Source organism: Haloarcula montana (assembly GCF_035666295.1).
In the GTDB taxonomy this organism is placed as follows: Archaea; Halobacteriota; Halobacteria; order Halobacteriales; family Haloarculaceae; genus Haloarcula; species Haloarcula montana.
Window position 1 is genome coordinate 941,512 of sequence record NZ_CP142027.1, and the last position, 448,769, is coordinate 1,390,280.

General features: G+C 63.0%; 440 protein-coding genes, 3 tRNA genes, 3 rRNA genes, 1 other RNA gene and 8 pseudogenes (1 of these 455 running past the window's edge). 232 read left to right on the plus strand and 223 right to left on the minus strand.

Annotated elements, in window-relative coordinates:
* Nucleotides 1–1,320: 1,320 nt before the first annotated feature.
* The gene (locus VJ109_RS04915; RefSeq protein ID WP_276179794.1) at nt 1,321–1,572 is read right to left on the minus strand and encodes a type II toxin-antitoxin system VapC family toxin; all 252 of its coding nucleotides are present in this window, start codon (nt 1,570–1,572) and stop codon (nt 1,321–1,323) included.
* Nucleotides 1,573–1,770: 198 nt separating this feature from the next.
* On the opposite strand from VJ109_RS04915, the gene VJ109_RS04920 reads away from it, so the two are divergent.
* Entirely contained in the window at nt 1,771–2,847 is a 1,077-nt protein-coding gene (locus VJ109_RS04920) for a hypothetical protein (RefSeq protein WP_324759485.1), read from the plus strand.
* A 23-nt stretch (nt 2,848–2,870) separates the two neighbouring features.
* On the opposite strand, the gene VJ109_RS04925 is transcribed toward VJ109_RS04920, so the two are convergent.
* Both VJ109_RS04925 and VJ109_RS04930 read right to left on the minus strand, forming a co-directional pair.
* Complete coding sequence (locus VJ109_RS04925; RefSeq protein ID WP_324759487.1) at nt 2,871–3,431, minus strand: hypothetical protein; 561 nt, start codon at nt 3,429–3,431, stop codon at nt 2,871–2,873.
* On the minus strand, nt 3,431–3,823 hold the full coding sequence (locus tag VJ109_RS04930; RefSeq protein ID WP_324759489.1) for a hypothetical protein: 393 nt from the start codon (nt 3,821–3,823) through the stop codon (nt 3,431–3,433). The genes VJ109_RS04925 and VJ109_RS04930 overlap by 1 nt, the downstream gene beginning before the upstream one ends.
* A gap of 45 nt (nt 3,824–3,868) precedes the next feature.
* Between VJ109_RS04930 and VJ109_RS04935 the strand changes: the two are divergent.
* A pseudogene (locus tag VJ109_RS04935) lies at nt 3,869–4,030 on the plus strand (IS200/IS605 family accessory protein TnpB-related protein); the annotation flags it as partial.
* A gap of 73 nt (nt 4,031–4,103) precedes the next feature.
* On the opposite strand, the gene VJ109_RS04940 reads toward VJ109_RS04935, so the two are convergent.
* Nucleotides 4,104–4,457 carry a type II toxin-antitoxin system PemK/MazF family toxin gene (locus VJ109_RS04940; protein WP_324759491.1) on the minus strand — a complete coding sequence of 118 codons (354 nt, stop codon included), beginning with the start codon at nt 4,455–4,457 and terminating at the stop codon, nt 4,104–4,106.
* Nucleotides 4,454–4,690: a hypothetical protein gene (locus tag VJ109_RS04945; protein WP_324759493.1), complete on the minus strand. Its 237-nt coding sequence runs from the start codon at nt 4,688–4,690 to the stop codon at nt 4,454–4,456. Before VJ109_RS04945 ends, VJ109_RS04940 begins: the two co-directional genes overlap by 4 nt.
* Before the next feature lie 81 nt (nt 4,691–4,771).
* Between VJ109_RS04945 and VJ109_RS04950 the strand changes: the two genes are divergently transcribed.
* A complete protein-coding gene (locus tag VJ109_RS04950; RefSeq protein ID WP_324759495.1) occupies nt 4,772–5,065 on the plus strand; it encodes a hypothetical protein in 294 nt (97 codons plus the stop codon).
* Between the two features lie 635 nt (nt 5,066–5,700).
* Here VJ109_RS04950 and VJ109_RS04955 read toward each other — a convergent pair.
* A complete protein-coding gene (locus VJ109_RS04955; RefSeq protein ID WP_324759497.1) occupies nt 5,701–9,372 on the minus strand; it encodes an ATP-binding protein in 3,672 nt (1,223 codons plus the stop codon).
* 594 nt (nt 9,373–9,966) lie between these two features.
* Between VJ109_RS04955 and VJ109_RS04960 the strand changes: the two genes are divergently transcribed.
* Nucleotides 9,967–10,818, plus strand: a complete 852-nt coding sequence (locus VJ109_RS04960; protein WP_324759499.1) for a DNA-binding protein — start codon at nt 9,967–9,969, stop codon at nt 10,816–10,818.
* A 234-nt stretch (nt 10,819–11,052) separates the two neighbouring features.
* Here VJ109_RS04960 and VJ109_RS04965 read toward each other — a convergent pair whose 3' ends face one another.
* The 4 genes from VJ109_RS04965 to VJ109_RS04980 all read right to left on the minus strand — a co-directional run bounded on the left by VJ109_RS04965 (nt 11,053) and on the right by VJ109_RS04980 (nt 13,843).
* Nucleotides 11,053–11,196: a hypothetical protein gene (locus VJ109_RS04965; RefSeq protein WP_324759501.1), complete on the minus strand. Its 144-nt coding sequence runs from the start codon at nt 11,194–11,196 to the stop codon at nt 11,053–11,055.
* Between the two features lie 299 nt (nt 11,197–11,495).
* Nucleotides 11,496–12,755 (minus strand): RNA-guided endonuclease InsQ/TnpB family protein, encoded by a 1,260-nt coding sequence (locus tag VJ109_RS04970; protein WP_324759503.1) that lies wholly within the window; start codon nt 12,753–12,755, stop codon nt 11,496–11,498.
* The gene (gene tnpA / locus VJ109_RS04975) at nt 12,752–13,141 is read right to left on the minus strand and encodes an IS200/IS605 family transposase (protein ID WP_324759505.1); all 390 of its coding nucleotides are present in this window, start codon (nt 13,139–13,141) and stop codon (nt 12,752–12,754) included. Before tnpA ends, VJ109_RS04970 begins: the two co-directional genes overlap by 4 nt.
* A gap of 297 nt (nt 13,142–13,438) precedes the next feature.
* A complete protein-coding gene (locus VJ109_RS04980) occupies nt 13,439–13,843 on the minus strand; it encodes a MarR family transcriptional regulator (protein ID WP_324759507.1) in 405 nt (134 codons plus the stop codon).
* A gap of 176 nt (nt 13,844–14,019) precedes the next feature.
* Here VJ109_RS04980 and VJ109_RS04985 point away from each other — a divergent pair, with 176 nt between their 5' ends.
* The 4 genes from VJ109_RS04985 (at nt 14,020) to VJ109_RS05000 (ending at nt 16,453) form a co-directional block, all read left to right on the plus strand.
* Nucleotides 14,020–14,958, plus strand: coding sequence for a transcription initiation factor IIB (locus VJ109_RS04985; RefSeq protein WP_324759510.1), 939 nt, complete (start codon nt 14,020–14,022; stop codon nt 14,956–14,958).
* 274 nt (nt 14,959–15,232) lie between these two features.
* A complete protein-coding gene (locus tag VJ109_RS04990; protein WP_324759513.1) occupies nt 15,233–15,499 on the plus strand; it encodes an AbrB/MazE/SpoVT family DNA-binding domain-containing protein in 267 nt (88 codons plus the stop codon).
* Between the two features lie 3 nt (nt 15,500–15,502).
* Nucleotides 15,503–15,862 (plus strand): type II toxin-antitoxin system PemK/MazF family toxin, encoded by a 360-nt coding sequence (locus VJ109_RS04995; RefSeq protein WP_276179742.1) that lies wholly within the window; start codon nt 15,503–15,505, stop codon nt 15,860–15,862.
* Between the two features lie 159 nt (nt 15,863–16,021).
* A complete protein-coding gene (locus tag VJ109_RS05000) occupies nt 16,022–16,453 on the plus strand; it encodes a nucleotidyltransferase family protein (RefSeq protein ID WP_276179740.1) in 432 nt (143 codons plus the stop codon).
* Nucleotides 16,454–16,532: 79 nt separating this feature from the next.
* On the opposite strand, the gene VJ109_RS05005 is transcribed toward VJ109_RS05000, so the two are convergent.
* Nucleotides 16,533–16,814: a type II toxin-antitoxin system HicB family antitoxin gene (locus tag VJ109_RS05005; protein WP_324759516.1), complete on the minus strand. Its 282-nt coding sequence runs from the start codon at nt 16,812–16,814 to the stop codon at nt 16,533–16,535.
* Nucleotides 16,815–16,936: 122 nt separating this feature from the next.
* Between VJ109_RS05005 and VJ109_RS05010 the strand changes: the two genes are divergently transcribed.
* The 9 genes and pseudogenes from VJ109_RS05010 to VJ109_RS19515 all read left to right on the plus strand — a co-directional run.
* On the plus strand, nt 16,937–17,332 hold the full coding sequence (locus tag VJ109_RS05010; RefSeq protein WP_324759518.1) for an SWIM zinc finger family protein: 396 nt from the start codon (nt 16,937–16,939) through the stop codon (nt 17,330–17,332).
* 70 nt (nt 17,333–17,402) lie between these two features.
* Nucleotides 17,403–17,678, plus strand: coding sequence for a DUF433 domain-containing protein (locus VJ109_RS05015; protein WP_276179736.1), 276 nt, complete (start codon nt 17,403–17,405; stop codon nt 17,676–17,678).
* Nucleotides 17,678–18,043, plus strand: a complete 366-nt coding sequence (locus VJ109_RS05020; RefSeq protein WP_276179734.1) for a DUF5615 family PIN-like protein — start codon at nt 17,678–17,680, stop codon at nt 18,041–18,043. The genes VJ109_RS05015 and VJ109_RS05020 overlap by 1 nt, the downstream gene beginning before the upstream one ends.
* A gap of 541 nt (nt 18,044–18,584) precedes the next feature.
* Nucleotides 18,585–18,938: an SWIM zinc finger family protein gene (locus VJ109_RS05025; protein WP_324759521.1), complete on the plus strand. Its 354-nt coding sequence runs from the start codon at nt 18,585–18,587 to the stop codon at nt 18,936–18,938.
* Between the two features lie 189 nt (nt 18,939–19,127).
* Nucleotides 19,128–20,378 (plus strand): RNA-guided endonuclease InsQ/TnpB family protein, encoded by a 1,251-nt coding sequence (locus tag VJ109_RS05030; RefSeq protein WP_324759523.1) that lies wholly within the window; start codon nt 19,128–19,130, stop codon nt 20,376–20,378.
* Between the two features lie 88 nt (nt 20,379–20,466).
* Nucleotides 20,467–20,829, plus strand: coding sequence for a winged helix-turn-helix domain-containing protein (locus tag VJ109_RS05035; RefSeq protein WP_324759525.1), 363 nt, complete (start codon nt 20,467–20,469; stop codon nt 20,827–20,829).
* Between the two features lie 359 nt (nt 20,830–21,188).
* Complete coding sequence (locus VJ109_RS05040) at nt 21,189–21,494, plus strand: DUF433 domain-containing protein (RefSeq protein ID WP_324759527.1); 306 nt, start codon at nt 21,189–21,191, stop codon at nt 21,492–21,494.
* Nucleotides 21,495–21,496: 2 nt separating this feature from the next.
* Complete coding sequence (locus VJ109_RS05045; RefSeq protein ID WP_324759529.1) at nt 21,497–21,733, plus strand: DUF5615 family PIN-like protein; 237 nt, start codon at nt 21,497–21,499, stop codon at nt 21,731–21,733.
* 106 nt (nt 21,734–21,839) lie between these two features.
* Nucleotides 21,840–22,019, plus strand: a pseudogene (locus VJ109_RS19515) (toxin-antitoxin system TumE family protein); the annotation flags it as partial.
* A gap of 292 nt (nt 22,020–22,311) precedes the next feature.
* On the opposite strand, the gene VJ109_RS05050 reads toward VJ109_RS19515, so the two are convergent.
* A complete protein-coding gene (locus VJ109_RS05050; protein WP_324759531.1) occupies nt 22,312–22,500 on the minus strand; it encodes a ribbon-helix-helix domain-containing protein in 189 nt (62 codons plus the stop codon).
* A gap of 180 nt (nt 22,501–22,680) precedes the next feature.
* Nucleotides 22,681–23,853 (minus strand): Fic family protein, encoded by a 1,173-nt coding sequence (locus VJ109_RS05055; protein WP_324759533.1) that lies wholly within the window; start codon nt 23,851–23,853, stop codon nt 22,681–22,683.
* A 250-nt stretch (nt 23,854–24,103) separates the two neighbouring features.
* Between VJ109_RS05055 and VJ109_RS05060 the strand changes: the two genes are divergently transcribed.
* The 7 genes from VJ109_RS05060 (at nt 24,104) to VJ109_RS05090 (ending at nt 32,737) form a co-directional block, all read left to right on the plus strand.
* Complete coding sequence (locus tag VJ109_RS05060) at nt 24,104–25,273, plus strand: hypothetical protein (RefSeq protein WP_324759534.1); 1,170 nt, start codon at nt 24,104–24,106, stop codon at nt 25,271–25,273.
* A 266-nt stretch (nt 25,274–25,539) separates the two neighbouring features.
* Complete coding sequence (locus VJ109_RS05065) at nt 25,540–25,965, plus strand: hypothetical protein (RefSeq protein WP_324759535.1); 426 nt, start codon at nt 25,540–25,542, stop codon at nt 25,963–25,965.
* A 26-nt stretch (nt 25,966–25,991) separates the two neighbouring features.
* The gene (locus VJ109_RS05070; RefSeq protein WP_324759537.1) at nt 25,992–27,659 is read left to right on the plus strand and encodes a DUF8186 domain-containing protein; all 1,668 of its coding nucleotides are present in this window, start codon (nt 25,992–25,994) and stop codon (nt 27,657–27,659) included.
* Nucleotides 27,659–28,546: a hypothetical protein gene (locus VJ109_RS05075; RefSeq protein WP_324759539.1), complete on the plus strand. Its 888-nt coding sequence runs from the start codon at nt 27,659–27,661 to the stop codon at nt 28,544–28,546. The genes VJ109_RS05070 and VJ109_RS05075 overlap by 1 nt, the downstream gene beginning before the upstream one ends.
* 2 nt (nt 28,547–28,548) lie before the next feature.
* Entirely contained in the window at nt 28,549–29,799 is a 1,251-nt protein-coding gene (locus VJ109_RS05080; protein WP_324759541.1) for a TrbL/VirB6 family protein, read from the plus strand.
* A gap of 2 nt (nt 29,800–29,801) precedes the next feature.
* Nucleotides 29,802–30,815, plus strand: a complete 1,014-nt coding sequence (locus VJ109_RS05085; RefSeq protein WP_324759543.1) for a TraC-like domain-containing protein — start codon at nt 29,802–29,804, stop codon at nt 30,813–30,815.
* Complete coding sequence (locus VJ109_RS05090) at nt 30,812–32,737, plus strand: VirB4 family type IV secretion system protein (protein WP_324759547.1); 1,926 nt, start codon at nt 30,812–30,814, stop codon at nt 32,735–32,737. The genes VJ109_RS05085 and VJ109_RS05090 overlap by 4 nt, the downstream gene beginning before the upstream one ends.
* Nucleotides 32,738–32,767: 30 nt before the next feature.
* On the opposite strand, the gene VJ109_RS05095 is transcribed toward VJ109_RS05090, so the two are convergent.
* From VJ109_RS05095 to VJ109_RS05105, 3 genes are all read right to left on the minus strand, one after another.
* The gene (locus VJ109_RS05095; RefSeq protein ID WP_324759549.1) at nt 32,768–33,049 is read right to left on the minus strand and encodes a type II toxin-antitoxin system RelE family toxin; all 282 of its coding nucleotides are present in this window, start codon (nt 33,047–33,049) and stop codon (nt 32,768–32,770) included.
* Nucleotides 33,042–33,329 (minus strand): ribbon-helix-helix domain-containing protein, encoded by a 288-nt coding sequence (locus VJ109_RS05100; RefSeq protein ID WP_324759550.1) that lies wholly within the window; start codon nt 33,327–33,329, stop codon nt 33,042–33,044. The genes VJ109_RS05095 and VJ109_RS05100 overlap by 8 nt, the downstream gene beginning before the upstream one ends.
* A gap of 156 nt (nt 33,330–33,485) precedes the next feature.
* A complete protein-coding gene (locus tag VJ109_RS05105; RefSeq protein WP_324759552.1) occupies nt 33,486–34,307 on the minus strand; it encodes an IS5 family transposase in 822 nt (273 codons plus the stop codon).
* 164 nt (nt 34,308–34,471) lie between these two features.
* Between VJ109_RS05105 and VJ109_RS05110 the strand changes: the two genes are divergently transcribed.
* From VJ109_RS05110 to VJ109_RS05125, 5 genes and pseudogenes are all read left to right on the plus strand, one after another.
* Nucleotides 34,472–34,933, plus strand: a complete 462-nt coding sequence (locus VJ109_RS05110; RefSeq protein WP_324759554.1) for a dTDP-4-dehydrorhamnose 3,5-epimerase family protein — start codon at nt 34,472–34,474, stop codon at nt 34,931–34,933.
* A 2-nt stretch (nt 34,934–34,935) separates the two neighbouring features.
* Nucleotides 34,936–36,009 carry a glucose-1-phosphate thymidylyltransferase gene (locus tag VJ109_RS05115; protein WP_324759556.1) on the plus strand — a complete coding sequence of 358 codons (1,074 nt, stop codon included), beginning with the start codon at nt 34,936–34,938 and terminating at the stop codon, nt 36,007–36,009.
* Nucleotides 36,010–36,011: 2 nt separating this feature from the next.
* A complete protein-coding gene (locus VJ109_RS19520; RefSeq protein ID WP_434737275.1) occupies nt 36,012–36,191 on the plus strand; it encodes a hypothetical protein in 180 nt (59 codons plus the stop codon).
* A 162-nt stretch (nt 36,192–36,353) separates the two neighbouring features.
* The gene (gene rfbB / locus VJ109_RS05120) at nt 36,354–37,277 is read left to right on the plus strand and encodes a dTDP-glucose 4,6-dehydratase (protein WP_324759558.1); all 924 of its coding nucleotides are present in this window, start codon (nt 36,354–36,356) and stop codon (nt 37,275–37,277) included.
* A 126-nt stretch (nt 37,278–37,403) separates the two neighbouring features.
* A pseudogene (locus VJ109_RS05125) lies at nt 37,404–38,396 on the plus strand (transposase).
* 8 nt (nt 38,397–38,404) lie between these two features.
* Here VJ109_RS05125 and VJ109_RS05130 read toward each other — a convergent pair.
* From VJ109_RS05130 to VJ109_RS05140, 3 pseudogenes are all read right to left on the minus strand, one after another.
* A pseudogene (locus VJ109_RS05130) lies at nt 38,405–38,995 on the minus strand (IS5 family transposase); the annotation flags it as partial.
* 3 nt (nt 38,996–38,998) lie between these two features.
* Nucleotides 38,999–40,089 (minus strand): annotated as a pseudogene (locus VJ109_RS05135) (IS630 family transposase).
* A 46-nt stretch (nt 40,090–40,135) separates the two neighbouring features.
* A pseudogene (locus tag VJ109_RS05140) lies at nt 40,136–40,351 on the minus strand (IS5/IS1182 family transposase); the annotation flags it as partial.
* 554 nt (nt 40,352–40,905) lie between these two features.
* On the opposite strand from VJ109_RS05140, the gene VJ109_RS05145 reads away from it, so the two are divergent.
* A complete protein-coding gene (locus VJ109_RS05145) occupies nt 40,906–42,156 on the plus strand; it encodes a glycosyltransferase family 2 protein (RefSeq protein ID WP_324759559.1) in 1,251 nt (416 codons plus the stop codon).
* A gap of 68 nt (nt 42,157–42,224) precedes the next feature.
* A complete protein-coding gene (locus VJ109_RS05150) occupies nt 42,225–45,146 on the plus strand; it encodes a LamG-like jellyroll fold domain-containing protein (protein ID WP_324759561.1) in 2,922 nt (973 codons plus the stop codon).
* Nucleotides 45,147–45,155: 9 nt separating this feature from the next.
* Here VJ109_RS05150 and VJ109_RS05155 read toward each other — a convergent pair whose 3' ends face one another.
* From VJ109_RS05155 to VJ109_RS05175, 5 genes are read right to left on the minus strand one after another with little or no spacing between them, the layout of a single operon-like run.
* Complete coding sequence (locus VJ109_RS05155) at nt 45,156–45,803, minus strand: DHH family phosphoesterase (RefSeq protein ID WP_324759562.1); 648 nt, start codon at nt 45,801–45,803, stop codon at nt 45,156–45,158.
* Complete coding sequence (locus VJ109_RS05160; protein ID WP_324759563.1) at nt 45,796–46,830, minus strand: GNAT family N-acetyltransferase; 1,035 nt, start codon at nt 46,828–46,830, stop codon at nt 45,796–45,798. The genes VJ109_RS05155 and VJ109_RS05160 overlap by 8 nt, the downstream gene beginning before the upstream one ends.
* 35 nt (nt 46,831–46,865) lie before the next feature.
* Nucleotides 46,866–48,011, minus strand: coding sequence for a DegT/DnrJ/EryC1/StrS family aminotransferase (locus VJ109_RS05165; RefSeq protein WP_324759565.1), 1,146 nt, complete (start codon nt 48,009–48,011; stop codon nt 46,866–46,868).
* A gap of 32 nt (nt 48,012–48,043) precedes the next feature.
* On the minus strand, nt 48,044–48,895 hold the full coding sequence (locus VJ109_RS05170; RefSeq protein WP_324759567.1) for a polysaccharide deacetylase family protein: 852 nt from the start codon (nt 48,893–48,895) through the stop codon (nt 48,044–48,046).
* On the minus strand, nt 48,892–50,031 hold the full coding sequence (locus VJ109_RS05175; RefSeq protein WP_324759570.1) for a glycosyltransferase family 4 protein: 1,140 nt from the start codon (nt 50,029–50,031) through the stop codon (nt 48,892–48,894). The genes VJ109_RS05170 and VJ109_RS05175 overlap by 4 nt, the downstream gene beginning before the upstream one ends.
* Nucleotides 50,032–50,322: 291 nt before the next feature.
* On the opposite strand from VJ109_RS05175, the gene VJ109_RS05180 reads away from it, so the two are divergent.
* The 5 genes from VJ109_RS05180 (at nt 50,323) to pseG (ending at nt 57,765) form a co-directional block, all read left to right on the plus strand.
* Nucleotides 50,323–51,342: a sulfatase-like hydrolase/transferase gene (locus VJ109_RS05180; protein ID WP_324759572.1), complete on the plus strand. Its 1,020-nt coding sequence runs from the start codon at nt 50,323–50,325 to the stop codon at nt 51,340–51,342.
* 100 nt (nt 51,343–51,442) lie between these two features.
* Nucleotides 51,443–53,254: an ABC transporter ATP-binding protein gene (locus VJ109_RS05185; protein ID WP_324759574.1), complete on the plus strand. Its 1,812-nt coding sequence runs from the start codon at nt 51,443–51,445 to the stop codon at nt 53,252–53,254.
* A gap of 106 nt (nt 53,255–53,360) precedes the next feature.
* Nucleotides 53,361–54,716: a sulfatase gene (locus tag VJ109_RS05190; RefSeq protein ID WP_324759576.1), complete on the plus strand. Its 1,356-nt coding sequence runs from the start codon at nt 53,361–53,363 to the stop codon at nt 54,714–54,716.
* A complete protein-coding gene (locus VJ109_RS05195; RefSeq protein ID WP_324759578.1) occupies nt 54,713–56,491 on the plus strand; it encodes a glycosyltransferase family protein in 1,779 nt (592 codons plus the stop codon). Before VJ109_RS05190 ends, VJ109_RS05195 begins: the two co-directional genes overlap by 4 nt.
* A 272-nt stretch (nt 56,492–56,763) precedes the next feature.
* A complete protein-coding gene (pseG, locus tag VJ109_RS05200; protein WP_324759580.1) occupies nt 56,764–57,765 on the plus strand; it encodes a UDP-2,4-diacetamido-2,4,6-trideoxy-beta-L-altropyranose hydrolase in 1,002 nt (333 codons plus the stop codon).
* Between the two features lie 90 nt (nt 57,766–57,855).
* On the opposite strand, the gene VJ109_RS05205 is transcribed toward pseG, so the two are convergent.
* From VJ109_RS05205 to VJ109_RS05235, 7 genes are all read right to left on the minus strand, one after another.
* Nucleotides 57,856–59,106, minus strand: coding sequence for a methionyl-tRNA formyltransferase (locus tag VJ109_RS05205; RefSeq protein WP_324759582.1), 1,251 nt, complete (start codon nt 59,104–59,106; stop codon nt 57,856–57,858).
* A gap of 287 nt (nt 59,107–59,393) precedes the next feature.
* Nucleotides 59,394–60,077, minus strand: a complete 684-nt coding sequence (locus tag VJ109_RS05210) for a PIG-L deacetylase family protein (protein WP_324759584.1) — start codon at nt 60,075–60,077, stop codon at nt 59,394–59,396.
* Between the two features lie 78 nt (nt 60,078–60,155).
* Nucleotides 60,156–60,608 carry a GNAT family N-acetyltransferase gene (locus VJ109_RS05215; protein WP_324759586.1) on the minus strand — a complete coding sequence of 151 codons (453 nt, stop codon included), beginning with the start codon at nt 60,606–60,608 and terminating at the stop codon, nt 60,156–60,158.
* A 40-nt stretch (nt 60,609–60,648) separates the two neighbouring features.
* Entirely contained in the window at nt 60,649–61,701 is a 1,053-nt protein-coding gene (locus VJ109_RS05220) for an N-acetylneuraminate synthase family protein (RefSeq protein WP_324759588.1), read from the minus strand.
* 53 nt (nt 61,702–61,754) lie between these two features.
* Nucleotides 61,755–62,945, minus strand: a complete 1,191-nt coding sequence (locus VJ109_RS05225) for a DegT/DnrJ/EryC1/StrS family aminotransferase (RefSeq protein WP_324759590.1) — start codon at nt 62,943–62,945, stop codon at nt 61,755–61,757.
* The gene (locus VJ109_RS05230; protein WP_324759591.1) at nt 62,938–63,885 is read right to left on the minus strand and encodes a dTDP-glucose 4,6-dehydratase; all 948 of its coding nucleotides are present in this window, start codon (nt 63,883–63,885) and stop codon (nt 62,938–62,940) included. The genes VJ109_RS05225 and VJ109_RS05230 overlap by 8 nt, the downstream gene beginning before the upstream one ends.
* Complete coding sequence (locus VJ109_RS05235; RefSeq protein ID WP_324759593.1) at nt 63,882–64,907, minus strand: SDR family NAD(P)-dependent oxidoreductase; 1,026 nt, start codon at nt 64,905–64,907, stop codon at nt 63,882–63,884. The genes VJ109_RS05230 and VJ109_RS05235 overlap by 4 nt, the downstream gene beginning before the upstream one ends.
* 510 nt (nt 64,908–65,417) lie before the next feature.
* Here VJ109_RS05235 and VJ109_RS05240 point away from each other — a divergent pair.
* On the plus strand, nt 65,418–67,214 hold the full coding sequence (locus tag VJ109_RS05240) for an N-acetylneuraminate synthase family protein (protein WP_324759594.1): 1,797 nt from the start codon (nt 65,418–65,420) through the stop codon (nt 67,212–67,214).
* A gap of 68 nt (nt 67,215–67,282) precedes the next feature.
* Nucleotides 67,283–69,088: a hypothetical protein gene (locus VJ109_RS05245; protein ID WP_324759596.1), complete on the plus strand. Its 1,806-nt coding sequence runs from the start codon at nt 67,283–67,285 to the stop codon at nt 69,086–69,088.
* A gap of 6 nt (nt 69,089–69,094) precedes the next feature.
* On the opposite strand, the gene VJ109_RS05250 is transcribed toward VJ109_RS05245, so the two are convergent.
* The gene (locus VJ109_RS05250; RefSeq protein WP_324759597.1) at nt 69,095–70,207 is read right to left on the minus strand and encodes a DegT/DnrJ/EryC1/StrS family aminotransferase; all 1,113 of its coding nucleotides are present in this window, start codon (nt 70,205–70,207) and stop codon (nt 69,095–69,097) included.
* Nucleotides 70,208–70,338: 131 nt separating this feature from the next.
* Between VJ109_RS05250 and VJ109_RS05255 the strand changes: the two genes are divergently transcribed.
* Nucleotides 70,339–71,433 (plus strand): CgeB family protein, encoded by a 1,095-nt coding sequence (locus VJ109_RS05255; protein ID WP_324759598.1) that lies wholly within the window; start codon nt 70,339–70,341, stop codon nt 71,431–71,433.
* Between the two features lie 33 nt (nt 71,434–71,466).
* On the opposite strand, the gene VJ109_RS05260 is transcribed toward VJ109_RS05255, so the two are convergent.
* A complete protein-coding gene (locus tag VJ109_RS05260; protein WP_324759600.1) occupies nt 71,467–72,396 on the minus strand; it encodes a glycosyltransferase family 2 protein in 930 nt (309 codons plus the stop codon).
* Between the two features lie 215 nt (nt 72,397–72,611).
* On the opposite strand from VJ109_RS05260, the gene VJ109_RS05265 reads away from it, so the two are divergent.
* Nucleotides 72,612–73,769, plus strand: a complete 1,158-nt coding sequence (locus VJ109_RS05265; RefSeq protein WP_324759601.1) for a glycosyltransferase family 4 protein — start codon at nt 72,612–72,614, stop codon at nt 73,767–73,769.
* 16 nt (nt 73,770–73,785) lie between these two features.
* On the opposite strand, the gene VJ109_RS05270 is transcribed toward VJ109_RS05265, so the two are convergent.
* Nucleotides 73,786–74,817, minus strand: coding sequence for a DUF1616 domain-containing protein (locus VJ109_RS05270; RefSeq protein WP_324759603.1), 1,032 nt, complete (start codon nt 74,815–74,817; stop codon nt 73,786–73,788).
* A 59-nt stretch (nt 74,818–74,876) separates the two neighbouring features.
* A pseudogene (locus VJ109_RS05275) lies at nt 74,877–75,509 on the minus strand (transposase domain-containing protein).
* Nucleotides 75,510–75,652: 143 nt separating this feature from the next.
* Between VJ109_RS05275 and VJ109_RS05280 the strand changes: the two are divergent.
* The 3 genes from VJ109_RS05280 to VJ109_RS05290 all read left to right on the plus strand — a co-directional run bounded on the left by VJ109_RS05280 (nt 75,653) and on the right by VJ109_RS05290 (nt 78,482).
* The gene (locus VJ109_RS05280; protein WP_324759605.1) at nt 75,653–77,065 is read left to right on the plus strand and encodes a DUF58 domain-containing protein; all 1,413 of its coding nucleotides are present in this window, start codon (nt 75,653–75,655) and stop codon (nt 77,063–77,065) included.
* Between the two features lie 123 nt (nt 77,066–77,188).
* Nucleotides 77,189–77,569, plus strand: a complete 381-nt coding sequence (locus VJ109_RS05285; RefSeq protein ID WP_324759606.1) for a DUF8163 family membrane protein — start codon at nt 77,189–77,191, stop codon at nt 77,567–77,569.
* Entirely contained in the window at nt 77,562–78,482 is a 921-nt protein-coding gene (locus VJ109_RS05290) for a DUF7982 domain-containing protein (RefSeq protein ID WP_324759608.1), read from the plus strand. Before VJ109_RS05285 ends, VJ109_RS05290 begins: the two co-directional genes overlap by 8 nt.
* Here the strand turns inward: VJ109_RS05290 and VJ109_RS05295 are convergent, their stop codons facing one another.
* Genes VJ109_RS05295 through VJ109_RS05305 form a run of 3 tightly spaced genes read right to left on the minus strand, consistent with a single transcriptional unit; the run spans nt 78,483 to nt 80,870 of the window.
* Entirely contained in the window at nt 78,483–79,502 is a 1,020-nt protein-coding gene (locus tag VJ109_RS05295; RefSeq protein ID WP_324759610.1) for an AAA family ATPase, read from the minus strand.
* Nucleotides 79,503–80,594, minus strand: coding sequence for a DUF4350 domain-containing protein (locus VJ109_RS05300; protein WP_324759611.1), 1,092 nt, complete (start codon nt 80,592–80,594; stop codon nt 79,503–79,505).
* Nucleotides 80,595–80,870 carry a DUF8044 family membrane protein gene (locus VJ109_RS05305; RefSeq protein ID WP_324759613.1) on the minus strand — a complete coding sequence of 92 codons (276 nt, stop codon included), beginning with the start codon at nt 80,868–80,870 and terminating at the stop codon, nt 80,595–80,597.
* A gap of 87 nt (nt 80,871–80,957) precedes the next feature.
* Between VJ109_RS05305 and VJ109_RS05310 the strand changes: the two genes are divergently transcribed.
* Entirely contained in the window at nt 80,958–81,515 is a 558-nt protein-coding gene (locus VJ109_RS05310) for a metal-dependent hydrolase (RefSeq protein ID WP_324759614.1), read from the plus strand.
* Nucleotides 81,516–81,519: 4 nt separating this feature from the next.
* Here the strand turns inward: VJ109_RS05310 and VJ109_RS05315 are convergent, their stop codons facing one another.
* The 3 genes from VJ109_RS05315 to VJ109_RS05325 all read right to left on the minus strand — a co-directional run bounded on the left by VJ109_RS05315 (nt 81,520) and on the right by VJ109_RS05325 (nt 84,470).
* Nucleotides 81,520–83,628, minus strand: a complete 2,109-nt coding sequence (locus VJ109_RS05315; RefSeq protein WP_324759616.1) for a hypothetical protein — start codon at nt 83,626–83,628, stop codon at nt 81,520–81,522.
* A gap of 312 nt (nt 83,629–83,940) precedes the next feature.
* A complete protein-coding gene (locus tag VJ109_RS05320; RefSeq protein WP_324759617.1) occupies nt 83,941–84,183 on the minus strand; it encodes a hypothetical protein in 243 nt (80 codons plus the stop codon).
* Complete coding sequence (locus VJ109_RS05325) at nt 84,180–84,470, minus strand: AbrB/MazE/SpoVT family DNA-binding domain-containing protein (RefSeq protein ID WP_324759618.1); 291 nt, start codon at nt 84,468–84,470, stop codon at nt 84,180–84,182. The genes VJ109_RS05320 and VJ109_RS05325 overlap by 4 nt, the downstream gene beginning before the upstream one ends.
* Before the next feature lie 149 nt (nt 84,471–84,619).
* On the opposite strand from VJ109_RS05325, the gene aglF reads away from it, so the two are divergent.
* Together aglF and VJ109_RS05335 are read left to right on the plus strand one after the other, a co-directional pair.
* The gene (gene aglF / locus VJ109_RS05330) at nt 84,620–85,375 is read left to right on the plus strand and encodes a UTP--glucose-1-phosphate uridylyltransferase AglF (protein ID WP_324759620.1); all 756 of its coding nucleotides are present in this window, start codon (nt 84,620–84,622) and stop codon (nt 85,373–85,375) included.
* A gap of 25 nt (nt 85,376–85,400) precedes the next feature.
* Nucleotides 85,401–86,198, plus strand: coding sequence for an SWIM zinc finger family protein (locus VJ109_RS05335; protein WP_324759622.1), 798 nt, complete (start codon nt 85,401–85,403; stop codon nt 86,196–86,198).
* Nucleotides 86,199–86,200: 2 nt separating this feature from the next.
* Here VJ109_RS05335 and VJ109_RS05340 read toward each other — a convergent pair whose 3' ends face one another.
* Both VJ109_RS05340 and VJ109_RS05345 read right to left on the minus strand, forming a co-directional pair.
* A complete protein-coding gene (locus VJ109_RS05340; RefSeq protein ID WP_324759624.1) occupies nt 86,201–87,466 on the minus strand; it encodes a Fic family protein in 1,266 nt (421 codons plus the stop codon).
* 345 nt (nt 87,467–87,811) lie between these two features.
* Nucleotides 87,812–88,153, minus strand: coding sequence for an HVO_A0114 family putative DNA-binding protein (locus tag VJ109_RS05345; protein ID WP_324759625.1), 342 nt, complete (start codon nt 88,151–88,153; stop codon nt 87,812–87,814).
* Between the two features lie 183 nt (nt 88,154–88,336).
* Here VJ109_RS05345 and VJ109_RS05350 point away from each other — a divergent pair, with 183 nt between their 5' ends.
* The gene (locus VJ109_RS05350) at nt 88,337–89,587 is read left to right on the plus strand and encodes an RNA-guided endonuclease InsQ/TnpB family protein (RefSeq protein ID WP_324759523.1); all 1,251 of its coding nucleotides are present in this window, start codon (nt 88,337–88,339) and stop codon (nt 89,585–89,587) included.
* Nucleotides 89,588–89,645: 58 nt separating this feature from the next.
* On the opposite strand, the gene VJ109_RS05355 is transcribed toward VJ109_RS05350, so the two are convergent.
* Nucleotides 89,646–89,990: a DUF8612 domain-containing protein gene (locus VJ109_RS05355; RefSeq protein ID WP_324759626.1), complete on the minus strand. Its 345-nt coding sequence runs from the start codon at nt 89,988–89,990 to the stop codon at nt 89,646–89,648.
* A gap of 94 nt (nt 89,991–90,084) precedes the next feature.
* Between VJ109_RS05355 and VJ109_RS05360 the strand changes: the two genes are divergently transcribed.
* Nucleotides 90,085–90,402 carry a hypothetical protein gene (locus VJ109_RS05360; protein WP_324759627.1) on the plus strand — a complete coding sequence of 106 codons (318 nt, stop codon included), beginning with the start codon at nt 90,085–90,087 and terminating at the stop codon, nt 90,400–90,402.
* A gap of 140 nt (nt 90,403–90,542) precedes the next feature.
* On the opposite strand, the gene VJ109_RS05365 is transcribed toward VJ109_RS05360, so the two are convergent.
* Nucleotides 90,543–90,953: an ArsR/SmtB family transcription factor gene (locus VJ109_RS05365; RefSeq protein WP_324759629.1), complete on the minus strand. Its 411-nt coding sequence runs from the start codon at nt 90,951–90,953 to the stop codon at nt 90,543–90,545.
* Nucleotides 90,954–91,049: 96 nt separating this feature from the next.
* On the opposite strand from VJ109_RS05365, the gene VJ109_RS05370 reads away from it, so the two are divergent.
* From VJ109_RS05370 to VJ109_RS05390, 5 genes are all read left to right on the plus strand, one after another.
* Entirely contained in the window at nt 91,050–91,670 is a 621-nt protein-coding gene (locus VJ109_RS05370; protein ID WP_324759630.1) for a DUF7509 family protein, read from the plus strand.
* Between the two features lie 188 nt (nt 91,671–91,858).
* On the plus strand, nt 91,859–93,118 hold the full coding sequence (locus VJ109_RS05375; RefSeq protein WP_324759631.1) for an RNA-guided endonuclease InsQ/TnpB family protein: 1,260 nt from the start codon (nt 91,859–91,861) through the stop codon (nt 93,116–93,118).
* 212 nt (nt 93,119–93,330) lie between these two features.
* On the plus strand, nt 93,331–94,317 hold the full coding sequence (locus VJ109_RS05380) for an NAD-dependent epimerase/dehydratase family protein (RefSeq protein WP_324759633.1): 987 nt from the start codon (nt 93,331–93,333) through the stop codon (nt 94,315–94,317).
* Between the two features lie 189 nt (nt 94,318–94,506).
* Nucleotides 94,507–95,553, plus strand: coding sequence for an NAD-dependent epimerase/dehydratase family protein (locus tag VJ109_RS05385; RefSeq protein WP_324759634.1), 1,047 nt, complete (start codon nt 94,507–94,509; stop codon nt 95,551–95,553).
* Nucleotides 95,543–96,559, plus strand: a complete 1,017-nt coding sequence (locus VJ109_RS05390) for an NAD-dependent epimerase/dehydratase family protein (RefSeq protein WP_324759636.1) — start codon at nt 95,543–95,545, stop codon at nt 96,557–96,559. The genes VJ109_RS05385 and VJ109_RS05390 overlap by 11 nt, the downstream gene beginning before the upstream one ends.
* Before the next feature lie 192 nt (nt 96,560–96,751).
* Here the strand turns inward: VJ109_RS05390 and cysC are convergent, their stop codons facing one another.
* Both cysC and sat read right to left on the minus strand, forming a co-directional pair.
* Entirely contained in the window at nt 96,752–97,372 is a 621-nt protein-coding gene (cysC, locus tag VJ109_RS05395) for an adenylyl-sulfate kinase (protein ID WP_324759638.1), read from the minus strand.
* The gene (gene sat, locus VJ109_RS05400) at nt 97,369–98,532 is read right to left on the minus strand and encodes a sulfate adenylyltransferase (protein WP_324759640.1); all 1,164 of its coding nucleotides are present in this window, start codon (nt 98,530–98,532) and stop codon (nt 97,369–97,371) included. Before sat ends, cysC begins: the two co-directional genes overlap by 4 nt.
* Nucleotides 98,533–99,092: 560 nt before the next feature.
* Between sat and VJ109_RS05405 the strand changes: the two genes are divergently transcribed.
* Complete coding sequence (locus VJ109_RS05405; protein WP_324759642.1) at nt 99,093–100,877, plus strand: ABC transporter ATP-binding protein; 1,785 nt, start codon at nt 99,093–99,095, stop codon at nt 100,875–100,877.
* 777 nt (nt 100,878–101,654) lie between these two features.
* Here the strand turns inward: VJ109_RS05405 and VJ109_RS05410 are convergent.
* The 4 genes from VJ109_RS05410 to VJ109_RS05425 all read right to left on the minus strand — a co-directional run bounded on the left by VJ109_RS05410 (nt 101,655) and on the right by VJ109_RS05425 (nt 107,503).
* Entirely contained in the window at nt 101,655–103,382 is a 1,728-nt protein-coding gene (locus VJ109_RS05410) for a carbamoyltransferase family protein (protein WP_324759644.1), read from the minus strand.
* A 254-nt stretch (nt 103,383–103,636) separates the two neighbouring features.
* On the minus strand, nt 103,637–104,377 hold the full coding sequence (locus tag VJ109_RS05415) for a class I SAM-dependent methyltransferase (RefSeq protein WP_324759645.1): 741 nt from the start codon (nt 104,375–104,377) through the stop codon (nt 103,637–103,639).
* A gap of 483 nt (nt 104,378–104,860) precedes the next feature.
* Nucleotides 104,861–106,042 (minus strand): ISH3 family transposase, encoded by a 1,182-nt coding sequence (locus tag VJ109_RS05420; protein WP_324759647.1) that lies wholly within the window; start codon nt 106,040–106,042, stop codon nt 104,861–104,863.
* A gap of 537 nt (nt 106,043–106,579) precedes the next feature.
* Nucleotides 106,580–107,503, minus strand: coding sequence for an alpha-1,2-fucosyltransferase (locus VJ109_RS05425; RefSeq protein ID WP_324759649.1), 924 nt, complete (start codon nt 107,501–107,503; stop codon nt 106,580–106,582).
* Between the two features lie 278 nt (nt 107,504–107,781).
* On the opposite strand from VJ109_RS05425, the gene VJ109_RS05430 reads away from it, so the two are divergent.
* Both VJ109_RS05430 and VJ109_RS05435 read left to right on the plus strand, forming a co-directional pair.
* The gene (locus VJ109_RS05430) at nt 107,782–108,642 is read left to right on the plus strand and encodes a sulfatase-like hydrolase/transferase (RefSeq protein WP_324759651.1); all 861 of its coding nucleotides are present in this window, start codon (nt 107,782–107,784) and stop codon (nt 108,640–108,642) included.
* Between the two features lie 54 nt (nt 108,643–108,696).
* Nucleotides 108,697–109,575, plus strand: coding sequence for an FkbM family methyltransferase (locus VJ109_RS05435; protein ID WP_324759653.1), 879 nt, complete (start codon nt 108,697–108,699; stop codon nt 109,573–109,575).
* A 91-nt stretch (nt 109,576–109,666) separates the two neighbouring features.
* Here VJ109_RS05435 and VJ109_RS05440 read toward each other — a convergent pair whose 3' ends face one another.
* Nucleotides 109,667–111,346 carry a sulfatase-like hydrolase/transferase gene (locus VJ109_RS05440; RefSeq protein WP_324759655.1) on the minus strand — a complete coding sequence of 560 codons (1,680 nt, stop codon included), beginning with the start codon at nt 111,344–111,346 and terminating at the stop codon, nt 109,667–109,669.
* Between the two features lie 96 nt (nt 111,347–111,442).
* Between VJ109_RS05440 and VJ109_RS05445 the strand changes: the two genes are divergently transcribed.
* Nucleotides 111,443–112,078 carry an IS6 family transposase gene (locus VJ109_RS05445; protein ID WP_324759657.1) on the plus strand — a complete coding sequence of 212 codons (636 nt, stop codon included), beginning with the start codon at nt 111,443–111,445 and terminating at the stop codon, nt 112,076–112,078.
* A 98-nt stretch (nt 112,079–112,176) separates the two neighbouring features.
* Here the strand turns inward: VJ109_RS05445 and VJ109_RS05450 are convergent, their stop codons facing one another.
* Entirely contained in the window at nt 112,177–113,022 is an 846-nt protein-coding gene (locus tag VJ109_RS05450; RefSeq protein ID WP_324759659.1) for a sulfotransferase domain-containing protein, read from the minus strand.
* A 215-nt stretch (nt 113,023–113,237) separates the two neighbouring features.
* Between VJ109_RS05450 and VJ109_RS05455 the strand changes: the two genes are divergently transcribed.
* From VJ109_RS05455 to VJ109_RS05465, 3 genes and pseudogenes are all read left to right on the plus strand, one after another.
* The gene (locus VJ109_RS05455; RefSeq protein WP_324759661.1) at nt 113,238–114,629 is read left to right on the plus strand and encodes a nucleotide sugar dehydrogenase; all 1,392 of its coding nucleotides are present in this window, start codon (nt 113,238–113,240) and stop codon (nt 114,627–114,629) included.
* A 12-nt stretch (nt 114,630–114,641) separates the two neighbouring features.
* Nucleotides 114,642–115,781, plus strand: a complete 1,140-nt coding sequence (locus VJ109_RS05460; protein WP_324759663.1) for a glycosyltransferase family 61 protein — start codon at nt 114,642–114,644, stop codon at nt 115,779–115,781.
* Between the two features lie 81 nt (nt 115,782–115,862).
* Nucleotides 115,863–116,541, plus strand: a pseudogene (locus VJ109_RS05465) (IS6 family transposase).
* 251 nt (nt 116,542–116,792) lie between these two features.
* On the opposite strand, the gene VJ109_RS05470 reads toward VJ109_RS05465, so the two are convergent.
* Complete coding sequence (locus tag VJ109_RS05470; RefSeq protein ID WP_324759665.1) at nt 116,793–117,731, minus strand: glycosyltransferase family 2 protein; 939 nt, start codon at nt 117,729–117,731, stop codon at nt 116,793–116,795.
* 413 nt (nt 117,732–118,144) lie between these two features.
* Here VJ109_RS05470 and VJ109_RS05475 point away from each other — a divergent pair, with 413 nt between their 5' ends.
* The 3 genes from VJ109_RS05475 to VJ109_RS05485 are packed head-to-tail and all read left to right on the plus strand — an operon-like array spanning nt 118,145 to nt 120,990.
* Nucleotides 118,145–118,885, plus strand: coding sequence for an FkbM family methyltransferase (locus VJ109_RS05475; protein ID WP_324759666.1), 741 nt, complete (start codon nt 118,145–118,147; stop codon nt 118,883–118,885).
* A complete protein-coding gene (locus tag VJ109_RS05480; RefSeq protein WP_324759667.1) occupies nt 118,882–119,775 on the plus strand; it encodes a glycosyltransferase family 2 protein in 894 nt (297 codons plus the stop codon). Before VJ109_RS05475 ends, VJ109_RS05480 begins: the two co-directional genes overlap by 4 nt.
* A gap of 48 nt (nt 119,776–119,823) precedes the next feature.
* Complete coding sequence (locus tag VJ109_RS05485) at nt 119,824–120,990, plus strand: glycosyltransferase family protein (protein ID WP_324759669.1); 1,167 nt, start codon at nt 119,824–119,826, stop codon at nt 120,988–120,990.
* Here the strand turns inward: VJ109_RS05485 and VJ109_RS05490 are convergent.
* Entirely contained in the window at nt 120,981–122,477 is a 1,497-nt protein-coding gene (locus tag VJ109_RS05490; protein ID WP_324759670.1) for a sulfatase-like hydrolase/transferase, read from the minus strand. The genes VJ109_RS05485 and VJ109_RS05490 overlap by 10 nt on opposite strands.
* Before the next feature lie 316 nt (nt 122,478–122,793).
* Between VJ109_RS05490 and VJ109_RS05495 the strand changes: the two genes are divergently transcribed.
* A complete protein-coding gene (locus VJ109_RS05495) occupies nt 122,794–123,672 on the plus strand; it encodes a glycosyltransferase family 2 protein (protein ID WP_324759671.1) in 879 nt (292 codons plus the stop codon).
* 59 nt (nt 123,673–123,731) lie between these two features.
* Nucleotides 123,732–125,192 carry a sulfatase gene (locus VJ109_RS05500; protein WP_324759672.1) on the plus strand — a complete coding sequence of 487 codons (1,461 nt, stop codon included), beginning with the start codon at nt 123,732–123,734 and terminating at the stop codon, nt 125,190–125,192.
* Here VJ109_RS05500 and VJ109_RS05505 read toward each other — a convergent pair.
* Nucleotides 125,180–126,316, minus strand: a complete 1,137-nt coding sequence (locus VJ109_RS05505) for a hypothetical protein (RefSeq protein ID WP_324759673.1) — start codon at nt 126,314–126,316, stop codon at nt 125,180–125,182. The genes VJ109_RS05500 and VJ109_RS05505 overlap by 13 nt on opposite strands.
* A gap of 106 nt (nt 126,317–126,422) precedes the next feature.
* On the minus strand, nt 126,423–127,514 hold the full coding sequence (locus tag VJ109_RS05510) for a glycosyltransferase family 4 protein (protein ID WP_324759674.1): 1,092 nt from the start codon (nt 127,512–127,514) through the stop codon (nt 126,423–126,425).
* 139 nt (nt 127,515–127,653) lie between these two features.
* Here VJ109_RS05510 and VJ109_RS05515 point away from each other — a divergent pair, with 139 nt between their 5' ends.
* Nucleotides 127,654–128,109, plus strand: coding sequence for an OB-like fold-containing membrane protein (locus VJ109_RS05515; protein WP_324759675.1), 456 nt, complete (start codon nt 127,654–127,656; stop codon nt 128,107–128,109).
* A 16-nt stretch (nt 128,110–128,125) separates the two neighbouring features.
* Here the strand turns inward: VJ109_RS05515 and VJ109_RS05520 are convergent, their stop codons facing one another.
* Nucleotides 128,126–129,010 carry an IS1595 family transposase gene (locus tag VJ109_RS05520; protein ID WP_324759676.1) on the minus strand — a complete coding sequence of 295 codons (885 nt, stop codon included), beginning with the start codon at nt 129,008–129,010 and terminating at the stop codon, nt 128,126–128,128.
* Between the two features lie 275 nt (nt 129,011–129,285).
* Nucleotides 129,286–130,278 (minus strand): IS110 family RNA-guided transposase, encoded by a 993-nt coding sequence (locus VJ109_RS05525; RefSeq protein WP_324759677.1) that lies wholly within the window; start codon nt 130,276–130,278, stop codon nt 129,286–129,288.
* Between the two features lie 245 nt (nt 130,279–130,523).
* Between VJ109_RS05525 and VJ109_RS05530 the strand changes: the two genes are divergently transcribed.
* Nucleotides 130,524–131,015 (plus strand): hypothetical protein, encoded by a 492-nt coding sequence (locus VJ109_RS05530; RefSeq protein ID WP_324759679.1) that lies wholly within the window; start codon nt 130,524–130,526, stop codon nt 131,013–131,015.
* Between the two features lie 12 nt (nt 131,016–131,027).
* Here the strand turns inward: VJ109_RS05530 and VJ109_RS05535 are convergent, their stop codons facing one another.
* Nucleotides 131,028–131,978, minus strand: coding sequence for a UDP-glucuronic acid decarboxylase family protein (locus tag VJ109_RS05535; protein ID WP_324759681.1), 951 nt, complete (start codon nt 131,976–131,978; stop codon nt 131,028–131,030).
* 182 nt (nt 131,979–132,160) lie between these two features.
* On the opposite strand from VJ109_RS05535, the gene VJ109_RS05540 reads away from it, so the two are divergent.
* Entirely contained in the window at nt 132,161–133,591 is a 1,431-nt protein-coding gene (locus VJ109_RS05540) for a sugar transferase (RefSeq protein WP_324759683.1), read from the plus strand.
* Nucleotides 133,592–133,714: 123 nt separating this feature from the next.
* Complete coding sequence (locus VJ109_RS05545; protein WP_324759685.1) at nt 133,715–134,503, plus strand: DUF4330 family protein; 789 nt, start codon at nt 133,715–133,717, stop codon at nt 134,501–134,503.
* Between the two features lie 477 nt (nt 134,504–134,980).
* Here the strand turns inward: VJ109_RS05545 and glmS are convergent, their stop codons facing one another.
* Nucleotides 134,981–136,777, minus strand: coding sequence for a glutamine--fructose-6-phosphate transaminase (isomerizing) (gene glmS / locus VJ109_RS05550; RefSeq protein ID WP_324759687.1), 1,797 nt, complete (start codon nt 136,775–136,777; stop codon nt 134,981–134,983).
* Nucleotides 136,777–137,967 (minus strand): bifunctional sugar-1-phosphate nucleotidylyltransferase/acetyltransferase, encoded by a 1,191-nt coding sequence (glmU, locus tag VJ109_RS05555; protein ID WP_324759689.1) that lies wholly within the window; start codon nt 137,965–137,967, stop codon nt 136,777–136,779. The genes glmS and glmU overlap by 1 nt, the downstream gene beginning before the upstream one ends.
* Before the next feature lie 251 nt (nt 137,968–138,218).
* Between glmU and VJ109_RS05560 the strand changes: the two genes are divergently transcribed.
* Together VJ109_RS05560 and VJ109_RS05565 are read left to right on the plus strand one after the other, a co-directional pair.
* Nucleotides 138,219–138,821, plus strand: a complete 603-nt coding sequence (locus tag VJ109_RS05560) for a hypothetical protein (RefSeq protein WP_324759691.1) — start codon at nt 138,219–138,221, stop codon at nt 138,819–138,821.
* Nucleotides 138,799–139,080 (plus strand): DUF8150 family protein, encoded by a 282-nt coding sequence (locus tag VJ109_RS05565; protein WP_324759692.1) that lies wholly within the window; start codon nt 138,799–138,801, stop codon nt 139,078–139,080. The genes VJ109_RS05560 and VJ109_RS05565 overlap by 23 nt, the downstream gene beginning before the upstream one ends.
* A 38-nt stretch (nt 139,081–139,118) precedes the next feature.
* Here VJ109_RS05565 and VJ109_RS05570 read toward each other — a convergent pair whose 3' ends face one another.
* The 4 genes from VJ109_RS05570 to VJ109_RS05585 all read right to left on the minus strand — a co-directional run bounded on the left by VJ109_RS05570 (nt 139,119) and on the right by VJ109_RS05585 (nt 144,201).
* Complete coding sequence (locus VJ109_RS05570) at nt 139,119–141,023, minus strand: ABC transporter ATP-binding protein (RefSeq protein ID WP_324759694.1); 1,905 nt, start codon at nt 141,021–141,023, stop codon at nt 139,119–139,121.
* A gap of 90 nt (nt 141,024–141,113) precedes the next feature.
* Nucleotides 141,114–141,974, minus strand: coding sequence for a CheF family chemotaxis protein (locus VJ109_RS05575; protein ID WP_324759696.1), 861 nt, complete (start codon nt 141,972–141,974; stop codon nt 141,114–141,116).
* Between the two features lie 121 nt (nt 141,975–142,095).
* The gene (locus VJ109_RS05580; RefSeq protein WP_324759697.1) at nt 142,096–142,944 is read right to left on the minus strand and encodes a type II CAAX endopeptidase family protein; all 849 of its coding nucleotides are present in this window, start codon (nt 142,942–142,944) and stop codon (nt 142,096–142,098) included.
* 93 nt (nt 142,945–143,037) lie between these two features.
* The gene (locus tag VJ109_RS05585; RefSeq protein WP_324759698.1) at nt 143,038–144,201 is read right to left on the minus strand and encodes a Fic family protein; all 1,164 of its coding nucleotides are present in this window, start codon (nt 144,199–144,201) and stop codon (nt 143,038–143,040) included.
* A gap of 172 nt (nt 144,202–144,373) precedes the next feature.
* Between VJ109_RS05585 and acs (VJ109_RS05590) the strand changes: the two genes are divergently transcribed.
* From acs (VJ109_RS05590) to VJ109_RS05625, 8 genes are all read left to right on the plus strand, one after another.
* Nucleotides 144,374–146,317 carry an acetate--CoA ligase gene (acs, locus tag VJ109_RS05590; protein ID WP_324759700.1) on the plus strand — a complete coding sequence of 648 codons (1,944 nt, stop codon included), beginning with the start codon at nt 144,374–144,376 and terminating at the stop codon, nt 146,315–146,317.
* 141 nt (nt 146,318–146,458) lie between these two features.
* Complete coding sequence (locus VJ109_RS05595; RefSeq protein ID WP_324759702.1) at nt 146,459–148,129, plus strand: bacterio-opsin activator domain-containing protein; 1,671 nt, start codon at nt 146,459–146,461, stop codon at nt 148,127–148,129.
* Between the two features lie 69 nt (nt 148,130–148,198).
* Nucleotides 148,199–150,193: an acetate--CoA ligase gene (gene acs, locus VJ109_RS05600; RefSeq protein WP_324759703.1), complete on the plus strand. Its 1,995-nt coding sequence runs from the start codon at nt 148,199–148,201 to the stop codon at nt 150,191–150,193.
* A 73-nt stretch (nt 150,194–150,266) separates the two neighbouring features.
* A complete protein-coding gene (locus tag VJ109_RS05605; protein WP_324759705.1) occupies nt 150,267–150,710 on the plus strand; it encodes a DUF4212 domain-containing protein in 444 nt (147 codons plus the stop codon).
* 65 nt (nt 150,711–150,775) lie between these two features.
* On the plus strand, nt 150,776–152,383 hold the full coding sequence (locus VJ109_RS05610; protein WP_434737288.1) for a VC_2705 family sodium/solute symporter: 1,608 nt from the start codon (nt 150,776–150,778) through the stop codon (nt 152,381–152,383).
* Between the two features lie 2 nt (nt 152,384–152,385).
* A complete protein-coding gene (locus VJ109_RS05615; RefSeq protein ID WP_324759708.1) occupies nt 152,386–152,847 on the plus strand; it encodes a universal stress protein in 462 nt (153 codons plus the stop codon).
* Between the two features lie 8 nt (nt 152,848–152,855).
* Nucleotides 152,856–153,089 carry a DUF8119 family protein gene (locus tag VJ109_RS05620; protein ID WP_324759710.1) on the plus strand — a complete coding sequence of 78 codons (234 nt, stop codon included), beginning with the start codon at nt 152,856–152,858 and terminating at the stop codon, nt 153,087–153,089.
* A gap of 504 nt (nt 153,090–153,593) precedes the next feature.
* Nucleotides 153,594–154,277 carry a helix-turn-helix domain-containing protein gene (locus VJ109_RS05625; RefSeq protein ID WP_324759712.1) on the plus strand — a complete coding sequence of 228 codons (684 nt, stop codon included), beginning with the start codon at nt 153,594–153,596 and terminating at the stop codon, nt 154,275–154,277.
* Between the two features lie 203 nt (nt 154,278–154,480).
* Here the strand turns inward: VJ109_RS05625 and VJ109_RS05630 are convergent, their stop codons facing one another.
* From VJ109_RS05630 to VJ109_RS05640, 3 genes are all read right to left on the minus strand, one after another.
* Nucleotides 154,481–155,341, minus strand: a complete 861-nt coding sequence (locus tag VJ109_RS05630) for a CheF family chemotaxis protein (protein ID WP_324759713.1) — start codon at nt 155,339–155,341, stop codon at nt 154,481–154,483.
* 72 nt (nt 155,342–155,413) lie between these two features.
* Nucleotides 155,414–155,683, minus strand: coding sequence for a hypothetical protein (locus VJ109_RS05635; protein ID WP_324759714.1), 270 nt, complete (start codon nt 155,681–155,683; stop codon nt 155,414–155,416).
* Nucleotides 155,684–155,723: 40 nt separating this feature from the next.
* Complete coding sequence (locus tag VJ109_RS05640; RefSeq protein WP_324759715.1) at nt 155,724–156,536, minus strand: undecaprenyl-diphosphate phosphatase; 813 nt, start codon at nt 156,534–156,536, stop codon at nt 155,724–155,726.
* Nucleotides 156,537–156,626: 90 nt separating this feature from the next.
* Between VJ109_RS05640 and VJ109_RS05645 the strand changes: the two genes are divergently transcribed.
* The 5 genes from VJ109_RS05645 (at nt 156,627) to rnhB (ending at nt 160,411) form a co-directional block, all read left to right on the plus strand.
* Entirely contained in the window at nt 156,627–157,736 is a 1,110-nt protein-coding gene (locus tag VJ109_RS05645) for a mechanosensitive ion channel family protein (RefSeq protein ID WP_324759716.1), read from the plus strand.
* 72 nt (nt 157,737–157,808) lie between these two features.
* Nucleotides 157,809–159,086 carry a tRNA pseudouridine(54/55) synthase Pus10 gene (locus tag VJ109_RS05650; protein WP_324759718.1) on the plus strand — a complete coding sequence of 426 codons (1,278 nt, stop codon included), beginning with the start codon at nt 157,809–157,811 and terminating at the stop codon, nt 159,084–159,086.
* Between the two features lie 88 nt (nt 159,087–159,174).
* On the plus strand, nt 159,175–159,342 hold the full coding sequence (locus VJ109_RS05655; RefSeq protein ID WP_324759720.1) for a hypothetical protein: 168 nt from the start codon (nt 159,175–159,177) through the stop codon (nt 159,340–159,342).
* A gap of 2 nt (nt 159,343–159,344) precedes the next feature.
* The gene (locus VJ109_RS05660; RefSeq protein ID WP_324759722.1) at nt 159,345–159,677 is read left to right on the plus strand and encodes a type II toxin-antitoxin system RelE family toxin; all 333 of its coding nucleotides are present in this window, start codon (nt 159,345–159,347) and stop codon (nt 159,675–159,677) included.
* Nucleotides 159,678–159,775: 98 nt separating this feature from the next.
* Nucleotides 159,776–160,411, plus strand: coding sequence for a ribonuclease HII (gene rnhB, locus VJ109_RS05665; RefSeq protein ID WP_324759723.1), 636 nt, complete (start codon nt 159,776–159,778; stop codon nt 160,409–160,411).
* A 67-nt stretch (nt 160,412–160,478) separates the two neighbouring features.
* Here rnhB and VJ109_RS05670 read toward each other — a convergent pair whose 3' ends face one another.
* The 4 genes from VJ109_RS05670 to VJ109_RS05685 form a co-directional block, all read right to left on the minus strand.
* Nucleotides 160,479–162,029: a preprotein translocase subunit SecD gene (locus VJ109_RS05670; protein ID WP_324759724.1), complete on the minus strand. Its 1,551-nt coding sequence runs from the start codon at nt 162,027–162,029 to the stop codon at nt 160,479–160,481.
* Complete coding sequence (gene secF, locus VJ109_RS05675) at nt 162,026–162,895, minus strand: protein translocase subunit SecF (protein WP_324759725.1); 870 nt, start codon at nt 162,893–162,895, stop codon at nt 162,026–162,028. The genes VJ109_RS05670 and secF overlap by 4 nt, the downstream gene beginning before the upstream one ends.
* A 61-nt stretch (nt 162,896–162,956) precedes the next feature.
* Nucleotides 162,957–163,424, minus strand: a complete 468-nt coding sequence (locus VJ109_RS05680; protein ID WP_324759727.1) for a DUF5812 family protein — start codon at nt 163,422–163,424, stop codon at nt 162,957–162,959.
* A gap of 173 nt (nt 163,425–163,597) precedes the next feature.
* Entirely contained in the window at nt 163,598–165,475 is a 1,878-nt protein-coding gene (locus VJ109_RS05685) for a hypothetical protein (protein ID WP_324759729.1), read from the minus strand.
* 469 nt (nt 165,476–165,944) lie between these two features.
* Between VJ109_RS05685 and VJ109_RS05690 the strand changes: the two genes are divergently transcribed.
* Nucleotides 165,945–166,373 carry a hypothetical protein gene (locus tag VJ109_RS05690; protein ID WP_324759731.1) on the plus strand — a complete coding sequence of 143 codons (429 nt, stop codon included), beginning with the start codon at nt 165,945–165,947 and terminating at the stop codon, nt 166,371–166,373.
* A 131-nt stretch (nt 166,374–166,504) separates the two neighbouring features.
* On the opposite strand, the gene VJ109_RS05695 is transcribed toward VJ109_RS05690, so the two are convergent.
* A complete protein-coding gene (locus VJ109_RS05695) occupies nt 166,505–167,020 on the minus strand; it encodes a DUF8056 family protein (protein WP_324759733.1) in 516 nt (171 codons plus the stop codon).
* Nucleotides 167,021–167,116: 96 nt separating this feature from the next.
* On the opposite strand from VJ109_RS05695, the gene VJ109_RS05700 reads away from it, so the two are divergent.
* From VJ109_RS05700 to VJ109_RS05710, 3 genes are read left to right on the plus strand one after another with little or no spacing between them, the layout of a single operon-like run.
* Entirely contained in the window at nt 167,117–168,412 is a 1,296-nt protein-coding gene (locus VJ109_RS05700) for a phosphoglucose isomerase-related protein (RefSeq protein WP_324759734.1), read from the plus strand.
* A 51-nt stretch (nt 168,413–168,463) separates the two neighbouring features.
* The gene (locus VJ109_RS05705) at nt 168,464–169,255 is read left to right on the plus strand and encodes a CPBP family intramembrane glutamic endopeptidase (protein WP_324759736.1); all 792 of its coding nucleotides are present in this window, start codon (nt 168,464–168,466) and stop codon (nt 169,253–169,255) included.
* A 47-nt stretch (nt 169,256–169,302) separates the two neighbouring features.
* A complete protein-coding gene (locus VJ109_RS05710; RefSeq protein ID WP_324759737.1) occupies nt 169,303–169,449 on the plus strand; it encodes a CopG family transcriptional regulator in 147 nt (48 codons plus the stop codon).
* Nucleotides 169,450–169,458: 9 nt separating this feature from the next.
* On the opposite strand, the gene VJ109_RS05715 is transcribed toward VJ109_RS05710, so the two are convergent.
* Both VJ109_RS05715 and VJ109_RS05720 read right to left on the minus strand, forming a co-directional pair.
* Nucleotides 169,459–169,917, minus strand: a complete 459-nt coding sequence (locus VJ109_RS05715) for an NOB1 family endonuclease (protein WP_276179520.1) — start codon at nt 169,915–169,917, stop codon at nt 169,459–169,461.
* Nucleotides 169,918–170,157: a PRC-barrel domain-containing protein gene (locus tag VJ109_RS05720; protein ID WP_324759739.1), complete on the minus strand. Its 240-nt coding sequence runs from the start codon at nt 170,155–170,157 to the stop codon at nt 169,918–169,920.
* Between the two features lie 89 nt (nt 170,158–170,246).
* Between VJ109_RS05720 and VJ109_RS05725 the strand changes: the two genes are divergently transcribed.
* The 5 genes from VJ109_RS05725 (at nt 170,247) to VJ109_RS05745 (ending at nt 174,132) form a co-directional block, all read left to right on the plus strand.
* Nucleotides 170,247–170,780, plus strand: a complete 534-nt coding sequence (locus VJ109_RS05725; protein ID WP_324759741.1) for a plastocyanin/azurin family copper-binding protein — start codon at nt 170,247–170,249, stop codon at nt 170,778–170,780.
* 79 nt (nt 170,781–170,859) lie between these two features.
* Nucleotides 170,860–172,668, plus strand: coding sequence for a translation initiation factor IF-2 (infB, locus tag VJ109_RS05730; protein ID WP_324759743.1), 1,809 nt, complete (start codon nt 170,860–170,862; stop codon nt 172,666–172,668).
* Nucleotides 172,669–172,709: 41 nt separating this feature from the next.
* Nucleotides 172,710–172,889: a DUF7987 family protein gene (locus tag VJ109_RS05735; protein WP_324759745.1), complete on the plus strand. Its 180-nt coding sequence runs from the start codon at nt 172,710–172,712 to the stop codon at nt 172,887–172,889.
* A gap of 98 nt (nt 172,890–172,987) precedes the next feature.
* Nucleotides 172,988–173,896: a response regulator gene (locus VJ109_RS05740; protein ID WP_324759747.1), complete on the plus strand. Its 909-nt coding sequence runs from the start codon at nt 172,988–172,990 to the stop codon at nt 173,894–173,896.
* 38 nt (nt 173,897–173,934) lie between these two features.
* Nucleotides 173,935–174,132 (plus strand): DUF8015 family protein, encoded by a 198-nt coding sequence (locus VJ109_RS05745; protein ID WP_324759748.1) that lies wholly within the window; start codon nt 173,935–173,937, stop codon nt 174,130–174,132.
* A gap of 1 nt (nt 174,133) precedes the next feature.
* On the opposite strand, the gene VJ109_RS05750 is transcribed toward VJ109_RS05745, so the two are convergent.
* The 4 genes from VJ109_RS05750 to pan2 all read right to left on the minus strand — a co-directional run bounded on the left by VJ109_RS05750 (nt 174,134) and on the right by pan2 (nt 177,810).
* Entirely contained in the window at nt 174,134–174,487 is a 354-nt protein-coding gene (locus VJ109_RS05750) for a DUF5811 family protein (protein ID WP_276179506.1), read from the minus strand.
* 49 nt (nt 174,488–174,536) lie between these two features.
* A complete protein-coding gene (locus tag VJ109_RS05755) occupies nt 174,537–175,007 on the minus strand; it encodes a pyruvoyl-dependent arginine decarboxylase (protein WP_324759751.1) in 471 nt (156 codons plus the stop codon).
* A 39-nt stretch (nt 175,008–175,046) separates the two neighbouring features.
* Nucleotides 175,047–176,264 carry a PQQ-binding-like beta-propeller repeat protein gene (locus VJ109_RS05760; RefSeq protein WP_324759752.1) on the minus strand — a complete coding sequence of 406 codons (1,218 nt, stop codon included), beginning with the start codon at nt 176,262–176,264 and terminating at the stop codon, nt 175,047–175,049.
* A 325-nt stretch (nt 176,265–176,589) separates the two neighbouring features.
* The gene (gene pan2 / locus VJ109_RS05765; protein ID WP_324759754.1) at nt 176,590–177,810 is read right to left on the minus strand and encodes a proteasome-activating nucleotidase Pan2; all 1,221 of its coding nucleotides are present in this window, start codon (nt 177,808–177,810) and stop codon (nt 176,590–176,592) included.
* Between the two features lie 276 nt (nt 177,811–178,086).
* Here pan2 and VJ109_RS05770 point away from each other — a divergent pair, with 276 nt between their 5' ends.
* From VJ109_RS05770 to VJ109_RS05785, 4 genes are all read left to right on the plus strand, one after another.
* A complete protein-coding gene (locus VJ109_RS05770; protein ID WP_324759755.1) occupies nt 178,087–178,659 on the plus strand; it encodes a hypothetical protein in 573 nt (190 codons plus the stop codon).
* A 130-nt stretch (nt 178,660–178,789) separates the two neighbouring features.
* Entirely contained in the window at nt 178,790–179,362 is a 573-nt protein-coding gene (locus VJ109_RS05775) for a helix-turn-helix domain-containing protein (RefSeq protein ID WP_324759757.1), read from the plus strand.
* A gap of 3 nt (nt 179,363–179,365) precedes the next feature.
* Nucleotides 179,366–181,093: an Nramp family divalent metal transporter gene (locus VJ109_RS05780; protein ID WP_324759759.1), complete on the plus strand. Its 1,728-nt coding sequence runs from the start codon at nt 179,366–179,368 to the stop codon at nt 181,091–181,093.
* Nucleotides 181,090–181,545 carry a hypothetical protein gene (locus VJ109_RS05785; RefSeq protein WP_324759761.1) on the plus strand — a complete coding sequence of 152 codons (456 nt, stop codon included), beginning with the start codon at nt 181,090–181,092 and terminating at the stop codon, nt 181,543–181,545. Before VJ109_RS05780 ends, VJ109_RS05785 begins: the two co-directional genes overlap by 4 nt.
* Here VJ109_RS05785 and VJ109_RS05790 read toward each other — a convergent pair whose 3' ends face one another.
* From VJ109_RS05790 to truA, 6 genes are all read right to left on the minus strand, one after another.
* Entirely contained in the window at nt 181,546–184,587 is a 3,042-nt protein-coding gene (locus VJ109_RS05790) for an FAD-binding and (Fe-S)-binding domain-containing protein (protein ID WP_324759762.1), read from the minus strand.
* Between the two features lie 20 nt (nt 184,588–184,607).
* Complete coding sequence (locus tag VJ109_RS05795; protein ID WP_434737289.1) at nt 184,608–186,326, minus strand: L-lactate permease; 1,719 nt, start codon at nt 186,324–186,326, stop codon at nt 184,608–184,610.
* Nucleotides 186,327–186,387: 61 nt separating this feature from the next.
* Nucleotides 186,388–186,540, minus strand: coding sequence for a hypothetical protein (locus VJ109_RS05800; protein ID WP_324759765.1), 153 nt, complete (start codon nt 186,538–186,540; stop codon nt 186,388–186,390).
* 573 nt (nt 186,541–187,113) lie between these two features.
* Nucleotides 187,114–187,458 carry a HalOD1 output domain-containing protein gene (locus VJ109_RS05805; RefSeq protein WP_324759767.1) on the minus strand — a complete coding sequence of 115 codons (345 nt, stop codon included), beginning with the start codon at nt 187,456–187,458 and terminating at the stop codon, nt 187,114–187,116.
* A 147-nt stretch (nt 187,459–187,605) separates the two neighbouring features.
* The gene (pepF, locus tag VJ109_RS05810; RefSeq protein ID WP_324759768.1) at nt 187,606–189,396 is read right to left on the minus strand and encodes an oligoendopeptidase F; all 1,791 of its coding nucleotides are present in this window, start codon (nt 189,394–189,396) and stop codon (nt 187,606–187,608) included.
* A gap of 40 nt (nt 189,397–189,436) precedes the next feature.
* Nucleotides 189,437–190,234, minus strand: coding sequence for a tRNA pseudouridine(38-40) synthase TruA (truA, locus tag VJ109_RS05815; RefSeq protein WP_324759770.1), 798 nt, complete (start codon nt 190,232–190,234; stop codon nt 189,437–189,439).
* A 158-nt stretch (nt 190,235–190,392) separates the two neighbouring features.
* Here truA and VJ109_RS05820 point away from each other — a divergent pair, with 158 nt between their 5' ends.
* A complete protein-coding gene (locus tag VJ109_RS05820) occupies nt 190,393–190,896 on the plus strand; it encodes a GNAT family N-acetyltransferase (protein WP_324759772.1) in 504 nt (167 codons plus the stop codon).
* On the opposite strand, the gene VJ109_RS05825 is transcribed toward VJ109_RS05820, so the two are convergent.
* From VJ109_RS05825 to VJ109_RS05855, 7 genes are all read right to left on the minus strand, one after another.
* A complete protein-coding gene (locus VJ109_RS05825; RefSeq protein ID WP_324759774.1) occupies nt 190,897–191,301 on the minus strand; it encodes an SHOCT domain-containing protein in 405 nt (134 codons plus the stop codon).
* A gap of 45 nt (nt 191,302–191,346) precedes the next feature.
* On the minus strand, nt 191,347–192,648 hold the full coding sequence (gene hisS, locus VJ109_RS05830; RefSeq protein ID WP_324759775.1) for a histidine--tRNA ligase: 1,302 nt from the start codon (nt 192,646–192,648) through the stop codon (nt 191,347–191,349).
* 39 nt (nt 192,649–192,687) lie between these two features.
* The gene (locus tag VJ109_RS05835; protein WP_324759776.1) at nt 192,688–193,155 is read right to left on the minus strand and encodes a universal stress protein; all 468 of its coding nucleotides are present in this window, start codon (nt 193,153–193,155) and stop codon (nt 192,688–192,690) included.
* Between the two features lie 82 nt (nt 193,156–193,237).
* Nucleotides 193,238–193,840 carry a DUF7411 family protein gene (locus tag VJ109_RS05840; RefSeq protein ID WP_324759778.1) on the minus strand — a complete coding sequence of 201 codons (603 nt, stop codon included), beginning with the start codon at nt 193,838–193,840 and terminating at the stop codon, nt 193,238–193,240.
* Nucleotides 193,841–194,188, minus strand: a complete 348-nt coding sequence (locus VJ109_RS05845) for a DNA-binding protein (RefSeq protein ID WP_324759780.1) — start codon at nt 194,186–194,188, stop codon at nt 193,841–193,843.
* A gap of 93 nt (nt 194,189–194,281) precedes the next feature.
* Nucleotides 194,282–194,743, minus strand: coding sequence for a 30S ribosomal protein S19e (locus tag VJ109_RS05850; RefSeq protein WP_276179468.1), 462 nt, complete (start codon nt 194,741–194,743; stop codon nt 194,282–194,284).
* Nucleotides 194,744–194,808: 65 nt separating this feature from the next.
* Nucleotides 194,809–195,840, minus strand: coding sequence for a lysylphosphatidylglycerol synthase transmembrane domain-containing protein (locus tag VJ109_RS05855; protein WP_324760395.1), 1,032 nt, complete (start codon nt 195,838–195,840; stop codon nt 194,809–194,811).
* Nucleotides 195,841–195,921: 81 nt separating this feature from the next.
* Between VJ109_RS05855 and thiL the strand changes: the two genes are divergently transcribed.
* Nucleotides 195,922–196,788 carry a thiamine-phosphate kinase gene (gene thiL / locus VJ109_RS05860; RefSeq protein WP_324759782.1) on the plus strand — a complete coding sequence of 289 codons (867 nt, stop codon included), beginning with the start codon at nt 195,922–195,924 and terminating at the stop codon, nt 196,786–196,788.
* On the opposite strand, the gene VJ109_RS05865 is transcribed toward thiL, so the two are convergent.
* The 3 genes from VJ109_RS05865 to VJ109_RS05875 form a co-directional block, all read right to left on the minus strand.
* Nucleotides 196,785–196,916: a hypothetical protein gene (locus VJ109_RS05865; protein ID WP_324759784.1), complete on the minus strand. Its 132-nt coding sequence runs from the start codon at nt 196,914–196,916 to the stop codon at nt 196,785–196,787. The two genes, thiL and VJ109_RS05865, sit on opposite strands and share 4 nt — an antisense overlap.
* A gap of 176 nt (nt 196,917–197,092) precedes the next feature.
* Nucleotides 197,093–198,283 (minus strand): site-2 protease family protein, encoded by a 1,191-nt coding sequence (locus VJ109_RS05870; protein WP_324759785.1) that lies wholly within the window; start codon nt 198,281–198,283, stop codon nt 197,093–197,095.
* A gap of 139 nt (nt 198,284–198,422) precedes the next feature.
* Entirely contained in the window at nt 198,423–198,671 is a 249-nt protein-coding gene (locus VJ109_RS05875) for a DUF7123 family protein (RefSeq protein WP_324759786.1), read from the minus strand.
* 346 nt (nt 198,672–199,017) lie between these two features.
* On the opposite strand from VJ109_RS05875, the gene pyrH reads away from it, so the two are divergent.
* The 5 genes from pyrH (at nt 199,018) to VJ109_RS05900 (ending at nt 206,116) form a co-directional block, all read left to right on the plus strand.
* Complete coding sequence (pyrH, locus tag VJ109_RS05880; protein WP_324759788.1) at nt 199,018–199,704, plus strand: UMP kinase; 687 nt, start codon at nt 199,018–199,020, stop codon at nt 199,702–199,704.
* A gap of 1 nt (nt 199,705) precedes the next feature.
* Nucleotides 199,706–201,346, plus strand: a complete 1,641-nt coding sequence (lysS, locus tag VJ109_RS05885) for a lysine--tRNA ligase (RefSeq protein WP_324759789.1) — start codon at nt 199,706–199,708, stop codon at nt 201,344–201,346.
* A gap of 301 nt (nt 201,347–201,647) precedes the next feature.
* Nucleotides 201,648–203,405 carry a site-2 protease family protein gene (locus tag VJ109_RS05890; protein ID WP_324759790.1) on the plus strand — a complete coding sequence of 586 codons (1,758 nt, stop codon included), beginning with the start codon at nt 201,648–201,650 and terminating at the stop codon, nt 203,403–203,405.
* Between the two features lie 47 nt (nt 203,406–203,452).
* The gene (gene argS / locus VJ109_RS05895) at nt 203,453–205,189 is read left to right on the plus strand and encodes an arginine--tRNA ligase (protein WP_324759792.1); all 1,737 of its coding nucleotides are present in this window, start codon (nt 203,453–203,455) and stop codon (nt 205,187–205,189) included.
* A gap of 180 nt (nt 205,190–205,369) precedes the next feature.
* Nucleotides 205,370–206,116, plus strand: coding sequence for a hypothetical protein (locus VJ109_RS05900; RefSeq protein WP_324759793.1), 747 nt, complete (start codon nt 205,370–205,372; stop codon nt 206,114–206,116).
* A gap of 36 nt (nt 206,117–206,152) precedes the next feature.
* Here VJ109_RS05900 and VJ109_RS05905 read toward each other — a convergent pair whose 3' ends face one another.
* Nucleotides 206,153–206,971 carry a MinD/ParA family ATP-binding protein gene (locus VJ109_RS05905; RefSeq protein WP_324759794.1) on the minus strand — a complete coding sequence of 273 codons (819 nt, stop codon included), beginning with the start codon at nt 206,969–206,971 and terminating at the stop codon, nt 206,153–206,155.
* A gap of 338 nt (nt 206,972–207,309) precedes the next feature.
* Between VJ109_RS05905 and prf1 the strand changes: the two genes are divergently transcribed.
* Nucleotides 207,310–208,560 carry a peptide chain release factor aRF-1 gene (gene prf1 / locus VJ109_RS05910; RefSeq protein ID WP_324759795.1) on the plus strand — a complete coding sequence of 417 codons (1,251 nt, stop codon included), beginning with the start codon at nt 207,310–207,312 and terminating at the stop codon, nt 208,558–208,560.
* A 12-nt stretch (nt 208,561–208,572) separates the two neighbouring features.
* On the opposite strand, the gene VJ109_RS05915 is transcribed toward prf1, so the two are convergent.
* The 11 genes from VJ109_RS05915 to ahaH all read right to left on the minus strand — a co-directional run bounded on the left by VJ109_RS05915 (nt 208,573) and on the right by ahaH (nt 219,057).
* Nucleotides 208,573–208,965 carry a DUF6276 family protein gene (locus tag VJ109_RS05915; RefSeq protein WP_324759797.1) on the minus strand — a complete coding sequence of 131 codons (393 nt, stop codon included), beginning with the start codon at nt 208,963–208,965 and terminating at the stop codon, nt 208,573–208,575.
* A gap of 76 nt (nt 208,966–209,041) precedes the next feature.
* Nucleotides 209,042–209,734: a V-type ATP synthase subunit D gene (locus tag VJ109_RS05920; RefSeq protein ID WP_324759799.1), complete on the minus strand. Its 693-nt coding sequence runs from the start codon at nt 209,732–209,734 to the stop codon at nt 209,042–209,044.
* 115 nt (nt 209,735–209,849) lie between these two features.
* Nucleotides 209,850–210,602: a bacteriorhodopsin gene (locus VJ109_RS05925; protein WP_324759800.1), complete on the minus strand. Its 753-nt coding sequence runs from the start codon at nt 210,600–210,602 to the stop codon at nt 209,850–209,852.
* Between the two features lie 116 nt (nt 210,603–210,718).
* Nucleotides 210,719–212,137 (minus strand): ATP synthase subunit B, encoded by a 1,419-nt coding sequence (locus tag VJ109_RS05930; protein ID WP_324759801.1) that lies wholly within the window; start codon nt 212,135–212,137, stop codon nt 210,719–210,721.
* A 2-nt stretch (nt 212,138–212,139) separates the two neighbouring features.
* Entirely contained in the window at nt 212,140–213,900 is a 1,761-nt protein-coding gene (locus VJ109_RS05935; RefSeq protein WP_324759802.1) for an ATP synthase subunit A, read from the minus strand.
* A 2-nt stretch (nt 213,901–213,902) separates the two neighbouring features.
* Complete coding sequence (locus tag VJ109_RS05940) at nt 213,903–214,226, minus strand: V-type ATP synthase subunit F (protein ID WP_276179430.1); 324 nt, start codon at nt 214,224–214,226, stop codon at nt 213,903–213,905.
* On the minus strand, nt 214,223–215,299 hold the full coding sequence (locus tag VJ109_RS05945) for a V-type ATP synthase subunit C (protein ID WP_324759803.1): 1,077 nt from the start codon (nt 215,297–215,299) through the stop codon (nt 214,223–214,225). Before VJ109_RS05945 ends, VJ109_RS05940 begins: the two co-directional genes overlap by 4 nt.
* Nucleotides 215,296–215,880 (minus strand): V-type ATP synthase subunit E, encoded by a 585-nt coding sequence (locus VJ109_RS05950; RefSeq protein WP_324759804.1) that lies wholly within the window; start codon nt 215,878–215,880, stop codon nt 215,296–215,298. Before VJ109_RS05950 ends, VJ109_RS05945 begins: the two co-directional genes overlap by 4 nt.
* 24 nt (nt 215,881–215,904) lie before the next feature.
* Nucleotides 215,905–216,165 (minus strand): F0F1 ATP synthase subunit C, encoded by a 261-nt coding sequence (locus VJ109_RS05955; protein WP_276179424.1) that lies wholly within the window; start codon nt 216,163–216,165, stop codon nt 215,905–215,907.
* A 266-nt stretch (nt 216,166–216,431) separates the two neighbouring features.
* Entirely contained in the window at nt 216,432–218,738 is a 2,307-nt protein-coding gene (locus VJ109_RS05960; RefSeq protein ID WP_324759805.1) for a V-type ATP synthase subunit I, read from the minus strand.
* Nucleotides 218,725–219,057, minus strand: coding sequence for an ATP synthase archaeal subunit H (gene ahaH / locus VJ109_RS05965; protein WP_324759806.1), 333 nt, complete (start codon nt 219,055–219,057; stop codon nt 218,725–218,727). The genes VJ109_RS05960 and ahaH overlap by 14 nt, the downstream gene beginning before the upstream one ends.
* Before the next feature lie 113 nt (nt 219,058–219,170).
* On the opposite strand from ahaH, the gene VJ109_RS05970 reads away from it, so the two are divergent.
* Nucleotides 219,171–219,791 carry a methyltransferase domain-containing protein gene (locus VJ109_RS05970; protein WP_324759807.1) on the plus strand — a complete coding sequence of 207 codons (621 nt, stop codon included), beginning with the start codon at nt 219,171–219,173 and terminating at the stop codon, nt 219,789–219,791.
* 302 nt (nt 219,792–220,093) lie between these two features.
* On the opposite strand, the gene VJ109_RS05975 is transcribed toward VJ109_RS05970, so the two are convergent.
* The 3 genes from VJ109_RS05975 to VJ109_RS05985 are packed head-to-tail and all read right to left on the minus strand — an operon-like array spanning nt 220,094 to nt 221,189.
* On the minus strand, nt 220,094–220,756 hold the full coding sequence (locus VJ109_RS05975; protein ID WP_276179416.1) for a translation initiation factor IF-6: 663 nt from the start codon (nt 220,754–220,756) through the stop codon (nt 220,094–220,096).
* Nucleotides 220,757–220,758: 2 nt separating this feature from the next.
* Complete coding sequence (locus VJ109_RS05980; RefSeq protein ID WP_324759809.1) at nt 220,759–221,037, minus strand: 50S ribosomal protein L31e; 279 nt, start codon at nt 221,035–221,037, stop codon at nt 220,759–220,761.
* A complete protein-coding gene (locus tag VJ109_RS05985) occupies nt 221,037–221,189 on the minus strand; it encodes a 50S ribosomal protein L39e (RefSeq protein ID WP_135303897.1) in 153 nt (50 codons plus the stop codon). The genes VJ109_RS05980 and VJ109_RS05985 overlap by 1 nt, the downstream gene beginning before the upstream one ends.
* A 124-nt stretch (nt 221,190–221,313) precedes the next feature.
* On the opposite strand from VJ109_RS05985, the gene VJ109_RS05990 reads away from it, so the two are divergent.
* Entirely contained in the window at nt 221,314–221,823 is a 510-nt protein-coding gene (locus tag VJ109_RS05990; RefSeq protein WP_324759811.1) for a hypothetical protein, read from the plus strand.
* Here VJ109_RS05990 and VJ109_RS05995 read toward each other — a convergent pair.
* Together VJ109_RS05995 and thpR are read right to left on the minus strand one after the other, a co-directional pair.
* Nucleotides 221,820–222,632 carry a ZIP family metal transporter gene (locus tag VJ109_RS05995; protein WP_324759813.1) on the minus strand — a complete coding sequence of 271 codons (813 nt, stop codon included), beginning with the start codon at nt 222,630–222,632 and terminating at the stop codon, nt 221,820–221,822. The two genes, VJ109_RS05990 and VJ109_RS05995, sit on opposite strands and share 4 nt — an antisense overlap.
* Before the next feature lie 79 nt (nt 222,633–222,711).
* Nucleotides 222,712–223,275: an RNA 2',3'-cyclic phosphodiesterase gene (thpR, locus tag VJ109_RS06000; protein ID WP_324759814.1), complete on the minus strand. Its 564-nt coding sequence runs from the start codon at nt 223,273–223,275 to the stop codon at nt 222,712–222,714.
* Between the two features lie 76 nt (nt 223,276–223,351).
* Between thpR and VJ109_RS06005 the strand changes: the two genes are divergently transcribed.
* The 8 genes from VJ109_RS06005 (at nt 223,352) to VJ109_RS06040 (ending at nt 229,995) form a co-directional block, all read left to right on the plus strand.
* Nucleotides 223,352–223,567, plus strand: a complete 216-nt coding sequence (locus VJ109_RS06005; RefSeq protein ID WP_324759816.1) for a hypothetical protein — start codon at nt 223,352–223,354, stop codon at nt 223,565–223,567.
* A gap of 45 nt (nt 223,568–223,612) precedes the next feature.
* The gene (locus tag VJ109_RS06010; protein WP_324759818.1) at nt 223,613–224,392 is read left to right on the plus strand and encodes a tetratricopeptide repeat protein; all 780 of its coding nucleotides are present in this window, start codon (nt 223,613–223,615) and stop codon (nt 224,390–224,392) included.
* On the plus strand, nt 224,393–224,683 hold the full coding sequence (locus VJ109_RS06015) for a DUF424 domain-containing protein (RefSeq protein WP_324759820.1): 291 nt from the start codon (nt 224,393–224,395) through the stop codon (nt 224,681–224,683).
* Nucleotides 224,684–224,767: 84 nt separating this feature from the next.
* A complete protein-coding gene (locus tag VJ109_RS06020; protein WP_324759821.1) occupies nt 224,768–226,015 on the plus strand; it encodes an aminotransferase class V-fold PLP-dependent enzyme in 1,248 nt (415 codons plus the stop codon).
* A 512-nt stretch (nt 226,016–226,527) separates the two neighbouring features.
* Nucleotides 226,528–227,481, plus strand: coding sequence for a winged helix-turn-helix domain-containing protein (locus VJ109_RS06025; protein WP_324759823.1), 954 nt, complete (start codon nt 226,528–226,530; stop codon nt 227,479–227,481).
* 61 nt (nt 227,482–227,542) lie between these two features.
* Entirely contained in the window at nt 227,543–228,532 is a 990-nt protein-coding gene (locus VJ109_RS06030; protein ID WP_324759825.1) for an aldo/keto reductase, read from the plus strand.
* A gap of 109 nt (nt 228,533–228,641) precedes the next feature.
* A complete protein-coding gene (sufU, locus tag VJ109_RS06035; RefSeq protein ID WP_324759826.1) occupies nt 228,642–229,073 on the plus strand; it encodes a Fe-S cluster assembly sulfur transfer protein SufU in 432 nt (143 codons plus the stop codon).
* A 130-nt stretch (nt 229,074–229,203) separates the two neighbouring features.
* A complete protein-coding gene (locus VJ109_RS06040) occupies nt 229,204–229,995 on the plus strand; it encodes a class I SAM-dependent methyltransferase (RefSeq protein WP_324759828.1) in 792 nt (263 codons plus the stop codon).
* Between the two features lie 57 nt (nt 229,996–230,052).
* On the opposite strand, the gene VJ109_RS06045 is transcribed toward VJ109_RS06040, so the two are convergent.
* Nucleotides 230,053–231,747, minus strand: coding sequence for a sensor histidine kinase (locus VJ109_RS06045; protein ID WP_324759829.1), 1,695 nt, complete (start codon nt 231,745–231,747; stop codon nt 230,053–230,055).
* A gap of 235 nt (nt 231,748–231,982) precedes the next feature.
* Complete coding sequence (locus VJ109_RS06050) at nt 231,983–233,950, minus strand: heme-binding protein (RefSeq protein ID WP_324760396.1); 1,968 nt, start codon at nt 233,948–233,950, stop codon at nt 231,983–231,985.
* A 126-nt stretch (nt 233,951–234,076) separates the two neighbouring features.
* Here VJ109_RS06050 and VJ109_RS06055 point away from each other — a divergent pair, with 126 nt between their 5' ends.
* Nucleotides 234,077–234,970: a hypothetical protein gene (locus VJ109_RS06055; protein ID WP_324759830.1), complete on the plus strand. Its 894-nt coding sequence runs from the start codon at nt 234,077–234,079 to the stop codon at nt 234,968–234,970.
* 1 nt (nt 234,971) lies between these two features.
* Here VJ109_RS06055 and VJ109_RS06060 read toward each other — a convergent pair whose 3' ends face one another.
* Complete coding sequence (locus tag VJ109_RS06060) at nt 234,972–235,517, minus strand: CDP-2,3-bis-(O-geranylgeranyl)-sn-glycerol synthase (RefSeq protein ID WP_324759831.1); 546 nt, start codon at nt 235,515–235,517, stop codon at nt 234,972–234,974.
* Between the two features lie 114 nt (nt 235,518–235,631).
* Here VJ109_RS06060 and VJ109_RS06065 point away from each other — a divergent pair, with 114 nt between their 5' ends.
* Together VJ109_RS06065 and VJ109_RS06070 are read left to right on the plus strand one after the other, a co-directional pair.
* A complete protein-coding gene (locus tag VJ109_RS06065; RefSeq protein WP_324759832.1) occupies nt 235,632–236,468 on the plus strand; it encodes a proline dehydrogenase family protein in 837 nt (278 codons plus the stop codon).
* An 86-nt stretch (nt 236,469–236,554) separates the two neighbouring features.
* Nucleotides 236,555–237,214, plus strand: coding sequence for a DUF502 domain-containing protein (locus VJ109_RS06070; protein ID WP_324759833.1), 660 nt, complete (start codon nt 236,555–236,557; stop codon nt 237,212–237,214).
* A gap of 32 nt (nt 237,215–237,246) precedes the next feature.
* Here VJ109_RS06070 and VJ109_RS06075 read toward each other — a convergent pair whose 3' ends face one another.
* The 6 genes from VJ109_RS06075 to VJ109_RS06100 form a co-directional block, all read right to left on the minus strand.
* A complete protein-coding gene (locus tag VJ109_RS06075) occupies nt 237,247–238,179 on the minus strand; it encodes a branched-chain amino acid transaminase (protein ID WP_324759834.1) in 933 nt (310 codons plus the stop codon).
* A 158-nt stretch (nt 238,180–238,337) separates the two neighbouring features.
* The gene (gene ribB, locus VJ109_RS06080; protein WP_324759836.1) at nt 238,338–239,012 is read right to left on the minus strand and encodes a 3,4-dihydroxy-2-butanone-4-phosphate synthase; all 675 of its coding nucleotides are present in this window, start codon (nt 239,010–239,012) and stop codon (nt 238,338–238,340) included.
* The gene (locus tag VJ109_RS06085; RefSeq protein WP_324759837.1) at nt 238,999–239,697 is read right to left on the minus strand and encodes a DUF120 domain-containing protein; all 699 of its coding nucleotides are present in this window, start codon (nt 239,695–239,697) and stop codon (nt 238,999–239,001) included. The genes ribB and VJ109_RS06085 overlap by 14 nt, the downstream gene beginning before the upstream one ends.
* Before the next feature lie 176 nt (nt 239,698–239,873).
* The gene (gene twy1, locus VJ109_RS06090) at nt 239,874–240,851 is read right to left on the minus strand and encodes a 4-demethylwyosine synthase TYW1 (protein WP_324759838.1); all 978 of its coding nucleotides are present in this window, start codon (nt 240,849–240,851) and stop codon (nt 239,874–239,876) included.
* Between the two features lie 71 nt (nt 240,852–240,922).
* Nucleotides 240,923–241,105 carry a DUF8106 domain-containing protein gene (locus tag VJ109_RS06095; RefSeq protein ID WP_324759839.1) on the minus strand — a complete coding sequence of 61 codons (183 nt, stop codon included), beginning with the start codon at nt 241,103–241,105 and terminating at the stop codon, nt 240,923–240,925.
* Nucleotides 241,102–241,383 (minus strand): DUF8028 family protein, encoded by a 282-nt coding sequence (locus VJ109_RS06100; protein ID WP_324759841.1) that lies wholly within the window; start codon nt 241,381–241,383, stop codon nt 241,102–241,104. Before VJ109_RS06100 ends, VJ109_RS06095 begins: the two co-directional genes overlap by 4 nt.
* A 289-nt stretch (nt 241,384–241,672) precedes the next feature.
* On the opposite strand from VJ109_RS06100, the gene VJ109_RS06105 reads away from it, so the two are divergent.
* The 10 genes from VJ109_RS06105 to VJ109_RS06150 all read left to right on the plus strand — a co-directional run bounded on the left by VJ109_RS06105 (nt 241,673) and on the right by VJ109_RS06150 (nt 251,208).
* Nucleotides 241,673–242,044: a cyclophilin-like family protein gene (locus VJ109_RS06105; protein WP_324759842.1), complete on the plus strand. Its 372-nt coding sequence runs from the start codon at nt 241,673–241,675 to the stop codon at nt 242,042–242,044.
* Nucleotides 242,045–242,106: 62 nt separating this feature from the next.
* Entirely contained in the window at nt 242,107–243,249 is a 1,143-nt protein-coding gene (hemC, locus tag VJ109_RS06110; RefSeq protein ID WP_324759843.1) for a hydroxymethylbilane synthase, read from the plus strand.
* Nucleotides 243,246–244,055, plus strand: coding sequence for a uroporphyrinogen-III C-methyltransferase (gene cobA / locus VJ109_RS06115; RefSeq protein WP_324759845.1), 810 nt, complete (start codon nt 243,246–243,248; stop codon nt 244,053–244,055). The genes hemC and cobA overlap by 4 nt, the downstream gene beginning before the upstream one ends.
* Nucleotides 244,055–244,807 (plus strand): uroporphyrinogen-III synthase, encoded by a 753-nt coding sequence (locus tag VJ109_RS06120; RefSeq protein WP_324759846.1) that lies wholly within the window; start codon nt 244,055–244,057, stop codon nt 244,805–244,807. The genes cobA and VJ109_RS06120 overlap by 1 nt, the downstream gene beginning before the upstream one ends.
* Before the next feature lie 129 nt (nt 244,808–244,936).
* On the plus strand, nt 244,937–246,124 hold the full coding sequence (locus tag VJ109_RS06125) for an extracellular solute-binding protein (RefSeq protein WP_324759847.1): 1,188 nt from the start codon (nt 244,937–244,939) through the stop codon (nt 246,122–246,124).
* Nucleotide 246,125: 1 nt separating this feature from the next.
* Nucleotides 246,126–247,100, plus strand: a complete 975-nt coding sequence (locus VJ109_RS06130) for an ABC transporter permease (protein ID WP_324759848.1) — start codon at nt 246,126–246,128, stop codon at nt 247,098–247,100.
* A complete protein-coding gene (locus tag VJ109_RS06135) occupies nt 247,097–248,035 on the plus strand; it encodes an ABC transporter permease (RefSeq protein WP_324759849.1) in 939 nt (312 codons plus the stop codon). The genes VJ109_RS06130 and VJ109_RS06135 overlap by 4 nt, the downstream gene beginning before the upstream one ends.
* Nucleotides 248,035–249,063, plus strand: coding sequence for an ABC transporter ATP-binding protein (locus tag VJ109_RS06140; protein WP_324759850.1), 1,029 nt, complete (start codon nt 248,035–248,037; stop codon nt 249,061–249,063). The genes VJ109_RS06135 and VJ109_RS06140 overlap by 1 nt, the downstream gene beginning before the upstream one ends.
* A complete protein-coding gene (locus tag VJ109_RS06145; RefSeq protein ID WP_324759852.1) occupies nt 249,060–249,962 on the plus strand; it encodes a metallophosphoesterase family protein in 903 nt (300 codons plus the stop codon). Before VJ109_RS06140 ends, VJ109_RS06145 begins: the two co-directional genes overlap by 4 nt.
* Nucleotides 249,963–250,026: 64 nt before the next feature.
* Nucleotides 250,027–251,208: an MFS transporter gene (locus VJ109_RS06150; RefSeq protein ID WP_324759854.1), complete on the plus strand. Its 1,182-nt coding sequence runs from the start codon at nt 250,027–250,029 to the stop codon at nt 251,206–251,208.
* Here the strand turns inward: VJ109_RS06150 and VJ109_RS06155 are convergent, their stop codons facing one another.
* Entirely contained in the window at nt 251,209–251,931 is a 723-nt protein-coding gene (locus VJ109_RS06155; protein WP_324759856.1) for a PspA/IM30 family protein, read from the minus strand.
* A 134-nt stretch (nt 251,932–252,065) separates the two neighbouring features.
* On the opposite strand from VJ109_RS06155, the gene recJ reads away from it, so the two are divergent.
* The 4 genes from recJ (at nt 252,066) to VJ109_RS06175 (ending at nt 254,801) form a co-directional block, all read left to right on the plus strand.
* Nucleotides 252,066–253,523, plus strand: coding sequence for a RecJ family nuclease (gene recJ, locus VJ109_RS06160; RefSeq protein WP_324759858.1), 1,458 nt, complete (start codon nt 252,066–252,068; stop codon nt 253,521–253,523).
* Between the two features lie 43 nt (nt 253,524–253,566).
* The gene (locus tag VJ109_RS06165) at nt 253,567–253,842 is read left to right on the plus strand and encodes a hypothetical protein (protein ID WP_324759860.1); all 276 of its coding nucleotides are present in this window, start codon (nt 253,567–253,569) and stop codon (nt 253,840–253,842) included.
* Nucleotides 253,843–253,889: 47 nt separating this feature from the next.
* On the plus strand, nt 253,890–254,213 hold the full coding sequence (locus tag VJ109_RS06170) for a DUF5783 family protein (RefSeq protein ID WP_324759862.1): 324 nt from the start codon (nt 253,890–253,892) through the stop codon (nt 254,211–254,213).
* A gap of 216 nt (nt 254,214–254,429) precedes the next feature.
* On the plus strand, nt 254,430–254,801 hold the full coding sequence (locus VJ109_RS06175) for a NifU family protein (protein ID WP_324759863.1): 372 nt from the start codon (nt 254,430–254,432) through the stop codon (nt 254,799–254,801).
* Between the two features lie 253 nt (nt 254,802–255,054).
* On the opposite strand, the gene VJ109_RS06180 is transcribed toward VJ109_RS06175, so the two are convergent.
* The 7 genes from VJ109_RS06180 to VJ109_RS06210 are packed head-to-tail and all read right to left on the minus strand — an operon-like array spanning nt 255,055 to nt 263,486.
* The gene (locus VJ109_RS06180; RefSeq protein WP_324759865.1) at nt 255,055–257,055 is read right to left on the minus strand and encodes a beta-galactosidase; all 2,001 of its coding nucleotides are present in this window, start codon (nt 257,053–257,055) and stop codon (nt 255,055–255,057) included.
* Nucleotides 257,052–257,828 (minus strand): SDR family NAD(P)-dependent oxidoreductase, encoded by a 777-nt coding sequence (locus tag VJ109_RS06185; RefSeq protein WP_324759866.1) that lies wholly within the window; start codon nt 257,826–257,828, stop codon nt 257,052–257,054. Before VJ109_RS06185 ends, VJ109_RS06180 begins: the two co-directional genes overlap by 4 nt.
* A gap of 1 nt (nt 257,829) precedes the next feature.
* Nucleotides 257,830–258,978, minus strand: coding sequence for a galactonate dehydratase (gene dgoD / locus VJ109_RS06190; RefSeq protein ID WP_324759867.1), 1,149 nt, complete (start codon nt 258,976–258,978; stop codon nt 257,830–257,832).
* A 1-nt stretch (nt 258,979) separates the two neighbouring features.
* A complete protein-coding gene (locus VJ109_RS06195) occupies nt 258,980–260,104 on the minus strand; it encodes an ABC transporter ATP-binding protein (RefSeq protein WP_324759868.1) in 1,125 nt (374 codons plus the stop codon).
* A gap of 3 nt (nt 260,105–260,107) precedes the next feature.
* Nucleotides 260,108–260,953 (minus strand): carbohydrate ABC transporter permease, encoded by an 846-nt coding sequence (locus VJ109_RS06200; RefSeq protein ID WP_324759869.1) that lies wholly within the window; start codon nt 260,951–260,953, stop codon nt 260,108–260,110.
* Nucleotides 260,946–262,070, minus strand: a complete 1,125-nt coding sequence (locus tag VJ109_RS06205; RefSeq protein ID WP_324759870.1) for a carbohydrate ABC transporter permease — start codon at nt 262,068–262,070, stop codon at nt 260,946–260,948. Before VJ109_RS06205 ends, VJ109_RS06200 begins: the two co-directional genes overlap by 8 nt.
* A 21-nt stretch (nt 262,071–262,091) precedes the next feature.
* Nucleotides 262,092–263,486 (minus strand): extracellular solute-binding protein, encoded by a 1,395-nt coding sequence (locus VJ109_RS06210; protein ID WP_324759871.1) that lies wholly within the window; start codon nt 263,484–263,486, stop codon nt 262,092–262,094.
* 322 nt (nt 263,487–263,808) lie between these two features.
* On the opposite strand from VJ109_RS06210, the gene VJ109_RS06215 reads away from it, so the two are divergent.
* The 4 genes from VJ109_RS06215 (at nt 263,809) to VJ109_RS06230 (ending at nt 269,576) form a co-directional block, all read left to right on the plus strand.
* The gene (locus VJ109_RS06215; RefSeq protein ID WP_324759873.1) at nt 263,809–264,558 is read left to right on the plus strand and encodes an IclR family transcriptional regulator; all 750 of its coding nucleotides are present in this window, start codon (nt 263,809–263,811) and stop codon (nt 264,556–264,558) included.
* A gap of 270 nt (nt 264,559–264,828) precedes the next feature.
* The gene (locus tag VJ109_RS06220; RefSeq protein ID WP_324759875.1) at nt 264,829–266,970 is read left to right on the plus strand and encodes a glycoside hydrolase family 36 protein; all 2,142 of its coding nucleotides are present in this window, start codon (nt 264,829–264,831) and stop codon (nt 266,968–266,970) included.
* Between the two features lie 64 nt (nt 266,971–267,034).
* Nucleotides 267,035–268,540, plus strand: a complete 1,506-nt coding sequence (locus VJ109_RS06225; protein ID WP_324759877.1) for a sulfatase family protein — start codon at nt 267,035–267,037, stop codon at nt 268,538–268,540.
* A gap of 7 nt (nt 268,541–268,547) precedes the next feature.
* Nucleotides 268,548–269,576 carry a lysylphosphatidylglycerol synthase transmembrane domain-containing protein gene (locus tag VJ109_RS06230; RefSeq protein ID WP_324759879.1) on the plus strand — a complete coding sequence of 343 codons (1,029 nt, stop codon included), beginning with the start codon at nt 268,548–268,550 and terminating at the stop codon, nt 269,574–269,576.
* Here the strand turns inward: VJ109_RS06230 and VJ109_RS06235 are convergent.
* On the minus strand, nt 269,573–270,460 hold the full coding sequence (locus VJ109_RS06235; RefSeq protein WP_324759881.1) for a ketopantoate reductase family protein: 888 nt from the start codon (nt 270,458–270,460) through the stop codon (nt 269,573–269,575). The two genes, VJ109_RS06230 and VJ109_RS06235, sit on opposite strands and share 4 nt — an antisense overlap.
* An 87-nt stretch (nt 270,461–270,547) precedes the next feature.
* On the opposite strand from VJ109_RS06235, the gene VJ109_RS06240 reads away from it, so the two are divergent.
* The gene (locus VJ109_RS06240; RefSeq protein ID WP_324759882.1) at nt 270,548–271,102 is read left to right on the plus strand and encodes a hypothetical protein; all 555 of its coding nucleotides are present in this window, start codon (nt 270,548–270,550) and stop codon (nt 271,100–271,102) included.
* 36 nt (nt 271,103–271,138) lie between these two features.
* Here the strand turns inward: VJ109_RS06240 and VJ109_RS06245 are convergent, their stop codons facing one another.
* The 4 genes from VJ109_RS06245 to VJ109_RS06260 form a co-directional block, all read right to left on the minus strand.
* On the minus strand, nt 271,139–271,441 hold the full coding sequence (locus VJ109_RS06245) for a DUF7130 family rubredoxin-like protein (RefSeq protein ID WP_324759884.1): 303 nt from the start codon (nt 271,439–271,441) through the stop codon (nt 271,139–271,141).
* Between the two features lie 77 nt (nt 271,442–271,518).
* Entirely contained in the window at nt 271,519–272,409 is an 891-nt protein-coding gene (locus tag VJ109_RS06250) for an EamA family transporter (protein WP_324759885.1), read from the minus strand.
* Nucleotides 272,410–272,458: 49 nt separating this feature from the next.
* Complete coding sequence (gene metX, locus VJ109_RS06255) at nt 272,459–273,709, minus strand: homoserine O-acetyltransferase MetX (RefSeq protein WP_324759887.1); 1,251 nt, start codon at nt 273,707–273,709, stop codon at nt 272,459–272,461.
* A 1-nt stretch (nt 273,710) separates the two neighbouring features.
* Complete coding sequence (locus VJ109_RS06260; RefSeq protein ID WP_324759888.1) at nt 273,711–274,997, minus strand: O-acetylhomoserine aminocarboxypropyltransferase/cysteine synthase family protein; 1,287 nt, start codon at nt 274,995–274,997, stop codon at nt 273,711–273,713.
* A gap of 143 nt (nt 274,998–275,140) precedes the next feature.
* Here VJ109_RS06260 and VJ109_RS06265 point away from each other — a divergent pair, with 143 nt between their 5' ends.
* Genes VJ109_RS06265 through VJ109_RS06275 form a run of 3 tightly spaced genes read left to right on the plus strand, consistent with a single transcriptional unit; the run spans nt 275,141 to nt 277,377 of the window.
* Nucleotides 275,141–275,413 carry a DUF7967 family protein gene (locus tag VJ109_RS06265; RefSeq protein WP_324759889.1) on the plus strand — a complete coding sequence of 91 codons (273 nt, stop codon included), beginning with the start codon at nt 275,141–275,143 and terminating at the stop codon, nt 275,411–275,413.
* A 51-nt stretch (nt 275,414–275,464) separates the two neighbouring features.
* Entirely contained in the window at nt 275,465–276,388 is a 924-nt protein-coding gene (locus VJ109_RS06270; protein ID WP_324759890.1) for an ABC transporter ATP-binding protein, read from the plus strand.
* On the plus strand, nt 276,385–277,377 hold the full coding sequence (locus VJ109_RS06275) for an ABC transporter permease subunit (protein ID WP_324759891.1): 993 nt from the start codon (nt 276,385–276,387) through the stop codon (nt 277,375–277,377). The genes VJ109_RS06270 and VJ109_RS06275 overlap by 4 nt, the downstream gene beginning before the upstream one ends.
* On the opposite strand, the gene ligA is transcribed toward VJ109_RS06275, so the two are convergent.
* The 5 genes from ligA to VJ109_RS06300 all read right to left on the minus strand — a co-directional run bounded on the left by ligA (nt 277,372) and on the right by VJ109_RS06300 (nt 283,703).
* Nucleotides 277,372–279,468, minus strand: a complete 2,097-nt coding sequence (ligA, locus tag VJ109_RS06280) for an NAD-dependent DNA ligase LigA (protein WP_324759893.1) — start codon at nt 279,466–279,468, stop codon at nt 277,372–277,374. The two genes, VJ109_RS06275 and ligA, sit on opposite strands and share 6 nt — an antisense overlap.
* 86 nt (nt 279,469–279,554) lie before the next feature.
* Nucleotides 279,555–280,262 (minus strand): G protein-coupled receptor family protein, encoded by a 708-nt coding sequence (locus VJ109_RS06285; protein ID WP_324759895.1) that lies wholly within the window; start codon nt 280,260–280,262, stop codon nt 279,555–279,557.
* A gap of 7 nt (nt 280,263–280,269) precedes the next feature.
* Nucleotides 280,270–281,862 (minus strand): methyl-accepting chemotaxis protein, encoded by a 1,593-nt coding sequence (locus tag VJ109_RS06290; protein WP_324759896.1) that lies wholly within the window; start codon nt 281,860–281,862, stop codon nt 280,270–280,272.
* A gap of 177 nt (nt 281,863–282,039) precedes the next feature.
* The gene (locus VJ109_RS06295; protein ID WP_324759897.1) at nt 282,040–283,158 is read right to left on the minus strand and encodes a pyridoxal-phosphate-dependent aminotransferase family protein; all 1,119 of its coding nucleotides are present in this window, start codon (nt 283,156–283,158) and stop codon (nt 282,040–282,042) included.
* Nucleotides 283,159–283,211: 53 nt separating this feature from the next.
* Nucleotides 283,212–283,703: a zinc ribbon domain-containing protein gene (locus VJ109_RS06300; RefSeq protein ID WP_324759898.1), complete on the minus strand. Its 492-nt coding sequence runs from the start codon at nt 283,701–283,703 to the stop codon at nt 283,212–283,214.
* An 85-nt stretch (nt 283,704–283,788) separates the two neighbouring features.
* Between VJ109_RS06300 and VJ109_RS06305 the strand changes: the two genes are divergently transcribed.
* The 3 genes from VJ109_RS06305 to VJ109_RS06315 all read left to right on the plus strand — a co-directional run bounded on the left by VJ109_RS06305 (nt 283,789) and on the right by VJ109_RS06315 (nt 287,137).
* Nucleotides 283,789–284,409: a hypothetical protein gene (locus tag VJ109_RS06305; protein WP_324759901.1), complete on the plus strand. Its 621-nt coding sequence runs from the start codon at nt 283,789–283,791 to the stop codon at nt 284,407–284,409.
* 33 nt (nt 284,410–284,442) lie between these two features.
* Nucleotides 284,443–286,179: an excinuclease ABC subunit C gene (locus VJ109_RS06310; protein ID WP_324759902.1), complete on the plus strand. Its 1,737-nt coding sequence runs from the start codon at nt 284,443–284,445 to the stop codon at nt 286,177–286,179.
* A 577-nt stretch (nt 286,180–286,756) separates the two neighbouring features.
* Nucleotides 286,757–287,137, plus strand: coding sequence for a metal-dependent transcriptional regulator (locus tag VJ109_RS06315; RefSeq protein WP_324759903.1), 381 nt, complete (start codon nt 286,757–286,759; stop codon nt 287,135–287,137).
* A gap of 68 nt (nt 287,138–287,205) precedes the next feature.
* Here VJ109_RS06315 and VJ109_RS06320 read toward each other — a convergent pair whose 3' ends face one another.
* A complete protein-coding gene (locus VJ109_RS06320) occupies nt 287,206–287,532 on the minus strand; it encodes a NifU family protein (RefSeq protein WP_276179261.1) in 327 nt (108 codons plus the stop codon).
* 263 nt (nt 287,533–287,795) lie between these two features.
* On the opposite strand from VJ109_RS06320, the gene VJ109_RS06325 reads away from it, so the two are divergent.
* Nucleotides 287,796–288,728 (plus strand): M48 family metallopeptidase, encoded by a 933-nt coding sequence (locus tag VJ109_RS06325; protein WP_324759904.1) that lies wholly within the window; start codon nt 287,796–287,798, stop codon nt 288,726–288,728.
* Nucleotides 288,729–288,759: 31 nt separating this feature from the next.
* Here the strand turns inward: VJ109_RS06325 and VJ109_RS06330 are convergent, their stop codons facing one another.
* Together VJ109_RS06330 and VJ109_RS06335 are read right to left on the minus strand one after the other, a co-directional pair.
* Entirely contained in the window at nt 288,760–289,683 is a 924-nt protein-coding gene (locus VJ109_RS06330; protein ID WP_324759905.1) for a hypothetical protein, read from the minus strand.
* A 44-nt stretch (nt 289,684–289,727) separates the two neighbouring features.
* Nucleotides 289,728–290,786: a GNAT family N-acetyltransferase gene (locus tag VJ109_RS06335; protein ID WP_324759906.1), complete on the minus strand. Its 1,059-nt coding sequence runs from the start codon at nt 290,784–290,786 to the stop codon at nt 289,728–289,730.
* Between the two features lie 103 nt (nt 290,787–290,889).
* On the opposite strand from VJ109_RS06335, the gene VJ109_RS06340 reads away from it, so the two are divergent.
* Both VJ109_RS06340 and VJ109_RS06345 read left to right on the plus strand, forming a co-directional pair.
* Nucleotides 290,890–291,888, plus strand: coding sequence for a Gfo/Idh/MocA family protein (locus VJ109_RS06340; protein ID WP_324759907.1), 999 nt, complete (start codon nt 290,890–290,892; stop codon nt 291,886–291,888).
* Nucleotides 291,885–292,808: an NAD-dependent epimerase/dehydratase family protein gene (locus VJ109_RS06345; protein ID WP_324759908.1), complete on the plus strand. Its 924-nt coding sequence runs from the start codon at nt 291,885–291,887 to the stop codon at nt 292,806–292,808. Before VJ109_RS06340 ends, VJ109_RS06345 begins: the two co-directional genes overlap by 4 nt.
* On the opposite strand, the gene VJ109_RS06350 is transcribed toward VJ109_RS06345, so the two are convergent.
* Nucleotides 292,809–294,236, minus strand: a complete 1,428-nt coding sequence (locus tag VJ109_RS06350) for a PQQ-dependent sugar dehydrogenase (protein WP_324759910.1) — start codon at nt 294,234–294,236, stop codon at nt 292,809–292,811.
* Nucleotides 294,237–294,514: 278 nt separating this feature from the next.
* On the opposite strand from VJ109_RS06350, the gene VJ109_RS06355 reads away from it, so the two are divergent.
* The 7 genes from VJ109_RS06355 to VJ109_RS06385 all read left to right on the plus strand — a co-directional run bounded on the left by VJ109_RS06355 (nt 294,515) and on the right by VJ109_RS06385 (nt 303,410).
* Nucleotides 294,515–296,470 carry a LamG domain-containing protein gene (locus VJ109_RS06355; RefSeq protein WP_324759911.1) on the plus strand — a complete coding sequence of 652 codons (1,956 nt, stop codon included), beginning with the start codon at nt 294,515–294,517 and terminating at the stop codon, nt 296,468–296,470.
* Nucleotides 296,467–297,789, plus strand: coding sequence for a hypothetical protein (locus tag VJ109_RS06360; RefSeq protein WP_324759913.1), 1,323 nt, complete (start codon nt 296,467–296,469; stop codon nt 297,787–297,789). Before VJ109_RS06355 ends, VJ109_RS06360 begins: the two co-directional genes overlap by 4 nt.
* Before the next feature lie 116 nt (nt 297,790–297,905).
* A complete protein-coding gene (locus VJ109_RS06365; RefSeq protein WP_324759914.1) occupies nt 297,906–299,105 on the plus strand; it encodes a hypothetical protein in 1,200 nt (399 codons plus the stop codon).
* 54 nt (nt 299,106–299,159) lie between these two features.
* Nucleotides 299,160–300,434 (plus strand): glycosyltransferase family 4 protein, encoded by a 1,275-nt coding sequence (locus tag VJ109_RS06370; protein ID WP_324759915.1) that lies wholly within the window; start codon nt 299,160–299,162, stop codon nt 300,432–300,434.
* Nucleotides 300,431–301,660, plus strand: coding sequence for a glycosyltransferase family 4 protein (locus VJ109_RS06375; protein WP_324759916.1), 1,230 nt, complete (start codon nt 300,431–300,433; stop codon nt 301,658–301,660). The genes VJ109_RS06370 and VJ109_RS06375 overlap by 4 nt, the downstream gene beginning before the upstream one ends.
* A gap of 16 nt (nt 301,661–301,676) precedes the next feature.
* The gene (locus VJ109_RS06380) at nt 301,677–302,627 is read left to right on the plus strand and encodes a glycosyltransferase family 2 protein (protein ID WP_324759917.1); all 951 of its coding nucleotides are present in this window, start codon (nt 301,677–301,679) and stop codon (nt 302,625–302,627) included.
* Between the two features lie 3 nt (nt 302,628–302,630).
* Nucleotides 302,631–303,410 carry a glycosyltransferase gene (locus tag VJ109_RS06385; protein ID WP_324759918.1) on the plus strand — a complete coding sequence of 260 codons (780 nt, stop codon included), beginning with the start codon at nt 302,631–302,633 and terminating at the stop codon, nt 303,408–303,410.
* Between the two features lie 129 nt (nt 303,411–303,539).
* Here the strand turns inward: VJ109_RS06385 and VJ109_RS06390 are convergent, their stop codons facing one another.
* Entirely contained in the window at nt 303,540–303,746 is a 207-nt protein-coding gene (locus VJ109_RS06390; protein ID WP_276179232.1) for a cold-shock protein, read from the minus strand.
* A gap of 180 nt (nt 303,747–303,926) precedes the next feature.
* Between VJ109_RS06390 and VJ109_RS06395 the strand changes: the two genes are divergently transcribed.
* Nucleotides 303,927–304,196, plus strand: a complete 270-nt coding sequence (locus VJ109_RS06395; protein WP_324759919.1) for a DUF7571 family protein — start codon at nt 303,927–303,929, stop codon at nt 304,194–304,196.
* A 109-nt stretch (nt 304,197–304,305) separates the two neighbouring features.
* Here the strand turns inward: VJ109_RS06395 and VJ109_RS06400 are convergent, their stop codons facing one another.
* On the minus strand, nt 304,306–306,054 hold the full coding sequence (locus VJ109_RS06400) for a glucosamine inositolphosphorylceramide transferase family protein (RefSeq protein WP_324759920.1): 1,749 nt from the start codon (nt 306,052–306,054) through the stop codon (nt 304,306–304,308).
* Entirely contained in the window at nt 306,051–308,096 is a 2,046-nt protein-coding gene (locus VJ109_RS06405; protein WP_324759921.1) for a hypothetical protein, read from the minus strand. Before VJ109_RS06405 ends, VJ109_RS06400 begins: the two co-directional genes overlap by 4 nt.
* A gap of 101 nt (nt 308,097–308,197) precedes the next feature.
* Here VJ109_RS06405 and VJ109_RS06410 point away from each other — a divergent pair, with 101 nt between their 5' ends.
* Nucleotides 308,198–308,482: a DUF8044 family membrane protein gene (locus VJ109_RS06410; protein WP_324759923.1), complete on the plus strand. Its 285-nt coding sequence runs from the start codon at nt 308,198–308,200 to the stop codon at nt 308,480–308,482.
* Nucleotides 308,483–308,499: 17 nt separating this feature from the next.
* On the opposite strand, the gene VJ109_RS06415 is transcribed toward VJ109_RS06410, so the two are convergent.
* Nucleotides 308,500–309,276: a DUF7982 domain-containing protein gene (locus VJ109_RS06415; protein ID WP_324759924.1), complete on the minus strand. Its 777-nt coding sequence runs from the start codon at nt 309,274–309,276 to the stop codon at nt 308,500–308,502.
* 138 nt (nt 309,277–309,414) lie between these two features.
* Between VJ109_RS06415 and VJ109_RS06420 the strand changes: the two genes are divergently transcribed.
* The 3 genes from VJ109_RS06420 to VJ109_RS06430 all read left to right on the plus strand — a co-directional run bounded on the left by VJ109_RS06420 (nt 309,415) and on the right by VJ109_RS06430 (nt 312,391).
* Nucleotides 309,415–310,311 (plus strand): DUF8471 domain-containing protein, encoded by an 897-nt coding sequence (locus VJ109_RS06420; RefSeq protein WP_324759925.1) that lies wholly within the window; start codon nt 309,415–309,417, stop codon nt 310,309–310,311.
* Nucleotides 310,312–310,411: 100 nt separating this feature from the next.
* Nucleotides 310,412–311,896 (plus strand): lipopolysaccharide biosynthesis protein, encoded by a 1,485-nt coding sequence (locus tag VJ109_RS06425; protein WP_324759927.1) that lies wholly within the window; start codon nt 310,412–310,414, stop codon nt 311,894–311,896.
* Nucleotides 311,897–311,953: 57 nt separating this feature from the next.
* Nucleotides 311,954–312,391, plus strand: a complete 438-nt coding sequence (locus VJ109_RS06430) for a cupredoxin domain-containing protein (protein ID WP_324759929.1) — start codon at nt 311,954–311,956, stop codon at nt 312,389–312,391.
* A 7-nt stretch (nt 312,392–312,398) separates the two neighbouring features.
* On the opposite strand, the gene VJ109_RS06435 is transcribed toward VJ109_RS06430, so the two are convergent.
* On the minus strand, nt 312,399–312,938 hold the full coding sequence (locus VJ109_RS06435) for a metal-dependent hydrolase (protein WP_324759930.1): 540 nt from the start codon (nt 312,936–312,938) through the stop codon (nt 312,399–312,401).
* Nucleotides 312,939–312,962: 24 nt separating this feature from the next.
* Nucleotides 312,963–314,738: a glycosyltransferase family 2 protein gene (locus VJ109_RS06440; RefSeq protein ID WP_324759932.1), complete on the minus strand. Its 1,776-nt coding sequence runs from the start codon at nt 314,736–314,738 to the stop codon at nt 312,963–312,965.
* Between the two features lie 183 nt (nt 314,739–314,921).
* On the opposite strand from VJ109_RS06440, the gene VJ109_RS06445 reads away from it, so the two are divergent.
* The 3 genes from VJ109_RS06445 to VJ109_RS06455 all read left to right on the plus strand — a co-directional run bounded on the left by VJ109_RS06445 (nt 314,922) and on the right by VJ109_RS06455 (nt 319,636).
* Complete coding sequence (locus VJ109_RS06445; RefSeq protein ID WP_324759933.1) at nt 314,922–315,386, plus strand: Lrp/AsnC family transcriptional regulator; 465 nt, start codon at nt 314,922–314,924, stop codon at nt 315,384–315,386.
* Between the two features lie 379 nt (nt 315,387–315,765).
* Nucleotides 315,766–317,253 (plus strand): proton-conducting transporter transmembrane domain-containing protein, encoded by a 1,488-nt coding sequence (locus VJ109_RS06450; protein ID WP_324759934.1) that lies wholly within the window; start codon nt 315,766–315,768, stop codon nt 317,251–317,253.
* The gene (locus tag VJ109_RS06455; protein WP_324759936.1) at nt 317,243–319,636 is read left to right on the plus strand and encodes a DUF2309 domain-containing protein; all 2,394 of its coding nucleotides are present in this window, start codon (nt 317,243–317,245) and stop codon (nt 319,634–319,636) included. The genes VJ109_RS06450 and VJ109_RS06455 overlap by 11 nt, the downstream gene beginning before the upstream one ends.
* 113 nt (nt 319,637–319,749) lie before the next feature.
* Here VJ109_RS06455 and VJ109_RS06460 read toward each other — a convergent pair whose 3' ends face one another.
* Nucleotides 319,750–320,598 (minus strand): alpha/beta fold hydrolase, encoded by an 849-nt coding sequence (locus VJ109_RS06460; RefSeq protein ID WP_324759937.1) that lies wholly within the window; start codon nt 320,596–320,598, stop codon nt 319,750–319,752.
* A gap of 276 nt (nt 320,599–320,874) precedes the next feature.
* Between VJ109_RS06460 and VJ109_RS06465 the strand changes: the two genes are divergently transcribed.
* Entirely contained in the window at nt 320,875–321,963 is a 1,089-nt protein-coding gene (locus VJ109_RS06465; protein ID WP_324759939.1) for a DUF4238 domain-containing protein, read from the plus strand.
* 41 nt (nt 321,964–322,004) lie between these two features.
* On the opposite strand, the gene VJ109_RS06470 is transcribed toward VJ109_RS06465, so the two are convergent.
* The 4 genes from VJ109_RS06470 to VJ109_RS06485 form a co-directional block, all read right to left on the minus strand.
* Entirely contained in the window at nt 322,005–323,123 is a 1,119-nt protein-coding gene (locus VJ109_RS06470) for a phospholipase D-like domain-containing protein (RefSeq protein WP_324759941.1), read from the minus strand.
* Nucleotides 323,124–323,208: 85 nt separating this feature from the next.
* Nucleotides 323,209–324,213, minus strand: coding sequence for a Cdc6/Cdc18 family protein (locus VJ109_RS06475; protein WP_324759944.1), 1,005 nt, complete (start codon nt 324,211–324,213; stop codon nt 323,209–323,211).
* Nucleotides 324,214–324,335: 122 nt separating this feature from the next.
* Entirely contained in the window at nt 324,336–324,785 is a 450-nt protein-coding gene (locus VJ109_RS06480; protein WP_324759946.1) for a hypothetical protein, read from the minus strand.
* A 26-nt stretch (nt 324,786–324,811) separates the two neighbouring features.
* Nucleotides 324,812–324,955 (minus strand): hypothetical protein, encoded by a 144-nt coding sequence (locus VJ109_RS06485; protein ID WP_324759948.1) that lies wholly within the window; start codon nt 324,953–324,955, stop codon nt 324,812–324,814.
* Nucleotides 324,956–325,073: 118 nt separating this feature from the next.
* Between VJ109_RS06485 and VJ109_RS06490 the strand changes: the two genes are divergently transcribed.
* Nucleotides 325,074–325,355, plus strand: a complete 282-nt coding sequence (locus VJ109_RS06490) for a hypothetical protein (RefSeq protein ID WP_324759950.1) — start codon at nt 325,074–325,076, stop codon at nt 325,353–325,355.
* 110 nt (nt 325,356–325,465) lie between these two features.
* A complete protein-coding gene (locus tag VJ109_RS06495; protein ID WP_324759952.1) occupies nt 325,466–325,720 on the plus strand; it encodes a hypothetical protein in 255 nt (84 codons plus the stop codon).
* Between the two features lie 10 nt (nt 325,721–325,730).
* Here the strand turns inward: VJ109_RS06495 and VJ109_RS06500 are convergent, their stop codons facing one another.
* Nucleotides 325,731–326,231, minus strand: coding sequence for a hypothetical protein (locus tag VJ109_RS06500; RefSeq protein WP_324759954.1), 501 nt, complete (start codon nt 326,229–326,231; stop codon nt 325,731–325,733).
* 518 nt (nt 326,232–326,749) lie between these two features.
* Between VJ109_RS06500 and VJ109_RS06505 the strand changes: the two genes are divergently transcribed.
* Nucleotides 326,750–327,931 (plus strand): ISH3 family transposase, encoded by a 1,182-nt coding sequence (locus VJ109_RS06505; protein WP_324759955.1) that lies wholly within the window; start codon nt 326,750–326,752, stop codon nt 327,929–327,931.
* Nucleotides 327,932–328,365: 434 nt separating this feature from the next.
* Nucleotides 328,366–329,601 (plus strand): transposase, encoded by a 1,236-nt coding sequence (locus VJ109_RS06510; protein ID WP_324759957.1) that lies wholly within the window; start codon nt 328,366–328,368, stop codon nt 329,599–329,601.
* A 273-nt stretch (nt 329,602–329,874) separates the two neighbouring features.
* Here VJ109_RS06510 and VJ109_RS06515 read toward each other — a convergent pair whose 3' ends face one another.
* From VJ109_RS06515 to VJ109_RS06550, 8 genes are all read right to left on the minus strand, one after another.
* On the minus strand, nt 329,875–331,404 hold the full coding sequence (locus tag VJ109_RS06515) for an ATP-binding protein (RefSeq protein ID WP_324759959.1): 1,530 nt from the start codon (nt 331,402–331,404) through the stop codon (nt 329,875–329,877).
* A gap of 91 nt (nt 331,405–331,495) precedes the next feature.
* Complete coding sequence (gene uvrB, locus VJ109_RS06520) at nt 331,496–333,559, minus strand: excinuclease ABC subunit UvrB (protein WP_324759960.1); 2,064 nt, start codon at nt 333,557–333,559, stop codon at nt 331,496–331,498.
* A 96-nt stretch (nt 333,560–333,655) separates the two neighbouring features.
* The gene (locus VJ109_RS06525) at nt 333,656–335,566 is read right to left on the minus strand and encodes a methyl-accepting chemotaxis protein (protein ID WP_324759962.1); all 1,911 of its coding nucleotides are present in this window, start codon (nt 335,564–335,566) and stop codon (nt 333,656–333,658) included.
* A 69-nt stretch (nt 335,567–335,635) separates the two neighbouring features.
* Entirely contained in the window at nt 335,636–336,247 is a 612-nt protein-coding gene (locus VJ109_RS06530; protein ID WP_324759964.1) for a rubrerythrin family protein, read from the minus strand.
* Between the two features lie 58 nt (nt 336,248–336,305).
* A complete protein-coding gene (locus VJ109_RS06535; protein ID WP_324759965.1) occupies nt 336,306–337,301 on the minus strand; it encodes a matrixin family metalloprotease in 996 nt (331 codons plus the stop codon).
* Nucleotides 337,302–337,345: 44 nt separating this feature from the next.
* Nucleotides 337,346–337,729: RNase P RNA component (gene rnpB, locus VJ109_RS06540), an RNA gene on the minus strand.
* Nucleotides 337,730–338,063: 334 nt separating this feature from the next.
* Nucleotides 338,064–339,827, minus strand: coding sequence for a nitrite/sulfite reductase (locus tag VJ109_RS06545; RefSeq protein ID WP_324759966.1), 1,764 nt, complete (start codon nt 339,825–339,827; stop codon nt 338,064–338,066).
* Between the two features lie 93 nt (nt 339,828–339,920).
* Nucleotides 339,921–340,262 (minus strand): DUF8134 family protein, encoded by a 342-nt coding sequence (locus VJ109_RS06550; protein WP_276179190.1) that lies wholly within the window; start codon nt 340,260–340,262, stop codon nt 339,921–339,923.
* A 272-nt stretch (nt 340,263–340,534) separates the two neighbouring features.
* Here VJ109_RS06550 and VJ109_RS06555 point away from each other — a divergent pair, with 272 nt between their 5' ends.
* The 4 genes from VJ109_RS06555 (at nt 340,535) to VJ109_RS06570 (ending at nt 341,922) form a co-directional block, all read left to right on the plus strand.
* A complete protein-coding gene (locus VJ109_RS06555) occupies nt 340,535–340,693 on the plus strand; it encodes a DUF8595 family protein (RefSeq protein WP_324759968.1) in 159 nt (52 codons plus the stop codon).
* A gap of 46 nt (nt 340,694–340,739) precedes the next feature.
* Nucleotides 340,740–341,411 carry a DUF7119 family protein gene (locus VJ109_RS06560; RefSeq protein ID WP_324759969.1) on the plus strand — a complete coding sequence of 224 codons (672 nt, stop codon included), beginning with the start codon at nt 340,740–340,742 and terminating at the stop codon, nt 341,409–341,411.
* A gap of 34 nt (nt 341,412–341,445) precedes the next feature.
* A tRNA-Lys gene (locus VJ109_RS06565) sits at nt 341,446–341,519 on the plus strand.
* A 187-nt stretch (nt 341,520–341,706) separates the two neighbouring features.
* Complete coding sequence (locus tag VJ109_RS06570; protein ID WP_324759971.1) at nt 341,707–341,922, plus strand: DUF8123 family protein; 216 nt, start codon at nt 341,707–341,709, stop codon at nt 341,920–341,922.
* Between the two features lie 52 nt (nt 341,923–341,974).
* On the opposite strand, the gene VJ109_RS06575 is transcribed toward VJ109_RS06570, so the two are convergent.
* Nucleotides 341,975–342,817 carry a DUF8231 family protein gene (locus tag VJ109_RS06575; RefSeq protein ID WP_324759972.1) on the minus strand — a complete coding sequence of 281 codons (843 nt, stop codon included), beginning with the start codon at nt 342,815–342,817 and terminating at the stop codon, nt 341,975–341,977.
* A 209-nt stretch (nt 342,818–343,026) separates the two neighbouring features.
* On the opposite strand from VJ109_RS06575, the gene VJ109_RS06580 reads away from it, so the two are divergent.
* Both VJ109_RS06580 and VJ109_RS06585 read left to right on the plus strand, forming a co-directional pair.
* Nucleotides 343,027–343,233 (plus strand): DUF8149 family protein, encoded by a 207-nt coding sequence (locus VJ109_RS06580; protein WP_324759973.1) that lies wholly within the window; start codon nt 343,027–343,029, stop codon nt 343,231–343,233.
* 70 nt (nt 343,234–343,303) lie between these two features.
* Nucleotides 343,304–343,585, plus strand: coding sequence for an amphi-Trp domain-containing protein (locus VJ109_RS06585; protein ID WP_276179178.1), 282 nt, complete (start codon nt 343,304–343,306; stop codon nt 343,583–343,585).
* Between the two features lie 388 nt (nt 343,586–343,973).
* On the opposite strand, the gene VJ109_RS06590 is transcribed toward VJ109_RS06585, so the two are convergent.
* From VJ109_RS06590 to VJ109_RS06615, 6 genes are all read right to left on the minus strand, one after another.
* Nucleotides 343,974–344,049, minus strand: a tRNA-Cys gene (locus VJ109_RS06590).
* 182 nt (nt 344,050–344,231) lie between these two features.
* Nucleotides 344,232–344,354: ribosomal RNA gene (gene rrf / locus VJ109_RS06595) — 5S ribosomal RNA — on the minus strand.
* Between the two features lie 135 nt (nt 344,355–344,489).
* Nucleotides 344,490–347,410, minus strand: a 23S ribosomal RNA gene (locus VJ109_RS06600).
* Between the two features lie 207 nt (nt 347,411–347,617).
* Nucleotides 347,618–347,689: transfer RNA gene (locus VJ109_RS06605), tRNA-Ala, on the minus strand.
* Between the two features lie 107 nt (nt 347,690–347,796).
* Nucleotides 347,797–349,270: ribosomal RNA gene (locus tag VJ109_RS06610) — 16S ribosomal RNA — on the minus strand.
* Together the 16S, 23S and 5S rRNA genes with 2 tRNA genes alongside form the textbook arrangement of a ribosomal RNA operon.
* 536 nt (nt 349,271–349,806) lie before the next feature.
* The gene (locus VJ109_RS06615) at nt 349,807–350,115 is read right to left on the minus strand and encodes a non-histone chromosomal MC1 family protein (RefSeq protein ID WP_324759975.1); all 309 of its coding nucleotides are present in this window, start codon (nt 350,113–350,115) and stop codon (nt 349,807–349,809) included.
* Nucleotides 350,116–350,328: 213 nt separating this feature from the next.
* Between VJ109_RS06615 and VJ109_RS06620 the strand changes: the two genes are divergently transcribed.
* The 3 genes from VJ109_RS06620 to VJ109_RS06630 are packed head-to-tail and all read left to right on the plus strand — an operon-like array spanning nt 350,329 to nt 352,137.
* Nucleotides 350,329–350,526: a hypothetical protein gene (locus VJ109_RS06620; RefSeq protein ID WP_276179174.1), complete on the plus strand. Its 198-nt coding sequence runs from the start codon at nt 350,329–350,331 to the stop codon at nt 350,524–350,526.
* A 48-nt stretch (nt 350,527–350,574) separates the two neighbouring features.
* Nucleotides 350,575–351,627 carry a quinone-dependent dihydroorotate dehydrogenase gene (locus tag VJ109_RS06625; RefSeq protein WP_324759977.1) on the plus strand — a complete coding sequence of 351 codons (1,053 nt, stop codon included), beginning with the start codon at nt 350,575–350,577 and terminating at the stop codon, nt 351,625–351,627.
* A 39-nt stretch (nt 351,628–351,666) separates the two neighbouring features.
* Nucleotides 351,667–352,137 carry an RDD family protein gene (locus tag VJ109_RS06630; RefSeq protein ID WP_324759978.1) on the plus strand — a complete coding sequence of 157 codons (471 nt, stop codon included), beginning with the start codon at nt 351,667–351,669 and terminating at the stop codon, nt 352,135–352,137.
* Nucleotides 352,138–352,314: 177 nt separating this feature from the next.
* On the opposite strand, the gene pheT is transcribed toward VJ109_RS06630, so the two are convergent.
* Nucleotides 352,315–354,090 carry a phenylalanine--tRNA ligase subunit beta gene (gene pheT / locus VJ109_RS06635; RefSeq protein ID WP_324759979.1) on the minus strand — a complete coding sequence of 592 codons (1,776 nt, stop codon included), beginning with the start codon at nt 354,088–354,090 and terminating at the stop codon, nt 352,315–352,317.
* Nucleotides 354,090–355,601 (minus strand): phenylalanine--tRNA ligase subunit alpha, encoded by a 1,512-nt coding sequence (gene pheS / locus VJ109_RS06640; RefSeq protein WP_324759981.1) that lies wholly within the window; start codon nt 355,599–355,601, stop codon nt 354,090–354,092. Before pheS ends, pheT begins: the two co-directional genes overlap by 1 nt.
* A gap of 313 nt (nt 355,602–355,914) precedes the next feature.
* Between pheS and VJ109_RS06645 the strand changes: the two genes are divergently transcribed.
* Complete coding sequence (locus tag VJ109_RS06645) at nt 355,915–356,166, plus strand: hypothetical protein (protein WP_324759982.1); 252 nt, start codon at nt 355,915–355,917, stop codon at nt 356,164–356,166.
* Between the two features lie 2 nt (nt 356,167–356,168).
* Here VJ109_RS06645 and VJ109_RS06650 read toward each other — a convergent pair whose 3' ends face one another.
* The 3 genes from VJ109_RS06650 to VJ109_RS06660 form a co-directional block, all read right to left on the minus strand.
* Nucleotides 356,169–357,848: a tryptophan--tRNA ligase gene (locus tag VJ109_RS06650; RefSeq protein WP_324759983.1), complete on the minus strand. Its 1,680-nt coding sequence runs from the start codon at nt 357,846–357,848 to the stop codon at nt 356,169–356,171.
* A 203-nt stretch (nt 357,849–358,051) separates the two neighbouring features.
* Nucleotides 358,052–359,053, minus strand: coding sequence for a tRNA-intron lyase (gene endA, locus VJ109_RS06655; protein WP_324759984.1), 1,002 nt, complete (start codon nt 359,051–359,053; stop codon nt 358,052–358,054).
* A gap of 57 nt (nt 359,054–359,110) precedes the next feature.
* A complete protein-coding gene (locus VJ109_RS06660; protein ID WP_324759985.1) occupies nt 359,111–359,836 on the minus strand; it encodes a PDDEXK family nuclease in 726 nt (241 codons plus the stop codon).
* Nucleotides 359,837–360,079: 243 nt separating this feature from the next.
* Here VJ109_RS06660 and VJ109_RS06665 point away from each other — a divergent pair, with 243 nt between their 5' ends.
* Both VJ109_RS06665 and VJ109_RS06670 read left to right on the plus strand, forming a co-directional pair.
* Complete coding sequence (locus tag VJ109_RS06665; RefSeq protein ID WP_324759987.1) at nt 360,080–363,268, plus strand: methyl-accepting chemotaxis protein; 3,189 nt, start codon at nt 360,080–360,082, stop codon at nt 363,266–363,268.
* Between the two features lie 171 nt (nt 363,269–363,439).
* Nucleotides 363,440–364,093, plus strand: coding sequence for an HAD family hydrolase (locus VJ109_RS06670; protein WP_324759989.1), 654 nt, complete (start codon nt 363,440–363,442; stop codon nt 364,091–364,093).
* A gap of 168 nt (nt 364,094–364,261) precedes the next feature.
* Here VJ109_RS06670 and VJ109_RS06675 read toward each other — a convergent pair whose 3' ends face one another.
* Nucleotides 364,262–366,649 (minus strand): DEAD/DEAH box helicase, encoded by a 2,388-nt coding sequence (locus tag VJ109_RS06675; protein WP_324759991.1) that lies wholly within the window; start codon nt 366,647–366,649, stop codon nt 364,262–364,264.
* Between the two features lie 128 nt (nt 366,650–366,777).
* On the opposite strand from VJ109_RS06675, the gene VJ109_RS06680 reads away from it, so the two are divergent.
* Both VJ109_RS06680 and VJ109_RS06685 read left to right on the plus strand, forming a co-directional pair.
* On the plus strand, nt 366,778–367,131 hold the full coding sequence (locus VJ109_RS06680; protein WP_324759993.1) for an ArsR/SmtB family transcription factor: 354 nt from the start codon (nt 366,778–366,780) through the stop codon (nt 367,129–367,131).
* Between the two features lie 239 nt (nt 367,132–367,370).
* On the plus strand, nt 367,371–367,538 hold the full coding sequence (locus VJ109_RS06685) for an FmdB family zinc ribbon protein (RefSeq protein ID WP_324759994.1): 168 nt from the start codon (nt 367,371–367,373) through the stop codon (nt 367,536–367,538).
* A 54-nt stretch (nt 367,539–367,592) separates the two neighbouring features.
* Here VJ109_RS06685 and VJ109_RS06690 read toward each other — a convergent pair whose 3' ends face one another.
* The 3 genes from VJ109_RS06690 to VJ109_RS06700 form a co-directional block, all read right to left on the minus strand.
* Nucleotides 367,593–368,471 carry a CheF family chemotaxis protein gene (locus VJ109_RS06690; protein ID WP_324759996.1) on the minus strand — a complete coding sequence of 293 codons (879 nt, stop codon included), beginning with the start codon at nt 368,469–368,471 and terminating at the stop codon, nt 367,593–367,595.
* Nucleotides 368,472–368,557: 86 nt separating this feature from the next.
* The gene (locus tag VJ109_RS06695) at nt 368,558–368,986 is read right to left on the minus strand and encodes a DUF7112 family protein (protein WP_324759997.1); all 429 of its coding nucleotides are present in this window, start codon (nt 368,984–368,986) and stop codon (nt 368,558–368,560) included.
* A 3-nt stretch (nt 368,987–368,989) separates the two neighbouring features.
* Nucleotides 368,990–369,376, minus strand: a complete 387-nt coding sequence (locus VJ109_RS06700) for a 30S ribosomal protein S6e (RefSeq protein WP_324759998.1) — start codon at nt 369,374–369,376, stop codon at nt 368,990–368,992.
* Between the two features lie 142 nt (nt 369,377–369,518).
* Between VJ109_RS06700 and VJ109_RS06705 the strand changes: the two genes are divergently transcribed.
* From VJ109_RS06705 to VJ109_RS06715, 3 genes are all read left to right on the plus strand, one after another.
* The gene (locus tag VJ109_RS06705; RefSeq protein ID WP_324760000.1) at nt 369,519–369,791 is read left to right on the plus strand and encodes a hypothetical protein; all 273 of its coding nucleotides are present in this window, start codon (nt 369,519–369,521) and stop codon (nt 369,789–369,791) included.
* A 258-nt stretch (nt 369,792–370,049) separates the two neighbouring features.
* On the plus strand, nt 370,050–371,615 hold the full coding sequence (locus VJ109_RS06710; protein ID WP_324760002.1) for a BCCT family transporter: 1,566 nt from the start codon (nt 370,050–370,052) through the stop codon (nt 371,613–371,615).
* Nucleotides 371,615–371,827, plus strand: a complete 213-nt coding sequence (locus VJ109_RS06715) for a hypothetical protein (protein ID WP_324760004.1) — start codon at nt 371,615–371,617, stop codon at nt 371,825–371,827. The genes VJ109_RS06710 and VJ109_RS06715 overlap by 1 nt, the downstream gene beginning before the upstream one ends.
* 5 nt (nt 371,828–371,832) lie before the next feature.
* Here VJ109_RS06715 and VJ109_RS06720 read toward each other — a convergent pair whose 3' ends face one another.
* Nucleotides 371,833–372,249: a dCTP deaminase/dUTPase family protein gene (locus VJ109_RS06720; protein ID WP_324760005.1), complete on the minus strand. Its 417-nt coding sequence runs from the start codon at nt 372,247–372,249 to the stop codon at nt 371,833–371,835.
* A gap of 113 nt (nt 372,250–372,362) precedes the next feature.
* Between VJ109_RS06720 and VJ109_RS06725 the strand changes: the two genes are divergently transcribed.
* Both VJ109_RS06725 and VJ109_RS06730 read left to right on the plus strand, forming a co-directional pair.
* A complete protein-coding gene (locus VJ109_RS06725; protein WP_324760007.1) occupies nt 372,363–372,794 on the plus strand; it encodes a DUF5807 family protein in 432 nt (143 codons plus the stop codon).
* A gap of 184 nt (nt 372,795–372,978) precedes the next feature.
* Complete coding sequence (locus VJ109_RS06730) at nt 372,979–373,692, plus strand: DUF7847 domain-containing protein (RefSeq protein WP_324760008.1); 714 nt, start codon at nt 372,979–372,981, stop codon at nt 373,690–373,692.
* Nucleotides 373,693–373,736: 44 nt separating this feature from the next.
* On the opposite strand, the gene VJ109_RS06735 is transcribed toward VJ109_RS06730, so the two are convergent.
* The gene (locus VJ109_RS06735; protein ID WP_324760009.1) at nt 373,737–375,695 is read right to left on the minus strand and encodes a hypothetical protein; all 1,959 of its coding nucleotides are present in this window, start codon (nt 375,693–375,695) and stop codon (nt 373,737–373,739) included.
* Nucleotides 375,696–375,995: 300 nt separating this feature from the next.
* Between VJ109_RS06735 and VJ109_RS06740 the strand changes: the two genes are divergently transcribed.
* On the plus strand, nt 375,996–376,352 hold the full coding sequence (locus VJ109_RS06740) for a TM2 domain-containing protein (protein WP_324760011.1): 357 nt from the start codon (nt 375,996–375,998) through the stop codon (nt 376,350–376,352).
* A 205-nt stretch (nt 376,353–376,557) separates the two neighbouring features.
* Here VJ109_RS06740 and VJ109_RS06745 read toward each other — a convergent pair whose 3' ends face one another.
* Together VJ109_RS06745 and VJ109_RS06750 are read right to left on the minus strand one after the other, a co-directional pair.
* A complete protein-coding gene (locus VJ109_RS06745) occupies nt 376,558–377,649 on the minus strand; it encodes a DHH family phosphoesterase (protein WP_324760013.1) in 1,092 nt (363 codons plus the stop codon).
* 48 nt (nt 377,650–377,697) lie between these two features.
* Nucleotides 377,698–378,162, minus strand: a complete 465-nt coding sequence (locus VJ109_RS06750) for a universal stress protein (RefSeq protein WP_324760014.1) — start codon at nt 378,160–378,162, stop codon at nt 377,698–377,700.
* A gap of 82 nt (nt 378,163–378,244) precedes the next feature.
* On the opposite strand from VJ109_RS06750, the gene VJ109_RS06755 reads away from it, so the two are divergent.
* Nucleotides 378,245–378,682: a universal stress protein gene (locus tag VJ109_RS06755; protein ID WP_324760015.1), complete on the plus strand. Its 438-nt coding sequence runs from the start codon at nt 378,245–378,247 to the stop codon at nt 378,680–378,682.
* Here VJ109_RS06755 and VJ109_RS06760 read toward each other — a convergent pair.
* Both VJ109_RS06760 and VJ109_RS06765 read right to left on the minus strand, forming a co-directional pair.
* Entirely contained in the window at nt 378,679–379,203 is a 525-nt protein-coding gene (locus tag VJ109_RS06760) for a GNAT family N-acetyltransferase (RefSeq protein ID WP_324760016.1), read from the minus strand. The genes VJ109_RS06755 and VJ109_RS06760 overlap by 4 nt on opposite strands.
* A complete protein-coding gene (locus VJ109_RS06765; protein ID WP_324760018.1) occupies nt 379,200–379,571 on the minus strand; it encodes a universal stress protein in 372 nt (123 codons plus the stop codon). The genes VJ109_RS06760 and VJ109_RS06765 overlap by 4 nt, the downstream gene beginning before the upstream one ends.
* An 81-nt stretch (nt 379,572–379,652) precedes the next feature.
* Here VJ109_RS06765 and VJ109_RS06770 point away from each other — a divergent pair, with 81 nt between their 5' ends.
* The gene (locus VJ109_RS06770) at nt 379,653–380,282 is read left to right on the plus strand and encodes a DUF5806 family protein (RefSeq protein ID WP_324760019.1); all 630 of its coding nucleotides are present in this window, start codon (nt 379,653–379,655) and stop codon (nt 380,280–380,282) included.
* An 88-nt stretch (nt 380,283–380,370) separates the two neighbouring features.
* On the opposite strand, the gene VJ109_RS06775 is transcribed toward VJ109_RS06770, so the two are convergent.
* Entirely contained in the window at nt 380,371–381,669 is a 1,299-nt protein-coding gene (locus VJ109_RS06775; RefSeq protein WP_324760021.1) for a dihydroorotase, read from the minus strand.
* An 85-nt stretch (nt 381,670–381,754) separates the two neighbouring features.
* Here VJ109_RS06775 and VJ109_RS06780 point away from each other — a divergent pair, with 85 nt between their 5' ends.
* Entirely contained in the window at nt 381,755–382,936 is a 1,182-nt protein-coding gene (locus tag VJ109_RS06780) for an MFS transporter (protein ID WP_324760023.1), read from the plus strand.
* Here VJ109_RS06780 and VJ109_RS06785 read toward each other — a convergent pair whose 3' ends face one another.
* Nucleotides 382,937–383,509 carry a cysteine hydrolase family protein gene (locus VJ109_RS06785; RefSeq protein WP_324760025.1) on the minus strand — a complete coding sequence of 191 codons (573 nt, stop codon included), beginning with the start codon at nt 383,507–383,509 and terminating at the stop codon, nt 382,937–382,939.
* 86 nt (nt 383,510–383,595) lie between these two features.
* Between VJ109_RS06785 and VJ109_RS06790 the strand changes: the two genes are divergently transcribed.
* The 7 genes from VJ109_RS06790 to VJ109_RS06820 all read left to right on the plus strand — a co-directional run bounded on the left by VJ109_RS06790 (nt 383,596) and on the right by VJ109_RS06820 (nt 390,178).
* Nucleotides 383,596–385,050: an Hvo_1808 family surface protein gene (locus VJ109_RS06790; RefSeq protein ID WP_324760026.1), complete on the plus strand. Its 1,455-nt coding sequence runs from the start codon at nt 383,596–383,598 to the stop codon at nt 385,048–385,050.
* Nucleotides 385,043–386,389, plus strand: a complete 1,347-nt coding sequence (locus VJ109_RS06795; RefSeq protein WP_324760027.1) for an Hvo_1808 family surface protein — start codon at nt 385,043–385,045, stop codon at nt 386,387–386,389. The genes VJ109_RS06790 and VJ109_RS06795 overlap by 8 nt, the downstream gene beginning before the upstream one ends.
* Before the next feature lie 100 nt (nt 386,390–386,489).
* Nucleotides 386,490–388,001 (plus strand): PAS domain-containing sensor histidine kinase, encoded by a 1,512-nt coding sequence (locus VJ109_RS06800; RefSeq protein ID WP_324760029.1) that lies wholly within the window; start codon nt 386,490–386,492, stop codon nt 387,999–388,001.
* A gap of 67 nt (nt 388,002–388,068) precedes the next feature.
* Nucleotides 388,069–388,257 (plus strand): hypothetical protein, encoded by a 189-nt coding sequence (locus VJ109_RS06805; protein WP_324760031.1) that lies wholly within the window; start codon nt 388,069–388,071, stop codon nt 388,255–388,257.
* Between the two features lie 62 nt (nt 388,258–388,319).
* On the plus strand, nt 388,320–389,477 hold the full coding sequence (locus tag VJ109_RS06810; protein WP_324760032.1) for a nicotinate phosphoribosyltransferase: 1,158 nt from the start codon (nt 388,320–388,322) through the stop codon (nt 389,475–389,477).
* Nucleotides 389,478–389,533: 56 nt separating this feature from the next.
* On the plus strand, nt 389,534–389,818 hold the full coding sequence (locus VJ109_RS06815) for a DUF6360 family protein (protein ID WP_324760034.1): 285 nt from the start codon (nt 389,534–389,536) through the stop codon (nt 389,816–389,818).
* A 42-nt stretch (nt 389,819–389,860) separates the two neighbouring features.
* A complete protein-coding gene (locus VJ109_RS06820) occupies nt 389,861–390,178 on the plus strand; it encodes a CPCC family cysteine-rich protein (protein ID WP_324760036.1) in 318 nt (105 codons plus the stop codon).
* Here the strand turns inward: VJ109_RS06820 and VJ109_RS06825 are convergent.
* Nucleotides 390,164–391,018 carry a ZIP family metal transporter gene (locus tag VJ109_RS06825; RefSeq protein ID WP_324760038.1) on the minus strand — a complete coding sequence of 285 codons (855 nt, stop codon included), beginning with the start codon at nt 391,016–391,018 and terminating at the stop codon, nt 390,164–390,166. The genes VJ109_RS06820 and VJ109_RS06825 overlap by 15 nt on opposite strands.
* A gap of 88 nt (nt 391,019–391,106) precedes the next feature.
* On the opposite strand from VJ109_RS06825, the gene VJ109_RS06830 reads away from it, so the two are divergent.
* Entirely contained in the window at nt 391,107–392,423 is a 1,317-nt protein-coding gene (locus VJ109_RS06830) for an aryl-sulfate sulfotransferase (protein WP_324760039.1), read from the plus strand.
* A 33-nt stretch (nt 392,424–392,456) separates the two neighbouring features.
* Here VJ109_RS06830 and VJ109_RS06835 read toward each other — a convergent pair whose 3' ends face one another.
* Nucleotides 392,457–392,732, minus strand: a complete 276-nt coding sequence (locus VJ109_RS06835; protein ID WP_324760040.1) for a hypothetical protein — start codon at nt 392,730–392,732, stop codon at nt 392,457–392,459.
* A 105-nt stretch (nt 392,733–392,837) separates the two neighbouring features.
* Here VJ109_RS06835 and VJ109_RS06840 point away from each other — a divergent pair, with 105 nt between their 5' ends.
* Nucleotides 392,838–393,704 carry a mechanosensitive ion channel family protein gene (locus tag VJ109_RS06840; protein ID WP_324760041.1) on the plus strand — a complete coding sequence of 289 codons (867 nt, stop codon included), beginning with the start codon at nt 392,838–392,840 and terminating at the stop codon, nt 393,702–393,704.
* On the opposite strand, the gene VJ109_RS06845 is transcribed toward VJ109_RS06840, so the two are convergent.
* Complete coding sequence (locus VJ109_RS06845; RefSeq protein WP_324760043.1) at nt 393,705–394,841, minus strand: site-2 protease family protein; 1,137 nt, start codon at nt 394,839–394,841, stop codon at nt 393,705–393,707.
* Between the two features lie 38 nt (nt 394,842–394,879).
* Nucleotides 394,880–395,233, minus strand: a complete 354-nt coding sequence (locus VJ109_RS06850) for a hypothetical protein (RefSeq protein WP_324760044.1) — start codon at nt 395,231–395,233, stop codon at nt 394,880–394,882.
* A gap of 83 nt (nt 395,234–395,316) precedes the next feature.
* Between VJ109_RS06850 and VJ109_RS06855 the strand changes: the two genes are divergently transcribed.
* The 4 genes from VJ109_RS06855 to VJ109_RS06870 all read left to right on the plus strand — a co-directional run bounded on the left by VJ109_RS06855 (nt 395,317) and on the right by VJ109_RS06870 (nt 397,741).
* On the plus strand, nt 395,317–395,823 hold the full coding sequence (locus VJ109_RS06855; RefSeq protein ID WP_324760046.1) for a hypothetical protein: 507 nt from the start codon (nt 395,317–395,319) through the stop codon (nt 395,821–395,823).
* A gap of 130 nt (nt 395,824–395,953) precedes the next feature.
* Complete coding sequence (locus VJ109_RS06860) at nt 395,954–396,343, plus strand: STAS/SEC14 domain-containing protein (protein ID WP_324760047.1); 390 nt, start codon at nt 395,954–395,956, stop codon at nt 396,341–396,343.
* A gap of 196 nt (nt 396,344–396,539) precedes the next feature.
* The gene (thiE, locus tag VJ109_RS06865; RefSeq protein WP_324760048.1) at nt 396,540–397,184 is read left to right on the plus strand and encodes a thiamine phosphate synthase; all 645 of its coding nucleotides are present in this window, start codon (nt 396,540–396,542) and stop codon (nt 397,182–397,184) included.
* 56 nt (nt 397,185–397,240) lie between these two features.
* Entirely contained in the window at nt 397,241–397,741 is a 501-nt protein-coding gene (locus VJ109_RS06870) for a hypothetical protein (protein ID WP_324760050.1), read from the plus strand.
* A gap of 13 nt (nt 397,742–397,754) precedes the next feature.
* On the opposite strand, the gene VJ109_RS06875 is transcribed toward VJ109_RS06870, so the two are convergent.
* Complete coding sequence (locus VJ109_RS06875) at nt 397,755–398,000, minus strand: glutaredoxin family protein (RefSeq protein WP_324760051.1); 246 nt, start codon at nt 397,998–398,000, stop codon at nt 397,755–397,757.
* A 73-nt stretch (nt 398,001–398,073) separates the two neighbouring features.
* On the opposite strand from VJ109_RS06875, the gene VJ109_RS06880 reads away from it, so the two are divergent.
* Nucleotides 398,074–399,006 carry an oxidoreductase gene (locus tag VJ109_RS06880; protein ID WP_324760052.1) on the plus strand — a complete coding sequence of 311 codons (933 nt, stop codon included), beginning with the start codon at nt 398,074–398,076 and terminating at the stop codon, nt 399,004–399,006.
* 69 nt (nt 399,007–399,075) lie between these two features.
* A complete protein-coding gene (locus VJ109_RS06885) occupies nt 399,076–400,161 on the plus strand; it encodes a hemolysin family protein (protein WP_324760313.1) in 1,086 nt (361 codons plus the stop codon).
* A 35-nt stretch (nt 400,162–400,196) separates the two neighbouring features.
* On the opposite strand, the gene VJ109_RS06890 is transcribed toward VJ109_RS06885, so the two are convergent.
* A complete protein-coding gene (locus VJ109_RS06890) occupies nt 400,197–401,444 on the minus strand; it encodes a DUF2238 domain-containing protein (RefSeq protein WP_324760053.1) in 1,248 nt (415 codons plus the stop codon).
* Nucleotides 401,445–401,562: 118 nt separating this feature from the next.
* Here VJ109_RS06890 and VJ109_RS06895 point away from each other — a divergent pair, with 118 nt between their 5' ends.
* Nucleotides 401,563–402,093, plus strand: a complete 531-nt coding sequence (locus tag VJ109_RS06895; RefSeq protein ID WP_324760054.1) for a hypothetical protein — start codon at nt 401,563–401,565, stop codon at nt 402,091–402,093.
* Between the two features lie 69 nt (nt 402,094–402,162).
* Entirely contained in the window at nt 402,163–402,318 is a 156-nt protein-coding gene (locus VJ109_RS06900; RefSeq protein ID WP_324760055.1) for a ribbon-helix-helix protein, CopG family, read from the plus strand.
* Here VJ109_RS06900 and VJ109_RS06905 read toward each other — a convergent pair.
* The 4 genes from VJ109_RS06905 to VJ109_RS06920 form a co-directional block, all read right to left on the minus strand.
* Nucleotides 402,315–403,589 (minus strand): MBL fold metallo-hydrolase, encoded by a 1,275-nt coding sequence (locus VJ109_RS06905; RefSeq protein ID WP_324760056.1) that lies wholly within the window; start codon nt 403,587–403,589, stop codon nt 402,315–402,317. The two genes, VJ109_RS06900 and VJ109_RS06905, sit on opposite strands and share 4 nt — an antisense overlap.
* Before the next feature lie 43 nt (nt 403,590–403,632).
* The gene (locus tag VJ109_RS06910) at nt 403,633–405,597 is read right to left on the minus strand and encodes a PAS domain S-box protein (protein WP_324760314.1); all 1,965 of its coding nucleotides are present in this window, start codon (nt 405,595–405,597) and stop codon (nt 403,633–403,635) included.
* A 384-nt stretch (nt 405,598–405,981) separates the two neighbouring features.
* A complete protein-coding gene (locus tag VJ109_RS06915; protein ID WP_491745816.1) occupies nt 405,982–406,266 on the minus strand; it encodes a WNWW family protein in 285 nt (94 codons plus the stop codon).
* 526 nt (nt 406,267–406,792) lie between these two features.
* Nucleotides 406,793–407,656, minus strand: coding sequence for a sulfurtransferase (locus tag VJ109_RS06920; protein WP_276179072.1), 864 nt, complete (start codon nt 407,654–407,656; stop codon nt 406,793–406,795).
* 283 nt (nt 407,657–407,939) lie between these two features.
* Here VJ109_RS06920 and VJ109_RS06925 point away from each other — a divergent pair, with 283 nt between their 5' ends.
* Entirely contained in the window at nt 407,940–408,725 is a 786-nt protein-coding gene (locus tag VJ109_RS06925; protein WP_324760058.1) for a sulfurtransferase, read from the plus strand.
* Between the two features lies 1 nt (nt 408,726).
* On the opposite strand, the gene VJ109_RS06930 is transcribed toward VJ109_RS06925, so the two are convergent.
* Nucleotides 408,727–409,731 (minus strand): AI-2E family transporter, encoded by a 1,005-nt coding sequence (locus VJ109_RS06930; protein WP_324760059.1) that lies wholly within the window; start codon nt 409,729–409,731, stop codon nt 408,727–408,729.
* Between the two features lie 40 nt (nt 409,732–409,771).
* Nucleotides 409,772–410,449: a class I SAM-dependent methyltransferase gene (locus VJ109_RS06935; RefSeq protein WP_324760060.1), complete on the minus strand. Its 678-nt coding sequence runs from the start codon at nt 410,447–410,449 to the stop codon at nt 409,772–409,774.
* Between the two features lie 127 nt (nt 410,450–410,576).
* Between VJ109_RS06935 and VJ109_RS06940 the strand changes: the two genes are divergently transcribed.
* The 4 genes from VJ109_RS06940 to rpiA all read left to right on the plus strand — a co-directional run bounded on the left by VJ109_RS06940 (nt 410,577) and on the right by rpiA (nt 412,708).
* Nucleotides 410,577–411,014 carry a DUF2391 domain-containing protein gene (locus VJ109_RS06940; RefSeq protein ID WP_324760061.1) on the plus strand — a complete coding sequence of 146 codons (438 nt, stop codon included), beginning with the start codon at nt 410,577–410,579 and terminating at the stop codon, nt 411,012–411,014.
* Between the two features lie 51 nt (nt 411,015–411,065).
* Entirely contained in the window at nt 411,066–411,644 is a 579-nt protein-coding gene (locus tag VJ109_RS06945) for a DUF7090 family protein (protein ID WP_324760063.1), read from the plus strand.
* Between the two features lie 66 nt (nt 411,645–411,710).
* Nucleotides 411,711–411,869, plus strand: coding sequence for a DUF7563 family protein (locus tag VJ109_RS19525; RefSeq protein ID WP_419181080.1), 159 nt, complete (start codon nt 411,711–411,713; stop codon nt 411,867–411,869).
* A gap of 158 nt (nt 411,870–412,027) precedes the next feature.
* Nucleotides 412,028–412,708, plus strand: a complete 681-nt coding sequence (gene rpiA, locus VJ109_RS06950; RefSeq protein WP_324760064.1) for a ribose-5-phosphate isomerase RpiA — start codon at nt 412,028–412,030, stop codon at nt 412,706–412,708.
* 75 nt (nt 412,709–412,783) lie between these two features.
* Here rpiA and VJ109_RS06955 read toward each other — a convergent pair whose 3' ends face one another.
* Entirely contained in the window at nt 412,784–412,951 is a 168-nt protein-coding gene (locus tag VJ109_RS06955; RefSeq protein WP_276179058.1) for a DUF1931 family protein, read from the minus strand.
* 252 nt (nt 412,952–413,203) lie between these two features.
* Here VJ109_RS06955 and larB point away from each other — a divergent pair, with 252 nt between their 5' ends.
* The 4 genes from larB to VJ109_RS06975 all read left to right on the plus strand — a co-directional run bounded on the left by larB (nt 413,204) and on the right by VJ109_RS06975 (nt 415,983).
* Nucleotides 413,204–413,965: a nickel pincer cofactor biosynthesis protein LarB gene (gene larB / locus VJ109_RS06960; RefSeq protein ID WP_324760066.1), complete on the plus strand. Its 762-nt coding sequence runs from the start codon at nt 413,204–413,206 to the stop codon at nt 413,963–413,965.
* 101 nt (nt 413,966–414,066) lie between these two features.
* Nucleotides 414,067–414,216: a DUF7563 family protein gene (locus VJ109_RS06965; protein WP_324760068.1), complete on the plus strand. Its 150-nt coding sequence runs from the start codon at nt 414,067–414,069 to the stop codon at nt 414,214–414,216.
* Between the two features lie 26 nt (nt 414,217–414,242).
* Nucleotides 414,243–414,515, plus strand: coding sequence for a GIY-YIG nuclease family protein (locus VJ109_RS06970; protein ID WP_324760069.1), 273 nt, complete (start codon nt 414,243–414,245; stop codon nt 414,513–414,515).
* Between the two features lie 67 nt (nt 414,516–414,582).
* Nucleotides 414,583–415,983: a phosphoglucomutase/phosphomannomutase family protein gene (locus tag VJ109_RS06975; protein WP_324760070.1), complete on the plus strand. Its 1,401-nt coding sequence runs from the start codon at nt 414,583–414,585 to the stop codon at nt 415,981–415,983.
* A 1-nt stretch (nt 415,984) separates the two neighbouring features.
* Here the strand turns inward: VJ109_RS06975 and VJ109_RS06980 are convergent, their stop codons facing one another.
* Entirely contained in the window at nt 415,985–416,362 is a 378-nt protein-coding gene (locus VJ109_RS06980) for a GNAT family N-acetyltransferase (protein ID WP_324760071.1), read from the minus strand.
* 139 nt (nt 416,363–416,501) lie between these two features.
* On the opposite strand from VJ109_RS06980, the gene VJ109_RS06985 reads away from it, so the two are divergent.
* Nucleotides 416,502–416,714 (plus strand): hypothetical protein, encoded by a 213-nt coding sequence (locus tag VJ109_RS06985; protein ID WP_324760073.1) that lies wholly within the window; start codon nt 416,502–416,504, stop codon nt 416,712–416,714.
* Between the two features lie 4 nt (nt 416,715–416,718).
* On the opposite strand, the gene samp2 is transcribed toward VJ109_RS06985, so the two are convergent.
* Nucleotides 416,719–416,919 carry a ubiquitin-like small modifier protein SAMP2 gene (gene samp2, locus VJ109_RS06990; RefSeq protein ID WP_324760075.1) on the minus strand — a complete coding sequence of 67 codons (201 nt, stop codon included), beginning with the start codon at nt 416,917–416,919 and terminating at the stop codon, nt 416,719–416,721.
* A gap of 131 nt (nt 416,920–417,050) precedes the next feature.
* Between samp2 and VJ109_RS06995 the strand changes: the two genes are divergently transcribed.
* From VJ109_RS06995 to VJ109_RS07030, 8 genes are all read left to right on the plus strand, one after another.
* Nucleotides 417,051–418,028 (plus strand): replication factor C small subunit, encoded by a 978-nt coding sequence (locus tag VJ109_RS06995; RefSeq protein ID WP_324760077.1) that lies wholly within the window; start codon nt 417,051–417,053, stop codon nt 418,026–418,028.
* 181 nt (nt 418,029–418,209) lie between these two features.
* Nucleotides 418,210–418,827: a flagellin gene (locus VJ109_RS07000; RefSeq protein WP_324760078.1), complete on the plus strand. Its 618-nt coding sequence runs from the start codon at nt 418,210–418,212 to the stop codon at nt 418,825–418,827.
* 46 nt (nt 418,828–418,873) lie between these two features.
* Nucleotides 418,874–421,657, plus strand: a complete 2,784-nt coding sequence (alaS, locus tag VJ109_RS07005) for an alanine--tRNA ligase (protein WP_324760079.1) — start codon at nt 418,874–418,876, stop codon at nt 421,655–421,657.
* A 46-nt stretch (nt 421,658–421,703) separates the two neighbouring features.
* Nucleotides 421,704–422,552 carry a DUF4013 domain-containing protein gene (locus VJ109_RS07010; protein WP_324760080.1) on the plus strand — a complete coding sequence of 283 codons (849 nt, stop codon included), beginning with the start codon at nt 421,704–421,706 and terminating at the stop codon, nt 422,550–422,552.
* Nucleotides 422,553–422,600: 48 nt separating this feature from the next.
* Nucleotides 422,601–423,377 (plus strand): alpha/beta fold hydrolase, encoded by a 777-nt coding sequence (locus tag VJ109_RS07015; protein ID WP_324760081.1) that lies wholly within the window; start codon nt 422,601–422,603, stop codon nt 423,375–423,377.
* Between the two features lie 26 nt (nt 423,378–423,403).
* On the plus strand, nt 423,404–424,054 hold the full coding sequence (locus VJ109_RS07020) for a zinc-ribbon domain and TM2 domain-containing protein (RefSeq protein ID WP_324760082.1): 651 nt from the start codon (nt 423,404–423,406) through the stop codon (nt 424,052–424,054).
* Complete coding sequence (locus VJ109_RS07025; protein ID WP_324760084.1) at nt 424,038–424,484, plus strand: DUF2085 domain-containing protein; 447 nt, start codon at nt 424,038–424,040, stop codon at nt 424,482–424,484. The genes VJ109_RS07020 and VJ109_RS07025 overlap by 17 nt, the downstream gene beginning before the upstream one ends.
* Before the next feature lie 60 nt (nt 424,485–424,544).
* Entirely contained in the window at nt 424,545–425,267 is a 723-nt protein-coding gene (locus tag VJ109_RS07030) for a type 1 glutamine amidotransferase (protein ID WP_324760085.1), read from the plus strand.
* A gap of 1 nt (nt 425,268) precedes the next feature.
* Here VJ109_RS07030 and VJ109_RS07035 read toward each other — a convergent pair whose 3' ends face one another.
* Nucleotides 425,269–425,760 carry an HPP family protein gene (locus VJ109_RS07035; protein ID WP_324760087.1) on the minus strand — a complete coding sequence of 164 codons (492 nt, stop codon included), beginning with the start codon at nt 425,758–425,760 and terminating at the stop codon, nt 425,269–425,271.
* A gap of 79 nt (nt 425,761–425,839) precedes the next feature.
* On the opposite strand from VJ109_RS07035, the gene VJ109_RS07040 reads away from it, so the two are divergent.
* The gene (locus tag VJ109_RS07040; protein ID WP_324760088.1) at nt 425,840–426,349 is read left to right on the plus strand and encodes a hypothetical protein; all 510 of its coding nucleotides are present in this window, start codon (nt 425,840–425,842) and stop codon (nt 426,347–426,349) included.
* Here VJ109_RS07040 and VJ109_RS07045 read toward each other — a convergent pair.
* Genes VJ109_RS07045 through VJ109_RS07055 form a run of 3 tightly spaced genes read right to left on the minus strand, consistent with a single transcriptional unit; the run spans nt 426,346 to nt 427,852 of the window.
* Entirely contained in the window at nt 426,346–426,813 is a 468-nt protein-coding gene (locus VJ109_RS07045; protein WP_324760089.1) for a cupin domain-containing protein, read from the minus strand. The genes VJ109_RS07040 and VJ109_RS07045 overlap by 4 nt on opposite strands.
* Nucleotides 426,814–426,856: 43 nt before the next feature.
* Complete coding sequence (locus VJ109_RS07050; RefSeq protein WP_276179021.1) at nt 426,857–427,021, minus strand: DUF6757 family protein; 165 nt, start codon at nt 427,019–427,021, stop codon at nt 426,857–426,859.
* 54 nt (nt 427,022–427,075) lie between these two features.
* A complete protein-coding gene (locus VJ109_RS07055; protein ID WP_324760092.1) occupies nt 427,076–427,852 on the minus strand; it encodes a PHP domain-containing protein in 777 nt (258 codons plus the stop codon).
* A gap of 155 nt (nt 427,853–428,007) precedes the next feature.
* On the opposite strand from VJ109_RS07055, the gene VJ109_RS07060 reads away from it, so the two are divergent.
* Nucleotides 428,008–428,289 carry a DUF5789 family protein gene (locus tag VJ109_RS07060; RefSeq protein ID WP_434737276.1) on the plus strand — a complete coding sequence of 94 codons (282 nt, stop codon included), beginning with the start codon at nt 428,008–428,010 and terminating at the stop codon, nt 428,287–428,289.
* Between the two features lie 39 nt (nt 428,290–428,328).
* Here the strand turns inward: VJ109_RS07060 and VJ109_RS07065 are convergent, their stop codons facing one another.
* Nucleotides 428,329–428,565 carry a DUF7120 family protein gene (locus VJ109_RS07065; protein ID WP_276179015.1) on the minus strand — a complete coding sequence of 79 codons (237 nt, stop codon included), beginning with the start codon at nt 428,563–428,565 and terminating at the stop codon, nt 428,329–428,331.
* Between the two features lie 112 nt (nt 428,566–428,677).
* Here VJ109_RS07065 and VJ109_RS07070 point away from each other — a divergent pair, with 112 nt between their 5' ends.
* Nucleotides 428,678–429,205 (plus strand): TrmB family transcriptional regulator, encoded by a 528-nt coding sequence (locus VJ109_RS07070; protein ID WP_324760095.1) that lies wholly within the window; start codon nt 428,678–428,680, stop codon nt 429,203–429,205.
* Between the two features lie 13 nt (nt 429,206–429,218).
* Here VJ109_RS07070 and VJ109_RS07075 read toward each other — a convergent pair whose 3' ends face one another.
* The 5 genes from VJ109_RS07075 to VJ109_RS07095 form a co-directional block, all read right to left on the minus strand.
* Entirely contained in the window at nt 429,219–429,629 is a 411-nt protein-coding gene (locus tag VJ109_RS07075) for a DUF8057 family protein (protein ID WP_324760096.1), read from the minus strand.
* Complete coding sequence (locus VJ109_RS07080; protein WP_324760097.1) at nt 429,626–430,312, minus strand: RAD55 family ATPase; 687 nt, start codon at nt 430,310–430,312, stop codon at nt 429,626–429,628. Before VJ109_RS07080 ends, VJ109_RS07075 begins: the two co-directional genes overlap by 4 nt.
* 60 nt (nt 430,313–430,372) lie before the next feature.
* Nucleotides 430,373–431,092, minus strand: a complete 720-nt coding sequence (locus VJ109_RS07085; RefSeq protein WP_324760099.1) for an Nmad3 family putative nucleotide modification protein — start codon at nt 431,090–431,092, stop codon at nt 430,373–430,375.
* A 30-nt stretch (nt 431,093–431,122) separates the two neighbouring features.
* Nucleotides 431,123–431,386 carry a DUF7577 domain-containing protein gene (locus tag VJ109_RS07090; protein ID WP_324760100.1) on the minus strand — a complete coding sequence of 88 codons (264 nt, stop codon included), beginning with the start codon at nt 431,384–431,386 and terminating at the stop codon, nt 431,123–431,125.
* Nucleotides 431,387–431,455: 69 nt separating this feature from the next.
* Entirely contained in the window at nt 431,456–432,355 is a 900-nt protein-coding gene (locus VJ109_RS07095; protein ID WP_324760102.1) for an acyltransferase, read from the minus strand.
* 141 nt (nt 432,356–432,496) lie between these two features.
* Here VJ109_RS07095 and VJ109_RS07100 point away from each other — a divergent pair, with 141 nt between their 5' ends.
* The gene (locus VJ109_RS07100) at nt 432,497–433,513 is read left to right on the plus strand and encodes a CPBP family intramembrane glutamic endopeptidase (RefSeq protein WP_324760103.1); all 1,017 of its coding nucleotides are present in this window, start codon (nt 432,497–432,499) and stop codon (nt 433,511–433,513) included.
* 25 nt (nt 433,514–433,538) lie between these two features.
* Nucleotides 433,539–434,591, plus strand: coding sequence for an aldo/keto reductase (locus VJ109_RS07105; protein WP_324760104.1), 1,053 nt, complete (start codon nt 433,539–433,541; stop codon nt 434,589–434,591).
* Nucleotides 434,592–434,905: 314 nt separating this feature from the next.
* Here the strand turns inward: VJ109_RS07105 and VJ109_RS07110 are convergent, their stop codons facing one another.
* From VJ109_RS07110 to htpX, 5 genes are all read right to left on the minus strand, one after another.
* Nucleotides 434,906–435,943, minus strand: coding sequence for a PAS domain-containing sensor histidine kinase (locus VJ109_RS07110; protein WP_324760105.1), 1,038 nt, complete (start codon nt 435,941–435,943; stop codon nt 434,906–434,908).
* Between the two features lie 50 nt (nt 435,944–435,993).
* Nucleotides 435,994–437,040 (minus strand): DNA repair and recombination protein RadA, encoded by a 1,047-nt coding sequence (gene radA, locus VJ109_RS07115; protein WP_324760107.1) that lies wholly within the window; start codon nt 437,038–437,040, stop codon nt 435,994–435,996.
* A gap of 133 nt (nt 437,041–437,173) precedes the next feature.
* Entirely contained in the window at nt 437,174–437,614 is a 441-nt protein-coding gene (locus VJ109_RS07120) for a hypothetical protein (RefSeq protein ID WP_324760108.1), read from the minus strand.
* Between the two features lies 1 nt (nt 437,615).
* The gene (gene pspAB / locus VJ109_RS07125; RefSeq protein ID WP_324760109.1) at nt 437,616–438,233 is read right to left on the minus strand and encodes a PspA-associated protein PspAB; all 618 of its coding nucleotides are present in this window, start codon (nt 438,231–438,233) and stop codon (nt 437,616–437,618) included.
* A gap of 63 nt (nt 438,234–438,296) precedes the next feature.
* Nucleotides 438,297–439,178: a zinc metalloprotease HtpX gene (htpX, locus tag VJ109_RS07130; RefSeq protein WP_324760111.1), complete on the minus strand. Its 882-nt coding sequence runs from the start codon at nt 439,176–439,178 to the stop codon at nt 438,297–438,299.
* 101 nt (nt 439,179–439,279) lie between these two features.
* Between htpX and VJ109_RS07135 the strand changes: the two genes are divergently transcribed.
* The gene (locus VJ109_RS07135) at nt 439,280–439,597 is read left to right on the plus strand and encodes an NAD-dependent epimerase/dehydratase family protein (protein ID WP_324760112.1); all 318 of its coding nucleotides are present in this window, start codon (nt 439,280–439,282) and stop codon (nt 439,595–439,597) included.
* A gap of 27 nt (nt 439,598–439,624) precedes the next feature.
* Here VJ109_RS07135 and VJ109_RS07140 read toward each other — a convergent pair whose 3' ends face one another.
* Nucleotides 439,625–441,745 carry a thiol-activated cytolysin family protein gene (locus VJ109_RS07140; protein WP_324760114.1) on the minus strand — a complete coding sequence of 707 codons (2,121 nt, stop codon included), beginning with the start codon at nt 441,743–441,745 and terminating at the stop codon, nt 439,625–439,627.
* Nucleotides 441,746–441,902: 157 nt separating this feature from the next.
* A complete protein-coding gene (locus tag VJ109_RS07145; protein ID WP_324760116.1) occupies nt 441,903–444,068 on the minus strand; it encodes a histidine kinase N-terminal 7TM domain-containing protein in 2,166 nt (721 codons plus the stop codon).
* Nucleotides 444,069–444,205: 137 nt separating this feature from the next.
* Here VJ109_RS07145 and VJ109_RS07150 point away from each other — a divergent pair, with 137 nt between their 5' ends.
* Together VJ109_RS07150 and VJ109_RS07155 are read left to right on the plus strand one after the other, a co-directional pair.
* On the plus strand, nt 444,206–445,330 hold the full coding sequence (locus VJ109_RS07150) for a 60S ribosomal export protein NMD3 (RefSeq protein ID WP_324760117.1): 1,125 nt from the start codon (nt 444,206–444,208) through the stop codon (nt 445,328–445,330).
* Complete coding sequence (locus VJ109_RS07155) at nt 445,323–446,456, plus strand: class I SAM-dependent methyltransferase (protein WP_324760118.1); 1,134 nt, start codon at nt 445,323–445,325, stop codon at nt 446,454–446,456. The genes VJ109_RS07150 and VJ109_RS07155 overlap by 8 nt, the downstream gene beginning before the upstream one ends.
* Before the next feature lie 73 nt (nt 446,457–446,529).
* Here the strand turns inward: VJ109_RS07155 and VJ109_RS07160 are convergent, their stop codons facing one another.
* The 3 genes from VJ109_RS07160 to VJ109_RS07170 form a co-directional block, all read right to left on the minus strand.
* A complete protein-coding gene (locus tag VJ109_RS07160; protein ID WP_324760120.1) occupies nt 446,530–447,780 on the minus strand; it encodes an RNA-guided endonuclease InsQ/TnpB family protein in 1,251 nt (416 codons plus the stop codon).
* Between the two features lie 4 nt (nt 447,781–447,784).
* Entirely contained in the window at nt 447,785–447,925 is a 141-nt protein-coding gene (locus VJ109_RS07165; protein ID WP_015911534.1) for a DUF2080 family transposase-associated protein, read from the minus strand.
* 337 nt (nt 447,926–448,262) lie between these two features.
* Nucleotides 448,263–448,769, minus strand: the 3' portion of a protein-coding gene (locus VJ109_RS07170) for an ATP-dependent DNA helicase (RefSeq protein ID WP_324760121.1). It continues 1,221 nt past the right edge of the window; 507 of the gene's 1,728 nt are visible here — the last part of the coding sequence; its start codon lies off the right edge, out of view — the gene reads right to left on this strand; its stop codon occupies nt 448,263–448,265.

The window sequence follows — 448,769 nt, forward strand, 5'->3', positions numbered from 1 at the left end:
GATGGAAGACGATGACGGCGCTGTATCCCCTCCCTACTGCGCTCCTTGTCCGCTAACGCGGACTGCGGTGCTCCTTGAGGGAGGGGGCTTAGCGCCTGCTATCAGCTAAACCAGCGAATCTGGAAACCAAAGTGGTCACACACATCTCTGACGACTGCAGCATCGCAATAGGGCGTGTGTACCCACAATTCTCCGCCAGCGTACGCCTGATCTTTGATGCACCAGACTGCATCAAGGGAGCGCAGAAACCCCACAGCGCGATTGTAGTGCGCTTCAGTAAGGCGATCCCACCAGTGGTACACCTCGACATCGTCAACGAGGAGCTGGAGGCAATCGCCACACACATCATACGCCCGCTCACCAAGGGAGACTTCATGGAGTTTGTCGTACTGGGTGGTGTCACACGCATCGCACGGCGGGGAAGCACCACTACCCTGGTATCCGGTGGATGATCGCTGTTCGGTGTGGTTGGAACACCCGCTGTTTGCACTCCCTGGCTTCTGCGATTCGTTTGAGTCGGTATTCTCGGTCATTGGTATCTAACCGGGAACCGTCAGTCACGCCGTGTGACTGGGCTCCCGGCTAGAACCGGACCAACGGTCGGCCACTCATCTATCGTCACAGAGAGCAGGTTGTTCTAAATAGTTTCTGTGGGTCCAACCGAGAACACCGGCCAGCGTCCGGCTATCGACGACAACCGATGCTAGGGCAATGAACGTCGTGTGCAACCGGATCGTCAACGGCCCACGCCACCGTGCGCGGGGCTTGTCAGTGAGAACGTGGCCGGTGTCGGCAGTGCCGTAGTAGCGCCACTCGTGGAGATCGATGGCGGGATCGACACGGTCTGGCAGGAGTCCCCGTTTTCGGAGAATCGTAACTAGTCAATCGCAGACGCTATCGAACTGAGCGTCGATAGCGTCCGCTGAGAGGTTGCGAAGATGCTAGAGGAACGATTTCGCTAAGTGGTTTCGAGCCGTCGACGTGACGTCGACCGGCTCGCTCTGACCGAGTTGGTACGTTTTTCCGCCGGTGTTAACAAACTCTTGTTCGAACGCGAGTTGAGAGAGGAGATCAAGGAACCCCTCTCTTGTGTAGCTGCCACACGGTTTGATGCCGAAATCGAGTTCCGAGTACAACACTGCTGAGAATGGGGGTTATCGTAGCGTTCGTAGCTCTTGAGATACGCGGTGAAATGGTTTGAAAGAATGGATTCCAGACGTGGAATATCCGATCGTGTCGGCAAAGCGTGGTTCACAAAGCATTCATCCTGATCCCAAGTATTCCCCCCGAATATCTGTAAATCGAAGCTGCAGCCACTGGTCACTCGGTGGGGACAACATCGACATCGGCTAGTTGCCTGACCGGCCCCTTGTCAAAGTCGTTGCTGTTGTGGGTGACAAAGGTCGCCCCTTGCTCGTGGGTCGCCGCCAGGTTCAGCAGGTTGGCGGCGTCGAGAGAAACACCGTGAGACTGTAGCTTTTCACCGAGATACGCCGCTTCGAGTGCTGTATCATCGGTAACGTTGAGAATCCGGTCGAAGTTCGACTGGAGAGTGTTTTGTGTCTCGATCATTTGACTTCTCGACGACTGGGCCTTGTACGATTCCCATGGAACAATCGCGGGAATCGTCCACTCTTCGCCGCGGTACTGACCTGAACGGCCCATTGGTGACTGGTAGCATGACAGCAGGCCCCGATACCTTTTCGTCATTCTTCCCAGAAGCCAACGTACGGGATCATAGACGACGGTTCGATCTCATGGTGAGAACTCGTGAAAGTGTATCCGAAGATACCGCGATACGATCATCCGAGTGTTCCAGAGTCGTTCTTTGAGAGCGAAGATCTCACGCTCGTCGAGAAGTTCGACGGGAGTAGCTTCCGGTTCACGCTGTACGACGAGCGGTTTTCGGACCGCTATCCGGAGCAAGTCGAATCCGCGGCGGCCGGCGACGGCAGCCTCGTCTTCGGCACTCGCAAAGCCATCAGAGGCAGTCACCGAGACGACCTCGAAGACATCGACGGTGCCCTCCACCGCGCGGTTCGCTGTCTACGCGAGGGTGTCGATACCGCGGCACTCCGAAGCCTGCATGCGGAATACGACTCACCACTGGTCGTCTACGCCGAAAACCTCGTCTACTCGACGCTGGACTACGGCTACACCGAGCATGACCTGCCAGCACTCATCGGATTCGACATCCTGCCGTATGCTGAGATCGAGACGATGACGCCGCCTGGAAACCCCTACGATGAGACGTTCGAGGGGTTTCTCCCGACGGAGGCGGCCTGGGACTGTTTCGAACGGATCCGTGTCGAGACCGCCCCGACTGATCTCTCGTTCGTCCCGGCGACGATTCTCGAAACGCACAGTGGTGGATTCGACCCGGCAGCCTACACGTTCCCGTCCTCGTCGCTGGAACCTGCCGTCACCGTGGAGGGAGTGGTCGCGAGGAGCGACGAGCACGCTCGGCGAGTTAAACTCGTCCGTGAGGCGTTCGAGGAGTTGAACCGCGAACAGTTCGGTCGGCAGCCCGAGGACGCCGAATCGGGGGCGGAGTACGTGGTCGCGTGCTACTGCACGCCGGCGCGAATCCGCAAACAGATCCGGGCGATGGTCCTCGAAGACGGTCGCGAATTCGGCCTCCATCTGAACGACGACCTGTATCCTCGCGTCGTCGAGGACATGTGGGCCGAGAACTGGCCGGAACTGATGGGTCTCGACGTCTCGTTCACGCCCGCCGACGTGTATCCCCTCGTCGCCGAACGCTGTATCACCGAACTCCGCAAGATGAAGACAAACGCTGAACTGAACGAGACCGATCCGACGACTGTGTGGGAGCACCTTTTATAAAAATGTGTCGGCAAAATCGCTTGCTACGAGATGTATCGCCTTCGAAGTTGGCTCACGTACTGTTGGTCCCATCCTTTCGTCTCGATGTAGTAGGTGAGTACGGCATCGACGTACTCGGGCGCGAGAACATCCGCAGTAGCGAACGTGCAGAGTATATGGGGTGTCGTGAACAGGATGTTCCGATCGTCGAGCGCGAGGTTGACAAAGAGGTAGTTCGTCGAGTTGAACTCGTCGGTGACGAACAGATCCGCGTCGAGGTCGTTGGCCAGCCAACTGCCCTCCGATTCGCCCTGGTCGAGACCGTATTCGAGTGGGCCATCGATCTGGCCTTCCACGTCGTGAGTCGTCAGGTGACGTGATGCCTGTAAAACGAGGTCGGCCGCAGCAGACAGCAGATCACCACTCCCAGTCGCATCGGTGATCTCACCCAGGACACTCGCTGGGACGTGTACGTCATACGTGACGAGCAGGGCCTTCAGCGGGTCTGCATCCGATGGAGCGCTCGACCGATCATCGACGACGGGCGTCGCAAGATTCAATAAGACGTTCGTGTCGACGACACAGACAGCGTGTCCTCCCATCATTACATGAGCGACTCGCCGTCGTCGTTCGACTCCTCATCAGGTACCCACTCGGAAACAGGGCCGTCGTAGAACGTCTCGTCGCTCGGGAGATCGTCCGCTAACGTCGGCCCTGGCGGTTCGCGGTCGATCGACTCCTTGAGAAGTTTCATCCGCATGGCCTCCTCGCGACCCAGGATCGATTCGACCGTCTCGAAGTCTACACGGTCATCGTAGTAGGCGTCACCGAGTCGGCGGCAGAACTCCTCGTCGTCGGCAATCTCCTCGAGTTCGTCTTCAAGCGCCTCGATGAGGAGACGCGTCCGGGAGATGTCAAGGACGTCAACGACCCGGTCTGCCCGCTCGACGAGCGTGGCTGGAGCGTTGAAATCAACGCGTGTTTTCTCTTCCGCCATGCTATGTATGTGTAGACTTTACACATACATAAGTTCACCGTCGTTTTCCAGACCCATCAGAACGCCCTCACCGATATTGTCGAGAAGGCGTCTCGGCTGTCCGTCGAATACGCTCAACAATTCGAGAAGCCGGTTCTGGTGATAGAAGACCTGTCGTACATCCGCGAGTCGCTGGACTGCGGCGGATTCATGAACCGGCGACTGCACACATGACAGTAGTTGAGACTGGCTGTCTCAATGCATACGGTCCTGCCACCGATTTGCCCAAAGGGTCTCCCGATCAGTCGAGTCCGAGGCTCAATTTGAGCGCCTCGTCGATCTTTCCCATTGTCGAGTCGTCGAGACTGCCAGCCACCGAATGGATACGCTTCTCGACAGACACGACTCGAATTTGATCGAGCCGCACCGAAGAATCTTTCTCGAACGGTGAGTCCGACGCTTCCACGAGTACCTCGAAGGGATAGCCGCTGTACGTTCCCGTCGCCGGTGCCACGATAGTGGTGTTTGAGTTCTTGTTTCCGACATCGTTCTGGACTACCACCGCGGGCCGTGTTTTCCGCATTTCGTGCCCCTCGGCAGGATCGAGCCGAACGATAACGACATCACCACGTCGAATCTCGGTGTCCTCGCTCATTCATCAAGTCCCGACCACGCCTCGTCCGAAGCCCCTCCCCACTCGTCGGCAAGCTCACTGGCGCTTTCCGACGCCTCACGATACGCGGCAGCTAGTTCCTCCTCGTCAGGAGTCTCGGACGCAACCTCGACGACAGCCACTGTGACGCGCTTGTTCGCGTACTCAGTGCCGAGATACACCCGTCCCCGGTCGTCGGTCTCGGTCGTCTGGAGTTTGTCGGCGTCAACTTTCATCTCATAACCCACTATTGCCCACGCCCATATTAGTCTTGCCCACCATTACCCATTTTCCACAGACACCCATATCACTGACTGATGGCATTAACGGAGTCGTCCTGCCGAGCTATTTTTCCCGCTGTCGCCCAGACACCCCACAACGAGTGGCCGGCCTATGACTCGACACAATTGTACGATCGCAGTTCGCTTGCCGCACTCAGAGAGGATATTCACACCGTCGCAAGGGAATGGTTCGATCACGACGCTCACGAGTCGGTCGACCAGTTCGTCTGCCACTACCCGCTAGAGTACGTCGAGTTCGACCCCCACGACCGCTACACTGACTCAATGCAAGATGGAATAGCGGTAGTTTGCTGGGCGAGCCGAATCTGAATCCCCCCGTTAGTGCATGAGTCGCGCTGTCGCATAACCGGGATCGCTCTAACTCGCTCAGAGGGCGCTATAGGAGCGTCAACTACCGCAACGTTAGCAGGTTCTCCCGCTAGAGAAAAGAAGATCGGACTGTATCGAACCTAGACTGTCGTGGAATCGGGTTGCCTGGACAGTAACTGCAGAGACTGAGGCTACTGGCCAGGTACCAGGGGGATACACAGAAAAACGATCGGCTATTGGGAGAACTACCACGACACTGGACTATTCCAAGGATAGCAAAACCCAAAGACGGTGCCAAGGTTGGGGACGCGGTTTGCAACACACATCTGGTAACCATCATAAGAACGGAACGTGCTGTAGCCAGGACGATCTACCGAGACAGGTGTATCGGGGCTGCAACGCTCTCTACGGGGGTATCCGGCCTCGACAGGGGTGTCGATCAGTAGGCACCGCGCAGCGATACCCACACGTTCTAGTCACAGTCCAGATCCACTGATTCCTCATTGGCGGGGATTCCATCCAAGGTTGGCTCACACAGAGAATCTGCAGGGAGATCACCACGACAGAACTGATTCCGCGAGCCGTCCAAGGAATCGACACCAGCGTGGCGCAACGGCCTCAGTCGTGGGACTGATCTAAGCGCGATCGACCATATCCCGGACTTGCTCCAGCGTGTACATCGCCGTACAGCCGGGTGTATCCAGACGAAACTCACTGGCTGGCGTGCTCTGGGCGTAGGTCTTCTCGATACGGGGGGCACCGTCCAGCGGGTCGTTGAGCGCGCCGAGGACGCGGTGAGCTTCGGAGTGCGACATGGTCACCCAGATCGCTTCATCGGGGTCACAGGCAGCCATCTTGTCGAAGTCTTCGGGGACAGCACGCCGAAGGTCGTGGTTGACGCGCTCTGCTTCGAGGGTGACGACGATGCGACCATCCTCGTCGAGGCCGACGGCGTCGATCCGGTGGCGGTCGTACTCGCTCGCAGCGTCTTTCAGTTCGCCCGCGTCGGTCCCCATCGCACTGGCAGCGGGGACAGCTGTGGTATCGCGTTCGTCGAGTTCGAAGTAGGGAACGACCGTGACGACCGGTGACTCCGGATCGTCCACATACGTCGTCTCCAGATAGCGGCGGCCGACTTCGACGGCGACGACGTGCTGGCTGGTCTCCTCGAGGTCGCCCTTGCCGTGGCCGTAATCGATGCCCTTGCGGTAGTGCTCGCCGATGGTGCCGCGACCCTCGGGCGTGACGGTGTAGAGTCGGTGGGGGCGGTCCGTATCGTGTGAGAGCAGCCCCGCGTCCAGAAGGTCCTGTATCGCCTCGCTCTCGACATCGAGGTACTCCTGCAGGCGGAGCATGCTGTCGTGGACGATGTCGTACTCGATGTCGTCGTAGCGGAGTTGCTGAGCGTTGTATACCGCCTGGAGGAACATGAGCTGTCTATCGGCGAATTCGGCGTCGGCACGCTCCTCAGCAGTGAGCTTCAGATTAACCTCACAGATGGGGATATCGTCACGGTCGACGGTATCCAGGTCTGAACAGCACTCGATTGCCCGCCGCATCCCCGAGCTGTCTGGGTCGTAGCGACTCTCGCATTCACGACAGGCCAGTCCATGGATATCGTCGTCGTAGCTGACGGTCGGCGGCAGCCGGTTCGTATACGGCAGGGCGCTGTCGACGCGGTCGGGTGTCTCCTCGGCTTGCGCTTCCTCGTCAACTGAACTGGGCTCGATGAGGCCGAGTGCCGCCGTGGTTTTGAGCCGGCGCTGCCCTTGCTGGACGGCAGTACCGAACCCAGGTCGTCGTGGCGTCCGTGGCGCTGCAGGATGGCCTCGTGGTGGCGTGAGCGAGCGAACTAGAAAGGGGTGAGGTTCGTCGGTATCGAACGCTGCTGGGAGGGAGACGAGCCACTCGCCACGCCGGAGTGCACGCAATCGAGTGGCGACCGCGGCGGGGTCCATCTCATCGGTGGAGAGCCGCTTCGCGAGGCGCTCGTCGACGGCGACGTTGCCCGAAACGATGGTCGAGACGTTGTTCAGGACCTCCAGGTAGGCCCGCTGGCTTCGCTCGCGGAGCTGTGCCGGGAACTGCATCGCGAGCGTGACGCCACAGCCGAAGCTGCGAGCCTGCGAGAGCAACTCCGAGAGTAGTGACGAGTCGGCGACGCTCGCTGCCTCTTCGATGTAGAGGTTGACCAGTGGCAGGGACTCCTCCTCGGAGGGTTCAGCCTGGGGCACTTCGGCCGAGGTATCTGGACTCATCTCTGCATTGGTCTGCGCTCGCCGTTTCAGCGCGGACCAGAGGTTCGAGAGGACGAGTAGCGTCAGGGCTCGCTGGGACTCGCTGCGGAGGCCGCCCATATCGAAGATGACGACGACGTCCTCATTCAGATAGTCCACGAGGTCGAACTGTGGCTCGTCGGTCGGTTCGCCATCCGTTGTCATCTCGGGGACGTGATTGAAGATACGGGCGAGACGCGGATCGACGGGGATCTTCTCGACGCGGTTCGCCACGCCCTGCATTATCTCGTCGAACGTGCGGGCACGGTTCGCGACGACGCCGGCGAGCATCCGTTCAAGGTCGCCATCGGAGACCGGCGGTGCGCTGGATCGGTCGTGCATCTCCTGGATCGCACCGTGGAGGTCCCGGTGGCTGAAGGCGTCCGCACCGCTGACCGGGTCGAACATAGCCTTGACCATGTATCGGATGATGTCCGGCGAGCGGACTGCCTGCTCGAAGCGCTCACGGCCCATCAGCTGACTGAGTATCTCGACGTAGTGGTCGACGCGGTCCTCGACGGCCGCCGTCCGGTCGATACCTCGATCGAGTTCGTCGCGAATATCGAAAAACGAGAAGGCGGGAAGAAGCTCTGTACAGTCGAAGTACAGCACGTTCTCCAGCGTCCCGAAGCGCTCGTAGTGAATGCGGAGATACTCCAGGGGCATGCCGTCACCTTTCCCGTCGATGAGTATATCCGCGCCGTCGGTCGCGACGTGGTTTTCGAGGAGCGCGCTCTCCAGGGCAGTCGACTTTCCTGATCCGGTCTTGCCGAACCAGGCGACGTGAAGTGACTGGAGTGAGGGCGGCAACGAGACCGGCCGTGGTGTCGGTTTGCTGTCGCCCGTCAGTGGCTGGCCGATGGGTAGTCCGGGGGAGTGGTACCGGCGAAGCGTCGTCGCCGGTGGGAGCGAGAGGGGCTGGCGTTCGACGGGCGTCGAGTCGACGAGGCGTCGCCCCGACGCGGTCAGGGCTGCCCCGTCGAGCAGACAGAAGTTTCCGACCTCGCGGGCGTCGGCGACGAGGCACGGATGATTCCGTCCAGCTATCCCGAGGCGGCTGGTGAGCCCTGTTTCGTCGCGGAAAGAGGCGTCGCGGACGGCAACTTCCAGTCGATCCCGTGCGCTCCCGGTCCGGAGCACTCCCGTAATCTCGTAGGTCGTCTGAGAGACCTGCGTGAACGCTGTCGTGAGATCCTGTGCGAGCGTCGTCGGCGTCTGGTGGTCCACGTTCGCTGGGACCGCCCCGACGAGTGCGCGGGCGTTCATGTCGAAGGAGTAGCGTGGCTCGCGCTCGTCGAGTTCGGCGAGTCTTCGCTCGTCCGGCCTGGGAAGTTCCAGGCCGCCCTCGTCGTCGGGCGGGCCAAAGAGCGTATTCGCGATCTTTCCGCCCAGTGTGTCCGTCCCGGTTTCGAGGGCCAGGCGGCGTTCCTCGCGCTGGAGCGACCAGTCGGGCCGAGCACGAACGAGGACCTGAACGACGATCGGTGCGGTACTGGTGGCGATCGTCTCGACGATTCCCGCGAGTGGGATACGGGCTGTCTCGGCGTCGTAGTGCGCTTCGAAGGGAGTGAGCATCGTCTGCCAGTCTTTCCGGTTGGCTGGACAGCGGCGAACGTACTCGACGCCAACAGGCGGCTGCGTCTCTCCCTGTGCGGATGCAGTCCGAATCGGTTCGAGGAGGATCTCGCGTCGCAGCTGGACTCGTTCGAACCGGTAGCTATCGGGAAAGAGCCCGCGGAGGAGGCGTTCGAGTGGGTCGATCGTGTCCGGTCGATCCGTCCGAACGTAGTAGGTCAGCCGCTGGTCAGTCCCGACGAGCAGCCACTCGATTGTCGGAGCGGCTGTCATCTCGAAGAGCGATGAGAACCACGATGTTTCGGACTGTATGTCGAGCCGGTGCAAGCGCCGGAACTGTGTCTCGACCACCGATGGATCAAGCGGATCGAGTGCTGGCTGAATTCGGAGATACGTATCGGAATCCTCGGCCGTGACCGGGAGGTCGGGTGCTGTCGGGGTGGCGGCGTCTCCCATCGATGAACGACTACTCCACGTCATGTGACAGCATAAATACTACTGTGGATGGAGCTCTGGAGTGGGTATTGCGTGGGACCGATAATGATACTTTGAAGTATCATACTTCAGAATACAATTATCCAGAGTACACAACCTGAATCGGTTGGCAGGGTTTTGGCTAGGAGAATTCGGACTCCAGCAGCCAGAAAGCCCCCGCGTTCTCGGCTCCCGCGGCTCGCTGCGCTCCAGTAGGTGCTTGCGGCGCCGGGGTTCGCCGAGAACGCGGCCCCTTTCAGCCCCACCCATAGCCAGTTGTATAGCCGGCAGTGAGCGTGGCTTCCTGACTGTGCAGAATCAACCCTCTTGGGTAAGACTGGAACAAGAATCCCAGAACAAATGTCACGGCCCACCCCGCTCGCCCAGCCAACGCTCGGCCGGGCTGGCCGGGCGCGCGGTGCTGGTAGGGTAGTTCTCGACGGCGCGCGCTGGCCGCGCCCTCCGGGCGCATGAAGGCGCGGCCAGCGCGCGAGAGCCTGTCGCGAGACGATGAGCCACGGCTGGAGAGTCGTGGAAAGCGGTGAAGACGCTGAGTGGGCGCCTTCGGAGATAGCAATGAGTACTGAGAACTCGATTCGATATGAAGTTTCGCACGACGAACAAGCAGCAGACGGGAAAGAGACCCCCAGAGGGGAACAGGTGGAACTCCGACCGTCGGTGGTCCAGGAGCGACAGGCGACGGTGGACACGAACCACTTCGAAGCGTGTGGGCGAGGACTGACCCTGGAGGCAGAAGAACGACTGGCAGCACGCGAGGCGGAGATCGAGCGGACGCGACGCCGGTGGGACCACAGACAGGACTCGGATCGGGAGGTGCGGACGAGAACGCGTGTCGAGGCCGGACAGCAAGCACGGCGACAGGCGTTCGGTAAGCGTGCAGCGAGCGTGGACCCGTGGGTGGACCCAGAGAGGGGTGACCCCCGAGCAGAGATGGCACAAGCGGAGTTAGCAGCAGTGAACGAACAGGCAGCGAGAATCAGCAGGCGTGTCAGGACGGGGGCGACTCCGGCGGCACTCTCGAAACGGCTGGCTCGGCGGCTGGCAGACGGCGCGGATCTCGTGGATGCATCGGTAGCAGTCACCGAAACGGAGTGGCTCGCACCGGGGACCGTCGTTCCGATCGGGAAACTGGACGAAGTGAACCGGCAAGAGGTGTGCATCGAGGGGCGAATCGCGACACTCTGGAAGCCGAGTACGCGGGCCATCTCACAGGTGGGACTGATCGAAGACGAGTCCGGGACGACGAAGTTCACGGTCTGGCGGGCGTCAAACCAGCCACGGGTTCGGGACGGCAAGCGCGTCAGATTCCGGTCGGTCGCGACGAGTTGGTACGAAGGACGCATCTCGGTGGCGCTGACGGGCTGGAGTCGCATCGAGTTCCCGGAGCGTGAACGGGCGAAGAGATAGGCGGAACCGTCTCTCTTTTTTTGACGCCAGTTCCTCCCCAGCCGTCGTCCTCGCTGCGCTCGGACGCCCCTCGCACGCGGTCACGGCCCACTGGCCGTTCCACACGCGCGCCATGAAGACACCAGGTAGTCCACCGCGTGTTTGGCTGTCTCAGCCGAGATTTCATCCTCCGTTTCCTACCGCTGGTTGGGTTTTCACTTCGAGTCGGTGTGACGGCCAGCTTCGTCGTCTTTCTCAGTCGTCACCGTCTTCGGTCTCCTCCAGATTGTCTCGCCACGATCCCCATACCTCACGGTATTTTCGGAGTTCCCGGTACTCCATCTTCCACTTGAACGTATCGATGGCACAGGGTACCTTCTTGTGTTGTGTCTCAGTCACGGGATAAGAGAGATTAGCGACTTTTTCAGCAACCTTCGTCCATCCTCTGTAAGTTCACCGCTTGCCTTTCCATTCATGATTGATCCTGGTGGAATCGTATACAGTGCCCACGGCATTAGGTAGGAAGTGTTACTGAATGAGATATCGTTGAGATGCTCGTCTTTGAGTTCGGGTGTGGTTTGCTGGTATTTCCCGGCACTGGTCCCGACACACATCACCGTACATTGACCTCCTCCTCCGCGTTCACGCGGAGGAATCCCACCACGGGATTTCAGGCCGAGTGTAGCGGCCTGTTGGTTTCAAGACGCATTCGTTCCAAGCGTCGTCTGCTGGTTTTCAGCATCGGCTTGACTGTCTTGTGGCCCGGTCAAAGAGGCCCCATCCGTAGCCGAGTCATCGTCACCGGCCTTCTGCCGGGAAGTCCGGTCGCTTCGGCGGTGACTCTCTCCACTACGGTAGCGGTCTGCAATGTTTATCGCCCCGTTCACATCGGCCTGATACTCTCCAACCCAACAGCTGTCGTTCGAGCATCGGAATGTCGCCTGTCGTGGCCGGTAGCCATGTTCACCGCAGGCGTGACACGCCTTCGACGTGTTCTGGGGATTCACCGTCTCGACGGGAATCCCCTTCTCGGCGGCTTTGTAGCGAATCTGTGCGTGGAGCTTCGCAAAGCCCCATCCGTGCAACCGTCGATTCATGTACTCGCCGTAGTCCATGTTCTCGCGGATGTACGTTAGGTCTTCCAGCACCAGTACCGGATTCTCGACAGACTCGGCGTATGCCACGACCTCACGGGTCACACGGTGGAACACATCGTCAATCTGGTCCCACAGTGCGTCACCGTAGGACTCTGCGATTCGCTCACTGCCGCGCTTCTGAAGGCGTCTCTTGGCGGTGAAGTAGGTTTTGCGGAGCCGACGAACGGCCTTGCCGTCGTCGACCCACAGTCGGGGGCGAACAGGAGAACCGCTCTCGTCGGGGTGACACACCGTGACGAGACTCGCTTCTCCAATGTCCACGCCTATCGGCGTCCGCTCGTCGGCGGACGCCTCAGATTCGTCCTCCACGTCGCGGGTAACGGTGATGTGGAGATACCACGTTCCGTCCCGCTCGAACAGCCGACTTTCACCCATCTCGGCGTCGTCTGCGTACACCGCTTCGAGCCAATCCCGCTGTTCGGGATTGGCGCGTGCCGGCATCCAGAGGTGGTAATCCTCGTGGTGCGGGATTTTGACGTACCACTCGATAGCGTTCTGTGGCTGGTGGTCAAGTTGCAGTCCCTCGTTGGTGAACCGCACCGGGTGGTCGTTGTGAAGCTCGGTGGCGTCGTAGCTGTTCCCACAGAGTTGAGGGACGTACTTCTTGAGGACGTTTTTCGCGTAGCCGCTCAGGTCGTACTCAACAACAACGTCGTTGGCCGCTGACTGTGTGTCACAGCCAGCGGCGAACGCCTCTTGAAGCGCCTGCTGGTACGCCTCCCGTGTCTCACGAAGCTTCTGTCGCTTGTGGACGTTCGGGTCCACAAGCTTCAGTTCGAGCGTTTTCGTGAGTTCGGTCACGCTTCAGCCTCCTTGTGTCGGTTGATGTAGTTCTCGACAGTTTCGCTGGAGACGTGCCCGGCTGTTCCGGCGTAGTAGCCGCGTTCCCACCGTATTTTCTCGCCGTCGTGGTCGGCGTGGCGGTGGTTGTACTTCCGCGAGGAAATGCCCTTGAACCAGTTGGCGAGCAATGCGGGACTGTGTTTAGGCGGGCTACCGACGAACAGGTGAACGTGATCGGGCTGAACAGTCAGGTTTTGAATGTCCAAGCTTTTCTCGTCGGCAATTTCGTGGAGGATGGATTCCACACGATCGGCAACCTCTTCCGTCAGTACCGCGTTGCGGTACTTCGGGAGCCACACTATGTGGTAGTTAAGATTGTATGTTGCGTGCCGTGTGGTCTTCATCCGTGTTTCACACTATAGTCATGTCATAGCAAATATCTTGTGGAAACAGTGGGAAATTCAGCCCTGCAATAGAACGGTGGACTGTCACACTATGCTGTCCGCTCGACCCTCGCCTGTTCGATCCTCGGTTCCGACAGAGCGTCGGAACACTCGTCACTCACGGGAAGGCGGGGGTATGCGCTCGTATCTCTATCAGTTGCACTGAACGGGTGTGTCTCGTGGGCCAAGATGATAACTGGCCTCTGAGAGTGGGCATCGGTTGGGTCCTGTGCCCAGCAAACATCCCCCGCTGATAGTTTACTCATCTACGCCGTCTTCTAGCTCTGCGAGTTCTGCGTCAAGTTCCTCGTCGGTGCGATCCTCACCGATTTTTGTTTCGGGTTCTTCGGGTTGGGCATCCGTATCGCGGTGGTGACCGAACATCCGGTGTGCTTGATTCAGATTTGCGACATACCGTCGGATGTCGTCTCGTTCACCGAGGGCATGGTAGTACCCGTCGTCGGTTTTTCCGATGTAGTCCTCATCATAGAGACGTTTGAGCGTGGTTGTAGCGGTCCCTCGGGGAATATCAAGCGCTTCTTTGATTTCTTGTGGCGAGTACCCCCACTCGGGGTTTTGATACAGGTACACCACGATGTCTGACTTCGTCGTGCCTGGTCGAAGGTCTATCTCTGCGTCGTAATCTTCGAGGAGGACTGGCATAGTGTAATCAAATGTAGTCAATTGTGTCATAAAGCTGTTCCGGTGGGTCGGCATACCCACGGAAGCGACTGACTCGTTGCTACGCATCCCACAGCCCTCGGAAACGCACCGCCCGTATTTTTTGGCCCCTGACGGGTGCGGGGCCTACCCGAACAACACGGCCTTGCGTGAGTACAATGAGTACCAGAGACGTCTACGAACGCGGCTTCGACGAAGAGACCGGCCGAACGATTACCGGGACAACCTGTCCAGAGTGCCCTGGCGAGCTAGAAACAGACGGCGGAGAGACGAGTTGTCGGGCATGTGGCCTCATCGTCGACAGCTATTATCTCGATCACGGTGCAACGGCGTGGACAGACTCGGAGGCTGATCGCTCAGGAGAGCGGACCGGCCCACCGTCGACGGCGACACGCCACGACAGAGGCATCTCCTCGGAGATCGGGCGGGCGGTCGACAGCCGTGGCACCCAACTGTCCGGCAAGAAACGACGACAGCTCTCTCGGCTCCGGCGACAGCACAGCCGCGGGCGGTGGGGATCGAAAGCCGAGCGAAACCTCACCCACGGGTTGGTCGATATCGCCCGGCTGACTGCCGCACTTGATCTGCCACACTCGCTCAGAGAACAGGCCAGTGCGCTGTTCCGGCGTGCTCAGGGGGAAGACCTGCTCCGTGGGCGCTCGATCGAAGGGATGGCCGCTGGCTGTGTGTATGCCTGCTGTCGCCTCGCAGGCATCACCCGCTCGCTAGCGGAGCTAACCGAATGTGCTCACGTCTCCGAGCGCCGGGTACTGAACTGCTATCGCACACTCAACGAAACACTCGGGTTGCCGATTCCACCCCAATCTCCGCGGGAGTTCGTCGATCCAATCGCAGCCGAAATCGAGCTACCCCAGGCAGTCGTCGTCCGAGCGACCGAGTTCGCTGTGCGTGCTCACGAAACCGGGGTGAGCGCGGGGAAACATCCCGCGGGGTTCGCCGCAGCCTGCCTCCTCTCGGCAGCGACTGAGCATGGTGTGGCTGTCCAGCAAGCCGAGGTTGCGGCTGCCGCGGATGTCTGTGCGGTTACTGTGCGTAACAACCGTGAGTCAGTGCGTGAATTGGCAGCGTCAACGTAGGAGACAAGAGAGCCACAACCCCACGCAAGTACCCATTCGAATGTGGGAGCTCCTCTGTGAGTGTGTGGGTTGGTCGAACCGGTTTCCGGACCTACTGCCGGTTGAGGGCGGAGCGGAAACCCTTCCAGAACGCCAGCTCTGCTGATGCCGGATAGCCTTCGGGCAGTATATCGAACGATACGGGTTTCATTACGTTCGGTCAGACCAGACAGGGGGTCGTACTGACTGCCCGTCGCCCGAAGGGTTTACTAGTATGAATACGATATGAATACGTATGAGTGAGGGCGAACGTCGGAAAGTCGGGAAACGCGGCCAAGTGACGATCCCCAAGGAGCTCCGAGAACGGTTCGGAATCTCGGGCGGAGACGACATCGTGATCCGCGAAGAGGCCGGGAAGATCGTTATCGAACGACCAGTCACCCGTGAAGAGTTGGCTGAGGGATATCGTCAGCGTGCTCAACGGAGCCGAGAGCTCGCTGACGAACTTGCGGGGGTCTCGACGGAGGCTGACGACCACCTGGGCGATGCCCCAGAGTGGTAGCGGATGGCCACGTCTGTCCGTCGTGGAGACGTCGTTATCGTCGAACTCGACCCGACCCAGGGGTCCGAACAACGGGGAACACGTCCGTGTCTCGTCGTACAGAACGACGTCGGGAATGCAAACGCGCCAACAACGATCGTCGTTCCGTTTACCACCTCGTTCGGCGAGCAACGCTACCCGTTCGAAGTGCTCGTCCCAGCGGAGGAGTGTGCGCTCCAGGAAGACTCAGTTGCACTCTGTAGCCAGATTCGAACCATCTCTATCGAGCACCGAATCACCGAGAATCTCGGCTCGATTCCACAAGAGCGGCTGGACGAGGTCGATACCGCACTCGAGTACAGTCTCGGCCTCACCGAAATTTGACGACACAGAACATGACCCTGTTCCGAACCGATGTCCGTGAGTCGCTTGGTGAAGAATCTTCCAAATCTGACAAACGACCATCGCCAAACCCATGACGCTAGCCCCCAGACAACGACGCTCGGCGGAAATCTTTTGTGGCGAATCGGCATCATTCCACCTATGACCACCCACGGCGAGCGTTCCGGGGTTCTTGATGATCTCGCTGCGTCGCTCTGTCCGGACCCCGATATCGAGTACGTGATCGCCTTCGGTTCGCAGGTCTCGGGAGAGCCGACGGCAGCGTCCGATCTAGACCTCGCCGTCAAATTCGTCGACGCTCTCTCCGATCAAGAGCGGTTCGAGAAGTGGTGTTTCCTCTCTGGAGATCTCCAGCGTGAGGACGCCCCATTCGTCGATGTCGCCGACATTGAGACACTCCCGCTAGCAGTCGCCCATGACGCGGTCAACGGAGAGTTCGTTTGTGGTGATAAGAAAGCGTTCGAGCAATTCAGAGCCGAAATCGAGGCTGGGTTCAGCGAACACCGGAAGACGATTCACCGCCAGCAGCGAGAGACCATTGACCGTATCGCGGCGGACGGCCTGCGTGGCTGACGAACGGGTTGTGTCGGTCAAATTCGAACAGATCGAACAGTACCACGGCGAGTTGAGTGAGAAGCAAACGCCAGCACAGTTACTGGGAGAACCAGGGTGCCTCGGGTTCCCGAGGCTCGTCGGGAACCTTCTCTGGGTCGAGTCCTAAATCACGTAAATCGGCGTCCGTGACCGGCTCGCCGATCTCTCCAGTATGTAATTCGACGGCCTCGTCCAAGTTTTCCAGCGCCTCAGACCGTGTGTCACCGTGACTTGCCACACCAACTCCCTCGTCGATAGCGGACCACCGGCCATCGTCCTCTTGTACCAGGCGAATTTCACGTTGCGGGGAGTCTGAATCGCCAGGGTCGGCCTGAGCCATACACTATCGTACACGAGAGCGCAGTAAAGCACTTCGGGGTGTCACCTGCTCTTTGGCTCACCTGTGCCATTATTACGCACCCACACAGGTGCGGGCGCTCTTTTCACAGCGTCCGAAACCCAATGCATCCACTCGAACACTTGGACTTCAGCACGACCGTCGCAAAGCGCGCCCAGTACGAAGCACTCGCACTCTCGATTTTCGGGACGGATATACTAGTTCGAAACGAGAGCCATGAGACCCCCTCCGACCACGAGTACCTCGTGACAGTCGAGGACGGCCTGCCAGTGTCGTGTACCTGTCCCGCCGACGCTCGCTTCGATGGCGCTTGCAAACACCGCGTTGCCGTCGCCATCCAGCGACCACTGCTGGACGTGTTGCGATGCCAGCAGGCCGGAGAACCACCACACGCGGATAGAAGTCGGTCACGCACCGAGTTTCTGGAGAGTACAACCGAAAACGGGCTGTCGAACGGATGTTCGAAAACGCCATTCGATGCTGGAACAGCCACTCGTTAACTGTGCGCATCGAGTGTGGTCGAATCGACCGCCAGAAAGATATAACCCACGAGAGTGTCTACCGAAGCATATGAATATCGCCCGGGATGACGATGTACTCGGTGGCGAGCCACGAATCGACGGTACGCGCATCGGCGTTCGTCACGTCGCTGCACGGGTGATTGATAGAGGACAATCTCCCGCTCATGTCGCGGATCAACTGGATGTTGCTCTTGCAGACGTGTACGAGTCCCTCTCCTACTACTACGCCCACATCGACGAGATACGCGAACTCGAAGCGGAGAACGAAGCAGCGTTCGAAAGAGTGCAGGAGTTGTCACTCAAACCCAAAGAGACCGTGAAGTGATGGGGGCTCAAATCCTCCTTGACGAGCATGTCGGTCGAGTCTTCGAACGACTGCTCCGAGAGCGCAGTCACGACGTCGAACAGGCGAAAGATCGGTTCGGAGAACACACAAATGACGATGAACTGGTGATGCGGTGTGGTGAGTCTGGGACCGTCCTTGTGACCAACAATGCAAAGGATTTCGAACCATTGCACCACGAGTACGACCACGCAGGAATCTTTCTCTACCATGAGCAGACTCTTCCAGACACCGACCCGGAAGGACTTGCTCGAACCGTCGACGAGGTACTCACTCAGTATGGGATTGATGGAGTCGAAAACCAACTCGTCGATCTCGGTGAGTGGTACGAATGGCTCCACGAGTGACATTCGATCGTCGTTGCGTCTCTCATCTATACTGATCGCCTAGCCACGCATTCTGATCGAAGAATTAGAGTGTGGACGATGCGTCCTTTGTTCAGGTGACTGCGTCGTAGTTGACCGCGGCTCGTGATCGCCTCCGGTTCGCAGGTCTCGGGGTCGCCGTCCTCGCACAGTTTCCGGTTCTCCGGGCAATGACGACATTCGTTGCTGCAGTTGGTTTTCAGAACCGTTCTCGCACATGAATCGGACATTCTCCTCCGCGGTGAACGGTGGTTGCCGAATCGAACTGAGATTATTCACGCTGGATCGCGTTGGTCGAGAAATGGTTGAACAGCTGAGGGAAAACAGGTCTATGTTGCTTCTATGTTGCTGTACCAGGAGCTGGCTTCAGGTGACATCTTCCGCGCCGTGAACGAAGGGATTCTTTCGCTGAATCAAGATAGGGGCCATCTGCTACGTTCGGCCTTAGAGGAGCAAACCCTGATAGAGTGTTTTACTAAGCGCCCACACTGGTGCGGGCGCTCTTTTCTGAGCGTCCGGAACCATGCATCCACTCGAAGAACTACAGTTCAGTACGACCGTCGCAAAGCGCGCCCAGTACGAAGCACTCGCACTCTCGATTTTCGGGACGAATATACTAGTTCGAAACGAGAGCCATGCGACCCCCTCCGACCACGAATACCTCGTGACAGTCGAGGAGGGGGTGCCAGTGTCATGTACCTGTCCTGCCGATGCTCGCTTCGATGGCGCTTGCAAACACCGCGTTGCCGTCGCCATCCAGCGACCACTGCTGGACGTGTTGCGATGCCAGCAGGCCGGAGAACCACCAGGCGCGGATGGAGGTCAGTCACAGGAGCAACGGGACGAGAACCGAACACCGAAGGCGGGTCTGCCGTGAGCAGATTCGGAGTGGCCGGTCCGCACCTACGACAACGGGGACCAAACCCTATCTTTTTGCGAGGAGAGAATTCCGCCGTTTACGGCGGGAGTGAATCCGACAATTCCCTCACAGTCCACCGACTACACTCTGCCCGGATATTCAACGCTAATCCGAATCATTAAGTATATTTGTCTACATAGGCTATGTATGGCGATTCAGGTCACTCGCACCTACGTTGGTTCCATCCAGAACCACCGACAGGTCTGCGATGGCCTCGACTCGCTCGGTGATTCAGCCTCAAAAATTTGGAACGTCGCACGATGGACAGCCGACCGAATCTGGGGCGCAACCGGCGAAATCCCAGATGAGAGCGTGCTGAAATCGTATATGAAGAACCAGTCGTGCTGGAAAGACTTGAACGCACAATCCAGTCAGAAAGTCATCGAAGAACTTTCCGACGCTTTCCAGTCATGGTTCGACCTGCGACACAAGTTTGACGAGGCGAATCCGCCCGGCTACCGCAAACACGGCGACACCCGACCAAAGAGTACGGTCACGTTCAAAGCAGACGGCTTCAAACACGACCCCAAAAACAACCGTGTTCGGCTCAGTAAGGGGTCGAACCTCAAGGAGTATTGGTCGGACTTCCTGCTCTGCGAGTACCAGACCCGCCCGGACGTAGACCTCTCAGAAGTCAACTCGGTGCAGAACGTTCGAGCAGTCTGGAACGGGGACGAGTGGGAACTGCACTTCGTCTGTAAGGTCGAACTCGAAACGAACGACTCAGCAGGCGACGAAGTTGCGGGAATCGACCTCGGTATCAAGAACATCGCCACGGTCGCGTTCCCCGACGAATACGTCCTCTACCCCGGCAACTCGCTCAAAGAAGACAAGCACTACTTCAAGCGAGCCGAGTACGACACCGAGGGCGAGAACGGGCCGTCTGAGAAGTCGATGTGGGCACGCAGAAAGCTTGCAGAACGAGAAACCCACTTCTACCATACGCTCACGGACACCATCATCACAGAGTGTGTCGAACGCGATGTTGGAACGCTCGCGGTGAGTTGGCCCGAAGACGTGCGCGATTCAGACTGGGGCAAGATTGGCAACAAGAAGTTGCATAACTGGGCGTTCGACCGCATCTACCAGTACCTCGAATACAAAGGCGAGATTCGTGGCGTCGAGGTGCTGAAAGAGAACGAGTGGAACACCTCGAAGACGTGTTCACGGTGTGGAGACGACACGAAGTCGAATCGCAAGCACCGTGGGCTGTACGTGTGCCAGTCGTGTGAGTTGGTCGGGAATGCAGATTGCAACGGGGCGGAAAACATGCGTCAGAAGATAACTCCGAGTCCTCACGGTGAGGATAGGAGTAACGGCTGTGTGGCACAGCCGTCGACATACTTGTTCGACCGCGAGAGCGGGACGTTCAACACGAGAGAACAGGTCGTGTCGTAAACCAGCAAATATCCCAACCTGCGGTACGGGAAGCCTCGCCGTTTACGGCGAGGAGGATGTCACTGTACATTCGATACAAGCAATACACATGCCGATCAGTACCGATCGATTCGAAGAGATCAACGACGAGGGCGATGGCCCGACACCGGGAACGAACGCAGCGGAAATACTCACGTTTCTCGAATCACATCCCGAGCAGGCGTTCACCCAGAGCGAAATCGCCGAAGCCACCAACGTCACCGGCGGCTCGGTCGGACCGACGCTCGTTCGGTTACGGGAAGCCGGGCGGGTCGACCACAAGGGCAAATATTGGCGCGTGAGCGATCACGTCCAGAGTGTGGACGAAGCTACGGCTCACGCGAGTGAAACTGCCGCGAGCTACGAAACCGAGCCGATGGCCTACGAAGCGTGGCAGGAACACGCGTCTGATCCCCGCGACGACCGTGAGTGAAACATTCAAGAAGGGTGATGTGGTCTGGGCTCCAGATCCGTTCAGAAAGGGGCAGAATCCACGACTCTGGCTCGTCCTGAGTGCTGAGGGACTGCCCTATCGAGGTGAAGAATATATCTGTGCTGTGCTCACTACGAGTGACCTTCCAGCCAACGACAGGGTCGGCGAGAACTGGGAAACTGGCCGGAATCCCGACAAGGAATCGTACTGCTCGCCGTGGGTCATTGATCGGATATTTTTGCTTCTGACTCCTGCAGGCACTGCCCCCAGCAAACAGACCGTCAGTACCTTGCAAAACAGCCGTAGTTGGTTGCCTGTACCGGCAAAGACTGAAGTCCACTGCAATGGTAGTCTGCTTTATGTCTGAGCAGATGAACACCGTCATCTCAGGTGACGAGTCAGATATTCACGACGAGCCCCACATTCGAGGCCGGCGAATCACCGTGAGCCACAGCCACGCACTGGTCGAAGAGCGTGGCCTCAATGCACAGACGGTTGCGGACCGGTTTGGCCTTCCCATCTCAGACGTCTACCACGCACTGGCGTACTATCACGACCACCCCGAAGAGATGCGGGCAGTCAAAGAACGCCGTCAAGAGGTTCACGAAGCCGCAGAATCTGACCTAAGGACCATCACCGGGCCAGATGATCTGCCGGAAGCGTAAGTATGCAAGTCTCGTTTCTTCTCGATGAGAACATCGCGGCTCCGCTGGCTGACAAACTCGACAAAGCAGGCCACGACGTAGAGCGCGTCGTTGATGTGAGCGAGTTAGGCGAAGGCGTTGACGATACCGCGATTCGACTGTACGCAGTTGAGAACAGTCAGGTCATCGTCACCAGCGACGACGACTTCGTCCAGATACCAGCCGACTCACACAGTGGGGTGTTCTACGTCCCAGACTAGTCGTTTCCCTCACACGAACTCTATCACATCATCCAGCGCGTTATCGAAGCGATTCCCAATCGGGAGACAACTGACTGGTTATGGCATCGAAAAGTCCGAAGGGCACACGTTCGACCACCGGTAGGATCGACACCCGTCGGATCACAATACACGTGACCATATCCACCCAGGTCCAGACGCGCCAACGCCCAGCGACGACGAGTCACATCCAGCGGACTGGCGTGAGGTACTGTCGATGGTCATCGGTGAAATAGAGGGGCGGCAGCGCGCGTTCTGGACCGAGTAGCTGTGGTTTATAGAGTCTAAAGGATGTCATCCCCGAGCTGAGAGGTCATTATCGAGAGAATGATTATGTAGAGTATGACCTTTCGCGATCGAGTAGGAAGTTGAGGGAGTTGGCGTCTAGGTCCGAACCAACTGGGCCAGGCTTGTTTGTAGTCTACTGAGTGAATTTCCAGTCCCACTCGTCGTTACTCGTCGGCATCCGTATCCTCGTTCAGACGCGCCTGAATCTCGTCGCTACTGTAGGTTTCTCCCTCTCCAGTCGCCAGTTGGTGTTCGCTTGTGGCAATGTCTTTCTATCCCTTGCGGGAGAAAGCGGGGTGTTTTACGGCGTCTCGAAGTGCCCAGCGGATGAACTCGCTACGAGACGGGAAGTCTTCTGCTCGCCAGGTTGCATCGAGATCCTCAAGAAATGCCTGCGGAATCTTAACCGTGATCGTGGTCATGTTGGGGTCGTTATCGCCTCCTGCATTGGCCTCGGACATACATCTGTATTACCTGTATATCACCGTAAGCGTTGTCAGTCCATCTGAACAAGAACAGCCACTCGGCAACACATGACTCGACGACCATCCCAACCTCCGAGACGGTAAACGTACATTCGACTCAAAAGTTAGAGACTGGTGGCCTCAACGTATACGCCACAAGGCCGTTTGCTTAGTCCTTCAGAGTTGGTTTATCGGCTTGTTAATTATGTTGAAAACTTCACTCGCCCGGTAGAACCGGTTCCGCTTTTTCCCGGTGAGTTCTTCGAGTATTCCGTCATCTTCGAGCTGCCCGATCAGTCGATTAGCCGTACTGTATTCGGCATCCAACCATTCAGCAGCCGTATTCACGTCGAGGTACGGCTCTTCGAAAAGTCGCATCACCAGTTCTAGGATGTTCTCAGACCGCTCGCTCTGGTAGCGCTGTTGATACTCCTCACGGAGGTCAACCAGCAGGTTTGCACGCTGATGGGCCTCGTCCGCTTGCGACTGCACGCCACGTAAGAAGAACAGGAGCCACTTTTCCCATTCGCCGCGCTGACTGACTGCCAAGAGATGATCGACGTATTCTGAACGTCGCGAGTTGAAATACGAACTCAGGTAGAGATAGGGTTCGGGCAAGAGACCGTCACGTTGCAGGAGGAGACTAATCAAGAGCCGCCCTAACCGTCCATTCCCATCGAGAAACGGGTGAATCGTCTCGAATTGATAGTGAATCAGGCCAATTTGGAGGAGTGGATGGAGATCAGTATCTCGGTTTGCGTACTCAAGCAGGTCTTCGAGAAGGTCGGGAATCTCGTTCGGTGGTGGCGGAACGTACCTGGCGTCTTGGATATATGGTGTACTGCCGATGAAGTTCTGGGTCGTGCGGAGTTGGCCTGGATTGGCTTCGTCTCCACGGACACCTGAAAGTAATCGATTGTGCATTCCACACAACAACTCGGTGGTGATTGGATCGCTAGCTGTAATCGCATCTAGTCCCTGGGTCAGTGCGTGGAGATAGTTCACGACTTCCTGGGTTCCTTGCCGCCTGTCTTCGTCGATGAGGCCTTCTTGTCCAGCCTCGTAGGCGTATATATCAGATAGGGTGGCATGTGTCCCTTCGATCTGCGAGGATTCCAACGCTTCTTTTCGAATGAATGGCTCGATCAAGATCTCTCTTGAGCCGACCCGTGGCCCGATACCGTGGAGTCGCCCGAGTGCCTGTGTCGCCTCTGCCAGCGGTGTAATGAGCTGTTCAGTATCGGTTGAGGGAGGAAGCGGGTTAGGTCGGAACGACGAATACGTCCCCTTCGGTGTCGTCGTCGGAATAACCTCACCGGGTGCCGTCTCGTCGAAGTCATCTCGCTCCATCAGTGGTATCTCTACAGATATGCTGACCGCTATTGGTATTTTCGGCACTAAATAAAAATAACACTGCTGCTGATTGCGCCGTCACAATTACACCCGAACTGGCTGTCCCTGACTGACTGAACACCGGCGCGTCACATTCCAAGCCGAGTAATATTCTCAGCTCAACGCGAGAGAACCTTCCCGTACCGCGTTTTATTGGCGCCCTCCCGAGGGTGCGGGCGCACCGGAATGTGTGTCCGTGGAACTACCAATGCAACCACCAGAGACGACAACCCTGTTTGCAGGTGTCGACGGACGAACGAACGGCGGACCCCCGTCGTGGTACGCGCAACGGACTGGCGGCAGCGAGCCGGTTTCCTTCGCCGAGGCGATCCGGGAACTTCCCCGAGCCATCGAGACGACAGTCGCATACAACGACCCACGGACGGGCGAGTGGGTGCCGACCGACCGATTCAACGCGCTGGTCGATCCAGCGAGGAGCCACAACCAGAAGCATCAGGAAACGACCGAGGAGCAGAGTTCGGACCCGCTGTATCACATCCCGACCACCTCGTATGCGGTCATCAACCCGGTCGACATCTACGGCCCGCTCGAAACGGTGCTTCGGGAGGAGTCGATCGACGGCCACCAGCTCGGCGAGGTGGTCTTCGGCGAGATCAGGCAGTACCGCGGTGGCGGCGAGGTGCACATGGATATCCTCTTCGACGGGCTCTCGGTGACGCTACCCGACCGGGCCGATCCGATCACGATGGGGGTGTCCTCGGGCTACGATTTCTTCGGCGGCCACGCCGTCTACGTCGAAGGGTTGGCACGGGACAACTACTGTGCGAACTCGATTCGGCAGTTGACCGACCGCGAGACCATCAAACACGTCGGCGAGGTCGGCGACTTCCGTGGGTGGTGGGAAGCCACACTCGAACAGATCGGGCTCGTCGCGAACGACTTGCTGGCGTTCATCGAGGACGCCGGCGAGATCACGATCGAGTTCCCGGCTGTGCCCTTCGACGTCGAGGAGTTTTTCGAGTTGTTGGACTTTCCCGCCTACCTGGCAGCACGGGCGGCCGAGGATGCGAGGGCAGAGGCGACTGATCCACACGAGATCGACATGTGGACGTTGCATTCGGGGGCAACGTACGCCCTGACGCACTTCTTCGACGGGAAGGAGGGGGCGGCGCTGGATCGCTACGTCCGCATCGCGAACGACATCCTGTTCAACCCGGAGGCGACCATCGAGACAGTGGAACGGACCTACGAGGAACAGGCAGCCGCAGAGACCGAGAGCGACGGGCAGACTGGTCTGGAGAGCCAAGTTGCACTCGCACAACTCGAACGCGTGGGCCAAGACATCAGGGAGAAAGCCACCCAGTTCGAGCACCGCGAAACGACCCTCCGTGAACGGTTCGCCGCGGCGCGCGAATGACGCCGTTCTTCAGATAAATTCAGTTGAATAATTCATTATCCCAGATATCACTGCGTTTGGAATGTTAGTACTATTAGATATCCAACTATTCGGAAACCGCAGTGAACCATCGATTCGAGCCTGCTTCTCAACTAGTAACTAAAATTATATTATATTACTACCAATTGTAGATACGGTTATATCAGTTTACGTCACTCTGTCGGGTGGATTACCTCGCCCCACATCATCGCTGTCGGTCAACTCGGCAGCACCAACGATGTTCGGCGATGATCCAGACAGACATGCCAACCGATGCCGACTCGGGGACTGCCCCGAAGAAACCTGACAGTACCGACGCACGTATTGCCGACCTCCGACTCCCGTTGCTCACTGTCCTCACAGTGGCGATACTCGCAAGCCAGCCCGCACTCGCACAGACCACCGGAACCGCCTTCTGCGGGACAGATATCGCACAGACCATCAAGAACCTCTTTACGCTCATCCAGTTCGGTGGCCCGCTCATCGGTGGCGTGATCGCACTGGGTACCACAGTGGCGCTGCCGGCTGTGCGCCGTGCCGACCTGAAGAAAGAGCTGAAAGAGACGCGTAACCAGGCCGTCGTCTGGGGTATCATCGCCGCGCCGCTCGGAACCGCGATCGTCGCGTTCCTGCTCGACAACGTCGTCGCCGGAGGCGCGAGTTGCGGATTCTAGGGCCACGGAGACACGCGACTGTCTGTGTGGCAGCACTTGCACTCGCCGTCGCAATGATGGGTCATTCGTCGGGCCAACCGCCCGACAGCACAGACCATGGCGTCAACGAGACGACGTACTGCACCCTCTGGGCGGGCGACGAAGACGTGACGAATCTGACCCGGTGGATGAACCAGACCGAGACCGCGACCGACGTGTGTGCGCTGGCCGCCGGGACCGATATCCCGCTCGGTTCGCCACCCGAGGCCGTCGAGCAGTGGAACCGCGGCGACCTCCAGGAGCTGCCCGCGACCGACGCCAACCGGTCGATCCACCCGGCCAACGCGACGCTCACTGACGGACGCTTCGTCCGTGATGCCCACGTCTCGGTGTTCGCCATCCAGCCGTCGACGCGTGCTCGTCTCTCACCGACCGAGCAGCCACTCTACGTCGCGTCCAACGGAACCGCATTGGGAACGGTCGATTATCGGGTGGCACTCCCACCGGCAACCACGACGGCAAATCGAAGCGAGTCCTGGTCGCTGACAACCCACGAGATCCGACGCGTTCGACTGCTCGCCAACGGAACGGCCCTCACGAACGCCAGCGGTAATCGGCTCGTGGAACTCCCCTATGCGCTGGACGGCCACGGCGACCAACCGTATACGCTCGGGCTCGAAGCCGACATCGCCGTTACGCTCACGGAACACATGGAGACGTGTCTCGCCTGGGATCAAAACGGGACCTGCACGGCTGTGAATCGAACTGTCACCGAAGTCAACGAGAGGGTCACCGTCTCCGACGAAATCGACGTCGTCCGTTACGAACTCTCGGTCTCCGGCTACCGAGCGACCTATCCCGACGGCGATCTGGGTATGGTCGTCTACAAGAACCAGCCCTGGCTCGGCTACGACGTCCCCACCGGATCGGTCCGTGGTGTCTGGCGGTTCTACGCGGCGCGTGACAGCGACTGGGACACCCTCGTGACGAGCACCGAAAGCGGCCAGACGAATGCGTCGTCACCGTCCATCCCACTCCAGGTCGCGGCGTTCCCCATCGAATCCGGACCGACGCCGTCGCCGCGGTCGACCGTAGCGATTATCGACGTCTACGGCGCCCGGATAGACCCACCGGAGCTTCCAGAGCACGTCCACCTCGACGTTCTCGAACACCGCTACGTCGCCAGCTACGGGATCGCTACGCGGACGCAAACGGATGGCACACCACAAGAGAACGTCACCGCCTTCGGCCTCGTCCGCGGGACCAACGTGACCGTCCCGAACACGTCGTTCGCGCGGGTTCCGATCCGACGGAGCACCCTCACGCTGACTGTCCAGAACGAAACGAGTGAGCGCGTCACCGTCCGAGTGCGGCTTCGAGACGCACAGACCGGTGCGCCGATCAATACCTCTGGACGGGACGGTGCAGTCTTCGTACAGGATCACCGCGTCGAGACCGACGGATCGGGAACGGCAGTTCTCACACTCGCCCGGCCAGTCGGTGGGATCTCGGCCCGGTACGCACCTGGCCATTGGTGGGTCGATATCCCCGGTTACCGTGGCGACACCGACGTGGTCTCTCTCGACAGCCCCACGATTACCGTGCTCGCGATCCTCTTCGAGTTCGCCGTACCGGTCTCGCTGTTCCTGTTCGCCGTGTTCCTCATCGATCGCTCGACGGGCTGGCGTATCTGGCCACCCTGGAGGGGACTCTGATGGTTTCGCTCTCCAGGCGAGCGGTGCTCCGATCGGGCCTGCTCGCGGGTGTTGCCGCATTCGCTGGCTGTGGAGGGTCCGAGACACCCTCAACTGGTACGACGCCGTCGCCAACACCAACTGAGACGCCACTCCCGTCCGTCTTCGAGGACATTGAAGTGGAAGGAGAGGCCCTCGTGGTCCGACTGGTCGACGATCATGAGGTCTCGAAAGTGAACCTGATCGCTCCCGACGGGACCCTCTTCGGGCAGACGACCGTCCCGACCGGTGCCACGACGGCCCGGATCGAGATTCTCGACATCAACTGGGGACTCGCGTCCTACGACCACTACGAGCCCGGTCGATACACCCTGGTCGCAGTCCTCGGCTCGGATTCCGTGTCGGTTCCTATCGATCTGAATCCCGAGCTCCGGATACTCGATATCTCACAGTATCGAGCGGGTGAGCGGACTGCGGACCTCGCACAGATCGCGGTCCGAATCGAGAATGTGGGGACTGGCCCGACGTGGGTGTACGACATCGCTTACCGGAACGCCCTGAGTTGGGACGGAACTACCGAATTGTCTGGTCCAGGTATCCCAGGGGTTACAGAGCCAACAACACCTGATGGAGTGCTGCTTTCTCCAGGTGAGGAACAGACCTACGTCGGCTCATTGTCCCCACTCCTCGTGACGGACGCCGAAACAGAACCCTGCGACTTCGAGAGGGAAATGGACGTGATCGTCGGGATCGCGACGGGCCAAACACTCGAACAGACCGTCAAGATCACTGGTGGCGGCGAGTCGCGTACAGCCGACATCACTGGAAATTTCGTCTGTTCGACTGTCGAGGTCGAATCAGTCGAGCGCGTCGGTAGCACCGAACCAACCACCGAAAGGGGTGTCTGAACATGAATACCCTCGGAGACATCATTGTCGACTCTCTTAAAGAGGGGGTGAGAGTACTCGTCACTCCGATCGAAACGGTACTCGCCGAGTTCGTGGACCCGTTAATCGAACTCATTGTCAGCACGCCGACCCCGGATACAGTCTTTGGCCGGCCGACGAACGACGCTTGGCCGGCAGTCTACGACTTCTACTGGGATACCATGATCCCGCTCACTCTGTTCCTCTGGGCACTCTCGATCGGCTTGGTCATCTTCCTGGAGTCGACGAGTCACCTCTTCGGGAGCTACCACCAGGCGAAGCTCAAGCGACGAACGTTCGCTGGGCTTCTGGGTATCCTGATGTGGTGGTGGGTCGCTGCGCTCTCACTGCAGTTCGTCAACGCGCTTACCGGCTTCCTGGTGCCCGACCTCTCGGAGATCACCCTCTTCGAGACGCTCTCGTTCAGCGCGATGGGTGTCATCGGGATCGCGATCGCGCTCCTGACGGACCTGTTGTTGTTCGTCCTGATCGCACTGTTGTACTTCATCCGCCAGGTGGTCCTCTACCTCTTCGTCGTGATGATGCCGCTGTTGATCGTCTTCTGGATTCCCGGCGTTGGCCCGTTCGTCCAGGTCTCGCGGTTGATGAGTCGGTTAGCGGGCTTCTACACCCCGTTCCTGTTCATGACCGTCCCCGTCGCGCTGCTGTTCCGCCTTGGCGAACTCATCGGCGGGAGCGTCAATCTCTCGATGAAAGGATTCGGGCAGTGGCTGATGGCGCTGGTTATCCCGATCGTCGCCATCGCCGCGCCGTTCGTCCTGTTCTGGCAGGCCGGCGCGATCTTCCTCATGGCCGACCGGGCCTCACATCGTCTCTCGTCACAGCGTGCGAGCGATCGGCTGGCCCGGGGAAGTGATGTGGGCCAGACCGGCGTCCAAGGTGGGCAAAACTTCGTCCGCGGCGCTCGCGGCCAGCCTGCGGTTCGAGCTGACGGACAGACGGTCCTCGATTCCGGGAACTCCCGCGCCCACGCCGTCGGCTCTCGGCTGCACACAGCAACGACAAGCGTGTCAGAGTCGTTCGAACGCCGCGGCGGTGGCCGTGGCGGAAGCGGCGGTAGTTCGCTCACAGACAGCACAGACCGGTCGAGGACGAGGCGCGACGCGGACTTCTCGAACCTCCGTTCACGACCAGACAGAACGTCCGGAGAGTCGGGCACGCGGACCGACTCCGACCGGACGGCGATCGACGACTCACCGCGCTACATCCAGTGACTATGCACGACACCGACTCTTCGAAGCGGGTCCCGAAAGCACTCGGGACCGAAACCAAGCTATTCGGAAACTACACGCTGACCGACCTCGCCGTTGCACTCGTTCCAGGTGTCGCAGTCGTCCTGTTGATCCAGGTCGTCTTCCCACCTTCACTGACGGTCGCCGGCTACCGACTCCAGACGCTCACATTGCCTGTCGTCCTCGTCTCCATCGCCTGCGGTGGCGTGTTCGTCTTCCTGACGCCCACCTACACGACCAGTCTGGAATGGATCGAGACGTTCGTCGGCTTCAGCCGACGGGAGAAGCGTCTCAATCACGACGCGGCGAAGCGACACACGCAGTTCGAGCGTGTCCATCCGGAACACGGCGCGATCGAGCGGATCGACGGCGCGATCGTCGGGATGGTCCAGGTCAATCCACCCCCGATGGCGCTAGCGACCGACGAAGAATGGGCGGCAAAGACAGATGCCTTCCGGGACTTCTGTAACACCGTCGTCGAGTTCCCGATCCAGATCTACTCGACGACCCAGCCCTTCCCCGTCGAGGAGTACCTCGGCCAGTACCGGAGCCGGCTCGACGACCCCGACGTGAAGGCGAACCCGCGACTGGGCGCACTCATCGAGCAGTACCTCTCGTGGTACGCCACGGACCTCGAAGCCCGTCGGATGACGATCCGGGACCACTACGTCGTCGTCTCGGTCACTCCCGAAGAGGTTCACTTCGAACGCGAGAGCCTCACCGAGAAACTCGCGACGCTCCCAGTGGTAGGGCTCTTCGTCGACGCGTGGTTCGCCCCGCGGGCCGGCGACGAGCGAGCAGCCATGTTCGACGCGCTTGCCGAGCGCCTGCGCCGCGTCGAGGCTGGCCTCCGCGACATCGAGGGCTGTTCGGCACGGACCGTCGATGTGGCGGAAGCGACCACCCTTATTGCTGAGTTCTGGAGCGGTGAGCCACGCGAACGTGTGGCGTCGGACCAGCAGTTGCGGACGCGCCCTATCGTCGGAGGGTCACGATGATTCCCTCGTGGCTGGCGTTCTGGCGACGAGGTGCAGATGAGCCAGCGGAGCAACCGGAGACGGATGATTCGATCGTCGCCTACGAGCCGACTGGAACGGAACTCGATTCGACCGCCGACGTCCACCAGACGCTCGTCACGCCGTCGAGTATCGAAGAGGAGGCAAATGCAGTCAGGACCGGCCAGACCTGGACGCGGACACTCTGGATTAGCGGCTATCCCGACACGCCACAGAACGGCCTCTTCGAGACGCTGTACTCGACGGCCGAGACCCGGACGACGGATATCTCGATCCATCTCGATCCCCGAGACACTCACCAGACACTCGACTCATTGGAGAACCGGATCGAAGACCTCGAAGCCGACTTCGAGTACCTCTCGGAGAAACGCCGTGCCGGCGCCCGCGGCGTCGAGAAAGACCTGCATGACTATCGCGAACTCTACGATACGCTGCGGAACACGTCGATGCGAGCGTTCGATACGTCGATATATCTCACAGTGCGTGGACCGTCTCGTGAGAAACTCGATACGGACGCTGTCGCCAATACCGCCCGTCGCTCACCGGCGAATCTCACCCCCGTGACACCGCGGTGGGCACAGATGGAGACGCTGGTCTCGGCGAGTCCGATGGGTGTCGACCGCCTCGACGAATCGCTACACGCGAAGACACCGATGCTCGGCGGTGCCGTCGGCGCGATGTTTCCCTTCGTCGCTGGCGCACTCGCCGAACCTGGCATCGAGTACGGTACCTACGCGCTCAACGAGAGCCCGCTCATCCTCGATCGATTCGCCCGCGAGACCGGATACTGTGCAATGGTCATCGGCAAGCTCGGCGCTGGCAAATCCTTCTCGACGAAACTGCAGTTGGTTCGTCGTGCGATGTACGACGCCGATACGATGCTCGTGATGCTCGATCCACTGGAGGGCTTTGCCAGCGTGAACGACGCGCTCGGTGGCGAGCGCATCACCGTCGGTGGTTCTCGTGGCGTTAACCCGCTGGAGCTGAAAGAGACCCCCCAGCACGTGCTGGATTCGGTTCCCGACATGGACCCCTGGGCCGAACAGATCGCCTGGGTACTCACCTTCTTCGAGACGTTCTTCGCAACAGTTGCGAGTAGTCCGTTGGACGCTCGCAAGCAGACGCTTCGGCGGGCGGTTCAAGAAGCCTACGAGCGCCAGGGTATCACGCAGGATCCAGCAACGCACGGGAATCCCTCGCCGACGGTCCGGGATGTCATTGAAGTCCTCGAAGCCATGCTTGCAGACCCTGGTGAGTTCGAGTACGTCACTGAGGGCGAGCAAGAGCGTGTCAAATCAGATGTCCAGTCGCTGCTCATCGATCTGCGGCCGTCGTTCCGTGAGGGCGGCGACCTCGCGAACCTGTCTGAACCCACGGCCTTCGACTTCGAGAACGATGTCATCTATATCGACCTCCACCAAGACGAGGGAAGCCGCGGACGCCGCGAGACGAGTCTCATGATGCAGGTGCTGTTCAACGCCGTCTACGAGCGCGCGAAACAGACCGACAAGCGTGTGTTGTTCGTCATCGACGAGGCACACTACCTGATGAACGATGCGACGTCACTCGGTTTTTTGGAGACTGCCGTTCGACACAGTCGCCACTACGATCTGTCCCTACAGTTCGTCACCCAGACCGGCGGCGAGTTCGCGCTGACCCCCGAGGCCCGGACGATCGCGAATCTCTGTTCGATGACGCTGATTCATCGGGTGGACGAAGCAGCGACGGAACTGGCCGAGTGGTTCGGCCTAAGCGAGCGCGAGGTTAATTGGGTCCGCTCGGCGAAGGCCGGGAACGACGACGATGGCTACTCGGAGGCGTTGCTGGGTGTCGACGAAGAGGGGTGGTTCCCGGTGCGGGTTCGAGCGAGCGAATACGAGGTTGAGGTGCTCAATAGCGGTTGACATCCTCGGGCCACCGCGCCGAGGTTTCACTCAGTCGTCGTCACTGCGGTATGCATCGCCACCACGTTTCCGAATTCGTAAAATATAGAGGACTTGTTCGGTGCGATCGGCACGACAGCCGAGCCGAAACGGCCCAATCCGGAGCTTGTCGTTGGGCGTCCCTTGCAGTGGTTCGAGATGGTCGAGTAGGTTTCGCCATTCATCGGTTACGATCTCGTCGAGTTTGGTTGCGATACGGTCACGCGCGTGACGATCAAGACAGTCAAAATCTCGACATGCTGTGTCAGTAAGTTCCCAGTCCCACTCACTCATTGCTGTCAGACGTCGACTGATCGAGATCGTAGTCGGACTTTATATCAGCACTACTGTGAGTGCGACCGTCACGAATCTCGGCTTCGCTAGTGAGCATTGCCTTCAGATCTGCACGGTTGAATTCGGGATGTTTGAGCGCATCCCGAAGGACAGTCCGGATGAACTCGCTGCGACTGTTGAATCCGTATTCTTCCCACGTCGCGTCCACATCTTCTAAGAACGTTTCAGTCATCCGGATATTTACCGTCGTTTTCTCGGGGGGAGACTCGGATTCTGCCATATGCTGTGTTGAATTTGTGTACGAATAAGGATTACGGCGAGCACTGCATCTATTGTCGGTAGTTCCCATCGTTTCTGATTGCTGACTCGATTTCTGGAATCAGTGGTTGGTAATACGATTTCTTGGCTCTGTAGTTTCGATACACTGGGCTGGATTTCACGGATATCGGACGCTCCGGCGAAGGTTGTAGACGGTGGCTTTGAGGATGATTTCACGGAATTCGAGCCACCAGCTTCGCGCACGCACGGCACCGCCGAGCGTGCGCTTGATGCTGGAGAAGACGGTTTCAGACATGGATCGTTGGTGGTACCGACCACTGTCCATGCGGGCGTTGTGAGCGTGATCGAGTGAGTTGAACAGACGGTGTTTGATTAACGGGCGGATGCCGTTTTGGCGGAGTTCGTCACGGAAGGCTTTCGCGTCGTATCCTTTGTCGGCAGCGAGGCTCCGCAGGTCGCCCGCGTTCCGGCGGGCGACCTGCGGGCCGATCTTAGCATCGTGTTTTTTCGAGGTAGTCGAGTGGATGTCGGTGATATACAGCGTTTCGACATCCACCAGAGCAGTCACTTTCAACGCTCTGACGCGGTAGTCAGTGCGGTTAGCGTAGTGTCGGCTTGGTTGGTCACGATCAAAGCCAGTTGCGTCAATCGAAGCGTGGCCAGTGCGTTTCTCGGCCGACGCGCCGAGAAACGCACGCCATGTCTCGGTCGGAATCCGTTCAAACCACGTGCGGAGAACCGTGTAGTGAGGTAGTCGCGTGAGGCCGATCTCGTCAAGGACACCGGACATCTCACTCAGCAAATCAACTGCGACGCGGTAGGATTTTGCCAGTTCGATACGGAGCGCATGGAGCGTCAGCATCGCCCATTCGGCGAACCCGCCACCCCCTTCGGGGTCGGTGGGTTCGTCCGGATTAGCAACAACTGATTTAGACTTAGCAACCGTAACACGGGTGAAGAGACGGATTTCGGATATCACACTAATCTGTCTCTTCGCTTTCTACGGCAATAACGCAATCGCGGCGCTCCCGCCTAGCGAAACTACAGAGCCTAAATGACCAATTTCTTGTCTTCCCACTAACCTGAAGAGATATCGATTATAACCGATAGGCTAATTTGCTGATATACGAAGATACAGTTAGTATGATAGATGGTGTGGAGGTTCGAGAACTACAAGTCAATTCAGACAGTCGCGGACATCTCGTCGAGATATTCCGCGAAGACTGGTCAGAATACGACCCCGATCCAGCCATGTCGTACTACTCTCTGAGCTATCCCGGCGTCGTGCGGGCGTGGCACCGGCATCTCCGTGACCAGGTGGATTACTTCGTCTGTCCCAACGGTCGCATCAAGGTCGGCATCTACGACGATCGGGACGACTCCCCGACACAGGGCGAGGTCAACTCCTTCATCATCGGAGAACACAATCAGAAGACAATCCGTATCCCCGGCAACTGCTGGCACGGATTCAAAGTGATCGGGAACGAACAGGCGATGCTCATTAATTTCCCGACAAACCTCTATGACTACGAAGACCCCGACGAGGAACGCCTGCCACCGGACACGAGCGAAATTCCTCTCGACTGGGACGAACAACCCTACTAATAATGAAAGGACTCATTCTCTCAGGCGGCACCGGATCGCGGCTGCGACCGATAACACACACCGGTCCGAAACAACTCGTCCCGGTTGCCAACAAGCCGGTTATTGAGTATGCCGTCGAAGACCTGAAAAACGCTGGAATCACCGAAATCGGTGTTGTTCTCGGACACAAAGGTCGAGAAGAAATCCAAGAGCACTTGGGCGACGGCTCAGACTACGGCGTCGAGATTACCTACATCATCCAGGGTAATCCGCTCGGGCTGGCCCACGCTGCCGGGACCGCTCGGGATTTCGTTGGCGACGACGACTTCGTGATGTATCTCGGCGATAACATCCTCAACGAGGGTATCTCCGAGTTGGTCGATAGTTTCGAAGCCGGTAACTACGGTGCCGGCATCGCGCTGCAGCGAGTCGACAACCCGCAAGCGTTCGGCATCGCGGATGTCGATGACGACGAGACGGTCACACGTTTAGTTGAGAAGCCCGACGATCCACCGAGCAATCTCGCGCTCATCGGCATCTACGTGTTCTCACCGGCTGTTTTCGACGCTATCGAGCGCCTCGAACCGTCATGGCGGGGCGAACTCGAAATCACTGATGCGATTCAGGAGCTTCTTGAAGACGGTTTTGCTATCGATTCACACACGGTCGATGGTTGGTGGAAAGACACAGGGAAACCAAAAGATATTTTAGAGGCAAACCGGCTTGTACTCCAGGATACAGAGCAGTTATTGACGGGAACCATCAAAGATGGCGCCGAGGTGACTGGAACGGTACAGATCGGCGAGTCCGCGACCGTTCAAAATGGGGCAGTAATCAGAGGGCCAGTCTCCATCGACAGTGGTACTACTATAGCTTCTGGGAGTTACATCGGGCCCTACACGTCAATTGGTCCGAACACGACGATAGACGGTGCCCATATCGAAAATACCGTCGTCATCGGGGAATCAAGAATAACCTGTGACGAGAAGATAGTCAATAGCCTCATTGGGCGAGCGAGCGAGATAGAAAGTGCAAAGGGGTTACTTCCGGATGGTCATCGTTTCGTCATTGGCGAAAACTCGAACGTGAAATTATAACAATGCGTATCATCACACATGTGTGTTCAAACTGTGGGACAGTCGTAGCGGCAAACGAACTTGAGTCCAACCGGGTGATGAAGTGTCCGAGAATTAGCTGTCAGTCAGTACTCCGGTTCGAAGATCTCCCAGCCGAAAAGCTGAATTATTTCCTTGAGAACCGGTCAAATTACCAGATATAGACCCTTGCGTCGTCCGGAACGCCACACTCAACGGGGCCACATCCGTTTGCTCGCTTCAGTTAGTTGCCCACAGAGCCTGATACGTGTGCCCGCGGCCGGGTAATCGAGTACAACCAACGGTACAATGGAATTATAAATACGGACCGAGCTAGCTACACAAGCATGAAGACTTTGGTCACAGGAGGTGCTGGCTTTATTGGATCGAACTTCGTGGAGTATCTGCTCGAAGAGCGCGACGAGTCTGTCGTAACGCTCGACGCGCTCACATATGCTGGCTCGAAAGCAAATCTCAGTTCAGTCCTTGAACACCCGAAACACGAGTTTGTCGAAGGGAATATTTGTGACGAGTTGCTCGTCCGCGAACTGGTCGCGGACGTGGACCGAATAGTCAACTTTGCAGCCGAGTCACACGTCGACCGGTCGATAGAAGGAGCCGAGCCGTTCGTCGAAACGAACGTCTTGGGTACCCAAACCCTTCTCGAAGCTACCCTCGACGCAGATATCGAGTCCTTTCTCCAGGTTTCTACGGACGAAGTGTACGGGGAGATAGAAGAAGGCGAATTCACCGAGTGGGATCAACTCAAACCACAAAATCCCTATGCTGCGACGAAAGCCAGCGCAGATTTACTAGCGAGTAGCTACTACACAACTCATGGGCTACCAGTACTGATAACTCGGACGTCCAACAACTACGGGCCGAGACAACACGAAGAGAAGCTAATTCCAAAGTTTATTACACGAGCAACTGCTGGTCAGTCGCTCCCCGTCTATGGCGACGGCTCAAATGTCCGTGAGTGGATATACGTAGCAGACAACTGTCGCGCACTCGCAACCGTACTGGAAGAGGGTGTTCCCGGCGAAATCTACAATATCGGGAGTGGTGACGAGTTCACCAACTTGGAGATAACTAAACGGATTATAGACATGGTCGGCGCTTCCAATGACCAAATCAAGTTCGTCGAAGACAGGGCCGGCCATGACCAGCGCTATGCGCTTGATTGTTCGAAAGTGGAGTCGCTGGGGTGGTCACCTGAATGGTCATTCGAGGAAGGACTCAAACGTACAGTCGAGTACTACCTCTCGTGAACGGGTGGTGCAGGACACTGGGCCGTGGTCCGCAAGTTCGGGCCGGATGTTATCCAACTAACGGAGAGTAACACAAATGCGCGGTAGTGCAGAAGTCCTCGCAAGGAAGCAGTAAAAACGAGTCTGATGTGTTTAAGACCAGTTCCGTCCTACCAGACACGCTACGGTCGAACAGGTCTTCAAACAATGGAGACAGAGACAACGACACTGTTCGAACAGCTTGATCTGTCGTTTCTTACCGACTATCCCGTGTTCGGCCCTGATCCGAGGGGGGGAACACGGGTTCACGATCCACCAGAACTGTTGAAAGGCGTCATTCACTGCTTCTACAGAGATATCTACGGTCCACGTTCGATTACACGAGAACTCCACAATGAGGATGTCTGGCGGCAGTGTGACTTCGAGAGTCTGCCGTCCCAGCGGACACTCTCGCGGTTCATTGCTGACTTCGAACTTATGCCAGAGGACGTGTTCATCGACTTAGTCCATGAGCTTACCAAGGAGGTACCGCTCGGCAAGCTCTTCCGTATCAACGGCACAGACAATCCCGTTGATCACCGTGATGAGGACACTGAGTAGAACTACGACCACGCTGAAGACGACTACTATTACGGCTACGTCTGTTGTGTCGTGACCGCCGCCAATAGCATCCCCGTCGCAGTAGCGTTCACTCCAGCGAAAAAAGTCAATCAGGATACGGCGATGCGCGTCACACGTGACGCGCTCGCCGTCGATATACCGGTCTGGGTGCTTGGAGACAGTGCCTACGACATCCTCGACTGGCACGACCACCTGTTAGCCGCAGGGGTCGTGCCAATCGCCCCATACAATCCGCGAAATACTGACGACCCGAAAGACATCGAGTACAGGGTCGAAGACCGAATCGGGGGACACAGCGAGGATGTGCAGCTGAAACAATCCATCTTGGACGAGACGTACAACAACCGGACAGGCGTCGAACGAACCAACGACGCGGTCAAGGACTGCGGCCTCGGGCACGTCCGCGCCCGAGGCCGCGTCCACGCACGAACAGAAGTGTTCCTTGCGCTCTGTCTCCGGGTCGTCGTTGCAATCACCAACCATGAGCGAGGAAACGAACCGGGCTGTGAGAAGCTATGAGATGGATTCTATGACAGGCTCATCAGGGCAATCTCTCGGAATTCACGGAACCAAGACCGCGCTCGCACGGCGAAGCCGAGCGAGCGCTTCACAACCGAATTGACGGTTTCGGTCATAGAGCGCTGATTGTAGCGCTGTTCGTCGATTCTGGCGTTGTGTGCGTGGTCGTACGGCGCGAAGATCCGATGCTTGATCAGCGGTCTGATGTCGAGCTCATGCAGTGATTCACGGAGTGACTGCTTGTCGTAGCCTTTATCGGCGGCGAGAGACCGCAGATCGCCCGCGTTCCGGCGGACGATCTGCTCGGCGAGGTCTGCGTCACTTCCTTCACGATTCGTCGAGCAATGTACATCAAGAACAGCCTGAGTGTCTGTATCGACGATTTTCGTGACTTTCAGCTTCTGTGCGCGGTAGCATATTCGCTGGCAGTAGTGGCGGCTTGCGGCTGAGCGTTCGTAGAATGTGGCGTCGATCGCACCGTGTTTCGAGGGATCGTGCAGCTGCGCCGACTGGCGCAGCAGCACTCGACAGACGCTCATCTCGATCCAGTCGAACGCATTACACACGGTGGATGGATGCGGGAGATCGGCCGCTTTTAATGATTAAGATAACTTCTGAAAGTCAAGGAACTGTTCGCACCACTTCTTTGCGAAGCTGACGCGTTTCGTTATTTTCTCGAAGGTTTCCTCGACGAGGTTTTTGAATTCCGCTTCGTTCTCAACGACGATTGGTGCCATCGTCCATTTGAGATACTTCCAGACTTGCTCTATCGGATTCAGGTGCGGTGATCCTGATGGAATGAAAATCAGGTCGATCCCGAGCTCATGCGCGCGCTTGCGCGTGTATTCACATCTATGTGAACCGTGCTTGTCCAAGACGAGCAGAATCCGCTTGCCGGGATTCTGCTCGCGGATCTTCTCTAATACCCCGCAAATCTGCTCTTTCTCTTCGTCTTCGGTGAACGTTACCAGACTCTCACCGTTGAGGGCGTAGAATCCGACCGCAGAATCGTGTGTCTTGACTAACTCCCGTTCAATGTGCGGGTCATCGACGTACCAGACACGCCGTGAATTATCGTACGGCTGTGGCTTCGATGCATCAAAAAACCCGAGGACCGTACCGCCGTCTGTACAAATATCGTCCTCAACAATCCACCCGTCTTCGTCTTCTCCCTCACGTTTGTTGTGTGGCTGGTCGTCCTCGTCGAGCGCGTCGTCGACGCGCTCTTCGAGGATTTCATCAGGGTTCTCTGGCCGGTGTGGACGCTTTGGTCGTGGTTTTGCGTATGAAAGACCGAGTTTCCGAAGGAAGGTACCGAGATAATTTGGGCTGTAGGAAACGTCAAATTCCTCCTGGAGAAGATGCTGAATCTCCTGTGATTTCCACGGTTGGCCGTCACGAAGCGTCTCCACCAACTCGTGTTGCTCATCCTCGTCGAGTTTCGGGGGCCGCCGCCCCCGAAACTCGGCATCAGTTCTTCGAAGCCTCCTTCGTTCCAGTCCTCTGCCCAGCGTGTCCCTGTTGCTGCTGATCGACCTTCCCGATCAGCAGCTTCAGGAATCGTATCGCCCTGATAGAGGTTCTTGACGAAGCCGATTCGGCGAAGATGGTGATCGTCTTCAGCTTCTCTCAGCATCTCGTCGATCTCTTCTTCCGGCAGGTGACGCTTGATCTCAGTTCGACGTGATCCCATTACCTTAACAGTAATCTCTACTTGCAAAAGTATTCATACTCATTATGAGGCCGATCTCCCCCGTTATTTGCGGCATCTCCTTCAGGAGGTCGATCGTCATGCGATAGGACGTATCGAGGTAAATCCGGAGACAATGGATTGAGACGTGGACATACTCGGCGAATCCGCCGCCTCCGTCCGGGGCGGCGGATTCGCCTCGTTCACCCATAACTCTTTGAGCAATCGAGACACAACGCTCGGTGAAGCGGGAGATTTTCGTCATGGACAACGGAAGCCTCCCGCTTCAACTGCTTTGATTTAGCGACTTATCCCCCCGCCATCTAGTGATTCAACACAGCCGTTGAAACAGCAATTGGCGTCTGCAAAGATTTCGGCCTCGGGACCCCAGGGATCTGAGGCCGAGTGAGAGTCAAAGCACACGTCTTCCTCGCTCTGTGTTTCCGCCTGGCCGTTGCACTCACTAATCACCATCGAGGAAACGATGTCGCTAGCCCCACAATCATGCTATAGGAACACTTCTGCCCCACCGCCTTCACGCTAAACTATACACTATCAATAATACCATAGAAAGATATATTTATTAAGAACGTCACCGATTAAGTGACAAGTCGCCACCCGAAACATTATATGTTTGATATAATCTTTACCAGACTTTGGCGAACACTAGACAAAGGCCGCTATTGAAAATCGAAACTGAGCGATGAAAGTCTCGAACCATTTATGAGAGAATCTGAACAAGAGAAAGATACACTGAATCAGAGTGAGCAGCAACTGATTCATCCACGTCAAAAAAGTGGACAACCAGCTATCGGTGTTGTGGCGACCGCAGACAACAGCGAATCGGTGGCACGTGTAATACTTCGGGCCCAACAGCGGAACCAGCGTGTGTTCGTGACGTACACCGATGAACGTGAAACGGAGGCCGTCCTATTTGCACAGCAACTCGGGGCCGAGATCGTGAGTCCACCGTCGGCTGCAAGGGACACGCCAAAGACAGTACTCAAAGACGCAGCAAAGCGAGCTAATCTTGACGGGTTACTGTACGTCGGCGACCCTGACGAGCGGATCAATTTCCACGCGAGCGCTGAGCAGGCGCGAAAAGGGTTCGTCACCGACCCCATCTACGAGCAGCGAGGCAATGATGCTAAACCGACCAAATCGAAGGCTGTGGGGGTGATGGTGGGGATCCCAGCGTACAATGAAGAGTCCACCATTGATAACGTCGTCCGTTCGGTGAGGGAGTACGCGGATATCGTGATGGTAGTTGACGACGGGAGCAAAGACCAAACACGGGAACAAGCCGAGGAAGCAGGCGCTATTGTCGTCCAGCATGAACGAAATCGTGGGTATGGTGCGGCGCTACAAACACTTTTTATCGAAGCCGCGGGTCAGAGTGCCGAACATCTCGTTGTACTTGACGGTGACGGCCAGCACCATTCGGAAGACATCCCCCGACTCGTAGAGAAACAGGAAAAGAGCGGTGCAGAGATCGTCATTGGAAGTCGGTTCATGAACAGCGGGGCAACGGATGCTCCGCTTTATCGGCGGTACGGTCTCTCGGTAGTGAATACGCTCACTAACCTAAGTATCAGTAACGGCCATTCCGGCAGTGTTACCGACACCCAGAGCGGCTTCCGAGCCTACGATAGCCGTGCCATCGCCTCGCTCGCGGAGAGCGATGACGTAGGCGACCATATGAGCGCGAGTGTGGACATCCTCCATCACGCCCATAATAATGATTTCGAAATCAGGGAAATCGGGACGACTATTACATACGACGTTGAGAATGCGAATGAGCACCATCCGCTCTCTCACGGTGCCCAGCTGTTACAGAACATCCTTTTGACCATCGAAAAAGACCGTCCGATATCGATACTAGGGATCCCAGGATTCTTGATGGCACTCGTCGGGACGGGCTTCGGGTACTGGACTGTAACTAATTATATCCAGACAGGGACGTTCCCCCTCGGGCTTGCGCTCTCGTCCGCGATATTCGGTCTGGCAGGCATCTTCGCGACCTTTACCGCTATCATCCTGCATTCTTTAGATCAACACCTCGAAGACTGAGAGGTCTCGTAGTGGGGTCAGCCCTGCAAACATTGGTCTTATTATGCTGAATGCTTTTGTCCAAGTTAATGAATGACGTAAATGAGGCCACTGCTACTCTTCTTGAAGAGAAGCCGCATCTGCGGTCTCACTTGGAAGATCTCCTCAGCCATGATAAACGGGGGACTTGGGAATTCGACGACATCGAACTTGACTCCGGCGAGTTTGGCGAGTTGGTTTCTCGAGGCATCGTGGAGGAACACGAGGGGGGATACCGGCTGGTTGACCGCAACGCCGTTGAGATGGCACTCTTTGGTGAGGCAAGTCATTCAAGTACCAGTCGGGTTGACGGCCAACAGCTCAGTGCAGCGGTTCCAGATATCGACTATCGACGGCAAGGACCACTCGTAGCTCTCCTCGCAGGGGTGGCACTCATTCGAACGGTATTCAATTTTGGAGCGGTGTTTCGCAGCGACCACATCACTCTGACCGGGAATGATCCGTACTTTTACTGGTATTCGGTCAATAGATTATCACGCAGTTCACTCCAAGCTTTCAGTCTCGAAGCCCTAACCAAACTCCCAGAAGGTATTCACAATCACGATGTTCTTACAACCGTCTCGCTGTGGTGGGCGACGGTACTCTTTGGGGGATCCCCACGGACCGGTGGTATCGTTCTGGCGGTGTACCCTGTCGTCAGCGGCGTCATCACTGCGGCTCTAATATATTGGTTCGCCATCCGTCTCCTTAATGACCATCGGATGGGATTAGCAAGCGTCGCGTTGCTTGCGGTTGTGCCTGCACACGCCTACCGTACATCCATAGGCTTTGCAGACCACGATGCGTTCGATTTCCTCTGGCTGGCGCTGACTGCGTTCGCGCTATTGGTTGTCCTTCAGTCTCGTGACCGAGACGGTACAAGTAGGGAAGCAATCACAGGTATGTGCATTGTCGGTGTCGGGGTGGTAGCACAGGTTATGTCCTGGCGCGCCGGCCCGCTACTGGTTGCTCCGGTCGGTATTTTTCTCTTTTTCTCTACATTTAAATCCGTTCAGAGGGAAAAGTCACCACTCGAAGATACGCGCGGCGTCTTGCTGGGTCTGGGAGTCGCTGCTGCTCTCGGTCTCGTTACTCACTTCGTATTTGGATGGATGCCGTTGTATCGAGCCGCTTCACCGTTATTCCTTCTCGTTGGTTCGCTATCTGTTGTCGGTCTTGGAGAGGCCGCTTACCGAGTCGGGAGGTCACAAAGAGTGTTCGTCCTCACGTCAGTCACGGTAAGCGGATTCTTTGCAATGTTTCTCGCGTGGATACTTCCGGGTTTTTCCGGAGCACTAGAACGGTTCGTTGGATACATGATTCAGTTCCAATCAAGCGGTATCGCCGAGACAATGGGACTGTTCAGCGGTTCACTCGGCATCGTATTCGCTCCAGTGCTTATTTTCGGATTCGTGCTCTTTCTCGGTCTTCCATATTTGATAATAGGGACTCACCACGCGTACAGACAGGATAACTTAGGTTGGCTCCTCCTCTCAGTGTATGGGTGGAGTTTTTTCTTATTATCACTAGTGCAGATTCGATTCGGTGGGTATCTAGCTCTGTTTATTACTGTTCCGGCGGGGATAGGTTTCGTTCACATAGCCGCTCGTACGGACGTACTCCAAGAGTTCGAGTTTTTCTCTGCGGGGCGTAAGTTCTCACGACCCACTCTGCCGTCGTCGCGGACGCTCGGTTATCTCCTATTGCTCTTCATGTTAATTGGCGGGATAGGCGGCCTCCAGTCTGCTGTCAAGATGAACCAACTGGCGGTCGGCGAAGAACAATATGAAACAGCGGTTGGCATAAACAACTACGAAGAAGCGCGCGAGTTCAGTTATCCTGAGAACTATGTTTTGAGCGACTGGGGAGTCAACCGGTTTTATAACTACCTTGTCAACGGGGAGTCGCGAACCTACGGCTACGCCAAGAATAATTACGAAGAGTTCATAACTGCTACCAACGGGGAAAGTGCGTACAACAAATATAAAGAACGGGTCGGGTTCGTCGTCATAAACGAGGGCTTGGACAGGTTGGGTGAGCAAACACTTCAGAGCAAACTCCGAACGTACCCCGAAGGCGGAGGATCGGGTCAATCAAGTGTATCAAACTACCGCCTCATCATCAACGGTGATGGGCTCCGAGTATTCGCTCTCGTGGGGGGGGGAACAATCACAGGCCAAGCCCCGCCCAACTCAAGCGTCGTCGTGCAACAAAATGTCACCGTCGGGGAGACATCGTTCAATTACCGTCGCTCCGTACAAGCGACAATGAACGGCTGGTACGTCGTTACCGTCCCGTACCCGGGCCAGTACACGATCTTGAACGACACCGAAACGGTAACCGAGCACGACATCAGGGACCCTGGTTTCATCACCAACGGACAGGGCCGAGCCTACTGGACATTCAATGAAGGGCGGGGTGAAGTCGCGTTCGACGCTGTCGGAGGGAATCACGCGAGGGTTAACGGTACATCTTGGACCACCAACCCAAAGAACCGTGCGGTCCATTTCGACGGCAGCGGGTCAATCGTCGTCAAAAACGCAAGTCAGCTGTGGAACGAACAGTTCATCCTCACAGTCCGGTTCAAGACGGACCCAGACGTAAACTACTCCTCAGCAGTGCGGTTCCCACGACTCGTGAGTACCTCACCGGAAACTCCCTTCCGACGGACCGACGGGTACATGCTGGCCCTGAGTAGTGGGAACGTCGTCGCAGCTGCTGGAAACGGGAGTGAAGCCGCGGTCGTGAACGGACCGACAGTCACTGACGGAGAGTGGCACCGGTTGACATTCATGCGGAACGGAAGCCGTTACCGTCTTTATTTAGACGGCCAATTCGTTGGTGAAGAGAGCTTCGACGGCGATATCCAAAATAGCGAGGCTTTCAGAATCGGGGCGACGTCACAGGGTGAGCGAGGCTTCGTTGGTACTATTGACGAGGCACGGTTCAACACCTCGGTGGCCGATCCCTAACCCACCCAATCAAATATCTGACAGAATACGATCGCGAACTTTTTTTGCGGCCATCTCCAATGTGTCAGTGTCTGCGCCCCCACCGGCGGCGAGGCGCTGGCTGCCGCTGCTTCCACCGCGTCCTGCCTCTTTGGCAATCTGTGACGCAACCTCGGTGGCCGGGTACCGTTCGGCAATGTATTCGCCTACGCCGACGGCGAACGACCCGTCCTCCTCGGCGAGAACGATAGCGACCAGCGCGTCATAGGTGAGTGCTTCCCGGGCGAACGCTCTCGCGTCCTCGCTGTGGCCGTCCGGAATACTGCAGATAACGACTTCGGTAGTGTCCGTAGCGACGGCCTCGTGCTGGGCACACTCCCACCATGACCGTGCCCACGCGTCGCGCATGGTCTCGACGCGGTCTTCAAGGCTATCAGCGCGCGTTATCAACCGCTCTATCTCCTCGGTCAGGTTCTCTGGCTTCACTGACGCTGCCTCGGCGGCCTCATGGAGCATGGCTTGTGTCTCGGGTTGTTGTGTCTGCTGGGGTACTTTCTCTTCCCACTCCCTCGCCGTTTCGAGGCCGTCTAACGCTGTCCGATAGCGGCGAATCCAGTACCCGTTTGTTAGGGCGACGATGGCGACGGCCCCGACACCCCAAAGAATCGCGTCACTCATGAATCCACCTCTTAACGCGTGGTCCTACTGTGGGGTGTGTTAAAAGAGGTGCGAGACGCTTCGAGAGAGGTTCAAGCCGTTTGTATTGGGAGACCGACGCACGTCTTACATTGTGTGGCGGTGTCACGAAGCTTATAAGCGGAAAGACGGTACCGCCGAACTTCGTCTTGAATTCGAAGAGACTCGAATCCCGTTCGGTACGTCCGAAATCGACGACAGTACACTCTCCCTCGCAAGCCCGACGGATAATCTCGGCGTACAGATACTCGTTCGGGTGTTTCTCCCAGTGGTCGGGGTCGGATGCGTTGCTGAGTACGTGTCGGGTACCGTCGTAGTCAAGATAGAACACGCCAGCCACCGACTCGCCAGCCGATTCGAGAACCAATACCGTCGCCGCCTGGTCGAACTCGTCAAGAAGCGCCTCGAAAAACGCCCGGGAAAACTGAGGGCTACCAAGTCGGCGCATCGTTTGCAAATAGAGGGGATAGTACGCGTCAAGTGCGTTCCGTTCACGAAGCTCCAGGTCGTACGTGGTCGCGTCCCTAAGACTCGATCGGAGATCAGCGTTGAATTTCGTTTCACGGAGACTCTCGTAGGAGACGGCCGTCGAAAGCCGAAACGCGACACCCGTCCGGATACCGGCGTAGCCAGTCGGGTAGTAGCCGGAGATCCCCGACAGGGGACTCTCTTTCAGAATCAGCGTCGACGAACGTCCAAGCGACGACTCCAGCTCCTCAAGAAGCGGCTTCGTTCGGGTCTTGCCGTTCACCAGCGGGTAACCGTACTCACAGAAAGGATTGACAATTGTCCGCCCGCTTATTTCTGGGACCGAGAAGCCGGGAACGAGTGCAATTATTTCCCCGGTTGAATCGATACCGACCCTGTGTGCTGGCGTGTACTGTAAGCTTCGAGCGATCGCCCGCTTCCAAGCGAGCGTATGAAACGCTGTGCCAGCCTGACAGTGAGAAAGAACCTGTCCCCACTCGTCAGTCCGGTCGGGATCAAGCGAGCGAAAGGAGACACTCATATTTGGAGAACAATCGAGGGGAGTATTGATAGTATTCATTCGCGCACAACAGTCCCGGACGCACCGTCGAGTTCCCGGTACACATCGGTCGTAATCTCCGCGATGCGGTCGATGGTCAGCCGGTCAATGCCAGCGTGAATTGGGAGATTGAGTATCCCATCTGCGAGGCGGTCGGCAGTCTGACACGTCCCCTCCGGTGCGACAGTGTACGAGTACATCTTCGAGCAGCCGACGCCGCGCTCTCGTAACCGCGCACTCAGAGGATCCCGTAGTTCGGAGGCCACCTGAATCGGAAACCGAAAATATGAGCATTCATCCGCTGGCTCCAAGTAGTCGATGCCGTCCGGAAGGCGGGCGGCGTAGCGATCCGCGTGGTTCTGCCTCGTCCGGACCCGCTCAGGCAACGTGTCCAACTGATGATCAAGGAGGCGTCGCTGCCATCGGCTGAGCGCAGTGGGTTCAGCCGGCTCAACGGCATCAGAACGCGACCGAGCAATGGGGTCGAGAACCCGCTCGCGTAGCGGTCGATACAGCCGTCCGGGAAGCGCCCCCATGGTCTCGGTGAACAGCTTGATACCAATGAGCTGCAGTCGCTGGTCCAACAGCTGGCCGTCCGCGGACGGTGACGGCCCGGGCGTCGGAGACAGAAGAAGACCGCTGCCAAAGGCCGTTGCGTCTTTGTAAAACCGGAAACTGAACGTACAATAGTCGCTATACTGTGCGACTTGATCCGAATTTAATAGCGTTCCGATGGCCTGTGCTGCGTCTTCTATGACGACGAGATCGTGTTCTGTGGCGAATTGAGCGATTTCGATCATGTTACAGGGTGTCCCGAACAGGTGAGTCGGGAGAATAGCGGCCGTGTCCGGAGACATTTGACGGGCGGCGTGGGTCAGGTCCATCGTGTATTCCTCGGTTACATCGACATAGACCGGTGTTGTCACCTGTTCGACCGCCCTTTGGACGGCATAGCAGGTGTAGCCCGGAACGAGTACCTCTTGCTCCGATCCAATCTCCGCCGCCTGGAGTGCGCCGACGATTGCCGTCCGACAGCTGGGATAGGGCTGGCTGTGTTGGAACCCAGTCAGTTCCAAAAGCGGCTCCGGGAACATCGAGTCGGATGCTGATGGCGAGAATATATCGGTCAGCCCGAGCGGGAGTGATTCGGTGAGTGCAAGCATGTTATTTCGCATACCGATGGTCGTCAGGGATGCTATGCATGTTGTTCTCCTCTTTGGAGTTGGTTGTAGACCGTACCCAGCAGAGCGAAAGACTTCCCGTGATCTCGGAACCGGCCTAGTACGCGCTCAAGGAGCGCCATTCCATCGGTATTCCGGTTGTACAACAGCCGATACTGGACTGGGAGTTCCTCATACGCCGGCGGCCTGATTAGGTCGTGCATATGGATGTTGAATACTATTACCGGTGGCGGAGAGTTGACCAGCGGGTAAATGAACGGCTTCCCCAGTACCCGACAGTACGAGAGAGCGGTCGGGACGCGGAGAAGCGGTGAATAGACGGTAAACGGGATTTCCAAGAGGTCGAACGTCGGGAGATACTCCGGCTGTGTCGCGGCACGGACGTTGTTGAAATGGCCGGGTCGCCACGACGGGAAAACGCTGGCGTCGAAGTCGTAGCCAGCGTCCGAGAGATGCTGGTAATCGGTCGGACGTACATTCCCGTTGGGAAACCGGTAGCCCGCCGGCTCCCGATCGAAAAACGCCTGGTATTCCTCTGCGCTCCGGTTAATCTCACGTGACACGGAAGTCTCGGTTCGGGGTGCATGAGTGTGGGAGTGCGGGTGGAAGCTCGTCTCAACAGCGCTATTTCGGAGCTTTTCAACCGTCTCGGGTGCCTCAGTGAGCAGTTCGGTCTGGACGAAACAAGTAACCGGGATCTCCAGTCGCTCCAGTATCTCAACCAACTGACCGACGTGTTTCACTGCTTCGTACCTGTTTTTCGAGAGCGCGGTCCCATAGTCACACTCGAAATCAAGCGTCAGATAGACGGTTTCGGCGATTGGCCACTCCCGAAGTTCTCCGTCGGGGTCGTTCGCCTTGCTCATATTTCAGTCAACCGGCGGTACACGGAAATATTCTGGTCGATGACCTCCGTCCACGAAAAACGGTCTCGGACGAGTTCGGTCCCGGCGTCGCGCTGGTTTCGATACAGCTCATCGTTGTCGAGCAGCCGTGTGATGCCATTAGCTAGCCGCTCGGGCGAGTCTGGTTCGACGACGACGCCAGCGGACTCCTCTCGCAGGACCCGACCGATGCCGCTGCCGCGGGTCGTGACGACGGGGGTCGCCATCGCCATCGCCTCTAAGACCACCATGCCGAAACTCTCGGTGATTGTGGGCGACGGGAGGATGAACACGTCCGCGTCGGCATAGGCTCGTCGAAGCTCTTCATCGGTCACGAAACCGGGAAACTGGACGGTATCACTGAGGTTGAGTCGATCGACGAGATCGACGAGGCGGTCGCGCTCGGGACCGTCGCCGACGAGAACGAGTCGAACGTCGCTGTCCCGATCGAGTCGGTCGACAGCCCGGATGAGTGTTCCCAGACCCTTGTAGCGACGAAAGGCGCCCGCGTACATGACCGTTCGCCTCCCGTCTGTCGCCTTGTACGGGGGGTCACTATCAACCGCGGCGGGATCGAACCAGTCCGTGTCGACGCCGATTGGAACTACCGATGTCTTGTCCCGGTAGCGCTGATAGAACTCGATTTCTTCGAGGATACCGCGGTTGGAGACGAGGAGGCAGTCGGCGAGACGGAGCGTCCCGCGGAGCAACGAGCGGTTGTAGACGCTTCCGACCAGCCCGACAAAACTGTCGAGCGACATCTCGAACGCTCCATGGCACGTTACAACGTGGGGGATATCGTGGGCGCGAGCGGCGACCGCTGCGACCTCTGGATAGAGCGGCAGTGGATAGTTCGAGTGGATAACGTCCGGCTCGAATGACCGTATCGCCCGTTCGAGCGTCACCGGGTAGCCCGGTGCGAGGGGGGCGCCAGTGACGTTGATTGAGCGGCTCCGACACACCGGTACAGTGTCTGTTTCGGCGTGTCCCCCTTCGGTCGTGGTGACGACGACGCAGTCGTGTCCCCGCTTTTCTAAGTGACGGGAGAGATGATGAACGTAGTAGGGGCCACCTCCTTTGACCGGTAAGAACGAACCAATGGCATGTAGAATCCGCATCTACCGCGTCTTTTCTCGGCGTGAAATAAGTTCTTTCGGTACGAGAGAGTATCGTTGTTTCGCGGGCAACGGACGTCAAACCGGCCGGTTGTGTGTGTGTGTCTGCGTCTCGGAAAACAAAACGTATAACTCGATACTACATAACCGATTCGTATGGCAGAGATTCGAAATCTGGTGGTTTTCATGTCCGACGGTGTGCGGTGGGATTTCCACCCGCAGGTGATTGCGGAAATGGGAGTGACCTACCGCACGATTTCCTCGTCTCTGCACACGCCAACTTCTATCGCCTCAATGCTCACGGGAGATTATCTCCCATCCCACGGTATCCGGGGGTTCACCGACTCCCTGGCCGACGACCAGTGGACGATTCTAGACGCGTTCAAGCACGCTGGACTGAGCGACTCCGCGGGGAACTTCAACAACGAAATATATGGGAACCTGCTCGGAAAGTACTCGTCCGTCTCGCTGGCGGAGATACAGGAGCCGTTCGGCTGGTTCATGCGGGACGCTGGCGGACACGCCCCCTACGACGAGTTCGACGAGACCCTCCAGACACAGGAATCGGTATCGTCCTATCTGAAACGCCACGCGGGTGACGACGAACGAATGCGACGGGACTACGAGGCGGGTGTTCAGTCCTCAGTCGAGCGGTTTGAGCGGTTCGTGCTTAACCCTCTCGAAGAGCGCGGTATCCGCGAGGAGACGCTGATAGTCTTTCTCTCCGACCACGGGCAGATGCTCGGTGAGCACGGCCACGTCGGCGAGTCCTATCCGCCGTGTCCCGAGATCGTTTATGTCCCGACAACGTTCATCCACCCGTCGCTCAAGCCGAGAGAAGCCGGTGCCGCGTTCGGCCACGTCGACCTACCGGCGACTATCGCGGGACTGGTCGACGACCTCGAAACGCCGGAGACACACGGAAGAGACGTTCACAGCCGAACCGCCGGTCCCAGCAAGCGGTTCAGCTTCTACGACCGACCGTACCCGTCACCACTCGGAGAGTTCAGCTACACCATCGAGAGCGTCTGGGACGACGGGGGTGGACACGCATTCCTCGACTCGTCGTTCTGGGACAAGCTCAAGCTCCTCGGAGGGGTGCTCGCGCTCATTCCGGCCGGGAAACAGCTCCGCCGAAGCCGGAGCCTTCGCGGACTCAAACTCCTGTTCGAGTCGCCACAGACGTGGGGGTCGCCCGGTTTCACGCTCGATGAGGCGGCGGAACTGCTCGAAGAGTTCGAGTTGGCTGACGGCCAGAGTCTCGACATGGATACCGAAACCCGAGAGAATCTTGAAGACCTCGGCTACCTCTGATGGTCGTGTCGTGTAGGCAGCCCGAGAAGCCGGACAGCGGCTATGGGAATACAAAAGACGTTTGCACCCCAAGTCGAAATCACCGAGCAGTGTTTGGTATATGCCAGACGACCTAGCCGACCTCACGGTCGACGATGCCGATATCTCTCAGACCGAGAAAAAGCGGGCGCTGCTCGCAGTTATCAACTATCGACCGATACTGTCGCTCGTCATCGTCGTCTTGAGTATCGTCGTCGCGGTGCTGGAAGGTGTCGGTATCGGCTTCCTGATGCCGATTATCTCGGCCGCCCAGTCCGGGGGCGGGGAGGGCGGGATGCTCGTGACGCTGTTTACTCGCGCCTATACGATTCTGGGTATCCCGTACAGCCTCGGGACGATTATCGCAGGAGTCGGAACGGTGATGGCAGTTCGGTTCGGGATGAGCTTCCTCGTCGCGTGGCTGAAAGCGGCGCTACGGACCGAGTATGTCAGGCATCTCCAGACCGTCGCCTTCGAGAACACGCTTCAGGCGAGTGTCGAGTACTTCGACCAACAGGGGTCCGACGAGATACTCAATGCCATTGTGACACAGGCGACCTACGCCGGGCGAGTCATAGAGTGGATAGTCCAGATTCTCGAAAAGGTATTCCTCTGTATCATGTACATAGTCATCGCGATGTATCTGGCCCCGGTTCTGACCGTCGTGACCGGCGTCGTCCTCGGTGGGTTCACCTACTTCATCCGCTCGGTACTGGCCTCGGGATACGAAGTCGGCGACGACATCGCGGAGGCCAACGAGCAGGTACAGAGCGCCGTTCAAGCGGGGACACACGGTATCCGTGACGTGAAAGTCTTCGGGATGACACAGGAGGTGTTCGGGAACTTCCTTTCGGCCGTCGAGCAGTACGCCGAGTCGATGATCGAACTCCGGCGTAATCAGGCGGCGCTGGACAACTTCTACCAGATGGTGACGGCGATAACGGTGTTCGTCCTCATCTTCGTCGCGCTGCAGTACACGGCGATGACCCTCAGCGGACTGGCTGTCTACCTCTTTGCGATGTTCCGACTGGCACCGCGGGTCAGCGCACTGAATAACCTCGTCTACAAGGCAGAAGGAGAACTGCCACACATGATACGTACCCAGCAGTTCATCGACGATATGCAGGGGTACCAAGAGTCAAACGAGTCAACGACACCAGTCCCCGAGTCAATCGAGACCGTCACCTTCGACTCGGTCTCGTTCGCCTACGAAGAAGGAGATACCGTACTCGACGACATCTCCTTCGAGGTCACGAGCGGGGAGTTCGCGGCGTTCGTCGGCACGTCCGGCGCTGGCAAATCGACGATAATCTCGCTACTCTCGCGGATGTACACGCCGGACACGGGCGCAATTCTGGCAGACGGGACGCCTATCACTGACTTCGACATCAACGAGTGGCGCGAGAAGGTGTCTATCGTCAGGCAGGATCCATTCATTTTCAACGAGACGCTCCGGTACAATCTGACGATAGGGAACAGAGACGTGAGCGAGGAGGAGCTCCAGCGGGTCATCTCGGTCGCGAAAATAGACGAGTTCCTCAACGATCTCCCTGACGGGTTAGAGGCGGTGCTGGGCGACGAAGGTGCGCGGTTGTCGGGCGGCCAACGACAGCGTATCGCCATCGCTCGGGCGCTGTTGAAAGACTGCGAGGTGCTCCTCCTCGACGAGGCGACGAGCGACCTCGACTCAACGCTGGAACAGGAGGTCCACGAGGGAATCATCTCGTACAACCCGGACCTCATCACGCTCGTCGTCGCCCACAGACTGTCAACCGTCAAAGACGCGGACAAGATATACACCGTTGAGAGTGGCCGGCTGGCGAACGTCGGGACACACGACGAACTCATCAAGCAAGACGGGAAGTACGCCGAGTTGTACTCGACACAGATCTGAGATACCGTCTCCCGACCGCCGCCACGACACCGGCGACGGCGTCACAATCTATCTACGGAGGTTTTATTTTCGTAGTCGCGTTACCGACTCTTACCAACCTGTGCCAATGAACCGACCGAATATTCTGTTTATCGTGATGGACTCTGTCTCCGCTCGCCGCCTCCCTACCTACGGATATACACGCGAGACGATGCCCTGTCTGGAGTCGTTCGGAAACGCGGCGACGGTGTACGAGAACGTCTACGCGAACAGTTCGTGGACCGTCCCCACCCACGGGACGCTCTTTACCGGGCAGTATCCCTCGGCTCACGGCGCGCACGCGAATCACAAGTACTTCAACGTCCCCGAAGAGGAGACGCTGGCACAGCAGCTTTCCGACGAGGGGTACCACACCGTCGGGCTGTCGACCAACCCGTGGATATCGACCGACTTCGGCTACGATACCGGGTTCGACGAGTTTCACGATGTCCGTGTACCGGTTCCGTATCCCGAAGAACAGCACCCCCGAAACCTCACAGACCGTCTCGAACCGCACGCCGACCAGCCGATACGGAAGTACGCCGCCTTTCTCAAGTGGGCGATAGAAGGGAACCCAGCAAAGCGAGTCCGGAACCTCCTCAATTTCAGATACGACGATGCGGAGTTCGCCGACGGCGAGGAGCTGAACCGTCGCGTGGTCAAGTGGCTGGACGGGTACGACGGCCGGGAGCCATTCTTCATGTTTCTCAACTATATGGACGGTCACGAACCGTACCACCCGTCCGAGGAGCACCTGTCCGAGTTCCGGGAGGGTGACTGTGACGCGGAGATCGAGTGGCACCTCCGCTCGCTCAACCAGACGTACGACGAAGCGACGAAACAGTGTATCAACGACAAGTACGACGCCTCGTTGCTGTACCTCGACGAGCAGTTAGACGCGCTGTTTACGGAACTGGAAGCGCGATCGCTGGACGAGGACACCTACGTCGTCGTCACTGCCGACCACGGGAAGTGTTTAGACGACTACATGGGCGTCGGGACGTATCTGTACGACGACCTCGTCCAAATCCCGCTCATCGTCGCGACGCCCGAGCGGCGGGGCGAGCGAAAGACCGAACAGCTCAGTCAGGTCGACATCCACGAGAAGGTACTGGACATGGCCGGAATTTCGGTCGACAGCGACCGACCCTCGGGGTCGTTCGCGGAGACGCTCGGCTCACACCAAGATGTCGTCGTCGACGACCACACGCTGCCACCGAAGGGGTTGCAGCGAATCGACTACGGGGACCGGATGTTCGTCAGAGACACCGGCACAGGAGAGATACGACGGTCGGAGAATCTCGGTGCGGACGGCCTGAAAGAACTCGAAGAACTCGAAGAGGGTCATCTCGCCTACTGTAACTCACAATCGGACAACGGAAACGGCTCGGAGGAGATGAAATCGAGCGTCCAAGACCGACTCGAACGGCTCGGCTACCTATGACCGAGGGCAGAACACTGGAGATACATCAGACACGACCGGACGACACTTTCGCCGAGGACGATACGTTTGTTATTTCAGAAGAGCTCGAACAGATATCACAAGAGGGTGTCGAGCAACTCCTGGCACGATTCTATTCGGCGGATATCCAGGCCGACTGGGACTATCCAATCTACGAGTGTCTGCGGTTGTATCTTATATTCCCCGTATATGATAATTCTTTGGTATTTCCAGCACTGATTGCAAATCGTCTCGTAGAACGGCTCTCTACTGCTCAGTACACTGAAATAAGTGTCGAAGATGTCGAAGCGCCATATCAATACGTTGCTGCAGATGTCGCTGAAGCTGTCGACATCCCACTCAGCAACGTCACCCTCGACGCGACATCTCCGTGGCGTCAGTACGCTACGCATCTGTACAACAAGACTCCCCACCTACTCGACCTCGGACTCTCGGCGATAGTTGGCCCGGTCGGCGGAGGGATCACCGATTCGGAGACGCTTTTCGTGCCGGAGAGGGAGCGCTTCGAGAGCATGGAACCAGTGCTGGAAAAGTTCGACGAGCTATCGATAGTAGAGCGTGGGAAGACGTTTCTGTCACTCATTCGACGGAGAAAGCGTTCGGGGACGATCAAAGAGGGATACGGTATCTCCCCGTTCAACAGCTTCGCCACGCCCCGGACGGTGTTAGCGGCACTCTCGTTTTCCCTGGGCGACCTCCGACGAGAGATTTGTCACGAACGTCGCTGGGAGCGACAGTTGGTCCAGTTGCTGGAAAACGAAATCGGTCTCCCGCTCGAACGGACCGTCGAGTTTGCTCTTCGGGACGTGTACGGGAAAGCATTCCAAGCGGCTAGCTTCGCCGAAGTAACGACGGACGTAGTTTCGGAGACAGGTTGCGAGAAATTAGTTGTCGGTCGGATGGGCCGCACGGAGCGTGCCATACTAGCTGCGGCTGACGAACTGGGCGTAGACACCTACTATGTCCCTCACTCGGTCATCGTGGGGTGGGAAAATATCGCCCCGGCAGACACAGTCCATTTCGTACCCGGGACGCCAGGAATAGAGCACGTGCGAGCGTTGTCGTACGTAGACGAAAGGGCGGAACTCGTGCCAACAGGCCGTCCCCATCTGAGTCGGTTGTTTCAAACAGAGCACGAAGAGTACGTGCCGACGGACGGGTCCTTGTCAATCTTGGTTATCACACAACCCTGGCAGGACCACGTCCGGACGGAGTTTGTTCGGGCCGTGTCCAGCGCAACGACAGAAGCATCGAACGCAACGACAGTAACGATCAAGCCCCACCCGGCCGAGAATCCATCGTTTTATCGCACGCTCACCACTGAATTAGACGGCGAAATGCGAGTCCGGACCGGTGACCTCGTAGAGCAACTTCACGCGTCCGATCTGGTCGTAGGTATCGACTCGAACGTCGGACTCGAGGGAATCGCAACCGGTGTCCCATGTGTCGCGGTCAATTTCTGGGAACCGCGGATACACTCGTCACCATACTTTTCGAACGGCCCAATTCCGGTCCTCAACACACCGTCCGAGGTAGACGGGTTTTTTGCAGGGGTAGACCGAACCGAGCTCGAACGGCTGTACGAACGGCAGATAGAGTTCGCCAAATCAGCCTATGCGCTCGAATCAGATCCGGCAGAAACGATCGCCCAGTGGATTAGAACCCATGGCGGCACAGACACCCCGAGCCGTGATGGACAACACGCCAGCGGCGGTGCGGTATCGCGCTCTGGGAGGGTCAGGAACCCTGAAAAGTAGCACCTGTGGGGACGTTTCCATGCCGGCTCGATGGCGTAGCGATGGCTGCCAGTGACACATGGAAATCGGCTACACAGCTTCTCTGAGCCACGTTTCGCCACACCACAGCGGTTCACCCCGCTGGAGAGCTACTCTGGCGTTCGCTACTGATTCAGGAAAAGTATTCGAAAGCGTAAGGTACGACCGAGCAGCCTCGACTAGTGACGGGAGAACCGGCGTCGGTAGCGAAGACCGAGCCGTCCGTATCAGTCACCGACAGTCCATATGAATAAATGACACATATCGCAATACGAGCCGATGGCGGTCCGGAGATAGGATACGGGCACCTCGTCCGGACGAGCGCCCTCGCTGCAGTAGTTCTCTCGGAAGGGCACAGAGTGACATATCTCACCACGGAGCCGGCTCACGTCCGAGGGGTCTGCCCGGGAGACGTTCAGACGGTTACCCTACCGTCACGAGACGACCCTGAACCGTGTATCGAATGGGTGGAGTCAGCAGCGCCCGATACAGTGTTTACAGACGCGTATCCCGTAGACACGGAATACCAGCGAGCGATATATGAACGGGCCCCCCTTGCGGTCCTCCAAGATGACGACCGCCACGCGGTCTGTGCAGACGTATTCATCAACGGAAACATCTACGCAGCCGACTTGGAGTACCAGTTTGCGAGCGCCGACACTGAACGGCTTCTGGGGGCCGACTACGTTCTCTTACGACGTGAAATCGCCAAGCTAGCACAGCAGAACCCCCCGTGGCGAGAGACACCAGAACGGGCGGTTGTCCTCATGGGTGGAAGCGATATTGCGAACCTCACGCCCAAAGCGGTTCGGGCGTTCGATAATTTCGACGTAACGGTCGACGCTATCGTCGGCCCAGGAATGTCCACTACCCAGGAGAGAACAGTTCGGAAAGAAGCTGCCGAAGTGCCGGCAGACGTTCGAGTTGTCCGGGAGCCAGACGACCTCCCGACCCGGATGCATCGAGCCGATTTCGCCCTGAGTACGGCGAGTAGCGTCACCTACGAGCTACTGAGTTTGGGAACACCGATAGTGTCTTGCTCGGTCGCGGCCAATCAAACGTTGATCGCCCGAGCGCTCACGGACCGGGACCTCGCTACGGTACTAACTGACCCAGACGTCGACACGCTCCGAACGGCAATCACCGAGTACATGAGCGATGCTTCCACCAGACGACGACGGCAGCGACAAGGTCGACGGCTAGTGGATGGACAGGGAGTATCGCGGCTGTCTGCGAGTCTGCGAGCGCTCAGCTGACAGCACCGACGAACCCTTTCATCACGGGGGAGAGTATGCCGCGTCACCGTCGATGCGGCGTTACCCGCTCGGCGGTATCGACCACGAGGTCTAGATAGCAGTCCCGTCTGTGGGATATACCTTCAATACACGACGGTCGATGCGTTCAGAACCGTCGTAGAAGTTCACCATAAGGGCTGTCACTTCATCCGGTGCTGGATACGTCACGGATAGGTGTTCGCTCGTTTCCGTAAGTGTGCCTTCGTAGATGACATCTGACCCATAGCGAACGTCGACGTCGATTTGCGGGTCGTTACTACCCGAATGTGAGACGAGGAGAATCTCGCCGGTCTCGCCAGTCGCCAGCGCTGTATCGTAATCAAAGGCGCCGTCGGAACCACGGATCCCTGTGTACGTCCAGTCGTCGGGTGCCGCAGTTCGGGTGAGACGGTCGCCGGATTCGGCACCGACGCTAGTCGCCCACTCATCGGCCCACTGTTCGGGATACCCATCACGCTGCACACGGTGAAGATTAATTCGACCGATTCCGGTCGCAACTGTCACGGAGTCACCGTCTGTGTCCAGTATCGTACCGGGAGACTGACCCGGGTCCGCGGAACTGTCGTCTGTGCTGGCTTCCCAAACCCGAACCTGTTCGCCAGCGAAGAAAGAGTACGCTCCGGGGTACGGCTTCGTTTGTGCACGAATCCAATCAAAAATCACTCTCGTCGACTGAGACCAGTCGATTAACCCGTCCTGTGGCTGTCGCCGAGGGCGATACGTAGCACCAGCAGTGGACTGTGGGTCCGGCGTCGGCGTAGTTTCTTTGAGTCGGTCACAGAGACGCATCGCCGCCGTCGCTATCTTCTCTAAAATTGTGGCCACCGTATCGCGCTGTTGTATCGGGACGCGCTCCTTCCCGTATATCGGCCCGGCGTCGACTTCTTCAAGGTACTCGAACAGTGAGAGGGTGATTTCGCTCTCACCTGAGAGTATCTGCCAGTTTATCGGCGCGCCTCCACGTCCGCGAGGGAGGTCAGACGCGTGGAATCCCAAGAACCGGTCGGGGATATCGAGTATCGGCTGACGGATAACCTGTCCCCAGCCGAGACAGAGACACTGTGAGGGTTCTTGGTCGGTAATCCACTTCCGTGTCGCTTCGTCGTTGATGTCGGACGTTTTGTGTAGTGGAACGTCGTGACGGTCACAGAGGGCCGCAACGGACTCGTAGTTAGCTTGGGACGCCGCAAGCTCCTCGGCGGGGCTCACAACGCCGACGACTGACCAGCCAGTTCGGACGAGATGGTCGAAGACGTACTTCGCTAGTTTTCGATTGCCGATTACGACAGTTCGTTCAGTCATCGATATAGCCCCGTAGTGTATCTTCCTCGATAGTTCGGCGGGCCACGAGTACAGCAATCATAGATTCTGTCGTTCATGTCAACAGATATTTGTGACAGCCAGCGCTTCTTTCTCACTATGGCTGTCGACGAGCCCACGTTGGACACAGGTACGCAGGTCTGCGTTAGTGTGTAACCGTGAGGCGGCGTCTTCTAGAGGAAACGAGAACCGAAAGCTAACGATGATGTCCATCTGCCCGTGAGTTTCCCGTCGTTGGTAAAATAGGTATGGTTGTTCAACCGAAAGCCTCAACGGCGAACTTCCCTGAGGAGCGAAAAGGGTTCTGCAGCTGGCACACCCGCCTTCGCTCCCCAGACTTCTGCGTTGTTTCGGATGGTCGTCTTCGTTCGTGGATGTGGGGGCTCCCGGAGTTCGTCCTGATAGCACGAGATGGCGTCGAGTTTCGCGTCGAGAGTCTCTTCGATGTTCACGAAGGAAGTCGGCTGGAACGCGTTGTCGGGAGACGTCACCGACCACTCAGTCGCGGACAGCGTCTCGAACGCCAGAACGCGGTCGACTCCGGAGTCCGACAGCGGACGGGTCGCGGTCACCGTCGCCCGGCAGGCGAGTTCGTGGTCGACGTTCAAGTCGCTGTAGTGGTGGGTGTAGACGACGTCAGGCTCGTGTGTATCGATTTCACGCTCGATCGTCTGGACGATTTCGAGCAGCGGGACGGAGTCGAACTGGTTGTCGGGGAACTGATGGAACGACGTAGACGTGACACCCAGTCGGTCACAGGCGTCTCTGGACCGTTGTTTCCGCTGTTCGATCTGTTGTCGTACGTCCCGGTCGATGTCGTCATAGCGGGAGGTGACGCCATCCGAGAGGATACAGACGTGGATATCGTCCGAATCAGACGCGTGACGCGCGAGCGTTCCACCGACACCGATGACTTCGTCATCCGGATGCGCAACCACACAGAGGACAGACATACTCGTCCTTTCAGCAAGAGAGAGATTATAACTGGCGCTCTCCTCCGGACCGACACAGAGCGTTACACAGCGTGTTGGCTACCCAGAGTCGTTTCGAGAAGGCTGTTCGAACTGATATTCGAGCCAATCGCCGTCCTCATCGAGGAAGGCAAAGCCACACCGTTCGAACAGGTCCTGTGAGGACTCGTTTTCTTCGTGAATCCACGCGGTCAACTGGTCGTTCTCGACCCGCTCACAGGCGGTGGTCAGGGCCGCCGTCGCGACGCCACTCCCCCAGAGGCTGACTTCACCGATATAGATGCTAACTTCACCCGCAGCGGTTATCGCGACGGAGCCGACGCGCCGTCCATCGTGTTCGATGATGAAGTCCCGGCGCTCGGGGTCACGGGAAGCGAACCACTCGACGTGGTCGTCCCACTGCAGCGGTTCGCTCTGGTCGCGAAAATAGCGATAGATGCGTGGGTTAGAACGCCACGCTAACACGAGTTCCAAATCCTGTACCTTGAGCGGACGCAGAGAGACACACACCATACGCAACGTTGGAAGCGTGACGATAATGAACCCTGTGCAGTCACTCACTGTCGAGGACATCCCACGTGATGCCAGTATCTTTCGGGATGTCTTCCGTGACCGTGGCTCCGAGGACTTCGTCGTAGAACTTCGGTTCGAGACCGTTTCGACGGTTGCCCGACCGCAGGACAGCGATGTTCGCTTCCGTGAGCCGGTCGCCGGCTGAGATGTCCGTGGTCGCGTGTATCCGCCGACGTGCGATATCTTCGAGTTCGCGCTCGACGTCGAGGACACGTTTGACTCCGTCACCAACTACTTTTTCCGTTTTCTGGATGGAGTCGACCATCTTCGATAGCTCGTCGGGTTCCAAGGCGAACTGATGGTCCGGTCCGTCCATCGATTTGTCGAGGGTGATGTGTTTCTCGACGACGTCTGCGCCGAGGGCGACGGCAGCACTCGGGGCTATCGTCGGATCGAGAGTGTGGTCGGAGAGACCAGTCGGGACGCCGAACTCGTCTCGCAGCGTCTCGACTACGCTGACGTTACTCGATTCGAGGGGGGCTGGATACGACGCCACACACTGTAAGAGACCGAACTCCGACAGTCCGGACTGCCTGAACACCTCGACTGCGTCCCGTATTTCGTCCATCTCGTGTGCCCCGGTCGACATGAGTACCGGGAGACCACTCTCGGCGACGTACTCCAGAAACGGGTGGTGAGACATCGTGTACGAGGCAATCTTGAACGCTGGAACGTACTCGGCCAACTCGTCGACGGACCGTTCGTCGAACGGCGTCGACATGAAGTACACGCCGCGGTCCCGGCAGTGACGGTGGAGTTTCGGAATCCACTCGTAGGGCATCTCCATGTCCTCTATCAGTTGATACATAGACCGGTCGTCGTCGAGATAGTCGGCTTCACCGCTGTCCTCGACGTAGAGATTCTCGGCCCGGAACGTCTGGAACTTGACGGCATCGGCACCGGCATTCGCAGCGACGTCAATCAACTCCCGGGCAAGCGAGAGGTCACCGTTGTGATTCGAACCGGCTTCGGCGATGACGAATGTCGGTTCGCCGGCCCCAATCGCGCGGTCACCGATGGTAAACGTAGACATACGGCGTACAATACGTCCCGAATTAAAAGTTAGTGTGGTATTCGTGGCGGCGTTCAGTCGGCGTGGTATTCGTGGAGTCGTTCGACCGCTCGAACGACAGACGAGATATCTTCGTCAGTCATCCCCGGGAACAGCGGCAGCGACACGATGCGCTCGTAGACGGACTCCGTGAACGGGAACTGACCGCGTTCGTACCCGTACTCGTCTCGGAAGAACGGATGAAAATGAAGCGGGACGTAGTGTACTTGGACGTAGATGTTCTCAGCATGCATCGCGTTGACAAACTCCTTCCGTGAGCAACCAAACGAATCTGCTATCTCGACCGCGTACAAGTGAAACATCGGGTCGACATCGTCGTGAACCACTGGCGTCCGCAGCCCGGAGAGATCTGCGAACGCCTCGTCGTACTGAGCCATGATTTCCTGACGGCGCTGCTTGAACTCCGGCAGCCGCGCGAGTTGTTCGCATCCGAGCGCAGCTTGGATGTCGGTCACATTGTGATTGTAGCCGAGACCTTCAGTGACTTGGTACCACGGTTCGTCCTCGTGGCTGTCGGGTTCGTAGTTCATGTCGAACGACCGTAAGGACCGAACACGGGCCGCAATTTCGTCGTCGTCGGTGGCGACGAGTCCCCCTTCACCCATCGTGATGTTCTTTACTGGGTGGAAGCTGAACGTGGCGAGGTCTCGCTCGTTCCCCACGGGGTCGCCATCGATTGTCGTACCGAAAGCGTGGCAGGCATCCCAGAGAACGGACAGGTCGTGTCGGTCGGCGATAGCGAGGAGTTCGTCGATGTCGGCCGGATGCCCGGCGTAGTGCATCGGGATAATCGCCTCGGTCGCGTCGGTGATTTTCGCTTCGACTGCTTCTGGGTCGAGCGTTCGCGTCTCCGGTTCGATGTCCGCAAAGACCGGCGTCGCACCCGTGTGACAGGCGGGATAGGTAGTCGAAACGAACGTCAGCGGTGTCGTTATAATCTCGTCACCCGGTCCGAACCCGAGTGCGTCACCGGCAAGTTGCAAGGCCGTCGTGCCGGAAGTCGTAGCGATAGCGTGGTCGACACCGAGAAACTCGGCGACATCGGTCTCGAACTCGTCGACTTTCGGTCCGCGGGTTATGTAGTCGGCGTCAAGCGTCTCGGCGACTGCCGTTTTTTCACCCTCACCGAGTGTCTGCCCGCCGTAACCGAGCGGGTCGCTACGTACCGCAGTGCCACCGTAGGCGGCTGGGCGGTCCTCAGACATCGTCCTGAGCACGGAGCCAACTTCGAAGCCGGTCGACGCCGGATTCGAGCGAGACTTCGGGCGTCCAGCCGAGGAGCCGCTCCGCCTTCGAGGGGTCACAGCGGAGTTTCTGCACCTCGCTCTGAGGGTGGTGGTGTTCGACGTGGGTAATCTCGGTGTCACCCGTGGCGACGAGTTCGGCGAGGTCGTTGATAGAGATGTCCGTGCCGGTCCCGGCGTTGATGACTTCGCCGACGGCAGCGTCGTCGAACACCGCATCGACGATGAACTTCGCACAGTCGGTAGCGTACAGTAGGTCACGCGTCTGCGTGCCGTCGCCGAATATCTTCAGTGGTTCGCCGACGATGTCGCGGCTCGTGAATATCGAGACGACACCGCCCGCCATCCCGGTCTTCTGATAGGGGCCGTAGGTGTTGAACGGCCGAAGGGTAGTGACCGGGAGGTCGTACCCTTGGTAGTACGAGTCGGCCAGATTCTCCGCGGCGAGTTTCGTCCCGGCGTACGGCGAGGCGGGGGAGACGGGGTGTGACTCATCGATTCCGGCCTCCGAATCCGCCATATCGTATACCATACACGTCCCGACCAGTCCGAGCCGAACGTCCTGTCGCCGACAGGTTTCGAGGACGTTTCGCGTCCCGACGACGTTCGTCTCAAAATGCGAGTCCGGGTGGTCGAGACTCTCCTGTACGTCGATTTCGGCGGCGAGGTGGAGGCAGGCGTCGATATCGTCCTCGAAGAGGTGCTGTACGTCGCTGCGGTCCCGCACGTCGCCCTCGAAGAGCGTGAACCGCGGATTGTCTGCGAACTCCCGGACGTTTCGCTCGCTGCCGTTGCTGAAGTCGTCGAGGCCGCGAACCTCGTGGCCCCTGTCCAACAGTTCGCCGACGACCCACCGGCCGATGAAGCCGGCCGCACCGGTGACGGCGACGGTGTCGCTCATGGGAGCACCTCCAGTGCGTGGTTCTCCTCCAGAATATCGATGATACCCGAGCGGTCCAGTTTCGGGGCATGTTCGGAGCTTCGGACCACGTCCGAACTCCGCTCGAACCCGTCAATCGCGTCGTACTCAAAGTAGTCGTGGTCGCTCGCTTCGGGCGGGACGACGAACAGCGAACCGTTCTCGAGCGTTCGTCGTGCCTCACGTCCGGTCATGATTTCCTCGTGCAGGGTCTCACCGACACGTCTGCCTATCATCTCGATTTCGATGTCGGACGGGTCATATCCGTACTTAGGAGCGAACACTTCTATCATCGCGTGTGCCAAATCTTCTATCCGTATCGCCGGCATCTTGTGTGCGAACACTTCGCCGCCCTGCATCTTTTCGATAGCCGTCAGGATCAGGTGTTCGATATCGTCGTAGGTCAGGAAGAACCGTGTCATTCGAGTGTCGGTGAGCGTGACCGGACCGCCGTTTCGAATCTGTTCGCGGAACACGGGGATGACAGACTGAGAAGAGTTGATAACGTTCCCGAATCGAACAGAAGCGAGACGGAGGTTGGACCGTCCCTTGTATTTGTTTCCGGCGGTCACGAGTTTCTCACCGAGGAGCTTGGTCGTCCCCATAGTGTTTGCCGGGTTCGCGGCTTTGTCGCTACTGGTGAAAACGAGGCGGTCGACCCCAGCGTCGATTGCAGTGTCGATAACGTTCTGCAAGCCGACGACGTTCGTCTTGACGGCTTCGAACGGATTGTATTCGGAGATATCGACGTGTTTCATCGCAGCAGTGTGAATGACGATGTCGATGTCTTTCATCGCACGCAGAAGCCGCTCCTTATCACGGATGTCCCCCAATAGATACCGACAGCGGTCGTCATCAAGTTGTGACTTCAGTTCGGTAAGCCCTGGCTCGTTGTTATCAAAAATCCGGATGACGTTATGATCCTCATCGAGAAGCCGTGAGGCGAGAGCTCGACCGACAGAGCCAGCTCCGCCAGTTATCAGTATATTACGGTCGCTTAACATACCCCATAGTTTGTTAAGGCGCCAAATGAATCTACGGATTTACTCCTAGCACGACGCCACACGTCCGGGGCTAATTCGAAGAGGCTACCTATCGATAGGGCAGCCGAGCGTCGCTGTGACACCGCTTCGTAGGCATCCGTTGCTGCCAGCGACCGCACTCGGTCTGTCTAAGACGGGCCCGAGTTTACGTGGCTGTTCGACTGCCGTGGGGTTGATTCTGCGTTGTTCGGTAGACCGCCGTGCTCGCGTACCTCATTAGCAGACCCCGCGTTTCCGAGTGATCTTGTACCGACACGACCACAGCAAAGTCGAGAGACTGTGGTCGGGTGATGGTACAGTGTATTGTCCGAGGGGGTGTACGGCCGTGGTTCGATTCCAAGCCGGACAGTCTGACATCGTTCGCTGTCGTTCTCACCGAAGGGAAAACTCGAGATAGCGCTCAGATTCGGACAGAGAGGCTCGCATCACACACCACAGAGTATTTTTATCCTACGGCTTATCACCTAAGCCATGGGTTATAACCGGGTGAATCTCGCTGACGTAGATATTATTGGAGAGTTGGCTAACGCACACGAGGGAGAGCCAGAGTTGGCCGTGAAGATGATAAACAGTATCGCAACGTCGGTAGACGCTGTGAAGATACAGGTGTTTACTGCGGACGATTTGGCCGTCGAGGGCCACGAGAACTACGAGTTGTATCAGAAGCTGACACTCTCCACCAACGACATACGTGAGATGGCTGAGGCGGCACACGAGAACGATGTACATATTTTTGCAGATATTTTGGGTGAGGAGGGGTTAAATCGAATTCCGGAGGGGAGCGTCGACGGGTTCAAAATCCACAGTTCCGACATCGGGAATCGCCCACTCATCGGGAAGGTTGCCGAGTATGGAAAACCGACAATCATCTCTGCCGGCGGTGCGACCCCGGTCGAAATCAGGGACATTATTTCGTCGTTCGAAGACATCTCCGACGCGCCTCTGGGACTGATGTACGGGTACCAGAACTACCCAACTAAGTTAGCCGATGCTCATTTGCATCGGCTGCGAAATCTTGTCGAAGAGTTCGGTGACGAGTATCCAGTCGGATACACTAGTCACGTCGACGGCGGGACAGATACAGCGACGCGTCTTCCCGGGTGGGCGGTCGCATCAGGTGCGGACTTCCTCGAAATACACACCACGCTGGACCGCTCTAGCGAAGGGTTAGATTACTACTCGTCGCTGGAACCGGACGCGTTCGAAACGATGGCGGAGCGCGTAGAGGAGATACAAACGGCACTCGGGGAGAATACGTTACAAATGTCAGAGTCAGAACTTGAATATCGACGTGAACATAAAAAGTGTGTGGTCACCAGAGAGGAGTTACACGCGGGAGATACCATCACCGAGGACGGTGTAGCCCTCAAACGACCCGAAGGAACCCCACAGAGGGCGTTTAACAATCTCGACGAGGTCCTTGGAAAGACGGTGAAACAGACTATCGAACGCCAAAATCCCATTCGTACGACCGACGTAGAGTACACAGTGGCTGCTACTCTCGCCTGTCGTGCAGAATCAACCCGTCTATACGGAAAACCACTGCAGTTGGTCGGCGAGAAATCTATTCTCGCTCATCAGATAGCACAACTCAGAGAAGTAGATGCTATCGACGAGATAGTCCTCGCGGTGAGCGATACACCCTCGAAAACAGCGTTCGAAGAATTTGCAGCGGATTTCGACTTGGAATACGTCGTCGGGGACGAGGTCAACGTACTCGGCCGGGTGATTGCTGCAGGTAAATCTGTTGACGCCGATATCGCGGTCAGAGTTACGACGGAAAATCCGTTTATTTACCACGAGGGGATAGACGAACAGATAGAGACCACCATCAGAAAGGACGCCGACCTCACCGTTCCGCGTAATCTCCCGCTCGGTTCTTTTGCCGAAGTTATCTCGATGCGTGCGTTAGAGCGCGCACACAAACTCGGCGACGACAGACACAGAAGCGAACTGGTCACGTCCTTTATCACTGAAAATCCCGAGTCGTTCGATATTGTCGGGATGACACCACCCGAAGCGCTGAATCGTCCGGACGTTCGCCTTACAGTGGACAACCCCTGTGACTTGATACTCGTCCGAAATATTTGGGAACAGGTATCGAATCACTCGGACCCCTATAATCTCGAATCTGTTCTCGATTATTACGACTCGAAAGATTTCGACTCGATAAATGAAGAGAAACCAGACGGAACGGACGACGCCGTAGCCGACCTCTCGTGGCACATCTACGGTGATCAAAGCGGGAAACAGGAGATAATCGAGTAGCGACTGGGTAAGACGGGAAATCCGAAGCGTTTAGACCGTCGGTAAGCACGTCTGATACGAACGACTCGATGAACCGAGGCGACAAACTGGCGCTGGCGACGGCGTTCACCACACTCGGCGGCGGACTCTTCTTCGTCCCCCAGTTCGCGGACGGCTATCGCGTCTCGGTTTTCGGACATCTCCCGGTGGCGTTGCTCGTCGCCGGCGTCGCGCTCACTCTTCTGTCGGTCGGAAGCGCCGTCTGGTCGCTGTTTCACGGCCGGTATCGGTCGGCAGTGTACCGACTCCTCCCGTTCGTCGCGCTGTACTCGCTCGTACTGGTGTTGCCACTCCTGTTGGGGTACGTGGTCCCGCTGGGAGACCAGGCGTCACATGTCGGGTACATCCGAGCGATACTCCAGACGAACTCCCTGCCGGAACTACCACAGCAGCGGTACCCGTTCATGCACATACTCGGAGCGGTCCTCTCGGGGAGTTCCGGACTCGCACCGGCGACAGTGGCCGAACTCCTCCGGGTGGTCCTGTTCTGGCACGTCACGGCGTTGTCGGCACTGCTCGGTCGACAGTGGACGCCGGGGGCCATCTACGGGTTGGTTCCCGCGACACTGGTCGGAGCGCTCGCGCTCTCGACATCGTCGTTCTCGCTGTTTACCGTATTTCCCCTGGCGCTCTATCTGCTCACACGGGTCCGCCGAACCCGAGACAGGCGATACCTCCTCGTCGGAATTGGCGTGTACGCGGCCATCTGGCCGTTTCACCCGATGCCGGCGATTATCCTCGGTGTCGTCTCGACGGCTATCGTCGCCACGATGCCGGTGGCGGGACGGCTATCGTCGCTGTTCGATACCCGGAGCAGTCGGCCACAGAGCCAGTTCGTCCTCGTGATAACGCTCTGCGGTATCGTCGGCTACCTCTGGCTCGTTGACTCCCGGTTCATCGTCTTCCTCGTCGCCGGCCTCCAAGGGCTACTCCAGACGGTCGTGAACACTGCAGGCGGCGGGTCGGGCTCCGGGAGCTACCTGTCTTCGGGGAGTATCTTTGCGATCTTCTCCGCGTACGGTTTCGGACCGCTCGATGTCCTCAGTGTCATCGTCCGGTACTACGGCCCGTGGGTGCTGCTCGGCGGGATGGCGGCGCTGAGTGCGTTCGTCGGGCTAGCGAGTGACGGGGACCGTCTGCCGCCGGTCGAGTTCGTCGTCGCCGTCGGTCTCTGTGGCGTCTGGGCCGTCTTCGAGTTCGTCGTCGGGATAATCCCGGCGGTCAACGTCACACGCCTGATTCGGCCCGTGGCGATACTCTCCCCGGTTCTAGCAGGCTGTCTGTTAGTCGCTATCGTTTCGTGGGGACGGCGGCAGAGCCGACCGGTACAGCTGTCGACTGTCCTCATTCTGGGACTGGTGCTCTCAAGTGGGGCCTTTCTCACGACCGCGGGCACACACGCTGGTCCATGGATGCTCGTAGAAAACAACTACGCCACCGAGAGCGGTGTCGAAGGGTATGAATGGCACGCCGACCATATGAACACCGAACTCCGGACGACCGACATACTGAAAGGTAGCTCGACAGGCCGCTACTTTTCGTATGTCGATCCCATCTTCATGCTCGAAACCGACCATCCATCGGTAGCGGCGATGACAGTGTCACAGCGGTACAACACACCGCTCAGATTCGGCTACCCGGATGCTGCGTTGGGCGACGCTGGCGACCGCTACCACGTCCAGACGATTCGGGACAGACGGGTGAAGACGGGCAGGTACGAGCGGCGACGATTCAGGCCGAGCGATTTCGAGCGATTGAATGCTGACCCGACGGCGAACAAAGTGTATGCCAACGGCGACGTGGAAATTTACCGGGTGTACGACAGTACCGGGTGAGCCCGGTCAGTCACGGAAAGAGCGGACGGCGTCAACCACCGTAGAGACTTCGGACGGTGAGAATGTCGACGCCATCGGGAGGGTTACGATACGCTCCCACGTTGACTCGGTCGCTTTGAGGTCCGGGTTGTGACCCTCGAAGACCGGGTGCTTATATAGCGGCATGTAGTGGACAGTCGCACCGACATTGTGGTCGTCAAGGTGTTCTATCAAGGCCTCTCGGTCTTTTGGCGGGACCAGAACCGTATAATTATACCAGGCCGAGGTGACATGGGATTTATCCGTGAGCGGTGTGATCCAGTCTAGTTGCTCGAAATCCTCTTTATAAACAGTCGCGATCTCACGCCGACGGGAGCGCGTCTCCGGGAGGCGGTCGAGTTGGACGAGTCCGATGCCAGCCGAGATGTCGTGCATGAAATACTTGTAGCCAACGTCGGTGACCTCGTAGTACCAGGAGTACCCCTCCTCCTCTGAGCGTTCGTGGGTCGATTTGTCCACACCGAGTTTGCTCTTTCGGCGGGCGCGGGTCGCAAGCTGCTCGTCGTCCGTGACGAGCATTCCACCTTCGCCGGTCGTGAGCGGTTTCGTCGCCTGAAAGCTGAAACACCCGACATCGCCGATAGCGCCGACGGGCGTCTCCTCGTAGCGTGCACCGGGCGCGTGAGCACAGTCCTCTATCACGAGCGCATCGTGCTCGTGAGCGATGTCGACGATGGACTCGATTTCGGCGGGCTGGCCCCCGTAGTGAACCGGAATGACTGCCGCAGTGTCGTCGCTTATCCGCTCGGTGAGCGACTCTGGATCCATACAAAGCGTCTCGGGGTCAACGTCGACCCAGCCAACCTCGTAGTCATTGTAACGAGCGACGTGTGCGGTCGAGACCCACGTTATCGGCGGGACGAGTATCTCCGACCCCGTCAGGTCGCTGGACTTGATTGCGAGGTCGAGTGCGTTCGTACAGGAGTTCGTGGCGATTGCGTGGCCGTACCCGAATCGGCCACGGAACGCATCTTCGAACTCCCCGACCTTCGGGCCGAGACCTATCCAGCCAGTCTCAAGTGCGTCTCCGACTGCGTCGAGTTCTTCATCGCCGACATCGGGTCGTGTGACCGGAATCATACTGACAGTTATGCGGGTCGGGTAAATCAAGGTACCACTTCGTGCCGAGGCAGCGGTGAACGCACGCGGACGGCTACGGCGGACCAAAATGGCTAAACACAGCCCCGGATGTGTTGTAGGTAGAAGTCGAAATGGCCCGCTTCGTGCTCACTGGTCCGGACTTTCACAGCTACAACGAGATGATGGCTGGTGCGCTCCGACGGTTGGGTCACCACGTAGACGTGCTCAATATGCCCGAACCCGACGAGGGCATTCCGACGAAGCTCCGGTTGCTCTACTACGACCGGATAGCCAGCGACGCCGTCGAGTACGAGTTTCTCAGTCCGGCGTCGGAAGCGCCAGTCGAGGAGATGCGGTACCAGTTCATGTCCGACCGTATCCACGAGTACAACCGGGAACTCCTGAAGCGGGTCCGGTCCCAGCGTCCCGAGGTAGTGCTGGTAGTCAAAGGTCACCTCGTACATCCGGAAACAGTAAAAGCGATGTCCGAGGCCGGGGCGGCGGTCGTCATGTGGTGTTACGACAGCGCCGTGCGCTTCCGGAAGGTGCTGGCTGCGGGCGAGCACTACGACCAGTTCTACACTTTCGAACCGTCGGACATCGAACCGCTCCGCGAGCGGGGTATCGACGCGAAGTTTCTTCCGGACGCGTACGACGAACAGACGTACCAGCCATTGGACGAGTCCGAGACGAAGCGAGACATGTGTTTCGTCGGGCGTCTCTGGCCGAAACGAAAGCGAGTGTTCAACGACGTGCTAGAGCGACACCCCGAGAAGTCGTTTACCATCTGGGGCCGGCAGTGGAACAGCTACAACCCGTTTCTCCTCTACGAGTACAAGATACAGAACCGGACGCTCCAGAGCACGGTGGTCAATCGTGACATCCCACCACAGCGGGTAAACGAAATATACAACGAGAGCCGAATCTGTCTCAACGTCCACCAGCAACAGTCCAGAAAGGGATTCAACAACCGGACGCTGGAAATCCTCGGCGCGAGCGGGTTCCAGCTCGTCGAGCGGAAACCTGCTATCGAGCGCGAATTCGAGGTCGGCGAGGAAATCGCGTGTTACACTGACACGGACGACCTCGCGGAGAAAATCGACTACTACCTCGAACACGACGAGGAACGACGGCGGTTTGCCGAGCGCGGACGGGCGGCCGTGTTGGAACGACATACTTTCGAAGACCGGATGCAGACGATACTCGACGATCTCGGCAACATCTGAGACAGGGGTAGAAGTGGCTTTCGCGCCAGTGGGTCAGTACAGTCGCCCGCCGCAGTCGTGAATGTATTCGACTGTCTCTCTGTCGAGAACATCTCGGTCGCGCCACAGCGAGCCGAACTGTCCGACGATGGTCTGCCACGCCGACAACACGGGACGGAGGCTCCCGGTTCGATACACCGTCCTACCGCTCCAGAGGATTGTTTCGAACAGGAGGTAATGGAGCGGATGATGCCAAATAGCCGTCCGTAACCGGTTTTCGAGTATCCCTTGCAGCATATCCGTGTCCGGAAGTCGACCCTCAGGCGCTTCCCGATGGACTACCCGTACCGAAGGCAAGTACATGACCCGATAGCCGGCGTCCAAGGCTCGAAACGAGAGTTCAATCTCTTCTACCCCGTAAAAAAAATCATCGGGATAGTACCCGACTTCCTCAAACAAACTGGCACGGATAGCGTTCCCACACCCCTTATACGCAGTCGTCTCCGTCGGTACCTCCGCCTCGCGCAGGTCCAAGTCCACCAACGGACGAACGAACGGGAGTCGGGACTCCAGTTCGCTCTGTCCGTACGGAAACTCGAATTCCCCGGAGTAGTGGTTCTCGACTCTGAAGGCGGCGATACCGGTGTCTTCGTCTCGCTCAAACAGTTCGACCATTCTGGCCGTCGCGTCAGGGTCGGGAATGACAGCGTCGTCGTCGATAGTCACCAGAATGTCCCCGTCGGCCTTCCGATAGCCGAAGTTCCGCGCACCCGTCACGCCCATCCGCTCGTCTCGGTGATAGTACCGAATCCGGTCGTCGTCGGCGAACCGTCCGTCCCCCTCAAACAGGTCGGGGGTATCATCGGTGCTGTTACAGACGATGATAACCTCCAGTGGTTCGTACTCTTGCGAGAGTACAGAGGGCAAGACACGCTCTAACTCCTCCCTGCGGTTGTAGGTCGCAATCACGTAGGAGACGAGCATAGACGTTCCTACGGGAGGATGTGCACACTGGGTTATTACGTTAGCGTTTGCAACCGGACCGTATCAAACGGAGGACGCCGACCTCGACGCTGTTCTTAGCCGGTAGCCGACCGAGCGGGCAGTCCATCGTCGGGAGACGCGAAAGCAAGAGATTATACTACCCGACCGAAAGCTAGGCTCACACTAGCCGACCGTCGTCGAAAGTTACAATAGCAATGAAAATCCTTCAAACGCCAGTCCAGTTCTATCCACACATCGGCGGTGTCGAGACGTACGTCTACAACTACGGCCGCGAACTCGTAGCGAAGGGCCACGACGTGACGGTCCTGTGTGCGAAGGTAGATCGGGACCAGCCAGACGAGGAGTACATCAACGGCATCAGGGTCAAACGACTCCGGCCGATTGGGAAAATAGCCGGCACGAAGATAACTCCCGGCCTCATCCCGGCACTACAACGCGAACTCACCGAGACAGACGTGCTCCATACCCACTTGCCGACCCCCTGGAGTGCGGACCTAAGCGCCGTTGCCGGCCGACTGGCCGACGTGCCGACCATCCTCACGTACCACAACGACATCACCAGCACCGGCCACCTGAGTTACGTCGCCGACGCGTACAACGCGACGGCGCTTCGGGCGACACTCCACATGGCCGACAGAATAGTCGTCACCCGAAACTCCTACGTTAAGCACTCGAACTACCTGGACACGTATGTAGGGAAGACGACAACAATCCAGCCGGGCGTCGATCTTGATAGGTTCACACCGTCGTGTGGCGAGAACTTCGAGAGCGAACTCGACGGATACGGCCCGGAGGTGGAGACGTTATTTTTTCTCGGCGTTTTGTCAGATAAACACCGTTACAAGGGAGTCGATATACTGCTCGAAGCGTTCGAGCACGCGGTGAGCCGAACCAACAGGGATCTGCGGTTGGTCGTGGGCGGTGGCGGCGAACTACGGAGTGAGTACGAAACGGTGGCGGCCGAGCGAGGTATCGGTGACATCGTGGAGTTCCCCGGTCGAATCCCCGGCGACAAACTCGGAGCCATGTACGCAAACGCAGACGCGTTCGTACTCCCATCAACATCACCGAAACAAGAGGGGTTCGGGCTAGTGCTACTCGAGGCACTGGCCTGTGAGACGCCAGTAGTGACGACGGACATCGTCGGTGTCGCGCCAGATATCGAACGCGAGCCGATTGGTAGTGTCGTCCGGCCAGGCGACCCAGCGGCGCTCGCAAAAGGTATCACAAACGTCATCGAAGAGACCGTCGAAGTCGATAGGGGCCGTACCCGTGAACTTTGTCACGAGAAGTACTCGTGGGCGACGAACACAGAGTCATTACTTGATCTCTATCGTGCCGTTCTGAAGTGAGCGAAGGCGGGGCCGTCTACGGCGACGGTTCGACAGTTATCCACAGGTGTACCGTCCGGTACGCGTTGTCGACGGTCGGATTTGGTGGTGCCTCACCACGGTAGAGCAGGTACGTGACCCGAAGGTCGTCTGTAGCAGTCCGAAACGAGGACGTGTGACGACGTTCCCAGCTTTCGTTGTGTCGGACAACCGGCGATGAGAAGCGCCCGACCTCGCGCTCGTCAAGGACAACGGTGTCGTTCGCTCGGAACGTCACCTGCTGGGCCTCAACGACCACCGTATACTGTATCGGTTCCCGCTCATTGTTCTGTGCCCCGACGACGACCGAGAAATTCTCCCCGACAGCGACCGTCCTCGGGTAGCCGTCGGTGACAAGATCACCCGCGTCGTCGCGTTCGCCGACGTAGAACTCGGAGGACGTACTGCTCTGAATCGGACCGATGGCGACGTACACGAGTCCGGCGCAGGCAAAGAGCACGCTTGCTATCAGGAGCAGGTCAAGCAATCGCTCCGTCGAACTGGCTGGAGTCGAAACGGTCGCCCGTGCGCGCCGGATCCGCGTCTGATACTCCACTCGAAAGCGGTCCGCTGCCGGCACGGACTGTCGTCTGATAGCAGCGATGACGGTAAACAGTAGCGTAAAGAGCGTGAGAACGGCGAACACCGTCAGTGGTGCCAGCGCCCACGGCGTGAATTGCGTGGCGAACCCGAGTGTTGGGACGACGATGATACTGCCACCGAACGACAGCACGCCGCGTTCGAGCATCCCGATGCGAACGTTGTTCGTATCTGTCGCCTGATCCGCACTCGCCGAGAGAGTATCTCCTCCGGGAAAGAGCGCCGCGACCACTACGTATCCGGGTATAATCAGTACTGAAGGAATGCCGAAAACAATTCGAAGCGGCGTCGCGCTCAGTCCGGGTACCACCACACAGAGAAGTGTGACGATAGGAATCACGGCCGCTACGGCCAAATCGGCAGGGAATCGCCTGAGCGGACCCGGAAGTAAAAATCGGAGTGGGTAGCGACCGTCGGACTTGTCGTCCATTGACTGAGACTCAGGTGTGAGTTGGACAAAAGGGATACGATATGCTCTCTGGGTAGTGTTTAGTTTGGAGTATTGCGCCAGTAAGTGAAACTCTGGAGACTTCTTTCGACTGATTTCGGTTCGACGTGGCTGAAAAAGTACGAAGACGAAAGGATTCGGCGCTTCGGCTCTCGAAAGATTCGCTCGACAGCGCTCCGGTTTCCGTGGCAACGTGTCTGGAATCGGACCCAAGTTCGTTGCAGTACAGTATGGGATTTTTAAGTACCATTGGCGAGAAATATGGACGTTTCGAGATTATACCTCTGCCATGGTTTGCGGAGAAATATCTCGGTTATGGCAGTGGTGGTCGTCGCAAACAGCCAGACGTGAAGTAGTAGGTCTGTAGCTTGATAACGGCGGCATACAGCCAAAATTACTGATCGTTGATCCGAGTCACTGTTTCGTTGAGTGTAACCTGATTTGGCTCTGCCCCAGATTCTGGCTGAAAATCGGTCTATTGGACCTAATCATAGATGGCTTTCCTTGACCGTTAGACGCCAAGTGCGTCGAGTAGTTCGGTGAAACCGAGTAGCGAGGACCTGCACCGTGAGATTGAATAACCAGATCTTTCACTGGCTCAAGTGTCCGCTCGCGCCCCAAAAACCCTATTCAACCCACATATTATATCCACTGAAGTGGATGGTTTCTGAGATAGAGATCAAGAACTCCGTCCGTTTCACGTTCAACTAAACACTGCTACATTGACTCTCTGATAACTATATCATAAGAGCGTACATTCTCTTTTCCCGGTTCGAGACCGCTAGCTTCAACTACGCTATCCTCGTCTCCACAACCGATGAGAGTGACCCGACGGTTCTGGACGCTGGCTGCAACCGCGCTCGCCCTCGCCATGCTAGCCCTGGTATTCAAGCGACCGCTCTTGCTTGTCGGTGCAGTTGGTGTTGGCTCAGTTCTCGTCGCAGCTCAGTACATTTTCATCCGGCGACTCCACCGACTCAATGTCGGTATCACCGTTGACCTCTCTGTCCCCCAGCAGTACGTTCGTGAGGGTGAGTCGATTCCGGTGACTCTCCGCGTTACTGCGGCCGAGACACCACTGTTGGTAACTGTCACACCTGAGCTACCGGCAAGCGTCGACGGCCCTCAAGCCGACCAACGGCGTGTCAAACCCTCCGGGAGTAATCCTGAAAAGACGACGTTCGAGATATCGTGGCCCGTCGCCGGCACGTCGACGTTCGACGCCCCAACTGTTGCAGTCACCGACCCATACGGACTCTTCACTGAGCGGTTCCAGCGCGGCCCCACCCCACAGGTAACGGTCGAACCCCGCACGACCCGCTCGCTCCACGTCGGGCAAGGCGGCGAACGGGCGATCGCGACGTTCGGCGAACATGCGACCGGCGAACTCGGCGAGGGACTGGACCCCGCCGAACTCCGCCAGTACGTCGCTGGTGACTCCGCCGGGGACATCGACTGGAAAGCAACGGCCCGTCTCAACGAACCATACGTCCGCGAACACGAGGTCGAGACCGACCGGCAGACAGTGTTGTTGATGGACCACCGCGAGCGGTTCGGCGAGGGACCGCCAGGGGAGACGAAACTCGATTATCTCAGAGAAGTGGCCCTGGCGCTCGCGGCACAGGCCAACGAGTACGGTGACCCGCTCGGACTCTACACCGTCGATGGCGCAGGATTGAGCACGGAGTTCGCGCCATCGATGGACACGGACCAGTATCGAACAATCCAGGATACGCTATACGACATACATACGAAGACTGACAAACCAACCAACGAACGGACAATCACTCGAGGGCCGGGTGACGTACAGCAAGTAGGAGCACAGTTAGCAGGTGACGGTACCGCATTCGGGCAGACACTCCAGCCGTTTTTCCGAGACACTGGCGGACACGTCAAACGCATCGAAGGCGACAGTATGTTCAAGACGGTCGAGACGTACCTCTCACGGCTGGATGGGACATCGTGGATACTGCTGTTCTCGGATGACCGAGACCAGACTGCACTACGTGAGACGGTCAAGTTGGCCCGGAGCGACGGCGATCACGTCGTCGTTTTTCTCGCGCCGGACGTCTTGTTCGAACCAGGTGGGCTGGCAGACCTCGATGACGCCTACGAGCGCTACGTCGAATTCGAGACGTTCCGCAAGGAGTTGGCGGCACTGGATCGCGTCACCGCCTTCGAGGTCGGTCCCGGTGACCGACTCGATGCCGTGCTGTCTGCCAGTCGCTGATCAGGATTTAAACCTGTCTCTGGGCATGAGAACGGGCAGACACTCCAGAACGCGATCCATTCGAGGTACCGACCGCATCGAGAAACAGAAGACGTAACACGCCGAACGACGCCACAACGGATAATGGCACAGACGAGAGAGACCGGCTCAATCGGCGGGTTCGCTCCGCCCGTTCTCGCTGTCGGAGCGGTCGCTGCCATCCATATCGGTTCGCTGGCCGTTCTCCCCGAATTTCCGCCCCTCCAGACCGTTGCGCTCATCGAGGGAATTGGACTGTTGGCCGTGGTCGGCACTACCGCCCTGGGTGAGGGAATCGGCCGCCCGCTCGCTGTCAGTGCCGTGCTGTACGCGGTCGTGACGAGTGGCACGGTTGCGCTGATCGTACTCGAGACAGATCTCCTGTTAGCGACGCTCGTCGTTGTTTCAGTACTGGCACTCGTGAGTTACGGGCTGCACCGCTACGAGCTGGTCATGCTCGATCTCGTGGAGGCAGCCGATGAGTAGCAGTGACTCGGCCGAAGCACAACGAGAGTCGTCGACCGACGACAGCCAGCGCAACGATGGACCCGACCCTGAGGCACTCCGGACTCGTCTCGAACTCCTCGAAGAGGAGAACCAGCGCCTCCGTGAGGAGTACGCCCGCGCACGGCAAACACGCTATCGTCGGACGGCCCTCTCGCTCGCTGGCCTGGGTGCCGTTGCAGCACTCGGTGGGCTCCTGTTTCCGGCGGCACAGACCGTCCTGTTCGCGCTCGCTGGGACAGGTGCGTTCCTCGGTCTGTTGACGTACTATCTCGCGCCCGAACAGTTCCTGCCGGCCTCGTTGGGGGAGACGGTGTATACCGCGCTCGCCGACAACGAGAGCAGTATGGTCGCCGAGCTCGGACTCCGCGAGACACGCGTGTACGTGCCTACGTCACAGAATGTCCATCTGTTCGTCCCACAGCACGAGGAGTACGAGGTGCCCGGCGCAGATGACCTCGAAGACGTGTTCGTCGTGACCAGTGACACCGGGACCCGTGGCGTTGCGCTGGAACCAACAGGCGACGGTCTCGCCGACGAGTTCGAGCGGGCCGTCACTGGCGACCCCGACGATAACCCGGAGCGGGTAGCAACACAGACGACCGACGCGCTAATTGAGCAGTTCGAACTGGTCGAGACAGCTACGGCAGACGTCGATCCGGCTGGCGGTCGTGTCACAGTCGCGATCTCGGGAAGTACCATGGGCCGTCCGGATCGATTCGACCACCCGGTCGTCTCATTTCTCGCGTGCTCACTGGCGCGACGACTGAACAAACCTGTCACCGCCGACGTCGAACCGACACCCGACGGACAGAACGACTATCGGGTGACGCTACGATGGGACGAGAACAGCGAGAACGACGAGCAGACCGACGCACCAGAGTCGACTGCCTGACTATTTTTCTGCGAACTCGTCTTCCAACTGTCCGCCGTCAGCTGTCGCTGCCTCGGTTTCTTCTGCGGCATCGAAGCCACTCCCAGGCGGTTCGACACGGCCGACGATATCCGTGATGACCTCGCGGGTCGTCCGATCACTCAGTTCGGCGTCGGTACTCAGTCCGACCCGGTGCGCAAGGATCGCGACGGCCAGCGACTTCACGTCGTCAGGGATGACGTAGTCACGGCCCTCGATCGCCGCACGGGTCTTGCTGGTATCGAGGAAGGCAAGCGATGCCCGTGGAGAGGCACCGTGGCTGAGATCCGGACTCTCGCGGGTCTCGGCGACGATGTCGAGGATGTACTCCTTGACTGTCTGGTCGATATACACGTTCGAGGCCACGTCCCGTGCTTCGGCTATCGCCTCGCTGTCGACGACCTGCGTAACTTTCGACGGGTCAAGATCGGGCTGTCGGTCGAACCGGTCCAGCAGTTCCGCTTCCTCGTCGCGCTCGGGGATATCCGCGGTGAGTTTTAACTGGAAGCGGTCGCGCTGCGCTTCCGGGAGTTCGTAGGTCCCCTCCATCTCGATCGGGTTCTGGGTTGCGACAACCATAAACGGGTCCGGGAGGTCAAGCGTCTCGCTCTCGATCGAGACAGTCCGTTCCTGCATCGCCTCCAGTAGCGCGGATTGGGTCTTCGGCGTCGCGCGGTTGATCTCGTCGGCGACGACGACGTTTGCGAACACCGGCCCCTTCTGGAGGTCGAACTCGCCAGTTTGTTCACGATAGATCGACGTGCCGGTGATGTCCGCGGGCAGGATGTCGGGGGTCATCTGGATCCGGTTGTAGTCGAACCCGGTGACTTCGGCGAACAGGTTGGCGACGGTCGTTTTGGCGACACCGGGGACGCCTTCCAAGAGCACGTGGCCGTCGGTCAGGATAGCGATCGTCAGGCCCTTGACCAGCGTCTCCTTCCCGATGAGGACCTGGCGCATCTCGTCACGGATATCAGCGTAGAGGGCGGCAGGGTCGGTCATCTACTCTGATTCGTCTCGCCGGCGTATAATGTGTTGCGACACGCGCTCGACGCGGTCGGTATCCCACTCCGGGTGGCGATCGCGGATGTACGCAACGATATCGGACTCACTGAGACTGTCTGTCGTCTCGGGTGGCTCCGAACCCCGTATCCGATCGAGCGTCGCAGGGATCGGTATCGACGGCCGCCGTGACCACAGTGCGATCGCGGCCAGCGCCAACGTCGCGATGAGGGCCTGCAATCCTGGAGTTCCACGGACGACGAGTAACGCGTAGGTCAGCGGCGGCAGCGGCGGTCGGTGCGAGTAGTCGAGCAGCGCTACCGACGCGTTCTGACTCACGCCACGGACGAACGCTGCGTTCCCCTCACGGTCGAGCATCGAGTTCGTGAAGACGCTCGCGTCGCTGACGACGACGACACGGCCCTGACCGACCGGTTCGACCGTCGCAACGGGATACGAGCCGATCGGTTCCTCGTCGTCGAGCGTATAGTTGCGGTTGCGATCGAGGTAGGACGCCTCGGTCGTTCGGACGAGCACCTGCACGTCGCGCTGGTCCGTTCCGAACTCCCTGTCGGGGACATCGAGGACGGTCCCTCGGTTCAAAGTGAGCCCGTCGGTTTCAGCGACGAGCGGGTGGTCGGAGACGTTCGTCGCCACCGGGAGCGACGCGTTCCGGTAGTTGTTCTGTTCGTCCAGGACGAGTGTCCCGTTCAGTCGCGTCTCGACATCCAACCCGGCAAGCAGTCGGTTCGTCGCGTTCGGCGATCCGTTCTCACCAGCGACGACGACAGTCCCGCCGCTCGACGCGAACTGTCGCACGCGGGCGGCGTCCCGCGCGTTGTACTCGGTCGTCGGTGCGAGAATGAATGCGACACCCTCACCCCGTGTCTCGATGTACGGATCGGTCGTCCGAGCCAACTGTGGGGCCGCACCTGCGGCCTGCGTCGTCTCACGGAGTTCTGCACCGCCGTTCCAGTCGGCGTTGTAGGGGCCGTAGGCGACGCCGGAGGTACTCATCGCGACGACCAGTCCGAGGTTGGTCAACACCAGCAAGACGACGAGGGCTACCCGCGGGTAGTCTGTCCAGTCCATCTATATCAGCCCCGAAGGTAGAATATCGAGGATACGTCTAATGACGATATATCCGAAGCCCAGCAAGCCAAGCAGGATCAGCCACTTCAGACGGCCACGCCAGCGTGGGGTGACGTTGATCGGCGCCGTGAGTTCGACGACGACGAGAAAACCGATGAGCGTGACGACGAAGAACAGATCCAGCGTCAACGCGTTCAGCGCCGCCAGGACCAGCACTGTCCCGAGCATCCAGAGGGCTTGCCCGTGGACGAACTGCTGGCGGCGCCGGGTAGTCATTGTCGCGAGGTTGCCGACCGAACCCTTAGAAGGTGTCGACATATCGGAAGCGACAGACCCAAGCGGTCCCCGACGAACTCGACTCGTATGTGGCCCTGGGGACACGCAGCGGTCGGGTACATCGCGTACTCGTTGTACGTCCGTCGCGACGGACGGCGACCGACCGCGGTGGCGGTCGTTGCGCTCGCGATCGGAACGCAGTTCCCGGATCTCGTCGACAAGCCCCTCGGGTGGACACTCGGTATCCTGCCGGGCGGCCGGACGCTCGCTCATTCACTACTGACGTTCGCTGTCGTCGGCGTCGCAGTACTGTACGTCGCGCGTCACTATCGACAGAGACCGCTCGGCGTCGCCTTCTTGATCGGGTATCTCTCGCACACCCTCTCGGATGGGCTGTATGCAGCGATCGATGGAGAGTTCGCAGATCTGACGTACCTGCTGTGGCCGGTGCTCCCGATGCCCGAATACGAGACAGAACAGAGCTTCCTCGCACACTTCCAGAACTTGGCGCTGGATTCGACGGTTACCTTCGAGTTCGGCTTAGTCGCACTCGCAGCAATACTATGGATACTTGACGGCTACCCGATGCTGTCGGCGTTCCGGACCGCGATTCGTGATCGATTCTGGCGAACGGATACGAGGTGATATCTCAGTCCCCCGCTGGCGATGACCCAGTCGCGTCGCCCGCCTGTTCGACCGACTCGATGAGTTCCCGGACCGCTTCGGTCGCCTCTCGCTGTGATGTGGACGCGAACTGCACCTGTTCGTACAGTTCCGTGACCCGTCTGAGTAAGGCGATATCCGTTTCGTCCATCCCGGCGAGATCCTGACACCGGCTGTAGAACTCCCAGGGCGTCGCACTGGTGTCGTGTCCGACACGTTGTGCGAACTGTCGGCGGAGCGCGAGATAAGCGAGACCGGCGGCTGCTTCGGGTGCGTCCGCCGCGAGCCGATCTCGGGCGGTTTCGAGGAGTGTCGTCGACTGTACAGTCGGATCTGGCTCGGTACCGAACGACGGTGTCTCACGCCCAGACTGGCCATCCGAGACAGCCGAACGCCGTCGTTCGAGGAGCCGACGGCCGACAACAACTCCGAGGCCAAGCAGGAGGAGTACACCGAACCCACCAGCCGCCCACAGTCCAACCGGCGTCGTTGGAATCGTCACGCTATCGGTGGTAGTCGCCCCACGGAGATTCGTCGTCGTCCCGCTGTACTCGACAGTGATCGTGAGCCCGACGAGTGACTCGAACGGGCCGCCAGTCCCGACCTCAGCCGGGAGTGTGAACGTCTGTTCGAACCCACCGTTCCGACCCGTCGATGCCGTCCCCAGCGTCGTTTCGTTTACCCTGATACTGACCTGTTGAGCCGGGACCGGGTCACCGTCCTCCGTGGTGAGAGTGCCACCGACGCGGATCGTCCGATCGGATACGTGGGTGGCCGACGACGACAGCGCAGTTCGTGTCTCCGTAACAGTCAGCGGCGCCGACCCGTTGGCAGACAGCAGGGCCTGGTCCTCGAAGGGGACGAGGACGCGAACCGTCCGTTCCCCGTCGGGGACCGATGCGGGGACAGTGATGCTCTCGTGATACCGCCCTCGCCCGTCGGTCTCGTTCCGGACGGTCGGTTGTCCGTCGACCAGTACCAGATACGAGACGTTCGCAGCGCCCGCCTGCTCCCCGACACGGCCGGAGATATTGACCGTCTCGTTGTACGCACGACGTTGCGGCTGCGCATCGACGAAGACCAACGGTTGCACTGGTTGGATGTCAACATCGACCTGGACAGCCGAGCCGAGGTAGACCGACTCGTTCGAGGGGAGATATCGGACCGAGACGGTCGTCGTGTTGGCGGGGATCGTCGTCGGCCGATACGTCAGATTGAATCGTCCGTTCGGGTCTGTCGTCGTGTTGAGGGTCTGGTTGCCGACACCGAATCGGAGCTGTTGGTTCGCGATTGGTTCACCGGTGTCAAGCGAGACTGTGCCGTTGACCCTGAGTGGCTCTGTGAAGGAGGCCTCACTGTCGGTTGTCGAAACGGACAACCGAGTCGGTGTGAACTGTTCGTCACGGACAGTCTGCTGTGTCGTGTTGACCTCCCGAACCGACTGATTGATCGACCCGAGTTCGGTCGCGTTCTGGCTGGTTACGTTTGCGAGTTGCTGGTTCGAGTCGACGACCGCCTCGTGTCGACGGTCGACACGCTGCCACTCCCGTTCGAGAATGCGTGCAGTCGCCAGCTCGGTCATCGGCAACCCATCAGAGCGACGCACCATCCGAATCCGTTGCTGGCGCGTTGTCGTCCCGTCTGCGAGCGCGCGGTACCAGTCGTACGTAGTCCAGTACCGCTCGATAGCAGCCGCAAGCGCCGCCTGGTCTGATTTGACTGCACGGAACGCCATCGCCTTCTCCGTCTGGCCAGTCTCTTCGGCGACGTCCGCGTATCGGTCCAGTAACGCCTCGTACTCCGACCCGTTCAGCGACTCACGAGCTTGGCTAGCTTGCTCTCGGCTGATGTTCAGCGAGCCGCTCCGAGCGCGTTCCGCCAACTGCTCGGCCATTCGGCGTTCTGTCGCACTCAGATCCCGCTCGCTCTGGACACCGTCAGGGTCAGCGTGCGAGGTGTTGTCCTCTGTGGCGGCTCCGATTGCCGCCCCAGGGAGAATGGCACCGACGACCGTCCCGACGAGTAACAGAGCAATAGTGACGCCGACGAGTACGAGGACGGCAAACCGTCCACGGTCTGTCTCGGTGCCAGTCACGCGAAGGGATTGTACCGTGGTGATATATACGCTCTTCTGTTCACGCGGTCCCCAGGCGCAACAGAGTACTACCCGATGCTGGTGGCGTGCCAAGCCGGTAGCGGGAACGCCCACTTGAGGCAGGGTCGTCTCTGAAGCGTTCGATGAGGTGCTCGAACCCCGCTTCGTCCTCGAAGGCGTCGTAGTCGTCGTCAGCACCAACCAGTAGGGTTACGTTCTGCTCCGCACGTTGTCGAGGGCTTTGGCGGTAGCGACGGCGTATGCATCACCAATAGACGGACTGTACGTGGCTTTCAACGCCGAGGCAGTTTCCTAGAGAGCATCGATTTCGTACTCATTCATCCCCATATCTCGGAGATTATCAATATGGGCGTCGGCCTGGTCTACAGACGTGTTCCGAATGGCGATGTATCGGAATTCAGCGAGGTTGAGCGTAGAGATGTATCGGTCGATATCCCCGTCGTATACGCGATCGAGCCAGCGTTCGACCTCACCTGCGCCCGGCTCGCCAAACGAGAAGACAAGTAGTGGCTCGGCATCAAAGACGACAGTCATGTATCCGAAATACCGTACTTTTCATCAGTCGTGTTCTTGTCTCGCTGCCGCTCTGCGCGGAGTTGTTCGGTGGCCGATTGCGCACGATCCGCTTCCCCGGCTGCAAGTGCGCCCCGCAGTTCGGACGGGCGCTTGACTGGGCGAACCACGACCTCACCGTCCTCGGTCTCGATGAACCGGACACGGTCCGGTGTGTCGATGTGGAGTTTGTCGCGAAACTCTTTGGGGATGGTCGCTTGCCCTTTGCTTGTGACGGTGACAGTTTTACCATCCTCTGCGTCGCTCATGTGTGATTTATAGATACAGTAATACTTCAATTTTGTAATACATTTTTACGAGGCCAGACAGCAAAACTCGTGAGGTGGTCGATCAAAGATCACCGCGACAATATTACAGAGACAAAGACTTTACCCCCCGGACAAGGTACCACGCTAGTATGAAAGCTGTCGTACTCGCCGCCGGCGAGGGAACTCGACTCCGCCCGCTCACCGAAGACAAGCCCAAGGGCATGGTCGAGGTCGCCGGGAAACCCATCCTCACACACTGTTTCGAGAAACTCATCGAACTCGGCGCCGACGAGTTGCTCGTCGTCGTCGGGTACAAGAAACAGGTCATCATCAACCACTTCGAGGACGAGTTCGAAGGCGTCCCGATCACCTACACCCACCAGCGCGAACAGAATGGACTGGCCCACGCCCTGCTGACCGTCGAAGACGAAATCGACGAGGACTTCATGCTGATGCTGGGCGACAACATCTTCGAGGCGAACCTCGCGGACGTCGTCAACCGACAGCGCGAGGACCGCGCCGATGCCGCCTTCCTCGTCGAGGAGGTCCCGTGGGAGGAGGCCTCCCGCTACGGCGTCTGTGACACCAACAAGTACGGCGAGATCACCGAGGTCGTCGAGAAACCCGAAGACCCGCCGTCGAACCTCGTGATGACCGGCTTCTATACGTTCACGCCGGCGATCTTCCACGCCTGCCACCTCGTCCAGCCCTCCAACCGCGGCGAATACGAGATCAGCGACGCCGTCGATCTCCTTCTGCACTCGGGCCGGACTATCGACGCCATCCGGATGGATGGCTGGCGAAACGACATCGGCTACCCAGAGGATCGCGACCAGGCCGAGGAACGGCTGCAAGGCGAAGTCGACCCGGAACTGGCTGCGAAGAACCTCGCCGCGAGCGAGTAGACGAACTTCCTGTCCTCTATCCGTCATGCGAATCGACGAGTCGGGAATCCGCCAGCGTTGTACGGAGGCTGTCTTCGAGCGCGGACAGAACTACCAGGACGAGGGGCGAGTAAGTCGCCTGTCCCGGTTTGGCGAGCACATTACCGCCGACGTTCGCGGATCGAAACCGTACGACGTGGCGATCGACCTGTCGACCGAGGCGTTCGAGGCGACCTGTACGTGTCCCTATACCGGACCGGGTGTGTGCAAACACGTCGTCGCTGTCCTACTGGAAACGAACGAGGACCCACCGGCCGACGAACGCGACCAGATCAACGAGCTTCTCGACGACACGTCAGACGACGAACTCCGGAGTTTCCTCCGGGCGGAACTCGCCCGTACCCCCGACCTCCGTGATCGGTTTCGGGTACGGTTCGGTGACGCAGATCCATCCGTCGGGGAGTATCGCGCGGAAGTCGACGAGCTGTTCGACGAACACACGACTGAGTACCCCGTGGTCACGGAAGCCATCGATTTCTCGGATGTCTTCGAGCAGGGCGAGCAGTACCGGGAGCGCGATCAATACCGTGCAGCGGCGACCGTCTATCGGGCGATTGCCGAGGGTATCGAAGCCAACGAAGGGGTCATCGACGCGGCATACGACCACTATGCGCAGGCGTTCCAGCGGGCACTCGACGGGTGGGTCGAGTGTCTGCAACAGGCCGAGATAACTGGGGAGGAGCGGCGCGACATCATCTCGGAACTCTCAGAACGTCGTTCCGATGCCGTTGGGCCATACGCCGAACGGTACGAGGAGGCGATCAGGCGACTCGAAACGTCTTGAGGTTATTTCTCCGGCAACGTCCATGCCTGCTCGATATCGACCAGTTCGTCTGGATTCGGCAGCGCGTTTGCAGGCCGCTCGACAATATCCATGATTTCCGCCGCCCTGAAGACACGATTCTGTTGGTTGCCAGTTATTTCTTCGACGACGCCGTCCGATTCGAGTGTCTCGATAGCGTTGTTTGCAGTCTGATACACGACATCGATACGATCGCTGGCTTCTCGGACAGTGATATACGGATCCTCGAACAGCGCGAGTGAGAGACGGCGGACGGATTTCGCTGCATCGGCATAGCGAGACTCGTAGTCGTTACGCTTGTCGACGAGCAGTTTCGCACGGACGAACGCTTCTACTGCCTGCTCGCGGATTCCTCGAACGAAGAACTGTAGCCACTCGTCCCAGGCACCCTCTTCACTGACGGCGAGCAATCGATCGGCATATTCAGTCCGGTGGCGTTCGATATACGAACTGAGGTAGAGCATCGGATAGTGGAGGACACCACTCGAAACCAGCATGAGCACGACGAGTAGTCGCCCGACCCGCCCGTTCCCATCTTTGAACGGGTGGATCGTCTCGAACTGGTAGTGAGCGATCGCGATATCGACCAGCGCCGGCCACTCAGACCCCTGCTGGACGAACCGTTCAAGATCGTCGACAAGCCCGGGTACCATCTCCGGTTTCGGGGGAACGAACCGAACCCGATTCCCGATTCCCTGCGGTCCCTGTTCTTCGATCACGGCGTATCCCGGTCGAAACTCTCCGGGTAGTGGGTCATCTCCATCCGATCGGCCTTTGACGAGCAACCGCTCGTGGAGCGACGTGATGAGCTCGACAGTGAGACTCTCCCGTTCGATGCCAGCGGTCTGGAGAAACGAGATCGCGTCGTCCAGTGCGGTGATGTAGTTTCGCGCTTCCCTGACATCGGCTTCGTGGTCGCTCTCGACCGTCTCCCGAATCTGGAGTTTGTCGACATCGTACCGGTAGAGGTCAGACACTGTCACTGCCGTTCCTTCCACCTGGGACGACTGCTCGGCTTCCTTGTAGACGAACGAACTGAACACAGCGCCAGGGTTGTCGATCTCACTGCCGAGCCCCTCCAACCGACCGAGAACCCACATCGCCCTGGCCACTTCGTCGACGACAGCGCTGGACAGTTCGAGTGTCGGCGGGAGTTTGTCCGGAAAGTACGCCTTCGAGAGACGCTCGTCGGCTCGAAGCAGCATGTACTGACCCGGCGCATCTGCAGGGAGATCGTATCCGTCTTTCATTGAGGGTACTTGATCGGGTGTCAGTTAAAAAATTTTGCGTGAAACTACAATTGGAGCGGTCTCTGAGAGAGATAATACTGGTTGTCTGGCAGAGAGTAGAGTTTGCTGAACTCAGCTACACTGCGATTGTGGTCTCGGACGAAGCAGTTGAATGTGTTTGCGGGTCTGTCGGTCCACATCGGTTCTGCTGGTCGATGTGGGATTTTTGACCGATGGCAGGCTACCGGCTACTGGTGGCGATGATGAACTGTTACCCTCGCTACGCCGCTTGTGGCTAAATTGCTAACGCTCTGAATCAGCCCCTCCAGTCGCCCACTTCCAAGGCGCTTTGGGGCATCGGGTCACTCAGACGGGGGCACGCTCGCCAGCGGGGCCGCCGGTCACTTCGATATCGACGCGGACGCGGTCGTACGGAATGACGGGACGCTTGGCGCGACCGTCGGTGTCGAAGTAGACGATATGATGCTCGGCGAGCACTTGCACGTCGCCGTGCACATCGGCGTAGTTCCGGTCCAGTGCGTCAGCGAGGGCTTGGTGGTCATACTCGGACACCTCGATTCGGAATCTGGCAAGATGGCGTTCGAGATCGGTGAATTCGATGCCTGTCACCTGTTCCTCGCCGTCAGTCCACTCGTGGCGGTGGTGGTAGCCTGCGCCGTGGGTCAGTATCAACAAGGACGTCGCCATCCGCCTTCGATATTATAGGATACAATCCTATAGGACAGAACCCTATCTTTCTGCGAGGAGAGAATTCCGCCGTTTACGGCGGGAGTGAATCCGACAATTCCCTCACAGTCCACCGACTACACTCTGCCCGGATATTCAACGCTAATCCGAATCATTAAGTATATTTGTCTACATAGGCTATGTATGGCGATTCAGGTCACTCGCACCTACGTTGGTTCCATCCAGAACCACCGACAGGTCTGCGATGGCCTCGACTCGCTCGGTGATTCAGCCTCAAAAATTTGGAACGTCGCACGATGGACAGCCGACCGAATCTGGGGCGCAACCGGCGAAATCCCAGATGAGAGCGTGCTGAAATCGTATATGAAGAACCAGTCGTGCTGGAAAGACTTGAACGCACAATCCAGTCAGAAAGTCATCGAAGAACTTTCCGACGCTTTCCAGTCATGGTTCGACCTGCGACACAAGTTTGACGAGGCGAATCCGCCCGGCTACCGCAAACACGGCGACACCCGACCAAAGAGTACGGTCACGTTCAAAGCAGACGGCTTCAAACACGACCCCAAAAACAACCGTGTTCGGCTCAGTAAGGGGTCGAACCTCAAGGAGTATTGGTCGGACTTCCTGCTCTGCGAGTACCAGACCCGCCCGGACGTAGACCTCTCAGAAGTCAACTCGGTGCAGAACGTTCGAGCAGTCTGGAACGGGGACGAGTGGGAACTGCACTTCGTCTGTAAGGTCGAACTCGAAACGAACGACTCAGCAGGCGACGAAGTTGCGGGAATCGACCTCGGTATCAAGAACATCGCCACGGTCGCGTTCCCCGACGAATACGTCCTCTACCCCGGCAACTCGCTCAAAGAAGACAAGCACTACTTCAAGCGAGCCGAGTACGACACCGAGGGCGAGAACGGGCCGTCTGAGAAGTCGATGTGGGCACGCAGAAAGCTTGCAGAACGAGAAACCCACTTCTACCATACGCTCACGGACACCATCATCACAGAGTGTGTCGAACGCGATGTTGGAACGCTCGCGGTGAGTTGGCCCGAAGACGTGCGCGATTCAGACTGGGGCAAGATTGGCAACAAGAAGTTGCATAACTGGGCGTTCGACCGCATCTACCAGTACCTCGAATACAAAGGCGAGATTCGTGGCGTCGAGGTGCTGAAAGAGAACGAGTGGAACACCTCGAAGACGTGTTCACGGTGTGGAGACGACACGAAGTCGAATCGCAAGCACCGTGGGCTGTACGTGTGCCAGTCGTGTGAGTTGGTCGGGAATGCAGATTGCAACGGGGCGGAAAACATGCGTCAGAAGATAACTCCGAGTCCTCACGGTGAGGATAGGAGTAACGGCTGTGTGGCACAGCCGTCGACATACTTGTTCGACCGCGAGAGCGGGACGTTCAACACGAGAGAACAGGTCGTGTCGTAAACCAGCAAATATCCCACCTGCGGTACGGGAAGCCCCGCCGTTCACGGCGGGGAGGATGTCACTCGCCGGCGACGTTGAGCGCGCTGTTGAGTTCGAAGAGTTCCTGGACGACGTCGCTCTTGGCGACGCGATACCGGCGGGGCGAGGTGTTTGGAACTTCCTCGACGATCTCGGTTTCCAGCAAGAGGTCTATGTAGTTGCTCACCGTTTGCCGGGTGACACCGGCGTGATCGGCGAACTCGGTCTTGTTGAACTCCCGGCCCGGAGGAAGGGTGAGGACAGCATCGATGAGGATCGGGACGCTCTCGTGCTGGAAGAGGTGAAGGACGCCGCTCGGGTTCTCAAGACGGGCCTCCTTGGTGTCTTTCTCCTCCGCAGGGTGCGTTGGCGTTGACTCACTCATACGTCTAATGTGCCGATCAGCGTATATAGTTGTTTCCTCTACCGTAAACAAGCGTTAACGTATCGTTATAAGCGAGGGGTGAAAAGAGAGGCATATGCGTAAGCCGTCGGTGAAATGCGCTCTCCTCGCGGCCATGATAGCCGAGCACCGGTGGGGATCGCCGATCGTCGAGGAAAACCTCCTCTCCATCTCCGCTATCGAGCCGGGCGACTATCCGACCGCGAGCGAACTCTTCGATGGACTCCGCAGCGAGGACTATATCACATCGAAGGGGAGCCGTGGGATTATGCTGAACAACAGCGAGTTTGGAGCGCTCGCTGATGTGCTCTACGACGAGTGTGAGTGGGAACCGTTCGAGATCCGGAGTCGTCTGAAGCACTACGAAGGATGGGACCAGCACGAATGGGCGTGAGGCTCAGGAGACGCCCGATTCAAAGCCCGTCCAAAAGACTCGTCCAGAAGACAATGAATCAGAGAATCGTTCACAGGAGGTGCTTTCACCAACAGTTGCGTCGAAACAGCCACTCAGTGTATCATCTGTACTGACTCCGATCACTCTGCAGTACTGTCGTACATTCGGTCGAACTCCTGCTCACCACGGATCAATTCATCGACGCCGTCAGTGAGCGTCACAACTCCGAATAGGGTGGCCCGATAGTACGTGTACAGTCCGTCCTGTCCCCGCTCTGTCCGCTGGCGCTTCTCGACGAGCCCGACATCAACGAGCTTGTTCAGGTGGTAGTGGAGCGTGCTGTCGTCGATCTCCATCGCATCTTCGAGTTCGGTTGGACTCATCTCGCCACCGTGGACGAGCCGGTAGAGGATCTCGTATCGGGTACGGTGACCGACAGCAGCATGCATAGCCAGATACTCGTCCAGTGAGAGGACGCTATCCGCTGGCAGGAGATCGGCTGGGTCGGCAGGCAGGTCTCTCTCAGGAGGGCCCGATTGATCTGTCGCCATCTCGTTCATACGTCGGTCGTACAGATACTTAGCCGTTCTCAAGCCAAGAATTCTCGAAAACACGACTTTTTATATTAGAGCGGACAGAACTACTGTATGCCGGTGGAGATCACGCGAGATTTGATTGCCGATCGGCTGGGGAGTGTGACGTACGACCGGTTTCTATTCTATCTGATGGGTCCGTACAAATCGTTCAATCTCAACTACGTGCTCGACGAAGCGGAGCGCAGTGAAATCGATATCATGGACCTCCCGGGGCCGCTGCGCCGATTGTTCCAGAACAAGGAGACCATCGACGACGCACAAGCACTATTGCGGCGAGTACAAGGTGCACTGCGGACCGATCCAGGCGTCAACGCTTTTCTGGCACTGGATGTCGATGTGGATACCGACGAGGTAGACGCCGCCACACAGAGTATCGAATTCACGCGGTGTAGTAACGCGACTGCGTTCGTCCTCCCGTTCCTCGGACACAACTTCGGCGTCGGAGAAGAAGCGGGGAGCGTTCTGGAAGCGCTGGCAGAGACACACGGTGAACGTCTCGTGTTCGTTCACGAGAAAGACGTAACGAGTGCGATGATCCGGGCTGCGAATGCTCGCTGGGATCTCCGGATCGAGACCTACGAGACCGAAGACGAGTTGATCGACACGCTGCGGCGATTCGCGGGCGGTATCATGCATCGTGAGCGACGCGGCTCGCTCGATCGGTTCGAGTGAATGGCGGAGAGACCAGCCCGGTAGCAGAATCGGTCGTTCAGCACTTTCGAGGTGGAGCCTCCGGCCTCAAGGAGCGAACGGAGTGAGCGAGTAGGCCGGAGAGGAAACCGACAAAGTACGACACAACCGGCACACATCGGCAGTCCGACTCCCCAGTCTTTAAGCTCCGTCAGCCCTGCATCTGAAATATGGAGGTTCGGCGTACCGCATCCGTCAAACTCATGATTCCTGACAATCGCTGCGACGACCTCCACGAATCCGCCCGACAGTTCCTTCACTGCGCCAACCGTGCCGCCGAGTTCTGCTGGTCCGACCACTCGTACACCGAGTGTATCACAGCCAATACGACGGCACGCGATGCGCTCTATGAGGACCTCCGCGACGAAACCGACCTCACCGCGAACCTCGTCCAAGAGGCCATCCGACGTGCTGTGCAAGCAACCAAAGGATGTGTCGAACGGTGGAAACAGGGCAAGCGAGTGGGTCAACCGGAGTTTACCTCGTGGAGTATGGTCTACGACAAGCGTAGCGCCACCTTCTACCGGAACAAAGTCTCGCTCTCGACTGTCAACGGGCGTGTCGAGTGTGAGTTTGAACTACCATCGGACAGCCCCACGCCCTACGAGGAATACGTGCTGTCTGAGGAATACGAGTTTCGGGCGAGTACCCTCCAGTACGACGCCGTAGACGATGAGTTCTACTTCCACATTACCACACGGAAGTACGACTCCGACGGAGACGGGAGTGACGAAGCTGAGGTTTCGGTAGATACCGGGCACCAAACAGTCCTCGGCATCGACCTCGGCGTTACCAGTCTCGCTGTCTCCTCCACCGGGCGCTTCTGGCAAGGAGACGACTACGACCATTGGATTCGAGAGTTCGAGAAGCGACGACGAGAGCTACAACAGCGCGGGACACAAGCCGCGCACAACGCCCTCCGTCGCCTCGGGAAGCGTGAAGAAGCATGGCGGAAGCAGTACATCCATACCGTAGCCAACGAGATCGTCACGGAAGCCGTTGAGAACGAGTGCGACGAAATCGTGTTCGAGGACTTGACGGACATCCGGGAGCGGCTTCCCGAAGCGAAGTGGCACCACATCTGGGCGTTTCGACGCCTGTTCGAGTACGTCGAGTATAAGGCACCAGAACGGGGTGTCTCCGTGGAGCAAGTCGAACCGAACCACACGTCCCAACGCTGTTCTCGGACGGATTGTGGGTTCACACACGACGATAACCGTCACGGAGAACACTTCTGTTGCCAGAAGTGCGGCTACGAGGTGAACGCGGACTACAATGGCGCAAAGAACATCGGGCTACGATACGCCCGAAAGCGACAACACAGACTCCGTTCCTCGCCCACGTCGGGGGACGGAGACGCACCAGTAGACGTGCGTATAACTGGTGGGACGTTGAACGGCGAGAGTCACCAGCCTATTGCTGGGGACTGATTGCCGGGAGTCCACATCAAAGCCCCTCCCTCAACGAGCGAACCACGTATGCGGTGAGCGAAGTAGGGTGGGGTAGTTTACTGGTCGACAGTCGGTCGCTATTGGGTCGCCCGCACTAGCGCCCGACACCCTGACAGCCACGACTCGATCCGACGCCCGCCTCACAGCCGAACCCGACGGCTTTTTGTCGCTTCCCCGACCCGCTTGGAGTAATGAGAATCCTCGTGACTGGCGGTGCAGGCTTCATCGGCGGCCATCTCGCCGAGCGCTTCGCAGGTGACGGCCACGATGTCGTCGTCCTCGACAACCGGGACCCGTTCTACGATCTGGACATCAAGTCCCACAACGTCGAGATGGGACGGGCGGCGGCCGACGCCAGCGACGGCAGCTACGAGTTCGTCGAGGGCGACGTCCGCGACGCCGAGTTGGTCACCGACCTCGTCGCCGACGCCGACTACGTCTACCACCAGGCGGCCCAGGCCGGCGTCCGCCCGAGCGTCCAGAACCCCCGGAAGTACGACGAGGTCAACGTCGACGGCACGCTGAACCTGCTGGACGCCTGCCGCGACGAGAGCATCGAACGGTTCGTCATGGCTTCCTCCTCGTCGGTGTACGGCGTCCCGCAGTACCTCCCCTACGACGAGGAGCACCCGACGACGCCTGTCTCGCCCTACGGGGCTTCGAAACTCGCCGCCGAACGGTACGCCTGTGCCTACAGCGAGGTGTACGACTTCCCCGCCGTCGCGCTCCGGTACTTTACAGTGTACGGCCCACGGATGCGCCCGAACATGGCTATCTCGAACTTCGTCTCCAGATGTATGAACGGCGACCCGCCGATCATCTACGGCGACGGGACACAGACGCGGGACTTCACGTACATCGACGACATTCTGGAAGCCAACGTCACGCTGCTGGAGGAAGACGCCGCCGACGGCCAGGCGATCAACATCGGCTCGACAGACAACATTGAGATCAAGACGCTAGCCCAGGAGATCCGCGACCAGTTGGCGCCCGAGCTAGAGTTGGTCTACGAGGAGCGCCACGACGCTGACGCCGAACACACCCACGCGAGTACGGAGCGAGCCAGCGAATTGCTGGGCTACGAGGCCTCGCACACGATCCGGGAGGGTGTCTCGAAGTTTATCGACTGGTACCGGGAGAACCGTGAGTGGTACGAGCCGCTGGTGCGCAACTCCTGATCGTTACTGGAAGGCTTCTCTGACTGTATATTCATTCGACCGCTCTGCGCTCCAACCGAGTAAATGTCGAGCGCTAATGGTGTCGACTGTGAACGATTCGACGGGCGTCTCATCGTCGCTATAAGATTTTTCAGTGAGTGATAGCTACGCCGAGGGATTCAAGTCAGGTGATGAAGTACGTTGCTGACAATGTGTGCAGAGTTTTCGATCGATTGGGCCGATGCGACCGTCGCTGTCACCGGGGGTGCAGGGTTCATCGGCAGCTTCCTCACAGAAGAACTACTTGAAAGAGGCAGTTCGGTCGTCGTCGCTGACGACTTCTCACGTGGCAGTCTCGACAAGATCTCCGAGTTCGTCGACAAGATTGATCTCCGGCCGGTCGATCTGACGACTCGCGAGGGCTGTCTTCGCGCGACCGAAGGCGTCGACTACGTCTTCCATCTCGCTGCCAGCGTCGGCGGCATCCACTACATCAAACGAGAGAACATCGGCGGGCTGACCCCGAGTGTGCTCATGAACCAGCACATACTCGAAGCGTGTCGCACCAACGACGTCGATCGGCTCATGTTCGCGTCCTCCGCCTGTATCTACCGCCAGCAACACGACGACCTCAACCGGTTCAGCGAGGACCAGGCGATCCCGGCAGATCCCCACAGCACGTACGGGTGGGCAAAAGTACTCGGCGAGGTCGCCTGCCAGGCCTACCACACGGACTGTGACCTCGATACGGCGATGGTGAGGATATTCAACGCCTATGGCCCGCGTGAGAGTCTCGATCCGGACTCGGCACACGTCATCCCGTCGCTGTGTCGGAAAGTGATTAAGACGCCCGAAGGTGGTAGTATCGAACTGTTCGGCGACGGGAGCCAGCAGCGCGGCTTCATCTACGTGACCGACCTCGTTGAGGGGATGGTCCGCGCCATCGAACGGAAAGCGGACGGCGAACCCATCAACCTCGGCAACGGTTCGGAGGTAGTGACGATCAACGAACTGGCGGAGACGATCATCGAGATCAGCGGTAAGTCGCTGTCGATCGAACACGACCTCTCGAAGCCGACCGGGACGGACAAGTACGCCGCGGACACCGAGCGGATGGAAGCAACACTCGACTGGACGCCGGAGACGTCGCTAGAGACGGGCCTGGCAGAAGTCTACGAGTGGGCCGAGCAAACGCTGGCCGAATCCAAGACCCAAAAGACGGCCGCTACCGACGGAGGTGAGGCCGATGGACTATGAGAACGACACCGTCCTGGTCACGGGCGGTGCGTCGTTCATCGGCAGTCACCTCGTCGAGGAACTGGTCGCTCGTGGCGCCGATGTCAGGGTCGCCGACGACTTCTCCAGTGGCACCGAAGAGAACCTCACGGCCGTCGCCGACGAGATATCGATCGTCGACGGAAATCTCAAACACTGGGAGACTGCACAGCGAGCGACCGACGGCATCGACAGGCTGTTCCACCTGGCTGCGGACCACGGCGGTCGCGGCTACATCTCGAACTATCCAGCGAACTGTGCGACGAACATGGCGCTGGACAACATTGTCTTCGAGACGGCCGTCCAGAACGGCGTCAAGAAGATCACCTTCGCGTCGAGTGCCTGTACGTACCCGACCGACATCCAGCAAGAGCGCGAGCGACTGCGCGAGGACATGGTGAGTTTCGACGAGCGCGGGGGCGCATTCGCCGACGAAGCCTATGGCTGGGCGAAGCTGATGGGTGAGCGCTCACTTCAGGCCTTCCACGAGCAGTATGGAATCGACGCGAGTATCGTCCGAATCTTCACGGCATACGGACCTCGTGAAAACGAGACCCACGCTATCATCGCTTTGATTGCGAAGACCCTCGCCCAGCAGGACCCGTTCGAAATCTGGGGCGACGGCGAACAAACTCGAAACTTCACCTATGTGGCCGACATAGTCTCTGCCCTGGTTCGAGCCAATGAACGAATCTCCGATGCGACGCCGATCAACGCCGGTGTTGGGGATTTCATTTCGATCAACGAGGTCGTCCAGACAGTATTCGAAATCATGGAGTGGGAACCTGATGAGGTGGAATATTTGACCGACAAACCCGTTGGGGTGAAACACCGGGCTGCGGATACGGCACGTGCTCGAAAGCTGCTTGACTGGGAGCCCCAATACACGCTCCGTGAAGGGCTTCTGGAAACGATAGACTGGTACGTGAACAATCGAGACCGCGAACACGTCAGAGAGAATCTTGAATTACTCTTACATGAACGATAGTTCGACGAAATCATCATTCTGAAGAATATAATTCCCGGATCGGTTTCATCCCGATTGAAATCGTTACGCTGGATTATTAACTCGATGCTCGGCTACCATGTCTAAAGCGTCGCGTTCGTGAAACCTGATTTTGGAGGGTAGGAAATCCAATCCAGAGAAGTGCGAGTCAAGTCTGTGAACCAAGCCGGAGCGTTACATGTGGATGTGGTCGATGTCTCTCAAACGCTCTTTGATTTTTTCCTCCTCGTCCCGGGAGATTCGAAACTCGTACTCTTCTGCAGGAGATTGCAGGATTCCCAACTCCTGAAGTCGTTCCCAGAGATGATGTACGCTCGCATCGATACCTTCGACCTCGGTATTGACCACGATGTCGGGATTATGCGGTTCTTGGAATGGGTGGTTGACGCCAGTGAAGTTTTCGATTTTTCCTTCGCGAGCTTGTTCGTACAGATCTTTCGGATCTCGTTCGGCACATGTCTCGACAGAGCATTTCACGTAGATTAATACGAACTCTCCGTTCTCCTCGACAATCTTACGAGCCTCCTGCTGTGACTCGCGGAATGGCGTTATCATACCCGTCACGACGGTGATATCGTTACGATTCAGGAGACTGCAAATGTAGGCGGTCCGCCGGTTGTTTGTCGCACGATCTTGCTTCGAGAATCCCAAGTCAGGATGGAGGTTCGTACGTACCTCGTCACCGTCGAGGTTCTCAACCAGGTAGTCGTGATCCCGGAGACGCTGTTCGGTCCGTTTCGCCAGTGTGGACTTCCCCGCAGCGGGCAGGCCCATAAACCAGAGTGTGAAGCTCATGTTTCGACCCCTATCTGTTCGTCGACAAATATGTCTTCGCGTTGCATAAGATAGTCGGCCACGTCAGATCGCATCATTGTCTCAGGGGGGCGCTTGCCTCTACGGAGCGTGGCCCGTATCTCACTCCCACTCGGGTGGATTCGATCCGTGTCGTCGTGCGGACAGGTTTTAGTCGAGGCCATGCCATCACACTCTCCACAATAGAATGCGTGCTGGTAGAACAGTGGCTTGATACCAACATCTCCGATCTTGTCGAAGATTTCCTGTGCTGCGAACTCACCGTAGTGTTCGCCAACGCCGGCATGGTCGCGCCCGACGACGAAGTGAGTGCAACCGTGGTTCTTGCGCACGAGCGCGTCGAAAACGGCCTCTCGCGGTCCGGCGTATCGCATCTGGCACGGAAACGTCGAAAGCGCAACGATTGACTCGGGGAAGTACGCATCTATCAGCGACTGGTACGCGCCAAGTAACGCGTCATCCGTGTAGTCCCCGGCTTTTTTCTCTCCAACTTTTGGGTGGATAAGAAGGCCGTCAACCCCTTCGAGTGCTGTCTTCTGGAGGTATTCGTGGGCACGATGGGGTGCGTTTCGCGTCTGGAATCCGGCGACGCGATTCCAACTGTTGTGTCTGAACAGTACTCGAGTCTCTGCAGGTGTCAACGCGGGTATATGTGAACGGGGCTCTCCGAAAACGGTCACGTCACCCCCCACCAGAAACTCTTCTCGATCGAACAGACGAGCGACCCCCGGATGATCCCCATCGGTTGAGCCGAACACCTGCCTGGCTGTTTTGTGCTCGTTGTATCGGTAGACATCTGCTACCTCAAGCACACCGATGAGTTTCCCTGAAGGCGATTGTAAGCCAACCTGTTCTGAGACGGGTAACGCCGAGGCTGTTTCAGCGTCGATATCTAGAATCACAGGCAACGGCCAAACTGTTCCATCTTCAAGCATCAGGTCGTTGACTACCTTCAGGAAGTCATTCTGGGTAAGGAAACCGGTAAGAGGACTGTACCGGCCGAAAGCGACGTTCCAGAGATCCTGATACTGCGGTTCAGAAAGATTGATAATCGGACCGCCGTCAACGCGCGAGCGTAGCTCCTCGGCACGTTCACCGCCGGCTCGACGGTCAACCAGCTGGCCCCCGTGTGGCTCGATCATTATCAGTAGTTCAGTCATCCTATTGTTAAACGTTTCACCACTATTCCCACGGTTGATAGTTGGGTTCGAACGACTTTTATTTCCGATATAGATACACGAACTATGGGAACGATCTCACGGATCCGCGAGCGGTTAGGAGAAGTGGCGACGGATAGACTACGCTCCTCATGTACTGAAATACTCGTTCGCTCAGGAGTTCGGCGACACGTTTTCCAAGGTTGGGATTGGGACAGCACCAGCTATTAACCAGAGTTGTGCCTATTTTCCGAGCGGCAGTAAAAAATAGGAAACATCGCCGGACAAGGTGGAGACGCGTACGTTCGAGAAGGTCGCTGGCCGACATGAGCTTCGTCGAGACGCTCCGCCCCCAATACAAAACGAGAGCATCCTGACCGGAATCCAATGAACAGATATCTTAAGCGGGTATCCCCTACCGTCTGTACAGAACAAACGATAGAGTGAGTAAGAATGTCAGCTGGTCTAGAACGTTTCCGTGATGAATCGCCTGTTTGTATGATTGTAGCCGTTTGATTATGAGATATAAAATAGCGAATTAAATTATGGTTGACAATATTTCAATCAGAAAAAAGCTAAAAGTACTCTGGATTACCGTCTCCTATAAGCCTCTGTTTACCGCAGGGATCATTATTCTGAGTATCGTGGCAGCCCTGTTCGAAGGGATCGGGCTCGGTTTCATCATCCCGATTATCGATATTGCTCAGAGTGGTTCTGAAGCAAGTGGAGATGGGACAGTCGTGAACTTGTTCAGCAGAGGATATGACTTGCTCAACATTCCGTTCACACTAGAGACCGTAATTATCGGTGTCGCCGTTGTTATTACTCTGCGGTACACGATGAGCTTTCTCGCCTCTTGGCTTAGTAGCGCTCTACGAACGCACTATATTGGTGAATTTCGAACCCGTGCTTTCGAAAACGCTCTGCACGCTGAAGTGAGTTATTACGATACTCAAGGGACTGATGAGATCCTTAATACAATTATCACTGAGTCATCATACTGTGGAACCGTTATCAAATCGCTTGTTAATTTTATACAGCAAGGGTTTTTAACGCTAGTTTACGCCGGGATCGCGTTATACATCTCTCCAGTAATGACAATCGCTGCAGCCGTGCTGCTCGGAGTCATGGTTCTCGTAGTTCGTTCAGCACTCGAGTCTGGGTATCTTGTCGGAGATCGTGCAGCGGAAGCAAACGAAAGCGTTCAAGAATCGATCCAAGTCGGTACTCAGGGAATCCGAGAAGTGAAGCTCTTTAATCTCCAGTCCGAGCTGCTTGATGATCTAATTGAGGCAGTTGACCGATACGTAGCAGAGCATATCCAGGTCAGACGGAATAAAGCGGCTATCAGCAATGTATATCAGTGGGGAACGGCTGTAACTATGTTTGCCGTAATATATACATCAATTAGATTCGCGAACTTATCACTGTCAAGTCTTGGCGTGTTCTTATTTTCAGTCTTCCGCCTTGCTTCACGAGTAAGTACGCTGAACACCATAGTGTATACCCTTGACAGCAATCTTCCCCACTTCATGCGGGTTGAGAACTTTATTGAAGAGATGGAGAATCAAAAAGAGGAATACGTCGGATCATATGAATTGCCTGAAGTAGTCGAAAGTTTGGAATTCGAGGACGTTTCGTTCCATTACGAGGAGAAACCGGTACTTAAGGATATCTCGTTCAACGTTGATAGGGACGAGTTCGTCGCATTTGTCGGGCCATCCGGCGCTGGAAAGTCGACAATCGTATCATTACTGGCAAGATTATATACACCAAACTCGGGCCAGATATACGCCAATGACGTTCCCATCGAAGAATTCGATCTCTATGAATGGCGGTCTCGAATCGCGGTTGTTCGACAGAATCCGGATCTTTTTAATGATACCCTCCGATCTAACATCACTCTCGGTAACCGCGATGCAACAAATTCTGAGATCAAGCATGCATGCAAGGTCGCACAGGTTACTGAGTTTCTCGACGACTTACCCGAGGGATTAGGAACCCAACTCGGTGACGAGGGCGTTCGCCTCTCTGGTGGCCAGCGCCAGCGAGTCGCCATAGCTCGAGCACTCCTGAAAGATGCAGACTATCTTTTGTTAGACGAAGCAACAAGCGACCTTGACGCTACACTAGAGGAGAAGGTCCACGCCGGGATCGAATCTCTGGAATACGATCGCGGTCTGATCGTCATCGCCCATCGTTTGTCCACGGTGGTCAGTGCTGACCGAATTTACACTATGGAAGACGGCCGCATCGTTGAAGTCGGTAGCCACGACGAACTTCTTAGGAACGAAGGGCTGTATGCAAACCTATACGCCACACAACCCTGAGTTTGATGAGCGATCGAATAGAAGGTGTCCACGAATCATGGAGCGTGAATACTAGCAGAACCGATCAATAAATCCCGTAAGAAACGCTTTGAGAAGATTAAGCGGTGTAGGATACGTTCGTTCTCTTCCAACCACAGTTGGGAGGCCAACCGAGCACTATGGCGACTGGTCTGGAAACTGTTCCTGTTCAGATGCTACCAAACGACCCTGCTTGGTGTCGGCGATATCTTTCCGCCAGAATACCACGAGGCAAGGGGTCAACACGTACGCGAGAGGTATTATGACATCCTGATTGGACAGTGTGATCCGTCGTTCGTCGTCGATTTCGGTTCGGGACAGGACGTTTTTATTACCTCTACTTGAGGTATAGAATTAACAAGATGAAAATAAAACAAAACGAACTGACCGAATTATTATTGTTGGCTGTACTGACCTTGATCTCTGCATCAAGCTACTCGAACACTTGATGGAGTACGACGCACTGCTGTCCAAACGATCGCAAATGCGGCTCCAGTCGCTGTGGTATCAACCGTACGCCAAAGTCAGAGTTGAACATACCACGTCGATGAACAACCCCTCCCAGTATTCGTGGGTCGAGCGCTCCCACTCGTATTGGCGGGGCAGTCAGTCAACCGCGAAACGTGGCTGAGAAGCTTCAAACACTACACCCGTGACGGGCCAAACCAGCGCTAGATGGACTCGCTTCTGCTAAGGAGGTATTGAACTATATAGTGTTATTATATACCACCTTTATAATCGGAATAATCAATAATTCGATTAGTTCGTGAACTCGTCTGTTTTTTCCACAACTAGGTCTCCAAGAACGAGCATGTCTAGTCCCATATTGTAAAAATCCTTGATTGCGTCTTCTGGAGTGCGGACGATCGGTTCACCGTGGTCATTGAACGAAGTGTTGAGCAACACCGGAACTCCGGTGATCGTCTCGAATTCGTCAATAAGGCTGTAGTACATTGGGTTCTGCTCTTCTGAGACCGATTGGGGGCGAGCCGTGTTGTCACCAGGATGGACCACCGCCTCAATTTCATCAATATGTTCCTCACAAGCATCGAACGTTTTGATCATGTAGGGTGCCGGTTCGTCATTCTCGAAGTACCGTGACATGGCTCCCTTGTGCAGTGAGGGAGCAAACGGGCGCCACTCTTCACGGTGTTTCACGTCCCTGTTGACTCGGTCGCGCGAAGCCGTTGTTCGTGGATCGGCGAGGATACTTCGGTTGCCCAGCGCACGCGGCCCCAATTCGAGTCGACCCTGGAACCAGCCGACGAGGGCCCCATCTGCAATCGCATGCGCTACTGTCTTTTCGAGAGCATTCGGACACGAGTAGGGGATTTTCTTCTCTTGTAGTCGTTGTTCAATCGTTGCTCGGGAAAATTCAGGTCCCCAGTAAACAGTGGACATCGGAGCCACCTCATCCGGAGTGTAGTCAAGCAAGGGACCACCCAGTGCCAGTCCAGCATCGTGAGCAACGGGTTGGATGAACACTGCCTCTGTCTCGGGCATCTCCATGATCCGCTTGTTCATTTTACAGTTCAGGGCGACACCACCGGCCAAGGCCACATTCTCTGTCCCAGCCTGGTCGAGGTAACGCCTTGTCATCGAGACAGCGATCTCCTCCAAGATTCGCTGGGCAGCAAACGCAAGATCTTTTTCCCAGTCGTCAAACTGTTTCGGCGTCTGAGTGCGCTCGCGGCCCAAAGCCCGCTCCAGTTTTTCGACCCCCTGCTCAACCCCATCTTCAGTGAGCGCTGTGACATCGTAACTGGCACCGACATCTATCACCGACCGGAGAGCGTGGAATATTTTTTCATTTTTTCTCCCGTACGGAGCAAGTCCCATGACCTTTCCTTCACCGTTAAACTGATGATAGCCCAGAAATTCGGTGACGATAGCGTAGAACTTCCCAAGACTGTTGGGGTTCTCGTATGTTTGTATCCTATCAAGTCCGGATGGTGTCCCCCTCCAGACGACCGTACAATCGTGGTCACCGATCCCATCAACAGTCAAGACGAGCGCCTCATCAAACGGTGAGAGGTGGAACGCGCTCGCAGCGTGGCACGCGTGGTGCGCTCGCGTCTGAATCGGAGGGACTGGCGTCCCGATCATTGACAGTCGATCTCGAACGAGATCGATTGCCCCCGAACGTGACTGAATGAGCTTCCGCATGACCTTCCCTATCTCAGCTGCCGAGTCTCTAAATGAATCCGATCGGCGGGCCGCCCTGGGAAGTATATAAGAGAGCTGTTTCCGGTAGAGTCCGGGCTCGTACGGTAAAACCACCTTTGAGATATCAGAGAGTATCAAGTCGCAGTGGTCAAGGCAGTCCCGAATCGCGTGAGCCGGGAACTCACCGGGAGCATGTTTCCGACGACCGTGTCGTTCTTCTTCAACAGCATAAACGAGGTCAGCGTCATTAAAAATGGCCGCGCTCGGGTCATGCATCCCGAAGTGGACCGTACACGGCTTGAACGAAAGGATATAATCCATACCCCCAGGTGATCGGTTCCTAAATTAAAACTTGTGATCAGATTTTCATCGTCTACAACTGGGGTCCTCACTCAATCATACCTAATAAGTCGAAGGCGATCGCCCTCCTGTTTTTTGATCGAACGAGAACCCAGTTTGGCTTGAAATTTTCACTTATTGAATTTTATATTGATATTTTTTGATGTTTAAACCTAATGGACCTCATAGAAAACATGTATTTGTTCTCAGGTACAGGAGAAACACTAATTTCTTTTTCAAGTCTGTGGTTTCGCATTAATATGAATGTGCCATCGATAATCACTTAACTTAGTTGATAAATAGTATTTAATCAGAGGGGGTAAGAGCCAATTGGTGAATTGGCCAAAGGGCGAGTTTGACAGCCACAACTCATCGACAGTAAATCCTGAACTCTCAACTAGTGACCTAGCTTCTTTCCTTGTGTACGTTTTCCAAATAGGATTTTCATACTTGTCCCACCACTCGATCTTTCGCTTGATATTATTAGGCAAGATATCACCGACCCGGAACCAATCATGTAAACTCTCCACAATATTTCGCTCTATACGAGCAAACGATTTTCTATGGTATAGGATAATCTCAAGACTTCCATCCGTCTGTAATGCATCCCTGAGATTTCGAAGTATCGCTTCTGGGTTTGGAGTATGATGCAAGACGCCGTAACAAATCACATAATCAAATTCTCCGGCTGGCAGTTCAATATCAGTTAGGTCGTCAACAATCAGTTCCGAAGGTTCGCAATCTAACTCATTAAATTGCGACCGAATAAATTGAATTGCGCTCCGTGACTGGTCGACAGCGGTGATATTCGCACCATAAAAATAGAGGTCAAATACTCTTGCACCCGCACCACACCCAGCCACTAAAACTCGTTTATTTCTGTATTTTTTGGCTCTTTCTAACTCAGTCAATACGGACTGTCTCCCGTATGGGCGTTTTTCATACAATTCATCTTTGTCGTGTTTTTTATTAGTCATCTTTGGAGAGGTGGGTATAGACGATAATAAATCCTATTCGAGTTCGTCGTGTCCGTCTAGGGGCTATAGGGCTGAGCGTGGTATTAATCTATCATTGTGACGATTATCCGCCGCTACTACAGTGGTTCCTACGGTATGCACTCTGACGAACGAGAACCTCGGAACAAGATTTCTAATTGAATTGGGACTTCGATCTACTGCCCCCAACCACTTCTTCACCGATATTGAACACATTGTTGACAAAGTCTTCGATATTTTGACAAGAGGATTGTCTGACTCGATCTATTCAACTTCACATATTCGGTAGTTCCCATCGTTCCTGATTGCTGACTCGATTTCTGGAAGGAACTGAACGAGATCAGAGCGACCGATTCAATGAGTCGAACAAAGACGGCGGTCTCACGCCAGTGAGAGCGCCGTCAGCCCAGACAAGAGGCGAAGCTGTCGCTTCATGTACAGGTCTGCCGCTGGACGCGGGCAGCTTCAGCCCACGTCCAGCTCGCTGTAGGTCGCCGGGATTCCGACACCGTTGGTTGGTGCTTCCCACTTCCGGCTCAAGGTGTCGTCAAGAGCGTGATCAACCCACTCCCGGAACACCTCGAAGCGGAACCAGACGGGTAGTGCTCGCCCGCCGCGTCGCGGCGTGGCGAGCACGCCCCATCGGACAATCGCCCAGAGGTTCCGTAGCAGGAAGCTCACGAGGATGAACAACAACCGAACGGCTGGATCGGTTGTACTCGTTCGCGCACGCGCTTCACGCATCGTCCGAAACGCTGTCTCGATGGCTGATCGTTTCTGGTAGAGAGCTTCAACTTCCTTCGGCGTGCGATCGGTCAGATCGCACGCCACGTAGGCCCGCACGAGCAACCCGTGTTTTCCTCGGTTGCCTTGTTGGTAGGAGACACAGACCGCGAGCGGGAAGCGCAGTTCCCGCTCGCTTCCCTTGTACATCACGTACTCCGTCCAGTAGGAGACCGTCGTGTCCAGTTTCTCGGCCATCTGCTTCCCACGGCGGACGATCGGAAGAGCGACTGGTGCCACGGCATCCAGTCGCTCGATTGATGCACCGTTGTAGAAGCCGCGGTCGGCGAGAAGTCCAGCAACATCGAACGGGAGGGCCGCGACGTGGTCGAGCAGTCGCTCGACCGCGTCGCTTGTTGGTTCGTCTCCACGGACGGGCGTGACGGCGACGACGAGTGGTTTAGCTCGGCAGAGGACGAATCCAGCGAGGTAGCGATGGCACTTGCTGGTGCCATCGCGGGGTTTCGTGTGGCAGAGTTCGCCACCGTCAGTGTGAGGACAACCGTGGTAATGGATATCGACGAAATCGATGCAGATGATCCTCGGACCGGGGCCGAGGATCATCGCCGCCTGTTGAGCGAAGATGTCGTTGACGGCGGCTTCAAGGTCATCTGCTGGAACGGTGTGCAGTTGTTTGAGGGTGTAATCGTCGGAGTAGCTTCCACGAGTGGTATCTGTGACGGCTTTGATGGACTTCTGATCGACAGCAGCTTGCAGCAGCGTTTGACGGATGATCCCGGAGTCGAAGCCGCAGCCTTCGACTCCAGGGATCGGAATCGCTGCGAGTAGATTAAGCGCTAAGGTTTCAAGGTCAGAGGCCGTAAGAACAGTGTCTGGGTGGTAGAGAAATTCCACAACACCCATCCAGACGCTTTCTGCGAACGTAACCTCGTCAGTTGTAACTATCCGCTGACTCGATGGGAACTACCGATATTGCATTGGTCGACTTATCTGAGAGTGATGCCAGCGATCCAGATACGTCGAAATACTACGACCCAACCGCTGGGGCCCAGTCTACAGCTAAATGGTCGTTTCAAACAGACAAAATTCTGACCGTAGCAGATACATAAACAGTCAGCAAGCGAGGAAGCGGCAACATGCGTCGTATGTACACTGACCATCAAGAGCCCATACAGATAGTCGTTGACAGCGCCTATGATACACTCAACTACCAAGACAATATGATGCTTGCAGTGATCTTGTCAGTTGTACCCGTTCAACGTACGAATCATTCAAAATCCGAAAGATATTGACTACAAGATCAAAGCCCGTATCGAAGAACACAACCAAGATGTTCAGCTGAAACAATCTGTGATGAGTTATACACCGTCTGAGTTGTTTTGCGAGCGTTTTGGAGTGAATTTCAAGCCGCGTTGATTGAATATCAAAGCCCTAAAGAAATCAACGCCAACGGAGTTTTCGCCAGTTATCTGGATAGTAATCCCACTTATCTAGAACACCATACTGATGGCCAAAACGTTTCCACGGATAGGGAGCGATAACTATCTTTTCGTCGTTGTCATTAAGCCACGCGCCCCACCAACTGAAGGTACTGTTCGCCATGATTTGGTGGTCACAAGACCGCATCAAACGGAGATCCTCGTAATCGGTCGTGCCATCTGTGTGACCAACGAACGTCATCTGGTCACTCAGGTGACGAAGATACCACTCCGACCACTCAATATCATCTGAAAAAACTAGATAGTGTGGGTCATCAACGTGTCCGGATATCACGTCCACAGCGGTTTTGAAATATTCGACCGGTAGTGCGTTTCCCTGACCAGGGCCTTGACGTACGTAGTCGCCACGTCTGACGTGAATGCTCACTGTCGTGTTATTCTCGATTGTTTCTACAATATCTTTACTTTCTTCGAGTAAGGGGGTCGTCACAGTGAAATCATCACGGAGTGTCTCTTCAACCCCAATCAGGTATTTGTAGCTCTGCCAGAACCCGTTCAAATACGCATCACCATTTATATCAACAATATCCGGATGGTACCTAGCTCTGTATGCCCAGTTCGGATCTGGACTGTCTGGTTCCCGACTCAGCTGGACGTAATAGTTCAAGTACCTCCCAACGTGGGCAGGAAAGTATGCTGAGAGCGGCGAGTTCGCGACACTCAATCCGTGTTTCCCGAATCGTATCACATCCAATATATCGTCCATAGTTGCACGCTCGCCTGCGATATCGAAGTTCTCGATCGTGTACGAGCGATCAGTAATATTCGGACCATCTGGGTTGTCGCCCTCGAACCACGAAAGGTCGAGTAAGAGCTGGTCATTGTTCTCGAGGGCAAGTCGTCTGCCGAGCGCATACTGAAACATTTGATTACCCAGGCCATCCGAGAGACGAGAAATGATCATTGCTCCAGCTATTCTGAGCGAGTTATTTAGCTATTGTTAATTATTCCGGTCCGCTCATATGGTTGATAACGTGTAGTAAAGTTCATTTTGGAGCAGCGACGAATAATACCATGCGTTGGCATCTGTCGCGTGCTCGGTCGATTCTCCGTAACCACGGCGTACTTTATCTCCTGTGGCGGACGTGTAGATTCATCTTCTACAAAACCCTCTCGCCAATTCAGAACTTCCACTACCACGTCATGAGTAGACGCGGTACTGATGTGATGGCTGAAGACTGGGATAACCTGATCATACTTGACGCCTGTCGATACGACATGTTTGAGGAAATGAACACCATTCCCGGTCGACTTGAGACGCGGGTCTCGAAGGGGTCTTCGACTGGGAACTTCCTCCGGAAGAACTTCACAGACAAAACAGTTTTAGACACTGTGTACGTCACGGCGAACCCGATGTATGTAGCCAAGAAGCATGGACACAAGAGCGCTATAGGTCGAGACACTTTCTTCAAGACCGTCGATGTATGGGAGGAAAACTGGGACGAAAATTTCTACACGGTTCCCCCGGATGAGATGGTTGAGCCAGCGAAAAGGGCACACGACGATCATCAAAATAAGCGCCTCATCGTCCACTTCCTCCAACCTCATCGACCGTGGGTCGGTAAAACAGGTAAGGAAATTACCGAACAGGCCGGGTCAAGTGCCATCGCCCGGATGGCTGGGTCGGGCGCTGACGAACGGACCGGCGACCGCGCATGGGCACTTTTGAAACAGGGGAAAATCACAAAGGAACAAGCTATGAAAGCCTACTACGAGAACCTCGAGATCGCGCTCCCCGCAGTCAATGAGCTGGTGGAATACTTCGACGGGAAAACTGTAGTCACTTCCGATCACGGAAACCTAGCCGGCGAGTATGCTTGGCCGTTCCCATTAAAAGGGCACGGACATCCGAACGAAACATTTACCAAACACCTAGTGAAGGTTCCTTGGCTCGTTATCGAGGGAGAGACACGAAAGAAAATCATCGAGGGGACCTCCGAGGTCACATCTGGCGGAACAGTTGATATCAATGACCGACTTGCCGACCTCGGATACGTTGACTGAGTTGAATAGAATGAGTCTGATGAAAGAGATATATCCATTGGCGTTGATTTTAAAATGAGAAATCTGCTGCTCCGGGCAATCAAAAAATATCAAACCGATGGTCTACTCCCTCTGTTGAAAGTGACCAGTCGGTTGTGTTATCGTAAACTGTTACTCTCTTATCTGCAGTTTTCACCACCCCTTCCGCCGCTAACGGTCCAACTGCAGGTCGACGACACAACTGCGAAGTTCACCGTCACGTCCCCCAAAGAGCTCAAACGACTGGGATACGGGGGATCCGTCGACGAATCACCGATACTTCGTGATTTCCTAACAAAGATCCGTGGAGACGACATCGTTTACGACGTGGGCGCAAACATCGGAACTCACACCGCTTTCGCCGCAAGCCGACTGAGTAGCGGGCGTGTGGTCGCATTCGAGCCGATGCCAAACAACCTTCGTAAACTTAGAGCAAATTGCACCGCTCTAAACGTGCCTATCGACATTCACGATGTCGCGCTTGCAGACGAAAACACTACTCGAGATCTGCATATTGTCGGTACCAAGAAGGCGGGCGAGGGAAGACACCGCCTCGGTGGATCAAATGGTGAGCAGACCGTATCTGTCCGGACTAGCCAAGCTGACGACTACGTAAAGGAGAACGGACTCCCACACCCCACTGTCGTGAAGATAGACGTAGAAGGAGCAGAGATGGCGGTGCTTCGTGGGATGCAAGATCTTCTGGCGGACTCCTCGTGTCGACTAGTCTACTGTGAGGTGCATCACGACTCACGACCCGAAACAGGATCTCCAGACATCCGCGATTATGGCCACGAGCCCAGCGAAGTCCGCGAATATCTTGTGGAATTAGGGTTCGAAGTCAAGCGGATCTATGAAAAGAATACACCAGTCCCAAAAGGCCACGTATTACGTGCCACCCGCAAGAGCGAATAAGTCGATGTAGGAATGGGGTATGGGGTCAATTAGTAGTTTGATCGCTAGACAAAATTCGACTGGGCCACGAAAGAGGGAGTGACAGTTACCTTTAGACCGTGTATCCCAAATCATCCAACCGGTCACGGATGATCTCCGGTTGCTCGGCATTCCCTCTGGACCTGTCGGAGTGTTCGAATTGCGTCTCGATAGTTCGTTCGCGGTTGAGTACGCGCTCACGCAATTGCACAGGCTCTCGTTGGTCGATCAGATTTTGTTGCTCAACAGGGTCGGCGTTGAGATCGTATAACTGCCAAGCGCTCTCGTCCTCGTAGTAGATTAGTTTCTCGCCGTGTGAACGGGCTGCAATGCGTTTGTAGTCGGTTCCGAGATGGCGGCCGACGTGATCCTCGTGCTCCGGAGAACTCGCCGTACGGAGCGTTTCCGCGATTACCGCCTTACGTGGCTCCGCGTAGATATCTTGACCATCAATGGTATCTGGGACGGATGTGTCGTGTACCACTTGGCTGTATACGGTTGGGAGCAGGTCCACATGGGAGAACAGTTTCGTGACAGGGTCTTTAACGCCGTCGTCGCCGGTCTGCGAGACGATCAGCGGGACGTGAATCAGTACGTCGTACAGTTTGGCGTTATGATCGGTCCCGCCGTGTTCACGGAACTCCTCGCCGTGGTCAGCCGTGAGCACAACGGCCGTCTCGCGGTCTAAGGACGCGAGACTGTCATGAAGGCGCGCAAGGTGGTCGTCAACGTACCGGATACACGCTTTGTACAGTGCCGTATAGGCCTCATACCACTGTTCGTTAGCTGCCTCGAAAGAGACCGATTCGTCGACTGCGTTAACGTACGTCTGGAATTCGTTAGTCCAGTCGTCAGCACTCCCAGGTAAGTACGGTCGGTGTACATCCATGTAATGGATCCAGAGATAACACGGCTCGTCTACGTCCCCAAGGTAATCAATCGCCTCGTCGGTGACCCGTTCGGCGTCGGCTACAGGCTTTTGCCGTGGTGGCTCATCATAGGTTGACCGCTGGAACCGTCTGTAAGCCGCTCTAACCGGCCCAACATCTCTGGCCCGTCGCTTGACCGAAGAGACGACCGACCGGCGAGCCGACTCGAACAGGCCAGGCTGTGACAGGTCTGCGTCAAGTTGGTCAGCGAAGGCCTCGAAGTCCGATTGTAAGAGATCCAATTCAGTCCTCAACGCCTTGTGGGTAGCTGCCACAGTGCCGGACTCCCAGTCAGTCTCTGCGAGGTACTTTTCGCAGCCGTCGATGGCTGTCTCATACTGCTCAATTAGGGCATCCCTGAGTTCAGTTTCGAGTTCAGTGAGACACTTCCCATCAGCGTACCCTTTTTCAACGAGATAGCAGGCGTGCTCCCGTACTTTCTCACCGAACTCATAGTATTCGAAGTAGTCATCGAATCCGGTCGGATAGTTCGACATATAGGACAGCCAGTGGTTTGTCGAAAATCCTGCAGTCCGGTATCTCGCTTCGGAGAACCATTCAGCGACGAACGTCCGATCGTCCGACAGTTTTAGCGGGCCGCCTCGGGAGAGTGGATATTCCGCCGTTGCAAGCCCTGGGAAACTGATCGGTGTCTGACTCGCAGTCGCGAAAGCATTCTCGAAACGATAACCAGTCCGTGCTAGTTCGTCGATGGTCGGCTCAACTCCCTCATTTACGTCGTTGTAACAGCCAAGATAGTCTGGGCGGAGACAGTCAATAGTGACCAGCACCACGTTTACGCGCTGGTCAAGGTCGATAGTCATTCAATCCACATAGTAGTAAATAAAAGGTTTGCCTGACCTAGTGGTAGTGTTCAGATAAGGATTGAAGGGTGAGGCGTAGCGTTTTCTGAGTGGTTCATGCCCGAAAACGCTAGCCTCAGCGGTAGTCTCGACCAATTCGACTTAGATTTTGTGGAGCGAGAAGCGACACCGCGACTGCTGATGAAGCTCAGTATTCAGCTGCATCTGGCTGGACTATCACTTTCAAATACTGTTTCAGTTCTTGAGATATTTGGTGTCCAACGCGCTCGTTCGACCGTGCATAATTGGGTTCACAAGTCTGATTTACAGCCCGAAGATGGTCAGTCACCGGATCACGTTGCGGTTGACGAGACCGTGATCCAACTCAATAATGAGCAATATTGGCTGTACGCTGCCGTCGATACGCAAACAAACGAATTGCTCCATACAAATCTCAGACCGACCACAACGAAGGTTCTAGCTCATTCATTTCTTGTTGAACTCAGCGAGAAATACGACGTTGACGACGCCGTGTTTCTCGTCGATGGCTCTAAATCGTTACAAGCTGCGTGTCACCGACATGGATTCGATTTCAGATACGAAAAACATGGAAATCGGAATGCGGTCGAACGTGTTTTCAGAGAAGTAAAACGGCGAACTATCTGTTTCTCAAACTGTTTCAGCAACGCCGAAGCAGAAACAGCCGACGATTGGCTCAGATCGTTCAGCTTCGCATGGAACCAGCTAATCTGAACACGATGGACCTGGTTGGGGTCATTTTCTGGACACACGAGTGTATCCAAACGAGGTGTAACCGCCAGCGGCGGCCAAAGGACTGTCAACGGGCAGAATCACGGCTGTGTCGGAAGATAGTCTAACCGGGTAAGAACATCACCAACTCTCTCAATAAGGTACTCATACTCCTCGTCGGTGAAGTACTCGTCACCGTAGTTCGTTTCTCCCTTGCGCATGAACGTGTAGTCCGGATTGGCTCCGTCTTTCTCTGGACTTCCATACTTCTGTTCTACCCGTTGCATATTCTCAAACGACGAGGCTTCGACAGCAGCCTCAATAACCTCCGAACTGATATCACGCTCCCAAAGCGAGCAGATCCGCCCGAGTTGCGCGGCAGGGTCGTCTTTCAAATCCTCAAACCTAATCAGGACATCCCAGTTATTCTCCCAGGACTCTACGTGATTGCGCCATGCCGGCAACCCGACCTCGGCATCGCGAATGAACTCGTCAAACGATCCATCATCATTGTTCCACCGATACTTGCGGTAGTGGTAGAACGACTCCATCACGTCAGCGGGATGGCGCACTATGTAGACTGTCCGTGTTTCTGGACTTAGCCACGGTTGCTCGTCGTATGGATTGCTGTTGCTGACCATTCGGGGAAAGCCTTCAACCGGCGGTTCGTCCGGAATCCCAGTTGCGACCCAGTCGTTCTTGTTACGGAAGTGAATCTCGTCGTCGCGACCCGCGGCCGCCACCATAGCGTTCGCTATCAGGAAGTGGACCCAATTGTTCCCTGACTTCGGAAAGCCCGATTTGATAAAATCTGACGGACCGTCAACTAGACGGATATACGTATACAGGGCCTTCTTTTGGGTCTCTCTAATAGCGAATTTCCCTGCTTTCCACGCTAATGGGATAGTTCCTTGCTGACGGTAGATCTCAGCAGCACGTCCCAACATATTCTAGTGATAATCAAAAGAGAAACCTAACGGTTTCGGCGTCGGCGGTGGCGAGACGGCAGTAATTGAGGTGTATAAATCTGGACATCAGACTATCATAACCAACTAAGTGGACCGGACGGCGATCGATAGCACCCCAGATTCCGGCAATCCAGAGAATCATCTACTGTAACATGGCGCAAATATATTTACGAACGCTTCACCGAACAGGAATCATGGACTATCAGGTGTCGGTCGTCGGGCTCGGTAAACTCGGGTCCTGTCTCGCGGCTTCGCTGGCCTACCACGGCTGTGATGTCATCGGAATCGATGTGGACGAGGACGTTGTCGAAACGCTGCAACAGGGCCAGTCGCCATACGACGAACCCATGCTTCAAGAGTACCTCGACGCGGCCGGAGACCATTTTATCGCAACAACAGACTATACTGCGGTTCGCCGAACAAACGTGACATTCGTGTTCGTCGATACACCGTCCTGTCGGGATGGCCGGTACGATCACGATACCGTCAGGACTGCCTGCCGGTCAGTCGGCCGGCAACTCCGGGCTGTCGACGACTACCATCTCGTTGTCGTACGCAGTACTGTGATGCCCGGCACGATAGACACAGAGGTGCGTCCTGTCTTAGCGGAAGCCTCGGACAAGATCCCAGGCGAAGACGTCGGCCTCTGTTACTGTCCCGAGTTTACGGCTGTCGGTGAGGTAGTGTCTGGAATGGAACGCCCCGATTTCTTCCTCATAGGCGAAGACGATGAACGCGCAGGTGATGTTCTCTCCTCGCTGTATCGCGAGTGGGTGGATAACCACTCCCCAGTTCTACGAACAGACATCTACAGTGCTGAGATCGCCAAGATGGCGGTCAATACGTATATTTCGATGAAGATTAGCTTCGCGAACACACTCTCGCAAGTCTGTCAAGGAACGGGAGGGAACGTCGATGACGTCAGCGAGATTCTCGGATACGATTCGCGGATCAATAGCGCCTACCTGACCGGTGGGACCCGGTTTGGAGGCCCCTGTTTCCCTCGCGACAACAAGGCATTCGCTACACTTGCCCGCTCGGCAGGCACTACAGCACCGTTGGCGACCGCAACCGACGAAGTCAACGACGGACACACCGGCTGGTTGGTTGATGCCGTTTCCGATGCCACCCCATCCGACGGGGCCGTCGGGATTCTCGGTCTGACGTACAAACCGGGCGTCACTCTAGTTGAGGAGTCACAGGGGATGCATCTTCTTGAATCGTTACGAGGGGAATATGCCCTTTCGTGCTGGGATCCAAACGGGGAAGAGCACGTCCGCCGGCATGTCGGTGACAATGTCCATACGCCATCGACATTGTCGGAAACGCTTTCTACCGTCGATACCGCCGTCGTGGCTGTCAGATGGGACGAGCTGACGGAAGCATCCACATACCGGGGGCACAATTTGACGGTCGTCGACCCTTGGAGGATCTTCGATCACGAGACTTTCGGCGGCTCAGTGACGTATGTCCCGCTGGGCGCCCCAATATCGGCAACGATCCGTGAGACAGACGACCAACAACTCGCGAAACGGGCCGAGTCTGGGGACACGACGCAATCGAGTCACAAGGCGAAAAAAGAGTAAACCAGGGGCACAATGGCCACACTGACAGACATACTGCAACATCTCCTGAACAACGCCCTCGTACAGCGGACAGTTGAGAATCGTTGTCTTGATCGCAGCGACCTGCGAGATCGCGCCGACCGGCTGCATGAATTCGGCGTGCCTGAGCAGGTGACGTTCGACCTGCCGGAATGTACGTCAGACCCGCCGCAAGTAATACGAGACTTTGCCGGGACAGTCGATACCCCTCGCCGGTTCGTTTGCGAGTTGAGCGATGTACGTCTCATCGGCCCGGAAGCGATCACCGTTACTGCGGACGGGAAGTACGTCCTTGAGAATGCACTGTGTAGCATCAAGCAACTCACGAACAGTCTAATCCACCCTACACTGACGACACGAACCCGTCGGTTAGGGTTCCGAGACAATTCCTCACACGAGTATGCCATATCGCTTGTGGGTCCTTGGGCCGACGGCTTCTATCACTGGTTCTCGGATTATTTACCCCGATTAATAGACTTGCGTGATTGGGAAGTTGAGACCGGCTACAGGCCGACAGTGATCTACCCCCCGAACTCACCGGGGTGGCTCGTCGACTCGCTCCGACTCGTCGGATATGATGGCGACCGCTTGCAGGAGTGGGACGGTGGGACTGCAACAGTTGATCATCTTGTCGTACCGTCACTGCCCAGACACCCATGGGGGGATCCCGCAACCCAGACGCTCTACACCCCACAGACTAGACGCTGGGTGAGAGAGAGGGTCAGAGAGAACGTTAATCATAGAAGGAAAGACACGCCTAGATTTGTCTTTGTATCACGTACTGACGCCTCGGAACGACGTATTCAAAACTCGACGGCTCTACTCAAAGCACTCGACGAGTTCGGTTTCGAATCGGTAGTCCTTTCGAATCGTTCTCTGCGTGAGCAGATTTCATTATTCACCAATGCCGAGTGTGTTGTTGCCCCCCACGGGGCAGGACTAACCAATATACTCTGGGGAACCGACCTTGATGTCATCGAATTATTCGGTTCATACGTGAACGTATCGTATTTCAGACTGGCAAAAGTTCTGGGACACAGATATTCGGCCATCCAGGGCAAACCGATAGGCGACGATATCCGAATCGACCCGGAAGAGGTACGGAGAACCGTAGAGTGCCTGCAAGACAAGTAAGAAATCATATCATCAAAAAAAGGACGGCACTGTCTAGTTGAGCGAGTTTGAGAAGCGAGGAGGTCGTAACAAGAAATGTTCATGCCGCTCGCAGACTTCCTCAGTGAGACGTTGAACGAGGACAATAAAGACGTTTGGGAGAACGAGCGCATCCCGATACCCGTCCGGCGGTTCGGGGTTCGTCTCCATACGGCAGGGCTGTCGATCAGGGAGAAGGTCACCATCTTAGACCTAGTGGGTGTCGATCGCTCTCACGATGCGGTCTGGAACTGGATTCAGACACTGTCTGAAGCCCAAAGCGACCCGCCGACGGCGGAGCCGTCGCGGGTCGTGGTCGACGAGAAACAAATCACGGTTGACGGAGAAAAGAGATGGTTATATGTCGCTGTCGACACTGACTCGAAGTTGCTGCTCGAAATTGACGTTATCGGCCGCGGCGGGACTGACCCCGCGGCCGCGTTCCTGCATCGGCTCACCGAGAAACACAATGTCGCCGAGACAGAGTTTTTCGTCGATGCTGGTGGCTATCTGACTGCCCTTGCTCGTCAGAAATTGAGCGGTCAGCTTGACTACCGAACTCGGAACCACGTCGAAAAATGGTTCCAGACTGTGACCATGCGAATCGACCGCTTTCGTTCCTTGGAGGGGCAGTCAATCCAGCGCGAAACAGTGGCTATGACGCTTCAGACACCACTACAACCACGAACGACCCAATCAAGCGCTCAACGGACGAACGCCAGCTGAGGAGGTCCAGAACTAGACAGTGCCGAAAAGACAAACGGATCGTGATTGTTATAGAGGATTTATCAAGATTCACCAGGAATCTTTGTAAGACTATCAGTTCAGACACGGTAATCATACCCCAAGTTGTCCCCAAATACGACTACCGGGACGAAACTCCAATCCAGGACATCAGAAAAGGGTCCGATGGAAAACATAACCTGTTCGAGGTCGGGAGAATATGCGGAACGCAACTTCAGGAAACAGACCGGCCGGGTGTGCCTGTGTGGATCAGTTTTTAGCCTCGTCTCGGTCCACGGACCAGATACCTCGGACAGCACTCTGGAGGGCTCGCTTGACGCTTCGAAACAAGCGCCAGTAGACCGACCGAGAGCGTAGCGACGCTCTGAGTGCCTTCTGGTAATAACGAAGGCACTGTTCCCACTCGCCTATGTCGCCGTAGTTGGCAGCCATTCCCGCGTAAACATTCGCTTTCCGTCGTGGATACCGGTCAAGCGCGTCGGGAAATTTCTTGAGCTTCGCGTGTTGAGCGGTTAGTTCATGTTCGATTCCCTCGCGATCGAAGCGCGTGACACGGGTATGACCGTGGTCAACGTGATATCTAACCAGTACATCCGGGACAAACTCAACCTTATAGTTGCGGCAGATCCGTCGGATAAAATCACCATCAGTTCCTCGGATGAGATTCTCGTCAAAACCGTTAACGGTTTCAGCGACCGGCCGTCTCACAACGAGAGTCGACGTCGATCCTATCCGCTGACCGTCAAGCATGTCTGGAAAGATATCCCCACTAAGTCTTGGTCTGTATCGATTAATAATAGTATCCTTGGTATCATCATAGTAATTCATCCAGCAGTAGACAATACCATACTCCTCAGTGAGTTCTTCGAAAAGCGACAATTGCCGCTCCAGTTTCTCTGGATACCACTCGTCGTCGTCGTCAAGGAAAGCAACGTACTCACCGACGGCCATTTCTATACCGGTATTCCTAGCTGCAGACGACCCCTTGGTTTCCTCATGACGGGCATACCGAACACGATCGTCATTGGTCGATTCAACCACCTTTCGTGCCTGGCTGGTAGACGAACAGTCATCAATCACAATACACTCTAGATCTGTGACTGTCTGTGTGAGAACGCTGTCAAGGGCCCGCGACAGGAGATCTGGACGGTTATATGTCGGAACGACGACTGACACCCTCACAGACATCGGTTCTCATGTCTATAGCAGACAACTTGACAATACAGCATCGTTTCAAGCACTCTCTCGTGGGAATTGTCTACCTCACTACCGCCCATCGTTTATTCGTATCCAGACCTGGAGGCAGACGCATAAAAAGCTAGTTCAGCCACAGCACATAATATGCGCCGTCACAGAGAGAAAGAATAGTCAAAAATCAAATAGAGAGATAATATAGCGTAAACCGACGCTAAGCGGTTCTCAATAAATACTAGCATGAATGTCTCTCACTTAGTATGTATCACCGCTTCTCTTATTTGCCTGTCGATCTGATAATATTACTAATGCTACGGCGTGGAGTCGAAGTGTATCACGACGAAGGTGCGATTTCCCTGCTCGTCAAGGGATGTAGCTATATCGGTAATCGAGCACGAAAACGGGTCATGGCCGCTTTGGATCCCGTATACCAGCGATTCCTTCCCGAAACGTTCGGTTTTTCTATAGATAGTACGACTGCAAAATTCGATACACAGGGAGCAAGCCTTGCTGCAGACTTCAGGTACAGCTTCCAGACCGAGCGTCCAATCATAGAAGATGTGCTCGCAACAGTTGAGTCGGAAGATACATTTTATGATGTCGGTGCGAATATCGGTCTATATAGTTGTTTCGTCGGTCAAACCCTCACCACAGGGACAATCATTGCGTTCGAACCGCACCCCGAAGAGGCAAAGATACTACGTAAAAACCTCAAACACAATGGACTCCCACGTGACGCTGTCCACCGAGTAGCACTATCGGACAGCAATGGTTTGGCAACACTTCGTACGTCATTTGAAGGCGCTGGGCACGCGGTCGTCAACGAAAACACCGCACCAGAGCCACTCTATGAGGTCGACAAACGTGTCGGTGACGAGTATATCACGACGGCCGATCTCCCATCACCGTCAGTTGTCAAAATCGACGTTGAAGGACTAGAATTGCCGGTGATCGAGGGGTTCGCCGAAACACTCTCTATAGATACATGCCGAGTTGTATATGCTGAGTACCATCCGAGCAAGTCGTCTTATACCGAGGGTGAACTCGTTGAAGCATTCGAGACGTTAGGGTTCAGCGTGGAAATCCTGGGTCAACGCCGTGTAGGAGAAAACGACCAGAAGCATTTAAAAGCGACAAAGGCCTTATGAGAGATGTATCGGTCGTAATCCCAACGTACGAGCGTAAGGCGAAAGTTAAACGAGCGGTCGACTCAGCACTTGATCAGACCGTTCGACCAAAACATATCGTGATTGTCGACGACGGATCCTCATTCGACACGGCGGGGTTTCTCAACGAGGAGTATGAGACTGGTATAGTTGACGTGGTTCAACACGACCACAACCAAGGGGCGTCACAGGCCCGTAATACGGGCGTGGACACGGTCAGGACTGACTACGTCGCCTTCCTAGACTCTGACGATTACTGGGCGCCAACGAAGCTCGAACGGCAACTTGAGCGCGCACGTGAAACCAACGCCGAACTCATTTATTGCGACCAGTGGATAGTTGACGAGACCGGCGAGACAAAACCCTCGAAGAAACGGTTGGTCGAAGACGATCTCTGGATGGCGCTTCTCTCGGGATGGACGGCACCAAATACCTCGACACTACTGTTCGAAACCGAAACGTTCCGGGATCTAGGCGGCTTCGACACGGACCTGCCCAGCTGCCAGGACCATGACCTCTGGATGCGGGCGGCCCGCGAAAACGTGATAGTGGCAGCCGTCCCCGAACGGCTAGCGTATTTCACACAGGACGCCGATAACCGCATCTCCACTGATGGTCGAGCCCGGCTGGCCGGCGCGCGCACCTTCCTCAACAAGTGGCGTAACGACTTGATCCGGACCGTTGGCTGGCGACACTACTACTGGTTTCGCTGGCAGTACGTGTTTCGGGTGGCACTGCCGGTTGTCCGTTCGAATCTCTCGGCGGGCCAACCACTCCCAGCGGTCTGGGTCGCCCTCTCAGCGCTTGCGTTCAACCCGGTGTTCTACGCCAGGGCCGGCCGGACACTGGTCAACCGTGCCCGCTCCGGCTAGAAGGGCGAAAGGCCAAAGCCCGGTACCATCGTAGTCGTCATACCCCCGATGAAAGGACGCAGGATCGGCCTCCTCGAAACACATGCCCACGAAAACTTCCTCGCCGATCTCGCGCAGATCGCACACGCAGCGGGCTACGAAGTGACGTTGTTCACCGGCGAGACCGTTGCCAGCCGACTCAGACAGCGTCTCGACACGGTCGCCTACGAATGGATCATCAAAGACGACGACGAGTCGCTCGGCCGGTTTCTCGGGCGCGTCTCAGACCGCTGTCAGGCACTGGACCTGCTGTACCTGTTTCCCCTCTACGGATCGGTTCCCGACTTCTTTCGATACGCCCGCTTTTCTCCATCCTGTAAGATCGTACTCTCTATCTACAACGCTAACAGCTGGGTGGGCCAGAACCTCCGGTTTACTCCGAAGCTATACAATTACGCCCGTCTGCCCCTCAGGCAAATTCTTCTCCGAAACGTCGACGCAGTAACCGTCGAGTACGATCCGATACAACAGTATCTGAACGACCTGCTCCCGATACCAGTCAATACGATGACGCCAGTGTTCTCCCGGCGGACGACACACAGCAGACCGGCTGATGGACCCCTTCGGGTGACAGTTCCAGGGAACGTTGTAGCCTCACGCCGGCGATACGACCTCCTGTTCGATGCCCTTGAGGCGCTACCAACTGAGAGGCGCGACCGCCTGTCAGTAGATTTACTTGGGCGCCCGATGGACGAGAGCAGTGACCGGATTCTTCGTCAAGCAGCGAGATACCGTAAACGGGGATGGCAGCTCACCACCCACGAGGGATGGATCGATGGCGACGAGTTCGAGCAAACAATCAGTGAGAGTGATATTCTCCTCTCGCCGTTATGCCGGAGGAAGGCCCATGGTATCGCCACCGAGGTGTACGGACAGACTAAATCCTCAGGTGTTTTAGGAGACAGTATCAGAACCGCGACGCCGCTCGCGGTACCTGAGTGGTTCACGGTCCCAAATCAGTTCGGGGATGGAGCGGTCAGCTTTGCCGATTCTAGGGAGCTGGCAGCACTTTTCGATTTGCTGGCCGACCGGGGCGACCGACTGCGGATTGCTCGGCGAGGCGCCGCTGAAACGGCTGATTACTACGCGCTTGATGCCCAGGCCGAACGGTTCCGATCGCTAGTCGAGGAAGTCTGTGAGGACCATCTTAACCAAAGCGTGGTCGATCAAAGATAACCCAGCGCTTCAAGCTGAGTCACGTCAGACTCGCTGAGTGCTTCCTGTCCGCGGTCGGCTGCGACGAGTGCATCGAGTTGCTGCATACAGGCCTCCACGAGATTGGCCGGCGGATCTCCGTCGTCACCTGTTGTCGACACCGCCCAATTGTCGCCAGTGGTATCCCGGCCGACCCGCCAGTCATCGTTATAGGCGGCAACCCCGTGTTCCCTGACCCGGTAATCCAACGCCGCTCGCGGTGTTTCAGGGTATTTCTCGTACAATTGGTCGCCGCCAGCAGCGGGATACTGACAGCTAACAACCTCCTCCGACCGGACAGTCTCAGGGTCGCCCCCAGAGGACAGGAACCGCTCGCGGCCATCGGTGAACAGCGTGACGAGGTTGGTCAAGGAAAACGGTCTCGCGACACGACCAGGCTCTATATCGGGGTGAGCAACAACCAGCGGGACTCGCGCCAGAAGGTTCCCTACCGACGCCTCGTGGCCCATCCGGCGGTAACCACGTTCGTCTGATTCACCCAAGTACTCGCCGTGATCACTGGTCACGACCACGAGGGTCTCCTCACGCTGGTCGGTCATCTCCAAGACCTCTAGCAGACGGGCGAGGTGATCGTCGACGGTTTCTACTTCACCAGCGTACAGTCCTCGGAGCGTCTCTATGTCGCGCTCACTCACTTCACCCCGAGCGTCGGAGGCTAGAAACGGCCACGGGGCAGCAACTTCCTCGTTGACTCGTTCAAGTTCGGCTCGCGGAAGCGTCCGGCCGAGATGAGTCTGCTGTTTGTCCGCAGTCGGCTTGTATGGCCGGTGGGTGTCCATGTAGTTGGCAAACGCAAAAAATGGCTGATCGTCGTCAGCCGCCCGCTTGATCAGATCCGCAAGCCGGGAAGTGTTTGCCGCTGGATCGTAAACGTATCCGCTGTCAGGGGCGAACAGAGGATGGGGTAGCCACTGGAGGGCAGGTTGGCGGACCGCCAGCGATCCCAGCGCGACCGCTACAGCATTGGCGACGCTCTTTATCGGGTGAGCATGTGTGAGGATACCCAGGGTAGTCGCCAGCGCCGGCTCGATAGTTCCGTGACCTTCTCGGAGCGTCGCCAGGGCGGTCCCAGATACATCTAGACCATCATGGAACCGCTCTCTACCTCTGGTATAATAGAACTCGTCAAATCCCTCGTGGAAACCGGTTCGCTGACAGGCGAAACCGTTGGCCGAGACCCCGTAACAGCGGTATCCATCCGCCGAGAGTTGCGGTACGAGGGGGAGGCCGTCAAGGTCGTCACCGAGCTGTGTCCGTCCGTGTTTCGAGGGATAGACCCCAGAGAACAGGGACGCGTGGGCTGGCAGCGACCACGGGGCAGGAGTGACGGCCCGCTCGAACCAGCGGTTATCCTCTGCCAACGCGGTTAGCGTTTGGGCGTGTTCGGCTGCGTAGTCCGGGCGGCAAGCGTCCCAGACCAGAAAGAGGATGTTCGGGGGGCGGTTCATCGCCTGTAGGTTGTTGACAGAGCGGCTTGTGTCTTTCTGCTGCTGTCGTAGGGGGGTTATCTGGGTTCGCCGTTTCGAGGGGTATACACGGTGGTCACCATGCCTGGACGGGATTCCGATAGGGGACCGGTCAGTCAGTAACGGAACCGGTCCGAAAGCCGGCTCAATAGACACGACGTACCGCAGCCACTGCCGATGGTCTATTGTATCGCCCTGTCATGTAGCCGTAATAAAATATCGGGTGGCTGTAGAGACATTATTTCCCTATCTGCGGTGGGTACTTTGATATCCCGAGAGTGTCTTGTGCGTGACGCGAATGCCGACAGTCAGCGTCGTAATCCCGAGTTACAACCGCGCTACGGTACTCCCCCGAGCAATCGACAGCGCGCTCGCCCAGACGATCGACGATATCGAGGTCATCGTCGTCGACGACGCCTCAACCGACAATACCGAGACGGTTGTCCGAGAGTACGGCGACCGGGTTACCTACCTCGCTCACGAGACTAACAAAGGGGGGAGCGCGGCACGGAATACGGGAATCGACGCAGCCGACGGATCCATAGTTGCTTTTCTCGATTCCGACGACGAGTGGCATCCACGGAAGCTCGAATACCAATTGGAACTGCTTCACTCCCGGCCAGACGAGTGGGGAGCAGTGTACTGTGGCTTTCGACAATCCCGTCAGAGCCGACTCGCGACACTGGTCGACAGATGTTTCGAGCGACCGACTGGAACCGAGGGAGGAGAGTCCTTGCAACGGGCACTCCTCTTACTCAAGTTCGCACACGGCGGCGCTTCCACGCTAGTTGTTCGAAAGACAGTCGTCGAAGACCTCGGTGGCTTCGATGAATCGTTCCAGCGTCACCAAGATTGGGAGTTTCTCGTTCGACTGCTCGACCGATGGAAACTCGCACACGTCGACCGGACACTTGTAACCAAGCACGATACCGGACTCGCGGACTTCGAGACGATTCGGGACGCACGCCGACAGTACCTCCGTAAGTTCTCTTCACACGTCGTCAACCTTTCTCTGGACGGCTACCCCGTCGTCGGACGTCATCGGTTCGCGCTGGCGAAGATCGCCTTCGCTAACGGCGAGTTTCAGACCGGGCTGTCGTATCTCCGGCATGCATCGATACCGACCATCCGTGACCTGCTTGGCCTCTGTCGGGCCGTCTATCTCGGCCTGCGGTAGGGCTAAGTGAAGCCTCGTATTACCCACAGTATCCGAAGTTGACAGAGGTTCCAACACGGATGCAACCAAATATTGTGCTAATCGTCCTCGATACGGCACGCTACGACGACGCTCGTGGCTCTGTGGGTGGTGCGTCGATAATGCCAACAGTCGACGCGCTTGCAGCTGAAGGAGCGGAGTACACGAACGTTTCATCGGCCGCTCCGTGGACATTACCGTCGCACGCCTCACTATTTACCGGAATGTATCCGTCCAAACATGGCGCGACCTCCCTTCACAAACGACTGGCAGAGGAGCACGTGCGTCTCCCGGAGGCCCTTCATCGTGCCGGCTACGAAACAGTGGGAGTCTCGAACAACACGTGGATTAGCGGCGAGTTCGGCTTTGAGAGAGGGTTCGATACCTTCCGGCGGACGTGGCAGTATGTGCAGTCAGCCACGGACCTCGGACGTATCGCACGAACCTACGAGGGGCGAGCAAAGCTCAGAGCGCTCGCATCCGAATTACTCTCCGGAAACCCAATCGTGAATGTGGTAAATGCTCTGTACGGTCGATTCGGCCGGAAGCGCCACGACAGTGGTGCGAAACAGACGAACGCATTCGTCGCTGACTGGGCGAGCACACGTGACACGGAACGTCCGTTCTTCCTCTTTATCAACTATCTGGAGCCACACCTCGAATACCGCCCGCCGCGACAGTATGCAGAGCAGTATCTACCCAATGACGTGACTTACGAGGCCGCAATGTCTATTCCACAGAACGCCTGGGACTACATAGCGGGCGATCTGGGACTCAGTGAACATGATTTCGAGGTATTACGCGACCTCTATCGCGCTGAACTCAGATATCTTGACGAGAAACTCGCTGAACTTCGGGAAACAATCAATGCGAACACTGACCGCGATACCGTGTTCATCGTGACGGCAGATCACGGTGAGAACATCGGTAGTCACGGACTGATGGACCACCAGTACTGTCTCTACGAGACGCTGTTGCACGTCCCGCTCGTCATCACTGGCGGACCGTTCACCGGGGGCGCTGTCGTCGATGATCCCGTTCAACTCGTGGATCTCGTGCCAACCCTTCTGGACATTACAGACACCGAGGCACCCCTACTTACCGCGCAATCACAGGGGCATTCGTTCCATCCCGAAGAGCCACACATTCGCACTCACTCTATCGCAGAGTATCTCGGTCCACAGCCCTCGATGAGCGCGCTAGAGTCCCGCGTCGGAACGCTTTCCGAGTCCGTACTGCGCTACGACCGCAAACTCAGGGCGATCAGACGCGACGGGACGAAATTGATTCGGGGATCAGACGGAACGACGGAACTCTACGACCTCAACTCAGATCCGGACGAGACCAGTGACATATCAACAACGCAACCAGACGATGTGGATCGATTAGAACAGGACCTCGACACGTGGCTCGGGAGTTTTTCGCAGGCGGTAACGGACGGAGACGTGGATATGGAAGAGACGACCAGACGTCGTTTAGAGGAGTTGGGTTATCTCCAGTAATCGAGGGAAAAGGTGACGTGCTCGGATATCCCGACACCCCCGAACAAGAACAGAATCCAGGTGAACATCTGTCGTTGGCGGATCGCAGTCCCGTAGTTCCCGTTTGCAGCTCCATAGAGCACGGCACCGAGACTGACTGCTGTCAACAGTGTTATCGTCAGCATGGGGTAGCTGCGCCAGACAGCTCTGCTCCCCCAGAGGCTTACAACCGCGAACCCGAGTGTGATTGTTCCCTCAACGACGCCGACGATGTCTGCTGGTGTCTCGACCATCCACGGGAAGGGTGCGAACAGGAAGTATACCGCACCGATCCACGAAAAGGCGATCATCTCTAACCCGTTCGTGGGGATGATATCCTGGAGATAGACCGTACGTCCTCTAGTCCGTTTTATACGGAGTTTACTGAGGTACTGGACGATGGTTTCCCGCATCAACAGTAGCAACATACCGCCACCAAGCGTACCAGTGATACCGGTAGCGAATCCGTACACGACCTTCCGTTTAAACAGCGTCCCGACGAGGGCGACAGCGATAACGACAGCGAAGAGTGGAACGTTCTCGATTCGTAGCACGAGTGCAACGGACAGAAATGCGACTCCAGTTATAAAACGGATTGACGGTCGGATATTTGACGGGGGAGCCACCCAGAGTCGCACCATCGAAGTTACCGCACAAAGAATAATTGCCTCCCGAAGTACAGTGGCGTGGACCATGACGAACGTCGGGAAGAACGCGACCGGAACCGCGGCCACAATGCCAGCTTGTGTTGAATAGATATGTCTCCCAATCACTACAAGATTATACACCGCAAGTGCCCCGATGACTGCGACGAGGAGACTGGCATAAATCTCGCTTGGTCCAGGGACGAGCCAGAGTGGTGAGAGCATTGTCCCCCAAATAGGTTCGACATTGGTGACTGTGGTGATGGCGTTCCCTCGGCCGATCATCGTAATCACATTCGAAGGATTTCCCGTTCGCACTGCCTCTGCTGCATTTGTTGCAGCGGCGGTGAATGCTTTAGCGTCTGATTCCAAATACGGATTGATGCCAAATAATGTTAGCCAGATGGCAATGCAGCGGGCCGCCAGGGCAAGACCGGCGATAGTAAGGGCGGTCCGCGACACCGATCGGTCGGCTGGTCGCCGCATCTTCTAACTATGGAGCGTGGCGGCTCTTGAATCGTGCGCCTTGCCGACTGACGTGTCTTGTCCACCTGTCTGAGAACCTTCTTTACTGCTGAAGTCGTTCGAGATACTCGGTCGTCGCTTGGACGGTCTGCTCCCACGCATACTTCTCCGCAGCACGTCCCGGATCGTACGTCGACGGGTCCGTGAGGACACGATCGATGGCACTTTCCAAGTCTCCTCCAATCGGAACTAGTTCGCCGCCGTCGCCGACGACCGGATCGAGCTGTGGCAGTGAGGACGCGACGACAGGAACACCACTGGCCATCGCTTCGAGAATCGTTCGTGGTACCCCTTCCGTACGACTCGGAAGAACGAGTACGTCGGCCCCTCGGTAGACACTAGGCATATCGTCGTAGGAGACGTGGCCGAGAAATGTGACGCGTTCTTTGATGTCGGCTGAAATTGCTCGTGCTTCTAGTCTTTCCCGTTGAGGGCCGTCCCCGACGACGTATAACCGACTCTCTTCATGTGTAGCAGCAACGGACTGGAAGGCATCGAGGGTCGCCTTGGGCCGTTTTCCTTCAACGAGACGACCAACAAACAGTATGACCTTCCCATCCGTATCCATCTCCGGGTGTATGGGGCCAGTCGGCTCAAACCTGTCTTGGTCGATGCCGTTCGGAACAACGGCAATGTTGGTGTCCACGCCATAGTCGCGGAGCCGTGACTGCTCAGCCTCACTGTAACAGAACACTCGGTCAGCGCAGTCAAAGGTCAAGCGCCCGAATGTTCGGAGGTACCCCTCGAAAACGTGTTCTGGGACAGTCTGTGAGTACAGGCCGTGGTTCGTAATCGCCAACGGCGGGCGTCCAACGAGGCGACGAACAGCCGCCAAGTTTGTCGAGAAGTATAGATGAGAATGTGCGTGTACGACATCGAACTTTCCCGTTGTGGCGAAATACCGGGCCACCCCTGCAGAGAGAGCGTTGCCAAACAAGGTAACCGTAGACGGATAACTAACGAGCGTATACCCATTACGCTGTTCGGTCCGTCGTTCGCCGTGTTCGTGGTCGACAGTTAGGACCGTCACATCGTGTCCCATAGCCGCCTGGTCACGACTCAGCGCATGGACGTGGTATGCCCCTCCACCTTTGAATTCTGGGTATATTTTCTGTGCTACCCGCAGGATTCGCATCGCTACACTGTACTGGGTCAGCATAAAAAACGCCGTCGGTGACTCAGTTATCAGGCGACATTACTATTCCGTCACTCAATATCTGGATCGAGTCACGACCACCGAAAGCGTAATTGTAGGAGTTTACATACTGTGTTATGTGACTCGCCTGCGGCTCCTCTTGGCCGGTATATTGCTCGCTGCCCTCTGTGGCCTTTGTGTCGAAGCAGGATTACCAGACGACGAGCGGTCGAATCAACCTGATGGGAAAACGCTTGCAACGAATTACGACTCGTACGTCGGAGAGAAAATACTGGTGTTCGGGACTATCACCGAACAGACCAATACCGCTCTCCACATCCGAGTTGAAGGCGATGGTGTCTCGGTACCACTCCACGTCCATGCTGTGGAACAAACTGTCGAATCAGGGAGTGTCGTTCAGGTGTATGGAATCCTCAGATCGGATCAGGTATTCAGTGCAGAACGTATCGTCGTCGTCAATGCGGGGGAATTCACTGAACAATATAAGTATGGTGTGTCGCTCGTTGGTGTTTTCGTTTTTCTCATCGCCTTCTTCCGAGAGTGGCGAATGGATATAGAATCATCGCTCTTGTGAAGCACGTTGTTGATTTTCAGAGGGCGGCGTCGAGAGCATGTTTGAGCGCTTCGTCACCTGGTTTTCTGTAGAGTTCACAGCGGAGCTGAAAGGCTCTGAGATACGGCGTTAGCTTGTCTTTTGACACTCCTCGGTGAGGCGAGAGCCACCGTCGCGTCAGCGACGCGTGGCTCTCGCAGGTGTTGACGTGGATATCGCCGTCAGCGTATTCTCCGTCGCCGTGGACGACGTATTTGCGGGTGAATGCGTCGTCTTCTTCGAGCGGTTCGTACGCTCGAAATCCGTCCGTATAGACGGTCAGCGACTCCTCACCGTGGTCAGCAAGCAGGAGTCGAACGGTCGATTCGTCGGCGGATTTCGCTGGCACGACGTACCGATCGTCCGAGCCACGATCGACCAGCGTGAACACCGGCGGTTTGTCGCCATCGTACGATCCTCGCCCACGCGTGGACAGGCCACGCGAGCGCGACTCCTGGTCGCGCTCGCGGCCTTTGAGACCGGCAGAGACGTACACTTCGTCGATTTCGACCGGTCCAGACAGTGTGATCGAAGGCGCGTCGAGCGCGCTGGCGAAGCGCTCGACGCGCCGTCTCACCGTTCTGTACGAGAGATCGAGTTCCGCCTCGATCTGGCGAATGCTCGTGTTGAATCGTAAGAACACGTATATTGTGAAGTACCACTCTTTCAGCGAAAGCTTCGAGTGAGCGAAGATCGTGTCGGTCTTGTCGTTGAACGTCCGACCGCAATTCTTACACAGATACCGTTGATACTCCCGATAGCTGCCGTTTCTGACCGTCAGGTCAGAACGGCAGCGGGGGCACTCGACACCATCACGCCAGCGAACCTGTTGTAGCAGGTCCGCTGCAGCCGATTCCGACACGAATCGACTTACTGGGAACATATCGGGCACCGCTGGCGCGGTGCCCTTGCCCTCTTCGACTTTCAGCCGCAGCTCTCGCTATCAACACCTATGAAAATCCTGCAACGTGAGATAGCGGGTGACTGATAATAATCATTTGGGTGAGCTTCAGCTCACCCGAATGGACAGAAGTGAATCACCAGATAGCGGTGGTCTTCGGCCGTTTCGTCGGCCGGTAGGCTGGGGACTCGTGATGGCGGTAGCGGTTGCTGTGCGGGCGAGAAGCGAACCCGTGTCTGAGCGATCTCCCGGATCGCTCAGACACTCACCCCCGGTGGATCGTATGGTTCCTTTCGTGTGAGCATATGGAAGATAGAGACCAGCATCTTCCGAGCTGTTGCGACGATAGCGATTTGGTGGTTTTTCCGCTCTTTCAACCGCGTATAGAAGTTCCCGAAGTAGTCGTCGCAGCGAACAGCAATGCTTGCACACTGGACGAGGGCCCAGCGCAACGGCGCTGAGCCCTCTTTACTGATGCCACCGCGGATCTCTTTGTCACCAGATTGGTGAACCGTCGGATCAAGTCCTGCATAGCTCACGAGTTCTTTGTCTTCATCGAACCGATCGATTTCACCGACTTCAGCAGTAATCACGGCAGCAGTAAATTGGCCAACACCCGGAATCGTCAGCAGCCGTTGGGCTGCTGCCGATTCCAGAACACGTTGTTCGATCTTCTCTTCGAGTGATTCAATTTGCTCATCGTAAGCGTCGATCACCGAGAGGTGTGCTTCGATGATCGTGCGATCGGCCTCGCTGAGCGAGAGTTCCTCCAGGAACTCTCGTCCGGTTGGGCCGAACAACTCGCTGTCGTACGTGTTATCGGTACGAGTGAGGACTGCTCTGACGCGGTTTTTCTCAGCAGTTCGCTCTTCGACTAACGACTTGCGCGTCCGGACGAGATCCCGCAAAGTGCGGATCTCGTCCGGTGGCACGTAGCTCTCAGCGAGCATATCCGCCCGGAGCATATGCGCGAGTCTCTTCGCATCGACGCGATCTGTTTTGATCGTCGCATCGGCGATGATCCGGTTCTTTGATGGATTCACCAGGGTTACATCGAGATGCTCGTCGAGCATCTCGTAGATCGGGCGGTAGTTGCCCGAGGCTTCGATGGCAGCTTCACTTCCAGCATACTGTTCGGCGAGTTCGTCAAGACGGTCGTTTGGCAGGCGGCTCTCGTCTTGCAGGTTGCCGTCGCCGTTGACGACGGCAACCTGCGAATACCGTTTGTGGGTGTCGATGCCGAGGTACATACAACGCCTCCGTTGGGGCTGAACTGGCGTGAATCGGAGAGACACCTATACGTGCTCTGTGGCACAATTTTCTTCATCCTTTCACAGCCTGGATCGGTCAATCTCACGTGCTTGATGCACCTGTTGATACGCGATCTCACTCAACCCCTGTTTCCTGATTCACGCCACAGGGGCTTCAAAGCAGGATTTTCATAGAGTCAATCTACTTCGCATGAGCGTAGAATCATTGACCGTGGTATCCGACGATGGCTGATCTGTTCACTCATCTGTTGGTTCCGTATATCCTGCTAACCATCACCAGTTGGCGCGTCGATTGGCTCGACGAGGGATGGGTAGTTGTAGGGATGGGCGGTGCCGCGATCCCAGATCTTCAGAAAATTCGAATCGTCTTCGATACTGCTATTATCCGGCAGAACCTGGGCATTCCCTTTTCGCTAGCTCCGTTTTCAACAGTCGGTGGCGTTCTTCTCGTCGCAGGACTCATTACACTTCTTTTCGAACGGGAAGAGTGGCGTCGGGTATACGGACTGATCACGTTTGGCGGTGTGACAGCTCTCGTACTCGACGGAATGCGGGCGTACGCCGATGGGCGCGCTAGCGCTTGGCTCAACCCGTTCACAGAGTGGCGACCGCCGACACCGAGCCTGTACGTCTCCTCGGACCCAGCTATTCTCATCGGGATACTGCTGCTCGCCGTACTAGTCTGGTTCGTTAATCGCCAGGTCGTCAACTCGTGATAGAACAGCGATTCATTCGGGCTGCTCTAACTCACGTCGGTACCAATCGACTGTCCGTGATAACCCGTTTTCTATATGAATCTGTGCTTCCCATGAGAGTAGCTCTTTGACTCTTTGTGTGTCGGGTCGTCGCTGTTCGGGATCATCCTCGGGAAGCGGCTCGTGCGTGACTCCGCTCTCGCTCTCACAAGTGTCGAGTACCAGTTCCGCGAGTGAATTGATGCTCATTTCATTTTCCTGTCCCAAATTAACAACCTCACCACTGATTTGGTCCTGCATCATCAGTTTGCTGAGCCCATCAATGAGATCGTCGACATAACAGAAACTCCGTGTCTGAGTCCCATCACCGTACACGGTCAAGTCGTCACCATTGAGTGCCTGCGTTACAAACGTCGGGATAACCCGTCCATCGTCAGGCCGCATTCTGGGTCCGTAAGTATTGAAGATTCTGGCGGTTCGAACGTCAACGTTGTACTCTTTCTCATAGGCGACGGTTAACGTTTCTCCGAAGCGCTTTGATTCGTCGTAACAGCCGCGAGGACCCCTGATATTCACGTTGCCAGTGTACGACTCTGGTTGTGGTACGACCTCGGGATCACCATACACCTCGCTCGTACTCGCGTAAACCATCCGTGCGCCTGTCGCCACTGCGTGGTCAAGCAAATTTCGCGTTCCTCTGGTGTTGGTGAGCGCTATGTCGACCGGAAAGTCCGTGAAATCAGCCGGTGAAGCACGGGAGGCAAGGTGATATATTTCGTCAACAGGTGGCAACGCGACTTCGTGCCGAATGTCCTTGTTCAAAACACGAAACCGTTCGCTATCCATGAGATCCGAGATATTCGTTCGGCGGCCGCTCCCGAAGTTGTCGACGCAAATAACTTCGTTTCCTTTCGAGAGCAATTTTTCACAAAGGTGGCTTCCGAGAAAGCCTGCGCCACCAGTAATTAGTGTTGTCTCTGTCATCAATTGATGATGGACGGTAGTATATTTATTATTTCACCATTGTGAGAGTGTTAACCATACCAGTGATTGATTAGTGATTCACTGCTCATACCGATTGGGCGGTAATCAGCGGTCGACATCGCATAAAAACACGACCGTCGCCCCCGTAGACATTTTATACTCGACTTACTATCCTCTAGAAGATGATTTCCGGCTGGCGCTACCGACTCGCTGCTGTCGGCGGCGTCTTGTGTCTCACTACGCTCGCAGTCACAGTCTCGAATCTGCCGATCGTCCAGCACGCAATCACGTCACTCCCGGTGCTGAACAACCTGCAACCGGAGACCTACGGTAACGGCGACCTTCTCGACGAGATCGTCACCACCGCCGTCGTCGTCGTCGGGGCGTTGTGGCCGCTATTCAAGCCGCGTCCCCGTCGGATTCTCGACACCGTCGAACTATCACACAAGCGCGTCATGCTCGCTGCGACCGGGCTGGCGACGATCGGGTACTTCGACTGGTCGACACGGCTCCCACGGACGACGCTGGTGGCCAGCGTGCTGTGTCTCCTCGTGGTCATTCCAGGGTGGTTCGTCTTCATCCGTCAGCGGCCCCGGACGAGTCGCCGAGCGGTAATCGTCGGTGACGACGCGACGATTATGGCACGGCTTCAGGATGCAGCAACGATGGACGTGGTCGGATACGTCGCGCCACCGAACCCCGTCACTACGCCACCTGAACAAGCGACTCGGTACGTGACCGACGGCGGGGACGAACTGAATCTACGCCGTCTCGGGGGGCTCTCCGGGCTGACCGACGTGCTGGTCGAACACGATATCGACACCGTCTTGCTCGGCTTTCGCCATCCGGACCGCGAGGAGTTCTTCGGGACGCTCGCCGCCTGTTACGAGCATGGAATCCAGGCAATGGTCCACCGCCAACACGCGGACGGCGTGCTGATCGCCGATACGGACGGTAGTGATCTCGTCCGGACGGATCTCGAGCCGTGGGACCTGCAGGATTACATCCTCAAGCGTTCGTTCGATGTCCTCTTTGCAAGTAGTGCACTCCTGGTACTCTCCCCAGTCATCCTCGTGATTGCGGCCGCGATCAAAGTCGATTCAGCTGGCCCAGTCCTCTACGCACAGCGCCGTACTGCGTCGTTCGGTGATACGTTCACCGTCTACAAGTTCCGGAGTATGGTCACGGGGGCGGAAGCGGAGACCGGCCCGCAGATCAGTGCCGAAGACGCCGGTGGTATCGACCCACGGATCACCCGTGTCGGCCACGTCCTGCGAACGACGCACCTCGACGAGATTCCACAGCTCCTGGCCGTCCTCCGGGGCGACATGAGCGTCGTCGGCCCGCGGCCCGAGCGCCCGGAACTCGACGCCGACATCGACTCGACCGTGAGCGGATGGCGGAGCCGCTGGTTCGTCAAGCCAGGGCTGACTGGACTGGCACAGATCAACGACGTTACTGGTCACGACCCACAGACGAAGCTCAGATACGATATCGAGTACATCCAAAATCAGTCGCTGGCGTTCGACGCAAAGATCGTCGTTCGGCAACTGTATCAGGTCGCGATAGATTCTCTCAGATTCCTCCTCTCGCGTGACGATAGCGACGAGTAAGTCGATCAGGCAGGCTCGGGCGGACGCTGGAATCCGCGTTTCGACCGTCCGTTCGTGAGTCGGGTCCCAAATCGCTCTCTCACCCTCGAAACACTCATACGGGGGAGGCCGGACAGTTGCCGTATGGCTGGATCGGGACGGTTGGGACCAGTTCTCGACGAAGACGGGTCGCTGTTCGGAATCGTAAATATCGTCGACGCACTCGTCGTCGTCCTCCTGGTCACAGTCGTAGTGGCAGGCGTCGCACTGGTCATCAGCGAGTCGCCTGACAGGACCGACCAATCGCAGCCACCACGATACGCGACGGTCACCTATACAGTACCCATATCGAGCGACGCAGCATCGATAGACGAGAGTTCGACACTCACGTTCGCTGGATCCGGGAGCTCGTACGAAGTGACAACGACCACGAAGGGGTTCACGTCCGACAGGGAAGTGCAAATCGTCGCGCGTGTTCGGTACCGGGGGAACTTCTCCGGACCAGCGATCGATGAACAGGGAATACTGAGAGGAGAGCGGCCCCTGTACGGCGGTGACGAAAGTATCGTTCTCACGCGGGGGTACAGAACGCCGGTCACGGTTATGGCTGTCAACCAGAGTACGAGCAGCATCCAGACCCGGCGTATTCCACTGGTTCTGGCAGTGAACGAGAGTGTCGGCCGTGCCGTCGAGACTGGCGACAGCGTCCGAGTGGGGTCGCAGACAGTCGGGACAGTTCGAGCTGTAGCACCGGAAACGGAAGGCAGCCGTGCGCTCGTCGGCCTCGAACTCACTGCGTGGCTCCGCGACGACACGCCGTGGTACACCGATCGTCCGCTGCGGGTCGATACCGAACTGACCGTCGTGACAAACGACGCCGTCATCACCGGTCGAGTGACACGGATTGGAACGACGAACACCACTGAGAGGTAACCGTATTCGGTATGGACAGTTCAGAATTCGTCACTCGTATCGATACGGCTCTCGCGGCGTCGAACGTAGCGCGCATGTATCGGTACGGTACATCCGTTTTCAATCGTTTCGCTGCGATGTATCAACAGTCGGTTACGGCCCGGACAGAAGCGACAGTCCTCGAATGGCTCGCCACTGTGGTCACTGCGTCTGCTCTCGTACAGTGGTTTACCCGCGAGCCGAACACCGACCAGGTCGTGATCAATCTCTCGGAAACACGAACCCTTGGTCCGTTGGTCGCTCCGGTTCGTCGAACCTGCTCGTATGCGGTCCACGTCTACCGCCAGTCGACGCTTCACACCGTACTTACAGTCGGGTGGCAGTGGTCGGGACCGCTTCGAACGGCCGTCAGCAATAGCCACTTGGGGGCGTTTTGTCTCATGCTGTTTGCTCCACCCGAAGCCCCACCCGACGAGGACTGTCGGCGGTAGTCTCAGTTCACTCCACAGTCACACTCTTCGCCAGGTTCCGCGGCTTGTCGATCGGCCGACCCAGCAACGCAGCCGTGTGATACGACACCAACTGCAGATGGATGTTCGCCAGCACGGCCGCGGCCCGCGGGTGGGTCTCGGGCAGTTCCAACACCTCGTCGGCATACCGAGCAGCGTCGTTCTGGCCGTCGGTCACCGCGACCACAGGGGCGTCACGCGCTTCGACCTCCTTGATGTTCCCGACGGTCTTCCGAGCGCGCTCGTCGTCGCCGGTCACGACCGCGAAGACCGGCGTCTTCTCGGTCACCAGGGCGAGCGGCCCGTGTTTGAGTTCGCCGGCCGCGAACCCTTCGGCGTGTTTGTAGGTGATCTCTTTCATCTTCAGGGCGCCCTCCAGCGCGACGGGGAACTGCTGGCCCCGACCGATGAAGAAGTACGCGGCGGCGTCCTGGTACAGTTCGGCGACCTCCGCTGCTGCGGAGCTGTCGAGGATCGACTGGACCTGTCCGGGCAGGTCCCGGAGCGCGGCGATGACCTCGCGGGTGTCGTCGGTCGAGGTCGTCCCCAGCGCGAGCAGGTTCAGCGCGGCCAGTTGCGAGGCGAAGGTCTTGCTCGCGGCGACGCCGATCTCGGGGCCGGCACGGATGTACAGCGCGTGGTCGCACTCGCGGGCGACCGTCGATCCGACGACGTTGGTCACGGCCAGGGTGCGCGCGCCACGGTTGCGGGCCTCCCGGAGTGCTGAGAGGGTGTCTGCCGTCTCGCCGCTCTGGGTGACGCCGACGACCAGCGCATCGCCGATCGGTGGGACACCGGTCGCGTACTCGCTGGCGAGGAACGCCTGGGCCGGGATGCCGGCGGCCTGGAACAGTTGGGCACCGTACAGCGCCGCGTGATAGGACGTCCCGCAGGCGACGAAGTGGACGCCCGTCGGCGAGAGGTCGCCCAAGTCCTCAATGTCGACAGAGGCCGAGAGCTCGTCGACCCGGCCGCGGAGACACTGTCGGAGCGCCCGTGGCTGCTCGTGGATCTCCTTGAGCATGTAGTGGTCGTAGCCGCTCTTGCCGGTCTCCTCTGGGTCCCACTCGACGGTGTTGACCGCTTTGTCGACGACGGTCCCCGCGGTGTCGGTGACCGTCCAGCCGTCGGCGTCGAGGCGGGCGAACTCGCCGTCGTCCAGATAGACGACCTGGTCGGTGAAATCACGGAAGGCGGGCACGTCGCTGGCGAGGAAGGTCGCTTCCTCGGTCAGCCCGAGCACCAGCGGCGAGTCGTTGCGCGCGGCAAAGACGGATTCGGTGCCGGCGACGACCACCGCGACGGCGAAGCTCCCTTCGAGTTGTGCGACGGCACTCCGGACGGCGGCTTCGGGATCGGCGCCCGCTTCGAGTTCCCGCTCAATGAGGTGGGGGATCACCTCGGTATCGGTGTCGGAGGTGAACGTGTGGCCGGCCGAGACGAGTTCGTCACGGAGTTCCTGGTAGTTCTCGATGATGCCGTTGTGGACGACGGCGACCGAGCCGTGACAGTCCTGGTGGGGGTGGGCGTTCGCGTCGGTCGGCGGGCCGTGGGTGCTCCAGCGCGTGTGGCCGATCCCGACCTCGCCCGACAGCGAGACGCTCTCCAGGGTCTGCTTGAGGCCGTCGATGTCGCCGGCGTTCTTACAGATACTGACCGGTTCGTCCGCACTCGTTAGGGCGACACCGGCGGAGTCGTAGCCCCGGTACTCCAGTTTCGAGAGCCCGTGGACGAGCGTGTCGAGCGTCTCGTCGCCGCGGCCGACACAGCCGATAATTCCGCACATCAGCGCATCACCTCCACGCCCTCTCCAACGTTGCTGTCGACGGTGACACCGGTGTGCAACGTCGCGTCCGTGCCGATCAGCGTCCCCGGCGCGATACTGGCGGCACCGTCGACGGTCGTCCAGTCGCCGATGACGGCACCGAGACGCTGGTTCTCGAAGACAGTGGTCCCGACCTGGACGTCGGCGGTCCCACCCGGAACGACCGTGCTCGCGCCCAGGTCCACGTCCTGTCCGGTGACCGTATCGAGCAGTGTCGAACCCGGTCCGACACGCGCGTCCGCGTCGAGTACCGACCGCTGGACGACCGCGTTGGCGCCGATCGTCACGTTCGCGCCCGCGGCGGTGTGTGGACCGACGACGGCGTCCGGCCCGACCTCACAGTCCGGCCCGACGACGACCGGGCCACGCAGGACCGCTTCCTCGTGGACGGTGGCGTCGTCGTCGACCCAGACACGGTCGTCACGTTCGGTCTCGGTAACCCGCTCGCGGTCGAGGACTTCGCGGGCGACGGTCAGCAGGTCCCACGGATAGGTGGCGTCGACCCACATGCCGTCGACCTCGACACCCCGGACCCGTTCGTGAGCGACCAAGCGCTCGATGGTGTCGGTGATCCCCAGTTCCCCGGCCGTCCGTGGCGTCTCCTCGATCGACTGGAAGATGGTCTCGGGGAACGCGTACACGCCGGCGTTGATCAGCCGGTAGCCGTCGTCGCGCGGTTTCTCGACGAAGTCCGCGATATCGCCGTCACGCAGTTCGACGGCCCCGTACCGGCTGGTGTTCCGTCGTTCGGTGACTGCGATACTGGGATCGCCGGTCTCGGCGAAAGACGTGTCAACGGCCTCGATCGTCCCGGCGTCGATGAGACGATCGCCGTTCAAGACGAGTAAGGGACCGTCTACCTCGCTCCGTGCCTGTGCGAGGGCGTGCCCGCTGCCGAGTTGTTTCTCCTGGCGGACGTAGGTGATCGGAACATCGCGGTAGGCGGGGCCAAAGTGGTCCTGGACGCGGTCACGCTTGAACCCGACGACGACGACCAACCGCTCGATACCGGCCTCGACCAGGGCGTCGAAGACGTGTTCGAGGATCGGCCGGTTCGCCGCTGGTAACATCGGTTTCGGCCGGTTCCGTGTCAACGGCTGGAGCCGGGTTCCCTCGCCGGCAGCGAGGATGACTGCAGTATCGATGTGCATACCTCACTCTGGATGGCATCCTGCTTCAACCTTCTGGGCTTGGCGGATTTCGCGCTGTGGGTGTGTGGGCTCGGCTGCTGGTATCGCCGTGCCTACGGGTGTGGATAGGTCGTTTGTGTCCGCTTACCACTAGTTTCGAAGAGTAGATCGCCGAGGAGCATTCATTCAGCCAGAGATATAGCAGATACCCAAACACACGGAGTCCTATTTGGCAACCACTGATTTATCCCGTATCCAAGTGAAATTCGATCATGAGCGGAGTTGCGCTACGAGATGGCACCCTCGTGGTCGGGCGTGAGCCCAACAAACTCGACACACTGGCAATCGAGTTCTCCGAGATTCTCGGTCAGGTGGATATCGACCACGTCTACATCGCGGGGTACGTCTCGATCCTCTCTGGCCGAGCACGGTCCACAGAAGACGTGGACGTGCTAATCGAACCCATCGATGCAACGACCGTCGATCAGCTCGTTTCGATACTCGATGAGCGGGAGTTCTGGGGACCAGCGATGCCACTCGCGTCGATGTACGAGATGCTCGAAAACGGCGATAACATCTGGGTCGCCCCCGACGACGAGATTACACCCCACCTGGAAGTGAAGTTCGTCCGTGACGAGTTCGACCACGCCTCACTGGAGAACTCGATCACGGCTCGAATCGGAGGGGAGACAATCCCAATCGGTCCGCTCGAACTCCAGATCGCATACAAGCTCTATCTGGGTGCGCAAAAAGACGTCGAGGACGCGGTCCACCTGTATACGCTCTTCGAGGAAAGCCTTAGTGTCTCACGACTCGAAACGTGGGTTACACGACTGGACGTGGAATCCGAATATGAGCGACTCGAACGTTCGTGAACGCCTCGATCGGAAGCACGAGCGAAACCGAGAGCAACGCATCGAGGGGATCAAGCGCTGGGTGGAGTATATCGAGTCGAACCCGCCGGAAGTGTGGGGTCCCCAACAGAACGCCATCGTGGACGGGCAACTCGACGCTGCACAGAGTGCCGGAACGACGGCCGATCAGCAACAACGAGTGGCAGACGTAGCAGCGGAGATACTCGACAGCAAAGACGCCCCGGACGACACCTCAGAACGAAATCACGATTCCACCTAGTTCTTGCCACGGTGCCAGTCTTCGGAGCTGCTTGGCGACTACGTATCGTCGGTCTCGCGGACGATCGCCGACTGTCGCTCCAGCGCCCGGTCGAGGAACTCCTGGGGCAGCGACTGGATGTCACCGACCTGCACTCGCCAGAGATTGGCGTACAACTCGTCGGCCCGGAGAAGTTCCTCGTGGGACCCGTCCTCGACGATGCGGCCGTCGTCGAGAACGAGGACGCGGGCAGCGTTGCGGATCGTCGACAGCCTGTGTGCGATGACAAAGGTCGTCCGGTCGGCGGCGAACTCCTGGAGACTCGCCTGTATGAGCGCCTCGGTCTCCGTGTCGACCGCACTGGTGGCCTCGTCGAGGATCAGTATCTCGGGGTCTTTGAGCATCGTCCGGGCGATCGCCAGGCGCTGGCGCTGGCCGCCGGAGAGCTTCACGCCGCGTTCACCCACCAGCGTGTCGAACCCCTCCGGAAGCTTACGGATGAACTCGCCGGCCTGTGCTCGGTCGGCGGCCCGTTCGACCTCGTCGTCGGTCGCGTCGAACGTCCCGTAGCGGATGTTCTCGGCGACCGTCCCGTAGAAGAGAAACGGTTCCTGGCTGACGTAGCCGATCGACCGGCGCAGGCTCTGCAGTGTCACCGATCTCACGTCCTGGCCGTCGATGCGGACCACGCCCGTCTCGGCGTCGTACAGTCGCGGCAGCAGTTTCAACAGCGTCGACTTACCGGCCCCGGTCGGACCGACGACGCCGACGGTCGTGCCGCCCTCGACGGCGACATCGATGTCCTGGAGGACGGGCTCGTCTCCGTAGGCGAACGTGACGTCCTCGAAGGTCACAGCGCCGTCGGTAGTCGTCAGCTCCGTCGCATCGGGGTCGTCGCCGACGACGGGGTCGCGCGCCAGCAGTTCGTCGACGCGTAGGCCCGCCGTCTTGGCTCGCTCGTAGTCGTCGACCACGTCACCCAGTCGGATGATCGGCCAGACGAACTGCTGGGCGTAGATGACGAACGTCACGAACGCACCCGGCGTGAGCGTCCCCGCGATCCCGAGCGGAGCCACACCGAGGACCCACAACCCACCGACCAGAAACGTGAGTGCAAAGCCGATCCCGGAGATGACAGTCAACCCCGGAAAGTAGGTGATACGCACACGAATAGCCGCCAGACTCGCTCGGAGGTAGCTGTCTGAGGCGTGACGGACCCGCTCGGTTTCGAACTGCTCGGCACCCTGTGTCTTGACGACCTCGATGCCGCTGACGCTGTTTTCGAGGCGGGCGTTCAGATCACCGATCTCTTCGCGGACGCCGAGGTATCGCGGCTCGATGATCCGGGTGAACGCGAGCGTGAACGCCGCGAGCACCGGGATCGGTAACAGTGTGATCGCGGTCAGCGTGGGGTTCAGTCCGACGAGAATCGCGCCGATCCCGCCGACGGTCGCGAGGATCCACACCGTCGCGCTCAGTCCGTCCTCCAGAAACGTCTCCAAGGCGTTGACGTCGTTGTTGAGCACGCTCATCAGGTCGCCCGTCCGTCGGCGGGTGAAGTACGCGAGTTCCTGCCCCTGGAGCGCGTCGTAAGCGTCCACCCGGATGTTTCGCTGGACCCGCTGTGCGAAGACACTCCAGCCCCAGTCCTCGATCCACGAGGCGACCGCACCACCCGCCGTCGCTATCAGCAGCGCTGCGATGGAGAAATAGAGCTGGCCGACCGGCTCGTCGGGGATCAGTTCGCCGGGGACGAACGGTAACGCGTACGGCCGTTCGGACAGGAAGACGGCGTCGACGGCCAACCCGATCACCAGCGCCGGGACCAGGCTCAGCGCCCTGCCGACCAGCGTCGCCGCGGTCCCGAGGACGGCGTATCCCCGCCCACCGCGGGCGTACTCGGTGTACAGCCGCCAGACGACGTTGCCCGACCGGGAATCGGAGCGCGGGTCCCGCTCTGTCATGCCTCGTGTTGGGTTCCCAGCGGTATCAGGCTGCGGGAGAACGAGCGCACGTGTCGTGGGTGGTGCCGTCAGCTGGAGCGTCTCACGGGGTCACTGCTCGCCCATCCGCTCGCCGGCCACTCGTCGCCCTTTCGTCGTCAGATTCACCTCGGTCCGTTCCCGGACGACACTGATGACATCGAGTTCGATGAGCCGGTCGAAGATCGCCTCGGTCTTTTCGACGTCGATGCCGACGAAATTGGGGATGTCGAACGGGGAGACGCCCGAGTGCAGCGCCATGATGACGCGTTTCTCCGTCGAGGAGAGGTCCAGATCGGCCCGGTTCTGCTCGGCGCTCTCCTCTAGCATGACCTGGAGGACGGTCGCGTAGAACTCGTCGCCGGCGAGGTGCGTCTCGACGCTGATATCCTCCTCGGAGTGTTCGACCTGGATGACCGACCGTTCCTCGCCGTTGATCTGCTTGTCATCGACGGACAGATCCCCGATGTCGGCCCGGTCGATGGTGACGGCCTGTCCGTCGGCCATCGCGACCTGTAACGCCTCGTCGCTGACTTTCAGCCGGCCTTTCGTCCACTCTGCGTTCTGGACGACACCACCCTTGAGTGCGGGGTGTTGGACCCGGATGACCGCGCCGTTCAGGCTCGCGCGGTAGAAGTCCGTCTCGAACTCCGCGTGGTTCGACGCGGAAACGAGGATCACATCCTCGCCGACGTGGAAGCCGACGTACTCGGAGACGCCGGCGCTCTGTTGGTTGACATCGAAGCGGTCGGCGATCCGATCGATCTCGTCGAGTGCGATCTGGCGCTTGTCGTCGGCCATCAGCGCGATGCGTTCGGTGGTGAGGATGATCCGGCAGTTCTGCCACTCGGCATCGGTCAGCCGCTGGCCTTGGGACACCGCGAGTAGGTATTTCCCCTGCGTGTCCGCGATCTTCTTCTCGGTGTTGCTCATCCCCGTGACTGCCTCAGTTGAGCCCTTATAGACAATCGAGAATATAAGTTCCGCCGCCAGTATCGCCTGCGACAATTGGCGGCGGGTCGTCTCCGGGGAGAAGTGTAGGGCGGCCGCCCCGTCAGTCGTCGGACGGCGCGGAGGCAAACCTGGGACGACTGAACAGCGGTCCTTCGGTTCCGGTCAGCCGATAGAGCACGAATACGGCGCCGACGATGGCAGTGTACTCAACGAACGGGAGCAGAAAGTGGACCGGACCCTCGGTGTGGACGGTCACGAGGAACGGCGGCTGGTTCATCGTCGCGTGGAACAGCGCCACCAGCCAGAGGTTCCCGCTCAGCGCGTAGACGAGTCCGAACGCGAGTCCGGCCGCGGTCAGTCCAAGTAGGCGGATCGCCAGATCGGCACCGACGCCGTGGCCGGACATGAGGAACCACCGCGGGAGGTGAAAGAGCGCGAACAGCACGGCCACGACGCTGATCCCGACGGCGGTGGCCCGACGGCTCCGCTCGCCGACCAGGGAGGCGACGCTCCCCTGGAGGTACCCCCGGAAGAGGAGTTCCTCGGGAATCGCGGTAAACAGCAGCGAGCTTCCGAACGCCGCGAGATACAGAAGCGGGTGGGCCGCGACTCGCGACGCGCCGGCGGAGAACCCGGGAACGCCACCGATCGCGAGCACGGACGCGACGGCGTTGTAGAGCGCCCAGAGCGCGGCGACGGCGGCGAGAGCGACGCCGAGTGAGCGGACGGACGGAACGACCGAGCGCGGTTCGATCCCCTCAACGAGGAAGGCACCGACCGCGAGGCCGACGAGGAAGACGCCCCACGCGATCCCGGCGAGCGGGGATGGCGACCCGCCTGTGGAGACCAGCGCGAGCGCGGAGAGGACAAGGACCGTCAACACGTACGTTGCGACAGGGATCAGCGGCCCGCCGTCGAACGACTGCGGACCGATGTCAGGGCGTGACATCCCGTCGGCGTTCACGGGCTGGGGATAAAGCAATTCATATCGTGCGCCGGGGATCGGTCGTGGCATCGGCGTTGCGAACGGCCTCCGGTTCACTCAGTACGTCTGCGGTGGCCGTTCGAGGATCTCGAAGATCTCGCGGGCACGGTACTCCTTGTTTCGCTGCTTGCCCGTCACTTCCTCTAAGAGACCCTCGTCAACCAGCGTGTCGATGGCGCGGGAGGCGGTCGACCGTTCGACATCGAGCGAGTTTGCGACCGACTGTATCGTCAGGTAGGGCTGTTCGAAAAGGCGACACGCCAGGCGGTTTTTCGAGTACTGGACGCCGCCGTACTCCGCCTGGTAGCGACGCCGCAGGTCGTCGAGAGCGAGCGTCCGCTCGACGGACTCCTCAGCCTGTCTCGCGACACCACGGATGAAAAATGACAGCCAGTCCTCCCAGTCGCCACGGGCCCGAACAGCTCCCATCCGGTCCACGTACGCCTCCTTGTTCCGATTGAAGTACTCGCTGAGATAGAGGTTCGGCCGTTCGAGCAGCCCACGGTCGTACAACTGGAGTGTAATGAGGAGGCGACCGAGCCGTCCGTTGCCATCACCGTACGGATGGATCGTTTCGAACTGGTAGTGAAACAATGCAATATCGACGAGCGTGTGGTAGCTCCCGCCGGTCCGGTAGTACGTCACCAGCGCGTCCATCAGGCCATCTATCTCGTTCGGTACCGGCGGAAAGAAATCGCCCAGGTGGTTCGGCGTCGTCTTGTAGCGACCGATGGTGTCGGTGTCGACGCGATCGTCGGGAACACCGGTCAGTAGCGTTTCATGAAGGCCATGGAACAGTTCAACGGAGAGTGCTTCACCGTTATCAAGCGTGTCGAGTCCGTCTTCGACCGCCTGCTCGTAGTTGAGAACCTCCTGTGTGTCTTTCGTATCGCTGTCCGTCTCGTTATCGACAGCCTCATCGAGTTGTCGCGTTTCGAGGCTGTAAAGAGCGTTGTAGTCGACATCGGCGCCTTCGATCTCGGCGGATTCCATCGCTTCTTTCCGGAGGAGCGACGTGTAGAGGACGGGTGGGAAATCCAGTTCCAGGCTGATGCCGCTGAGCTTTCCAAGCCAGAAGGTCGCATCGGCGAGGAGTTCGTAAAACTCTCTCGTCAGTTCGAGGTCGCGAGCCGGCGGTAGTGGGTCAGGTCTGAAATACGACCGTCTCCCGTAGGGGACGAGTTCGCCAGGCGCTTCGCGTTCAATTTCAGTGTCGTCCATGCACGTTTGGAGGGTATTTACCCCAGTTGCATGAATTTGGTGCAACTGAATGCACACACAGACCGTCAGATTGTGCTATCGTTGCATATGAGCGGGGAAAGACAACAACTGCCGGGACTGTCACACGTAGCTAGAAGGAACGTTTTTCCCCGACGGCACAAAGGTTACACCGATGACACCGGGTAAGGGGTCGGGCCGGGACACGGCCCTCTCCGAACGGCCAGCCCTGGACCCGCCGTCGTGGTTCACCGAGCAGGCTAACGTCCAGGACCCGTCGATCACGGGAGCGTTCGAGGGCGATTGGCCCGACTGCTGGGCCGCGGCCGCCGACCTGCTGGAGTGGGACCGCGAGTACGACGCCGTCTTCCGTGGCGGCGAGGAGCCGCCCTTCGAGTGGTTCCCGGGCGGGCGACTCAACGCCTCGTACAACTGCCTGGATCGACACCTCCCCGAACGCAAGAACCAGTTGGCGCTCATCTGGGAGGGCCACCTGGGCGAGTCCCGCAGCTACACCTACCGGGAGCTGTACCGCGAGGTCAACGCCTTCGCGGCGGCCCTGCGCGAACGGGGGGTCACCCAGGACGACGTGGTGACCGTCTACCTCCCGATGGTGCCCGAACTCCCGGTCGCGATGCTGGCGTGTGCCCGCCTGGGCGTGCGCCACAACGTCGTCTTCGCGGGCTTCTCGGCTGACGCGCTGGCCGAGCGGATGGAGCGGACCGGCTCGGAGTATCTCGTCACGTGTGACGGCTACTACCGGCGTGGCAGCGCCGTCGCACAGAAGAACAAGGCCGACAACGCCCGCATCGCGGTGGAGCAGGCCGTCGAGGTCGTCGTCGTCGACAGCCTGGGACTGGACGTCCACCTGGGCGAGGGGTACCACGACTACGACAGCCTGCTGGAGCGCCACCGCGGGACCGATGTCGAGCCGGTCCCGCGCGCGGCCGACGACCCCCTCTTTCGGATCTACACCTCGGGGACGACGGGCGAACCCAAAGCCGTCGACCACACGACGGGCGGATATCTCGCCCACGTCGCCTGGACCAGCCGGGCCGTCCTCGACATCAAGCCCGACGACACCTACTGGTGTTCGGCCGACATCGGCTGGATCACCGGTCACTCATACATCGTCTACGGCCCGCTGGCGCTGGGAACCACGACGGTGCTGTACAACGGGACACCGGACCACCCCGAGAAAGACCGGCTCTGGGAGCTGATCGACCGCTACGCCGTCGACGTCTTCTACACAGCGCCGACGGCGATCCGGGCGTTCATGAAATGGGGCGAAGAGTACCCCGCCGAACACGACCTCTCCAGCCTGCGCCTGCTGGGCACCGTCGGCGAACCCATCGACCGGCGCGCCTGGGAGTGGTACCGCGAGCACATCGGCGGCGGCGAGTGTCCGGTCGTCGACACCTGGTGGCAGACCGAGACCGGCGCGATCCTCGTCTCGACGCTGCCCGGCGTCGACGAGATGAAACCCGGGTCGGCGGGCAAGCCACTGCCCGGGGTCGAGACAGCCGTCGTCGACCCCGCCGGCCAGGCGGTCGAGCAGGGGACCGCGGGCGAACTCGTCGTCACCCGTCCCTGGCCCGGGATGCCGAAGTCCCTGCTTGTCGGCGAGCGGTGGGGTGAAGCGGCCACCCGGGGCGACAAGTGGCGCTACTACCCCGAAGACGGCGTCGTCGAGGACGCGGACGGCTATCTGACCTTCCTGGGACGGGTCGACGACGCGATCAACGTCGCGGGGCGGCGCTTCTCGACGATGGAACTGGAGTCGACGGTCGCCGGCGTTCCCGGCGTCGCCGAGGCGGCCGTCGTCGGCGCCGACCACCCGACGACTGGGACGGCGATCTACGCCTACGTCTCGCCCGAGCGCGGTCGCTCCGAGGAGCACCTGCGCGAGGAGATCGAGGCCGCCGTCGCCGACGCCATCGGCGAGATGGCGACCCCCCGCGAGATCGTCTTTACGCCAGACCTCCCGAAGACCCGCTCGGGGAAAGTGATGCGACGGCTCCTGACGGCGGTCGCCAACGACGAGGAACTGGGCGACATCAGCGCCCTGCGGAACCCGGCGATCCTCGGCGAGTTGCGGACGACCACTTCGAACCGGTGACAGTGTTTCGGATATTTTCTGATTGTCGAAACAGCTTTCGGATAGGTTTGCTGCCCAAGCAGCAGATATCGACGACATCTCCGAAGGTATTCGGACGGCTGCGATAGACTTATTTCGGCTGTCTCAAAATAACCGAAACAGATGACAGAGAGCCCGGATGTACTCGGTCGGCGTGGCTACCGGCGGCTCCGTCGAGCGGCCGACACGCACCGGGCCGATCTCGTCGTGCGGTTGGGCGCCGAAGTCGGGCTCCGGCCCGCCGAGATGTGTCGGCTCCGGACCGGAGACATCGAGCCGGACGGCGACGCGTACTTCCTCGCGGTCCGGGCCGACGACGGGATCGCCCGCGAGACCTACCTGCCGGCCGACGTGGAACACGACGTTCGGAAGTACGCCCGATCGAACGGTCGGGACACGGAGGAGCCGCTGTTCGATGTCTCACCTCGCCGGCTCCAGATGCTGGTTGGAGAAGTCGCCACCCGTGCGGCCGAGGACCATCCGGAACTGGCCGACGTTTCCTCCCGGGATCTTCGCTGGCGGTTCGCCGCCGCGCTGCTTTCCGACGGTGTCCCACCCCACGTCGTCTGTGCGCTGGGCGGGTGGGAGCGACTCGATCGCCTCCAGCCGCTCGTGAGTGAGCCCGATCGGGCGGCTATCCTGTCGGCGGTCGACGGGACCGGCGAGGAGGAGACATCCCCCACGCTCCGCCGGCTCGCCGCCGTCCTCGCCGACATCGGCGAGACGCTGGTCGGCGCCGGGACGGGGACCGAGATCGAACAGACGGTCTGTGATCGCGTCGCCGAAACCGAGGGCTTCGAATTCGCGTGGGTCGCCGAACGGACCGGCGACGGGTTCACACGCCAGGCCATGGCGGGAACCGAGCCGGAGACCGTGACGGCGCAACTCCAGCGCCACGAGACACCGCTGACGGCCGCCGTCGACGACGGAACGGTGCGTGTCGTCGAGGACGGCGGGTTCGTCGCGGCCCCGATCGTCCGGGGCGACACCGTCGCCGGCGTGTTGGCCGTCGGGACCGACGCCGACGACGACGCCACGCGGGAGTTGCTGGCGGCGCTTGGCGCCCAGATCGGCCACGGGTTGGCAGCCGTCCAGCGCAAGCGGCTTCTGCTTGCCGATACCGTGACCGAGTTGACCTTCGAGTGTACGGACAGTCACGCGGTGACCGTCGGGCTCTCGACCGCGCTCGGCTGTACGGTCGAACTCTCCGGACTGGTCCCCGTCGGCGGCGGATCGTTGCTGTACTATCTCACCGTCGAGGGGGCGTCGGCCGGCCCGGTGCTGTCACACCTCACCGACGCCGCGGACGTCTCCGACGCACGCCTCATCGAGGACTACGGCGAGGGTGCCCTACTGGAGGTCGTCGTCACCGAGGCGCCCGCGCTCGCGCTGATCGAACGCGGTGGGCGGGTCCAGGAACTGACAGTCGCCGACGGCACGGCGACGCTGGTCACCGAACTGCCCGGCGACACCGACGTGCGTCCCGTCGTCGACGCCGTCGTCGCCGCATACCCGGAGACGACCCTGGCCGCCAAACGCGAGACGGACCGGCCCGTCGAAAGCGAGACGGGCTTTCGCGACCGGCTGTCGGACCGGCTGACCGACCGCCAGGAGTCGGTCCTGCGGGCGGCGTTCCACAGCGGCTACTTCGAGTGGCCGCGGGGTTCGACGGCCGAGGAGTTGGCCGACTCCCTGGACGTCTCCTCGCCGACACTACACAACCATCTCAGACGGGCACAACAGAAGGTTTTGACCGCGTTCTTCACCGATGGACCCGTCGAAGATTCGCCCTGAACCGGGCGACGCGTTAGCACAATTAGCTACTCCGTTTATATGCCACCTGGGTATTGTTGGTGATAGACTATGTCAGAAGAAGATGTGCAACTGGAGGCCCGACTCGAGGAACAGGCGGTCTTCGAACCGCCGGAATCGTTCGTCGAGCAAGCCAATATTTCCGACGAGGGTATCTACGACGAGTTCGAGGAGAACTGGCCCGGCTGCTGGGAACAGGCCGCCGACTTACTCGACTGGGAGGACTCGTACGATCAGGTACTGGACGACTCGAACCCCCCCTTCTACGAGTGGTTCACAGGTGGGTCACTGAACGCCTCGGCGAACTGTGTCGACCGGCATCTCGACGAGCGCGGCGACGAGGCCGCGATCGAGTGGGTCGGTGAACCCGTCGAGGAGGACAACGTCACCTACACCTACGAGGAACTCCACCGCGAGGTCAACGAGTTCGCGGCGGCACTGCGCGAGCAGGGAGTCGGCGAGGACGACGTCGTCACGATGTACATGCCGATGATCCCCCAGCTCCCCATCGCGATGCTGGCCTGTGCCCGCATCGGGGCACCCCACTCGGTGGTCTTCGCCGGCTTCTCGGCGGACGCGCTCGCCACACGGATGAACGCCGCCGACTCCGAGTATCTGGTCACGTGTGACGGCTACTACCGGCGCGGTGACCCGCTCGACCACTTAGAGAAGGCAAACGAGGGTCTGGAGGGCGTCGACCACGAGGTCCAGACAGTCGCCGTCGCCGAACGGCTGCTGGACGGGGACGGCTTCGACCACGACTACGCCGACAACCAGGTCGCCTTCGACGAACTCGCTGGTGCCCACGAGGGCGAGACTGTCGAGCCGGTCTCCCGGGACGCCGAGGACATGCTGTTCCTGATGTACACCTCCGGGACGACGGGCGAGCCCAAAGGCGTCAAACACACGACGGGTGGGTATCTCTCGTATGCCGCCTGGACCAGCCAGGCCGTCCTCGACATCAAGCCCGAGGACACGTACTTCTGCTCGGCCGACATCGGCTGGATCACGGGCCACTCCTACATCATCTACGGCCCGCTGGCGCTGGGGACGACGACGATGATGTACGAGGGGACCCCGGACTACCCGGACAAGGACCGCCTCTGGCAGATCATCGAGGACTACGAGGCGACCCAGCTGTACACGGCGCCGACGGCGATCCGGGCGTTCATGAAGTGGGGCCAGGAGTACCCCGACAGCCGCGACCTCTCCAGCCTGCGCCTGCTGGGGACCGTCGGCGAGCCGATCAACCCCCGGGCCTGGAAGTGGTACTATAAGCACATCGGCGACGAGTCCTGCCCGGTCGTCGACACCTGGTGGCAGACCGAGACCGGCGGGATGATGCTGACGACGCTGCCCGGCGTCGGGGACATGAAACCCGGCTCCGCCGGCCCTCCCCTACCCGGCCTCAGCGCCGACATCGTCGACGTCAGCGGCAGCCCGGTCGAGGCCGGCAAGGCCGGCTACCTCGTGGTGAACAAGCCCTGGCCCGGGATGCTCCGGACCCTCTACAAGAACGACGAGCGGTTCATCGACGAGTACTGGCGGGAGTACTCCGACGTCGACAGCGACGACCCCGAAGACTGGGTGTACTTCCCCGAAGACGGGGCCAAGATCGACCAGGACGGCTACATCACCGTCCTGGGTCGCGTCGACGACGTGTTGAACGTCTCGGGGCACCGCCTCGGGACCATGGAGATCGAGAGCGCCATCGTCGGCGTCGAGGGGGTCGCCGAGGCCGCCGTCGTCGGCGGGAACCACGAGATCAAAGGCGAGGCCGTCTACGCCTACGTCATCACCGAGGACGGCGCCGACGAGGACGAGGAACTCCGGGAGCGGATCATCGAGGCGGTCGAGGACGCGATCGGCCCGATCGCCCGGCCCGAGCAGGTCATCTTCACGCCTGAACTGCCGAAGACTCGGTCCGGGAAGATCATGCGGCGGTTGCTCGAAGACATCGCGAACGGGGAGGAACTGGGCGACACCAGTACGCTGCGCAACCCCGACGTCGTCAGCGATATCGCGACGAAGGTGCGCGGGGACTGAGCGAGCCCCCACACCTGCCGAATTGAGACACGGATTCGGGACGGACAACAGACACACATGCAGTCGACAACCCATGACAGATAACGACACCCACGATAGAGTCGAGACCGACGGCGGTACCGCCTCACAGCCAGCACAAGCACACCGGAACACGAACTACCTGGACGAGGAGGTGAACATCCTCAAACCGAGCACGGCGTTCATGCGGGACCACCTCCGGGTGGTCTGGACGAGTTTCGTCGTCTGGGCGCTGATCGTCTTCGGGCCGGTCACGCTCACCGCTATCGCACCCGGCCCGATGAGCCAGACGATGCCGGTACTCGGGTTCCCGTTGCACTACTTCCTCGTCGCCTTCTGTGCGCCGACGGGGGCGCTGATCCTGGCGGCGATCTACGCCCGGAAACGGGACAGCTTGGACGAGAAGTACGGGATCGACCACAGCACGCCCGACACCGGCGGTGACACCGGCGGCGGCGCGGACGACGCGGCCGCCACCGACGGAGGTGTCGAACAGTGATCCCGCTCCAGGCGGAGGCGCTCGACATCTCGTTCAAACTGCTGCCGGCGATCATCGTCTTCCTGATGATGGCCTCCTTCCTCGTCATCGGCTACGTCTTCAAGGTAGCCGACACCGAGGGGATGTGGGTCGCCGGCCGGGGCATCGGGAACATCGAGAACGGGATGGCGATCGGTGCGAACTGGATGTCGGCCGCCTCCTATCTCGGACTAGCAGGGCTGGTCGCCCTCTCGGGCTTCTACGGGGTGGCCTTCATCGTCGGCTGGACCACCGGCTACTTCGTCCTGCTCATCTTCCTGGCCGCACAGATGCGCCGGTTCGGGAAGTACACCGCGCCGGACTTCGTCGCCGATCGGTTCAACTCGCCGATGGCCCGCGCGCTGGCGGCGTTTACCACGCTGTTGATCGCGTACGTCTACTCGGTGGGCCAGGCCCGCGGGATGGGCCTGGTCGGCCAGTACGTCTTTGGGCTCGATATCATCCCGATGATCGTCGTGATGATGACGATCACCGTCGGCTACCTCGCGCTGTCGGGAATGCTGGGCGCGACCAAGAACATGGCCGTCCAGTACGTTATCCTCATCGTCGCGTTCATGGCCGGTGTCTACGTGGTCGGGTTCAGCCAGGGGTACTCGACGATCCTCCCGCAGATCGAGTACGGCGCGCTGTTCAGCGAACTCAGCCGGCAGTTCTCCGAGCCGTTCCGGTCGAACTCCTACTACCTGTGGGTCGCGACGGCGTTCTCGCTGATCTTCGGGACCTGTGGCCTCCCACACGTCCTGGTGCGGTTCTACACCGTCCAGAACGAGCGGACGGCACGCTGGTCGACTGTCTCGGGACTGTTCTTCATCATGCTGCTGTACTGGGCGGCGCCCGCGATGGCCGCCTTCGGCGTCGACCTGTTCGCGGCGGTCAACAACATCTCCCCCGACGCGGTCTACAACGGCGAACAGGCGATGTCGGGCGCGGAGGGTGACGTCATCGTCGTCCTCGCGGCGCAGTTCGCCAACCTCCCGACGTGGTTCGTCGGGCTGGTCGCCGCCGGCGGGATGGCCGCGGCCATCGCGACTACCGCGGGGCTGTTCATCACGGCCTCCTCGGCGGTCGCCCACGACATCTACTCCGAGCTGATCAACCCCGACGCGACCCAGCGCCAGCAGGTCCTCATCGGCCGGGCGACCATCGTCGCCATCGGCGCGCTGGTGACCGTCACCGCGTTCAACCCGCCGGCGCTGATCGGCGAACTGGTCGCCTACGCGTTCTCCCTCGCCGGGACCGTGCTGTTCCCGATGTTCTTCCTGGGCCTGTGGTGGGAGAACACCAACCGCCAGGGTGCGCTGGCCGGCATGACGACCGGCCTGCTGCTGTGGATCGGCTCGGTCGTCAACAGCGTCCTGCCGGCCTACATCGGCTTCCTCGCCGACATCGCCGGCGGCCCCGGACAGGCGATCATCCCCATCTACGCACAGTACGTCCCGCCGATCGGCGCGGCACTCGTCGGGACCCCGCTGGTGTTCCTGGTCACGATTGCCGTCTCGCTGGTGACCCCCGAACCACCACTGGAGACCAAGAAGATGGTCCGACAGTGTCACAGCCCCGAACCGATGGGTCAGCAACAGAGCGCGGAGGACATCGTCTCCAATAGCGGCGGCGAGACGCCCGCGGACGACTAACAATGTACGACCACATCCTCATTCCGACGGACGGAAGCGACACCGCGAACGCCGCGGTCGACCACGCGGTCGATCTGGCCGCGAAATACGGCGCCGAACTCCACGCACTGTACGTCGTCGACGTCGACGCCGTGAACTTCGGCCTGGGTACCGAACAGGTCGACCGCATCAGACAGGGGAACTTCGGCGAGATGACCGAACTGAAAGAGGACGCCGACGACGCGACCGGCGCAGTCGCCTCGGCCGCCGCAGACCACGGCGTCGAGGTCCACGAAGAGGTCCGCGTGGGGACCCCCCACGACGTCATCGCCGGCTACGCCGACAGCAACGACATCGACCTCGTCGTGATGGGTAGTCACGGCCGATCCGGTGTCCGGCGGGCACTGCTCGGGAGCGTCACCGAGCGTGTCCTCCGGTCGACCCACGTCCCGGTGCTCGTCGTCGACGAACACGAGGAGGACTGATCGTGCCGATGGCATCCGGCAAGGGGCTGCTCGAAACGATCGGCGAGCACGTCCAGGAGCACCGCTCCGGGATGGTCGTCGACTTCGTGTTTGCTCTGACCTGGGTGACCGTCGTCACTGTTATTTTCGACGTGCTCCTGGGCGCTCCCCAGTGGGTGTACTACCTCGCCCTGGCCGGCGGCGTCGTCGCCTACTACGGCTTCTTCTGGTCGCTGGACGCAGTGAGTCCCGAGGCCGACTGAAGGGACGGCCAGGAACGAGCATCCTCGTCGGTAGTATATAAGTATCTTATACCGATAAGCCGGACACCGATGCGGTACGGCCCCCTTCGTCCGGTTGTATGACAGAGAGAACCCCCATCCAGGACAGCCCCGAACCAACCGAACCGAAGTTCTACCTCCCCGCCGGGTCCACTGCCCCACTCGTAGTCGATCGGTTGGAATCGGTCTGGGCGACGTTGTTCGACAACGGTGTCGCCCAATCGAGATAGCCGTAGACGAGTCCACCGGAGGGTCGGTTCACCCCTGCGGGTTCTGAGTCGACTCGTAGTCCGAACGGCGCGCGAGGCATACGTATATCAGCACTCCCGCCGTACTCGGAGGTCATACCCAACCGAGCGACGTAAGCCGCCGAAGGGCCACCGATACGACGGCAGCCGAACGCGTTCCAGTGTCGGTCTCCGCCGAGCGTCCGGAGACTCACCGATCGCGAAGTCGGGTACTCCGAAGACGGTTTCCCTACAGAAAATGGCCGATATCAAAGCAGTCGTCGAAGTCGAGCATCCCGACATCGTCCTCACGGGAGCGGTCCGTCACGACAGCAGTTCGACTGTCAGGTCGGTATCGGAGGCGGGAACTGATCCGACCTCCGGGAAGTTCTTCTATCGAGTGCAGTCGTCCGATCTCGGCCGGTTCGAGGACGGACTGCGGAACGATCACACCATCGCAGACTTCGAGCGTGTTCGTGAAACCAGAGACGGGAAGGCGATCTACAGCGTGGAGTATTCGGACGAAGCGACGGTGCTCTCACCGGTCATCTCGACCGCGGGCGGTGTCATCCTCGACATGGAGAACGCGGGTGGCGCCTGGCACCTGACAGTCTGGCTGTCCGAGCGGACGAATCTGGACCGCCTGTGGGAGTACGCCCGACAGAACGACATCGACATCGAACTGCTGCGCGTGAACGAGTACGCTAGCCTCGGGAGCACCGACGCTGGGTTGACCGACAGCCAGCGAGAAGCACTCCTCGTCGCGGTCGAGGCGGGGTATTTCGAGGAGCCCCGGAACGCAACACTCAGTGAGGTCGCCGCCGACCTGGATATCTCGCAACCAGCAGCCAGTGGTCTCCTTCGACGTGCGATCAAGCGGCTCGTCGTCTCCTCGCTGCTGGACGACAGCGAACAACCGAACAGGTCAGTGACCCACGACTGAAGTCGTGGGCTTCCTCCTTCATCTCTGTGAGACCTCGGAATCTCGCTGCTCGCGGGTCGCTTCGCTCACCGCTGCGCTTTTCGAGACTCCGCACTCCGTTCGGCGTCTCGCTACTGCTCACGGCTCCTGCCGTCGCCGTTCGCTATTGGAGATTCCTCGCGATTCTCGGAATCTCCCTATTCCCCACTCCGTTCGGAATCTCCCTACTCCCCACTCATCGCTTCACTCGCCATGTTCCGCCCCTGGGCGTTCAACGCGACTTCCGTCCGGGTTCGGACCTCGTCGACGGCGCCCATCTCCAGGAGCCGCTGGTAGATCTCCTCGACCTCGTCGGGGCTGATCCCGACGAAGTCGGACATCTCGAACGGTGAGACCCCGGAGTACAGCGCCATCAACACCTGGCTCTCCATCTCGGAGAGTTCGTAATCGTCCTCGCGGGCTTCGACGACGCGGGTGAACAGGACTGCCAGCGCGTTCGTGTGGTGGGCCATCCCCGAGAAATGCGTCTCGACGCTGCGGTCCTGCTGGTCGGTGTGTTCGACCTCGATGACGCGTCTCGAATCCCCCATGACAGTGCTCTCGCTGCTCTCGATGGTCCCCACGTCCTCGATGTCGAACGTCGTCGTGTCGCCACCGGGGAACTGGAGGCGGACTTCGCCGTCGTCGAGGGAGAACCGGGCCTTGCTCCAGTCGGTGTCATCCTGGACGACGCCGCCGATGACCGCCGGGGTCCGGGCGAGGATGACCTCCCCCTGGAGTGTCGCACGGCAGTACTCCGTCTCGAAGTCGTCGATCCCCGCGTCGACGAGCAGGACGTTGTCGCCGACGCGAAGGGGCGTGACCGACCCGCCGACATCGTCCGGGATCAGCGTCTCGGGATCGTCCGGAACCTCGATCTTCGAGTGGGCGATAGCCTGTCGGTTCCCGTTTGTCGCCAACACGAGGCGTTTGTTGGTGACGACGATCCGGCACGATTGCCACTGGCCGTCCACCGCCTGCCCGTCCCGGACGGCGTAGCGGAAATCACCGGACGTGTCGACTACTTTTCGTTCGTCACCACTCATGCCCGCTATCGCCGGAAAATTGACCCCGAAGGGTATATAAGTTCCACACCGAAGCCCGGGAAAGCGGCTCCGTCAGCCGCCGCCGTTGCCGCCGTACCCACCCGCCTCGGCTCGCATCTCCTTCTCCCGACGGTCGGTGTCACTGCCGTCGGTATCGCGGTACTGGCCCCACCGATACAGGAGAGCGAGGACGCCGACGGCGGCGACGCCCACGAGTCCGAGCGTGAGCCAGTCGAGGCTGTTCGGGAGGGCAGCAGCGGCGAGGACAGTAGCGAGCGCGCTCGCGGCCGTCCCCTTCCAGAGCCACAGCGGCGCGATGTCCGCGGGGTCAGGGTCGCTCATCGTCCCGGCGTTCGTGTCCGCTTGCCGAAAACTCTGGGGGTCACAGCGCGACGGCGAGACCGCCGACGAGTCCCAGTCCCCCGAACAGGAAACAGACCGACCAGAACGGGACCCGCCGGACCAGACGGACCAGCGCGCCGACGGTGAGGTAGCCGACGACGGCGCTGACCGCGAGCGCGACGACGGCGCTTGCGGGTTCGATCGCCGGAACCCCGTCGGTGGCGAGCACCAACCCGTTGGCGGCTAGCGAGGCGGGGATCGACAGCAAGAAGGAGAGTCGCAGCGAGGACTCGCCCTCGTGACCGCGGAGCAACAGCGCGCTGACGGTCGTCCCCGACCGGGAGATACCGGGGAGTATCGCCAGTCCCTGGAGCCCGCCCACCAGGAGCGCGTCCACCCAGTCCGGCCGCGCCCGCTGGCCCAGCGACACCGCGACAGCGAACCGCTGGAGCACCCCCGTCAGGACGAGCAGGCCACCGATCAGCGCCAGAAAGAGTCCGCCTTCCAGCCCGGAGACGGCCGCGTCGAGCAGTAGATAGGCCGGCAGGCCGGTCACGGCCGTCGCCAGCGTCGCGAGCGCGAGAAAGGAGAGGTCGGCCGTCTCGTCGGCGAAGGGCCGTCGGGACAGTGATCGGGCGTCGCCGGCCAACTCACGAATCTCGCCGCGGTAGTATGCGATAGCGGCCACGGCCGTCCCGGCGTGGAGGAACAGCGCCAGCCTGGTCGCGGCGTCGGGGTCGACGCCCGTCAGCACCGTCGACGCGATGGCTACCCCGCCCTCGCTGGAGACCGGAATCCACTCCAAGATCCCCTGGAGGAGGCCGAGGACGATCGCAACGAGAATCGGATTCACGTCCTGCAGGGCGACGCCCGACGGCAAAACCAGTTCGGTTCCGCCGCTCCGACGATATCAGTATTTATAGGCCAGTCGCGTAGACGCGGCATGCAACTGGACCGTCCCGTCGTGGAACTACTCGCCGGGCTCGCCCCCTGGCAGGGCATCGTCGTCATCGTCGTCGGCTTTCTCGCCTTGGCTGCGCTCGTTCACACAGTCGGTGACCGGTTCGTCAGACAGGTCACCGCTCGGATCGACGGCGACGTCGATGACATCGTCCTCCGGAACCTGCACACGGCGGTGTACCTCTCGCTGGGGCTGGTAGGGGCCTACGTCGCGACGGACTTCTACGAGGTCTCGCCGGGGATCGCGGTCCCGCTGGAGGCGGGGACGCTGTCGGCGATCATCGTCGTCTGGATGGTGACGCTGATCCGCCTGGGCCGAAAGGTCTCGACGGTAGTCACGGATAGCAAATACATCGACCGACAGATGGTGCCGATCCTCCAGAACGTCTGGAGCGCAGTGATCTCTATCGTCGGCGTCTTCCTGTTGCTCGTCCTCTGGCGGATCGACGTCACGCCGCTGTTGGCCTCGGCCGGCATCGTCGGGATCATTGTCGGCCTGGCCGCGCGGGACACGCTGGCGAACTTCTTCGGCTCGCTGTCGCTGTATCTCGATGGAACCTACCGCGTCGGCGACTACGTCGTCTTAGAGAGTGGCGAGCGCGGTCGTGTGGAGGACATCTCCGTGCGCTCGACAGTCGTCCGAACCCGCGACGACATCCTCGTGACCGTCCCGAACGCGACGCTCAACAGCGCCGCCATCGTCAACGAGTCGACGCCGAAACGCAAGCGCCGCATCCGGGTCCCCGTCGGCGTCGCCTACGGCACCGATATCGACGAGGTCGAGGAGATTTTACTGGCGATCGCCGAGGCGGAGGGGCTGGTCCAGGAGCGGCCCAGTCCACGGGTGCGGTTCCGCGAGTTCGGCGACTCCGCGCTGAACTTCGAGCTGTTGTGCTGGGTGTCTACGCCCGCGGTGACCGCACGTGCCATCCACCACCTCAACAGCGCCGTCTACCGGCGGTTCCAGGCCGACGGCATCGAGATTCCTTTCCCCAAGCGTGACATCTCGGTGCGGACGGCCGACAGCGCTGTCCCCTTCGAGACGGCGCCCGAGCCCGGTCCTGGCGAGGTGTCGACCGACGGCGGGCATTGAGCGTCGGCTGACAGGCCGGCTGCCCGGCGGGCGGTCGAAACGCAGTTACGGACCGCCCGCCACACCCCGACAATGACCATACTGGAGGACGCTCGGGCGGCCGTCGACGCCGGCCCGCTGTGTGACCACTGTCTGGGTCGGCTGTTCGCGGACCGGAGTTTCGGCCTCTCGAACGCTGAGCGGGGCCGCTCGTTGCGGGTGACACTCGCACTCGACGCCGACGAACCGTTCGAGGCCGGCGAGGACTGCTGGGTCTGCGAGCGGGAGACCGACCGGATCGACTGGTGGGCCGAGCAGGCCGTCACCGCCGCGCGCGGCTACGAGTTCGAGACCTACCAGGTCGGGACGCGCGTTCCGCCACTGCTCGAAGAGAACGACGCGCTCCTGCGAGAGGACCTCGGCATGGCGGAGGACGCCGGCGAGGCGCTCAAGACCGAGTTCAACCGCGAGGTCGGGAAACGCATCGGCCAGCAAACCGGCGCGGAAGTCGAGTTCGGCCGCCCCGACATCCAGTTCACGATCGACCTGGCGACCGACGAGGTCGACGTCCAGATCAACTCCGCGTTCGTCTACGGCCGCTACCGCAAACTCCAGCGGGACATCCCCCAGACGAAGTGGCCCTGCAACGACTGCAACGGCACCGGCCGCTGGCAGGGCCAGCCCTGTGAGGGCTGTGACGGCACGGGCTACCGCTACGACGAGAGCGTCGAGCAACTGACGGCACCGGTCGTCGTCGACGCCATGGACGGCGAGTCGGGCACCTTCCACGGCGCCGGCCGCGAGGACGTCGACGCCTTGATGCTCGACTCCGGCCGCCCGTTCGTCGTCGAGGTCGAGAGCCCCCGAGTCCGTGACGTCGACACCGACGAACTCGAAGCCGATGTCAACGCCTTCGCCGACGGGAAAGCGGAGGTCGAGAATCTCCATCTGGCCACCTACGAGATGGTCGAACGCGTCAAGGAACTGGACGCCTCGAAGACCTACCGGATGGACGTGGAGTTCGACGCGCCGGTGACCGACGAGGACCTGCAAGCCGCGCTTGACGAACTGGAGGGGACGACCATCGAACAGGAGACGCCCCAGCGGGTCTCACACCGCCGGGCCGACCTCACACGGACCCGCCAAGTGTACGAGGCGAGCGGCGACCTGGTCGACGAACGCCACGCCGACCTCCGCATCCACGGCGAGGGTGGCCTCTACGTGAAGGAACTGGTCTCCAGCGACGAGGGCCGGACGACACCGAGCCTGTCGGGACTGCTCGGCGTCGAGGCCGTCGTCACCGCGCTCGATGTCGTCGACGTGGAGGGCGAGGACGAACCGTTCCTCACCGAGGAGTTCGTTCGGGAGTGAGTCACTTGAGAGGAGCCTATGTTGAGCGTTGGACAACAGGGGTTCTTTCAGCCGATGATTTATACCGATAGGCGGCAGATGGTACAGTATGTCGAGTGATTCCGACGATCCAACGCCCGCTGAAACCGAAGCTGAAATGCTTCCAGACGAGCGGGCAGCGATCGCTGAGCGTGGGTCTGACCTCGATGAGATGGACGACGAGGAGTTTCTCTCTATCGGCGAGTTGGCAGAAAAGCTCGACTTCGAGCGCCAGTAAGCATGCCACACGCGCCGTCGAGTTTTCGGATTCATCCCGCTGTTCTGCAGGACATCGAACAGATTAAGCAACACAACCCGGACCACGCTCGACGCTGTTTCGATGCAATCGAGGACTGGGAGCGACAGCTACGGTGGGGGCGAGTCCCCCAAGAGCAGATGGCGTATCTCACTGGCTCGGAGCGATACAATTTCTATCGGGAGTGGGTGGGTAGAAGTGGCTACCGAGTCATCTACGAGATCTCAAACGACGCGATGACAGCCCTCGCAGTCTTACCGAAAGGCGACGACACAGATGACCTAGACGAACTGGACCAGCGGATGAGTCAACTCTGAGGGGAGCAACCGTGGAAGTCGTTGGCACTGGATTACCACTCGACTCACCACCCTGACCGACCACAACGGCTTTGCGCGCGGCCAGTAAGGATCAGACCATGCCATTCGGCGTCGACGAAGCCGGCAAGGGGCCGGTATTGGGATCGATGTTCGCCGCCGCGGTCCGTGCCGACCCCGGGACCCTCCCCGACGGCGTGGGCGACTCGAAGGACATCCCGCCGGCGCGACGCGAGGCGTTGGCAGCGACGATCCGCGAGCGGGCCGGCGCGGTCGGCGTCGCCGAGATCCCCGTCGAGCGCATCGACGACCCCGAGACGGACATGAACACGCTGACCGTCGCCGCCCACGCGGAGGCGCTGTCGGCGGTCGCTCGTGACGGCCTCTCGGGACGTGTCGACGCGGGCGACACCGACGCCGAGCGGTTCGGCCGACGGGTGGCCGACCGGGTCGACGCCGGCGTGACGATCGACGCGGAACACGGCGCTGACGAGACGGACCCGCTGGTGGGTGCGGCCTCGATCGTCGCCAAGGTCGAACGAGACGCCCACGTCGAGGCGCTGGCTGCCGAGTACGGCGCGGTCGGCTCCGGATACCCGAGCGACCCCACGACACGCGAGTTTCTGGCGGCCTACGTCGCGGACCACGGGCGACTGCCCGCGTGTGCGCGCTCGTCGTGGTCGACCTGCGAGGACGTGCTCGCGGCCGCCCAGCAGTCGACGCTGGGGGAGTTTTGAACGGCCGTCGGTTACGGGCGACGGATCAGGAAAACGAGCGACGGCGACGAATCGCCCGCGGGCGATCTCAGTCCTCGTCGAGCACGAAGCTCCGGAGGATGTCACCGTAGGCCGGCCGCGTGACGAGCACGCCCAGCAGGACGCCGACGATGGTGATGATGGCGAACCCGGAGAGGTCACCGAGTGAGAGTACCATCAGCGGACTCATCGCCACGATGGTGGTCGCCGCCGCCGCGCCGATGACCCAGAACGCCTTCCGGAACCGGCTCTGGAACACCCGCCCGGTCTCGATGTTCCCCTGCTGGAGGATCTCGTCGGCGATGATGATGAGGTCGTCCACCCCCGTTCCGATGACCGCGATGAACCCGGCCAGGTGTGAGAGGTTCAGCGGATACTGGACGAACGCGACGAACCCGAGCAACAGGAACACCTCCGAGAGCGCCGTCACGACCATCGGCGCGGCGACTTCCTTCCGGCCGTAGCGGGCGTAGACGACGAGGCTCACAGCCAGCACCGCCAGCAGCCCGGTGATCAGCGAGTTCTGCTGGAACTGCTGGGCCAGCGCGGGGTCGAGCGAGATGCTCTGGGAGTTCTCGAAGTCAAGCGGCGCCGGCAGGCGGCCGGCCTTCAGGTTCAGTTCGATCTCGCGGGCCATGTCCATGCTCTCGGCCGGCAGGACGAACACCGGATCGTTCTTGAACGTGTTCTCGCGGAACGACTGTGCCAACCCCGGTGCGACACCGCGGGCGTAGAAGGGCTCGCCGTTCAGCGTCGCGACGAGACAGCTTCCCTGTGTCTGCTGGATGTCGCTGTGGTTGTAGTTGGTACAGCTCCGGCGCTGGTCGAAGCCCGCGTCGACCATCTGCTGGCTGAACCGTTCGGCCGCCGCCTCCTCGACGGTGACGCGGGCGATCGGTCCCTCGGTCTGGGAGTTCTCCGACGCCACGCCGGCGAACTCGTCCTGAGAGAGGACCTGCTCGCGGACGTAGGTCCCGTTGTCCGCCTGGTGGACGGCGTACATCCGGACGATACCACGCTCTTCGAGGATCCGGACGAGGTCCTCGCGGTCACGACCCGGTGCGGTGATACTGATGAACTGGCCGCCGCCGGGTGCGCTGACCGTCTGGACCGAACCGCCACTGAGCGCGGAGGTCTGGATCTTGTCCTGGACGCTCGTCACCATCTGCTGGCGTGTCTCGCGCGTGACGCCGTCACGGATCGTATCGGGTTGATACCCCTCGGCTTCCAGTGCCGAGCGGAACTCCTCGCGAGTAACGTCGTTGGTGAACACCTCGACAGCGCCGGTGTCTCGCTGTTGGTCGGGAGCTCTGACATCGACGTCGATCGGGTCGATCCCGAGTCGGTTCGCGACGTTCTGTGAGAGCTGTGCCGTGTCGTTCGGGTCCACGTCGACGCCTTCGGCCGTCTGGCCGACGACGGGTGCCCGGATGCGGGTCCCGCCGCTGAGCTGGATGCCGTACTGGAGGTTCGTCGGCGCGTCGCTCGTGGCGTTGCCCGTGTCACCGGCCGGAACGCCGGGGACGAACAGCGCAAGCGCGGCGCCGATCAGCAGGACCACCAGCAGGGCGATCCGCCAGTTCTCCTTGAGAGTGCTCATCGGTTGACCCCCTCGTACTTGTACCAGCGAAGCAGCGTGACGTTGAGCATGTAGGTGTTCATCAGGTCGGCAGTCAGCCCGAGGACGAGGACCAGCCCGATCGAGGCCATCAGGTCGATGCCGAATATGGTGGCGGTAACCGCCATGACAGCCATCGCGGAGATCGAGGTCACCGTCATCGTCACACCGGTCTGCATCGCCCGGTAGGTCGACTCGTAGAAGCCACCCGAGCGCCGGAGGACGTGGTTGTTCAACAGGATGTCCGAGTCGACGCTATACCCGATCAGCATCAGGAGTGCAGCGACGGTCCCCAGCGAGAGTTTGATCCCCACCAGGTTCATGATGGCGACGGGGATCATGATGTCCGAGAACGCGGAGATGACGATGGCGATACTCGGGACGAACGTCCGGAACAGCGCGAACGCGAGCAGACTCATCCCGAGGAAGGCGACGCCGACGCCGATGACAGCCAGGCGCTGGTTCTCCGACCCGAAGATGGGCGACGTCGATCCGCTCCGGAGGATCGTCAGATCACCGTTCGCCTCCGCTGTCGCCCTGATCCCGTCGATGTCCGACGAGTCGAACGTGACGACGTAGCGGTTGTCACCCTGCTGGATCGCCTGGACGGAGACAACCGGTTCGTCGAAGATCTGTGATGCTTGCTGTTGTGTGAGAGACGATGACGACTCGACTGTCAGTTCCGACCCGCCCGTGAAGTCGATCCCGGGTGTCACTGGCGACCCGGTCATGGCCCACCAGCCGGCGATGACCAGCAGGGCCAGTCCCAGTACGACCAGCGGAACCGCCAACAGTTGGCGGTTCGAATACTGGGTGTAGTCGACTTCAGGGACCTCGAACGCGACCATGGGCGACGGTGTGAGAGCGGGCCGAATAAGCCTTCCTTTATTCGAGTGGCGGTTCGGCCGATCAATCGGGGAGGTATCGGACGCTGACGACGCCGCTGGCGGTCCGGATCTCGACGCGGTCGACGCCGAGCCGGGCCGCCCGCGAGACGGTCGCTTCGTCCTCGCTGACCTCCGTGGCGGCCGCGTCGACCCCGTCCTCTTCGACGGTCAGCACGTGGAGTTCTCCCTCCCCCGCCCGCTCGCGGGTCGTCAGTTCACCGACGGGCTGGTCGGCGGCCAACTCCTTGGCCTGGGCGGTCGGTTCGAGGGCGACCCGCTCGACCGGGATGGTCCGCTGGTCGCGCAGCGAAGCCACCTCGTAGGTCACCTCCATGGGCGGTTCGGGTTCGAGAACCCCCTCGACGACCTCGCCGGCCTCGACGCCGGGGTTCTCCGAGAGTGTGAACACCTGTGCGTTCGTGACATCCCGCAGCGTCGCCGATCCCTCGTCGGCGTGGGTCACCAGAAAGGTTCCGTCGGTCGCTGTCATATCCCGGCGTAGCCGGTCAGGGCTCTTTCGGGTTTCGACCGCGGTTGTTCGTAAATATCCAACAAGACCCGTTGTCCGTCGGGACGGGCTCGACCGGACGACAACGATCCGGGAGAAGCATCGAGTCGGACGAGAGACGATTCGGGAAGTATCGGCTTGCAGGACCGTTCCCGTCAATTGACCGCTTTCGACAGCTCCGCCCCCGCTTTGAACTTCACATCGTTCGATGCATCGGCTGCTTCGACGAGATGAAGAACCGGTGCGTCCAACGCTGTGACGACGCACGACGGCGGCCTCGGAGGTTCGGTATCGTTACAGTCGTCACCAGTGTCGTGCCGGGCGAGCGCCTCCCGGGACTGGACGCCCCAGCAGTAGAGGTCGCCGTCGTCCCGACACGCCGGATACGCACCGGCGGGAAGGTAGTCGGCGTTCGGGTCGTACGGAGCACTGAGCGTCACGTTCGCGTACGTGGTCCGTCCGGGCCTCTTTCGGCCCGTGACGCGGGACTGGAGGTCGACGCCGCCCTCCTCGATATCCGAGCGCGAGACCCCGGCGACGACGTTCGGGCCGTCGGCGGTCAGGAGCGTCGCACTGTCCTCGTAGAGCGCGCCGTCGTCGATCTGCCAGCCGCCGACATAGAGCAGTTGGTCGTCGTGACGAATCCGGCACACGTACAACAGCGCGGGCAGCGGAAGCGGACAGTCCGGCGGCGTCGCCGCAACGGGGACGACGAACGTCTCGGACACGGCGCCCTTCCCGGAGGTGGTCTCCCCACCCCAGGCTTCCAACTCTTGGATGATTAGCGGACTCGTCTGCCCATCGTAGCAGCATTTGGCCGTGACGCGTGCCATCGGCTCGGACCCGTCGAAATCCGGCGACGCACCGGTGACGACCACACCGCCCGAGGTTCCGAAGGCGGCGACGTTCCGAGCCGTCATTCCCCGACGGATATCCTTCTTGTCGATGCCACGGAGCTGTGACCCGACGGCGTCACCGACTTCGAGCGTCGACGTGAGGAGGTTCCGGCACGCGAGGTCCCGATGGACCGCGATGTCCCGGTCGCTCTCGACACACCCCTCTGCGTCCCGTTCGCCGACGAAGTACGTGAGTACGCGCTCGGGCGTGAGTTCCGCGGCCAGCGCGGGGCCGTCACCACGGACTTGGGCGTCGGGGAGGCTGACGACGAAGCGTTCGCCGATCGTCGGCTCCCCGTCGAGGTAGTCGTAGAGCGATTCCATGCTGTCACTGATCCCGTCGCCGTCACTGTCGAGGTCGTCGAAGATATCGTCGATATCGCCCTGGACGATGCGACGGGCCTCCTGAAGGGATCGCATCGCGGCGTCCCACTCGCCCGCGTCCACGGCATCGTCCGCATCTCCCGCGCGCTGTTGTACCGTCTCCATGTTCTCCTGGATTGGCCCGCAAACGTCGGTGGAGCAGCGTTCGATCCGATCTCCTTTCTTCAGCGCCTTCGTGGTCGCGTTGATGAACGCGTCGAGCGTGGCCGTCGCGTCGTCGGTTGCCTGCTCATCCACGGCCTCAATGGCGGCGTCGGCGTAGACCAGTAGCGATCGCTCGATGTCGAGCAAGTCGACGAGGTCGTCGATACCGTCGGCGTCAGCGTCCCCGTCGCCAGGGCCGGGCCACCAGATGCTGGTCGGTTTGTTCGACCGCGTGGCGTTGTAGTCCTGTGCCTTCGTGGACGCGCTGGTACTCCAGCCGTCGAGTTCGACGTCTCGTGAGGCGGCCTGGAGGGTCGGCGGGACGTAGCGGACGTCCACCGGGTCACTCCGGTAGACCGCGGTCCGCTCGTTTCCGCCATCACTGGAAGAGGGGGCTCCAGACCCGTCGTAGAAGGCGGCTGGCGACGCCCCCGTGGTCCCGACTGCCTCGGCACCGACGCGGTCCACCAGCCCATCGAGCGCTGTACAGCCAGCGAGGCTCCCCAGTGCAACCGCGCCACCGGCTGCGAGGACTGCTCTGCGCGTCACTCGGGAGGGACTGTCCGTACTATCAGCCGCTTCGATAGTTGTTCCTGTTCTATCATTCATATACACCATTACGCTGCACGGTATATAACCTGTTCAGCACAGATGACATCGTACCGACTAGTATACATCGTCTATCCGGAAATCTCACCGCGCGCTCAAGGACCGGATGATCGCCACGTAACCGCAAATACGACCGCGGCAACCGTCAGCACAGTGGTGCAACAGCGGGGAATAGCCAGTCAGATCGAGCGCGAGAACTGTGCGCTCGGGCTCTGCCTACTGGCCGCGCGAGACGGCGGAACGCTCCGCGAACCGAAACCGAAAATACAGGGGTCGTTGAGACCCTCAGTAGATGACACATTCTGTGCCGGTTCCGGTCAGTACAGGTCACTTAGTAATAGATTAGAGGTGACTCACCGCAGGATGCTTCGCGGAACGCGGAGAACGGCTTCACCAGGGAGACGAGAGGGTAAAAGCGTCGTCATCCTCTACCAAAATTGTTTTTTCTCAGCCAGTGATGTTTCAGGTAATGAAACGCCGACGGTTCCTGACCGTCACCGGGGTCACTGCTGTGGGCTCACTTGGTGGGTGTCTCTCGGGTCGCCTCAACTCGACCACCTCCATCGATTTCGAACTTTGGAACAACACGGCAGACTCTCACACTGTAGACGTGACAATCCGGGACAGCGGCGAGGAGGCGGTTCTCAAGCAGATCTACGAGATTGACCAGGCCGGGTCTGGGTCAACACCAGGCGGCACAGTCATCCGTGAAACGGGGATTGCTGACGTGACCTCCGAAGAGGTATTTGACGCGGTCGCCATCCTCGACAACGAACTTCGATCCGAACACCAGTTTCAAGCGATGTGTGTAAACAGTGAAACTCCAAGTGTCTTCATCATCGAGCTCGACGCAGGTAAAGAGACGAATCTCGAATTCAATCAATCGACCTGCTCCTAACACCAGTATCATAACCCGGCTAATTGGTACGTAGTTCTCATCGACCGGCCGTTTCATGTAAGGATATGTCTGAAGAGTGGGATTTCAACAGGGCCAAGCGACACTGTCTTGCACGAGTTTCGACTGCCACCTCACCGCAACAGCCGATGGGCGAGATACAACACTCCGACGGCAAGCAGCGGCGGAGCCAGGCCAGCGAGTTGCGGGAGCGCGTACAGCGTGGCGACCACGGCGCTCCCGGTCGGTTCCTGGAGCGCCGGCGGAACCGAGATGATCAGCCCGACGTACAGCGACGCCACGAACCCGAGGGCCGCCAGCCCCATCCCGCGGTCGTAGGCCGTCGAGGACCCCTGTCGGCGGTGGCGACGGGCGACGAGCAACACCGGCGCGAGCAGCGGCGCGACAACGAGGACGCCGACGAACAGGAAGAACGCCCGCGAGAAGGTGAACGTCCCGCCCCTGACCGACGCGCTCGCGCCCAGGAGGACGACGATGCCGAACACGAACATGAGCGCGATGCCGAGCGTCAACAGGAGCGCGACCCCGACGTACAGTTTGAACAGCAGCGAGTCGCTGGCCCGGAAGGCGTAGGGGAACGCGCCCGGGAGGCCGTTGTACGACTCCGGTTCGTCGGCGGCGGCTGTCATTAGCCGTGGTAGGGACAGCACGCGGTTAAACGCCGTGTTTCGGTGCGCCTGCCCGCGCGGGAACGAGTTATGTAGGCGGGCTTCGAGCGGGGACGTATGCACGTCGATATCGGTGCAGCGCTGGCGTCGGTCGCCGATCCGGGTGTCGATGAGGACCGACTGGACGACCTCGACGACCGGGTCCGGGACGCACACGAACGCATCGCCGCGGGACGGGCCGACGACGAGTTCGGCTACGCCTCGCTGAACCTCCCCGAACGAACCGATCCCGGTGCGATCCGGGACGCCGTCGAACCGGTCGCGGACGCCGAGTACGTCATCACGGTCGGCATCGGCGGCTCCGCGCTGGGGGCACGAACGATCACGTCGGCGCTGGCCGAAGCGCCCGAGCGACACGTCGTGTTGGACAACGTCGACCCCGAGCACGTCGAACGCACGCTTTCGGACCTCCCGCTGTCCGAGACGGCCATCAACGTCGTCTCCCGGTCGGGGACCACCGCCGAGACCCTGGCGAACTTCCTGGTCGTCCGGGCGGCCTACGAGGACGCCGGCGTCGACTGGACGGAGCTGACCGTCGTGACCACGGGCGAGGCGGGGCCGCTCCGGGAACTGGCCGACGCGGAGGGGCTGCCGACGCTGCCGGTCCCCGAGGGCGTCCCAGGCCGGTTCTCGGCGTTGTCGGCCGTCGGGCTGGTCCCGCCGGCGATCCTGGGGGTCGACATCGAGGGCGTCGTCGCGGGTGCCGCCGCGGTCGCGGACGACCTCGGGCCGTCGCTACAGGACACGCCGGCCTACGCCTACGGCGCCGTTGCCCACCAACTCGAACAGGAGGGCGCTACGGTCAACGCCGTCATGCCCTACGCCGAGCGGTTGGAGTCGTTCGCCGAGTGGGTCGCGCAACTGTTCGCCGAGAGCCTCGGGAAAGACGGGCAGGGCCAGACGCCGGTACGGGCGCTGGGTGCGACCGACCAGCACTCCCAGCTACAACTGTATCGCGCCGGCCCGGCCGACAAGGTCGTCACCTTCGTCCGTCCCGGCGAGCGGCCCGACCTGCCGATCCCGTCGGCCGACCACGAGGCGCTGTCGTATCTCGACGGCGTCGACCTGGGCGAACTCATCGACGCCGAGTACGACGCGACGGTCGCCAGTCTCCCGGCGGCCGACCGCCCGGCGATCGAACTAGAGATCGACCGGCTCGACCCGCAGGGCGTCGGAGAACTGCTGTACGCCATGGAGGCGGCGTGTGTCCTGATGGGCGAACTCGCCGGCGTCGAGACGTTCACCCAGCCAGCCGTCGAGTGGGGCAAGCGTGCGACCCGGGCGCTCGTCCAGGGCGAGACGACCGAGGAGACCCGCGTCGTCGACGAGCGGCCGAGCCACGTTGTCGACTGAGTCGGTCGATGGGGTCTTGAACGTCCGTCGCGTACCACCGCGTACCAATCGATGGCACCGAACCGCCCGTACGTCGAGATCGCAGACGGCGAGACGATCCTGGTGAGTTCGATCCGCGCGGTCGCGGTCGTCGCGTCGGCGTTCGTCCTCGCAGCGCTGCTCGGTCAGGTCGGGATGAGCGCCGTCGGCGTCCAGTCGGTCGAGGCCCTCCAGGGAGACCCGCTGTTGAACGCGAGCGTCCAGGGCCTCTCGTTCGTGGGCTTTCTGGCCGCCTCGGCCGGCTACATCTGGCTCCGTCGGGAGCCGGATCTCGTCCACGTCCGGTCGCCGACGCTGTCCGACGCCGGCTGGGCGCTGGTCGGCGTCGTCGGCATCCTCGTGGCCGCGCTCGTGATGGGCGCCGTCGTCGAGGCGCTCTCGGCGCTGGCCGAGGCGCTGTTCGGCACGGAGATCACGACCGGCCAGAACAGCATCATCACGCAGGGCCAGGAAAACCCGCAACTGTTCCTCTATATGATCCCCGTCGCGCTCTTCCTGGTCGGACCGGGCGAGGAACTGGTCTTCCGGGGCGTCGTCCAGGGGCTGTTCCGGCGCTCGTTCGGCGTCGTCCCGGGGCTGGTCGTCGCCAGCGGCCTGTTCGGACTGGGCCACTACTTCGCGATCAGTAGCGGAAGCGCCTGGACGTACATCCTCGTCGCGGGCGCGCTCGGGATGGTCCTGGGCGCGATCTACGAGTACACCGAGAACATCGTCGTCCCCGCGGTCACGCACGGCCTCTGGAACGCCGGATTGTTCGCGCTCCAGTACTATCTCGCGACGACCGGCGCGCAACTGCCTGCATGACGGCCGTCTGACGGGTGTTTATCCCAGCAAAGGCCCAACGTAGTGCCATGCCAACCCGGTATACGGTCGTGTGCAACGACGACCAGGCCCGGGCGATCGAGACGCTGGCGCGTCGCTACGGCATCACGACGGAGGAAGTGATCCAACAGCTCATCGAGTCGGGGCTGGACGACATCGAGAATCAGCCGATATGACGCCGGCGGCTACGCGGGGTTCTTCCGCGAGAGCGAACTGCCACACACCGGACAGCGGTCGTGGTTCTCCTCGAACTCCCGGCCACAGCCAGCACACTGGAACAGCCAGTCGCGGCGTTCGGTGATCCCCTCACGGGCGATGACCTCGACAGTCACGTCGAGTTTCTCCGCGACGTTTTGCATCGCGTAGTCGTCGGTGACCAGCGTCCCGTCGAGTTCGAAGGCGGCGGCGATGAGTTGGATGTCGGTCCCGGAGAGTTCGGCGAGATCGCCGGTCTCGCGGGCGGCGCGCTCGATGCGCTCGACGGTGTTTTCCTCCGGGATGTGGAGATGCATCCCCGAGCCCTCCAGCGCGTCGAACCGGTAGGCTGCCTCGTCTTCGAGTTCCTCGCGGACCTCCGGCACTGCGGCTATCCGTTCTTCTGTGTGGTACTCGTTGATGAAAGCGGACGAATCGAGAACGTACATCTAGCGTTTGACGATCATGTGGTCTTTGACAGCCTTGACTCGTTCGACGGGAACGAGAAGGCGGCCCTGGTCGCTGTACTCGAATTCGCTGTCGCGAACGGTTTCGGCGGGGTCGATGATGAGGTGTTCGAGTGACCCCGAGGTCAGATCCATCGTGATGTTGTAGAGGCTACCGAGTTCGGCGCCGTCAGTACCCATCACGTCTTTTCCGGAGAGGTTCTCCGCGAGTATCTCTGCCATGTCCCCATGTTCCGAGTGGGGTTACATAAACGCCACGGGGATGTCTGACGCGCCAGGCCACTTATCCGGGGCGCAGCCTGACCCTGTCCATGGAACGGACCAGACGGAGATTTCTCGCGGCGCTGGCTGCCGGCGTCACCGGAAGCCTCGCCGGCTGTGGCGGCGACGGCGGTGCCGAGACGCCGACCGAGACGGCTACGGCGACGGACACGACGACAGCCACACCGGCAGTGACGGCGACGGAAACGGGGACGCCGGCAGCTACTCCGACCGATACTGATACGGCGACAGCGACGCCGACCGCCACGGCGACGCCCGCGACCGACCCCGACCAGGTCGTCGCCGTCGGCCCCGGTGAGTTCGTCTTCGCGCCGGAAACGTTCACGGTCCCGGTCGGCGCGACCGTCCAGTGGCGCTGGGAGGGCGATTTCCACAACGTCCGTCCCGACGACGGTGAAATCCCGGAGGCGAGCGAGTGGACTGGAACGCCCGGCGGCGACGGCAAGGCCTACCGGACCGGCTACGTCTACGACCATACCTTCGAGGTCGCCGGCGAGTACAGCTACCACTGTGATCCCCACCAGAGTCTCGGGATGGACGGATCGTTCACCGTCACAGAGTAGGACACACGCCGGGCCGAGCGAATGACGACGAACTTAACTGGTGTGGCCGACTGGGTTCTGCCAACTTCTGGAGCCATCTATGTCTGACACGGACGATCCCCCAGAGACGGACGCTAACACGCTCAGAACACCCATCGTTGCCGTCCTCGGCCACGTCGACCACGGGAAGACGAGCCTGCTCGATCGAATCCGCGGCTCCGCGGTCGCCGCCGGCGAGTCCGGCGCGATCACCCAGCACATCGGCGCGACCGCCGTCCCGCTTTCGGTGATCTCGGAGATCGCCGGCGAGCTGGTCGACCCGACGGACTTCGATCTCCCCGGGCTGTTGTTTATCGACACGCCGGGCCACCACTCGTTCTCGACGCTGCGCTCGCGGGGCGGTGCGCTTGCGGACATCGCGATCCTCGTCGTCGACGTCAACGACGGGTTCCAGCCCCAGACCCTGGAGGCCATCGACATCCTCAAGCGGACCGAGACCCCCTTCATCGTGGCCGCGAACAAGATCGACACCGTCCCCGGGTGGCGACCGAACGAGAACAGCCCGGTCCAGCAGACGATGGAGAGCCAGTCCGAGCGCGTCCAGTCGGACCTCAACGAGAACCTCTACGAGATCATCGGCGAACTCTCCGACAACGGCTTCTCGGCGGACATGTACTGGCGTGTCCAGAACTTCCAGGCCAACATCGGCGTCGTCCCGGTCTCGGCCGAGACCGGCGAGGGCGTCCCGGACCTGCTGACGGTGATGATGGGCCTCTCCCAGCGGTACATGAAAGCGGAGATGGCCATCGACGCGGCCGGTCCGGGCGTCGGGACGGTCCTCGAAGTCAAGGACACCCAGGGCTTCGGGACGACACTGGACGCCATCATCTACGACGGGACGATCCGGGCCGACGATACGATCGTGGTGGGCGGACTCCAGGGGCCGATCGTCACGGACGTCCGCGCGCTGCTCCGTCCCCGGCCCCTCGAAGAGATCCGGACCGAACAGACGTTCGAGCAGGTCGACGCGGTCGCCGCCGCCGACGGGGTGAAGATCGCCGCGCCGGATCTCGACGACGCGATGGCCGGCGCGCCCATCCGCGTGGTCCGGGACCGGGACCGCAGCGAGGTCATCGCGGAGGTCGAGTCCGAACTGGCCGGCATCGAGGTGACCACCCAGGAAGAGGGTGTCGTCGTCAAGGCCGACACGCTGGGCTCGCTGGAGGCCATCTCCAGTACGCTCGAAGAGGAGGAGATCCCGATCATGCGCGCGGAGGTCGGCGCTGTGGCTCCCCGTGACATCCGCGTCGCGGAGACGGCCAACGAGCCGACACACCGGGCGATCCTGGCGTTCTCCGTCGAGGTGCTCGACGACGCCCGCGATCTCGCCGAACAGGAAGAGGTCAAACTGTTCGAGAACGACGTCATCTACCAACTCATCGAGGAGTACGACGACCACGTCACCGCTATCGAGGAAGCCCAGCAGGAACAGATCCTCGAAAACATCACCCGACCGGCGAAGTTCCGGGTCCTCAAAGACCACACCTTCCGACAGTCCGATCCCGCTGTCGTCGGCGTCGAAGTGCTCTCGGGCCTGTTACGCCGGAACGTCAACGTCGTCCGCTGGGAGGGCGGCGACCCCAAGCGTGTCGGCCGACTCAAGACGATCCAGGACGAGGGTGAAGACGTCGACGAGGCACGGACCGGCGAGCGGATGGCCGTCTCCATCGACGGTCCGACCGTCGGCCGCCAGATCGAGGAAGGCGACGACCTCTGGGTGGAACTCCCGGAGAAACACGCGAAGATCCTCGAACAGGAACTACGGGAGGACATCTCGGTCGACGAACGCGAGGCGCTGTCGATGTATCTGGAGAAGCGCCGTGAGCAATCGCCGTTCTGGGGGAAGTAGGGAGACAAAGAACATTTGAAATCGGACGACGAAACCACGGTATGGTCTCCCGCGAAAACGCAGTCATCCTCCTCTTCGCGACGGTCGGATTGGTGCTGGCCTACGGCGGACGCGTCGTGACGAACGTGGACGACAGCATCCTGATCGGGATGCTGATTTGCATCGGCGTCGTAGCGCCACAACTGCTCAACAACTATCTGGATACCAAGGACCCGAACTGACCCCGGACCGTCGTGCCCTGCTTGACCGCTCCAGCGAGACATTCTGGGGGAAGCGAGTCGCCGTTGACTCTTTATATCACAACACCGATAATGTTGGCATGAGCGCCGCAGTGGGCGGACCGATACGCCTGCTCTGTGTCGACGATCAGCGGGAATTCGCCGAGATGACCGCCCAGCGACTCGAAGCGATCGACGACCGGTATCGGGCAGCCGCCGTCGACAGCGCCGACACCGCCGAAGAGTATCTCGCCGCCGACCCCGTCGATTGTATCGTCAGCGACTACGACATGCCCGAACGGACCGGACTCGACCTGCTGGAGGCCGTCAGAGCGGAGGACGAGGAACTGCCGTTCATCCTCTTTACGGCGACGGGGTCCGAGGAGATCGCGAGCGCGGCGATCTCCGCCGGCGTCACCGACTACGTCGAGAAACAGGTCACCGGCGATCACTACACCCTCCTCGCGAACCGGATCGACCGTGCAGTCGAGCAGTACCGGACGAACCGTGAACTGGGGTGGTACCGGACCGTCGTCGAGGCTGTCGACGACTTGGTGTACGCGGTCGATCCGGAAGGAACAGTCGTCTTCGTCGCAAACACCGTGGCGCTGACCGGCTACCGGCCCGAGGAGCTAGTCGGCCGACACGTCTCGGTGGTGATGAGCGAGTCGAGCAGACAGACGGCCCGCGAGGAGATCGACCGACTGATCGACGATCCCGACCGGACGTCGGCGACGTTCGAACGGACACTCGAAGACGCCGACGGCAACACCGTCCACTGCGAGGATCACATGGCGTTGCTACCGACCGAAGACGGCTCGTTCCGCGGGACAGCCGGAATCGTCAGGCGACTCGACGAGACACGCCACGCAGACCCCGACTCGCTGGCGCGACTCCAGGCGGTGTTGAACGAGCGCCAGAGCGACGACGACGCGCTCGTCGAGAGAGCCCGGGAACTCGTCGCGGACCTGGCCCCCGAGTCCGGCCGGTCGGCTCCCGAGACGGAGTAATAATATTTAATTACCGTGCGAGCGACAGTTTAGACACGATGTCGAGTGACTTCCCCGTCTCGACTGCCGATGCCGTCCTCGCAACCATCGCGCTCTCGATGGTGCTGGCGGGCCTCGGTGCGGTCGCGTCCTCGCTCAGTGTGGTCGGTGCGCTGGCTGCCGGGAGTCTACCGGCTAGCGGATCGATCGGCTACGCACTGTTCTACAACCCCCCAGTCGAGTCAGGCGCCGGCTGAGCTACTGTGCCGTGGGCGTGTCGTCGTTGCCCATCACCTGCTTGACTTGGAGCGCGGCGGAGGCGGCGATTCCGCGGGCGAGTTCGTCCCGTTCGGTGTCGCTGATCGCGACCTCGTCGGGGTTGTCAGGGGAGTAATCGGCGCTGACCACGGAGCCGACCGGCGGCTGGACGGCGATCCGTGCTCGTGGGCCGGCCTGTCCGTTGCTGATCTCGGAGCCGACGACGAACTCGCCGGGGAGCAGTTCGCGTGTTCGGGCGGCGACGTTGGCGAGGTCCTCCCGCAGCCGATGGCGCTGTTCGGTCGTCAGCGTCACCGTCTCGGTGTCCCCACCGAACGGCGTGTTGCCATACATGGACGTTCCTGCAGGGATAGGAGAGCAGGTGATAAAAACCTCCTGACTCTCACACGACTGGCCGGCTCTCGCCGTAGGTCGCCAGCACGACCGCGCTCGCGTGTGTCTCGGTCGGCTCGACCGAGCGGACGACGACCTCCTCCTCAACGAACTCCCACTCCCGCAGGTCCCGCCCGGCGGCCAGTCCCTCGCGGATCTCCGAGCGGACCGCGTCGGGGTCCTCGCCGTCGACTTCGTAGAAGATGCCCGGGCCGTCGGCGGTACGCGCCCAGCCGATGCCGGCCGCGACGCGCTCGCCGGGAGCGGCCGTCGCCGCCGACTGGACGACCTCCAGTGCCTCGCCCGGGGGACCCAGCGCCGGTACCTCCCCGACGACCTCGATTGCCGGTCCCGCCGGGATGACCGACGAGAGCGTCACGAGGTTGTAGTTGTGGACGCCGGCCTCGGCCAGGGCCGCGTCGTACGACGAGAGCGCCGTCGGCCCGGTCGCGGTCCCCCACGCGACCCGGATGGTACTCATACCCGTCGTTCGGCCGGCCGGGCGGTAAGGGGTTTCGCTTCAGCCCATCGCTGTCAGTTTGTAACACATTCCGGGCCGGTCGGCCTCGCCCTCGACGGCCCGCTCGGCGTAGTAGACCGCCGAATCGGTCACCAGCGGCGCACTCGTCACGTGGCCGCGGTTGCCGACCGTCCAGGCCACGTCGCCGGTCGCCCGCTCGACGGCGTAGAGGGTCGTGTCGTAGGACCCGACGAGGACGTGATCCCTCGTGGCGACCGCGCTGCCGATGAGCCAGCCGCCGGCGTCGAGCGCCCACTCCTCCTGACCGCTCTGGAGGTCGATCGCGTAGAGGTGGTGGTCGTGGCTCCCGACGAAGACGGTGCCATCCCGGATCGCCGGCGCACACATCACGTCCTGGTCAGTCTCGAACGTCCAGACCTCGCTCCCGTCCTCGACATCCAGCCCCGTCACCGTCTCGGACCACGAGGGGACGACCGCCACGCCGTCGGCGACGGCGACGGGCGCTTTGATCTCCGCGCCGGTGTCGTATCTCCAGGCCCGTTCGAGCCCCGGGAACGTCCAGGCGTAGCAGTGGCCGTCGTTCGACCCGAAGAGCAGGCGCCCTCGCTCGCGGTCGATGGTGACCGTCGAGTGGGGGTGGTGGGTCGGCCGCGAGTCCCGCCAGTGAACGTCGCCGGTGGCAGCGTCGACCGCGGCGACGCTCCCGCTGGGGGCGGCGTGTTCGATCGCGACGTACAGCGTCCCGTTGTAGTAGGTCGGACTCGCGCCGATGGCGTCGCCGAGGCTCGTGCGCCACTGCCGGCGACCGGTCTCCAGGTCGATAGCCGACACCGCGCCGTCGTAGGCGCCGATGTAGGCCGTCCCGTTGGCGATGGCCGGCGTCCCGTGGCTCCCACGGCCGGCCTGCGTGAACGTCGTCGCCCACCGGACCTCGCCGTCGGGTGTCAGGGAGCGAATCCGGCCGGTGTCGTCCGCGAGGACGACGTTACCCGCCGGGTCGAACACCGGGCTCCCCTTCGCGGCGGTGTGGTCGCCCCGGTTGGCCGGCAGTTCCCACGCCTTCTCGACAGCGCGCGGGAGCGTAACGTCGCGGTACCCCTGGTTCAGCAGGCCCTGCCGGAACTGCGTCGAGGCGTGTTCGTCGAGTGCGGTCGAGGCCAGCGGGTCGAAGCTCCCCTGACAGCCCGCGAGCGACCCCGCGACAGCCGTTCCCACGCCCGCGAGGAACGCCCGCCGCGTCTGTCCGGTCTCGTCCATGCCACCGCTACCGGACGGCGCGGCTTAAATCGAGTGGGGGCGGACCGGAACGGGAGTAAGCGGCGCCGCGTGCCGGGAGACCGGGGGTCTCCCGAACCACGCGGTGGAACCGTGAGAACCCGGGGAACGCCAGGCTGTACGGAGCATACCGCGCCGGAAGCGCGGTTTCCCCGGACGCGAACGGTGCGCGGTCGCTTGCGACCGCGAGAGCGAACGGCGAAGCCGTGAGCAGTGAGCGGCCGGCTGTTTTTCCCCAAATTTTTGCAACGGGGGGGTGCCCGCAGCGAGCAACGCGAGCGAGGACACCTCCCGAAGTAAAAAGTGGTCAGGCGAACGCGACGGGGCCGCTCCCCGTCTCTTCGTCCTGTGAGATCTTCGCTAAGGCCTCATGGAAGTCGCGCTGTTCGACGGTCGTCCGGCCGTCGCGGATGGCGAACATCCCGGCCTCGGTAGCCAGGGAAGCCAGTTCGGCGCCAGAGAGGCCGTCTGTCTCCTGGGCGAACGCGCCCAGGTCGACGCTGTCGGCCAGGCTCATCTCCTCGGTGTGGATCTCCAGGATGCGCTCGCGGCCCTCGTGGTTCGGGTTGGGAACTTCGATGAGGCGGTCGAAGCGGCCGGGCCGGAGGATCGCCCGGTCGAGCATGTCGAAGCGGTTGGTGGCGGCGATGATGCGGATCTCGCCGCGGTCGTCGAAGCCGTCCATCTCCGAGAGCAGTTGCATCATCGTCCGCTGGACCTCGGCGTCGCCGGAGGTCTTCGACTCCGTTCGTTTGGCGGCGATGGCGTCGATCTCGTCGATGAAGATGATCGCCGGTTGGCGCTCGCTGGCGAGTTCGAACAGGTCCCGCACCAGGCGTGCGCCCTCACCGATGAACTTCCGGACGAGTTCGGAGCCGGCCATCTTGATGAACGTCGCGTCGGTCTCGTTGGCGACGGCTTTCGCGAGCATCGTCTTCCCGGTCCCGGGCGGGCCGTGCAACAGGACGCCGCTCGGCGGTTCGATGCCGATCTCGCGGAACTGTTCGGCGTTGATCAGCGGTTCCTCGACGGCTTCCCGGACCTCGCGGATCTGCTCTTCGAGGCCGCCGATGTCGTCGTAGGAGACATCGGGCGAGCCGTCGACCTCCATCGCTTGCGCGCGGGAGTCGGTCTCCGGATCGAGGATCTGCTTGACCGAGAAGGAGTCGTTGATCGCGACGCGGTCGCCGGCCTCCATCTCCTCACGGATCGAGGGGGAAACCTCCGTCAGTACCTCCTGGTTGTTGCCGTGTTGCTTGACGACGACGCCGTCGTCGAGCATCTCCTCGGCGGTCGCGATGTACAGCGAGGAGGTCTTGAGCGTCTCGTTTTCCCGTTCGAGCTGATCGACCTGGCTCGTCAGGTCCTGTTGTCGACCCCGAGCGCTTTCGAGTTGTTCGGTGAGCTGTTCGTTGACACGGACGATATCGACGAAGTGCTCCCTGAGCGCGGCCAACCGCTCGTCGGGAGTCATATCGGGGTCGAGATCCAACCGTGGTCGTTCCGGAAGCGAAGGACTGCGCGACATTTGAATATCCGGTACTACGGCGCTGGTATACAAAGGGCCTTTGGGTCACTCATCGGACGATAGGTCGACGTAACCATCCGGGTCGGCGCTCCACGGTACCCGAAACCGGTTCCCAGTAACGGGCCTGTCCGGAGTCAGTACCACCACACGCGTCATTGATATACAGGGGCCGACTACCCGTGCCTATGTGTGAACCCTCCGCGGAGATTCGTCCGTCACTGGTTCGGGGGCGTCTCCGAACACGCCGACACGTATCACGGAGAGAGGTGAGCGTCGATGCCTGAGTGTGACTACTGCGAGGAATCCTTCGACGGCGAGGACGCGTATCTCGCGCACCTGGAGGACGCCCACCAGGGAGAACTCGGTCCGATCGACAGCCGCCGTATCGGGGGTGACGAGGGCGACGGCGGCCTCCCGACCGGCCAACTCGCCGTCGCAGGTGTCGCAGTGGGAGTCGTCGCGCTCCTCGGCGGCGTCTTGCTCCTATCGGTCGGCGGCAGCGGCAGCGAGATCGGGCCGGCCGGCAGCGCCCACTACCACGGAACGATCCAAATGAGCGTCCTCGGCGATCGCGTCGATTTCACACAGGAACAGTACCAGCTCCGGGACGATCGGTTCCACTTCGAGGGTGACGGCCGCTGGCACGCCCACGCGACCGGCGTGACCCTCGACTACGGGATGGAGACGCTCGGGATCGGCGTCACCGGCTCCTCGGTCCGGTTCCAGGGCACCAACTACACCGAAGCCGACGGTTACGAGATCAGCGTGACCGTCAACGACGAGGCCGTCTCGACCGACTACGTCCTGCAGGACGGCGATACAGTGCAGATTGTCGTCGCGGAGCGATAACTCGGCAAGAGCGTGTCGTAGGAGCGGCCTCTCAGATTCGTTTCACCGAGATGTGGGTGCCGTCGGGGAGTGATTCCCATCTAAAAGAGACTGGGATAACTGATAAGACAGACGACTGTGAGTATCGAATATGAGCAATTCCGCGGACGACGGGCGTGACGAGAACTCGCCACCGTCCACGGCTACATTCACTACCGAGCGTGTCATCTCGGTGTTCGAAGGGCGGCGGGACTTCGCCAAACCGCTGACCGCAAACGACGTGATGGAGGCCCTGGGCTGTTCCCGACGGACGGCCCACGACAAACTGGACGAACTCGTCGAACAGGGAACCTTGGAGACTCGGAAAGTCGGCGCACGGAGTCGCATCTGGTGGGTCCCGATCCCGCGGAGACGGGAGCCCGAAGGGCCAGCGGAACTGCCACGGGACCCGCTGGTCGATATCAGTATCGCGAACGCGGACCTCCCGGGGAGCGGCGAACTGTTGGAGCGGCGCCGCGACGCGCTCAGGGCGTCCTACGACTATCTCAGGGAGCATCCCGACACCGACCACGGGGCATTTCTCAACGACGTGTTCCCGGAACACCCCGCCGGGTACACCACGGCTGACGAGTGGTGGGACGCGATCGGTCCCGCGCTCGAATCGCTCCCGGACGTCGAGATAGCGAGCGACAGCGATCACGTCTGGCACTACGGCGGCGGGTGAGCGATGTCGGGAACGGGCGGGGCGGATGGGCAGTCGACCGACGTGTACGTCTCTGACGACGAGCAACGGTCCCTGATGTCCACGTACACCCCTGTCGCCTACGACAACCTCGAAACGGGGCCGGCCACCGACGATACCCCGGACCCCGGAACCGGGGGCCGGTTCAAGCAACTGGACCTCCCGAAGGTCCCGAAACTCCGGCACATCGTCGGCCCCAGCGCGATCATGCTTGGGGCCTCGATCGGGAGCGGTGAGACGCTGTTCTGGCCACAACTGGTGGCTCGGTACGGCTGGGGGCTCTACTGGCTGTTCGTCGCGGCCGTCTGTATCCAGTTCGTCGTCAACACGGAGATACAGCGATGGACGCTCGCAACTGGGGAGAGTATCTTCCGTGCGTTCGAGCGGGTCCATCCGGTCGTCCCGCTGGCGATGTTGGTCGGCGGGTTCGTCAGCCTCGGCTGGCCCGGGTGGGCGGCCAGCGCCGCACAGATCGGCGCCGAGGGGCTCGCGCTCGGCACCTACGACATCGGTGGGGTACAACTGGCCGGCTGGCGGCTGTTCGGCATCGTCCTGATGGTGTTCATCTGGATCACCTACCAGGTGACGCCGCTGATGTACAACGTGGTCGAACGAATACAGATCGTCCTGGTGAGCCTCTCGATCGTGTTCACGCTCCTCCTGTTTGCGCTCGTCGGCTCGGTCGATGTCCTGTTCAGTATCCCGACCAGTGTGACGGAGATCAGGAGAAGCGCCCCGACCGGGTCTATCGCCGTCCTCGTCGGGGCCTTAGCCTACGCCGGTGCCGGAGGGTATCTCAACCTCTCACAGAGCCTCTGGATCCGGGAGAAGGGGTACGGGATGGGGCGGTACCAGGGGCGCATCAAGAACCCGTTCGCCGGCGACGACCCCGAGACAGTCCACGAAAACGGGTTCACGTTCCCGCCCGACAGGACGAACCTCGAACGGTGGCGTGGCTGGTGGCGGGTGACACAGCTCGAACACCTGCTGACGTTCTTCTCGGGACTGCTCGTCGTCACCACGGCGCTGGTCGTCATCGCGGTGTCGCTGGCACCCGGGACGGCGCTGGGGGCCGTCGACATGTGGCTCGTCCAGATCGCGCCGGCATCCGGCGGTCTCACCACCGAGGTCATCTACGTCACGCTGTTTCTGGCCCTCTTTACGACCGAGTACGCCATCGTCGAGTCGTTCGTCCGCAACAGCTCCGACATCATCTACGAACTGTACGGGCGGGAGGCCGGCTGGAGTCTCCCCCGCCTGTTCTGGGGGCTGTTGACCGTCTTCTGTGGCTGGGGCGTCGTCATCCTCCTGTTCCCGATCGCCATCGACGACCCGTTCGGCTTGCTCGTCGTCGGGGCGGCGATGTCCGGGCTGATGATGTGGCCGTACATCGTCGTCGTCCAGCTGGTCAACACCGTCAGGCTCCCGGAACACACCATGCCGGGCTGGGGTCGCGTCGTCGCGATGTGGCTCGCGGCGGCGTTTTTCGGCTACTTCAGCGTCCGCCTGGTCGGGACGGGACTGGCGAGTCAGTTCGGCTTGCAGGTGTTCGCCGTCAGTCCCGGGGTAGTCGGGAGCGCCGCGGGCGGCTACGCTCTCTGGATCGGCTACGCGCTCGTCCAGTTGTATACGATGTACCGCGTCGGACGCGCGAAAGTCGCCGCCAGCGGGACGGTCGAGCGGGCACGAGTCGCCGGGGGCTGGTTCAAGTGACCGACGAACTGCGGGTCCACCTCCATTTCGCGATGCGGGGGACCTACCCCCTCCGGCTGCTCGATCTCCTCTTCTGTACTGAGACGGTCAGATACGTCGAATACGGCTACCTGACGCCGTTCGATATCGCCATCGGATCGGCGAAGCGGCGGGCACGGGCATTCGCAGACCGGGTCACCAGTGAGGGGGTCGCCGCGGCGATCGACGACGCCGAGGCCGTCGAGACGCACGGGTACGAGAACGTCGAGGGCGTCGACGTCTACGAAGGCGGACGGTTGGGCCGCCCGAAAGTCGTCGTGCGGTCCGCTGACGGGACGGCGACCGCCATGCGGGTTCACGGGGAGTTCGACGCCGACGCCTTCACCGCGGCGCTGGAATCGACGGTCGACACACGGGGTGTGACCGTCCGACAACGGGCGGGGACCGGACTCGGTCAGCTGATCGGGTGGTGACTAGGCGAGCGCCGCCGCGACCATCTCGATGGGATGGGGTGGCTCGCCGTCCTCGCCGAAGTCGTCGAGTTGTGACCGACAGGAGGCTCCGGGAGCGACCACCTGCTGGGCGGCTGAGTCCCCGATCTGCTCCACCAACAGTCCGGCGATGGCCTCGCTCATCGAGTAGTGTTCGGCCTCGTAACCGAAGGAGCCGGCCATGCCACAACAGCCCGAATCGAGCGGGTCGACGTCGTAGCCGGCCTGGCGCAACACGCCGACCGCGTGGTGGTCTTTCGTCGTGGCCTTCTGGTGACAGTGGCCGTGGTAGGCCAGCGCCCTCTCGGTCGCTCCGAACTCGACGCCGTCGAGGAGGCGGTGGCTGTCGAGATACTCACAGACACCGTAGGTGTTCGTCGCGACCGTGTCGGCGTCGTCGTTCGAGAGCAGGTCGCGGTAGTCCAACTGGTACATGACAGCGTCCGAGGGCTCGACGGCGACGACGTCCCACCCCTCCCGTATCCGCGGGGCGAGCGCGGCGACGTTCTCGCGGGCGGTTTCGCGGGCGTGATCGAGCATGCTCTTGGAGAAGGCGGGACGCCCGCTGTCGGTCACGGCGTCGGGGACCGAGACGTGGACGCCCGCCGCTTCCAGTACCCGGACCGTCGCTTTCCCCACGTCGGGGTGGGAGTAGTCCGTGTACGGGTCCGCGAGGACCAGCGCCTTCCTGTCGGCATCACCTTCGGCGACACGTGACCCGCCCCGTTCGTCCATCCAGTCGCGGAACGTCGCCCGGTGGAACCCCGGGAGCGTGCGCTCGCTGCTGATCCCGACGGTCCGTTCGGCGAGCCGTCCCGCCCCCGGGAGGTCCATCAGCCAGTTCGAGACGGGGGCGAACGTACTCCCCAGCGAGAGCACCGTCTCGACGTTGGCGAACAGTCTGTCCCGCAGGGAGAGCCCCTCCCGCTGGTGGTGCTCGTGGACGACTTCGGCTTTCAGTTTCGCCATATCGACGCCGCTCGGACAGTCTTTCTTGCATCCCTTACAGCCGATACAGAGGTCCAGCACCTCCGTGACGAACTCCTCGTCGAACGGTTCGTCGGGCAGGTCGCCGTCCATCGCCGACCGGAGCATGTTCGCCCGGCCCCGGGTACTCGTCAGTTCCTCCTCACTGGCTCGGTAAGTCGGACACATGACGCCGCCGGTCGTCTCCTGATGGCCGGTACAGCCGGCACAGCCGTGACACAGTTCGACCATCCCCTGGAACCCGTTCTCGGTGTCCCAGTTCAGCGTGGGTTCGAACCCCGCGTCGAACGTGTACTCGGCGTCGTACCGGAGCGTCTCGGTGGGGTCGTGGTCGCCACAGACGTTGCCGGGATTGAGGAGCCAGTCCGGGTCGAACGCCGTTTTCAGTTCCCGGAACGTCGCCCAGAGGTCCTCGCCGTAGAGTTTCCGGTTCCACTGGGTCCGCGCGCGGCCGTCGCCGTGTTCGCCCGACACGGACCCCTCGTACTCGATGACGAGGTCGGTGATCCCCTCGGAGATGGCCTCCATCGTCTCGATGCCGGTCTGGGATTTGAGGTTCAGCAACGGCCGGATGTGCAAGACACCGGGGCCGGCGTGGGCGTAGTAGGAGGCGAACGTGTCGTGCTCGTCGAGCAGCGCCTGGATGTCGGCGACGTACTCCGGGAGGTTTCGGGCCGGTACCGCGGTGTCCTCGACGAACGGCCAGTGTTTGTCGTCGCCGGTCCGGGAAAGCAAGATCGGGAGGCCGGCCTTGCGCATCTTCCAGAACTTCGCCTGTCGATCGTCGTCGTAGGCCTCCAGCGCGTCGACGGCGTGGATAGGCTCGGCTGTCACGTCCCCGCCCCCCTCGGTCGGGGTGGCCCTCGCCTCATGCCCGGGGAGGCGGTCAGCGAGCAGGTCGGCGATCTTCCGCTCCGCGTCCGCCGGGGAGTCGGCGTAGAACTCCACGAGGAGCGTCGAGTCGGTTCCCTCCGGCAACAGCGAGACCACGTCGGCGAACTCGGCGGTGTCCGCAGCGAGGTCCAAGAGCGTGTCGTCCATCACCTCCACGGCGGCGGGGTCGTGGTCGAGGATCGGGGCCACGTCACGCATCGCGTCGAGGATATCGTCGTAGGTCAACAGCACGACGGCCGTCGACTGGGGGACTGGTTCGAGCGAGACGGTCGCCGACGTGACGATCGCCAGCGTCCCCTCGCTGCCGGCCAGCAGCCGTGCGAGGTTGACCTCCCCGCGTTCCCTGGCGGTGTCAACGAGTTCGTCGAGGTTGTACCCCGAGACGTTCCGCTTGAGATCGGGGTACTTCTCGTCAATCTCCTCGGCGTCCTCCACGAGGATCCGCGCAACTGCGGCGTGGATTCGCCCCTCCAGATCGCTGTCCTCGTCTGCCTCCCTGGCCCGTCGCTGGAGTTCGTCGACGCTGACCCAGCCAAACGTCGTGTGTGTCCCGTCGGCGAGGACGGCCTCGCACTCCTCGATGTAGGCGTCCGTCTTCCCGTATTTCAGGGAGTGAGCGCCCGTGGTGTTGTTGCCGATCGCACCCCCGAGGACGCTCTTGTCCCCCCAGGCGGGGTCCGGTGCGAACTTCAGTCCGTGGGGGTCGAGACGGTCGTTGAGCCGGGCGATCGTGATGCCGGCCTCCGCTTTCGCGCGGCCCTCCTCCGGGTCGACCGAGACGACACTGTCCATGTGGCGTTTGAAATCCAGGACGACCGCCTCGTTGACCGCCTGGCCGGCGAGGCTGGTGCCGCCGCCGCGGGGAAGCACGGGAATCCCGTGCTCGGCACAGTACTCGACGACGGCGACGACATCCTCAACCGACCGCGGCGAGACGACGCCGATCGGGCGCTGTTCGTACGCGCTGGCGTCGGTCGCGAACAGTTCGCGGGTGTACGTATCGAAGCGGACATCGCCGTCGACGCGGGCCGTCAGGGCCGCGTCGAGGGCGGGTCGATGTTCCGCCCCGCCGCGGTAGTCGTAGTTCGCACTCGGATCGGTCGCCGGGTCGGATCGTTCGGTGGGTCGTGAGTCGTATGCCATAAAAATGGAATCCCGGTCGTTTAGAAGGCTCCCGGCGCGACGACGTAGGCGAGGATCAGCGTCACGATCCCGGTGAACACGCCGTAGTACAGCACCGGGATCAGTTCGAGCCGGATGACACGTCCCTCCTCGCCGATGAGCCCTACCACGGTGAGCGCGGCGACCACGTTGTGGATGGAGATGAGGTTGCCGAACGCCCCTCCGACCGCCTGGGCCGCGACGACGACCTGGGTCGGTGCGCCGATCTGCTGTGCGGCCTGGAACTGGAAGAGGCCGAAGAGGATGTCACTGACCGTGTTCGAGCCGGCGATAAAGGCCCCGAACGCGCCGATGAACCCGGAGAAGAACGGGAACAGCTGTCCTGTCGTGTCCGCGGTTATCTCCGAGAGCAGGCCGAGCATGCCGGAGTCGACCGGGGCCGCCTCCAGAACCACCGCGCTGCCGGTCCGCTGCATGATCATCACAGTCGCGACCGCGAACCACAGCGCGATGACCGCCGGTGCGATGTTGCGGACCGCTTCCGACCACGAATCCATGACCTCCTCGCGGTTCATCCCGTGGAGCGCATACGTGACGACTGCCACCAGGACGAAGAGGCTCCCGGGGAGATACAGCAGCTCCACACCCTCCGAGAACGGTGTCCCCAGGATGTTGTTCCAGGCGAGCACGCCGGTCGTCGAGAGGAACTCCTGGACCGGGCCGACGACGCGGGTCAGGACCAGCAGTGCGGCCACGAGGACGTACGGCAGCCACGCCATCCCCAGGGACATGTCCTGGGAGTGGGTGTCCTCGAACGTGGCCACGCCGCCGTCCGCGGCGACGGTCCCCTCACGGCTGGTGCCACCACCGGTTCCAACGCCCTGTCCGGGCTTGACGCTCCCGACCCAGTGATCGGGCCACTGGCCCTGGGGACCGAAGTCCCACTCCTCGTCCGGGAGGAAGTAGCCCGCCCGCAGCGTCGTCGTGACGACGAGCAGGCCGACCATCGAACCCAGCAGCGCCGGGAACGTCGGCCCGAGGAAAACCGCCGTCGCGACGTACGGGACCGCGAAGGCGGCCCACGCAAACAGCGTCAGCGGGAGTACCTCCAGCGCGGGTTTGATCGACCGCTCCTCGCCGAAAAAGCGGGTCATCATCGCGACGCCGATGAAGGGAACGGCGATCCCAACGATCGCGTGGATGACCGCCGCCCAGACGCCGATCTGGGCGACGTAGGCCCCAACGCTCTCGAAGCCGCCCTGCTGGACGACCTGCTGTGCTGTCCCCGTCCCCTCGGCGAAGACCACGTCGCGGAGGCCGATGATCAGGGGCGTCCCGACTGCGCCGAACGTGATCGCGAGCAGGTTCCCGGTCAGCGCGACGACCACTGCCGCCAGCGGCGGGAAGCCGAGCCCGACCAGCAGCGGGCCGACGATGGCCGCCGGGGTCCCGAAGCCGGCCGCGCCCTCGATGAACGAGCCCATCAGGAAACAGAGCAACACCACCTGGACGCGCCGATCGTCGCTGATCGAGGAGAACCCCGCGTTGATGACCTCGAACGCACCGGACTGTTTGAGCGTGTACAACAGGAGTATCGCCCCGAACACGATGACGAGTATCCGGGTCGCCGTCAGCGCGCCGCGTATCGACGCGGCGGCGATGAGCCGCGGTGCCATCTCCCACCCGACGAAGGCGACCACGGCCGCGATCACCCACGCGATCGGCATCGTCCGCGTGGCCGGCTGGTACAACCCGACCATCAACACGCCGATGACCGCCAGCGGGAGCACCGCCAGCAGTGCTAACGTGAGGTCTGCCACGCTACGTCGCCTCCGCGAACGGGTCTCGACCGGCCACCGTCTCCCCGTGTGTTGAGCCGGGTTCGATCGCGGTCGGCGAGTTCACGTTGCCATCGGGTTCGAGTAGCTGTACTGCCTGGAATCCGTCGATGCCACGTCTGCTGTGTCGAAGCATCGAATGTGCCATATTATTAGGTGTATATATACCTGCCCACTGTTCAAACGCCGGTGACGTGTCTGGAATTTACAGACGGGTGGCACCGACTTTCAGTGGGCTATATTCTTGGGATACGGGCGCTGTCTCGAACCCCCGATCACAGTCGTGTGTACGCCGCTCACACCACACTCTACGGGGGTTCTTGTCGCGTGAGAACGGCCGTTTTACCCCCTACATTCGTGTGTAAATCCCGGTTTCGGCGGTTCACTTCGGAATTCTCCCCTCGTGGTCCGTCCCGATCCCGGTTCGAACGGCGTGGAACCGCCCTCTCGGGCGCGATCCGACAATAGGGCTCTTGGGGGCTACCGACGACGACTGAGCACGTCTTGGGCGTAAAGGCCCCTGCCTCAACGAACGAAGCGAGTAGCGGGGGCGTTCACGCATACTGGTGGCTGTACTGACCGCTGAGGAGATCGCGATGAGCGTTCTATCTGTCGCTGTAAATACTGGTTCGGTAGTCACTAGGGAGAGTGAAATGGCCGCTCGGCAAGCTTGCGAATGAATCAGCGGTCTAAACAGCGGTCGACTGGTCTAGCTGATGATCGACTCAAAGACTGGCTCGGGATCGGTTGGCTGAGTCGCATCACAGATGGAGATACGACCGTCGGAGTGGACGAACACGTTCCAAGTATCTACCTGAAAACTAAGGATAGTTTCACTGTCTTTGCCCCTCTCGAAACGCTCAAACAGCGAATTGAGTGCGTCCGAATCAACGTAATCGTACAGCGGTGGGAGATCAACTGGATCGACCCCTGCAGCGTCCGCCAGCGCTACTGTAATCGCCTCTACAGCAGATCTGTTACTTTCGAAGTCGTATTCAGCATCCACGACTGGTGTGCATCTCCGGTCGATGGCTAATCTATAACCATTTACCATGTCCTACCTGATACTACCAGTACCTATAAGTTTGTTGTGAAGATACGAGTAACAACGTATTTCCATTCTGTAGCGAACGTTACGTCTCCAGACTGAACCTGACTACTGCGGCGATGAATTCACACCAGCGGCTATGAGCGCTGGGTCCTACAGGAGTCGTTCGAACTCGTCGAGATACTCGCTGTAGGTGTCGAGCGCCGACTGGACCGGCTCGGGGCTAGCCATGTCGACGCCGGCCTCACCCAACAGTTCGAGGGGATACTGTCGGGAGCCACTGCGGAGGAAGTCGAGATATCGCTGTGCGGCCGGTTCGCCCTCCTCCAGGATACCGTCGACGAGGGCGACCGCCGCGGAGATACCGGTCGCGTACTGATAGACGTAGAACGCCCGGTAGAAGTGGGGAATGCGCATCCACTCACGAGCGATGCGGTCGTCGAGCACCGCCGGCTCGTAGTAGTCGCCTTTCAGGTCGGCGTAGAGGTCGTCGAGCCGATCCGGCGTCAGCGGCTGGCCGGCCTCGACCATCTCGTGGGTGCGGTGCTCGAACTCCGCGAACATCGTCTGTCGGTACAGTGTCGACCGGAACCGTTCGAGGTACTCGTTGAGGACGTGCCGGCGCAGGCGCTCGTCCTCGACGGTCTCTAAGAGGTGGTGGGTCAGCAGCGTCTCGTTGACCGTACTGGCGACCTCGGCGACGAAGATCTCGTAGCCGGAGTAGACGTACGGTTGCTCCTCGCTGGTGTACTCCGAATGCAGCGAGTGGCCCAGTTCGTGGGCCAGCGTGTACATCGACTCGACGTCGTCCTGGTAGTTCATCAGGATGAACGGCTGGGAGTCGTAGGTCCCGCCGGAGTAGGCGCCGGACTGCTTGTGTTTGGTCTCGTAGACGTCGACCCACCGCGACTCCAGCCCCTCGGCCAGTCGGGACTGGTAGTCCTGGCCCAGCGGCGCGACGGCCTCGGTGACGTACTCACAGGCCTGTTCGTACTCGATTTCGGGTGATTCCTCCTGGACCAGCGGCGTATAGAGGTCCCACATCCGGAGTTCGTCGGCCCCGATCGCCGCGCGTTTGAGATCGGCGTGGTGATGGAGCGTATCGAGGTTCTCGTGGACGGTGTCGACGAGCGTGTCGTACACCTCCACGGGAACGTTCGGGCCGTCGAGTGCGGCCTCGCGTGCGGTGTCGTAGTCCCGGGCCTGTGCGAGTTTGACATCGGCCTTGACGGCGTTCTTGTAGGCCGTCCCGACGGCGTTGCGCACCGTCTCCCACTCGTCGTAGAAGGCCTCGTAGACCCGCCGGCGGAACTCCCGGTCGGGGTGTTTCTGCAGCGTCGTGAAGTTGTTGAGCGTGACGGGCTGCTGGTCGCCGTCGGGGTCTTCCACGGCAGGAAACTCCATATCGGCGTTGGCCAGCATGTTGTAGACCTCGCCCGGCGCGCCGGTCACCTCCCCGAGTTCGGCCAGCAGGTTCTCGACCTCGGCCGAGCGGGTGTGGTCGCGCATCCGGTGGACGTCGTCGAAGTAGTGTTCGTAGTCGGCAAGCGCCGGGTCGGCCTCGATCATTGCCTCGATCTCCTCCCAGTCCAGCGCCTGGAGTTCGGGTTCGAGGAAGGATGCGGCCGAACTGGCGTCGGAGGACAGTGACTGCGACCGAGCAGTCAGCGCCTGGTAGGTGTCGTCGGTCGTGTCCTCGTCCCGACGCATCCGGGCGTAGGCGGAGACGTTCGAGACGATCCGCATCAGCTCCTCGTACGTTTCCAGCGTCTCCCGGAGGGTGGCGGCGTCGTCGGTCGCCCGCCCCTCGTAGGCGGCCAGGTCTTCGACCAGCTCCTCGGCCTCCTCGAAGGCGGCTTCCCACGCCTCGTCGTCGGCGTAGAGGGACGCCAGGTCCCACTTGTACTCCTCGTCGATATCGCTCCGTGCGGGTACCGAACTCATGGGCCGGCGTAGGGACGGCCCCGAAGTAAGCCTTTCTCGGTCACTCCAGCCCGTCCCGGATCGTCCCGGCGACGCGGGCGCCAGCGGCTCGCGTGGCGCGCACGTCGGCGAACACCTCGCGGGCACTCTCCCGAGCATCGGCGTCGGCCGCGAACTCGACGCCCGGGTACAGTACGTCGGTCAACACGAGCGGGTGGGCTGGCGCAGGAGCGACGCCGTCCGGCCCTTCCAAGGACTCGGTCGAGAGGACCCGGTCGGCGAACGACGAGTCCCGCTGTCCGCGGGCGATCTCGGCGACGAGCCCGACGACGCGGCGGACGAGCTGCCGGCAGAACCCGCCGGCGGTCAGCGCCACGACCAGAAACTCCCCGTCCCGGGAGAGGTGGGTCGAGAGCTCCCTGACTGTCCCCTCGTCGTCGGGCGTAAGGTTGTGGAAGTCCTGTTCCCCGGAGAGAGCCGTGAGTGCGGCCCGAGCGCGTTCGTCGTCGGCATCGGGAGCGTGGAGGTGGTAGGTGTAGCGACGCTCGGTCGCGTCGTACTGGGCGTGGAACGATGCGGGGACGTTCGCGCTGGCCCACGCGCGGACGCTCGCCGGGAGTTCGCTGTTGAACGCGGCCGGCGAGAGCCAGTCCGGTGCCTCGAAAGCGACGGTCTGTGCCAGCGCCGAGACCCCGGCGTCGGTGCGGCCGGCCGCCGCGTACCCCTCGGGGACCCGCTGGTCGGCGACACCGAGCCGGGAGAGTGCAGCCAGCAGTTCGTCTTCGACGGTCCGTACGTCGGGCTGGCGCTGGAAGCCGTGGAACGGCCGGCCGTCGTAGGCGATCCGGTAGGCACGCATCACCGAAGCTTGGCGGGCCGGTCACTTGGAGGCCTCGGCGTGTGAGTTCCGGCGGGCGCTCGTCGATGCCGGCGGGTACGACGACCCCCGGCAGCGGTTCGCAGACGCTGGGAACCGACAGCCACACTTAGGACGGTGAATCCCCAACGTAGACGTGGATGCCCACAGCCGACGAGAGCCCCGAGTTTCCGCGCCCACCGGTCGCGTTCACGGATAGAGCCGAGCGGGACCTGGAGATCGACGCGTACGACGGGGACGCGGAGCCACTCGTGGCGATGTACGCCGACTTCGACGCCGACTCCCGCGCACAGGGGTTACCACCCCGCCACGAGGACGAGATCCGCGAGTGGATCGAAGGTCTACTCGTGGAGGGGTACAACGTCGTCGTCTGGCACGGCGACCGGATCGTGGGCCACGCCGTGTTGGTCCCCTACGACGGAACCTCGGAGCTCGCGATCTTCGTCCACCCGGGCTACCAGTCGGTCGGGATCGGCTCACAGCTCATCCGGGTGCTGCTCGGCCACGGCCAACAGCAGGGGCTGGACAACGTCTGGCTGGCCGTCGAGCGGACCAACCACATCGCGATGCGGCTGTACGACTCGGTCGGCTTCGAAACGACGACCCGGGATCGCGCCGAGAACGAGATGGAGCGATCGCTGTAGCTACTCGACCTCGAACTCGCGGTCACGGGACCGTTCCGTATCGACGTGTTCGGTCTCCAGCAACCGTTCGAGCCGCCGTTCGAACTCCTCTTCGCTGACCTCGCCGCGGGCGTAGCGTTCCCGGAGTTGTTCGAGCGGAGAGCGGTCGGTCGAGACCGTCCGGTCGTCGACGCCGTGGGAGTCTTCGGCCGGCGTTTCTGCGTCCTCCGGCTCCGCTGGCTCGGGTTCGACCAGCGGGAAATCGTCGCCGAGAATACCGATCAGCGGCAGGAGGATGAACGCAAAGAGGACGAACGTCGCCGGGACCAACGCGCCGAGATTCAGGATCGCAAACAGCGCCGGCAGGCCGAAGGAGAGCGTCCCGACGACACCCATGAGCTTGTTCTTCGGGAGAGTGGGAACCATACTCGGGGGACTAGCCGGGACGGGCAAAAAACTACGGTAGCAGTGTCACTCGGCGAAATCCGCGTAGGTCGGGCGGTCGTACTCGCCGGGGAACGCGTCGACCGGGACACTCACCTGCTCACCGTCGTCCATCTCCTTGAGCGTCACCTCGTCGTTTTCGAGGTCCTGTTCGCCGACAATGACGACCGTCTCGGCGTTGATCCCGTCGGCGTATCCCATCTGGGCACCGAACGAGCGGTCGACGACATCCGTCTCGACGACGTGACCCCGCTCGCGGAGGTCCCGGGCGATCCGGGCCGCTGTCGCTCGGGTGTCACCGACCTGGAGGACGTAGTAGTCCGTCGACAGTGTCTCCTCGGGCCAGACGCCGGCCCGCTCACAGAGCAACTGGAGGGTCGCGTGCCCGGGCGCGAAGCCGACCGCTGGCGTGGGCTGGCCGCCGAAGCCCTCGATGAGGTCGTCGTAGCGGCCGCCGCCAAAGACCGACCGGGAGACCGACCCCGTCGAGTCGAAACACTCGAAGACGACGCCGGTGTAGTAATCCAGCCCGCGAGCGGTCGACAGCGACAGCGTCAAGGACTCACGGACGCCGAAGTCCTCGGTCGCCGAGAGCACGGCGCGCAGGTTCTCGGTCGCCTCGCGGAGATCGTCGGTCCGCTCGGCCAAATCCTCCAGGTCTTCCTCGCCGGTCTGGAGCAACTCGTCGAAGGTCTCGGCCTGATCGTAGCTCAGCCCGGTCTCGTACAGTGCGTCGAGGTACTCCTCGCGCTCGACCTTCGCGCGCTTGTCGACGGCCCGGATCGCCTCGCGGGTGTCGACCTCGGCGTCGAAACTCTCCAGCAGGCCCGAGAGGATGTCGCGGTGGGAGACCCGGATCTCGAAGTCCTCGGCCGACAGCCCCAGTTCGGTGAGCATGTCGACGGCGACGGCCAGGATCTCGGCGTCCGCGGCGGGGTCGGCGGAGCCGAAGATGTCGACGTTGGTCTGGTAGAACTCCCGGAACCGGCCCTGCTGGACCTGCTCGTAGCGCCAGAACGGCCGCGTCGAGACCCACTTGATCGGTTTCGAGAGGGCCTGCTGTTTGGCGACGACCATCCGCGCGACCGACGGCGTCAGTTCGGGAGTCAGCGCCACGTCGCGTCCGCCCTTGTCCTCGAAACTGTACAGTTCCTCGACGATCTCCTCGCCGCTCTTGTCGACGTACATCTCGGTCGGCTCCAGCGCCGGCGTCCCGATCTCACGGAAGCCATAGCGGGCGGCGACAGCTTCGATCGTGTCCATCGCCCAGCGGCGCGCCTGCATCTCCTCGGGGTAGAAGTCGCGAAAGCCCTTGACCCGGTCGTACATACCGGCGGGTACAGCGAGGGCGCGCTTGAACCTGTCCGTTCACACCGAGACCGCTGCTATCGGCTCGACGTCGGCCCGCTCTTCCTGCACGATGTAGAGGTCGAGCTCCAGTCGGGCAGCGACCCGGCCGCTCACCATGTCGGCGGGTGTGGCCGAACTCGCAATGTTCTCGCTCCCCATCACAACGAGATCGGCGTCGACGTCACGGGCGATATCACGCAACCGTCTGGCGATACCTCCCGACGTGGGGTGGCCGCCGACGTGTTCGATTCGATAGTCCGCCGTCGGCGTGATCCCCGCAACACGGCTCCGGAGTCGTTCCATGATCGTCCCGACGGCAAACGGTTCGTCCTCAGTGATCCACCCGTTTTCGAGAGCGATCCGATGATCGTCGGGCACGACCGTAGCGATGGTTAGCTCTTCGTCGGTGGCTGTCGCCAGTTCGTGTGCCCGTTCAAGTGCGGCGCTCGACAGTGCAGACCCGTCGTACGGGACGAAGATTCCCATTTGTTCTCCCCCACACGAAGAGGGTGCCCTCCGAGACACTTAATCGGCCAGTGGCGTTACCGGACAGCGAGAACAGCGCTGGTTACTCCGCCAGTCCCCGCACCCGTGACTGGGTGTGTTCGGGGAACACCTCGTCGACGGCATCCTGGCCGTACCGCTCGGCCAGCAGCGCCCGGAGTTCGACCTCGTAGTCGGCCTTCGGAATCCGATCGCTGGGACCGCTCTCGACGACTAACGTCCGTGCGGCCATGTCGTCGATCGCGTCCCGGCCGACGCCCGCGAGCGGCGCGAGGTAGTCGACGCCGAAGCGGTCCTCGACGCTCTGAGCGAAGGGGCGCTCGATGGTCGGGACGCGGTCGTCACGGCGGGTGCCGTCGGCGACGGCGTCGATGTCGAGGTCTTCGGCCCGCTCGGAGACCGTCTCGACGGCGTGTTCGTGGACCTGTTGGATGGCGTTCCGCGGGAAACCGTCCGCATACATCTGTTCGACAGCCTCCTCGGCGACCGACGGGTCGAGGTCGACAGTCAGATGGTCGAAGCCGACGGCTGCGGCGGCCTCGCGAGCGGGGTCGGGATCGACGACTCCGAAGGTCCCGCTGAGCAACACCACCTCGTAGAAGGGATCAAGGAGTACCGCCGCCAGCGTCGAGTCCTTCCCGGCGCTATAACACAGCCCACAGCGCATCTACCGGCGCTTGATGTCGAAACTCTTCGAGTCGGGTGTCAGCTCCTGGAGGAGCTGTTTCATCTTCTCCTCGTCGATCTGGCCCTGGATACGCCCGCTCTGGGCCAGCGCGACGACCTGTTGTTCGATCTGTTCGCCCACGTCGGGTTTGGACATCTTGACGGTGTTGAGTCGCTTGCGCGCGCCGTCCGAGAGGTGCTGTCGGAGGATCGCCTTCTTCTGTGCGTCGGCCTGTTGCTGGGCCGCCTGCTGGGCCTCGCCGTCTTCGCCCTCCTGTTGTTCCTTGAGCTGTTCCATCTTCTTCTTGCGGAGCTCGTCGAGTTCCTCCTCGTTCGGGTCGCCACTCATGACTACACGGAACTACTGGCGTCGCGCGGAAAATCATTTCGGAGCGGGCTGTCGAACCGTCGGTCCGGCACCGACAAATCGAAGAAAGGCGCTCTACGCGTACCGTTCCAGTTCCGGGCGGTCGAGGTCCTCGATGACCTCGCCGGCGGTGTCATCGAGCAGGCTCTGCCCGTCACCGGTGATGCGGCGGCCGTCGTTCTGGCTGGTCTCGACGTAGCCGGCGTCTTCGAGCTGCTGGAGTGCGGTCCGGATGATGTTCCCCGAGCCCTTGGACTTCTGTTTGGGGCGGACACGGTAGCGCGTGGTCCCCTGCTTGGAGCTGCCGTACTCGCTGCGGAGGCTGTTGACGCCGACCGGCCCGTCGACGGCGACCTTCCGGAGCAGGCTGGCCGCGCGTCGCTGCCAGAAGTCGTCCTGCTCGGGCGGGAGTTCGCGGTCGACGCCCGTCTTGGCGACGATCGCCCAGTCGGGCTGTTCGATGTCGTCCTCGTCGGCGAGTTTCTCTGTGAGCGCCTCGATGAGCTCCTCGGGCGGAGCGTCGTAGAGTGTCGTCATTGGGCCAGTTTTCCCGTTGCCGTCATTTAAGCGCATCGTTCGCGGCTCCGGGACGTGAACTGCTCTCATCCGCGTGTCGTCGCGCGGTCGGCACCCAGTGCCGTCGCCACGCCGGCCCCAACCAGCGTCGGGAGCCAGTAGGTCGCGCCGCGATGGATCAACACCGCGGAGGTCGCGACCACCAGCGTCGCCGGAGTCGTCGAGACCAGCAGCGTCACCAGGACGGTCTCGATTGCGCCCGATCCGCCAGGTAACGGCGCGATACTGGCGATCGATCCGACGGGAACGACCAGCAGGACCGACGCCACCGGAACGGTGATGCCGACGGCATACAGCGAGGTCCACAGCGAGGCGACCAGACAGGCCCATCCCAGCGCCGAGAATCCCAGGGTCTGGACGAGCGTCCAGCGGTCGGCCGCGACCCGGTCGATCGCGGCGAAAAACCCCTCGATACGGTGTTCGATCCCGGCCTTCGACGGCGGCGACCGACCGGGGACGACCCGGCCAAGAAACTGCAACAGCGGCGTGAGCAGGCGGACGACCGTCGCTTCGAGTTCGTACCGGTACCGCCAGCCCAGATACGCGCCGACCGGCAGCCCCACCGTCAACACTGCGACCGCGACGGCCGCGAACATGAGGTTTCGCCCGAGCCGGACCGCGCCGGCCGCGACGAACGTGAACCCGACGACGGCGTACATCAGCGACGGAACGAAATGGATCGTATCGACGCTGGCGATGGCGGCCAGTCCCGTCTCGTACTCGCTGTCGGTGGCCGTCGAGATGAGCAACGCGCTCAATGGCTCCCCGCCGGCCTGCCCGAACGGCGTGATGTTGTTCGAGAAGATGGCGCCGGCGAACACGAGGACAGCCATGTAGGCCGGGATCGGAGCGTCCAGCGCACGCAGGACCGTCCACAGCGCGAGCCCCCAGGTAGTGAGCCAGAGGACGGCGATCCCGATGACGAGCGCCAGCCCGGCCGGGTCCGCGCTGGTGAGCGCGGTGATCGTCTCGTCGACGCCGACGAGCCAGACGAGCGCGCCGAGGACGACGAGTGCGCCGGCGAACCCCAGTACCGTCGCCCACCGACTGTCGTCCATGTCGGTGGCGTGGAGCGTCCGGGGCTTGAACCCACCGACAGTGACCGGGAGCGTTTTCCACCCCGGCACCGACCCACCGGTATGGACGAGCGGGCTGCACTCGGCGTACTCAGCGAGCGGCTGTCGGCCGCGGGCGACGACTGTGCCGTCGTCGACGGACAGGTGTTGACAACGGATATGCTCCACGAGACGACGGACTTCCCCGAGGGGACGACCCGCTACACGGCCGGCTGGCGGGCAGTCGGTGCCTCGCTGTCGGATGTCGCCGCGATGGGCGCCGAAGCGACCGCCGCGGTGGCTGTCTACAGCGCGCCCACGTTCGACGAGACGGACCTGCTCGCGTTCGTCGACGGTGCCAGAGACGTCTGTTCGGCCGTCGGTGCCGAGTACGTCGGTGGAGACTTAGACGACCACGCGGAGTTCACCACCGCCACGACGGCGCTGGGCCGGACCGACGACCCCGTCCGTCGCTCGGGGGCCAGCCCCGGCGAGGCGGTCTGTGTCACGGGGACGCTGGGCCGGTCGGGTGCCGCACTCGAACTGTTCGAGGGGGGCGAGACCGAGCGGGCGAACGAGCTGTTCAGGTTCGAGCCGCGGGTGCGTGCCGGAACCGGACTCGCACCGCACGCGACCGCGATGATGGACTCCAGCGACGGGCTGGCCCGCTCGGTTCACCAGCTCTGTGCGGCCAGCGACTGTGGCGCTGCGATCGAGTCCCCGCTCCCGATCGACGACGCGGTCGATGCAGTCGCGAGCGACGAACGGGAACGGCGAGAACTCGGCACGTTCTTCGGCGAGGACTTCGAGTTGGTCTGTACGGTTCCCGAGGCTGACCTCCCGGCCGCGCGGGCGGCGGTATCGTGTCCGCTCACGCGGATCGGGACGACGACGGCCGACGGCGTGACCCTGGACGGGGAGCCACTGCCCGACCGCGGCTACTCACACTAGTCCTGGTCGAGGGCGGCGAGCGTCGTCGAGACCTGCCGGGCCGCCTCGGCGGCGGCGTCGGCCCGCTGGTCGTAACTCAACTCGGCGTCCGCTTCGGGAGGGTTCCGCAGGGGTGGGCGGGAGCACATCTGTACACGTCACTTACTCCCATCGGCGCATATAACCGGCCGACGCTTCCGTTCGATTCGCGTTGTTTCACTCGTTTCACGGCGAACGCCCGGTTTCGCGAGCGTCGCTGGAGAGAACCGATACGACCGATGGAACGTCGACAGACGCCTTTCGGCGGATATTCAAGCGGTTCCGTTCACGCGGCCGCCGCGATCTCGAAGGGAACCGGCGTGAAACAGGCTAGCCCAAGGATGAACGTGAGCACACCCAGCACGGTCCGACGCCGATCGAGGGACTCGTCGACCGTCGGGCGTGCCGGCCCGGCGTAGGCAAAGCCCAACGACAGCAGACCCCAGAACACCCACAGCGTCCACACTCCGAAGCCGATCGGCGGCGGGTCACGAGTGAGGTAGAGGAACCCTGCCAGTGCGAACAACCCACCGGGGACGGCCGCCGCGACGGTCTCCTGGCGCTGGCCGACGATGGCACGGACGATGTGGCCACCGTCGAGTTGCCCGACGGGCAGGAGATTGAGGAACGTAAAGAACATCCCAGCCCACCCAGCGAAGACGATCGGATGCAGGGACTCACCGGGACCGACCGTCGCCCGCAGGCCAGCGGCGGTGACCAGCGCGTCCAACCCCTGTAACAACAGTGGGTCGTGGAAGTCGATCGTGTACCCCGCGTCGCTTTCGAGGACGGCCTGTGGGATCGTGATCGGCTCCAAGGTGAGCCCGATCACGGTGACGACGGTCGTCGCAACCAGGCCCGCGAGCGGCCCTGCGACGCCGATGTCGAACAGCGCCCGACGGCTCGGAATTCGCCCGCGGATGTTGATGACCGCACCCATCGTCCCGAGCAGCGAGGGGAAGGGGATGAAATACGGCAGCGTCACGTCGACGCCGTGGTACCGGGCAGCGACGTAGTGGCCGAGTTCGTGGATGCCCAGGACACCGAGCATCGCGACGACGAACGGCCAGGCCTCGAAGAGACGCAACGGGGCCTCGGCGACCGGAATGTAGTACCACTGTGTCGCACCGACGTACAGCGTCGAGACGATCGTCGCCAGCAAGAGCCCGACGTTCAGCCAGGGGATCGACCCCGTCGAGGTCGTCTCCGGTTCGGCGACGAGGACGTAGGCACTACCGCCGGTAGTCGGGACTCGGCGGCCGTCTCCGACGCCGGTATCGTCGGTGGATTGCCGTTCGAGCCGCAGATCGTACCCGCGCTGGCCGAACGCCGTCCGTAATTCGTCGACGACGGCGTCGGGGGGGACGAGCGGATCACCGACGTACCGTACCGTGTCCTCGACGCGCTCGACCGACCAGACCTGGAAGACGCCGGCCAACGCATCGGGCGGTGGCGGCCTCTCGTCGGACCGACTCATCGCTGCGGAGTAGCGGAGCCGAACACTAATACTCCGCGCTCACGGACGGGACGTTTCGGGTTGGATTGGCGAAACGACCACGGAAGAGAAACTGTTCAGAGCGGACTCAGCGGATTGGTGGTCTCGGCGACAGACGCGTTCACGCTGGCTCGACGCGCCACGTCGTCGCACTCGTGTACGACCACTTCTCGACCTGGAGTTCGGATGCACTGTCTTTGAGCTTCACCATCAGGGCGCCGATCTCTTTGGGCGAGAGACCGACCTCCTCTGCGATGAACTTGCTCTTGAAGTACATCTCGCCGTCAGTTGCCTTCTCCGCGAGGAAGGACTTGAGACGCTCTTCTTTGGAGGGCTCTTCCTCGGTAGAGGACGATAGGGTAGCGCTCATGTGTGTGACCTCGCTTATCGCTTGTACTGCCGGGAGTATATAAAGGAAGGAAGCTTCGCGTCGATTCGGCTCCATTTAGCAAAAATAGTGTGAAACGGACGTTTTACAATCGTTTTATAGCGCCGTAGATATTTTATAGCGCTTTTTGAGATCGTTATCTTGGATTGGAACGCCATATTATTTTCGTAGTTTGTGTTCAGAATATAGATCGTTCTCACCAGCAAAGAATGAAATCCTTGCCGGTAATTGTGGAGCCAGAGCGGATGCACCTCATGCATCGGAGGCCCCAGTGTGGATCGAATCGGCTTGACAACCCTTATAAGCGCCTCGGAGCTACGCCGGGGCAATGAAAGTCGTCGTCTCAGTCGGTGGGAGCGTCCTGGCTCCGGATCTGGAATCTGACCGGGTCGCTGCGTACGCCGAAGCGCTTCAGTCACTCGACGAACAGGGGCATACACTCGGAACTGTCGTGGGCGGCGGTCCGACAGCACGGAAGTACATCCGCGCCGCGAGAGATCTGGGCGCAAACGAGATCGAACTCGACCAGCTCGGGATCGCCGTTACGCGGCTGAACGGCCGGTTACTGATCGCCGCGCTTGACGACCGGGCCGCACCGACGCCGGCGGAGAGCTACGACGAGGGTCGGGAAGCGATCCGTCGCGGGGATATCCCAGTACTCGGTGGCATCGTCGCGGCACAGACGACCGACGCCGTCGCTGCGGCCTTCGCGGAGTACGTCGAGGCCGACCTGCTGGTGTACGCGACCTCCGTCGCCGGCGTCTACGACGCCGATCCGAAGACGGACCCCGACGCGACCCGTTTCGACGAGATCGACGCGGGAGAGCTGGTTGATGTCATCGCGGATATGGAGATGGACGCCGGGAGCAACGCCCCCGTCGACCTGCTCGCCGCGAAGGTGATCCAGCGGTCGGGCATTCGGACGGTCGTTCTGGACGGCACCGATCCGGATCGTGTCGTTCGCGCAGTCTTGAACGGCGACTTCGACGGTACCGAAGTACTCCCGGAGAGCTGAGATGGCCGAAGACCCATACGCTGTCGGCAGCGGCGGAAAGCAGGCGTTCTGGGCAGATTCGGTCGCGGACGCGATCGAAGCACGGGACCCGTCGGACCCGATCGTCATCAAGGGCGGCGTCTCGCCCTCGGGCGTGCCCCACATCGGCCACTTCAACGAGATCATGCGGGGGTATTACGTCGCGGAGGCGCTCCGGGACCGCGGCCACGAGGTCCGGCAGGTGTTCACCGCCGACGACAAGGACCGCCTGCGGAAGGTCCCGCGACAACTGGCCGACCTGGAGTGGAACGTCGTCGGCCTAGGCGAGGTCGACGCCGGTGCGCTCGGCCGGAACCTCGGGAAGCCCTACACGGACATCCCGGACCCCTTCGGCTGCTGTGACTCCTACGGCGCTCACTTCACGAACCTCCTGAAGAAGAGCGCGGAACTCGTCGACATCGATGTCGAGTTCGTCTCGAACACCGAACTGTACGCCGACGGCGAGTTCGAAGCCGTCACCCGCCGGGTGCTCGAACGTGCCGACCGCGCCCGCAAAGTACTCGCGGAGTACCAGAACAAGGTCGACGACGACTACGTCCCCTTCCTCCCGCAGTGTTCCGAGTGTGGGAAGCTCACCGAGGGCGTCACCGAGATCGATCTGGACGCCGGCGAGGTCAGCTATGTCTGTGAAGACGTCGAGGCCGGGGACCAGACCATCGAAGGCTGTGGCCACGAGGGAACCGCGACTCTCAGGGAGGGAAAGCTCCCATGGCGGTTCGAGTGGCCGGCCCAGTGGGAGATCCTCGGCGTCGACTTCGAGCCGTTCGGCAAGGACCACGCCGAGGGCTCCTGGCCCTCCGGCGAGGACATCGCCGAGAACGTCCTGGACATCCAGCCGCCGGTCCCGATGGTCTACGAGTGGTTCACGCTGGAGGGCGAACCGCTCTCATCGTCGTCGGGCAACGTCATCACGGTCGACGAGGTGTTAGCGATCCTCGAACCCGAGGTGTTCACGTACTTCTTCGTGAAGACCCCCCGAAAACAGCGGGACTTCTCCGTCGAGCACGTCGACCAGCTCGTCGACGAGTTCGACCGGTTCGAGGGACTGTACTTCGGCGATTTAGAGCCCAGAGACGAGGACGAGCAGGCGGTCGCCGACCGCGCGTACCCGATGGTCGTCCCCGACCCCGACCCCGATCGGGTCCGGATTCCCTACACCTTCGCCGCGGTGCTGGGGATGACCGACGACCCCGACCTGCGCGAGGAGATCGCCCGCCGGGAGGGACACATCCCTGACGACGCCCCCGAGTGGGCCGTCGAAGACGCTCTCGCCCGGGTCGAGCGAGCCCGCAACTGGGCACGACGGACGGGCAACGCCTTCGACTACGAACTCAAACGCGCCGAACTGCCCGATCACGACTTCGACGCGGCCACCGAGGCCGCACTGGACGAACTGGCCGACTTCGTCGCCGAGGGCCACGACGGCGAGACCATCCAGGGCGAGATCTACGAGACGGCGAAACGCCACGACGTGCCCGTCGGTGACTTCTTCGCCGCCGGCTACCGCCTGCTGTTCGACGACACCGAAGGCCCGCAGCTGGGCACGTTCATCGCCAAACTCGACCAGGAGTTCGTCGTCAAGCGGTTGCGGCGGGAGGCGTAGGCGGCTGGAGCGACGGTGAGCCAGCCGAGCGGGCGTAGTACGGTGGGCCAGTCGAGCGGGCGCAGTGCGGTGGGCCGGGAGGCCGCTCCGTCGGCCGACCTGGGGAAAGGCGGGGCATACCTACGAGCATACCGCGAGCGTAGCGAGCGGTTTCACGCGAATCGCGGCGCGATTCGCGCTTTTTCGCCCACGTTTTTCGACGAGTGGTGTCCACAGGCCGCCGGAGGCGGCCGAGGACACCCGAGGAAGAAAAAGGTGGAAGGGTAACCCTCTTGCGTGGGTGGACCTACGTCTGTGGTACATGGTACGCACGCTGACGTGGGTGTTCGCCGGGGTCGTCGCCTACACCCTGCTGGCGATGGCGTTGCGAGCCCGCGGGGTGATCCCCGAGTACATCCGATTCAGCGGGCCGATCACCACGATCCACACCCAGAAAGGGAAAGCCGTCCTGGACTGGCTGGCTCGCCCCACGCGGTTCTGGCGGGCCTGGGGGAACCTCGGTGTCGGGATGGCACTGGTCGTGATGGTCGGCTCGTTCGCGATGGTCGTGTTCGGGGCCTACCAGGCGATCGTGAACCCACAGCCCTCCGCGCTCAACGAGCCTCGGAACGCGCTGGCGATCCCCGGCGTCAACGACTTCCTCCCGCTCTCTGTCGCCCCGGAGATCGTCTTCGGACTCCTGTTGGGTCTGGTCGTCCACGAGGGCGGCCACGGCCTGTTCTGTCGGGTCGAGAACATCGATATCGAGTCGATGGGGCTGGCGCTGTTTACGATCGTCCCGATCGGCGCGTTCGTCCAGCCCGACGAGGAGGAACTGATCCACTCCGACAGGGGCGCCCAGACGCGGATGTTCGCAGCCGGCGTCACGAACAACTTCGCGCTCGCGCTGGTCGCCTTGCTCCTGTTGTTCGGACCGATCTCGGGGGCGATCGCCGTCGTCGACGGCGTTCCGGTCGGCGGAACCTTAGAGGAGACACCCGCCGCCCAAGCGGGCATCGAGTCCGGTGACGTGATCACTGCTGTCGAGGGCCAACCCGTCGCAAACGGCGACGAACTCGACGCGGTCTTGGCCGAGACCGAAGCCAGTTCCGTCGCCGTCTCGCTCGAAGGTGCCGAGTCCGTGACCGTCGATCGGGCGGTCGTCGTCGACAGCGCCGTCCAGTCGGCGCCGGTCACGACCGGGGAGACGATCACCGCGGTCAACGGGACGAACGTCTCGACGAGCGTGGCTTTCGAGCGGGCGGTCCGCAACACCACCGTCGCAACACTGTCGACCGCCGAGGGCCGGTCGGTGACGATGCCGATCGGCGCCTACGTGCTGGTCCAGCCCGACGGCCCACTGGACAACGCAAGCGCACCGGGCCGTGAGGCCGTCATCGTCACCTCGATCGACGGCCAGCGGACACACGACGCGAGCACGCTCGGGGCCGCCCTGGACGAGGCCTCGCCCGGCCAGGAGGTCGAAGTCGTCGGCTACGTCGACGGCCAGCCACAGACCTATCAGGTCACGCTGGGCGGGAGTGACAGCCCCCGCCTCGGCGTCACGCCGCTTGCGGGTATCAGCGGCGTGACCACGAACGACTTCGGCATCGACGAGTACCCCGCCGCGACGTTCTTGGAGTTCCTCGGTGGCTCGCCCGAGAACCCCGACGCGGCACGGGAGTTCTCGTTCACCCAGCGGATCTTCGGGGCGATCATCCTACCCTTCATCGGCGTCGCCGGCGGCTTCGGCTACAACTTCGCCGGCTTCACCGGTATCGCGACGAACTTCTACACCGTCGAAGGGCCACTGAGCGCGCTGGGGACCACCCCCGTGTTCCTGCTGGCGAACGCCCTGTTCTGGACGGGGTGGATCAACGTCGTCATCGGCCAGTTCAACTGCGTCCCGACGTTCCCGCTGGACGGCGGGCACATCCTCCGGACGAGCACGGAGTCGTTCGTCTCTCGACTCCCGGTTCCTGACCGGCGACAGCTCACGACAGCGGTCACAATCACGATCACCGTCTCGATGATCGGCGGGCTGCTGTTGATGATCTTCGGGCCGCGGCTGTTCGCCTGACGCCGCCTTTCGTTACCCATTTACTCCCCGCCGCGAAAGCCCGGCGTATGTTCCTGCAGCTTCGCGCGGAAGCCGCCGACGCGCTGGCGGCCGCGCTCACCGATCTTGACCTCCCGACCGACGACCTCGGGATCGAGGAGCCACCGGAGGACGTCGACGCCGTCCTGGCGTCCAGCGCGGCCTTCCGGCTGGCCGGGGAGGTCGGCGCACCACCGCCGTCAGTGGCCGCCGACATCGCCGGGGCGATCGACACCACCGGACTGATCTACGTTAGCGACGTGACGACACAGGGACCGTACGTCAACTTCCTGCCCAGCGAGGCCTACTTCGCCGAGACGCTCTCGGCCGCTGTCGAGGACGACTACGGACGGCTGCCGGACCAGAAGACGAGCGTCGTCGTCGAACACACGTCGGCGAACCCGACCGGACCGGTCCACGTTGGCCGCGCTCGGAACCCGATCATCGGCGACGCGGTCGCTCGCGTGCTCGATTACGCAGGATACGACGTGGATCGCCACTACTACGTCAACGACGCCGGCCGACAGATAGCGGTGTTCACCTGGGCCTACGAGACGATCGACGAGAGCGAACTGCCCGAGCCCGAACGGGACTCCCCGGAGTACGAGATGGTCCGGTACTACCGGGCGGGCAACTCGTATCTCGAAGACGAGGACCCCGACGCCGTCGAGGAGGCCGAAGCCGAGATCCAGTCGATCCTCCAGGGATTGGAGGAGGGCGACGAGGAGACCTACGAACGGGTCGCCGAGGTCGTCGACACCGTCCTTGGCGGGATGCAGACGACGCTCGAACGGCTCCCCGCCGAGTTCGACGAGTTCGTCAAGGAGACCCGGTTCATGCGGGACGGGTCGACGGACGCCCTCGTCGACAGACTGCAAGAGCTGGACTGTGCGGTCTACGAGGACGACGCCTGGCAACTCGACCTTCCCGACTTCGAGAAGAACCTCGTGTTCCTGCGCTCGGACGGGACCTCGCTGTACACGACGCGTGACCTGGCTCACCACGAGTGGAAGTTCGAGAACTACGACCGCGCGGTGACGGTGCTGGGCGAGGACCACAAGCTCCAGGCCGACCAGCTGTCGGCCGCGCTCGAACTGCTGGGCAACGACACCGACCAGCTCCGGCAGGTGTTTTACTCGTGGGTCAACCTCCCCGAGGGCGGGATGAGCACCCGCGAAGGGACCGGGATCGATCTGGACGACCTACTCGACGAAGCGATCGGTCGGGCACGGGAGGAAGTCGAGGACCGCCTTGACGACCGGAGCCGGGGCGATCTCGACGAGGACGACATCGAGCGCATCGCCCACCAGGTCGGTGTCGGTGCCGTCCGATACGACATCGTCTCGAAACAGCCCACGAAGGGGATCACCTTCGAGTGGGACCGCGCGCTGGACTTCGAGGCCCAGTCGGCACCCTACGTCCAGTACGTCCACGCCCGGTGCTGTGGCATCCTCGACGAAACCGAGGACCGCCCCACTGAGCCCGATTTCGACGCGTTGACTGAACCCGAGGAACGGGACCTCCTGCGTGTCGTCGCCCGCTTCCCGAGAGTCATCGAGGAAGCCGCCGAGGACCTCCAACCCCACAGCGTCGCGACGTACACCCGCGACATCGCCGAGACGTTCAACGCCTTCTATCGGGAATGTCCGGTGCTCGACGCCGATCCGGAGACCCGCCGAGCGCGGCTCGCGCTCGTGGTCGCGGCACGGAACACGGTCGCGAACGCGCTCGACGCCGTCGGCGTCGAGGCTCCGACCTCGATGTGACTGCACAGTGTCGTAGCATCTGTCCCGTCGCACACCTTTCACGAGCAGGACCGGCCCCTTTCCCGACTGTCCGCGGGACGACAACGCGGAAAGACAGCGATCAGACACATAGACAACCGTTCGAGTCGCACTAGAGACCTAGACTCCCGTTATATTCCCGGGACAGTGGTACGGATTCCCGTGCAACACAATACAGAGAACGACGGAACTGAAACGCCAGACTACAGTAGGCGACGAGTACTCGGCTCGCTCGGGACAGCGGTCACGGTGGGACTGGCCGGCTGCTCGGGTGAAACGGAATCAGGCGGCGACGGTGGTAGTAGCACCAGCGACGGTGCCGGTGATGCCACCAGCAACAGCAGCCAGACCTGCCTGGACATCGGATCTGGGTACCGGCAGTTCGAACCGGGAGAACGCCCGTTCACATACACCTGTGACTACCCGGACGTGTTCGGCGAGCAGTCGGCTGCGACGCCGGGGTTCGACGAGAACCAGGAGGGAGTGTTCATCGTCAAGCTCCAGTCACCCGATCAAAACGGGGACTTCCTCCAGCTCAACCTCCAGCAGTTCGTGCGCGGGACGACCCGTGATCAGGCGACGTTCCCCGAGGGCTGGGAAGAGTTGACCCAAACTGAGTTCAACGGAGAGACGGTTACTGCCTACCGGAGTACGACGGTCCGCCGAACCAAGGAGTTTTGGAGGGTCTACCTTCCCTACGAGGTCGACGGCCGAACACTGTACTTCGAGTCCACGTTCAACCTCAGCACGAGCCCCAACGACGACGAGCCGGTGTCCGAGGAGTGTCTGGCACTCATGGAGGAGACGGCGATTCACATGACAGAGTCGCTCGCGCACAATCCGGACGCGACCGGTCTGAAAGTCGACCCCTTTGTTAGTACGCCAACGACGACCACCGATCCCGGGTGACACCTCACTGGAACTCCGTCGTGAGCGGAGCGCCGATCAGTTGAACAGCCCGAAGACCCCGCCCCCGGAGTCCTCGTCTTCGGCGTCGGTGTCGCCTTCCTCACCGTCAACGAACCAGTCGTCGTCGACGATCGTATCGATGTCTTCCTCGACGCTCTGGTCGTGGAACCACAGCCCCTCCAGGGCGGTCGTCAGTCGCCGGAACGCGTCCGCAGCCGAGCTCTCGGGGGCGTTGAGGACGAGCGGTTCCTCGGTCGTCGCCTGCGGGTCGTCTGGAATCACGGCGAGCAGCGGGAAGTCGAACTGCTCGGTGATGGCTGCAACGTCCGTGTGTCGGGTGACGCGGTTGATGATCGCGCCGATGACGTTGCCGTCGATCCGGTCGGCGAGTTCCGCGGTCTTGACGGTGTCCCCGACTGCGACGGTGTCCGGCGTCGTCACCAGCACGATGCCGTCGGCCAGCCCCAGCGGTACCGCCACTTCGTGGCTCAGCCCCGCGCCGGTGTCGATCAGGACCACGTCGTAGGCGTTGCGCAGCGTCTTGATGACCTTCCGGAGCTTGGCCGGATCGGCGTCGGCAAAGGCTTCCAGAGACTGCTCGCCAGGGATGACCGTCAGCCCACCCGGTGCGTCGGTCAATGCCTCACTGACGGCGCCGTCACCGGCCAGGATCTCGTGGAGGCTCCGTTCGGGTTCGACCGACAGCATCGCTCCGAGGTTCGCCATCCCGAGGTCCGCGTCTACGACGGCGACATCGTACCCCATCTCCTGCAGGGCAGACCCGACGTTGACCGCTGTCGTCGTCTTCCCGACGCCTCCCTTTCCGCCCGCAACCGTACACACGTACCCCGACATGATTTTGTTGCTTGTCCACAGGAATGACAGTCATATAAAACCGGCTGTCGTGTGGTCAGGTGACAAGGTGTGGCCGATACGGGAGGAACCGAACCGGCGCTCGACAGCGTGGTGGAGTCGGTCGCCGCTCGGCGTTTCGAGTCCCCGCTCTGGCTCTCGTACGTTCTGCGGTTCCCGCGATGCTCGAATCGTCCGCCTCTTCCGCAGGCGTTCCGCCCCCGTCACTTCGAGGGTGGCATCCCTTGCTCGTGGCTCACTGCGTTCGCCGCTGCGCTTTCCCGCGGGTGTCGCGCCTCCCTGTCAACAGGTTCTTACACCACCTCGGCCAACACGTAGTAATGAGCGAGCAGGAACAGGATCAATCGGACAAACAGAAATACGAGTTCCGCAAGGTGATCGAGGAGCTCAAGGACTACCGGGGATCAGGAACACAACTCGTCTCTATCTACGTCCCCGAGGACAAGCTCCTCAGCGATGTCGTCGCCCACGTCACCCAGGAACACTCCGAGGCTTCGAACATCAAGTCCAAGGACACGCGAACGGCCGTCCAGGACGCGCTGACATCGATCAAGGACCGACTTCGCTACTACGACACCTCTCCGGAGAACGGCATGGTGCTGTTCTCGGGTGCCATCGATCAGGGCGGTGGCCGGACGGATATGGTGACGAAAGTCCTCGAATCGCCGCCGGACCCCATACAGTCGTTCCGATACCACTGTGACGCCGAGTTCCTCACCGAGCCACTGGAGGACATGCTGGCCGACAAGGGTCTCTTCGGCCTCATCGTACTCGACCGACGCGAGGCCAACGTCGGCTGGCTCAAAGGAAAGCGGGTCGAACCCGTCAAATCCGCGTCGTCACTGGTCCCGGGCAAACAGCGGAAAGGTGGCCAGTCGGCACAGCGGTTCGCCCGGCTGCGCCTCGAAGCGATCGACAACTTCTATCAGGAAGTCGCCGGCATGGCGAACGATCTCTTCGTCGACGACCGCCACGAGATGGACGGCGTGCTCGTCGGTGGTCCCTCACCGACGAAAGACGAGTTCCTCGACGGCGATTACCTCCACCACGAACTCCAGGACATGGTCCTCGGGAAGTTCGACGTGGCCTACACCGACGAGTCGGGGCTGTACGACCTCGTCGACGCGGCCGACGAGGTCCTGGCTCAACACGAGATCCTCCAGGACAAGCAGACCATGGAGGAGTTCTTCAAGCAACTCCACGACGGCAACAAGGCCACCTACGGCTTCGATCAGACCCGCCAGAACCTCAACATGGGCGCGGTCGATCAACTCCTCATCTCCGAGGACCTCCGGAAAGACGTCGTCAGCTACACCTGCGAGAACGGCCACGACGAGTACGAACTGATAAACAGCACCGCCGACACCGATGACCACGACTGCACCCGGTGTTCAGCGACGGTCGACGCCGCGGATGCCGAGCGCGAGGACGCTATCGACCACCTGATGGAGCTTGCCGACCAGCGCGGCTCGGAGACGGTGTTCGTCTCGACGGACTTCGAGAAGGGCGAGCAGCTCCTGACCGCCTTCGGCGGGGTCGCCGGTCTTCTGCGGTACTCGACGGGCGTGTAAGCGGACTCGTTCTTACAGCAACTGTTCGAGCTGTCGACGGCGACTCGCCAGATCGACGTGGGCATCCGCGCCGAAACTGTCACCGAGCCGGCCGACGACCAGCAATGGGTCGGCGCCGGCCCGTTCGGCACGTTCGAGCAACGCGGTGATCTCGCTTCGGTTGACCGCGAGCGAGTCCAGCAACCCGACGAGCAACACGAGCGGGAGCGCCGCCTCCGGGTTCGACGGGAGGGCGTCGTCCAGACTCGTCAGATCGGGCAGTTCGGCTGGCGGGTCGTCCGCCGGACGCATCGCCAGACAGGACCGACAGACGAACACTCCCGGTGTGTCCCCCCGGAGATACTCCCGGAGGTCCACGGGAACCGGAATCGCCAGTTGCTCGCCGCCACACTCGGGACAGGACATACCGGGACTGCGTGCGCCCGCGACAAGAGTACTGTGACCGGGAGAAGACCGCGACGGGAGAAGAGAACGCGTCTCGTCAGTCGTCGGCGGTGACCGCTTCCAATTCCTCGTCTTCTTCCTCGGCGGCTGCGAGTTCGTCTTCCTCTTCCTCCTTCTTGGCCTTGATCTTCTTCATGCGGAAGATCTCTTCACGCTCCTGTTCTTCGAGTTTCTGCTCGATGTACTCCTTGTTGTCGTGGAGGTCGGGCAGGAGCTTGAACTCCAGGGCGTTGACGCGGCGCTTGGTGGTCTCGATCTCTTCGAGCATTTTCTTCATTGCAGTCTCGACCTCGGCCGCGAGGATGATGTTCTCCAGCAGCTCCTCGTAGGCGTCGGCGGCCTCGTCGATGCGGGCGGAGGTCCCCATCACCCCGTAGCCACGCTCGTCGAGGGACTTCCTGACCTTGCTGGACTCGATCTGGGGGACGACCACGCCCATGATGTTCTTGGACTGGGTCGTCAGTTCGGGGTGTTCCTTGAGCGCCGCGGCAGCGCCCCGCACCGCGACGTCACCCTCCATCGCGCGGGCCATGTCGATCGCGTGCTGTGCGCGGTCGTAGGAGTCGTCCAGATCGTCCCGGACGTCCTGTGCCTGATCCAGGATGTCCATGAACTCCATGATGAGCCCGTCACGCTTCTTCTCCAGCGTGTCGTGGCCACGCTCGGACAGCTCGATGCGGTCCTCGATCTGCATCAAGTTCTTGCGCGTGGGCTTGACGTCCTTAGCCATTACCGGTTCGTTTCGGGCCGAGGCAGTTAATCGTTTTCAGTCACTCCGGTACTCGTGGACACGCACACGAAAAAAGCCGCACCGCAACCGCTCGTCGAACCGGCTACCGGGCCGGTCAGTCGTCGGCCGGCGTCGCCGCACCCGTCGACTGCTTGGCGCCGTCGAGGACGCTGTGGCTCCGCAGCAGGATGAAGCCGAAGCCGACCTTGGCGACGAGGTCAATGACCATGAACCCGGCCGTCTCCGGGAAGATGCCGACGAGACCGAGCCCTTCGGTCCCGATGAGCCACCAGACCGGGTAGACCAGCCAGACCACGGTCACGAGGTTCCGCAAGGTCTTGAACGTACTCTGTGTGTCACTGGGTAAGTCGCTGACCCGACCGGACAGCGAACTGAACAGGAAGTACAGCAGGACCAGCAGGAACGCCGTGCTGATACCCCACCAGACCAGCCGCTCGGCGCCCGCCGACAGGACGCCGCTGCCGGCCGACAGCGTCGCGAGAACGCCAGTCCCGATCATCAGGACATCGAGGCTGACGAGCGACGCGATGGTGTTGCGGTCCGCTCCGGCCAACAGCCCGAGGTCGTACAGCAACAGCGGTGTCGTGAACAGCCAGTCCGTGTATCGCGCCCAGTAGATGGGGGCTTCCGGATCGTTCGGCAGGTCGATGATCGTCAACCCGAAGCCAAGCGCCATCGCGAGGTAGTTCACGAAGGCGATCGCCGTTATCAGTATCGTGGCGATGTAGAACTTCTGTCGTCGTTCGTCTGTCTCTCCCCAACCCCGGGCGATGAAATACACCATCCCGAGGAACATTCCGGCTGTACCGAGCCAGAGCCATATCGATTCCGAGCCTGGTTGTGGCATAGTGCAGGTAGAGTTTAGACTGGACAAGCAAAGTTACATATACCCAAATGGTTTGGGTTGGACTATCGCAGCGAAGCAAACGGAAAACGGTGTAGGCCGAGTGTGTCAGTCGGTCGTCAGGCTTCTGCTTCGACGGTCTCGGCGGGCTCGTCCTCGCGGTAGTGCTCCTCGATGAGTTCCTCGTCGATACGGTTGAGGGCGTCTTTCGGGAGCATCGAGAGCAGGTCCCAGCCGAGTTCCAGCGTCTCGTCGATGTCCCGGTCCGTATCGATACCCTGGTCGACGAACTCGTCCTCGAAGCGGTCCGCGAAGTCGAGGTACTTGTTGTCCAGGTCCGACAGCGCCTCGCGACCGACGATGTTCACGAGGTCGCGCAGGTCCTCACCCTCCGCGTAGGCGGCGAAGATCTGGTCTTTCACGTCGGCGTGGTCGGCGCGGGTAAGCCCCTCGCCGATCCCGTCGTCCATCAGCCGTGAGAGACTCGGCAGGACGTTGATCGGCGGCTGGACGCCCTGGCTGTTGAGGTCCCGGTCGATGTAGATCTGGCCCTCTGTAATGTATCCCGTCAGGTCCGGGATCGGGTGGGTGTCGTCGTCGCCGGGCATCGTCAGGATCGGGATCTGGGTCACCGAGCCCGAGCGGCCCTCGATACGGCCGGCCCGCTCGTAGAGCTGTGCGAGGTCGGTGTACATGTAGCCGGGGTAGCCACGGCGGCCCGGGACCTCCTCGCGTGCGGCGCCGATCTCACGCAGCGCCTCACAGTAGTTGGTCATGTCCGTCAGGATGACCAGCACGTGGTAGTCCTTCTCGAAGGCGAGGTACTCGGCGGTCGTCAGCGCCAGCCGCGGCGTGATCGTCCGCTCGACGGCCGGGTCGTCCGCCAGGTTCATGAAGACGACCGAGCGTTCCAGCGCACCGGTCCGCTCGAAGTCGTCCATGAACTCGTTTGCCTCTTCGGCGGTGATCCCCATCGCGCCGAAGATCACTGCGAACTCCGACCCCTCGTCGTCGTCGCCTTCCTCTTCCTCGGGCACCGTCGCCTGCCGGGCGATCTGGAGCGCCAGATCGTTGTGGGGCAGCCCCGACGCCGAGAAGATCGGCAGTTTCTGGCCCCGAACCAGCGTGTTCATGCCGTCGATCGCGGAGACACCCGTCTGGATGAACTCCTCGGGATACTCACGCGAGAACGGGTTGATCGCTGCGCCGACGATGTCCTGGCGCTCGTCGGGGACGATCTCCGGCCCGCCGTCGATTGGCTGGCCAGTGCCGTCCATGACCCGTCCAAGCAGGTCCTCGGTGACGGGCATCTTCATCGTCTCGCCCAGGAAGCGGACCGACGCCTCGCGGTCGATCCCCTCGGTGCCTTCGAACACCTGGATTGCGACGTAGTCGCTCGCCGATTCGAGCACCTGGCCGCGGCGCATCTGGCCGTCGCTGGTCTCGATCTCGACGATCTCGTCGTAGCCGACCGGCTCGTCGGTCTCGACGAACACCAGCGGGCCGCTGATCTCTGTGATAGTCTGGTACTCTTTCATTGTTAGTACAGCTCCCGGAGTTCCGATGTGATGTCGTCTTCCAGGTCGTCGATGTACTCGTTGTAGTCCTCCTGGACGCCGATACGGTTGAGTCGGGGTGCGCTCTCGATGTCGGTGATCTCCTCGACGGGGACACCGGCATCGAGCGCCTCGAAGGCCGCGTCGTTGTACGTCTTGATGGCGTCCATGATGCGGTACGTCTTCTCGGGCTCGCAGTAGGTGTCGGTCGGGTGGAACGCGTTCTGCTGGAGCCACGCCTCACGCAGGTAGCGGGCGATCTCCAGGGTGAGTTGCTGGTCCTCGGGCAGCGCGTCCTTCCCGACGAGCTGGACGATCTCCTGGAGTTCGGCCTCCTCGTCCAGCGTGTCGATCGCCCACTGGCGCGTCTCGGGCCAGTCGTCCCGGACGTTGTCGACGAACCACGGGTCGAGTTGGTCCCGGTACAGGGAGTACGACTCGTTCCAGTTGATCGAGGGGAAGTGCCGACGCTCGGCGAGGTCGGCGTCCAGCGCCCAGAACGTCTTGACGATCCGCAGGGTGTTCTGGGTCACCGGCTCCGAGAAGTCCCCGCCCGGGGGCGAGACCGCGCCGATGACGCTTACGGAGCCCTCGGTGTCGTTGATGTTCTGGAAGTAACCCGCACGCTCGTAGAACTCGCTCAGGCGAGCGGAGAGGTACGCGGGGTACCCCTCCTCACCGGGCATCTCCTCCAGCCGCGAGGAGATCTCCCGCATGGCCTCGGCCCACCGGGAGGTGGAGTCGGCCATCAGCGCCACGTCGTAGCCCATGTCACGGAAGTACTCGGCGATAGTGATTCCCGTGTACACACAGGACTCACGCGCCGCGACGGGCATGTTCGACGTGTTCGCGATGAGGCAGGTCCGGTCCATCAGGGCGTTGCCCGTGATGGGGTCTTCCAGTTCCGGGAAGTCCTCGATCACTTCGGTCATCTCGTTGCCACGCTCGCCACAGCCGACGTAGACGACGATGTCCGCGTCGGCCCACTTGGCGAGCTGGTGCTGGGTGACCGTCTTCCCGGAGCCGAACGGACCGGGGATGGCGGCCGTCCCGCCTTTCGCGATCGGGAACAGGCCGTCGAGCACCCGCTGGCCGGAGATGAGGGGCTCGGTCGGCGTCTCCTTGTCCTCGGCCGGACGCTGGCTGCGGACCGGCCACTCCTGGCGCATCTGGATCTCTTCGCCCGAGTCCAGTTCGACGACCGTCTCTTCGACGGTGAAGTTGCCGGACTCGATCGAAGTGACCTCGCCGCCTTCGGAGTTGGGCGGAACCATCACTTTGTGATCGATACTTGGGGTCTCCGGGACCGTCCCGACGATGTCACCGGCTTCGACCTCGTCACCGGCCTCGACCTCTGGGCTGAACTCCCAGGTCTTCTCCAGGTCGATCCCCGGGGCGTCGACCCCGCGGTCGAGGTACGGCGATCCCATCTTCTCTTCGAGGACGTCGAGCGGGCGCTGGACGCCGTCGTAGATGGCGTCGAGCATACCCGGCCCGAGATCCACGGAGAGAGGCGAGCCCGTCCCTTCGACGGGTTCGCCCGGGGAGACGCCGGAGGTCTCCTCGTACACCTGGATAGTAGTGATGTTGCCTTCGATCTCGATGACCTCGCCCATCAGCCCTTCCGAACCGACGTAGACGACGTCGTTCATCCGGGCGTCGAGGTCCCGAGCCGTTACGACCGGTCCCGAGACGCTTTCGATGATGCCGTCCTCACGGACGTCTGCTTCTGTTGCTTGACTCATTGTTAGTCCTCGTCCATCAGGTCGATACCGATGGCTCGTTTGATCTGCTCACGCAGCCCACCGCCGCCGGCGCCGCTGCCGAGCGTCACCACGACGGGTTCGACGCTCGTCTCGGCGTCCTTGCGGACCCCACGGGAGAGATGCTCCATGTCGTCGTCGTGCATCACGACGATACCGACGTTGTCGTCGGTGAGCATCTCCTCGACGGCGTCGTCGAGCTTCTCGTCTTTCTCTTCGGTCGGGACATCCGCGAACTTGCGGACGCCCGCCAGTCGGAAGCCCGTCGTGAACTCCGGGCTGCCGATGACAGCTATCTCCTGGCTCATAGTATCACCAGTTCCTGTTCGATCTCGTCGGGGCCGAGGCCGGCCTCGCGACCGCGGGCGATCGCCCGGATGTTGTCGACCTCGTTCTCCTTGGCGAGGATGTAGGACAACACCGGACAGACCGACAGCGGGTAGCGGTTCGAGAGCCGGTCGGCGTACTCCTGGAGCGCCACGTCGAGCGCGCGCTCGAAGTCGATCAGGTTCTCGGCGTCCTCCAGTGCCGACAGCGCCTGGTCGAGGTCGTCACCGTAGGTGCTCTCTCGCACCGTCGCGATCAGCTGGTCGAAGTTCGTCGACAGCTGTGCGATCTGTTGCTCGTCGAAGAGCTTCCCGCCCTCGATGTAATACTCGGCGGCCTCGATGTCGGCACCGCTACGGGCCAGCCGGAGCGCGTTCCGGAGGTTCCGGAAGTCGACCTCCGTCTGGAGGAACTCGACGTACAGCCCGGTCGGACTATCGATCTCCGGGTTCGACGGCAGCCCCGACAGCAGCGTCTCGTAGAACGCGCGGTCGGCCGCGTTCTCCAGGGGCACGAGCACGTCGGTCTCCTCGTAGACCGTGTAGGCCTCGGCCATCGAGTCGCCGAAGATGGTGCCGTCGAGCAGTTCGACGACCTCCTCGATCGAGGTGGCGTTGAGCAACTGATCGAGCAGTTCGTCGCCGAACTCGCCGGCGCGGATGAGGTCGTCCTCGACCTCGGTGCGCTCGGCGTCCGAGTAGAGCCCGCGGACGACGGTCTTGATGTTCCAGACGTCGAACTTCCGCAGGTACCGGGCGATGTAGTCGTACAGCGCGCCCTCGGACCACTCCAGCAAGTCGTCGAAATGCTTGGCGAGGTTCCGGTTCAGCGCGTACTCGATGAGATCGACGCCGCTGTACCGGGAGCCGAGCGCGTTCATCTCCGTCTCGTACTCGGTCTCCTCCATGAAACGAGCGATCTCGCTCGTTCCCATACGAACCAGCTTGCGGTAGTCGTCGTCGTCGAACAGTACCGAACCACGGGAGCGAACACGAGCGATGACGTACTCGTAGTTGCTGCTTCGATCGCGCTTTGCCGTCGTTCGACTGCTCATTGTGCTTCGAAGAGTCGGTCGCTGATTTCCTTGAGGTTGTTCTCCCAGACCGTCTCCAGCAGGGAGTCGAACGTGTTGTTCACACGGACCCGGGAGCTCCTGCTCTCGACTACCACTCCGCCGAGACAGTCACGCTCCCCGGCGAACGTTACGTCGTCGTAGTCTGTGAGGATATCTTCGAGGAGGTCCTGGTCGGTCGCTCGACCGTAGACGCGCAGGGAGTCGCCGTCGTCGAACTCCGCGACGGCCGCCTCCAGTAACGCCGTGGTCAGCTCCTCGCGGCGGTCGCCGCTGAGGTCGGCGAGTGCGGCCTCGACGTCCTCACGGACGTCTTCGAGTACGTCCCGGCGTGCGCCGAGTCGCGCCTGCTTGGCTTCGAGCTTCGCCGAGGAGAGCTTCTGTTCGCGCTCCTGGGAGATCTCGCGTTCGACCTCGGCCTCGCGGTCCTCGTGGATCTGCTCGGCGTCGGCCTCCGCCTCGGAGACGATCTCCTCGGCTCGGTTTTCGCCTTCGGCGCGAATTTCCTCTGCACGCGCGCGGGCCTCGTCTCGGATATCCTCTACGACTGTATCAAGACTCATTGTTGGAAAAGGGGGGGGGTGTGGTTAACCGAGGATGAAGACGACGACCAGCGCGAGGATGACGAGTGTCTCGGGCAGGACCGTCAGAATCAGGCCACGACCGAACATGCTGTCGTCCTCGGCGATGGCGCCGACCGCGGCGGCACCGATACCACGTTCCGCGTACCCCGAACCGAGTGCGGCGAGCCCGACGGCCAGGGCCGCTGCGGCGCCTGCCGGGATGGCCGGCGCGGCGCTACCTTCCTGCAGTACAACGTTGGCGGCGAGTGCGATGGTGTCAATCATGTTGTTGAAGTCCTCTCTGGGGTTTCGTGTCCGAACAGGCGTATGTGACCGTACCGAGTTCATAAAGCTTCCCAAAACGGTTCGGCAAGACGCTGTTCTGGCGGTTTAGCCGCTCACGCCGGGTGGGATGTGAGCTGGTACCAGCCGTCGACCTCGCCGGGATCCGGGAAAATAGCCCTCGAAGGCAACGAATCCGGTGAACGGCCGGAGCGACACGGATCGAACGGCGAGCGAAGTCGAGAAAAGCGTCGTTCAGCGGTCCGCAGTCAGTCGTCGGTCGTGTACTGGCGGTCGTAGCCGAAGGGCGTGTACTGCTTCCCGCCGCCCTCGAAGAACTTGCCGAAGAACTCGACGTACTCGAGACGGACACCCTGCAGTCCGGCGCTGGTGACACCGAGCACCAACACGAGAACGTGCCCGAGGACGAGGACGAGCAAGCCACCGATGACGCCGGCGACACCCGAGTGCATCAGGCCACCGAACATGACCTCGGTGACCTCGTAGCCGTGGTAGGTCCCCTGTTCGAGCATGTGTGCCGGGGAGTGGTTGATACCGAAGTGCCACTCGGCGCCGTGGCCGGTCTCGACGACGTAGACGCCGAAGAACAGGAGGTTGACCACGAAGGCCATCCCTGCCTTGGCGAGCAACACGGCGGCCAGCCGGGTGTACGACAGCACGTTCACGAAGACGTTGAGGAACTCGACGACCTCGATGGGGTCGGCAAGCGCCAGCAGAACGAGCCCGACGGCGAACACGAGCAGCCACGCGGAGATGGGGAACCCGCCGACACTGAACAGGTTGATCGCCGGGAGTCCGGTAAAGCCGAGTGCGAACGGGTGGCCGGCGAAGATGCCTTCCTCGGCCGTGTAGAGGAAGCCCGGTGCCGAGCCGTTCGCGCCCGAGAACACCCAGGCCCACAGGCCAAAGAGCATCAGCAGCCAGGAGCCGCTCTCGGTGAGCGCGTCGTAGAAGCCGTGGCTCAGGTTCTCGACGAAGTCGAAGGTCCACCCGATCGCCAGGTGGAGCATGCCGGCGAGCAGGCTGATCGTCAGCCACGCGATGGCGTAGTCACCGAACGCGGGCTGGAGTCCCTTGTGGATCGGCGCCTCTTCGAAGCCGATCGCGGGCCAGACGACGTTCGATATCGTGTGCAGCCCGAAGACCTCGCCGTAGAGGATTCCGAACAGCGCGGTGAACCCACCGGCCCACATCGCGACCCCACCCAGGCTCTTGAGCACGTCGCTGTCGACCTGCGTGTACAGGCCGTAGCCGGCCAGGAAGTAGAGGATCCCGTACCCCAGGTCTCCGATCATGAAGCCGTAGAAGGCCGGGAACGTCAGGAAGAACACGACCGTCGGGTCGAACTCGCCGTACTTCGGGCGGTTGACGACCTCGACCAGCGACTCGAAGGGCTTGACCGCGCCGGGGTTGTCCTGGATGACCGGCGGGTCCTCGTCGCCCATCGTGACGACGCCGCCGTCGGAACGTGGTTCCGCTGTAGCACTCACCATACCCCCGTCGGCGACGGCCTCGCTGGGCTCGCGGTTTTCTTCCTCGCTCTCGGCGGTCACGCCGGTGTCGACCTCGGAGCCGACCTCGCCGCCACCGCCGCCGTGATCGACCTCTTCGTGGGAGTGGGCGTGTCCGTCGCTGTCGTACTCGGCGACTTCGAGCTTCTCGATGGCGACAGCCTCGCCGACATCGGCCATGACCTGGCTCTCGAAGGCCTCGTATTCCTCGTTGGGAATCCACCCCTCGGCGACGAAGGCGTTCTCCGTCGTCGCGAAGGTCAGCGGCGCCTCGGCCTTCTGGACCTCGATGGAGAGTTTCTCCTCGGCGGCCAGCAGGAAGCCGGCGTAATCGAGCCGGAGGTCGTCGAGTTCGTCCTCGACCGTCGAGAGCTTCGATTCGAGCTGCTGTTCCTCGTGGCGCAGTTCTTCTAAGTACGACGACGGATCGCCGTCGCCGTCCGGGACCGCGAGCTCCGAGAAGGTCGCACCGACCAGGGCGTCCTGCAGGTCGCTGTCCTCACAGCGTGCGAAGACGGCGACGACGTCCTCCTCGTCGAAGACCTCGAAGGTCTCGACATCGCTGTCGGCGAGGGCGGCGTCGACCTCGTCGGCGTCGCCGGTCCCGACCGCGACCGACAGCGAGTCGTACCCTCGCAGTAGATCCAGGTCGATCCCGAGCGTGACGAACGGCTCCATCGTGTCGATCCGCTCGCGGACGTCACGCAGGTCGTCCTCGATGTCGCCGCGTCGGTCGTCTAGCTCGTTGACCTGGGTCCGGACGTCTTCGAGGTCCTCTTCGAGGGCCTCGTCGGTGACCAGTTGGGTCGGCCCCGCGTCCTCGGCGTCGACGTCGAGGATCGACTCCAGCGAGCGGACGGTGACCAGTTTGTCCGATGCCTCGTCGGCTCCCTCGACGGGGTCGCCGGGTTCGAACCCATCCCAGGCGCCGTCGTACTCGGTGACGTGGAGGATATCGAGCTCGTGAACGGACTCGATAGTGTCGTCCATGACGCGTTTCGACCCGGTCACCGAGACGCGGCACATCCGCTCAGGTCGAAGCATGTACCGCCTCCTCGAACAGGTCGATCACGTATTCGACCACCTCGTCCGTCTCCGCCTGAGCCGCCTTCTCTAGGTTCTCGCGAGCGGTCTCTCCCTCCTCGATGAGCTGCTCGCGTTCGGCCTCGATCTCCTCGCGGGCGTCTTCGAGGCGTTCCTGGGCCGCCGCGTCGGCCTCCTCGTGGGCCTGTTCGCGGATCTCCTCGGCCTCGGCGCGTGCCTCCTCGATGCGCTGTTCACGGTCCTCTTCGGCTTCGGCGACGATGTCGTCGGCCTCCTGCTCGGCCTCCTTTATCCTGTCGAGAACTTCTGGCCGTGGCATTCTCTAATCGTCCGACTGTTGCTTGAGCGCCTATTTGGTAGTTGCGAAGTTCGTATGGACCACCGACCGAGGAATCCGGGGAATTATGCCTGCCAAACGCCAAGGGAGAGCCAATGGGAGTCCTCGAGAACAAAGCCCGTGCGCGGACGTTCTACAAGTACCTCTCGAAGGTGTACGACCAGATCAACCCCTTCATCTGGGACGAGCGCATGCGCGACGAGGCCATCGAGATGCTGGAGATCGAGCCCGACGACCGCGTGCTCGACATCGGCTGTGGCACCGGCTTCGCCACGGAGGGATTGCTCCAGCAAGTCGAGACAGTGTACGGCCTCGACCAGAGCCCCCACCAGCTCTCGAAAGCCTACCAGAAGTTCGGCAAGCACGGTAACGTCCGGTTTCACCTGGGCGACGCCGAGCGACTCCCCTTCAAGGACGAGAGCTTCGACGTAGTCTGGTCCTCGGGCTCGATCGAGTACTGGCCCAACCCCGTCGACGCCCTGGAGGAGTGTCGCCGGCTCGCGAAACCCGGCGGCAAGGTCCTGATCGTCGGCCCGGACTACCCCAACTCGACGGTGTTCCAGAAGATGGCCGACGCGATCATGCTGTTCTACGACGAGGCGGAAGCCGACCGGATGTTCGAGGCCGCCGGCTTCGAGGAGTTCGAACACCACATCCAGCAATCGAGGCCGGGCAGTCCGCGGGCGATCACGACCATCGCACGGGTTCCCGAATAAGCGAATCGGTGGCTGTTCTCGATATTCGAAGACCGACCAGCCACCGGGCCGGGAGCGAATGCCGCGACGACAGTCGCGGCCGAGCGTGCCGGGAGACCGGTGGTCTCCCGAACCTCGCGGTGTGACCGCGAGAACCTGGGGAAGGGCAGGGCTGCTAGAGAGCATACCGCGCCGAAGGCGCGGTTTCACCGGAAGCGCGGCGGCGCCGCGCTTCCGGCAGTTTTTCCCCAGGTTTTTGCGAGGAGCCCTCCCACAGCGCGCTCGAAGAGCGCGCGAGGAAGGGCGACGAAGTAAAAAGTGGTCTAGATGTAGCCCAGCGCCGCGTCGATCCGGCCCAGTTCCGGGCCGGAGGTGTCGGTCCCACAGACGTAGCCGTGGTCGTTGGCGACCAACCCCGATCCGACGAGCGGGCCGCCGTAGTTGACCGTCCCGATGTCGGCAGGGACGTCGAGGATCTCCTCTAGAGCGTCGAGTTCGCCGTCGGTGGCCTTGGGGTGACAGAGGACGCCGCGGTCGGTGGCGACGGCAGCGGTCCCGACGGTGGTGACGCCGGCGATGACGCCCCGTTCGACGGGGACGTCCAGGCCGTCGCGGATGGCCTGGACGGCCTCCCGGGAGAGGTCCGGATGGACGTACGCGCCCGAGTCGTTACAGCAGACGACGTTGCCGGCAGCGTTGATCCGGCCGGGCAGTTCCGTCACCGGGAGGTCGACGACCTCGCGGATGCGGTCAATCTCGGTGTCTCGGACGCGAGCGGAGACGAGCAGGCCGTTGGTGTTGCCGGTCGCCAGCGCGCCGACAGTCCCGGACCCGCCGACGGTCGTCGGGACGATCGGAGCGTCCAGTTCCTCGGCGATGTCGTCGGTCAGCGACTCCTCTAGGTCCGGGCGAACCAGCACACAGTCGTCGGTCGCACGGGCGAAGACACCGACGTACGACGACCCGGAGAACGCCGCGCGGAGCAACGTTATTCGGCCGTTTCGGCTTCGACGACCGCCTCGCCGTCCTCCTCGAAGCGGGCGGCGCGGACGCGGATCTTGCTCGGCGGCTTGCGCCGGCCGCGCGCCCAGGTCGTCTCGTTGATCGAAGGGTCGATACGCACGGCGCTCTCGTCGACCGAGAAGTGCTGGGCGAGGTGGGCTCGGATGAGCTTCATCGCCTTGTCGGCGCGCTCGTGTTTCGGTTCCTGCTTGGCGTCGCGGAGCGGGATCGTGACGACACGCTCCTCGAAGTCACTGGCGCTCATTATTCGTCAGTGTCGTTGCGCCGCCAGTGGCGTCGCTTGGGGTTTCGCTGGACCTCGCGGTCGGTCTTGAGCATGACCCACGCGGGGACCCGGCTGTTCTGGTTGTCGAGTTTGGCCAGACGCTTCTTCTTGGCCTTCGATTTCTTGCTCATGGTGTCCTGACCCTTCCGGACGGGTGCTTAAATTCCTTCCTTTTCCCCGGCGACCCCGCCGGTAGTTATCAGCGGCTATAATCGCGCGGATGCAACTAAGTACGAGAACTCCAGAGAGTCGAGTATGAGGCGACGGCGGATGTTACAGACGGTGGGAACGGGACTGGCAGCCGTGGGTAGCGGCTGTCTGGGTGGCGGCGGCGAGGTGATCCTGAACGTACAGAAGGACATCTCCGTCGATCCGAAAGACGGGTGGACGAAACGGCTCCCGGATGTCTCCGACACCGGCGGTGCGATCGAGTACACCATCAGAGCCGACAGGCCCTTCGATGTCTACTTCTTCGCCGAGAAAGAGCACTTCGAGATGTACGACAGCTACATCAAGGGGCAGGAACCGGCCGAGACACCGCGGGGTGATCGAGCGTTCAGCCAGACGGCGCTCCCCACAGAGGACGGCGAGGTCTACGAGGCCGCGACCGAGGACCGTGCCCGGGAACCGCTGGATGTCGACGGCCCCTCCTTTTTCGCCGTCGATCACTCGAACTACCGCATGGAGACACGCGTCGACGAGTTCGGCGAGCCACTGACCGCCTTCGTCGACCTCCAGGTCATCAAGCAGCGGTCGATCCTCTAGACGAACGCCAGCGGAACCATCGCTAGGACGCCCGTCACCGCGCCGGCAAGCAGTTCGCGTTTGCCACCGCCGGGCAACCCATCGCCCAAGTCCAGGGCTTCGGGGACGAACTCCGTCGCGACGAGATACACCATCGCGCCGGCGGCAAAGCCGAACCCGAACGGGAGGAACTCCTTTGCCAGGGTCACGAAGTAGTACGCGATGACCGCTCCGAGTGGCTGGGGCAGCGACGAGAAGACGGCCCACCAGACCATCTTCCACTCGCTGATCCCCAGCGAGCGCAGCGGGATGGCGATCGCGGTCCCCTCGGGGACGTTGTGGATGGAGATCGCGATCGTCATGAACACCGCCAACAGCGGGACTGCGGTCCCGGCAACGAGCAGCGAGTCGCCTGCGGCCGCGCCGTCGAGGCCCAGTTCCGCGAACGAGACGCCGACGGCGACGCCCTCCGGGAAACTGTGGACCGTCAGGATACCCAGGATGAGCAGGAGCTTCTTGAAATCCGCCTGCTCGAACTTCTTGGGGCCGTGGTCGAACCCATCCAGAACCTCGTGACTGACGACGACGAGGACGACACCGGTCAGCAGCCCCGGAACCAGCAACACCGGCGAGCCATAGGCCAGTCCCTCGCGGATGAGGCCGAACAGCGAAGCCGCAACCATGATCCCCGACGCGAGCCCCCAGAGTGCGACGTTCCACCGGTCGGAGAACTCCTCGACCAGGAAGAAGGGAATGGCACCGAGCCCCGTGGCCAGTGCCGTCAACAGCCCGGCGATGAAGACGAACACGACGTGCTCCGCTGCGACCATACCGGCGCTAGACGGCTCGCCGCCATAAGAATTATCACCGATCTAACTGTTTTCGGCCGGCCTAGAGCCGATGGAGCGGTCACCGAAGTGGTATCGATTCGACAGTTCGATACGTCGGGCCGTCAGGACCGAGGACGCTCTCTGTCAGTCGGATCTCGTCGACCGAGAGCGTCCCGACATCGGGATCGGCCGAACCGACGACCGCCTGGACTCGTTCCTTCCCGCCGGCGTGGTCCATCCGGGCGAGCGTGACGTGGGGGGTGAAGTCGTGGTCCTCCGGATCGAACCCCATCGCGACGGTCCGGTCTTCGATCGTCTCGTGGAGGGTCGTCAGTTCCGCCGCGCCGTGGCCCTCCCGGACGCCGAACCAGACGACGCTGATGTACTCCATCGAAGGAAACACGCCGAGTCCGCCAAATCGGGCCTCGAACGGCGGAACGCTGGCGTCGTCGACGGCACTCTCCAACTCCTGGACGATCTCGCCGATCCGGTCGGGCTCGGTATCCCCGAGGAACTTCAGGGTCACGTGTGCCTGCTCGGGGTCGGTAAACCGGAGCCCTCCGGCGCCCTCGAACCGTTGCTGGACCGCCCGGACGGCGTCACCCAGGCCGTCGAGGTCGACGCTGACGAACAGCCGTTTCATACCGCTACGTAGTGGACAGCGACACTTGGCTGTTCCTGGCCTGGAGGCTTTTCTGTTTCTCCCCACAACGATAGCTATGGACGATCTCACCGCCCTCCGCCGCACCGTTCGTCGCTGTACTGCCGTCCTCGTCGCGGCGATCGGCGTCGCTGTCGCCGCCCTGGCCGGGTCCACGAACGCGCCGGTTGGCTTACTTCTTGCCGGCGGCGCGCTCCTGTATCTCGGCGGCAGCCTCGTCTACGTCCCCGAATCGTCGTCGGCGACGGGGGAAGGCGGGACCACGGACCACTGACCGTGTGACGCAGGCCTTAACCAGCCTGGCCGCCAATTCCGTCGTATGACAGACCGCGAGCGCGACGACCACCAGTTCTCGGAGGGCCAGGGATTCGACGACCCCTACGAGGCCTTCGACCTCGAACCGCCGGAGTTCGAGGTGGACCCGGACAAGGTCGACCCCGTCGACTCCCGGGTCGTCACGGACCTGCTCGACCGGCGCAACATCCCGACCGACCAGATCGACACCGAGCAACTGCTCGACGTGGGCCTGGAGTACATGCAGATCAACCGCCACGAACAGGCCGCCGACACCTTCGAGCGGGTCGCCCAGTACGCCGACGACGACCGGATCGAACAGGAGGCCTGGACCAACAAGGGCGCGGCCCACGCCGAACTCGAAGAGTGGGACGCCGCCATCGGTGCCTACAAGGAGGCGCTGAACATCGGCGGGGAGAGCGAGGCACAACGCGCTTCGGGGGATTCGAGCGATGCAACGGCGAGAAGCGACCACGCCGCCACCGCTGAAACGAACCTCGCGTACGCGCTGTGGGAGTCCGGCCGATCCGAGCAGGCCCTGGAACACGCCGAACGGGCCGTCGAGATCGACACCCGCTTCGCCGAAGGATGGTACAACCGCGGCTTCTTCCTCCTGGAACGTGGTCTCGCCGAGGACGCCGTCGAGGCCTTCGACAACGCGATCCGACTGGGCTTCCGGAACGCCGATATCTTAGAGGAGAAGGCCCGCGCACTGGAAGAGTTGGGCAAGTACGAAGAGGCCGAGGAGCTGGCCGACGAGGTCAAGGAAATGCGCGAAGAGGCCGAAGAGCAACTGCTCGAATAGATGCTCCTCAACGAGCGCGACACCGACGAGGGACTGCTCGTCTCGGTCTGTGATCCGGAGATCATGGGCGAGACGTTCGAGGACGGCCCCGTCTCGCTGACCGTCGACGAGGAGTTCTACGACGGCGAGCCCGCAAGCGAGGAGGAGGTCGTCCAGAGTCTCGCCCGCTGTAGCGTCGCCAACATCGTCGGCGAGACGGCCGTCGACGTGGCCATCGAACACGGCTTCGTCGACGAGGAGAACGTCCTGGATCTGGACGGAACCCTTCACGCGCAACTGCTCTGGATGTAACGCCACCGCAGCGACGGACTGTCGCCGGTGCCGAGTTCTAGGTGAACCGAAGGAAAGTTCCCCGTCGAGCACCAGGTACGAGTAATGAGACACTCCGACTCCGAACTGCTCGACGTGGCGAGTATCCGCGAGGACTTCCCGATCCTCCAGCGGGAGTTCGACGGCGAGCAAGTGGTGTATCTCGACAACGCGGCGACGACCCAGACCCCCGAGCCGGTCGTCGAGACCATCGCGGACTACTACCGGACGACAAACGCCAACGTCCACCGCGGCCTCCACCAGTTGAGCCAGGAAGCCAGCGTCGCCTACGAGGACGCCCACGACCGCGTCGCCGAGTTCATCGGGGCCTCCGGCGAGCGCGAGGAGATCGTCTTCACCAAGAACACCACCGAGAGCATGAACGTGGTGGCCTACGCCTGGGGCCTGAACGAACTCGGTCCCGAGGACGAGATCGTCCTCACGGAGATGGAACACCACGCCTCGCTGGTGACCTGGCAGCAGATCGCGAAGAAGACCGGCGCGACGTGTCGGTACATCCGCACCGCCGAGGACGGCACGCTGGACATGGATCACGCACGGGAACTGATCACCGACGACACGGCGATGGTCAGCGTCGTCCACGTCTCGAACACGCTCGGGACCGTCAACCCCGTCTCGGAACTGGCCGACATCGCTCACGACCACGACGCCTACATCTTCGTCGACGGCGCGCAGTCGGTCCCGAACCGTCCGGTCGACGTCGAGGCCATCGACGCCGACTTCCTGGCCTTTTCCGGCCACAAGATGGCCGGGCCGACCGGGATCGGCGTCCTCTACGGGAAGAAACATCTCTTAGAGGAGATGGAGCCGTACCTCTACGGCGGGATGATGATCAAGAAGGTCACCTTCGAGGACTCGACGTGGAACGACCTCCCATGGAAGTTCGAGGCGGGGACGCCGGTCATCTGCCAGGGAATCGCGCTCGCGGAGGCCTGTGACTACCTCGACGACATCGGGATGGAGCGCATCGAGCGCCACGAACAGCGACTGGCCGACTACGCGATGGAACGGCTGGTCGAACAGGACGACGTCGAGACCTACGGCCCGCCGGCGGGCCAGGAACGGGGCGGACTGGTCGCGTTCAACCTCGATTCCGTCCACGCCCACGACCTCTCCTCGATCCTCAACGACTCGGCGGTCGCCATCCGGGCCGGCGACCACTGTACGCAGCCGCTACACGACAAACTCGGCGTGGCCGCCTCCGCACGGGCTTCCTTCTACGTCTACAACACCCGCGAGGAGGTCGACAAACTCGTCGAGGCCATCGACGACGCCAGACAACTGTTCGCGTAGCGCGGTCCGAGGAATCGAGAACCGCGATGCGAACGGCACGAACGCGCCATGAGCGCCGTGGGATGGGCAGCGGTCTTTCTGAAAGAGTTGCCCCAGAGTGCGCTATTCCGGTTGAGAGCCGCGTCTCCGGGCCCGGCGCGGGGACTGCCGACATGAACGGGACCGACGGCGAGCGTCGACAGCGGCGACCAACCGGGAGAGCGTGACTGTCCCGAGGGCGCCCAACGTGACCCCGAGCGCGAACACCGGGTAACTGACCGCGAGCAGTACACTGACGAGCAGACAGACCAGCGCGAGGCTCCCACCGGACGACGCGGGTCCCGTCTCCGCCGACCGACTGGGTCGGGTTGTGTGTGGGTGTTTCATCGTATATCGACAGTTGCTCCCCGTTCCCTTAACAATAATCTGAATGATATTTCTGTAAGCGAGTTTTCCGAAGCGTTCTTCTGTAGTCTGTATGATGCTTCGGTTCCGGCCCGGGCTTTACAACCACACCGGCTGTATCGAGGTATATGACCGGCGCGGACGGTAGCGACACGCTCTCCCCGGACGAGGCCTTCGCCGCCCTGGGTGACGAGACCCGTCTCGGGATTCTCCGGACACTGGGCGAGGCAGACGAGCCGCTCTCGTTTTCGACGCTACGGAAGCGGGTCGGCGTCCGGGATTCGGGGCAGTTCAACTACCACCTGGAGAAGGTGGTCGGCCACTTCGCGGAGAAGACCGACGAGGGGTACGTCCTCCGCCGAGCGGGCCGGCGAGTGGTCGAAGCGGTGCTGTCGGGTGCGGTCACCGAGACGCCCGACCTCGAACGGACGCGGATCGATCAGTCCTGCGGGAACTGTGGCGCACCCGTCGAGATCCGCTGGCGGTCGGGGAACGTCGAGTTGTTCTGTACGGAATGTGCCGGCCGATACGGGCAGTCCTACGGCGCGAACAAACGCCCGGAAGCCGTCGAGCGGGGGTATCTCGGACGGATGCCGCTCCCGCCGGCGGGGCTGGGGGGACGGACGCCGACCGAAGCGGCTCGGGCCGCTTGGACCTGGGCTCACCTGGAGATGTTCGCCATGGCGAGCGGCCTCTGTCCGCGCTGTTCGGCGACCGTCGAGTACGAGGTGTTCCCCTGTGAGGACCACGACGCTGACGGCGGGATCTGTGAGCACTGCGAGAGCGCCAACGCGGTGAACCTGGGGGTCGACTGCACGAACTGTATCTTCCGTGGCGGCGGCGCGTTCGTCATCAAACTCGTCTCCGATCCCCATCTGCTGGCGTTTCTCACCGACCACGGACTGGACCCGATCGTCCCGTCCGACCCCCACCGTGTCGACCACATCCACACCGAGTACGGAGGGACGGTCCACTCGGCGGAGCCGTTCCACGCCGAGTTCACGTTCGGCATCGACGGCGATCGGCTGACGCTGACCGTCGACGACGGGTTGGCGGTAGTCGAGGCGGAACGGGACCGGTAGCCAGGCCGACACCCGATTCGTCGGGGAGAGCTTTCATGATCCGGTCGGCCCAACCGCGGGTATGGAGCTAGAATACGTCCGACTCGGGGAGACCGGACTGTCCGTCAGCGAACTGGCCCTCGGGACGTGGCGCTTCGGCCGCGAGACCGACGACGGGACCATCGAGATCGACGAACAGCGATCCCACGAACTGCTGGACGCCTACGAGGACGCCGGCGGGCGGTTTATCGATACTGCCGATGTCTACGGCGGCGGCGACAGCGAGCGCTGGATCGGCGACTGGCTAGCAGAGCGGGACCGCGAGGAGTACGTGCTGGCCTCGAAGATCTACTGGCCGACACGCGAGGACGACCCCAACGGCCGCGGGCTGGGCCGCAAGCACATCCGGCGCAACATCGACCTGATGCTCGACCGACTCGGCACCGACTACCTCGACGTGCTCTACATCCACCGCTGGGACGAGGACACGCCCGCCCGAGAACTGATGCACACCCTGACCGGCCTGGTCGACGACGGGAAAGTGAACTACCTGGGCGCGTCGACGTTCCAACCCAACGCCTGGCGGGTCGCCCAGGCCAACGAACTGGCCGAGCGGGAGGGACTGGAACCCTTCACGATCTCCCAGCCCCGCTACAACCTCGTCAACCGCGAGGTCGAGGGCGACTACCTGGAGATGTGTGACCACTACGGCCTGGGCGTCTGTCCCTGGAGCCCGCTGGGACAGGGGGTCCTGACGGGCAAGTACGACCGCGAGGACCGCCAAGCGGACGCCTCGGCCGGCCGCAGCGAGGAGTGGAAAGACGCCTACCTCACCGAGGAGAACTTCGCCGTCGTCGACGAGGTCCGGACCGTCGCCGACGAGGTCGACGCCACGCCCGCACAGGTCTCGATCGCGTGGCTCATGCACCACGACAGCGTGGCCGTCCCGCTGCTGGGCGCCCGGACCGTCGACCAACTGGCGGAGAACCTCGGGGCCGCGACCGTCGACCTCTCGGCCGAGCAGTTCGAACGCCTCGCCGAGGCCAAATCCGGCCCCTACGACGAGATCTGAACGGGGCCGGAGCGGTCGGCCGGGAACGTATAGTATCAGCACCGCGGGGGAACCCCCGAAGGGTGGAGAGGAAGCCTTTTGCACGGCTGTGCCGTATACACTCTCAATTATGGGTATCGGCGGCTCCGACATGTACCGACAGCAGATTTTGGACCACTACAAGAGCCCACGTAACTACGGGGAGATCGACGACCCGACGTTTACACACGTCGGGGAGAACCCGATGTGTGGCGACGAGATCCGGATGGACGTGGTCCTCAGCGAGGACGAAGAGACAATCGAACACGTCGCGTTCCGGGGCGACGGCTGTGCCATCTCACAGGCGTCGGCGTCGATGCTCACCGAGCAACTCCAGGGCATGTCAATCGAGGAACTCCAGGCGATGGACAGAGACGACATCGTCGACATGCTGGGCGTGGAGATTTCGCCGATGCGCATCAAGTGTGCGGTGCTGGCCGAGAAGGTCGCACAGGACGGCGCCGAGATCTACTTCGGCGAGAAAGACATCGACCGGACGACGACGGAAGAAGACGACGACTGACCGCTGCAACGGCGATACAGTGTCGGGCAGCGTCGTCTGGCAGCGTGCACCGTAAATCACAGGGACAGCCCGTGGTACTGTCACCCATCCAACCGTCACTGTTTTTTCGTGCCTTCGCGGTTGTGGAACCGTGACCGACGGAAACAGTTGGGACCCCGACGACTACGACGAGGGCCACGGTTTCGTCACCGAGTACGGGCGGGACTTGCTTGAACTCCTGTCGCCCGGACCGGGCGATCGGGTCCTCGACGTGGGCTGTGGCACCGGCCACCTGACGGCGGTGATCGCCGACAGCGGGGCCGACGTGGTCGGCATCGACGCCGCAGCCGAGATGGTCGACCAGGCCCGCGAGGCTCACCCGGACTGTGCGTTCCGACAGGCCGACATCCGCGAGTACGAGCCCGAGGGTGAGTTCGATGCCGTGTTCTCCAACGCAGTGTTGCACTGGATTCCCGGGCCAGCCCACGACGCCGTGTTGTCGACCATCGCCGACGCGCTAACCGCAGAGGGACGGTTCGTCGCCGAGTTCGGCGGCCGCGGCAACGTGGCTGCGATCACCGACGCCCTGGCAGCGGAACTGAGCGAGCGCGGCTACGACCGAACACAGCCGTGGTACTTCCCGAGCATCGGCGAGTACGCACCGCGTGTCGAGTCCCACGGGCTGGAACTGCGCTTCGCCCGGCTGTTCGATCGGCCGACGGGGCTGGACGACGGAGAGGCCGGCCTGCGTAACTGGATCGGGATGTTCGGCGACGAGTTCTTCGACGGTGTCGGGACGGCCGAACGGGAGGCAATCCTGAACGGCGTCGAGGAGCGTCTTCGGCCGCACCTGTTCGACGAGGGGGCCTGGACGGCCGACTACCGGCGGCTCCGGCTCCTGGCACGACAGGCGGAGTTCCGATCGGACTCGTCAAGAGAATGAACCGGCGGCGCGTTGCCGACACGGCCGACAACCGCTGTCCGACCCGAGTGGACAGCGTCACCGCTCGGTTAGTACCGACGGGTAGAGGTCGGTCACCTCGAAGCGGGCACCGCCGTCCTCGCTATCGGTGTAGTCGATCGTCCAGCCGTGGGCTTCGACGATCCGTTCGACGATAGCCAGCCCGAAGCCCGTCCCGTCGGATTCGGAGGTGACCCCCAGTTCGAAGATGTCACCGCGTGCGCCCTCCGGGATGCCTGGCCCGTCGTCCGCAACGTAAAACCCGCCGTCGAACGAGCCGACAGTCACAGTCACGTCCTCACCACCGTGTTCGACAGCGTTCCGGAACAAGTTCTCGAACACCTGCCGCAGCCGTGTTCCGTCGGCGACGACGGTCGTGTCGGTCTCGACGACCAGGGTCGCCGTCTCGGTTCCGACTACCCCCCAGGCCGCCCGGCAGGCCGACTCGAGATCGACCTCGGCCTTCTCGTCGATCGTCTGGCCCTCGCGCGCGAGGTGGAGCAGTTCTTCGAGCATCGTCTCCATCCGATCGACTGCGTCGCTGGCGTCGTCGAGATGGGAGAGATCGCCCGTCTGACGGGCCAGTTCGATCTTCCCGTCGACCACCTGGAGCGGGTTACGGAGATCGTGGCTCACGATGCCGGTGAACTCCTCCAATCGCTCGTTTTGCGTCGCGAGCGCCTGCTTGTGTGCCTCACGGTCTGTCACGTCACGGAGGACGACCGTGTACCCACGAACGATGTCGTACCGGTCGCTGATCGGCGTCGTTCGGACGTCGTATACCACGGTAGTTAGCCGGTCACCGTCCCGATGGGGCGTCGTGACCTCCAGATTCGTCGTCCCGCCGTCACAGGGGCGAAGAACCGTATCGAGGCCGTCGATCGTGACGTCCGAGAGGGTCGGTCGGTCGATCCCCGCCTCGATGTAGCTGGCGGCAGCCGGGTTCCGGTCGGCGATCAGCCCGTCCTGGTCGACGACGAACACCGGATCATCGATCTCTTCGAGAAGTGTGTTGGCCGCCAGCGGCACGACGTTCAGGAAGTCGTACCGGTACAGAGCGAGACCGATCCCGACGGTCTGGACGAGGTAGAAGATCGGCGTCAGATCCAGCCGTGGATGTGGCGTTATCCCCGCGAAAAACGCCGCGTTAGCCAGCGTGACCAGCAGCGTCACCGCCAGGATGATACCGGCCTGCTTCCGATAGAGGTTCCGGGTCCGGAGAAAGAACCGGCCGAGAAACACGAACGAGACCCCGAGGAGCACGTAGACGTACAGTAACTGCCCGTCGGCGAGTAGCCCGAGTTCCTCGTACGGTAACCGAAGGATACCGTAGTGGCCGACGCCGTACTCAACCGTCACTAGATCCGCCGGGTTGAGGACGTAGAGGACGGCGTAGACGAGCACCTCTCCGACGACGAGTCGCTCGACCAGCGACGGGAGCCACCGGCTGTCCCCAGTGTACTCGACGACGAACAGGAACCAGGCCGTCACCGCCAGTAACGAGATGATCGCGGTCGGTGCGCTCCAGCGGGTCGCTATCGCGTCAGTCGGGCTGAGCATACCAGCGAGCGTAAACAGCGCCCACGTTCCGTTCGTGAGCATCAACAGCGCAAACCGGTCGGAGACAGGATGATCAACACGCGCCCACGAGTACCACGCGAACCCGTAGCTCGCGACGACCGACACAGCGATCAAGACCGCGATGAGTACACTCGTCGCGACGACAGCAACCATCTGGGTTCTCTTTCGTTCCCGACTGCTATACGCTTGGGCTTCAGTTATCAGTCCCGATAACTATCGAGTACCGTCGGTGAATGGCTTCCGTGTGTTCGTGCTGTCGTTGCGGGTTACTGGCCCCCAGCCGACGGAAGAGGCTCCCGTAGTCCGGACGGGATTCCCCGAGCGTCTCGGACAATAGTCACAGGTGGTTTTCGATCGTGAAAACCGGCGACACCTCCTTCGGCTGTCCTTAGGCCAGGAACACGTGTCGCGGTCGGTCGGCGAGTACGTCACGTCCCCAGTCGACCGTCTCGGAGAACTCCTCGGAGCGGAAGAAGGCCATCGCGTCCTCCTTGCTGTCCCACTGGCTCGCGATGAACATGTCGTTCTCGTCGTCGTCGTTCGAGAGCAGCGACGTCTCGCGGTGGCCGTCCATCTCCGCGAGCAGGCCCCCGACGGTGTCGAACTTCTCGACGAACTCCGTGCGGTACTCGGGTTTGACCGTATAGAACATCCCCATCGTCCCGAAGCCGTCGCTCTCGCCCTGGCGACGGACGACATCGGGGAGGTCAGTCAGATACTCGCTTGCGGTCCCGGCGGCGTCTTCGGTGTCCCACAGCGACGCGACGGCGGCTGTCTCCGCGTCCGCACTCCGGTAGACCGAGGTCCGGACGTGCGTGTCGTACCGGTCGAAGGCGTCCCGGAGGTTCGCGACCTCCGCGGCGAGTTCCTCGGGGTCGGCCTCGGAGTAGACGACCAGCGCGTAGACATCCTCTCCGTGAGGCTGGCCGGCATAGACACCCTCGGCTTCTAGTTGTGCTCGGATCGACTCGGAGGAAGCGGCGGTCCGGCTGTCCTCGTCGTCGCCCCCCTCGCCGAGCTGGCCGCCGAACTGCTGTTCGATGCCATCGAGGTCGCTGAGGAAGCCGGCGGCGGTCTCGGCGGCCTCCTCGGCCGTCCAGATGCTCACGACGAACGTCTGGCCGCTCTGGGCTCGTACCGTCGTGGTGACGTGGCGGTCATAGTGATCGAAACTCTCCGCGAGGTCCTCGACGTCGTCGACGATCGCCTCGGCGTCCGCGCTCGAATGGAAGATCAGCGCGAAGTCCCCGGCGTCGTAGGTCTCGCCTTCGGAGAGGCCGAGCCGACCGAGCCGCTGGACGGCGTCGTCGACGAGTTCGTAGTCGCCGGAGACATCCGGTCGGCCGCCGCTCGTGTCGCTGTCGTCGCCGTGCTCGCTCGTCGGGTGGTCGGCGTCGTCGGCCGCCTCCCCGTGTGGGTGATCGCCCTCGCTCGCACTCCCGGGATGGGCGCCGCTGTGGCCCTCGGTGTCGCCAGCCCCAGCGTCGTCGGCGTGGGCGCTCGAACCGTGGTCGTGGCCGGCGTGGGCGTCGGTCTCCGTATGGGCGTCCGGGACGGCGTCCTGATCTGTCGGGACGCGCTGGCCGGCCAGGACGGCCGGCAGGTCACCGGGTGCGAACTTCCGACCGACGTAGAAGGGGCCGAACTCGGCGAACTGCGAGGTCGAGGGATCGAACCGCATCTCGGTCAGCAGCTCCTTGATCGCCGTCATCTCCTCGCTCCAGAGCGTGATCCCCCACTCCCAGTCGTCGAAGCCGATCGACCCGCAGATCATCTGGTTGACGTTGCTCCCGTGGCTCCGGCCGATCTCGCCGTGGCGCTTGATGTGGGCGGCCCGCTCCTCGAAACTGGTGTCGTACCAGTTCTGGTCGGGCTGGCGGCGCTTGCTCATCGGGTAGAAACAGACGAACTCCTCGTCGGGAACGTCGGGGTGGAGTCGAGCCTGGATGTACTGTGCCAGCCCGGAGTCGTCGTCGACCTCGCCGTCGAAGTACTCGCGGGACTTCTCGGTGTAGCCCGAGGCCTCCGTCACCGAGACGTAGGAGAACTCCTGTTCGGTGAAGGCGGCGAACTCCGTCTGCTCGAAGTGGCGTTCGGCGGCGTCGAGATCGCCCATCGTCGGCCGCAGATGGAGGATCATGAGGTCGGCCTTGTGGCCGAGAACGGTGTAGACGGCCGTCTGGCCCTCGTCGGCGTCTTCGACGGCCTCGTACGCGTCGAGGAAGTCGATCCCCTCCGAGAGCGCCCGGTCCCGGACCCGCTGGGGGGCCTCGCGCCAGGCGTCCCAGTCGATACTGCGACAGTCGTGCAGGACGTACCAGCCCTCCTCTGTCGCCGGCGGCTTGCGTTGCTCCATGGCCGGCGGTTCGGCGTGGACGCTAACGAACCTTCCCATCTCCCAGCGGCCGCGTGGGCCACTCCGAGAGCCTCCGTTCACCGATCGTCCACAAGATATTTTCCGCCCAAACGGCGATTAGCGGCCGTGAACCGACGACACTACCTCGCCCTGATCGGTACGACTCTCGGTTCCCTGGGTGGCTGTGCCCAGTCGCCAGGAGACGACTCGGTTACTCCGGCGACCGACGAGACGACGCCCTCCCCCACGCCGACCGACGGATCGACGCCGACACCGACCGTCGACAGACAGCGTGTCGGGGTCGGCGAGACCGTCAGCGTCAACGGGACCAGCGTCACGGTCTCGAACCCCCGTGTCAGGCTCGCGATCCCCGTCTCCGGTATGCACGTCCTCCCGCTGACGACCGACGTGGGCCAGTTCGTCGTCGTGGACGTGACGGTCGACGGGAGCCCGGCAGCCGAACTCGACGAGGCGTTCGGCGCCACCGTCGGCGGCGACCGAGTGCAGGAGAGCACCCCCCAGTCGACCACGACGGCGGGGGCGTTCGGCGTCCCGTTCCCGGTCGGCGACCACGACACGGCGGCGGTCCGCTGGACGGCCGGATCGACGACGGCCGTCGACTGGGCGCTTCCCGACTCGGTCCGGGCCGCCCTCGCCGAGACGCCCGCGTTCCGCGTCACGTCCTTCGAGAGCCGCGTCGCCGACGGCCAGCGCGTCGTCGAACTGGCGGTCCGCAACGACGGCGGCCGCGACGGGCGGTTCCTCGGCCGACTCTCCTTCGAGGGGTTCAGCGGCGGCGACCTCCTCTCGTTTGCGGTTCCGAAAGGTGGGTCAGAACGCTACAGCGGCCGGCCCGGAAAGGTGTTGTTGTACTTCGAGAACAACGGCGGCGAGACGCTGACGCTCCAGTATCCCGGCGTCGACGGGATGGAGTCGGTCGAACACACCGTGCCTGTCGACACCGAGACGGGGTCCCCGGCGTCGACGGCAACCGAGACGCCGACCGTGGTCGATCAGTGAGTCACCACGGTTCGTTCTTCAGGCCGAGCAGATAGGCGATGCCGTTGGTCACGACGTGAAGCAGTGGCGTCACGACGAGGATCGCCACCAGCACCGGGCGCGTAAACGTCGCCAGGAACCATCCCGGGGCGACGACCAGCGCGAGGAGCAGGGCACCGACGACGAAATCCAGTTGATCCAGCCCCGGGAACGCAGCCCCCCGTTCCCGCCCGCTGCGGCGCTTGAGAAACGACGCGCCGATGTCACCGAGCATCGCCCCCAGCGCCAGTCCGATCCCGGCGAGAAGCGGGAACCGCGGGAGCGAGTGGCCGAGCACGTCGCCGACGGTCGGTGCGAGTTCGTTCATCGCCAGCGCCAGTGCCGTCCCGGCGACCGTCCCGGCGGCGGTTCCCCGCCAGGTCTTGCCGTCGCCCAGCAGTCGACTCCCGCCCATCGTCCGTCCGCCATCGATTGGGCGCCCGCCACCGGCCAGGACGGCCGCGTTGTTGGGAACGTACGCCGGTCCCATCGCCCACAGCGCCGTCACGACGACTCCGACGAGATCCATGTGGGACTGCTCTCACGCCCCGTTCTTAATTACTGTGAGCCTGTCTCGGCCGGTCGGTACCGAGCCTGTCGGCTGGGGACAACGTTGATACCGACTGGGCGGCAATATTTACCCATGCTTCCGCCAGTTGCGAGCCGTTTTATCGCCGGAGAGAGCGACCCAGAGGTGTTGGAACACGCACGGCAGCTCAACCAGGGCCAGGTCGGAGCCATCTGCAACAAGCTTGGCGAGCACTACCACACCAGAGAGCGAGCGACGGCTGACGCCGAGGCCTACGAACGGCTCGTCGCCGACATCGGCGACAGCGACCTCCGGGCCTGCGTCTCCGTGAAACCGTCACAACTGGGCCTGTTCGTCGACGAGGGCGTCTTCCGGGCGAACCTCGCGCGGGTCGTCACAGCCGCCGAGGCGGCCGGCGTCTTCGTCTGGATCGACATGGAGGACCACACGACGACCGACGCGACGCTTGACGCCTTCGAACACCACGCCGTCGAACGGGGCGGTGGCGTCGGGGTCTGCCTCCAGGCGAACCTCCGGCGGACCCCCGAGGACCTCGAACGGCTGGCGGCCCTGCCCGGGAAAGTCAGACTCGTCAAAGGCGCCTACGACCCGCCGGCCGATGTCGCCTACCAGGACGGCAACGCCGTCAACGAGGCCTACGAGGAGTGTCTACGGTACATGTTCGAGGCGTTCGAGGACGGCATCGCCGTCGGGAGTCACGACCCCCGGATGTTGACCCTGGCGGCGGATCTGTACACGAAACACGGGACCCCCTACGAGGTCCAGATGCTGATGGGGGTCCGGACCGACGACCAGTTCGAACTAGCCGACTCCGTCGACGTCTGGCAGTACGTCCCCTACGGCAGCCGATGGCCGTCGTATTTCTGGCGGCGGGTACTCGAACGCAAGGAGAACGCGCTGTTCGCGTTGCGGGCGATCGCCGGGAGCTAGACCCCGCCGCAGCCCGGTTCTCAGCGTCCCGATCGTGGCTGGAACAAAAGGGAAGGGCTGATATCCCGGGACACACTGGTAAACATATGGTCTCGTCCTCGTCCTGGAAGCGTGACTTCGCGAGCGGGCTCATCGTCCTCTTGCCCTTCCTGGTGACGACCTACGTGATCCTCTATCTCTACAACATCCTCGCGTCCGCGGCGGTCATTCCGGCCATCGACTCGAAACTCCTGTTGTCGCTGGGCCTGGGACCCGGCATCGCCAACGACGCACGCGCGGTCGAACTGGCGCGGGTGATGACCGCGCTCGTCATCTTCATCCTCATCGTCTTCTCGACGGGCTATCTGATGCGGACCGCGGTCGGGGACATCCTGGAGGCGGCGTTAGACGACATGATGAACCAGGTCCCGGGACTGCGGGTGGTGTACAACGCCTCGAAGATGGCCATCGAGACGGCCGTCGGCGGCACCGAAGAACTCCAGAAACCGGTGAAACTCGAAGTGTGGGAAGGGATGCGGATGACCGCGTTCAAGACCGGCAAGACGACCGACGACGGCCGGGAGGTCCTCTTCTTACCGACTGCCCCCAACATCACGACCGGGTTCGTGATGGAAGTCGATCCCGCTGACTTCGAACCGACCGACGAGCGTGTCGAGGACGCACTGACCCGTATTCTCAGTGCCGGCTTCGGCGACACGAACGACCAGGAGGAGACCGCCATCGCGATGCTCACCGAGGACGACTGACGGCTCTGTGCCGAGTGAACGTCTGCGCGCCGTCAGACGTACCGGAACCACTCCTCGCGGTCGCCCGACTCCACCAGATCGAAGAAGGCCGTCTGGACGTCGTCGGTGACCGGCCCCTTCGTCCCCTCGCCGATGACGTTGTCGTCGACGCTGCGGATCGGCGTGACCTCCGCGGCCGTGCCGGTGAAGAACAGTTCGTCGGCGGTGTACAGTTCCCCGCGTGAGATAGTGGCGTCGTCGTGGACGGTGTAGCCCATCTCCTCGGCGAGCGTGATCGCCGTCTGGCGCGTGATCCCGTCGAGGATCGACTCGGCCAACCCGGTCGTGTAGATCTCGCCGTCCCGCACCAGGAAGATGTTCTCGCCCGGCCCCTCGGCGACGTTGCCCTCCTTGTTCAGGACGATCGCCTCGGTGTAGCCGTTGGCCTTCGCCTCCTGGGAGGCCAGGACGCTGTTGACGTAGGTCCCCGTCGTCTTGGCATTGGTCGGGATCTGGCTGGAGGCGTACTTGCGCCACGAGGAGACTGCCACGTCGACGCCCTCTTCGAGAGCCTCCTCACCGAGGTAGGCGCCCCAGGGCCAGACGCCGATGGCGGTCTTGACGGGCGATTTCTCGGGGCTCAGTCCCAGCGGGCCGTAGCCGTAGAAGGCGATCGGACGGATGTAACACGAGTCCAGCTCCTCCCGCCGGATGAGTTCCTCGGTGGCTTCGGTCAGTTCCTCGGGTTCGAACGGGATGTCGATGTCGTAGACTCGCCCGGAATCGTAGAGCCGTTCGAGGTGTTCCTCCCAGCGGAAGATCGCCGGCCCGTGGTCGGTGTCGTAACACCGCACGCCCTCGAAGACCCCCGTTCCGTAGTGGAGGGCGTGAGTGAGCACGTGGACCTGTGCGTCCTCGAAGTCGACGAACTCGCCGTCCATCCAGATCGTGTCGACCCCTTCGAACATCTCGGGTCGGTCGCTCATCGGTCCCACCTCGGCGCTGTCGCCCGTCGGTCGCCGCAAGCGCTGTTCACAAGCGTCTCGTCGCGCGTCATATCCACGTCAAAGAAGCCCCTGGTTAAGAGTGTTGCCGGTTCACGTGTCGCTGTCACACGCTCCGTGTACGCTCTACGGCGGGCCGATCAGCCCAAGTGGTCGACGATGCTCGCGCCCTCGACGTAGACCAGTCCCTCGCGGTCGGCGTAGGCCCGTGCGGCCGCCGGCGGGAGCGCCGCGCCCGTCTCGTCGTCGAGCATCTCACAGACGACGACCGCCGGCGGCTGGTCGGCGGCCGCGGCCAGCGCGATCCCGAGTTCCGTGTGACCTAGCCGGTCGGCCAACAATCCCGGTGCGGCCCGCAGCAGGTGGACGTGCCCGGGCGCACGGAACTGCTCGGTGAAGACCGCGGGGTCGGGGTCGGCAGCCACCGCAGCCAGTTCCCGGATCGTCAGCGAGCGGTCCTCGTCGGTGATCCCGGTGAAAGTGTCGCGGTGGTTGACCGTCAGCGAGAACGACGACCGCTCGTCGTAAGCCAGGTCGTGGTCGGCCGAGGTCGGGTGGTCCAGCGCCTCCTGCATGAACGGCAGGTCCAGCCGGTCGGCGACGGCGTCAGACAGCGCGACACAGACCAGCCCGCCGGCGTCGTTGCGCATCCGCGCGACCGCCTCAGGGGTGACGGCCCCGGCCGGGTAGACGAGGTCGGTCTCGCCCTCGCGGTCGGCGGCGTCGTGGATCAACACGGGCTCGCCCCGCCCGAAGGCGGCGACGGCGTCGGCCACGCCCTCGGCGTCGGCGGTGTCGGTCTCACTCCGAGACATGAGCGATCACCTCGTCGCCGTCGGCCAGGCCGAGCACGTCCCGCAGTTTTTCCGGAGCGATGATCTCCAGTTGCTCCTCGCCGTGGTGGGTCCGTTCGGGCGCGATGATGTGGGCGGGTTCGTACTCGCCGTCGCCGCTCTCGACGGAGGCCGGATAGCAGTACGCCGGCCCGTAGGTCCGTTCGTCGTCCTCCCAGCCCTCGATGGTGACGGGTTCGATACCGCTCAGGCGAGCCCGTTTGCGGACGCTCTCCTCGACGAGTTCGACGTTGAGCGTCCCGGCGAACGGTTCGTACCCCAGCCGGTCGATGAACTGCTCCATGTACCCCGGCAGCGTGATGTAGTGGCGGCCCTCACCCATCCCGGAGGTGACGGTCCCGGTGAGATCGACACTAGCATCGTTTTCGAAGATCTGCCGGTAGTCGGCGTACTCCGACTGGAGCCGGCGTGCACCCGCGTCGGTGATCCGAACGTCTTGCCCGTCGCTGACCATGGTCCGTTCGATCAGCCCGGCGTCGTCGAGTCCCTGGAGCCGACGGGACGCCGTCTGGTTCGAGGCGTCGAGTTGCTCGGCCAGCGCCGCACAGGAGATCCTTGTCGCGCCGTCTAACGCCCCGTCCAGTGCCAACACCTTCAGGGTCGCCAGCGCGTCGCGACCGACGGTCTGGCCCGTGGATTCAGCCATACCCCGGCCTAGGGACCACTCGCGGATAAGCATACCGAACGTGAGATGCATTCCAGATGTGGAACAGCGAAGAACCGGAAGAGAGTGTGTCGGCCCGACCGACAGACGGGAAGAGGGGCTGAAGACACCTGAACCCTCGGCCGAACGTCTGCGGGGTTTCTTGTGTGCGATCGCCTTCAGTACTCCACCAGCGCGTCCCCGTCCCAGAACTCGCTGCCTTTCTCCAGTTTCGGGACCCAGGTCTCCTGGTCGCGGGCGAGCATCGCCACGCGGGACTCCTCGACCTCCTTGATCACGTCGTGGGGGAGATACTCGCCGACCTGTTCGGTGAACTCCAGTACCTCGCTGTGTTCGGGCATCGAGTCCCGGTCCAGCCGGCCCCGGGAGTGGCCGACGTGCATGTAGGCTTTCAGTTCGACGAAGTCGGCGTCGGCCCGGTCACACATCGCCGCGTACCACTCGGGATGGTGCATATTGTGGCCGTTGACGAGCGTCGTCCGGATGACAGTCCGCGTGTCGTCCTTTGCCGCGAGCACGTCCAGGGTCTCGATCAGGGAGTCCCAGGCGTCGTCCTCGACGGCCTTGACCGTCGAGTCGAAGGTCTTGCGGTCCGGGGCGTCGACGGAGACGTACAACTGTGTGGGGTCACACCGGGCGAGCATCTCCGGGTCGGTCCCGTTCGAGACGAGGAACGTGGTGATATCGCGGGCGTGGAACTCCTCGATGAGTTCGTCCAGATACGGGTACAGCGTCGGCTCACCGTCCAGCGAGATAGCGACGTGGCGTGGCTCCATCGCCTGCTCGAACACCTCACGGGGGACCTCGTCGTTGCCGCCAAAGCCCGAGAGTAGCTTGCGCTGGAGGTCGATCGAGGCCTCGGCGACGGCCGCCGGGTCGTCCCACTCCACGTCGCCCAGTTCGTAGGCGTGGCCGGCGTGGTCCCGCCAGCAGAACACGCAGCGCTCGTTGCACTTCACCACGGGCGTCATCTGGATACAGCGGTGGGACTCGATGCCGTAGAAGATGTACTTGTAACACTTCCCCTCGCCTCGCAGGGCGTTTTTCGTCCAGCCGCAAGTCTGGGCCGCCGTGTGGTTCTCGCTGTGGTAGGCGGGGTCCGAGACCTGCTTCGGACCGCCGTCTGCGTCGCTCATTGCCGAAGGGACGTTTCCCAAACGTAAAATAGCCGTTCTTCCGGACCGCGTACCCAGTCTCGCGGGTCGGTTCAGAAAGCGGGCTGGTCGACGACGACAGCGCCACAGCGGGGACAACACAGCCGTTCGCCGGGGGCGGAGTCGTCGGCGATCCAGTCGCCGTCGACGGGGCTTTCGTGGGGACAGGCCGGGCAGAACAGCCCGGTCTTTGCCGTTCGTTGCTCGGAGTCGCGGGAGGGAGGACAGAGGCTCATGTGTTCGGGGAGTAGTTGTGGCCGAGGGCGACACAGATGACGTTCAGGGCGACGAGCGCACCGACCAGTAGGGGGTCAGTCGCGACGACATCGGTGGCGAGCGTCCCCGCGATGACCAGCGGGAGCGGGATCGTCGCCCAGAAGGCGACGCCACGGAAGACCGAGACGACGGTCGCGATGACCGTCGCCAGGAGTGCTTGGAGGCTCGATGCGACGGCGGGCGGGCGTGGGATGGAGGGGTCGGCAGTGGACATGACTGGGTCGCGTATCTCGACCATGTACTGGCAACCCCATATAAAGGGCAGACCGTCGGCTTCGATTCAGTTTCCTTCACCGGTTTCCGGTTCCTTTCACGACGTTTTGCGACCGTTCTGCGGACGTACAGAACCGGCTAAAAACGATCGAGAAATTTTATAATCGGTTTTACACCCGCGAAACCGGGTTCTATTGAGAAGCACATAGCCGTCCGTATAGCACGGCACCACGACCCACTGTCACAGCCCAAACGACCGTCGGGAGCGGCCTGGTTGCGTCGCGGTTTTCCCGCCCGCGCTCGATAGCCGACACGTGACCGATCTGCGTATCGCGGTCGACGACCACGAACTGACGGCGAACTGGACGGGGACGAACCCGACGGTTCGGGACGCGATCGCTTCGTCCCTTCCGATCGAGGGCGAGGCGACCCGCTGGGGCGAGGAGTTGTACGTCCGAACCGACGTGGACGTGACGCCCGAGGAGACACAGACGGAGATCCCGGTCGGCGCGGTCGCCTACTGGCCCCAAGGGCCTGTCCTCTGTCTGTTCTGGGGTCCGACCCCGGCGAGCCGCGACGGCGAACCGCGGGCGGCCAGCCCAGTCGCGGTCGTCGCTCGACTCGACGACGTTTCACCGCTGGAGCGAGTTGCCGGCGACGCGACGCTTCGGTTCGAAGCTACGTAGGTCTCGGTCGACCGGCGAGGGGAAGTGATGTCCTTTTCACCCAGGCCCGCCGACGTTCGGGCATGACTACGGAGACACTCAAACTGGCGACACGGGGCTCCGATCTCGCGCTCCGACAAGCCGCGTCGGTCCGGGACCGGTTGTCGAGTCGCCGACTCGGGGTCGACCTCGTCGAAGTCGAGACGACGGGCGACCAGATCCGTGACGAACTCATCCACCGGCTGGGCAAAACCGGCGCGTTCGTCCGGAGTTTGGACGAGAAGGTGCTATCGGGCGAACTAGACGCCGCGGTCCACTCGATGAAGGACATGCCGACCGAACGCCCGGACCGGTTGATCATCGCCGCCGTCCCCGACCGCGGCCCCGCGGGCGATGTCCTCGTGACGCCGGACGGGGACACGCTGGACGACCTCCCGGAAGGTGCGACCGTCGGGACCTCCAGTCTGCGCCGGCGGGCGCAGTTACTGGCCGAGCGGCCGGACCTGACCGTCGAACCGCTGCGGGGGAACGTCGACACCCGTATCGAGAAGCTGCTGGCGCCGACCCTCCAGCGCGAACACCAGGAGCGCCACGAGGCCGAACAGGAGCGGAAAGAACACGCCGGCGAGGACGACAGCGACTACGAGTTCCCCTACGACGAGGATATCGAGGCGTGGTTCGACGGCCTCTCGGAACTCCAGCGCCGGGCGATGGAACGGGACCTCGACACCGAGTTCGACGCCATCGTCCTCGCCGAAGCCGGCATCCAGCGGGCGGGACTGGCCCACCACGTCGAGACGGTGTCGCTGGACCCCGAGCGGTTCGTCCCCGCACCGGGCCAGGGTGCCCTCGCGGTGACGGCCGTCGACGGCGAGCTGGCGGGAGACATCAACGACCGGCTGGACGATCCACAGACCCGCACCGAGACGACCGTCGAACGGACGGTGCTGGCGGAGTTAGGCGGCGGCTGTGTCGCGCCGATCGGCGTCTACGCACAACTGGAGGGCGCGGTCGTCCACACGAACGTCAGGGTGCTCTCGCAGGACGGTGACGAGGAGATTACGGTCTCCCGGGACCTGCCCGCACAATCCCACATCTCGGCCGCCCAGGACCTCGCGGCCGAACTGGCCGAGCGAGGCGCCGACGACCTCATCGCGGCGGCGAAACGCGACTCGGGAACCGCCGACGACGACGCCGGGACCGCACAGGGGGACGAGGACGTATGAGCGACGGCGAGGAACGCGTCGGCAAGAGCGACGATAGCGTCGGCAAGAGCGACGACAGCGTCGGCAAAGTCTACCTGGTCGGCTCGGGGCCGGGCGACCCGGACCTGCTGACGGTCAAGGCCAAACGACTGCTGGAGGAGGCCGACGTGGTCCTCCACGACAAGCTCCCCGGCCCGGAGATTCTGGGGATGATTCCCGAGGCGAAACGCGAGGACGTGGGCAAACGGGCCGGCGGCGAGTGGACGCCACAGGAGTACACCAACGCCCGGATGGTCGAACTCGCACGCGCGGGGGAGACTGTCGTCCGGCTCAAGGGCGGCGATCCGACGGTCTTCGGCCGCGGCGGCGAGGAGATGGTCCACCTGGCCGAGGAGAGGGTCCCCTTCGAACTGGTACCGGGGATCACCAGCGCCGTCGCCGGGCCGGCCGTCGCCGGCATCCCGGTCACCCACCGCGACCACACCTCGTCGGTGTCGTTCGTCACCGGCCACGAGGACCCCACGAAAGAGGAGTCGGCCGTCGACTGGGCGGCGCTTGCCGACACCGGCGGCACCATCGTCGTCCTGATGGGCGTCGGGAAGCTGCCCGACTACACCGCCGCGTTGCGCGAGGCGGGGATGGGCTCCGAGACGCCGGTCGCCCTGATCGAGCGGGCGACCTGGCCCGACCAGCGTGTCGCCACGGGAACCCTGGAGACGATCGTCGCGGTCCGGGACAGCGAAGGGATCGAACCGCCGGCGATCACCGTCATCGGCGACGTCGCCGGCCAGCGCGAACGGGTTCTGGAGTTTCTGGAGGGGGAGTGATGCGGGAGTCCCCCCGGTTGCGTGTGGCCTTCTTCCGCCCCGACGACGAGCGTACCGAGGAAGCCGTCGAACTCGTCGAGTCGCTGGGCGCGGACCCGGTCCCGGACCCGATGCTCGCGGTCGAGCCGACCGACGCGGTCCCCCGATCGGACGCCGACTACGTCGTCCTGACGAGCAAGACCGGCGTGGAACTGGCCGCCGCGGCCGACTGGGACCCCGGCGAAGCGACGGTGTGTGCCATCGGCGACGCGACCGCGAGGGCACTGCGGGAGGCGGGCTACGCCGTCGACCACGTCCCCGAGAAGTTCTCCTCGGCGGGGCTGGTCGAGTCGCTGGCCGACGCCGCTGAGGGCAAGCGCGTCGAGGTCGCCCGCTCGGACCACGGTTCGGCAGTGTTGACCGACGGCCTCGAAGCCGCCGGCGCGTACGTCCACGAGACAGTGCTGTACCGGCTCGTTCGCCCCGAGAGCGCCGGTGAATCGGCCGAACTGGCCGCCGCCGGAGATCTCGACGCGGCGCTGTTTACCTCCTCGCTGACCGTCGAGAACTTCCTCTCGGCCGCCGAACAGCGGGGCGTCCGCGCCGAGGCGGTCGCCGGCCTCGACGCGGCCACGGTCGGCGTGATCGGCGAGCCGACCCGCGAGACGGCCGAAGACCGCGGGATCGCCGTCGACGTGGTCCCCGACCGGGCTGACTTCGAGACGCTGGCCTGTGCAGTCGTCGAAGAAGCGGCCCCCAGCCACCACGAGTGACCACAGTCTGCTCACAGCACCACCGTCTCTATAGCGGTATCGAGACCTCTATGCTGGAATTACCGGGAAATACCAGTACGGAATGCAAATATAAACCGTCTTTCAATTCCTGGGGTTTGTGCCGCCTGTATGGAGTACTCACGTCGACGACTCCTCCAGGCGTCAGGTGCGGCGATCGCAACCGGGCTCGCGGGTTGTTCGGGCGGCAGCGGCTCGGAAGGCAGCGGTGGCTCCTCGGACGGGAGTTCCTCCGGCAGCAGTAGCTCGGATGGCTCGGGCAGCGGGACGACCTACGAGGTCGGCCACGGCGACTTCCAGACGACGGTCAGCGAGAGTACCTTCCCCGAGAAACTGTTCGTCTACGCCGTCCAGACCGGCTGGTCGAACTGGGGTGCGCTCATGAACGACTTCGAACAGCAGTACGGCCTCCCGCTGAACGACGACCAGCGCTCCTCGGGCGAGGCGCTGTCGGACCTCCGCTCGCACGCCCAGGACCCGACCCACTCGGCGTACAACGGCGGCTACACCTACGGCATCCTGGCGATGCAGGACGGGCTGACACAGGCGTACAAACCGAAGGGCTGGGAGAAGGTCCCCGAGAAGCTCAAGACCGACAACGGCCACATGACCGCGACCCGGCGGATGACCACGACGGTCACCTACCGGAAAGACATCTACGAGGAGGAGGGGATCGAACCCCCGGAGACCTGGGAGGACCTCAAGCGTGAGGAGATCGCCACAAACACCCAGTTCCAGCCGCCGAACGCCGCCGTCGGACTGGCCGGCGCCATCTCGATCAACAACGCCTACGGCGGGAGTCTCGACGATATCCAGCCGGTCGTCGACTACTACACGGAAATGAAAGAGAAGGGCGCCGTCTTCGCCGGCAACGTCGAGCAGAAGTTCACCAAAGGCGAGATCACGACCTTCGTCGAGTACGACTACACCGGTCTGGACCTGAAGTACAACGCCGACTCCATCGCCGAAGACCAGGTGGGCGTCTCCCTGCTGACCGGTCCGAACGGCGAGAAGGGGGCGTTCAACCAACCGTACGGCTACGGGATGCTCAAGGGTGCGCCCAACCCCGAGGCCTGTAAGCTGTTCATGGACTACGTCCTCTCGCTGGACGGTCAGCGGAAGTTCCTCGACGCCTACGTCCGGCCGATCCGAGCGCCCGAACTGGAGATGCCCGAGGAGTTCCCGGCCCAGTCGGCCTACGAGGAGACGCAGTTCCAGGTCGACTACCAGAAACTCGTCGACAACCAGGAGAGCATCATCAACGGCATCGGCCAGGGCGTCGGCCTGACGGGCTACTGAGATGGCGACGCGAGACGGATCTGCGCCGTTCGGACGGGTCGGGGCAGGCCTCGTGAGCCTCGTCGCGCCGGCGACCGAACGGGACCGGAGTCGCCGGCGCATCGTCACGCTGGCGGCGCCGTTTCTCGCGCTGGCGGCGTTCGGCGCGTTCGTCCCGCTGGCGACGATGCTCCGGATGAGTACCTCCACGTCGAACTTCGCCATCCAGGGGTTCACGCTGGCGGCCTACGAACAGTTGTTCACCTCGATCCTGGCGGCCGTCCCGGGGACCGGGATCGACGCCAACCCCGTCTACGGCCAGGTCATCTGGAACTCCCTGTGGTTTGGCGCAGCGACGACCGTCGCCAGCGTCGTCGTCGGCGTCGCCATCGCACACGGGCTGGAGAAGTACGACCTCCCCCGAAAAGGACTGCTCGTGACGCTCATCTCCTTCCCGATCAGCCTGCCCGGCATCGTCGCCGCGTTCATGATGATCGTCTGGTTCGGCAAGACCGGCGTGTTGACGAAGGTCCTGTCCGTCTTTACCGGGGCCAGTCCCGACGCCCTCGCCCTGACGGGACAGCCCTCCGGGACCCTGCTGGCGATCACCGGGCTTTTCTTCGGCTACCTCTACTCGATGATCCCCCGGGCGACCTTCCTGTTGCGCGGGAGCTACGCGGAGGTCAACACCGACGCCGAGGAGGCCGCCCGGGCGCTGGGCGCGACGCCCTGGCAGACGTTCCGCTATGTCACCCTGCCACAGATCCGGCCCGGCATCGTCGGTGCGCTCATCCTCACGTTCCGGACGGCGCTGGCAATCTTCGGCACCGTCCTCGTGTTGAAAGCGCTGTCGGTGATCACCTTCCGGTTCAACCAGGAGATCAGCGTCGGGTTCAACCTCCAGATGGCCTCCGCGCTGGCGACGGTGTTTTTCGTCTTCACCGTCGTCTTCACGTTCCTGAGTCTGCGTCTGACGAGCGCGGAGGTGGCCGGATGAGCACGCCCGGTGCCGACGACACCGGCACGGACGCCCGGCAGTCGGTTCCCGCCCGCGATCCCGGCCGAATCGGTCGGCTCTCGGCGGCCGTCGGCCGGCGGGCCATCACCGCGTTGATCCTGGTGACCGTCGTCTTCCTCATCGGTCCGGTGGTGATCACCTTCGTCGCCTCCTTCGCCGGCGAGTGGACGGGTGTCTTCCCCAGCGGCTTCGTCACACTTGACAACTGGGAGCAGGCGCTGGGACTGTCCTCGACGCTGGGGGCCAGCCGCGGCCTCGGCGGATCGACGACGGTCCCGGTGATCGACGCGACGATCCCGCTGCCCGAGACCCTGAGTCTCAGCATGGCGCTGGCGCTGGGCGGGGTGTTCGTCAACCTCATCGTCGGCATCCCGATCGCCTACGCCGTCACCCGATACGACTTCTACGGGCAGGGCTGGCTGAACACGTTCGCCGTGCTCCCCGTGGTTCCGGGGATCATCCTCGGCATCGCGTTCCTGCGGACCTACCCGAACCTCCCCAGCGCCGTCGCGTTGATGATCGGCTACTCGCTGTTGAAAGCGCCGTACATGGTGCTCGCGGTCCAGTCGTCGTTCGAATCGATGGATCTTCGGCAGATCGAGGAGAGCGCCCGCTCGCTGGGGGCCTCCTGGCCGCGGACGTTTCTGACGGTGATCGTCCCGAACGCGAAACGGGGGATTCTCTCGGGCGCGATAATCTGCTGGACGCTCGCGGCCGCGGAGTTCAACTTCTCGTATATCGTCTACTCGCGCGGCCCGAAGCCGTTCTCGTTGTTCCTGTTCGAGAACATCTCGAACAACCCGTTCCTGCGGGCCGCCGCCGCGATCTCGATCTACTTCCTCATCGTCGTCGTCGTGACGGCGCTGTTACGGGCGACCGGGGAACGGGGCTTCTCGATCGGAGGTGTCCGCTGATGGCAGAACAGATCAGACTCGATACAGTCACGAAGGCGTTCGGGGAAACGACCGCCGTCGACGGGGTCTCGCTGACCGTCGAGCCCGGCGAGACCGTCGGGCTCGTGGGGCCGTCCGGCTGCGGGAAGACGACCACCCTGCGGACCGTCGCGGGGTTCGAGACGCCCACGGAGGGCGAGGTCCGGTTTGGCGGCGAGGCGGTGACGAACGTCCCGCCCGAACAGCGGGACGTGGGGCTGGTCTTCCAGTCGTACGCCCTGTTCAACAACATGACCGTCCGGGAGAACGTCGAGTTCGGGCTGAAGATGCGGTCACTGCCAGCGGAGCAGCGGGCCGAACGCGCCCGCGAGGTGCTCTCACTGCTCGATATCGACGAGTTGGCCGACCGGGACCCACAGACCCTCTCGGGTGGCCAGCAACAGCGGGTGGGACTGGCCCGCGCGCTGGCGATCGAGCCCCGCGTGCTCCTGCTGGACGAGCCGATGACCGGCCTCGACGCGAAGCTCAAGACCCGCCTCCAGGAGGAGATGGGCGCGCTGCTGGAGGAGTTGGACGTGACGGCGATCTACGTCACCCACGACCAGGAGGAGGCGATGGTGATGTGTGACCGCATCGCCGTGATGAACGACGGGGAGATCGAGCAGGTCGGACCGCCCCGGTCGGTGTACCAGGAGCCCGAGACGCCCTTCGTCGCGGAATTCGTCGGTACCTCGAACCGGATTCCCGCCACCGCCCGGAACGGGACCGTCGACGTGGGCTTTGCCGACATCGAGAACCGGACCGGCGTCAAGGGCGACGTGACCGTCGTCGCCCGGCCGGAGGCGTTCACCGTCGGCGAGGGACCGATCACCGCGACGGTCCGGAACACGTTCTACCTGGGCGAACACGTCCGGACCGTGGCGGAACTGCCCGACGGGAGCGAGGTGACGCTGAACCTCGACGGGACGGTCACGCCACAGGCCGGCGAGGAGGTGTCGCTCTCGCTGGACCCGGAACGAGTCCACGTTATCGAGGAGGCGCCGGCGTGACGGCCGGGCCGGTGCTCGCACAGCTTGACCGCCCGGCCACCGACGAACGGGTCCGGATCGCCGTGATCGCGGACCCCCACGTCACCGAGCGCGAGCGCGGGACCTGGAAGTGTTACCATCGGACCGTCGAGCGATTCCGGGCCGCGCTGACAGCGGCCGACCGCCGCGGGGCCGACACCGTGGTCCTGGCAGGGGACCTCACCGCCGACGGCCGCTCCGGGCAGTTCGACATCGCCGACGGAGTCCTCGGGGAGACCGCCGTCGATCCGCTCGTCGTTCCGGGGAACCACGACGTCCCCAAGACCTTCGACGATCACGACACGCCCGCCGTCGCGGCCTTCGAGGAGCGGTACGGCTCGCTGCCGGCCGCCGAGACGGTCGGTCCCGTGACGCTGCTGGCCGTCGACAGCGCCAGCGATCCGGGTGGGCGGCTCCGTAACACCTGGGGTGGCGCCGTCGGACCCGCCCAGCGCGAGTGGCTGGCCGACCGAGCGGCCGACGCCGCGGTCCCGATCGTCGTCACACATCACCCGCTGACGGGCCTGCCCGAACACGACGGCTACCCGTGGACGAACTTCCAGGCCGGGGACCGCGAGGCCGTCCGGTCCGTGTGTCGGCGCTACGGCGTCGAGTTGGTCGTCAGCGCCCACCACCACGTCCCCGCGCTGGCGCGCCACAGCGGCGTCACCGAACTCCTCTCCCCGGCGGTCTGTTCGTTCCCGCAGGCCACGCTGGATCTACTGATCGGCCCCGAGGGAACGACCGTCCGGCTGGTTCCCCTGGCAGACCGGGCCGGCGTCGAGGAGGCCTACCACCTCGCCCGCGGCGGGAAAGCCCTCGGTCGAGGCATCTGTGCGATGACGGAGACCCGCCTAGCACGGCTCCCGCTGTCGACGTGAGAACCGGCACGGGGCGCCGGACTCGAAACGTTCAGGGGCGATCCAGGCAAAGCTGGGGGTCCCCGTGACAGAGGACTCGCGGCCGACGCTTCACGTCGCGCTGGTCACCGGCTGGCAAGTCGTCGCCAGCACCTGCTTCTACGCGCTGTTTGCCGGCACCGCGCTGTTCCGCGAGTATCTGGGTCTCTCCGGGTTCCTCGTCGGCGTCGTCGTCACCGCGGCGACGCTTGGTTACACCGTCGCGCTGTTCCCCGTCGGCGCGGCCGTCGACGGCGCCGGGGAGCGACCGGTCCTGATCGGTGGGTTGGTCGCCCTGGCCGGCAGCGTCGTCGGTGTCGGCCTGGCCGACGGCGTCCTCGGTCTCGCGGTCGCGGCTGTCTGTCTGGGCGGGGCCTACGCGACGGCGATGCCGGCGACCAACCGTGCGATCGTCACCGGCGTCCCCGAGGGGGTCCGCGGCCGGGCGATGGGGCTCAAACAGGTGGGCGTCACCGCCGGCAGTGGGCTCGCTGCCGTCCTCGTGGTGAGCGTCGCACCGACCCTCGGCCCCTGGAACCTCGGGTTCTTCGCGGCCGGCACCGTCGCAGTGGTCGTCGCGGCCGGCTTCGCGGTCGGCTACCGCGGCGCCCCCGGCGGTGAGTGGCGCCTGCCTGATCTCCGGGGACTCCGCGGGAACCGGGCCTACGTCGCGCTCGCTGCTGGCGGGTTCTTCCTCGGTGCCGCGCTGTTTACCACCGTCGGCTACACCACGTTGTATCTGACCGACTCCGTCGGCGTCTCCGTGGCCGTTGCGGGCCTGGGCTTCGCCGCGATGCAAGTGACCGGCAGCGCCGGCCGGGTCGTCGGCGGCTGGCTCGCCGACAGACTCGATACGGGTGAGGCGCGGGCGAACGCGACAGTCCTACTGGGACAGGCACTGCTCGGAGTCGTGTTGCTGGCCGTACTGGCGGTCCCGGGACTGTCGCGGCCGGTGGTACTCGTGGTGGTCGCGCTGGTCGGTGCGACGATTCTGGGGTTCACCGGGCTCTACTACGCCTGTATGACTGCACTGGTCCCGACGGAGGAGATCGGCGCGGCCACCGCCGGCGGCCAGACCGCGCTCAACGCCGGCGCCCTGCTCGTGCCCCCAACCTTCGGCTGGCTGGCCGACACGACCTCCTATCGGGCTGGGTGGCTGTTGCTCGCTGTGGCGGCGCTGGCCGGAACTGCTGCCTTCGCCGTCGTCGTCAGGCAGACCCGGGACTGATCAGTCGGCCGCCTCCGGCTCGGCCTTGCTACCCAGTTCCGCCCGGAGTGACTCCAGTTCGTAGTCGACGGCCCGCTCGGTCGAGACCCGATCCAGTTCGCGGTCGATGTCGTCGCCGTCGTCGAGCACCGACTCCAGTTGGCCCGTCTCCTCCAGTTCTTCTAGGGCTGCGGCACGGGCCTCCATGCGCTCGGTGCGCTCGGTCGCTCGCTCGATCGAACGGCTCACGTCGGCCATGGTGTCGCCGACGCCGGTGAACGCCTCCGAGACGCGCGCCGACGCTTCGGCGGCCTCGTAGCGGGCCTTGACTGTCTCCTTGTGGGTCCGGAACTGCTCGATCTGGCTCGATAGCTCCGCGCGCTTGCCGACCAAGCGGTCCTGGGTCCCCTGGAGTTCGTCGATCTGGTCGGTCAGATCGGCGATCTCTGAGACGTGGGCCTGTTTCTTCTCCAGTGCGCGACGCGCGAGGTCCTCACGCTCCTGGCGCATCGCCTCGCGGGCCTGGCCGTCGTACTTCTCGACGTTCTCCCGGAGCCGCCGGCGGTGGATCTCCAGGCGCTTCTTCTGTGTGGTCACGTCGGCGATGCCACGCGTGACGTCCTGGAGTTGGTCGCGCAGTTGCTCGTAGGAGTAGTCCAGTTCCGCGCTGGGATCGCCAGCCCGGTTCAGCAGGGCGTTGAGCTTCGAGCGGACGACGAAGAGGAACCGACCGATCAGTCCCATCGGCCCTCCACCCTACCGTGACAGCGGACGAGTTTTTCGTTCATTGACAGTTCCATCTATGGCCGAGTCCGGGATAACCGTGTCGTCGCCGCCGAGTGAACGTTTTTAACCCGGGGCGCACCTACGCCCAGTCGATGACGACCGGTCCCGTCCCCGAACTCGGCGAGCGCGCCCGGGCCTGTGCCGACCGCCTGCGGGAAGCCGACGGCGTGTTGCTGGCCTCACACATCGACGCCGACGGCCTCACCAGCGCCGCCATCGCGACGACGGCACTACAGCGGGCCGGGATTCCGGTCGAGACGGTGTTCAAGAAGCAGCTTGACGACGCGGAGATCGCGACGATCGCCGCCCGCGAGTACGACACAGTGCTGTTTACGGACTTCGGCTCGGGTCAACTCGCCACGATCTCCGAACACGTCGCCGCCGGGGACTTTTCGGCTGTGATCGCCGACCACCACCAGCCCGCCGCCCCCGAGGACTGCCATCCAGACGCCGTCTTCGATACCGACGGCTACGCCGACTTCGAGTGTCATCTCAACCCCTTGCTGGAAGGGATCGACGGGGCGTCCGAACTCTCGGGCGCGGGGGCGGCGTACGTCCTCGCTCGCGCGCTCGAACCCGAGGGCGGCGACAACCGCGATCTGGCCGCGCTGGCGGTCGTCGGCGCCGTCGGCGACATGCAGGCCGTCGGCGGCGAACTCGTCGGGACAAACGCCGCTCTCGTGGAGGAGGGGGTCGACGCCGAGGTCCTGGTAGAGGGAACCGATCTCTCGTTGTACGGGAAACAGACCCGTCCGCTGCCGAAGTTGCTCGAATACGCCACCGAGGTACCGATCCCCGGCATCTCCAACGACGAAGCCGGTGCGACCCGCTTTCTGGAAGAACTCGGACTGGAGCTGAAATCGGGTGGCGAGTGGCGTACCTGGGCAGACCTCTCGGACGAGGAACGCCAGACCGTCGCCAGTGCGCTGGTCCAGCGGGCAGTGACCCGTGGCGTCCCCGCGGACAAGATCGACTCGCTGGTCGGGACGACCTACACGCTGACCGCCGAACCGACCGGGACGGAACTCCGAGACGCGAGCGAGTTCTCGACGTTGTTGAACGCGACCGCCCGCTACGAGCGCGCCGACGTGGGACTGGCCGTCTGTCTGGGCGAACGCGGCCCGCCGCTGGAACGCGCCCGGAAACTGCTCGCGAACCACCGACGGAACCTCTCGGAGGGCCTGAATCTCGTGCAGGAGCGCGGCGTCGAGCAGGCCGACCACGTCCAGTACTTCGACGCCGGCGACGCCGTCCGCGAGACTATCGTGGGCATCGTCGCCGGGATGGCACTGGGAACCGACGGCGTCGACTCGGAGAAACCGATCATCGCCTTCGCTGACGCCGACGGCGAGACCAAAGTTTCCGCCCGCGCGACCGGGCCGCTGGTCGGCCGCGGCGTCGACCTCTCGGTCGTGATGAAGGAGGCCGCCCAGGCTGTCGGTGGTGACGGCGGCGGCCACGACATCGCTGCCGGCGCGACGGTCCCGGCCGGCGAGGAGCAGGCGTTCGTCGACGCCGCCGACGACATCGTCGCCGCCCAGTTAGGATAGGCGCCGGCCCCGGGTTTATTTCCCGTGCCACCTAGTGATACGCATGGAACGGGACCCGATCGACGACAAGGAACGGCTGCTCTTCGGCGCGGGATTCGTCTTCGGTGCGGGATTCATCCTGCTCGTACTCGGGTTAGTCATCGCGACGATGGACGGGGGCGTCGGCGCGCTCGGCGTCGACGCCGGCGTGTTGATCGGGGCGAGCGTCTTCGCGACCGCGCTCGTCGGTACTGGGCTGTTCCTCCTGGCGTTCCCCGAGAACCGCGTGGAGGTCCCGGTCTCACTGGCACCCGAAGCGGACGATCTCGACAAGGAGTGACCGCGAGTCCGGGTCACCTTTAGGCGCCGGTGTCCAACGCGGCTACAATGGCGACGTTCGATCCTGAGAAGTTCGAGGACAAGTACGCGAACTACTTCCCCGAACTCCAGAAGGCGTACAAACAGGCGTTCGAGTACATGAACGACACCTACGACTCGGAACTGATCCACGCCATCGACCAACAGATCTTGAACGAGTCCGAACCCTTCTACGAGGGCGACCGGGAGTTTCGGATCGACCTCCCCGAGGACCCGATCGATCGCCTGACCGGCGTCCTCGTCGACGACGAGAAGGCCGAGACTATCCTCGACGAGTACGTCGAGACCATCGAGAGCGAACTCCAGGGTGTCTTCGAGTTTCCCGAAGAGTGAGCGGCGTCTCCACCTGAAAAGTCCCTGCAACTGACCGGGTATAGGTCAGACTCAACAACCGTACGGGTGGGTTTTCCGGAGTGTTATCGGCAGACGGCCCCAACCGGAGAATGTGGCTGCTGGCAGTCGAACCCACGCGAGACTTCACGATCCCACGCCTAACCGAACCCGTCAGTCCAAAGGTCTAAGCCTCCCGGGGCCGGACCTAGATCCACTATGAGCACAGAGACTGAGGACGGAGACGACCTTCGCGAGCGCATCACGAACTTCCTGCGCCGGAACTTCCCGCAGATCCAGATGCACGGCGGCAGCGCCGCTATCGAAGAGATCGACCGCGAAGAGGGCAGCGTCACCATCCGTCTGGGCGGTGCCTGCTCGGGCTGTGGCATCTCCCCGATGACGATCCAGGCGATCAAGACCCGCATGACCAAGGAGATCCCCGAGATCACCGAAGTCGTCGCCCGAACCGGGATGGAACAGCAGGAAGGCATGGCCGGCGGCAGTGGCGGCATGAGCCCCTCCTTCCCCGGTGAATCGCGTGGCGGCGACGTCACCGACGACGACGAAGGCCCCGAAGCGCCGTTCTAAGACCACTTTTTACTTCGTCGCCCTTCCTCGCGCGCTCTTCGAGCGCGCTGTGGGAGGGCTCCTCGCAAAAACCTGGGGAAAAACTGCCGAACTCGCGCCGTCGGCGCGAGTTCGGTGAACCCGCTCGCTTCGCTCGCGGGATGCTCTCAGCGACCCTGCCCTTCCCCAGGTCGGCCGACAGAGTGGCCTCCCGGCCAACAGCAACCACACTAGTTCGAAGCCGGTGACACAAATCGCCGGAAAAGCCTCCAGCTTACCCCTCGTCGACCGAGAGGTCCGCGGCTGGACCCTCGTAGACGCTTGCGCCGAACGCGTCAACAGTGTCGTCGCCGACGACCCAGCGGGCGTCTTCCGGTGGGGTCACCGAGACGGGGTCGCTCGTGAAGTTCGTCACCCAGGTGTAGCCGTCGCGTTCGGCGGCCCGGACGCCGGTCGGGAACCGCTCGGAGTGGGCCACACCGGCCCGGTCAAGCAGGTCCGAGACGACCGCGTCCGCGAGGTCGGCCTCGGGCCAAACACCACAGTAGGCGACGTGGCCGTCACCCACATCGTGGTCGGTGATCGCCGCGTTGCCGTCGCCGACGCCGCCGACGTGTGAACCCGCGACGGTCGCTCCGTCCGCGTCGAGCCACTCGGCGAAGGTGCGGTAGTCGTAGGTTTCGCCGTCGTAGGTCACGGTCCGGTCCAGTTGCTCGGGAAGGGACTCGTGTTGGTCGACGGTCGCACCGACGATGTCAGCGAGCGGGCCGGGTGCGGGTGCGTCGGGAAGTTTGTTGAATGGATCCTTCGTGCCCGAACGGACCGTCAACAGCAGTTCCGTCCCGTCAGCGACCTCCGCTCGGAGTTTCGACGCGAGGTCGTCGTCGACGAGATGCAGCGCGGGTGCGACGACGGCGTCGTAGCCCGAGAGGTCCCAGTCGGGGTGGACCACGTCGGCCTGGACCGAGCGCGCACGGAGCGCGCGGTAGTACTGGCGCATGTGGGTCCAGTACTCCCAGTCGGGGGCGTGGGGCTGGATGCTCGTCGCCCAGTGGTTGTCGTAGTCGTGCAGCACGGCTACGTCGGCGTCGACCGGGTCGAGGTCCAACTCGGCCAGTTCCGTCGCTGCCCGGTCGGCGTCGTGGTATCCCCGGTCGGGCGAGCCGTCCTGTTTGCGCAGGCCGGCGTGGTACTGCTCCTGGCCCTCCCGGCAGCGGCGCCACCGGAAGTAGACGACGGTGTCGGCACCGTGGGCGACCGCGTGGTGAGCCCACAACCGCATCGCGCCCTCACCCGGCTGTGGGGCGTAGGGCGGCCAGTTGATGTCGCCGGGTTGCTGTTCCATCACCCAGAAGGGCTGCTGTTTGGCGCCCCGGTAGAGGTCGTGGTTCAGCCCGACCTGGTCGGGATCGCCGGCCCTGAGTTCGTCGGCAGTGGCGGCGCCCTGCCGGCGGTCCTGGGCGAAGCCGGTGGGGTAGGAATCCCACGTGATCAGGTCCAGATCGTCGGCGAAGCCGTAGACATCACAGGAGTCGAAATCGCCCATGAAGTTGTGGGCGACGAACCACTCGTCGTTTGCTTCGCGCAGCAGATCCGCGTGGAGTGCGTTGTAGTCAACCGCGCTCTCGGCGCTGAACCGGTAGTAGTCCAGCAGCCGCGAGGGGTGGTGTTCGGCGGCCGTGTGTCGGGGCGGGTCGACTTCCTCGAACGAACGAACCGTCTGGCTCCAGAAGCTCGTCCCCCAGGCCTCGTTGAGTGAGTCGACATCGCCGTACGTCTCACGGAGCCACTCCCTGAACGCGGTCGCACAGTCGTCACACCAACAGCGGATGGTTTCGTGACAGCCGTACTCGTTGTCGGTCTGCCAGCCGGCGACGTGGGGGTTGTCCGCGAAGTGGTCGGCCATCGTCGAGACGATCCGGCGGGTCTCCTCGCGGTAGACCGGCGAGTTGAAACAGTAGTGCCGGCGGCTCCCGTAGTGGCGAACCGTCCCGTCGGGCTCTTCTTGCAGGATCGAGGGGCGCTGGTCGACGAGCCACTTCGGCGGTGTCGCCGTCGGCGTACACAGCACCGCCTCCATCCCGTGGTCGCCGATCAGTGAGACGGCCTCGTCGAGCCACGAGAGGTCGATCTCGCCGGGTTCGGGTTCGATCCGGGACCAGGAGAACTCCGCCATGCGGACGTACTCGATACCGGCCTCGGCCATCTGCTCGATGTCCTCCTCCCAGCGGTCGCGGGACCAGTGTTCCGGGAAGTAACAGACGCCGACAGTCATCGTTGCCCCCGGTAGTCCGGCAGGAAGTCGTCTTGCAGGACGGCCGTCCGCCCGCCGTCGACGGTGATCGTACTCCCGGTGACGAAGCCCGCGTCGTCGCTGGCGACGAAGGCGACGGCACCGGCCACGTCCTCGGGCGTGCCGAGTCGGCCAGTGGGGTGGATCCCCTCCAGTTCCCGGCGGCGATCCTCGTCCATGTCGCCGGTGGTCCGGTCGACCGCGACCCACCCCGGCGCGACGGTGTTGACCCGGACTCGCGGCCCGAAGTCGACGGCCATCGCCCGCGTCATCCCGTTGATCCCCGCCTTGACGGCGTTGTACGGGAAGATGTCTGGTGTCGTCGCCATCGAGTGGTTCGAGGACATGTTGACGATGGCGCCCTCGTCGATCTGTTCGTAGGCGTGTTTCGCGGCCAGCCAGAACGCCCGGAAGTCCGTCTCGACGACGAACGACCAGTCGTCGACGGTCGCCTCGTCCGCGCCGGTGTAGGTCTCGACGCCGGCGTTGTTGACGAGTACGTCGAGTCCGCCGAACTCCGCGACGGTCGCCTCGACGAGCGTCTCGATGTCGGTGGGTTCGCGCATGTCCGCCCGGACGAAGTGGGCGGTGCCGCCGGCCTCGCGGATCGTCTCGACAGTCTCGTGGCCGTCGTCTTCCGAGCGGCCGGAGACGACGACGCTTGCGCCCTCCTCGGCGAGGCGTTCGGCCACGCCGGCCCCGATTCCTCTGGTCGACCCCGTGACGATCGCCACGTCGTTCTCGAAGCGGTTCATCTTACCACTCCGCGACACTCCCGTCGTCGTGGCGCCAGACCGGGTTGTGCCAGTCGACCTCGCCGGCCTGCATCCGGACGTAGCTGTGGTCGATATCGATACCCAGTCCCGGCCCTTCCGGCAGGTCGACGTAGCCGTCGCGGTACTGGAACACCGAGGGGTCTTTGAGGTAGTCCAGCACGTCGCTGGTCTCGTTGTAGTGGATGTCCAGGCTCTGTTCCTGGATCAGGGCGTTGGGCGAGCAGGCGTCGACCTGGAGACAGGCCGCCAGCGCGATGGGACCGAGCGGGCAGTGGGGGGCCATCGCCACGTCGTAGGCTTCGGCCATCGACGCGATCTTCTTGACCTCGGTGATCCCGCCGGCGTGTGAGAGATCGGGCTGGATCACGTCGACAGAGCCGTCCTCGAAGACCTCCTTGAAGTCCCACCGGGAGAACATCCGTTCGCCGGTCGCGATCGGATTCGTGGTGTGGCTCGCCAGTTGTGGGAGCGCGTCGTTGTGTTCGGGAAGGACTGGTTCCTCGATGAACATCGGGTCGTACGGTTCGAGGGCTTTTGCCAGGCGCTTGGCCATGGACTTCGAGACCCGGCCGTGGAAATCGACGCCGATGTCGATCTCGTCGCCGACGGCCTCACGGACCGCTGCGATGCGGTCTTCGGCGGCCTGGACCGCCGACGGGGAGTCGATCCGGCGCAGTTCCGCAGTGGCGTTCATCTTCAGGGCGGTAAAGCCCTCCTCGACCTTCTCACGGGCCGCGTCGGCGACGCCCTCGGGACGGTCGCCACCGACCCACTGGTAGACCCGCATCCGGTCGCGGGCCTTCCCGCCGAGCAGTTCGTAGACCGGCACATCGTGGTGTTTCCCTTTGATGTCCCACAGCGCCTGGTCGATGCCGGCGATCGCGGACATCAGGACCGGTCCGCCGCGGTAGAACCCGCCGCGGTACATCGTCTGCCAGTGGTCCTCGATGCGCATCGGGTCCTTGCCCAGCAGGTAAGTGTCGAGCAGTTCTTCGACGGCCGTCCGGACGGTGCGAGCGCGGCCCTCGACGACTGGTTCGCCCCAGCCAGCGATGCCCTCGCTCGTCTCCAACCGCAGGAACAGCCATCGCGGCGGTACTTCGTAGAGATCGTAGTCAGTGATGATCATATTACTCAGGTCGTGTGACGTAGTCTTCGATGGAAACGTCAGTCTCGTCTGTCATCGTCTTTAGGGACTGGCCGGTCTCGGGGTCGAACAGATACAGCGCGGTCTCCTCGAATCCGAACTGGACCGTCTCGTCGGGACTGGGTCGCAGGCTGGAGTCGATGCGGGCGGTCAGGTCGACATCGCCCATCTCCATATAACAGAAATTCTCGTTGCCCATCGGTTCGACGACGGTCACGGAAGCGGCGATGCCGTCCTCGACGAGTGTCATGTCCTCGGGACGGATGCCCACGCGGACGCGGTCGTACCCCTCGACCGGCGACGGGTCCGAGAGTCGGTAGCTGAACCCGCCCGGTCCCGTGAGCACGTCGCCGTCGACGGTCGCGGTCAGGAGGTTGATCGACGGCGAGCCGATGAAGTTCGCGACGAACTCGTTGGTGGGACTCCGGTAGACTTCCTCTGCGGTCCCGACCTGCTGGAGTTCCCCGTCGTTCATGATGGCGATACGGTCGCCCATCGCCATCGCCTCCGTCTGGTCGTGGGTGACGTAGACGGTGGTGACGTCGAGTTCGTGTTGCAGTTCCTGGAGTTCCGTACGCATCTGTGCGCGCAGTTTCGCGTCCAGGTTCGAGAGGGGTTCGTCCATCAGGAACACCTCGGGGTCCCGGACGATCGCCCGCCCCAGCGCGACACGCTGTTGCTGGCCGCCCGAGAGTGCCTTCGGTTTCTTCCCCAGAAGCTCCTGGATACCGAGCATCTCGGCGACCTCGTCGACGCGACGGTCGATCTCCTGGGAGGACATGTCCGTCGAGAGCCGGAGTCCGAAGCCGATGTTTCGCCGCACGTTCATGTGCGGGTACAGCGCGTAGTTCTGGAACACCATCGCAACGTTGCGGTCACGCGCCCGGAGGTCCGTGACGTCCTCGTCGTCGAACGTGATGGTGCCTGCCGTTACCTCTTCGAGTCCGGCGACGCTGCGCAGCGTCGTCGTCTTGCCACACCCCGAGGGACCGACCAAGACGAGGAACTCCCCGTCCCGGATAGTCAGATCGAGGTCGTTGACGGCGACGATGGTACGGCCGTCGTCGCTGAACTCCTTTCGTACTGTGTCGAGATTGATCTGTGCCATGGGTTACTCCTTGACCGAGCCTGCGAGGATCCCGCTGACGAAGTGTCGCTGCAAGAACAGGAACACCAGGAACAGCGGGATGATGCTGAGCGCTGCCGCGACCATGATCTGGTCGTAGTAGACACGCTGGGCGCCGACCAGTTCGTTGATCGCCACCGGGATGGTGTACTTGCCCTGGTTCAACACGACCAGCGGGAACAGGAAGAGGTTCCACTGGAAGAGGAACAGGACGATGGCGAGCGCCGCCAACGACGATTTCATGGTCGGGAGTGCGATGCGGTAATACAACTGGAACTCGGTCGCACCGTCGATGCGGGCCGACTCCAGCAAGGCGTCCGGGATCTGTTTCATGTTCTGGCGCATCAGGAAGATGCCCAGCGGGTTGGCCGCCCACGGCAGGATGATCGCCCAGTAGGAGTTGGTCAGCCCCATCTGTGAGATCAGCAGGAACAGGGGGATGACGAGCAACTGGATGGGCAGGGTCAGCGTCGCCAGGATCGCGTAGAAGATCGGTTCCTTGAACGTGAACTCGTACTTCGCGAACGCGAATCCGCCCATCGAACACAGCACGAGCGACAACAGCGTGTAGACGATAGCGATGAACACGGAGTTCCAGATACTCTGGATGAAGTCGACGCTCTCCCGGGCCTGTAGGGCCTCTAAGTTCGCGAAGAAGTTCGACCCGGGGAGCAACTGGATGTCGGTCCCCGCCGTAAGGAACGCCTGCTCGGGCAGCGTCGAGGCGACGATGATCCAGTAGATCGGGACCACCATCAGCAACGTTACGAGCAGGACGAAGGTGTAGCCGAGGAACCGCCAGATCGCCTCGTCGCGCGTGGACTTACGCATCCGACTCACCTCCGATCCGGAGCTGGACGATCGAGAGGACCGCGACGATGGCGACCAGCACGACGGTCATCGCGCTGGCGTAGCCCAACTGGAACTGCTGGAAGGCGATGTTGTAGATGTAGACGACCAGCGTCCGGGTCGCCGACAGCGACGCACCGCCTTCCGAGATGATCAGCGGCTCGGAGAACAGCCGGAAGGTCCCGATGGTCGAGGTGACGACCACGAACAACAGGACCGGACGCAGTTGCGGGAGGGTGACGTACCGGAACTTCTCCCAGCGGCTGGCCCCGTCGATCTCGGCAGCCTCGTACAGTTGCTGGGGGACACTCTGGAGCCCGGCCAGCAGGATGATCATGTTGTAACCGGTCCAGCGCCAGGTGACCGCGCCGACCAGCGAGATGCGCGGCCAGAACCCCGTTCCGAGAACCGACTTCAGCGGGCCGGGTAGCAATGCCGTCCCGCCACTGAGCCACGGAATCGTCGGGAGCCCGAACATCTGGAAGACAGTGTTGACCAGGCCGTTGTCCTGCAACAGCAACAGGAACACCGTCGCGTACGCGACGAGGTTCGCGGCGACCGGGAGGGCGATGGTCGTCCGGAACAGCCCCTTGAACCGCATCCAGGAGGCGTTCAGCGCCAGCGCGAGCGCCAGTCCGAGGACGATCATCAGCGGAACCTGCACGAGCAGGATGAAGGTCGTATTCGCCAACGCGTTCTGGAACAGCGTGTCGCCGAGCAACCGCTGGTAGTTCTGGAGGCCGACGTACTCCAGTGACGCGATCCGCGTCAGCTCGAACTGGATCGGGCCGACATCGATCCATAGCAGCGTCGCGTTGCCGATCCCCTGGTAGGTGTGGAAGGAGAGATACACCGTATAGAGGATCGGGAAGGCGAGAAAGGAGCTGAACAGGACGAAAAACGGTGCCAGGAAGAGATACGGCGCGCTCACCGAGAACGGGAGCCGGGCGGCGACCGACCGGGTCGCTCGGATCTGGGCCTGTCGGGCCGGCCGGACGGCGTCGATGAACGCCTGCCAGACCGGTGCGACGGCCTCGCCCGCCCGTTCGCGAACCGCAGTGAGCTTGTCTCTAACCGGGTTTGAGGAGCTGGTCGACATGTGAAGAGAGGGAAAACGGTGTTACGCGAGCTCCCGACCCGTCCGGTCGGCGACCTGGCTGGCCGCGCTGTCGACGGCTTCCTTCGCCGTGAGATCGCCGGAGATCATCTTCTTGAACTCGCTGTTGATCGCCTTCGTGATCTCGGGCGTGTCGGTCGTGTAGGTGTAGCTCGGGATGTTCGGCGCAATCTCGGCGAACATCCGGCCGGCGGCCTGTCCGCCGAGGAACTCCGAGCCCTGGTCGAACGCGTCCGACTCGTAGGCCGGTTTGTACGCCGGGAAGAGCCCGTTCTCTCTGTACATCTTGAGCTGCATCTCCTTGTTCGCCAGCGCGAACTGCATGTAGTCGAAGGCACGGCGGGCCTTGGCGTCGCTGACCTGGTCGGCGATAACGAGGTTCGAACCGCCCCAGTTGGTCGCGCGGTTGCCGCCGCTCTCGTAGGCCGGGGGCTTCATGACACGCCACTTGCCGGAAGTGTCACCGATCTCGGCTTTCAGCGTCCCTTCGATCCAGGCACCGCCGTACAGCCCGGTGATGGAGCCGTCGGCGAAGCGGTTGAACCACTCGCTGGACCAGGAGGCGACGCTTGAGGTGACCCCAGCGTCGTGGGCTCGCTTCATCTGGCGTGCGACCTGCAGGGACTTCTCGGAGTGGATGTTCACGGCACCGCTGTCGGTGAACGGAAGCCCACCGAGCTGACGGAACATCATCCGCCAGACGCCGTCGTAGTCGTTGGGTGGGAGGTTCATCAGTGCGGTGTCGTCCGGGAGTTTCTCCCCCTCAGCGATGAACTGGTCCCAGGTCTCGACGCTTTCGAGATCGAGCCCGTGTTCGTTGGCGACGTCGTTGCGATAGAACATCCCGACCGGCCCGAGGTCCCACGGGAGCGCGTACGTGGCGCCGTCTTTCGTGAGCGGACCCCACTTCCCGGAGACGAAACCGTCCTTGATACCGGCGTCCTCGATCCAGCCGCTGATGTCGCGCAGTCCGCCCGTGTCGACCCAGGCGGCCGCGTCGACGCTCTCCATCGTCGCGATGGCCGGCGCGCCCGACCCCGAGAGGATGCGCGATTTGAACTTGTCTTTCATGTTCGAGCGGCCGAACTGTTCGACAGTGACATCGCCGCCGTTGGCTTCCTCGTAGGGCTCGTCGATGAGGTCAAGCGACTTGGCCGCAACGTCCCAGCTCCAGGCCGTTACCGAGGAGGCCATCTGCGAGCCCGAGCCCCCGTCGCTGGATGTCTCTGTCGAACTGCCACCGCTGCCGCCGTCACTACTGCCGCTGCCACCATCACCGGAGCCACTGCTATCCGTGGCCGGCTGGCTGCCGGTTCCACAGCCGGCCAGGCCCGCGAGGCCGGCCGCGCTCAGTTGCAAGATGCGTCGTCGGTCGAGTCGTCGGTTGGAGTCAGTCATCGGCGCTATGTCAATACATGAAAGTCCATTATTTAATGGTTTTGCCAATTGTCGGGTGGCCAGACAATACCACTCCCTTCTTGCGGTTTTCCCGAAATTTGAATCCAGAATATCGCATATAGATAATTTTTCTGATTATTGGTATCGTTCACTACATCTAAACACGCTCACGGCCGAGATACCGTCAGTAAAGAATTATCCGGCGGTAGAACGCTGTAGACGACGCTTTCACGCATCTTATCGCAGAGATCGTTCCAAGCGCCACTCACAATTTGTTCACTCTTCACGAACAATATATACATCTCGGGGCCGATGGCCGAGTATGGACGAATCGTATCCGGTACAGGCCACTGCGACGACGATGCGAGTCGTCGAGGAGCTACTCGACCGTGGAACGGCGGGTGTGACGGAACTCGCACGGGAACTCGATCTCTCGAAGGGAGCGGTACACAACCACCTCAAGACCCTCAATCAGTTGGAGTTCGTCGTCCGGGAGGACCGCCAGTACCGCGTCGGATCGCGGTTCCTCGACTTGGCCGCGCGGGCGCGCGAGACGATGCCCGTATATCGGGCTGCACGGTCGGAAGTCGCCCGCCTCGCACGCTCCAGCGGCGAGGTCGCGGCCCTCGTCGTCGAGGAACACGACGCGGCAGCGTACATCTTGGTGGAAGGCAACGAAGCGGGCGAGACCGCTGTCCGAGAGGGAATACGTCGGCCCCTGCCTGCCGACGCCGCGGGCCGAGCGATACTGGCACACCGGCCGGAAGACGAGATCAGGTCACTGCTCACCGACAGCGAGCGACCGACGGACGACGACCGTGTAGCGACCACCGAGACGGCGCTGCTGGACGACCTCCGAACCGTCCGCGAACAGAGCGTCGCCTTCGACCGCGAGGAGCAGGCCGACGGAACCAGAAGCGTCGCTGCACCGTTGACGACCGACGAGGGACGTGCCGTCGGCGCGGTGTGTGTCACGGGACCGGCCAACCGGATGACAGGGAAACGCCTGGAAGAGGATATCACCGGTCTTGTTGTCAGCAGTGCGAACAGTATTTCAGTTGATCTATTCTAAAACATAGTAGTGTAGAAAATTGCCGCTAAATGGCGATCGTATTGAGGGTTGTTTAGCATGAGTGAATCTATACTTTGAGGTATTCTTATCCGCTATATCTCCGTTTTTGCAACTTGTTCGATAATCAACCGATAGCTTTTTGTATATTTTGTTCACTTTTGCTAAACAATATAGAGATATTTCGGCAGAGAATCTCGTATCATCTATGGGATATTAGTTCCCTTTAGCGTCTACCCAACAACTATTACGCTTGACTGGGGCAGGTGTCGTATGGTTCGACTCGACGCGGGCGAGACGACCGTCCGGTTCGCGCCCGAGACGGCACGCCTGACAGTCCGACAGGGGAGCAACGAACTCGCCAGCGGGACCGTCCGTGCCGAACTCGGCGCCGAGACGGCCCCGGCGACCGACAGCTACGCCCTCTCCAGCGACGGGGACAGTGTCCGGGTTCGGTACGACGGCGTCGACGTGGAGACGACGGTCACGCTCACCACGGCCGACGGTGGGGTCCACGTCTCGGTGGCGGTAACGAACACGGCCGGGGAACCCAAGCCGGTCGGTCGACTCTGTCCGCTGGCAGCCGACGAATTGGCGTTCGGTCCCGAAACGGGGGTGTACCGCCACGGCTACCAGTCCTGGACGCCGACGGCCACGCTCCCGGTCGAGGAGGCGTTCCCAGCGGTCGATCCGGTCGACGTACCGATGATGACCGACGTGGCCGCTCCGACGGCGACGAGTCACTGCCAGATCGGGCTGACCGAGGGGGACAGCCATCTGACCGCCGGCTTTCTCGACCACTCGGCGTTCGTCACCCGCTTCGACTACGAGCACGGCGACGGGGTCGAGTCACTGTCGGCGGTCTGTCCCGGCGACGGGGTCGAACTCGCGCCGGGGGAGACAGCGACGAGCGCGCCCCTCCGACTCGACGCCGCTCGCCCGGTCGACGAGGCACTGACCGCGATCGCCGAACGGACCGGAACCCGGATGCATGCCCGGGTCGGTGAGTGGGTGCCGACCGGGTGGTGTTCGTGGTACCACTACTTCACCGGGGTCACCGCCGACGACGTGCGGACGAACCGCTCGGCCCTCGACGAGTGGGGGCTCCCGGTCGAGGTCGTCCAACTCGACGACGGCTACCAGACCGCCTTCGGCGACTGGCGGACGCTCGCCGAGGGGTTCGAGGACATGGCGTCGCTGGTCGCGGACATCGACGACGCCGACCACACGCCCGGGCTGTGGCTCGCACCCTTCTTCGTCCAGGAGGACGCCGCCCTCGTCGACGAACATCCCGAATGGCTGCTGACCGACAGTGACGGGGAGTTCGTCCCCGCCGGCGAACGCCACGGCGAGATGTACGGGCTGGACCTGACCCATCCCGAGGTTCAGGCGTGGCTCCGGGAGACGTTCCGAACGATCACCGAGGAGTGGGGCTTCGACTACCTCAAGCTCGACTTCCTCTATGCGGGCGCGTTGCCCGGTGAACGGTTCGCCGATGTGACCCGAGCCGAGGCCTACAGGCAGGGCCTGGCGACGATCCGCGAGGCCGTCGGCGAGGAGACGTACATCCTGGGTTGTGGGGCGCCACAGGGCCAGAGCGTCGGCCTCGTCGACGCGATGCGGGTCGGCCCGGACACCGCCGAGTACTGGGTCAGGGAGGGCGAATCCGCCAGCGAGCCGGCCCACGAGAACGCGATCCGGAACGTCCTCAACCGTGACTACCTCCACCGCCGGTGGTGGGTCAACGACCCCGACTGTCAACTGGTCCGGGAGACGACCGAGCTCTCGATGGCCGAGCGGGAGACGTTCGCGGCCATCGTCGCGCTCACTGGCGGTTCGAACCTCTTCAGCGACAGGATCGATGAGATCGGTGCCGCCGGCCGCGACCTCCTCGAACGGTCGTTGCCGCCGGTCGAGAGCGGGACCGTCTCCGGCGTGGGACGGACGGAGTTCCCCGAACGAGTGGTCTGTGAGCGACCCGCCGACGCCGGCCGAGCGGTCGCGCTGTTCAACTGGGACGACGAACCCGACGCGCTCTCGCTGTCCCTCGACGCGGACGAGCGCGGCTGGGACGCGCTGGAGGGGGAACCGATCACCGCCGGCGGGACCGTCGAACGGACGGTACCCGCACACGGCTGTCTGCTCGTCCACGTCGTCCCCGCACTCGATACCCCCCATCTACTCGGGACCGACCACCTCGGTGGCCTGGGGGACCGGCTCGAACGGGTCGCCTGGGACGCCGACGAGGCTGACGGGCGACTGACGCTGTCGCTCGACATCGAGACGCCCCAGCAACTCACCCTGGCAGTTCCCGACGGATGGACCCACCCCGACGGAGCCGCGGCGGACGGCACCGGGACGCTCTCGCTCACCGCCCGTCCGGGGACGACGACGGTGTCCTTCGAGCGGCACTGAGGCGGGCGGCCGGACTGGAGTCGAAAGCACGGTCTTTTAATCTCACGACGGAGTTAATCCGATCATGACCGACGCCGACGGGTCGAACGTGCTGTTCGTCGTCCTGGACACGGTCCGGAAGGACCGGCTGTCCGTCTACGACCCCGAGATGGAGACCACGCCGAACCTCGCCGCGTTCGCCGAGGAGGCCGCCGTCTTCGACAACGCCGTCGCACCGGCTCCCTGGACCCTGCCGGTCCACGCCTCGATGTTCACCGGGCTCTACCCCAGCGAACACGAGGCGACCCAGGAGGACCCCTACCTAGAGGGTGCGACCACGCTCGCGGAGTCGCTGTCGGCGGCCGGCTACGACACCGCCTGTTACTCCTCGAACGCCTGGATCACCAGCTACACCAACCTCACCGCCGGCTTCGACGACCACGACAACTTCTTCCAGATCATGCCCAGCGAACTGCTCTCGGGTCCGCTCGCGAGCGTCTGGAAGACGATGAACGACAACGACACGCTCCGGTCGGTCGCCGACCGCCTCGTTCAACTGGGGAACAAGATCCACGAACACCTCGCGGAGGGCGGTGGCGGCGACACCAAGACCCCCCAGGTCATCGACAAGACCATCGACTTTATCGACGACAGCGACGACTTCTTCGCCTTCATCAACCTGATGGACGCTCACCTCCCCTACCACCCGCCCGAGGAGTACGCCGAGGAGTTCGCGCCGGGCGTCGACTCCACCGAAGTGTGCCAGAACTCCAAGGAGTACAACTGCGGGGCTCGGGAGATCGACGACGAGGAGTGGGACGCCATCAAGGGCCTGTACGACGCCGAACTGGCCCACATCGACGACCAACTCGACCGCCTGTTCTCGCATCTCAAGGAGACTGGCCAGTGGGAGGACACCACGGTCGTCGTCTGTGCCGACCACGGCGAACTCCACGGGGAACACGGCCTCTACGGCCACGAGTTCGGCATCTACGACCCGCTCGTGAACGTCCCGCTCATGGTGAAACATCCCGAGATCGAGCCGACCCGGGACGCGGAGACGACCGTCGAGTTGGTCGACCTCTATCACACCGTGTTGGACGCCGCCGGCGCGACCGGTCGGGGCGAACCCCTGGCGTCCGCCCGGTCGCTCCTCTCGGCGGATTACCGCGAATTCGCCGACGACGTGGGCGGCCACGACCGGGCCGACGTGGGCTTCGTCGAGTATCATCAGCCGGTCGTGGAACTGCGCCAACTGGAAGGGAAAGCCAGCGCAGCGGGGATCGAACTGGACGAACAGTCCCGCTTCTACTCCCGGATGGGCGCCGCACGCACCCCCGAGGACAAGTTCATCCACTGTACGCGCATCCCGGACGAGGCCTACCACCTCGACGCCGACCCCGGCGAGACCGACAACGTCGCCGACGCGGGCGACCCCGAGATCGACGCGCTGCGGGACGCGCTGTGGGCGTTCGTCGAGGCGGTCGATGCCGATTGGCCCGACGAGGCCGACGGCGCCGACGGCGACGTCTTGGACGAGATGGACGACGACACGAAAGACCGGCTCCAGGACCTGGGGTACATCGACTGAAACGACCGTGACCGGAGAGAACGCCGGCTCCCTGGAGTTCGTCGACCGCCGCACCGTCGGACAGATACTGCTGGGCTTCGGCGTCGCGGCGATCGTCCTCTACCTCCTGGTGGACTTCGTCGGGGCGGCCGAGGTACAGGCGCGGCTGACCGGCTCCGAGTGGGGATGGCTGGCCGTGGGCTGTCTCTCGACCGCACTCTGTCTGATCGCCTGGGGGAAAGCCTGGCAGATCGTCCTCTCGGTCGCGGGCATCGACGAGCGGTTCTCGCGGCTCGTGGTCACCTACTACGCCGCGACCTTCGCCAACTACGTCACGCCGCTGGGCCAGGCCGGTGGCGAGCCGTTCATCGCGTACGTCCTCTCGCGGGACACCGACGCCAGCTACCAGGACAGCCTCGCGAGCGTCGTCACCGCGGACCTGCTCAACCTCTTTCCGTTCGTCACCTTCGCCGGCGTCGGCTTCGCCGCGCTGCTCTATCAGGCACAACTGCCGGCGGCGATCGAACCGCTGGCCGGCGGGCTGGTCGTCCTCTCGGTCGGCGTCCCGATCGTCGCCGCTGTCGGGTGGCGGTTTCGCGCACCGCTGAAGCGGGGACTGCTCGGGCTCGCTTCGCCGGTCGCCCGCCGGACCCGATTGCTGACGCTGGACGGGCTCCGCGAGCGGCTCCACGAGACCGAGGAGGCGTTCCAGCGCATCGCCCGCGACCGTCGGGCGCTCGTCAAAGCGTTGTCGTTCTCCTACGTCGGCTGGGTCTTTTTCGCGCTCCCGCTGTACGCCGCCGCGATGGCCGTCGGCGAGTCGATCCCGCTGTTGCTCGTCTTCTTTATCGTCCCCGCCTCGACGCTCGCGGGGCTGGTCCCCTCCCCCGGCGGCTCGGGAGCCGTCGAGGCGACGCTGGGACTGCTCGTCTACACGCTGACATCGATCGATCCGGTCGGTGCGACCGCCATCGCCATCCTCTATCGGGTCGCCAGCTACGTGTTCGCGCTGGTCCTGGGCGGTGGCGCGGCGCTGTACGTCATCAAGCGGAACTAACGGCGGTCACGCCCCCGTTCCCAGGTCCGGAGTAGCCGGGCGAGCGTCTCGTTGACCGGGACCGGCTCGGTCGCCCGGTCGACGACGGCCCCGTTGATGGCGTCGATCTCGGTCTGCCGGCCGGCCTCGACGTCCTGTAACATCGATGAACGGTTGGCCGCCGTCTCCCGGACCACCTGCTCGGTCAGCGACAGCGCCCGGTCCGTCGGGAGGTCGACGCCCGCCTCGCGGGCGACACGGGCGGTCTCCCGGGCGGCGCCGGCGGCGAGACCGTCCCCCGGTGTCGCCGCGAGCGCGCCGTTCTCGACGCGGGCCAGCGCCGTCGTCGCGTTGACCGCAGCGTTGACCGCCAGCTTCTCCCAGCGCCGCGTCGGCATGTCCGCGGCGGCGACCGACTCGACGCCGGCCGCCCGGAACGCCTCGGCCACGTCGTCGGCGACGGCGGAGCGACCGCCCGCCGGGTCACCGAGCGCCACCGCACCTCGGCCGGTGAACTCGACGACACCGGGATCGAGCAGTCGAGCGCCGTACGTGCAGGTCCCGGCGAGCACCGGATAGTCGACGGCCTCGGCCAGCGTCGTCTCGTTGCCCAGTCCGTTCTGGACCGAGAGGCAGGCCTCGAAGGCACAGTCGGCAAGATCGGCTGCCACGTCGGCCGTGTCGTAGGCTTTGACCGCGACCAGTGCAAGGTCGCCCCCGGACGGGAGGTCGGTCCGGGCGGCCGGGTGAGCCTGGAACTGCTCGACGCCCCTGACCGCCAACCCCTCGCGGGTGACGGTCCCGACGTGTGGCTCGCGCCCGACGAGTGTCACGTCGTGTTCGCGGGCGAGCAACCCCCCGAGCAGACTGCCGAGACTGCCGGCCCCGACGACGACGATGTCCATACGCGGGCAAGGAGCGGTCGGGTCAAAACAGTACGGCTCGCCGGCCGCGACCGTCAGTCACTTCGCCGGCGACATCCAACGGCCGATATGGACGAGGACGGCACGGACGAGGCCGAGCGTGTGACCGAGGCCATCGACGGGCGATCGGCCTGGCCCGAGGCCGAGCGTGTGACCGAGGCCATCGACGGGCGATCGGCCTGGCCCGAAGCCGAGGGGCGCTACCGCCTCGAACTGACCGAGCCGGACGAAGCAGTGGGCATGGACGTGTTCGCGACGGTGCTCGATCTGACGCCCAGATCACCCGAGACCATCGTCGTCGATATCGAACTCGGTCGACGGGATACGCTGACGGGCGACCGACAGACTGCGCTGGAACGGCTGGCCGCGAACCCGGGGGTAACTGCCGGCACCGACCGGACGAGCGGGACAGCACCGGCGGGGATGGAGACGGTCGACGCGCTCGCCCGGCTTCCCGGCGACGCACTCACGCACGCCGTGGTCCTCGACGAGGAGGGTCGTGCGATCGTCGAGCGGCGCACCCGGACGACCGTCCGGTTCGCGCTCCCCGAGACGGGATACGAGGACGCCACCGGACAGCTCGCACCCGCGGTCGTCGACCGGATCGTCCGCGAGCGCGGGTAACCGGGGCCAGATCCCACCGAGTGACGACAGTCCGGCTCAGTCTTCCTGCCAGTAGTAGATCTCCTCTTTGGCCGCTCCGCAGGCGGGACAGGAATCGGGGAGTTCGTCGATCTGTCCCATCTCACCACACTTCCAGCAGCGCCACATCAGTTCGGCCTCCCCGGCCGATCCGGTCGTGATGTGCTCGCTGGAGAGGGCCTCGATCCCTTCGTCGGCCGTGACGTAGAACCCGTGTTCGTCGAACCCCCGGATCGTCCCCAGAGCCGTCCCGTCCTCGTCGTAGACCGTCTGGCCGAAGGAAACTTCGTCGGCCTCGGCGCTTGTTGACATATCTGACATACAGTATCAATGACAATCCGTGTGGTGATAAAGGCTTGTCCGAGCCTGTCGGCCGTCGATGCGATGACCATCGGGACTCATCCGCTGACGACGAGGGCGACGCCGGCGACGAGGACCGCGACCGCCACGGCGAGCCGGGCAGTCACCCGCTCGTCGTCGCGCAGGAACAGCGCCGACCCCAGCAGGACCACCAGCGGACTCACACCCAGGATCGGTGCGACCACCGAGACCGGAGCCAGCGCGAGCGCCGCCAGGTACGCCACCAGATACGTCGTGTTAGCGAGTGCGGTCAGCAGCGTCCACCGGTCGGGCCGTGCCGGCCACAGCCGACCCTCCGAGAGGCGTCGAGCCAGGAGGTATATGCCGAACCCGGAGGCCGCGGCGACGACGCGGATCGTCACACCGACCAGGGCCGGCGTTCCCTCGGCGAGTCCGACCTTCGTGAACACGGGATCGAGTCCCAGCAAGAGCGCCGCCGCGAGCGGGTAGCCGACGTCGATCCACGCCCGCCGTCCCGAGGCGGTGGCCGGACCGGCACGGCTGTCCCACGAGACCGCCGCCGCACCGCCGGCCAGCAGGGCGATGCCGACCGCGAGGGTCGCGGTGAGTTGCTCGCCCAGCAGCAGGACCGCGGCGACGACGGCGACGAGGGGGAACGTAGACTTCAGCGGCTCCGCCCGGCTCGCACCGAGCCGTTGGATGCCGACGAACAGCGCGATCCGGGCCAGCAACGATCCCAGGAGTCCGCCGACGGCGAACGAGACCAGCGATCGCGGCGTGACCGCGTACGCGGGCTGATAGGTGACGACGGTGGCCGGCACCAACACCAGGAGATTGACGGCGAAGACGCCGGCGACGAGGTCGGCGAGCGACCGAGTCCGCGCGCTGACGCGGACCGCGAGACTCTGGACCGCGAGCGCGACAGCGGCAAGCATCGCAAGTCCGATCCCCAGCGTCGGGTCGTCCATCGACTCTACTCCGAGAGAGGTGGGTTCGGCCCTTGAAACTACGCCCCGGCTACTGCGAGAAGAGGCTGTTGTGGACCGGCGCGAAGTCGGACTCCTCGGTCTCGACCTCGACGGTGTCCGAGACGGCGTTGCCCCCGATGCCCTCGGCAAGGAAATCCGAAAGCGGCGGACCGACGCTGTCCGGTTCGACCAGGAAGGCGTCGTGGCCGTAGTCGGAGTCGACGACGTGGTGGGCAACGTCGGTGTCGGTCTCCCGCAACGCGTCGGCCAGGGCCTCGGACTGCTGGGTCGTGAAGTGCCAGTCCCCGGTAAAGGACATCACGAGCGCGTCGCCGTCGAAGGCAGCCAGGGCGTCGGCGTCGGATTCGAAGCCGCTCGCGAGGTCGTAGTTGTCCATCGCCCGCGTGAGATAGAGGTAGCTGTTGGCGTCGAACCGCTCGACGAACTTCGAGGCGTTGTAGTCGAGATAGGACTCGACGTCCCGGTACGGGAAGAAGCGCCCGGCAGGGTCGACGGGAAACGCCCGCTCGGCCTCGCGGGTCGCCGCCCGGCGACCGAACCGCCGGTCCATGCTGGACTTCGAGAAATACATGACGTGGCCGAGTTCGCGGGCCAGCGCCAGTCCCTCGTCGGGATGGTCGCCGCCGTCGGACGAGTCCGACGAGGTTCCGTTCGCGTCGCTCTCGGAACCGCCGTAGTAGTGCCCGCCGTTCCAGTTCGGGTCGGTGGTGATCGCTCGCCGGGCGATACCGTCGAGGGCAAGACACTGGGAGTCGAGGCGGCCCGCCGCGGCGATGGGGACGATCTTCTCGACGTGGTCGGGGTGGCGTTTGGCCCACTCCAGAACGTTCATGCCGCCGACGCTGCCGCCGACGACTGCGTAGAGGTGGGGGACGCCGAGTTCGTCCAGCAGTGCGCGCTGGGCCTCGGTCCAGTCTGCGACCGTGACTGGCGGGAACTCCGGTCCGTAGGGCTCGCCCGTCTCGGGGTTCGGACTCGGCGGGCCACTGGAGCCGTAACAGGAGCCGGGGACGTTGACGCAGACGACGAAGTACTCGGTGGTGTCGATGGCTTTGCCCGGCCCGACGATGTCGTCCCACCAGGCGTAGGCCTGGTCGCTGTCCTCGAAGCGACCCTGGGAGGCGACGTGGGCGCTGCCGGTCAGGGCGTGACAGACCAACACGGCGTTGTCGCCCTCGAACTCGCCGTAGGTCTCGTAGGCCAGTTCCAGGTCCGGGATGGTCTCGCCACACTGGAACTCGAAGGTCCCCAGCGAGACGGTCTCGTGGTCGACGGTCATCTCAGCTCACCTCGTCGATCGCGGTGTCGATGTCGGCGATCACGTCCGCGGGGTCCTCGATGCCGACGCTCATGCGGACCAGGTCCGGGCGGACGCCGCTCTCCCGTTGTTCGGCCTCGGAAAGCTGAGCGTGGGTCGTCGAGGCCGGGTGGATGACCAGCGTCTTCGCGTCGCCGATGTTCGCGAGGAACTTCGCCAGATCGGTCCGCTCACAGAACTGCCGGCTGGCGTCGTACCCACCTTCGAGCCCGAACGTGACGACGCCGCCGAACCCGCCGGAGAGGTACTGGCTGGCGAGATCGTGGGTCTCGTGGTCGTCCAGGCCCGGGTAGGTGACCCAGGAGACTTCCGGATGGTCCCGGAGGTGTTCGGCGACGGCCATCGCGTTCTCGCAGTGCCGTTCCATCCGCAGGGCCAGCGTCTCGGTCCCCTGGAGCGTCGCCCAGGCGTCGAACGGTTTCTGGCCGTCGCCCAGCGAACGGAGGCCCCGCTGTCGGGCGGCCATCGCGAACGCCCGGTCGCCGAATCGCTCGGCGAAGTTCACGTCGAAGGCGGGGTTGTCGGCACCCATCTCGGGGAACTTCTCGGGGTACTCCGCCCAGGGGAAGGAACCGCCGTCGACCAGGACGCCGCCGACCGTCGAGCCCGAGCCGTGGATCCACTTGGTCGTCGACTCCCAGATGACGTCGGCACCGTGGTCCAGGGGGTTACACAGCGCCGGCGTCCCGAACGTGTTGTCGACGAACAGCGGGACGCCGTGGTCGTGGGCCACGGCGGCGATCTCCTCGATCGGCGGGACGACGAGCGAGGGGTTGCCGATGGTCTCGACGTGGACGTAGGCGGTGTCGTCGTCGATCGCCGCTGCATAGGCGTCGGGGTCGAGTGTGTCGACGAAGCGGGCCTCGATCCCGCGGCGACTGGCGGTGCTGGTCAGATAGCTGTGGGTGCCCCCGTAGATCGACGAGGAAGAGACGACGTTGTCCCCGGCCGAGGCCAACACGAGCGTCCCGGCGTCCAGCGCGGCCATCCCGGAGCCGGTGGCGACGGCGTCGACGCCGTTCTCCAGGGAGGCGATCCGGTGTTCGAGCATCCGCACCGTCGGGTTGTCGAACCGTGAGTAGACGTTGCCGTCGTCTTCGAGTGCGTACCGCTCGGCCGCGGTCTCGGCATCCTCGAAGACGTACGAGGAGGTCTGGTAGATCGGGGGGGCACACGCGCCCGTCGCCGGGTCGGGCTCCTCCTGCCCGGCGTGTACACAGCGTGTCCCGAACGCGTACTGATCAGTCATGTGTGGTATGCATATATCTCTAGGCATCTATAACCACGAGTTACGGCAATACTCTCCCCGTGTGGTCAAGTGACACGCTTTGGGGAATGACGCGTCCGATCGTCTCCGAGGATACAAACGCACCCGGGCACAACAGACGGACAATGACAGCAGCCGAGACGGTCCGGTGCTGGCTGGTCGAGCGGTCCAGCTACGGTGACGAACGGATGGTCACACTCGTCTACGCGACCCCGGACGGCGAGCGGTACCTCCAAAAGCAGTTCTCGACGAATCTCCTGATGAAAAAGCGGGTCACAGCCGCGATCGAGGCCGAGGCCGACCGACTGGAGACCGTCGACGACGAGGCGACCCGCGAGCGGTACGCGACCGAGGCGAGCCGGATGGCCGACGAGCACGATCCCGACGAGGAGGTGTAGGTCGATTCGTCATACGAAAGACTATACCCGAGGCCGGTACAAGCCGGGCGTATGACAGCGATAGAACTGGACGGGGTCCGAAAGGAGTTCGGCTCCGTAACAGCCCTGAACGGGGTCGATCTCACCGTCGAGGAAGGGGAGATCTTCGGCTTCCTCGGTCCCAACGGCGCGGGGAAATCGACCGCGATCAACGTCCTCCTCGATTTCATCCGTCCGACCGAGGGGTCGGCGACGGTGCTGGGCCGGGACGCTCACGAGGAGTCCAAACGGATCCGCGACCGGACCGGCGTCCTCCCGGAAGGGTTCGACGTCTACGGCCGTCTCACCGGCCGACAACACCTGAAGTTCGTGATCGAGTCGAAAGACGCCGACGCCGACCCCGACGCGCTGGCCGAGCGGGTCGGCATCCCGGACGCCATCGACCGCAAGGCCGGCGGCTACTCTAAGGGGATGCAACAGCGACTCGTCTTGGCGATGGCGCTGGTCGGCGAACCCGAACTGCTCATCCTCGACGAGCCCACGAGCGGGCTCGACCCCAACGGCGCGCGGCTGATGCGCGAGATCATCCGCGAGGAGAACGAACGGGGTGCGACCGTCTTCTTCTCCAGTCACATCCTCGGCCAGGTCGACGCCGTCTGTGACACCGTCGGGATTCTCCAGGACGGCGAACTCATCGCGAAAGACACTATCGAGGGCCTGCGGGAGGCCGCTGCCGGCGACACGACCCTGGAAGTCACGTTCAGTGACGGCGCCGACATCGACGAGGCGGTCACGACCATCGAGGACGCCGGCATCGGAACCGGCGTCGCCGGGGCCGGAAACGGTATCAGAGTCACCTGTGACGCCAGCGAGAAGATGACGGTCCTGAACACCCTCGAAGAGGCAGGCTTCGCGGTCGACAACTTCGACACCGAGGAGGCGTCGCTGGACGACGTGTTCGCGGCCTACACCAGTCGGGAGGAGGTCGAGGCATGAGCGACCGCCAGGCCGACAGCGCCGGGCAGTTCGCGCTGAATCTCCTCTCGGGTGCCGACGACAAACTCCACGGGCTCGACTGGTACCCCATCGTCAAAAAGGAGTTCGCGGACACGATCCGGACGCGTGCCCTCCTCCTGTTGACCGGGCTGTTCCTGACCCTGTTCGTCCTCCCGCTGGCCATCACGCTGTACACCGGCCTGGGCGGCGATGCGGCGGCAGCGGTGACCGCGCTCGTCCAGGGGCTGGCAGTCCGGCTGCTGTCGGTCATCGTTCCGATCTCGGCGATCGCGTTGACCTACGCCGCGATCTCGGGCGAACGGCAGCGGGGATCGCTGAAGATCCTCCTCTCGCTGCCCTACACGCGGCGGGATATCGTCGTCGGGAAGCTGTTCGGCCGGTTCTTCGCGCTCGCCGCACCGCTGGTCGGGACGCTGCTCCTCCAGGTGCTCGTCGTCCTGCCGGAGGCCGAATCCGGGTTCCAGGCACGGACTGTCGTCGTCCTGATCGGCCTGACGCTGCTGCTCGCGCTGTCGTTCGTCGGCTTCACACTCGGCGCCTCGGCCGCGACATCGACGACCCGGCGGTCGCTCATCACCGCCGGTGGAGTCTGGGTCTACCTCTTCGCGCTGTGGAACTCCGTCTCCAGCGGGGTCGGCGGGTTGCTGCGTGACCGGACCGGGCTCGACGAGGAGCTGACGCTGAAACTCGAACTGTTCGTCAAACTGTTGAACCCGACACAGGCCTACCAGACGCTGCTCCAGTCGCTCGGAAGCGCCGACGTGACCGTCGCACAGGCCAGAGCGTCGATGTTCGGGAGTATCTTCGGTGGCCAGTCCAGCCTCATCCGCCAGCAGGCCGCCGCACAGACGCTCTCGGAGTCCGTGCCGTGGTACCTCTCGGACCCCGTCGCGGTCGTCGTCCTGCTGGGCTGGTGTGTCGTCCCGGTCGTGATCGGCTACGGCCTGTTCGCCCGCGCAGATCTATAGGACACCGCGGGCCTCCAGCAGCGCCACGAAGGCCGCTTCGTCCAGTTCCTCGACATCGTTGTCGGCCGCATCCTCCCGTTTCCGCTGGCCGGGATTCGACCCGAGGACGAGGTAGTCCGTGTTCCCGGAGACGCTGCTGGTCGCCGAACCGCCGTGGCGCTCGACGAGTTCCTGGGCGTCGCTCCGGGTGTAGCCGTCCAGCGAGCCCGTGAACACGAACGTGAGTCCGTCGAGTGCCTCGTCGCCGGTCGCCTCGGCGTCCTGCGGGTCGACGTGATCGAGGAGTCGGTCCAGCACGTCGCGGTTGCCCGCCCCCTGGAAGAACTCGACGATAGCGTCGGCGACGACCGGACCGACATCGGGGACCGCCTCGAAGGCCTCGCGGTCGCCCTCGTCGGCCGCCTCGTGGATGGCCTCGAAACTGCCGAACTCCGTCGCGAGGGTGCGCGCCGTGACGCCGCCGACCTCGGGGATACCGAGCGCGACGAGAAAGTCAGCCAGTGCTGGCTCCCGTGTCCCCTCGACGGCGTCGACGAGGTTCCGGGCGCTGGTCTCGCCCCACCCCTCCAGGTCCGCCAGTGCTTCGACCGAGAGGTCGTAGAGGTCGGCAGGGTCGGAGACGAGTCCGGCGTCGAGCAGTTGCGCGACGGCCTTCTCGCCCAGTCCCTCGATGTCTAAGGCGTCGCGGCTGGCGTAGTGTTCGACGGCGCGTTCACGCTGGGTGGGACAGGAGAGCCCGCCGGTGCAAAACGCCATCGGGCCGTCCCGCTCGACGACGCTCCCACAGACGGGGCAGGTCTCCGGGAACTCGAAGTGGCCGTCGCCGGCGGACTCGACGACCTCGACCACCTCCGGGATCACGTCGCCGGCGCGTTTGATCCGGACGCGGTCGCCGACGCCGACGCCGAGTTCCGCGACCAGTGCGGGGTTGTGCAGCGAGGCTCGCGAGACGGTGACCCCGCCGACCTCGACGGGGTCCAGCAGCGCGACCGGTGTGAGCCGGCCGGTGCGGCCGACCTGGACGACGACATCCCTGAGCGTCGTCTCCTCCTTGCGGGCGGGGAACTTGTAGGCGAAGGCCCAGCGGGGGGCGCGGGCGGTGGTCCCGAGTCGGTCGCAGGCTCCGATGTCGTCGACCTTGAGCACGACGCCGTCGATCTCGTAGTCTAAGTCGTCACGGGCGGCCAGTTGGTCGTCCCGATAGTCGATCGCCGCCTCGATGTCGTCGACGACCCGGAGCCGGTCACAGACCCGCAGCCCCCACTCGGGTAGTCGTTCGTGGAGGACGCTGTGGCTCGGAAAGTCGACGGACGCATCGAGCACGCCGAAAAAGAAGATCGAGAGCGGGCGCCGAGCGGTCACGCTCGGGTCGAGTTGCCGGAGGGTCCCGGCGGCGGCGTTGCGCGGGTTCGCGAAGGGGTCCTCGCCGGCCTCGACGCGCTCGCGGTTGAACGCGGTGAACGCGTCCCGGGGGATGTACACCTCGCCCCGGACGACCAGATGGTCGGGGTAGTCCCCCCGAAGTTGCTCGGGGACGCTGGCGATGGTCCGGACGTTCTCGGTGACGTCCTCGCCGACCTCGCCGTCGCCGCGGGTCGCCGCACGCTGGTACCGGCCGTCCTCGTAGACGACCTCGACGGAGAGCCCGTCGAACTTCGGTTCACAGAAGTACCGGACATCACCGTCGTAGCCGCTCTCCGCGAGCCGGTCCCGTACTCGCCGGTCGAACTCCCGGACCGCCTCGGCCTCGCCGCTCTGGTCGATCGAGCGCATGGGTGCGACGTGTTCGACCTCGCCGAGTTCCGTCAGCGGTTCGCCGCCGACCCGCTGTGTCGGACTGCCCGCCGTGTCGAGGTCGAAGGCCTCTTCGAGGTCCCGCAGCCGGGTAAACAGCGCGTCGTAGGTCCGGTCGCCGATCACCGGGTCGGTCTCGACGTAGTAACGGTGGTCGTGATACCGGATCGCCTCGCGCAACTGCTTGGCCTGCTCTCGGGCGCTGTCCTCGTCGAGGTCCCCGACCGGATCGAACTCCGTCGGGGGGTCCTCGACGTAGGGGTTGTCCGCCAGGTCGTCCTCGGAGACGGCTGCCATTTGTCTGGCTTCAGGGGGCCGGCTACTAAGCCGCTATGGGATCGGGGTCACCTCGGCACGCCGTTTCTCACCTAGGGAGTCTCGCGTCAGTCAGCGCCGCTCCCGGTGGGCTCGGCTGCAGGCCGGTCGGCGGACCGACCGAACAGTTCGATCGCCGCCGGATCGATCGCGTCGACGTTGGCGAGCAGGAAGCCGGCGAACCCGACCCTGATCAACAGCCCCATATACTCACTGAGGACGGCGGTGACGAAGCCGTCGAATACCTGGCCGACCGACAGGAGCGCAAAGACCACGAGCATCCCGATAAGGAACAACAGGAGGTTCCGGGACTTCCAGTGGAGGAGGCGCTGTCCGTCTGGCAGCGAGTCGGCCCGTTCCCAGATCGGACCCAGAAAGAGGTACGCGATCAGGACCTGCCCGACGACGAGGACGGCCAACCCGACGAGGCCGACGAGACCGCCGACGACCGCCGCGACGTTGAACGCAACAACCTGGATCATCGGAATCACTGCGAGGAGCGCAAGCATTCGGCGGGATTCGCCGGCGATGGCGGCGGCAGCGACCCACAACACGGTGTAGGCGACGAAATCGTCGATCACGCCGGGGAGCGTCTGTCCCGTTCCGGCGATGTAGAACCCATCTAGCGCCACCAGTGCGGTTAGTACTGCCGAGAGACCGACGACACCGACGACCGGATAGCAGTACCGGCGCTTTCGGGCCGGGACGCGGCGGACCCAGACGAGAAAGGCGACCGTCGCGATCGCACTGACGGCGGCAGCGGATCCGTAGACCATCGCTTCGCTAATCATCGGCATCACCAACTTCGGTCGCCGCTCCAGCAGTCCCTGCCGACTCGCCGGTCACCGAACGCGTCTCGAACGCCGCGAGCCGGTCGATGAGTTCTGCCGTCCGGTCGGAGAGGTCGTCAGCCTGTCTCCGTACGTCACTCATCGTCTCGGCCGTCTCGGCGGCGGTGTCGGCGAGACTGTGTGAACGGTCGGCCACGTCGGCCGCGGCCTCGCCGACGGTGTCAATGGTCGCGGCCACTTCTTCCGTCGCGGCCGCCGCGTCGTCGGTCGCCCGTGTGATCTCACCCATCGCGTCGTCGACGTCGTCGACGGTATCGGTGAGTTGCGCGAGCGTCTCGCCCGCCGCGGTGACCGTCTCCACGCTGGCGTCGATGCGTGCGCTAGTCGCGTCCATCTCGTCGGTCACGTCGTCGACGTCGGCCCGTGCGCCGGCGATGATCGTCTCGATCTCGTCGATGGCGGTCTGGGTCTCTTCGGCGAGCTGTTTGACCTCGTCAGCGACGACGGCGAACCCGGACCCGGCCTCACTTGCGTGTGACGCCTCGATGTTGGCGTTCAGCGCGAGGATGTTCGTCTGTTCGGCGATGTCGTCGATGAGTCCGGTCGTCGACTCGACCTCACCCATCCGGTCGTCCAGCTCCGCAACGAGCGCGTCTAGTTGTGCGACGGCGTCTTCGACGGTCTGGATGGCGTCGATCGCCTCCTCGACGCGTTCGGCGCCGGTCGTCCCGGCGTCGGCCGCCTCGCTGGACTGCTGTGCGACCTCGTCGGTCGTCGAGGCCACTTCCTCGATCGTCGCCGAGAGGTCGTTCGTCTCCGCGATCGCCGTTTCGAGTCGATCTGCCTGCTGTTCGATGTCGGTGGCCAGCTCCCGGATGTCGTCGGCGAGGGCCTGGTTCCGTCGCTCGACGTCGGCCGCGTCGGCCGCGACGGAATCGCTCGCGGACTCGACGACGGCGGCGAACTCGCGGATCTCCTCGACCGTCTCCGAGAGCCCACCGCTCATCTCCTCGTAGGCCACGGCGATCCGTTCGACCGCGTCGACGTCGACATCCGTCTCCAGTCGGCGAGTGAAGTCACCGTCGGCGGCCGCGGTCATCGCGTCGCCGATCTCCGTCGCGTGCTCGATGAGCCGTTCGTTGAACGCTTCCGCCTCCCGCTGGGCGGTCTCGGCCTCTTCGCGGGCGGCTTCGGCGTCCTGACGAGCGGATTCTGACTCCGCTAAGGCCTCGCCGAGTGAGTCACGCATGTTGTCGAACGCCGTTGCGAGGTCGGCGAACTCGTCGCTACGTTCGACAGCAGGGCTGGCTTCGAGGTCGCCGTCTTCGATCGCCTCCGCGGCGTCGGTCAGCCGACGGAGTGCGACGGCAGCGTTCCCGCCGAGGACGATCCCGAGCAGCCCGATGTTCAGTACCACGACGAACAGTGTCCCGGCGACCGACGCCGTCCCCGCTCCCGTGTTCGCCGCGTGGACTGCAAAGAGCGTCCCGAACGCGAGCGTCACCGCGAGCGTGACGAGCAACGCCACGCCGATCCGCCTGCTGTAGTGGGCGGTGATCTGCCCAGAGACCCGTGTCGTACTCATATACGGACGGAAATGGGAAAAGCGGATTTATATCTGCGCCCCACAATTCAAATTCTGATAACTAATATGATAAATAGTATACATCCAGTTACACCGCTCGAAAACTCACGGAGCCGTCGTCTCCCGATGGACGACCAGGTGGCCTCGCACGGACCCGAAGCACACCAATCAGACCAGTTACAGATCCGCGACGGCCTCGATAGCGTCGGTGAGTTCCGTGATCGACTCGACGGTGTGTTCGCCCATGTGCCCGATGCGGAACGACTCCTCGCTGAGGTCGCCGTACCCACTGGAGAAGACCATGTCGTACTCCTCGGAGACGGCTTCGACGGTCTCGGCCACGTCGATACCTCGGGTGTTCTCGATGCAGGTCACAGTCTGGGACTCGTAGCCGTCCTCGGGGAACAGGCCGAAGTGCTCGCGAGCCCACTCACGGGTGTACTCGGCCATCTCGCGGTGGCGCTGGTCGCGGGCGTCGTGACCCTCGTCGAGCATGTGTTTCATCTGCTTGCGGTAGGCCAGCATGATCGGGATAGCCGGCGTCGAGTGGGTCTGGCCCTTCCGGTCGTAGTAATCGAGCGTGCGCTGGAAGCCGCCGTACCACGACGCGGACTCCTTCTCCAGTTCCCGCTCGTAGGCGACGTCGCTGACGGTACAGACGGCCAGCCCCGGCGGCATCGCGAAGGCCTTCTGGGTAGAGGTAAACAGCGCGTCGATGTTGTGGGCCTCGATATCGATCCGGTCACCGCCCAGACAGGAGATAGCGTCGACGACGAAGTAGGTGTCCGGGTAGTCGGCCATGAGGTCGCCGATCTCTTCGACGGGATTGCGTACGCCCGTGGAGGTCTCGTTCATGACGACGCCGACGGCGTCGTAGCCGTCCTCGCTCGCTTCGAGGGCGTCCCGGATGTCCGCGGGTTTGACCGCCTGGCCCCAGTCGTACTCGACCCGATCGACGTTCTTTCCGAGGCGGTCGGCGACGTTGGCCTGGCGCTCGCTGAACGCGCCCGAGGTCGCCACGAGCATGTCGTCCTCGACGAGGTTCAGCGTCGTCGCCTCCCAGAACTCCGTCCCCGAGGCGGTGAGGATGATGACCTCGTTGTCGGTGCCCAGGAACTCCTTGGTGTCCTCGACGATCGTGGTGTAGAGGTCGGTCATCCGGTCCATCCGGTGGCCGAACATCGGCTGGGCCATCGCCTCGATCACGTCCTCGCGGACCTCGGTCGGGCCGGGGAGGTACAGTGTCTTCTCGGGATAGTCGTCCGTGTACTCCTGTTTCTCTCGCTGTGTAACCATCTGTTAGGCAGGTCTTCGAAACCGGGTGGCATGGTAGTTTTGATACGACCGCGTCACCCGACGAGAGAGCTGTCGATCCGGCGGGCGAGGAAGAGGACGAGCACGGCGTAGACGATCGGACCGAACAGCGCAGTGATCGGGGGAACAGCGTACAGTGCGGCAGAGAGCAACCACAACAGGAGAGGGGTAAGCGCGAGCAGTTGCGCGCCACGGGAGAGCGCGTCGCTCGCACCCTGTTGCTGGGCAGCCAGGTAGCCGACGGCGACGACGGCCGCGAGGTAGAAGAAGGTCAGCCCCGGCGGGGCGACGGTCGGGAGCGTGACCAGCGCCACGATCGCCAGCCCCACGCCGACCGCGCCCGGCCCGCGTTCGCTGTCGGTGAGTCGGCCGGCGACGGCGTCACCGTCACCACGTGCGAGCGCCTCCGTGAGTTCACCACTACCCGCCTCCCGGGGCTCGTCGAAGTCCTGCCCGCAGTGCATACACCAGGAGGCCGTGGCGCTGACCTTCTCGTTACAGTGGGGACAGCGGGGATCAGTTCGCATCGTTCGAACTGAGGGGTGGCGTCGTGTTAGCCGTTGTGGGTGTCTGCGGGCGAGGGTTGAAATCGGTTGCCCGCTAATCGTCTGTATGCGCTGGGTCGATCGCGCGGACGATCTCCTGTTCGACGGCGAGACGATCGAGACCCAGGTCGCCGTCGGCGACGGCGGCGTGGTCGTCACGAGCCACCGTGTGCTGGCGTTTACCCCCGATCGGGACGGCCCCAACTACCGAACCGTCGACCGCCCGAACGTCGAGGGCGTCGACCGCACCACCAGCGGGAACTGGGCGTTCCTCGAACAGGGGCTGAAGGCACTGGTGGCCGGGATCGTCCTGATCGTGGCCGGGCAGCTCATCAGCCTGGACAATCTGATCGGCGGTATCTCACTGGATAGCGCTGGAGCCTCGGGACAACTCGGTCTCGGCGGGATGATGGGGCTGCTCGGGTCGATGCTGACCCTGCTGGCACAGCTCGACGAGATCATGCAGCTGTTCGGCGGGCTCGCGCTGGCGTTTGCCGCCGTCGTGTTGGGCGTCTACGCCTGGTCGCGGGAGTCGCTGCTCGTCCTCTCGGTGGCCGGCGAGGACGACATCGAGTTGACGGCCCCGGAGGACGACCACGCCCTCGATCAGCTTCGGACCGCACTGTTCCCCAGTGAGGGGCCACCGGACCCCGATCGGGAGCGCGTGCCGGAAGACTCGCCAGCGTGACGTTCAACTCCGCCCGGCGCTAACCGGGAGGCGATGGACACCGACGCGGTCCGAACACGTGCCGCCGACCTGCCGCGTGAGCCGGGAATCTATCAGTTCGAAGATACCGACGAGCGGGTGCTGTATGTCGGCAAGGCCGTCGATCTCCGGGACCGTGTCAGATCCTACGCCGACCCGCGCAGTGACCGCATCGCTGCGATGGTCGAACGCGCCCGGACGATCGATTTCTCGGTGACTGACACCGAGACACAGGCACTCTTGCTGGAGGCGAACCTCATCAAGCGCCACCGGCCCCCGTACAACGTCCGGCTGAAAGACGACAAGTCCTATCCGCTGGTCCAGTTGACCGACCACGCGGTCCCGCGGATCGAGGTGACCCGCGATCCCGCCGAGGGAGCGACCGTCTACGGCCCCTTTACCGACAAGGGCCGCGTCGAGGTCGTCCTGAAGGCGCTCCGGGAGATCTACGGGCTCCGTGGCTGTTCGGACCACAAGTACCGGAGCCGGGACCGCCCCTGTCTGGACTACGAGATGGGGATCTGTTCGGCCCCCTGTACCGGGGAGATATCGGCAGCCGACTACGCCGAAGACGTCGAGAGCGTCGAGCGGTTCTTCGAGGGCGAGACTGGCATCCTCACTGGTCCGCTCCGGCGCGCCATGGAGCAGGCAGCGGCCGATCAGGCCTTCGAGCGAGCGGCCAACGTCCGTGACAAACTCGACGCCGTCGAGGCGTTCGTCGGGGAGAGCGATACCGCGGTCAGCGACGCCAGCGCCCGCGCAACGATCGACGTACTGGGTGCTGCCTTCGAGGGAGACACTGCCGTCGTCGCACGGCTCCACGCCGAGGGCGGCAAGCTCATCGAGCGCGACCGACACACGCTGGCCGTCCCCGACGGCGAGGGGACCGACGCCGTCTACCGCGCGTTCATCCCCCAGTACTACGCCGAGCGGGAGTTTCCCGACAGGATCCTCTGTGCCGAGGACCCCGCCGACGCCGACATCGAGGCGTGGCTCGCCGCCGAGGGCGTCGACCTCCGAGTCCCCGGTGCCGGCCGGGAAGCGACGCTCGTCGACCTCGCGCTCAAGAACGCACGCCGCCGCGGCGGCGACGACGACGAACTCGGCGCACTCGCCGACGCGCTCGGTATCGACCGGCCCGACCGGATCGAGGGATTCGACGTGAGCCACGCACAGGGGCGTGCCGTCGTCGGCTCGAACATTTCCTTCGTGGATACGAAACCGGAGAAGGCCGACTACCGACGGAAGAAGCTCAGCGAGCGAAACGACGACTACGCCAACATGCGCGAACTCGTCCGCTGGCGGGCCGCACGCGCAGTCGAGGGACGGGACGACCGCCCGGACCCCGACCTGCTGGTGATCGACGGCGGGGACGGACAGTTGGGTGCTGCTCGTGACGCGCTGGCCGAGGTCGGCTGGGACGTGCCGGCGATCGCACTCGCCAAGGACGAAGAACTGGTCGTCACCCCCGACGGCGTCTACGACTGGCCCGACGACGCGCCCCAGCTCCACCTCCTCCAGCGGATTCGCGACGAGGCCCACCGCTTTGCAGTTCAGTACCACCAGACCGTTCGGGACGAGGTGTCGACCGCACTGGACGAGGTGCCGGGCATCGGCCCCGAGACGCGGAAGCGACTGCTCCGACGCTTCGGCAGCGTCGAGGGCGTTCGTTCGGCCTCGCTAACAGAACTCCGGACTGTCGACGGCGTCGGTGAGCAAACCGCCGAGACGATCCGGACCCGTCTGAACTGATTCGATATAGCAGACAGCGATATATCACCCGGACAAGCGCGATCTGACGGTGATCAACTGCTACGAGCTGTGACTCCGCGATGTGCGCTCTGTACGGCGCCGAGTCCGTGAAACCGTCGGGGCGGACGCCGTGTCGTACTCACTGAGATCAGACCGACCGTCTAGAGAACACCGAAGGATCGGCGGTCGCGGCCGATCGATTTCGCCGCCAGCTGGGACATCGAGACTCGAAAGTTGTGGCGTGCCCGATACGGTTCGCTCGGACGGTCCGTCGATTTCAGGTACCCCCGCCGGTACACGCCCGGCGCGCGAGCGAACTGGACCGAAAATTCCGTTACAGCCCCAGTAGAGCGGCCGTTCCCGTGGGTTCTCGTTCGGGCTGTCCCGATCACCAGACCCCACTGTAAACCGATAACCGCGATAGAGAACGCTCGATCGCCCGCCAACAGCCATCCGTCGGCGGCTGGTCCGTTCGGCCGACCGGCCGGGTTGTCTAAAACCAGAACCGTTTTAATTTATTAGGTAGGCCTAAAAGTATGGGCAGCGCAACGACACCGCAACACGCAGTCGACAACTGATGACACAGGCACCGCAGTATCTGCTCGCGCTCTACATCGCCCAACACCGGGACGAACCACCGATCTCGTCGGGAACCGTCGCGGAGATGCTCGGTCGATCAGGAGCGACAACCTCGGAGACGTTCCAGCGGTTGGCCGGAGATAGCCTCGTCACGTACGAGCCCTACGAGGGCGCGACGCTCACCGAGGACGGATGGGAACGGGCCGCAGAGCTTCACGAGACGTACGTGACGCTGTCGTGGTTCTTCCGTGACGCGCTGGACCTGGAACAACACGAGCTGAAAGCGATGCGACTCGCCAACGATGTCAGCACGGTCGTAAGCGAGCAGTTGGCGACGGCGCTCCTCCAGGACGAACTCGACGACCGAGAGGGCAAGTAGCCCGGACAGCAGAATCGAGAACGGCGTGACCGAGTCCGTCGTCGCGGGTCAGTCGAGACGTCTCCAACTCAGAAGGGTGGACTGTAGTCCTCGTACTCGTCCATCCCTTCCATCTCGTCGGTCTTCGACGGCATCACGGCGGCACGCGGTCCGCCCGCACGGACGACCTCGACGTCTTCCAGCCCGTCGACGCTCTCGGGAAGCCGCTGTTTGATCGCCTTCATCGTCATCGGTGCGATGCCACAGCCCGAACAGGCACCACCGATCGCGACCGTTGCGGTCCCGGCCGCTTCGTCAACGTCCCGCACTTCGAAGGAGCCGCCGTGTTGCTGGATCTGTGGCACGTTGTTACTGAGGTAGTTCCGGGTCTGTCGTTCGAGTCCTTCTGCGCTCATGACGATCGATACTTCTGACCCAATTATAATAAAACTGATTGATTAGGATGTCCTAAATACTGGTTTTTTGGACGCTCTAAGACGATTTTAGGCCATACTAACAACTTCTACTCTACCGAATCTGTTACTTTTCGTATGGCCTAAATCTGGCCACGCAGACAGTCGACATCGTGCCGGTGATCGGACCCCGCCCCTGGGAGGCAGTGTCAGCAGCGACCCACACCCACCGAAGCGGTTTCCACAGTCCGGATCGAACGACCGATATGAGCGTGGGTCGCCGTCTCGTGTTGTCCGTCGTTGGGCTCTCCACGCTCGTCGTCTACCTCCTGGCGGCGTGGCTCGGCTACCGGCTACTGGCTGTACTCTGGAACCTGCGGCCGTCACCGGCGGTCGCGGCGGTGGCCGTCGTCGGGACCGCGGTGGTCTTCGGGCTGGTGAGTTACTGGGCCGGGACCACACAGCTCAAGCGCTCGCTCGACGCCGTCGAGTTGCCGCCCGCACGCGCGCCGAGCGTCTACCGGCGGCTGGATCGACTGCTCTCAGTGATGGATGTCGGTCGCCCACAGGTACTGATCGCCCGGCTCCCGGCCCCCAACGCCTTCGCCGTCGGCGGGGCGGGTGCCGCGATCGTCGTCGACCGGCGGCTCTTTGGCTACCTTTCCGGTGCGGAGCTCGAAGGGCTGCTCGCACACGAACTCGCACATCTGGAGAGTCGCGACGCGCTCGTCCAGACGCTGGCCTACAGCCTCACCCGTAGTCTCGTCGGGCTGGTGAGTCTCGTCGTCTTACCAGTCGTCGTCCTGACCGGGGGTATCGCTCAGGCGCTGGCGCTGCTCAGGGGTGTCCCGGAGAGCTGGTCGCGCTCGTGGTTCGCCCGGACCCAGCGGACCGCGCTGTACCTCGTCGGCCTGCTGGGAATCGCGGTGACGCTGCTCGTCCTCGCCTACTCCCGGCACCGCGAGTGGGCTGCCGACGACCGGGCTGTCGAGGTGACCGGCGATCCGCTGGCGCTGGCCCGCGCGCTCCGGAAGATCGAGCGGGCCGCGAACCCCGACTTGGGGCCGCTGACGCCGTTGTACGTCCACGGCGACGACGAAAACGAGCTGTCCCGGCTGCTGTCGACGCACCCGCCGATGGACGAGCGGATCGAACGGTTGCGCGAGCAGGCCCGACACCGGCAGTCCAGGCCCCGGTAGACGAACAGCCCCCGCAAGCGACCACCGGTCGCTACTCCCGAAGCAGATCCGCCAGCGTCTCACGGAGGTCGGTGCTGCCCGGACTCTGGGGGACCTGCCCGAGGATGTCTGCCCGGAACCGATCGAGCGCGGCCGACAGCGACAGCGTCTCCAGGTGACGGCCGTACTTCAGCGCGAGCCGCGGCGACACGTCGAACAGCAGGTCCCGCTTGCCGATCACCGAGTGGGTGATCGACAGCGCGTCGACGGCCGCACCGACGAACTGCTCGCTGTCGGGGGTGTCAGGGATCGTCGCCAGCAGGAACGACTCCAGTTTCGCCTCCCGCTCGTGGATCGCCGGCGGCTCGGCCAGGTAGGTCGTCCCGTCGGGCTGTTCGGGGAGCATACTCCGTCGGGGCGCATACGAGAGGACGGCGCCGGTGTACGGGGTCGTCGCGGCCGGCAGCGGCGACGCGAGCCGTTTCGAGGGCCGGGTGTCGGTGAACACGACGATGGTGTTCGCCGCCTCGCCGACGACGGGGTCGCGTCCGTCGGGGACCTGCCGCTCGGGCTGTCGGAACCCACGACGGAGGGCCTCCCGGAGCGTCCCGGGAACCTGTCCGGAGTCACCGCGCAGTTCCAGATGGACGACGACCGGCCCGTCGGCGCTGGCCCGGAGGACCTCCCACAGCGTCGGGACCGCGTCGCGGGCCATCGCGGAGAGTTGGTAGCACGGACAATCCCGCTGTGCAGCCAGCAGCCGAGCGAGCGTCGCCCCGCGCCAGCCGGTCAGGTCCGCGACGTACAGCCAAGGGAGGGCGTCGATCGGCCCGACAGCGGCGTCACCGGCATGGTCGACGCTACCGGGGACCAGATCCAGATACGCGTCGAGCGTCTCCCGCTCGGCCGCGAAGTAGTCGTCCGTGGCGGCCGGGAGCGCCGTCTCGACGCGACAGTGGTGCGGGATCTGACTCATCGTGGTGCCGTTCGGACCAGCCCGTGAAAACGGTGGCGAGTGGGTCAGGCGCCGACCAGGCGGGCGATCGGCCGCCTGATTCTGTCGACGATGCGGTCGCCGCCGAGGAGATAGAGGAGCTTCCCCGCCCGCGAGCCGATCCGTTCCCAGCGGACCGTCGCGACCGGTTCGCCGCCGAAGTCGGATTTGAACGTATAGGTCCCGTCGTCGATGTCGGGATGGGTGTCGCCGTAGTTGCAGGTGGTGAGTCCCTCGTCGATGCCCCACTGGATGGCACCCCGGTAGAGGACTTCCGAAGGGTAGTACCGGAACAGGTCGGCGTCGTAGGCCGGAAAGAGGAGGTACAGACAGTCCCGTTCCTGCCCAACCACGGCGAGCAGTTGGCCCGCGGACTCCCCGTCGACCTGGGCCGAGAACAGTTTGATCCGGTCGCCGATCGTCGACAGGAGCGCCTGGAGGAACGACGGCGTCGTCCCCTGACCGCCGATCCGTTCCATATGTGTCTCGTGATTCCGGGCGAAGGTTCGGATGGACGCGTCGGTGACGGGGACCTCGGCAGCCGTGACGCCCATCTCGTCGGCCTTCCGGAGGTTCCGGCGTTTCTTCTGGGCCAGATCGGCCGCGACCGCGTCCCAGTCCCTGTCGATGTCGAGTTCGAACTGACAGTCGCGAACCGAAGGGACGTACCCTCGCGCCTGGAGCCGGGTCGCGTATCGGAGCGATCGGGGAGAGGCCGGCTTGAGCAGGTGGCCGATGGTCCGCCCGCCGGTCCCGGCGGCCATCCCGTCGGCGATCGCGTCGAAGACGGCGGCCTCGTCGGTGGCGATGAGTGCGCCGTTCGAACCGGGCATCGCCGGGCCGAGGAACCGAACCGGCGTCCCCGGCAGCGAGCGGACGAACGAGGGATGGACCCCGACGAGCGTCCCGTTCTTGCGGACCTGGACGTGGTGGCCGACGGCGTCGGTTCCCCGCTCGTAGGCCAACAGCCACTCGTAGCGTTCGAAGACGCTCCCGGTACGGGACTGCTGGGCGACGATCGCGTTCCACTCCCCCTGTTTGACCTCGGTGATCGACCGGTGGACCGAGGTCGTGAGTTCGGTCATCACGGATCGCTTCGCGGCCATGGCTCGTAACTCTATCCCGGAGTCAGCCGTGACACTGCCTCGCTACCGTGGGTTTATCTTCGGGGCTGTCGACAGAACGGGCATGACGACACTGGCTGTCGGTGTGGTCGGCGCCGGCTGGATGGCGACCGACTACCACATCCCCGCCTTCGAGAGCCACCCCCGGACCCGGGTCGTCGCCGTCGCCGAACGCGACGACGAGCGACGCGACGCGGCCGCCGAGGAGTTCTCGCTGCCGGGCTACCCGGACGTGACGACGATGCTCGCCGAGACTGAACTGGACGTGGTGTCGATCTGTACGCCGCCGGCGACCCACGAATCGATCTTCCTGTCGGCGGTCGAGGCCGGCTGTCACGTCCTCTGTGAGAAACCCCTAACGATCGACGCCGAGAGCGCGGTCCGGATGCGTGACGCCGCTCACGACCGCGGCGTCGTCACGCAGGTCGGCTACCTCAACCGGTACTACGAGAACTATCAGCGGGCGCTGGAACTCCTGTCGAACGCGTTGCTTGGCGACCTCGTCGAGGTGTCCGTCGCGAACCACTCGGCAGCGCCCGGACAGGGGTGGTACTACAACCCGTCCGTCTCGGGCGGTGGCGTCGCCCGGGATCTCTTCCCGCATACACTCGACGTGGTCCTCGACCTCTTCGAGAGCGCGCCGACCGTGACCGACGCGAGCGTCCGTCACCTCCGGGACCGGCCGGTCGAAGACGCCGCCCGGCTGTCGCTGTCGTTTGCCGGCGTCCCCGCCGAATTCTCGGCGACCTGGACACAGACCGACGGCGTCTCTCGCTTCCTCGTCGTCGGCACCGAGGGCTGGCTGGAGATCACGCCCGACCGGCTGTCCGGCGAGGTCCACGGCCGTCCACTGGCCTTTGAACACGGGAACCTCCCGATCGTCGATGTCGGTGTCGCCGACCTCTACCCGGCCGGGGCCGAGGACCCACACACCGCCCGCATCCACGACTTCGCCGACCACGCTGTCGCGGGCGACACCGACACGGCCGCCCCGGTCGACCGCGGGGTCGCGATCGCCGAGATACTCGATACGGCCTACGAGCGGGCGGGGGTGCAGCGATGACGGTGCTCGTCACCGGCGCGACGGGCTTTATCGGCCTGAACCTCCTGACCGAGATGGCCGACGAGGAGGACGTTGCCGCGCTCGTCCGGCCCGCGGCCTCGACGGCCCGGATTCCCGACGGCGTGACAGTCGTCGAGGGGACCCTCACCGACGATTCGCTGGGCGCGGCCGTCGCGGCCACCGAACCCGAGGCCGTCGTCCACCTGGGGGCCGCGACCTACGCCGAGACCGAGATGCAGTCCACCAACGTCGGCGGGACCGAGCGGCTGGTCGCGGCGGCGGCCGAACACGGCGTCGAGCGGGTCGTGTTCCTCAGCACGATCGGTGCCCATCCCGAGGTGCCAAGCGACCCGAACTCGACGTACCAGCAGTCGAAGGTCGCCGCGGAAGAGCTACTGTTTCGGCGGGACCACCCCTTCGACGTCTCGGTGCTGTACCCGACGTACATCTTCGGCCCGCTGGACTACCGGCTGGCCCGCTACGATCTGGTGCGCCCGATCGCGTCCAATCGGGTGCTGGTGCCGCCGCTGTACACCTACGACAAGTACAACATCGTCCACGTCGACGACGTCGTCGGCAGCATCCAGCACTGTCTCTCGGCGGGCGCGGACGGGCGCCATCTCGTGACGGGACCGAACCTCACCAACGGGCAGGTGCTCGGGACGATCGCCCGCCACGCGCCCGGGGGCTGTCGGGTCGTCGATGTCCCGTTCGGTCTCACTCGGTGGGTCATCAAACCGACGCTAGACGTGCTCTACCGCGTCGGCGTCTCGCCGGTGCCCGGCGAAGGGTTCCTCGAACGGGGCGATTTCGGGACAGTTCGGCCTGAACTCACCGAACAAGCACCGGTCCGCCAGCGCTCCTGGCAGTCGGCCCTGACCGAGACCGTCGACTGGTACGAGTCGGTCGGCCTGTTGTAGTCAGGCCGGCGTCAGCCGATAGACGACGCCCTGCTGTTTCGTCAGTGGTTGTTCGGAGAGCGATGCCGTCGTCCCCAGCACGTAGCTCTCGTCGCCGTCGACACCGAGCGAGAGCACCTGAATCCCCAGTTCCTCGCGGTCGGCGAACTGAACCTCACGGACCGGCCAGCGGCCGGACGACTGGGGCGTCGCCACGAGCAACCGGCCCGCTGGCTCGGTGAACGACCGGGTGAAGGCCCCGAAGAGGTACTCGTCCCGGATGGCGTCGATAGGGCCGGTGTGGACGTGACCGCCGATGACCGCGAAGCCGACCGCGTCACCGTCTTCGGTGAAGTGGGGGAACTCCAGGACGGGGTCGACGAGCGGTTCACCGCGGTCGGACTGGGTGACACACTCGCCGTCGGAACTGGTCCCCAGTTGGGGGTCGTGACAGTGAAACCCCTCTCTGAGCGGCCAGCCGTAGTTCGCGCCCTTCCGGACGACGTTGATTTCCTCCCAGGTCGCCTGGCCCACGTCGCCGACGATAAGGCGGTCACCGCTGAACGCCATCTTCCAAGGGTTGCGAAGCCCCCAGGCGTAGTGTTCGTCCAGCCCGTCGCTCCCGACGAGCGGGTTGTCCGGGGGGATGCCGTAGGGCTTGTCGTCGGTCCGGCTGTCGACGTCGATCCGGAGAACACTTCCCTTGAAGTTGTTCGTGACATCCTGTCCGTTGAACGGGTTCAGCCCGTCGCCAAGCGCCGCGTAGAGGTAGCCATCGGGGCCGAACTCCAGCGTCCCCGCCTGGTGGATCGGGCGGTGCCACGGCAAGTCCAGCAGGATTCGCTCGGTCGAGCGGTCGACGGCGGTTCCGTCGGCGGTCGCGGTGAACTCGGAGAGTCGCTCCCGGTGGTCGAGTTCGTCGTCGTCGGCCGGCACGCTGTACCGGACGTACAACCGGCGGTTCTGTGCGAACTCGGGGTGAAAGGCCAGCCCGAGCAGCCCGCGCTCGTCGTAGGCGACCCAGTTCGGGAGACCCTGACCGACGGCGACGAGTCGGTCGGTCAGGTCCAGAAAGGGCTCGGATGCCAGTCCGTCGGGACCGTGGACGTGGACCTGTCCTGCCTGGTCGACGATGAACCGCCTGTCGGTCCCGTCGTCCGCGGTCGCCATCGAACTCGGGGAGACCAAGCCGGTCGCGACCGTCTCGACGGCCACCGTCGGCCCGGGATCGAAGTACGGGTCCGGCTCGTCGACGGTCGTCGGCGGGGCCGTCGGCGTCTCCGTCGGCTGCTCGGTTGGCGTCTCGTCGCCGGGGTCGACGCGGTTGCGACGGTCGAACGAACAGCCGGCGACGGCACTAGTGAGGCCGACAGCGCCCAGCGACACCAGAAACGAGCGGCGGGACCGCGACGAATCGGGAGAGGTGGAGCTATCGTCGGGGGTGTCCATAGGTCCTGGACGGCGGGTGGGCAGTTAATCGTTTTTTCTCCCGTGGCGACGCGGTCGGCCCCGCAGAACGGTGTTCGACAGGTGTGCTACCCGATGTGAGCGCCGGTTCGTCGGTTATCCTTCGGCTGCGTTTCGGCTATCGCTGTCTATCGTCCGTGATACTGGGACACGATTTCGACCGATATATCGAGGTACGTGGTGGAATAGAGCGGTAATTCCGGTATTCGTGATGATAATTCGGCAGAAAGGGTCATATTTGCTGCTAGCGAACAGAGACCATGATGGGCGGCGAACCACCACCAGACGGCGAAGACACGGACCGTTCCGAACTGTCACGGCGGACGGTCCTCAAGTTGACGGGACTGAGTGCGACGGCGTTGCCGTCGGTCGCGGGCTGTCTCGGGAGCGGTGACCCGACGACGGCGCGACTGGGCTACGGCGGCGTTCCGTTGGACGTGCCGGTGTCGATGATCGACACCGTCGTCGCGCCGGCAGTAGTCGGCCCCGAGGACGGGTTAGTCGCACACTGGCCCCTCGACGGGACGGGCGCGACCGCGACCGACGCAGTCGGCGGCAACGACGGCGCACTCCGCGGGACGCCGGTCCAGGGTATCGACGGCGTCTACGACTCGACAGCGTACTCTTTCGGGACCGGTGACGACACCTACGTCGAAGTGGCCGACGCGTCGGTCCTTCGCCCGGCCGAACTCTCCGTCGCCGGATGGTACCGGACCACCAGCGAGAAGACCGGCCAGACGATCGTCCAGAAAGCCGACGCTCGGTTCGGTGACACCGGCTACGCCGTCGAGGTCCAGACCGACAACAGCATCCGCGCTCACGTCGGCGTCGAGAGCGGTCAGGCCACGGTCAACCCCTGGGGCTACGCGACCCACGACGGCCAGTGGCACCACGTCTGTCTCACCTGGGACGGCGCGGTCCTGATCTGTTATCTGGACGGCCAGGAGGTCGCTCGGGACAGCTCGCAGTCGGGTGCCGTCGTCGGCTCCGACCGCTCGCTGTTCATCGGCCGTGGGGACAACGGCTACACCTCCTACTACGCCATGGACGGCGGGATCGACGACGTTCGGGTGTACAACCGGGCACTCTCTGCCAGCGATGTGGGCGGGCTGTACGAGGGAGTGTCGGAAACGCCGACAGCAACAGCGACACCAACCCCGACGCCGACTCCGACGCCAACTCCCACGGCGACACCAACGCCAACTCCGACGCCAACGCCAACTCCGACGCCGACTCCCACAGCGACACCAACCCCAACTCCCACGGCGACCCCAACCCCAACGCCGACACCAACTCCCACGGCGACCCCAACCCCAACGCCGACACCAACTCCCACACCGACCCCAACCCCAACGCCGACACCGACCGAGACGGTGACCCCTACGCTCCCGTCGCCGGTCGCCCACTGGCGGTTCGAGGAGACGGATGGCTCGGTCGTGGCCGACGACGTCGGTGGTAACGACGGAACGCTCCAGGGAACACCCGACCTGGCCGTCGACGGGACGGTCGGTTCGTCGGCGATCGATTTCGGCGCCAGTGACGGCAACTACGTCGAGATAGCCGACGCGTCGACGCTGCGTCCGGCCGAACTCTCCGTCGCTGCGTGGTACCGGACCACCAGCGGGAAGACGAGCCAGACGATCGTCCAGAAGGGGGTTCCACGGTTCGAAAAGCCCGGCTACAGCCTCGACGTGCAGACGAACAACAGCCTGCGGGCGGCCGTCCGCGTCGAGAGCGGCCACGCGACGGTCAACCCCTGGGGCTACGCGACCCACGACGGCCAATGGCACCACGTCTGTCTCACCTGGGACGGGACCGACCTGGTGTTGTACCTCGACGGCGAGGAGATCGATCGCGACGCCAGCCAGGCGGGGTCGGTCGTCCACTCCTCGCGCTCGCTGACCGTCGGCCGCGGGGACAACGGGTACGCCTCCTACTACGCCATGGACGGACGCATCGACGACCTTCGACTCTACGACGAGGCGCTGACACCGACTCAGGTGCAATCGGTCGTCGAGGGTGAGACGGCAGCGCCGACACCCACACCGACTCCGACGGCAACACCAACGCCAACTCCGACACCGACCGCAACACCAACGCCAACCCCCACACCGACTCCCACCGAGACAGCGACTCCGACACCGATCCCGAACGACGAGTTCGGCGAACGCGGCTACGGGGACTACGGCTACGGCGGGATCGATCCAGACCAATGACAGACAACCACCAATACGAGACGCCGTCAGCGGGGACGCTGGACTGGCACGAACCGTTGAATAGAAACTTCGAACGCATCGACACCGACGTCGAGATCCGCGATACCGACGACGCCCGCTCGAACTACGCCGCCAAGTCGGGGGCGAAGTTCCTGGCGACCGACACCGGCGCGGTCTACATCGGCGACGGCGGGACCTGGGTCCAACTCGGAACGATCGACAGCGGCGGTGCCAGCGGCGGGACCGATATCGAGGCGGAACTGATCGCCGGGAACATCGTCGTCCTCGCCCGGGATCTCTCGTCGCCGGAAGTCGTCACGCCGTCGGGGACGAACACGCCGATCCAGGACGCCTACGACATCCTGGGGGCCAACGACGGGGGCGAGATCCGCCTCCCGCCGGGCCGGATCTCGACCCCTGGGAACATCCGCCCCTACGAGAACACCACGATGACCGGCTTCGGGGTCGAGGTGACGGAACTCGATATCACCGAGCAGACGGCCGACGGGATCGTGTTCGACCGCGACAGCGGGACGGCCGATGTCAGCCTCGGCGCGTTCGCGCTGAACGGGCCGGGCGGGACCGATCCGACCGGCGTCGCCATCCACCACACCAACCGGGACACGATGAACCTCCGTGTCGGGCGGTTGCTGTTCTGGGGCTGGAACAACTCGGTGTACCGCGTCGACCAGGGCGTCGGCCCCTTCCAGTGCCGCCACGAACAGATGATCGTCTACGACTGTGACGCCGGTGCCGAGGACGGCCTCTTCGAGTTCCGGTCGTACTACGGCCCGGCCAACTGGTTCGGGACCATCGCCGTCTATCCCATCCCGGATTCGAGCGGCGAGAACTCGACCGTATTTTACTCCCGGGGCGGGACCCAGTCCGTCGACTACCTCACGATGGGCGGGTCGACCGGCTACGCCATCGACCAGACCTGGGACAGCGTCATCGAGTTCGGCAACGTCCACTACGAACCGGTCGGCCAGGTCGCCGAGTCGCCGGCGATCGTCCGTCTTCGGGGCCACGGCACGGCGACCATCGATACGGTCAAACACGTCACCGGTGCGCCGGACTACGTCTACGAACTGGACTACGACTCCTACCTCGGGAACGCACCCAACAGGAAGATCCTGGGGCCGTACATCGAACTCGGCCAGGAGGCCTCGCTGGGCGAGACTATCGTCAACCTCGCCCACCCGACCGACCCCGCGGCGCCCTCGTTGTACCAGGGATCGCCAGACGACGTGGCCGTCACGCACAGCCAGGGAAGCACCGGCGGGTTCCGGGCGCTCGGGACCGCTGGGACGGGGTTCTAACCCGACTCGCCAGCCGGCCCGGTAGTCCCGAAGCCGGGTCACCGGCCGGCCCGGGAGTGGCTCCCAGTCGTCGGCAGAGTCGGTGAGGCTATGACGGTGGCCACGCAACGGCCGCTATGACGAGCGACCCGACAGGGGACGGAACCGGAGAGCCTGGCCCCTCACGGCGGGACTACCTCCTCGGGGCCGGCACCGTCGGGCTAGCTGCGGTAGCAGGTTGTGTCGGACTCGGTGGCGGCACCGACGACATCACGACCGCGTTGCTGTCGGGGACAGTAGTCGTCCTGAATGCCGACGCCGACGAGCCGACCCTCGTCGATCCCGCGGAGACGACGACGCCGGTCGGGGATGCCATCGATTCTCTCGGTGCGGCTGGCGGGACGATCTGTCTCCCGCCGGGGCGGGTCCGGGACGAGGGACCGATCCGACTCCGGTCGAACACCTCGATCGTCGGGTTCGGCCCCGACGTATCCGAACTGGACATCACGACGCCCGAGACCGACGGGCTGGTCTTCGCCGATCCGGACGGTATCGATCGCGTACTCCTGGACCAGTTCGCGCTCAACGGACCGGGGCTGGACGCCGACTCCGGCGCCGCCATCCACCACCGCGAGGGCGACACCCAGGAGTTGATCGTCGGCCACCTGTTGTTGTGGGGCTGGAACAACTCGGTGTACCGCGTCGACCAGGGCGTCGGCCCCTTCCAGTGCCGCCACCGGCAGTTGACTGTCTACGACTGTGACGCCGGCAGCGAGGACGGCCTCTTCGACTTCGGCTCCTACTACGGCCCGTCCAACTGGTTCGGGACCCTCGCTATCTACCCCCGATCGGGGTACAGCGGGACCGACTCGACGGTGTTTTTCTCTCGCGGTGGCAGCCAGCGGATCGAGTATCTCACGATGGGCGGGACCGCCGGAACCGCCGTCAAGCAGACCGGTGACGCCAACCTCCAGGTCGATCACGTCCACTGGGAGCCCCACGAAGCCGAGACCGTCCCGACCGCCATCGTCGACCTGAGCGGTGGCCGGCCGGCCCGTATCGGGACGGTCAAACACGTCACCGGGACCGCCGAGTTCGCCTACCGTCTCTCGGGCGACGAGGTCGTCGGGGCCGACCCGGCACAGAAGTTCCTCGGGCCGTACGACCCCGCTGGCGATTCACCCACGCTGACCCGCGGCGTCGTCGAACTGGCTGCGCCCGGAGACAGTGCTCGGCCGTGTTTTTATTTCGGGACGGCCGGGGATGTCACCGTCACACACGATTCGGACACCACCGGCGGACTCAGGGCACTGGGCGACGCCGGGACGGGGCTGTGACCGGCGGACGCCGGAAAGGCTAAGCGTTCTGTGCTGCACTTGATACCCAGACAGATGTCAGTTGGTTCCCGAAGAAGCAGTTCTGAGGTCGGAGGTGACTCGGGACCCGTCCGGGTCGCGCTCGTCAGCCAGCAGTATCCGCCGGAATTGGGCGGTAACGCGTCGCGCGTCGGTGACACAGCCCGGCAGCTCGCACACGACGGGGTCGCGGTGAGTGTGGTCGCACCGCCCCTGTCGTACCCACCGGAGACGTACGCCCGGAGTTGGCGGCGCCACGAGCGGACGACCGACGGCGATATCGACGTCCACCGGCTGTGGGCCTGGCAACCGAGCCGCGTCGACCCGAACGCGCTCGAACGGCTCGCGTACTACTTCCTGTTCGCACTGCACGCGACGCTGTGGCTGTTGTACCACCGCCGGAAGTTCGACGCCGTCGTCTGTACCACACCGCCGGTGTTCACCGGGATTCCGGGGCTCGTCTTCGGCGAACTCACCCGCAAGCCACTGGTCGTCGACGTGGGCGACCTCTGGATCGACGCCGCGGCGGGGCTCGGGTTCATCCGCGAGACGAGCCTCTCGACGCGGCTGAGTCGGCGCTACGAACACCTGCTACTGTTGCGGGCCGATCGGATTCTGACGACGACCGAGGAGATGAGTCGCCTGCTGGAACGCGCCCACGGCCCCGCCATCGCGCAACGGTTCCTCGTCGCACCCAACGCCGTCGATGTCCAGCGGTTCGGCCCGGATCGCGGGACCGGCGACGACGGCCGGACGATCATCTACACGGGGATCTTCGGCCACGCCCAGGACCTGGAAGCGTGTATCCGGGCGATGGCGCTGATCGAGCACGACGCGACGCTGAAACTCGTCGGCGACGGGGACACCAGATCGCGCCTGGAGGCGGTGGTCGCCGAACTCGGCGTCGAGGACCGCGTCGAGATCCACGGCCCCGTCGAACGCGACGCGGTGCCCGGGTTGCTCGCCTCGGCCTCGATCGGGGTCGCTCCGCTGAAAGACAGCCCGGGACTGCGCTATGCCGTCCCGCTGAAGACCTACGAGTACATGGCGAGTGGGCTCCCGGTCGTCGGGACCGACATGGGGGCGTTCAGCGATCTCATCGACGCCTCGGAGGGGGGACTCGCCGTCGAGAACTCCCCCGAGGCCCTGGCCGCCGCGTTCGACGAACTGCTCGCCGATCCCGACCAGCGCGAGCGACTGGGGAGACAGGCCCGCGAGCACGTCGAACAACACTACGACCGGCGGGTCCTCGGGGAGCGACTCGCCGGGATGTTGCGGGACCTCGTCGCGACCACGGGAGGGCGCCGATGACGGACCTCTCGTCGGTCCCCAGCTTCGAGTCGGCCAACGACGTACAGTACCGGGCGATGGTCTCCTCGGCCCACCACCAGAACCACGTCTTCCAGGTGCGGACGCCGTTCAACCACCGCTCGCTCGACGCGATCAACCGGACGGCCGCCGAGATCGACGTGGTGTCGCCGACCCCCTTCGCGCCGCCGATCGGCCCGAACTCCGAGTACGGGAACATCCCACAGACCGAACGGTGGGGGACTTACCGCGTCCACTATCCCCGGTTCCTGTACGCGATCCCGAAAAACCGGTTCTACCACTACTCCGGCCGGTCGATGCAGAAACGGGTCCCCCGGTACGTCGAGCGGACCTTCGAGACACCCCACGACGTGGTCCACACCTGCGATATCTACCTCGACGGCTACGGGATGTTACCCTACTGCCGGCGCCACGACATCCCGCTCGTCGTGACCAGCCACGCCTCCGAACTGAAAAACTACGAGACGTTCACCGACGAGGCGAAGGCCCACATCCGGGAGACCCTGAGCTACGCGTCGAAGGTCCTGACCGTCAGCGACGAGTTGAACGACATCGCGCGGAGGCTGACCGCCCCCGCGAAGATCGAGACGGTCCCGATCGGGGAAGACCCCCGGAAGTTCCCGACCGACCGCCGCGAACAGATCCGCTACGAACTTGGTATCGACGAGGACACCACGCTCCTGCTGTTCGTCGGCGCCTACTACGAACAGAAGGGCCTCAGGGAGTTGATCGAGGCGATGCGACGGCTCGACAGGGACGACATCTACCTCGTCACCGTCGGCCACGAGGGCGACATGCGGTGGTGGCTGCTCGACCAACTTGGCGAGCTGACACATCCGGCCCACTCCTTCTGGCGGCTCGATCCGGTCGCACTCCGCCGCTGGCAGGTCGCCGCCGACATGCTCGTCCACCCGAGTTGGACCGAGGCACGGCCGACCGTGATTTACGAGGCGATGGCCGCGAAGACCCCGGCGCTCGCGACGAACGTCGGCGGCATCCCGGAGATGGTCGAGGACGGCGTGACCGGGGAACTCATCCCGTCCAGAGACGCGGAGGCACTCCGGCGGGCCATCGACCGCATGGCCGACGACCCCGAACGGTTGCGAGAGATGGGCGAGGCGGCCCTCCAGCGGTTGCTCGACGAACAGTGGACCTGGCAACACCACGCCAAACAGGTCACGGACATCCACAAAGAGGCGTTCCGATGATCGCGTGCCAGGAGCGATGAACGGGGTCGACAGCCCGCCCCGCGTCAGCGTCGTCATCCCGACCTACAACCGCGCCGACACGGTCCGGCGCGCGATCGAGAGCGCACTCGCACAGACGGTCACCGACATCGAAGTCGTCGTCGTCGACGACGGGAGCACCGACGACACCGCGGCCGTCGTGGCAGGGATCGACGACGAACGGGTCCGGTATATCACCCACGAAGGAAACCGAGGGCGAAGCGTCGCCCGTAACACCGGTATCGACGCCGCGCGCGGCGAGTACGTCGCCTTCCTCGACTCTGACGACCACTGGCTTCCCGGGAAACTCGAACGGCAACTCGACGAACTATCGAGGCGCTCGCCGGAGTGGATCGGCGTCTACTGTGAGTTTCTGACCCCCAAGCCGTCGGCGCTCGGGCGGACCGTCGACTGGCTCTCCCGGGAGGTGTTCGCAGCCCCCAATGCGTTGGAGGGGGGACGCGAACTAGCACGGGAGATCCTTACCGTCAACGTCCTCATGGGTCCGGGCTCGACGCTGCTGGTCGAGCGCGAAGCACTGTTGGCGACCGACGGCTTCGACGAGCAACTGGTCGACCACGAGGACTGGGATCTGGTCCTCCAGTTGCTCGCCCGCGGGAAGATCGCCTACGTCGACGAGGCGCTCGTGGTCGTTCCGTCTTCGGGCGGGGACCCGTCGCCGGAGGAACTCGTCGACAACAAACGCCGCTTTCTCTCGCGCCACGCCGACCTGATCCGGGAGTTCGAAGCCGAAGGCACCCACATCAACCGGACCCACCGGCTCCACATCGTCGCCGTCTTCTTCCAGAACGGCCGGTTCCGCGAGGGGCTCGCGTATCTGCAACCGGACGCCCTGCTGGAGCCGAAAAACTGGGTCCGGCTGGCTTGGTGGGGAGTGATGGGTACCCGTCGCCGGCTGAAGCGGGCCGGTGCAGCGGGGGGTCGGTAGCCCGTGCCGGGCGACGACTCCCCGACTGTCTCCGTGGTCATCCCGTACGGGCCGAAGTTCACCCCCGAATCGATGCTGGCTGAGGCCCGCGAGACCGTCGCCGCCCAGTCGGTCCCCACGGAGTGTCTCGTCGTCGAGGACACCGACCACCGCGGGCCGGCGTGGGCGCGCAACCGCGGTCTCGAACGGGCCGACACCCGATACGTCGCGTTCTTGGACGCCGACGACCTCTGGGAACCGGAGAAGCTCACGCGGCAACTCGACCGGATGGCCGAGACGGGTGCGGGCATCTGCGTCGAGGGGGAACCGATGTCGATGGACGACTTCGTCTATCGGGTGTTGCTCGGCGACATGGCGGCGCTGACGCCGTCGATCCTGCTCGATACCGAGCAGGTGTCGACCACCTTCGAGGAAGGACTGACCCGGGGAGAGGACCTGCTGTTCATCCTCGAAGCCGCGACGGAAGCGGGCGTCTGCCTCTGTCCGGACCTGTACACCCGGCGGTCCCACGACCGGAGCGTCACCGCGACCGAACTCCCCGTCACCGACTACGTCGCGGTCGACAAGCGGTTCGCCTATCTGGTGAGCCAGCGGGTGCCCGAGGCACAGCCGTACGTCGAGCCCTACTACGTCCAGTCGTTCACGCAGGCCGGCGTCTCCTGTCACGAGGCCGGTGCCTACGACCGGGCGATCGACTATTACGTCCGGGCGCTGCGGCTCTCCCCGCATCCGTTCACCGCGGCGTACCTCTGTCGGAGTCTGGTCGCGAAGTATCTCCCCTGACAGCGTGTCAGTGAACGCGACTGGTGAGTTCGCGGTCAGTACAACGGAGACGAGCGCACTCGCTACGGCGTAGATATCTGAAAGAACGAATCGCCGACCATCGCTACGAACGACGGGCAGGCTCAGTCGTTAGTTGCGGACGAGGTTCGTCGCGCGGGGTCCCTTCTGGGATGATTCGATGTCGAACTCGACTTCCTGCCCCTCTTCGAGGTCCGGACCGCCGACGTCTTCCATGTGGAAGAACACGTCTTCGTCGTCGTCGAGATCGCCGTCGTCAGTCGAAATGAAACCGTAGCCGCCAGTGTCGTTGAAAAAGTCAACCTTACCGTTTGCCATTACAAACGAATGTAACCCCGCCCCGCGGATAACACTTCCGAGAGTCGGGGTACCACGGCACTCCGTTTCCGGCGCCTGTGGGATGGGCGTCGGGAGTACGGTTCGTTCGAATCACAGGCGCCAGCCCGTTTTCGGAGGCAAGTATTTACCGCGTGGTCGCGAGATGTAATCCGCATCGTCATGCAACCGTGTCACAGCTGCCAGACGGTTATCGACGAGTATCTCTTGAACAAACGACTCGAACCCCTGCGCGAGCTCACGGCCGACGACTTCAACGTCTGTGCGGACTGTGCGACCATCGTCGCGGATGCGTGCGTGAAATGCGGCGGCGCTGTGTACGTTCCCCGAAGCGAATCCGTCACCCCCGACTACTGCCCGGCGTGCCGTTCCGACGTGATAGACCACACCGGCCACGACCCCGGTTGGACGCGTGGCCATGAATCCACCTGAACGGCGCCCGCTCCCGAACGTTTTCTGATCGGTCGATAAGCGGGCGTCCCCCCCGGTAGTTCGGCCGTCCGTCGGTACACCGAATGTCGTGACGGATTCGATGTCCCGTCTACGGGAACCGTGGCAGGCGGTTCGAGAGCCCTTGCAGGACGATCCGGGCACGCCGGAGCGTGTGGTAGGTATCGACGACGGAATGGTAGCCGTCGATCACCGTGATGTCCTCGTTGGCCGCGAGCGTGTGCCGGCCGCCGGCGTAGGGACCGTCCGCATCGGGCACGAGTTCACCGACGACGGTCTCCTCGAAGGCCGTCGGCGTCAGTCGGTCGACCCGGTTGACAACGACGCGTTTCCCGTACCCGCCGGCACAGTACTGGCCGGGTCGATAGAGCGTCCCGTCCTCGGTCCATGGCGTCCCCGCGGGCCGAACCGAGCGAACGTCGGTCTTGACGGGGTTGTTGGCGTGGGGAACCCAGTCGCCACGCAGCTCCGGAGCGTGGTAGACGTGGAGGTTGGTCTCCGGAAGCTCGTCGAGCAGCGTGCAGAACAGCCACCAGCGCCCGTCGTGTTGAATCACGGTGGGGTCGATCCCCATCACGTCGGGGACGAGCGTCTCGACGTGGTCCCACTCGGCCGGGCCGTGGAGTTCGTAGAGCCTGATCTCGTTGCCCTCCGCCATCTCCGGCGTGACGTACGTCGAGCCGTCGTGGACGAACGCGTAGGGGTAGGAGAGATGGAACGGCTGTTCGAACACGACTTCGGTGTTGGCAAAGGAGAGGTCGTCGTCGAGACTGAGCGCCGAGATCACTCCCTTCGAGGTGTCGAAGGGGAACTCCTCGAAGAGGAGATACGGGTCGCCGTCGATCCGAACCGGGAACGGGTCCGCGACGAACCGCCGGCTGTCCGGGAGCGGGAACCACTCGAAGTCGGTCCCCGCCGGGTCGGCGACGACGGCCTCGATCGGCGTGTCGGTGACCCCGATACTCCAGACGCCGCTGCCGCTCGTCAGGAGGTCCCACGCTGCACGGACCTGTGCGAACGCCAGTCCGGCGACGCCGCCGACGCCGGGTTCCCGACCCGCCTCACGGTCGATCGGGACCGACTCGCCGTCCAGGTAGTCCGCCTCGCCGATCGCGATGTCGACAGCGACGGCGGCGGGCCAGCCCGCGCTCCCCACGAAGAGCCGGTCGACGGTCGCCGGCCAGGAGTAGCCGACCGTCGGGAACGTCCCACGGCGCAACGGAACGCCGGTGTTCGTGCCTGTCACCCGCCAGAGCGCGGCGTGTGTGACCGGATGGCCGGCACGGAGTTCGTCGACACAGGGCGGCCAGGTTCCACCCTGGCCGTCGCCGCCGTACCGGAACTCCCAGACGCCGTAGGTCGGGGCCGACAGAACCGCTTCGTCGTTGAGTGCAAGCCCACCGAGCCGGACCAACACGTCGAGATCAGACAGCGAGACCGCCCGCCGTGCTCGCTCGCCCAACTCGACCGCGCCGTCCTCGCGGCGGCCCTGGACCGGGACCCGCTCGACTCCACCCAGTTCATCCCTCAGATCGACGACCGTGCTGGCACCGGGCCTGGGGGTGAGCCGCTGCCAGTTGTCCCACACCGACCAGGACGGATCGGTCGTCGCGTCGGGGACCGCCGACAGCCGCCGTCCCGGATCGAGGTGGACTGAGGCGGGCCGGCCAGTGGCCGGTGATTCGTCGAGGAGCAACACGATCGACACCGAGTCGACCGCACGCAACGACTGGATCACCCGTGCTTGCCAGGACGGGAGTTCGAGCCCCGAGCAGGCGACTGCAACCCGAGTCGGATCGCTGTCGGCGGGAGCGGAGCCGTCCCCTTCAGCGGGTGTCACTGGGAATCACCGCCCTCGCCGAACAGGCCGTCGTAGCGCTCCCCGTCGTAGAGGACACGCGCCTCGCCCGCCGAGTAGACGGTGCTGTGGCGGGCCGTCTCCGTTCGGTAGCGTGCCTCCGAGACGGTGAAGAAGGCGACTTCTCCCGAGAGCAGCCCCCGTCCGGACGCCACCGGGACGACAGAGTCGGCCCAACTGTCACGCACCACGAGGTACCCCGTCGGTGCGGAGAGTCCGTCCGGGCCGGCCCGTAACCCCTGTTGCTGTCTGACGAGTTGGTCGCTGCCGGCGAACGGGGCCGAAGCGAACGCCCGGGCGGTGATCTGATCCGACGCGGCCGGCTGGGTGCCGTATCGATCGATGAACGTCGCAGTTTCGACGGTCGCGGCGTACTCCCGGTCGGACATCGCCGTCTGTACGTCGCGATCGGGAACGTCGACCGCCTCGATGTCGTCCGCGGTCAGCGTCGTCAGCGCCCCAGCAGTACCCAGTGTCGCGACCAGGACAAGCCCGACGACGGCGGCAGTCCGGCCGGCACGAGGTCCGAAGCCACCGAGCGTACGGGCGACCCCGACCCCCAACGGGAGCACCGCGAACAGGACCGCGACGACGGTGATCCGCTCGATCTGGGGGATCTGGACGGGCAACGGGAGGAACAGCGGGACCGTCCCGACGGCGACGGCCAGCAGCGGTCCACGGTGGGCGTACCGCTGGCCGGCGGCGAGCATCTCGTAGAGCCCGACCAACGCGACGGCACCGAAGAGACTGTAGTAGATGCCCGTCGGCCGAGCGAACCACGAGAGCGCGCGCTCGGCGGTGTCGGGCGGCACGGTCACGCCGTAGAGGAACGTCGAGAACGCGCCGCTACCGGCGATTTCCTGTCCGATTCCGAACGCAAGCCCGAAGATCCCGTAGACGATGATGCTGCCGGAGAAGACGAGGTAACTCACCACTGCGGCGGCGCCGACGACGACCGGGAAGCTCCACCGGAAGCGGAGCCGACGCCGGGCGTCGGCCAGCGGCTGGAGTGCGGTGTGGTCGACGCGCTCGGCCACGAACGGGACCGCGTAGGTCACAGCCGCGACCGCACCGACGGGGACGAGCGCGACGACGTATGTCAGGTGATGGACGGAGACGAGTACGGCGACCAATCCGAGCGTGTAGGCGCCGTAGCGGCGGTAGCGGCGGGTCGTTCCCGCCGTCGGGAGCGACATCGCCACGTAGAACCCGACGCCGAGCAGGACGACCGCGAGCGTCTGCGGGAAGAAGTAGACGGCGTGGTAACCGACCCACTCGACGGCAGTGACCGCCAGCGCCACCCCGAGGGCGAGCCGCGTCCCCTCGAAGAGACGGGTCGCGACGAGATACATCGTCGGGACCAGCAGCGCGGAGACGCCGATCCCGACCCAGACGAGGGCGTCGTACGGCGAGAGTCCCCCGAGTAACGAGGCCGCGCCGACGAAGAGGTGAAAGCCGGGGAAGAAGTCGTAGCCGTGGGGCAACACCGTCGTGTACCCGGCCGCGAACAGCCGGTTGAGACTGTCGACGTGGGCGAACGTGTCGGTCCCACCGAAGTAGAAGCCGGTCGTGAGCTGCTTCGAGATCGGCGGAACCGCGAACAGGACGCTCGTCGCCACCAGCGTCGGGACCGCTGCCCCGTCGTGACGAATCTGTGTTCCCACCAAGAGATATCCGGCTGGGAGTACCACGAGCAACGCCGCGAACCGGGTACCGGTCCAGGCAGTCACAGCGACGGCCACTGCGCCGAGGACGACGACAAGTTTGGCCGTCTGGACCGCTGTGATCGGCGCCTCACCGGCTGGCGTCCCGTCGCCACGAGTCAGCACATAGAGGGCCAGCGCGATCACTGCCGCGATGACGGCGTACCCGGCTCTGATCGCCGAAGCGACTTCGAGGACACCGAGTGCGACCACGCCGCCGAGTGCAGCGACCGTCAGCGCGATGACCGCTCCCCCCACCAGGGTGACTCGATCGGTGGCTGTCATCGGCGCCCAGAGCGGGACGCGGCGACCGGTCGGCATCCGACGGGCTCGGTTCTCATCATATCCACACGCAGGCCCCCGGTGGGCAAAACTGTACTGGACGGCGCCACGCTTTTGCCGGCCGCCGGCGGAGAGAGCATATGCCCACCCGCCGCCAGCGCCGCCTGATCCGCCTGCTCGTCGGGTGGTCCCTCGCCGTCGTGGTCGGTCTCGCCGCCGTGGGCGCACTCACCGGGACACACTGGTTCGTTCTGACGCTGTTGGGTGCGCTCGTCGCGATACAGCGGACGACCGCACTGTACGCGAGCCCTCCCTGGCGCCGGGGCATTCGTGTGTTGGTACTCGCCGGGTTCTCCGTCTTCATCGTCGTCGTCGCCGTCGAGGTCTGGAGGACCGCGACGGAGCTGTTCGTCCGCGGGCTGTGAGGGTCGGCACCCGTCGATTACGACTCCTGTTCGCCGGCCGGCCAGCGCAGTTCGACCGTGAACGCGTAGGCCCGCTCACCACCGTCAGGCCGGACCTCGGTCAGTTCGACCGGTCGGTCCAGTGCGGTCGCGAGTCCGGTCGCGAGAAACGAGGAGACCGGGTGGTCGATCCGGCGGGGCTCCCCCAGCGGACAGCCACGGACCGACACCGTCGCCTGCCGACCGTCGACGGTCCCGCTCGCGCCGGCTGCGAGGTCGTATACCGCCGTGAGCCCGTCACAGAGCGCGTCGACGTGATGTGTCGCGTCGGTCGCCGCGGCGTCGGTCCGGTGCTCCCGAAAGCCCGTGACCATCTCGGCCGCCGTCGGGGTGACGACGACCGCTTCGGTCTGGTCGTCGAACGCCTGTTCCGCGTGGGCTATCGGGTCACCCTCGCCGCCGGGGACGACCAACCGGGGACCCCGGTCGGTCGTCGCCGGGAGGTAGACACGCCTGTCGTCGAGTTCCCGCTGGACGAGAAGTGACTCGACGGTCCTCCCGGCGGCGGCCGCAGTACTGGCTGTCACCGTGAGCGGCAGGTCACGACCGGCAGTGAGGACGTGATTGACGACGCCACCGACCAGCAGGGTCCCGGACAGCGCCAGCAACAGGGAGAGACTGTCGTCGGTCGGTTCGATCGGGAGTGCAGCGGCCTGGAACCGAACCGCGAGCCCGGCGACGCCGAGTACGAGCAACAGCGCCGTCGGGATCGACGGCCACCTTCGGAGTGGGCTCTCAGTTGTGGTCCTACGCATCGGGCCACACCACTGCAAGCGGACCCCGACTGCTCCTGTCGTCCCAGTTCATTCGTCCGACGGGAGGCGACGAACCGACTTAGTACTGCTGTTGCGACCACCGATAGGGTTTTCATCGGCGCCGGAGCAAGGTTGGCCATGGATCGGGGATCACACCATGGGGACCTCCTCGCGGTCGGTTGCTGGCTGGGGCTTGTCAACGCGGCCGTCCTGCTCCCAGTACTGAGCGAGAGTGTCCTTCGACCGCTCCTCGTGGTCCCGTTCCTGCTCGTCGGCCCGGGCTATGCCGTCGTCGCGGCGCTGTTCCCCGAGCAGTTTTCGGCGGATCGGAGCCTCTCGGTCCCCAGCCGACTCGTCCTCGGATTCGGCGCGAGTGTCGGGGTCGTCCTCGTCGTGGGGATCGGGCTCGATTTCAGCGTCTTCGGCTTCGGGGAGCTCCCCGTACTCGTCGGGACCACCGTCCTCACGCTGGCCGCGCTCGCGGTCGCCGTCGTCCGACGGCGTCGAGTCGAGTCGCCCGCCGGCATCTCGCTCGGGGCAGCACGCGAGCAACTCCGGGGAGTTGTCGGCGACCGCCCGACCGACCTCGCACTGTCAGCAGCCGTCTGTCTCTCGCTCGTCCTCGCCGCCGGTGCCGTCTACGGCCTGCCGGCGGCCGACGGGACGCCCGCCGAGGCGTATCTGCTGACGCCCGGCGCGGACGGAGCAGTCGCCGACGACTACCCGAGTCGGCTCGAACAGGGCGAGCCGACGACACTGATACTCGGGGCCGAAAGCGGGACCGACCGCCAGAGGCCGGTCACGGCGGTCGTCACGCTCCAGCGACTCGCCGAGGACGGGACCGTCAGCGAGCAGACGGAGCTTCGGCGGCTCACGTTCGACGACCCCGCGAGCGGGACTGCACAGGTCGAACACACGATCACCCCGACGGTGTCCGGCGAGCTACGGCTGACGTATGCGGTGTACTTCGGTGGCGAACCGGCGGGGTCGCCCGACCGGCAGGTCCACCTTCAGGTGACGGTTACGGAGTCGTGACCGGCGGCGATCCGTACGTTTAAGTCGGTAATCGTCGACAACATGGTATGTATCGTCCCGGTAGTGACAACGCGAACGGGCCGGGAGCGTAACTGCGGCGATGGAAGAAAAGCGCCGCGGTCCCGACCCCGTCCGGCCGGCGTCCCGGACAACGGTCCCGAGGCGGTTGAACTTCGCCCGGGCTGGTGGACTTCTCCTCGGTCTCGAACTGTTCGGGACCGTCGTCGGCTTCCTGAGTACCGTCTACTTCGCGACGGAACTCGGGGCGGCACGGCTGGGCGTGTTCTTCCTCTTCGAGGCCGTGTTAAGTACGCTAGCGACGTTCGGTGATTTCGGCCTCCGGGGTGCCGTCGAGAAGCGCATCAGTGAGGGGGCCGCGCCGAGCCAGATACTCGGTGCCGCACTCGCGCTGAAACTCGCACTCATCGGGACTCTCGGTGTCGTCGTCTTCCTGTTCCGGGACCTCGTCAACGGCTACGTCGGGGCCGACATCGCGCTCCTGTTGATCGTGACGACGGTGCTGTACGAACTGTCGACGCTGACCGTCCACGTCCTCCGTGCGGAACTCCGGACCGACGAGACCGCGCTGTTGTACTTCCTGCGGCTGGTCACCTACGTCGTCGTCGCCGTCTCCCTCTTGCAGTTCGGGTTCGGCGTCCGGGCGCTCCTGTACGGCGTCGTCGCGGGCTACGTCGTCCTGCTGGTGGCCGGCGTCTCGCGGGTCTCGATCCACCCGGCCCGGCCGGCCTGGGAGCACGTCCGGACGCTGGTCGACTACGCGAAGTTCAACGGGATCTGGGGGCTGGGCGGGCACGTCTACAACACGATGGACCTACTGGTCATCGGCTTCTTCCTCTCGTCGGCCCACGTCGCGGGCTACGAACTGGCCTGGCGCGTGACCCTGATGACCGCGGTGGTCGGCGGGGTCGTCGCCAACACCGTCTTCGCCCAGTTGAGCGCCTGGAGCGCCAGCGGCGAGTACGAGCAGATACGGACGACGCTGCGGGAGGGAACGACCGCCTCGCTGTTCCTCGTGATCCCGGCCTTCGCCGGCGTCGCGTTGCTCTCGGAGGAACTGCTCGGGCTCGTCTTCGGCCCGGAGTACGTCCTGGCGGCGGCCGCGTTCGTCGTCCTGATGGGCGAGAAAGTCGTCGCCGCCGTCAACATCGTGTTGGACGCGGCGGTCCGGGCGGTCGACCGGCCCGACATCGGCGCCGGCGCGACCGTCGTCTCGCTGACGCTGAACGTCGTATTGAACCTGGTGCTCGTCCCCCGGTACGGTCTGGTGGGAGGGGCCGTCGCGACGGGGCTCTCGATGGCGGTCCACACGGTCGCTCTCGGGGTGTTCCTCCGGCGGATCGTCCCCCTCGAATTCGCGCTGGGCGACATCGGCTGGAGCGTCGGGGCCGCGGGGGCGATGGCCGGAACGCTCGTCGCCGTCGGGACGGTCGTCCCACCGACGACGCTCCCGCGCCTGCTGGGCCAGGTGGTCCTCGGCGGGGTCGTCTATCTCGGCGTCGCCCTCCTCTCGCCGTCGCTGCGCCGGAAGGCCCGGGCGAACGTCGCACGCTTCGGCGAGGAGTGAGTCGACGGCACGACCGGCCGGAGACAGTCTTAATCACACGGGGATCCAGATAGCCGTATGCACCGACGGACACTGCTGCAACTCGTTGGCGCCGGCACGGTCGGTCTAGCGGGCTGTTCGGACGCCGATTCGGCCGCGACCGAAACCCCGATTGCGACCCCGACGACCGGCCCGGCCGAGGTTCTAGTGGAGATGACCGACTCGCTGAAGTTCGTCCCGGAGACAGTCGAGATCGGTGTCGGCGACACGGTCGTCTGGGAGACGGTCGGCTCGGTCGCTCATAGTGTCACCGCCTACGAGAGCGACCTCCCCGAGGGGGGCGCGTTCTTCGCCTCGGGCGAGTTCGATACGGAGTCGGCGGCCAGAGGGAGCTATCCGGAGGGAAGCGTCGGTCCCGGTGAGACGTACGCCCACACCTTCGAGACTGCCGGGGAGTACCCCTACTTCTGTATCCCACACGAATCCGGGATGATCGGGACCGTCGTCGTCGAGTAGGGCCGCCCTACCCGGCGTGTCTGTCCGCTGGCGGGCGCCACCACGGTGCCCGGAGGAACTGGACTGCCAGGACCGCGAGCCCGACGGCCGCGACCCCCGACTGGATCACGAGCCCAGTGGTCACTTCGGCCCGGAGCGCGAAGTCGAGGAAACCAGTGAAATCGTCGTAGGGATAGGGTGGCAACACCGGCCATAGCAGGAAGGTCAACTCCTCGGTCCGCCAGTACCACAGCTCGACGTAGATATCGCCCAGGAGGTGGCTCGCGTACCCGAGCGCGAACGCCGGCCCCAGTTCGCCGTGGCCGTACCAGCGGGCGACAACGGTGACGAGGACGACGGCCGGGACCGCAAACAACAACGAATGCGCCAGCGACCGACCCGACGGGAGGAGGTGGACCCACCAGGCGAGGGGTTTGTCGACGATATCAGGGAGCTGTGTGCCCGCGAGCAGTGCGAGGAGTTCCGCCCGGGAGACCGCCCGCCGTGAGACGACGAGGACGGCCAGGAAGAGCGCGTACCCGAACGCGAGATGAGTCCAGGGGAGCATGTGTAGCAGGCGTGACCGCTGAAACTACGACGAGAACCGCCTGAACGTCGGATGGTTGTTGAGAACGTGCATCAGGATCGCGGCGAAACAGAGCAACACTCCCCCGAGAGCGAACAGGACGCTCGTCACGAGGGGGACGGAAGCCAACTGCCCGTCCTGGACGTACTGTGTCATCAGGAGGACCGTGACGAAGACGCCCGTGACCGTACTCACGACGCCCGGAAGCCCGACGATCAACAGCGGCCGGCCGTACTCGATCGTCCAGACGATGTTACGTACCAGATCAACCCCGTGGCTGAGTGAGTCCTGTGAACTGCTGTTCTCGACATCGTAGTAGATCGTCGTTCCGACCTCCGTGATGCTGAGGCGGTTCCGGTGAGCGTGATAGAGGATGTCAGTGCTTGCCCCCATGTTCTCGCCGATGGCGTCGTCGCCGGCCAGCGAGCGGATCGCCCGGCGGTTGTACGCTCGATAACCGCTCTGTGTGTCCCGAATCCAGCCGCTGGGCCGGAGGTTCCCGAGGCTGGCGTTCGTCAGGTTGTTGATGACAGCCAGTCCGATCGAACGGGTGAACGGGATGTCTGTCTGCGAGCCAGCGGCATAGCGACTCCCGATCACGATATCGGCCGACTTGTCGTCCTGCGTGGCGACGAGCAGCGGGATGTCCGCGGGGTTGTGCTGTCCGTCGGCGTCGATGACGACCAGATGGGCGGCGTTGCGAGCGTCGGCCTCCCGGAAGACCGTCTTGAGCGCGCCGCCGTACCCACGATTTCGTTCGTGGACGACGACCGTCGCTCCCGCGGCTCTGGCGGCACCGGCCGTATCGTCGCGACTACCGTCGTCGACGACGACGACCTCGTCGGCGAACGTCATGACCTGTTCGACGACTCGACCGATGCTGTTGGCGGCGTTGTAGGCCGGAATCCCGACGACGACGGCCGGTCCCTGAGAGGATTCCCGCCAGGATTCCGGGATGGCGATGGTCTCGAAATCGCTCCGTTCCAGCGCGTCGAGCGTCCGCTCGTAGTCGATGCGCGGGCAGTCCCGCGTCTGGAGGACGAGCCCCGGGAATCCCCGCTCCCGGGCGGCTGTCGAAAGCGCTCTGTGAAGCGCCACGACAGTGCCCTCGTCGGACAACGGCTCGACGACCGTCACACCGAGGGATTCGAGCATCTCGACCATCTCCGACCCGGCCAGTGTGACCGGGTAGGTCACCATAACCGGGTGGCCGCGCCGTTTTGCCCGCATGACCGTCCGGTAGACGGCGTCCTCGTTTCGCTCCGTAAGGACGATCCCGACCGCCGGGAGCGAGTGACTCTCGGTGACATCCCCGTCTAAGTGAACGAGCGGGAGGCCGCGTTCGATACCCGTCGGCGTCTCCTCGGGACGAGAGAGTCGAAGCGGGACCGTCGACCCGTCGGCACGCTCCCACAGGACGACCGCCGCCCCGATCCGGTCGGTATTCGAAGTCACCTCAGTGGCCAGTTCGGTCATCAATTCGGGCAGTTCCGGGGCCTCACCCATGAGGAGATAGCCGATCGTCACTTCCTCGCCCGGACGGAGCACCCGCTCGACGACGAGTCGACCGTCGTTGTAACCCGTCCGGTCGGGCCGGTTCGATCCCCGAGACGGGTCGACGAGAGACTGCTGAGCCGGAATTCGGTCAGCGAGTCTGACGAACATCGTGTCGTCCCGTTCGGACTGGACCGTCAGCGTCACCAACCGAGCGTCACCAGCGGCTGCAGTGAGTGATTTCGTCGCTGATATCCCGTCCAACTGTTGTGTCTGTGTCTCAGCCATCCACCCTCCAACGTCTCTGATACTCCCTTAAACGACTCCGATTGGCAAGTAAGTATCTATTTCTCGTACCCGGAACCGAGTAAGGTGATCGTACTGGCCGAGTGACGGATCTGACGGCCCGTTCGAACAACCGATCACCGCCCGAGCCAAAGTGCCTTTGTCACGGACGCGTGACGTGTCCGTATGGCAGACGAAGCCATCGACGACGTGGACCGGGCGATCCTCCATGCGCTCCAGGAAGACGCACGCAGCATGTCCTCGGGGGATATCGCCGAACGCACCGGAACGTCGGACAGTACCGTCCGGAAACGGATTCAGCGGCTGGAATCAGACGGGATGATCAAAGGCTACAGCGCCGATATCGACTACCAGCGGTCGGGCTACCCTCTGCGGATGTTGCTGTTCTGTACCGCCGCGATTCCCGAGCGCGGCGACCTCATCCCGGACATTCTGGACATCGACGGCGTCGTCTCCGTCCAGGAACTGGTCACCGGCGAACAGAACCTGCTCGTCACCGTCGTCGGCGAGTCCGACAGCGACATCACCCCGGTGGCACAGGAACTGCTGGACATGGGCGTGACCGTCGCCGACGAGGTGCTCGTCCGGAGCCACGAAACGGAGCCGTTCGGCGAGTTCGTCCCCGAGTGAGCGCCCGTCAGCAGTGCGGCCCCGGAGCCTGAGACTCCCGTGATCCCCCCGGTTCCGCGTTCCCGCCCGAGCCATCGAGAGACCGACTCGTTCTCTTCTCCGCGATATCCGAACGGATCGTGAACGGGACGGCGCAGCGGCACTCTCGGTCCCGGACACGCGGAATTCCGCGCAGAACCGCTATCGAACGCAGTCCGACACTGTCTGGCGGCGAGTCGTATCTTTGGGAACATAATGTTCTATAATACCAGATTATGCGAACAGATTGATCGAATAGAAATATTTAATGCACATTTTGTTCGTACTAGCGGGCGAAGTCGACCGGATCCCCGTCTGTGGCGCGACACTGCTCCACACGGTCCGTCGACGACCCCCAACGATGACAGAACACGACCGCTCGACGACGATCGCACCGCTCCCGGAACCGACGGAATCGACCCCGACCACACCCCGGGCACTCACACGAGCGGTGTGGCTCCTGTGGCTGGCGAGTCTGGGCGTGTTGGCCGCCCGGTTGCTCACCGGCGTCTCCTGGGAGTCCGGCGGCGTCGTCGCCGTCGACGGACTGACGGTGCTGCTGTGGGTCGTCGTGACCTTCTTCAGCGGTATCGTCCACAGCTACTCCCGCCGCTGCATGGCCGGTAGTCGGGACCTACCCCGGTTTTTTACGCGTGTGTTCGGGTTCACGATCGCAGTGCTGGTCCTGGTAGCCGCCGACCACGTCGCCCTGTTCGGGGCGGCCTGGCTGGCGATGGGACTGACGATGGCGGCGCTCATCGGCTACGCGAACGGGTGGCCCCAGGCACAGGCCGCCGCGACGCTGGCCCGCCGGTACTTCCTGGCCAGTAGCGGCCTCCTGGCGCTCGCACTAGCAGTATTAGCCTGGACGACAGGTGCGAGTACCGTCTCGGGCATCGTCGCGGCCGTCGACACGATCCCGACCGTCCCCTGGCTGGTCGCGGTGCTGGCGCTCGTGGGTGCGGCGATGATCCAGTCGGCGCTGGTGCCGTTTCACTCCTGGCTCCTCTCGTCGATGACCGCGCCGACGCCCGCGTCGGCGCTGATGCACGCCGGGTTCGTCAACGCCGGCGGCGTCCTGCTGGTCCGGTTCGCCCCCGTCGTCGCCCTCGACTCCACGGTCATGCTCGCCATCGTGATCGTGGGGGCAGCCAGCGCACTGCTCGGAAAGCTTCTGAAGACCGTCCAGACCGACATCAAGCGGAAACTCGGCTGCTCGACGGTCGGGCAGATGGGTTTCATGATCCTCCAGGCCGGCCTCGGCTTCTTCGGGGCCGCGATCACCCACCTGCTCCTGCACGGCTTCTACAAGGCCTATCAGTTCCTCTCCGCCGGCGATCAGGTCGAGCAGACCGCACCGACGACAGCGAGTCACCCGACCGATTCCGGTCTCGTCGGCGTCGCAGTGACCGTCGTGACCGCGCTGGCCGGCGGCGCGGTGTTCGCGGCGTTGACCGGGAAGGGGACGAGCCTCGATACCGGCCTGCTGCTGGCCGGCTTAGTCTCGCTGACGACCCTGCACGCGACGCGGACAGCCGTCAAACACCGCGGGCTCCCGACGACCGTCCGCTACGTGGTTGTCCCGCTGATCTTCCTGGTTGCCATCGCGGTCTACGCCGCGGTGTACACCGCCGTCACGAGTCTCTTGGCGCCGCTCCCGCTAGGGTCGCCCCCGACCGACCTGACGTTCGTCCACGGTGTCGTCGCCGCTGCCTTCGCCGCCGCGTACCTCGTCATCGAGACGGGCGTCTACAAGCGCAGCGAGCGCCTCTACGTGGCTCTACTGAACGCCGCACAGCCCCCGTCCGGAACCCTGCTGACTGCAACGGAGGACTACAATGAGTACTGACCCAGCGATCCGCGAGAGCATCGAGCGCGCAGCAGAGCCGATCGGCCGCGTGTGGCCGCTTCACTCCTTCGTGACCGCGAACCCGCTCGCGGGCTTTGAGGACGAACCGTTCCCGGAGGCCGTCCGAAAGGGAGCGGACCGCTTCGGCGGCGACGGCTATCCCAGCCCCGAGATGTTCGAGGCGGCCTGGGAGAACGGACAGATCGACACGGATGTCCTGACCGACACCCTCGCCGAACACGGCTGTCAGACCGATCCCGAAGCGAGCCTGGAGCGCATGAGAGCCGCCGAGTCAGAGACCCCGGCGACCGACGAGGAAACCCCGACCGACCGCGTCGACGCCGTGGTGACGAAGTGGCTCGCGGCCTTCGTCGACGAGGGGCAGGCGACGTGGTCGATGCCCAACCGCGAGGACGGGTTCTACGCCGCCTTCCGCGCGGCCGCACAGTACGACGGCCAGCTCCCCGACCCCGGTTCCGTGGCGGAACTCCCCGAGGACCCCATCGACGCGCTCCACCGCCTGCTCGGCGAGGTCCCACCCGGCGAGTGGGAGGAGCTGTTCGAGTCCCACCTGACCGCGCTGCCGGGCTGGACCGGCTACATCAAACAGCGGGCCGCCGACGGCGGCGAGTGGCAGTCGGCGTCCCCGATCACGCTCGCGGGGTATCTCGCCGCCCGCCTGGCCGTTACCGACGCGTTCGGGGCACCGCTGACGCCGCCGGCGGAGTCCGACGACGATGACGACGACGCCGTCGCGATCGCGGAGGCGTGGCTGAGCGCCTGGGAGGCGACCTATCGGACGGAACTGGTCGGCGCCGTCGCCGAGGAGAGCGCCACGCGCGAGACCGACGACAGCCGGCCCGACGCCCAGTTCGTCTTCTGTATCGACACCCGCTCTGAAGTCATCCGCCGCCACATCGAGGCGACGGGGGACTACGAGACCCACGGCTACGCCGGCTTCTTTGGCGTCCCGATGCGCTACGAGGGATACGACGCCGACGTGGCCGTCGACGCGTGTCCCCCCATCGTCGACGCCCAGCACCGGATCACCGACCGTCCGAGCACCGGCGAGGACGCGAAACGGCGTGCACACGATCACCATCACCACACCGTCGGCACCGGGGAGAAGGTGCTCAAGGCGCTGAAATCGAACGCCGCGACCGCGTTCAGTTTCGTCGAGAGTGCCGGCGCGGGCTACGGGGCCGCGCTCGCGGCGCGGACCCTCCTGCCCGGCCGCCTCTCGGACGTGCTCGCGACCGCTGACGACGCGCCTCCCGAACGGGAGTTCTGTGAGCCGACGGTCGACTACAACCCGGACGCCGTCAGCGAACTCCGGGAGGGGCTCACCCACGAGGAGAAAGTCGAGTACGCCGAGACGGCCTTCGACCTGATGGGCTGGGAACAGTTCGCCCGGGTGGTCGTCTTCGCCGGCCACGCCAGCGAGACGGCGAACAACCCCCACGATGCGAGCCTCGACTGTGGCGCCTGTGCCGGCAACCCCGGCGGTCCGAGTGCCCGCGTACTCGCGGCGATCTGCAACGACCAGGCGGTCAAGAGCGACCTCCGCGAGCGCGGATTCGACATCCCCGCGGACACCGTCTTCGTCGCCGCCGAGCACAACACGACCACCGACGATATGACCCTGTACGACGAGCGCGTCCCCGAGAGCCACGCCGAAGACATCGACCAACTCGAAGCGGACCTCGACACCGCACAGTCGCGTGCGACCGCCGAACGGACCGGCGCGGACGGCGACAGCGTCCGCGAGACCGAGCGCCGCGCGGCCGACTGGGCCGAGACCCGCCCCGAGTGGGGGCTCGCGGGCAACGCTGGCTTCGTGATCGGACCCCGGGACCTCACCGAGAACCTGGATCTGGACGGCCGCTCGTTCCTCCACTCCTACGACTGGGCGACCGACGCCGAAGGCGACGCCCTCGAAGCGATCATGACCGGGCCGATGGTCGTCACCCAGTGGATCAACGCACAGTACTACTTCTCGACAGTCGATCCGGCAGTCTACGGCAGTGGCTCGAAGGTGACGCAGAACCCCGTCGGGAACGTCGGCGTCTACCAGGGCAACGGCGGCGACCTGCTGACCGGCCTCCCGTTGCAGTCGGTCCACGCGGCCGACGACGAACCGTACCACCAGCCGCTGCGGCTCTCGACCGTGATCCACGCGCCGGTCGAGCGGGTGACCGAGATTTTGGCCGACGACGACCAGCTCACCCAACTGCTCGACAACGGCTGGCTCTCGCTGACCGTCGTCGATCCCGAGCAGGACCACCGTGCGTTCCACTACGACGGCGACCTGGAGTGGGCACCAGTCGACGATCAGCCGCCGGTGACCGCGATGCCGGAGACGCCAGCGGTCGCCGACGACTGATCGGCTCGGAGCCGGCCACCCACGCTCACCGTGGTTCGATATAGCAGTTAACGGTTTATCACAGGAGTTCAACGGAAGCTCCCCGATGCCACAGAATCGGCCGTTGTGGCCGCCTACGCGTCCAATACTGCCGATCTGATGTGTTTGGCGACCGCGCCGGGGTTCTCCCGGGGCGCCCAGTGGGCACAGTCGTCGAACACCCGGAGCGAGCCGTCCGGAACCCGGTCGGCCGCCCGCTGTGCCCACTCGACGGGGAACAACTCGTCGTGGGCACCGTGGGCGAACCGCGTCGGAACCGAGACCTCCCCGAACCGGTCGACGAACGTCGTCCGGTAGCCCTCGCGGGTGACTTCGGCCTCGCGGAAGCGCCGGAACGCGACGCCGGCGGTCGGCCGCTGGACCTCCTCGTAGACCGCATCGACCGCGTCCGCCGGGAGCGAGTCGAGGTCGTGGACGATTCCGCCCAGGCTGGCCCTGGTGAACCGCCGACTCCGCCGGAACAGCGCGATCGAGAGCCGGTTGAACGTCTGGACCCGGGCGAGGAGATACGAGAGCCCGCCGTTCGGGAGCGTGCTCCCGAGGCCGTAGGCGTCGATCGGGACGAGTGTCCCGACGAGGGCCGGCCGGCCCAGCGCGAGTTGGATCGCGATACCCCCGCCCATCGAGTGGCCGACCAGCGTGACACCGTCCAGACCGAGTTCGTCGAGAAAGTCACCGACGACCGTCGCGTGTCGTTCGATCGAGTACGACCCGGGCGGCACGTCGCTCGCGCCGTAACCAAGCAGGTCCGGCGCAAGGACGTGGTAGTCGGGCGCGAGCCGGTCGATGACCGGCCGCCAGGTGACCCCCGCGGCGTCGATGATCCCGCCGTGGAGCAAGACGACCGTCGGGTCGGTCTCGGCGCCGGCTTCGAGATAGTGGATCCGGTTCGAATCGACGCTGACGGCCGCTTCTGCGGGCATGTCCGGGCGCTCGGGGGCCAGACACAGAAGGGTTTGGGCGGGCGCGAGCAGGTCGGTCGTGAGTCAAAATAAATCATATATCGCGATATAGAATTAGTGATGGTCCCGAGCCAGAAAGTCTGAGGATGGATATTGACAAACCATCATTTGTATAATAATTTCAGTAAATCAATTTGGAAAGGCAGAGAGTAACACTGGGTGTGAAAATTAGTAGAGGAACTTTTGTCGCCAGTTAATTGTAGTCTCACTACGAGTGTGTTCTAAACGTTTGAAACTATGCCACCCTACAAGAACCAACATTACGTCCCACAGCATTATCTCCGTCCTTTTGCAAATTCTGATGACCGCCTGTGTGCATACAATATTGAACGGGAAACTGAATTCCCACCTACGCCAATCAGTAACCTCTGTTCTGAAGACTGGTTCTACGGGGGGGCGGAACAAGAAAAGAGTATCTCGCCCTTTGAGGCAGAGTGTGAGAGAATACTGCAACAACTCCGAGATGCTCAAACGTTATCAGTAGTGTCTGGCGAGGACTATCGGAATCTACTGAGATTCATTCTCTTCCAGCGGATGAGGACTAAACAGGAAAAGGAAGACATGGATAAAATGCTCACTGATGTTGCTGAGGAAATTGCAGAGATGGGGGTTGAATCGGGGGAGATAGGTGAAGAGGCATTGAATCTACTCCGAGAAGATAAACTAACAGTTTCACATGAGAGTATGCATCCTCGGATGATTCTGTCAGCCCTGCTTGGTCCAGAGTATATTGCAGACCTCCGTGGTGTACTCCTCATCAATGGAACAGATACGGGTTTTATTACATCAGACCATCCAGTTATTATGGACAACCCCAAGTTCAAAAGACAAAGAGACCGATTCTTGGGAGGACTACAAAGCCCTGGACTTCAGATATTTTGTCCAATATCCCCCAACCGAGTTATGTTTCTGTATGATTCTGACCATTATCAATTCACCCACGGAGACAATCCGGCATCACTGCGAGTCCGGCGAGTTGAGACAGTCAAGTCCATCAATACACTTCAAGTTCTAAATGCACTCGATAACGTTCTGTATACACCTTCTGGCCGGGAAAACGAGATGAAGGAGTTACATTCGAATGTTAAGTCCCAGACAAGAAAGCGGAAATTGGAGACAGAGGTCCATGAGGAGGGGAACAAAATTTCTCAGTCAGGTAATGAGGTGATTGAATTCGGGCCATATCTCCCCGACTATTCACCAAATATTCCGTTCCTTGAACAGACTACAAAGAAGTGGTCGGATATTGAACGGAGGCAAGGAGTTTCAGATGCAATCAATCAGAGGATTGAATCCGTGATATCAGATGCAGAAAATGACGGGTGATTTGACTACATTCACCTGAATAGCTAGCTCCAGAGATAGGTTCAGAAGGCCCGGTCTAGAATGGATTTCCGGTAGCTTCGGTTCACCGCGAGTCGATAGAGTTGAGGGTCGTGAGAGGAATACGATGATTGAGAAGCTCTATCGGCTTCTGCAAGAGCGGCTTGCATCCAATGTCGGCGTATCTTCTCCGCAAGGATTTCGTCTGGTCGCCTGGTGAACTCTAGCCAATGCGGTCGTGATACACTCTCATCCTCCCAGACTAGTCGTTTAAATTGGAAATGTTCGTCCTCCACTGATTGCTCGATAACTTCATCTAAGCCGTCCATCCAATCTGGGAGGATGAAGCCTGTCTTTGGGGTCCCTGAGAAGAACGTACCAAGGACGTATCGTTGATTGATGATGACGGCAATTCTATCGGACTGCTTCATCGTCGTGACTATACGGGGGTCATCCTCATCCAACCCGGTTTCCGAAATGAGACTGCTCATCAAATCAAGGTACGACTCAATCCACTCTCTATCCGGTGTTCTCGAAATAAGTTCCACTAAATCTGTGTCTTCTCCGTGAGGAGAGACTTCTTTTGTAGTACTCGTAGAAGAGTGGAAAGAGGGTATTGAGGTGTTGATACGGGGTGCAGATGAACTCAATGAGGGGGTTTCTGAGTCGGTGGTAGGTGGTGATGATGGTGATGTAGATGCTATTTCTGACAGTACATCAGTATCAACGGTGTCGCTGTTCGACCAGAGGGTATCGTACCAGTCTGATAACTCTGCAATAGTTTCTGGGGCATCTAATAGAACGCCCATTTCTTCCCGCTGTGAGATTCCTTTAGTCGTGAGGTTAGCTGACCCAACAAGGGCCATCTCGTCTCCGAGTACAACTTTCGCATGGAGGTCTTGGACATGATGAATCTGTGGTGAGTGAGTCTCTATGAAGTTCTGTATATCGTGGCGAGCTTCGCCTCTGTAGAGTCCAATCCATGCTTCAACGTCTGTGAGGAGTCGCCACGAATCAACATCCCCGACAAGATTTTGGAAATAAGAGAGTCCGATATAGGGGCAAGCTATTCGAGCAGAGTCACTGGAAGAGAGTATATCTGTAATTGATGTGTCAAATGGCGAATCGTCATCGTCACCAGCGTGGTAGACCAACCGCGTCATAGTGTCTGTATGGAGTTAAATTTCTAAAAAGATTCGTATGTTCGAGGGAAGCAACCTGAAATGGTTACAAAACGAATAACGAGAGCTATGAGACTATACGGTATGTTCGACCTCGGTTTTCGCCCTCTGCTCTGATGAGATTGTATCGCTCCATCTTCTCCAAATAATTCCTGACAGTGCGGTCTGTTTTCGGGTCATCCACACGGTCTTGATACTCCTCATAGAGGTGGCTGGGTGCGATTTCACCAGCCTCTGCAATGATATCGAACACTACCTGTTGTTCGTCGGTGAGCTTGTCCAGATTCTGCTGGCGGATTTCCGATTTCGCTTCCGGAACACTCTCCTGAATTACTACATCTGTGATTTCTTTCAAACCCTGCTGAGACGCTTTCTTTGCCGCGTTTCTCAGAATTCCAATCGCTACTCGTGCATCACCTGCCGCTACGTCAGCGATAGTTTCCAATTGAGAAGTGGAAACCGCCTCAGGTTCGAGACCCCACTTCGCTCGGTCTTCCAATATCTCCACTAACTCAGCAAGCGCATATCGGTTGAAGTGGATGCGTTCGCTTGTCTGGAACCGGCTGGAGAGCCGAGCATTCAGGTCCGCAAACACGCTTGTCTCATCGTTAGCGACGAGCATCAACGCGAGTCCAGATGTACGGTAGAGTTCGTAGAGAATCCGCTTGTCCTCAAGCTGGTCCACTTCATCAAGGATGACGACGTACGGTGGTCCGTCATAGTCTCTGAGTCGGTCAAGAAGCACGTCTCGGGGCGTGGACTGACGGTGGATATCGAACCCTTTGTCGAGACCGTCGAGAATCCGGTACAGCGTTTTGAAGCGAGTGTAGTCCTCCCAGCAGTTGACGTACTGGTATTCGAGGTCAAAAACAGTCTCACGGAGTTTCTCAACGGTGTGGCGGGCGATGCAGGTTTTCCCAGTCCCCGAGGGGCCGTACAGAAAGACGGGTTCTGCAATATTCCTGTTTGTGAGAGGTTCTAACGCGGCAGTGAGGGTGTTGATTTCGTGCTGGCGGTGTACCACGTCGCCCGGCACAAATTCTGGGTGCAGAACTCGTGCATCCCGTATCATTACCAACTTATTGTGTTTCCAACTACTTAATTGGAAGAGGGCTGTTTCCAATTCTTCCAATTCCATAGCCCTCTCTCAACTACGATACCCATACGCAAGAATTTCGTATGCTAATTCCCAGGTTAGCCGTTCAAGAGGTCGTCTAAGTCCTCTGCGGTGAGCGAATTATATTTTTCAAGATATGAATCGACATTATCAACCGATTCTAAATCTGTGATTCTCTCCAACTTCTGTTGCGCCTGCTGACTGAACTTCCCTAATTCACCTTGGTCATACTCATGTTCCGCATCAACATACAGCACATACACAATGTGGTATTGAGTGTTACCTTCCGGAATATATGTCACTACCTTGGAGTAGGCTCTCCCGTCACTACTGAACCGGATTATATCCAGATTCCCAATCCGTTCATATAGAAATTTGTCAGGCGGTGCTTCCCCTTCAGCCATATTCTTGAGTTTTGTGAGAAGCTCCCTTTGTTCCGTAGCTGTTAAGCTAGCCAGATGCTGGGGAACACCACCCTCAAATATGAAATGTGTTTCTTCCGAACCGCCTAAGCGAACAGGGACCACTAATTAATCGAAAGAACTGACGGGGCTTAAAATTTAAGAGCGGCTTCGATAGATTCCTTGCTAGCGGTGTTACCCTCTGCAAGACCGTCGATAGCTTCAAGAACCTCTACGGGGACTTGTGGCTCATCATCGCCACCTTGACCGGGTTCTCGGACGGATTCAGTTGACATACCTGATATTATGGGAGTCTTCGGTATAAATCTACTCCTCTCAGTGATTCCAATCTGGGTATTGGAAATGTGGAAACTGCACGCTTGCCCTTACCCTACGTGAACGACACTACAAGATATGTCCGACCTCAAACCGATAGCGTTCGATATCGAAACGTCTGGTTTGGACCCAGATTCGGTCATCACGGTCGCGGGCGTGGCGACTGATATAGGTTCCTGGCTGGCACTGAACACCAATGGACGCACGGCTAACGCAACGGCGCTTGAGACGGTTCTGGAAACTGAATCAGGGTCACATGTCCAAATAAGAGTCTGCAAAGATGAGGAGACACTTCTACGGGCGTTATCGGACTTCGCAGACCAGAGTATCGACGGAGACCGTCACTACCTGACCGCGTAAACGGCGAAACATGGAAGCAAGGCTTTGACCTCCCGTTCGTCCGCAGTGCGTGCGTTCGGTGTAGTGTTGAGTGGCCGTTCCCAGACATCGCGTACGCGGACGTGATGACGATGATGAACCGGTTCGACACAGACGACAAGAACGACCTCGTGAGCGTGTACCAGAAATTAATTGGAAACGACGACTGCGACCCGTTCGATGACAGCGGCAGTGCAGTTACTGCCTTTGAGGAAGGAAACTGGGAAGACCTTCTACTGCACAACCTTGCAGACATTGAACGAACACGCGAGCTTGCGGTCCTCGCTGGGAGGTACGTACCGAAGTCTGATTTCCAGATGAAAAACCTAAGTCCTCCAACAATCTAATTAATCAACTTTATTCTTCACTGTTATCAGCGTCATCTTCCTGTTCAGAGTCGTCTTCTTCGGTTTCTACGTCTGCTTGTTCGTTATCTACTGAAATATTATCTCTCTGCAGAATTGTCTTCAAATTTTGTTCGTTCGCTCGTTCATCACTCAAATCTGGAGGGTGTTCGTCAACAGAATTATGGAATTCACTGATACTCTTATTAAATTCTTTCCTGGCTTGATTGTACTGTCTGTAAGAAAGAACAGTTCCTTGTTCAAAAAGCCGAACTCTGATTGTTGCTCCCCGCGGTGTTAGAGCGTGCAAGTGTGTCGTGCCATTCGGTCTTGTGACAGCTTTACGATGAAGAAGTGAAACTTCCTGCCCTTCTGTCAGGCGCTGTGATACTGTTGGACGACTGATTGAGACCTCGGTTACCAACTCTTCGAATTGAGACCCCGATGGCGAAATCGCACATAGTACCTCAATTGTTCCCTTTCTAGACAGATACTCGCTAGTTGAGAGGGGCATATACTCACTCTCATCGGGACTCTGTAAAATATCTGAGCACGGATTAAGATTTAACCGCCGTTTGATTATTACCCTGGTAACACCAGTGCGTTTTCCCGGCACTGACTGATACTTTAGCCCGTTAGAAGCCTGTGTAGCCTGGAAGAATTGGAAATACCACACTGAAATATAGTTAAAATCTAACTCATAGCCCTAGTCGAGAAATGGTGGACGCTGACAAGCCGTCGTCCGGGACGCCTCAAGTTAGAGCGGCGGCACTAATTGATGAGGCTGAAGCCCTCTGTCGGGTCCACGACCACATCACTCGCGTCATTGGTGACCTTGAAATCCCAGATGATACGTTTACGGACCAGTACGCAAACACGTACCCAGGAGAATTAGGTTTTGAGTCAGTAATAAGAACACTGCTGTATCAGAAAGTCTGTGGGTTTAGTCAAAGAGAAGTCCAAAGTCGGTAGTTCCCATCGAGTCAGCGGATAGTTACAACTGACGAGGTTACGTTCGCAGAAAGCGTCTGGATGGGTGTTGTGGAATTTCTCTACCACCCAGACACTGTTCTTACGGCCTCTGACCTTGAAACCTTAGCGCTTAATCTACTCGCAGCGATTCCGATCCCTGGAGTCGAAGGCTGCGGCTTCGACTCCGGGATCATCCGTCAAACGCTGCTGCAAGCTGCTGTCGGTCAGAAGTCCATCAAAGCCGTCACAGATACCACTCGTGGAAGCTACTCCGACGATTACACCCTCAAACAACTGCACACCGTTCCAGCAGATGACCTTGAAGCCGCCGTCAACGACATCTTCGCTCAACAGGCGGCGATGATCCTCGGCCCCGGTCCGAGGATCATCTGCCTCGACTTCGTCGATATCCATTACCACGGTTGTCCTCACACTGACGGTGGCGAACTCTGCCACACGAAACCCCGCGATGGCACCAGCAAGTGCCATCGCTACCTCGCTGGATTCGTCCTCTGTCGAGCTAAACCACTCGTCATCGCCGTCACGCCCGTCCGTGGAGACGAACCAACAAGCGACGCGGTCGAGCGACTGCTCGACCACGTCGCGGCCCTACCGTTCACCGTGGCTGGACTTCTCGCCGACCGCGGCTTCTACAACGGTGCATCAATCGAGCGACTGGATGCCGTGGCACCAGTCGCTCTTCCGATCGTCCGCCGTGGGAAGCAGATGGCCGAGAAACTGGACACGACGGTCTCCTACTGGACGGAGTACGTGATGTACAAGGGAAGCGAGCGGGAACTGCGCTTCCCGCTCGCGGTCTGTGTCTCCTACCAACAAGGCAACCGAGGCAAACACGGGTTGCTCGTGCGGGCCTACGTGGCGTGCGATCTGACCGATCGCACGCCGAAGGAAGTTGAAGCTCTCTACCAGAAACGATCAGCCATCGAGACAGCGTTTCGGACGATGCGTGAAGCGCGTGCGCGAACGAGTACAACCAATCCAGCCGTTCGGTTGTTGTTCATCCTCGTGAGCTTCCTGCTACGGAACCTCTGGGCGATTGTCCGATGGGGCGTGCTCGCCACGCCGCGACGCGGCGGGCGAGCACTACCCGTCTGGTTCCGCTTCGAGGTGTTCCGGGAGTGGGTTGATCACGCTCTTGACGACACCTTGAGCCGGAAGTGGGAAGCACCAACCAACGGTGTCGGAATCCCGGCGACCTACAGCGAGCTGGACGCGGGCTGAAGCTGCCCGCGTCCAGCGGCAGACCTGTACATGAGCGACAGCTTCGCCTCTTGTCTGGGCTGACGGCGCTCTCACTGGCGTGAGACCGCCGTCTTTGTTCGACTCATTGAATCGGTCGCTCTGATCTCGTTCAGTTCCTTCCAGAAATCGAGTCAGCAATCAGGAACGATGGGAACTACCGAAGTCGTCTCCAGCGATGGGCATATCTCCAAGTTCGGTTTGGGCTGAAGCGGGCACCGACTCAACAGGCATTGTCGTACACGTATAGAAATCGGTTGTCGCTTTCCGACCGACAGGTACTGACGACCGCTGCTGAAGGAATCCGTGAGATTGCTTCCGAATGTGACTTGCTCAGTTCACCCGACAAGGAACCGCCAATCCAACCGGATGAACGGGGTCAAAAGGGACTAACTGAAGATGAGATTCTGCGCACGGTGCAAACTGCTCGTGATAGAGTATTCACTGAGTTCGCTACAGACCGTGCTGAGAACGCAAAGTACGATGATGAGGTATACTGGGAACTACAGGCGTATCTCTCAATGACAGCACATGGGAAGCGCCGAACAAAACGGCGGGCCAGTAGATTGAGTCCACGCGACGAAATGCCCCACGGAGACACCCACACACGCACGATTAAGAAACTCGGTGCGCCAGACCCTCAAACCGAGTTGTCAGAATTCTCTAATCCAGCGGGTCCACAGAAGTGGAAACAGATTCGGAATACGTTGCTCGAACCGTTTGACAGTGCGATTGAAAACCTCATAGAGCAGACAGACTTTGAAGAAAACCTGCGAGAGCCAGTCAACGTCGCAATTGACATTACACCGTGGCGGTTCTACCCATCCCCGTGGAGAAACCGCGACCTCAATATTCCCAAGGAAGACTTTCCGAAGATGGTGAGTGGGTATACTGGACCGTCTGAAGAGAGCGTCAATGAGGAATACGAACGTGGGTACAAGTTCGCCACGCTAACCATCATCGGGGAAAACACACCCATCGTACTAGCTATCGAGCCAGTAAAAGAGAACTCAAACTGGGAGAGTGACACGGCGGCGAGTTTGTCAAAAGCAGCGGTGGTGGACAGGCTGCTTTCAAAAGCAGAACAGTACGTAGACATCCACAAGGTGATGGCTGACCGTGAGTTCGATGGTCATGCTGTTAGAGATGTGATTGACAGGAAAGGGATGACGTATCTAATTCCGAAGCGGGCTAGCGCCGCTCAGGACTTAGAAGACATTGAGAAAGTCAACTCACACCCTTCAGCGGACATCGGTGTAAAGAATAGTGTGCCGCTTACAGTTGATGGGCGAACTCACGATGTGGATTTTATTTATTTCCAAACAGACGGTGGGGACTATGCAATCATGCTCACGAACGCGGATGTTCCAGTTGAGCGTTCTCCTGGCTTAGTCTCGCAGTATAGAGACCGTTGGATGATTGAGAACGAGTATAAATCCATCAAAGAGCATTTCCTGCCACGAACAACGTCGTCTGATTATCGCGTCAGGTTGTTCTACTTCGTCGCCGCAGTATTGATGTACAACGTGTGGCGGTTGACGAATTTGCTCTTACGAACGTGGTTTGATGTTCATATGGGGGAGAAGCCTCCGATGCCCGCAGGAGAGGTGACGGAAATAATCGCGTTCTGCATCGGCTCTGGTATCGGTTAGTTTCATACCTGACTTACTTCGGTCAGTTGCAACCGTGAGTGGCGACACTTTCTCTTGACCGCGGATTTGTCCATCATATCACTGATTTCTAATCAGTATTGATAGACTGTGAGGGGAACCAACGATAGACCGTCAAATCATTCCTTTGACGAGTGAGTTAATCTGGTTTTTTGTTTGTTACTCGGTCAAACTCCGACTTTCTGCCGAGCGCCACAGCGACACAGACCCGAGGCTCACCGTCCGGAGGTGCTCCCAGAGCGCCGAACCGCCGGGTCAGCGAGTCCCGACCCAGTATGCGCCTCCCAGCGAGACCCCCCAAACGAGATGCCCGAACAGTGACATCAGCGAAAGCGACGGCAGTGACGCCGTGAACCCCAGTAATCCGAGCCACAGCGGCATCACCACGCCGGCAGCAAACAGCCACAGGACCAGTGCCCAGGCGACGCCGACACCGACGTACCGGAACGGGTCGTCTTCGACGGGGAGGGCGACGACCAGTGCGCCGTAGACGAGTCCGAAGACGATACTGTGGAACTCGTGGGTGATCCAGCCGACCCAGATGTCGGTGACGCCGTACAGCGCACCGATCACCGGGACCGATCCCGCCAGTAACTGGAGCGGTACTCCCATCACGACACCTGCCAACAGCGATGCGCCGACGGCGATGGCGAGCCGTCGGGGCGGGATGCCGTAGACGGTCTCCTCGACGAGATCGGGGTGTTCGTCGGCCTCGCTCACCCGCGGGAGTCGGACTTCGATCGTCGTCCCGTCCTCGGAGACGGTCGCATCAGTCGTCCCGCCGTAGCTATCGGCGAGCAGTCGGACGAGGTCGAGACCGAAGCCGGTCGAACGGTCGTCGTACTGCCCGATCACGCCACGGTCGAGGAGGTCCCGCTGACGCTCGGGGAGTCCAGGGCCGTTGTCGGCGACCGTGAGAATGACCGTCTCCGTTGTGGCCGACAGCGATACCGAGACACGTGGGGTCGCCGCGTCGCTGTAGACGACGGCGTTCTCGATCAGGTGGGCGACGAGGTCCGTCAAGAGCGTGTTCGCGGCCACCGTCACGTCCGACGCGATATCGAGCGACCGGTCGTAGGCGGCGTCAGGGTAGTCCGAACCCACACGTTCGAGGGCGCGTTCGACGGCAGGTGCCACTGCGACCGGTTCCAGCGCCGACTCCGCCCGCCCGTGCCAGGTGATGTGTTTCACGTTCTCGACGGTCGTCTGGACGGCGTCCGAACGGTCCCTGATGACGCCGAAGGTCTGGTCAGCAGGAATATCCTCACGGTTCTTCGCGACTTCCGAGCGGCCCCTGATGACCGTCAGCGCGTTCAGCACCCGGTCACGGAGGATACGGTTGACCATGTCGAGGCGGGCGGCCTGTTGCTGGAGGTCCCGCTGCTGTCTGTTGGCTCGCCCGGCGTAGACGCCAGTGAGCGCGCCGCCGACGCCCCCGCCGATGAGGAAGTTCGAGAGGTACGTCCGTGACTGGACGGATGCCATCGCAGCCATCCCGTCGTTGCCCACGAGGGTCAAAACGACGAGGACGAACATCGAGGCCGTCCCCGCGAGACACCACAGCGTGACCGTACGGACGAACGGGGGTTCGAACTCACCGACGGTCAGGGCGATGCCAAACGCCGACAGCCCGAGTCCAAGGAGCAGCGGTGCGATACCGGCCAGCACGAACTGCATCGGATCGTCCGCGGCGGCTAACGTGACGGTGAACCTGGTCAGCAAGAATCCGAGCACTGCGACGACGAGCCCGGCCGGCGAGAGTCGGCGCGTCACGTCTGGATACATGAAATGTCACGGGCCTGCACCCGCGGCGTGAACAGTAGTTGGTACGGACGCTGAAAACAGTTATCCGGGTTCGGGCACCACACACGACCGTTCAGAACTCGGGTCCGGGCGCCGGGACGCCGCCGTCGTCCTCACCACCACCCGCCAGGTCGAACTCCTCGCGGAGTTCGCGAATCCGGTCCCGGATGTCGGCGGCCAGTTCGAACTCCAGGTTGTTGGCGGCTTCCTCCATTCGCTCTTCGAGGCGGTCGACCTGCCGGGCGGCCGCGTCGGCGTCGTCAGGGCCGTCCCCCGCAACGTCGCTGGTGTCGGTCTCGCTGCCCGGAAGGTTCGTCTCGCCGATCTCCTTCTCGATGGTCGTCGGTTCGAAGCCGTGGTCCGCGTTGTACTGCTGTTGGATCTCCCGGCGGCGCTGGGTCTCCTCGATCGCCGAGGCCATCGCCGAACTGGTTTCGTCGGCGTACAACACCACCTCGCCGTTGACGTTGCGGGCCGCCCGGCCCATCGTCTGGACGAGCGTCGTCTCCGAACGCAAGAAGCCCTCCTGGTCGGCGTCGAGGATCGCGACGAGACTCACTTCGGGGATGTCCAGTCCCTCCCGGAGGAGGTTGATACCCACGAGCACGTCGATCTCACCGAGTCGCAGCGAGCGGATGAGTTCGTGGCGTTCGAGCGTGTCCGTCTCGTCGTGCATGTAGGCCACGTCGACACCTGCTTCCTCCAGATACTCGGTGAGGTCCTCGGCCATTCGCTTCGTCAGCGTCGTCACCAGCACGCGCTCGTCGCGGTCGACCCGCTCGTCGATCCGGTCCAGGAGGTCCTCGACTTGTCCAGTGGCGTCGGAGATCTCGACCGAAGGATCGACGAGATGGGTCGGCCGGACGATCTGCTCGACGATCTGTGCGCTCTCCTGGCGTTCGTAGTCGCCCGGCGTCGCCGAGACGTACAGCGTCCGGTCGGTCTTCTCTTCGAACTCCTCGAAGGTCAGCGGTCGGTTGTCGAAGGCGGTCGGGAGCCGGAAGCCGTTCTCGACGAGGCTCTCCTTGCGGCTCTTGTCGCCCTCGAACTGGCCGCGGATCTGTGGCAACGTCTGGTGGGACTCGTCGACGACCGTCAGGAACTCGTCGGGGAAGTAATCCAGCAGCGTGTAGGGCGCTTCCCCGCTCTCGCGGTCCGAGAGGTGGACCGAGTAGTTCTCGATGCCCGAACAGTAGCCCGTCTCCTCCATCATCTCGATGTCGAAGGTAGTCCGCTCCTCGATGCGCTGGGCGGCGACGTGGTCGCCCTGGCGCTCGAAGTAGCTGATGCGTTCCGCCAGCAGCTCCTCGATCTCCTCGATCGCCCGTTCGAGCCGTTGCTCGGGGATCGAGTAGTGTTCGGCCGGGTGGATCAAAGCCGCGGGTTCCTCGCTTTTGACCTCGCCCTCCAGGGGATCGACTTTCAGCATCCGGTCGATCTCGTCACCCCAGAACTCCACGCGGATGGCGTAGCGGCCGTACATCGGATATATTTCGAGGGTGTCCCCCCGAACGCGGAAGGTCCCTTGCGTGAAGTCGACGTCGTTGCGCTCGTAGTTCAGATCGACAAGCCGCGCCAACACCTCGTCGCGGTCGATCCCCTGACCGACCTCCAGCGAGAGAGACATGTCGACGTAGTTGCGCGGATCACCAAGCCCGTAGATCGCCGAGACCGAGGCGACGACGATCACGTCGTCCCTGGTCAGCAGCGACCGGGTCGCGGAGTGGCGCAGGCGGTCGATCTCGTCGTTGATCGAGGCGTCCTTGTCGATGAACGTGTCCGTCTGTTCGACGTAGGCCTCCGGTTGGTAGTAGTCGTAGTAGGAGACGAAATACTCGACGGCGTTGTCCGGGAAGAGGGTGCGAAACTCCTCGTACAACTGCGCTGCCAGCGTCTTGTTGTGTGCGATGACCAGCGTCGGCTGCTGGATCTCCTCGACGACCCAGGAGACGGTGTTGGTCTTGCCCGACCCAGTGACCCCCAGGAGCGTCTGTTCGTCCATCCCCTGGCGAAACCCCGCTGCCAGTTGCTCGATGGCCTCGGGCTGGTCGCCGGCGGGGTCGAAGGGGGCGTCGACCCGGAACTCGCGGTCTACGTCCGGCCGGTCTCTCGAAAGCGGGCCTCCGGCGTCGCTCATTGTCGGACAGTAGGCGTCCAACGACTTGAGCGGCGCGGTCGCGCCAGTGAATCATCCACAGCTGACCGTCGAACGACAGGGCTTTCGAACCGTCGGTTACGGGGATGTCTCGGCAGTGGCCTCACCGACCTCGAACTTCGCCAGCAGCGACTGGAGTTCCTGTGCCCGGTCGCTGAGTGTCTCGACGTTCTCGCTGACTTCCGAGACGGTCTCGGCCTGCTCGACGACGGCCGTCGACGCGCGGTCCGCCTCCTCGGCGGTTGTCTGGCTGATCTCCGCGACGGTATCGACCGTCGAGACGGCCTGTTCGGTGCTGTTGGCCTGTTCGTCGGCCGCATCGCTGATCTCCCTGATTCCGCGGTCGGTCGACTCCGCGTTCTCGGCGACACGGGTGAACGTCTCGACGGCCTCCTCGACGACCTCGACGGCGTCCTGCATGTACGCTTTCGCCTCGCGGGCCTCGTCGACGGTCGTCTCCGTCTGGGCCTGGGTCTCCTCGATGAGCTGTTCGATCTCCTGGGCCGACTGGCGGGTCTCCTCGGCCAACTGCTTGACCTCGTCGGCGACGACGGCGAACCCGTCGCCGCCCTCACCGGTGCCCGCACGGGCCGCCTCGATGTTGGCGTTCAGCGCCAGCATGTTCGTCTGCTCGGCGATATCACCGATCAGTTCGACGATCTCGCCGATCTCGGCCATTCGCTCGTCCAGCCGTTCGACGTTGTCGACGGTCGAATCGATCGCGTGCTGGCTCTCCCGAGCGTTCTCGATGGCCTGTTTGGCGGTCCGTTCACCGGCTTCGGCGATCTCGGCAGTCTCCTGTGAGGCCTCGGTGACCGACGCGGCGGAGGCGGCGACCTCCTCGACGGTCGCCGAGAGGTCACTCATCTCGTTGGAGACATCCGAGAGCATCTCGCGCTGTTCGGTCGCACCCTCCGAGATCTCCTCGATCGACCCGCGCACCGCCTGGCTCGCCGCCGTGACCGAACCGGTCCGCCTCTCGGCCTCCGCGCTGGCGGTCGTGACCTCGGCGGCGAACCGCTGGATCTCTTTCATCGTCGCTTCGGTCTCGCTCAGCATCACGTTGAACGACTCGGCGATCTGAACCATCGCCTCGTTCTCGCTCTCGCTGTCGAGCCTGACCGTGAGGTCGCCGTCGGCGGCCTTCGCCATCGCGGCACTGTAGGCGTCCGCTTTCCGCTCGAGGTGTTCGTTGATCCGTTCGACCTCCTCCCGGCGTTGCTCTGCTTCCTGTGTTGCCTGCTCGGCTTCGGTCCGGGCCCGCTCGATCTCGGCGTTCTTGGCTTCGAGGTCCTCAACCTCAGCGGTCTTTTCACGGGCGGTTTCGAGGCGGTTCCGTGCCTCCTCCCGGGAGCGTTCGGTCGAGTACCAGTTCGTCATCAGCGCGCCAGCCAGCGCGAGGACGAAGACGGCGTGGATGACTGCCCACGCCCACGGGTTGTTGATCGCGGCGGCGTGGTTGTACACCCGGCTCGGGTCGATCATGCCGAAGTAGCCGTGCTGGATAGCGACGTAGACGATCCCCAGCACGAACGGGAGCCAATCCTCGTAGACCGCCACGACGGCCATCACCACGAAGAAATGGAAGTGCGCCTCGATGTACCCGCCCGAGAAGTGGACGAGAATCGCCGATGAGGTCACCAGCCCCATCGTCGCCAGCCCCGTCCGGGTCCGGCGTCCGAGCCTCGACCACCGTGCGAGCGCGGCCAGCGTCAGGATAGCGCCGAGTTCCACGAAGACGTTCGTCAGCGGGATCGCCGGGAGTGTGGCCCCGGTAACGACCGATTCGGTCCCCTCGAAGGTCCCCAACAGGAACAGGACGGGGACGTGTGCGACCAACAGGCGGAGGACGTTCCGGTGTCGCCCCCGCCACGTCTCGTCGGGTATCGTGTCCCCACTCGGCGTGTACTTCACGAAGTCCCGCAACGTTCGCTCCCACCGTTTGACCGGGAGAAGGCCCGCCCCGACCGATCCCGTGGCATCAGACATAGCGATAGACAGCCCTCGATGAACAAAAACAATGTGGCCAGCTATCACACGTGAGAAACTGGTCGGTGCTCAACAGACCGGCTTCGGGTTGACACCTAACTCCTCGAGAGTCTCGAAATACTCCTCGTAGGCCGCTTCGACGACATCGGCCGCGGCCGTTTGGGCGGCTCCCCAGTCGTCCTCGTTCTCACAGAGCGTCTCCAGCAGGTCGCCTGCCTCGGTCCGCAGTGCCGCGACATCCTTCCCGGCGCTCCGGTACGTACTGGCGGTCTGTGGGTCGGCCTGCCCGGTGAAGAAGCCGGTGAGCTGTTCTTTGACCTTCTGGTCGACGAGTGTCCAGCCCAGCAAGCCACCGAGTCGTTCGACGGTCCCGTCGAGTCCGGCCAGCACGGCGTCGACGGCGAACGACCGGTCGGCGGGCGCAACGTCGATGTCGGCGAGCCGGTCGGCGGCGTCGCTAGCGGCGTCGGCGAACAGCGCCGCGGCATCGTCGTCACCGTCGGCGCTCCAGGCGTCGAACGTCTCGTGGGCTGCCTGCTCGCGTGCGGCCGCGGCGGCGGTGACGGTTTCGGGTTCCATCTCGCCGCGAGTGTCGGCGTACAGCATCTTCGAGGAGCCAAGTCGCGAAAGCTCCGTCTGCTTGTCGTCACGGACTGCGTCGATGAGGTCCTCAGCGTTCATACAGGTAGCTGGACGCGGCGACGGTTTGTACCCATCGACCGACAGTGATCGTGCGTGTTCACCCGGGCTCCCCGTGCCACTGTCCTCGGCGCTGTTCGGGATCACGGGTCGTAAGCGGGGCCGACAGTTCGTCACGGGTGATTCCAAGCGCCTGTGCGAGCTGTCTGGCCACGTGCCAACTGATCGCGTCGGTGTCGATCCCCTGGGTCTCGATCTCGACCCGTCTGTACGTCTCTAGGGCACTGTCGTCGTCAGGGTCCTCGCCGCGGACCAACGAGCACGACCCCGGGGAGTCCCGACACTGGGAGTTCTCGACGGGCGTGACGACGACATCCGCCGCGTCGGGGTCCTCGACGGTGCGGACAGCGAGGTTCGACGGAACCGCCCCGTCGGCTCCCGAGCGGAAGTACGCGACCGCGTAGGCCACCTCCTCCCGGTAGACAGCGCGCTCCTCGGCCGGCAGTGATCCGTTCCGGACTGCGACGGTGATCCTCGCCTCCTCCCAGGGGTATGCGCGCTCGCTGGCGTTGGGCCGGTCACGCGTCGAGAGATCGCGTTCGTGATACATCACCGACTGGGGCTCGTCGTCGTGGCGCAACCCGAGCAGGTGCCCGAACTCGTGTTTCGCCACCAGGATCGTCGATTCGTTGGATAACCCGCGTTGAACCTCGATCTCCGCGGGTCGTTCGAGTCCCGTCGACGCGTTGGGCCGCGGGGAACACCCCGCCGAGAGGTCGTCGTCCCCGCAGCCGGTCACCGATTCGGTGTACGTGACGACGACATCCGGGTCCCGCTGGCTGCCATCGCCCGCGAGCACCCGGAACGTGACGTTGAAATCGATGTACTGCCCGGCGTTCTCGTTCCAGTACCGGATGGCGCTGGAGGTCAGCCCCCGCTCCCGTGGCGTCCCGTCGACAGCGACAGTGACCGTCTCCTCGGCGAGTGGATGCTTCCCGTCACCGACCAGCCCCAACTGCCGGAGATCGCCCGCACCACTGCAGCCCGCCAGCACCACCACGAGTGCCAGGACGGCACCCGCGACCGCTCTGTTCATGAGTCCACTACTTCGGCTGTTCGTATTTGTCGGTTATGAAAGACGGCTGAGGGGAGTAAGCCCCCTTCTGTTCGGGCCGGCATTCGGCTCAGCGGCCACGTCCAGCGCGTTCGCGCAGTGTCCAGCTACCTGTCGACGCGGCCTTGCACCGGTGAGGATTCGCCGTTCCATCGGTCCGTCGCCGGCGTTGGGCGCCGTCAGGCGGCCAACGTTGGCCCTCGGTGGGTTAGCTCTCCCTCGCTTCCAGTGTGTGGGCGAGGCCCCACACTGTCGCTCGGGATTCGCACACCTCATCGGTCCGGCGACGACGTGTCGTTGCTGTTCCAGTGCCGACGGTCTCCCGCCCCGGGCTTGTGCCCGGTCACCTGCTGGACGGGTGGGGGGACTTTCCTCATGCCTCGCGGCACGGGGGCCGGCCTCCCTCTGCCAGACGGTACTAACCGATAGCCGGCAATAACGCTTACCAACCACCTTTTTCATCGTCGGGTTCGAGTCGCGCCTTCGGCGCGCTCGAACCACTCCTCGAAAAACGTGGGCGAAAAAGGCGCGAATCGCTCCGCGATTCGCGTGAACCGGCTCGCTCCGCTCGCCGGATGCTTGTGGTGGCCCTACCCTTCCCCAGGTCGTGGCACGGCGACCACTCCCGGCCAACCGCACCGCCAGCGAGCGTGTCGCGACGGCAGAACCCAGCGTGTCGCTGACCGGGGTCACGAACGGGGAAAACGAGACACCGTCGAAAACCGACTGCCGAGCAGCGGGCTCTCAGTCGTCAGACGGCAGCGGCTCACCCTCGCCGTTGGTCGGCGCGGGCGAGGCATCCATCGAGTCGTCCTCTGCGTAGGGGTACCACGTCATCTTCGTGTTGTGCATGTACGGGTCGTGGTAGTCCGTCTCCTCTGGTTCGACCAGTTCGGCGAGAGTGTCCTCGTCGCGGTCCGCGACGAATTCACGGAACGTCTCGCCGCCTTCGCGCAGGTCCGTGAAGTTGTTCACGAGGTTCCTGATCGCACCGGGCACCTCGTCGGCGGGGACGCGCATCTCCACCCAGTCGGCAAAGCGCGGGTCCTCGCCGAGGCCGCCGCCCAGACCGATGTCCAGGGCTTCGACCGGTTCGCCGTCCTTGCGGGTCTTCATCCCACGCAGGGAGACATCTGCGATCTGGGGCTGGGCACAGGAGGCCGTACAGCCCGAGAGGTGGATGTGGAAGTCCTCGTGGTCCGCGGGCAGTTCGACGTTGTCCTTGAGCCAGCGTGCGTAGCGGACCTGGCGGTTCTTCGTCTCGACGATCGACAGCGAGCAGTACTCGGTGCCGGTACAGGCGATCGAACCGCGCATGAACGGCGAGGGGTTCGGCGAGTAGTCCTCCAGCAGGGACTCGCTTTCGAGGTCGTCGAGGTTCTCCTCGGGGACATCCATGATGATGACGTTCTGGCGCTGGGTCAGGCGGACCTCACCGGAGCCGTACTCCTCGGCGATCTCGGCCAGTTCCAGCGTGTCCTCGGCACCCATTCGTCCGACCAGGACGTTCAGGCCGACGTAGTAGTTGCCGTCGTCCTGCTCGTGGACGCCGACGTGGTCGTCGTGGCCCTCGTTGCCGCCGGAATTGTAGGTGTACTGATCCCGCATGTCCTCGCCGGCGGTCTCCAGTTCGAAGTCGACGAACTCGTCCTGGAGCACCTGGCGCATCTTCTGGGGACCCCACTCGTCCATGAGGAACTTGATGCGGGCGTTGAAACGGTCCTCGCGGTCGCCGTACTCGCGGAACAGCGCGGACATGCCATGGGCGAGGTCGGCGGCCTGCTCCGGTGGCACCCAAACGTCGATATCGCGCGCGAGGCGGGCCTCCTTCCGGGAGAGGCCGCCGCCGACACGGATGTTGAAGCCGAGTTCGCCGTTCTTCTCGGCGGGCTCGAAGGCGAGATCGTTGATGTCGCCCTGCCCACACCCCTCGTCACAACCGGTCACGGAGACCTTCCACTTGCGCGGGAGGTTGGCGTAGTCGTCGTTGCCCTTGAACGTCTCGTGGAGGTCCTCGGCGACGGGCCAGGCGTCGATGTGCTCGTGTTTGTCCTTGCCGGCAACCGGACAGCCGACGATGTTCCGCCAGGAGTCACCACAGGCCTGCTGGGTCGAGAGCCCGACCGATTCGAGTTTCTCGAAGATATCCGGGATGTCCTCTAGTTTGATCCAGTGCAGTTGGATCGACTGGCGGGTCGTCCAGTCACAGACGGCCGACCCGAACTCGGGGTTGTCGGCGGGGCCGGTCGCGTAGTCGCGGGCGATCTCGCCGATGACTTCCAGTTGCCCGGGTTCGATGACGCCGTTCGGTGTCCCGATGCGCATCATGAAATACGACTCCTGGCCGGAGCGTTGGTGGTACAGTCCCCACCATTTGAAGCGCTCGAACCAGGCGTCGTGTTCGTCTTCCGGGATGGATTCCCATCCCTCTTCCGCGAACTCCAGGAGATGTTCGCGGATCTCGGTACCGTAGACTTCGTCCTTCCAGTTCTCTACCTTGCTCGGCATGGCTGGTTGTGTAACTCCACTAGCGCTCCAGACTTATACACAGCGTCTTCTCGTCAACCGTCTCCCCCACTCGGTGAAATAAGAAAATACTGCCTATTCCTGCGGACGGGCAAGACGGGTGCGTTTCTCCGGGATATGGACGCTCTCGTGGACGACACCGGAGAAATCACCGGTCTCGGGGTCTATGACGCGGCCGACGACGAGCCAGTCCGTGACACCGCTTTCGCCACATGCGATACACTGGCCAGCGATTCGAGCCTCGATATTCGGGTGATCGACCCCGACTTTCACGAACCCCTCTGCGAGGAAATCAGTCGTCTCACAGTCACAGAAGTCGCTTCGCGCCAGCAGCCACAGGTCCGAGACGTTCACTTCCCGAGAGTCGTTCACGGAAATCCAGGCCCCGTCGTCAAGCTGGTGAACGTCGGTCGTCATTACATCTCATTAGATCGCGCTCGTACCTGAGGGCATCGGCGCTCGCAAGTTTCGCCGGGGCCGGGCTGATCCGCTTTCCGTCTACGGGTGAGTGGGGATCAATCACACGCCTCTCGCGGGGAGCCGAACTGTCGGAGGAACCAGAAATTTATGCCTATACACCGCAGCCAGGGAAGGGATTACAGGGGAGAGCGGGTTTAAGAGTGTGGGTGTCTTATCGAAGGATAGCGACACGGGTAGATGACCAAACCGGTCCTCACCCGCTCACAACGATGACGAAGGTAAATCAAACGACCGACGAGGCAGACGCCGAAAGCGAACTCGAAGAACCGACGACCGATCACCTCGACAACGTCGAGGACGGATGCGGCTGTACCGAAATCTGGGAACACATGAGCGAACAGCGGGAAGCAGCAGCCGGCGACGACTAACCGGCCTACGAGATACTTTTGTGGCCCCGGGCCGAACTGGAAGACGATGCCAGAGCGGCCCGACCAACCATCGACCGACCGGGAATCCCCCGTCGGGAAGCCGGTCATCCGTGGCGACCCGCAGTTCACCGGTCAGCACGCCCACGAGGCTGTTGAGTTCGATCCGGACGACCCCGAGAGTCTCGAACTCGCGGCCGATGTCGTCGGGCAGTTCGCACAGAACACCGCCGGTGCCGCCGACAACGTCTACATCCTCCGTGGCGCCGCCGCCTGTGCGGCGCTGGTCCGTGGTGAAGGATCGTACAAAGCGGCTGCCGAGCGGGCTGGCAACGGCGCGACCGTCTCGTTTATCCGGAAGTGGTCGCGGGTCCACGACCTCCCACGGTCGGTCCGTGTCCAGGTCGCGAAAGGGAAGATCGCGCCGACTGCCGCCAAACACATCGCGCGGGTCTCCGGAAAAGCCCGCCTCCTCCTGGCCTGGGCCGCACTCGACCACGATCTGACCGTCCGCCAGATCCGGACGATCGCAAGCACCGTCAACGAAGGCGCGTCGGTCGCCGACGCACTCGCTGCCGAGGGCTACACGCTCGGGGAGCTAACGCTGGAAATCGACATCGACGCCTACTGTAAACTCCGCCGACAGGCCGCTATCGATGCGACCGAACCCGGGGAACTCGTCAACGAGGCGATCGAGGCGTTTCTCGACGACGGACCGTAAGCCCTTAGCCGACTCTCCCCTCACGTTCGTGCGAGGGCCGGTAGCTCAGTTAGGCAGAGCGTCTGGCTTTTAACCAGATGGTCGGGGGTTCAACTCCCTCCCGGCCCGTTTTCCTGCGAACGGCAGTGAGCAGTGAAGACGCCACCGAGGAGTTGAACCCTGGAAGACACGCGCAGCGAAGCGAGCATGTCATCCTCCGGTTCAACTCCCTCCCAGCCCGTTTCTGTGCCGACCCGACGAGCGGGGGCGAGACGAGACCGGATCATTTAGGACCCACACTGTCCAGTACCAGAACATGAACACGCTACGGAACACCTTCGACAGCCCGCTAGAGCCACTGGGCGCCGCGGTGGGCGCCTTTCTCGTTCTCGCCGCACTGGGAACCCTGATCGGTGCCCCGTGGGCGACGGCACAGACGATGTTGGTCGCGATCATCCAGATCGTCGGCGCACTCCTGATGGGCGGTATCGGTGCCGGTATCCTCTACGTGAGCTTCGTCGTCGACGGATAGTGACGTGATCCGGGCGGTCCCGAATCAATACTAGTCGAGCGGAACTGCTGGTTCAGCCCCGGACTGGGAGATACGCCATCCCGAGAACCAACACAGCACCGATCCCCGAGAGGATCGAGATTCCCCAGAGACCGTTCTTGCGCTCGTGGAAGTAGTCCTGTCGCGCGAGGTCCTCCTCGTAGGCACCGTACTGATCGATCGGGACCAACTGGACCGTACTCTGGTCCGGGAAGTGAGCGAAGTACCGGCCGTCGTCAAGCGTGACGTTCCCGCCCTCGGAGAGTTCCGCGGAGCGGTCTCGCGGAGCGATCCATTCTAGGGTCGCCGTCCCCGAGTCGACCGTCGCGATGGTCGTCTGTTGGGACCCACTATCGGTCGTGTAGGGGTAGTTTTCGCCGGTCTGGAACTCGACGGTGTCGGGTTCAGGGAGCCACTCCGCGAGCGGACGGAGCGTGCTGTTGTTCCGGTAGACGACGTAGTCGGTCCCGTTTCGGGTTGCCAGCGTGTCCTCGACAGCATCGTCCTCGCTGAGGAGCCGAGTGACGTTGAGCTGCTCGCGTAGCGTGACCGTCCCGGATTCGCCGTCTGTCAGGATCAGATACGAGTCGTTCTGATAGGTGGTCGTCGACCCGTTCTCTAACGTCGCAGTGTACTGACTGGACTCGTTCGTCCAGGCGAGGTCGGCGGCCATCGATCCGCCATCACTCCCTTGTTGGATATTCGAGACGGTGTAGGTCGTCTCGCCGGCCGTGAACGTACTGTCGTTTGTCAATTCAGCCTCTGCATCGAGAGTCACCTCCGGCCGCTGGCTCTCCGCGACGCCAATGTACGCGTACGCCGCGACACTGACGACGAGGAAGAACACGAAGTATGCCGCCGCGGCTCGTCGTTGCATGTTCGGACGGTCGGATTGCGTGCCGTTTAACGATTACTTTTCTGTTGCCTGTCGGCGGCCCAATCACCCTCTCAGAACGGTGTCACCCCAGCCCGTCGACGGTAATCTCATCTGTGAGCGAGCCAACGGCCCGACTCGTCCAGACAGCACGCCTTCGCGCGCGGACGGAACCAATTGTTATTTGCGACTCCTGCGCAAAAAGAGAGCAAATGACTACCGAGGACGATCTACCGGAAATCCCAGTCATCTGTGAGGAATGCGATACCCGAACACGCATCGCGTTCGAGGAGGTCGAAGAGTCGGTCCGGAGCCACAACGAACAATTTCATGACGGTGAGTCGGTCGCACAGGTCGATCCCGAGGTCCTCGACCACCTCGTCGACCGCCTCGCGGACGACCTCGGTCTCCTGGACTGAACGTCACCGGACCATCGATAACGAATCCTGACTGGGGGATTTATCCGAACTGCGGGCGAACTAGTTGTCAATGCCAGAAGAAGTACTGTTCAAATCCGAACAGACGCAATCCCGGTCGGAGATCGCTACGCTCCTCCGCCGTGTCGCAGACAACCTCGATTCCGGGGAAAGTATCACTCTTCGGGCGGGCGCCGAAGAGGTGACGATGGACCCGCCAGCGAACCCCACCTTCGAGGTCAAGGCCGAACGCGAGGGACCGGCCGGCCAGCCAGGCGAGTTGAGTGTCGAGTTCGAGCTGGAGTGGGACGAAGATGCCAGTAGCGATGACGGTGGATCGTTAGAGATCGAGTAGCGTTCCGGCGGCGATATGCTCGGAACGAATGTCCCGGATGGATGGAAACCGACCGGGACGACCAGCCCGAAAGCAGTGTTCGAAGGGGTCTCGTCCCGTTATCCGAACCCCGTTTGACACTGCAAGGCCAGCGGGACGAGCGTGAGTCCGACGCCGATATTTCGATGATTACGATAGTTGCTCGTGTTTCCGAACCACTGGAGGGGTGTGGCGACAGAGATCGTCTACCGCGAGACGGGTCAGCCAACGACCACGATCTCGATGCTACCCGTGACGGACGGCCGCGGACTACCAAACTGGCGGAGTTGGCACTTGCCACGCTGGCTGCTTTATGTTCCGGACACAGATCCCAGATAGAGTAATCGCTTGAATGTTTGTCCGCTAAAAGAGCCAAGGGCCGGATTTGAACCGGCGATGGGCGGCTCTGCAGGCCGCTGCGTTAGGCCAGACTCTGCCACCTTGGCGCAGTTGTCAGTACTGGAGTCCGCCGCTTAAGCGTAGCGGATTCGTTCAACGGCATCATCCTGGATTATCTGTGGTGGTCCGTACTCTTTGTCAGAAGGAGCGTTGCCACTCCACGAAAAACGACAAAAAACCCACCGTCGAGAGCGATGACTCTCTTCGGTGGGTCATGAATAGGTATGAATGGTGGCGGCGAACCGCGTTTCCCAGAGGCTCGCGCACTCCAGTACTCCCCGGAACGCTGGTGAGCTTATCTTCCGTGTTCGGGATGGGTACGGGAGGCAACCTCACCGCTATGGCCGCCTAACGCCGACTCGTGGAGTCGAACCACGATGGAATACCACTGTCGGTTGGGGTCGATCTTGTGTGTCCGTGCGATCCAGATTGCGCCTGGACTCGTTCAGTCTACCAACGATTGGTGACTTTCGAGTCACAGTGCGTATGATTATGGCTTCGAGTGATTAGTGCTCGCGGGCTCAACGTCTCGTTACCTCGACGCGTACACCCCGAGTCTATCTACCCCGTCTTCTACGGGGACTCTCTGCGGTGTCTCTTTTCCAGGTGGGTTTCGAGCTTAGATGCGTTCAGCTCTTACCCCGTGTGGCGTGGCTGCCCGGCGGTGCTCTCTCGAACAACCGGTACACCAGTGGCCACCAATCGTAGTTCCTCTCGTACTATACGATCGTTCCTGTCAGACACCATAACACACCCAGTAGATAGCAGCCGACCTGTCTCACGACGGTCTAAACCCAGCTCACGACCTCCTTTAATAGGCGAACAACCTCACCCTTGCCCGCTTCTGCACGGGCAGGATGGAGGGAACCGACATCGAGGTAGCAAGCCACTCGGTCGATATGTGCTCTTGCGAGTGACGACTCTGTTATCCCTAGGGTAGCTTTTCTGTCATCAATTGCCCGCATCAAGCAGGCTAATTGGTTCGCTAGACCACGCTTTCGCGTCAGCGTTCCTCGTTAGGAAGAACACTGTCAAATCATCTTTTGCTCTTGCACTCTTCGCCGGGTCTCTGTCCCGGCTGAGATGATCTTAGGGCGCGCTCGATATCTTTTCGAGCGCGTACCGCCCCAGTCAAACTGCCCGGCTACCGGTGTCCTCCTCCCGGAGTGAGGGTCGCAGTCACCGACGGGTAGTATTTCACTGTTGACTCGGTGGCTTGCTAGCGCAAGTACCTGTGTAGTGTCTCCTACCTATGCTGCACATCGGCGACCACGTCCCAGCGACAGCCTGCAGTAAAGCTCCATAGGGTCTTCGCTTCCCCCTGGGTGTCTCCAGACTCCGCACTGGAATGTACAGTTCACCGGGCCCAACGTTGGGACAGTGAAGCTCTGGTTAATCCATTCATGCAAGCCGCTACTGATGCGGCAAGGTACTACGCTACCTTAAGAGGGTCATAGTTACCCCCGCCGTTGACGGGTCCTTCGTCCTCTTGTACGAGGTGTTCAGATACCCGCACTGGGCAGGATTCAGTGACTGTACGAGTCCTTGCGGATTTGCAGTCACCTGTGTTGTTACTAGACAGTCCGAGCTTCCGAGTCACTGCGACCTGCTCGTTTCCCGAGCAGGTATCCCTTATCGCGAACTTACGGGACTAACTTGCCGAATTCCCTAACGTCGGTTGATCCCGACAGGCCTTGGCTTTCGCCGCCATGGACACCTGTGTCGGTTCTCGGTACGGACACCACACTCCCTTTTCACGGGCCCCAGGTTGAACCACATTTCTCTATCCCGCCGTTCGTCCGCTTCTTGCCATTACGGCTTCCACGGAGTTTGACGGTTCGACTGGGCGAAAGCCCAGCGTGGTCGACCCCAGGGCGTCGGTTTCACTGTGTGGTGGCACGGGAATATTAACCCGTTTCCCATGTTGTCATCGTCGAATTACGGGATGACTTAGGACCGGCTAACCCTCAGCTGATCAGCAGTGCTGAGGAACCCTTATCCATTAGGCCGTCGGGGTTCACACCCGACTATCGCTGCTACTATGGCCAGGATTTTCGTCACTCATCGGTCCACAGGAGTTCTCACCCCCGCTTCCATCCAATGAGAGCGCCAATCTACTCGATTGCCTTGTGAAAGGCACGGACAGGTCTCGGTGGTGGATTTGAGTCCCGATCATTTTGGGCGCCTCAAACCTCGGCCGGTAAGCTGTTACGCTTTTCTTAGAGGGTAGCTGCTTCTAAGCTCACCTCCCGGCTGTCTAGGGCTCGAGACCACCTTCAGAGGATTACACTTAATCCACACTTGGGGACCTTAACCTATCTCTGGGTTGTTCCCCTCCTGGTACACAGGCTTACCCCGCGCACCGGAATCCTCACGTCAACAGCGTCAGTGGGTTTGGAGTTTGACAGGCGCGTCCACTCCTCTCGGAGTGGAGCACGCCAATCGGTCGCTCTACCCCACCGACTACCTCGGTGAAGGTCATGCTTCGACATGTTTCGATTGGAACCAGCTGTTGCCGGACTCGATGGGCCTTTCACCCCTACACATAGATCACGAGAGGGTATTGTAGGACACCAACTCTAACAGGCTTCCACGTGCCTTTCGGCACGCTTCACCTTGTCCATGCGTAGATCGTCCGGATTCGGGTCGTGTCCGTGTGGCTCCCCGCCCTTGAAGACGGCGGCCCTCGCGTAAGCTGCGGCCATGTCGGTTTCCCTGTGCCTCCCCGGATGCTCCGGTTAGACTCGCCATACAGACACACTCCCTGGCTCGTTTTTCAAAACGTACGATAGAACATCGGCTTCCGGTGAGTCTTACTGGAGACTCGCGTCTCGGTCATTCGTCATCGGACCTTGTATGCCCTATCGCTCGATCGCCAACTGGGTTCAAGCTCTATTTCACCTCCCTTCGGAGGATACTTTGCAGCGTTCGTTCACACTACTTGTCCGCTATCGGTCTTGAGGAGTGTTTAGCCTTCGCAGTCGATGCCTGCGAGATTCGCGAGGGATTTCCAACCCCCGCTACTCTGGAACCGACGCACATCGTAGTGATCTCACGTACGGGGTTGTCACCCTGTGTCACGCCCTGTTCCAAGGGACTTCTGTGAGATGGTCGGATGCTGCGTGTCGGCCCACACACCACATTGCCCGTGAGGGCTTCGGTTTGGGCTGTATCGCGTTCACTCGCGGTTACTGACGACATCACGTTGCGTTTTCTGTTCCTCCCGATACTGAGATGTTTCAGTTCTCGGGGTTCCTCATTGCGCGAAGCAATTGTTGAAGAGATTCTCATTCGGAGATCCTGAGTTCTTCGCCTCCGTGCGGCTCCCTCAGGCTTATCGCAGCTTGGCACGTCCTTCTTCAGCTCTCAAGCCGAGCTATCCATCAGCTGGCATAGTAGCCAACGTCGTTGTGACTCGTTAGTTAGAACTGAACGAGTCCAGTGGACGCCTGGATCGCACGTACACACGGTTTCATACTCGCCCCCAAGGTGGAGATGGTAGGCGAATCGACCCTTCCCAGCCGCGGTTTCACCCGGGCTGGTGCATCAGTCGTCGTACCACGTTCGAACACTGTGTCCCACTTAAGGGGCACGGTTCGAACCCGGCACGTCGTATGGACCCACTGGGATTTGAACCCAGGGCCTCCGCCTTGCAAAGGCGGCGCTCTGCCGCTGAGCTATGGGCCCGACAGGTACTGCCAATCGTTAGCCCTGATAGTTCTTAGGTGCTCGGTCGACGACGACCTCGAACAACCCGTTAGGTGGGCTGGGGCAGCGCCCCAGTCCCGATCAGTAGGAGGTGATCCAGCCGCAGATTCCCCTACGGCTACCTTGTTACGACTTAAGCCCCCTTGCGAAGCCCAGATTCGACCACCGCATGGTGGCCTCATCCGGACCTCACTCGGGTGCTTTGACGGGCGGTGTGTGCAAGGAGCAGGGACGTATTCACCGCGCGCTTATGACACGCGATTACTACCGAATCCAGCTTCATGCGGGCGAGTTTCAGCCCGCAATCCGAACTACGACCGGGTTTAGGTGATTAGCTCCGCCTCTCGGCGTGGCATCACATTGTCCCGGCCATTGTAGCCCGCGTGTTGCCCGGCCCATTCGGGGCATACTGACCTACCGTTGCCCGTTCCTTCCTCCGCTTTAGCAGCGGCAGTCCTCCTAGTGTACCCAACCACCACAAGGGTGTTGCTGGCAACTAGAAGTGCGGGTCTCGCTCGTTGCCTGACTTAACAGGACGCCTCACGGTACGAGCTGACGGCGGCCATGCACCTCCTCTCAGTAGCATCGGGTAAAGTCGTCAACCTGACCGTCATTACTACTGTCGGGGCCGGTGAGATTTCCGGCGTTGAGTCCAATTAAACCGCAGGCTCCTCCGGTTGTAGTGCTCCCCCGCCAATTCCTTTAAGTTTCATCCTTGCGGACGTACTTCCCAGGCGGCTCACTTCTCGGCTTCCCTAGGGCACAACGCAGGCTCGTAGCCTGCGTCACACCTAGTGAGCATTGTTTACGGCTAGGACTACCCGGGTATCTAATCCGGTTCGAGACCCTAGCTTTCGTCCCTCACCGTCGGGTCCATCTTTCTGAGGCGCTTTCGCCACCGGTGGTCCGTCCAGGATTACGGGATTTCACTCCTACCCCGGACGTACCCCTCAGATCTTCTGGCCCCAAGCCGGACAGTTTCCGCTGGACGCCGACGCGTTGAGCGCGTCGATTTCCCAACGGACTTGTCCGGCCGGCTACGGACGCTTTAGGCCCAATAATATCGGCCATCACTCGGACTGCCGGTATTACCGCGGCGGCTGGCACCGGTCTTGCCCAGTCCTTGTTCCTGAACCACCCTAGGGTTCAGAAAAGCGAGGGCTATATGCCCTCGCACTCGGAGTCCCCTTATCGCACTGTCGTGCAGTGTAAAGGTTTCGCGCCTGCTGCGCCCCGTAGGGCCCGGTATCTTGTCTCAGATACCGTCTCCGGGCTCTCACTCTCATGACCCGTACCGATTATGGGCATGGTGGGCCGTTACCCCACCATCTACCTAATCGGCCGCAGCCACATCCTATGGCGCCGGAACGTTTCCAGCTCTCTGTAACTCCAACATGAGAGCTGTATCAGGTATTAGCCTCAGTTTCCCGAGGTTATTCCTGTCCATAGGGTAGTTTGGCCACGTGTTACTGAGCTATATGCTGCGGGGCTAAACCCGCGCAACTAGCATGGCTAAGTCGGACTCCGATAGCAATGGCCTCCGGCAGGATCAACCGGAATGTATCCCGGCACGAGGCCGGGGGGTTAGGCGGGATCACACCCACAAAGGGTGTGGTCGCTATCGAAGGGTGTTCGAGGACACTCGACGACCGAGTGTCACCGAACTATCAGGGCTAACATCAGATCCCATCTTGACGGCGGACCGCAGGGGTGGAATCCTCATTTACTCCGGACCTGTGTGTTTGCTCGAAGCCTCCATAAAGGCTTCGAGTTCCGTCGGCGATTCGCTCGCCTCGGTCCGGGCCGGTCGGAACCTGTCGCGTCCGACCGGACCTCGTGTGCATCCATTCCGAGCACCCTGTTACACTTAAGGGCGTCGGATGGATGCTGGAGGCGTCGGGGCAGTGCCCCGCGCCACCGTCGTATTTCTTCCGAGGACGGTGTTACACTTAACCCCGTCGAACTATACCCGCTACGTCATGCGATTCCATGGGCCGCCCTATCGATACACGTGAACCGAGATCGGGGGCGTCAAAGGGAGACCTACGAGGACGGTGAACGAAGGGACAGGCCGGAAAAAGCCGGTCGTCGTGGCGTCAGATGTCGTCGAGGTGATCGACGCCCTGTTTCGAGACGTTACCCTTCGTGATGTCACCGGGCATCCAGTCGGGCTTGTCGTCCGGTGCCTCTTCTTCCCAAGCCCAGGCCTCGTAGATGTGGACCTTGTGAGTCCCTTTTTCCCGGAGTTTGATCTCTTTGCGGTCAGCATCGTCTTCACTATCGGCCGGTTCGAGCCGGCGAGCTGCCTTCAGTGCAGCCTGCCGGGGTGTTCCGCCCGAGAAGACGCTCGATTCGTCACCGTCCTCACGCAGCGCGAAGTTGCGCTTGTCACTGTCACGTGCCATGGTTTCGCCACTCCATGTCAACTCAGCACATGGCACAACATAAATATACCCCCGTATTCGGCCTCCGTCCGGGGGTGCGTTTATATACAAGCTCGATTCCGGGGCGTCGAACAGGACGGGAGTATCTGTCAGACGGAGCGAATTGCTACCCGACATCGACCGCACGGTAGACTTAAGTGCATCCTGCGGTGATGCACGGAGTAGGATACCGCGATGGTGCGAAAGAAGAAGCTCAGTCCGAGTGGTGCCAAAGACGAAGACGGCGAATACCACAACGTCCACATCAACATCCATGAAGACGAACTCGCAGTCGCTGGAATGGAAATCGGCGACGAAGTGTTCGTCCGCGTGCGCGACAACAAGATAATTATCCAGAAGGCTGATCCCGAGGACGTTGAACACGATTTCTGACGCACTGTCGCGGACAGTCCGTTCCGAGACGGTGTCGATACGCCACCAATGAGACTCTACGATATCGCGAAACCGCTACTGTTCTCGCTGCCCGCCGAGACGGCCAACACGGGCGTCCACCGGCTGCTCGAAGCCGTCGACGGGACACCACTAGCGAACGCACTCGCTCGGCACTACACCGTAACCGACAGTCGACTCCAGGTCGACGCCTTCGGCGAGACATTCGACAACCCAGTCGGCGTCGCCGCGGGGTTCGACAAGAACGCCACAGTCCCGGCGGTCCTGGCCGCCCTGGGCTTTGGGTTCGCCGAGGTCGGCGGCGTCACCGCCGACCCACAGACCGGGAACGCCCGCCCCAGGATGTTCCGTCTCCGGGAAGACGAGGGGATCATAAACAGGATGGGGCTAAACAACGACGGCGCGGACGTCATCGGCGAGCGACTGGCCCGAACCGACGCACCGTTCCCCGTCGGTGTCAACATCGCCAAAACCGAACACGTCGGGACGGACGAGGCGCCCGCCGACTACCGCTACACCTACGAACGGGTCGCCGAGGGCGGCGACTTCTTCGTCGTCAACGTCTCCTGTCCCAACTCCGAGGGGTTCGAGGAACTCCAGAACCGCGACGCGATGGAGGCCATCCTCGGCGAACTCCAGGACGCCGGCGCCGGCCCGTTGCTCGTGAAGCTCTCGCCGGACCTCCCGAACCCGGCCGTCGAAGACGCGCTGGATCTGGTCACCGAACTCGGGCTGGACGGCGTCGTCGCGACCAACACCACGACCGAACGGCCGGCCAGCCTCCGCTCGGCGAACGCTGCCGAAGGGGGCGGACTCTCTGGCAAGCCCATCGAGGGGGAATCGACCCGAATGGTCCAGTTCGTCGCCGAACGCGTCGACGTGCCGGTAGTCGGCGTCGGCGGCGTCTCGACGGCCGAAGGCGCCTACCGGAAGATCCGTGCCGGCGCCTCGCTCGTACAGTTGTACACCGGTCTCGTCTACCGCGGACCGTCGATCGCCCGCGAGATCAACGAAGGGCTACTCGAACTGCTTGAGGAGGACGGGTTCGACAGCGTCGACGACGCGGTCGGGGCCGACCTGTAGCGGCGAACGCTAAAATACCGGGCAGGTGTTGCCCGTCACATGGAAGCTGACAGTCGTACCCTCCACATCGCGTCCTGGACGGATCGGTTCCTCGCATGGCTCGTCGATGTCATCCTCGTCGGCGCCGTTCTCGGGTCCCTGGGAGAACTCGCCAGCGTGTTCTCGGTGCTGACTGGAAATCTCGCCGCGTCGCCACTCGCCGGCCTGAACGGCGTCGCCCTGTTCCTCTACTGGACGGCACTGGAGGGATCGCGCGGCCAGTCGGCCGGGAAGATGGTAATGAGCATCGCCGTCACCGACGAGCGGGGCGAGTCGATCGACTACAGCGCTGCAGCCATCGAAAGCTTCGGGAAGGCGTTCATACTCCCGCTCGACTGCCTCATCGGCTGGCTTGCCTACGACAAGGAGGGACTGCGACTGTTCAACAGACTCTCCTCGACAATCGTCATCGAGCAGGACGGGACGAACCCGCCGGAAGACGTCGAGTACGTCTACCCGGGCGACGAGTAAGTTCGTCGCTCGCGGGCTTACTTCACCCGTCTAGCCGGAACTCGAAGGCCGCAACCGGCAGTTCCAGATCGTGTTGCTACCACCTTTTTCGTCGTCGGGTTCGCTCACTCCGTTCGCGAACCGGTCCTCGAAAAACGTGGGCGAAAAATCACTCGCTCTCTTCGGTCGTTCGCGGGCTTACTCCAGCCCGTCCAGCCGGAACTCGAAGGCCGCAACCGGCAGTTCCAGATCGTGTTCGACGAGCACCTTCGGGTGGATCTCGCCGAGGACACCGACCGACCCACCGTCGAGGACGACTTCGGCGGCTCGACCGGAGATGAACGACGGGTGGCTGGTCGGGGGCGTCTCCAGCTCGGCGTCGAACGACTCCGCGAGTGTCTGCAGGCGGGCCTTCGCATCCTCGTACGAGGCGTCCGTGCGCGCGAGGACGCCGGCAACCGTCCGGCGTTCGGCAGCACCGGTGTTCACGTCGTCGTCGACGTGGGCCGCCAGACCGATCTCCGCGAGGTCCTGGGGATATCGCCGGTGGGTATTGTTCTCTAATACCATCAGCAGCGAGGGGAGCGCCCAGGTTCGGAGGATAGTGTAATCCTCACTGTAGGGCTCCTGGATCGTGACCGGATCGGCGGCACCGAGGCAGTCGTCGTCGGGCTGCTCGCGGTTGTCACCGCTCGCTCGTTCGTCGGTCCGTGGGACCGACAGCCCCATCCGCTCGAAGTTCTCGGCCTCGTTGGTCATATGGAAGTTCAGCAGGTCCTCGAAGCCAAGTCCCACCAGCGCGTCCCGGGCGGCGTCCTCCAGTCGGGAGCGGTCGTGGCGGCCGCCGACCGTCGAGACATCGGGATAGGTCGGTTCGAGGCTGTTGAATCCCAGCGCCCGGCCGATGTCGTCGATGACATCCAGCGGGTGGAGTACGTCGACCCGGTAGGGAGGGATCTCGACGTCGTATGCCAGGTCGTCGCCGCGGGTCTCTTCGGCGTCTAAACCGGCCCGTTCGGCGTAGTCGATCACCTCACGCTCGTCCAGGGAGACCCCGAGGATGCTCTCGATGCGCTCGTGGGAGACCGTCTTCGTCCGCGTTGAGAAGTCCGGTCGATCGAGCGTACGACCGGCGTACTCGCCGGGAGCGTCCTCGCCGTACTCGACCGCGACGCGTTCGACGGTCCCGCCGCGGGCCTCCAGGGCGTAGCAGACGATGTTCAGCATGTGGTCGATGGTCCACTGGTCGGTCCCGGTCATCTCGATGAAGAGATCCCGGGAGTTCTCGCTGACCTCCGTCCGCTGGCCGTTGATCACCGGCGGGAACGAGAACAGGCCGATCGAGTCGTAGATGGCGGGCACGCGATCGAAGTCGGCCACGAGATCCCCGTACGTCTGGCCGGTCTCGTGGTCGGCGACGACCTCGTTGGGTGTCATCTCTCGATCGGCATCGAGCGGGACGAACGTATCTTCGTCGGGATCGACGCTCGTGTAGGTGATCGACTTGCCGGTGCCCTCGGTAGCGGGCGCGCCTTTGAGCATCGTCAGGTCGTGGACGCCGATCGCACCCTTCGCACGTTTGCGGCCCATCGTCGCGTGGAGTTTCTCTTGGACTTGGATGAGCGACTCCAGGGCGTCCTCGCCCATGTCCAGCCCGCGGACGACGGCGCCGGTGACGTAGGGTCGCTCCGCTGGCTGGTCCTCGACCTCGATAGTCCACTCGGCGCTGTTGGTCGAGGGGACGTACACCCCACGGTCGTCACCGTAGTGGTACCGCAGCGAGCGGGCAACCCCCTCGACCGAGAGGCGGTCCAGACGGTCGGGCGCGAACTCCAACTGGAACTCGTCGTCCTCGGTCAGCCCTTCGAACTCCAGGCCCAGATCGAACAGGTCCGACCGGAGTTCCTCGTCGTCCTTCTCGTCGTGGCCGGTCAACCGGCGCAGTTCGTCGGGGTCGACATCGACGACAGGCATCAGTGCATCACCTCCGTCTCGCGCAGCAGTTCGAGATCACACAGCGTCCCGTGGACGTCCCGGATGTCCTCGAAGCCGTAGATGAGCATCAGCAGGCGCTCTAATGAGAGGCCCCAGGCCATCACGTCACAGTCGACGCCCAGGGGTTCGAGGACCTCGTCCCGGAAGATACCGGAGTTGCCGACCTCGACGATGTCGCCGGTCTCTGGGTGGGTCCCGAACAGTTCGAAACTGGGCTCGGTGTAGGGGTTGTAGTGGGGTTTGAACTCCAGGTCGGTGATGCCGAACTGCTCGTAGAACTCCGTGAACGTCCCCATCAGGTCACGCACCGAGAGGTCCTCGGCCATGACCCACCCCTCGATCTGGAAGAACTCCAGGAGGTGGGTCGGGTCCAGCGTGTCGTTGCGGTAGACCTTCTCGACGCTGAAGTACCGCTCGGGCGGCTCCAGTTCCCCGACCTCCTGGCCCGAGAGGTATCGCATCGACAGGGAGGTGGTGTGCCCGCGCAGGTCCAGCCCGCGGGCGACGTCTTCCTCCCAGGGAGAGTGGTACCCCTCCCCGTCGGGACCGACGCCCTCCTTGTGGGCCGACCGGACCCGATCGACTAACTCCTCGGGCAGATCGCCGATCTCGTCGGGCTGTTCCAGGGCGAACTGGTCCCAGTGGGTCCGAGCGGGGTGGTCCTGGGGCATGAACAGGCAGTCGTTGATCCAGAACTGAGCGTCGACGTGGGGACCTTCCATCTCCTGGAATCCCATCCCGACCAGCGTGTCCTTGACGCGGTTGGCGGTCTGTCGGAGGATGTGTTCCTTGCCGTGGGGAGTGTCCTCGGCGTCGGCTTCGACGTTGTACTCGGTGAACTCCACCTCGTCCCACTCGCCGCTGGTGAGCAGTTCGGGGGTGAGTTGGTCGACCGTCTCGGCGACCTCGACGCCCTCCATCAGTGCGGTGACACCGTCGTCGGTCAGCACCACCGATCGGATCGTCTCCTCGTGGACCTCGACGAGCCCGCGGCGTTCCAGTTGGTCGAGCGCGTCGTTATCGGCATCGTCGACGCGGTCGTCGGCGACGGCTTCCAGCGCGAGCATCTCCGGGTCCTGTCCGGGCGAGACGCCGGGATCGGCGGTGATCTCGCCGCTGTCGATCTCGCCGTACCCCTTCCGGGCGTAGTTCGACAGCGCGATATCGACAGCGCCGCCCTCCAGGCCCGAAACCCCGATGACCTGGCCCATCTGGACGGGGCCGTCGGCAGCGCCGGCGTCCATCGCAGCGGCATAGAGGTCCTGTTCGGGCAGGCTCTCGCGGACGTAGCGGTCGCCCTCCTCGGTGAGTTCGTAGTTGGCGACGGTCTCCTCGGAGACGGCGACCAGTCCGTCGGCTTCCAGTTCGAACGCCGCGCGCGTGGCCGCCTGCGGTTGCAGGTCGGCCTCGCTCGCCACGTCGTCGATGCGTCGGTCCTCCTGTGCGTCGGCGGCCTGCAGGACGGCCACCTGTGCCTGTGGTCGTTTCATACGGGTGTCTCGGTCTTGTAGGGATAACCGCGGGTCGCTCAGTTAACGGTTCTCACTTCACGCGAGGGTGGTCCTCGCTCGGCGAGCGGTTTCGTCCGGGAACGCCGCTTGGCGCGCCCGGAGTCCGCCACCCGTCAGGCGGCGAAGAAGAAGCCGAACCCCGGACGGCGAGGTGGCTGGCGAACGGCGCCGGCACGGTGGGATTCGGGTGCCATGTGCGATCGATTGTGACGGCTGGGCAAAAGGGTTGTGTCGCCCGACGAGCCGTCACACCGGGAGAAAATATATACTACACCCGATCGGAGGTGAAAATATGGTCCCCGATACCGGCGATCTGAACCCGGATGCGACGGTCCGGGAGGGAGCGGACCTGGCCGCCGATCAGGTCGATACCGTCGTCGAGACCGGCGAACAAGCGGCCGAAGTCGCCGTCGAGGGCAGTGGCGAGGCCGCGACGGTACTGGTCGACACCGGCGGAGCGGTCGTCGAAGTCGCGGTCGACGGGGGCGAAGCCGCGGCGGAAGTGACCGCAAAGGTCGTCGTCGCCGCGCTGGACGGGGTGTAACCTCAGGCTCGCTTGCGGTCCGAATCGAACTCGATGTCGAGGTCGTCGAGTTTCGCTTCCCACTCGGCGCGTTTCTCCTGATGCTCTTCGAGGAACGACTCCATTAGTTCGGCGGCCTGCTCCTTACAGCCGCCACAGAGCCGTTCGCCCCCGACACACTCCTCGTAGACCTCCTCGGCGAACGCGTCGTCCTCGCCGGCCAGCAGATAGGCGTACAGTTCATACACCGGACACTCGTCGGCTTTCCCGCCTTTCTCGCGTTGCTCCTCCGCGGTCGAGCGGCCGCCGGTCGTCGCCGACTTGACCTTGTCGTAGCCGTCCTCCGGGTCGTCGAGCAGGGAGATGTGTGAGGCCGGAATGGAGGAGGACATCTTCCCGCCGGTGAGCCCGGTCATGAACCGGTGATAGATCGACGACGGCGGGACGAAGCCGTAGCCGCCGTTGTCGAGTTCGACCTCGCGGGCCAGTCGGTCCGCCTCGGCGGCGTCCAGGTCGAATGCGTCGACGTGTTCGTCGTAGACGCGTTTCTCGCCGTCGACGGCCTCGATCAGGCCCTCGAAGGCCGCGTCGGTGGCGTTGCGGTCGTAGATTCGTGTTCGCGGACGGAGCGGTTCCTTGCCGGCGTTGTATAATTTGTTTTTGACCGAGCGTTCGGGGTCTGACTCGGTTCCGAGTAGTTTTCTCTTTGGGTAATTATCCCTGTTCGACGGGTCTACTGCTTCCTTTCCCTCATCAAGGAACACCGCGGCATCTATACACCTGATATCATGCTCATCGCCAATAATTTCTTGTAGAGTTTGGTACGCCTCAGCCACGATCGGCCGTTCCTCAGGCTCAAGCTCGAAACTCGCGAAGGCCTCGGTGACGCCGAAATAGCGCATCCGCGCGGCCAGGTCCCGGGCCAGACGCATGTGGGGGTCCTGGTCGGGGCCGACGGGGATGACCGTCGGCTTGGGCTCGTCGAGTTGCGGATAGAGAATGTCGGCCATCTGGGTGACGACCGACTGCATGTGCGAGACGTCGGTCTCGCCGTCGAAGTCGTAGATGGCCTGCAGTTCCGAGAAGTTCGTCTTCGCGCCGAGTTCGAAGGCGAGGTCCTGCAACGGACGGTTCTCGGACTGGCGGTACAGTTCGCCCTCCTCGGGGTCGAACCCGAGCGCGAGCAAGGAGAGGACGTAGCTGCGGGCGTGTTCGTCGATCTCCTCCCAGGTCAGTCCGCGGGCAGCGTGGGCCTCCAGGTCCGCGATGAGGCCGTAGGCGTCCCCGCCCTGCTGTTGGTGCCAGATGATCTCGTCGAAGACCATCTTGTGGCCGATGTGGGGGTCGCCGGTCGGCATGAACCCCGAGAGGGCCGCAAACGGCTCGTCCTCGCGCATGGCATCGGCGACCGGGCGGTAGTCGCGGTGGCCGAAGATGACGCCCCGGCGCATCAGGTAATGCGGGTTCGGGACCGCCGGCAACACCTCGTCGAACTCCTCGATGCCGAACTGCTCGAACAGTTTGCGGTAGTCGGCGATGGTCGAGGAGCCCCACGGGTCGAGTGCCACGTTGTCCGCGCCTGCGGCATCCGTCCCGCCGTCGGAGCGAAGCGGCGACGGGGATCGGTTCGCGTCGTTGGCCGTGTCGTCCGGCCGGGGCTGGTCGTCCGTCGATCCGTCGTCGGTGTGTGAATCTCGCGTCATGTGTCGTATGTCGTGTCGGTGTGCGCTCGAAGCCAGGCGAAAAGTGGAGGGAGCATCGTCGGCCTCGCCGGCGGATTAGGCCCGCCGTGCGGGGACCGCGAGACTGTCCACTTCCCGGTCACGCCAGCGCCAGCCGTCGACGGGAGTGGACACCATATCGAGGACATGCGCGAACACGGTCTTATGCCTTCCGGGTCCGCCCCTTACGGTGTCAGCCGCGCGACCGACAGCCACTCGACGCCGTCGCCGACCAGCGCGAACACCATCCGCTTTCGCACACCGTGGGCCAGCCGTACGTCCAACGCGAGGTCCCGCGGATCGAAGGTATGGGTCGCCGGGAGCACGCGAACGAGCAGTTCGGAGTGGCCCAGATCCTCGACGGAATCGACATCGGCGTAGGTCCGGAAGTCCGAGCCGAACTTGAACCCGGTCTTCGGGACGACACCGCGCTCCCGGAGCGTCGAGTACGCCGTCAACCGCCGGTCGAACCGCTCGCCCTCGACCTCGCGGCCGCGTTCGAGGACTGCCTCGGCCCCGCCGTCGACGGTCAGGGACCCATCGCGAGCGAGGTACGTGGCTTCGAGAAGCGAGAGCTGGACCGCCCCCTCATCGTCGAGCCGCTGGCCGTAGAAGGCCCGTTCGTACAGTTCCGTGGGTGGGTCCCAGCACAGCACCCGCTCGGCCAGCAGATCGCCCTCGACGGCCGGGACCGACGCGTCGCTGGTCCCCTCGACCGCGGGCCGGTCGGTCTCCAGATACGTGATCTCGCTCTCCTCGTCGACGACCGCCAGCACGCAGTCCCCGACCTCCCGGGCCGGAACAGTGTCGCGCTCGCCGACGACGCGGACGCGGTACTCGACAGTGTCGTCCCACGGCCCGTTCCCACGAGGGTAGACGACGAAGTCGATCCCCTCGGGTTCGTCGACCCACCCCTCGCGTGCGGGCGTGAGATAGAACCCGCGGTCACGCAGGTCCTTGTAGACGAAGAAGGCGACCTCCGAGACGACCGCCGAGGACAGCAACGCTCGGACGTCCATCCCGTCGACGCTGTCGATGTCACCCCGGTACAGCAGGTGGGCAGCCTCGACCGGCGCCAGCGTGAGGGCACCGCCGTTCTCGACGTGGCCGTAACCACTGGAGTCGTAGAACCGCTCGCGTGCGCGCTCGCCGGCCCGGACGAGGCCGCCGGAAAGCGTCAAGTCCATGCCCGGGATGACGGACGCCGGGACAAAGCCCCTGCGGGTTCGGCCGCCTCGCCCACCTCACGGATCACGCTCCTCGCAGGTGCTGTCCAGACAGCGCAGTCCGCCGGCCGTCTCGAACACCGGGAGCCCGCAGTCACAGGTGTCGACGACCAACCCGCTCGGGACCGAGAAGCCGGTGTCACAGTCCGGATACTGCTCGCAACCGGCCAGCAAGCCACCCTTTCGGAGGATGCGCAGGTCACTTCCACAGTCCGGACAATCCCATCGGCGGTCGAAGGCCTCGCTCACCCGGTCGTCGATGGACTCACACTCCCGGTCGAGACATACCTCGAAGGCGTCGCCGCGTTCGACCCGGATCGTCGGAAGCCCGCAGTCCTCACAGCGGCCCTTCGTGACTGTGGCGTCGCTGGGGACGCCGTGGCTGCGCGAACACGCCGTGCAGGCGACGGTCCCGCGGGTCCGGACCAGCGTCCCAGGACAGTCCGGGCAGTCCGCGACCGGGACGCCGGCCTCCGAGGCCGGGAACCGGGCGCTGCCGTGTTCCTCGTGGGCGACGACACGGAGGAGATTGTCGCCATCCCGAGCCGTGACCGTCCCGTCTTCGACAGCGACACTCTCTGCGCGGGTGAGCCAGGCGACCGGTTGATACCCCCCGGCGTCGTGGACCAACACGGTGTTGTCGGGCTTGACCACCACCAGCACGTCGCCGCGCTGTTCGCGCTCGCGTGAACCCTCGAAGACGGTCGTACACTGGCCGGCCATGACACGCGTTCCGTCGTGCATGGCCCGACCTGGTCGCGTACTAGTATTTGAAGGTTCCCACGGCGAGCCCGTTTGGTTGTGAAACTGACAGTCGAAACTAGTGTCGGGGGACAGTAGTACGTCGAGACGTGACAGTCAACAACTAACGTACTGTTGTTCAGAATTTAAACCGCGATATCAACCTATATTAGCGTTTTGGCCGTCGATTATCAATACAGAAAATTCGGAGACAAGGGATAAGATGGGAATTATGCGAGCCATAGTATGGATCTGCAGATTAAGCTAATAGCCTTACTTCTTACAATTTCACTGGCACCGCTCGCCGGTGTCGGGTTGCTCTCAGCCAACAGTATGGGACAACTGAACCAGGACGCCCAGACCCAGAGCGGGAACTACCTCCGGGGGGCGATGACCGACCAGTTGAACAACAGCGTCGAAGCGCGACAGGAAGGTATCCAGAACCAGGTCAACCAGCGCGAGGTCGACGTTCGGTCGCTGTCCGATTCCTCGACGATGGAGAACTACCTGGCCGCACAGGACGGCGAGATGGAACTCGTTCAGGAGTCGAGTCAGCGCCAACTCGGGTATACGTCCCTCCAGATGCGGACCAGCATCGACAACGCGGTGCAGATGGTGCTGGAAAAGCAGTACGACGGACAGGACTGGGAGGAGCTCTCTCCCTCAGAGCAAGCGCAAGTCAAACAGGAAGTCGAGTCGATGATCGGCGGGACGGACGGGGACCAGACGCGCCCGGCCGGGACCATGTACGACTCGTTCCAGCCCGGCTACTTCGGTGACACGGGGTACGCGTACATCACCGACAGCGACTCCAACATCGTCGTCCACCACAGCCTCGACGACGGGCACAATCTCGTCGAGGACAGCGGGGGCACGCTGGTCGTCTTCGAGGACATCGAGACCGAGGTCGAGTCCAACCAGGCGATCCGTAACGGCGAGGAGTGGGGCATCGCCGAGTACGAGTGGAAGGACACGACCCAGGAGGGCAACCCCGAGATGACGAAGTTCATCGCCTACACGTACTACGAGCCCTTCGACTGGGTTATCGCCCCGAGCGTCTACTACTACGAACTCCAGGAGACCGCAGTCACCGATGCGGAAAACGAGATGGCGGACTCCTTCGAGCGGTACCTCCTGACGCGGTCGGTCACCGTCGGTGACGAGGAACACCTGGCGTACGAACAGATCACGTTCGCAGGTCCCAACGGGGACGAAATCCTCCACGCCGACCGGACGGGCCAAGACGTGACCACCGGCTCGGACAGCTCGCAGTCCTATGCCGATACGGACTGGTTCACCAGCGCCGCGTCCGGCAGCCAGGGGGAGGCGTACTTCGACGAGGTCCGGACCTCGGACGGCCACGAGACGATGTACGTCTCAACGCCGGTGTACAGAGACGGTGAGTTCCGTGGCGTCGTCGCGGCCCAGTTCAACTACTCAATCATTACGGAGATCACGAACCGTGTGACGGTCGGCGAGAGCGGCTACCTCTACATCCTCAACGACCGCGGCGAGACGGTCAGCCACCCGGACCGGAGCATGATCGAGCAGCGGACGAACGTCGCGGATGGCGAGTACGGGACGGAACTCGGGACGATCGCACAGAACCGGATGCTCGCCGGCGAGTCGGGAATGACGACCCACACGAAACAGGTGGAAGGGGAGGGGAACGCCACGAGGTACGTCGGCTTCGCGCCGCTCCAACTCGGCGACAAGCAGTACACCCTCGTCGCCACTGTCCCCGAACAAGACATCAACGAGCCGATCGCAGCACTCGGCGCACGGCTCCAGAGCACGACTGATTCCGCACAGAACCTCGTCATCGGGCTGTTCGGTCTCGCAGCCATCGTGGTCTCGGTGACGGGATACGCAGCGGCCCGATACATCTCGAAGCCGATCGAGCAGGTTCGCGACCGGGCGATCGCACTGTCGAAGGGGCAGTTCGACCAGACGGACGATATCTCGACCGGTGACGACGAGATCGGCGAGATGGTGACTGCCTTCGAGGACATGCAGGCGAACCTGAACCGACAGGTCGAGCAGATCGAAGCCGTCAGCGACTCGCTCAGCGACGGACATCTCGACGACGAGATCGAGACCGACATGCCCGGGAAGTTCGGTGAGATCATGGTAGGGCTCGAAGACGGGATGACCCAGCTCAGCGCGAGCTTCACCGAGATCAGCCGGGCGAGCCAGAACATCCGCGCCGGGGAGCTAGACCAGGATCTCGACACCGACCTGCCCGGTGACTACGGCGAGGTCATGCGCGAACTCAACTCCGGCCTCACGCAGCTCTCGGAGAGCTTCGACCAGCTCGAGGCCGTGAGCGCGGACCTCCGGGAGGGACACCTCGACCAGGATCTCGACGCCGACCTGCCCGGGGCCTACGGCGATGTCCTCAGGAACATCGACGAGGGCCTCGACGCAGTCGACGAGAGCATCGCGCAGGTCCAGTCGATCGCACAGGACGTGAACGAGGCGAGCCAGGAGGTCGCTGCGAGTACAACCGAGATCGAGGAGGCGAGCCAGGAGGTCGCCAAATCGGTCCAGGAGATCTCCAGCGGGGCCGACACCCAGTCCGGCAACCTCCAGGAAGTCGCCAGCGAGATGAACGACATGTCGGCGACCATCGAGGAGATAGCCTCCTCGTCGGTCGACGTAGCCGACACGGCACAAGAGGCAGCCGAGCGAGCACAGAAGGGGAGCGAACAGGCTGCCGAGGCCTCGGCCGAGATCAAGGGGATCGAAGACGGAGCCGACGACGCGGTCGACCAGGTCTCGGACCTCCAGACGGAGATGGAGGAGATCAGCGAGATCGTCGCGATGATCACCGACATCGCCGAGCAGACGAACATGCTGGCACTGAACGCCTCCATCGAGGCTGCGAGAGCCGGCGAGGCGGGCGAGGGCTTCGCCGTCGTCGCCGACGAGATCAAATCCCTCGCGGCGGAGGCCGGCGAGGCGAGTGAGGAAGTCGAGTCACTCATCACCGAGGTCCAGGAATCGACGGACGAAACGGTCGACGACATCGAAGACATGCGCGACCAGGTCGAAAGCGGCGTCAGGACCACCGAAAACGCCATCGACCTGTTCGACGAGATCGCCGAGGTCGTCGACGACGCCGAGAACGGCGTCACGGAGATCAGCGACGCCACGGACGAACAGGCCGCTACCACCGAGGAGGTCGTGGCGATGGTCGACGAAGTCAGCAGCGTCAGCGAGGAGACGGCCGCGGAGGCGAGCAACGTCTCGGCTGCCTCGGAGGAACAGTCCAGTTCGCTCACCAGCGTCTCCGAGAACGTCCGGTCGGTCGCCGGCCTCGCGGACGACCTGGAGGAGCTAGTCGACGAGTTCGAGGTCAGCGACGACACGGAGACGAACGAGCAGGAGTCGCCGGACGTCGACGGGACCAGCCCGGCCGCCGGCGACGACTGATCGACCGCGAGCCACGCGCGGTCTGATCTACGGCTGGTCCTCCCGTCTGTACAGAGTTCAGCGAACCGGCATAGCGGGGCCAGAACAACGATAACTCGGTGTGTAGTTACCGAGAGCGGTCCGCTGCCGGAGCCACAACAGCCAAAGCCGTCGCCGGGCGACTGCATGGTAATGAACGAACCACCGGCAGCGATCTGTTTCGACATGGACGGCGTGTTGGTCCAGTCCGAAGACCACTGGGTCAGTATCCAGCGCGATCACATCCTCCCGACGGCAGCCCCCGACGACGAGATCCCCGTCTCGGCGGTCACCGGCCGCAACTACAAGGAGGTGTATCCCGACCTCGCCGCCGAGTACGACGTCGTCATCTCCCGGGAGGAGTTCGAGGGACTGTTCGAGGAGGCCGGTGAGCGGATCTACGGCGAGTACGCGACGCTGTTGCCGGGCGCACACGAGTTGTTGGCGGACCTGCGGTCGGCCGGTGTCGCGCTGGCGCTGACGACCTCGGCACCCCGGGACTGGATAGACGTCATCGACGAGCGGTTCGATCTGCTCTCGCGGTTCGACGCCACGATCAGCGCCGAGGAGATCGACGGTCCCGGCAAGCCAGAACCGGATATCTACGAGCGCGGAGCGGCCGAGTTGGGCGTCGACCCGACCGACAGTTGGGCCGTCGAGGACTCCACCGCGGGTGCGCGTGCGGCCGTCGCAGCCGGAATGACCACGGTCGGGTTCCAGGGCGACGGTGACGAAACCGATCTCTCGATGGTCGATCACGTCGCCGGCGATGCGGCCCAGTTGCGTGCCGTGTTGCTGGGCGAGTGAGCAGGCCGTATATCGACCGTTCGACCACGGGTGGTGTGGTCGGGCACAGGAAAGGATGAGGAGGGGTGGTGGACTGAGAGACTCAGCCGCCGTAGCTCCGCTCGGGAGGAGACCGAGCACTTCGGTTGGTTGTTGTCCCCGTCGTCTTCGGACGGTCGATGGGACGGGTTATCGGACGGAGACGGTCCGACTGTCGGTAACCGGCTGGAGCGGGAGGTCGGGGAACGCGACCTCGACGGTGAACCGGAGTTCGTCCGTATCAGCGCCGAAGACGGCGACGGGCAGGGTCGCCTCGCCGAGATACGACGGTTTCGTCGTCATCTCGCGGCCGTTGACCGTCACGCGCAGCGCTGCACGGGCGTCCCCACCCTCGTTGCTGACGGTCACCTCCCGCATCGCCCGGTCACCGGCGGCGATGCTGTCGGGGAAGGTTCCCCAGTCGACCGAGACGACCGGGAGTTCCCGGGCGTTGGCGACGACCTGCTCGGCGACACCGGATGCGACACCGGCCGCAGCGACCCCGTCGACACCCGCCTCGACCACGTCGGCGGGACTCCGGAGCCCCTCGGCGGCCAGCGAGCGGGCACGGCCCTGGCCGACGCCGTCGATCGCCGTCAACCCGACCGCGTCCTCGCTGATCCCGTTCTCGACGCGAGCCTCGACCCGGCACGCGAGGTTCGCGAACCGACCCGGCGCCAGCGCGTCCAGGAAGGCCCGCAACGCTGCGAGCAGGCGCAGGGCGTTCTGGCGGATGACCCAGGCGTCGCTTTTCAGTTCCGAGGGGGTCGTCCCGGTCATCCCCGACCGGAGGATCGCCAGGACCTTCCGCTGGCCGGCCGAGAGATCCTCGGCGGTCGACCCGAGCACCGCGTGGACGGCGTCTTCCTCGTCGGATCGGGCGCTGACGCTGTCGAACTCGGTCGCGCCGGCGACCGCCCGGAGCAGGTCTTCGGCGTCGATCGGGTTCCCGCCGGCCTGTTGCTCACAGCGCCCGGCCAGATCGGCGAACCGCCGAGCGGTCGAGAGCCGGAGGTAGAACTTCGAGGCCAGTTGGCCCAGCCTTGTGGGTTCGACGGCCAGGCCGTCCTGCTCGACGAAGCCGTCGGCGACCAGTTCCGAGAGCGTGTCGCTGACCCGCTCGCGGAGGGCGCTCCCGGCGGCGTATTCGTCGGGGGCAGACTTCGCCCGGGCGTAATAGAAGGTCGTCCCGAGCCAGTCCATCACGTCGTCGACGTCGCGGATCGTCCCCAGCGCGATCTCGGCGTTGAGGTGAGCGTCTAGTTCCGCGGCCAACCGTGATTCGATCTCCTTGCCGTCCCGGAGCAGTTTCCGGTACTTGTCGGCGTCGGCCCGGTCACAGACGACCCAGGCGTACCCCCGGTCGTCGTAGCCCGGCCGGCCCGCCCGCCCGAGCATCTGGAGGATGTCCAGCGGACTCATGTCGACCTCACCCTCCAGGGGGTCATGGAGCTTGGTGTCCCGGATGACGACACAGCGGGCCGGGAGGTTTACCCCCCAGGCCAGCGTCGACGTCGAGAACAGCAGTTGTATCTTCCCCTCCTTGAACCATTGCTCGACCCGATTTTTGTCCTCGCGGGCCAGCCCGGCGTGGTGGAATCCCACGCCGTCCAGCACCGACTGGCGCAGCGTGTCGTTCGAGAGGTCGGCGGCGTCGTTGTGGAAGTCGTAGTCCCCGCGGGCGCCCATCGGCACGTCCCGCTCGGTGAGTTCGTCGCGGGCCTTCTTGGCGGCCTGGACGGTGTCCTGGCGCGAGGAGACGAACACCAGCGCCTGGCCCTCCTCGCGGATGTGTGGCTCGGCCAGGTCCAGCGCCCGATAGAGCCGCCGATATTTGTCGGCGAAGGCGTTCTCGCCGTGGGTGTAGGTCTTCACGTCGGCGTTCAGCGGCACCGGCCGGTACTCCTCGCCGAAGGCGAAGGTCGTCGCCTCACCGGCGTCGAGCCAGTCGGCGACATCGTCGATGTTTGACATCGTCGCCGACAGCGCGACCACGCGTGGGCTACAGAGCCGCCGGAGCCGCGAGACGGTCACCTCCAGGACGGCCCCGCGGCGGTCCGAGTCCAGCAGGTGGACCTCGTCGATGACACAGCAGTCCACGTCGGTGATGAACTGATACCGTCGGGAGTCGTGTTTCCGGGTCGCCGAGTCGGCCTTCTCGGGAGTCATCACGAGGACGTCGGCCCGCTCGGCCCGGCGGGGGTTGAGGTCCCGCTCGCCGGTGACGACGTACACCGAGTAGCCCAGGTCCTCGAACCGTTCCCACTCGCTCTCTTTCTCGTTGGTGAGCGCGCGCAGGGGGGCCAGAAAGAGGGCCGTCCCGCCCGCGGCCAGCGTCCGACAGATCGCGATCTCCGCCAGCGCGGTCTTCCCGCTGGCGGTCGGCGCGCTGACGACCACGTTGTCGTCGTGGTTCAGCAGGGCCGGCAGCGCCGCCGACTGCATCTCGTTGAACCGCTCGAAGGGGAAGGCGTCGGCGAACTCCGGCAACACCTCCGCGACCGCGACCGTCGGCTCACTGTCGGCTCGGCGTGACACGTCCACAGGGCGGGACCGCGACGGCAAAGGCGTTTCTATGGCCCGCGGGTAGCGCCACAGCAACGCCCCCGGATCCGTCGGTCGGAGCGAGCCCCGCGTTTTTGTGGCTGGCCCTGCGTTGGCTCACTGTGGACAGAGACTGGGACCCAGAGACGATCTTCGACGTGCTGGGCAGCGAGGAGGTCCGACGGGTTCTCGCCGCAGCGAACCTCGAACCGGTGTCGGTTCAGCAGTTGGCCGACGGGCTGGACGCCTCCGAACCGACCATCTACCGGCGGGTCGACGTCTGTCAGGAGTACGACCTCCTGACCGAGGACACCCGCGTCGACGAGGACGGGAACCACTACAAGGTCTACGAGACCAACCTCGAACGGATCTGTCTGGAGCCTGACGGGGCCGGCTTCGAGGTGACCCTCGAACTACATCGGGAGTTCGTCGACCGGGAGGCCGACGCCTGGAAGGAACACGGCGATCGGTCCTGACTCCGCTATTCGCCGCACGAATCGCGACGCTATCGTGCGGTTCGCTCCGCCGACTGCTCGCGGCTTCACGGACTGAAGCGGCCGGCCTATCGACCGAACCGTCCCGTTCGTGGCGAGCAACGGATAGTTTTCGAACGGGGAGTTCAGGACAAACTACGAGCGGCGATATCGGCAGTTTCGTGGCCTGAAGCGTCGGCTATGCTTATAACATCGATCCTCGGCAACGTGTCGATGCAACGATGTCCGTACTCGAATCCATCAAGGAGACGGTCGGTCTCACAGCGGAACAGCCCACCTACGAGTGTGACGACTGCGGTCACCAGTTCGAGTCGGACGCAGAGACGGACTCGTACTGGTTCCAGTGTCCGGAGTGTGGCGCCGACTCCGCGACGCAGATCGAGAACTGACCGCCCACCGCCGTCGCTACCGCAACAGCACGTCGAGCCGTTGCAGCGCTCTTCTCAGGCGTTCACGTCTTCGAGGTGCCGGCTGGCGACGACCTTGCCCTTGGGAGTGAGCGTCGGTCCGTCCTCGCCGTCCTGGACGAGGCCGTCGTTGTCCAGATCCTGAAGTACCATCGAGACCTGTGAGGAGTCCTTCCCGAGGATACTCGCCAGCGGCATCCCGCCCATGTCGCCGGTGGAGTACAGCGCGACCAGCACCTCCTTCTTGTCTTTCGTGAGTTCGACCTTCTGGAGTTCCTCCATGAGTTCGGAGTACTCCCGGCGGAGATACCGGCCGAGGATCGACATCTTGCGTGCCGACGGGATGGCAGCGAGCGTGGTGATCGCCTGGCCGTCCTGCATGTGTCGGACCACCAGCACCGGGCGGGAGGAGCCGTTGATATCACGGGTCGTCCGGTCGAAGTCCGTCACCGTCCCCAGATCGATAGCGAAGGTCCCGCCGTCGCGGCGAAACTCGACAGTCCCGGGCGTCAGGAACAGCCGAGCGGTCCGGAACGGCTCGTCGGAGACGCGCCCACCGACGCGGGCTCGCTCTTTGACCGTCGTCTCGGTGCCGTTGATGATCGCCTTGAAGAGGACGGTGCCGAACTTCTCGATCTTGTCGTTGTCGGCCTCGATGGCGGCGACGAGTCGCTTCCCGTTGCGTTCGAACGCGACAGTCACCGTCGAGTCGAAGAAGTTCCCCAGGTCCGGCGGCACCTGACCGATCGCGATATCGAACACCGAATCCAGCGAGATCGTTAGTTTGTCCTCCTCGCTGGCCGCCAGGACGAGACGCTTCTGCGAGAGGACGACTCGCCCCCGGATCGGCTCACCCCGACTGGAGGCTTCGGAGTTGAATTTGGCGACGAAGTCCGCGATAACTGATTCCGACATGTCAGTCGATGTCAAAGCTAACGGCCGGACGGATATTGAGCGTTACGTGCGAATATCAATCAGGAGAATCAGATACGGCCGGGGAGTCAGCCGTCGAGATCGCTGGCGATGTCCGAGAGGGAGTCCTCGGGGCCGCCGGTGACAGTGTAGACGGTACGTGTCCCCGGCGTCCGCAGACCGTACTCCTGGCCGGCGGTCACGACATCCAGGTGGGCACTGCCGCCGTAGGAGACGGTCGTGTCGGCGATCCACTCGGCGAGGCGGTTCTGGCCGTCACCCTCGCGTGCGACTCGGCGGTTGTCGCCGGCTCGCGTGAGGACGAGGTCCCCCTCGAAGGTCGTCTCGACCCGCGCGTAGTACTGGTCGCCGTCGAGAGCGAGTGCGATCACGTCGTCTTCCCGGAGGTCGACCGCGTCCGGCAGCGGGACCCGGGGTCGATCGGTCCGGCCGATGGACTCGACGGGGACGCGATGCGTCTCGACGGCGTCGTGGTCGCTCGGAATCCGGTCCGGCACTCGTTACTCGTCGTCGCCAAGCAGCGCGTCGACGTCCTCGCTGCCGCGGGCGGCGATCTTGGCGTTGATCTGGCGGGTCTCGTCGCTGACCTCGCGGCCGCGGACGGTGATGCGCTTGCGCTCGCCGTCAGTGGTCGGCTCGAAACCGACCCCGCCGGCTGAGAGGATGGTTTTGGTGGCGGTACCCCGGACGTCCGAACGCATCGGTCGCCCGGCCGTATCCGAGCCACCCGTCAGTTCCAGCGAGTAGCCGTCGAGACCGACCGCGGCGCCGTCGACTTCCTCGCCGAGTTCGCGGCCGATGAATCGGTTGGCGTCCTGTTCGTCCACGTCGATCTGGTACGTGTGGCCGCTCTCCGGGTCGGAGACGGCGACAGTGAATTCAGCCATACCAGAGTCCAATCAATCGCGCTTCAAAAGCGCATCGAAGCGTAGCCCGGACCTGTGAGTCCCCCACACGCCGGTCGCTCGGATTTGGCCTTACAGGTAAGGTACCGGATCGAGGCGCGTGGGGCGTTTCCCACTAATCACAATGTCAACACGGGATGGCGCGGCTGCCGACGGGATGAGCGAGTTCGAGAACAGCATGGCCACACTCAGCGGTTCGATGGATACCTGGAGCGACGAACTCACGAGTCTCGACCGGGCGGTCCGCGATCTGGAAGCATCGACCCGGCGGCTGGGCGACAACCAGAAACGGGTCGCCGACGAACTCTACCGCGCGGCCGACGAGCTCTCGGGCGGGAGCGACGGGCCGGACGCTTCGGAGAGTCGGATCGGCGACGCCGCGGTCGCCGACGACTAGATCGTCGACGGGCGTGCTGGCGCGCTCTCGTCCGGTGCCACGACGGACAGCACCACTCCAGGGAGCATCCCGGCCCGCTCACCGTCAACGTTTATCAGTTGTGAAATTTCGGAGCGTATGAAAGTAACTCTCGTTACGTCACTTGATCCGATCCAGTTTTTTATTGATTATAAATCATGATTTGCCTGGGAGGGGGACACGGTGACACGGCCCGCGCCGGGTCGGTGAGCCGGCGTCACCTCGACCGGAGAGAGAGATATGGCGATACGTGATTCGTTCGACAACTTCGTCGCGGAGATGGATCGTGTGGTAACCGGTGCGACGCTCGGAACACTGTTACTGTTCGTCGTGCTCTGGGTCTTGCAGACCGAGCTGCTCCGGGAGACCGTCATCCCCGGCGTCCGGACGACGATGCTCAGTACGCTGGGGCCGGTCTTCCTGACGCTGATGGTCGGGTTCGTCCTGTTCGCGCTCGTCATCATCGTCGGTCCGTGGGGCGGGATCCGGCTGGGCGGCCCGGACGCGACCCCGACGTACTCCTACCGGGCGTATTTCACGATGTTTTTCTCCGCGGGTATCGCCGCCGGCATCGTGTTCTGGGCACCCTCCGAGGTGCTCTTTCACTACAGCTCGCCGCCGCCGTTCGTCGACGCCAGTGCCGGCTCGGCGGCCGCCGGAGCGGGGGCGCTCCGGACCGTGTTCTTCCACTGGGGCATCTCGGCGTGGGCAGCCTACGTCGCTATCGGCCTCCCGATCGGCTACTACGCGTACAACAAGGGTGCCCCGCTCCGGGTGTCGACCCTGTTGCTTCCGTTCCTCGGGAAGGAGAACCTCTCGCACCCGCTCGCGAAACTTGTCGACGTGCTGGCCGTCTTCGCCACCATCGGCGGGCTCTCGACCTCCGTCGGGTTGGTGAGCAACCAGTTCCTCTCGGGCGTCGAGTACCAGTGGGGCACGCAAGCGGCCAGCCTCGACGCCCTCCTGCTGGTCGGCGGCCTGACCACCGTGTTCACGATTTCGGTGATCACCGGCGTCAAGCGCGGCATCCGCCGGATCGCCGGCGTCAACGTGGTACTGTTTCTCGCAGCGGGAGTGTTGACACTGGTTGTGGGGCCGACGGCGTACATCCTGACCGAGGGATCGCTGGCGCTCGGGAGCTACCTGGCGACGTTCGTGCAGTTGAGCTTCGCCGGCCTCGGCGGCGGCAGCTGGTTCCAGAGCTGGACGCTGTTTTACTGGGTCTGGTGGTTCTCGTGGGCTCCCTTCGCCGGGCTCTTCCTCGCGGCCATCTCCCGGGGCCGGACGCTGCGGACCGTCGCGGCAACCGGCGTGTTCGCCACCAGCGCGGCGACGCTCATGTGGTTCGCCATCGTCAGCTCGACCGCGCTTCGGCTCCAGGAAACCGGGGCCGCCGACATCCTCAGCGTGGTCAACGACGTCGGCTACAACGTGGCCGGGTTCCCGCTGTTCGGCGCGTTGCCGCTGGGCGAGATACTCCTGTTCCTGTTCATGGCACTCATCGTCACCTGGATCGTCACATCGGCCGACACCTCGACGCTGAGCGTCGCGATCCTGGCGACCAAACCCGGCGTTGCCCCCGGCACTGCCACCCGGCTGTTCTGGGGCGTGCTCCAGGGGACGGTCGGGCTCGTCATCATCCTGCTCGGGGCCAGCGACGGCCTCCAGTCCGCGGCCGTCATCACTGGCGGCCCGTTCGGACTCATCGCCCTGGTCGGCATCCTCGGGCTCGCCCTGGAGTTCTTCCGGACGGACACCGAGGGTCAAAGCATCGCCGTCGGCGCGTTCGGGGAGGGTGACGACTGATGGCCGACGCGGTGACTGCCATCGGGGCGACGACGCCGGGCCGCCAGGCCCTGCTGTTGTGTTGTCTGGTCAGTGGCCTCAGCCTGCTGTCGGCCCTGCTGTTCCCGCCCGTCGGTGCGGCGATGCCCGGCCGGTTGATCGTGCTTGTCGCCGTCGCCTTCCTCGTGTCGGGGCTGTCCTACTTCGCGCTGTTGCCGGCCCCGGACACCTGAGCGGGCTACCGGTCCAGTACCGTACTGACCCGCGCGTTTTCCTTGAGCAACAGGCCGGCACCGCCGACCGACAGCGGTATCCGGGGCAGCGACTCGACGGTCAGCGTGGGATGGCTCCCGCCGCGTTCGACGACCTCGGTTCTGGGCTGGAGCGTCGCGGTCACGCCGTCTGCCAGTGACTCGTTGTACTCGATGAGGTACTGGCCCTCCCGGAGCCGCCACCACTCGTAGTCGTCGTCGGAGTCGCGTTTGTGGCGCTTGTGTGGGGTCAGACCGGCGGGTTCCAGTTCGCCGCCACCGAAGTCGACGCGGCCGGGTTCGATCACGTCGTACACCTCGGCGACGGTCAGGTCGATACCGGGGCTGTCAGTCTGGGTCGGTTCGTGGACGAGATCGGTCACGTAGTCGGCGTCCGCGGGCATATCGGCTGTGTCGACCGCGTGGCTGAAAACTGTGTGGCCGGTGGTGGGTTCCGTGGTTCGTCGCCGCCCGGGAGAACGGGGGGCTTTTGTCCCGCGGACGACTCGGACCCGGCATGAGCAAACGGACGGAGTTTCTCGCCGGCGAGCGGCCCGAGGACGTCCTCTTTTACCTCCAGGAGGACGCGGTGTCGAACCCCGGTGCGCTGGCGGAGTACGCCGAACGCGTCGAAGACGGCCACGTGCTCGTCCTTCCGGGCGACGACGGCCGCAGCGCGTTCCAGTCGGCGACCGGTATCGACCCGATGGGGCTGGCACAGGCGGCGATGGGGACGGAAGGGACGATCCACGACGATCTGACCGGCGCTGTCTGTCCCGTCGCCGACGGGGAACCCGAGGAGGACCACACGACGAAGTTCGTCTTCGCCTTCGCGGAGGAACAGAACGAGGAGGTCGGCGGCCTCTACGCCGAGGGCGACGTGGTCCACGCGTACGCTGTCTGTGCCTGCGGCGAGCGCTACAGCGACAAGTGGGTCGTCGACGGGTAGGGGTCAGAGCCGGACTGGTTCGAGGAACTGTGTGAGCAGCGCCCGGGGGAGTCCCGTGGTGACAAACTGTCTAGTGTCAACAGTTACCTTCTCGGGCCGCCATCGCCAACGCAAGCATGAACGGAGAGCACGGTGTCGACGGCGCGGATAGCCGGTGGCGTCGGCCCCGGCCCGGTGACCGCCGATGAGAGCACTGGCCCGCGGGGCGAGCGAAACCGCACGTGTGTTGCTCGACCAACCACTGGTCGGAGCCGTCGTCGTGGCGACCGGTGTCCTCGCCGGCGCGGGTGCGGTGGTGGCGGGACAGTTCCCGGTGATCGGGGGCATCGCGTACCTCCTCCTCCAGCCCATGGTGTTCGCCGGCCTCCTCCACGTGGGGAACACCCCCGCCGACGGGAGCGTCAGCGGGCGGACCTACGTCGACGGCGTCCGGCGCTACACGATGGGGCTCCTGGGAACGGGGCTTCTCACCGGCGTCGTCTTCGCGCTGCTCGGTTGTCTGGCGTTCTTCGTCGTATTCATGGTTGGTTTTACCGGCGCCATCGGGCTGACGGCCGGCCTCGTCGTCGCGGCCGCACCGGTCGCCGTCATGGCGATCGCGTTACAGTTCGTCGACGCCTCGGTGGTCGTCGACGGCGACGGCGTACGCGGGGCGGTCGAACACAGTTGGGAGGTGCTGGCCCACCACCCGGTGTCGGTACTTGGCTATACGGCCGTCCGCGCGGTCTGTCTGGGGCTGCTCGCCGCCGTCGTCGCGCTGTCGTTCGGGGAGCAGGCTGTGCTCCCCAGCATCGGATCGGGGACGGCCAGGGCGGCACTACCCGCCGTGGGCTGCTGTCTGGCTGGCTACCTCGGTGTTGTCGCTCACGTCACCGTCTACCGACAGCTTCGCGGCTGACTCCCCCGGTGTGGCCGCCGCTCTCCCGGTCCCGGAGGGGACGGCTACCGGTTGATGCCGTTGCACTGGATCTCCTCGTGGTCGTCACCGTGGTCTTTCTCCTCGGGACGGAGGCGCACGTGGACGAACTCCGTCCCGGCCCGCGAGGTGGACGCCTCGGTCAGGTTCCCGGCGTCCCTGTAGGGTTCCATGTGGGTGTTGTAGCGATGCAGGATCGCATCCGGGTAGCGGGCGTAGAGGTCCCGCTGGACCGTCTCGGAGAACGCCCCTCGTTGGCAGTCGTCGACGGTCCAGAACGGGAACGGCTGCCGGACGAGCGCCTGCCCGAACGGGCCGGCCAATCCCTCCGAGAGCAGCGCGCGGACGTCCCCCTCGGTGGCCCGCTGCTGGACGAGGAACTGCCCGACATCGTCGGTCACCTCGTCGAGATCCGTCTGGCTGTGTCCGCCGGGGTCCTTGCTGCCGTTACGGACCTGTTCGACCTGGTCACGGAGGACACCCCAGGCGCCGCTGTAGAGCCTGAATGCGTCTCTCACTTCCGGCTCCGGCACACCGCCCTCTCCCAGGTTTGCGAAGACATCTATGTGCCGCCCCTCGTGAGTCGTGTCGACGTTCTCTTTCGGTTCCTCGTCCTCGCAGGTCCACTCGATCTCCGAGTCCGTTCCGGGGATCCAAACGTCCGGCCAGAAACACTTGACGACGTTGTCCGTCGGGAGAATCGCCACGAAGGCAGTCGACTGCATCTCCGTGGGTGAAACCGTCCCGGACGCGCGAATCCGCCTCCCACCCTCCTCGCTGTCGTCCGAACAGAGGAGGTGGACAGGCTCGATGTATGCCAGTTCGAACAGTCCCGAGACGGTCCCTCCGCCCCGCCAGAGCAGCGGCGGCTGGCCGTCGCTGATCGGGTCGTCGCCGCCCCTGAGTGCGCCGACCGCCTCGGGGACAGTCGAGAAGAACGACTCCGCCGAGAGCTTCCCGCGCGCGTTCTCGATCCGGCGTCTGGTCGCCTGGACGGCTCTGGCGCCACCCATGAGCCGACGGATGGTGTCGGCCGGGACCTTCTCTAGCTCGAACGTGCCGTCGTAGCGGTTTCGCAGCCGCGTCCGAGCGGTGTCTCCCTGCGGGTCCGTCTCCTCCATCTCGACTCTGACCCCGACGCTGACGTCGAGACGCCAGGTCTCGATGTCCTTGTACGTCCAGTTGGTGCCCGAGACCTCCCGGCAGTCTGCGCAGGATTCACAGTCCCAGCCGGTGCTAGTGCCGATCCGGTCGTGTGTCCAGGGGCCGCTGCCCCGCATGTACGAGCCGTCGGCGAGTGTGCGGCCGTCGTGGAACTCGACTGCGAGTTCTGCGAGCTGTCTCCCGACCGCAGTCCGGAACGACTCGTCGCCGGACCACGTGGTCGCCAGGAACTGCTGTCTGTTGCTGGCGACCCAGGACTCGAAGGCCTGCTTGAACGTCGAGACGTCCCTGACGTGGTGGATCTCGTGTTCGATCGCTCGGCGGAACATCTCACAGTAGGAGAGGCGACAGGCCTCGGTGAGTTCGTAGTCCGGACGCCAGTCGAGCACCTCGATCCGGGGCTGTGCCCTGTACGTACAGCCCGTGATATCCGATACCTGGACACCGAGCGTCTGGCTCCCCCCGATCTCTCCGTCGGTCTCGATGTTCTCCTGCGGGACGAAGACCCCCTGGTTGTAGTGAGTGATACCCGGCGTCGGGAGGCGTGAACTGTTCTGTGGTTGGGTATCCGCCCAGGAGAGATACTCCTCGCAGGACTCGACTTCGGCCGGCACGAGGTGGATGGTGTAACTCTCGCCGTCGTAGGGGTACGTGATGGTATCGGGCGTCTGGACGTCCGCCCAGGCGGGTGCCCCGGGGTCCCAGTCGTCCGGCCCGAGGTCGGTCACCCCGCCCCAGTCGGTCGTCGCCGTGGTCACCGCGCCGGCGCCGACACCCAGTCGGTGGAGCACCGCCCGTCGACTCAGATCGCCGTCGGTCATGGGCACCCACCGACCCGTCTCGGTACCGTCGACCGGCCCGCGATGTCACGAGTCATGTGAACGACTGCAGCACCGACCCAGATAAGCACTGACACTAAACGCCTAGATCCCGACGGAAACGACGCGTTCGGCGGTCGAAAGCAGGCTATCACGACACCGCTACGCGGTCGAGCATCTCGTGACAACCGAACCGATTGCCACATCGATCGCACTGCTGTCGTGCGATCGGGTATGCGTTGTGTTTTGATGGCTGCGATAGCTGTCGGTGATTTTACAATCGCGTGGTGTGTGCACCCACCTGTGTCGACCGACGAACAGCCGGATTCGGACCCAACCACTGCGGACACACCCGTCGAAGACGAGCCCGACGGAGGCGACGACGAGCCGGCAGACGGGGACGACGAATCGTCCGCGGTCGGGGAGGGTGACGGAGGCGACGACGGGCCGGACAGTCGAAAGAGCCGCCGTGCGGCCGCCGTGCTCGCGATCGTCCTCGGCGGGATCGGCGGGCACAAGTTCTACCTCGGCCGCGTCGAGCAGGGGCTAGTGTACCTCTGTCTCGCGTGGACGCTACTGCCCGCGCTGGCCGGTGTTCTCGAAGGTATCCGGTATCTCAGACAGTCCGACGAGGCGTTCCAGCGCCAGTACGGCGACTGAGAGAACGGCCGCTCGCGGTGACTACCGCTCCGTATCCATCCCTTCGTCCGCATCCTCCGGCAATCGCTTGAACGCGTCGACGATCGCCTGTTTCGCCACCGCACCGTGAGTCGTCCGAGTCCACCTTTTTGCGGCTCGGGTGGCCTACGGCCACCACTCACCGCAAAAACGTGGGCGAAAAAGCCGCTCGCTTCGCTCGCGGTGACTACCGCTCCGTATCCATCCCTTCGTCCGCATCCTCCGGCAACCGCTTGAACGCGTCGACGATCGCCTGTTTCGCCACCGCACCGTGAGTCGTCCAGTGGTGGGCGTAGTCCATCATGTCGTCGTAGATGTCGGGCTTGCAGCCGGCGGCCTTGGGGTGGCCGCCGCCGTTGACCTGGGCGGCGACCTCGTGGGCGCGCTCGAAGGAGTCGGTCCCGCGGATGGAGGCGGAGCCGGCGGGTTTGACGATGACAGCGGCGTCGGCGCCCTGTTCCCGCAGCGCCTCGGCGACTTCGTTCTGTGAACAGCGGCCGTAGGTCACCCCGACGGTCCACTCGCCGACCTCGCGCAGTTCCGCGCGGTCGACGGCCTTCTCGATCAGCGCCTCCTTCTCGACGCGCTTCTCGGCGAGGAACTCCTGGACCTCCGGCGAGAGATCGGCGCCGTGTGCCTGGATCGCCTCGATGTACTCCTCGGGGTCGGACCAGTAGGAGAAGTCCGCGAGGTCGTCACTGCGTTCGTCCTCGCGGATCCAGAGGTCGTGATCGCGGGTGACCGCCGCCAGATCGGCCCAGCGCTCGCCGAAGTCGTGGTCCAGTTCGGCCAGCGCCACGTCGGCGGTACAGACCTCGTCGCTGTCGCCGACGGTCCGCTCGACGCCGGCGCGGTCCACGAGCGCGCCGAGGTCCTCGTCCCACTGGTGGTGGTCGAACCAGACGACCCGCTCGATACGGACAGTGAGATCGTCGATCGCCGCCAGATCCTGTTCGCTGTCGGGACAGAGATCACAGACGAAGACGGTCGCGTCGGGTTCGGCGTACTCCGCGGTCCAGGCCAGTGCCTCGTCGAGTTCGTGCGGGCCGGCCGGCAGGAGCGCCCCCTCGCCGTGGGCCTCCCGAATCAACGCAGTACAGGCGAGTCCGTCGGCGTCGGGGTCGGCGATGACGACGACGCCGGCGTCGGCGAGCGTCTCGGCCGCCTCGGCCTCGGCCTGTTCCTCCTCGAACGAGTCCGGGACGAAAAACCCCTCCCCGGGGAGGACGGATTTCCGCTCGATAGAGAGACGGTCGTCGTCGATGAGCCAATCGTCCATGCTCGGTGATACCGCCCCCAGCCAATGAACCCCGCGATCCCGCGGCGATCAGACCTCGGCACGCTCAGGATTGGCCTCGCCGTCCAGTTGGCGGACGGTGAGGACCGGCATCTCCGCCTGCCGGACGATCGCCTCGGCGACGCTGCCCAACAGGAAGCCGTGTTCGCCGTGTCGGCCCCGGGTGCCGGTCGCGATGACGTCGGCGTCGTGTTCGTCGGCGTACCGGCAGATCTCGGTCGCCGGGTCACCCTGCCGGACTGCCGTGACGAGTTCCTCGTCGCTCTCGGCGGCCGCCGCCTCGCGGATGAACGCCAGCGCACGCCCGCCGGTCGTCGCCAGCGCCCGCTCTAGGGCGTCCCGGACCTCCTCGGGCGTGGCCTCGACTTCGGACTCGTCGACGACGTAGAGGCCGTGGACGGTCGCGTCGAAACGCGCGGCCAGATCAAGTGCGGCTTCGACGGCCCGCTCGGCGCTTCCTGACCCGTCGGTCGCGACGACCACCGTGTCGAACATACGGCTCCGTACCGCGGGCACGACCAAAAAGCCGCCCGTTCCTCGGTGGCTTTTTGCCACCACCACCCGACAGGAGAGCGTGATGGACATCGACCTCGTGCTCGTTCCGGTCGACGGGAGCGACCAGTCCGAGCGAGCGGCCGAGTACGCCGTCGCCGTCGCCGAGCGGTACGACGCGGATCTCCACCTGTTGTTCGTCCTCGACGAGCGACTGCGCCGGGATATCGACACCGAGCGCATCGATCCGGAGGCTGTCGCAGCCGACCACCGGGAGTTTACCGACGGAATCCGCCGAACCTTCGACGAAAACCATCCCGAAGGTACCCTCGAAACCTCGACCGCGACGGCCTTCTCACAGACCCGTCTCATGCAGACACCCGGCAGTGTCGTCCTCGATGTCTCGGAAGACGTCGGCGCGGATTTCATCGTCGTCCCGCGCGAACAGGGCGAACAGGACGCGGTCGGGCGCGCGGCGCTGTACGTCATCGAGTACGCCAGCCAGCCCGTCCTGTCGGTTTAGGCCAGCCGGATCGACATCTCGATCTCGAAGCTCTCGGCGTTTTGCGTCTCGAAGCCGGTTTTCCGGTAGAGTGCGATCGCCGGATCGTTCCAGCGCTCGACGGTGAGCCAGACCTTCTCGATGCCCTCGACCTGGCCCTGCCCGAGGAGCGTCTCCAGAAGCGCAGTCCCGATCCCCGTCCCCTGGAACGCCTGGAGGACGAAGATCGCGAGTTCGTAATCGCCCTCCTCGTCCGGGACAAACGTCGCGTGACCGGCCGCGACACCGTCCTGCAGGGCGACGACGTTGACACACTCGTCGCTGAGGATCGTATCGAGCCACCGCTCGATAGCGTGCTCTTTGACCGGCGGGATTCCCTGAGCCCGGTCGGCCGGATCGAAGTCGAGGTACATCTCCACCAGTCGCTCACGATCGGCCTCCCCGGCGACACGGAGCTCGATCTCCCGGCCCTCCCGATCCGTGACTGTCCGTGGCGGCGCGGGGAACTCGCCCGCCGGTTCGTCGGGAAACTCCGTCGTCATCGAACCAACGTGACCGGGGTCTGGGCGTTCAACAGGACGAACTCGACGATCGATCCCAACTGTATCTTCCCCAGCGTCGAGCGCTCGCCGCCGCCGAGGACGATCCGGTCGAACTCCTCGCGCTCGGCGGTGTGGACCAGCCAACTGCCGGGCGAGTCGCCCTCGACGTGGCGGATCTCCGCCTCGAACGCTGCGTCCGCGAGCGTCTCCTCGACGCGCTGCTCGATCGCCGAGGCGTCGGTGTCGACCTCCTCGTTGTCGAAGATCGCGATAGTCAGATCGTCACCGACCGCTTTCGCTCGCTCGACTGTCTCGTCGAGCGCGTGGTACGACAGCTGACTGCCGCCGACGCCGAGCAGTACGTTCATATCCGCACATATCCGGCAGCGCTCAAAAATCCACCTGACGCGGGCGACACGCTTTTTCGCCCCGACCACGCACACTCGCCCATGAAAGAGGGCGAACCGCCCGGCGAAGCCGGGCCGGGACCGACGGGCGACGAGGAGCCGACGACCGAGAGCGACAGCGCGGCGCCGGAGCCCGACCTCCCCCCCGACGTCCAGAAGTACGACCGGTTCAAGAAGATCGAGGGCGGGACCTACGACCGGGCGAACGACTTCCTGCGGGACCGAACCTACATCACGGCCCGGGAGTGGGCGATCGCCCGGCTGTGTGCGGATTTCCGGACCGAGACCGGGGTCGAGATGACCAAGATCGGCGAGAACCTCCCCGAACTGGTCCCGTTCATGACCGACACGTACACGCCACAGGCAGTCAACCAAGCCCGGGCGGCCTTCGAGGAGAAGGTCCGGAAGGCCGGCGCGACCTTCCTCTACGGGGCGATGTCGGATTTCTTCACTGCCGAGGAACTCGACGACGTGATGTACGAGGCCACGGAGGTCGCGAAGTTCCTGCTGGAGGTCGAGGGTGTCGACCTGGCCGTCGAGGAGGAACTGGAGGCCGAGGACCGGATCTCCGAGGTGATGCGGGAGGTCCAGGAACACTCGGCGGCGCTGCGCCACGACGAGGTGTGTTGCCCAGAGTGTGGGACGGAGTTCGAACCGGAGACGGACCAGTAACCGGCCGTCCCGAAACGGGGTTCGTGGTTCTCGGGTGTCCTCCGGCGGGGCGTTACTGATCGCCGGCGTGGAGCACGGTGACGGGGCGCTACAGCAGTTCCCCGTCGGCGTCCCGGACGTTCTGGCCGTCGTGAGGGTTAAACGACTCCTCGCCCTCGCCGTCGTAGACGACCGTCCCGCGGACCATCGTCCACTCGGGGAAGATCCCCTCGAACCCTTCGAAGGGGGTCCAGCCACAGTCGGTCCGGAGCGTGTCGCCGCTGATCGCGGTGGTCTCCGTGGTATCGACCAGAACGAGGTCGGCGTCGGCCCCGGGCTCGATCACCCCTTTCTGTGGTACGTCGAAGACCGCGGCAGGGTTCGTCGCCGTCAGATCCCGGACCCGTTCGTAGGACAGCGCCGTCTCCGGATCGCGGGCCTCGGCCAGCAAGAGTGGGAGCATCGTCTCGACGCCGGGCACGCCCGAGGGGGCCTCCCAGATGCTCTGGTCCTTCTCCGCGCGGGTGTGAGGGGCGTGGTCGGTCGCGATCATGTCGACGGTGCCGTCGGCGACCCGGTCGTACACCTTCCGGCGCCGGGACTCGCGCCGCAGCGGCGGGTTCATCCGGCCGAACGTGCCCAGTTCGTCGAGGTCCGTCCGGGACAGCAGGAGGTGATGCGGCGTGACCTCGGTGGTCATCCCGGCGTCGCTGGCGATGTCGATCCCCTCCGGGGTCGAGGTGTGGGCGATGTGGATGCGGGCGTTCCGGTCGGCGGCGATCTCACAGGCGCGTTCGACGGCGGCGGCCTCCGCCTCGGCGGTCCGGTAGGCGCTCCAGGCGTCGGCGTCGTCCCGGGCACGGGCGTCCTCGTTGAACCTGGTGGCGTCCTCGGCGTGGACGGTGACGGGGACGCCGGCGTCGGTGGCGGCGTCGACCGCCTCGCCGAACAGCTCGGTATCGATCCCCATGTCGCCCGTCGAGTCCGCGAGGAACACCTCCCCCAGCGCGAACAACCGCCGGGAGAGCAGCGAGTCGGGGTCCCAGTCGGCGGTGACCCCGCCGTTGATCCCCCAGTCGATCAGCGAATCGGCGGCGAACTCGCGTTTCCGGTCGAAAGCGGTACCGTCGACGGTCGGCGGGTCGGTGTTTGGCTGATCGACGACGGTGGTGACGCCGCCGGCCGCGGCCGCTCGGGAGCCCGTTTCCCAGGTCTCCTTGTGGGGATAGCCGGGTTGCCGGAAGTGGACGTGGACGTCGATCGCGCCGGGGAAGAGGCGTTTGCCAGAGGCGTCGAGGACGCGCTCGTCACCGGCGTCCAGATCACGGGCCACCTCGGCGATCGACTCGCCGTCGACCCGGACGTCGCGCTGGCTGCCGTCGGGGAGCGTGGCGGTACGGATGAGCATACGCCCTTCTGTGCCGGGTGTCCCCGTAAGTGTCCCGTTGTCCGGGAGCCGTGGGAGCTATACTGTCGGGGCCGGACAGTCGGCTGTGTCCACACGACCCGGGCGGGTTCCGTGGAACTCGCCGGTGTTGCGACTGGCGCTTGCGAGTACGCTCACCGCCGTCCTCGGCGTGACGCTCGTGAGTCCGCTGTTGCCGGCCATCGGCCGGGAGTTCGGCGTCCCCGACGCGCAGGCGAGCCTGATCATCACCGTCTACACGCTGCCCGGGGTCGTCCTCGCGCCGGTCGCCGGCGCGCTGGCCGATCGGTACGGCCGCCGGCCGATCCTCTCGGGGAGTCTCCTCCTCACCGCGGTCTGTGGCGTGGCCGTCGTCCAGGCCGACCGCCTGCCGGCCGTGCTGGTGCTCCGGACTGCACAGGGTGTCGGGGCCAGTGGCATCCTCAGCGTCGCTGTCACGCTGCTGGGTGACGCCTTCGAGGGACCACAGCGCAACGCGGCCCTGGGAGTGAACGCGGCCGCGATCTCGGTCGGCTCGGCGGTGTACCCGCTGCTGGGCGGCGTCCTCGGTGAGGGGGTCTGGCGGCGCCCGTTCTGGCTGTACGCCGTCGGCGTTCCCATCGCGGTACTGGCCTGGCGGGGGCTGGCCGCGCCGCCGTCGACGGCCGGCCGCGAGAGCGGACTGGCCTATCTCCGGAACGCGGTCGGGACGCTGCCGCGGACCGCGTGGCTGTTGTTCGGCGCCTCCTTCGCCGGCTACGCCCTGCTGTTCGGTGGCCTGCTGACGGCGGTCCCGTTTCTCCTGACGGACTCGTTCGGTCTCCCGGCGGCCCGGGTCGGCGTGATCCTCAGCGTCGGCGCCGTCTCGACGGCCGTCGTCGCGGCGGCGAACGGCCGGCTCGTCCAGCGCAGTCCCCCACAGCGGCTCGTCGTCGCCGGGTTCGGCTGCTACGGGGTCGGGCTGGTCGGGGTGTTCCTGGCCCCGACACCGCTTGCCGTCGCGATCGCTGCACTGGTCGTCGGCGCCGGCCAGGGGCTGACGCTCCCATCAATCGACGGGCTCGTCGGATCGCTGGCACCGGCCCGCTATCGCGCCGGTGTCTTCGGCGTCCGGACGAGTGTCATCGCGTTGGGCGCGACCGTCGGCCCGGCGGTGTTCGCCGCCGCCGGCGGCCGTGCCGGCTACCGGCCGACGCTGCTGGCCGGCGGGCTGTTCGCGCTCGCCTGTGCCGCCGTCGGGATCGGGCTTGGAGCCGGAGAGCCGTCGTGATCACTCGAAGGCGATCTCCGCCCGGTCGGTGACCTCGCCGAACAGCCAGTCGGCGTGATCGAGGGCGTACTCGCGGTGGTCGGCCTCGATGAAGCCGACGGCGTCCTCGACGAGCACCGGCCGGTAGTCCCGCAGGCCGGCGCTGGAGGCGGTGTGCAGGACACAGACGTTCGCCAGCGTCCCACAGATCACCAGGTCGTCGATCCCGTGAGCGTCGAGCCACCCCTCCAGTTGCGTCTCGTAGAAGGCGTCGTAGGTGTGTTTCTCGACGACCAGCTCCGCGGCCTCGGGGTCAAGTTCGTCGACGAGGGCGGCCTCCCAGGAGCCCTCGACGACGTGTTCGCCCCAGCGGTCGAACTCGTCGTAGTAGTGGGCGTCCTCGAACTGCTCGGGCGGGTGGACGTCACGGGTCAGGACCACGGCGGCGCCGGCCTCGCCGGCCCGCTCGACCAGGTCGGTGACTGGATCGATCGCCGCCTCGCTGTCGGGAGCGTAGAGGCTCCCCTCGGGGTGACAGAAGCCGTTCTGCATGTCGACCACGACCAGTGCGGTGTCGGCTGGATCGAACTGCATACACGGCGATACGGACGGGACACCTACCAACGTTTGTGGTCGTGGTAGCGTGGAACTTTTCACCGTCCTGCCCGTTGAGACGGTAGATGCGACGCCTCGCCGTTCTCGCCCTCTGTGCGGCACTGGTTCTCACCGGCTGTCAGGCACCCGGTTCGACCGGCGGACACGACAGCTTCGATGCAAGCAGCGACGGGGAGACGGCGACAGTACAGCCGACGACCGCCGCCGACGCACCGCCGGACCCACCGTCCGACCGCCTGGGGTGGGAGAACGGGTACTGGCACAACGAATCGATCCCGGTGACGACCGAGGACGGCCTCAACGAGAGCGAACGGGCGGCCGTCGTCGCTCGCTCGATGGCCCGGGTCGAGTACGTCCGGCGGCTGGAGTTCGACACGACCGTCCCGGTCGGCCTCGTCTCACGGGCGGAGTACCGCAACCGCAGCGGCGGCGGCGCCGGCGACTCGCTCCGGCGGTTCGACAACGCGAAGTTCGAGGCCCTGTTGTTGGTCGGCGAGGACCGCGGGTCGACCGCCGCCCAGGACAGTACCCTCGGCGAGAGTGTCCTCGGGTTCTACAGCGGCGGCCGGGACGAGATCGTCCTCGTGACGGAGTCCGAGACGCCCACGATCGACGAGTCGACGCTGGCACACGAACTCGTCCACGCGCTCCAAGACCAGCAGTTCGGCCTGGGGAGTGACGCACGGACCCGTGACGGCGTCCAGGGGCGAAACGGCCTGATCGAAGGTGACGCGACGGCCACCCAGCAGGCCTACGACGCCCGGTGTGGCGAGCAGTGGGACTGCCTGGCCGGTGGCGGCGGTAGCGGTGGCGGTGGCAACGGGGACCGCCACTTCGGGATCAACTTCATGCTGTATTTCCCGTACAGCGACGGTCCCGGGCTCGTGACCCACCTCCGCGATCAGGGCGGATGGGCGGCGGTCGGCGACGCCTACGGCGACCGACCCGACGGCGCTCGCGAGGTGATCTCCCCGAGCGAGTACCCCGACTGGGAGCCCGAGACCGTCGCCCTGCAGGACCGGACGAGCGACGACTGGGAGCGGGTCCGTCCCTCCGAGGACCGGAACCGACCGGACTACGCCGTGGTCGGCCCCTCGGCCATTGCGGCGTCGCTCGCCTACACGCTGACCGACGACTACAACGAATCGAGCGTCGTCGCCGCAACCGAGGTCATCAACTTCGAGGAGGGCGGGAGCGTCGATTCGTCGGACCCGTACAACTACGATCTGCCGGCGACCGACGGGTGGGCTGGCGGCCGAATGCACGTCTACAGCGACGGGTCGGAGACGGCCTACGTCTGGCGGACCGTCTGGGACAGCGAGCGGGACGCCGGTGAGTTCGCCGCCGCCTGGGAGGCCGCGCTGGCTCACTGGGGCGGGACCGAGCGGGCCGACGGGACCTGGGTCATCGCCGAGAACAGTCCCTTTGCCGACGCCGTCGCGGTCCAGGTCGACGGGCGGACCGTGACCGTCGTGAACGCGCCGACGGCCGACGAACTCGACGAGGTCCACGATGCGTAGGGAACTGCTCGTGGCGGTGGCGCTGGTCCTGGCCGGCTGTAGCGCCCCGGCACTCCCCGGGCCGATCGGCGGACCGTCCCATCCCGAGACGCCGACCGGGGAGGACGCCATCGGCTGGGAGAACGGCTACTGGTACGACGACCCGGTGGCGGTGACGACCGAGGACGGCCTCAACGAGAGCGAACTGGAGGCAGTCACGGCCAGAACGATGGCCCGCGTCGAACAGCTCCGTGGGCTGGAGTTCGAGTCGACGGTCCCGGTCGAGGTCATCTCCCGGGCGGAGTACCGCAACCGCAGCGGGTCCGGCGGGGGCGGCGCCGGGCCACCCCGAGACCCCTGGAACGACCAGGTCTGGGAGTCGCTGTTGCTCATCGGCGAGGACAGCGGGAGCAGCGAGGCGATCGACGACACCCTCTCGACTGCCGTCCAGGGCTTTTACTCGCCCAGCCGGGACGAGATCGTCGTCGTCGCCCCGACCGAGACGCCGGCCGTCGACCGGCGGACGCTGGCCCACGAACTCGTCCACGCGCTCCAGGACCAGCAGTTCGGGCTGAACGGATCGGCCGAGACACAGGACACGCAACTGGCACGGGACGGCATCGTCGAGGGCGACGCGAACTACGTGGAAGCGCTGTACGAACGCCGGTGTGGCAACGGCTGGCGCTGTCTCGACCGCCCCGAACGCGGGGGGTCGAGCGGTGGCGGTGGGGGAAGCAGCGTCAACGAGGGGCTGTTCACCGTCATCATCCAGCCCTACGCCACCGGCCCGCGGTTCGTCGACACGCGCCGCGAGAGCGGCGGCTGGGACGCCGTCAACACGGTCTACGAGGACTACCCCGACAGCTCCGAACAGGTGCTCCACCCCGAGAAATACCCCGAGGAGGAGCCGGTGAACGTCACCGTCCGTGACCGCTCGAACGACGAGTGGCGGCGGTTCGACCACGACCCCGTGGCCGATACCGTCGGCGAGGCGTCGATCTTCGCGACGATGTACCACAACAACCAGACCGACGCCGACCGCTACAGCTACGACAGCGCGCCCTCGGTCGGCTGGGGCGGTGACACGGTCGTCCCGTACCACGACGGCGATGGCAACGGCGGCTACGTCTGGCGCAGTACCTGGGACACGGAGGAAGACGCCCGCGAGTTCGCCCGGGCATACCGGACCGCGCTGGTCGAGGAACACGGCGCGACCCAGCCCCGCCAGAACGTCTACGTCGTCCCCGACTCCAGCTCGTTCGAGGACGCCTTCCACGTCGTCCGCCGGGGTGATACCGTCCGGATCGTCAACGGTCCGACCGTCGAGGATTTGGGCGAGATCCACGCGCCGGCCGGGTGATATCCGGATACGTCGGGAATACGGTTTTATCCATCCGTCCCCAAACGTTCACTATGGACACCTCCAAGAGTAGCGACACCGGCACGACGGAGCGGGGCGCGTGAGCGGGGAGCCACGGCGTCTGGGGATCGCTGTCGTCGTCGGGGCCAGCGGCCTCGCTGTCGCGTCGCTGGGCGCCAGCGACATCTACGTCGACGCGGTCCGACAGGGCGACCCGCTGTGGACCACGCTGGTCGAGAACTCGCTGTCGCTGTCGATCGCGCTCGCGCTGTGTTGGGCGGCCGTCTGGCTGTGGCGGGCTGCCTCCGGCCTTCAGGTCCGGCAGATGAGCCGGTGGTTCGGGGTCGCAGCCGGGGCGATCGTCGTCGTGTTGGCGGTCGTCGTCGGGAGTCAGTCGCTACAGTCACAGTTCAAGCCCGTCCTCGTCGCGGTCGCCGCGGGTGGGCTGACGCTGCTTGCGGGCCTGGGAATCGGGCGGTACGACGCCGATCGGATCGCCCAGCGGCGCGCGGTCGAACACGAGCGCGACAAGTTCGCGGCGCTGTTCGAGAACGTCCCGAACCCGGTCATCGCCGTCCAGTTCGAGCACGGGGAGCCACAGCTGGAGATGGCCAACCCGGCCTTCGAGGAGGTGTTCGGGTACACCGAGTCCGAGTTGGCCGGCCGTGACCTCCGCTCGAAACTGCGGCCACCCGAAGAAGAGGCCGAGCGGGTCGACAGGACCGAACGCTCCGTCGCACCACAGACCAGCGATAGCGACCTCGACTGGACCGAAATGGAGGTCACACTGGACACGGACTACGGCCAGCGGGAGTTCATCCGCGTGACCGCCCCCGCCGGCGACGGCAGTCCGGAGGCGGAATACGCCTACTACGTCGACGTGACCGAGCGAAACCAGCGCCGGGAACGGCTCCAGGTCCTCTCACGGACGCTCCGACACGACATCCGCAACCGCATGGACATCGCCTACGGCACCGCGGAAGTGCTCGAAGAGGACCTCGACGGCGACGCGGCGTCGCTCGCCGGCCAGATACAGACGGCGATCAGCGACCTCCAGCGGATCAGCGAGCAGACCCGCGAAATCGAACGCGTCGTCTCGGGGGAGTACGAGTCCTATTCGAGCCCGCTGTCGGCACTGGTCGCCGACGCCGTCGACGGGATCCGTGAGGAGTACCCGGCGGCGTCGGTACGCGTCGACCTGGGCGAGGTCCCTCCCGTCAGGGCCAACGACGCGGTCCCGGTCGCGATCGAGAACGTCCTGGAAAACGCCGTCGCCCACAACGACAGGCCCGAACCGAGCGTCGAGATCACCGCGTCCACGACGACCGACGGCGGGTACGTCACGGTACGCGTCGCCGACGACGGCCCCGGCATCCCACGATACGAGTACGAACTCCTCCAGGACGAACGGGACCGCTCCCAGCTCGAACACACCAGCGGGCTCGGCCTGTGGGAAGTGAGCTGGATCCTCCGGAACCTCGGTGGCTCGCTGGACTTCGCGGAGAACGACCCCCGCGGGACCGTCGTGGCGCTGACGCTGCCGAAAGCTGACGAACCGCCGACAGCCAGCAGGACGGAAAGCGACGGCCGGGATATCTCGGTAGACACATGATGTCACGATAGCCGTCAGTACCACTCATATACACAGTCTTATAGATGGGGTGACACGTACCGCGTGGATGTCCTCACTGTCTGACCCCACAGCCACCGACCGTCCAGCGGCGACAACCAGATGTCCGCTCTGTGACCACGACGGCGACGCGGAGACGGATATCTACGTGCATCTGCAGGTGAGCCACCGCAAGAGCGTGCTCAGCGAAGCGCTCATCGAGGCCGTCGACGACCAGCCGACCGCTATCGATCCGTAGCCGGCCCCCCGGACCACGTACCGACCGTGGTTCTTTTTCCCAGGCCCGCCCGAAGGCGGGGTATGACCGACGAATTCGACATCGTTCCACCCGAGGCGATCCGGTCGGGACGGGCGACGGACGCGTACTTCGACCGGACGATGGAGGCCCTGGAACACGCGGGCCGGAACCCCGACGTGGTTGCGGAGGTGACCGCCAACCAGTTCGCGACCGGCGACTGGAAGCTCCTGGCGGGCGTCCCTGACGCGGCCAGACTCCTGGCTGGCCGGAGCGTCGACGTCGACGCGCTCCCGGAGGGACAGCTGTTCGATGGCGGCCCAGTCATGCGGATCGAAGGGTCCTATCGGGAGTTCTGTCGGCTGGAGACCGCGCTGTTGGGCTTGCTCTCTCATCCGACCGGAGTCGCGACCAGCGCACTAGCGGCCAGACACGCCGCTCCCGACTCGACGGTACTGTCGTTTGGCTCCCGGCACGTCCACCCGTCGCTGGGGGCGATGGTCGAACGGGCGGCGCTGCTGGGCGGCCTGGACGGCTTCTCGAACGTCGCGGCCGGGGACGTGCTAGGCCGGGAAGCCGGCGGTACGATGCCCCACGCGCTGGTCATCTGTTTCGGCCGCGGCCACCAGGAGGAGGCTTGGCGGGCCTTCGACGAGGCCGTCCCCGAGGAGACGCCCCGCATCGCCCTGACCGACACTTACAGCGACGAGGTCGACGAGGCGCTGCGGGCGGCCGAGGCCGTCGACGATCTCGACGGCGTCCGCCTCGACACGACCGGCTCTCGGCGAGGGGACTTCCGGCACATCGTCCGGGAGGTCCGCTGGTCGCTGGACGCACACGGCCACGAAGACGTGGATGTCTTCGTCTCGGGCGGACTGGGGCCGACACAGCTCCGGGAACTGCGCGACGTGGTCGACGGGTTCGGCGTCGGAAGTTACGTCTCGAACGCCGACCCGCTGGACTTCGCGCTGGACATCGTCGAGGTCGACGGCGAACTGGCGGCAAAGCGGGGGAAACTCACCGGGACGAAGAGCGTCTACCGCACGCCAGACGGCGGCCATCACGTGGGACTAGCCGACCGTGAGGGTCCCGACGGGGCCGAATCGCTCATGGAGCCACTCGTCCGGGACGGCGAACTCGTCCGCGAGTTCGATCTCGACGACGCGATCGACCGAGCCCGCGAGGACGCCGCCGCGGTCGGGTTCTCCGACGGAGACTGCTAGCCGGTCGACGGCAGTCCAACACAGCAGTTTTGCCCGCCAGGCCCGAACGGATCGCTATGGTAGACCGCATCCTGAAGGTCAACGCGTACACGACCTTCGATCTGCTCGACGGCGCCGTCGAAGGCCACGGCTTCGACGAGGAGGCACTGGCAGTGTTGAACGTCACGGCACCGCGGAAGAACCCCGACCACGTCGAACTCCAGTTAGAGATGGACAACACCGATCTGGAGGCCGTCGAACCACACGCCGACAAAGTGACGCTATCGGCGGCCCAGGCTCGGGAACTCGCCGGTGAACTGGAGCGATACGCCGGGAAGGTCGAGGAGGCACAGGGGGAGTGAACGGTCGACAGTTCTTTGCTGTGGGGAGACATACCACGGATCATGTCGACCGACACACCCGGCAACCCCGCGGCACGGGAACTGGGCTTTTGCCCGTGTTGTGGGTACAAGACACTGCCCGAAGGACAGCCGGGGTCCTACGAGGTTTGTCCGGTCTGTCACTGGCTCGACGATCCGTTGCAGTTCAGCGACGAGGAGTACGTCAGCGATACCAACCACGTCTCGCTTTCGGCCGCTCGGGAGAACTTCCGGGAACACGGGGCGTCTACGCCCGACGCCGTCGACGACTGCAAGGAACCGGACGGCCAGGCACGGGACCCCAACTGGCCCTACGAGACGGATCGGTCAGGCCGCAAGTGAGATATCGAGATACAGCATGACGATCGTCCCGGCCATCAGCCCCAGCGTCGCCACCCGTTCGTGGCCGCTGGTGTGGGTCTCGGGGATGATCTCGTCGGAGATGACGAACAACATCGCGCCGGCGGCAAAGCCCATCGCGTAGGGAAGCAGCGGTTCGACGACCGTGACCGCGACGGCGCCGAGTACGGCCAGAGGGATCTCGACGACACCTGCCCGGACGCCGGCGAAGACAGCGTACGCCCGCCGGTTGAGGCCCGCGTTGATCGCCGCGACCGACACCGCCAGCCCCTCCGGGATGTTCTGGATGCCGATCGCGAGCATCAGCGAGATCGCACTCCCGAGTCTGGCCGGATCGCCCGCGGCGGCACCGAAGCCGACGCCGACGGCCAGCCCCTCGGGCATGTTGTGGAGGGTGATCGCGAGGATGAACAGGATGACACCGGCCAGACGCTCGTCGGCGATGGGGAGTGACTCCCCGGGGTCGGCGGCGTCGCTCCGGCGTTGCCCGGTCAGGAGGTAGTGAGCGTGGGGGACGAGTTTGTCGCCCTGGTCAAGGAACAACGCCCCGAGAGCGACCCCCAGCAGCGTCGGAACGGGGTTCCCACCCGAGTATTCCTCGATCCCAGGGATGATGAGGCTCGTGAACGCCGCGGCCAGCATCACGCCGGCGGCAAAGCCCAGCGCGACATCCATCGAGCGCTGGGAGGGGTTCCGCCAGACCAGCACCAGCGACGCCCCCAGGAGGTTCAGCGTCGCGATGACGACGCCGCCGACGAGTCCCGTGACGAGCGGGTCCGTCCCGACCACGTCGGTGAAGACGTCCACGAGCACTGATTGCATTCGTCTCGAACTGTGCGTCCGGAGGGCTTGTAGCTACCGGCGGTCGGTCTCGGAAGGCTTTTTTCCGCTGTCGGCGGAGAGTGGCGTGATGGACCGTGGCAGACGCAGTACCGCCCTGATCGTCGCTGGTATCCTCCTCGTCGTCGGCACGGTCGCAGTCGGCGCCGCGACCGCCCCCGAAACGAGTGTCGACGACGGCTCCCAGCAACGGACCCTCGTCGGTTCCCAAGGAGGCGACACCGGCTGGCACGCCGACGGAAGCGTCTACATGCTCACCGGCAGCGAGATCTCCTGGCGTATCGACGACGCCGACAGCTACTTCGACGTGACGCAGTTGCCCGACGGTCGGGTGATGGCCGGGTTCATGCATTCGGGTTACCAGGAAGGATGTGCCCCCTACGATCCGCCCTGTACCAAGACCGGGTTCCGGATCATCGATCCCGACGCCGACGGTGGCCCCCGGACCGTCGAGGAGTACGCCTTCCCCGTCCGGTACGCCACGAACAGCGAAACCCACGACGTCGAGCGACTCGACTCCGGGGAGTATCTCCTCTCCGACATGGAACACGAGCGGATCTTCACCGTCCGGGACGGCGAGGTGACCTGGCAGTGGAACGCCTCCTCCTTCTACGACACGCCGCCGGACCCGACCAGACGCGACTGGCTCCACATCAACGATGTCGACGCCGTCAACGAGACCCACTATCTCGTCTCGGTCCGTAACGCAAACCAGTTGGTTCTCGTCGAGCGCGGCGCGGGCGTCGTCGAGGTCGTCAACGAGGACGACGGGGGCAGCGACGACAGCTGTACGGTCCGTGACTCACAACTGAAAGACTTCGACGGCGACGGGGAGATCCGCTGTGGCGACCCGTCGGTGTTGGACCACCAGCACAACCCCCAGTGGCTCGGCCCCGACGCCGTCCTCGTCGCTGACTCGGACAACGACCGCGTCGTCGAACTCCACAAAGTCGACGGCGAGTGGGAACCCGCCTGGACGCTCTCCCGGGCCGGCGGCGTCCCGCTGCACTGGCCCCGTGACGCCGACCGACTCGACAACGGCAACACGCTCGTGACCGACACGCTGAACAAGCGGGTCTTCGAGGTAACCCGGAACGGAACCGTCGTCTGGAGCCGACAGACGCCCGACGACACGCCCATCGCGTACGAGGCCGAGCGACTGCCCGAAGGCGAACGCGTCGGCGCGCAGCGCTACACCGCCGACGGCGGTATCGAGGAAGCGGCCGGTGACGGCGTCCCCGGGCTCTCCCTGCTGCTCGTGAGTCTCCAGTCGGTCGCGCCCTGGACGCCGTTCTGGTTCGCGGAACTGCATCTGGGGCTGACGCTGGTCGGCGTCGTCGCCGTCGTGGCCGGGGGCGTCGACCGACTCCGGGAACTGCGTCAGTAGCGACCTGCGGTCCCTATCGCGGTTTGTACGGGGTTACGGCCCGGTTCCGGACGGTCCACCGGGACCGATCTCGTCGCGGACGACGAAGTAGAGGACCCAGACGACGACTCCCCCGAGGAACCCGCCGAGGACGGCCGCGGAGAACGAACCGGCGGCCCACGCGAGCGCGTGGCTGCTGTTTCTGTCGGCGGCATCCCGGTAGATGAACACGGAGACGACCAGCGGGACGAGCAACAGCAGTCCGAAGATCAGGAGGAGGATGACGAGTTCGGCTGCGCCTGGAAGGCCTATCTGGAGGGAGGGCAACATACCTCGGGGATGTCACAACAAGAACAAAAGCGTTCCCGTTAGTGAACGACGACGTGATCGCCCAGTCGGAGCCGGCTTTTTGTCGCCCGGCAGCGACGTTCGGACGTGCGCTGGCAGCTCACCCCGCCGGACTGGTCCGTCTTCGAACCGTACAGCGAACTGTTCTCGGACGTGACGGTGTTCGTCGTCGTCGCAGTCGTGGCCATACTACTGGCGCGAGCCCTCGTCGTCCCGCTCGCTGTCCGGGTGGTCCGGAACCGGAACCGGAACAACCCGACGCTGATCAGTGCCACAGAGACCTATCTCAACGTCGCGACGATCGGAATCGCGGTCTTGCTCGGACTGATCGCCGCCGGCCAGGCGAAGTTCCTGTTGAACACCGACTCCGCGATCCTGGTCGCCGCGTTGACGTTCACACTGGGTGTGGCTGGCCAGCAGGTGTTCGGCTCGCTGATCAGCGGCATCTTCCTGGTCGCCGACCCGGATTTCAACGTCGGCGACTGGATCAGTTGGCCCGGCGGCGAGGGGCACGTCGAGGCGGTCGACTTCCGCGTGACACGGATCAGGACCCCCGACAACGAGACCATCACCGTTCCGAACACGGAGTTGACAAACAACGCGCTGACCCGGCCGTTCGGTCGTGACAGCTACCGGATCACCGAGGACGTGTTCGTCGCCTACGGGGAGGATACCGAACACGCGCTGCTGGAGCTCCAGCAGGTGGCGACGAACCACGACCGTGTCGCTACGGAGCCCGCACCGGCCACCCGTATCGTCGAGATGGGACCCGACAACGTCACGATCAGGGCGGAATTCTGGATCGACGACCCCGCGAGCGGGGACGCCGCCGAGGTGGCCTCGGCGTTCAGGCGGCGGGTGAAACGGCGGTTCGACGAGGAAGGGATCACCCTCGGCCCGCCCGCGGGACGGGAGCTGTCGGGCTCGGTGACGGTCACCGAAGAGTCGGCGTAGTCAGAACGGCCCGGAGTTACCGATCAGCCGTCGCATCTCCATGGCCGAACTGAAGTCCTGCCGGGAGACGACACGGGTCCCCGACGGACCGTCGACGAGGGCGGCGCCGGAGCCGCCGGTGTCCAGTTCGACCAGTGCGTCGAAGGCACCCATCGTCTCCTCGAACCGTGGGAGATCCGTCTCCATCAGGTCCGCGACGGTGTCGGCCTCGCGTTCGGCCTTCGAGAGCGCGCGGAAGTCCTGGACGGTGACGACACCGACGACATCGCCGCCGTCGGTGACGGTGAACTCGGTCGTGCGGTCGGCGAACATCCGGTCGACGAGTTCCTCGACGGTAGCACTGGCCTCGACAGTCGCGGTCGCCGGGCGGGCCACATCACCGACAGTGAGCCCCTCCAGTAAGTCCGCCAGTGCGACGGTCCGGGACTCGCCGGTCGCGGCCCCGTAGATGAACAGGGCGAGCAGGAGCAAGAGCGGGGAGAACGAGAGCACCCCGACGACAGCAAAGAGGACGGCGAAGACCGTCCCGATGCGGGCGGCGATCCGGGTCGCCGAGGCGTACGGTCGGTTCCGGGCCAGCAGCGCCCGCAGGACTCGGCCGCCGTCCATCGGGAACGCCGGGAGCATATTGAACACCGCCAGGACGACGTTCGTGACCGCCAGCCAGCCGACGACGAACAGCACCACGGTAGCGCTGGCCGGTAAGATCAGGAGGGCGGCGTAACAGACCGCTCCGACGAGGATGCTCGTGATCGGGCCGGCGACCGCGATCCAGAACTCGCGGTCCCACTCGCGGGGGATGGTCTTGAAACTGGCCAGCCCGCCGAGGATCCACAGCGTGATCGACTCCGTTTCCAACCCGTAGCGCATCGCGGCGTAGGAGTGGCCCAGTTCGTGGAGCGCGACGCTGGCGAACAGGCCGATCGCCGCCGCCCCGCCGATGAGCCACGGCGTCGACCCGGCCTGGAGCCGGGCCAGGTCCAGTTGCGTGCCCGCGAGCACCGAGACGATTCCCGCGTACACCTCGATCTGTGCGGTACTGGAGATGAGCCAGGCCAGCACCGGCAGGAAGATCAGCAGCGAGAGGCTGATACGGATCGGGATACCCCAGATCGTCGTGAGATGGAAGTTTCGCACATCAGGTATCGGGAGCCGAGCGGGCTAATGGTTTACCCCTACACGCCGGGGACACCGACGATCCGGACCCCGAGTGAGAGAAACTGGAGGAGCCCCAACACGAGCAGCGAGGTCAGCCACGCCACGAACGCGATCGCGCCGGCGTTCAGCCAGCCGCCCTCGTACTGGACGTTGATGACGCCGACGTAGACCAGCAGGCCCACGAGCGGGCCGAGCAGGGGAATCCAGCCGACAAACAGTGAGACGACACCCCACGCGAACCAGGCGATCGCCGCCGTCATGAGGGCCTTGCCGTATGTGCTCGATCCGACGATCAGCGATGCGCCGACGTGGATCGCCAGGCCGCCGACGAGCAAACCGACCACGAACGAGAGGACGAGTCCGAGGACCATACCGGCGATAGGTCGCCCGGACTTAGGAACGTTCGGGCCACGGTGGAAGTTTTATCTCACCCCACAGCGATAGAATCACTGTCATGAACCGAACCCGGCTCCTCCCGGTCGGCCTCGCCGCCGCGGGTCTCGTGACGGTGCTGGTCGGAATCCACACCGAGTTGCTGCACGCCAGATCGATGTACGACTTTACGATCACGACAGGATGGGGCCGCGTTCCGGGCCAGCCCCGCCTGCTCCACTCGCTCAACCACGAGGAGCGACTGCTGGCCCAGCTGGCCGGCGTCGGCTTGGTCGGATCGATCCTCGCGATGCGGTGGCGACAGGCGGCCGCGATCCCGGTCCTGATGGGCGGTGTCGTCCTCTTCTATCCCGTCCGTACCGTCCTCCACTATCTCGGGGACCCACGAACCGGCGTCTACACCGGCGTCGTCCCGGTCGGTGACCCGACGGGACGGGTCGTCTTCGGCGCGGAGCCGTACCTCCTCGTCCTCGGTGGCGTGCTGTTGCTCGCTGCGGGGGTAGCGGGCTGGTGGCTGTCGCCAACCGCTGCGACCGACGAGGAGACGAACGGAGCGTTGGTGGGGTAAGCCTGCGTATCTTGCCCGGAGTGCGGTGCTTTCGAGCGAGCGAAGTATACGGTAGCCGGGTGGGCGTCGAATTTTCACGATTGAGAATTTCTCGGAAAGAGGTATTACCGAGTTTCCCACTGGTCGGTGTATGGCACAGTACGAATCAGCCTTCCTGACCATCGAATGGGACGGTTCGATCGAGGCAGTGATAATGAATTGGACCGACTTCGCGGAGGGCGAGGAATACCGCGAGGGACTGAACAAAGGGCTGGAAGTGATCGAACAACACGGGGCGGAGAACTGGTTGGCCGATCTCCGGGAGATGGGGGCAGTGTCACAGGAGGATCAGGAGTGGACGCGAAACGAATGGCACCCGCGGGCGTTCGAGACGTCGTTGACGAACATGGCCATCATCCAGCCCGAAAGCGTCGTCGCCGAGATGTCAGTCGACGATCTCGTACAGGAGATCGGGGAAGAGACCACGATACAGATCTTCGACAATAGGGAAGACGCGAAGACCTGGCTCGACGAACAGTGAGGGCTTCCGGCGGAGATGGCGTCGTCCGTGCTGCTCTCGTCCGCGATATGAATTGGGGACGGGAACTGTCAGCCACCGCTGACTGTAACTAATCGAGGCGATTCGTTGCCACGGCTGGCGACCGTATCGACGGATCGGACAGCCAACAGGACGAGTCGAACGCAAGACTCAGCAGGGAGGCCGCCGACACCCCGGTATGGTTGATTGGGGCGTGTACCTGGTGACACAGGCGTCGCTGTCGGAGGGTCGAACGACCGCCGAGATCGTCGAGCAGGCGATCGCGGGCGGTGTCGGGGTCGTCCAGTTGCGCGAGAAGGACCGGTCGGCCCGCGAGCGGTACAAACTGGGCCGGCAGCTCCGGACACTGACCCGGGAGGCCGGTGTGACCTTCGTCGTCAACGACCGGGTCGATCTCGCGCAGGCGGTCGACGCCGACGGGGTCCACCTGGGTGACTCGGACCTGCCCATACCGGTGGCCCGCGAGTTGCTCGGCGAGGACGCCGTCGTCGGCCGGTCGGTCTCGTTCGTCGAGGACGCTCGCGCGGCCGAGGCGGCGGGCGCGGACTATCTGGGCGTTGGCGCGGTGTACGCCACCGGCTCGAAAGCCGACATCGAGGACGACGAGTACGCCGTCGGAACCGACCGCCTCGGGGAGATCGCCGCCGCCGTCGACATCCCGGTGGTCGGGATCGGCGGGGTCACCGCCGACAACGCAACCGAGGTCGTCGCGGCCGGTGCCGACGGCGTGGCGGTCATCACCGCGATCACGGGCGCCGACGACCCCGAAGCGGCGACACGGGAGTTGCGCGAGGCCGTCGAACGAGGCCGCAGCGAGCGGTAGGGACGGGGCCACACGGAGCAGACAGAGATATTTATCGAGCGGATCGAACGGCAAACATGTGTCCCTCCAGACGGACGCTCCTCCGGCTGACGGGAGCGGTGGTCACGACGATCCTCGCGGGCTGTAGCGCCATCGGGTCCCAGCGGTCGGCATCGGGGTCGAGTGATCCCGACACCGAACAGGCGACGCCCGACCCGTCGGCCGCCGAGCGGTTCGCGGTCCGCTTGCGCGGCCCCGAGACTGACCGGGTACTGTTTACGGGCGACGATATCGGGTCGATCGGGTCGGTCGAACGCCGATCGAGCGCCCCGGGGTTTACGATCACACTCACCGACGCCGCGCGGCGGGACGTGGCCAGGACGTTCCAGACAGCCGGCGTCACCGAGTCGCCCGGCGAGTTCGAGATCGTCCACACCGACGCCGACCGGCGCTACGACATCTCGGACGGGCTGGCTGTGGCCATCGCCGAGGGCGAGTGGGACGGGCAACTCAGACTGACCTACGCGACCGAAGAGCGGGCGATGTCGGCGCGGGAGCGACTCGTCGGCGCCACGTGAGCGGTGCCGTCGGTCAGGCCAACCGCTCGCGCAGGTCGGCTTCCCGGACGACGTAGGTGAACGCGGACGATCCGTCGACGAGGACGTGTGGGACCGTCTCGCCGTACTCGTCCTGTAGCTGTGGGTCCTCGTCGACGTCGACCAGATCGAGGTCGACCGAGGCCTCCGTCTCCGCGGCCACGCGTTCGATCGTCTCGATAGCCTCCTCGCAGAGGTCACAGTTCTCGCGCGTGTAGACGGTGATCGACGTAGCACTCATAGCCGGTCGTAGACCCTCGACGGGTAAATGCACTGGCGATGCCCTTCTGTAGGTCGAGCCACTAACGGGGGTAATGGGAAATTGGTCAGTCGCGGAGATGCCCTCACTCGACGGACAGACCGTCGTCGTGACGGGCGCCAACAGTGGACTCGGCTTCGAGGGAACGAAGGCATTCGCGCGGAAGGGCGCGACGGTCGTGATGGCCTGCCGGAGCATCGAGCGCGGTCAGCAGGCCGCCTCCGAGATCGAACGGACGGTCGCCGACGCCGACCTCGACGTTCGACAGTGTGATCTGGCCTCGCTGGACAGCGTCGCGGCGTTCGCCGAGAGCGTCCGGGACGACTACGCGGTCGATATCCTCTGTAACAACGCCGGAGTGATGGCGATCCCCCGCCAGGAGACAGCGGAGGGCTTCGAGAAGCAGTTCGGCGTGAACCACCTGGGCCACTTCGCCCTGACCGGCCAGCTCTGGCCGGCACTGCGGGCCAGCGACGGGGAGGCGCGGGTCGTCACCCAGTCCAGCGGCGCCCACGAGATGGGCGAGATGGACTTCTCCGATCTGCTGTCGGAGCGCTCCTACGGGAAGTGGGCGGCCTACGGCCGGAGCAAGCTCGCGAACCTCCTCTTCGCCTACGAACTCCAGCGCCGGATCGACGACACCGGGGTCGACGACGTCCTCAGCGTGGCCTGTCACCCGGGCTATGCGGATACGAACCTCCAGTTCCGCGGCCCGGAGGAGATGGGGTCGAACCTCCGGCTGGCCGGGATGAAAGTCGCCAACGCACTGTTCGGACAGTCCGCCGAACGGGGGGCGTTGCCGATGCTGTACGCCGCGACCGCCGGGACAGTCATCGGGGGCGAGTACGTCGGTCCCGACGGCCTGCTGGAGATGCGCGGCGATCCAGAGTTCCAGCAATCCAACGAGGCCTCGCGTGACGAGGGGGCCGCGGCGAAGCTCTGGGATGTCTCCGAGGAGCTGACCGGCGTCGACTTCGAGGTCGCGTAGCACCAGCTTTTCCAGCCACCGTTGAGTACGGCCGGCCATCCAATGCAAACAGCCACGGCCGTCCACTCCATGGAAACAGTCGAGATCGCCGCCAGACTGCTGGCCGGAGTCGCGCTCATCCTGGCCAACGGCTTCTTCGTCGCCATCGAGTTCGCCCTGACCCGTGCCCGGCAGTTCACCGAAGACGAGTTCGTCGGCGACGGGAACCCCGCCCTGGAACGCGCCTGGGAGATGACAAACGACCTGGAGATCTATCTGACGAGCTGTCAGGTCGGCATCACCGCCTCCTCGATCGCGGTCGGTATCGTCGCCGAACCCGCGCTGGCGGCGATCTTCGAGCCGCTGTTCGCGGGGTCCCGCCTCGCTGGGATCGGTGTCGGTGCCAGTATCGCCTTCATCATCATCAACCTCGTCCACTTGACCCACGGCGAGCAGACGCCGACGTATCTGGGCGTCGAGCGCTCGCGGTTCGTCTGCCGGTACGGTGCGGCCCCACTGTACTGGTTCGCGAAGGTCATCTCGCCGCTGATCGCCATCGGCGACACCGTCGCCAAGTGGACGCTGGGACTGTTCGGCGTGGAGATGTCCGGCGCCTGGCTGGAGGCGGAGGTCGAGAGCATCGAGTCCCGCGCCGAGTTGCGGACCGAACTCAGTTCCATCCTCGAACGCGGTGATCTCCCCGAAGAACGCCGCGAGGAGATCCTGGCGGCGTTCCAGGTGGGCGACCAGGAAGTCCGTGACGTGATGATCCCCCGCGAGGAGATCGTCGCGCTGTCGACGAGCGACGACGACGAGACCAACGCCCGCCGACTCGCCGAGACCCCACACACGCGGTTCCCGCTGATCGGCGAGGACTTCGAGGAGTTCCTGGGGATCGTCTACGTCCCCGCGCTCGTCCGCGAGCGCGAGGAGCTGGCCGAGGACACCGGCCTGCTCGACGGGGTCGAGCTCGAAGCGGTCGCCTCCCCGCCGATGACGATGTCCGCGGACACGAGCGTCAGCGACGCGATCGACCGGTTCCAGGCCGAGCGCCAGGAACTGGCCCTGGTCATGGAAGACGGCGAGGTCGTCGGGATGGTCACCGTCACCGACACCCTGGAGGAACTCGTCGGCGACATCCAGGACCCCGAGGACGAGCGGGCCGGCGTGGAGTAGGCTCGAAAGTCGTCCGTCTCATCCCGTCAGCCGTCTCACTCCCCGCCCCGGACCAGCACGCCGACACTGCCGACGAGTCGGTCCGCGATGCCCTCGAAGTGGGCACTGGCCAGGGCCGCAGCCAGGACCGCGCCGACGGTGTTGAACACGAGGTCGTTGACGATATCGGTCGTCCCGTACTGGGCCAGCACCGCCTCGCCGCCGATCAGCGTCGCCAGCCCGCCGCTGGCGAACTCCATGATCTCCCAGGCGACACCGACCGCAAGGACGAACAGGACGACGAAGGCGGCGCGGAACCCGCGCGTGAACGAGACCGCGTGGGTGTGGCGTTCGACGCTGCGGGCCAGCGCGTAGCCGACGCCGGCGACGATGCTGGCGGAGAAGGTGTGTGTCAGGCTGTCGTACCAACCCAGCGACCCGTAGAGTGCGAACGCACCGATCGCGTGGAGCGTCGCCGCCAGCGTGATCCACAGCACGAGCCCGGTGTCCATCGCGTAGTCGTACTCCCGGCGGAAGACAGCGGGGAGGAAGGTGATCGCCAGCGGGCCGGCGCTGTTGACGGCCAGCGTCGCGTTGCCACGGGCGAGCGCGACCACGGTGATACCGACCAACACCAGTTGTAACGCCCGAACGACGGCGGTGTGTTGGTGGACAGCGCCGGGGAGGTCCGTGCCGGTATCGGCAGTGTCGTCGGCATCGTCAGTGTCGCCGCCTGTGGCCGACCGGAGCCGGTCGATCCGGTCGGAGACGTGGAAGTATCCGTCGAGGAGAACGCCGGCACCGATACCGACCGCAGTGGCGACGACCAGGTCCCACATGAGTTCGGTCTTCCCGCCGACGAAGGTCGTCCCGGCGACCGTGTCGACGAGCCACACTCCGACCGCCCACGCGCCCGCGGCGGCCATCGTGGTGACGACGACGAAGACCGCCGCGAACCGCGGTGTCATCGACAGCGAGGTGAAGGCGTCCAGGACGACGGCGACCAACAACGCGAGCGCGGCCGCGGCGACGAACGGCGTCGCCTGTGGGAGCGCGCCGGCAGCCCGGACCGCGACCGGAAGCGCCACAACGGCGAGCAGTTCGGCCGGGATCGTGACAGTCGGGTCGCGTGTCGCGACCGGGACGACGACGGCGACGGCGACCAGCAGTGCCGTAAACACCGCCCAGTCCGGTTCGCCGGCTCGCAGGAACTGCCCGACCGCGCCGACGAGACCGAGCGTGACCGCCCACGCGACGACCGCGTCGTACCGATGGGACGCCAGCAGTGACCGGAGCGATGACATCGCCAGCGGTAGCTCCCGGACGACAAAAATGGTTCCGTCCCCAGCTCGATCGGGGCACGAGGAAGGCGTTCCGACGACGAGGGTAACGTTCAACGGGGCGCGGGCCAGAGCGCCAGCTATGGACCTGACCGAGTACGTCCGGTCGGCGCTTGCCGACTACGCCGACACCCAGGGACTCGACCCCACCTGGCTCGACGAGGTCGGCGAGACCTACCGCGAGCAGGGGAATCTCACCCGCGAGCAGTTGTACGACGTGGCCTACGCGAGTTCGACCCGCAGCGCCTACCACGTGGAGAACAACCCCGACCGGCGGTGCCGGAAGGTCACCGAGAGCGTCGTCGCCGTCGACGGCGACTTCTCGAAGATACAGCTGCTCTCCGGGCTGTCGGGCTTCAAGGCACCGACGGCCTCGGCGGTCCTGACGGCACTGGACCCCGAACGTCACGCCGTCGTCGACACGCGGGTGTGGGCCTCACTGGACCGACTGGACTATCTCGACGGGCGGAAAGAGCGCTTCGACGCCGCGGACTACGTGACGATGATCGAGCCGATCCGGGAGATCGCCGCCGAAACCGGCTTCAGGGTCGACGAGGTCGGCTACGCCCTGTTCGCGGCCGACGTAGAGGCCCGCGAGGGGACGCTCCACTGAGCCGTCACGCCGGCGGCCGACGCCCGTCTGACGAGGGTATAAACCGATCGGGGACCTCCCATCGACCCGATGAACGAGGCGCACCTCGACCTCGAAGCGGTCGAACTCGAACTCGACGAGGAGTTGCTGGATGCGATCGACGAGAAAGCCTTCAAAGACCACCGCGAGAACCGCGACGCGGCGGTCAGAGACCTGCTCGACGAGTGGCTCAAAGCGCAGGACTAGAGCTCGACGGTTTCGCCGAGCGCGGGCGCGCTGGCCGAGAAGCCGTCCTCGCGTAGCTCCGCAGCGAACCCCCCACAGCGGTCGCCGTGGTTCACGAGGACCGGCGTGTCCCGGTAGGAATCCAGAAAGGACAGGAGTCCGTTTCGGTCGGCGTGTGCCGAGAAGTCGTGTTGCTCGACCTGTGCGCTGACCGGCATCACGCGGCCGTCCAGTTCCGCGCTCCCGGTCTCTAAGAGGTCCCGCCCGGGCGTCCCCTCGACCTGGTAGCCGGTCATCGCGATCTTGTTGGTCGGGTGCTGTCGGATCGCCGGGACGTAGGTCATCGCCGGCCCACCGGAGAGCATCCCCGAAGTAGTGATGATGACGGTGTTTTGGTCGGCGATCCGCCGGCGTTGCCCGTCCCGGCCGTCGACGAAGCGCGCGCTGGAGGTGGCGCCGGCCAGCGCGTCGGCGTCCCGCAGGAACGCCGGGTGTCGTTTGAGTTGGTCCGTCACCCGCTGGCCCATCCCGTCGACGTAGCAGTCGATGTCGTGGGCGGCACAGACCAGCATGATCTCCTGGGTCCGGCCGATGGCGAAGGCCGGGACGACGACGGTTCCCCCCTGCCAGACGGTCTGTTTGACGGAGTCGACGAACCGTTTTTCCACGCTGTCGCGAGCGTCGTGAGTCACGTCGGAGTACGTCGACTCGCAGACGACGGCGTCGGCCTCGGGCCGGGCCGTCGAGGGGGCGACGAGCCGTTGGTCGCCGGTGTGGAAATCACCCGAATAGAGCAGTCGCGTCTCGCCGTCGTCGATCAGCACGTGCGCGCTCCCGGGGATGTGGCCCGCGTTGTAGAAGGTGACCTCGTAGCCGGCCGCCTCGAAGGGCTCCTCGTAGCCGTGAGTCACCGAGGCCTGGGTGAGTCGGCGAACGTCGGTGTCGGTGAACGGACACCGCGGCGTCGAGCCGTGTAACTTGAGCGTGTCCTCGGCCAGCGTCGTCGCCAGCTCCCGCGTCGGCGGCGTCCAGTGGACCGGCGGGAGATCGCCACTCGACATCAGGGCAGGAACGGCCCCCGCGTGGTCCAGGTGGCCGTGCGAGACGACGACAGCGCCGGGATCGATATCACCGATCGGGTACTGCGGTGGTGACTCGCTGGCCATCCCGTAGTCGAGCAGCAGACTGGCGTCGTCGGACCCCGCCCGGCTGCCCGAGGAGCGGTCACCCCCGCTGACGAGGACGGCGCTACGGCCGATCTCGTCGGCACCGCCGAGAAACTGGACCTCCATCAGGACGCTCTAGTACGGCCCCGGGTTTCCCTCCGTCGGTTCGTCACCGGAAGAGGACCGTCGGACGCCGGGCGACCGCCTCGACGGTCTGGTCGTCGGTGATCGCTGGCAACCGCAGGGTCGCAACGGTCCCGCCCTCGTCGGTGATCTGGAACGACCCACCGTATCGGGTCGCCGTCCAGTTGACGAGCCACAGCCCCAGCCCCTTCCCGTGCTGGAGTTCGGTCTCCTCGCCGGTCTCGACGACACGGGCCTCCATCGGCGGGATGCCCGGCCCGTCGTCCCGGACCTCGATCTCGACCCACTCGCCCGCGTCCCTGGCGGTGATCTCGACCGTCGTCTCCGGCTTCGGGTCGTGTTCGAGGGCGTTGGTGACGAGTTCCTCGACGGCACGTTCGAGTTCTTCTCCGGCACAGATGTCGCGGTCGGTCCGGACGGTCACGTCCACCGTCGCCGCCGGATGTGCCTCCTGGAGGGGGGCCGCGGTCGCAGGAAGGAACAGCCCCGGATCGAGTCGGGTGGGACGGCGATCACGTCGCGCGTAGCTCTCCAGTTCGCGGGCCGTCTCGCTCAGGTCGAGGAGCCGATCGACCGGGCGACGGATGCTGGCCGCGACATCGGTGTCCGGGGGCGGGTCGTCGATGAACTCGGCGTACCCCTGGATGACCGTCAGTTCGTTCCGGAGGTTGTGCCGGAGAACGCGGTTCAACAGCCCGATAAGCCGCTCGCTGCGTTTGCTGTCGGTAACGTCCTGCTGGAACCCGAGGTAGTGGGTTACCTCCCCGTCGTCGTTCTCGATCGGCGTGATCGTGACCCGGTTCCAGAACGGCGACCCGTCCTGACGGTAGTTGAGGATCTCCGTAGTGACGGCTCGTTGCTCCGCGATTCCGGCCGCGAGCCGAGCGACATCGTCGGGATCGGTCTCAGGTCCCTGCAGGATTCGGCAGTTCCGGCCAGTGATCTCGGCCGGGCTGTAGCCGGTGACAGTCTCGAAGGCGTCGTTTGCGTACGTGATCGGGGTGTTCGGGTCGCTGGCGTCGGCGATCGTGATCGGGACCTCGGCCTCGTCCATCGCGCGGGTTCGGATTCGGAGTTGCCGCTCGCGCTCGCGGCGCTCGGTGATGTCGCGACCGACACCCTGAATCGCCGTGACGGTCCCGTCGTCGGAGATGGGCGTCGCGTTGACCTCGACGACGACCTCACTGCCGTCACGGTGTTCAAACGTCAGTTCGATGCCCTGGATCGACTCCCCGGCCAGGAGCGTGTCGAACGATTCCAGAGCGTCGGCGGTAGCGGCCGGGGTCAGATACGCCGAGAAAATGTCGCCGACGAGCGTGTCGGGGTCGTACCCCAGTACCCGCTGGACGGCCTTGGAAACGTACGTAAATCGGCTCTCCGTGTCGACTCGGAAGATGACGTCGAAACTGTTCTCGGCGATACCCTCGAAGCGCCGTTTCTCCGCCGACAGCTGTGCGGTCCGTTCCGTTCGCTCACGCTCGTAGGCCCGCTGCTCGATACCCCGGCCGACGAGCCGCGCGACCAGTTCGACGAACAGCTCGTCGGCCTCGGTGAAGGGCTCGTCACGCTGCTTCTCGTCGGCGAAACAGACGGTTCCGTACACCTCGTCGTCGGCGACGACTTTACTCCCGACGTAGGAACCGAGCCCGAACCGATCGTAGGCCGCGTCGGCGATCTCGGGTGCGGCCGCAGCGTCCTGAATGCTCAACTGTCCGTCAATTTCGACGGTCCGGCGACAGTATGCCTCACTCAGTGGACACTCCGTGCCCGGCCGGATCTCGGGGTGGTCGCCGACCGCCTCCTCGATGTACTGTCTCCCGTCGTCGATCCCCGTCAGAAACCCGACTGAGAGGTCCAGCCGCTCACAGCCGGCAGACAGCGCCGTCCTGACCGCGTCGCTGAGCGGACGACCCCGGTCGGCGAACGCTTCGTAGACACGTTCCCGGGCTGGTGCGGACGAGTTCGCTTCGGACGTACTGGAGGGGCTGATATCTGGCTGTAATCAGGGTTGTACGGATATGACTCTATGGGTCCGCACTGCCACGTCGGTGGCGATATCGGCGTGGGGAGTCGTCCACAGAGACAGATCACCAGTCGGGATCGGTGGATCGCCACACAAAACTGTGGGACCCGTCAACACGACGGTTGTGTCTCGGTACCGTAGTACCATAAACAATTATTATAGTCCAGCATCTACACGTAAACGTCATGGCGACAAGCCAGCAGACACCGACGACCACGTATCACACGTGCAGCTGCGGTGAAGCGTTCGAGAGCACGGACGAGCTTCTCGAACACGCACGAGAATCGCACGGGCTCAACGTATTCTGAGCCGGCTGGCTGGCGCCGATTTTTTCGGACCGTACCCGTCGAGCTACGCTTGTCGCTCGATGTCCGGCCGAACACTGAACCGCGTGTACCCCCCGTGAGAGAGGTCCAGCGCACCGAGCCACCAGTTCCACCGCTCGACCAGTGAGTACCCCTCGGGAGCGTCCGCGAGGTTGTCGACGACGGTTTCCGGTGTCAGTTCCGCATCGAAGTCGGCAGCGAACTGCCCACCCTCCGCCATATCGCGTGCCTGTCTGGCGACGACGGAGACGACCGCCTCCTCGGCGTCGAACGCCCCCCGGAGTTCCTCTTCGAGTTCAGTTCTGTCCACGGGTGTCAGTTGGTCCCAAGAGTCTTGAATCCACGGCCGGTCGCTGTGGCTACGCGTCATCCATCCACGTGCTGGCGAAAGAAACCGGCGAGAACGACCGGTCGTCCTGCTTCACGACTCACTACGTTCGCCGTTCCGCTACGAAGCGAACGCCTTCGCTTCGCTGCTCGCGGGCAAGGCCCGCTCGCTCGTTTCGAGAACCTCGCTGCGCTCGGCTCTCGCGTTAGTCGTCGGCCTCGCCTTTCTCCGCGGCTCCCGCGTGGTCGCCGCTTCGATTCGAAGCTTCGTGCGCTAGCGCTTACTCAGCTTCGCCTGCTTCACGGGTCGCCCTGCGGGCTCCCCGTTCCGCTACGAGGCCGACTCTCTCGCTACGCTCAGTCGTCGGCTTCGTCCTTCTCTGCGGGTTGGCTACGCCTCCCCGCTTCGGTTCGAGGCTTCGTGCGCTGGCGCTTACTCAGCTTCGCCTGCTTCACGGGTCGCCCTGCGGGCTCCCCGTTCCGCTACGAGCCCGACTCTCTCGCTACGCTCAGTCGTCGGCCTCGCCCTTCTCAATAGGCGCACCGACCAGGTTGCCCCACTCGGTCCAGGAGCCGTCGTAGTTGATCGTGTCGTCGTACCCCAGCAGTTCGTGGAGCGCGAACCAGGCGACCGAGGAGCGCTCGCCGATGCGGCAGTAGGCGACCGTCGTGGAGTCGCCGTCGATGCCGTGTTCGGCGTAGAGCGCTTCGAGTTCGTCGTAGTCCTTGAACGTCCCGTCGTCGTTGGTGACGGCCGCCCAGGAGATGTTCTGTGCGCCGGGAACGTGGCCGCCACGCTGGGCGGTCTCCTGGAGTCCAGGGGGTGCGAGGATCTCGCCGGAGAACTCCTCGGGCGAGCGAACGTCGACGAGCGGCAGTTCGCGCTCGATGGCGTTCTCGACGTCCTCGCGGTAGGCACGGATGGACTCGCGGGGACCGGAGGCCTCGTAGTCGACGGCGTCGAACTCGGGGACCTCGTCGGTCAGTTCGTAGTCGTTCTCGACCCAGTACTCGCGGCCGCCGTCGAGCAGCTTCACGTCGTCGTGGCCGTAGTACTTGAACTGCCAGTAGGTGTAGGCGGCGAACCAGTTGGAGTTGTCACCGTAGAGGACGACCGTCGAGTCCTCGCTGATGCCGTGGGCACCGAGCAGGTCCTCGAAATCGTCCTTCGAGAGGATATCCCGCGTTGTCTGGTCCTGGAGGTCTGTCTCCCAGTTGAACCCGATGGCACCGGGGATGTGGCTCTCGTCGTACAGCTCCGTGTCGACGTCGACCTCGACCAGCCGATGGGCCGAGTCGTCGCTCTGGAACTCGTCGAGATGCTCGCTGACCCAGTCGGCCGAGACGAGCACGTCGTTGGCGTATTCAGTCATAGTGCATCGAACCGTTAGTCCACCACACATATATTACTACGAGTGTCGGCAGGTACGTCCAGTCCTCCCTCGCACCGGCATATGTTGCCGTCATCAGCATGAGCCACTACAGCGTCGGCTCGTCGAAACCGGCAGTCGTCGGCGCGAACCACGAGCGGGCGGCCGGATATCGAGCTGTGGCGTGAGAGTGAATCACAGTGATAGTTTCGAGGCAGCTTTTGCTTCTACCTTCGACCGGGACCAATAGGAGTTTTCAAGCCGTCGGGGGCGATAACGGCCGATAATGACAGATATCGTCTCGGCCGACTGGGTCAACGACCGCCTCGACACGCTCAAGCTGGTAGACGTGCGGGACGCCTGGGAGTACGACGGACTCGGCCACCTTCCGGGAGCGGTGAACGTCCCCTTCGAGACGTTTCGGGCGGGCGAGGACGACAGCGACGGGATGCTCCCCACAGAAGGAACCTGGGCAACCCTCCTCTCGGAGGCCGGCGTCGGCGGAGACGACGAGATCGTCGCCTACGACGACCACCACGGCGTTTTCGCCGCCCGGTTCCTCGTGACGGCGGAGCTGTTGGGCCACGATCCGGACCGACTCCACCTGCTCGACGGCGACTTCTCGGCCTGGCAACGCTCCTTCGGGACGACGAGTGAGCCAACAGCCGTCGAGCCGGCGGACTACGCCGTCGATCCGCCGGACGAGACGCCCCTCGTCGGTCCCGAAGCGGTGTCGGCGGCGGCCGAGGACCCCGAGACCGTCGTCGTCGACACCCGCGAGCAAAGCGAGTACGCGGAGGGGCACATCCCGGGCGCGGTCCTCCTGGATTGGCGGGATCTGGTCGACACCGAGAGCCGCGGCCTGCTCCCCCGTGAGCAAGCCCTGGAACTGCTCGCAGCCGCCGGGATCGTCCCGGAGAAACGGATCGTCCTCTACTGTAACACGGCCCGGCGAATCAGCCATACCTACGTGGTCCTCCGGGAACTTGGCTTTCCGGAGATCGGGTTCTACGAGGGGAGCCTCACCGAGTGGGAGGCACAGGGGCGCCCGCTCGTGACCGGGTCCGAGTAGGCTACGAGAGCTGTTGTTGGGTCGGCGAACGATCCTCGGTAAGCAGGTGGATCATCTCGATCAGGAGGGCGACGACGACGGGACCGGCGATGAAACCCACGAGCCCCAGCGACAGCACGCCGCCGGTGAACCCGACGAAGTAGAGGCTCGCCGGCATTCCCGCGGTGTAGCGGGCCAGTCGCGGGCGGATGACCGCGTCCGGGAGGAACCCCACGAGGACGAGGCCGACGACAGTCACTAGGACGGCCCCGACCACGTCCCCCGCGACCACGTCGGCGACGGCGATCGCCAGGACGACGACGCTCGGGCCAACCACCGGGACGAACTGGAGGATGCCAGCGACGACCGCCAGCGCGAAGGCGCTCTGATAGCCGAGCGCGGCAAACACCGCCCACGCCATCAGAAAGGTGCCGAAGGCGGTCGCGGCCTGGAGGACGTAAATGGCGTACAGCGTCGACCGGAGCCGTCTGTGGAGGCGGTCGAGAATGTCGTGATACCGGCGCGGAATCAGCTCGTAGATCTCGTGTTTCGGCGCCGCCGGGCGCCAGAGGATGGCGTAGACCAGGATTGCGAACAACACCGCTTTCAGCGCCAGAATCGGCATCAGCGTCGCCAGCGTGACCGCGAATCCCTGGACGATTCCCCTGAGTGCCAGCAGGATGTCGGCGACGTTGATCGGGTAGGCGAACTCGCCGATCCGGAGCGTCAGCGTCGGCGGGAGTTGCTGGAGAAAGACAAAGAGCTCCCGGCGGCGAACGTACAACACACCGACGAGCGGGAGCGCGATGGCCGTCCCAGCGAGGAACGCGACGACCGTCGAGAGCATCGCAGCCACACGCTTCGAGAGCCCACGGTCGACGAGCCACTCCGAGAGCGGATAGAGGACATATGCGACCGTAATAGCGAAAAAGACCGTCGCCAGCACGCTCGACAGTAACCACGTCGCCAGCAGCACCGTCGCGACGAACAGGCCGCCGAGGACGTACGTCCGCTGTCGGGATCTCACGCTCGGTATTCGACGGGCGGGGAGAAAAGCGTTCCCGGCCTCAGCGGACGCCGACGGTGACCAAGGTCCCGTACTCGCGGTATCGTTCGACCATCGCCTCGCGGCGCTCCCAGTCCTCGGTCGGGAACTCGTCCGCGGGTGGAATCTCGATCTCTCGGTCCGGAATGTTGTCCTGGACGGCGACCGAGAAGTCGGCCTCCCGGAAGGCCTCTCTGTACTGACTGCGGTCCCAGCGGGTCATCGGAACGTCGATGAACGACTGCCACTCGTGGGAGTGGACGTTCTCCTCGTAGTAGTTGACCGCACAGTGGAAGGTCCCACCGGGGCGGATCACACGGGCGAGTTCGGCGAGTGTGGCGTGGGGATCGCTCGCGTAGTAGAACGCTTCCATCGAGAAGCAGTGGTCGATGCTGTCGGTCGCGAACGGCAGGTGCTCGAAGTCCCCGATCAGGTAACCGACCCGTGGGTCGTCGGTGTAGCCGGCGGCGTTGTGGGCCATCTCCGGGGAGGCGTCGATGCCGTAGGCCCGACCCGCGTCTTTCGTCTCCCTGAGCGCGCGGCCGGCGTAGCCGCTGCCACAGCCCAGGTCCAGCACCGTCTCGCCGGCCTCGACGGGCATCCGTGCCAGGACGTGTTTGGCGGTATGCCAGTGGCGGTCCTCCATCCCCCGGTCCTTGCCCGCGGCTGCCCACTCGTCGAACTCGTCGCTGACGCTCATATCCGGACCACCGCTTGCGAGCCAAAAACCGGTTGTGTTTCGGAAGCCGGGGCTCTCGACCCCGAGCGACTGACAACGATAGCCGAACCCGGTAGCGTTATCCGGGCTGGTGCCACAACGGGAGGATATGGCCCGACGACGCTATCGGATCGCCGACACCGCCCAGCAGGTCGTCGGGGGGTTCCTGCTCGCCGGGCCGTTCGTCGTCACCGAGGAGGTGTGGGTGCTCGCCACGAACATGAGCAACTACCACGCGGCAGTCGTGACGGCCATCGTTTTCGCGATCGGCTACGGTGCGCTCTACCAGGCCGACGCCGGCCGTGACATCGAGACCGAGGCGGAGGTCGCCGGCGTCCCGATCCGCTTTGTCTCCCTGATGATCGTCTCGTTCGGATCGGTGGCAACCCTTGCGCTGGTGTTCACTGCGCCCGAGACGTTCCTCGTCAAAAACGAGATCCTCCCGAACCCGACAGCGGAGCGACTCGCGGTGACGACGCTGAAGGCGACGGCCGTGGGTGCGATCTTCAGCGTCGTCGGCGCCGCGACCGCCGACAGCGTGTTCTGAGCGACCACAGACCCGCAGACTTAATGCAGGTCCGTCCGCTTTCACCGGCATATGGAGTATACGTTGGCGATCGACAACGCGCCCGATACCGTCCCGGGCGGGACCGGTATCCTCCTCTTGCACCCGAGTACCGGTGAGACAGACCGGATCGACACCGACTTCCTCTCGACCGACACCGACGCGATGTTGGTCATCTCGACGCGGACGACAGCACGGGAAGTCAAGCAGAAACTGGAGTACTACGAGGTCGACGAGGAGACCGCGACGATCCTCGATACCCTGTCGGTCGAACGTGGCTACACTCGCCGCCAGTCCAGTAACGTCCAGTACGTCTCCGCTCCCGACGATCTGGAGGGGATCGTCGAACAGACCGAACGGTTCCTACAAGACCACGACGGGAAACTCCGCGTGAGTTTCGACTCGGTCACGGAACTGATCTACTACGCCGACGAACAGCGCGCGCTGGAGGCAGTCGGCGACATCCTGGCGTTGCTTGCCGAGTACGACGCAGTTGGGCTGTTCCACCTCGCGGAGGAAGTCCACGACGCGGAGACGGTCGCGGCCTTCCGAGAGCAGTTCGACGGCGTCGTCGAACTCGACGAGGACGGCACCGTCACCAGCGAGTTCTGAACCCAGTGTGCCAAGTCCTACCAAAGCACCAACAATTAAGAGGGAATAGAACGTTCGTTCGGCTGTATGCCGGAATGCCAGAACTGCGGTAATTTTGTCACAGCCGCCTACGCGCGGGTATTCACACCGAATGGGGTCGAGAAGCCGCGAGTGTGTCCGCAGTGTGAAGACAAGATCCGGGACGGCGCCGACGTTCGCGAGGCGCGGTCGACGCGACGAGGATAGCGTCTGGGGTCACCTCCGACTGAGTCACCTCCAGCTGAGTCACCTCCGACTGTTTCTGTGGCCGCGTGGCCACATCGCTGTTTCTCGGTACACAGTGTGGAGACACCGACTGACCCGGGAGAACAAACGTTTTGTCGGCCAGCCACGACTCCGCGAGCATGAAACAAGGTGGTTCCGACGCGGCGAAACGAGCAGCCGGGGAGTCCGCAGCCGAGGCCGTCGAGGACGGGATGGTCGTCGGCCTCGGGACGGGAAGCACTGCGGCACACGCCATTCGGGCGCTCGGCCGACAGATCGACGAGGGACTGGACGTGACGGGAGTTCCGACCTCGTTTCAGTCCCGCCAGTTGGCCCGGGAGTGTGGCGTCCCGCTGGCCGAGATCGACGAGGTCGCGATCGACCTGGCGATCGACGGCGCCGACGAGGTCGCCGGCGGCGATCTGATCAAAGGCGGCGGTGCAGCCCACGCCAGAGAGAAGATCGTCGACGCCAGCGCCGACCGGTTTCTGGTGGCCGCGGACCCGACGAAGGAGGCCGAGACGCTCTCCGTTCCGGTGCCGGTCGAAGTCCTGCCGGCCGCCCGGACGACCGTCGCCGCGACCGTCGAGGAGCTGGGCGGGGAGCCACAGCTTCGGGCCGCCGAACGCAAGGACGGCCCCGTGGTGACCGACAACGGCAATCTCGTCCTCGACTGTGCCTTCGGCCCCATCGAGGACCCGGAACGGCTCGCCCGCGGGCTGGCCGACACCCCAGGTGTCGTCGAACACGGCCTGTTCGTCGGACTGGCCGACGAGATCCACGTCGGGACCGAGGACGGGGTCACCGTTCGCGAGCCGTAACCGACACACGGAGCAGCGTCACCAGGCCAGAGCCATCGCTAGCCGGGGTAGCGAAAGAAAGAAATGAGGTCGACCTTACAGGTCGCGCGGCTGGACTGTCTTGCGGTCGTTTGCCTCTGCGCGTCGGGCGGCGTCGGCGAGGAGCTCCTCGACTTCCTCGTCGAGTGCGTCGTAGAAGTCAGAGGCAACGTTCATGTCGTCGAGCGATTCCTTCACGGCGGCTTTGACAATCAGGTCTGCCATACAGTGATCCCATCCGAAGGGGGCGCTTAAATACTTTCCCCAATTATCCCGCTCTGTCCCCTATTCGCGGGGGTCTGAGGCGATTTCGATAGTTCCCTCACTTATAAATCCGCGCCTGAGAGCCGAGTATGAGAAAATGTTTCCGGTATTTGGGCCGACCGCCGCGCTCGCGCGCCAGCGGGACGCTGTGGCCCGCTCGCGCGACGGCGACCGAACCGACGCCTAGGAGTGGCCGGCACACCGAAGGGACGTATGCGTGATCTACTCGAAGCGGTCGCGGCCGGCGAGGTGAGTCCAGCCGAGGCCGAAGCGGAACTGGCGGGGTACGCGACGAGTGGCGCCGGACGGTTCGACGCGACACGGGAGTCCCGCTCGGGGGTCCCCGAAGCGATTCTCGGCGACGGGAAGACACCGGCAGAGGTCGCGGCGCTGGCCGAGACGGCCGTCGAGACGACCGGCCGGGCGATCGTGACCCGCATCGAAGCGCCAGCGGTCACGGCGGTCAGGGAGACGGTCGCCGACACGGCACCGGCGGCGACGCTCCGCTGGGACGAGCGCGCTCGCTGGCTCGTCGTGACCACGCCGTCGTTCGAGCGGCCGTCGCTTGATGCCACTGTCGGCGTCGTCACGGCCGGAACCTCCGATGCCGTCCCAGCCGGTGAAGCGGCGATGATTGTCGGCGAGATGGGTGCTGCGGTCACCCGGGTCGACGACGTCGGCGTCGCCAGCATGGCCCGAACTATCGACGCTGTCGACCGACTGCGCGACCAGGACGTCCTGATCGTCGCCGCCGGCCGGGAAGGCGCGCTCCCGACGGTCGTCGCAGGCCTGGTCGACGTTCCCGTGATCGGTCTCCCGGTCTCGACCGGCTACGGCCACGGCGGGAACGGCGAAGCCGCCCTCTCCGGAATGTTGCAGTCCTGTACGGCCCTCTCTGTCGTCAACGTCGACGCGGGGTTCACCGCCGGCGTCCAGGCGGGGCTGATCGCCCGCCAGATCGATGCTACACGGTGATCTGGTCGGGTGGCAACACCCACCAAACTAGTTGGGCACACGTGATTCAGGGGGTGGGCGCTAATGGAACACTGTCGGTGGTCGAACTGCCGACGAATACGATGACTGAATGTGACCACTGTGGCGCGCACGTCTCGGAACAGTTCGCCCGTGTGTTCGCTGACGAGCACGGACACATCCGGGCCTGCCCCAACTGTTCGGCGAACGCCGGGATCGCCGAAGTGTCGAGAGAGCGTGCCCGACAAGTGTAAGGCCCATCCATCCGCCGTATCGACCGATGACCAACTCGCAGCGCACGCAACATTACACCTACGTAGTTCGGTGCAGCGACGGAACCTTCTACACCGGATACACGACCGACGTCCAGCGCCGCGTGGCCGAACACGACGCCGGTGACGGGGCGAAGTACACGCGCGGACGGACCCCCGTCGAGTTGGTCCACGTCGAGGACTTCGAGAGCCGGTCGGCCGCGATGAGCCGGGAGCACGAGATCAAGCAGCTCTCACGGGACCGGAAAGAGGAGTTGGTCGACGAATCGACGACAGCATGACCCGCGGCCGGAACGCGTGAGCCACAGCGACGGGAGCTTTTTCCCCACCCGGGGCGCACTGCGGTGTATGGTATCAGACGGTGCTGCGGAGAAGGCTGCGGCCATCGAGTTCGGGACGGACGGCTGGCGGGCGACATTGGATACGTTCACGACGCCCCGCGTCCGGATGGTCGGACAGGCCGTCGCGACGGTCCTCGACGCCCGAGAGGAAACCCGTCCCGTTGCCGTCGGCTACGACGCCCGGGAGAGTTCGCGGGGGTTCGCCGAGGAACTCGCGCGGGTCATCTGTGCGAACGGGTTCGACGTGCTCCTCCCCGACCGGGACACGCCGACGCCCGTAGTCGCCTGGACGGTCCGTGACCGGGGCCTGGCGGGAGGGCTCCAGATCACGGCCAGTCACAACCCGCCGGAGTACAACGGCGTGAAGTTCCTCTCTGACGAGGGCGCGCCCGCGCCTCCGGACCTCACCGAGGAGATCGAGGCCGCGCTGGCCGAACCGGACCCGCTGCCCGAGGAGGAGTGGGGGTCCATCACCGAGGAGTCGCTCCTCGGGGACTACCGCGAACACGCACTCGACTACGCCGACGTCGATCTCTCGGGGCACGCCGTCGTCTACGACGCGATGCACGGCAGCGGCCGCGGCGTCACCGACGACCTGCTCGCCCGGGCCGGGGCGGACGTGACCGCGCTGCGTGACGACCTCGATCCGGAGTTCGGCGGGAATTCCCCGGAACCGACCGCCGGGAAGGTCGGCGAACTCATCGATCGAGTCGCCGACGGCGAGGGGGAGATCGGGATCGTCAACGACGGCGACGCCGACCGTATCGGCGTCGTCACGCCCGAACGCGGGTTCCTCGGGCCGAACCTCTTTTTCGCCGCGCTGTACGACTCCCTCCTCGAATCGCGGGACGGCCCGGTCGTCCGGACCGTCTCCTCGTCGAGCATCATCGACCGCGTCGCCGAGGCCCACGACGAGCCCGTCTTCGAGACCGCTGTCGGGTTCAAGTGGGTCGCCGAAGCGATGGCCGACAACGACGCCCTGCTGGGCGGCGAGGAGTCGGGCGGGTTCGGCCTGACAGACCACGTCCGGAACAAGGACGGCGTCCTGATGGCGCTGCTCGCGGTCGCAGCCGACAAGGCCGAACCGCTCGACGAGCGCGTCGACCGGTTGCTGGACGCTCACGGCGAGATCCACCAGAACCGCGTCAGCGTCGACTGCCCGGACGACCGGAAGGAGCCGGTGCTCGCGGAACTGGAGGAGTCCCTGCCCGAGTCGGTCGCGGGCGTCGCCGTCGACGGGATCAACACCGTCGACGGGTTCAAGATCCGACTGGCGGACGGGACCTGGCTGCTCGTTCGCCCCTCCGGGACCGAGCCGAAGCTCCGCGTCTACGCCGAAGCGGGTAGCAAAGACCGGGTTCAGGAACTGCTCTCGGCCGGCCGCGAGATCGTCACCCCGCTGGTGTGACTCACTCCGCCGGTCGGTAGACGCCTCGACAGCGGCCGGGCTCCTCCAGGGAGTCGACGGCAAAGCCCAGCGACTCGTAGAACGGCCGGACATCCACGTCGAACTCGGCGGTAAGGGAGATCCGGCGGTCGGCCGCAGTTTCTATCAGTGCCGTCCCGATCCCTTGCCCGCGTCGACGGCGGCGGACGGCGACGGCCTCGATGTGGCAACCGTCGAGGACGAGTGCGCCCAGCACCTGCCCGTCGTCGGAGACCGCGACGAGCGTCGCGTCACGACCGATGCTCGCGCGGACGGCCTCGACATCGACGGCCAGCACTGCGCCGTCGAGGACGTTCATCACCGAGGTGAGGTCCTCGGCGGTCGCGTCACGAACCTGCACGGGTCAACCCTCCCCCGCGGGTGTCGACATGGCCGTCTGTGGGACCTCGACGGGCAAAAACGGACGGGAGCGGCCGGACCAGCTCCGTCGTCCGATCCGTCTCCTGCGGTTTCTTGGTGCCCGGTGTGCAGGTCAGGATATGAATGCGAAGCGATCGGTCCGCGTGTCTGCCGCCCTCGTCGCCATCGGCGGGTTCCTCGCTTTGAGCGGTCCCTTCACGTCCCGGGCGTTTCCGGGGCTGCCGCTGGATAGCGTCTGGTTTTACGCCCTCGTCGGTGTGCTCCAGCTCGGGGGCGGCGTGGGGCTCCTCTGGACCATCGTCCGGGGAGACCTGGCCGAAAGCAACGAGTGATGGCTCACCCGCCCTTGATGAGTCGGACGACCGTGACGTGGTCACTGTCGACGGGCTGGTCGGTCGGGACCGTCCGATCCTCGACCATCACCGAGACGGCGTGTGGCGAGAGGTCCAGCGACTCCACCACCTCGGCGTAGGTGGCGTCCTCGCCGACGGCGACCTCGTGGGTCTCCTCGCCGGCCACCTCGACGGTGACGTGCATAGCCGTCCCTACTGGCATCGCCGGCTTGAGTGTGTCGGCTGGAGTCGCTCCCCTCGCTCTCGCCGGGACCGATAGCACGGCCGACTCCGCTGAACGGTTCGTTTAAGGGTAGCCCACACCTCCCCGGAGACATGAGCGAGGCCGACTCCGAGTCGCGGGCGGGGCGTGAGGAAGTGTGGATCGAGAAGTACCGCCCGGAGACCCTCGACGACGTGATGGGCCACGAGAACATCGTCGGCCGCCTCCAGAGCTACGTCTCCCGGAACGACCTGAGCCACATGTTGTTCTCGGGGCCAGCGGGCACCGGGAAGACGACCTGCGCGACCGCCATCGCCCGGGAACTGTACGGCGAGGACTGGCGCGAGCACTTCCTCGAACTCAACGCCTCCGACGAGCGGGGCATCGACGTGGTCCGGGACCGGATCAAGAACTTCGCCCGCACCAGTTTCGGCGGCCACGAGTACCGCATCATCTTCCTTGATGAGGCAGACGCCCTCACGTCTGACGCTCAGTCAGCGCTCCGCCGGACGATGGAGCAGTTCTCGAACAACGTCCGGTTCATCCTCTCGTGTAACTACTCCAGCCAGATCATCGACCCGATCCAGTCCCGGTGTGCGGTCTTTCGGTTCTCACCGCTGTCGGACGAGGCCGTCGGGGCCGAGATCCGCCACATCGCCGCCGAGGAGGGGATCGAACTGACAGACGATGGCCTGGACGCGCTGGTCTACGCCGCCGCCGGCGACATGCGCAAGGCGATCAACGGTCTCCAAGCAGCCTCGGTCAGCGGCGACGTGGTTGACGAGTCGGCGGTCTACACGATCACCGCCACTGCCCGCCCCGAAGAGATCCACGAGATGGTGCAGTCGGCGCTGGACGGCGATTTCACCGCCGCCCGGGCGACGCTCGACCGACTGCTCACGGAGGAGGGGATCGCCGGCGGCGACATCATCGATCAACTGCACCGCTCGATCTGGGAGTTCGACATCGACGACCGGGCGGCCGTCCGGGTCCTCGAACGGGTGGGCGAGACCGACTACCGGATCACCCAGGGGGCAAACGAACGGGTGCAACTGGAGGCGATGCTCGCCTCGCTCGCACAGTCGGAATGAGTGGCGATCGACCCCGGTTTCAGCGACTGAAATCCGGGGATTGACCGGTGAAACGTGTTCTGTCGTCGGCAACCCCCGGTACACTGAACACGCCTGACAAGGTATGAGAAGTCAGTTCTCACCGCTAATAATTGCGCACTGACCCTTATGATGATCGAGTAAGCAACTATCACATACTGAAATGTACGGTTCGACCAACCGGAGGGCAGGCGAGCGCGGCCAGGTCGGTATCGGGACGCTCATCGTCTTCATCTCGATGGTGTTGGTAGCGGCCATCGCGGCGGGTGTCCTCATCGATACGTCCGGCTACCTCCAGAGTTCCGCGGAGACGACCGGCGAACAGTCCAGTGACTCGACGACGAACCGGGTGGGAATCGTCAGCGCGACGGGGAGTCACTTCACGAACAAACAGGTCGGCGTGGTGAACCTCACGGTCAGACGGACGCCGGGGTCGGGACCGGTCGACCTCGGCCAGGCGACGGTCCAGTGGATCGGTCCGAGCGGTTCGTACTACCAACTCGCCGAGAGCGGCGCGTCCGGGAGTCCCGACGGCCGGTTCCTCGTGACGACGATCCAGGACGACGACGACTCACAGCCGGTTCTGGACGATTCCGAGGACAGGTTCAGGATCACGCTCGATCTCGGTGACTCCGACAACGTCGGTGCCACCGAGTTCGGCGAGGAACTGGACGAGGGCGAGACGGCGACGGTCCGGATCACCACCACCTCCGGGGCGACCACGACCGAGCGTATCGTCGTCCCCCAGACCCTCTCGGGCGGGTCCGCAGTCGCGGTGTAGCCCCCTTCGGAACAGTTTTACGCGAACGTGGGCCAACTGTACCCCAATGAGCGACCTCGACGAGGCCTATCGACTGGAGTACTTCGAAGAGGCGGGGTTTAGCCGCCAGGAGTGCTCGTCTTGTGGGGCCAGGTTCTGGGCGCGGACCCAGCGCGAGACCTGCGGCGAACCGCCGTGTGAGGAGTACGGGTTCATCGACGACCCCGGGTTCGACGAATCGTACACGCTCGAAGAGATGCGGGAGGTCTTCCTCTCCTTCTTCGAGGAACGGGACCACGAACGCATCGAGCCGTACCCGGTCGCGGCCAACCGCTGGCGCGACGACGTCTTGCTGACCCAGGCCTCTGTCTACGACTTCCAGCCGCTGGTCACCAGCGGGACGACGCCGCCACCGGCCAACCCGCTGTGTATCAGCCAGCCCTGTATCCGGATGCAGGACATCGACAACGTGGGTAAGACCGGCCGCCACACCATGGCCTTCGAGATGATGGCCCATCACGCGTTCAACGCCCGCGAGGACATCGAGGACCCCGAGCAGTACGCCTACGAGGGCGAGGTCTACTGGAAGGACGAGACCGTCCAGTACTGTGTCGAACTGTTCGAGGAACTGGGTGCCGACCCCGCGGAGTTGACCCTCATCGAGGACCCCTGGGTCGGGGGCGGCAACGCCGGCCCCGCCTTCGAGGTCATCTACAAGGGCGCGGAACTGGCGACGCTGGTGTTCATGTCCCTCGAACAGGACCCCGACGGCGAGTACGAGATGAAAGACGGAAACACGTACTCGGAGATGGACACCTACATCGTCGACACCGGCTACGGCCTCGAACGATGGACCTGGATGAGCCAGGGAACGCCGACGGTGTACGAGGCGATCTACCCCGAGATGATCGCCTTCCTCAAGGACAACGCCGGGATCGACCTCACGGACGAGGAAGCCACCATCGTCCACGACGCCGCGAAGCTGGCGGGTCACATGGACATCGACGAGGCCGAGGACATCGAGGCCGCCCGCGACGAGATCGCCGCCGAGGTCGGCGTCTCCGTCGCGGAACTCCGGGAACTGATCGAGCCCCTGGAGGAGATCTACGCCATCGCGGATCACTGCCGGACGCTGGCGTACATGCTCGGGGACGGCATCGTCCCCTCGAACGTCGGCACGGGCTATCTCGCCCGGATGGTTCTCCGCCGGACAAAACGGCTGGTCGACAGCGTCGGCGTCGACGCGCCGCTTGACGAACTCGTCGACATGCAGGCCGAGCGCCTCGACTACGAGAACCGCGACACGATCCGGGACATCGTCCGTACCGAGGTCGAGAAGTACCGCGAGACGCTGGATCGGGGTGGCCGCCGGGTCCGCCAGCTCGCTGACGAGTACGCCGAGTCCGGCGAGCCGATCCCGACCGAGGAACTGGTCGAACTGTACGACTCACACGGCATCCAACCCGATATGGTCGAGGAGATCGCCGCCGAACGCGGGGTCGCCGTCGACGTGCCCGACGACTTCTACTCGGTTGTCGCGAGCCGCCACGGCGGGGGCGAAGCGGCCGAGACAGGAGACGAGACGCCCTACGCCGACCGGCTGACCGAACTGCCGGACACCGACCGGCTCTACTACGAGGACCAGCAGCGTACGGAGTTCGAGGCCGTCGTCCTGGAGGTGTTCGATCGCGAGGACGGCGACTACGACGTGGTCCTCGACCAGACGATGTTCTACCCCGAAGGCGGTGGCCAGCCCCCGGACCACGGGACGCTGTCGACCGACGACATCACCGTCGAGGTGACCGATGTCCAGCGTTACAACGACGTGATCGTCCACACCTGTGACGACGACCCCGGGAAAGGCGAGTTCGTCCGCGGGCAGTTGGACGGGAACCGGCGCAAGCGCCTGATGCAACACCACACCGCGACCCACATCGTCATCCACAGCGCCCGGCAGGTGCTGGGCGAGCATATCCGGCAGGCCGGTGCCCAGAAAGGGACCGACTCGGCCCGGATCGACGTTCGCCACTACGACTCGATCGACCGCGAGCAGGTCAAACAGATCGAGTTGCTGGCCAACGAACTCGTCCAGGACAACGTCCCGGTCAACCAGCAGTGGCCCGACCGCCACGAGGCCGAGGAGGAACACGGCTTCGACCTCTATCAGGGCGGGATTCCAGCCGGCGAGCAGATCCGGCTGATCCAGATCGCCGAGGACGTCCAGGCCTGCGGCGGGACCCACGTTGCCCGGACCGGCGACATCGGGACGATCAAACTCCGAAACACCGAGCGCATCCAGGACGGGGTCATCAGGCTGACCTTCTCGGCCGGGAACGCGGCGATCGAATCGACCCACACCACCGAGGACGCGCTCGCCGAGGCCGCCGACGTGCTGGACGTGGCCCACGAGGAGGTCCCCGAGACGGCCGCCCGGTTCTTCGACGAGTGGAAGGCCCGCGGGAAAGAGATCGAGGACCTCAAAGAGCAACTGGCCGAGGCCCGCGCCTCCGGCGGCGCCGACGCCGAAGAGATCGACGTGGGCGAGACCACCGCGGTCGTCCAACGTATCGACGCGGATATGGAGGAACTCCGAGCACAGGCGAACGCCCTCGTCGAACAGGGGAAAATCGCCGTGCTGGGCTCCGGGCGGGAGGGCGCACAGTTCGTCGTCGCCGTCCCCGAGGGCGTCGGTGTCGACGCCGGCGAGGTCGTCGGTGAACTCGCCGGCCGCGTCGGCGGCGGTGGCGGCGGTCCCCCGGACTTCGCACAGGGCGGCGGCCCCGACGGGGACCGTCTCGACGACGCACTGGCGGACGCACCGGAGATCCTGCGGTCGGTTGCGGACGTCTAAGCGGGAGGGAAAGAACGAAACCCCTTCGTGTCGAACTGCCGACTATATGCCGTACTGTACGGCCTGCGGGGCCGCCGTCGACGACGCGGACACGTTCTGCCAGCAGTGTGGCCACGAACTGGGGACCCCACTCTCCGAGACGAACGCGGTGGACGGTGACAGTGACTCGGGACCGGACGAGAGCGACGAGGACCCCTTCGAGCGCGGGGCCGCCGGGTTCGCGCTGGGGTATCCGGTCCAGGACCGGTACGACCCGTTCCTGCTGGGGAGTGTCGTGAGCCTGCTGGGTGCGATCCTCCCACCCCTGCAGTTGTTCACCGTCGGCTACGCGGTCCAGTTGTCCCGCGGGGCCGCACGCGGGGACCGAACCCAGCCCCCCTTCGAGGGATGGCGGGACCTGCTCGTCGACGGGGGTCGGGCCACAGTCGCGCTCGTCGTGCTGTGGGGCGTCGTCGCCGCCCTCGGCGCGTCGTTGACCGCGATCCTGGCGGAAGCCGGTCTGGGCGGCTGGGACCCGCTTGTGCTCACGGGCGTCGGACTGGCCGGTCTCTACGTCACGCCGGCGGTACTGACGACGTGTGCGGCGACCGGTCGGGTGGGCGCGTCGTTCTCCCAGCAGTTCGCCGGCGCCGTCGCCTTCCGAGGGGCGTATCTGAAGGAGTTCGTCCTCTGGCTGGGACTGGCCCTCGTCGTCGGAGCGATCTGGCTCGCGTCCTGGTTTACCCTCGTCGGGCCGGCGTTCGTCTCGACGTACGGCCTCTATCTCTCGGGGGCGTTCTGGGGGTACCACTACCGCGAGGCAGCCCGCGACGGCGTCGTCCCGGCGCTGGCTCCCGAGACAACGGAGGCTGTCACGTCGCCCGACCACCGGGCGGAACTCGCCGAATCCCGCTGAGCCGGGCGACCGAAAGAGCCAGGCCCCTGTCCCGGGAACGGACCGACGATGCCGACAGCGACCAACCGCGGAGTCGACCTCTACTACGAGACCGACGGGGACGGACCCACCGTCGCCTTCGTCGGCGACGTGGGCTACGGCGCGTGGCTGTGGGGCTGGCACCACGACGCCGTCGCCGGCCCCTACGAGACGGTGGTGTTCGACCACCGGGGGACCGGCCGATCGGACGCTCCCGCAGGACCCTACGACGTGGGGACGCTCGCGGCCGATCTGGAGGCAGTGCTCGCCGACCACGGCGTCCGGTCGGCACACGTCGTCGGCGCCGGGCTCGGCGGGATGGTCGCGCTGCGGTACGCCCACGAGTACACCCGTGCGTCGACGCTGACGCTGTACTGTACGGCGGCCGACGGCGGCGATATCGACGCGGACGCCCTCGCAGAGCTCTCGCTGGACGACGGTCCCGAGGCGTCGCTTTCGGGTGCGTTCTCCGAGCAGTTCCGAACGGAGGCGGCCGATCTCCTCGACCGGATCACGGGGTGGCGCCGGGAGGAGGACGCGTCCGGCGACCCCTGGGAGGCACAGGCGGCGGCGATGACTGGGTTCTCGGCGCCGCCGCTGTACGAGGTGACCCTGCCGACGACGGTGTACTACGGCCTCGACGATCCGGTCGTGACTCCAGAGGCGGCGGAATCGCTAGCCGCTGCTCTGCCACGGGGGGACAGCGAGGCCGTCGAGGGGCGACACCTCTGTTTCGTCGAACACGCTCCCGCCGTCACCGACCGATTGCTGGCAACGCTCGATACCCACACCGACCACGAGGTTTAACAGCCGGGCTGTCGAGTCTCCCTGGTATGTCCCCGGACGACGATCCCTCCGACGACAGCGACCCCACCGAAGCGAGGGACGCCCCCCTCGACGAGGACGACTGGGTCGAGTTCGACGACGACAGCAACGGGCCGATAGACACCGACACCGGCGGCGAGACGGACGATAGCGGTGAACCGGACGACACCACGGCCGAATCCGGGACAGTCGAGACGGCACCGGCTGGGGAGAAGTACTGTCAGAGCTGCGGGACGACACTCGACGCCGACGCGAAGTTCTGCTCGGCGTGTGGAACGGAGCAGGCAGACGCCACAGCCGCCGGAAGCACCGCTGAATCGCCGAAAGACCGCGTCACCGCGGGCGTCCTGGGGATCCTGCTCGGCGGGCTGGGTGCCCACCACTTCTACCTGGGGAACGTCGGTATCGGCGTGTTGTACCTCTGTTTCTTCTGGACCGGCATCCCGGCGGTCGTAGGATTGATCGAAGGAATCCTCTATCTGTCCAAGACCGACCAGGAGTTCCAGCGCGCGTACGTCGACGACGAAGACGACGAAAGCGACGAGGACGGGGCGGAGTCGGTACACGAGAGCACGGCAGCGTCCGCGACAGCCGATGACGCCGAGAGCACCCGGATCGTCGACGGTCCCGACGACACCGACGATGGCCACTCCGAGTGACCGGACCGCGGAACTCCGGCGCGCACTCGCAGCGATGGCGCCGTACCTCCTCTCACACCACCGGGCCGACGAGCACTATCGATGCCACCGGCTTCGGATAGACGACCGCGAGGTCGCGGTCTGTGCCCGTTGTTCCGGCGTTTACCCCGGAATCGCCATCGGTACCCTCGCCGTCCTGTTCGGTGTCGGGGGCGGGCTGTGGGCGCCGCTGGTCGCGTTCGGGCCGGCGCCGGCACTGGCAGACTGGGCCGTGACGACGTTTACCGACCGTCGGGGCCACAACGCCGTCCGGACGGTGACCGGCGCAACCCTGGGACTGGCCTACGGCGTCGCCCTCCCGTGGGTCCTGACGACGGCGACGGTGTGGCCGGTGGCGGTCGCCGTCGGCTACGGCACGGCCGCGGCGGTCGGCCTCCGGCTGTCGGAGTGAGCGGCAAGTGCTGGGACGGATATGCAGGTTTTTACGCCTCGGGCGTCTGTCTTTCCGTGAATGAGTCTGCGTATCGCCCTGCTGAACGCGGCCCACGACGGCACGGCAAACCGCCGGAATTTCCGTCGGGAACTAGACGCCGACCTCGTGGAGTACGACGTCACCGAGCGCGAACTGCCCGAAGACTTCGCGTTCGACGGCTGTCTCGTCACCGGATCGCGGGCCTCCGTCTACTGGGACGAACCCTGGATCGCCGATCTGGAGTCGTGGGTTGGATCGGCCATCGACCGCGGGCTGCCGTTCCTGGGCGTCTGTTTCGGCCACCAGCTCCTGGCCGATACGCTGGGCGGCCGTGTCGAGCCGATGGACGACTACGAGATCGGCTACCGGACCGTCGAACACGACGGCGAGAACGATCTGCTCGACGGGGTTTCTGATTCCTTTACCGTGTTTACGACCCACTCGGACCACGTCGCACAGCTCCCGCCGGGTGCCGAACAGTTCGCCGAGAACGACTACGGCGTCCACGGCTTCCGGAAAGGACACGTCTTCTCCGTGCAGTTCCATCCGGAGTACGACACCGAGACCGCCGAGACGGTCACCTCGGGGAAGGACGAACTAGCCGACGAGCGCGTCCAGCGGGTCATCGACGGCATCACCGAGGAGAACTACCGGGCGGCCTGTGAGGCCAAACAGCTGTTCGAGAACTTCACGGAGTACGTTCGGACGGTCCAGTCCGACGCCACGCCAGGTCGGGGCGAAGTCGCCGCAGACGACGACTAACTCACTCGAACAGTCGGCTGACGAGCGCGTGCTCGACGGCCAACACCGAGACCGCCACGAGGATGATTCCTCCCTCCCGGAGCGACGGGAGAATCCCCAGTCCGACGATGAGCGTCGTCGCACACGCCGGCGCGTGGCGCGTGTCGGTCACGAGCATCCCGACGGTCGTCAACATCGCCGCGACGACGCCGCTTGCTGCCAGTCGCAGCGTCCCCGGTGCGCCGGCGGTCATGGAGGCCGTGATGACGACACCGCCGGCCACGGTGTGATAGGCGACGAGCCCGGCGGCGACCCCGACGGCGTGACCACCCAGGACCCGCCGGACCCGGCACGTCGGTGCAGACGGCTGCGTCGCGTAGAGGTACGCCGTCGGCCCGAGGCTTGGAAACAGGAACGGGAGCCCGCTGGCCCAGACGACGACGCCCAGCGCCGACAGGAGCGCACCGACTCGCCCCGTCTGTCTGGCCCACACTGCACGGTTCTGGCGTGTCACTGTAGCCAGCGTCAGGATCGCCACACTAAACGCTGACGTTCGCCCACAGGGTTTTGCGGCTGCGAACCGGCCGTCGGGTATGGACCGGCTGACGCTCGTGGTGGCGCTGTGCTGTCTCTCGGCCGGCTGTCTCGGCTTCGGCGGCCAACCGACGGTGCCGGGTCAGCCGATCTCGCTGTCGGTCGACAACCAGGCAGCCGAACCCTACGACGTGCGCGTCTCTATCGCACCCGAAGAGCCGACGGGCGTCGACATCCTCTACGCCAACGGGACCGTCCAGCGGCGTTCGCCGACCGTATTGACCGAGTCCGGGCCGTCGTCGCTGGGCTCAGTCGTCGACGCGCGTCTGGTCGGGGCAAACGTCACGAGCGAGGAGCTCCGGGTTCCGGCCAACAGCGGGATCGGCACGCAACTCCGGGACGAGCCCGGCGGCTCGTGGGTCTGGCTCGTCGTCCGGCGGACGACCGGCGACGATCGGATGCAACTCTGGACCCGGTTCCGGTGTCACCCCGACGCGACCACAGTCGAGGCGCGGTTGACGATCGGTGCCAACGACTCGACGGCGCTCGCGACGACCTGTCGCGGTTAGGTGAATCGACCGGTTTCGGCGCCACAGTCCGTACACAGCGTGACCAGCGCCTCCCGGTCGTCGGCGAACTCGATCCGGTTGGGTGTCCGCTCGCCACAGTCGTGACACTCGCGGCGCATCTCCGTCTCGCCGGCGTCGCGGGGTACACCCATCGCCAGCGCGACGACACGTTCCTCGCCCTCGTTGCGGCCCACTTGCCACTCGCCCGGCCCGAAGCGAACCGCCTCCTCCGCGCTGACGGTGACCGACCCGTCTTCAGTCTCGAAGGTCACGGTCCCACACTGGACGTAGAACACTTCCTCCTGGTCGGCGTGACGGTGGTAGCCAAAGCCAAAGGCGTCGCCGGGTGCGAGTTCGTAGTAGTTCAGTGCCGCGTGCTCGATACCCAGCGGGTCTGTCAGCGGGCGTTTGATCGCTGCCGGTCCCATGCGCGTTTCGGCGTCGTCGAGAGAACACTTTCGCATACACGGGGGTGTCGCCGCCGAGAGAAAAGCGTTGGCGGCCCGGTTACTCCCGCCGGTCGATGTCGAGTTGCTCGTCGAGTTCGTCCATCCAGTCGGCGTCTTCCAGTTCCGCCATCTGCTCGCGGAAGTGGGTCTTACAGACACCGACCTTCAGACCGTCTTTCTCGACGGCGATGTCGGCCTCGTCGTCACAGTAGTGACACTGCATACCCACCGGTTGTAGCCGGCCCACATTGAACCCTCGGATTCCGTGCGCCACCCGTCAGACACCGAGGGCAGGCCGGACCCGCTGCCAGGCCCGGTCGTCGAGTCCCGCGCCGCCGACGGTCTCGCCGTGAGCGTCGCTACCGCCGGTCGGGACGAGGTCGTAACGGTCGACGGCGCGCTCGATCCGCTCGGTGTCGACGGCGTGGTCGTAGGGGTACCACCGCTCGACAGCGTCGAGCGACGCACAGCGGGCCAGCGCGGCCTCGGTGTCCCCGTAGCGGAACGGGTGGGCCAGCCCGACGAGCCCACAGGCCTCCGCGAGCAGATCCCGCCCGCGCTCGAACGACGGGATCTCGCGGGCGACGAAGCAGGGGCAGTCGTTTCCGATGAGTTCCTCGAAGGCTTCCCCGTAGCTGTAGTCGCTGACCTCGGCGATGGCGCGGGCGATGTGTGGCCGACCGAGACCGTCACGTGGTTCGACCGGGAGTGGCACGCCCAGTCGGTCCTCGACACACTCGATGATCTGTCGGCCGCGCTCGCGGCGGTTCTGCTGGATGGTCGCACACGCCTCCCGGAGGTCATCGGTCGGGTCGACACCGTACCCCAGCAGATCCAATCGCTGATCGCCGGCGTCGACGCGGAGTTCGATCCCGTGGACGATCGTCAGTCCGTCCCGATCGGTCACTGGGCCGTTGAGATCGGGGTTGAGTCGGTCGTGGTCGGTGACAGCGACCGCCTCGACGCCGGCGGCCCGGGCAGCCTCCGGAAGCGTCGCCAGCGTGAGTGTCCCGTCGGAGCGCGTGGTATGGACGTGGAGATCCGCGACAACCATACAGACGACAGTTCCGCCGGGAAGGAAGACCCTTCGGCATGCTCCATGCGTGGTCTGTCCACACACGACGTGCGTTCATTATACGCATTAAGGAGTATTATGATTATAAATAGTGAAGGTTTATTATCTTCCGTTAACTTCCGGGATGTATGCGGATGCTAGCCGAGGCGACCGAGACGTACGATGCACAGACCTACCCGCTGACGACCGAGGAACTCATCGAAGCCGTCGGGGACACTACACTAGAGCTACCGAACGGGACCGAGACCTTAGCGGACGCGTTGGGTCGTCTCACCTCCGAGACCTACGAGACGCCGGAAGAGGCGCGGCTGGCGACGTACTCGGCGGTCTCCAGCAAGGCGATCGGGCGCAAGGGGTACTCGGACCGTGATCCCGTCGCGATGGGCGAAGGCGGCCCCGATCAGGTCTCGTTCTGACGCCGCTGCGGCCCCAGCACTCGTTTTTCGCCGACGGTATCAGAACCCGTAGTCGTCGTCCTGCATGGCCGGGTCCTGCTGGTCGGCGGCAGTCTGGCCGAACATCTGATCGTCCAGTTCGGACTCCGTCGACTCCTCGGTCGTGTTGTACGCCGAAACCCCACGCTTGAGAAGGTCTTCGATGGCCTGATCCTGATTGATGAACTCTCCCTGTTCGACGAGCCGTTCGATGTCGGTCACAGTCTGGTCCGACAGTGACACCTTGACTTTGCTCACAGTGGCCGGCTTATCGACTCTGGTATATAACTCCTGTTCCCATCGGGGGCGGAACAGTCACAGGTGTTTCTCCGAGCCCACAGTATAAGTGCCTACTCGTGGAACAGACGATATGGTCCAGATCGAGTTGACCGGCAGTCAACAGCGCACGCTCACGACGCTGGTCAACAGGCACCAGTCAGCCGACGGGCCGGTGAAGGGCCGCGTCATCGCCGACGAGATCGACCGCAACCTCGGTACCGTCCAAAACCAGATGCAGAGCCTCGCAGCACTGGGCTTGGTCGAGAGCGTCTCCGGACCCAGTGGCGGATACAAGCCGACCGAACTGGCCTACGATGCGATCGGTCGCGATTCGATGGACGACGCCGAGTCAGTGACGCTGGCTCACGACTTCGAGCGCGTCGACGTCACGGTCGAAGAGATCAACCTAACCGGGGTCCACCATCCCGAGGAGTGCCAGGCGCGGGTCCACCTTCAGGACCCCGTCTCGCAGTTCAGCGTCGGACAGGCCGTCGCGCTCGGTCCGACCCCGGTCGCGGGACTCGTCGTCGCCGGGACGGTCGTCGCCGTCGACGCGACGAACAACCAACTCGTCGTAGATGTTGCCCAGCTAGAGGCACCGGTCGAACCGCCGGAGTGAACGGCCGTCCGTCTCAGCGGTCCAGAAAGTCGGGTTTGTCGACGCGCTCGGTGCTGTCGACCTCCTGCCTGTCGAGCAGTTCCGAGGGTTCGAGTGCTTCCGGAAGGCCGTCCCGGCCGCCGGTCGGCATCTCGTCCTCGGCGATATAGGTCTTCTCGCCGTTGACCAGATCCTCCCAGACGGCAGTCCCGTCGGCGTCGGTGGTCTCTGCGATCTCTGCTGCCTCGTTGCGGCCCTCGTCGTAGGCCAGTTCGACCAGACTCTTCTGGTAGGCCGATCCCATCTCGGCGTAGATGCGCTCGAGTTCCTCCCGGTTGTACTCGCCGAGTCGCTCGGCGACACCGATAGCGTAGGCGCGCTCGGTCGCCTCGTCCTTATCGATGGTCTCCCAGTCGGTATCGAACTCGCGCGCGTAGCGGCTCATGACTCGACCTTCTGGTCGGGCAGGACCCGCAGGCCCTCGTCCGAGAACTGGATCTGGCGGATGTCACAGTCGATGGCAGTCCCACGCATCTTGATCACCTGGAGGCCTCGTGTCATGCTACCGCCCTCCAAAAAGTTGTGGAAGAAGATGACCCCGTGGGCGAGGTAGTGTTCGTCGCTGTACGAGGAGGGATCGGTCATCTCCGAGATGAGCAGCGTCGTCGCCTCGGTTTGTTTCAGCGCCGAGAGGAACCCGGTGATCTCGTCGCCGACATCGTTCATGAAATGCTGGAGGAGCATCGTCGAGTCGATGACGACCCGTTCGATGTCGTTCTGTCTGATGTAGGCGACGAGTCGGTTGGTCAATCCGCCCTCCGAGCCGAACTGTGTGATCGTCCGTTTCCCGTTCTCGGTCACGAGGTTGAGAAACTGGACGGCGTCGGACTGGATCGCCCGGTCGAAACCGAACTCGTAGCCCGACATGTCCTGCATCAGTTCGGTCTTCGTCTCGTGCATCGTCACGTAGAGACAGGAGTCCCCTTCCTTCGCTCCTTGTGTGATAAACTGCGAACAGAACGTCGTCTTTCCGCTCCCTGGAGGGCCGCTGACGACGTACAGGCGGTCGGTCAAGAGCCCCCCCTCGACGAGTTCGTCGAATCCGGGGACACCGCTGGAGATGCGCATACCTCCAGTCTGAGCACGTTTCGGCATATGCTTTCACGTTCTGTTCTCAGTGGTGATAACTCATTCGCCTGTTTCACCTGCCGCGCTCGCCGGAGGAGCAGTCGCCAGCGCCAACAGTCGCCCGGTGCCGGCTTCGTCGAACCGCATGGGACGGCGCCACCACGGCCCCTTTCCCGAGTCCGAGGACAGGTCCGTGACGAGGTGGTTCGCCTCGGTGCCGCCGTCGGGTGTCGAGAGCGGGACGACCGTCTCGTAGAGTTGCGACGCCGCCGGGTCCCCCAACACGAGGACCCGGGCGTCGACGGACTCCCGTTTGACGTGGGCGTTCGAGTCGAAGACGGCCTGTTCCTCGGCGGACAGCTCCCGGTAGCCCTCGCCGGTCACCGCGTCCCGGGCCAGCCGGAAGTGACCGACGACGTAAGCACCCCACTCGGGCGGTGCCCAGGCCGTCCCCTCGTCGACCGTCGAGAGCGTCGCGTAGAAAAAGAGGTAGTCGCCGGCCGACAGTTCCGAGAGCGGGCCGGCTTTCACCCCGTGTTCGTCGCCGTAGGTATAGCGGTCACCGCCGGCTTCGAGGAACTCCGGATCGAAGTGGACTGGCCGGTCGGCGACCGCGGAGACGTCCGTCTCCAGGTCGAGGTCGGCGTAGGTCGGGACGGGTTCGGCCGTCGGCTCGGACTCGGGAATCGGGATATACTCGAAGGAGCCGTCGGGGAACACGGGACCGCGGAAGCCGGGTTCGTTGGTGTTGGCCCCGATGTTGATGGCGACGCTGCGCATGGGTGCAGTTCGGGACGGTCGAGCAAGTGCCTATTGGAGCGAGGCCGCACAGGACCGGCAGTACCGGACCATCCGGTGGCCGTCGTTGCGGGTCCCACACTCGGGGCAGGGGACAACTTCGCCCGGCGCCGATCCTCCCGCCGGTTCGACTGGGGCGCTTCCGTGACCGGCGCCGGCCGGGGTCGACTCGGGGGACTCACTCGACGTACCGCGGTGCTGGAAGTAGTGGTACAGGAGGAGTTGCACGAGCCCGAACGTGACCACGTACGCGATGAGCCAGCCCCACAGTTGCATACCACGACTGAACGGGTGGCGATCACTTCGGTGTTCGGCCCTGGATATCAGATGTGATACTCAGACGAGTCACTTCGGCGGCCGCAGATCGCGCTGGAACTCGTCGAAGACGTCGAGGTTGTCCGGGAGGTCGTAGTCGAGTTCTCGTTCGCTGCGACGATCGACGTTGGCATCTTCGAGCGGGTCCGCGACCGACTCCCATCCGTCCTTGATCGCGATCGACTTCGCGGGCGTGCCGGCGGCGATGTGGTGGGCGGGGATGTCCTTGCCGGCGATCGATTTGGCGGCCAGGATCGCGTTCTCGCCGACGCGGACGCCGGCCCGGACCATCGAATCGTAGGTCAGGCGTACGTCGTCCTCGATGATCGTGTGGAAGTTGTCGATATGAGTCTGGTCGACCGCGTCGTGGTCGTGGCTGTAGACGTGTGTGTCGTCCGAAATCGAGACCCGATCGCCGATGGTGAGTTTTCCGCGGTCGTCGAGGTGGACGTCGTCGTGGATGACGACGTTGTCGCCGACCTCGATGTTGTGGCCGTAGGTGAAAGAGATCCCCTTGAAAAAGCGACAGTCGTCGCCACAGGACTCGAAGAGATGGTCGGCGAGCATCCGCCGGAACCGCAGTGCGAACTCGACGTTGTCAGCCATCGGGGTGGCGTCGAACTGGCGCCAGAGCCACTGGAGGTGTTTCGAGCGTTTGAACTTCTCCTCGTCTTTCTCCGCGTAGTACTCGCTCTCCAGTGTGGTGTTACAGGGGTCGTATCCCTGGAGTCGAACGCGTTCGGCCGGCGAGACGTCGCCGCCGGACTGCCAGCGCTCGTAGGCGTCCCGATCGCCGTGGAGATCGACCAGGACATCGGTGACCACGTCGCAGGTGTCCTCCTCGCTCGACAGTCGCTCGTCGACCTCCTGGATGAAACTCCGGAGCCCCTCCTCGGCGGCCGGCGGCAGCGAGACGTGGCGTTTCGTCATGGACGAACAATCGGTACGGTCGCAGATATGGGTTTCCGTTACCAGTTCGGTACCCGGTGACACCGGTGTTACGACAGCACCTCACACAGTTTCTCGGCGTTTCTGCCGACAGTATAAGAGCGGGGCGACCGACGACCCGGTATGGTCAGGTCGGATTTCATCATGGAGATCCGCGGCTACATGATCAACCCACGCGAGAAGCGCTTGCGGGCGCTCTGGCGGGTCGTCCTCTGGTTCTTCGTGGCCGCGTTCGGTGCGATCGTCTTCGCCGGCACCCTCTCACAGCTGGTGAATCCGGCTTCGTTTGGTCCGGAACTCCGGGCGAGCTTCGTCGCTGTCCGACAGATCGCCGTCTATGCCGGGCTCACCGCCATCGCGATCGGTGTCGGGTATCTGCTCGACCGGCGCTACCTCTCGGACTACGGGCTGGGATTCGACCGCCAGTGGTGGCGCGACGCCGCCTTCGGCCTCGGGCTGGGGGTCGGACTCCCGACGCTGTTTCTCCTCGGGCAACTCGCGGCCGGCCTCCTGACGGTGACTGGTCTCCTCGTGACCGGGCCGTCCGACACCTTCGCGTTCGGGCCGCTAGGAGCGGTCGAGCGGCTCGCACTCCTCGGACTGTTTTTCGTCGTCCAGGCCTCCGCCGAAGAGATCGTCGTCCGGGGCTACCTGCTGACCAACGCCGCCGAGGGACTGGCCGGGACTCTCGGGAAGTGGCGCGCGGTCGTCGTCACGACGGTCGCGACCGGCGTCCTGTTCGGCGTCCTGCACGCGGCCAACCCCAGCTCCTCGCTGCTCAGCGTCGCGAACATCACGCTGTACGGTATCCTCCTTGGCGGGTGTTACGTCCTGACTGGCCGGCTGGGGATCGCTTGTGGGTTCCACGTCGCCTGGAACTTCACCCTCGGGCTGTACGGATTCCCGGTCAGCGGCCTGCGGACGGGCGCGGCGCTGGTCGGGACGCGGGCGACCGGCTCGGCGGTCCTGACCGGCGGCTCGTTCGGCCCCGAGGGCGGGCTGATCGCGCTCGTCGGCCTCCTGCTCGGGACGCTTGCACTCGCCTGGTGGGTCGGCCGGGAGTACGGCGACGTCGCCGTCCGCGAGGCCGTCGCGACCCCGACGCTGCGGTACGCGATCCGGGAGAACCACGAGCGATAAGTGTCCTGCGGCCCAACGCCCGGCTATGAAATACGACACGCTCGGGACGACTGACGTCGAGGTCTCCCAGGTCGGTTTCGGTGCCTGGGTCGTCGGAACCGACTGGTGGGGCGACCGGACACGCGAGGACGCCGTCGGGATGATCGACCACGCCGTCGAGCAGGGCGTGAGCTACTTCGATACTGGAGACGTCTACGGCCACGGTGACAGCGAGGAGATCGTCGGCGAGGCACTCGCCGACCGCCGGGACGAGGTGACCGTCAGCACGAAGATCGGCTACGACTTCTACAACAACCCACAGGCCGGCCACGGCGAACTCCCAAAGAAGGTCACGCCGGAGTGGATTCACACGGCGACCGACCGCTCGCTGGAGCGCCTGGACATGGAGTACGTCGACCTGCTGATGCTCCACAACGCCAACGTCGAGGAGGTCGACGAGGACGTCCTCGAAGCCCTGGACGAACTCCGCGAGCAGGGGAAAGTCGAGGCGATCGGCTGGGCGCTCGGCCCCTCGATCGGCTGGCTGGCCGAGGGAGACGCCGCCGTCGCCAACGAGTTCGACGCCCTCCAGACCGTCTTCAACCTCTTCGAGCAGACGCCGGGTCGACACTTCGTCGAGACGATCCGCGAGCACGGCTCCGATACCTCGATCATCGCCCGCGTGCCCCACTCCTCGGGACTGTTGAACGAGCAGGTCACGCCCGAGACCGAACTGGGGAAGGGTGACCACCGCGCCCACCGGCCCGACGAGTGGTACGAGACCGGCTGGGAGAAAGTAGAGTCCATCCGGTTCTTGGAACATGACGGCGAGCGCACGATGGGCCAGGCCGCCATCCAGTGGCTGCTGGCCCACGACGAGGTGGCCTCGGTCACGCCGACGTTCCGGACGACCGCCGACATCGACGAGTGGGCCGGGGCGCCCGATACCCCGCCGCTCAGCGACGCGGAGTTCGACCGGGTCCAGGAACTGTACGCCGACAACTTCGGCATCGACCGCGACGACGGGATGGACGCCCTGCGGTCCTCTGTCGGCGGCGAAGACCTGGAGGGAACCGGGATGAAATCGGCGAGCGACTAACCGAGGCCGTTCCATCGCCGACCCGCGACAGCCGGCAGCGATACCCGACAGTGAGTGATGACTGAGATCCGAGTAGGTGTGCCCGCCGCGACCGGAATCTGCAGACGAGACGCGACCCTCAGTCAACTCGTCTGATCCCCGTCACGTCTCCCGGTTTTCGTCGATAACCCCCCTGTTTCGTCAGGAGATGTATCGCCGTCGTGCGGTTTCTACGCATGGGGATTACTTTCACCCCGGTGCGTCAGACGGACGAAAGACGCCAGACGGCGACCGGTTCGAGATGAAACGAAGGGGTTCGGGGACGGGTCACACGGTCACGTCCCTGTCGCCGCTACGCGCGCCACGCCAGTGAGGGTGAACATCGCGCCGCCGTCGGGGCTCTGACCGACCTGGAGCTCCCAGCCATGGGCCTCCGCGACCCGTTGGACGATCGTGAGCCCCAGTCCGGTGCCACCGCCCTGTTTGTCCGTCGTGAACCCGTCTTCGAGGATCTGCTCGCGCTCGTCGGGTGGCACGCCGGGTCCGTCGTCGCTCACGGCGAAGCCGTCCTCGTGATGGCTAAGCGTAACGGTCACGTCCGGGCCGGCGTGGTCGAGCGCGTTCCGGAAGAGGTTCTCCAGGAGCTGCGTCAGCAGTGACGCGTCGGCCATGATCGTCGCATCCGATTCGACGTGGAGCGTCCCGGCATCGGTCGTGACGTGGGACCAGGCGGCCCAACCACAGGTTTCGAGGTCGACGGGTTCGAGCGTGTCGAGGTCGCTCTTGCGGGCAATCAACAGCGCGTCGTCGATGATGTCTTTCATCCGTTCGAGCGAGCGCTCGATCACCGGCGCGTGAGCGTCGTCCTCGACCATCTCGGAACGGGCGAGCGCTACCGACAGCGGGTTCTGGAGGTCGTGGCTGAGGATGCCCGCGACCAGCTCCAGCGTGTCGTTGCGGTCACTGACCTCCTGTTCGGCCAGGTGACGGTCGGTGATGTCAGTGTGACTGACGAGGACGCGTTCCTCCTCGTCGAAGGTGAAGGCCGTCACACGCATCCTGAACCACCGTTGTTTGTCCGGGGAGTGACAGGGATACTCGAAGGAGAACTCCGTCATCCCGCCGTCGACGACCGCCTCGATCCCCTCGACGGCGGCGGTCGCCGTCTCGTCGTCGGAGCGCCGGCAGACGTCGAGGTAGTCGACCCCGACCATGTCACCACCCACTTCGAACCCGTTGTCGAGCCCGAACTCTCGCCAGGATCGGTTCGTCGCCAGGATCGTTCCGTCGGAGTCAAGAACCGCAAGCTGATCGGGTATCTCGTCGAACACTGCCGCTGCAAGCCGATCACTTGTCCCCAGGTCGTCACTCACACGCGCCCATACGCACCAGAAGTAAAAATAGCACGTGGCTGCCGACGACCTTACTCGTTCATCAGGCCGCCTTCCTCGACGCGCATGACGCCCTCGCCGTCCGGGAGGTTCGGTGCGTCGACCAGTTTGACGATGCGTTTGTTCCCCTTGGACTTCCGGAGGTACATCCGGAACGTCGACGTGTGACCCAGAATGTTTCCGCCGATCGGCTGAGTCGGGTCGCCGAAGAACGAATCGGGATTGGAGGCGACCTGGTTGGTGACGACGACGGCGGTGTTGTTGAGGTCACCGACGCGCATCAGGTCGTGGAGGTGTTTGTTGAGTTTCTGCTGGCGTTCGGCCAGTTCCCCACGGCCGACGTACTCCGCCCGGAAGTGGGCCGTCAGGGAGTCGACGGCGAGCAGGCGCACCGGGAACTCGTCTTCCTGGGTCTCGCTGGCGATCTCCTGGGCTTTCTCGGCCAGCAGGATCTGGTGGTTGGAGTTGAACGCCTTCGCGACGTGGATCTTCTCGAGGACGGAGTCGACGAGCGCGTCGAACAGCGCCTCGTCCGTGGCGTCGGCCTCGCCTTCCTCGGCGATGCCGTGGAGGACCATCGTGTCCTCGATGACCTCGTCGTCCTGGCCGTCGACCATCTGTTCGATCCGTTCGGGACGGAAGGTGTCCTCGGAATCGATGAAGATGGCGCTCCCCTCTAACCCGCCGTGTTCGGCCGGGAGCTGGACGTTGACGGCCAGTTGGTGTGTTACCTGGGACTTGCCGGCCCCGAACTCGCCGTACACTTCGGTGATCGACTGGGTCTCGACGCCACCGCCGAGCAGATCGTCGACCTCGTCGACGCCCCAGGAGAGCTTCCCGATCTGCTCACGCCGTTCCAGCACCGTCGATCCGGTCTCGAACCCGCCGATATCGGCAGCTTCGCGGGCGGCGTTGATGATGTCGGCGGCCGACGACTCGCCGATGTCAGCCGTGTTCGACAGTTCGCCGGGGGAGGCGACGGCGATCCCCTGGTAGGAGTCGAAACCGTTGTCTTTGAGTTTCTCTGCTGTCGCCGGGCCGACGCCGGGCAGGTCTTCGAGGTCCTCACTTGCGGACATAGACGTGGGTTGCGCCCGGTGGCACATAAACCCACGTTAACAGGGGAGTGAAAGTGAAACAGCCGGACAGAACTCCGACCGACCGGATCGATATCGGGAGGTTTAGAAGGAAAGAGGAGTCCGACCGGCGGCCTCAGAGCCGACCGCTCCCGACGTAGACCAGGGCGAGGCCCCCGACGACGATGAGCGCGCCGGCCTGGAGCCCCGTCAGCGAGAGGAGGTCCTGTCCGAACTCGCCGGCGAGCAAGAGCGCGAGCGCGCCGGCCGACACGAGCGGGCGCTTCGCCAGCGTCCGGACGAACGCCCGTGCCGACCAGTAGAGGTTGTCGAGAGATGATCGGACGATGGCCGTCGGTCGTCGGTCCCCGTCGGGATTCTCGGCCCGCTCGAAGCCCGCGAGCGAGTCGGCGGGGACGGTCACGACTGCGCCAGTGTTCGCCCGCCGCCCGTCGGCGTCGCTCACGCGCAGGAGCGTGATCTCGTCGCCGACACCGACGACTCGGTAGATACCCGCCGGATAGTCGGCTGTCGTCGGGCGGAGGTGGTCGTAGACCGTGGGGCTCGTGTCGCTCATCTCACTCCCACGGGTGGTTCCCGACCCGGTCGGGCCACAGCGGATACCAGTACTCCTTATCGGCCTCGACGGTGAGTTCCCCGTCGAGGTTGCTCTCCAGTTTGAACTCCGCAGTGGTATCCCGTTCGTGGTCACGGTCCGGGTCCGGAGCGAACGGGTAGTAGGCCCCGCGGCGGAACGAGTACACCCAGTAGACCGGGTCGAAGTTCCGGTCGCTCTCGAAACCGAACAGCGCCGCGAGTAGCCGCGATCCGTAGCGGCGCTCGATGAGCGTATCCGCGGCGAAGTGGATCGACGTGACGAGATCCTCGAAGTCGTCGTCGTGGAGGACGACCCACTGGTAGCCGTGGTCGTCCTCGGTGAACTCCACCTCGGTGCCGGTCTCCCGGGCGCCGGCGTCTAAGATCTCCCGGACCTCCTGTTTGGCGTCCCGGAAGTCCGTACTGTCGACGTCACCGAAACAGAGCGCGGCGTCCCCGGTGGCCTCGTAGCCCAGGCCCGCCTCCATCGTGATGTAGGCCGTCGACATCCCGAACAGATCGTCGGGGTCAGCCTCACGGGTGGCGTCGGCCTCGGCTTTCACGCCGAGGACGCTTTTGAGTCCGTCGAGCAGTCCCATACCACTACGTCGTCGGCCGGGGATAAGGCGGTTTTCGTCTACACGTTCGTACCAAAGGCGGGCCTACCGCCCTTCCAGTTCCCGTTCGAGGTCCCGCAGGCGGTCGATCCGTTTCTCGGTCGAGGGGTGGGTACTGAACAGTCGGCCGAGCCAGCCACTCCGGATCGGGATGATGAAGAAGGCGTTCATCTCGGCCTCGCTGCGGAGGTCGTCCTTGGGGACGTTCTCCATGCCGCTGTCGATCTTCATGAGCGCGGTCGCCAGCGCCGAGGGCTTGCCCGTGATGACCGCGGCCCCGCGGTCGGCGGCGTACTCCCGATAGCGGGAGAGCGCCCGGATGAGCAGGAACGAGACGATCCAGACGACCAGCGAGGCCAGGATGGCGACGATGACCGGAGCACCTTGCTGGCCACCCCGATCTCGACCGCCGGCGAACAGCCAGCCCCACCGGACGATGAGGAAGGCGATCGTCGAGAGGAACGAGGCGATGGTCATCACCATCACGTCGCGGTTCTTGACGTGGGCGAGTTCGTGGGCGATGACGCCCTCCAGTTCCTCCTGATCGAGCGTGTTCATGATCCCCGTCGTCACGCAGACGGCCGCGCTCTTTTTCGACCGGCCCGTTGCGAAGGCGTTGGGGACTCGCGAGTCGGCGACGGCGACTTTCGGCTTCGGGAGGTCCGCCTGCTGTGAGAGGCGTTCGACCGCCCGGTGGAGCTCCGGGTACTCGTCGGGGTCGACCTCACGGGCACCCATCGAGTACAGCGCCAGTTTGTCGCTGAAGAAGAACTGTGCGCCCATGAACAACCCCATGATGAGGACGATCGACGAGAGCCGCGTGAAGTAGAGGCTGAGGAGCCCGATGAAGACGATGTACAGGACGAACAACAGAAACATCGTCAGGACCATCCGACCGCGGAGCCCCCAGTCCGTTTTCCACTGCATGAACGGGCGTAGGCAGTCGACACTCTAAAACCCCGCTATCGTGAGATAGTCACACACAACCGGGACCGCAGGCATTTGTGCGCCCGACACGGACCCCGTCCATGACCGAAACCGCTCTCGTCACCGGCGGCCGCGGCCGCTCGGGCCGCTGGATCTGTGACCGGCTCGCCGGCGAGTACGACGTCGTCTGCGTCGACCTGGACCACCCCGGATGGGAGGTCAGCGAGCGCGACCGCCTCACGTGGCGGGCCGCTGACGTGACCGACGGCGGCGAGGTCCCCGCGGAGTGTGAACTGGAGGGCGAGCAGTCGGCGCTCTCGACGGCCAAAGCCCGCAGTCTGCTGGAGTGGGAACCCGAACACGACTGGCGGACGGCCGGCGACGCCGAGGTCAGCGAACCGAGCCTGCCGGTGGAGTAACGGGCCCGAACGAACCGGTAGCACCGGTCACGGCGGGATCGGCGAGATGTCGAACGACAGTTCCAGTTCCGACCCGTGGTCGTTCCAGCGCTGGGTGAACGTCCCGCCACCACGGCCCGCGCGGTCGGGGTCACTTGGCGCCTGGTCGAGGAACCACTTGACGTTCTTCTTGTTCCCGAAGTCGTTGTTCGAGGTCGGGTCCTTCTCGTGTGGGATGGCGGTGACCTGGATGTAGGACTTGCGCTTGTCCAGTTCGTGGGCGTCCTCGAACATGAGTTCCGCGTCGACACCGAGGTCCTTGCGCCGTCCCTGTCTGATGTTGACGTGGGAACTGCGCGACCGGTGCCAGACGCGGCCGTCGCTGCGGCCGCCCCGTGGTTCGATCCGGCTGGACTGGATCGTGGACGCGTCCGGCCAGAACGGCCAGCCGACGACGTAGACGTCGCCGTAGATCTCCTCCTCGTTGCCCGGATCGGACTCCGTGATAACCTTCCAAGACATGTTGTGGACGCGGTACGATCGGGTCTTCGGCCGGCAGTTGCGCTCGGTGTAGGTCGTCGTGAGGTAGGTGTTAGATGTATCGAGATTGCTGAGGTACTTCGTCTGGTAGGCGATGGGGACACCCGGCGAACGCTGGGGATCGTAGGTCGCGCCCTGCTGGATGAAGTTTGTGATCGCTTGCAGGGCCCCCTCGCCGGGTTTACTGATGAGTTGTGCGCCCTGGGTAGCTGCACCGCCCAGCACCTGAACGTTGATCTTCGTGTCTCTGAGCACCTGCTTGTGCTTGATATCGAGCGACGCGGAGCCGTTACCACCACCGATTTTCATCGCGACGTCGAGTGCGTTCTCGATATCGGTGCGCTCGTACTTCGACTCGGCCGAGAACAACAGGATCCGACCGTAGGAGACGTTGTTGACGACGACATCGTTACGTTTGAGGTAGGTCCCCGGATCGGAGACGACCCCGTTCGCGACCGGGTTCGGCAGGGAGATGTCGGCACTGTAGTACTGCTGGTAGAACTGGGCCATCAGTTTGTTCGTCTCGGACTGGCTCGAGAAGTCGAACTTGTTGTCAACCTCGACCGTCGGGCTGTTGTAGTGGACGCCGAGCGTGACATCCAGTTGCTTCTCCGAGTGGATCTGGTGGATGGTGTAGTTCATCCGGGCCGGCGTGTTCGCGTTTTGGTTGTACTGCCCGAGGATGTCGTCGAGTTCGGTCCGGTACCGCCCGACTGACGGGTTCTGGAGCGTGCGCGTGTTCTTCCCACTGATGTTACGCAACGAGACGGAGAGTTCCAGCGGGTTGCGAATCTGGCTTGACGGCGTGCCGTTTCGGCGACTCGACGATAGCGCCGGCGAGAATTGCCCCTTAGCGATACTCTCGGCCTCGATGATCGCACCGGGCCAGATAACGCCGAGTTGGGGATTCAACAGGAAGTTCGTCCCGCTCCCGGAGGTGACACGGCGTCGCTGTGTCGTACAGACCATGTCGCCACGCTGTTCGGCCCCTTCGCTGCCGACCGTCGAACTCCCGGCCTTGCCCGTCTCGGGTGTGATCGTCACGTCGATAGTCCCGCTGTTCGACACGCCCGTCGGGTCGCCCACCGACGATTGCTCCGTGTTGTTGAAGACGCTCGGGTCGACAGCGATCGGTTCCACCGGCATGAGCGGTTCCTCCGGGATGAACACCGGGTCCTGGGGGACTGTCGGGCCGTTGTCGACGACGCCGTCCGGGACACAGCTCCCGTCGACGACACAGGGGATCGGCGTCTGTGGCTCTGCCGGCGTGACTGCGGGATTGCCCGAGGGTGTCGGCGTCGCAGTCGGTGTGGCCGTCTCCGTGTCGGTTGGCGTCGGCGTCGCAGTCGGTGTGGCCGTCTCCGTGTCGGTTGGCGTCGGCGTCGCAGTCGATGTCCTGGTTGGTGTCGGCGTCACGGTACTTGGCTGTCGCGTCGCCGTCACCGGCGTCGGCGTCTGTGTAGAGCCACCGCCGCTGCCGCCTCCGCCATCACTGCCGTCCCCACTACCGCTGCCACTGCTGCCCCCGCCGCTCCCACCGAAGTCGCCGAGGGGTGTCGATATCGAACACCCTGCGAGACCGGCCGCCGACAGCGCGGCGGCGGTCCGCAGGAGCGTTCGTCGGTTCACTGTCTTTGTGTCGTCATCAGAACCCATTGTCCCTGCCCAGGAATGAGTGATTACCGACAAGTAGGTTGCCGCTAGCTGTGTAGTGCCGGAAATACTCGTCTCGAAAACACCGGTTTCGGAGGGGTTTCGTTGCGGAAATCGATGGATTAGCCGGTACTCACTTCCGACTCTCGGGCTCCCGGTCAAAGAGGTCGGCAAACAGCGTCCCCTCGGCCTTCCGGAGGTGGGCGTGCAACGTCGGTGCGGCGATATCGAGCGTCTCGGCGACCTGTTCGGCTGTCGACTCCCGTGGCCAGTCGAAATAGCCGGCGCGGAAGGCCGTCTCCAGCACCTCCCGCTGGCGGTCGGTGAGGTCCGCGACGGTCTCGCCGGAGAAGCCTTCGTCACGGAGCGCTGGACGGTCACACCGCCGTTTCGCGTCCAGCCGTGTCTCCGGGAACGCCGACGTGAGTCGATCGACGAGCTTCCGAACGTCGGTATCGGTCGCGACCTCGACGACAGCCTCGGTCGCCCCCTCCTCGGCTGTGACCTCTAGAACGTGTGCACCGTCGCCTGCGAGTGTGGCGACGAGTGTCTCCCCGGAGAGTGTGACTTCGAGTAGTCCGTCGTCGGCACTGACCGTCCGGACCCGGGCGGCACCGAGATCCGCGAGCGCCGCCGCAACCGCGTCGGGGTCGCCGTCGGTGCGGAGATACGCCAGGTGGCCCTCTGTTACGTTCGGGACCAAGCCTTCGAGTTCAATCCGACACTCCGTCCGCCGGACGACTTCAAGCAGTGTTCCGTCGGTGTCCTCACTGTGAAAGGTCAGTTCGACGACCAAGTCGGCGCTCAACAGGCGGCGGTTCTCGGCCGCGTCGAGGGCATAGCCGATGAGTTCCGCTAGTTCGGACAGTACGTCCCGCTCCCGGTCGGTGGTCGCCCCGTCGTCACGCGAAGACTGGAGCGCGAGTGCCCCGTAGACGGTCGGGCCGTAGACCAGTGGGACGACCGTCCAGGCACCGTGTTGGTCGTCCGGGTCGGCGACCGCGATCGTCGCCCCGCCGTCGGTCTCGGCCGGGATGTCGTCGGGGAGCGTCGGTGGTTCCCCGTCGGTACCGGCGACGGTCCAGCAGTCGGCTTCGCCGTTCCAAGTCGCGAGGTCCGCGGCGCACGCCGCCCGGTAGAGCCCGGTGTCGACGAGTCGCTCACAGACCGCCTGCGTGATGTCCTCGTCCCCCTCGGCATCGACCAACGCCCGGTGGACCCCCCGGACCGCGGTATTGAGGTCGTCCAGCCGTTCGAGCCGTCGTTCGCGGCGCGTCCGGGCCGTGATATCGTGGACAACGAGCGTGTGGCCGGTCAGCCGGCCATGCCGGTCCCGGATCGGCGAGGTCCGAACCTCGTAGACGTCGTCGCCGAGTTCGACCTCCGCCAGCGCGTCCTCGGCGTCGAAGTCGATAGCCGCGTCGTCGACGAGCGAACGGACCGGCCGGCCGAGCACCGCCGCCGGCGTGCAGTCGAACAGCTCCGCGGCGGTCGGGTTGAGATACAGCACCTGCCGCTCCGTGTCGACGATCACGACACCGTCTTCGAGGTGCCGGATGACCGCGTTCTGCCCGAGTTGGCGGGTCGCCGGCACCAGGTCGAACAGCCGGTGGCGAAAGAGCGCGTAGCCGAAGGCCATCCCAGTGACGACGAACGAATACGGCGTCATATCCAGCGGCGGGTTCTGGATGGGCGTCACCGACAGCACGGAGAGGCCACTGGCGACGATCGGCGCGGCCACCCCTAGGACCACGAGGATCGCCTGGTCGGCGTAGAGATGGTCCGAGACCCACACGAGCCGTACCAGCAGGACCGCGCCGACACCGACGATAGCGTACATTGAAACCGTGTAGATCCAGAACCACGGCCCGAAGGCCTGTTCGAGTATCGCCAGTCCGTCGACGACGACCAGAGTGTTCTCGGTCCACATGAGCCCGTGCCAACTGTTCGTCCACGTCAGGACGACCGTCACCGCCGGCACGACCGCGAGCACGGCGACGGTCCGTCGGTCGATCACCTCGTCGTAGCCGGTGTACGCCAGCGCGAACAGGAGCCAGAACACCGGGACCACCGCAGTTCCGGTCCACTGGAGGTACTCCCAGAACAGCCGCCACCCGAGATCGGTCGTCAAGAGTCCGACCAGGTGTGTGCCGGAGTACACGGAGAAGCCGACCACCAACCCGAGAAACGCCGTTGCGCCGTGTTCGTACCGGTGTCGCCACGCGTAGCCCGCCAGTGTTGTCGTCACTAGCACGGACCCCCCCAACAGGACGACGTGCAGCACGGGTGCGAGTGTCATTTATGAGTACCAGCTACCAAGGACCACATTACAGACAGATGAGATCTGAGTGACTTAATTTATCCGGCTGTGACAGACATTGAGCGGATGAACGGCAAACACACTGCTTAAACGGCCCACTCGTCTACGAACGCACAATGAGTCGGTCGGGAGAGTTCTGTCCGCGGTGTGGCGACGAGATTCCGGAGCGGGCCGGCGAGCGGCCGAGCGCGGCCGGCCAGCGCGACCCGGACAGCGTGCTGTGTGACGCCTGTTACTTCGAGGAGTTCGATCTCGTCGACGCACCCGACCGCATCGAGGTGCGGGTCTGCTCGCGGTGTGGCGCGGTCCACAAGGGGAACCGCTGGGTCGACGTCGGCGCCGAAGACTACACCGACGTCGCCGTCGACCAGGTCAGCGAGGCGCTGGGCGTCCACGTCGACGCCCAGTCGGTCGCCTGGCAGGTCGCCCCCGAACAGGTCGACAAGAACACGATCCGGATGCACGCGGAGTTCTCCGGAGTCATCCGGGAGACGCCGGTCACCGAGGAGGTGGTCGTCCCCGTCAAGATCTCCCGCCAGACCTGCGAGCGCTGCGGGAAGATCGCCGGCGGCTCCTTCGCCAGCGTCGTCCAGGTTCGGGGGGACGGCCGGAACCCGACCGACGAGGAACTCGAACGGGCCGAGACCATCGCCGAGGAGTATATCGCGGCCCGCGAGGACACCGGCGACCGCAACGCCTTCATCACGGAGACGAGCACCGTCGACGAGGGGCTGAACATGAAGATCTCGACGACCCAGATGGGCCACGGGATCGCCAAGCGCATCACCGCGCAACTGGGCGGGTCGTACACGGATTCGAAACGGCTCATCAGCGAGGACGAGGACGGCCAGCGCCTCTACCGAGTGACCTACGCCGTCCGCCTCCCCCGCTATCGCCAGGGAGAGGTCATCGACCCCGAGGACGGCGACGGCCCCGTCCTGGTGCGGTCGGTCCAGGGGAACCTCAAGGGCGTCCGCCTGGCGACCGGCGAAGCCTACGAAGCCAACTTCGAGGACGGTGAAGCCCCCGACGCGACGCGGCTGGGCTTCCGCGAGGACGGCCGGGAAACCACCCTGGTCGCCGTCGAGGACGCCCACGCCGTCCAGGTGCTCGATCCGGAGACCTTCGAGAGTGTGACCGTCCCCCGACCGGAGTATCTCGATACCGACGCCGACACCGTCACCGTCCTCAAAAGCCGATCAGGGCTACACGTACTGCCCGAACGGGACGACGATGAGTGACGAGCAGGGCGGGACCGACACCGCGGGCGAAGGGGCCGACGCACTGGCCGTCGTCGTCGCGAAGCCCCGGAGCCAGACGGTCATCGAGCAACTGCAGGCCGAAGGCGTCTACGACGCCGACCGGAGCGTCCGGGAATGGGAGACAGACAGCGTCGCGATTCCGGTGACCGACCCGCCACAGTCGGTCACGTACCGCGAGGTGGTCCGGCAGGTCGGGGAGCCACGCGTACGGACGCTGGCCGACCATCTCCGGGAGCGGGGCTGGACCGACGCCGAATGCGAACAGGCCCCGTCGTCGTGGGCGGTCATCGGCAGCGTCGTCCTCGTCGACATCGGTGACAGTCCCCGACCGCCGGAGGTCGGCGAGGCACTCCTGGCCCTCCACGGCGAGGCCGACACCGTCTTGGCCCGCCACGGCATCGACGGCGACCACCGCGAACCCGACGTGGAAGTCATCGCGGGTACGGGCGACACCGAGACGATCCACACTGAACACGGCACGCGGTACTCGATGGACCTCGCGGAAGTGATGTTCTCACCCGGAAACAAAGCCGAGCGCGCCCGGATGGGCGAGGTGGTCAGCGAGGGGCGGGCCAGCGGTGACGCCGCGAGCGATACCGACGACCACGTTCTGGATATGTTCGCCGGCATCGGTTACTTCACGCTGCCGATGGCCCGGGCGGGGGCGACGGTGACGGCGGTCGAACGGAACCCGACCGCCTTCCGCTTTCTCGTCGAGAACACGATGCTCAACGACGTGAGCGAGCGGGTCCATCCCTACCGGGCGGACTGTCGGGAGGTCGTCTCCGGGTTCGCCACCGAACAGCGTGTCGACCGCGTCGTGATGGGCTATTACGAGGCCTCCGCGCCGCGAGCGGAGGACAGTCGGGCTCCGCCCGACGCTTCCTACGAGTACCTCGACAGCGCGCTGACGGCACTCGCGCCCGGCGGTGTCCTCCACATGCACGAGGCGACACCGGAGGCGCTGGTCTTCGACCGGCCCATCGAGCGCCTGGAGTCGGCAGCAGCCGCGGCCGGCCGATCAGTCGAGGTACTCGACACCCGCCGCGTGAAAGGCTACAGCGAGGGCGTCGCCCACGTCGTCGTGGACGCACGCGTCGACTGATTCGGTCGTGACGATCCGGACCTACTCGGTCGATAAACGGTGCGTAACGCGTGAACTACCCCTGCCTGCTCACTCACGGCGTGGCCGCTCGTTCCTTGAGGCAGGGGCTTCCTGGTTCGACGACGCGCTTTGCAGGAACAACCGCAGTTCCCGCAGGGAGCGCAGTCTCCACAGGCGTTCCTTCGGAGTGACCCACTCCTAGTTTGGCGAGTCCGCGAGAAAGGATGTTCCACGCCGCGTTTGCGTCTCTGTCCACCTCAAGCCCGCAGGCAGGACAAGAATGTTCACGCACCCACAGCGGTTTGTCGGTTTCGACGCCACACTTCGCACACTCTTTGGTTGTGCCTTCGGGTTCAACTTCCACGAAGTGTGTGCCCTCACGCTTGCACTTGTGTTCAAGAATATCGGTGAAGGTGTTCCACGCCGCAGATGCCGTATTGCGGCTGTCACGCGGCGATTCCAGCATCCCCTTCACGTCAAGGTCTTCGACCGTGACTAGCTCGTACTCCCGAGCGTAGTAGTCCGAGAGTTTGTGCAGGAAATCACGCCGCTTGCGCTTGATCTCGAGATAACACTCCGCGACCGTCTGGCGTTGGTTTTCCCAGTTGTTCGACTCGTACTCTTTGCGCGAGAGGGTCCGTTGCTCTCGTTCAAGCCTGTCGCGTTCTTCCGAAAGGTCAAGTGATTGGACTGCTACGCCGTCAGTATCGTGGACGTACTTCAGAATACCCACGTCGATGCCGACCATCTCGTCAGTGTCAATATCCTCTAGGGACGGCTTGGCTAGCGGTTCTGTGTCCATCTCGATCCCGAAGATGGCAAACCACTCACCGGTCTTTTCCTTTTTGAGAGTGACTTCTTTCACGGTGGCGTTGTCGGGCACCGGTCGGTGGAGTTCGATGGGAATATCTGCGAGTTTCGACAGCGACACCACGGTCTGACCACCCTTCTTGTCGAGTTCGAAGCCAGACTGGTTGTAGGTGAAACTGCGAAACTCCCGAGGTGACTTCCACCGAATTTCACCGACGTTGTAGCCTTGTTCTTTGAGTTTCCCGAGAGCAGTGATGTTCTTGGCAATCCGCATGACAGTGGGCTGAAGCACCTTCGAGTAGATGTCGGTGAGTGCATCCCACCAGTCTTTGAGGTCGGGAAGCTCGTCACGAATTGTGCGGACACGCTGTTTGACGGTGCCTTCAGATTCGGGAATCTGGTTGAAGCGGTACAGCGCGTGGTTGTAGAGTTGCCTACAGGTATCACGGTGGTAGTCCAACGTCTCGCGGTGGCTATCGGTCGGCTTGATGCGATACCTGTAGTTGTAGTTCATCGTGTTATTCGTCGGGGTCGGAGGTTCGAACGATTTTCACGTCTGCGCCACGCCACCGCTTTGGAACGAGGACGTGTGCGCCGTTGCCGGTGGGTTTCACCTCGCCTTCGATGACTTCGTGGCCTTCGATTTCGTGCCTATCCATCGGCAATGTTTAGATATTGTATCAACATAAACGTATTGCTGCGTGGGCCTGTGGGCCAGCAATAAGCGGGCGTATGAGAGACGATGACGGCATTAACGAGAGCGAGGCTCTCGTTCGCACACCAAAGATCGTAGATTTCTGGGGACGCTGTATCCCCGACCTACTCGCTCCCTCCGGTCGCTACTTAACAACGGAGGCTTAGCGCCTGCATGTGGCGTAACGCCTAATTGCCCCACCGATCAAGGGAAGTTATGGATCGACAGCAGATCATGGCGATCTTCCTGACGCTGCTGATGGTCGGCTCGGGGATCGTGTACGGGCTCTCGTTCGTCGTCTTCTAGTCCCAGACATCCGAGAGGGGGTGGCTCCCGTCGCCCGACCGCGACTGTGAGCGGTCGCGCCGCCGCTTCGTCCCCGCGCTGACACCCGACAACGCCCCGTCGGGATCGAACCGCGGGAGGTCCGGGGTCGACAGCCGGGAGACCTGTGCCGCGAACCAGTCGGGCGTGTCGTGGCTCGCCCGGTCGAAGACGTCCACCAGCGACGAATCCGCCAGATACGTCGCGCCGTAGTCGTCGGGCGCCCGGACGACCCGGCCACACGCCTGGATGACCGTCCGGAGCGCGGTCCGGTAGTACCAGCCCCACTGGTCGTCCTCCAGCCGGCGGGCGACCCGCGAATCCCGCGTGTTCGGGTACGGTGCCTTGCAGATGACCTGCCAGCGACAGAGGTCACCCTCCAGATCCAGGGCCTCCTCCATCTTCACCGAGAGGAAACAGTCGGGGTTGTCGCTACGTTTCCAGGCCGAGAGGGCCGCGTCCCGCCCGTCCGTGTCGTGATCCCG

Bases quoted from the DNA above. Each gene is read 5' to 3' on its own strand.
- VJ109_RS04915 (WP_276179794.1), bottom strand. From the start codon at position 1,572: ATGATCGAGACACAAAACACTCTCCAGTCGAACTTCGACCGGATTCTC.
- VJ109_RS04925 (WP_324759487.1), bottom strand. From the start codon at position 3,431: ATGATGGGAGGACACGCTGTCTGTGTCGTCGACACGAACGTCTTATTG.
- VJ109_RS04930 (WP_324759489.1), bottom strand. From the start codon at position 3,823: ATGGCGGAAGAGAAAACACGCGTTGATTTCAACGCTCCAGCCACGCTC.
- VJ109_RS04940 (WP_324759491.1), bottom strand. From the start codon at position 4,457: ATGAGCGAGGACACCGAGATTCGACGTGGTGATGTCGTTATCGTTCGG.
- VJ109_RS04945 (WP_324759493.1), bottom strand. From the start codon at position 4,690: ATGAAAGTTGACGCCGACAAACTCCAGACGACCGAGACCGACGACCGG.
- VJ109_RS04950 (WP_324759495.1), top strand. From the start codon at position 4,772: ATGGCATTAACGGAGTCGTCCTGCCGAGCTATTTTTCCCGCTGTCGCC.
- VJ109_RS04955 (WP_324759497.1), bottom strand. From the start codon at position 9,372: ATGGGAGACGCCGCCACCCCGACAGCACCCGACCTCCCGGTCACGGCC.
- VJ109_RS04960 (WP_324759499.1), top strand. From the start codon at position 9,967: ATGAGTACTGAGAACTCGATTCGATATGAAGTTTCGCACGACGAACAA.
- tnpA (WP_324759505.1), bottom strand. From the start codon at position 13,141: ATGAAGACCACACGGCACGCAACATACAATCTTAACTACCACATAGTG.
- VJ109_RS04980 (WP_324759507.1), bottom strand. From the start codon at position 13,843: ATGCCAGTCCTCCTCGAAGATTACGACGCAGAGATAGACCTTCGACCA.
- VJ109_RS04985 (WP_324759510.1), top strand. From the start codon at position 14,020: ATGAGTACCAGAGACGTCTACGAACGCGGCTTCGACGAAGAGACCGGC.
- VJ109_RS04990 (WP_324759513.1), top strand. From the start codon at position 15,233: ATGAGTGAGGGCGAACGTCGGAAAGTCGGGAAACGCGGCCAAGTGACG.
- VJ109_RS04995 (WP_276179742.1), top strand. From the start codon at position 15,503: ATGGCCACGTCTGTCCGTCGTGGAGACGTCGTTATCGTCGAACTCGAC.
- VJ109_RS05000 (WP_276179740.1), top strand. From the start codon at position 16,022: ATGACCACCCACGGCGAGCGTTCCGGGGTTCTTGATGATCTCGCTGCG.
- VJ109_RS05005 (WP_324759516.1), bottom strand. From the start codon at position 16,814: ATGGCTCAGGCCGACCCTGGCGATTCAGACTCCCCGCAACGTGAAATT.
- VJ109_RS05010 (WP_324759518.1), top strand. From the start codon at position 16,937: ATGCATCCACTCGAACACTTGGACTTCAGCACGACCGTCGCAAAGCGC.
- VJ109_RS05015 (WP_276179736.1), top strand. From the start codon at position 17,403: ATGAATATCGCCCGGGATGACGATGTACTCGGTGGCGAGCCACGAATC.
- VJ109_RS05020 (WP_276179734.1), top strand. From the start codon at position 17,678: ATGGGGGCTCAAATCCTCCTTGACGAGCATGTCGGTCGAGTCTTCGAA.
- VJ109_RS05025 (WP_324759521.1), top strand. From the start codon at position 18,585: ATGCATCCACTCGAAGAACTACAGTTCAGTACGACCGTCGCAAAGCGC.
- VJ109_RS05030 (WP_324759523.1), top strand. From the start codon at position 19,128: ATGGCGATTCAGGTCACTCGCACCTACGTTGGTTCCATCCAGAACCAC.
- VJ109_RS05035 (WP_324759525.1), top strand. From the start codon at position 20,467: ATGCCGATCAGTACCGATCGATTCGAAGAGATCAACGACGAGGGCGAT.
- VJ109_RS05040 (WP_324759527.1), top strand. From the start codon at position 21,189: ATGTCTGAGCAGATGAACACCGTCATCTCAGGTGACGAGTCAGATATT.
- VJ109_RS05045 (WP_324759529.1), top strand. From the start codon at position 21,497: ATGCAAGTCTCGTTTCTTCTCGATGAGAACATCGCGGCTCCGCTGGCT.
- VJ109_RS05050 (WP_324759531.1), bottom strand. From the start codon at position 22,500: ATGTCCGAGGCCAATGCAGGAGGCGATAACGACCCCAACATGACCACG.
- VJ109_RS05055 (WP_324759533.1), bottom strand. From the start codon at position 23,853: ATGGAGCGAGATGACTTCGACGAGACGGCACCCGGTGAGGTTATTCCG.
- VJ109_RS05060 (WP_324759534.1), top strand. From the start codon at position 24,104: ATGCAACCACCAGAGACGACAACCCTGTTTGCAGGTGTCGACGGACGA.
- VJ109_RS05065 (WP_324759535.1), top strand. From the start codon at position 25,540: ATGATCCAGACAGACATGCCAACCGATGCCGACTCGGGGACTGCCCCG.
- VJ109_RS05075 (WP_324759539.1), top strand. From the start codon at position 27,659: ATGGTTTCGCTCTCCAGGCGAGCGGTGCTCCGATCGGGCCTGCTCGCG.
- VJ109_RS05080 (WP_324759541.1), top strand. From the start codon at position 28,549: ATGAATACCCTCGGAGACATCATTGTCGACTCTCTTAAAGAGGGGGTG.
- VJ109_RS05085 (WP_324759543.1), top strand. From the start codon at position 29,802: ATGCACGACACCGACTCTTCGAAGCGGGTCCCGAAAGCACTCGGGACC.
- VJ109_RS05090 (WP_324759547.1), top strand. From the start codon at position 30,812: ATGATTCCCTCGTGGCTGGCGTTCTGGCGACGAGGTGCAGATGAGCCA.
- VJ109_RS05095 (WP_324759549.1), bottom strand. From the start codon at position 33,049: ATGAGTGAGTGGGACTGGGAACTTACTGACACAGCATGTCGAGATTTT.
- VJ109_RS05100 (WP_324759550.1), bottom strand. From the start codon at position 33,329: ATGGCAGAATCCGAGTCTCCCCCCGAGAAAACGACGGTAAATATCCGG.
- VJ109_RS05110 (WP_324759554.1), top strand. From the start codon at position 34,472: ATGATAGATGGTGTGGAGGTTCGAGAACTACAAGTCAATTCAGACAGT.
- VJ109_RS05115 (WP_324759556.1), top strand. From the start codon at position 34,936: ATGAAAGGACTCATTCTCTCAGGCGGCACCGGATCGCGGCTGCGACCG.
- VJ109_RS19520 (WP_434737275.1), top strand. From the start codon at position 36,012: ATGCGTATCATCACACATGTGTGTTCAAACTGTGGGACAGTCGTAGCG.
- rfbB (WP_324759558.1), top strand. From the start codon at position 36,354: ATGAAGACTTTGGTCACAGGAGGTGCTGGCTTTATTGGATCGAACTTC.
- VJ109_RS05150 (WP_324759561.1), top strand. From the start codon at position 42,225: ATGAATGACGTAAATGAGGCCACTGCTACTCTTCTTGAAGAGAAGCCG.
- VJ109_RS05155 (WP_324759562.1), bottom strand. From the start codon at position 45,803: ATGAGTGACGCGATTCTTTGGGGTGTCGGGGCCGTCGCCATCGTCGCC.
- VJ109_RS05160 (WP_324759563.1), bottom strand. From the start codon at position 46,830: ATGAGTGTCTCCTTTCGCTCGCTTGATCCCGACCGGACTGACGAGTGG.
- VJ109_RS05165 (WP_324759565.1), bottom strand. From the start codon at position 48,011: ATGCTTGCACTCACCGAATCACTCCCGCTCGGGCTGACCGATATATTC.
- VJ109_RS05170 (WP_324759567.1), bottom strand. From the start codon at position 48,895: ATGAGCAAGGCGAACGACCCCGACGGAGAACTTCGGGAGTGGCCAATC.
- VJ109_RS05175 (WP_324759570.1), bottom strand. From the start codon at position 50,031: ATGCGGATTCTACATGCCATTGGTTCGTTCTTACCGGTCAAAGGAGGT.
- VJ109_RS05180 (WP_324759572.1), top strand. From the start codon at position 50,323: ATGCTCACGGGAGATTATCTCCCATCCCACGGTATCCGGGGGTTCACC.
- VJ109_RS05185 (WP_324759574.1), top strand. From the start codon at position 51,443: ATGCCAGACGACCTAGCCGACCTCACGGTCGACGATGCCGATATCTCT.
- VJ109_RS05190 (WP_324759576.1), top strand. From the start codon at position 53,361: ATGAACCGACCGAATATTCTGTTTATCGTGATGGACTCTGTCTCCGCT.
- VJ109_RS05195 (WP_324759578.1), top strand. From the start codon at position 54,713: ATGACCGAGGGCAGAACACTGGAGATACATCAGACACGACCGGACGAC.
- pseG (WP_324759580.1), top strand. From the start codon at position 56,764: ATGACACATATCGCAATACGAGCCGATGGCGGTCCGGAGATAGGATAC.
- VJ109_RS05205 (WP_324759582.1), bottom strand. From the start codon at position 59,106: ATGACTGAACGAACTGTCGTAATCGGCAATCGAAAACTAGCGAAGTAC.
- VJ109_RS05210 (WP_324759584.1), bottom strand. From the start codon at position 60,077: ATGTCTGTCCTCTGTGTGGTTGCGCATCCGGATGACGAAGTCATCGGT.
- VJ109_RS05215 (WP_324759586.1), bottom strand. From the start codon at position 60,608: ATGGTGTGTGTCTCTCTGCGTCCGCTCAAGGTACAGGATTTGGAACTC.
- VJ109_RS05220 (WP_324759588.1), bottom strand. From the start codon at position 61,701: ATGTCTACGTTTACCATCGGTGACCGCGCGATTGGGGCCGGCGAACCG.
- VJ109_RS05225 (WP_324759590.1), bottom strand. From the start codon at position 62,945: ATGTCTGAGGACCGCCCAGCCGCCTACGGTGGCACTGCGGTACGTAGC.
- VJ109_RS05230 (WP_324759591.1), bottom strand. From the start codon at position 63,885: ATGAGCGACACCGTCGCCGTCACCGGTGCGGCCGGCTTCATCGGCCGG.
- VJ109_RS05235 (WP_324759593.1), bottom strand. From the start codon at position 64,907: ATGTTAAGCGACCGTAATATACTGATAACTGGCGGAGCTGGCTCTGTC.
- VJ109_RS05240 (WP_324759594.1), top strand. From the start codon at position 65,418: ATGGGTTATAACCGGGTGAATCTCGCTGACGTAGATATTATTGGAGAG.
- VJ109_RS05245 (WP_324759596.1), top strand. From the start codon at position 67,283: ATGAACCGAGGCGACAAACTGGCGCTGGCGACGGCGTTCACCACACTC.
- VJ109_RS05250 (WP_324759597.1), bottom strand. From the start codon at position 70,207: ATGATTCCGGTCACACGACCCGATGTCGGCGATGAAGAACTCGACGCA.
- VJ109_RS05255 (WP_324759598.1), top strand. From the start codon at position 70,339: ATGGCCCGCTTCGTGCTCACTGGTCCGGACTTTCACAGCTACAACGAG.
- VJ109_RS05260 (WP_324759600.1), bottom strand. From the start codon at position 72,396: ATGCTCGTCTCCTACGTGATTGCGACCTACAACCGCAGGGAGGAGTTA.
- VJ109_RS05265 (WP_324759601.1), top strand. From the start codon at position 72,612: ATGAAAATCCTTCAAACGCCAGTCCAGTTCTATCCACACATCGGCGGT.
- VJ109_RS05270 (WP_324759603.1), bottom strand. From the start codon at position 74,817: ATGGACGACAAGTCCGACGGTCGCTACCCACTCCGATTTTTACTTCCG.
- VJ109_RS05280 (WP_324759605.1), top strand. From the start codon at position 75,653: ATGAGAGTGACCCGACGGTTCTGGACGCTGGCTGCAACCGCGCTCGCC.
- VJ109_RS05285 (WP_324759606.1), top strand. From the start codon at position 77,189: ATGGCACAGACGAGAGAGACCGGCTCAATCGGCGGGTTCGCTCCGCCC.
- VJ109_RS05290 (WP_324759608.1), top strand. From the start codon at position 77,562: ATGAGTAGCAGTGACTCGGCCGAAGCACAACGAGAGTCGTCGACCGAC.
- VJ109_RS05295 (WP_324759610.1), bottom strand. From the start codon at position 79,502: ATGACCGACCCTGCCGCCCTCTACGCTGATATCCGTGACGAGATGCGC.
- VJ109_RS05300 (WP_324759611.1), bottom strand. From the start codon at position 80,594: ATGGACTGGACAGACTACCCGCGGGTAGCCCTCGTCGTCTTGCTGGTG.
- VJ109_RS05305 (WP_324759613.1), bottom strand. From the start codon at position 80,870: ATGACTACCCGGCGCCGCCAGCAGTTCGTCCACGGGCAAGCCCTCTGG.
- VJ109_RS05310 (WP_324759614.1), top strand. From the start codon at position 80,958: ATGTGGCCCTGGGGACACGCAGCGGTCGGGTACATCGCGTACTCGTTG.
- VJ109_RS05320 (WP_324759617.1), bottom strand. From the start codon at position 84,183: ATGACTGTCGTCTTTGATGCCGAGCCACTACTTGTCTTCTCGTTTGGC.
- VJ109_RS05325 (WP_324759618.1), bottom strand. From the start codon at position 84,470: ATGAGCGACGCAGAGGATGGTAAAACTGTCACCGTCACAAGCAAAGGG.
- aglF (WP_324759620.1), top strand. From the start codon at position 84,620: ATGAAAGCTGTCGTACTCGCCGCCGGCGAGGGAACTCGACTCCGCCCG.
- VJ109_RS05335 (WP_324759622.1), top strand. From the start codon at position 85,401: ATGCGAATCGACGAGTCGGGAATCCGCCAGCGTTGTACGGAGGCTGTC.
- VJ109_RS05340 (WP_324759624.1), bottom strand. From the start codon at position 87,466: ATGAAAGACGGATACGATCTCCCTGCAGATGCGCCGGGTCAGTACATG.
- VJ109_RS05345 (WP_324759625.1), bottom strand. From the start codon at position 88,153: ATGGCGACGTCCTTGTTGATACTGACCCACGGCGCAGGCTACCACCAC.
- VJ109_RS05350 (WP_324759523.1), top strand. From the start codon at position 88,337: ATGGCGATTCAGGTCACTCGCACCTACGTTGGTTCCATCCAGAACCAC.
- VJ109_RS05355 (WP_324759626.1), bottom strand. From the start codon at position 89,990: ATGAGTGAGTCAACGCCAACGCACCCTGCGGAGGAGAAAGACACCAAG.
- VJ109_RS05360 (WP_324759627.1), top strand. From the start codon at position 90,085: ATGCGTAAGCCGTCGGTGAAATGCGCTCTCCTCGCGGCCATGATAGCC.
- VJ109_RS05365 (WP_324759629.1), bottom strand. From the start codon at position 90,953: ATGGCGACAGATCAATCGGGCCCTCCTGAGAGAGACCTGCCTGCCGAC.
- VJ109_RS05370 (WP_324759630.1), top strand. From the start codon at position 91,050: ATGCCGGTGGAGATCACGCGAGATTTGATTGCCGATCGGCTGGGGAGT.
- VJ109_RS05375 (WP_324759631.1), top strand. From the start codon at position 91,859: ATGGAGGTTCGGCGTACCGCATCCGTCAAACTCATGATTCCTGACAAT.
- VJ109_RS05380 (WP_324759633.1), top strand. From the start codon at position 93,331: ATGAGAATCCTCGTGACTGGCGGTGCAGGCTTCATCGGCGGCCATCTC.
- VJ109_RS05385 (WP_324759634.1), top strand. From the start codon at position 94,507: ATGTGTGCAGAGTTTTCGATCGATTGGGCCGATGCGACCGTCGCTGTC.
- VJ109_RS05390 (WP_324759636.1), top strand. From the start codon at position 95,543: ATGGACTATGAGAACGACACCGTCCTGGTCACGGGCGGTGCGTCGTTC.
- cysC (WP_324759638.1), bottom strand. From the start codon at position 97,372: ATGAGCTTCACACTCTGGTTTATGGGCCTGCCCGCTGCGGGGAAGTCC.
- sat (WP_324759640.1), bottom strand. From the start codon at position 98,532: ATGATCGAGCCACACGGGGGCCAGCTGGTTGACCGTCGAGCCGGCGGT.
- VJ109_RS05405 (WP_324759642.1), top strand. From the start codon at position 99,093: ATGGTTGACAATATTTCAATCAGAAAAAAGCTAAAAGTACTCTGGATT.
- VJ109_RS05410 (WP_324759644.1), bottom strand. From the start codon at position 103,382: ATGGATTATATCCTTTCGTTCAAGCCGTGTACGGTCCACTTCGGGATG.
- VJ109_RS05415 (WP_324759645.1), bottom strand. From the start codon at position 104,377: ATGACTAATAAAAAACACGACAAAGATGAATTGTATGAAAAACGCCCA.
- VJ109_RS05420 (WP_324759647.1), bottom strand. From the start codon at position 106,042: ATGGGTGTTGTGGAATTTCTCTACCACCCAGACACTGTTCTTACGGCC.
- VJ109_RS05425 (WP_324759649.1), bottom strand. From the start codon at position 107,503: ATGTTTCAGTATGCGCTCGGCAGACGACTTGCCCTCGAGAACAATGAC.
- VJ109_RS05430 (WP_324759651.1), top strand. From the start codon at position 107,782: ATGAGTAGACGCGGTACTGATGTGATGGCTGAAGACTGGGATAACCTG.
- VJ109_RS05435 (WP_324759653.1), top strand. From the start codon at position 108,697: ATGAGAAATCTGCTGCTCCGGGCAATCAAAAAATATCAAACCGATGGT.
- VJ109_RS05440 (WP_324759655.1), bottom strand. From the start codon at position 111,346: ATGACTATCGACCTTGACCAGCGCGTAAACGTGGTGCTGGTCACTATT.
- VJ109_RS05445 (WP_324759657.1), top strand. From the start codon at position 111,443: ATGCCCGAAAACGCTAGCCTCAGCGGTAGTCTCGACCAATTCGACTTA.
- VJ109_RS05450 (WP_324759659.1), bottom strand. From the start codon at position 113,022: ATGTTGGGACGTGCTGCTGAGATCTACCGTCAGCAAGGAACTATCCCA.
- VJ109_RS05455 (WP_324759661.1), top strand. From the start codon at position 113,238: ATGGACTATCAGGTGTCGGTCGTCGGGCTCGGTAAACTCGGGTCCTGT.
- VJ109_RS05460 (WP_324759663.1), top strand. From the start codon at position 114,642: ATGGCCACACTGACAGACATACTGCAACATCTCCTGAACAACGCCCTC.
- VJ109_RS05470 (WP_324759665.1), bottom strand. From the start codon at position 117,731: ATGTCTGTGAGGGTGTCAGTCGTCGTTCCGACATATAACCGTCCAGAT.
- VJ109_RS05475 (WP_324759666.1), top strand. From the start codon at position 118,145: ATGGCCGCTTTGGATCCCGTATACCAGCGATTCCTTCCCGAAACGTTC.
- VJ109_RS05480 (WP_324759667.1), top strand. From the start codon at position 118,882: ATGAGAGATGTATCGGTCGTAATCCCAACGTACGAGCGTAAGGCGAAA.
- VJ109_RS05485 (WP_324759669.1), top strand. From the start codon at position 119,824: ATGAAAGGACGCAGGATCGGCCTCCTCGAAACACATGCCCACGAAAAC.
- VJ109_RS05490 (WP_324759670.1), bottom strand. From the start codon at position 122,477: ATGAACCGCCCCCCGAACATCCTCTTTCTGGTCTGGGACGCTTGCCGC.
- VJ109_RS05495 (WP_324759671.1), top strand. From the start codon at position 122,794: ATGCCGACAGTCAGCGTCGTAATCCCGAGTTACAACCGCGCTACGGTA.
- VJ109_RS05500 (WP_324759672.1), top strand. From the start codon at position 123,732: ATGCAACCAAATATTGTGCTAATCGTCCTCGATACGGCACGCTACGAC.
- VJ109_RS05510 (WP_324759674.1), bottom strand. From the start codon at position 127,514: ATGCGAATCCTGCGGGTAGCACAGAAAATATACCCAGAATTCAAAGGT.
- VJ109_RS05520 (WP_324759676.1), bottom strand. From the start codon at position 129,010: ATGTTCCCAGTAAGTCGATTCGTGTCGGAATCGGCTGCAGCGGACCTG.
- VJ109_RS05525 (WP_324759677.1), bottom strand. From the start codon at position 130,278: ATGTACCTCGGCATCGACACCCACAAACGGTATTCGCAGGTTGCCGTC.
- VJ109_RS05530 (WP_324759679.1), top strand. From the start codon at position 130,524: ATGGCTGATCTGTTCACTCATCTGTTGGTTCCGTATATCCTGCTAACC.
- VJ109_RS05535 (WP_324759681.1), bottom strand. From the start codon at position 131,978: ATGACAGAGACAACACTAATTACTGGTGGCGCAGGCTTTCTCGGAAGC.
- VJ109_RS05540 (WP_324759683.1), top strand. From the start codon at position 132,161: ATGATTTCCGGCTGGCGCTACCGACTCGCTGCTGTCGGCGGCGTCTTG.
- VJ109_RS05545 (WP_324759685.1), top strand. From the start codon at position 133,715: ATGGCTGGATCGGGACGGTTGGGACCAGTTCTCGACGAAGACGGGTCG.
- glmS (WP_324759687.1), bottom strand. From the start codon at position 136,777: ATGTGCGGAATTATCGGCTGTGTCGGCCGCGGCGACGAGACGCTCGAC.
- glmU (WP_324759689.1), bottom strand. From the start codon at position 137,967: ATGCACATCGATACTGCAGTCATCCTCGCTGCCGGCGAGGGAACCCGG.
- VJ109_RS05560 (WP_324759691.1), top strand. From the start codon at position 138,219: ATGAGCGGAGTTGCGCTACGAGATGGCACCCTCGTGGTCGGGCGTGAG.
- VJ109_RS05565 (WP_324759692.1), top strand. From the start codon at position 138,799: ATGAGCGACTCGAACGTTCGTGAACGCCTCGATCGGAAGCACGAGCGA.
- VJ109_RS05570 (WP_324759694.1), bottom strand. From the start codon at position 141,023: ATGACAGAGCGGGACCCGCGCTCCGATTCCCGGTCGGGCAACGTCGTC.
- VJ109_RS05575 (WP_324759696.1), bottom strand. From the start codon at position 141,974: ATGAGCAACACCGAGAAGAAGATCGCGGACACGCAGGGGAAATACCTA.
- VJ109_RS05580 (WP_324759697.1), bottom strand. From the start codon at position 142,944: ATGTCACGCCCTGACATCGGTCCGCAGTCGTTCGACGGCGGGCCGCTG.
- VJ109_RS05585 (WP_324759698.1), bottom strand. From the start codon at position 144,201: ATGGACGACACTGAAATTGAACGCGAAGCGCCTGGCGAACTCGTCCCC.
- acs (WP_324759700.1), top strand. From the start codon at position 144,374: ATGACACCGGGTAAGGGGTCGGGCCGGGACACGGCCCTCTCCGAACGG.
- VJ109_RS05595 (WP_324759702.1), top strand. From the start codon at position 146,459: ATGACAGAGAGCCCGGATGTACTCGGTCGGCGTGGCTACCGGCGGCTC.
- acs (WP_324759703.1), top strand. From the start codon at position 148,199: ATGTCAGAAGAAGATGTGCAACTGGAGGCCCGACTCGAGGAACAGGCG.
- VJ109_RS05605 (WP_324759705.1), top strand. From the start codon at position 150,267: ATGACAGATAACGACACCCACGATAGAGTCGAGACCGACGGCGGTACC.
- VJ109_RS05610 (WP_434737288.1), top strand. From the start codon at position 150,776: ATGATGGCCTCCTTCCTCGTCATCGGCTACGTCTTCAAGGTAGCCGAC.
- VJ109_RS05615 (WP_324759708.1), top strand. From the start codon at position 152,386: ATGTACGACCACATCCTCATTCCGACGGACGGAAGCGACACCGCGAAC.
- VJ109_RS05620 (WP_324759710.1), top strand. From the start codon at position 152,856: ATGGCATCCGGCAAGGGGCTGCTCGAAACGATCGGCGAGCACGTCCAG.
- VJ109_RS05625 (WP_324759712.1), top strand. From the start codon at position 153,594: ATGGCCGATATCAAAGCAGTCGTCGAAGTCGAGCATCCCGACATCGTC.
- VJ109_RS05630 (WP_324759713.1), bottom strand. From the start codon at position 155,341: ATGAGTGGTGACGAACGAAAAGTAGTCGACACGTCCGGTGATTTCCGC.
- VJ109_RS05635 (WP_324759714.1), bottom strand. From the start codon at position 155,683: ATGAGCGACCCTGACCCCGCGGACATCGCGCCGCTGTGGCTCTGGAAG.
- VJ109_RS05645 (WP_324759716.1), top strand. From the start codon at position 156,627: ATGCAACTGGACCGTCCCGTCGTGGAACTACTCGCCGGGCTCGCCCCC.
- VJ109_RS05650 (WP_324759718.1), top strand. From the start codon at position 157,809: ATGACCATACTGGAGGACGCTCGGGCGGCCGTCGACGCCGGCCCGCTG.
- VJ109_RS05655 (WP_324759720.1), top strand. From the start codon at position 159,175: ATGTCGAGTGATTCCGACGATCCAACGCCCGCTGAAACCGAAGCTGAA.
- VJ109_RS05660 (WP_324759722.1), top strand. From the start codon at position 159,345: ATGCCACACGCGCCGTCGAGTTTTCGGATTCATCCCGCTGTTCTGCAG.
- rnhB (WP_324759723.1), top strand. From the start codon at position 159,776: ATGCCATTCGGCGTCGACGAAGCCGGCAAGGGGCCGGTATTGGGATCG.
- VJ109_RS05670 (WP_324759724.1), bottom strand. From the start codon at position 162,029: ATGAGCACTCTCAAGGAGAACTGGCGGATCGCCCTGCTGGTGGTCCTG.
- secF (WP_324759725.1), bottom strand. From the start codon at position 162,895: ATGGTCGCGTTCGAGGTCCCTGAAGTCGACTACACCCAGTATTCGAAC.
- VJ109_RS05680 (WP_324759727.1), bottom strand. From the start codon at position 163,424: ATGACAGCGACCGACGGAACCTTTCTGGTGACCCACGCCGACGAGGGA.
- VJ109_RS05685 (WP_324759729.1), bottom strand. From the start codon at position 165,475: ATGAATGATAGAACAGGAACAACTATCGAAGCGGCTGATAGTACGGAC.
- VJ109_RS05690 (WP_324759731.1), top strand. From the start codon at position 165,945: ATGAAACGCCGACGGTTCCTGACCGTCACCGGGGTCACTGCTGTGGGC.
- VJ109_RS05695 (WP_324759733.1), bottom strand. From the start codon at position 167,020: ATGACAGCCGCCGCCGACGAACCGGAGTCGTACAACGGCCTCCCGGGC.
- VJ109_RS05700 (WP_324759734.1), top strand. From the start codon at position 167,117: ATGCACGTCGATATCGGTGCAGCGCTGGCGTCGGTCGCCGATCCGGGT.
- VJ109_RS05705 (WP_324759736.1), top strand. From the start codon at position 168,464: ATGGCACCGAACCGCCCGTACGTCGAGATCGCAGACGGCGAGACGATC.
- VJ109_RS05710 (WP_324759737.1), top strand. From the start codon at position 169,303: ATGCCAACCCGGTATACGGTCGTGTGCAACGACGACCAGGCCCGGGCG.
- VJ109_RS05715 (WP_276179520.1), bottom strand. From the start codon at position 169,917: ATGTACGTTCTCGATTCGTCCGCTTTCATCAACGAGTACCACACAGAA.
- VJ109_RS05720 (WP_324759739.1), bottom strand. From the start codon at position 170,157: ATGGCAGAGATACTCGCGGAGAACCTCTCCGGAAAAGACGTGATGGGT.
- VJ109_RS05725 (WP_324759741.1), top strand. From the start codon at position 170,247: ATGGAACGGACCAGACGGAGATTTCTCGCGGCGCTGGCTGCCGGCGTC.
- infB (WP_324759743.1), top strand. From the start codon at position 170,860: ATGTCTGACACGGACGATCCCCCAGAGACGGACGCTAACACGCTCAGA.
- VJ109_RS05735 (WP_324759745.1), top strand. From the start codon at position 172,710: ATGGTCTCCCGCGAAAACGCAGTCATCCTCCTCTTCGCGACGGTCGGA.
- VJ109_RS05740 (WP_324759747.1), top strand. From the start codon at position 172,988: ATGAGCGCCGCAGTGGGCGGACCGATACGCCTGCTCTGTGTCGACGAT.
- VJ109_RS05745 (WP_324759748.1), top strand. From the start codon at position 173,935: ATGTCGAGTGACTTCCCCGTCTCGACTGCCGATGCCGTCCTCGCAACC.
- VJ109_RS05750 (WP_276179506.1), bottom strand. From the start codon at position 174,487: ATGTATGGCAACACGCCGTTCGGTGGGGACACCGAGACGGTGACGCTG.
- VJ109_RS05755 (WP_324759751.1), bottom strand. From the start codon at position 175,007: ATGAGTACCATCCGGGTCGCGTGGGGGACCGCGACCGGGCCGACGGCG.
- VJ109_RS05760 (WP_324759752.1), bottom strand. From the start codon at position 176,264: ATGGACGAGACCGGACAGACGCGGCGGGCGTTCCTCGCGGGCGTGGGA.
- pan2 (WP_324759754.1), bottom strand. From the start codon at position 177,810: ATGTCGCGCAGTCCTTCGCTTCCGGAACGACCACGGTTGGATCTCGAC.
- VJ109_RS05770 (WP_324759755.1), top strand. From the start codon at position 178,087: ATGCCTGAGTGTGACTACTGCGAGGAATCCTTCGACGGCGAGGACGCG.
- VJ109_RS05775 (WP_324759757.1), top strand. From the start codon at position 178,790: ATGAGCAATTCCGCGGACGACGGGCGTGACGAGAACTCGCCACCGTCC.
- VJ109_RS05780 (WP_324759759.1), top strand. From the start codon at position 179,366: ATGTCGGGAACGGGCGGGGCGGATGGGCAGTCGACCGACGTGTACGTC.
- VJ109_RS05790 (WP_324759762.1), bottom strand. From the start codon at position 184,587: ATGGCATACGACTCACGACCCACCGAACGATCCGACCCGGCGACCGAT.
- VJ109_RS05795 (WP_434737289.1), bottom strand. From the start codon at position 186,326: ATGGTCGGGTTGTACCAGCCGGCCACGCGGACGATGCCGATCGCGTGG.
- VJ109_RS05800 (WP_324759765.1), bottom strand. From the start codon at position 186,540: ATGCTTCGACACAGCAGACGTGGCATCGACGGATTCCAGGCAGTACAG.
- VJ109_RS05805 (WP_324759767.1), bottom strand. From the start codon at position 187,458: ATGGTAAATGGTTATAGATTAGCCATCGACCGGAGATGCACACCAGTC.
- pepF (WP_324759768.1), bottom strand. From the start codon at position 189,396: ATGAGTTCGGTACCCGCACGGAGCGATATCGACGAGGAGTACAAGTGG.
- truA (WP_324759770.1), bottom strand. From the start codon at position 190,234: ATGCGTGCCTACCGGATCGCCTACGACGGCCGGCCGTTCCACGGCTTC.
- VJ109_RS05820 (WP_324759772.1), top strand. From the start codon at position 190,393: ATGCCCACAGCCGACGAGAGCCCCGAGTTTCCGCGCCCACCGGTCGCG.
- VJ109_RS05825 (WP_324759774.1), bottom strand. From the start codon at position 191,301: ATGGTTCCCACTCTCCCGAAGAACAAGCTCATGGGTGTCGTCGGGACG.
- hisS (WP_324759775.1), bottom strand. From the start codon at position 192,648: ATGTACGACCGGGTCAAGGGCTTTCGCGACTTCTACCCCGAGGAGATG.
- VJ109_RS05835 (WP_324759776.1), bottom strand. From the start codon at position 193,155: ATGGGAATCTTCGTCCCGTACGACGGGTCTGCACTGTCGAGCGCCGCA.
- VJ109_RS05840 (WP_324759778.1), bottom strand. From the start codon at position 193,840: ATGCGCTGTGGGCTGTGTTATAGCGCCGGGAAGGACTCGACGCTGGCG.
- VJ109_RS05845 (WP_324759780.1), bottom strand. From the start codon at position 194,188: ATGAGTGGCGACCCGAACGAGGAGGAACTCGACGAGCTCCGCAAGAAG.
- VJ109_RS05850 (WP_276179468.1), bottom strand. From the start codon at position 194,743: ATGACGACACTCTACGACGCTCCGCCCGAGGAGCTCATCGAGGCGCTC.
- VJ109_RS05855 (WP_324760395.1), bottom strand. From the start codon at position 195,840: ATGGACGACAGTCGGTGGGCGACGGTACTGGGGTTCGCCGGCGCACTC.
- thiL (WP_324759782.1), top strand. From the start codon at position 195,922: ATGGACGAGCGGGCTGCACTCGGCGTACTCAGCGAGCGGCTGTCGGCC.
- VJ109_RS05865 (WP_324759784.1), bottom strand. From the start codon at position 196,916: ATGTGCTCCCGCCCACCCCTGCGGAACCCTCCCGAAGCGGACGCCGAG.
- VJ109_RS05870 (WP_324759785.1), bottom strand. From the start codon at position 198,283: ATGAGTCGGTCCGACGAGAGGCCGCCACCGCCCGATGCGTTGGCCGGC.
- VJ109_RS05875 (WP_324759786.1), bottom strand. From the start codon at position 198,671: ATGAGCGCTACCCTATCGTCCTCTACCGAGGAAGAGCCCTCCAAAGAA.
- pyrH (WP_324759788.1), top strand. From the start codon at position 199,018: ATGAAAGTCGTCGTCTCAGTCGGTGGGAGCGTCCTGGCTCCGGATCTG.
- lysS (WP_324759789.1), top strand. From the start codon at position 199,706: ATGGCCGAAGACCCATACGCTGTCGGCAGCGGCGGAAAGCAGGCGTTC.
- VJ109_RS05890 (WP_324759790.1), top strand. From the start codon at position 201,648: ATGGTACGCACGCTGACGTGGGTGTTCGCCGGGGTCGTCGCCTACACC.
- argS (WP_324759792.1), top strand. From the start codon at position 203,453: ATGTTCCTGCAGCTTCGCGCGGAAGCCGCCGACGCGCTGGCGGCCGCG.
- VJ109_RS05905 (WP_324759794.1), bottom strand. From the start codon at position 206,971: ATGTCGGGGTACGTGTGTACGGTTGCGGGCGGAAAGGGAGGCGTCGGG.
- prf1 (WP_324759795.1), top strand. From the start codon at position 207,310: ATGAGCGAGCAGGAACAGGATCAATCGGACAAACAGAAATACGAGTTC.
- VJ109_RS05915 (WP_324759797.1), bottom strand. From the start codon at position 208,965: ATGTCCTGTCCCGAGTGTGGCGGCGAGCAACTGGCGATTCCGGTTCCC.
- VJ109_RS05920 (WP_324759799.1), bottom strand. From the start codon at position 209,734: ATGGCTAAGGACGTCAAGCCCACGCGCAAGAACTTGATGCAGATCGAG.
- VJ109_RS05925 (WP_324759800.1), bottom strand. From the start codon at position 210,602: ATGCCACAACCAGGCTCGGAATCGATATGGCTCTGGCTCGGTACAGCC.
- VJ109_RS05930 (WP_324759801.1), bottom strand. From the start codon at position 212,137: ATGAAAGAGTACCAGACTATCACAGAGATCAGCGGCCCGCTGGTGTTC.
- VJ109_RS05935 (WP_324759802.1), bottom strand. From the start codon at position 213,900: ATGAGTCAAGCAACAGAAGCAGACGTCCGTGAGGACGGCATCATCGAA.
- VJ109_RS05940 (WP_276179430.1), bottom strand. From the start codon at position 214,226: ATGAGCCAGGAGATAGCTGTCATCGGCAGCCCGGAGTTCACGACGGGC.
- VJ109_RS05945 (WP_324759803.1), bottom strand. From the start codon at position 215,299: ATGAGCAGTCGAACGACGGCAAAGCGCGATCGAAGCAGCAACTACGAG.
- VJ109_RS05950 (WP_324759804.1), bottom strand. From the start codon at position 215,880: ATGAGTCTTGATACAGTCGTAGAGGATATCCGAGACGAGGCCCGCGCG.
- VJ109_RS05955 (WP_276179424.1), bottom strand. From the start codon at position 216,165: ATGATTGACACCATCGCACTCGCCGCCAACGTTGTACTGCAGGAAGGT.
- VJ109_RS05960 (WP_324759805.1), bottom strand. From the start codon at position 218,738: ATGCTTCGACCTGAGCGGATGTGCCGCGTCTCGGTGACCGGGTCGAAA.
- ahaH (WP_324759806.1), bottom strand. From the start codon at position 219,057: ATGCCACGGCCAGAAGTTCTCGACAGGATAAAGGAGGCCGAGCAGGAG.
- VJ109_RS05970 (WP_324759807.1), top strand. From the start codon at position 219,171: ATGGGAGTCCTCGAGAACAAAGCCCGTGCGCGGACGTTCTACAAGTAC.
- VJ109_RS05980 (WP_324759809.1), bottom strand. From the start codon at position 221,037: ATGAGCGCCAGTGACTTCGAGGAGCGTGTCGTCACGATCCCGCTCCGC.
- VJ109_RS05985 (WP_135303897.1), bottom strand. From the start codon at position 221,189: ATGAGCAAGAAATCGAAGGCCAAGAAGAAGCGTCTGGCCAAACTCGAC.
- VJ109_RS05990 (WP_324759811.1), top strand. From the start codon at position 221,314: ATGAGGCGACGGCGGATGTTACAGACGGTGGGAACGGGACTGGCAGCC.
- VJ109_RS05995 (WP_324759813.1), bottom strand. From the start codon at position 222,632: ATGGTCGCAGCGGAGCACGTCGTGTTCGTCTTCATCGCCGGGCTGTTG.
- thpR (WP_324759814.1), bottom strand. From the start codon at position 223,275: ATGAAACGGCTGTTCGTCAGCGTCGACCTCGACGGCCTGGGTGACGCC.
- VJ109_RS06005 (WP_324759816.1), top strand. From the start codon at position 223,352: ATGGACGATCTCACCGCCCTCCGCCGCACCGTTCGTCGCTGTACTGCC.
- VJ109_RS06010 (WP_324759818.1), top strand. From the start codon at position 223,613: ATGACAGACCGCGAGCGCGACGACCACCAGTTCTCGGAGGGCCAGGGA.
- VJ109_RS06015 (WP_324759820.1), top strand. From the start codon at position 224,393: ATGCTCCTCAACGAGCGCGACACCGACGAGGGACTGCTCGTCTCGGTC.
- VJ109_RS06020 (WP_324759821.1), top strand. From the start codon at position 224,768: ATGAGACACTCCGACTCCGAACTGCTCGACGTGGCGAGTATCCGCGAG.
- VJ109_RS06025 (WP_324759823.1), top strand. From the start codon at position 226,528: ATGACCGGCGCGGACGGTAGCGACACGCTCTCCCCGGACGAGGCCTTC.
- VJ109_RS06030 (WP_324759825.1), top strand. From the start codon at position 227,543: ATGGAGCTAGAATACGTCCGACTCGGGGAGACCGGACTGTCCGTCAGC.
- sufU (WP_324759826.1), top strand. From the start codon at position 228,642: ATGGGTATCGGCGGCTCCGACATGTACCGACAGCAGATTTTGGACCAC.
- VJ109_RS06045 (WP_324759829.1), bottom strand. From the start codon at position 231,747: ATGGTTGCTGTCGTCGCGACGAGTGTACTCATCGCGGTCTTGATCGCT.
- VJ109_RS06050 (WP_324760396.1), bottom strand. From the start codon at position 233,950: ATGGAGCAACGCAAGCCGCCGGCGACAGAGGAGGGCTGGTACGTCCTG.
- VJ109_RS06060 (WP_324759831.1), bottom strand. From the start codon at position 235,517: ATGGATCTCGTCGGAGTCGTCGTGACGGCGCTGTGGGCGATGGGACCG.
- VJ109_RS06065 (WP_324759832.1), top strand. From the start codon at position 235,632: ATGCTTCCGCCAGTTGCGAGCCGTTTTATCGCCGGAGAGAGCGACCCA.
- VJ109_RS06070 (WP_324759833.1), top strand. From the start codon at position 236,555: ATGGTCTCGTCCTCGTCCTGGAAGCGTGACTTCGCGAGCGGGCTCATC.
- VJ109_RS06075 (WP_324759834.1), bottom strand. From the start codon at position 238,179: ATGAGCGACCGACCCGAGATGTTCGAAGGGGTCGACACGATCTGGATG.
- ribB (WP_324759836.1), bottom strand. From the start codon at position 239,012: ATGTCTCGGAGTGAGACCGACACCGCCGACGCCGAGGGCGTGGCCGAC.
- VJ109_RS06085 (WP_324759837.1), bottom strand. From the start codon at position 239,697: ATGGCTGAATCCACGGGCCAGACCGTCGGTCGCGACGCGCTGGCGACC.
- twy1 (WP_324759838.1), bottom strand. From the start codon at position 240,851: ATGAGCGACGCAGACGGCGGTCCGAAGCAGGTCTCGGACCCCGCCTAC.
- VJ109_RS06095 (WP_324759839.1), bottom strand. From the start codon at position 241,105: ATGAGCCTCTGTCCTCCCTCCCGCGACTCCGAGCAACGAACGGCAAAG.
- VJ109_RS06100 (WP_324759841.1), bottom strand. From the start codon at position 241,383: ATGGTCGAGATACGCGACCCAGTCATGTCCACTGCCGACCCCTCCATC.
- hemC (WP_324759843.1), top strand. From the start codon at position 242,107: ATGACTACGGAGACACTCAAACTGGCGACACGGGGCTCCGATCTCGCG.
- cobA (WP_324759845.1), top strand. From the start codon at position 243,246: ATGAGCGACGGCGAGGAACGCGTCGGCAAGAGCGACGATAGCGTCGGC.
- VJ109_RS06120 (WP_324759846.1), top strand. From the start codon at position 244,055: ATGCGGGAGTCCCCCCGGTTGCGTGTGGCCTTCTTCCGCCCCGACGAC.
- VJ109_RS06125 (WP_324759847.1), top strand. From the start codon at position 244,937: ATGGAGTACTCACGTCGACGACTCCTCCAGGCGTCAGGTGCGGCGATC.
- VJ109_RS06130 (WP_324759848.1), top strand. From the start codon at position 246,126: ATGGCGACGCGAGACGGATCTGCGCCGTTCGGACGGGTCGGGGCAGGC.
- VJ109_RS06135 (WP_324759849.1), top strand. From the start codon at position 247,097: ATGAGCACGCCCGGTGCCGACGACACCGGCACGGACGCCCGGCAGTCG.
- VJ109_RS06140 (WP_324759850.1), top strand. From the start codon at position 248,035: ATGGCAGAACAGATCAGACTCGATACAGTCACGAAGGCGTTCGGGGAA.
- VJ109_RS06155 (WP_324759856.1), bottom strand. From the start codon at position 251,931: ATGGGACTGATCGGTCGGTTCCTCTTCGTCGTCCGCTCGAAGCTCAAC.
- recJ (WP_324759858.1), top strand. From the start codon at position 252,066: ATGACGACCGGTCCCGTCCCCGAACTCGGCGAGCGCGCCCGGGCCTGT.
- VJ109_RS06165 (WP_324759860.1), top strand. From the start codon at position 253,567: ATGGAACGGGACCCGATCGACGACAAGGAACGGCTGCTCTTCGGCGCG.
- VJ109_RS06170 (WP_324759862.1), top strand. From the start codon at position 253,890: ATGGCGACGTTCGATCCTGAGAAGTTCGAGGACAAGTACGCGAACTAC.
- VJ109_RS06175 (WP_324759863.1), top strand. From the start codon at position 254,430: ATGAGCACAGAGACTGAGGACGGAGACGACCTTCGCGAGCGCATCACG.
- VJ109_RS06180 (WP_324759865.1), bottom strand. From the start codon at position 257,055: ATGACTGTCGGCGTCTGTTACTTCCCGGAACACTGGTCCCGCGACCGC.
- VJ109_RS06185 (WP_324759866.1), bottom strand. From the start codon at position 257,828: ATGAACCGCTTCGAGAACGACGTGGCGATCGTCACGGGGTCGACCAGA.
- dgoD (WP_324759867.1), bottom strand. From the start codon at position 258,978: ATGATCATCACTGACTACGATCTCTACGAAGTACCGCCGCGATGGCTG.
- VJ109_RS06195 (WP_324759868.1), bottom strand. From the start codon at position 260,104: ATGGCACAGATCAATCTCGACACAGTACGAAAGGAGTTCAGCGACGAC.
- VJ109_RS06200 (WP_324759869.1), bottom strand. From the start codon at position 260,953: ATGCGTAAGTCCACGCGCGACGAGGCGATCTGGCGGTTCCTCGGCTAC.
- VJ109_RS06205 (WP_324759870.1), bottom strand. From the start codon at position 262,070: ATGTCGACCAGCTCCTCAAACCCGGTTAGAGACAAGCTCACTGCGGTT.
- VJ109_RS06210 (WP_324759871.1), bottom strand. From the start codon at position 263,486: ATGACTGACTCCAACCGACGACTCGACCGACGACGCATCTTGCAACTG.
- VJ109_RS06215 (WP_324759873.1), top strand. From the start codon at position 263,809: ATGGACGAATCGTATCCGGTACAGGCCACTGCGACGACGATGCGAGTC.
- VJ109_RS06220 (WP_324759875.1), top strand. From the start codon at position 264,829: ATGGTTCGACTCGACGCGGGCGAGACGACCGTCCGGTTCGCGCCCGAG.
- VJ109_RS06225 (WP_324759877.1), top strand. From the start codon at position 267,035: ATGACCGACGCCGACGGGTCGAACGTGCTGTTCGTCGTCCTGGACACG.
- VJ109_RS06235 (WP_324759881.1), bottom strand. From the start codon at position 270,460: ATGGACATCGTCGTCGTCGGGGCCGGCAGTCTCGGCAGTCTGCTCGGG.
- VJ109_RS06240 (WP_324759882.1), top strand. From the start codon at position 270,548: ATGGACGAGGACGGCACGGACGAGGCCGAGCGTGTGACCGAGGCCATC.
- VJ109_RS06245 (WP_324759884.1), bottom strand. From the start codon at position 271,441: ATGTCAGATATGTCAACAAGCGCCGAGGCCGACGAAGTTTCCTTCGGC.
- VJ109_RS06250 (WP_324759885.1), bottom strand. From the start codon at position 272,409: ATGGACGACCCGACGCTGGGGATCGGACTTGCGATGCTTGCCGCTGTC.
- metX (WP_324759887.1), bottom strand. From the start codon at position 273,709: ATGACCGTCGACCACGAGACCGTCTCGCTGGGGACCTTCGAGTTCCAG.
- VJ109_RS06260 (WP_324759888.1), bottom strand. From the start codon at position 274,997: ATGACTGATCAGTACGCGTTCGGGACACGCTGTGTACACGCCGGGCAG.
- VJ109_RS06265 (WP_324759889.1), top strand. From the start codon at position 275,141: ATGACAGCAGCCGAGACGGTCCGGTGCTGGCTGGTCGAGCGGTCCAGC.
- VJ109_RS06270 (WP_324759890.1), top strand. From the start codon at position 275,465: ATGACAGCGATAGAACTGGACGGGGTCCGAAAGGAGTTCGGCTCCGTA.
- VJ109_RS06275 (WP_324759891.1), top strand. From the start codon at position 276,385: ATGAGCGACCGCCAGGCCGACAGCGCCGGGCAGTTCGCGCTGAATCTC.
- ligA (WP_324759893.1), bottom strand. From the start codon at position 279,468: ATGGCAGCCGTCTCCGAGGACGACCTGGCGGACAACCCCTACGTCGAG.
- VJ109_RS06285 (WP_324759895.1), bottom strand. From the start codon at position 280,262: ATGGTCTACGGATCCGCTGCCGCCGTCAGTGCGATCGCGACGGTCGCC.
- VJ109_RS06290 (WP_324759896.1), bottom strand. From the start codon at position 281,862: ATGAGTACGACACGGGTCTCTGGGCAGATCACCGCCCACTACAGCAGG.
- VJ109_RS06295 (WP_324759897.1), bottom strand. From the start codon at position 283,158: ATGGTTACACAGCGAGAGAAACAGGAGTACACGGACGACTATCCCGAG.
- VJ109_RS06300 (WP_324759898.1), bottom strand. From the start codon at position 283,703: ATGCGAACTGATCCCCGCTGTCCCCACTGTAACGAGAAGGTCAGCGCC.
- VJ109_RS06305 (WP_324759901.1), top strand. From the start codon at position 283,789: ATGCGCTGGGTCGATCGCGCGGACGATCTCCTGTTCGACGGCGAGACG.
- VJ109_RS06310 (WP_324759902.1), top strand. From the start codon at position 284,443: ATGGACACCGACGCGGTCCGAACACGTGCCGCCGACCTGCCGCGTGAG.
- VJ109_RS06315 (WP_324759903.1), top strand. From the start codon at position 286,757: ATGACACAGGCACCGCAGTATCTGCTCGCGCTCTACATCGCCCAACAC.
- VJ109_RS06320 (WP_276179261.1), bottom strand. From the start codon at position 287,532: ATGAGCGCAGAAGGACTCGAACGACAGACCCGGAACTACCTCAGTAAC.
- VJ109_RS06325 (WP_324759904.1), top strand. From the start codon at position 287,796: ATGAGCGTGGGTCGCCGTCTCGTGTTGTCCGTCGTTGGGCTCTCCACG.
- VJ109_RS06330 (WP_324759905.1), bottom strand. From the start codon at position 289,683: ATGAGTCAGATCCCGCACCACTGTCGCGTCGAGACGGCGCTCCCGGCC.
- VJ109_RS06335 (WP_324759906.1), bottom strand. From the start codon at position 290,786: ATGACCGAACTCACGACCTCGGTCCACCGGTCGATCACCGAGGTCAAA.
- VJ109_RS06340 (WP_324759907.1), top strand. From the start codon at position 290,890: ATGACGACACTGGCTGTCGGTGTGGTCGGCGCCGGCTGGATGGCGACC.
- VJ109_RS06345 (WP_324759908.1), top strand. From the start codon at position 291,885: ATGACGGTGCTCGTCACCGGCGCGACGGGCTTTATCGGCCTGAACCTC.
- VJ109_RS06350 (WP_324759910.1), bottom strand. From the start codon at position 294,236: ATGGACACCCCCGACGATAGCTCCACCTCTCCCGATTCGTCGCGGTCC.
- VJ109_RS06355 (WP_324759911.1), top strand. From the start codon at position 294,515: ATGATGGGCGGCGAACCACCACCAGACGGCGAAGACACGGACCGTTCC.
- VJ109_RS06360 (WP_324759913.1), top strand. From the start codon at position 296,467: ATGACAGACAACCACCAATACGAGACGCCGTCAGCGGGGACGCTGGAC.
- VJ109_RS06365 (WP_324759914.1), top strand. From the start codon at position 297,906: ATGACGAGCGACCCGACAGGGGACGGAACCGGAGAGCCTGGCCCCTCA.
- VJ109_RS06370 (WP_324759915.1), top strand. From the start codon at position 299,160: ATGTCAGTTGGTTCCCGAAGAAGCAGTTCTGAGGTCGGAGGTGACTCG.
- VJ109_RS06375 (WP_324759916.1), top strand. From the start codon at position 300,431: ATGACGGACCTCTCGTCGGTCCCCAGCTTCGAGTCGGCCAACGACGTA.
- VJ109_RS06380 (WP_324759917.1), top strand. From the start codon at position 301,677: ATGAACGGGGTCGACAGCCCGCCCCGCGTCAGCGTCGTCATCCCGACC.
- VJ109_RS06390 (WP_276179232.1), bottom strand. From the start codon at position 303,746: ATGGCAAACGGTAAGGTTGACTTTTTCAACGACACTGGCGGCTACGGT.
- VJ109_RS06395 (WP_324759919.1), top strand. From the start codon at position 303,927: ATGCAACCGTGTCACAGCTGCCAGACGGTTATCGACGAGTATCTCTTG.
- VJ109_RS06405 (WP_324759921.1), bottom strand. From the start codon at position 308,096: ATGCCGACCGGTCGCCGCGTCCCGCTCTGGGCGCCGATGACAGCCACC.
- VJ109_RS06410 (WP_324759923.1), top strand. From the start codon at position 308,198: ATGCCCACCCGCCGCCAGCGCCGCCTGATCCGCCTGCTCGTCGGGTGG.
- VJ109_RS06415 (WP_324759924.1), bottom strand. From the start codon at position 309,276: ATGCGTAGGACCACAACTGAGAGCCCACTCCGAAGGTGGCCGTCGATC.
- VJ109_RS06420 (WP_324759925.1), top strand. From the start codon at position 309,415: ATGGATCGGGGATCACACCATGGGGACCTCCTCGCGGTCGGTTGCTGG.
- VJ109_RS06425 (WP_324759927.1), top strand. From the start codon at position 310,412: ATGGAAGAAAAGCGCCGCGGTCCCGACCCCGTCCGGCCGGCGTCCCGG.
- VJ109_RS06430 (WP_324759929.1), top strand. From the start codon at position 311,954: ATGCACCGACGGACACTGCTGCAACTCGTTGGCGCCGGCACGGTCGGT.
- VJ109_RS06435 (WP_324759930.1), bottom strand. From the start codon at position 312,938: ATGCTCCCCTGGACTCATCTCGCGTTCGGGTACGCGCTCTTCCTGGCC.
- VJ109_RS06440 (WP_324759932.1), bottom strand. From the start codon at position 314,738: ATGGCTGAGACACAGACACAACAGTTGGACGGGATATCAGCGACGAAA.
- VJ109_RS06445 (WP_324759933.1), top strand. From the start codon at position 314,922: ATGGCAGACGAAGCCATCGACGACGTGGACCGGGCGATCCTCCATGCG.
- VJ109_RS06450 (WP_324759934.1), top strand. From the start codon at position 315,766: ATGACAGAACACGACCGCTCGACGACGATCGCACCGCTCCCGGAACCG.
- VJ109_RS06455 (WP_324759936.1), top strand. From the start codon at position 317,243: ATGAGTACTGACCCAGCGATCCGCGAGAGCATCGAGCGCGCAGCAGAG.
- VJ109_RS06460 (WP_324759937.1), bottom strand. From the start codon at position 320,598: ATGCCCGCAGAAGCGGCCGTCAGCGTCGATTCGAACCGGATCCACTAT.
- VJ109_RS06465 (WP_324759939.1), top strand. From the start codon at position 320,875: ATGCCACCCTACAAGAACCAACATTACGTCCCACAGCATTATCTCCGT.
- VJ109_RS06470 (WP_324759941.1), bottom strand. From the start codon at position 323,123: ATGACGCGGTTGGTCTACCACGCTGGTGACGATGACGATTCGCCATTT.
- VJ109_RS06475 (WP_324759944.1), bottom strand. From the start codon at position 324,213: ATGATACGGGATGCACGAGTTCTGCACCCAGAATTTGTGCCGGGCGAC.
- VJ109_RS06485 (WP_324759948.1), bottom strand. From the start codon at position 324,955: ATGTCAACTGAATCCGTCCGAGAACCCGGTCAAGGTGGCGATGATGAG.
- VJ109_RS06490 (WP_324759950.1), top strand. From the start codon at position 325,074: ATGTCCGACCTCAAACCGATAGCGTTCGATATCGAAACGTCTGGTTTG.
- VJ109_RS06495 (WP_324759952.1), top strand. From the start codon at position 325,466: ATGATGAACCGGTTCGACACAGACGACAAGAACGACCTCGTGAGCGTG.
- VJ109_RS06500 (WP_324759954.1), bottom strand. From the start codon at position 326,231: ATGCCCCTCTCAACTAGCGAGTATCTGTCTAGAAAGGGAACAATTGAG.
- VJ109_RS06505 (WP_324759955.1), top strand. From the start codon at position 326,750: ATGGGTGTTGTGGAATTTCTCTACCACCCAGACACTGTTCTTACGGCC.
- VJ109_RS06515 (WP_324759959.1), bottom strand. From the start codon at position 331,404: ATGTATCCAGACGTGACGCGCCGACTCTCGCCGGCCGGGCTCGTCGTC.
- uvrB (WP_324759960.1), bottom strand. From the start codon at position 333,559: ATGAGCGACGCCGGAGGCCCGCTTTCGAGAGACCGGCCGGACGTAGAC.
- VJ109_RS06525 (WP_324759962.1), bottom strand. From the start codon at position 335,566: ATGTCTGATGCCACGGGATCGGTCGGGGCGGGCCTTCTCCCGGTCAAA.
- VJ109_RS06530 (WP_324759964.1), bottom strand. From the start codon at position 336,247: ATGAACGCTGAGGACCTCATCGACGCAGTCCGTGACGACAAGCAGACG.
- VJ109_RS06535 (WP_324759965.1), bottom strand. From the start codon at position 337,301: ATGAACAGAGCGGTCGCGGGTGCCGTCCTGGCACTCGTGGTGGTGCTG.
- VJ109_RS06545 (WP_324759966.1), bottom strand. From the start codon at position 339,827: ATGCCGAGCAAGGTAGAGAACTGGAAGGACGAAGTCTACGGTACCGAG.
- VJ109_RS06550 (WP_276179190.1), bottom strand. From the start codon at position 340,262: ATGACGACCGACGTTCACCAGCTTGACGACGGGGCCTGGATTTCCGTG.
- VJ109_RS06555 (WP_324759968.1), top strand. From the start codon at position 340,535: ATGACGAAGGTAAATCAAACGACCGACGAGGCAGACGCCGAAAGCGAA.
- VJ109_RS06560 (WP_324759969.1), top strand. From the start codon at position 340,740: ATGCCAGAGCGGCCCGACCAACCATCGACCGACCGGGAATCCCCCGTC.
- VJ109_RS06570 (WP_324759971.1), top strand. From the start codon at position 341,707: ATGAACACGCTACGGAACACCTTCGACAGCCCGCTAGAGCCACTGGGC.
- VJ109_RS06575 (WP_324759972.1), bottom strand. From the start codon at position 342,817: ATGCAACGACGAGCCGCGGCGGCATACTTCGTGTTCTTCCTCGTCGTC.
- VJ109_RS06580 (WP_324759973.1), top strand. From the start codon at position 343,027: ATGACTACCGAGGACGATCTACCGGAAATCCCAGTCATCTGTGAGGAA.
- VJ109_RS06585 (WP_276179178.1), top strand. From the start codon at position 343,304: ATGCCAGAAGAAGTACTGTTCAAATCCGAACAGACGCAATCCCGGTCG.
- VJ109_RS06615 (WP_324759975.1), bottom strand. From the start codon at position 350,115: ATGGCACGTGACAGTGACAAGCGCAACTTCGCGCTGCGTGAGGACGGT.
- VJ109_RS06620 (WP_276179174.1), top strand. From the start codon at position 350,329: ATGGTGCGAAAGAAGAAGCTCAGTCCGAGTGGTGCCAAAGACGAAGAC.
- VJ109_RS06625 (WP_324759977.1), top strand. From the start codon at position 350,575: ATGAGACTCTACGATATCGCGAAACCGCTACTGTTCTCGCTGCCCGCC.
- VJ109_RS06630 (WP_324759978.1), top strand. From the start codon at position 351,667: ATGGAAGCTGACAGTCGTACCCTCCACATCGCGTCCTGGACGGATCGG.
- pheT (WP_324759979.1), bottom strand. From the start codon at position 354,090: ATGCCTGTCGTCGATGTCGACCCCGACGAACTGCGCCGGTTGACCGGC.
- pheS (WP_324759981.1), bottom strand. From the start codon at position 355,601: ATGAAACGACCACAGGCACAGGTGGCCGTCCTGCAGGCCGCCGACGCA.
- VJ109_RS06645 (WP_324759982.1), top strand. From the start codon at position 355,915: ATGGTCCCCGATACCGGCGATCTGAACCCGGATGCGACGGTCCGGGAG.
- VJ109_RS06650 (WP_324759983.1), bottom strand. From the start codon at position 357,848: ATGACGCGAGATTCACACACCGACGACGGATCGACGGACGACCAGCCC.
- endA (WP_324759984.1), bottom strand. From the start codon at position 359,053: ATGGACTTGACGCTTTCCGGCGGCCTCGTCCGGGCCGGCGAGCGCGCA.
- VJ109_RS06660 (WP_324759985.1), bottom strand. From the start codon at position 359,836: ATGCACGACGGAACGCGTGTCATGGCCGGCCAGTGTACGACCGTCTTC.
- VJ109_RS06665 (WP_324759987.1), top strand. From the start codon at position 360,080: ATGGATCTGCAGATTAAGCTAATAGCCTTACTTCTTACAATTTCACTG.
- VJ109_RS06670 (WP_324759989.1), top strand. From the start codon at position 363,440: ATGAACGAACCACCGGCAGCGATCTGTTTCGACATGGACGGCGTGTTG.
- VJ109_RS06685 (WP_324759994.1), top strand. From the start codon at position 367,371: ATGTCCGTACTCGAATCCATCAAGGAGACGGTCGGTCTCACAGCGGAA.
- VJ109_RS06690 (WP_324759996.1), bottom strand. From the start codon at position 368,471: ATGTCGGAATCAGTTATCGCGGACTTCGTCGCCAAATTCAACTCCGAA.
- VJ109_RS06700 (WP_324759998.1), bottom strand. From the start codon at position 369,376: ATGGCTGAATTCACTGTCGCCGTCTCCGACCCGGAGAGCGGCCACACG.
- VJ109_RS06705 (WP_324760000.1), top strand. From the start codon at position 369,519: ATGTCAACACGGGATGGCGCGGCTGCCGACGGGATGAGCGAGTTCGAG.
- VJ109_RS06710 (WP_324760002.1), top strand. From the start codon at position 370,050: ATGGCGATACGTGATTCGTTCGACAACTTCGTCGCGGAGATGGATCGT.
- VJ109_RS06715 (WP_324760004.1), top strand. From the start codon at position 371,615: ATGGCCGACGCGGTGACTGCCATCGGGGCGACGACGCCGGGCCGCCAG.
- VJ109_RS06720 (WP_324760005.1), bottom strand. From the start codon at position 372,249: ATGCCCGCGGACGCCGACTACGTGACCGATCTCGTCCACGAACCGACC.
- VJ109_RS06725 (WP_324760007.1), top strand. From the start codon at position 372,363: ATGAGCAAACGGACGGAGTTTCTCGCCGGCGAGCGGCCCGAGGACGTC.
- VJ109_RS06730 (WP_324760008.1), top strand. From the start codon at position 372,979: ATGAGAGCACTGGCCCGCGGGGCGAGCGAAACCGCACGTGTGTTGCTC.
- VJ109_RS06735 (WP_324760009.1), bottom strand. From the start codon at position 375,695: ATGACCGACGGCGATCTGAGTCGACGGGCGGTGCTCCACCGACTGGGT.
- VJ109_RS06745 (WP_324760013.1), bottom strand. From the start codon at position 377,649: ATGGACGATTGGCTCATCGACGACGACCGTCTCTCTATCGAGCGGAAA.
- VJ109_RS06750 (WP_324760014.1), bottom strand. From the start codon at position 378,162: ATGTTCGACACGGTGGTCGTCGCGACCGACGGGTCAGGAAGCGCCGAG.
- VJ109_RS06755 (WP_324760015.1), top strand. From the start codon at position 378,245: ATGGACATCGACCTCGTGCTCGTTCCGGTCGACGGGAGCGACCAGTCC.
- VJ109_RS06760 (WP_324760016.1), bottom strand. From the start codon at position 379,203: ATGACGACGGAGTTTCCCGACGAACCGGCGGGCGAGTTCCCCGCGCCG.
- VJ109_RS06765 (WP_324760018.1), bottom strand. From the start codon at position 379,571: ATGAACGTACTGCTCGGCGTCGGCGGCAGTCAGCTGTCGTACCACGCG.
- VJ109_RS06770 (WP_324760019.1), top strand. From the start codon at position 379,653: ATGAAAGAGGGCGAACCGCCCGGCGAAGCCGGGCCGGGACCGACGGGC.
- VJ109_RS06775 (WP_324760021.1), bottom strand. From the start codon at position 381,669: ATGCTCATCCGTACCGCCACGCTCCCCGACGGCAGCCAGCGCGACGTC.
- VJ109_RS06785 (WP_324760025.1), bottom strand. From the start codon at position 383,509: ATGCAGTTCGATCCAGCCGACACCGCACTGGTCGTGGTCGACATGCAG.
- VJ109_RS06790 (WP_324760026.1), top strand. From the start codon at position 383,596: ATGCGACGCCTCGCCGTTCTCGCCCTCTGTGCGGCACTGGTTCTCACC.
- VJ109_RS06795 (WP_324760027.1), top strand. From the start codon at position 385,043: ATGCGTAGGGAACTGCTCGTGGCGGTGGCGCTGGTCCTGGCCGGCTGT.
- VJ109_RS06805 (WP_324760031.1), top strand. From the start codon at position 388,069: ATGTCCTCACTGTCTGACCCCACAGCCACCGACCGTCCAGCGGCGACA.
- VJ109_RS06810 (WP_324760032.1), top strand. From the start codon at position 388,320: ATGACCGACGAATTCGACATCGTTCCACCCGAGGCGATCCGGTCGGGA.
- VJ109_RS06815 (WP_324760034.1), top strand. From the start codon at position 389,534: ATGGTAGACCGCATCCTGAAGGTCAACGCGTACACGACCTTCGATCTG.
- VJ109_RS06820 (WP_324760036.1), top strand. From the start codon at position 389,861: ATGTCGACCGACACACCCGGCAACCCCGCGGCACGGGAACTGGGCTTT.
- VJ109_RS06825 (WP_324760038.1), bottom strand. From the start codon at position 391,018: ATGCAATCAGTGCTCGTGGACGTCTTCACCGACGTGGTCGGGACGGAC.
- VJ109_RS06830 (WP_324760039.1), top strand. From the start codon at position 391,107: ATGGACCGTGGCAGACGCAGTACCGCCCTGATCGTCGCTGGTATCCTC.
- VJ109_RS06835 (WP_324760040.1), bottom strand. From the start codon at position 392,732: ATGTTGCCCTCCCTCCAGATAGGCCTTCCAGGCGCAGCCGAACTCGTC.
- VJ109_RS06850 (WP_324760044.1), bottom strand. From the start codon at position 395,233: ATGGTCCTCGGACTCGTCCTCTCGTTCGTGGTCGGTTTGCTCGTCGGC.
- VJ109_RS06855 (WP_324760046.1), top strand. From the start codon at position 395,317: ATGAACCGAACCCGGCTCCTCCCGGTCGGCCTCGCCGCCGCGGGTCTC.
- VJ109_RS06860 (WP_324760047.1), top strand. From the start codon at position 395,954: ATGGCACAGTACGAATCAGCCTTCCTGACCATCGAATGGGACGGTTCG.
- thiE (WP_324760048.1), top strand. From the start codon at position 396,540: ATGGTTGATTGGGGCGTGTACCTGGTGACACAGGCGTCGCTGTCGGAG.
- VJ109_RS06870 (WP_324760050.1), top strand. From the start codon at position 397,241: ATGTGTCCCTCCAGACGGACGCTCCTCCGGCTGACGGGAGCGGTGGTC.
- VJ109_RS06875 (WP_324760051.1), bottom strand. From the start codon at position 398,000: ATGAGTGCTACGTCGATCACCGTCTACACGCGCGAGAACTGTGACCTC.
- VJ109_RS06880 (WP_324760052.1), top strand. From the start codon at position 398,074: ATGGGAAATTGGTCAGTCGCGGAGATGCCCTCACTCGACGGACAGACC.
- VJ109_RS06885 (WP_324760313.1), top strand. From the start codon at position 399,076: ATGGAAACAGTCGAGATCGCCGCCAGACTGCTGGCCGGAGTCGCGCTC.
- VJ109_RS06890 (WP_324760053.1), bottom strand. From the start codon at position 401,444: ATGTCATCGCTCCGGTCACTGCTGGCGTCCCATCGGTACGACGCGGTC.
- VJ109_RS06895 (WP_324760054.1), top strand. From the start codon at position 401,563: ATGGACCTGACCGAGTACGTCCGGTCGGCGCTTGCCGACTACGCCGAC.
- VJ109_RS06900 (WP_324760055.1), top strand. From the start codon at position 402,163: ATGAACGAGGCGCACCTCGACCTCGAAGCGGTCGAACTCGAACTCGAC.
- VJ109_RS06905 (WP_324760056.1), bottom strand. From the start codon at position 403,589: ATGGAGGTCCAGTTTCTCGGCGGTGCCGACGAGATCGGCCGTAGCGCC.
- VJ109_RS06920 (WP_276179072.1), bottom strand. From the start codon at position 407,656: ATGACTGAATACGCCAACGACGTGCTCGTCTCGGCCGACTGGGTCAGC.
- VJ109_RS06925 (WP_324760058.1), top strand. From the start codon at position 407,940: ATGACAGATATCGTCTCGGCCGACTGGGTCAACGACCGCCTCGACACG.
- VJ109_RS06935 (WP_324760060.1), bottom strand. From the start codon at position 410,449: ATGAGCGTCAGCGACGAGTTCGACGAGTGGGCAGCCGCGGGCAAGGAC.
- VJ109_RS06940 (WP_324760061.1), top strand. From the start codon at position 410,577: ATGGCCCGACGACGCTATCGGATCGCCGACACCGCCCAGCAGGTCGTC.
- VJ109_RS06945 (WP_324760063.1), top strand. From the start codon at position 411,066: ATGGAGTATACGTTGGCGATCGACAACGCGCCCGATACCGTCCCGGGC.
- VJ109_RS19525 (WP_419181080.1), top strand. From the start codon at position 411,711: ATGCCGGAATGCCAGAACTGCGGTAATTTTGTCACAGCCGCCTACGCG.
- rpiA (WP_324760064.1), top strand. From the start codon at position 412,028: ATGAAACAAGGTGGTTCCGACGCGGCGAAACGAGCAGCCGGGGAGTCC.
- VJ109_RS06955 (WP_276179058.1), bottom strand. From the start codon at position 412,951: ATGGCAGACCTGATTGTCAAAGCCGCCGTGAAGGAATCGCTCGACGAC.
- larB (WP_324760066.1), top strand. From the start codon at position 413,204: ATGCGTGATCTACTCGAAGCGGTCGCGGCCGGCGAGGTGAGTCCAGCC.
- VJ109_RS06965 (WP_324760068.1), top strand. From the start codon at position 414,067: ATGACTGAATGTGACCACTGTGGCGCGCACGTCTCGGAACAGTTCGCC.
- VJ109_RS06970 (WP_324760069.1), top strand. From the start codon at position 414,243: ATGACCAACTCGCAGCGCACGCAACATTACACCTACGTAGTTCGGTGC.
- VJ109_RS06975 (WP_324760070.1), top strand. From the start codon at position 414,583: ATGGTATCAGACGGTGCTGCGGAGAAGGCTGCGGCCATCGAGTTCGGG.
- VJ109_RS06985 (WP_324760073.1), top strand. From the start codon at position 416,502: ATGAATGCGAAGCGATCGGTCCGCGTGTCTGCCGCCCTCGTCGCCATC.
- samp2 (WP_324760075.1), bottom strand. From the start codon at position 416,919: ATGCACGTCACCGTCGAGGTGGCCGGCGAGGAGACCCACGAGGTCGCC.
- VJ109_RS06995 (WP_324760077.1), top strand. From the start codon at position 417,051: ATGAGCGAGGCCGACTCCGAGTCGCGGGCGGGGCGTGAGGAAGTGTGG.
- VJ109_RS07000 (WP_324760078.1), top strand. From the start codon at position 418,210: ATGTACGGTTCGACCAACCGGAGGGCAGGCGAGCGCGGCCAGGTCGGT.
- alaS (WP_324760079.1), top strand. From the start codon at position 418,874: ATGAGCGACCTCGACGAGGCCTATCGACTGGAGTACTTCGAAGAGGCG.
- VJ109_RS07010 (WP_324760080.1), top strand. From the start codon at position 421,704: ATGCCGTACTGTACGGCCTGCGGGGCCGCCGTCGACGACGCGGACACG.
- VJ109_RS07015 (WP_324760081.1), top strand. From the start codon at position 422,601: ATGCCGACAGCGACCAACCGCGGAGTCGACCTCTACTACGAGACCGAC.
- VJ109_RS07020 (WP_324760082.1), top strand. From the start codon at position 423,404: ATGTCCCCGGACGACGATCCCTCCGACGACAGCGACCCCACCGAAGCG.
- VJ109_RS07025 (WP_324760084.1), top strand. From the start codon at position 424,038: ATGGCCACTCCGAGTGACCGGACCGCGGAACTCCGGCGCGCACTCGCA.
- VJ109_RS07030 (WP_324760085.1), top strand. From the start codon at position 424,545: ATGAGTCTGCGTATCGCCCTGCTGAACGCGGCCCACGACGGCACGGCA.
- VJ109_RS07040 (WP_324760088.1), top strand. From the start codon at position 425,840: ATGGACCGGCTGACGCTCGTGGTGGCGCTGTGCTGTCTCTCGGCCGGC.
- VJ109_RS07045 (WP_324760089.1), bottom strand. From the start codon at position 426,813: ATGCGAAAGTGTTCTCTCGACGACGCCGAAACGCGCATGGGACCGGCA.
- VJ109_RS07050 (WP_276179021.1), bottom strand. From the start codon at position 427,021: ATGCAGTGTCACTACTGTGACGACGAGGCCGACATCGCCGTCGAGAAA.
- VJ109_RS07055 (WP_324760092.1), bottom strand. From the start codon at position 427,852: ATGGTTGTCGCGGATCTCCACGTCCATACCACGCGCTCCGACGGGACA.
- VJ109_RS07060 (WP_434737276.1), top strand. From the start codon at position 428,008: ATGCTAGCCGAGGCGACCGAGACGTACGATGCACAGACCTACCCGCTG.
- VJ109_RS07070 (WP_324760095.1), top strand. From the start codon at position 428,678: ATGGTCCAGATCGAGTTGACCGGCAGTCAACAGCGCACGCTCACGACG.
- VJ109_RS07075 (WP_324760096.1), bottom strand. From the start codon at position 429,629: ATGAGCCGCTACGCGCGCGAGTTCGATACCGACTGGGAGACCATCGAT.
- VJ109_RS07080 (WP_324760097.1), bottom strand. From the start codon at position 430,312: ATGCGCATCTCCAGCGGTGTCCCCGGATTCGACGAACTCGTCGAGGGG.
- VJ109_RS07085 (WP_324760099.1), bottom strand. From the start codon at position 431,092: ATGCGCAGCGTCGCCATCAACATCGGGGCCAACACCAACGAACCCGGC.
- VJ109_RS07090 (WP_324760100.1), bottom strand. From the start codon at position 431,386: ATGCAACTGTGGGGCTGGCTCATCGCGTACGTGGTCACGTTCGGGCTC.
- VJ109_RS07095 (WP_324760102.1), bottom strand. From the start codon at position 432,355: ATGACGAAACGCCACGTCTCGCTGCCGCCGGCCGCCGAGGAGGGGCTC.
- VJ109_RS07100 (WP_324760103.1), top strand. From the start codon at position 432,497: ATGGTCAGGTCGGATTTCATCATGGAGATCCGCGGCTACATGATCAAC.
- VJ109_RS07105 (WP_324760104.1), top strand. From the start codon at position 433,539: ATGAAATACGACACGCTCGGGACGACTGACGTCGAGGTCTCCCAGGTC.
- radA (WP_324760107.1), bottom strand. From the start codon at position 437,040: ATGTCCGCAAGTGAGGACCTCGAAGACCTGCCCGGCGTCGGCCCGGCG.
- VJ109_RS07120 (WP_324760108.1), bottom strand. From the start codon at position 437,614: ATGAGCGACACGAGCCCCACGGTCTACGACCACCTCCGCCCGACGACA.
- pspAB (WP_324760109.1), bottom strand. From the start codon at position 438,233: ATGGGACTGCTCGACGGACTCAAAAGCGTCCTCGGCGTGAAAGCCGAG.
- htpX (WP_324760111.1), bottom strand. From the start codon at position 439,178: ATGCAGTGGAAAACGGACTGGGGGCTCCGCGGTCGGATGGTCCTGACG.
- VJ109_RS07135 (WP_324760112.1), top strand. From the start codon at position 439,280: ATGACCGAAACCGCTCTCGTCACCGGCGGCCGCGGCCGCTCGGGCCGC.
- VJ109_RS07145 (WP_324760116.1), bottom strand. From the start codon at position 444,068: ATGACACTCGCACCCGTGCTGCACGTCGTCCTGTTGGGGGGGTCCGTG.
- VJ109_RS07150 (WP_324760117.1), top strand. From the start codon at position 444,206: ATGAGTCGGTCGGGAGAGTTCTGTCCGCGGTGTGGCGACGAGATTCCG.
- VJ109_RS07155 (WP_324760118.1), top strand. From the start codon at position 445,323: ATGAGTGACGAGCAGGGCGGGACCGACACCGCGGGCGAAGGGGCCGAC.
- VJ109_RS07160 (WP_324760120.1), bottom strand. From the start codon at position 447,780: ATGAACTACAACTACAGGTATCGCATCAAGCCGACCGATAGCCACCGC.
- VJ109_RS07165 (WP_015911534.1), bottom strand. From the start codon at position 447,925: ATGGATAGGCACGAAATCGAAGGCCACGAAGTCATCGAAGGCGAGGTG.